Source organism: Chryseobacterium mulctrae (assembly GCF_006175945.1).
GTDB classification, from domain to species: Bacteria; Bacteroidota; Bacteroidia; order Flavobacteriales; family Weeksellaceae; genus Chryseobacterium; species Chryseobacterium mulctrae.
This window is the reverse complement of the sequence record NZ_VAJL01000001.1, coordinates 3,619,385-4,080,757: the sequence shown is the minus strand read 5'-3', so window position 1 is coordinate 4,080,757 and position 461,373 is coordinate 3,619,385. Positions and strand designations below refer to the sequence as shown.

The following is a 461,373-nucleotide window of genomic DNA, read 5'->3' as shown; positions in this document are numbered from 1 at the left end:
TCAAAATTTTAATATTCTCTGTTTGCCTTTGCGTTAAATTATAGATTATTGACCTGATTTTGATTAATAATTTATTTTAAAATTGATGATTATAAATTGTTTAAGTTCAAATCAATAGAGTCGGGCTTTAGCCCGGCTAAAAAGTAACAAGAAAAACTGGCTTTAGCCAAAATATATCATAATTTTGGCTAAAGCCAATAATGAAAATTAATTGTATAAATGGGCTAAAGCCCATTCCTATTGATATTTTGTTAAAATATAAGAATCGAGCTCAGGTTTTATTAATAAAAACGGATAAACATAATTTTTAAAACTTCTTAATAGCAAAAATGCTTTAAAATATTCACAAACAGAAGATCCTTTCAAAAAATTGAAAGGATTTTCTGTTGATACAATATGAATTAAACTAAGTGTGCTCTATTTTATTGAACAATAATTTTAAAATTGCTATTCAATTCCTCTCCTGAAACGTTCAGAATATAATTTCCTGATACTTTTTTCCCGGCAATATTTAGATTAAATACTCCGTTTTCTTTAGCATTTAATTTCTCTTTAACGATCACTTTTCCTGTCATATCTAAAATGGTAGCAGTTAAACTAGATCTTTTATATTCAGGAAGCTTAATGAAGATCTGGTCTTTTACAGGATTCGGATATACCGTTCCCACATTTTTACTGATACTGAATTCCGCATTTCTCAACACCGCCTGACTGTATAAAGCTGATATTTCCGTTGGAGATAATGCATAATTGTACATTTTAAGTTCATCAAATGCACCTTTGTAAGGAGCCGGAGCATTGGCGGTCGATGAAAATTCAAGTTCACCAATATTTCCGATGATCAGATCACTTGCTTCACCAATTCCTGTAACTGCAGTTTCATCACCTTCAGCACTTAAAACACCATTGGTGTAAATTCTCATTTTATGCGCCGTAATATCTCTCTGTATCACAACGTGCACCCAGTTGTTGGTAAAATAATTGGCAATTGGCGAAGTGATTTCTTTCTTCGTAACATCATCATCAATTGCATATCGCAACTGACCGCCTTTTATTTCTACATTAAAACGTTTTCCGGTAGCTCCTGTTGTTGTATTTTTGGTAAACGAACCTTTACATAACACATAAAGACTGGTTGCCGAAGACGATGGGATCATGCTTGTCGGAGCCTTCATCCAATAAGAAACCGTGAAAGAATTCGTATTAAATAAGATCTGATCCTGATGCGGAATACTTGCTATGTACGGCGTATTGGGTGAAGTTGCCAGATCTAGTGCATAATTTTCTTTTCCGGGAATTCTTACGCTTGCATTATCATAAGCCACGTTTAATGTTCCGTGATTTGCATAAGAAGTTAGATCTGCAATCTGTTCACCCGACAAAGGAGCTTCTGAAAATGGCCAGTTTCCAACCAAGCTCGGCGTCAATGCCCGGAAACTCCAAACATCGCCTGTTACAGAACCCAATGCATTAGACGAATCTATTCTCCAATAATAATTGGTTGCTGTATTTAAATTACTTAACTGATACGATGGCGCAGCAGAATAAGGAATTGTGGCTACATTATTTAAATTTTGTGGATCTGTTCCAAAATAAACGGTGTATGTAGTGGTGTTTGTACTTCCTGTCCATTTTAAAAGTAAATTTCCATTGTTTAATTGGACATCATTAAAACCATTTGCAGGATTCGGAGTAGTGGCTTTTGTAGGAGCTGACGGAACAGGCGGTGTAGTGACAGAAGTGTTTGAAGTATACACTGAAGATTCTGTTGCATTCACCGCTTTCACTCTGTAATAATATTGAGTGTTTGGCGTTAAACCCGTTTCATTATAAGTTGTTGTATTTGCGGGCAACGTTGCAATCACTGTAAAAGCAGTTCCGTTAGTAGAACGTTCCAATACATAATTGGTTTCATTGGTTGCGTTATCGTTCCAGTTAACCGTTAATGAGCTTGTAGCCGGAGTTCCTGTAGTTACTGGATTAGTAAAATTTAAATTGGATGGCGGAATAATAAAATCCGGAGCAGCGGTGTTGTGTAAACCGTTAATATAAACTTCGATATTCAGATACGGAGCGTGTGTTGTGCTCACTGCCAAAGCATCAAAAACATTTGGATTTAGTCCGTTTGCAGTTTCCCACGCATCAGGCATTCCGTCATTATCGGTGTCTAAAGGAGCCGGAGCGCCATAAACGTGCCCTGCTCCACCATTGGTAAAACCAAATTGTGTGGTAAGATCGCTTTGCACATAAACATAAGTTGCGGTTGTACCTTTTGACATCAGATCTGATATCATCAACTGATCTACCTGGTCACGTCTCGGATAAGATGCTCCTACTTTTGAAACAATATTATCAAAAGCCCCTTGTGCAGTCAAGGTCGGATTTTTCATCGGATAATCATACGAAGTTGCCTGAATGGCGTTGATATCTCCAACAGGATATCCTGTTAAATTCTGAGGAACCAAAGTCCCGTCCAGAACTCCATTTTTATTATTATCAAAATAATTTCCGGAACCATATAGATTGAAGTTGGCATTTCCTACGCTGAAAGGTGTAGAAACGGTAGAACTTGTATTGGGACCTCCGATAAAGTAATTGTTGATGATGTTTGCATAAGAAGCTCCCGCAGAATCTCCGCCCATAATATAGGCTTCTCCTGATTGAGTGTGTCCGTAAGTATTTCCATAATTACCCCAATTGTACACTACATTGTTGACAAATTCATTGATGCCTTTTATTTTATTATTTCGGGTTTTATTACAGATATATAAATTCCCGATCAAGCTGATCTTTCCACCTGGAGGAGGCTGCATTAAACCACCTGCAGAATGATTATGACGATGTAATCCCTGTCCAATAATAGAATTTTGAATGGTTATATTATCGGGAGCAGTACCGTTATTATCCCAGTTAACAGAAAAAACCTCATCGGTACCCCATGTAAAGGTCATGTGATCTAAAATAATATTGGCTCCATTCGCAATTCCTGATGCATCCTGATTTTGGGAAGTTCCTCCATAACGAACCCTAAAATATCGGGCAATCGTATTATTTGACCCTGAAAATGAAACTCTCGGTCCTAAAAATAAAATTCCTTCTCCGGGAGCAGTTTGTCCGGCAATCGTGGTATTGCTTGCTACAGCAACCACGGATTGTAAATTAACAATTCCACCTACTTTAAAGATGACAAAACGACCTGGCTGGCTCACCGCATCACGGAAAGAGCCTACACCGCTATCATTTAGATTGGTCACCAAATAAATTTGAGGATTTGCTGCTCCTCTTGCTCCGGTAGTAAATCTACCAAAACCAGTAGCTTCCGGAAATGCCAGCGTTTGGGCATCTAAATCTGCCATGGATAAAGTCAGTCCACACAACAACAAAGATTTTAGAGCTTGCTTAATGAGTAAAGTTTTCTTGTTCATTTAATATTAATTTTGTGTTAACCAAGCTAATCACAAACGTAAATATGAGCATCCTGCCCCATCCTGTGGATGTATTATAAATCAATTAATTAACTCAAAATTTTAGAATTGTCTCCTATTAATAAGACAAAATAATACATAAAAGCTTTATAACAGCTACAAAGGCACAACTTGGAAATTCTATCCATAAAAGAAATAATTCTTTGAATTACGAAAAGTATTACTCAATCCAAACAACTATGTAGAGAATAATGAAAATTTAAACTAATATTTAAATTATTCATAACTTTTTGTTGTATAAATTATTTAATGCACATAAAAACAAACAAACGCTTATGAATAAAAAATTACTCTTTACTTATCTTTTGATGATGGCTTTTTTTCTATATTCTTGTGGAAAAGAATACACTACAAAAAGTGACATTTCTATCAAAACAGTTTCGATTGTTACATTTATTTTTGGAGGAATTGCAATGTTGATTGTCTTTACCTCCAAAAAAAGGTAAATAAATAATCTCTTTCAGTTTTTGAAAGAGATTATTTTGTGTAGATTTTTAAAACTTTTCAATAAAGCTTAAAAAAATTAAAAATTGTTTTCTCTTTAAAATTTATATAACTTTCAGAATTCATTTTGACACACTCAAAAAAAATCATGCTAACCAAATTAGTCAATTTAGTTTCAAAGTATAAATATTTTATTATTTTTCTTGTTATTTATGGCATCGTCTTATATGTTTTTGTGCCTAATCAAAAGAAATACTATTTTGATGAAGACATAAAACTTTTCAAAGAAGGGACCTATCTGATAATTTCATTAATTCTAAGTGGAATAATACTCTGCATAACTGTAGTTAAATGTATTATAAGTAAAATAAAAATTGATCAAATATTTAATTTACTGTTTTTCATGAGTTTTCTATGTTTCAACATCTTTTATCTAATGGGAAATACTACGACAAGTTTTCTCCTTTATGCTAATAGAAAATTTGCTAGGAATGAGTTCACCAAATCTTATGAGATCTTCACAATATCTGGCAAAAGGTATTTTACAGCACAAAATATTCATTCTAAAAATGATCTTATTAACGAAAAAGAATATTATAAATACAGTGGTGAAAAAAATGCCTCAAATTTAAAGAATGGAGAAATCATTACTTTTAAATTAAAGGAAGGATCATTGGGTATTACTTATTTTGAACCAAAATAATATAATCAAAATAAGCTTTTTTAAACAACTAAAATCCCTCTCATCACTGAAAGGGATTTATTATATTTTGAAAGCCTGTTCCCAATTATTCAAATAAAATTCTGCATTTAGGAAATGCCTTTTTAATTTTTTCTTTTTCGCTTTCAGATAAATAAGCTTTACTAAAAGTTAGCATTTTAAGATTTAATTTATAAAATGAGTTGGGAAATTTCTTGATATTATTCCCACTTAAAGATAAATACTCTAGTTTCTGTAATTCTCCAAATTTTTCTGGAAGTTCAGTTAATCCTGCAGACATTAGATTTAAAATTTGCAGATTTTTAAGTTTGTTAATATCCTTTGGAAGTGCTTTAATCGGTGTAAAACCTAAGCTTAACTCATATAAATCTTTCATATTTGTTATTCCTGAAGGAAAACTGGTAAAATTATTTCCAGATAAAAAAAGTCTTTTCATTTTTGTTAATTTACCTATTTCAGCTGGAAGATTAGTAAGACGTCTTCTGCTTAGGCTTAAATTCTCAAGATTTTTAAATTTCCCTATTTGTTTTGGAATCACCTTTACATTAGTATATTCTAAATCAAGAGATATAACATATTCCGGATGACTATATTGAAGAGCTTCTTCTAAAGATGAAAAATAGTTTTTGACTTTTTCAGCAGGTTTTTCTTTTACAGTTGGAGGCGTATAATAAACATTTTGGGAATGTACGAAACCGCACATTCCCAAAAGATATAGTATTGAAAAAATATTTTTCATTAATTACATATAAGCTTCAATCGGCTCACAAGTACAAACTAAGTTTCTGTCTCCGTAAGCTTCATCAACTCTGGAAACCGAAGCAAAGAATTTGTGATCTCTTACCCACTCTAGTGGATAAGCTGCTTTCTCTCTGCTGTATGGTTTATCCCAAGAATCAGAAATCACCAATTGCTCAGTGTGAGGAGCATTTTTCAATACGTTGTTTGCTTGGTCAGCTTCTCCATTTGCAATCTCATCAATTTCATGTTTGATAGCAATAAGAGCTTCAGCAAAACGATCAATTTCAGATTTGCTTTCAGATTCTGTAGGCTCGATCATTAATGTTCCTGCAACCGGGAAAGAAACTGTTGGAGCGTGGAAACCATAATCCATCAATCTTTTCGCCACATCAGCTACTTCAATTCCTAAAGATTTGAACTGACGGAAATCTACGATACATTCGTGCGCTACTCTACCTTCAGTATTTGAATATAAAATAGGGAAATGCTCTGCTAAGATTTCTTTTAAATAGTTTGCATTTAAAATTGCATGTTCAGTTGCTTTTTTCAAACCTGAAGTTCCCAACATTTTGATGTAAGCGTAAGAAATATTCAAGATCAATCCTGAACCGTAAGGTGCAGCAGAAATTCCTGCAATAGCTTCATTAGAACCAACATTAATGTTTGCATTGGTAGGTAAGAAAGGAACCAAATGTTTAGCCACACAGATTGGACCAACTCCAGGACCTCCACCTCCGTGAGGAATAGCGAAAGTTTTGTGAAGATTTAAGTGACAAACATCTGCTCCAATGTTTCCAGGGCTTGTATATCCTACCTGAGCATTCATATTGGCACCGTCCATATAAACTTGTCCACCATGATCGTGAACTAGTTGAGTAATTTCTTTAATGTTTGCATCAAAGAATCCGTAAGTTGACGGATACGTGATCATCACACAAGAAAGATTTTCTGAGTGTTGTTCTGTTTTAGCTTTGAAGTCTTCGAAATCAATTTCTCCGCTTTCAAGATTTTTAACAACAACAATTTTCATTCCTGCCATTGCTGCAGAAGCAGGGTTTGTTCCGTGTGCAGACTGAGGAATCAACACCACATTTCTGTGACCTTCACCTCTTGAGATATGATATTCTCTAATCACCATCAATCCAGCATATTCACCTTGAGCTCCAGAATTTGGCTGAAGAGAAGTTCCTGCAAAACCTGTGATTTCAGAAAGATCTTTCTCTAATTCTTTGATCATTTCCTGATAACCTCCTGCCTGGTTTACCGGCACAAACGGGTGAACACTTCCCCAATCTGCCCACGAAAGTGGCAACATCTGAGTCGCAGCATTCAGCTTCATCGTACAAGAACCAAGAGAAATCATTGAATGAGTTAATGATAGATCTTTTCTTTCAAGACGCTTGATGTAACGCATCAATTCTGTCTCTGTATGGTATTTGTTGAATACTTCTTCTGTAAGAATCTCATCTTTTCTAAGATTTTCTTCAGGAATGCTGTATCCTTCTTTTATTTCTAATTTGAAAGTCTGCTTATCTTTGAACTGAGCGAAAGAAGCCATCAAAACATTTAGTTTTTCTAACGTAGTACTTTCGTTGATTGCAACACTTACAACTCCTTCTGTGAAATAGTTAAGGTTTAAATTATGATCAAGCATCAATCTGTTTAATCTTGCTTTTTCATCTTCAGCCATTACAATTTTCACAGTGTCAAAAATTGGCTCTTCTGCGATTTCATATCCTAAAGCTTTCAATCCTCCTTTTAATGCATTAGCTTTAAAGTGAATCTGATCAGCGATATAGTTTAATCCTTTAGGACCGTGATATACAGCATACATTCCAGCCATTACTGCTAAAAGAACCTGAGCTGTACAAATATTTGAAGTTGCTCTTTCTCTTTTAATATGTTGCTCTCTCGTTTGCAAAGCCATTCTCAATGCACGTTTTCCGTACATATCCTGAGAAACCCCGATAATTCTTCCAGGAATATCTCTTTTGTAATCTTCTCTACAAGAGAAAAATGCTGCGTGAGGACCACCATAACCTAATGGAATACCGAATCTCTGAGAAGTACCAACCGCACAGTCAGCGCCCATTGATGCAGGAGATTTTAATTTAACCAAAGCCATAGGATCACAAGCAACAACAACTTGTAGATCTAATTTTTTGTACTCAACGATATCTTCTGTATAGTCTAAAACGATTCCGTTTTTACCAGGATACTGAAGTAAAACTCCGTAATAAGATTCGTCGAACTGATGCGTTTTGTGATCACCTACTACGATTTCGATTGCTAAACCTTCAGCTTTTGTTCTTAAAACAGAAACGGTTTGAGGCAATACCAAATCAGAGATAAAGAATTTGTTTGCTCCCGCTTTTTTCTGATCTTTCGTTCTGTTGTTGAAGAACATGTGCATTGCTTCTGCAGCTGCCGTAGATTCATCCAACAAAGATGCATTTGCTAAAGCAAAACCTGTCAAATCGCACACAACAGTTTGATAATTAAGCAAAGCTTCTAATCTTCCCTGTGCAATTTCCGCTTGGTAAGGCGTGTAAGCTGTATACCAACTTGGATTTTCAAAGATGTTTCTCTGAATTGCCGATGGCAATAAGGTATTGTGGTACCCAAACCCAATATAGCTTGTATAATCCGTGTTCTTCGATGCCAATTCTTTCGAATGATTCAGCATTTGATACTCTGAAAGTGGCTCAGAAATGTTCAGATCATTTTCTAAACGGATTGATGATGGAATGGTTTGAGAAATTAACTCTTCGATACTTGAAACGCCAACTTTTTCCAACATTGCCTGTTTATCGGCTTCGTTTACGGAGATGTGACGGCTCACAAACTGTTCTGTATTCATTTTTTATATTAGATTTTGTTTGTAAAAAAAGATTCGTAAAATTACGATTTTTTAGCTGATTGCACAACCCATGTTAACCTGATATTAATTCTCTTAACAAGTCATTTTGGTTAAACATTTTAAAAGAAAAATTTCAAATTAAATTGTTTAAATGTTGTGCAAACTCTTTGCTAATCAGCAAATACAGATTTATTAAAATATATTGATTATATTTATTCTAAATTAATATATTTGCAACATGAATATCATCACTCCTTTTAAAGTTCCGCCATTGAGTCCAGCATTTTCTTTCAAGAATGAAGAAATGTTCTGTGGTGACAAAAAATCTTGCTGTAAAAAGTTCAAGAAAGGAAAAAGGTGCAAAAAATGCCCCGGAAGAAAGAAACTGGCTTAGTTAGTTAGACTACTAATTAAAAAGTAAATTGCTAAAGCTAAAATCAACAACCCAAAGATTAATCTGAAAATTTTTGGCTGTCCTTTAGGATTCATGGCTGTTCTTGGCTGCGATTTGAAAAGCTCTTCTGCCCTGTCTCTGAATTTCTCACCATCAGATTCAAAAACTTCGATTATAGTGATTCCCTGAACAACGGTTTTATGCAAAAGCGAATTGGTTGCATGCAGCAGCAACTGAAATTTTCCGTTTTTAAATTCTGTAATTTTAAAAATTCTTTCTCCATAAGCTTTCTCCAATCCAAAGGGTAAAACTTTTACCACATCAGCATTTTGAGTTTGCCAGGTGATGATAATCTCCTCCCCTTTTTTTGCATGAATTTTATTCGCTGTAAAAGTTTTAATAGAAGGCGGAACAGTATATCTGAAGCTTTTCTGCTGACTTTCTAAATTCTGATCATACGTAATTCTTCTTCCTTTATCGCTCAAAGTTTCATACGCCTCCTGAATTTCTTTGAAACGATCTGCAAAGAAATCATCGTCTTGATTTTTGTCGGGATGGTATTTTAATGAAAGTTTTCTGTAGGATTTTTTGATGTCTTCATCTGAAGCATCGTGAGGAATCCCAAGAAAATAATAGTAGTCTTTCATGAAAGTAAATACAAAAATAAGGATTTTGTCGGTTTAGGCAAAAATAAAGAAGCCACAAATGCACGAATTTTTTCATTGCGAGCAAAGCGAAGTAATCTCTTTTTTTAACGCTAAGATCACTAAGATTTTATTTAAATTATTGAAAATATTTTTCGTCCACTAAAGCATTTCACTCAGCAAAGAAGAATCTTTTAATTTTTTGAATTTTATTATCCGCCGAGTTTGTCAGAATAAATCATCTGTGAAAATTCGTGAAATCTGCGGGAGATTTTTCATAATAATATTCGTGCATTCGTGGCAAAAACTCATTCGCTATAAAAAAATTCAGGCGCGGGAAGCAAAGCTTCCCGCGCCTGAATAAGACAATTTTAATTTAGTTATTTCAAACTTATGCTTCGCAGGTGTTATCTTTTCTGCAACATTTTGCAAATTCTTTTTTGAACTTTCCTTTCAGTTCCTGATATTGTTCTTCATCCATTTCTCTGATTTTATCGGCCAATCCAAATGGAGATTTTTCTTTGATTCCGTATTCATTAAAAATACCTTTTACAAATCTTTTTCTTTCGATTACTTTTTTGGCAATTACAGCAACTCCTGCAACAGCAACAGCTCCTAAAATGCCATTTAATACTGAATTTTTCATTTCTTTAAATTTTAAATTTTACTACTTCTTGTTTTTTATAGAGACGAATTTCGTTTTGATTTTACTTTACTACTTCTTAAAATAAAACTATTCGTTATTTCTGTTGAAGAATCCGGTTGAGCATTTCTGTCTCCAGATTTCTTTAAATTTTTCTTTTTCCTCATCAGACATTCCTTCCATTCTATGTCTCAGGTGTTTTTCCTTCATATCTCTCATTCCCTGTCCGAATTTCCCATGAAAGCCTCCGAAAAGAATCTTACTTAAAATTAAAATTCCCATTGCCTGCCAATAATTAATGGTTCTTACGCCAATAATTTCGGGAAGAATGCAATTCCATAATGACATTACGATCCATGCAACGACAAGGAATATCAAGGGTGGACATAAAATTAAAAGAGCCCAACTTTTCTTATATTTATTATTCATTTTATTTATTTCTAATTATTTAAATCTTCATACAATTGTTTCAATCTGTTTCTCAAATGCTTTATCGCATAATTTTTTCTACTGATGATGGTTTTAATATTTTCACCCTGTTCATCGGCGATTTGCTGTAAAGTCTTATCGTTGAGTTCGTTTTCCATGTAGACCAACTTCTGTTTTTCGGGAAGTTCTTCCAAAGCTGCAAACAGTTTTTTCCAAATTTCGTCCTGAAACATTTTTACTTCCGGTCCTGCACTGTCATCCAAAAGCAGAATATCTTTTATAGAAAACGTTCCGTCTTCATCTTCGTAGACAAAATCTTCGAGATTTTCAGTTTTCTTTTTACGGTATTTATCGGTGATCTTATTTGCCGTTACTCGGTACAACCATCCGCCAACATTTACAATTTCAGAAAGATTGGTCAAACTGCTGAACTGGTACCAAACTTCCTGCAGAATATCTTCTGCATCTTCGGTATTTTTCACTTTCGGACGAATGAAAGACATCAGTTTTCCGCCGTAACTCGATACGGTTTGAGAAATAATGTTTTCCTTTTCCTTCTGTGGCATTGGTAATTTTTCGGCAATCTCCATATTGCTATGACGACTGTGTATTTTGTTTTACTTTAATAAATTTAAAATATTTTTTCGAAATTTTAGTTTTTCTTTTGTTTATCGAAGTTTTTTAAACACGAATGACACAAATTTTTCTTCACTAATTTCACAATCTTAAATATAAACACGCAGTATTAGTGATATTCGTGCAAAAATTAGTGCTTATTTGTGTTTAAATAAAAAAACGGAAAGCAAAATACTTCCCGTTCAATTAATTATAAAAACTGTCTTCTTTTATTTGTTGAAATTCTCAGCAAAGAAACCTAACATCGATTTATAAAACACAATTCTGTTCGGCTCTTTTCCAAAACCGTGTCCTTCGTCATATTTTACCATGTAAGGAACTTCAAATCCTTTGCTTCGTAGAGCTTTAACGATTTGGTCAGATTCATTGATATTTACTCTCGGGTCATTCGCTCCCTGAACCACAAATAATGGCTTTTTAATCTTATCGATCTGGAAAACCGGCGAAACTTCTTTTGCTATTTTTGCTTCTTCAGGATTGTCTAAATCATACCAGATCTGTTTTACCATTTCTTTATACGGCTTCCAGTATTCCGGGAAAGAATCAAAGAACGTAAAAATATTGGAAACTCCTACATAATCAACTCCACAAGAGTACAAATCAGGAGTTTTGATCAATCCCATCAATGTAGCGTAACCACCGTGACTTCCACCGTAAATCGCCACTTTGCTTTTATCAATCCAGCCTTGTTCAATCGCATATTTTACACCATCCTCTACATCATCCATCGCTTTACGGCCAATTTGTTTGTATCCGGATGTTTGAAATTCCTTTCCATACCCTCCTGAAATTCTGAAATTAACCTGCAAAGTAGCGTATCCTCTGCTTGCAAACAATTGTGTTTCAGGATTGAAACCCCAATCATCTCTTATTCCTTGCGGTCCGCCATGAGGATTGACAATCAATGGAACTTTTTCACCGTTCAAAGCCGCTTTTGGTAATGTAATATATCCATGAATGGTAAGTCCGTCTCTGCTTTTAAACTGAATTGGGCGCATTTCTGCCATATCTTCTTCCTTCAACTGAGGCATCAAATCAAAAAGAAGTTTGGTTGTTTTGTTTTTTGTATCATATTCATAATACTTTCCATACAGTTTATCACTGTCAACAACGACCAATAATTTTTCGTTTTTATCGTCTGAAGAAGCAATTCCAAACTGTTTATCGCCAAATTCAGAAGTCAGTTTATCATGAATTTCTTTGTAAAATTTACTTACAGGAATCGTTTCATTTTTAATTCCGTTATAGCTGATGTAATCTAGTTCATAATTTCTGCTTTTCCCAGCCTGCGCTATTGAAGAAACATCAAATGTCGGATTAGAATAGACTTCCTTAATGATTGCGTTTTTCTTCAAATCATACAATACAATTCTAGATTTATCACTCCCAAGATTGGTTACCAGATAAACCTCATCTTTGTTTTTAGAATTATCATTAAAGCTGATTACGCTAAAAGTATCTTTCCAATCGGTCGCTTTAACGAGATTAAACTTACCTGTTTGCAAATCTTTATAAAACAATTTTGTAGTCAAACCGTTTTCAAGAATGGTGTAACCTCTCAGATTCCCTTGTCTGTCGAAAAGATAATCATCAATCGGACTTTTTACATCTTTATTTTCATACAACTGCGTAATTTCACCGGTATTAAAATTGATTTTATAAGGTTCAAAGATCTGTTTATTGTTCTTGTTCATGCTCACAATAACAAACTCGGTATCTTTAATCAATCTTACAGAATTTAACGTAATTCCTTCAAAAGGTGTAAGATCTTTTAAGTTTTTGCCGTCAATATCGGCAGCGTACAAATGGATATTTTCGTTTCCTCCTTTATCTTGTGTGTAAAACAATCGCTTTTTATTGAGCCAGCCGTAGCTTCTTATCAAATCATCTTTTTCTACCAACGCCTTTGTAATTTTTCCAGATTTTAAATCTTTTACATAGACATGATTTTTGCTGTCCTTATCTTTTTCTTTGTAAGATAAATAAAGTCCGTCTGGAGAAATTTTAAATTGTGAAGCTTTCGGTCTTGCAAAATAATCTTCCACTTTGTATTTAAAGTTTCCTTTGTCATAGGAAATAAGCTTTTCTATTGTAGCTTTTGATGAAACCAATGTCGGGTCGCCCGGCAATTTATTTTCAGTAGTTTGTGCATTTATCATGAGACTTGTTATTACCACTTGTGTAATACCTAAAATTTTGGAATTTAAATTCATATTTCATGGATTTGGTTAAACGATATACTATAAGACGCTTCAGATACTTAAAACGTTACATCTTTATAGTTAATTAGTAAATCTGATTTTAAAAATTATTTTCATTAATTAAATCTAAATAAAAAAAGGAAGCTAAAATTGGCTTCCTTTTTACTTTATCGATAAATTACAACATCATCTTTTTTAATTTGATACCCTTTTTTCTTGTATGGAACTAAAACATAACTTTCTTTGATATGACTTCCGCTTTTCCAGATTTTGCCATTTCCTTCTCTGTCAAGAATAATGCTTTTTGCACTTTGATCCGGAATAAAAATCTCAGCTTTTTTCATGTTTTTGCTGAAAATTACTGCCGTCATCGATACTGAACTTCCAACCGGATTTACCTCTTTTAGTTTTATTTTCTGATTAAAAACTTTTACGCAATCATTTCTGAGTTGAGAATAAGTGTAACCTGCAGAAGGTATACAACCGTGAACGTCTCTGTCGCCTCCTACAACAGGAGCTTTCTGAGCAAAAATAAGGGAACCAAGGAACATTGCACTGAATAAAATTGTTTTTTTCATATTTAATTTTTTAAATGTTTTCAATTTGGTAAAAAGTATGCCAAAAATACGGTATCAGTATATTTAGTTCTAAGATACAAAAAAATCCACTCATTTTGAGTATGTTATAAAGGATGAATCTTTAAAACTTCATAAGCCTTTTCAAATTATTTTAATACATCAAATGGTGATTAAAATAATATTTCTATCTTTAGAGACAAAAATTAATACGCCATCAAAACCCGATAATTTTAAAAATATATGAAATCAAAAATCTATTCTCTTTTCTTTTTGACAAGTTTCAGCCTTGTTTTATCACAAAATATCAATTTCGCAGATGTTAATTTTAAAAATGCCTTACTTCCTTTTCAAGATGTAAATGGTGATGGACAGATCTCTTTGAGTGAAGCTCAAAACGCTACTTATATTAGTATTGATACCAATAACAATATTACTAATCTGGGTGGAATTGAGCATTATCCTAATCTAACCATTCTTATGATCAAGAACAATCCCATTACTGCTCCTCTTGATCTCAGCCAAAATACTCAGCTTCAAAACATTAGATTAGGATTTGGTACATCAGTGACATCAGTTGATTTGACCGGATTAACACAACTTAAATATCTGAATATCGGTGTGGCACCAAATACACCTATTAATGTTTTAAATAAACCACTCTTAGAAGAAATTATGATTGAAGGCACCCTTTCAGGAGGTCTTTCATCCATCGATGTATCACAGAATCCTCTATTAAAAAAACTATGGATTAACGATAATAATTTGACGAGTATAAATGTTACACAAAATCCTGTTTTAGAAGAATTGGTTTTACAAAAAGCGACAACCATTCCGACAAGTATTTCGACTTTGAATGTTACACAGAACCCTTTACTTACAACGATAGCCGTTTCAGGACATTCTTTACTTCCTTCTATTGATGTAAGTATAAATTTGGCTTTAGAGAGATTGTTTACTGGGGGTACCGCCATCACATCATTAAACCTTACTAATAATTCTTTACTGAAGTTTTTAGATATCACAAACAACAATTTTGCAGGAGGCATCAACTTGTCACATCAGCCACTTTTAGAAGAATTTCAAGCAAGCGCCGCACAGTTATCAGCTCTTGATCTTTCTAACAATTTAAATTTAAAAGAATTAGGTATAACTAATAATTACATTCCTACTATTAATGTGAGCCATTTATCACATTTACGTATGTTTCATGCAGGAAATAATTTGTTTACCAGCCTAGACCTTAGCAATAATCCAAGTTTAAAGTATGTAAGTTTCACTTCTAATCAATTGATTAAATACATCAATATTAAAAATGGGTACAATCAAAATATTACTTGGTTGCATCCTTCTGATTATCAATTTATGCCACAATTAACCGGAATTTGTGTAGATGATCCGAATTCATCTTACGGTAGCAAAGTAAAACAAGCAGTTGGTAATAATGTATTGGTGATAGCAAACTGTTCTTTGCTTTCAACTCAGGAAGACCCAACGAAAAATGTATCATTAAAAGTTTTTCCCAATCCTACCGATGATATATTGTACGTAGAAACTCAGGAAAAGTTAATTGATTATTCTATTTTCTCAATGTCCGGACAAAAAATTTCTGCTGATATTTTTAGAAATGATGAAAAAAATGTAAACGTAAAAAATCTTTTGCACGGAAACTATATTATTCAGATTAAAACGAATCGCCAAACCTACACCAACAAAATCGTAAAAAAATAGCTCTACTAAATACTTAAAAAAAGCCTTGCCACAATTGTGACAAGGCTTTTTTGTATTGAAATAATAAACCTAAAAAAGTTTATTTCGTCCAGTTGATTTTTGAATGTTTCACCTCTTCAGAGTTTGTACCGATCATGATATCAAATTCTCCAGCTTCCCAATCATATTTCAAATCTCCGTTGTAGAATTTCAAGCTTTCTGGAGTGATGTCGAAAGTTATCTTTTTAGATTCTCCTTTTTTCAACATTACTTTTTGGAATCCTTTTAATTCTTTTACCGGTCTTGTGATCGTTCCCACAATATCTCTGATGTATAACTGCACCACTTCTGCTCCATCATAGTTTCCTGAATTCGTTACAGTAACCGAAGCCTGAATGGTTTGATTTCCTTTTGGATTAGCATTAGAAACCGTTACATCAGAATAATTGAATTTAGAATAACTCAATCCATAACCAAACGGATACAGAGGTGTATTACACTCATCCATATAATTTGAACGGAATCTTTCGTATACACATTTATCTACTTTATCCTGAGCTAAAGGACGGCCTGTATTTTTAGCATTATAATAAATCGGAACCTGTCCTAAGCTTCTTGGGAACGTCATCGGTAGTTTTCCTGAAGGATTTACCTTACCGAAAAGTACATCAGCAATTGCATTACCCGCTTCAGAACCAGCAAACCAAGCATTCAAAATAGCATCAGGAGCATCTTTTACATTGGTTAATGCCAAGGGACGACCCGTGAAAAGCACCATTGCGATTGGTTTTCCTGTTTTTTTCAATTCATTCAACAAATCAACCTGAGATTGAGGAATTGTAATTTCAGTTCTTGAAGAAGATTCACCACTCATTTCTGCAGACTCTCCTATTGCCAAAACAATAACGTCAGCTTTATTCGCAATATCAACTGCTTCTTTTAATAACGCTTCTTTTGAACGATTATCTCTATCGGTTTTCTTACCGTGAGCTGCATAAATATCTTCTAATTTGGCATCGTAATCAATGTTGGCTCCTTTTGCAGAAAGAAATTTAACGTCTTTTCCGTAATTAGCCTGAAGACCTTGCATTAAATTAACAGAAACAGCATGTTTTGTAGCCACACTCCAAGTTCCCGCCATATTAAGAGAGTTGTTTACCAATGGACCGATTACTGCAACAGTTCCTGATTTTTTCAAAGGTAAAACCTGGTTTTCATTTTTCATCAAAACCATCGACTGCGCTGCTGCACTTCTTGCGATATTACGGTTTTCTAAATTATAAACTTCTTTTGCAGCTAGTTTTGCATCACCATGTTTGTAAGGATTATCGAATAAACCTAAATCATATTTAGCCTCAAGAATTCTTCTTGCTGCCATATCGATTTCAGCCTGCGTTACTTTTCCTTCAGCTAAAGATTTTTTTAAAGTAGTTAAAAAACCTTCACCAACCATATCCATATCAACACCGGCTTTTAAAGCTAAAGCAGAAACCTGCTGAAGATCTCCCATTCCGTGTTCTACCATTTCGTTGATCCCGGTATAATCGGTCACCACAAAACCTTTAAATTTCCATTGATTTCTCAAAACCTCCGTCTGAAGCCATCTGCTTCCCGTTGCCGGAACTCCGTCTACTTCATTAAAAGAAGCCATCACAGAAGCTACTCCCGCATCAACTGCTGCTTTATAAGGTGGAAAATATTCGTTGAACATTCTCACGTGACTCATGTCAACTGTATTGTAATCTCTACCCGCTTCACCTGCTCCATACAACGCAAAATGTTTTACACAAGCCAAAATATTAGTTCCGTTTGCCAAGTCTTTTCCTTGATAACCGTAGACCATATTTTTAGCAATTTCGCTTCCTAAATACGGATCTTCACCAGAACCTTCAGAAACTCTTCCCCATCTTGGTTCACGAGAAATATCTACCATTGGCGAGAACGTCCAGTTGATCCCATCAGAAGCTGCTTCTTTTGCTGCAACCCTTGCTGACTGCTGTACCAAATTCATATCCCAAGAAGCTGCTAAACCTAATGGAATAGGGAAAGTAGTTTCGTATCCGTGAATGACATCCATCCCAAAAATCATTGGGATTTTAAGGCGGCTTTTTTCAACAGCAACTTTTTGTACCGCTTTAATTTTTTCAGCACCTTTGATGTTGAATAATCCACCGACTAATCCTTGTTCAACTTTCTTTCCGATGTCTGAACTTTGAGCCTGACCTGTTGTAAAATCTCCAGAAGTCGGTAAATTAAGCTGTCCGATTTTTTCATCTAAGGTCATTTTAGCTAAAAGAGCATCAACAAAAGCCTTTTTCTTTGATTGATATTGTACGGTCTGATAAGACTGAACCGGCTTTGTAACCATTTCCTGCGCCGAAAACACAGGAGCTAATGCTAAAGTTGCAATTACAATTAACTTTTTACTCATACTACTTCATTTTTTTAAGGAATTCGTGAATCTTCGATTTCATATATCTTACTTCTTATTAAATTATATTTTTTACTTATCAATGATTCTATTTAAAGCAAAGAAAAACTAAATAGTTAATTTTTCAAAGTTTTTTTATTATTTAATTCAATTATTTTTCTTTTTTCTTAGACAACATCCATTCGTATAACGCTGGATTTGAATAAGTAGAATCCCAAGAATTGTGATTATCATTCGGGAAAATTGTCAATTCTGCAGATGGGTTCACCGGATGAAGTGCTTGGTAAAAATTAAATGCATTTTCCGGCAACACGACATCATCCATTCCGCCATGAAAGATTTTCAAGTTTAAATTTTTGTACTGATGAATATTCGCATACATCACACGATCTGTAGGTGCACAAACAGAAACTACGGAAGCAAACATTTCAGGATGTTCCATTGCTAGTTTCAGTGTTCCCCAACCTCCCATAGAAAGTCCTGTAAGGTAAATTCTGGAAGCATCAATTTTATATTTACTCTGAATTTCTTTAATTAAATTATAAACGCTTACCGTGTCCCACCAAGCATTTTCAGGACATTGAGGAGCCAAAATTGCCACAGGTTCTTTAATCAGATTTTTGTAGGTAAAAGGACTGTGCGCTTTTACCAATTCCAGATTATTACCTCTTTCTCCTGAACCATGAAGAAATACAATCAAAGGAACATTTCCTTTTGCTTTTTGAGGATAATCTAAAATATATGAGATTTTTTCTACTCTTTTAACTTCTTTATTCAGTTCTGCTTTGATTTCCTGAGCATGTAAGCTTAAAGAAAATGGCAAAAGCAAAAGGGGTAAATATTTTAGTTTTAAATTCATATTTCTTTAGGTTTTGGCTAAAGCCGTTTGATTTTATTTTTGGTTAAACGGGCTAAAGCCCATTTCTATTGATAAATATTCTATTCTTACTGCATCTTTTAGCCCCGATAGGAGCGACATCCTTTTGTTTTGCGGCCGGAGCGAAGCGGAGGTCGTAACACAAAAAGATAAAGCGGATAGCGGGAAATAGCTCCTAAAAACTATTTAATATTGTATTTTTCTGATTTAAAGCTTAATTTTTTTAATCCTTTCTGAATTTCAGGAGCATTCATGAATAATTTCCACAAAAATCCTGTTCTGTAATTTTCAATCATGGGAGAAATTGTTCCCTGATCAATTGCTAAATATCGTGGTGTCGTCCAATTATCATAATTGATTGACGTTGCATCGTAAGGCCCTGCAGAACCGATGAATTCAGGTTTTTGAGTATAAATAAATCTCAAAAAGTCCATAGATTCTTTCGGTGAGTAAGGGAAACTGCTCAAAGCAGCTGTTGGAGTGATTACTCCATGATCGTTTTGTGGGAAGTGGGCAGCGTAACCAACACTTCCGTCTTTGTTTCTTGAATAACCAGCCGTTAATCCCCAATAATTGGGTCCGTAACCTTTCCATTGTTTTGGATTTTCGACACAGTATTTGTAATCAATAAGTACCTGATTTTTATTTAAATCGAAATAGTTTTTAATTAATTTATCTGATAGATTGGTAGGATCTAAACCGATGTAAGAATATTGTGCCCAAAATAATGGCCCACCATATTCTTCGGCTCCGTTGTGCTTTACATACATCGGAAGTCCGTATTTTTCTTTGTCTGAAAGATAGGTTCCGTTTCTTGTCCAGCCTTTGTAATAGGTTTCAGCGTCGATGGAATAAGTTGGTGATGAAGCTGCCAAAATGTAGGTAATCAGACATTCATTATAACCTTCCAAAGGAAAATTCATTTCCCATTGATATTCTGGTGACCAATGCCAATACAGCACTTTTTCACCACCTTTGGTGTACCAGTTCCATTGAATACCTTTCCAAAGTTCATCACATTTTTTGGCAAGAGCTTTTTCTTCGGCGTTTCCGTTTTTGAAATATTCTCTCACCTGAATAATTCCTGTGGTAAGAAATGCAGTTTCTACTAAATCTCCACCATTGTCTTTTTTTCCGAAAGGCACGGTTTTCCCCGTTTCTCCGTTAATCCAGTGTGACCAAGCTCCTTTATGACGATCTGCTTTTGCAAGAAAATTCATCATTGTAATCAATCTTTTCACCGCATCTTTTCTTGAAATAAATCCTCTCTCTACACCCACTAAAATAGTTGCTAATCCGAAACCTGATCCACCTGTCGTAATTACATGTTTGTCGTTATCAGGATAAATATTGTCTTCGTGATATCTTTCTCTACCCAACATAGAATTGGGTTCTGCATAATCCCAAAAATATTTCAAGGCATCTTTCTGAACTTTATCCATCAATTGCTCATCTGTAATATTAGATTTTACAACTGATTTTTGAGTAGATTCTTGTTTTGAAACTTGAGAGTTTTTGCACGAGACAATAAGTAATGATGTCGCTGCGATTGAGAGTATTATCCTTTTCATTATATCATTTTTTAGACTTAGATACTAAAAGAAGAGGAGAACTTTCATTCTCCTCTCATATATTTTGATTATTATTAATAACCAGGGTTTTGAACGAAGAGCCCGTTGCTTGCATTCATTGCATCCAAAGGAATTGGGAAAAGTTCATTTTTTCCTGGAGTAAATCCTTTAGGACCTAAAACTGTAGCAGCTTGTCCTGTTCTCACTAAATCTGGGAATCTGTCGTTTTCCATAGCTAGTTCTACTCTTCTTTCCTGCCAAATAGCAGTTTTAAGAGCGGCTTGTGTAGTAGCTGTAGTATTTCCAAGATTTGCTCTGAATCTTACTTTATTAATATTTAAAATAGCAGCAGCAGTATTTCCTAATTCATTAGCCGCTTCTGCATTAATTAAAAGAATATCTGCAAATCTTAGGATTCTAACATTTTGAATAGAACCGTAGCCACAAGAGCTATTATTTAGAGATTTAGGAACATACACTTTTTGATTCCACATATTTCCTGCATTAGGATCTCCTTTCTTAATTAAATCTCCCTCAAGAGTTGTTTCTCCTTCTCTTAAAATAGTAAGTTCCTTTCTGATATCTCCTGGTTCAAAGGCATTTTCTAATGCTGTTGTTGGAGTAAAGAATCCCCATCCAAATTGATCTCTTACACCTTGAACTTCCGCATATTGACTCCCTGCATCTTTACCTAAAGAGGGATCACAACCACAGTTAACTTCAAAAACAGACTCTGTGCCAAATTCTCCAGCAGGTCTGAATAAATGGTTGAAATCTGGATCCAAAGAATACCCCATTGCAATAACCTGATTTGAAGTATCATATGCTTTTTGGTAATCTTTCATATAAAGATATACTTTTGAAAGCAATCCTAAAGCACCTCCTTTTGTAACTCTCCCAAGATCTGAAGCCGGATATGTTTGAGGCAAAACCTCAGAAGCAGCAATAAGATCTGCAACGATAAAATTATAAACTTCTTCTTTAGAGTTTCTTGCTTTCAAATAATTTCCATCTGCTGGCAATCCGTCAAAAATAGGAACTCCACCATAAATCCTTACTAAATTGAAATAGAAATAAGCTCTCAGCATTCTGGCTTCAGCAACTAATCTATTTTTAAGCGTGGTATCCATTTGTATTTTAGGAACATTGGTAATCACCTGATTGGCTCTGTTAACAGCTTGCCACTGCCCAATCCAATATCCTCTTACTCCATCATCACTTACAGTAAATGTAAAATTATCGTACGCATTTATAAAAGAAGCATCTCCTGGATTAGATCCTTTTTCTACATCATCACCAGTTACTCCATAAACAAATTGTGCAGGAAAACCTGTATTTTCCCAGCTTCTTAAAAAACTATAAATAGCGCTTGTTGCACGCATTGCATCATCTTGTGTTGTAAAGAAGTCTGATACTTCCGTCCTTCCTTCATCTTTGATGTCTACAAAATCTTCACTACAACTGGCCATTAACGACACCAAAGAGATTGCTAAAAATATTTTTTTCATGATTTTTCTAATTAAAATGTTAAGTTCATACCCATTGTGTAAATTGCTGAAATTGGATAAATATTATTATCAATTCCCATTTGCACTCTATCCGTATTGGTAATTTCAGGTGAAAAACCATTATACTTGAAGCTTGTCCAAGGATTCTGAGCACTTACATACAATCTTAGTTTTGTTACAGATAAAGCATTTGCTAAAGATTTAGGTAGATTATAACCAACCTGAATATTTCTGATTCTTATATAACTTCCATCTTCAACGTAAAAACTGTTTGGTGCAATAATTAATTGATTCGATGTAATCATGGAATTGGTATTAGAAGTACCTGCTCCATTCCATCTGTTGTTGTACATATCTAAATCCCAAGTTTCGTTACCATAACGTTGTTCACGATTGTAATTGTATATTTTATTACCGAATACACCTTGGAAATCAACAGCAATATCAATAGCGTAGATATTAAAATTAACTCCGAAACCATAAGTTCCTTTAGGAATCGGACTTCCTAAGAATGTTTTATCTCTTGTGTCAATAACCCCATTACCATCTTGGTCTGCAAATTTAAACCATCCAGCTTTCGCGCCAGGTTGTCCTGATGCAGCTGCTTCTGCATCTGTTTGAAATACTCCTGCAACATCATAACCATAGTAAGAACCAACTGCATGACCCTTTTCCAATCTTATAATTGAATTTCCAAATAAACTTGCGCCAGTTTCTAAATACGAGTCAAGATAAACAGATGTGATTTCATTTTTAAGTGATGTAAAATTACCATACACTCCAAAACTAACATTATCACTAAGCTTAGTATTATAATTAACAGAAACTTCAAAACCTCTATTATTGAAAGAATAAGCATTGGTGACGAAATTTCTCCAGTTAGCAGCACCAGATACTGTACCTTGATTCACTCCATAAACTACATTCTTAGAATCTTTATCATAATATGCGGCATCAATTTTCAACTTATTATTAAATAATGTCATTTCTATCCCTACATCCTTTCCAGTGGTAGTCTCCCAACCAATGTTAGGATCGATAAATTGATCAACAGTCGTAGCAGGAGCTCCTACATTTCCAAAGTAGGCACCACCTAGTATTTGTGATATGTTTGCAGTATATCCTCTTCCAATATTAGGATTTCCTAATTCACCATAACTCGCTCTCAATTTTAAAAGATTGAAAACATTCTGCCCACTCATAAAATCTTCTTTAGACAGTACCCAACCCGCACTAACAGCAGGAAAGACTCTAGATCGATCAACACTAACTTGTGAACTTGCATCTCTACGAATAGAACCATTTATTAAATATTTCCCTTTATAATCATAGTTTAATCTTCCAAAGAAAGATTCAATTCTCTGCTGATCCTGATCTACATTTAAAGTCGGAACATCAATAATATGATGAACGAGACCTGTACCATTATTAATACTTAAAGATTCATTTGTACCATCATAATTTACGCCTCTAGCAGACCAATAATCTTGTGATACAGATGTTCTCGTTCTAGAGAATCCTGCAAGCACATCAAGATTATGGTTTCCGAAGCTTTTTTTCCAATTGATGGTATTATCCCAAACATAATTTCTATTTCTATAATTTCTGGTAACTAAAGTTGATGGTTCCCATTTATCTTTTGGAATATAATTAAGTGTTGGGGTAAATTCGTATTGACTTGGGCTATAACTATCACTAGAATAACTAATTCTGGCTGTGAAATCTTTTAAAAACTTAACTTCTCCAAACACATTATTCAATAATCTTTCCTCTCTTTTTTGAGAACGATAAAGATCAAGCTGCGCTCTCGGATTAGCAATATTATACCCATCAAAATACTGATAATTCCCTGTAGAAGGATTAATTGGAGAGAATATTGGTGGTGCAATGAAAGCTGTTAATAAAGGATTTGCTGAGATGTCAGTACGCATTTTAGAAAAACTGAAATTATTTCCTATCGTAATGTTATCTGTTATTTTATAACTAAGATTTAACTTAGTATTAAATCTATTAAAACCACTGCCTGAATTGATTCCTTGTCCAGCTGCTAAATTACCCTGATCTTGAAGATAACCTACACTACCATAATAATTAAGCTTTCCTAAACTTCCTGTTGCTGAAAAATCATTCGCATTGATGATGCTTGTACGGAAAATCTCATTATACCAATCTGTATCTGCCGGGAAATTTGCTCTGGAAATAGATCCTGCACTTGAACCATTGTCATTCATCAGCTTTTCGTTGTATAACTCAATATACTGATCAGAATTAACCATTTTAGGAATATTGGTTACCTTTTTAAATCCAATATAAGAATTGACATTATAAATAGGTTTTCCTTTTCCGGTTTTAGTTTTAATAATTACAGCACCATTCGCAGCCTGAGCTCCAAAAATAGCTAAACTTGATGGATCTTTCAAAACACTCATCGATTCAATATCCTGAGGATTTAGATAAGAAATATCAGTGGTAATCATCCCATCTACAATAAATACGGTATTTCCTGTTAAAGAACCCACCCCCCTAATGTCTACTCTTGGAGAACCTCCCGGAGTACCAGTATTGGTAATATTCACCCCTGCAAGTTTCCCCTGAACAGAGCTAAGTGGATTTGAGTTGGGTTTATCTGCTAAATCTTTAGCGGTGACCAAACCAATACTTCCTGTGATGTTTTCTTTTTTTTGTGTACCATATCCTATGAGTACAACCTCCTCTATTTTCTGTTCTTTCGCAACAGTGTCTTTAGGAGCAACCTGCCCATTGACATTCATCCCAAAATAGAGAACGGCAATAAGACAAGTGTACTTTAAATTAGTTTGTTTCATATAGTTTAATTTTATCTTGTATAAATCAAATATGTAAAATAGCTTTTTAGCAAATTCTATTTTCTCAAAAGAAGACTTTGGTCAAAAATATAAAAAATATCAACTGATGTTAAATTTAGTTAAATAATTTATCAATTGGTTGTTAATTTGTGAAATATGTTAAATAAAACTAAATTTTAATAAATTTCGCAATTAAAAAAAATGATATAAATGAATATTTCACATTGAAACAAAGGCTTTTTTTGGACGAAAATCTCCCAAAAACTGCTTTTAATGTCTCAAATCTAAGCAATCAGGATTTTTGCTTTAAATAACCTCATAATTCTCTGCATAAAGACTATTTTTTCCTGAAACAAATAAATTTTTGTTAAACACACAATTGTCTTTACCTTTGGTGCGTTATTTGAAAATGATAAAAAAATTGACAATGAAAAAATATATTATAACTGCTGCATTAATCTTCGGAACAGGTGCAGTGATTACCACAAGTTTAAATTCTTGCTCTACCCTTGCTACTTCAGATTTGGGATTAGCAGTCATTAAAAGAGTTTTATTAGGCGGAATCAACAAAGGAGCAAATATTTACGGCAACAAGGAAGCTTTCTTACAAAACAATTTAGTAGACAAAGCGCTACCTAAAGAGTTGAGAGACATCAATACTACTTTAGAAAAAATAGCTCCTTCAATCGTTGCGAAAGAGAGAGAATACATTGCTGAAGCGGCAGTTTACACAGTAGGTATTTCAAAACCAATCTTAGAAACAGCAGTAAATAGTCTTAATGCACAAGATGTAACCAGAATTATTCAGGGTGAAAAAGGAACTGCCACTTTAATCTTGAAAGAAAAAACTCAGACACAACTTGTTGCAGCAATTGCACCAAGAGTTGAGCAGGAACTTAATAAATATGGCATCGTAAAAACCATCAACACTGCATTATCGGGAAGCAATCTTTTGGGAAGTCTTTTAGGTGGAAATAAAACCAATGTCAACGCAGGTGGATTGAGCATGTTGGCTTCAGAGCAAATTGTAAACGGTCTTTTTAATATCATCGAAGATCATGAGAAGCAAAACTCGGCGTCGTTGCTTGCGCCATTTGGAAAATAGCTCAATTTTCATTAAATTTATATATAATTAAGGAAGAAGATGGAAATATTACAAGGAAATGAAAACAAAAATCCTGACGAATTTTATAAATCATTAAAGGAAAAACTAGAAAACAATCATGATTTTCCGGAAGATTATCTGTTTAAATTTATTATTCCGACAGATGATGCGAAGCTTACAGAAATTTATAAAGTTTTCGACGGTATAAAGTTTACACTGGGAAACCGCGAAAGCAAGAACGGAAAATATACGGCATGCAACATCAATGCTTTTGTTTTGGATGCAGATCAGGTAGTTCGTATTTATAAAGAAGTTGCAACAATAGAAAATGTAATTTTGTTGTAAGCTGAATAAAATTCAAAAATAGAAAAAGGTTAGTTTATAAACTAACCTTTTTTATTTTATGTAGATTTAAAATCTATTTTTCTATGAAGAATTTCACATTTTCGAGAGGTCTTCCCAACATCGCAACCGAACCTTTTATAATGATTGGTCTTTGTATTAGAGAAGGATTTTCAGATAAAATCTGAAGCCACTCTTCTTCAGAATGATCTTTTCCTGCAAATTTTTCAAGATATAATTTCTCTTCTTTTCTGATGATATGAAAAACACTTTGATTCAGTTTTTTCAAAACCGTTTTCAGTTCCAAAACACTTAATGGGTCTTCTACGATATTGAAGATTTCAAACTGAACACCATTTTCGTCTAAATACTCTAAAACAGCATTAGATTTTGAACAGCTTCCGTTGTGTAAGACCTTAATCATCATAATAAAATTTAAGCTAGATTATTTTAAAACAAACCATTCAGTTCAGCATCTATTTTTTCTAAAATAAAGCCGAAATCTTCCGGTTTTTCTACAAAATCAAGATTATCAACATCGATAATCAATAGTTTACCTTCTGTATAATTTGAAATCCATTTTTCGTACTTCTGATTCAGCTTAGAAAGATATTCAATACTGATTGAAGCTTCATATTCCCTTCCTCTTTTATAGATTTTTTTTACCAGATTGGGCACGTCAGATTTAAGATAAATAAGCAAATCGGGTGCCGAAACAAAAGTTTTCATCAAATCAAAAAGCGATGCATAGTTTTTGAAATCTCTATCCGACAAGAGCTTCATATCATTCAGGTTTTCTGCAAAAATATGCGCATCTTCATAGATCGTACGATCCTGAATAATGTTTTTCCCGCTTTCTCTGATCTCTTTTACCTGACGGAATCTGCTGCCCAGAAAATAAATCTGCAAAGCAAAACTCCACTTACTCATGTCTGCGTAAAAATCTTCCAGATAAGGATTGTGATCTACGTCTTCAAACTGGGCATCCCAACCGTAATGTTTGGCAAGCATCGTCGTTAAAGTAGTTTTTCCTGCACCAATGTTTCCTGTAACTGCAATATGCATATTTCTGTCTCTTTATTTTGAAATGTTAAAATCTAAAAGCCTAAATCCTGAATTTCATCCATTATTTTAAGAATATCTGATTTTTCAGACTTTTCTTTTTCCAATTTTTCGATGGATTTTTCAAGTTCTTTTTTCTGGTTTTCCGCTTCTTTAAGTTTTTTAATATCAGCGATATCTTCAAGGGTGTAAAGATAGAGTTTGTTGCCTTTTATTTCAAAATATGACAGCGAATTTTTATCCACAATTTGTGCGTCGGGATCGTCAAAAATTTTGGTTAAACCTTTCTCAGGATTATATTTGAATATGGTATTTTTAGCAATAATTAAAATCACTTCGTTTTCTCTGCGGAAGCGTTTTGCATTTTCTACAGGAGCTTCAAAGAGTTTTTCGAACTTTAAATTATACACTCTGAACTGATTTTTAGATAAAATATAAACCTTCGTTTCAAAAACCAAAAGATCAATCACCTCATCGAAACTGGCATCAAAAGGAAAGGAATTGATGGTTGTTTCGTTTCTGAAATTATACTGAAGAAGACGTTTTGTACTTTCATCCAGCAACCAAATCTGTTGCAGATCTTCTGCATAAGCATGTTTTATAAAGCTGAATTTTTGTTTAAAATCAATCTTCTGAATTTCATTAAGATTTTGATCTACAAATTTCATTTCCTGTGCATTTTCAGAAAAAAGTGCCACCGTTAAAGGATTTTGTATTTCCTGAACTTTAAACGGAACAGTAAACATCAGTTTGCCTAATTGTTTTCCCAGAGAATCATATTTGGTAAAACTGAAATCTTTGTTTCGGTACAGATAGAGATTTCCGTAATCGTCTGAAAACATATCTTTCGTTTCCTTAAGCTTTAAGGTATCAAAAGGAAGTACTTTCTGCGCAGAAACCGAACAGAAAACCAAAACCAGAAAGAGAGATATTAATTTCAAAAAAACTTTTTTACAAAGATAGCGCTCCAAAAGGAACGCTACCAATTTACATACTTTATTTTATTCAATCTGAACTTGCTTTCAATTTTAACTATTTGATAGCAACTTCATAAATTTTAGACCATTTTTTTCCTGTCACAAGCATGTTATCACCTTTGAAAGCGATTCCGTTCAATACATTTTCGCTGTCTGCTTTAGTAAAAGGATCAGCAATTTTTGTAAAATCAAATTTCCCTACCACTTCGCCGTTTGCAGGATTAATTTTTAAAATAATAGGTTTGTGCCAAACGTTTGCATAGATAAATCCTTTGTAATATTCCAGCTCGTTTAATTGGTCGTATACTGAAGTATTTCCTGCTACAGAAATGTATTTAACCATTTTCGAAGGATCATTTTTATCTAAAAAATATAGATTTTTGGTTCCGTCTGAAGCGATAAGATTTTTGCCGTCATACGTTAAACCCCAACCTTTCACCATCATATCGGGATAAGCAAATTCAGAAACCATGCTTAAAGTACTTTTGTCGTAAACAAATCCTTTTTTGTTTTCCCAAGTCAGCTGATACACTTTATCTCCTGCAATTGTACTTCCTTCAGAAAAAACATCATCAGGTTGTTTTGTTTCTTTAATCGGAGTATTTTCTCCAAGTTTGTAGGTAATTAATCTTGATGAACCGTATTGTCCTTCGCTTTCATAAACTGTATTTCCATCAAGCTGAAACCCTTGTGTAAAGTTTTTAGGATCGTGCGGATATTCTGCAACCACTTCATAGTTTAAATTTTGTTCAGGGCTTTTGCTGTAAACATTAATTGTAGCATCCTGATATAAAGTTTCGCCGCCTTTCGTTTTAATATTAAAAGTTACCGCATTATCACCTAACATAAAATATTTTGGGTCTACAACAAGGCTTGTAGATTCTTTTTCTCCAAAACTGATAGTGATGCTTTCTGCAGTTTCTAAAACATCTTTGGGAAGATCTAACTTGTCGCCAAAATGATAACCTGTAGTTTCCATTGATGCATTATAATCAGCCAGAGAAGTCAATATTTTTTCGTCGTTTTTACAAGACACTACCATAAAAGATGCTGCCAAAAGTAGTCCTGCACAACCTACAATTATTCTGTTTTTCATTTTTATTTCTAAAATTTCATCAAAAATAGCAAATTTTATTCCTCTCTGCTAATTTCTGACGCAGGTTGAGCAAATTGCAGAATATATCCGTTGTTATCATAGATGGCAAACTCTCTCATTCCCCATTCGAAGGTTTCAATTTCGTAGCAAATATTGGCTTTTGTTTTTAAATTTTCCCATACCACATCTACATTTTCCACATTAAAATAAAACGAGCCGGAAAAACCGATGCTGTTTAATTTCTCATGTTGATTAGGCTTTGAAATCATCATCTGAATACCATCTTTTTGTAAAGAAGCCCATTGCCAATCGTCATTTCTCTCATTTAAAGTAAATCCTAAAATATGAAGATAAAAACCGATGGTTTCATCTAAATTTTCAGTCCATAAAATTGGTTGTAGAGATTTGAATTTCATATTCATAAAATATTTTAAGTTTTAATAATCTAAACTCTATACATATAATTCTTGCTGATTTTACAGATTAAAAATTTAGAAATAATCTTTTATCAGTAAAATTTGCATGAGTCAATATTTAATTTAAACCATTACGACTAATTTATTAATTTATTTTTTTGCCACGAATGCACAAATGTACTTAGCAAATATGAAAAAAATTCGTGCATTCGTGGCTTATAAATTAAAGCAAAATATTTTAAACGTAAATAATTTCAACTATTTTCGAAATCAATAAACTCTAAATTTAATGTGCAAAACCTGTAATCTTAGCTTCATCAAAATCGAGTTGCATTTCGATAGTTCTCATCACATGATCGTCAAAAATCTTTTCACGTTTCATACGGTGGAGTTCGTTTCTCTGCGCCTGAATGACTTGTCGTAAAACATCTTTATTTTCATTCATTGCGGTTGCATAATCTACTGCAGAACCCATACATTGAGTTTTATCGGCAATTAATTTCATTTCGTTTTCCAGTTTATAAATCTGATGTTTTACGAGACTGTTACTTTCTGATAATTCTGAAAAATCTGAAGTCAGTTTTTGAAGCGCGGTTTCTTTTAATTTTTTCATTAAAATAGCCTCCTGCTTTTCTTCCGGAAGTTCACTTCCTGCATCTTCAATTTTTAGGAATTTTAAAATTGGTGCAAGCAACAATCCTTGCCCCACCAAAGTAATCAGTATAATCACAAAAGTTACAAACAGAATAATATTTCTGTGCGGAAAGGCTTCTCCCGGACTGATATAAACAGGAATTGAAAGTGCGGCAGCCAAAGAAACTACTCCTCTCATCGCTGCAAAACTGATGATAAAAGGTTCTTTCCAGTCGGGTTTTGGATTTTCCTGCCGAACTTTTTTAGACAACAATCTTGGAACATAAACAATTGCATAACTGTAAGCCAAACGAGTGAAAATGATAGCACCTCCAATCACAATACTGTAAAAAATACCTTCTGAAATTGTATAGTCTTTCATTGCGCCAACTACAATCGGTAATTCAAGCCCAATTAAAATAAAAATAATGGTATTCATTAAGAAAATAACGACGCTCCAAACATTTCCGGTCTGAATTCTCGAAGTATGGCTTAAATAACAATGCGAATTATAAGACATCAACAATCCTCCTGCAACAACCGCCAAAACTCCAGAAAAATGAAAATGTTCTGCTGCAACGTACATTACGTAAGGAACAATCAGAGTAATTACGGTATCAATATTAGAATTGGAAGGAATTAATCTTAAAAATTTTCCAAAAACCAAACCTGCTCCGATTCCTACTGCAACACCGCCAATCGCCATTGTAAAGAAATCCGTAACTGCTTCACGGAAAATAAATTGTCCTGAAATTACCGCTGCCAAAGCAAATTTAAATACAATTAAACTCGATGCATCATTAATCAGACTTTCACCTTCTAAAATGGTGGTAATTTTTTTAGGAATCTTCATGTTTTTTAAAACAGAAGTTGCAGCAACCGCATCTGGAGGAGAATTTACACCACCCAAAAGAAATCCCATTGCAACGGTCAATCCCGGAATAATTGATGAAGAAAGATAGGCAACAACAATCGATGTTAAGAAAACCAATCCGAATGCCATCGAAAAAATTTGTTTTCGCCATTTATGAAAATCCTGCCACGAAGTAAACCAGGCTGCTTCAAATAAAATGGGCGGAAGAAATATGAGAAATACCAAATCGGGCTCAATTTCTATTTGCGGCATTCCCGGAATGAAGCTTACGAGTAAACCTGCAATCACAAGAAAAATCGGATAAGCTACTTTGAGCTTCTGCCCTACCATCACCAAAATCATCACCGATAAAAGTACAGCGATGGAAATAATTACATAATCGTGAATCATGGTCTGTGATTATTTAGTTGTTATAAGAAAAATTTAGTTTTTAAGTATTTTAGTTTTCTAGTTGTGAAAACTCTTTACAGATCCTGTTTTTAAAGACCGAATCAAAGTCTTTTTTACTTTAGTTTTTTGAGACATAAGTTTTAACCACAAAAGCTACAAAAGAAATGATCGAAGAAAGAGGATGTCAAAGGTTGCGAAAGGTAATGTTTTAATTCATTTACAATTTTGAAAACTTTTGAACAACTTAAGGCTCATAAAATCTTTTGTTTCTTTTGTGGTTTAAAAATAATTAATTTTTAGTAAAAGGTATGTTATTATAAAAACCGATTTGTATTTGTCCGCGGTTTTTATTTTCCTGAAGCTGATTCATATATCCCGCTTCAATTCTCATATTTTTATTAATGATAAATCCTAAAGCTCCATAAACTCGGTTTCTGTCGAAAACAGGACTATCTAAATTAAGAAAAATTTCATTATACGCTGAAACATAAAGAGTTTTGGGTAACATTTCTTTGTTGTTGATCGGAATATTCAATCCTAATAAATAACGGAACCTCATTCTGAAATCATCCTGTAAAAAACGTTCTTCCAAACGGTAACGGTGCTGCAGATTAAATCTTCCGAACTTCTGTTTTGTAATAAATTGCTGGAAAATACGGTGCTCAATATTCTCTGATTTTTCACCTTTTACATAAGGCTGGCTCAAAATAAAACCATAACCCAACAAAACATTATTGTTATTTTCTGTCAAATCATAGCCAATTCCGGTACGAATTAATAATTGTTCCAAATCACCAATTCCATCAAAATTACGGTATTGAATCTCATTATGGAAATTCAGCTTTTTGCTAATCTTATTATTCCCAAAATACATATACCAAGCTCCCAAATCACTTTCTTGAGCAAATGACAGAACGCTTCCAAAACACAAAACAGAAACCGCTAACTTTTTTAAAAACCTCATAATTTTATTATTACTTTTTCTTTTGTCTTCAAACAAAAGAAACAAAAATTCAAGACTTGAAATTCTTCGCTAAAAATAAAGGCTATTCACTAAAAATTCTAAACTCGTGCGTATTTACGATTGTTGTTTTATTTCTTATTTTATCGCGCACTCAAACAATAGAATTTTCTTAGCGTTTTACATCCTTGATTTTCTTAACGCTTCGATTTTCTAAGTCAAAATGATATTCAAAATGAGAAACAAATTATTTCATTCATCTATCATATCCAACAAAATTAATATTAAAAATCTATAATAGCAAGGAAATTATATTTCGAAGTTTTTAAAATATTTACTTCATTATTTTAAGACGGAACTTTTTCTTCTAAAATATCATTCTGATTTTTATCAAAATAAGTACAGGTCATTTTATTGAGATCCATCTTCCAGCCTTCTACACCATTTTCGGCACAGTCTTTACAAAATGTAGGATAATCTGTTCCGCCTTGCTGGTGAAGCTTTAATCTGGTTTTAAAATTTTCAAGATCTGCATTTTCTGCGATTTCTAAAGCATCATATTTTTTTCCTGCTTCGGCAAAATTATTTTCAACATCAAAATATTTTGTATTTCCATCAGCAACAAATGTTGTGTAATGAGATACTCCCAGTTGTTTTATTTGTTGAATATAATTTGGAAAATCAGCACCACTTTTTACTTTTTGGTGTTCTGAATTAATTTCATCAATTGTAAATTTCATTTTGTTATTTTTTTTAAGTTATATTTTAAAATTATGTTTTTAACGCAAAGAGCGCAAAGTTTTTATTTAAAATGTTTGAAAATATTTTTCGTTCGCGATGGCGTTTGGCTTCTCAGCAAAGAAAAACTAGTTTCTTAATAGTAAAACAATAACCGACAGATGATTGCCGGTTATTATTTTGTTTTGTTTCAAATTTGGAGTATAAATTTTAAGGATGTTGTTGCATTTTCGCAGGATCATCATAATTTACCATCCAGTTGATTTCAAATTTATCCGTGAACATTCCGAAATATGCTCCCCAAAAAGTATCAGCAAGAGGCATTGTAACATTACCACCTGCAGAAAGTCCGTTGAAAAGTTTGTCGGCTTCTTCTTTAGAATCTGCATTAATGGAAACTGAAAAATTATTTCCAACTTTTAAGCTTGACGCCCATTCTCCACCTGTATCACTTCCCATCAAAATGGTTTCTTTTGAAATCGGAAGAGAAACGTGCATAATTTTGTCTTTATCTTCCTGAGACATTTCTTTTCCTTCTTGTGGAGGCATTTCTCCAAAAGTTCCGATGTAAGGATATTCTCCGCCGAAAACCGATTTATAAAAATCGAAAGCTTCTTTGCAGTTTCCATTGAAGGTAAGATAAACATTTACTGTTGCCATAATATATTTTAATTTGAGATTTGAGATTTGAAATTTGAAATTTGAGATTCGAGATGTGTGATTCCAGACGCGGAGCGCGGAGCGCGAACCACGAATTAACGATGCTGATCGATAAGAATCATATTTCCGTCGGGATCTTTAAGGAAAATATGTTCCGGACCGGAGGTGGTTTCATCTGCGGTTTTATCTAATTCTACTCCGCTTTCTTTCAATTTTCTCTGAATTTCTCTTACATCATCGAATTCCTCAAGGTTCTGAGCATTCTCATCCCATCCCGGATTGAAAGTCAACATATTTCCGTCGAACATCGCCTGAAAAAGACCAATTAACGTACTTCCGTTTTTCATGATGAGATAATTATTTTCCATACCTCCTCCCATCGCAGAGAAGCCAAGTTTTTCGTAAAACTCTTTAGATTTAGCAAGATCTTTCACGCTCAAGCTTAGCGAAAATACGCCTAATTTCATATGTAAGTTTTTATTATTTTTTATTTAAAGCTAATCTGTATCCTGCTAAAACTAATGTCCAAACTAAAATTCCAAGAACCCAAAACCAAATAGGTGTTGGTAAAACTGTCATATTGTAAATGGTGAAAACAAGAAAAATGATCCCGCAAATCAATGCTGCAGTAGGTTTTCCATCTTTTGAGATCTTTGTGGCAATAAACCCCGAAACCAAAGCTCCCAAAGCATAGCCAATAATCACCATAAATTTCCCTAAAAAAGGCAAAGTTTCAATATAATTTTTAAAACCTTCTATGTCTCCGGGTTTCATTCCTTCAGGATAAGGATACAACATATGATTAAGCGTTTCAACCGCCCAAACACAGATAGAACCAACAATAATTCCGGCAACAACTGCCAATATTTTTTTTAACATAGTTATTGATTTTTTAAGCGTGTTTTGAAATCTAAAGTTTTGTCATAGCTTTTCCAGTCACCAATCAGTTCGATATATTGACTTTGAATTTTTTCTGAGGTTTTATTCCATTTAAAAGTATAAATAAATTTACCCGTAAAAATTCCGGAATGTTTGCCTTTTACTTCTTCTACCAACTCATAATCACCATAAACAACACCTTTGCTTTTAGAATCTTTGTATTTGGTAATTTTAAATTTCCCCTCAAATTTTGAATAGTTATTTTCTACAACTGTATATCCTGAAACAAAATATTCCTGATCGTTTTTCTTATCCTGCTCAGAAATATTTATTTTAAGTTTAATGGTTTCTTTATCATTTCCAATAGTTCCTACATAAGGCTTTGAATTATTTAGCCAAACATTGGAAATATTTGGCATTTGTGAGAACGCAAACTTGAATAGAAAAACAAAAAATAGTAATGATAATTTCATGATTAATTATTTAAAAATAACTTTGGATAGATCTGTATGTGTAAAATTCCCAAACCAAAAATCAGATTCTTTTCCAGTTTCGAAATTTTCCCAAACTCCTTTAAAAGTCGTAATAGAATAATTTCCGCGCTGACTTTGGTCTTTCATTGTCTCAATTCTGAATTTTCCTTTAAAAATTCCGTCATTATGATCAGGCTGAGTTCCGCTTAAATAAAAATCACCGAAAACGATCATTTGCTCCGGATGATCTTTCATGTTATAGACAGAATTAAATGTCAGTTTTCCTTTGCAGGTCAATGTTTTCCCGTTGGTTGTAAAGATTCCTTTCACCGCGTAATTTTCTGGATTTTTCGGATCTTTGGTAACAGTTTCAAATCTGACATCTACTTTTTCACCGTCAATATTACCATCAAAACCCAGCTTTTCATTAAATATAATTTTGGTGAAATCCTGTTCTTTTAAAGGAAAATTGTTCGACTGCGCATAAAAATTTAAACACGAAAAAAATAAGAATAAGAATATTTTCATCCCGTCAATTTCTATACACCAAACTGACTCAAGTGATGATTAAGATGTTTCGCAAACATATTATTCCATTCCTGAGATTTTAATTTTCCAAAAGAAGAAGATTCTTTACCGTCAAAAGCTGAAGCTCCTAATTGTTGTGTCTTTTGAATAAAACCAATCAGTCTCTTTTTTTCTTCTTCAAAATCTTTTCTTTCTTTAATTATAAATTGTGGTGCAGTAGGAGAATCGTGTGGATATGCTTTTTCGCTTGTCACTTTTGGTTTTACGAAAGTTTTCAAAATAAACTTAGCAATTGCGCCCGGTTTTTTGTGCTTTTCCGGTTCGTAAACCATTTCATAAGAAACACAGCAGTGCGCCAACATTTGGTCTACCGTCATTCTTCCCCACAAACCGTGAGTTTCTTCTACAAGATTATTTATTCTATTGATATAATTCTGAGCATCTTTTGCGTCAAATACGTTTTCCATTTTTGTCTAAATCTTTAGAAACAAATATATCAGTTTTTTTGTTTCATTGAAATATTTTTTTTTGATTTTGAATGGTGAATTATTATTAAAAATAAAATCCCAGAAATTAAAAAGCTCCATACAAATTTGTATGGAGCTTGGCTAATTATTCTAAGTTAATTTATTTCTGAGTTGCTTTTTTCATTGTTGCGTCTGGACGTAAAACTCTATAGCGAACTTCTAAGTCTTTAGGCACATAAAAAACCAATGGTAATTTGCTGTTGTATCTTACAATTTCAGGTTGTAAATAAACAAATTTCTTAGTCTTTTTCTGATCCGGACAAGCCATTAAAGTTCCGCCTGTTTCTCCGTTAGATTCTACTTCATAGTAATTGTAACCCCAACCTTGTAAATCTTGCGAAGTAACTTTTCCCATTAAAAAATGTTTGTTACAGTCCAATAATTTTTCAACGCCTACAAAAAATTCAACTTTCAAATCATTTTCGTTTTTTGCAACAGGCAATTGAATATAAACCTGCTTAAAACCTTCTTTAGCTTTTGGAAACATTTCTATCTCAAGTTTTTCAAATTTCTCTGTTTTTTTCTTCTGAGCAGAAACATTACCCACCACAAACATCATCAATACTACGGATACTGCTTTTAAAAATTTCATAATTGTTTGATTTAAAATTTACAATTTCCTTATACTCAAAAACTATTCCATAATTACCACATTCGAACCTTTTGTATGTGAATTCATCTGCGGTGCATAATAGTTTTGAATTGTTGTAATTCCGTTTGAGAACTTTCCTGATACATTGGCTACATAATCATATTCAAAAACATATTTTCCTTTCGGCATATACTGAATATAGAAGTTTGTAGACGCATCTTTTGTTGATTGATAATATCCCAAACTATTTTTCCATTGATAACCGGAAAGCACATTCAACGGTTCAAATCCTGCCGCACGCATATCTTTGATGTGAATAAATTCCATGGCGCGGTCTGTATTTAAAATCATTCTTACCGTTACTTTATCGCCTACTTTCAGCGGAGTTTCGGGAGAGATTTTCTGTAATTCTTCACCGTTTACTGTTTTTACTTTTTTGTACAGTTCTTTTACAACAGAAATATAATTTTCGGAAGATTTTATTTTATCTAAATCTTCATAATATTGCCAGAATAAACCTCCCTGAACAATTCCTGCGCCTGGTTTTGTTACTGTAACTGTTGCAAGATTTTTGTCTAAAACATCTGTTTTTACAGCAGATTTCACATAACCTGTCGCCTGAGTTTCCGGTTTCAGTTCTTTTCCGCCCCAAATGATTGTTGCTTTATCGCTTTCCGCAGAAGTCCAAGATTTCCCTGAATTTAAAATCGTAAAAATTACTTCTGAAGTTCCTCGTGAGCTTCCCCAAGAATTGACTTCTTTCTGAGTAATCAACCAAATCTTCATGTCTTCAATGAATTTTTGGTCGTTTGGTTTCAATTTATTGAAAGCTTCCAAAGCTCCTGCATGATTCACTATTTTCGAGCTGAACCACCCCCAATCATCAAGGTTTTGTTTCCAATAAACACCTTGAGTTTTAGAATCTACTGAAGTTTCTTTTAAGTAATTTAATAATTTATCTGAAACATCTTTTAAGCCATAATCACTCATTAATAAAGCTGTACGATGCAGTCCGAAGAATGTGAAATCGGTAATTTTTGTTGTTTTAGCTTTTTGCTTTACCAAAGATTTCAGCGTTGCTCCTTTTCCTTTTAAAGGATATTGTTTTTCCCAATAATTTCGGGTGTCTAGATAATCTAAAGTCCAGTTATTGATTACATTTTCTTTTTTAACATCAGTATATTTATTGATTTCATTGTCAACATAACCAATCAGTTTTGCCACCAATTCTTTCTGTTCGGAAGATTGATAGTCTTTCACATTCTCTTTTAACCAAGCGTTTATTTTTCCTAAATTTTTCAGAATATAAAGAGACGTTCCGTACGAACTCGGATAACCTTGATACCAAGAAAAACCACCATCCGGATTTTGCAGCTTTTTAAAATCATCCCAATCTTGGTTGATAGAATTTTTCATTGTATTAGCATCAAAAAGCAATGCTAATTTTGCCATCTGCTCCTCTTCGTTTTTACTTTCCAAAACCCAAGGAGTTTCTTCAAGCAACAATTGTTTCAGCTCCTGATTTTTTTCAAGATTTGAAGTTAATAAACCTTTGCTTTGATATTCTTCAAAAACAGTTTTCAGTTTCGGGTTGGCTTTAAAAATCTCTGAAGCCAAAACATCGGCAAACCATTTATTAAAGACTACATCTGCCGAACTATTTTGGTCATTTTTCAGACTTGGAAGTGCAAACATAATTTCCCAAATCGGATTGGTCGTCAATTCTAAAGTATTCGAAACATTAGAGATCGTTGTTGAGTTTGTATTTTTAAGATTATCTAAAACAAAAGTTTTTGTTTCACCTTCTTTTACAAAAATCGGAATTGCATCGGTCACCAACATTCTGTTTGGTAAAACCGGAATTGCTTTTTGTTCACCATCAGAATATTGTCCTGCTTTTGCTACTATTTTTAAAATGATTGATGAAACGTTATTCGGTACTTTTATTTTCCAGGTTAGTGCAGAGTTTCCGTTTTCATTTACTGAAAAAGCCTGTTCCTTATTATAACCGGAAACTGCCGTCAAAGTACTTAACCCAAATTTCTCTGAAATATCTTCGTTGGTAAACGCATCCAAAATCTGCAGTTGCGCAGAACCATTCAATTTTTTGTTTGTTAAATTTGATAGTTTTGACTGAAGATTCAATTCATCCCCTTCTCTCAAAAATCTTGGGTAATTTGGGGTAACAGAAAACTCTTTCTGCGTCACTACTTCTTTTTCCAAAGTTGTTGCTCTTGCGTTTTTTGTATGAGCCAGGAACATCAATTTCCATTTTGTAAGAGCTTCGGGCGACGTGAATTCAAAGTTAACATTTCCTTCTGCATCAGTTTTTAAATCCGGATAGAAGAATGCAGTTTCGTTTAAGTTTTGACGAACCTGAACATTTTCTAAAGTCTCTTCATTTTTATCTGAGACACCATCTGCATCAATTCTTGGAGCTTTTAATGGTTCAGGAACAACATTTTGAATCACCATAATCTTGTCTTCTGCCATTATTTCTCTTTTAGCCATACTTGCTTTTGCACCTGCAGTTGGTGGCGGCGGTGGCGGAGTATATGCAGCAGCTTTTACACCTTCCTGATTAACAACTCCTGTTGTGGTTTCCAGTTGTCTACTGTAATCTACAAAGTAAATGTTTCCATCAAACCAGTTAAACTGAGGAATATCTACTACTTTATTATCAAAATATTCCATTCTGCTCTGAAAATATTTTTCTTCAAGCCCCGTATTGATTGCATAAGAAGACGTAAATGAATAAGGTCTATACAATTCTTGCCAGTTAAAAGTATTCACAGAAAACTGGTCCAAAGACATATCATACATATTGGCTAAAATCTCAGCATTGATCTTTTCTTTGTCGTTACCAGAAACTTTCACCGTCCATTTTTCTTTAGAATTAGGTTCTATTTTATCTCTGAATGTTACCGTTTCTATTTTCAATGGCTGCTCTGTATCTTTAATTTTTAAATCAACCGTTTCGGTCTGAATATCATTAAATGAAGCCAACTGAAACTGAATATTTAAACCCGTTACATTTTTATCATTCGGAATTTCAGTTTCATATTCAAGCACACCGTTTTTGAACTGATGAACTTCGGTAACTGTTTTTCCTAAACCATTTTGCAGGAAAACATTCACCAAAGCATTTGGAATTGATGAATATACATAAATTTTTGCTTTTTCCCCTCTCGAAACCTCATCTTTTGGTTCTAAAACCGTTAAGAAAGTTTTCTGTGTTGGCTTTAAAGATTTTTTATCCCAAACACTGAAATTTTGAGTAGATTTTATTGTGTCTTTCCCTTCAATATTATACAATTCTAATTGGTAATCTCCAGCTTCCAGTTTTCCAAGGTCTACTTGAGTTGTCAGTTGTTGGTTTTCGGTTGATGGCTCTTGAATTTTTTTGATAAGAACTTTTTCAACTTTCCAGTTTTTTATTTCATCATTTTTATCATACAAATCATGTGGAAATTTGCTGATAAACTCTTCTTTTGAAAATTTCGGCAGATTCTGAACTTCTGTTTTGAAATTGTTTCTGAAAATCCTATTCGGAGTTTCCAGTTTTGAAAGCTTTACCTGATAAGATTTTTTAAGATTTTGTTCGTTGTAATTTTTGGTTTCAACTTTTACGTTTAGGTTTTCATCCGCAAAAATATTTTTAATATTGTCAGCTTTGATATAATGAGAAACCGAAGCTACTTTTAAATTGGTATTTGCAGTTTGAGTTTCCCCATTGATATCAGTCGCAGAAGCATTGATTTGGTAATTATCAATCTGAATTTCTTCTAATTTTTCATCTTTTTTAAGGTCTAATTTTATAGTAAACTCTCCTTTTTCATTAGTTTTAACTTCGCCAAGAATGGAGTTTTCGTTATCATTATCATTCGGATACCAAGGAAAATATCTCCAACGAATATTTTGTTTTTTAATTTCGTAGTTGACGTTGGTGTTACTCAAGGCCACTCCAGAAAACATCATTGCTTTACCTTTCAGTTCGATGGTTTGTCCGTATTTATATTCATCTTTTACAGGATCAAAAGTCACTTCAAATTTTGGACGTTTGTATTCTTCAACTTTTATATATCTGTAACCACTCGTATTTCCATCAGTGATGATTCTAAAATTCCCGTTCAGTTTTCCTTTAGGCAAAATAAAACTTCCGTGATAAGAACCAAATTCATTGGTGGTAAAATTCTGTACCGTAACTTCCTGATTATTGGTATCTCTTAAAGTTATTTTCTGTTTTAAATTTGATGCAACAGATTCTATTTCATTGTCTATTTTTGTATTGATTACTTTAAAATATACGGTTTGTCCGGGTCTGTAAATTGCTCTGTCTGTAAAAATTTGAGCTTTTGTACGGGTTTGTTTATTCGGATTGTATATTTCCCGATTATTATTACCATAAATTTGCATCAACTGAAAGTCATTGGTTTTCGGCTGTTGAATCAAAATCGCTCTGTAATAATCTTTACTATTCGTCATCGGAAATTTAAAAACTCCATTTTCACCAGTTTTACCAACAACCTTATTTAAAGCTTTACCTTCTACAAACTCATAAAATGTAAGATTTTCATTATTGATTGGCTTCCCATTTTCTGAGCTGATTAATTTCAATTCATTAGAAAGTGTATTGCTTTCGTTGATATTCTGATAAATAATTTTATGACTTGAAACTAAAAAATAAAAGTTATGATTATTACCTTCTTCTGGTTTTGAACCTGAAACTTCATATTCGGCAACATAAATTCCGGAAGGAAGTGCTTTCATTTCAACAGAAGTTTTGTGAAGCTGATAATCTTGAGGATCATTCAACTGAAAAACTTCTTTTCTTACCAACGATTTTTTTATTTTTGAGTAAGCATTATCATAAGGGCTTCTCGCAAATTGCATCAACGGCAAAAAATTATCTTTTACTTCATAAATATTTACAGAAAATTCTTTCACATTCTTAAACTCTGCAACCAAATGAATCGGCAGATTCGGCTGAGTCTGCTCTTCATATTTGAAGCTTAAAAAAGGATTAATGATCTGATTTTCCTTATTTTTAATGTTTTCAATAAAAGGAGATTTCGGATATTGATTTTTGATAGAATTGACAAGCTGAAGCGCTTCTTTTTCTTTTTTTCCTTTAATTAATTCATCTATTATTTCCTCTGTAATAAGCACTGTGTAATCACCTTCAATATTCATTTTTATTAAATTCTGAAGCTGTACTAATTTATCTTTACAAGAATTAAAAATACAATTCTCAGAAAGTTTCTGATGTAGAAAATAAAGCTTAGAATTGCCTGTACTTTTAGCAATTAATTCATCAAAAATTGTATTTATTAAAACTCTGTTTTCCGCCAGTTCGTTCTTTGTAAACAATTCATTATTCGATAAGAAATTGACCTTTTTCAAAGAATACCAATCCTTCAAAGTAGGGAAATAAGCAATATAATCTGTATTTGAAAAAATATCCTTGTATTTTACCAAAGATAGTTTATTCATCACCTGATTTTCTGAGTCAAGCTCCTTAAAATTTTGGATTAAATAATTTTTAAAATCAAGTTTGCTCCATGTTTCAATTTCTGAAACATCCTGAGAATTCATATTGGTTCTGCCATTGATTTCCCAAGAATGCTCATTGTAATAATCAAACGTAAAACCCGATAACAAAACCTTGTACACTAAAAGGTCATCACCTTTCAGGTTCTTTTCTGTAGTTTTTAGTTTAGCAAAAAACTTTGATACTGAATCATTTTTCTCGTCGTCATTGGTTCGATTTACAATGCTGAATTCTGCTTTCAGAGAGCGAATCAACTGTAAGGCATTATTTTCTTTCATAGCTTGTTTTTGAATTTCCAAAACAACCGGTAGATTTGATTTGTAAGCTCCCTTTTCATAATTTGTTTGTATTTTTTTCCATTGTGTATCGTAATACTTCTGACTGAAAGCATTAGAGAAACACGATAAAAACAGGATAAGGAACAAAACCTTGGAAAATCTTTGCATAAGTGTTATTTTTGATAAATGAATTGTTTAAAAGTACTGAAAAAATCTGTCATCGACAGCCAACTTTATGTCTCTTTAATGGGAACAGTTTTCGCAGTATTTTTCATGATGGAGCAAAACACATTCCGTTTCCCTTCAGTTCTTTTGATATTCATCACCTATTTCAGCGGATATCTGTACACCAAATACCAAAAAACAAAATATTTTTATAAAATATTATTATTAAATTTCGTCACAGGAATTATTTCGGCGGCTTTAATTATTTTTAATCATAATGAAATACGTTTAGTAAAATGGTTTGTGATTGTGGTTTTAGGATTATTATACAACAGTTTTTTTCTTGAAACTTACATCCGGAAAATTCCTTTACTCAAAGTATTTTATGTAGGTTTAGTTTGGGCATTGGTCAATTGTTGGCTTACTTTACCTGCGTTTAATTTTCCTATATTTTTTATCAGTTTCTTTTTTGTGACTGCACTCGTTTTGCCATTCGATATTCGCGATATGAAAAGTGATACGGTTCAGACATTTCCAAAATTAATTGGTATTCAAAACACAAAATATCTTGCTTATATTTTTATTTTCATTGCTTGCATTTTAGCTATTTTTTATTTGAAAACTCAGTTTGCTGTAAGCTTTTTTTTAGCCTCGGTATTTACTTATATTCTTGTTTTTTTTTCGAAGAATTCTAATAAAGATTCGTATTTTTCTTTTTGGGTTGAAAGCTGTTCCGGTTTGCCTTTTTTGTTTTTAATTCTGTTGGAAAAGTTTTACCTTTACTAAAAATTTGCAGTAATGGAATCTTTTGAAAGTATTCAGAACAAATTAATCAGAGCTATCAGCAAAAGTTCTGACCGAGAAAAGATTTTCTGTCTGTGGAGGTTTTGGAATAACAAGAATTCTAATATATCAGTTGCTGAACCTCACTCTTTTTACAACACTGAAAAGCCGATGACAGATGAAGAAGTTGAGGAGTATTTCAAAGAAGAAGAAATCATTTTACCTGATCATGTAATGAAAATGATTGAGCGTGGAATGGATGATGTAAAAAATGGCAGAGTTTACACAGAAGAAGAAATGGACAAAATGGACGAAGAATGGCTAAAATAAAAATTGAATGGTCACATTTTGCAAAACAACAAAGAGATGACATTTTTGAATATTGGAATAACAGAAATAAAAGCATAAACTATTCAAAAAAATTAAGAAATATCATTAAAGACAAGACTAATCAATTAAAAATCTACCCTTTTACAGGTAAAAAATTATTCAGCGAGAATATTCGAACATTAGTCTTCAAAAATTACAGTTTAGTATATAATATAGAAAAAGATACCGTTTTCATCGTCGCATTTTGGGAAAACCATCAAAATCCTGAAAAACTTGAAAGCATTTTAGGATTATGATCATCAACAAACTTACCCTTTACAATTTTAAAAATCATTCTGAAAAAAAGTTTGAATTTTCCCCGCAAATCAACTGCTTTGTAGGAAATAACGGCGTTGGGAAAACCAATATTCTCGATGCACTGCATTATCTTTCTGTAGGAAAAAGTTTCTTGGGAAATACCGATATCAACAACATCAAAAAAGATGAAGATTTTTTCACCCTAGATGCTGAAATTCAGAATGAAGAGAGTGAGGATACTTTAAAAATATCTCAACCGAGAGAAGCAAAAAAAGTTATTAAAAAGAATGATAAAAGCTACGATAGAATAGCCGATCATATTGGTTATTTGCCAAGTGTGATGATTTCTCCGTACGATTCAAACCTTATTTCAGATTCTGGGGAAAGTCGCAGGAAATTTTTAGATTCTATGATTTCTCAGACCGATTCTGGATATCTTTATGATCTGATTCAGTATCAGAAAACGATTCAGCAACGAAATGCTTTATTAAAATATTTTGCAAAAAACAGAGTTTGGGATAAAGATTCATTGGAGATTTATGATGATCCGATCACAAAATCCGGCACTAAAATCTTTGAAAAAAGAAGAGAATTTGTCGCAAAACTGAATCCTATTGTTCAGAATTTCTATCAAATTATTTCTGGCGGGAGAGAAAGTGTTTCTGTTATTTATGAATCTCATTTATTGGAAGGCTTCGACGCCACTCAGCCTGACAGAAAATTTCGTGAACTTTTAATTGAAAGTTTAGAAAGAGACAGAATGCTTACTTACACTTCAAAAGGAATTCACAAAGATGATTTACTTTTTGAAATGGATTCTGTTTTAATTAAAAAAATAGGTTCACAAGGACAGCAGAAATCGTTTTTAATTTCATTAAAACTAGCTCAAATGAGTCTGATAAAAGAACTAACGAATAAAACACCAATACTTTTACTTGATGATATTTTTGATAAGCTTGATGATACAAGAGTTGCTCAGTTGATAAAATTGGTAAATCAAGAAAATTTCGGGCAGATTTTCATTACAGATACGCACAGAGAACGTACCGAAAATGTTGTGAAAAAGATTAATGAAGAGAGCATAATTTTTGAGATATGAAGAAATATTTTTCATTAATAATATTTTTATTATTTCTTTCATTCTCGTTTGGTCAAAAGAAATTTTCCACAAACGAACTACTGAACATTTACCCATTCAGTAAAACAAGCAAAGTAAAAATCATATCTTACAATATTGATTTTGTAAGTGAATTCCCAACTCCATTACCACCAGTTGGAAAAGATGGCGATTCTACAATAATAAAAAATATAATTGCCAATCAAACATTTCCAATCAAATTAAGAAACATTTTAGGTAATGAAAATATGGAGGGGATTAATCAGTGTAAAACTTTGAATTTCAAGGAAACTTTCGAATTATCAGAATTGCTCTACAACACTTGTGGTAAATTTAAAAATGATATACGTGAAATTAGTAAATGTTTTTTTCCTAGAAACGCTATTTTGTTTTATGACGAAAACAATAAAGTTTTTGAAATATTAGAGATTTGTTTTGAATGTCACAGAATTGATTTCAACTCAAACCAATCATTAGAAATTAATGACATGTGTAATAATTTTTATTCTAGATTAGAGCAATTATTTAAAGAAAACGGCTTAGAAACTCAACATAATCGAAAATACTGATGAAAAAAAATAAAAAACGAGAATTTCAATCTTCTGAGCTTGTAAAATCTTTTGCGAGAATTCATGGTTTTGAAGATAAGCTGATTGCTTTTGATATTAAAGATTTTCTGGAAGATTATCTTGATGAAAGTCTTTTTCAGGAAATTGTAAGCGTTAATTTAGACGATAAAATTATTCAGATTAGAATCAATTCACCTTTATTGAAAAATGATTTTAAAATGAGGAAAAACTTTTATCTGAAAAAGTTTCAGGATAAATTTGGGGAAGAAAAATTTATCGATCTTCAGATTTTGTAGGCATTGAACTTTGCACTAACTGATCAGATTTCATATCAAAGCTTGAACGAAGCGGAATAAAAAATTTCAAAGGATTTCTTAAGAAGTATCTGTAAATTGCTCTATAAATCTCTCTTACTTCACCAAAATTCATTTTTCTTGAACGGAATGCCAAGAACATCGACAAACTGAAGCTTACCAGGAAATTGAAGAATCCAATGATAAAAACGGTGATAAATGATGTCCAAAAAACTGATGAACCTACAATGAAATCTTTTCCGTACAAACCAATTGCGAAGTTTCCGGCAGCAAAAGTGATGTGACGAATATCTAAATCGAGACCGAAAAATAAGCCGACCGGTGCTGTTGCCCCAAGAAAAACTCCAAACCAGAAATTAGAAATAATTCCTGCCCAGTTTTTAGCATAATATTTCGAAAGACTTTTCGCAAAACGAACTCCAAACATCCTTCTAATTGGAAGGTTTTTGGCAATTCGATCCGGAATCTGATAAAACACCGAGTTATTCCCAATATTACCTGAAATAATTCCTGAAATAAAAAGATAAAAACCTGCAATACAAGCGTGTAAAATAGCTTTAGATTCAAAAGGATCAAGATCTTTCAACAATTTATCTGACTTTTCCACCGCCAAATTTTGCGAAAAGAAAACATCCAAACCATAAATAATCAGCAATGCAATCGGGAAAGAAAGAAGTACATTTCCTACAAAAGCAATAAACTGACTTCGGAATAATTTTGAAACCAAATCAGCAAATTCGGTATAATTATTTTTGGTACTTTCCTGTTCAGACAAAACTTTGGTCATCGTTGCAGCGGTCATTGCAGGTTGTTTTGTTGCCAAAGTAAAGCCCATCAGATAAATCATCACAAATCCCATTGCATAGTTTAATGAATACAAAAACGCATGGAAAAAATCGCTTCCGGGCATAAAACCGTACAGCATTTTTAAAACGCATAATGCACCAACGATAATCCCTCCACCGCTTGCTTTGTAGAACATTTTCATGTACTGTTTGCGGCTTGACGTGATGTAATGACTTCCGGTTTCTGCAGTATGATTGGTAATCAAGTGTGAAATCAAACGCGTACTGTCGTTGATAAGATCTGAAATATTATTCTTGTGAGATTTATAGCTTAGAATATTAAAAATCAACTGTTTAGACTTAATAACAACATCTTCAGACTGATCGATAATTAATAAATTGACAATCTCAGAAATTCTCTGGGTCTGTTGACGAATCTTAAGCAGAGATTGATTAATTTTCCCTGAAATACCGTATTTAGAAGAGTTTTTAAAGGCTATATTAACGAAATCCTGACATTGTTCCGCATAAATTTTAATCTGCTTATAACGGCTGTCTTTTGAATGAAGCTGAATTTCAGGATTGATTTTAAATTCTTCCGCCAAAGCTTCAAGTTCATTCTGCAATGCCAAAAATGGATTATCGAAATTCCTGTATTCAGGAGCCATTCTTACCACATCAACTTCAAGAGCCATCCCGGTAACGCGCCACGAAAGGATATTCATTGAAAATATCAGTTCTCTTTTTACATTTGGTTTCTCAATGAAATCTGAAATCCCTAAAATATTCAGAAACTCATTCACCTCATCTTCAGGAATATTATGTAAATATTCAAGATCGTCTTTTGGTCTGAAACTAACATTATCAATAAGATACCAAACTGTTTTTTCGTTTTCTACGGGTGGTAAAACCTTATTTAAGATTCTTTTTTTGAGTTCGGGGAAGAAGGCATTTTCTGAAAGAATATTGGCTTCCGTTAAAGAAAGATTGAAAGGTCTTTCTTCAAAAACGTTGTAAATATAATGTTTGAAATGAACTGCAGAGTTTGGGTTTGATTTTAAAAAATTAAGAACGTTCTTAAAATCCGTCTTTTTTATTGCCTCTAAAAACTCAGCTAAAGGCTCCAACGAAACAGTCTCATTCTTAAAAGAAAAATACTTTTTAAGGACAGATTCGAAATTTTTTGTACTTGAACTCAACAGTTTCATTAGTGCAAAGATACTATTTCAAACTTACATTCCTCATTTGTCTCATAATCCAGTTGTGTTTCTTCCTTAAATAAGCGGATGGATTTTTAGGATCGTATTTTTTAGGGTTGGGTAAAACAGCGGCAATCCATGCTGCTTCCGAAGTATTAAGATCTTTGGAAGGTTTCCCAAAATAGTACTGCGCAGCAGCTTCCACACCGAAAACGCCCTGTCCCATTTCAATAGAATTCAGGTATCTTTCAAGGATAATATCTTTAGACCAAACTTTTTCAATAATGAAAGTATAAACAGCTTCAAGCCCTTTTCTTACCCAACTTCTGCCTTGCCAAAGGAAAATATTTTTAGCGGTTTGCTGAGAGATTGTACTTCCGCCTCTCAGTTTTTTGCCTTTTTCATTATTTTTCATGGCTTTTTCGATTGCTGTATAATCGAAACCATTGTGATTAAAAAACTTCTGATCTTCTGAAGCAATGACCGCTTTTTTTACATTAGCTCCCATTTCATCGTAAGAAATATAGTCACGGTGCAATTTTCCGTATTCAAAAAGACCACCGATCTGTGTAATCGTAATGGGTGGATTGAAAAATCTTCCCCAAACAATGAAAACTACATTCAGAATCAGAACAATAAAAATAAATTGTTTTATTTTTTTCCACATAAGCTAAAAACTTGACGCAAAAATATAAAAATACTGCGAGTTAAGTAGTTGATAGTTTTTAGTTGTTTGTTGATAGTTTGAATTTCAGTGTTTTAAAAGCTGAAAATGTAAATATTTATAAGAACTTACTGCAATTCGTTCATGTAAGTCAGGTGATAATCCGGTAAAAGTTCAGGATGGAATATTTTGATATAATCTTTTAGAACCAAATCTGAGTGCACCACTCCACTTTCAAAAAAATCATTGGCTTTCTGTTTTTCTTTTCCTGAAATTCCATAGATTTTCCCTTTATTAAATACTTCCAGTTTCCCATAAAAAGGATTGATATTGAGCATATCTTTTTTAGATAAATGATTTCCCGCATTTACCCAAAACTGAATATTTTTAGACTTAGCAAAAACTTCTTCAAAGCTCATCGTTACAGCTTTTTCTTCTGTATTATCTTTTAAAATATAATTAGCATTTGCATCAGCGACATAATTAGCTGTAAAGGTTTTTCCACCAGGCATATACCAAATATCGCCATACATTTCATTCGCCAAAACATTGGGTTTTAAAGTTGCTTTTGAAGCTAATGCTTTTAAATCATTATAACCGTTCTGAATTTGATTAAATTTCTCTTCAGCCTCTTTTTCTTTTCCTAAAAGCTTTCCGAATAATTTAATATAAGAAGTCTTTACCATCGGGCTTTGCTCCATATATTCATCTAAAAAAATCACCTGAATATTATTGTTTTTCAAAAGTTGGTAGGTATTATCAAAACTTGCAATATAATTGGTAAAAATAGCATCCGGTTTCATCGAAATTATTTTTTCTACATCATATTTCTGTTCGTTCCCGACGTTTTGAATTTTTCCTGATTTTAATAATTGATCAATTTTTTCTGAATAAATATATTCCGGACTTGCAATTCCGATTACCAAATTTTCGGCTTCCAGTTCAGAAACAAAACCCATCAAACTTGCATTCAAAAGTATAATTTTACGAAAAGGAACTTTATTTTTTTCAAAATTATAAGTAAAATTTCCCGATTTTAAGTCTAATTTCCCGCCATCATCTTTAAATTGCAGTCTTTCGGAGATTACTTCCCAATCTGAAGACGATATTTTTTGTTCTCTTTTACAGTTGGTTAGAAATAAAAACGCGATTATCAGTAAAAAATTTGCTTTCATCTTTCAAAGAAACTAAAAAAGTATTATATTTGCAAACCTTTAAACGATAAGGAAATTAGGACTCGTGGCGCAACTGAATAGCGCATCTGATTACGGCTCAGAAGGTTACAGGTTTGAATCCTGTCGAGTTCACAAGACCGACATTTGAAGTTTTTTCACTTCTTTGTCGGTTTTTTTTATTTCCTAACTCTCTGTTAATCAAGGCGATATTACCAGCAAGACTGTTGATTTTTGTGGTTTGAAAATACTCACCGTCGAAAGTTAACTTTTCAGGATATATCAAACCAACAATTGCGCGCTTGTCAATTGTACTTGCGTTATTATATCTTTCAGAGATGTTGACAATGGCATTTAATGCTTGAGTCATCTTCTTCTCAATATCATCAGTATGACCAGAATTTTTTAATGAATTTAATTTAAAGTTGATATCTTCAATTTCCACTTTATACTTCATTTTAATTCTCTTAAAATCTTCTTCATCCAATTTATCTTCAAGATACATATCTCTTGCTTTGTCAATTCTTCCTTCAATAGCATTAAGTTTATTTTGCAAAACCTTTCTCTCATCATTTAGACCATTTGAAACTATTGAAAAGTTCTGTTCTAAAATTGTTTTCAATATTTTCTCAGCACCGATGCTGAATCTAAATTTTGATAATTCTTCGACAAAAAGATCATTAACTATTTCAGAATTATGCCTGAAACCACATGAGGTTGTACAATGGTAATAATAGTAATGCTTGCTTCTTCCCTTAGCACTACTGGCAGTAAGAGTTTTATTGCATTGTGGGCATAATAGTAATCCCCTCAAAGGATAACGTTCTTCATTTATTATCCTTCCTGCTGGTAAGAAAGCATCCTTATTACTCTTACGATGAAGAACCCTTTGAACTTTCATGAAAAGTTCTTCAGAGATCAGTGCTTCATGTTTTCCTTCAACAATTTTTTCCTCCTCATCGTTATATGCCTTTAGAAATAATTTTCCGCAGTACGCTATATTTCTCAAACCATCCATAAATGAATTTTTTGTCAGCTTTCTGCCTTCTCTCCTGTTCATTTCTTTTAAAATAACTGCTGTAGGTAGATGTCCTTTCGCCACCTGCTTAAAGGCCCATATCATGTTTGTTGCTTCAGGTTCTTTAACCGCTACATACTTACGGCCGTCCTGTGTACATCTGTTAATATAGCCATATGGAGCGATACCCATCATTCTACCCTCTTTAATCGCTCTTCTCATCCCATACGTCACATTCAATGCCCTCCTGTCATTTTCCACCTCAGGCGTTGATAAATATATTGCTAACAAAAGTTTATTTTCGGGTACACGTAAATCTAATGGTTGTTCAATAGCCTGAGGCGTAATACACAATTTATTAAGGTTGGATATCATCTGATAAGCCTCACTGGTATTACGGCTAAATCGATCCCATTTTGTGAAAAATAAGAATTTGTTTTGTCTAGAACCTCTTCCTTTTCTAATACTAAAAAGGTATTTTTTCCATTCAGGCCTCTCAAAAGTTTTGGCAGAATGATCTTCATAAATAATTTTATCAATCGTTATGTTCAGAGAAGAACAATGTTTGCGTAAACGCTCTTCCTGATCACGTTGTGAATACCCTTTATCTGCTTGTTCGTCAGTTGACACGCGAATATATAAATCAGCAACTTTCATAATTTTTTATTTAAAAGTGGAATAAGAGAATCTTTACAAGAATAGAATAATGTAAGATTTAAATACTTTGTAATCACTAAAGTACGAATTAATCTTCAGGTGATAAAAACTCCTTGATAGTAATTTTAACCAGTGTATGAAAAAATAATAAAATTTCAGCAGCCTCGTCATCTGAAACGATAGTGCCTGAATCCTTTAGCATTTTTATAGCTACATTTAATGGCAATTCCTGAAATTTCATAACCGACTCCAACTCAAATTTATTTGAGCTTTCAGTAATCGGATATTTTATTATTTCCCTTTTAGCCATTGTTAATCTTTACTACATGAAATCTTTTAAAACTCAATTTCAACTTACTACTATCACTGATGATTTATTAGTTTAAGAAATAGAATTGTCGGTGCTATTATTCAATAAAAATCTATAATATTTTTGAATAAAACTATATGGATTTGGTGCAGCAGGCTATTCAAGAGTAATCTGGATTATTAAAAATAGATAAACACTGATTTTGGGCTAAAAAGTATTTGGTTGGATTAAATAGTGAACGAATTGTGTTGTAACTAGGTATTTATTTTAATCTTTTAAGATAGCTGCATCTAAGGCTAGGAGAAAGTGTTCTACAAGCTGATAACATCTTAATTCCAAAAAGATTAGAAAACAACGTGTTTTCTAATCTTTTGTAGTGGACAAAATGAACCTCATCATAGAAGTCTTTGCAAGTAAAATCTGCTCGGCAAGTAATCATTTTTGGTTAGCCCTAACTATATTAGCTAATCACAGGACAACTCAAAAATTACTAAAAACTTAGTTAACTTTTATCGCCTTTTACCTAAATATGAATTTTCATAATTTTCGCCTTCTCTCATTATATCTAAATAATTTAATAAATTCTCAGGTTTAGAAGATATAATTGAAGCTTCATGATCTAATTTGAAAATCATTTTGTTTTCGGCTGCTCGTTCTGATTTGAAGTCAGTCTTTGAGTTGTTGGAATTATTCTGTTTTTCAATTTTATATTTTGCTATTAGATTCTCTTTCGTTTCGGGTAGTTCTTCCAACTTTTTATCCATTTCAGAAATCTTCTCTTCAGTAGCTTTAGTTTGCTTCGCAATTTCGGCAACATTAACCCCTTTTGCAGCGAGATTTTCAATCACTTCTTGAACTTGAGTTTTATGCAGATCGATTGTTTTTTGATAAGATGGCAATTGGGTTGCCCAATATTCAGAATTTCCATCGCCACTTTTTGAATAGCCTTCAATTCTATTATATGAATGCTCAGCTTTGTTCACCAGTTCCTTCACTTTCAAGAAGTCTTCATACTTTCTCAAAACAAAAGCACTATCGGCCAAATGTTTATTTTTCTCACTTTCAATCATTTTTTTCATCAATTCGATTTCAATATTGGCTCTGGTTTCGGGATTTGTAATGATAGACGTTTTAAGCTCTTGTGTACTGATATCCGAAATATCCAAAACATCGGCTCCTTTTTTCATCGCTTCTAAATATCTTGCCTGTTTGGATTGCAGTTTTTGAAGCATAAAAACATCAATACTGTCATTGGTCAACATAAAATTGATTCTCACATTTTCGTTTTTATTTCCTTGCCTCCACGCTCGTCCTTCGACCTGTCGCAAAGACGTGAAATTGTAGGGTAAAGTAAGCATATATACATCCGTTGTATTCTCCTGAAGGTTCATTCCTTCCTGAATGGCTTCACTACCAATAACCACTTTTATTTTTCCTTCATTAAAATCATTTTGAACAGCAATTCTTTGATTTTTACTGGTAGCTCCGGTAATAATTCCGATTTCTTCGGGTTTGTAACCAATTTCTGTAATGAGATATTCTTTCAGTTTTGGAAATTGAGCAACAGCTAATTCAGAATAAATGATTTGTCCGGATTCGGGAAGATCTTTTTTGTTCTGATAAATTAAATCCATCGTCTGTTTCAGCTTCGGAGAATTTTCTATAAATTCTTTTACAGAAGGTTCTTCACCATCATAATATGGTGATAGATATGGCGAAATTGCAATTAAGCGGGCATTGAGAATATGCGTTAGAATTGCTCCCTTTTCAGTCTCACTGAAATTTTCATTGAGCAAGTCATATTGTTCTCTTGTCAGATCATTCTGCTCAATTTTATACTCTTTGTTAATTTTATTCGGACGGATCAATCCAGGGTTATCCTCCTCTCCTTTTATATCAATGAATTCCGAAAGTAATTGCTGAAACAGCGAATTGTTTTTAAATCTCCGAACATTGGCTTTAAACTTCACATCACCTTTTGCGTCAATTTCCATATCATTATCCGCTTCCATAAAGGTCTCGAAGAATGTATTGACGTTGAAATATCCCGATTCTTCTAATCTTTTATTTGCTATCAATGAAAGAATGGAATAATATTCCAAAGGCTTGTTGGTAAAGGGTGTTGCGGAAAGTAGTGTTACATTTCTGCCATCATTTTTATCTTGAATGTGCTGAGCTGCCATCCATGTATTAATTCCCAATTTGGAAGTCTGTTGGTTTTGACTTCTGAAATCGGAAGTAAATCTTCGGTCTTCAATTTTTACCTTTCCTACAATATGATTGGCATTGTGAACTTCGTCGTAAGTCAAATGGTCGAATCCAAAATCTTCCCAGTCATAGATTTTACCACGCTTCATTTTTCCCTCGATCTCCTCTTCTTTCTGAAGTTCAATTTGGAGTTCTCTTTCCGTATTGGTAACGCCTTTCATTTCGCTTGCAGAGATGTAACTGAATTTTGACGAAAGTTCTTGGGTTATTTCTGATGAAAATCCAATATTATTGAAACCCTCATAAGTAACAATGGTAATTTCTCCGTCTTTATTATCAAATTTTGAAAGGTCATAATCTTTCCCCAGATTCCCTAAAACATTGACTTTAGCATTGGGAATCGTTTCAAATATCGTTTCCACCCATTGTTTTAAAATACTGTCATTAGGAACCACAATCAAAGGTCTTGTACAATTTCCTCGCTCCATTGCCTCATGCATAGCAAGAATTCCTGAAAGTGTTTTTCCAAAACCAACCTCATGTGCTAGTAGCCCTACTCCCTTTGTGGTTTGTCTTCCGATTCCTGCTTTTTGAACTTCGGTCAAACGCAATTCTTGACCTTTGAAATGCAGATAAATTTTGGAAAATAATGGGAATTTAGAATAATCCGGAACGTGGATGTTATTGTAATTTCTGTTGAATTCTTTTACAAAGCGATTTCTAATATCAGCGGAAAGTTCTTCCCGAATAAACTTGTAAAACAAATCATTCGCAGCAGCTTTTCGTCTTTCTCTGACCAACGCATTTCTTTCTTTATCGCTTCCTGTAACTGTTTCGTTATCTACAAAACTTCGTACTTCCCAAGCTGAAGAACCTACAAAGGCTTCACTTGACAAAGTGCCGACAAAATCTTTGAATTTTTCCGCAAGATTGTAATCTACAATGACTGATTCGGTACGTTTTGTAATATGATTATATTGGTCTTTTTTTATTTGTCCTAACTCAAATTTGTGTACGAACTCGTGGTTCGGACTGATATAAATTTCATCTAAAGATTTCGCTTTTGGTAGAACATTTTCTAATAATGCCTTTTGTTTTTCGTATTGACCGGCAGTGCCGGCGCCAATTTTATCATTAATTAAAAAATTGGAAGCCGAACTTCGGCAAAAATCCCGCTCCAATTGTTCCAGTTTCGCATAAATATTTCCTTCAGTGTAATAAAAATCGTGAACCCAGTTTCCATCAATGAAGTTAGCAAATTGATAATGATTTCCACGATTATTTAATGTGCCGTCATAAGACGTATCCCTGAATGCTTCAATTTTTTCTTTGGTAATATCAGAACTATTTTGCAAGGAAGTATTGACAATTTGATCCTGTTTCGAGAATTGATATTTTAAAACACCTTTCTTTAGTTGCGGTTTTGTTTGAACTTGATATTCCTTCTCGGCTCTCGTATTGTGAATAGAAATTATCCTATCACTTTTTTCAATCAATTCTTTTAATTTTTCATCAGAAAACGATGTCGGCTTTGTGATTAGATCTTCGCGCAGTTTTTCATACTTGCTAATTTCGGTCGAAATTGTGGGAGATTTAAACTTAATGTCATTGAGTTTGGAAAGTACTTGGTCAATTTTTTCTTGAGCTTCTGTTAAATTGAGTTCATTTTTATTTTTGTTTTTGTTTTCAATCCTCGCAGGATCTTCAATTTCTGCAATCCCTTTTTTAGATTCAGGAACTTTATTTTCAACTTTAGCTTCTTCCTCTAAAAACAAATCTTCAAACAGATTTCCGATCCGCTGGGTTTCTTTCCTGTTTTTAAAATGTTCAATCTTAAATAAAGCTTCATCTAAATTACCGTGAATATATTTTTCTAATCGACCAAAACGGTTAGTTTTCTCTTGGGTTTCTCCCAAAATTCTTGTTGGATTATTTTCAAAATAATTGGAAATATCCTTTGAAATATTTTTATTATTTTTTCTTAGAATGATAATATCGGTTCCGATCTGTGTTCCTGCAAAAGCTCCGTTGGGCAAACGAAAACCTTCCAAAATATTGGCGTTTTGCAATTTTTTTTGCCTGCTCAGCCAAGATGATGGCAGTACCATCGCTAAAACGCCGTCTGATTTTAAAGAATCCAAAGACCGCTTAACGAAGTAATCTTCGTATTTAGGAATTTTGTGTTCTTCTCCCAATCCTTTGTAAAGTCCCCGATGTTCACCATAGGGAGGATTACCAATGACCAAATCATATCTTTCTGAAAAATCTTTTGAGTCTTTTTTATTACCTCTGTCATCAATAAATTCAGTTTCAAACGAACGAAGATTGATGTCAGCGTCGGGATGCAGAATCTTTGCAATTTTTGCGGTGATGTCGTTGATTTCAAATCCTGTAATTTTAGAATTTACAGATAATTCGTGAGTAGCATAAATGAAATTTCCTGTTCCGACACTGGGTTCTAAAACCGAAATTTCTTTTTGAGTTTTGAAATGGTCTTTTATTAAATTACGAACCGAATCTACAATTTTATCCTGCGTATAATATTCATCTAAAATCCCTCGTCCTTCTTTTGCGGTTCCTCCACTTTGGAATTGGTTGCAGATTTCTTTTAAATCATCAGTGATGTTAAGATTTTCCTTTAAAAAGATTTTGTGGTCGTCAGAAATAAAACAAGCTGCGGAAACCACTTCTGCAACTTGTTCATTATTCAGTTTTTGCCCTTTATATTTTGAAATAAGAGCATCTAACTCTACATTATTTGTTGAATTCTCACTTACCTCGGAAAGTCCTCCATCGGTTCTTCTTCTATCGGATACAGTTCTCCCGGGTACGATTCCGCCCACGGAACGTCCTTGAGTCTCTCCAACATTATTCTGTTGTGAGTCGTCATAGGATCCTCTTCCTCTGTCCCGGTTTCCCAAATTGCTCCGCTCTGTGCCTGCAAGTCCATTTCCAGCATTGTTGCTGCCCACTGCTTGTCCGCTTCCGTAACTTCCGTTTTGCTCGGATTGGATTTTAGGGCTAAGTTCTCCAGTGTTGTGTTCAGGTGTTCCGTTTCCCACTTGCTGAGAATCGGATATTCTTCCGGATTCAATTGCATTGCTTTCATTTTCAGAAATTTTTGGTTCAACTAAATTAGTATTTTTATCTTGAAGATTAAGTTTACTCTCTAAATATTCGGTCAGGTCTTGATTCCCATTTTCAGAAATTTCATACAACGGACGAACGTCTTTGATATTTTTGCCATTAAATTCTGTAAGAATTTTCCTAGTTATTGCATTTCCTGTTCTGTCCCCGCTCAGACATAGAAACATTTTGCCATCATAATTCTGGTATCTATTGAGGAACTTTTTGCTATTTGAACCTGAATTAAGGGTTATCAGTGTTCTATTATTGACTTTCTTGTTCAATTGAAGAAGCTCCAAGAATGAAAGCATATCCTTACTGTTTGTGAAAACAATAAGTTCCTTTTTATTTCCTTCAACTACAGAAATGTCATCATTTATCTCATTAAAAAAATCTTCATCTTTCACCTTTTTCTGTTTTTTATGAAGTGGTTAAATTCAAAAATTTCTTTGGCTTGGTTGTCCCAACTCTTTCTCGATATTAATTGGAGTGTTACAAATATGTCCGTCTTTTTATTGTAAGAATCAATCCTTTCAAGCCTTCCGTTGTAGTCTTTTTCCGCATGTTTGTAAATAGAGTACGGTAAAATCGTATCCGTTGGATAAATATAAAACCGGGTGTACATCCAAGGTGAGTTGATCTCAAATCGTTTGTATTTTTTCTTAAATAAAACCGTATCACTCAGATTTTTTCTGTTTCTGTAATTGGGGATTTTTTCCTGAGAAAACAATGTCCCTCCTTTTTTCTTTTCAACCGTAAGGGGCTTTTGTTTCTTTATGATGTCTGACAGGATAATTTTGCCGGGATTTTCATTTTCAATGGTATAGCACAATGAATCTTTAATGAAATAAATTTGTTGGGTTATTTCGGGAGCATCAACATCCGGAATCCTTTCTATAATAGAGTCTCCGGAATAATTAAGGCTTGACAAATGAAAACTCTGGATTTTGTCCAGGTTTTTGGAAGCATCGAAATAGACATTCGAAACAACATCAATTCCGCCTTTGTCCGATTTAATTTTTTTGTGACAAGAATTGATCACAAAAAGAAAAAACAGGATGGGTAATACTAAAAGCTTTTTCATAGAAATAGGGTTTAAAAAAGCGGCAGCCTAATTAATTTGACTTACCGCTAGGAAATAAATGATTGGTTGTACGTCTTATCTATCGTTTAATACTTTGTTCTTTCACGTTATTTTTTTCGTGCTTGTTGTCTTGTTCCAAACCTTCTAAAGGCTTGTTGGTATTGATTCTGTTCATATCGGAATCATACAGATTCAGATTTTTGTATTGCGGATTCAGTACCGCTTTGCCTTCTACCACTTTATCGTCCAATTCAAATTTTACCTTGACGATATTTCCTTTTTCCAAAGATTTTATGGTACTTTCCTTCCATTCTGGCTTATCGAATATCAGTTTGGATTTTTCTACGATCTGAGCCGTATCAACACCATAATTTTTGTAAAAATTCTGGAAATTATAATTTCCTTTTTCAGTTTTCGGTTCGTCAAAATTGAGCTTCACAAAGGCAGGTTCTAATTGCTCTGTTTTTGGATTGGTGAACTCTATTTTCACAGTGCGACCTTCCAAAAGATTGACCGCTTCTTTTGCAGTAAATGTATTTTCCTTGTTTACATAAAATTCATGCGACATGCTTTCATCTTTTTTATTTTTAAGCGTTGCATTATAAGAATTGAGAAAAACACCACCACTTTCCGTTTTGTTGAATTTTAAGGTAAAATCTACTTTGTTTTCGGGCAAAGTTTTGTCTGAAGTGGTTTTAATTTCAAACTCTTGTTTGGTAGATTTAATTCCTTTTTCCAAATCTTTGTGAAGCTTTTCACCCTCTCCGAAACCGAGGTATTTCATTTGGTCTTTTAGGTATTGTACCTGATCGAATTCTTTTTGTGTTTCCATAATGTTTGGGTTTTGATTGTTAAATTTTATTTCGTTGATTTTTAATATTCGAGTTTTTGGCAAACTATCTTCATCCAGATAATTTTTTAGAATTTTACCGCTATCCAATAATTCGTAGAATTCCCCATATAGCTGTTTTTCCAATAGGCCGAAAGCCAATTCGTATTTGTCATTTTTTCACAACGTATGACCATCAATAACATTTGGGATTTTGTCCATTTGTTCCTTTATAAGCGAATAATCTCCATCTGTTGTTCCAAATTCTATTTTTTCTGAAAAAGCTTTTCTCTGGTTTGATGTAATCTGTAAGTTCTCCAGCAAGAATTTGTTTTCTTTATTAAAACTTTTGTGATTGAGCAGATCGTTTTTTTCTTCTACAGAAAGCTTCGGAGAAAGATTATTTTTGACTGCTTTTTCCTTTATGTCTCCTTCCGCATATATTTTAAAGTCGTGCAAAGTTTTTGGTTCATTATAAAAATCTGTCATACCTGTCCATTCTTTGCTGCCATACGGTAATCTATATTCCTGCGTTTGCAGATCATAGCTGTAGTAACTATAACCACCGGGGCTTTTCAGAGATCCGCTCCCATCATCGTAGTCGCGCCATAACCAGCCATCCGGAAGGTCAGATGCAGGGATTAAATTTTCTTCACAGCCTTCATCTGAAAAAAAGTCTGCATTTTCTTCCAGATCAGTCATTTCAATTTGATGGCTTCCTTCTGATGATAACTTTGTAGCTTCAACTTCATAATTTCGATAATGATAAGCTTGCTTTTCATCAATTTGTGTATAGGTCAATCCGGAACTTAAATCAGTTTTTTTCTCCAATTCCTGAGCCCAGAGATCAGAGAGAAATTTCTGCTTTATGGACTCGTTACTTATAGTAATTTCAGTAGACTCCCTGTTATTTTGCATAATCAACTGTTTATTGGCTAGTTGCTGCTTTTCAATAAATCTGACTAATTCAGCGGGAATATTAAATTTATCCTTAATAGGGAAATCCTGATTTGAATTGAAAAATGTTTTCAATGTAAAATTTGAACCTTGAATAAATTCTTTTCCTTTAGATTGATGAATTGCCATAAAATTTTTCTCTTTATCAGTAAATATCCTCTCTCCGTCCCGAAAAAACTGTTCAGGTGAAGTGTTTTCCATTTCCTTCGCAAAATTTTTATAAGCCTTCGTTCTCGGAACTAAATTCTTATCAAACCAGGTTAGATTATCTTCCATTTTATTTATCTTCTAAACCTTCTTGATTTCTCCAGTTCTTCATCTTGCTCCTGGTCATCGTCGCTTCTTTGATTGGCATCATGATACACATCCGGGTCGTTCACATTCAGCTGAATGCCGGAATCGTCTGCTTTGGAGATTTGTTTGTGGTTGGTCGCTATACTGTTTACGGTATTGATCTCTCTGGAAACAATGCTGAGATCATTCGTAATCTCTTTGGCTATTTCAGGATACTGGTCTATCTTATCCAAAAGATAACTTTTCAGTTTTAGCAATTCATCTTTATAACGATTCAGTTCTTCCGTATCATTTTTATCAGCAATGATCGCAGTAAGCTCCGTAGCATTTTTGATGAAGTCAAACTCAACAACTTTGCTGGTTTCTTTGTCGAAAATGAAGGCTTTTTTCTCAAGCTTCGAAAACTCCGGCAACAGATTGTTAGAGACCTTTTGAATATCGGAATATTCAACTCTGTCCTTACTGTTTTTAAGTATTTCCGGTAGGTTTTTGTCTCGTTCTAAATGGATGACCTTCAGTTGGGTATTATTATCAGTAAGCTGAAAAGTTGCCCTGTTTTTGTCGTGGTCTGCAACGATGGTATATCCTTGCAGAAATTTCTGAACATCCTCTATATTTAGCTTTTTAGAGAAAGAATTATCCTCATTAATAATTCCGTATTTTTTTAGTTCGTCTGTTGGTAAAGTATTAGTGTTCATAATGGTTTGCTATTAAATTGTTTACTTTTATGATGTCATTTAAAAAATGAGAAGGGTTGATGCTTTGTCCGAATTCTTTCACCGAAAAATGCAGATGTGGACCTGTAGAGTTTCCTGAGTTTCCGCTTTTCCCAATGATAAAGCCTGCTTTTACTTGTTCTCCTGCCCGATAATATATTTCTGAGAGATGCAGATAGGAAGTTTCGAAACGGTTAAAATGTTTTACTTTTATGAAATTTCCCCCACCTTTAGAATCCCAGCCTGTTGCTGTAACAATTCCATCCATTACAGCATACACATTTTCATAATTGGCTTTTAAGTCAATCCCGTTGTGCATTTTTTTTGTTCCGAAAAAAGGATGCGTTCTTGTTCCAAAGGGAGATGTAACGGTAATTTTGTTTTTAAGGGGCATTACAATTTTTGAAAAAGATGCTGCCGGTTCATCTACAAAATCATACGTTGTAAAAAAGTTTTGTTTTTTTGATGCTTGGTTTGTTTCTTCTACTCTATTTTGTGCTTGCAGCATCAAAGAATCTTTCAGTTTTTCAAACTCATTTTTTCGTATTTCTTTTACACTGTTATACTCTTTAATCAGTGTTTTCAGTGAATCTATTTGACTCGTTAACCACTTCGTCGAACCTTTGGTTTCATTTTTTAAATCTGATTTTGTGGTGATATTTAAAACTTGCTTCCAAGATTTCTTAGCCTTCTTTTGGTTTACCGGCTCTTCGATATTAGATTTATCTGATACTTTTGGATTTTCAGATTTTTTCGGTATTGTTGGTGTAATCGTATTGAATTGGGCAAAGCATAAGCAGCTGTAAAACAGCGCCATCAATGTAAATGTGTATTTTAGTTTTTTCATTTTATGCAGCTTTAATATTTTCATTCACAATGAGTTCCACTTCTTTATTGATTTTTCTAAAATTGGTCATCAACACTTCTTCCTTTCGGTTAACCCCTTTCTTATCCACAAAAGAATAATAAGAGGGCATTTTCACATAGTTGCTTTCTTCCTCTTGAATGGCTTTCATATCCAAATTAATTTTGCCCCTAATTGCAGATGTTTTATATTCCTCAGCAGCGTTTTCTTCTCCCCGCGCGATCATTCCTACCATTTCTCCGGTTTTCAAGGCTGCTATTTTACCTGCCGGAATCATATTGTCCATCTTTTCATTGATACTGGTGGTTGTTCCTTGCTGCGAAATGGATTGTGAGTATGATTTTTGTTTAATTTTTCCGAAAAGTTTTTCCAGCCAATCCAATGTATTTTTGTCTCTGGCAGAACCGGATAGGATATTTCCAACAATGGCAGAAATGGTGTCTGCCACTTCTTTTTTATAGAATTGTCTGAGTTGCGGAATTTCCTGAAGCCCAAGCATTACAGCAATTTTATTACTTCTTGCAGTAGCTACGATGTTGTCAATTTTATGAATATAGATCGTCGGAAATTCGTCTGCGATAATTCCTCCGGGTAAATTGTGTTTGGAATTGATCAATCTTAAAGCACTGTTTAACACCGAGGAATAAAGGGCCGAATTAATATCCTGTGTTCCCGGGTCTGAAGCCAGAATAATAATGGAAGGATTATCTCTGTCGGTTATCTTCAATTCCACTTCATCTCCTGAAAACACCCAAAAACTTTCTTTTGTTGCCAATCTTGAAAGGAAAATTTTGAGTGTTCCGATTTGTCCTTCCAATTGGTCAAATGCTTTGTTGTCATAAGCCGTTTTGAAAGGTGAAAGCAAAGAGAAAATTTCTTCGTTGGTAAAAAGCGTGTCGAAAATTTCTTTGTAACTTCGGTTCATAAAGGAAAGAATGTGCGGCATATCAGAATATTTTCCGTTTTCGAATGTTGCAAAAAAATAAATGCAGGACGAAAGAAAATTGATGGCAGATTGGGTAAAGAAAGCTTCAGAGCCTCCTCCTGAACTCGAACCTCCTTTTTGTAAAGAGGACACCATTGATTCTGCCATTTCCTGGGCTTCTGCCAAAGTTTGAATGTACTTTTTATGAAACGGATTTACTCGTTTTGATTTTTCGACATCGTTCAAGTTGATGACGTGGAAATTATAATCGTAGTCTTCTTCCTTACTTTTTTTCAATAAATAATGATAGTATGCAATCTGTGCTAGATCGGGGAATTTAAAATCGTAGATGCAGAGACAGAAACCTTTTGCAATCATTTGTCTTATGGCAGGATTGATGACACCAAACGACTTCCCTGAACCCGGCGTTCCGATGACCATTGTTCCTCTAAAAGGATCAATATTAATATACCCTTTATATGTCTTATTGTTATATCTGAAGATATAAGGAATGTTAATGGAAGTATCAGTGTTCACTAACTTCTGGTTTTGATCGAAGGATTCTTCCTCTACATTCCATCGGTCTTTTCCCATTTTCTGCTGCATCAGTTTTGAAATACTATCTGCACCCATTTGAAGAATAACTGCCCCTAAAAAAGAAAGAACTGCATAGATTCCCTGATAGAGATTAAATCCGGGAAACACTCTTGGAAGTTTTTCATTTCCTGCCTCATTCTGCCAAACCAGTGAAGAAAAAATCATCAGCAATCCCAAAATCATAGGAGCAATAATCTCTTTACTAATATTAAGGTCTTTCTTTTTCTTGGCTTTTGTTCCGACAGCCACTAATCCAATCAGAATCAATGTTGCAAATTTGGCATTGATAGGAGGGTAGATAAAACTCAACTTTGAAAAATTTTTCAACAAGTTTGATACTACCGGAACATTGGCATTAAGGTAGAAAAGCGAAGCACAATCGAGTGCTACGACTGCGTACACCGCTTTTTGTAGAAAGCCATAGATCTTTATTTGGTGTTGTTGCTCTTGCATTAAGAATAATTTTCGAAATATTGATTCAGTAATTTGTGTTCTTCCAGTAAACTATCGTGTAGCTTCTGTTGCCGTTCCTGCAAATTTTTATGATGTTCCTGTATTTTAACAAGTTTGGCATTCAACAGATTCAATTTATTTATTAATTCATTTCCTCTTTTTTCGACACTCTCGATAATGTATGAGTGACCTGGCTCTTCAGATATTTTATCACACCAATCTTTAAGGTTTAACACCCTTTTATAGGCAATGATAAATTCTTTTCGTTTTTTATAAATAATAATTATAGCAACAGAATGGTAGGTAAATAGTAATATCACCAGTGCAAAACACAGCATAACTGTAAAATTTTCCATAGTCTTAATATTAAAAGGTATCTGCTTTCAGAATATCTGAATAGTTGACTTTCATTTCTATGGTGCGCCCCGAGAGCTGTTCTTCAATCAAGCGAATCATCATCACTTTACTGTTTGGGTAAGTGAATTTTTTGAAAACATAAATATTCCTGAAATTTTTTCTGAAGTGTTTCTGCGGATTGAGCTGTAAAATGGGTGTTAGATCTACACTTTGGTTATTGGTGGCTTTGTGTATTTTTTTGTCTTCCAAGGAGAATTTCAAATCCTCAATATCATAGTTCAGATTAGAATTATTCTTGATGGTCATATCTAAAAAAATATAAGCACTCATCACATAGACATTATTGAGCTGGAAGCTGAGTTTTAGATTTTTTTCTTCTCTAATCGGATTTTTTTCAGATTTTTTTCGAATAATATCCATCGAAAATTTTCTCAGTTCAAGATTAGAGAACACCATTTTATCAAATTCTACAGGCTGCATCGCTTCGGGCTGTATATGAATATTGGTAATCGTATTGAGGTTATCCTGATTTCTATGCACCACTTTATACTGTGCAATGAAAGATTGTGCGACAACGGTAATGATCCCAATAGTATTTCCATTAACAAAAACGGAAGGTATATTGATTTTTCCTTTCTCGTCAGAATCAGGATGGTCTGTGATCTTTATTCTGGCAATGTTTGTAGAAGGCAAATCTCCAGTCAGTTTTTCTGTTGACAAATCCACGTACTGAATGGGCTCAGGCGAGATAATATGCAGGTTGATGCCTTCGGTAATTTCAATCTCAGGTAAATCGGAAACAATCTGTTCTTTGGTTGCAGTTTGAGCCGTGAAAAATTGAGCTGTGAATATTAAAAGGGTGTATAATAAAGTTCTCATTGTTTTATTTTTTTTGTTGGTTTTGTGAATCTTTCAATTGATTTTCGTCGATCAAAAAGACATATGAGTTGTATTTCAGTTTTGCTTTATTTTCTTTGATCAGGTTGGCAATAGATTTAGATGTTGATGTAAACAGGCTGGATCCAATGCTTGAGAAAAATCCTTTTCCGCCCATATCCATCTGAGTTCCTTGTACTGAGTTACTTCCCATTTCCCGCATCATATCTCTGAAAACGCTTTGCGGAACGTACAATCCCTTCATCCCGTCAACATCATAAATCGAAAGATTGACAGGATAGATTTCTCCTTTTGTGAATACAGATACAATGTTGAGATTGACTCTCTGCATTGAAAATCCTGAGATTTGTCCGTATAATATCGAACCTTTGATTATTTTTTTGTTCCCGACAAAGATGTCTTCCAACAATCGGAACCTAATCCTGCTTCCAAGAAAGCCTTTGTTATTTTCGTCAATGACCGCTTTGATAAAGCTGTTTTCTTTCTCCTTATAGAAAGCATTGAAACCACTGTTGATTCCGGATTTGCTCACATTGAAAGTTGAATTAAGAAAATCTTCCATTTTCTCTTTATTGGACTTCAGTTTTTGTTCTGCTGCGAGTTTACTTTGGTACTCAGGATCACGGGATTTTTCTAAAGAATCCATCACGAGCATTTGTTCTTTCAGATATTTTACAGGGTCTGGTTGGACACTTTGTGTCTTTTCTTTTGGTGTATCTGCGTATTTATCTTCTTGGTTCCCGTAAGATTTGTCATTCAACATTTTAATGATTTCTGAAGACCTGTTGTAATCTTTGTCATCCCTCTGTGATTGATTTGGTTTGTAATACGAGGATTGATTTTCTTTTGCCTGGTATCTGTTTTGTCTTCCGTTTTCTGCTTTTAAGGAGTCAATTTTTCTTTTTTGGTCCAGTGACAATTGGTCATCATAGTTCAATAAACTATCTTCTTCTTTATCCAAACCACCAAGCATCGTTCTGTTATCCTCTTTTTTGAAAAAAGCATCATACGCATCATTTTTGGTCATAATGGAATCTTGCGTATCGCCGAGTGATAGTGACAATTCTTTTGGTTTATTTTTTTCAGAAGTATCTTCTTTGAGAAACTGTGCTCCTACGTAGCCGAAAAGAAAAAGAAATGGCAGAGCCAAAAGAGGCAGAACATATTTTTTTTCTTTAAAATTTATTTTTTTAATGTCCATTTTTTAATTTTTGGTATTGGTTGAACAAGTAGTCAATTCGTAAACTGTCTTCTTTTTTCAGTGCGTTTTTGTCTCTTTTCACTTTTAAAGTTTTCAGTTCTTGTACTATTTTTTCCATCTCTTTATCATTGTTGACAGATAGATTTTGACTCGACTTATTTTTAGAATAGAGAACCGGAGGTCTTATTTTAAATGCTGTTTCGGAAGGGAAAAAGATACCTTGAATTAGAGACCCTATAAATGAAACCGACAGTAGAATCATTGAATACGTGAAGAATTTCTTTGGATTTTGAACTGCCCACTGCAGCCATTTCTGACCCTTTTGTTTTAATGTAGTTTCCATTTTAGTAAGAATTTTTATTTTGATTGGACAGTTCCTCGTTATTGATGATTCGCCAGTTTTTAAGAATCACACCGTGAGGATTATTGGGACTTCTGATGATGTCTTCAAAGAAACCTTCGGTGATGAGCTTCCTCGTAATGACAGAAGATTTTCTTGTGATCATCTGCTTACCGAAAAAGCTAAATTTCTTTTGTTCCATACTAAGCGTAATCGAATCGGTATGGATACTGACCATCGAACTGGAAGCTATTATTTGATTGTAAAATCCTTTTTCCCTTAGGTTCGTATATTCCTTTTTTCCGCTGTCATCAATAAGATACAATGACTTTTGAATATTATCCTTGATATAGGTATCATCGGGAGCGAGTGTGAAAAACAATCTGTGGAATAATTCAATTTGAGCTTTATATTCAACAGGTCGGTTCAGCAGGACATCAGTCTGCTTGGCAAGAACCGGAACGCCATTGTCTAAAATGTAAATTGATTTTCTGGAATCCTCGATCATTCTGTATGCAAAAAAAAATCCCGCAATAACAATGAAAACAGCAAAAGCAATGGCAGATAATGAAACGACCTTGTTGATCTTGATTCTTTGTTCTATATTTTTGATAAGCATTTTGTTTTGGTATTTTTTAAAGGTTATTTTCCGTTTTTCATCGCTTTCTGAACTCTTCCCGAAGCGGAACCTGCTGCGCTTGCTGCTACTGAAGCACCTCCTGTTTTGGCAGCCAATATTGCTGTTTTAGCACTACTCGCCATTTTTCCTGCGGCACTTTTCATTTTCGTCATTGCTCCAGCCCCTCCTGCTGAAACAATACTGTCTGCAATGGTTGGGGTCATTAGTACTCCGATTCCCGTAACAACATAGGCAACACAAGTAAAGAGCTGGTTATAGATCATTCCCGAATTACTCACATAGACCATTAAAGCGTCTAAGTTGGTAATGGTTCCATTGGATAATAAGGTATCATACCTTTCGATCTCCATTGTATAACCGGAAGCAATCAATTGCTGACCGATGTTGATGATCGTGTAGGCAACAAAAGTGTAAAGATTAATGTTGATGAATTTTGAGACCCAACTGTATAATGAATTTTCAAATCCGGGAATAAGAGCCATTCCAACAGCTATCGGTCCCAAAATAATTAAAATGTAAGACCATATTTTTTGAATGAAGAAAATGAGATATACACAAATCCTAAGAATGGAAAGACAACAAAATTCAATGAGTTCTGCTACTAATTTTTGCATTTGGAACTCCATTCTTATCGACCATTCCTTGATGGGCTGAATGAGTTTATCCAATCCTTCGCTGATGTCATACCACGAATCATCCGCATCTTCAGTAGTACTCTCAATGACTTCCTGTTTGGCATCTTCTTCCGCCTTTAATTTAATGACAGCATCTAATAATTGTTGCTGCTTCTTAAATCTCTCGATCCTTAAATCATTGACTTCCGATTCTATCTCACTGAAAATTGAAATTCCGGGTTCGGCAATCGCCTCAAATGGTGCCTGAATCATACTGACAAATCCGCTCCAGTAAACAAGGGTAAATCCTATAAGAATGGGCTTCAGCATCGGTGTGATTTCCCACTCCCTGTCTCCGGCGGCCATTTGCCAACCCATATACCCGAGGTACATAAGAGCGCCTAAACCGCCTATTGCTTTTCCTACCAAAGCAGAACCGGCAGCACTATCTTGTACGCTATTATCCAGCTTTGTAAAAACTTCCATAAACCAGTTCTCAAAAGCCCCGTCTCCTTTTAAAAATTGGAGTAGATTACTGTAATCGCCGTCTGTCTGGGCGAAGCCAATAATTGGCAGTAATATTGTCAAAAGGCAAAATAATAAGGTTGTTTTATTCATTTTTAAAATCGGTGTTTATAATGATTCATCATATTTTGAACAATTTGCTGGTCTGATGCCGGAGCCCAAGCTTGTGGTAAAGCATAATTTGAATGGTTCTTTAAAATGTTTTTATAATCTGTAAGAAGTGTTGTCTTATTATTGTGCTTCCTTAATTCCCTTACAAACTTTCTCCATTTGATAAGGGTTTCGTGATACATAATGAACCGTTTTCCCCTTGGCATATCCATAGACCGGGACATTGAATATTTTTCTTTGATTAAATCCAGTTCTTCCTGAAGTCTTTTTAATGTTCCTGTTGAGCTGAGTGTTTCAAAGGTTTGCTGGTCTTTCAGTCGCCACTCGATAAAATTTTGTGGTATATCAGGGAACTCGGTAATGGGTCTTAGCATTCGTTTATAATACAAAAGCCAAAGAGGATCGGCATCGACCGTAGCGGAAGTCCAATGGGCAAAATCCTGAACACTTCTTTTATGAATGGTATCTGAAGCTGCCTTTATTTTTTTTGCTTCTTCCTCCTGAAACTTCAATTGAGAGAATCTCTGATTTTGCACCCCAGTAGGTTTTAATGGTCGAATATCTTCACCGTCTTTATAATCCCTGTTGATCTTCGGTGCCCACATTCCCCAAACCGTCGCGTAGGCAAAATTGGTTTGAATACCTAAAAAGTATTTTGGATAAGGACGCCAGTCTCCCCAATCTTGAAAGACCATTCTTTTATGCTGGGCAACAATGGAAGGGTCATTCAATCTCTTTACACTCAATTGTCCAAACACAGTGACTGCAATCAAGAGGAACTGAAATAGGCTGATTTTTTTTAGTAAATTTTCCATAATAATTAATTAAAGATGTAGTGGTATTTAGTGATGATGTCGCCAACAATGGCTCTGTCGATATTGATGTAATTACGAAGCACCGGAACCTGATACAGATAAGGGATTTTCTTGGCATTCTCTAATCGCAGATTGATGTACAGAATGTTCCCATTGATATTTCTTACTCGTGTAAATATCTTTTCAATCAGCATTTCTCTATCCATCGCATCCATCAGAAAATCTTTGTCTTCATTGAGAATATCCTGGGTAACTTCCTGCTGAAGTTTCATCGTCTGCTTCCCGATTTCTATGTAATATTTTGAAATGAGTGCCGAATATTCAGGATGTTGTGCGGATAAATCCAGCATTTTATTGGAGTTCGTCACTATTTTACCGAGATATTGATAGAGGTATATAAGTTTTTTACTCTGGGTCAAGGCTGAATTCACATTTTTCAGTTGTTGATAGATATACTCCTGAATCGCAATGATCTGCATGATTTTATTGTTGATATCATCATACAATTCCTTTTGCTTTTCGTATGAATCCAGAAAAGCTTGCTCACTTCCTAATCTGACTCCGTGGTTTACGGTGATCTGTGACAGAAGTTTGTCGTTAATCACTATTTGCTGGCTTTTTACCGATGCAACAGAGAAGAATAAAACTCCGGAAAAAAATATTTTTTTCATTTTAGAAAGATTTAATGTTATCCATTATGCTTTCAACTACTTGCTTATCCCTGTTGACAAAATATTGAAAGGCTCTTTTGTTACGTTTTACTTTGGCTTTAATATCCCTTATCTTCAAAAGCATATGCGTGGAATTCCTGCTCAAGGTTTTTACTTCACCCAAGGCATAGTCTAACAATGCTTTACGTTCTGATTTTTCCATTTGGTTAATGGCTCCGTAAGACAAAATGATCCCTGTTACCAGCCGTGTCACCATTTGCAGATCATCAACAAACTGAACCTGAGAAGGCAAAACAGCTATAATGGAATAAGGAGCATCGTTTATTTCATTGATAATAGCAGTCTGATTGTTTGTTATTTTGGTTATTTCCCTGCTCATTGCTATTCCTGTTGGTATGGCTTGAATGGCAAACGAAACAATCCGCAATCTGTCCTGAACTTTGGTAATCTTATCTTTGAATTGGTTCCATTGGTTTCTATTGGCCGTTTCTACGGTAGCATTGGCAATTTGCTTTTGCCGCATTTCTTTTTGTCGGTCATGTTCTTTCATCGTGGCATTGATCTCTATATCCATCATTGGAAATGAAACATTTTCCTGCTGCCAAGCTGGTGTAGAACCACCACCGGAGGATGTCAATACGAAATAAACTACAGGAATAAACAAACTGACAACAATTTTCTTTTTCATCTTTTTGGTATTAAAAATTCCGTTTATACCTGTTCATTATATTTTCAACAATAGCCTTGTCGGTATTGATGTAGCCTGCAAATGGATTAATGGAATTCCAGAATCCCAATCGATTGGCTTTTTCTAATCGCAGTTTGATTGCTAAAAGCCAAAGCTTCAGATTTTTCACATTACCGGAAATATTATGCAGTATTTTGTATCGATCTCCTGCAGTAGCCAAATTCAGTTCACCGGATGCGAGAATATCAGATACATCGGTCACAATCTTTAAACTTTGCTCATACGTCTTTTGTGAAGCTTTAACTCCAAAAATGGCATATTCCGGATGTTCTGATGCCAATTGTACTACTTGTGAGGAATAATTGTAGCATTTATTGAGTTCTGAGTAGATTTCCTGTGCCTGAATTCCGTTTTGTAAAGTGCCGGAAACTTCTTTTAAACCCTTCAGAATTTTATTCTGAATGTCATTAGCTGCCACCATCTGAGTCCCCACCCAGTTCTGTGCGTCCTTTAATTTTGAAGTTTCCTCAATGACTTCGTTCTGTTTCGCTTTTAAATTTTCAGAATAGAGAATCATTGCCGCCGTTACCGTTGGGTCTATGTAGGTGTTTTGCGAATAAAGAATATTGACAAAACATAAAAATAAAATGCTATATTTTTTCATATTGTTGTTTATTTATGAATTCTGAAAAACTGATATTACGTTCTTCCAATTCCTGCGAGATGACTTTAAAAACATTCATCCCTTTGTGTTCTTTTTTCATCATTCTGTAAAAGGAATTGATTTTACCATCCAATGGATTTTGATATAAGTTCACGAGTGACACCAAGTTTTCCAGACTGTCTCCGAAGGTTTTGAGATCACCAACTATTCTGCGCAATGCTTCATCATAGTCGCCATATTGATGTACATAATATTCAACTGCTGATTTTTCAGGTTTTTCTGTGGTATAGGTTAAATACTGCTCCAATGAAACCTCATTTCCATAGACTTCGCCTTTGGAACCTCGTTTCAAGTAAAATTCTTTAAAACGACTTCTACCAAATTTATTATTCAGATTATTGATAGTAAAAATCTTGTTTCGCTCTACTTTATTGAGTGAAAGCAGTGATGCAATCTTGTCGAAATTGTCCTTGAACTTCGTCTGGTCAAGCAATATAAACGTGTCCGAATTATTGATGATGGAATCTTTTACCACTGCATTTCCGATGATGTCATCAAGTTCCTGTGTTACCACTACTGCTTCTCCCCAAAATTTCCTCACCGTTTTATATAAATAGAGGATGTAGCCTCCCATCAGTTTACTTGCGATTGCCTTCCACGCTTCTTCGATGATCAGTGCTTTTCTTCGGTCTTTTCTGAGTCTCATTTTCTGAATAAAGGTGTCCATAATAATGAGCGTTACTATCGGAAAGAGCTTGGGATTATCCTTTACATTATCAATTTCAAAAACGATGAAAGATTCTTCAAACAGGGTATTGTCTGCGCTTTCATTTAATGTCGTTCCGTACCTTCCTCCTTTGTAAAAATCTTTCAGGACAAACAAAAAAGTGCGCAGATTGAATTCCTTTTCTATGATATTGTGTTTCTTATTATTTAGGTAGATAGGAAGAAATTGATCGCAATAATCATAAAACCCATTGAACGAAAGTTCAGTTACGATCAGCTTTTCTTCCAGTTCTTTTATTTTTCTGATAATGGCTTTTCTAAAGGATTCATTCCATTCTTCAGCTGATCTGGGTTGCCTGATGATGTCATTCGACTTGATCAATATCAACTGCGTTTCATTGTATATTTTCCGTCTTTCTTCATCGTTCAGCGTGTCATACGCTTCATAAACTTTATAGAAATTTTCGCTTTCATATTCCGGATTATTGATGTTCTTGTCGGGATGATAAAATTTCAACAATTTTCTTCCCACTTCCTTTATTTCATCAGAGCTGGCATCGAAACTGATCCCCAAGATGTCATAGTATGTATGCTGCCCCTTTGATTCATTCTCAGATTCAGAAAATAGATCCTCTTCATATATGTTGTATTTACCCAGATATTGAATCAGTTCCTCGGAAGTTTTATTTTCATACCACTGTGTCCCAGAATTGAAATAACCGTGGTAGTAAGACAATAACACATTATCTAAAATGGATTTTTGGGCTGATGACATTGAAGAATCCGGCCCTTGCCAAATCAAGAAAATTAAATTGGTCAAAAATTCGATTTTTTCAATATTAAATTCTTTCTTATCCATTAGAAAAGGATTCATAGTAATAGGTTTTTCTTCGGTGTACTGAATGTATCTTCCTCCTTTGTATTTACAAGTTCCTGAATAAGAATCTCCTGTATCAACAATGACTACATCATAATTGTAGGTCAGATATTGCTCGATGATATTATTCATTAAAAAACTCTTGCCTGACCCACTGGGTCCTAAAACAAACTTATTCCTGTTGTTTATTTTTCCTGTTTTCATCGGTAAATCCGAAGGATCTACTTTTAGCGGAACGCCTTGTCTGTCGGTAAATCTTAAATAGAAATTGGATTCTTCATTGACGGGGTAACTTTCTTTAAAAAAAACACAAGGCCGCTTCGCTTGTCGTCATAAATAAATCGTATTCTCTAAGTTCTGTTCCATTGCCCGGAATGGCTGACCGAAAGAGTTCGAGTTGGTTGTAGGCATTTTTAGAAACAATAATTCCTTTCGTAAAAAGCTTATTTTCAATCATCGACTGAATATTTTCCATTTTCTCCAGTGTCTGTGCTGAAAAAAGGATGGAAAAGTGGGCATTCACAACGAGCTGTCCATCAATGGCAATATTATGAAGCAGAGTCTGAATTTCATCTGCTATAATAGCGTTGGACGGAGAATTGTTGGCTGCTCCTTCGTGCTTTTTCTTTTTTTTGTCGAGTTCCCTCTGCTGTTGTGCCTGAAGCGGAATGGTAATGATCTGATTGTAGACAATCGTTTCGTAGTCTTCCAGTTCATTGATAAAACTAAAATTATCCACTGCTGTTTCAGCTGCTGCACCGTTACCGCCGAGAACAGAATAAGGCTCAATTTCTGAAGGCAGATCAATATTTTCTACATCCACGTAAGAAATGTTCTTCACAAACCGGTTTCCGATCTGTAAAAATTCGTTGGTGCTTTTGATGTTATCAAATGTTGGGGATTCGGAAAATTGCATCGATAGCACACCGGAAATATAGTATTCAAAATCTTTCTCGAATAAAAACTCAGGTTCACAATTATTCTGTTTCAAAAGCATCAGAACTTTCTGGCATTTATCCCGTAGTTCCTTATAGCTTTTATCCGAAAAATGATAATGCTTCATTTTCTTTTTCAGCTTATCATCGATGATATCTGTAAAAAAAAGCACCGTTTCGATGGTTTTAAAAAGCCTGCCATCAAAATGTTCCGAATATTTTTGCTGCAGAAACTGGTTTGATTGTTCAGCGGTGTATCTTTTCTTGGAGAAAATATCGAGCTTCTGAACTATTCTTCCCTCTCCAATAATGGACACCACCTGATTTAAAACCGTGTGAAAATGAAGATAGCTGTCAGGATCTGCCGAATATTGTTCGACAATATTTTTTATCTTAATCCCAATAATGGGGTTTCCATATTGTCCGAAAAGAACATCAAAATCCCAATTGAAATCTTTTCCATAATCATATCCTATAAATGGAATTCTAAATTCTTGTTTTTTTGCTGTTGCCATTTTTTAAAAGTTTTTTATTGTCTAACCTTTTGGGAAAAATTAAAATCTGGTTGAAATTTTTGGTTTTATCATACAACCCATCTTTATCCTGTCTTTTGAAGATAAAATACACACCTCCTGCAGTAACTGCAAGTCCAAGTAGAGATCCTAAGAGGCCGAACTTCGAGAGTACCAATGCTGAAATGACTCCGCCTCCGATGACACCGACTGCGTAAAAGATGTATTTCCCTTTGAGTCCGAAGAATACAAGGGGCTTTTTCAGCCCCTTGTAGAGATAGAATCCCATATTAAGCAAAGAATGCTGTTACGAATTCCGGAACTACAATCAAAAAGATCATTGCTCCTCCATAACCGAGGATTTCTTTATTGACATCCTGATCACCATTCGTCCACTTGTTATATACTCGAAGACCACCGATGAATCCGACCAAACCTCCTACTGCTTTCAAGATCAGCTTAACAGGATCCCAATAATCTCTGATATCACTGGCCGCATTCGAGATTGCGGTTGCACCACCTTGAGCAAATGCGGGAGTTATCGCCATAATGACCAAGGCTAGCGATAGAATTCTTTTTGCGGTCACGTTTTTTGTGAAAATATTTTTCATCATAATTCAAAAATTTTATAAAGGGTTAATATTGTTGGAATTTTAAATTTATGGCATAACTTAAGCTGCATCGAATTATTAATTCATTGTTTATCAGATTGTTAAATGTTTATTTTAATTGAAGCTACATGATGGATTGGTATGTTTTGTATCCATTTTGATTAGCCACCAGTTGAACCATTGTTTCAGAAAGATTGAGCATTTTTTTCCATTCTTTTATTCTAGAATTTTCTTTATCAATGTCGACTGAAATTTGGCTTTGTTGAGTCATCTCGCTACGCTCTGGGCTTTCTTTTTCGATTGGTGTTTTTTCGTTCTGCTCAACATAAGCATCGTTAAAATCGGTTTTTTCAGGATATGGTTGGTTTTCATTTTCTGTGGACTCCGTTATGGATGGATTATCGGGTTCATCCAAATCTTGCTCAGATTCAAATTGTTCTCTCAAATATTCTAAATCTTGCCTTTCATCTTTTCCTTCACTCGCATCGGAAAGAATTTGATTTTTACTGAAGGATTTTGGTGTGTTAATATTTTCAACATCTTCAATTCCTATATTTTGTGTTGAATCTTGATACTGCCCGGAAATTTCGGACAAAGAAAATTCGTCGGCTTCTTCTTTACAGGTTTCTTTTTCTTTCTTGAGAAACAGGTCGTATGCGATATTACCGGCATAATAGATCAGATAAACAGCCAATATGCAAAGTGAAATTTTTATCATTTTAATTGAAATTATAAGGATTAAGTTTTTTATTTTAAAGGTTAATCTTCAATATTTCATTGATGTAATCAACCAATTCATTGAATGCATTTTTTACCGCATATTTTTGTTCGTAAGTCAATTTTCGGGTATCAATAGTTTGTAAACAGTTTCTTTTGAAAACAGGACTTTTCAGGAGTATTCCGTATCTTGTGATTTCGGTATCCATTCCTTCCTGATTCAAATATCTGTAGCCTTTATCGTACTTGGAACGGATGAAAATTCTTTCTGCCTGACTTTCCAGAAGCCCTAAAAAATTCACAAAAACCAAAGTCGATTTTGCAGATACATCGGAATATTCAAAAGGAATCACGATAAAGTCACTGTAAATCAACAAATCGCTGTATTTCGCATCGAGTGTTCCTGCCAAATCAAAGAGGTTAATTTCATCGCTTTCTTTCAATTCAATCAAAGTTTCAAAATCAGAAAATGGCTGTTCCTCTTCCTCGCCAATAGTTTCTACATTGTACAATTTTTGAATTTCCAAAATTTCATCTTCTTTCCATTTATGGTAGAATGATTTCTGGTAATCAAAATCGAAAACATTGATTTTCCTTTCTGAAATAGCGGAAATATAATTGGCAAAAGCGATGGCTAGTGTTGTTTTTCCGGTTCCTCCTTTTTGTGTGGCGAATGTGATTATCATAGCTTATCTTTTCTTTTTTCTTCGTTTTTTAAGTTCGTCTTCCGCAGGAACTTTAGAAGTTCCTGAACTCTTCATCAATTCAAACAGCATTTCATTTACGGCTTTACTAAACTCAGTTTTGTTCTTATTTTCAGCGCGGTTTTCTGTCTGCATTTTGTTTGCGTTTGCTGGATTCACAAAATTTTGAAATTCCTTTTCGCCGATTAATGATTGAAGCTCCCCGATGTAATGGAATCGTGTATGAACCGCATAAATTTTTCCATCTTCGCCTTTGGTTAATGAAATATTCTTATCATTATTTCGGGTATTATTTTTAATAAAATCCTTGACTTCTAGCTGAACTTTCCGGTAGGTATCCAAATCTTTTTTTCCTCTGTTTTCAAACAGCATAAAATCTTTGATTTCTGTTTCCGGATATTTATTATTTAAAAATTTTAGCAAAATTATTTTTGATTCCTCATTCGGAATGTTGTAATCTTTCAAGATTTCAAAAAGCTTTTTATCTAATTTTTCGAAGGTGAATTCAAACAAATCATTCATTTTCAAAATCTCACTTCCTTTATAAACGTTGCCTGTTTTGTGGTCGATTATGGTATAACCAAAAGGTTTGTTTTCTTCTTTATGATGAAAGACCATATCAATTCCGAAAACATCTTTCAGCTTTTTCTGAAGCTCACTTTCAAATTCTATTTTTGGTTTCCAATCATCTTTTTGTTTTTCATCCGGCAGCATTGATTGCTGTCGTCTTCTATCTTCCACTTTGAAAACCTTGTTGGAATAAATTTCCCTGTATTTGCTAACAATAGCTTTGATTTGTTTCGACCTATTGTCATTTTTATTGTTATTGAAAACGAGCTGATTTCCGTCAATGGTTTTCTGTTTTACTCCATTTTTCAGAATATCAAATGCGTTTTCATTTTGCTTATCTTTTATCAACTTAAAACCGTTTCTTTCGAGCAAAGTTTCCAATTGATGAATCGAACTGATTTTGTAATTCAGCAATTTTTCAAGTTCATCTCCCGATTTTATTCCATATAATTTCTCTAAAGTTTTGCTTAAAGATTGTTGCGCTTTAAGCTTTTCATAGCTATCATTAATCTTTTTTCCTGTGTTTTTGTCAACTCTTGTTGAAACCATATGCACGTGATTATTATCTGTATCATTATGAAAAACCACAATAAAGGGCTGGTTTCCGTAACCCATTTCCTGCATAAAATCTTCCGCAACTTTTGTCAATTCATCTTTGCTGTGTTCCTGAAACTTAGTAGAAATCACAGCGTGAAATTGTGGTTTCTTTATTTTTTCACTTATAGAAATTGATTTAAAGTAATCTCGAACTTCCTGCTGCTTGCTGTTTTCATTAATGAACGATGGGAAATTTTTCATCATCATTAATTCTCCAATCCCTTTTTCTACCTTTTTATCGTTGTACTGTACCCCGTGAAAACTTGAGCTTGCGGAACCTAAAATCTTAACTATCATTTGCGATTAGTGAAAAGATTTTGATGAAAATTTCAATCTGCTTCTTTTTCAAATTTGCTACTTCATTTATGTGAATTGAAAAACTAGTGAGTTCCTTTTCGCTGATAAATTTTTGACCGTTCGCAATTTTCGCAACCTGATTGATGTTGTTTTCAATCTTTCCAAAGATGTTATCTTGTTTTTCAATGAACGCTAATACTTTTCTTCTCTCGTCATCTAAAATCCTATTCTCTACGGAGTCGATGATTAAACTAGTTAAAGAAATTTGCTTTTTTAAACAGATTTTTTTCCAGTTTTCTTTTTGGATATTGGATATCCTTATTTTAATGGAATTTTTCTTCTCAAAATCCTTCATATCCATCATTCAATTACATTCAGATAATTAATTGGAAAAGTGGTCATGCCCTTTATGGTACCGTTGAATTTTTCGATTTGATTTTTCCATAGAAGAAGATTGAAATCAACGTTCGTTAACGAAATAATGCCCTGCTCTATACCTAAACTAATTCCATTTGAGTTTCCACTTACTAAAATATTGTTCAATGAGCCCACACTGCCATCCGACATAAAACCTAAATCCCGTAATGGTTTTGAAAGATTAAGTAGGGCGTAATTTGAAGTGATGGGCGTTGAACAAATTATACTAACATCTAAATAGCCAATTGTTCCAATTCGCCTCGCATCAATTTGCCCGGTTATTCCAAGACCAGATGTTCCTAATCTATATATTTTAGTTGATAATGTATGCTGGCGAGGATTTGTAGGAAAAGGAATATATGTGTTCCACGACGTTTGTTCAGAAATAGTATTAGCAGATAGTGTTTCGTCCAATATGATGAGCGCATCGTAATAATTAGGCTCCTTAAAAATCTGATTCCAATACTGGCCATTGAAAAAGTAGTAACCTTCTTCTACAATATGAATGACTTGCCCCAAAAGATTTGACGCAGGTTGAGTCACATAAACAATGGCACCTTTTTGCAATACTGAATAAGTTTTATTCGCAAGTTGATCACCAGTGATTCTTGGGGGAATAATACCGTCATAATGATTGATATCGTTTGGTTTTCCAACAACCTCAAAAGTAGACTCAGGAGATTGAGTATTGATACCGACCTGTCCCTCGATTGAAATAGCTATTAATAGTAACAAGAAATAAATGAATTTGCTCATTGGTATTTTATTAAAATTTCTGAGACAAAATTGAGCGATAAAAACCTATAAAACAATAATAGTCAACACGTTTGGTTAAAAAACGAACAGCGTGGATTAGGATGGAAAAGTTGTAGATTAAAAAGGAATGATTAGGCTGAATCTAGAGTCTTATTCAAAATTTTGACAAAAATAAAAACAAGTTCCGCAGTTTTTTTACCCCCTTTTTGCAAAAAAAGGCAAGATCGTCTTTGTAATACAACTTGAAAAGTTTGTACGTACAAAGACACATCTTGCATTTAAAAAGAGTTTGTTTTTCAGATTTCTGAAAAGGTAAATTATATCATTGATTATTGCAATTTGTCCGGAGGGATGTTCTTAATGATAAGTAGTGATGGTACATCTTCCCAAAATAAGGAAACCTTTTTTTCATCAGTGTGTGCAATTAATTGAGGTTGCGCAATATAATTTATAAAGAATTTCTCCACGGCCTAATTTATCCAAATAGCTGTATTAATTTTACGCAGGTTTCTTTTGCAATTTGTCCGGTATTACTAGCTTTAACAAAGTATTATTGTATAAATGATTAATACCTCCTAGGCGTATTGTACGCAGGTTTGTCTTACATGTGTATCTATTTTATTCAGATTTGATCTCGTGGAATTTTAACAGCGCTTGAAATATGACCTACATTTTTTTTTACAACTACCTATATTCATTGTATACAGCTTTAGCTATTTCATTAGATTATAACATGTGCTTATCCCAAAGGTTTAATATAGTCTTAAATTATGGCAAGCAGCAACTTGTACTTATTATACACAGCTTTTTCTTTCACCTGTCTCAATTATACCCACATTAAATGTTGTGCTGTTTGATTGCTCCGACAGCACGTGGCATTATATTACGCAGTTGGTTGTATATATTTTACACAAGTTTATACTATAAAGTTAATAACGAAGGTTGTACCTGATCACTCTTTATCCATTATTTTTTGTCTAACAAGCACATTTACAAACTAATCATTTCTTAATTCTTTGACGCTGTGGAGATAAACTATTAATTAACTTCAAAAAAGTTGTTTGCAAACGGTTTTGCATAAAAGTTAGAATATAATGTCCTTATTTTATTCACTATAGGGGACCAAATGTAAACCCATTTCTCGAAATTCAACTGAATACTCTCTTTTGACAATCTTAAACAAATGAGTTTTATATATAAATTCTAAATTCTCCAATATTTCACTATCACTGAAATTTAAAATATCTCCAACCAATAATTCTCTACCACACACCAATGGTTGAACGTCAGCAAACTCATCGTTGCTTTTATCAAAATACAAGTAAAACATGAATGAATTTTTTAAATTTTCCGTCTCATTATTTTCAAAAGGATTTTCCTTATTATTTATTATTTCTAAATAATAATCATTCCAACGTCTAACTATGAATTCAGTTGTACTTCTTAATTTTATAATGGCTAATAAGAATTCCCCGGCATTTTTTCTGTAAACATTATCATTTTCTAATTGCAAAACGTTTTGAATTTCTGAAAGAAAATTTCTAAGATCTTGCTTTAGTATTTTTACTTTATAATCCTGAATTGATTTAAAAATTGAAAAATAACTTTCTGCTGTGTCTTTTTCAGTGCCAATGTAATTAACATACACTCTTATTGTAGACAAAATAAAATCTTTCAAATCAAACTGTTGATCATCTTTCATAAAAAATATTTTAATTAAAATTACTCAAATAAAGCTTCAAATATAAATTTAAAGATAGCAACTGTTTCCTTACTAAACTTTTAGTAGTTCATCAATCAAAAACTATTTTAAAAATTATCGTTTTCTGAGACCAATTACTTATATTATCATTGCGCCTAAAGCGAAAAGGTGATTTCATATTTTTCCTTTTAGCACTGAATGTATTGAGTGTAGCGACAGTTTGCTGTGATCCAAGTTCCAAAACGGATAATTATTGTTTATGACAAGAAAGGTTTGACCAAATATATCAAATTCTTTTACATAACAGTAAAATAAAAGTTTGGCAATTGTAATAGCTTTTTTTTTGCCGTTATAGTTCAAAATTGTGTACAGAGACTGATGAGTTCCGTCAGTATGTACAAATTGGGCTAAGATTTGTTCTTTTAGAAAGATTCTTCTACCTGCTACTGTCCATCCCTCCGTCCTTTTAACCCTCCCTTTATCAGATATCAAGAACCTTTCATCGAAACCAGGAATAGGCTTCCATCCTTCATCCGGCATATCATGTAAAGACATATTCATACATGCAGGAGGGTTTTTATGATCAACACTTGGTTTTCCCAGTTTTTTCCAAAGAGAGACATTAAACACATCAGGTTTACTATCACCTTGGCCACTCACTGTAAAATCTGCTTTCTCGGGAATATAGGATTGCAGAAACCAACGGAATCCACCAGCTGTCAAAAATTCTTTATGGATAACATCCATGATAGATTCAGCACTTTGTCCTATTTGTTTAGCAGCTTCATAAATACTGTCAAATGAAGAAACCAATTTACCTTCTACTGTGTATTGATTAACCGGTTGCTGATAGATAACATGGCGGTTTCTTGCTCTATTACCTGTGAATATTCTTAAGCTTCTTTCGCTTGCTGAAACCTTTAATAAATTACAGGAATGAACATGAAGTCCGTTACCGTCCTTTGAGATAATTGTAATGCGCCGGTCATTCAAATCAAACCTTTCTATAAAATGATAATATACCAGACGGGCTACTGATTTTCTATATTTTTTACCTTCCAGGGATAAGGTACAATGAACATTATAGCTATTGCTTTTAAGATAAGCATTTGATTGCTTCACAAAAATTAGTTTCATTATTAACTCCGGCAGCTTCCAATCGTGTCCTGTTGGAAGAGAAATAAAACGTTCTCTGCTCTTTAACCGCCCATAGTTTGAAATGGCATAATTTTCAAAACCTTCGATGAGTTTCCATTCTTCATTTTGGAGATTTCTCAAAGAAGTGTTGTACAGGACTTCTTTTACATACTCATCTACAAATTCTTCGGGAAGTTTCATACCTGTCTACAATAAAATAGATTATACTTTTCAGCTGACTGACCGTTACAAAAATATAAAAACTTTCCACTTAGATCCATACTCACATTATCAAAAATATATCAGCAAAAATGATGTTAGATTGCCTATTCTAAAGATATCATTTTTTGAGATTGCAATATTATACTAATTATTTCTTAAATATTCTAAAATGTGTATTTACTCAGGTAGATACTATATAAGATAACCTGTTGTGCATTTAGGAATTAAACAATAAAAGATTGTTCATTTGGTTCAAAAACCGTATATTTATTTGACTACCAATCATTTAAATACATGAACAATCTTATTCAAAACTACAAAATTATTTTAGAAGAATTGATAAATACTTGCAGTCATATTAAGACTAAACCTCAGATCAGAGTTCCAAAACTTTCTGATTTAGAACTTGTAGCTTTAAATATTACAGCAGAATATATGTCGATAAACTCTGAATTACAACTGTTTAGATACATTTCAAAAACAGAATTAGAACAAAAAATAGAAAGAAGCGTTTATAACAGAAGAAAGCGAAAATTGTTTTTCTACTTAGAAGAAATACGCAGAGTTTTGAGTGCAAAGTTTTCTGATTTTACAAACGTTTTTATTGTTGATTCAACACCATTGGAGATATGTAAAATAAGTAGGGCAAATCGCAGTGGAATTTGTTCCACAGAAAATATTCGTCCGGAATTTGGATATTGTGCTGCACAAAAAACACGATATTTCGGCTATAAATTACATGCTGTCTGCGACAAAAACGGTGTTTTTCATTCCTTCGATTTTTCTCCGGCAAACGTTCATGACATAAATTATCTGAAGGATATAAAAGAAAACTTCAAAAACTGTTTACTGATAGGCGACAGAGGATATATTAGCGAAAAATTAAGGGTTGATCTGTTCAATTACTCAAACATTAAACTTTCTGTTCCAATGAGAAAAAATCAACATGAATTTGTATCGTTTTCGAAAGTAAAATCTAAAATTAGAAAACGGATTGAAACAGCTATATCACAACTGAGCGGACAATTTTTACTACACATCAATTTAGCAAAAACTTTTGAAGGGTTGGCAACCAGAATTACCTCTAAAATCACTTCTTTTACAATGATACAATATCTTAATTTCTTTATATTTAAAAGAAGTTTAAACAAAATAAAAATTAATTTATCCTAAATGCACAACAGGTTAAGATAATATTATTCTACAAAACCGTCATAATTTTTATTAATGGTCTGCTTTATGCTATAATACAGTAAGTCATTTAAACATCCCATTAAATATGAAAAATTCGAATAACTTAGAGAACACATCTGGTATTACAAAAGAAATCGAACGTTAGAAAGCAATTAAAGCATTGGAAAAGGCAAAATCATTAAACCGGAAAGTTGTTTTTCTTGCTAAGGGAGCTTCAGGACATGTTAAACCGAATATTTTGTTTTAAATAATCAGAAATTAAGTATTTTTTTGATCGTTTTTTGAGATTGTAATTTAAAATTTATCAATAAAGAATGTTTATTTAGGAAATAAAATGTGATTTCCAATTTGCGAAAAATATTCAAAATCGAAAACTCCTAAAAACATTACCTATCCTTTAATTTTGAAAAATATTGGTTTCCGATATAAACACTTGCGGAAATTACTAAACCTCTTATGAACGACCAAAATAATATTTCGTTCAATTTATTGGTCGTATAGTTAATATCATCGTAAAAATTAATTTCCATTAGAAATATAATTACAGTCATTATTAGCGCACCTAATGAAATTTTTTCTATTCTTTTAAAGTCCATACTGTATAATATTTAACTATTGTATTAGTTTGTGATGAGCTAATATATCGTTTTTTGATATTTTAAGAGGTTATGTATTTTATAAGTTCTGATTATCCAGTTCAAATTTCACTCTGTCTGCCTCTATCAAATTTTTCAGTTCTTTTTCGTCAGGAAGATATGTTCTGTATTTACTTGCGAAAAGCTTCTCATTTTCTGACATTACGGAGTATTTCACTACTGTTTCATCTTTTTCGGTACATAAAATAATTCCTATTGTGGGATTGTCATCGACTCCTTTTTTAAGGTCATTATACATTCTTACATACATATCCATTTGCCCAATGGCTTCGTGAGTCAGCTTATGAGTCTTAAGATCTACAAGCACAAAGCATTTAAGGTAATAGTTATAAAATACTAGATCTATATAGAAATCTGAAGTATCAGTAACGATATGCTGCTGTCTAGCAACAAATGCAAACCCTTTCCCTAACTCCATTAAAAATTGCTGAAGATGAGTAATTAAAGCTGATTCTATTTGAGTTTCAGTTTGTGATATGTCTGAAGGAAGTCCTAAGAATTCAAATATATAAGGGTCTTTAATATAATTGGATATTTCTTTGTTTTCTGATTCCGGAAATTTTAATAATCGTCCTAAATATTGGCTGTCAATGTTTCTTTGAAGCGTCCTGGTATTCCAGTTTCCTTCAATGGAGTGTTCTATATACTGTATCCTGTGTTCAGTATTTTCAATTCTACTAATAATTCGATAGTGAGTCCAACTCAATTCGGTACGCACTGCGTTCCAAATTGGAAATGCGATGAAAAAAGCTCGCATATTATTAAGGTTTCTATCATTAAATCCCTTTCCAAATTCTACTGATAGATGATTAGCAAGATTCTTCAAGACTGATTTACCATACTTTGCACGAAGTTGACCATTTTGTTCATCCTCAATAATAAGCTGTCCAATTTCCCAATACATTTTCAGCAATATAGTATTACTCTTTCTATAAACTTGGTCTTTGGCATCAACAATAATTTTTGCAATGGAACTGTAAAGATCTTGATTAAATTCTGGTGTCTTTTCTATCATTTATCAAAATTACAAAATTTACTGTGGGTAGGTTAGCTAACCAAAAGATCATTTTTCAGATTTTATTAATTTATTAACACGCCAAACATTCAGCAATTTATTTAGAAAACTAAAATATGATATTAATGGTTTTTTTGGGAAAAAGCAATATGCCGAAAGACCTCCTAAAATATTCATCATAAAATTATTTACGCTTCTATGTCTGGTGTGTTCCACTTGGCAATGATTCTTTAATTCATCATTTATCGTCTCAATGATGGCTCTTTTTCGGAGCAAAATCTTGTCTTCCATTTTCATGATATGATTTTTCATATTCTTACGAAGCTTTGTGAAAAGCTGGATCCCATCAGCAAAAAGCATCTCCCAAAGAGGGTTGGAAAGATATCCTTTGTCGGCAAAGAGTTTTCCAAAAAGCTGCTCTGTCATTTTTTTAATATGTTTCGGATTTCGGTCATCAACATTCCCTTTCGTTAAATAAAAAGATAGAAGTTCTCCTTTTTCATTACAAACCAAATGCAATTTAAACCCATAAAACCAGCCCATTGAAGATTTTCCGCGTTCTGCCAAACCTTTGAAAACTTTATGACTGTGTATCCTTTGGTTTCTGCACACCTTCAAAGTTGTGCTGTCCATAAAGCTTATTCCCGTGCATTTACCTAAACATTTTTCTTTCAGAAACAATGCAAAAACCACAAAACTTCTTTGCTGAAGTTCTATAAATCTATTGTAGGAAAGGGCTTTTGGAAATAAATTTCTCCAGTAGCCACACACTATTTCCCGGTAGTAATGCTTAAATGTTTTGTGTGCACCGAGATGAAAACCGATCATGATGGTAATGATTTCAGAATCGGACATCATGGATTTTCTGTTTCTTCTCTTCTTTTGATCTCCCAGCGCATGAAACTTCATTTGTTTGATTTGGGAATCAAATTCTTTACAAAAATCGTCAACTTGTACAAAAATATTTGTAATTTGGTCTTTCAAAATCATAAGCAATAGTTCGTTTAAACATTTGAATGTTAGATACTTAAATGTACGAATTATTGCTTTTTATTGCAAATTTATTTTCAACTCTTATCCCGAACTCAGGTTAATTAAATTATTCGAAATGTAATACTTTGAAAAAGTTTACTGCTCCAAATTTGGAATTTTCAAATAACGGGCAAATAAAAATGCAACTGTATCCCACTATAGAAGGGTGTTTACCATTACACTTTTAATCCTATGAATGGCAAAGCAGCCGGTGTTGTTCTCATCATTCACTACATTTATGTCGAACGCATCTTTGATCTACTCTTTTATCGTTTGTTCAAAGTCCCTAAATGCAGACTTTACATGATTTTTATAAATAATTAATCCTCGACTTGCTGATGTAAGGGCATTTTTTCCAAAGAACTCTGTCCCGTACCTTCCGATTTTTTAACTACAGTCATTTGTCCGTTAATTTCAATCACGACTGCTTTCACATCATTGATGTGTTCAATTCCTGAACTTCTGATGGCGGCAAAAATTTCCTCGCGTGTTACCGCCTCACGAGACATAAATTTATCCAAAAATTGTCCATTATAGAAAAGCATTGTTGGAACTGAGTTGACAAGTTTCTCTATACCCGAGGATGATCGGGCGGTCCAGGCAAAAACATATTGCATGGCGATAATAAGAAAAAGGACTTCTATTCCCTCAAGAAGCGGAACCATCCCTAACATCATATAAGCTAAAGTAGAGCCGAGTGCGACAGTAACAACAAAATCAAATGCGTTAAGTTTAGCTAAAGTACGCTTTCCTGAAACCCTTACAAAAAGGAATAATGTTACAAAGGCAACTAATGTTGAGATAGCTACATGTCCTAAACTTTCCCAATCTTTGAAAAATAATTCTTCCATTAAAAAAATAGTTTTAAATCTATTACAACTCTTTGTGAAAACTAAACGTGCTATTGTTGGATATAAAATATACCAACGCTTGAATTAATTCTGCTACAAAAACTAAACAATAAAGTAAGACCATATTGATCTTACTTTATTGTTTAGTTTTTTAATTTGTTTGTTAACTCTAGCTGTATTTTTATAAGGTTACAATTTTTTCCTTATACCAGACGAAGTCTTAGCATTATAGAATTTTTCTTCATCAAAATGTTCATGATGATAGAATTCATCAGGCTTATATTCTATGGCTCCTGAATTAGTCTCTGTTTCGTCCAATCCATTAAAAATACGGCGGATAGCTAATTCTGTTTCAGGACTAATAGCTTCCTTCTCATAAGCCGGAAGCTGCAAAATATACTCCACGCTTACCGGAATAACCACCACTTTACCATCGTCATATGGATTATAGGTTGTCTTATCATAGTGCTGTGTAGCCGATTGGGACCCACTCTCTACAACTACATCCTCGTTGATTGAATTTTCATTTCCTCTGTTAAGAAGATTATCATTATCCTGGATACGTTTACCATCATATAAGACTGCTGTGCCAATAGGAACTAATATTTTCTTTTGTTCTGTATCTAGTTCAGAATTATTGACATCGACTACTATATAACGAACCTTTTTGGTTTGCGGATCAAATAGCAGCTCATCAACCTCACCGAATTTTAACCCCACTTTATTTTTAACGTCCCAACCTCTAATATCAGGTTCTCCTTCTACGATTTCATAATCACTGCCTCCTAGCTCAACTAAATGAGTATATTTATTTTCTTGTAATCCCATGATTTTGATTTTTTAAATTTAAATTGATCTAATTTATTTTTGTTTGAACGCCACAATTTCTACATTACGGTTTTGCTGACGTCCGGATTCGTTAGAATTTGTAGCAACAGGCTCGTTTTCTCCAAGAGAATGAATGGACAATCTGTCTTTCTCAATGCCCCCACTGCTAATAAACCACTCCCGAACCGCTGCAGCACGGTCTGCTCCCAACTGTTTATTATGGGTCGTTGTCCCGATTGAGTCTGTATTTCCAAATATACCGATGTATGACCCTTTGTATTTTTTATCTAATACTTCCACAATACGTTTTAGTTTTGCTTCCGAAGAACCTTGTATCTTATTGTCGTCTGTTGCGAAAAGAATATTTTCACCAAGTGTAAATATCGTATAGTCAGCTCCATTGCGAACAACAATATCTTTATCAGTTATATCCGGATCGACAGATGCAGGTGAATTGAAATTAACTGAGTTCCAATCCGGCTCTGTCATTGCTACCGCATCTTTTTGATTCGCTGTTGAAGTCGTCAATGTATCTTTTCCTGCTTTATTTTCTTTAGTATCGCCGTTGCAGCGTCTCAACGAAAACAAAAGAATTGCCAATGCGATTAACGCAAGTATTAGCCACACCCACCAAGGGGTACCGTTTTTAGGTTTTACTTCTAAATGTGCCATAGTTTAATTTTTTTTAGTTAGAGTGAATTAATAATTTATTGATTTAACAGTTTCTCTGTTTGTTTTTTACTTACAAAAGTCTCGCCATAGTTTTTAACAGCCACAAATTCTAAATAATTAATCTCAATGGAAAATTTTAGACATTTATTTTTGATTTCACTGACAATACTTTCCTATTGTTCTGTATTTCTTGGTCTTAAAATAACCTTTGTTCCATTTTCTGCTAGTTTTATGACAATGGATTTACTGACGCCTCTGTTTTCTCATGTTGCAAAATTGAGTATCATTGACTATCAATTTTCTGTGATAACAGAATTTCAGTTTGAATTGACCATTGTTTTATTTATTAATAATGAAGGTTTTCATGTATTATGATTTTAGAATTAGTGATCAATTAATAGGAAATCTAATCAGTATTGCTAAATTTCCAGTCCTAAAGAAACTCTCTTCCTCCGACAGCATCCTCCGGATAGCATTAGTACTAAATAAAAGTTATTAAATGACTCCCGAATTTGCAATTAATCATCGAAAAATATTTATAAGATTTTAATAAAAAAAGATTTTTAAACCTTTCACCTTGGATAGTTTTTTACCTGTTAATTTTTTTTAGCATAATCTTTGAATTAACCATAAAAATTTCAACTTTATGAGTTCGGGAAATATCAAATCAGTATTGCTGAAAATATTAAAATGGCTGGGAATTGCAATAGCTTCTATCCTATTTCTGATGTTCATTATTCCAATTCTTTTTCCAGGACAGATCTCCAACCAGGTCAAGATTTTCGCGAATAAGCATCTGGCAGGAAAACTCGATTACAAAAAAACACACCTCACATTTTTCAGGCATTTCCCATCATTAACAGTTTCTGTGGATGATATTCTTTTGAAGGGTTCCAAACCTTTTGAACAGGATACGCTTCTGGCGGCCAAGGAATTATCAGTCGGAATCAATCTTAAAAATCTGATTTTTAACGGTGAAATTAAAATCGATGAGATTTATGTAAACGACGCTTATGCTAATGTTTTTGTCAATTCCAAAGGCCAGGCTAATTATAATGTTTACGTTTCCAAACCTTCTGAAAAACCAAAAGATACGACAGAAGAAGGTGCATCAATTAAGTTAGATTTAATCAAATTAAAAAACTGGAATATCAAATACAATGACCACGCTGCGAATGTTCTTGTAAACGCAAAAGGTCTTAATTATACCGGAAAAGGTGGACTAAGCGAAGATATTTTTGATCTGAAAACAGATCTTGGTATTGAAAAGCTGGATTTCGCTTTGAATCGGGTTTGGTATGCGCAGCAAAAATCACTACATGCAGATTTGATCACAAGAATCAACACCGATGCACTGACCTTTGTCTTAAGAAAAAATGAGTTGAAAATCAATGAGCTACCTCTGAAATTCACTGGTTTCGTCAGTATTTTGAAAGACGGATATAACATAGATATCAACGCCGCTTCGGAGAAAACAACGATCAAAGATATGATTTCTGTCTTGCCTCCTCAATATTTAAGCTGGGCAAAAGAAACGAAAATTGAAGGTAACAGCGATTTGTTTTTCAGTCTGAAAGGCCGTTTCAGCGAACCTAAAAATCTGAAGCCAAGGCTTAAAGCAAGTCTTAAAGTTCAGGACGGTTTCGTTTCCAACAACAATGCGCCGGTGCCAATGAACAATCTGAATATGGATCTTAGTGTTGATCTGCCGTCACTAGATACCAACCAGCTCTTACTCGATTTGAAGAATTTGAGTTTTGACCTTGGTAAAAACAACCGTTTCAAAGCCGTTGTAAGAACTCAGGGAGTGGATGAGATGAAGATCAATGCCAATATCAAAGGCGGTGTAGATCTTGCGACTCTCGATGCTGCTCTGGGTCTTAAAGATATTGAAATGAAAGGCCTTATGAATACAGATATCCAATCGAATGGAATTTTCAATATGGATAAAAAATTGTTCCCGAAAACAAAAGGTTATTTCAATCTGAAAAACGGCTGGCTTAAAACCAAATATTATCCAAATGCTATTCAGAATATCAATATTTTAGCAAATATTCATAATACCGACGGAACTTTTAAAAGTCTGGGTGTGAAGTTCGATCCGTTCAAATTTGATTTTGAAGGCAATCCTGTTTCCGTGAATGCAGACTTGCAAAACTTCGAAGATATCTTATACAAGATCAAAGCAAAAGGTGTTTTAAACATTGGCCGAATTTATCAGGTATTTAAAAAAGAAGGCCTTGATGTCAGCGGTCTTATCATGGCCGATTTATCTTTAAACGGTCGTCAAAGTTACGCCACTACCGGACAATACAGCAGACTTGATAACCGAGGAAACCTTATCCTTAAAAACATAAAAGCCACCACCGAATATCTGCCAAAATCATTCTATATCAAAGAAGGAAACTTCGAATTTGAAAATGAAAAGATGTGGTTCAGAAAATTCTATGCAACTTACGGTAAATCGGATTTTGCATTGAATGGCTATTTACTCAACACCATCAATTATTTTATCGAAAGAAAAGGAACACTTCACGGAAAATTTAACCTGAACTCCAACTATATTCTGATCGATGAGTTTATGGCGCTGAAAGAAGGCGACAACAAACACAAATCGCTGGCTGTAGAATATGCAAAAGAAGAGCATCCAAAAAGCAGCGGCGTTGTGATTGTACCAACAAATCTTGATGTTTCATTGGCAGCCAAAGCAAGAAAAGTGGAATTCAAAGGTTTAGGACTTAATAATTTAGTAGGAACAGCCTCAGTAAACAAGGGCGAAGTTTACCTGAAAAACACAACGTTTGATATCATCGGCAGCCGGATGGAAATCGATGCCAGATATCAAAATGAATCTCCTATTACAGCAAACTACGATGTGGCTTTAAAAGTCGCTGACTTCGATGTCCAGCGCGCTTACAAAGAAATAGATATGGTGCGTGAAATGGCCACTGCAGCCAAAGATGTTAAAGGAATTGTTTCTATTGACTATAAACTGAAAGGTGATTTTGATGGGGATATGAAGCCGATTTACCCTTCTCTGGAAGGCGGAGGAAATGTCAATCTAAGAGATGTGGAAGTTAAAAATCTGAAAATGCTTTCTGCAGTTGGAGACAATATTGGTGCTAATGCCTTTAATAATCCGGATATGAAGGGTGTTGATATAGAAACGCATATCAAAAATAATCTGATCCACGTCGATAAGTTTACATTTAAAGTTTCAATTCTTACACCGTCTGTAAGTGGAACGACAAGCTTTAATGGCTTATTAGACCTGAGAATAAGAGTCGGATTACCACCGGCCGGTTGGATAGGTTTTCCAATTGTAGTGACAGGGACTCACGAGAAGCCGAAAATCAAGATTTTCAGTAAAACCGGACAGGGAATTATTGAAGCTCTTTACAATAAAAAATCCAACAAAGTCATTCGTGAGGAAAAACGTGCTGCGAAAAAATCTCGTGCGCAACAAAGAAAAGATCAGAAAGCACAGGAAGCTAAAGCTAAAAATGCTGAGAAACAAATTAATAAAGATTTGAAAGAGAAGTAGAAATTTCGCTTAGATGATTATGACTTCGGGTTGATTCTGAAACAATATCTGGAATTAGAATTTCTTAAGGTTAACTGTTCCAAAATACGGAAGATATCGTAGATATTTCAGTAGATTTAGATTTCCATAATATATCGGGATTTAGTTATTATGATGCTTAAAACTGAAATAAAAAATATTTTAAAAAGAACTCCATCGAATATTCCTGATACTCAGATGAAAGTCGGAAATTGTATTTAGATTCTGGAAAAACTTCAACTTATTCGTCCCAATAGACAGACGCGTTTGACTATTCGTTAAAAATATTTGTTAATTTATTTTTTACAATACGTCCGTCAAGTGATGCGCGATGATATTCTCGATAATTTGTGGGAAATCAACGATTATTTTACCGCTAGAAATTTGGATGTCTTAATTAGTAGGTTCAGAAATTATTTAATTTATACTACAAATTTAAGATTGCTTCAGTAAGAGGAACAGGCGTTGAGTTGATTTATGTATCAGATGAAAATTGACCTGTTCCCAAAAACAGGATCAAGTAAAATTAATTAGTTAGTGGAATAGAAATTGCTCTCATTTTGATAGTTAAAATAAAAAATATGAAATTAAGTGTAGCAATCTTCTCACTAGCATTATCATTGCCAGCAATGGCATTTGCCCAAGACAGTTTACAAGTTGAGTCTAGCGGAGAATACCCAAATACTTTCAGTTCGGGTTCTGCTAATGTTAGCAAGTTTACACAGTCTTCTAAAAGATTCAATGACTGGTCAGTATCATTCGGTGCCGGTGTACCTTTGATGCAGTCTGCAGATTTGACGTCAATCAAAAACGGTAATGGTAAAAATCTTATTGGTTATTCAGCTTACGTAAGTGTTGATAAAGCAATTACACATGCTTTTGGATTTAACCTTCAATACGACCGTGGAGAAACAAGACAGGGATGGTTTAATACCAAAGATGCAGCTCCTGCCAATGCAGCAGCAAACGGACAATACGGTGCAAGAACACAGTATGATGCAATCTCAATTTTAGGAGATATTAATTTCTCTAATCTAATGAGACGTGTAGACAACAAATCTCCATACAGATGGGCATTACACGGTTACGCAGGAATTGGTAGTATCGCTTACAGAGCGTATCTGAAAGATGACACTGGACAAAGATTAATGACTGAAGTTAAACCATTTAAAACATTAGATTTCTTTGGACAAGCTGGTGCAGGTTTAAAATATAAGATAAACAATAGACTTGATCTTGAAGGTAGAGTAATGTATGTGGTAACTACAGACGACCAGTTCGATGGTGGTGGTGAGCCTTACAGCGCTATTAACAGAAGAGAAGATCAGGTTTCTGACAATTTCTTCAATGCCACTTTAGGTTTATCTGTTAAACTGGGTAAGCATGACTCTCACTTAATGTGGCATGATCCTTTGCAGGAAATCTATTACAAATTAGATGTATTGGCTGAGAAAAATCAGGATATTAATGTTTGTAAAAGCGGAGATGCTGATAACGACGGTGTATGTGACGACTGGGACAGACAGCTTGGTACTCCTGCAGGTGCAAGAGTTGATGGTTCTGGGGTAGCTTTAGACGTTGATATGGACGGTGTAATTGATCTTTATGATAAATGTATAACTGTTCCGGGACCTGTAGAAAATAACGGATGTCCTACAACACCTACTAACTCAGGTACAGTAACAGAAGCTGAAACAAAATTAGACGGAATTGAATTTGATTTAAATTCTGACAGAATTTTGCCTTCAAACACGCCTATCTTGAACAATGCTGTAAATTACATCAATTCTTCAAACGGTGCTTACACAGTAGTAGGTACAACTGATACAAGAGGTTCTGAAACTTATAACCAGAATTTATCTGAAAAAAGAGCAAACAGCGTGAAAGATTATTTAATCAAAAACGGTGTAGAATCTACAAAGCTTGATGCAATCGGAAAAGGTAAAAGAGACCTTAAATACCCAGAATGTGATCCTGCCACAAAATGTCCTGAATGGAAAAACAGAGCAAACAGAAGAGTTTATTTTAAGGCTAATTAATAATAGTAGATTTGTACAACTGTTAGATTTGAGTTAGCTTCATCAAACTAATTAGCGCATTGATATTATTATATTAGATTTTATTATAATCTATGTCTTTCATAAATTTAACATTAAAACTACATCATTATGGAAAAGTTAAAGAAAAAATTTCTTGATTTTCTAAAAATTTTGATAAAAAGAATTTTTATTGAAGACGTAATTTGATCAGCGGATCGAACTAAGATTATTTGATGAAGAGTAAGTAACAATTTTAATATCGGTAAGTAGTAAAAGGTACTAGTTAAAATGAGGGACATACATAATAAACACAGATCCCCACTATACAAAATACAGAATTAAAAATTTTAAAGAATCCGTCTCACAAATGATCTGTGAGACGGATTCTTTATACTAAGGAAGGTTTTTTTCCCCCAACTCTATTAATTATTCAATGTTATAATCAGGATTGTGTTCAAATTTAATTGTGTCTATTCTATTGTTTTAATCCCTTGCTATCTTAATCAAAGAATCTTCTGCTTTTATTAAGGGGTCGGTCGACGAAAAGTAAAAAAAACAGGGTTAAGGATAAAATCTATTAAAATTTAATTTTTAATAGATAAATTTATAAAACTAATTTGGGGAATCCTGTATTTTATTTTTTTTTATCCAGTTATGGAGGTTCGCCGGAGTCGAATTATAGCGTTTTGCTATAAATTTTTTGGTAGAACCATTTTTAAGTAAAGCTTCTATTTCCAATTTGTGAGTATCAAGTTTACTTTTTCCTGGTCCTTTTGGTCTACCTAATTTAATTCCGTTTGCTTTTTTTGTCTGCAGCGCTTCTTTTGTTCTTTTGGAAATCAAGTCCCGTTCAATCTCTGATACCATAGAAAATACCATTGCCATCACTTTACTTTGTATGGTATCGTCAAGTTGCCAGTTTCCTTTGACAGTATAAATATTAATGCCTTTCTCTGTCGCAATAGAAATAATTTCCATGCATTCAAGCATACTTCGTCCCAATCTGGAAAATTCATTTAAAAGGATAGTATCTCCTTTTTGTAAATCCTCTATGATCTCACCAATTTTACGTTTTCTCCAGTGAATCTTTCCGGAGATTTTTTCTTCTACAAAATCTACTTTACCTAAAGATTTGTCATTCGCTAAAAATAAAATTTCTGCTTTATTTTTTTCAAGATCCTGGTCAGCTGTTGATACCCTTAGATAAGCTACATTCTTTGACATAAAAGCTATTTTAAAATTAAAGGTATAAATATTAAATTATTCTATATAAAAAAGTAAAATATAAATATGTATTTTTATTTAATTATAACTTTATTGAAAACGGTCATTTTTACAATGTTATTTTATGGCTTTAAGAAAATCTATAACAGAACAAGAATTTACTTCATTAATAAATATTCCTCAGTCTGGAGAAGAACTTATAAGGATCTATTCTCTTTCAGATGACGATATAATTTTCATTAAGGCATCATGCAGAGGAAAAACCAATCATATTAGAGTATCAGTTTTACTTAGCTACATGAAATTTCCCGGAATTATTATTCCTACTGTATTTATTCCAGATGAAAGAATATTGGATCTATTATGTAATCAGCTAGAAATAGATAAAAGCCACTGGAAGGATTATGATAATTTGGCTGAAACTCGCCAGGATCATATAAATATTTTGAGAAAAAACTATGGATATGAAAATTTCTCTTCAACTTACTATACTGATTCTCTATTCAATTTAACAAAATTTACTTTACAAACAGATAAAGGAATATTAATTGCGCAGCAGTTAGTAAAATTTTTGAGAGATGCTAAAATATTGATACCTAGAATATCTGTTGTACAGAAAATATGCTCAGAAGCCTTAATTAATGCAGAAAAGCAAATTCATGATACCCTGAGTTCTGTATTGTCCAATCATCAAAAACAGTTATTAGATACTCTTCTCAACTTACAGGAAAAAAGCAGCATCAGTCAACTAAATTGGCTGAAGCAATCCCCACAGGCGGTCAATTCAAAATTTTTATTGATGCACATAAAGAGGTTGAAAACTATTAAAGACATTGATCTTCCAAAAGATATTGGTAAGGATATTCATCAAACACGGTTGTTGAAAATAGCCAGAGAAGGCAGGCAGATGACACCACAACATCTAAGGGATTTCGAAGAATCCCGGAGATACGCAACTTTAGTCGCAATACTTCTGGAAACCAAAGCTTCTATTATCGATGAAATTATAGAAATGAATGATAAAATCATCGGTTCTTTGTTCAGATATGCCAAGAATACACAAGCTCAAAAAATGCAGGAATCCGGAAAATCCATGGGAGAACAGCTCGGTGTATTTTTTAAAATTGGAAATGCACTTCTTGATGCCAGAGAAACTGGAGAAGATCCTTTCGATGCTGTTGAATCGGTTATTTCATGGGAAGCTCTGGCTCAAAGTATTTTGGAAGCCAAGAACTTAACCGCTAAACAAAATTTTGATTCACTTTATTTTATATCCGATAAATATTTCACGATCAAAAAATATGGTGGAGAATTTTTGAAAGAATTGGAACTCCGTTCAGCTCCTGTGGCAGAAGATATTCTAAAGGCAATAAATATTCTGATAGATTTATATGAAGGAAAAATAAAAAGACTGCCGGAAAAGCTACCCTCAAGTTTTATAAGAAAAAGATGGGAAGAACTTGTATTTACGGAGAACGGTACCGATAGAAAGTTTTATGAACTGTGCATATTTTCTGAACTCAAGAACCATCTGCGTTCCGGAGATCTTTGGGTACAGGGTTCAAGACAGTACAAAGATTTTGAAGATTATCTTATTCCTTCAGACAGATTTACTGAAATGAGAGATCAGAATGGGGTTCCTCTGGACGTAGCGTTGAATGTAGAAGAGTTTCTTTCGGAACGGATGGAACTTCTTTCCAATAAAATACAAATCGTTTGTAAACTTATCGAAAGCAATGAACTTCCGGACTCTTCTATTATTAATGACAGGATAAAGATTAAACCTCTTGAAAACACAGTTCCTGAAGAAGCTGAAGTTTTAGGAAAAAAAATATACAGTTTGCTTCCTCTCATTAAAATCACAGATCTTTTGAAAGAAGTCGATCAGTGGATGGGCTTCACAGATCAATTCACCCATTTGAAATCAGGAAATAAAAGTAATGATAAAAACTTTTTACTCACTGTAATACTGTCAGATGCCATCAATTTAGGCTTAAGAAAAATGTCGGAAGCTTCTCCGGGAACTTCCTACGCAAAACTTTCCTGGCTTCAGGCGTGGCACATCCGCGATGAAACGTATTCTTCAGCTTTAGCGGAAATTATAAATGTTCAATCCGCGCATCCATTTTCTTCTTACTGGGGAGAAGGAAAAACATCTTCTTCGGACGGTCAAAGGTTTGCTACCGGAAGCTATGCGCAAAGAACCGGAAATATTAATCCGAAATATGGAAGCAGTCCCGGAGTTCAGTTTTACACTCATGTCTCCGACCAATACGCACCTTTTCATACCAAGGTTATTAATGTGGGAGTAAGGGATGCAACCTATGTTTTGGACGGGCTTCTCTATCATGAATCTGATGTACAGATAGAAGAACATTATACAGATACTTCGGGGTTTACCGATCATGTGTTTGCTTTGATGCAGTTATTGGGATTTAAATTTGCCCCAAGAATCAGAGATTTGAATGATAAGAAGCTTTTTATTCCTGAAGCATCTACCGGTTATTCTGCGTTATCAGAACATATAGGAGGTAAAATTAACAGTAAAAAAATTATTCAAAACTGGGATGAGATCCTAAGATTGGCTGCTTCCATAAAAAATGGAACTGTTACGGCTTCACTGATTGTAAAGAAGATTGGAAGCTATCCAAGGCAAAACGGACTTGCAGTAGCATTGCGGGAATTGGGTAAAATTGAAAGAACCTTATTTATGCTCGACTGGTACATGAGTCCGGAACTTAGGCGGAGAGTTACTGCGGGACTTAATAAAGGGGAAGCCAGAAATACTTTGGCAAGAGCCGTATATTTTAACAGGTTTGGAGAAGTCAGAGAACGGAGCTTTGAAAATCAACGGTATAAGGCAAGCGGTCTTAATTTGGTAACTGCTGCTATTGTTCTATGGAATACTGTTTATATTGAAAAAGCAGTGCAGCACCTGAAAGAACAGGGCGAAGAAATTAATGAAGAGTTACTTCAATATCTTTCTCCTTTAGGATGGGAACATATTCACCTTACCGGAGATTATGTTTGGGAAGAACGTATCAAACTTAAAAAAGGAGAGTTTAGATCGCTAAGAAAAGTATAATTATTACTTACCTTAAAATTAATATTATTGACAAATATAAACTTTTAATATTATGTTAACTCCCTTTGTTGTAGAACATTAAAAAGTGAAAAAAAATCTTTTTCGCATGAATTATTTTTCTATATTTGGATTCTAACATTAAATATTAAATTTATGAAAAAAAACTATTTTAGCGTTGTTTTTAACAGTTGGAATTTCAGGGATTGCTTTAGCGAATAATTCAGTACCTAATGTTTCTGAACATAAAATGGAAACAAAAGTTGTAACGAAGGAAAAAGGAGACAAAAAACAAGTTACAACCTACAACTATGTGAATGGAGTGTTATTTTCTTGTACAATTGCAACACATACAAGACAATACGATACTTGTGGAAATTACGTAGGTACAGTTAAAGAATCATACGAAGCTTATGGAAGTGGTTGTAGTGAAGCGGGTGAAGGAGGGTTACTAATTAAAGTAACAAGAATGATGACAGGATTTGGCGATTGCCCTGCAAATTATTAATGACAGCATATATTAAATTTATTATGATTTTGTTCTGTGTTTTTTTCAAAGCACAGAACAATTTTATTGTTTACAATAAAATCATAGATGATGCTGGTGGTAATGAAAAAATTTATGAAAAAAATATACTTGTTTTTCAAGATAAATGGTCTATTTTTTTTAGCTACAGAGGAAGTTTGGAAGAAGTGAATGATTTTTTGACTAATAGTGAAAAAATTAGGAGCAGCCAGATTATAAAAAATTCACTGGATGAGAAAAAATTTTATATAAAAGATAATTCTTTTACTAAGGAGATTCTTTTTACGTTAGACAACTATCAAAAAATTGATTGGAATATTATTCAGAAAGATACGGAAATAATCTTAGGATATAAATGTCATAAAGCTTTAGGGAAATTTAGAGGAAGAGATTTTATTGCTTACTTTACAACCGATTTGCCAGTTGATTTAGGTCCTTTAAAGTTTAGAGGATTACCTGGTGTAATTTTAAAAGTTTCAGATAAAGATAACTTGTTTACCTATGAAGCTGCTAAGATTGTATTAAATTTTCCACAGAAAATTGACATTAATTCTAAACTTCTTTTCTCATTTCCTGAAGAAAAGTCTAAGTACATTGATTATAAAGAATATATAAATATTGAAAATAACTACTTAAAAGATATTAAGTCAAAAGTTGAAGCAAATAGACCAGCTGGAACAATAGTAGTGAGTTCTTCCAAAGAAAGAGACTTTAAGATAGAAAAATCTTTCGAATGGGAAGAGTCTAAAAAGCCTTAATGAAGTATTTATGTTTATTATTCATCATATTATTTCTTAAAATCTCTGCTCAAACAGAGATAAAAGGTTTAGTATGGTCAGAAAATAAACAGGCGGTTTCAAGAGCCAATGTGATTCTTACCGATTCACAGGATAATATAATAACTTTCGTCTTTAGTGATAAAGACGGAAGTTTTTTGCTTAATACGGATAAATTCGGAAATTTTAATCTGAATATTTCTGCGATGGGCTATTTTTCTAAGAAATTCCCTGTTTCTATAATTAAAAGAGGTGAAAGCAAAAATTTTAAAACCATTATTCTTGAGACTGATAAAGTAAAAGAAATAAAGGAAGTAGTTATTAGCAGAACTTCGCCGATCAAGATTAAGAAAGACACTATAGAATATTCTGCTAAAAATTTTTCTAATGGAACAGAGCAAAATGTAGAAGATCTCTTAAAAAAACTTCCGGGAATTACTGTTCTTAGTGATGGTAAAATAAAATTCGGAAATAAAGAGGTTTCCAGGGTGATGATAGAAAATGATGATCTTTTTGAAAGAGGTTATCAGACACTTACCCAAAATATGCCTTCCAAACCTTTAGATAAAGTTCAGGTTCTTAAAAATTATTCAAAAAATAAGCTTCTCAAAAATATTGAAGCTTCAGAAAGTATTGCCCTTAATCTTACATTAAAAGAAGATGCCAAAGGTAAGTGGTTTGGAAATGTTTTGTTAGCTTCTACAAGTTATAAAGAAGATATGCGACAGGGAAAACTCAATCTGATGAACTTTACAAAGAGACAAAAAATCTATTTTCTTCTGAATGCCAATAATTTGGGTTTAAATGAAATGAAGGGTGTAGAATACTTAACCAATCCAAGCTCGGATAATGATGTTGAAAATGTTGGAACCAATATTAACACACTATCAATAATTAATCTTCATCAAAAAAACTTTCAGTTTGATGATAAGCGCACTAATTTTAACAATGATAAGTTAGTTTCACTTAATTATATTTATAATTTTAAAACCGATTGGAAATTAAAGTTTGTAACTATTTTTAATGAAATAGAAAATAGAAACTATATCAATTCTTTTTATAAATTTAATTTTAACGGTTTAGATTTTATTAATAGTGAGGATAAAATATGGAAGCAAAATAACAGAAATATTGTTGGGAAGGTAGAACTTTCAAAAGACTTTAAAAATAACTCAAACTTACAATTCTATAATAAAGTTTCATCCTTAAATGAAAATAATAATAATATTTTTCTTTTTAATGAACAGTTGAATAATCAAATTGGAAAGAATGAACTTTTTGCCAACGAAAATAGATTGACTTACACTAAGAAAATAGATTCATCCAAAGCTTTAGTAGCAGTAGCAAGATATATTTTTCAAAACCGGCCATATGATTTTACTGATGAAAATGATGTTTTTTCTCAAATACTAAACAATCCTGATGCTCAAAAAATAAATCAGATTATTGATTCTAAAATGAATTTTGGGGGATTAAAACTTTCTTATCTTAAAAAGTATGCAGAAGAACACAGCCTGGAATTACAGTTAGGAAACGAGTTCAGAAAAGATTTTTTAAGCTCAAACCTTCATATTTTTAATTCAAATAATGAAGCGATAAGTTTTGATAAATCAGAGTTTATTAATCATACAGATTATGTTCAGAATAATGTTTTTGCTCAGATTAAATATAACAAAAAAGTAAAAAATTGGAGCTATGGTTTTACCATTTTAAATCAAATGATTCATTCTGATTTAAATCAAAATAAACAGAATGGTTTCTATGTTTCTCCGTTAGCAAATATTGGTTACCAAAACAGAAAAATAGGAAATTTTAATTTGAATGCAGGAAGGAAATTTTCCACAGTCAGTATCAACGATGTTTATACTAACTATATCTATCAGGGAAACAGAAACTTTAAACAGAGCAATGTAAATTTTGCTGTTTTGCAAGATTGTAATTTAGGATTTAGCTACAACGTGGGAGAGCAAATGTCTCAATATCTTAATTTCAATATTAATTTTTTCAAAAGTGGAGATTATTTGTCTAATAATATGATTGTAAATCCTAATTACACTTTTAATCAAACAATTTTGGTAAAGAATAATAGCAATTTATCTGCAAGCTTAGAATTAAGAAAATACTTAAAGCCTATAAGATCAAGATTGAGTATTTTAAGCTCTTATATGCAATCGGGCTATGAAAATAGTGTAAATAATCAACCTTTAATAAAAACTAAATTTATCAATTGGAAGGCAGCTTTTGAAATGAAATCAGGCTGGACAAAATTTATTAACTATGAATGCGGTTATGAATGGGCATTCAATACTATTTCTTCGAAAGTGAATTCTAACAAATACATAGATCAAAAAGGTTTTTTGAACCTTTATTTTACTATAAATTCACAGTTTAGGATTGAGTCTCTTGTAGAATATTATAAATTTGGAAATACAGCTCAAAAAACTACTCAGTTTTGGGATATTAAAGCGAACTATACTTTAAAGAAGTATAATATGAGTATTTTTATTCAGGGCAATAATCTTTTAAATTCAAACAGTATTCAGAGATACTCAATAAATAATATAAGTGAGAGTTTATACACACAAAGACTGTTGCCACGCCATATAGTGTTAGGTATTAACAAAAATTTCTGATTAATATATAAAATCTATTCAAAGCAAAAAATATGATAGATTTTATCCTTAACCCTGTTTTTTTTACTTTTCGTCGACTGACCCCAGTTTAAACATAATTGCATTCAAATTTAAAAAATTAAACGGAGAAACAAGGTAAAGGAAAGGAAAAATTTTAAAATATTAAAATTTTCATTTTCGAAAATTGAAAAAAAAATGATTTTTTGACCGCTTTTATAGTCGGAAAAAACAAAATTATTCCATTTTTTTATTCGTTAATTCATTCCGGAGTTGGTGCAGATTGCTTTCTTCCGGAATGATTTTAACGAACTATTATTTTTAATATTCTGACGGAAAAAGCAAGGTTGTTGCATCTCTATTACATTCGGTTATTATCCAAATTTTTTCTTCATTTTGAATTTTTAAGTCTTCAGAAAATTTATAACTGCTAAAAATTCTTCCTTCATTTTCAAGTGAAAAATCATTAGATTCTTTGTCTTCTTCTTCCAAATCTCCCCAATCTCCAGAGGAATGTTTTTCTAAACATTTCTGACAAAATATTGAAAATTTTGGATTTTCTATCATTGTTTTTTTAACGGCATTTGTTGCCAAAATTACACCTGTTTCAAATTTATTTTCCATAATAAAAATTAAAGATTATCAGTATAAATATTTGCTTCTACTTCGATAATATTTGACGAAGAAATTGTGCTTTTATTCGATTATTTGTAGCGTGTTCTTGTGCTAATGCTCTTGTAGTAAAAACAGCTTTAAAAACTCTACTGCTATTTGTTTTGAAAACATCTGTTTCAAATAAAACGAAAATTAAATCTCTCATAATGTTATATATTTTTATTAATAGTTATAATATTATAAAGCCCATTTAAGGGCTTTATTTTAAAGTGATTCAAGAAATTTTTTAGCTTTTTTAGATTGAGTAAATGCGTTTCTTAAATTAGTTTCTCTGTTTTCTATATTTTTTGTAGTCCACCCTTTCAAGTAACGTAATGAGTTTCCAAACTCTTCAGATATGCCAAATTGCAACGATATAAGCATTGCCCCCATTTCTGCTATTAGTTCTTCGAAACTGTAGCTTTCTATGTCACTATGTCCTTTTAATTCCCTGTCTAATCTGCGTGGGTGACCCGTCCAATGTATAATTTCGTGAAATAATGTAGAATAGTATTTTGATGCAGTAAAAAAATATTTTCTCTCAGGCAATTGAACATAATCAAAGGATGGCGAATAATAGGCAACTTCTTCTAACCCGAATTTTAATTTTAAATTTCCTTTGGTGATTATATTAGAAATAAATATTTCGCAATTTACTTGCTCTGAAATTTCGTTTTCGCTTGCTTCTTCATCTACAATATCTAAATTAATCTCTGAAAGATTTTCAATTAATTCAGAATTAAAAACTACGTAATTTTTAATACATGGTATTTTTCCAATATTTTTTCTTTCCGCTTCGTTCATTAATTTTACTTGCTCCAAAGAATAATATTTTCCAGTTTCTTTATGCTTGTAAGTATATGTAAAAAATTCAATAACGCATCCTTTTGCGCCTTTTTTCAATTTTCCGCCTGCCTTTGAGATACTGTTAAAAGTGGCATATTTTGCAGAAGTAAATTTTTTTACAACTGTATCGAGAAATAAAGTCATTACATTAAATCCTTTATATCTTTTTTTTGTAAATAAATTTGATGGGTAAACAGAATCTAAATTGGCGTACATTTCCCAATCTTTTGCGTTCACTTGATCTAAATTTTCTAAAATTTTATCTATAAATTTATCTCCTTTTGGCTCTGTTTTATATTTTCTTGTAGTTGTTTTTTTAGTTGTTTTCATAATGTTATATTTATTAATTAGTAGTTATAATGTTAAAAAATAAGGTTTATATGCATAGGCATCGAGGACACTTGACTTTTTCTAAAGTGGTGAGTATCGGTGATGAAAAGCATAATTTAGTTTGAGTTTTTGTTTTGCTTTTTCCGTTGATTTCAAAGAACTCTGTCTATTTGCGTAGTGTATCTGAGGTTCCGACTTTTCTATGCAATGTCTCGTGAAATATTTTAGCGTAAAAAATGGGGTGCTTGCACTTGGTGTCGGGGTAACTTTTTTGTGGTGGGTTTGATTTTGAAAAAATCGGATTCCCAAAAAAGTTACGGGGGTAGAATTTTTTTGGAAAAAATCTTTCAAATTCGCAGTAGAAAATCGGGAAACCCTCAGACTACGGAAATCGGCAGGAAGTTCTTATCAACGGAGAAAGTGATACGAAAACTCTTAACTACTGCTTTTCATCCCGATACCACCACACATTTAAAAAAAAAATTCCACTCAGTATGCTGAAAGCATAATAGGGAAGGGAAAGAGAGGGATTATGCTTTTGGCCAACTGACAAAAAATGATTCGCTAAAATCGGGGCGAATGGGTGGGAGCGCCTCCGGTTCTGAAAATGATTAACGAATTAAAATCAGATCTGAAGACAAACCGGCATCGAAAAATGACGAACTAAAAAAAATGAAAAATGTAGTTCGTTAAAAGTTGCAAAGCTTTGCTTGGCCAAAGAACTTTTAACGAATTAAAAAGCAAGCCGCAGAAGATCCAGGGCAAAGTAATGACGAACTATAATTAAAAGAAAAAGCCTCTTAATTGAGGCTTTTCTTTAGTTCTTTGGGAAAATTACTGCATCAGAATATTTCCTGTTGAGAATATCAATTTTTTTTTGACTTAAACTTCTCCATCTGTGCTTAATATTTCCACAGCAGTAACAAGGCAGGTCAAATCCATGTATATTATGAAATTCGCTGTCTGTACTAAAAAAGAGCTTTAGTATACCTTTTACTCTTCTAACTCTTGCAGGGTAAACTTTACCCAAAATAAAAAATTCTATAATCATAACAATTCTATTTTGTTGTTGTTCTGCTAATATACATCGCAAGGTTATTTTTTTCGGGTTTGCTCGGATATTCCATCTTCAAAGCATTCCGAGAAGAATTGGAAATATTTTACAGGCTCAATGGATGGAAAAAAATAATGTTGGAGTGAAGCGGTGGATCTGTTCAAGCTTGCGGAACAGTTCCACGCAAGCGGAACGGAAACTTTATTTTTTATGGGCTGTTGGGAATTGAGCCGATTAAAATAAAATAACAAATTGGGTGCTTCTCTGAAGCTTCCAATTTTTATTTTTATTTCCGGTTCTCTCTGCATGGGATTATGCGTAATCGTGTAAAAGCGTTAGGGATTGGAGCAACTGTTTGAAATCCTTTTTTTATAGTCGGAAAAAACAAATAAAAAGTCATTTGAAATTGACTAATAAAAAAGATTGAGTGTGGAAAGTCCGACCTTTGGGAAACGCCCTATAAATGTTGCTAACTGAAACTAATCTGATTAAAATAATTAGTAAATTTGAGTTATGGAAAATGAATCTGAAGAAAAAAGATATTACCATACAGGTGCTGGTATACTTCACACTTTGTCATCATTCTGTTTGGGATGGTCTAAGAGTGATATTGATGCTACTTTTAAAGATTCAGAAAAGGGAGCGGAATATTATTGGAATTTATTTGAAAAAGTTAGAATGACATTTCCAGAAAATGGTGCAGATATGTTAGCTTTTATATATGAATTAGAAGATGAAGAAAAAACACATTTATTTAAATCATTATTTAACAGAGACGTTAAATTTTAATAACGTTCAAAAAGAAATCCTTTTGAGTTGATTTTATAAATCATTTCGAACAATTGCAAATCGTCAAGAATTGATTTATGCGTAAGTTCATAAACGAACTTTAGAATATCAAATATTTCTGAATCATCCTGTGCAGACATAAAAACATAAAGTTCTCTTTTATTAGTCTGTTCCTCAAAATTTGTACGTCCTAATATTCGTTGAAATTCTGAGTCTTTTTCGTACTTTGTTCTAAAATAGCCTTTGTATTCTATTTTTTTGAACTCTGCGAATTCCTGCAAAATCCAAATTGCACTATCATATACTGTCTCGTTTTCGTACTCTCCTTCTAAATTACCATCATCATTTTTATAATCATCAATTATTTCTTTGATCATTTTTAAAACCTGCTCTTTGCTTTGTATAGCTTGAAAAAATTCCATAATTAAAATTTAACTCCTTTTTCTTCTAAAAGATATATTTCACGATGTAATATATTTTCCTGAAGATCTTCGCCTTTTGCTAAGTTCCAAATATAATGCAATAATTGAAATATTTCTTTATCATCCAAAGCAGCCTTGAAAACATATAAATCTCTCCGTTCTTTGTTTTCAAAATATTCTTTATCGAAGGTCATTACATTTTCAGCTTCTTCTTCCCATTTAATACGATAATAACCATCATATTCAATTTTTTTTTCAATCGCTTCTTCACGAATGAGTTCCATCACATCATTGTAAACTCCTTCTGGATCTTCAGCCATATCAATAGTGATATTCATTATCACTTGTTCTGTATCTTGTATGCTCATATCAAAAAAGTGTTTGTGGAGTTTTCTCCGGTTCTAAATTTAGAAAATCAAGATTTGGCGAGAAATTAGGAAATTGAAATTCTTCAATTGGTTTTTGATTTAAAAATTCTCTTCCCATTTTTTTATCTAACGTAATGATCATTCTGTCATGAATTGGCGCCTGTACTTCATTTGGTTCTGTCGTTACAAGTCCAAAACCAATATTACCATCTGACCAAAAATCATAAAATCCGGCAATATAAAATTGAGTGTGATCTTTCCAAAACATTTCGTGCTTTTGGGAACCTGATTTATTTGTCGGTAAAATCACCTTTTTTCCTTCATAATATGAAGTTGCAGGAATTAAACATCTATTCTTTTGAATATTTTTATAATCCCGATATGTTTTTTCAGATGTTAAATTTAAACCAGAGGTAGGATATTTTTTTATTTCTTTAATACCCCAATATGTAGGCATCAGGACAATGCCGTTATGATTAACAATTGCCGGAATTGTTGGTTTCGTCTGTTTTGCAAAAGCATTGATTAATCCTATACTGAAATTAGAAGTATCAGCTTCTTCTGCATCAAAATCAGTAATTGCCTTTTTAAGATCTACACCTTTGGAATTAAAATTATAGCACATTTTCTAATTATTTAGACAAAATGAATGTGCAAAAATTGTGCTTATTTGTATCTGTACTTAAATATCAAAAAGATATGAAATTTACAATGCCTTCACTCTTAAAAGTTGATTTATATCTGTTGTACGTCTTGGAGATAAATTTTTCTGATTCATTTTCCATGTCTTTTGCACGTCCATAGAGCCTAATTTTATTTTATCAGCACCTAATCTTTTGTTCATTCGGTCAATTACAGTCATTATAGGCTTGTGCTTTTCGTGAAAATCTTCATCAAATAAGCTTGTCATTCTTTCGGTGTCCGGCACAAATTCTGTGAGCATCACGCCAGCTTTTTTATATTGAAAAAAAGGTAAGTAAATTTTTTCCAATCCTTTTAATGCCATTGCAGACAATTCAATTGCAGAACTTGATGGATTTGGTAACGCTATTGTAATTGAGTTGCTGTACTGCTTTAAATCAAGCTTGAAACGATCTGTAGTAATAAAAATAGTAATGAAATTACAACAAGAATTCTGTTTGCGTAATTTTTCTGAGCATTTAAATGCGAATGTTGACACTCGTTCCTTCAGAACTTCTAAATTATCGGTTCTTTTGTCAAAAGTTCTGCTTGTACCGATGCCTTTTTTTGGCTTATGTTCGGAAAGTTCATATTGAGGGATTCCCCGCAACTCCTTGTGCATTCTCAAACCATAAATTCCCATTTCCTTTTGTAAATAAGCTTCTGGCAATTGAGTAAAATCCCAAGCTTTTTTTACTCCGATTCTTGAAAATCTGTCTGCGTATCTTCTTCCTATACCCCAAACGTCCTCTAATGGTAGCCATTTCAAAGCTTTTTCTATCTTGTTTTGAGAATCAATAACGTAAGTGTGTCCTAACTCATTAGAGTGTTTTTTAACTATCTTATTGGCAACTTTAGCCAAAGTTTTAGTTGGTGCAAGTCCAATGCTACAAGGAATATCCAAACCATTAAAAACAGTATTTCTAAGGTCGTTGCAATGATCTTTTAGATTTAAATATTCATATCCATGAAAATCAAGAAAAGATTCGTCCACGCTGTAAACTTCAATATCTCGGCAGTATCTACGGCTGATATTGACAATTCGATTGGAGATATCGCCATATAAAACGAAGTTTGCAGAAAATACTGCTACGTTATATTTTTTGATTATATCTTCTATTTGAAAGGCAGGAGCCCCCATTTTAATACCGAGAGCTTTAGCTTCAGCACTCCGGGCAATAGCGCAACCATCATTATTGGATAGTACAATAACAGGTTTATCCCGCAGATCGGGACGGAAAATGCGTTCGCAACTAGCATAAAAATTATTTCCGTCAATTAATCCGTACATTATTATAATCTATGCAGGTTCCATGTTGATTTACCCCAATATGTAAAATCGGAATCAGAAGAAATAAATAAATCCAAATACTCAGGATTTTCAGATTTTAATATAATACTTTCGAGACTAGATGAATTTTCTTTGAAACTTGGTCTGTATTTTTTTACATAAAATTCACCATCTAAAAAAACAATGATAACATCATTTTCTTTGGGTAACATTCCTTTTTGAATTATTAAAATATCCCCATCAAATATTCCTATTCCATTAAGGGAATCCCCTGTTACAAAGGCAAAAAAAACTGTTTCTTTATCTTTTATTAGAAGCTTTAGAAGATCTATTGTATCTTCAGGAAAATCAAGTGCCGGACTTTCAAAACTTCCGTAACCACCTGCTTTTACTTTGGCTGGGAGAACAGGGATAATAATATTATCATCATCTGTTAATTTTAATAATTGAATTGGACTTTTCACACTACAAAATTAGACAGATTTTTATAAGTTAATTTATGATTTCCTGTTAAAGTTTTCTGCAACAAATCAAAATGCCCACTACGACAGAACTTGACATAATTAAATTTTTTTACAATAAAAAATCCCCGCCATTTTCGAGGACTAAAAACTAATAACAATGAAACTCAGTTAACCATGAGAATCACACAAAATAAGGAATTAGTTATAATTTTTAAACTTTCTAAACTGCCACGGAGCAATCATTTTAGAATCTTTCCATAATCCAATCTTTCTATTTCGTGCAATATTTTCCAAATCACCTAATTTTTTATTATCTGAATACCTAAAGTACCACCATCCTAAACCTGCCCTAATGATTTGTTCAGATAAATATTTTTCGTTGTCATAATAAACTTTTGCAATAGTTCTTCCGTATCTGTCAACATCTGTTTGAATAAATTTAATAGTCTTTCCAAAAACCTGATCACTTGTATATTGCTTTGCATTTTTTCCGAATGGTTGTCCGCTTTCTGGACAGTCTACCTCTGCTAATCTTAACGTCTTTTGAGATTTATCAATAAGTAGAACTAAAATTGTATCCCCATCTTTGATACCTATAACTTTTGCAGAGTTTTGAGCTATTAATGAAAATGGTAGTAAAAGCAGATATAAAAATAATGATCTATTCATAATTCATTGATATTTTGGAGTTAATGTTATATATTTGCACCTCGAAAAAGATATATGTAGGTGATTTGGTGTAAAAAGTGCAATTAAATGCACTTTTTTTTTATTCAATATAGGGTATTACATGTAATCCCATTTCGCCAAATTCTACTGAATATTCTCTTTTTACAATCTTAAATAGAGGTGTTTTATAGATAAATTCCAGATTCTCCAATAATTTATTTTCACTGAAATTTAAAATATCTCCTACTAATAATTCTCTATTACTTACAATCTTTTGAACATCAGCGAACTCATCATTATTTTTATCAAAATACAAGTAAAAGAAGCGTGAATTTTTAATGTTTTCGATTTCATCGTTTTGAAACGGATTCTTTTTTACATTATTCATTAGTTCTTTATAATAATCATTCCACCGACCAATTATGAATTCAATTGTACTTTTTAATTTAATAATAACTAATAAAAATTTTCCGGCATTTTTTCTATAATGATTTTCATTTTCAAATAGCAAAACGTTTTGAATTTCAGAAAGAAATTTTTTAAAGTCTTCTCTTGTTACCTTGCCTTTATAATCTTGAATCGATTTAAAAATTGAAAGATAATTTTCTTCTGTGTCTTTTTCAGTTCCAATGTCATCAACATATACTCTAAGAGTAGATAAAATAAAATCTTTCAAATGTAATTGCTGCTCATGTTCCATAGTTAATAAATTGTTAGAATTAGTCAAAAACAGGCTTTAAATATAAATTAAATACTCCTGCGGTATCTTCATTGAATGTATCATGAATAACACTCTTTTTCACAATCAAAAATTGAGAAGTATTAAAATCATCCATTAAATTTTTTAGCATATGTTCGTTTAATTCTCTAAAATAAATTATATCATTTATTACTATTTTCATATTATTTATTGTTTAATTTTTTTTGCTCATTCAACATATTGTAGATTATATACTGATCATTGATATTCGGTGTAAAGTCGGTTTTATGCTAATTTACAAAACCATCATAAAAACTTTCAAATTAAATAATTCACATTATGATTTGAAACATATAACTACTTAATGTAATTATGTATTTTTATGAAATACTTGTTGTTAACGATCTAACATTTCGTCTCCGATCTAACTAAGGAGCAATAGCAATCTTATAATTGGAGTCTTCTCGTACATACAAAAGAAATAGACAACACACCTGATCTTCATGACTCACTTGATAAATTCTCTTTAGATTGTTGCCATCACCATTCGGTAACATACAGCACGCTACGATCACCGTACTAATCTGATGATCTAATTACAGATTATATATCAATTTCAGCTACACCAACCATAAAATATTATATTATGTCTATAAAAGAAGAAATTCTGCACTCCATGGGAGCGACAGAAGAAAATTATAATCCCGGAGATTATATCTTCCGTGAAAACGGGAGCCCACAGTTCTACTATCAGGTAGTAACAGGCTATGTAAAACTAAACAATTACAGCACTGACGGTAAAGAATTCATTCAAAATATACTAACTTCTAAAGATGCAGTTGGTGAATCAATGCTTTTTACCGAAAAAGAGTATCCAATGAATGCTATTGCCTTAACTCGTTGTATTGTCATTAGAGTTTGTAAAACTTCTTTACTATCCTATTTAGCTGTTAATCCTGAAATCTACATGGATATTTGTAAATCACTCGCAGAGCGACTTTACCGAAAATCTGTTCTTATGCAAAAAATATCGAGTCATAATGCAGCAGAAAGATTAACAGAGGTAATCGAAATGATGAAAAAGGAGCAAGAAAATCAAGCACGCTATACATTTGAAGTACCTGTTACACGACAACAATTGGCTTCACTCACAGGGCTTTGCCTTGAAACTACCATCAGAACAATTAAAAGATTGGAGCGAGAAAAAAAGCTCCAGATTAAAAATCGTAAAATCATGTTTTAAATGTAGATCGAAATAGTAATATTTTTATTACTCGCAATTTTTAAAGCAATTTAACTTATCCATCATGGCTTGATTTTAGTATTAAATTGACAAACCAAATTAAATATTATTATGGCAACTTCAAAACAGTCTAAAACTACAGACACAAAAGAAACAAAAACTGCAAAGGGTCAAACAAAACCATCAAGTGATGCAGCAGAAAACTTGAGAGAGTTTTTAGTAGATGGATTGAAAGACATTTATTGGGCTGAGAAGCATTTATCTAAAGCTTTGGTAAAAATGGAAAAAAATGCTACTTCTACCAAACTTAAAGATTCAATTAATAATCACAAAAATGAGACGGACGAACAAATTAATCGTCTGGAACAGATATTTGAAGCGTTAGGAGAAAAAGCAAAAGCTGAAAAATGTGATGCAATGGAGGGATTAATCAAGGAAGGTGAAAGTATCATGGAAGAAACTGAGCCGGGATCTGTAAGAGATGCAGGAATCATTGCTGCTGCTCAAAAAGTAGAGCATTATGAGATAGCATCTTACGGAACACTTATTTCTTATTGCGAATTGTTAGGTGAAACAGAAGCGATGGAAATCCTTCAGCAGACATTAGATGAAGAGAAAAATTGCGATACTCTTTTAACCAAACTAGCAGTTTCAGAAATAAATCTGGAAGCTTCTAAAGAATAACACAATTTTAATATATTTATAGAATTAGACTTGAATAGATTTATTCAGGTCTTTTTTGTTAACAATGTGAAAATCTGACGATTTTATTAGAGAATAATTTTTTTTTCCCTTGCAACATCATTAATTTATTTACAAAATGCTTACTCAAAATCTCGATTACTGAATTCTCGTTTTGATCATTATAATTTTCAGAATTATTATCATCAAGGACTTTTTGAAGTTTTGTATTACTAACAGAAGAAGTAATCTCACCCATTTTGAAATGAAGTGAATTATCATCATTTAAATACAGCTCTACTATATCATTTGTTATAATGTTTTATTATTGATAGCAAATAATATTTTCGATAAATTATATTTCATATTATTTTTTATAAATTTATTTATAGATTCGTTTAGTGTAAAGATACTCAATTAATTATCGCAACTACCAAAAACTTTGAACAGAAAGGCTCTTGGTATATAACTTGTATAAATACCATGTTTTATAACTTAAATTCGAACCTTAAAAACTTAACATGTCGACAAAACAAAACAATTCAGCGAGCATCTTAGCTCCTTTAGTTACGGGTCTAGCAGCGGGTGTGATAATCGGAATATTGTATGCTCCGGAAAAGGGTGCTGAAACTAGAAAAAAAATTAAAACAAAAGCCAATGATCTTAAAGACCAAGCCACTAATAAATATCTTGCCGTTTCCGATACCGTTAAAGACCAATATGACACAATCTCATCAACTTTTACCAATGTTGGGAATAGCGTTAAGGATAACTTTGATAAGTATAAAGATCAAATAGTATCTACTACAACTGAAGTTATCAAAGATGTTGAAATGAAATTAAACGAACTGAAATAATTTTTTTTAACTAAAATAGAAAGTATTAAAAAAGGGTTCTTTTCATAAAAGTTCCATTTGTTTCATTCTTACATATTACAAATTGATAAAAAGATTAATGGAATATTCAGTAAAACGCACTTAGTTGTTAGGATTGAAGTTGTGCTTTCTTATTAAGACAAAATGTCAAGCTTCGAACAATAGGTTGGACTAATCATTCTAAATCTGAGCGTAGATAGCGCAATAATTAACTATTTTACTAAGGAAAGAATCCGTCTCAGTTATAAGACGGATTCTTTCCTTAATTAATAATGCGTCGTAAAGAGTTTATCGATTACGTCTGGTTAACGCTCCATAAATGAATAACACGATGATAGCACCTATCACAGATATTGCAATAGTACCGATATCCCATGGATTTCCATCGTCACCGATCCCAAGTAGTCCGGCAACGAAGCCTCCAACCAATGCACCAACAATTCCCAAAATGATGGTCATAACCCAACCACCGTTCTGATCTCCCGGCATAATCAATTTTGCAATTGCTCCTACGATCAATCCAAATATAACCCACGCTAAAATTCCCATAATAATAATTTTTAATAGTTTAATAAATAAATGATTTGTATAATGATAGTTCACAATATCATTCGCAACTATCGTACCATGAAATTGTAAATTTTCAGCATTAAGATTGCACTAAAAAACCTTTTTTCTGGTAGGTAAATTTGAAGATGATTAAAATAAATAGATAGAGCCATACAGTCGCAAATCAAATTTATCTGTATAAAAATAAATCATGAAAAAACTAATCGTTTTTTGAGATTTAATTTGATCTGTAACGTTTCGTGGCTTTGCAATGGGGGGCTTTTTGAAACCATAAACTGTCTGCCAGCACCAAAGCTTATAAATTGTTCAAATGTTTCTATCCGCACTGCTGCCAACTAACAAGAAAACTTATAAAGCGTTGTTTTTATTTTCTGTTTAATAGTATTTTTTCATTTCTCGGAAATGAACTAAGCTCATCTGCAATTTGTTCCGTACTACAATTTGTCAAAAATTCTTTTAAGTCATCTTCTAATTTAGCCTTCAGTTCTTCAATTGTTGTTTTGTCCAAATGGTCAATTGTGCAAATTTGATCTAATGAACTCGATAAAATGCCAGATAGATAGTTAAATCTATTAATTATGTCAAGGCTTTCAAACTTACAGTAGTCAATTTCGCCATAAGTATATTCATACCAATCTTCGAGAGGAAACTCTGTTTTAGCATCTTCTAAAGTGTCTGAAATACTAAAATAAATTTCAGAATAGCCTGGTGATAAAAGTTGATTTAGCTTTAAATTGTTCTCTAGAATATTAGTGATTTTATTAAGATAGGGTCTTAATAATTTATTATCATTTTTGTCGTAAGCCCTAAATCCCTTCAATTTCTTTATTAAGTCCCTTTTGCTACTCACTCTCTGCTCTGTTCTGCAATTCATTCTTTTTAAATGGATTTCTCTATCCAGCTCTCTACTGTTTTCGATGAAAAATTCTAATGCTACATTGCTTTTAGGTAACAACACTCTTAAAGAAATTATGTTCTCCTTAAGTTTTAAAATTTTCAAGTCCCTATTTTCAACATCAATTTCATTAACTACTTCAATGTTTTCAATGATTGTCTCAAAGGCATTATTGAAGTCAACTAAATTAAGTTCACTATAATTGGAAAAGTCTAATGGAATTGAAATGTCAGCATATTTTTTGTACAAAAATTTGCGTTTAAATTTCTGTGTCTTTTTGGGCTTTTCGATGAATGTAATAAAAATTGCTTCAAAAGTCGACCCGTGATTAATTTCAATCAAATTGTAATTAAGAAACTTTTCAAGTGCAAGGATTGTCTTTGACCGGTCTTTTTTGTCGAAGTCTATCTGAATTCTCATTTGTTGCCTATTTTTAAAATTAAACCTAACGTCAATTTTACGCCTTACAGCAATGTAATCTATGATATTTGCAAAGCCATTTATAAAATTTCATTATCATCGTTTTGTGAGAAGTTAAAATTTCGAAATAATATAATAAAAGAAAAATTACTATAAAAGGGTACTTTCTATAACAACGGAAGTTATATTAAAAATCCAAAATGCTATTCCTACATTTCAATAGAAAATTTAAATTTTTTGAATAAGAAAAAGTAGCGTAAAATTATCGCTAAACATTCATATCAAAATTTAATGATGTTCTGCTGAAAACTGTTTTATGAAAGGCAAGATAATCGATGGATTTAGCGCACAATTTTTTCCATTTCATATTTCTTTATAAGCATTTATAAATGCAAAAATTTGAGGTTTTCCTTCAATACGATTGCAACCAGGAATTTGATTTGAATTTTTCTTAATAAACTGTCTCAATCTATTCCAGAATTTATCTGTGGATTTCTCGGCTTCAATTCCAATAATTTTATAATGATTTCTTATCCATTCAATACCCGAAATCATCTTTTAAAGTTTAAAGATAAATTTATTTGAGCTTAAAATCTATATCCAACGCCACCCATAAATTTGCCTGTTACCGCTCCTACATTATCGTTGTCAAAATCACCAATTCTTCTTGCTAAACCGCCACTAGCTTCAATTATTAGTCTGTCATTGATCACCCATTTACCACCCACACCAAACCCAATTCCAATACTGGTAAAGTTTTCATTTACATCGTAACGATATTGATATGAACCTGATTGATCGTAAAAATAGTTATATACCTCATTTCGTTGTAGCGTCACGGGTACAAATCCTTCGAAGAAAAATCCAGAGGCATACTTTTTTCCTAAGTAATATCTGAAATAGGGTGAAAACTGTTTGAAGCTTTCATTGTTTGAACTCAAAGTTAACATGGCATTCAAACCTAAGCCCATATTTTCGGAGATAAGTCTTTCATATGAAACATTGGCTAAAGGTATTGCGATTAGAAGTATAGGGTCTGCAATAATATCATTTTTTCTCTGTTTTTTATCTTGGGCATTATTTAAAGAAAATACTGATAATAAAGAAAGTAAGAGTAGTTTATTTGTCATCTTCCGTTGATTTATTTAAGTTGTAAAACTAATAATTATTTTTACATCTCAAAGTTTTTTTTTCAATTGACAATAATTCACTTTTTAGATTATGAATTATTCTATAATTAGAATATATATTTGTTTAATAAACATTTTTTATTGAAACATATTCACTATTTTATATATATTTGACGGGCAATTTAAATGAGTAAATACTTTAGTTAAATAATAATCTCTAATTAATAAAATTAAATAAAGACGTGATGTTTAAATTTACTTTCTTGAATATTTTTTTGTCAGTATTTCTGATTCCTCTTATGATGCAGTGTGACAACAGAGGCGAGAATCCGTGTGATCAATACACCAACGTATTAAATGAGCAGGATTTAATACTGATTTCTCCTACCAAGCAGTCATATACACAAGGTGAAACAATAAAGTTGAAATTTTCAGTCCCATCGAAAATGAAAGTCAGTTCAAAGGATATTGATATTTTTCAAACAACAAAACAATCCTCCGGAATTTTGAGGATATATCTTTCTGAGCTTTTTCAGGATAATACTGTCAACTTTGTAAAAGGAAAGAAAATTGATGATTTTAGTTCATCTCCTGTTTACAACAGTATTACTGATAGTTATGAATTAGAAGTTGATATTATTCTAAACAAAAAAGGTATCTATTCATTTGATTCTCTTGCAACTTTTCAGGATAGGGAATTCGAAGACGGGCAATGCGTCTTTATCCAAATAATTACAAGTATCAAAGGAAATAACATTTCTGACAATAGATTTGAATTTGTTGTCACCTAAAATTTCATTTTTACATCAAAGATCGTTTTGTGAGATTATTTATTTGCACTTATGTGATATATCATCTTACTGAAGAGATTCTGAATCCTGAAAAAAGGTGTAGTTGGCTATTTAAGAGCTTGTTTACATTTTTTAATAAGACTTAAACAGATTCTCAAAAACAGTTTCCATTACAATCAATTGCATTTTGATAGTCGTCTATAGTTATAGTGTAGGTTTCAGTAGTTTCGTTATTATAATCATAATTAAAAATGTTTCTTGGATCGCTGCATGAACCATTATACGCACACTCTTCATAAATTATTTTTTTTGAATTATTAAAAATTACATCAATCCTACTGGGATTTTTTAATAAATCACGAAAGCTATAACCGTCATAAGGAGCACCGTCAGTATATTTTTCAGTGTAGCTTTTAGAATCTTCAATTGTGATTCTTTCAGATAGAAGAATTTCATCAATCCCGGATGAATTTTTTTATGAGGAATGATTTCAATTTTTACCCCAGAAATATTTTTTATTGTATATTCATATTGTACCGGAGGATCATCACAATGGTCACATGTTCCGCAATTATTTAAGAATATAAATAGTGAAAATAGGAGAATTTTTTTCATAATAGATTTTATTTAATATATATATACTTTTAGGCGTCTGAAAAATTTTTGATCATCATTTTCAAAATATAAAAATATCCTTTAGTTTTGAAAAATATTGCTTTCCGATATCAACACTTGCTGAAATTACTAAACCTCTTACGAATGACCAAAATAATATTTCGTTCAATTTATTGGTCGTATATTTAAGATCATTGTAAAAATTAATTTCCATTAAAAATATAATTACCGTCATTGTAAGCGCACCTAATAAAATTTTTTCTATTCTTCGTGAGTCCATATTATAATTTTCTTTGCTATTGCTCAGCTAATATATCGTTTTGTGAGACTTACTCTGTGCTAATTTAACATAATGTCGATTATATACTTGAAATTATTACGGCTCTAGATAAACACAAAACTATTAAAATTGTTAAATACTCAAATAATTAAACTATAATTCAAAACATAAATTTAATCAGTTTTGTAAGATTATGGAATATTTGTTGTTATCGATTTCACATATCGTCTCCTATCTAACTTAGAGCAATGGCAACATTACTTATGAAGTTGTCTAGTACATATAATGAAAGAGGACTGTACACATGATCTTTATTACTGGCTTTATTTTTTCTCCAAGATGTTGTCATCAACTTAAATATCCGGCAACATACTACACAGTAGTAGTTAAGTGTTGCAGTAGTGTCTATCAGGAAATTTATAATATCACTTACACCAACTATAAAAATATTAAATGTCTATTCAAATAGAACTTCTACACACTATGGGAGCAACAGAAGAAGATTATAATCCTGGCGATTATATTTTCCGTGAAAACTCCATCCCGCAGTTTTATTATCAGATAATAACTGGCGAGGTAAAACTGAGCAATTACAATAGTGATGGAAAAGAATTTATTCAAAATATCCTGACCTGTAAAGACGCTTTGGGTGAATCGATGCTTTTTACAGAAAAGGCATATCCAATAAATGCGATTGCTTTGACTAGTTGTACCACCATTAAAGTTCCTAAGACTATAATACTCAATTACTTGACAAAAAACCCTGAAATTTATCTAAATATTTGTAAATCGCTTGCAGAACGACTTAATCATAAGTTTCTTTTGATGCAGAAAATATCGAGTCCCAATGCAGCAGAAAGATTAAAAGAAGTTATCGAGCTAATGAAAAAAGAACAGCATCATAATAACGTGAAGCCTTTCACATTTGAGGTTCCTGTAACCAGACAGCAACTGGCATCACTTACAAGATTATGTCTTGAAACAACTATCAGAACCATAAAAAAAATGGAACGACAAAATATACTTTGTATTAGAAACCGTAAGATCTTGATTTAATTTATCACTATTGCTTTTTGAGATTATTATAAATTATAACGGTTTTCAGCTTGGCTAAGTAGCAGAAATCAAAGAACAAAACTTCCATTTTGCATAAAATTTGAAACGAAGAATTAAACTTGAAATTAGCACTAAACCCGCCATTTTGCCAAACTGATATTAAGACCTTCATTATTTTTTCTAGAGGCTATCCAAACAGAAGAATTAATTATTAATGCAAATTGGCATAGTTTTAGATATGAAAATTTTAACCAAATTAATATTATTATGGCAAAGTCCGCAGAACCTAAAACAACTACACGTACTCCTGTAAAATCAGGGACAGCTACAAAGAAAAGTACAACAGACGGAAAAATTAAAGCGAAAAGTGACGCCGCTGAAAATTTAAGAGAATTTTTAGTAGATGGTCTTAAAGATCTTTATTGGGCAGAAAAGCATTTATCTAAAGCACTGGTCAAGATGGAGAAAAACGCTACCTCTCCAAAATTAAAGGATGCAATCAATAATCACAAATCTGAGACTGATGTACAAATTACCCGTCTTGAAGAAGTTTTTGGAATCTTGGATGAAAAAGCCAAAGCAGAAAAATGTGATGCCATGGAAGGCTTAATCAAAGAAGGAGAAGGCATTATGGAGGAAACTGAGGCTGGTGCTGTTCGTGATGCAGCTATTATTGCAGCTGCACAAAAAGTTGAACATTATGAGATTGCTTCATATGGAACTTTAGTTGCTTACTGCCAACTTTTGGAAGAAGAGGAGGCAATGAAAATTCTTCAACAAACATTGGATGAAGAAAAATCTTGTGATTCGTTATTAACAGGTCTGGCAATTTCTGAAATTAACCTTGATGCTGCTGACGAAGAAAAGTAGAAGATCACAGAAAATAAATAAATACAAAAAAAGCAACCACATGGTTGTTTTTTTTATTTCTAAACAATCGCTCTAGTTTTGATCAGCAATTAATTAAAGCTAAATATTTATCTGACCTAAGTCATAGCCATTAATAAGATATATCAGTTACTAAAACAGAAATTAATTCAGAGTATTATATACTAGGAGAGTTTTGGAAAGATGATGCAGAGAAATGATTTAATCTCCTGTTTTGAAGTGCCTCTGCATTATAATTTCTTAAGAGCCTCAGAAGAAGTAAGATTATGATCTCAAAAACGTTTTTAAGGATAGCTTCTTTGACAGATAAGCGATCTTTTAAGTTTCTCCTGTTGATAAATCGTGACATGCAACCATTTCAGGTGTTGGAATCATCAGGTAAAAATTGGTTCAAGCCGATTGCTTATTCAATTATTCTTCTATCTACATAAGGCTATCAATGTGTCCGGACAGTATCTGTCTGGGTCAAAAAATGAATCAAAATGACTGAAAATATTTTAGGAACCATCGCAGGAATATTAACATCAATTTCGATGCTGCCTCAATTGATCAAAGTTCTGAAGGAAAATAATGTCGAAGATTTATCTGCTTTAATGCTAATAATCTTGATTATAGGTCTCTCATTTTGGGTTTGGTATGGAATCCTTAAAAATGAGTGGCCGATTATTATTTCTAATGGCTTTGCCGTTATCGTAGATGTTTGTTTATTAATCAGCTTGTGGAAATACAAGGCTAAATATATTCGATAAAAAAAATGCTCCTATTAAGAAAAAAACATATGAAATCAGTTTCACATATTTATGTTTTAAGTCATATTCAAATGGTCTTTATCGAATGATTAAATTATACTTCGTGTAATAATTATTAATAAAATATTGTTAGCATTATCGTTATGGAAATTCCAGTAAATTCAAGTAGTCCTTCTTCTTCTTCTTTTTAATATTAAACTTAGATAATTATGCGAAGATTACTTTTTCTCAACATATAAAATACATCCTAGATTTTAACAGTAAATGTAAAACAAGTTTTATTCTCATCCGAACTTACAGATAAATCACCATTATGAGCTTTTGCTATTTCAGAAGAAATATATAGTCCCAATCCTAAGCCATTTTCATTCGATTCAGTGCCTTCACGCTGGAAAGGATCAAAAAGATTTTCAATTGCTTCATCAGGTATTTTCCGACCTCTGTTGATAACAGAAATCTCCCAGAACTTATGATTAGTTTCGGCATTAAGTATGATGGGAGTATCAGATGACCCATGGGTTATTGCATTGGCCAAAAGATTAGAAATCAATTGCGAAATACGACCGGGATCACATTTAACCGTATTATTTATAGTAAAATTTGATTCAATAACCCGTTCAGGCCAGGAAACTTTTAATTCATTGCTTACCTCAATGAGCAGCTGTTGTAAATCAACAGTAACCGGAGTTATAGAAATACCACCGCCAAGCCTGCCACGAGCTAAATCCATAATATTGTTAATCATTTCATACATTCTTTTCGAACTGGAATGCACTATATTCATCAACTTTTTATCTCTTTCACTCAATTCAGATCTTGTCAGCAATTGAGCTGCGCTCATTATCCCTCCAAGAGGATTTCGAAGGTCGTGACCAAGTACTGCAATGAACTGCTCACGAAGAACGGCCTGCTTCTGTTCAATATTTAGTCTTTTTTCGGCTAATTTCTTAGAAATCTGAAGGTTTTCCTCGTACAACCGTCTATGAGTTGCCTGAAATATAGTAAACCGTAAAAAAAGGGGCTTGTTGTTTTCGTCTTTTCTTTCATATCCATTAATATAAACAGGAACCTTACCATTTCCTGTATCAGTCAGTTCAATTGAAACTTCGTCAAAGTGACCTTGAATGCGAAGTAATGGCCAAAGATGCGTTTCAAAATATATTTTCCCACCTACCGAAAGTAAGTCAGAAATACGTTTCCCTCTAAGCTGATTCGGGCTGCTGTTGAGCCAGTTGGCTGCACACTTATTGACTCTAGTAATATTTCCGTTTCCATCAGATATTACAAATCCACATAATGAAGATTCGAAAAAGTCATCAAAATCTTCTGATAGGTTATTCAATGGGTCATTAGTCATTTAAAAAAACTCTTATCATTTCAATGGTTTCTTCGGGTGCACTTAGATTAGGACAATGTCCTGTTGCGTTCATTATAACCAATTGACTTCCTTTCATTTGTGTGTGCATAAAATGCCCTACTTCAACCGGAGCAATAATATCATTCCTACATTGGAGAATAAGAACAGGAAGGTCAGAATCTGTTAAAATATCACGCTTATCTGTTAAAAAAGTGGTACGTGCAAAATGTTTTGCGATATCAGGATCAGTTTTACAAAAACTGTTAGTTAATTCTTTTCCAAGTTCTTGTCGGTCAGAATTGCCCATAATTACAGGAGCCATTGTTGCCGACCATCCTAAATGATTATCATTTAAGGAATCAAGTAATTCATCAATTTCAGGTCTGCTAAAACCTCCAACATAATTTTCATCATTAATATAAGATGGTGATGGTGCCACCAATACTAATTTTGCGAATAGATCAGGAGCCATTTTTGCTGCAATAATTCCCATTATCGCACTAACTGAATGCCCAACAAAAACTGCATTTGATATGTTTAATTCTCTGGCAATTTCTACAATATCTTCAGCATAACCTTCAAGTTGGCTATATTTTTTAAAAGAATATGAGTTAAGATCTGAATTGCCGGCACCTACATGATCGAAAAGTACAGTAGTATACTTTTCTTCAAATGCAGGTGAAACGTAACACCACATATTTTGGTCACAACCAAAGCCGTGAGCAAAGAAAATAACGTCTTTACCACTTCCATTAATTGTAACATTATTCCTTTTAAGGATACCACTCATTGAAAGATTATTTTTACAAATTTAAGAATTAATTTGATCAAAAATCATTGAATATGGGAAGGATAAAGTGATTAAGAAAATTTTATTTTTTTTAAGGAAATTAAATCGAAACTTAGTTCTTCATTATACTTTCTCTAATCTTCAAAAGTAAATGATCAATATCGAAAGGTTTGGAAATAAAATCGTCAGGTGGACAAATTTCTTTGAAATTTTGTAAGTGAGCATGAGCACTCATTATAATTACCGGAACGCCGTCATTGTATTTATCATTTTTGATTTGCTTGCAGAGATCAATTCCTGAACCGTCAGGAAGCATTACATCAAATAAATAGAGATCAGGATTTATTAATAAATTTCTTTGTTTAAAAGTTCGGGCAGTCGAAAAAGACTGAACTTCGTAATTTTCCGAAGATAGAACTATCTCAAGTATTTCTCGAATGGCCTGATCGTCTTCGACCAAAAAAATCTTTCTCATATCGTTAGTTAGCAACAATTAAACCAAAAAAAAGTTATTTTGTAATGATTATGCGGGTGTATACTTTAGACTGAGCGAACCTTCTTTTTTGAGATTGATAGGTCGTTTGATTGATTTTATACTCACAACTTTATCACCAGTAAACACTATATTTTTTTTGAGGCAACATCTTTTTTTGATTTTATTTTCTAAAAAATTTATAACACACCATACATTCAGCATATATCATTATTAGTTTCATACAGTTTTGTTTCGGTCAAATCTATCTTAGGATTAGCGAACTTTTACTTTTTAATACCCATTTTTTTAATTTCTTCATCACTATAATTGTCCAGAATTTTAGCATACCGATAAAAGGTAGCCCTAGTCAATCCAAAAGGCTTATAAATATCTTCGGGACGTTTCGTGACATCTTTGTATATATTGCGCAGAAGTAAAAGTTTAGAAATTGTTTCCGCAGTATAACCTTTTGGCCTTCCTCCTGTTCTTCCTCTTGCTCTTGCAGATTGCAATCCTGCATTGGTTCTTTCTCTTATCAACTCCCTTTCGTACTCAGCAAGAGAAGCCATTAAATTTAAAAATAGCCTGCCATTAATAGTCGAAGTATCTACACCATCTACAAGACCTTTTATGATAATTCCTTTATCACTCAAACTTAAGACAAGATCAATAATATTTTTCAAACTTCTCCCTAACCGGTCTAATCTCCAAACATACAATTCATCATCTTCCCGGAATTGTTCAATCATCTTGTCAAGCTCAGGGCGATTCTTTGTTGCACCCGAAATTTTCTCCTGATAAATTTTCTGACAACCGGCTTTTTCTAAAGCTTCAATTTGCAAATCTACATTTTGATCTTTGGTTGAAACTCGGGCATATCCTATTTTCATAATTTTGTACATAAAACTCATACTTCGTAAATTTATGAAACTTTGTTTAATGATACGAGATTTTGAGAAAGTTAACTGAAAAAAATATGATTTTAAAATACCAAATTGTAAAATCTCAAAATACCACCGTTAGGTTTGTATGCAGGTGCCACAAATATTTTGATTCATTTGTGGCAGGTTTAAAATGCTCAAGTAATTTTTTTAATTAGCTATAAAAGCCAGAATGCGTATAAATCGTAAATTCAATAGATTCCCTTAACTTGTGCAAAAAACTAGTGATCCAACCTTAAATAATAATAGTTTAGTTCATCTCATATTCTCCAAAATATCTACTCCAAGTCCTTTCTTTGTTGTTACAGAGTACATCATGTGCAAATATTTTTATGATTACAAATTTAACTAAAGGAAAAATAACTTATAACTAAAATCTATCGCAGCCTTTTTTGAAAAAATTAGTGACTCAGAACAGAATATTTTTTCTAATGGGGTTGCTCCACTTTTGCAAAAATGCGTTTCCGACCGGAGGGAGGAATTGCATTTTTGCCGCGCAGAAAAAACGGCAACTTTAAGGCTACCGTTAAACAAATTTCAGATCCCATTATAATATGCCATCATCAGCAAATGACAAATAATTTGTTGAACTTAAGATACAATGATCTAGTAATTTGATATTTAAAAATTCAGATGCACTTTTTATGCTCTTAGTGATTTTGAGATCTTCAGGGGAAGCCTTTAGATTTCCTGAAGGATGATTATGTGCCAGAATAATTCCGGAAGCATTGCACAGAAGTCCAGCCTGCATAATGATTCTAACGTCAACAACTGTAGATGATATTCCTGATTCTGATATTTTTCTAATACCTAGAACTTTATTAGCTTGATTCAGATACAATGTGAAAAATGATTCTCTGTAATCAATTTCCCCACTGTCGAAATGTTGTCGAAAAACCTGTACGGCATCTCTTGAATTTGTTATTAGTATTTCCGCATTCCCTTTTCTTGAATAGCTTAATTTTATTTCGTTTACAATATTAAATTTCATGTGTTTTTGCTCTTTAACGGAAGAGACTTTTATTTTCCCGTAACTAAATTTGTTTTATATTTTTAATCTGACTTATTTTTGGAGATCGTTTTAGAATGGCAAATCATCGTCATCGTCTGCAATCAAATTTGACTTCGATTTTGAATCTCCATTTTCATTATGTTTCGCTTTTTGCTTCGATGTTTCCTCAGTCTGATGGGATGTAGTTCCACCTCCATGCACTTTAATCTTAGAGGTATGAAAATTCATGGAGGATTTAATTTCCCCATCCTTACCCAGCCAGGCATTCGAACTTGCAGTTCCTATTAATTCCACGAGAGTTCCTTTGGTCAGAATTTTTGCAACGTTGGGACTAACCCAGTAAGAACAGTTAAAGAAGGTTGTCTGTTCTACTCTTTCACCCGTTTTTTTCTTGTAACTATCGTTGATTGCTACTGAAAAGTTGACCACTTGCTTTGAGTTTGCCAGAGTGTTGATTTCTGCATTTCTTGTAATTCTTCCGATGATGTTCATACTATTTAATTTTAGATGTTAATAATTATTTTAATGACTTCAATTTTTGATTGTATTGATTTGGTATCGAGGACACTCGTTTTTCTTAAGTCCTTTTAATTGTTTGGAAAAGATTCACATCTATTTCCATTGATAATTTTTTTTAATGTCAAAGACCGTCTGTTATTTACTTGATTCGTCTAACTGAGGTTTCTGTTTTTCTTTGCCAATTATCATAGGAAAGTATCAGGCACATAAAACCAAATCCTCCAGAATTGGAGGATTTGGCTGGAAATATTTTTGTCCGCAGGATTCAGGAGTTTCTGAAAAAATTATTGGAGCTAGCGCAAAGAATTTTTTGAGATACCCAAAAATATTTTTTGGTGAGAATGATGCTGTCCTACATTTGCAACAGTAAAAACAGAAATCAGTTAGAAGTCAATAAGAGACGTTGAAACAGTTGATAATTATCAAAGAGATTGCAATAGATATTTCCCAGAAAGACTCGATAAACAAGACAGTTACAGAAGGAAGGATGCGAAATTTTAATGTTGTTTACAGTACCATTCATTCATATCTTTATAATCGCTGTATAATATGGAACAATCTTCAACATTTTTATATTTTTTCTGCACCATTTGTTTGATTGTCTTACCATTGTCATCATTGTCGAGGAAAAGAAAAATTTTATTATATCCAAATAATTCATTTTCAACTTTGAAAAACATTGCTGTGGAATTTAAAATGAGATAATCCGCAGTTTCATCGTTGAGAATGTTGATCGCTCTGTACGTTAGATAATCAAAAAAACCTTCGAACAAAATGATTTCTTTACCGGAATTGAGATCATTTTTGACCAATGTCACATCCTTCTTGCCCAGACACAGTTTAGAATACTTACTTCGGATTTCAAACCCTCCTGAATTGTTTTTAAAACCAATTCCAAAAAATTTCTTATTGTTCATCTTATAATGTATCTCCGTTACGAGATCCTGTTGTTCGTACACCTTCCGTAATTGCAAATACTGAATTAATGCAGAATGCTTGATGTCAATCGTTTTTATAATCTCATAGTGTTTTTGTACTATACTACCAATCTTCTCTTCAGAATTTAAGAGAGAGAAATCAAACCGAGAAAAATATTTTAATGCTTCGGATACAGAGCATCTGTTGATGATCTGAACTATAGAAATTACATCATAGCTTTTTCCTGTTCCGAAATCAAAAGCAGTATTTTTCATAAAATCAACTGCGAGGCTGGGAACTTTCTCCTTTCTATCCAATGCAAAATAAAAAGCAGTTCTTTGATTTTCCTTGACTGGAAATATGTTGAATGACTCTAGCAATACTCTGATTCCTACCCTAGTCTTAATGTCTTGACAATTCATTTTTTTTGTTTTTGAAGCAATTTCTAAAGAGTTATTTCCTTTTAATAAAAAAAATAAACTTTGTAATCTTTTAGTTCACTTTTAATAATGACTGCAATCGACTGGTATTAGCTTATCAAACTTCTTTTTTGAGTGAGTGGAATTCCGAAAAGGAAATCAGTGCTATTCCGAAAAAGAGATCAGTACAATTCCGAAAAAGCATTTGGAATGCACGAGTACAATTCCGAAAACGTCATTTAAAAATTGATAACTTATCCACAATTACGTATGAAGACTTTCGTCAATGAGTGCAATTCCGAAAATCCATTATAGAAAACATAAATCCGACGATACTTTTAACGCCAGCGAGTGCAATTCCGAAAGACACATGAGCGTAATTCCGAAATGCAGATGAGTGCAAATCCGAATTCAGATAATGTTTGGATAGCCATTAGGTAATAGTTTGCCCACTTTGGTAACTCTGTACAGTATGATGATATATTCCTGAATCTTTTGTAAAAAGGTTATCCCTTTAAAATCCGTTGACCTGGTTTTTTGCAGCCTATTCATTTTTTTGAATTCTGAAAAAGCTTGTTCAATCAATACTCTCGTCTGGGGTATATTTTTATAATGATAATTGAAAAGTCCCATTTCATTTTCCTTAAGCATATATCTTTTTCTAAAGTATCTTAATCTCCTTGTCAATTTTGATTGTTCGGAAACATCTACAGCTAAATCAAACGTCTTTACCGCTTTTGTCTGATAAGGTATTATGGAAATCAGATCCTTGCTATATTTATAATTGAAAGAGAGATTATTGAATTTGTTTAAATTAATTCTCGTAGGTTTTAAGAATTTGAAACAAAAATCATTTGCTGTTTTATAGTTAAGTCCAAATTTCCTGTTCAAATTAGAAAGCTTAACACTGGTTCCTGTAACTGGTAATTTTGAAAGCCATATCGCAAAAATGATATGCTTATTATTACTGATATTATATACCAGATTATAGAGGACGTAGTTATATTCAGGAATGACCATTAATTTTTTAAGCCAGTAACTGCTGATCAAAAACCGAGTGTACCCCCTTTGATCATAAGAAGGAGTAGAAATTAATCCTCCGAATGTCTTAATTTCCTTTCCCTTTGCATTAACTGACTTATACCAAGCCATTTTAAACTTAGCCAAAAATTCGTATGCATCAATGACCTGTTTTGTTGAACCGCTGGGTGAGATTTTGCTGTTTCTTATTTTTAAAGAGGCAAAAATATTATGATCGGTCTCAAATTCTTCATCGAATAAAGAAAGTTGATGAGGTCGATCTTCCGGCCGAAATTGTTCAGTACTAATCATAGAAACAATATTAAAAATAACACGCAAAGCATTGATGGGAATATCTGCTGCCGCCTGATCCTCAAAAATAAAATCATCAACAAAAGCGTTTCCCAATCTGATTCGCTCAGGACTTCTATCGCTTCTTTCTTCAAAAATTTTACGAATCATTCTATAATTCATTTCTGTGTCAGCCATATTGAATAATATAATTAATTAGATTCTTGTATAGAAATTAAAGCTTAGGGAATTAATTGGAAAAAACTAAGATGACTTCGGGCGTTTTATCGTTGGAACAGACTCTATTGAAAGATCACTTAAACCCTTTTTATCCTTTAAAAACGGTAAAATACTTTTTAGAGAAGACTTCCAATTCGTGATGGGTCTTTTTGAATGATTAATCCATCCATCATCTAACCAACTTTCATATTTTTCCTTTATGAAAAGCTTCATTGTGCTCTCGTACAAATCCAGTGTTTGAGCGTATTGCAAGAATTCATCTAAGGTTGGAATATCTAAATTATTGAGCTGACGTTGTGAACTCGCGAAAAATAAATTTCCATCTTGCTGCGCATCTACCTTAATATTGGGAATGGCAATATTCTCTTCAAAATTAACTATGTTATCTTCTAAATGCAGTCTATCCGCATCAACAAAATTTTTAATTTCCAATTGATTTACTGCGACTTGAGTAGTAGGTTTTAGTGGATAATTTAACAGTATACGATAGTTGCATGGAAGACCGTTTCGGGTCTGAAACTCAATTAATCCTAAGACCTGCAGCTTTTCTTTAGTTGATTTGACCGTTTTTCTAGTCAGCCGCAGCTCTCTACTTATCTCTACATCAGATAACTTTAAGTCATAGCGTTCTTTAGCGAATCCTTCTTTTAATAAATATAAGTAGAATGCAGCAGCTGTAGATCCAACATTATTTTCGTGGTTGAAATCCCAGAAGCGCTGAATTAATTCAAGATAATACATATCTATTTTTTACCGAAAAGCTCCAATGCTTTTTCCTTGTCAATGATGATAATATTTTTGTTTTGGATAATAGCATTGTCCAAAATACCTGAGGATTTTATCTCCGAGGCTTTGGAAACCGAGCATCCAAGAATTTTTGCCAACCCTTTCAATCCGTACTCATATTTTTTTTCAGCAGTGAAATTTTTTAAAATTTCTAAAAATTCCTCTACAGTTAATTGCCAGATGGGAATTTTGAGATCTAATTTTTTCATTTGAAATCTTTTTAGAATTGTGTGAAACTTGTTTTGTTTTCTGATACAAAACTGATAAAAACACAGATAAACCTTTCGGTAGTATTTCGTAACTACCGAAAGATTTATGAAAAAAAAGAATGAGGCTAAAACATAATCCTGCCGCAGCGTCCTGTCAGAAGAACTTTAGGTAATGAAAGGAAAATAGCAACTACAACTCCCCTATGATTAGCTACTCTTAGAAAAGACAAAAAAGTATAAATAGATAAGATCTTTCACCGAGTTACACGTAAATCATCCAAAATGAAACATTTTATATTTATTTAATCGTAAATTCCTTACTATTCGTCTGAATTATCAAGATACAGCTCCATATTTTGCTTAATCAGATTAAGAAATTTGGTACGATCAGCTTTTCTGAGCTTAATTTCACTTAAGGTTTTATGGTAGTTACCCAAATTAATATTCAATGCGGTCTCTGCCCATCTAAAAACTTCTGAAGGTTCAGCTTTTCCTGCGTTGAAGCATTTAGTTTGATAAAGCGCATATAATAATTCAGTCAATGCAACTTTTGGGGCAGTCCACTCCAGGGGGCTGCTTTGGAAAACAATATGATCGGTAACATAATCAGCATTTATCTTTGTAGTCAGATACAAATCCAGACGGTCATTTGCCAGAATCTGAGAAACCGTGTGATCGTGAGAAGTAGTAAAATGCTCATCATAGCTATAAAACTCGGGGCTCAGTCTTAGTTTAAAATCAAATTTAAACTTTACAAAATACTTTTTATCCAGATAAGTTGCCTTACGTTTGTAGTAGCTTATAAACTCTTTATGTTCCTGATAGAAGTACAATAGATTAGCCCTTTCTGTTTCATAATAACTTTTGAGTACAGACGGATCGGCATAAGGTTTTGAACTTTCAATGGATAAGAGTTTTGAGTAATAAATATAGATCGAAACAAACTTTGGCTTTGTTACCTTAAAAAAGTAAATTTCTTCACTCCAATCTTCAAATTGGTATTGAGAAACATATTCTTTCAGCTTTCTGATTGCTTTGTCTGTGTCCATCAGAATTTCTTCTGCATACAATAGAACATCTGTTTTGTTACGATGCACTGCATCGAGATTTTCACTGAGGTCTTTCCACAGTTGATCAACTTTCTTTTTGAAATTTGTACCGGTCATACGTTAAAATTTTAGTAACGTAAAAATCGTATAAAAATGAATTGTTATTGTTGATCGAGTTCCTGATTACGTTTGCGCATAAAATCTTTCGGACTCATTCCATTGATTTCACGGAAATGTCTGGTAAATACCTGCCTGTTCAGCATTCCACACATCTCAGCAAGACTGTCGATTTTGTAATTAAGGTATTTTTTGTCTTCCAACATCATGTTAGTAATATAATTTATCCTTAAAGTTTTAAGGTACTCTGGAAATGTAGTATCCAAATGATCGTTGATCACATAAGACAGTGTAGTTCTGTTGCTGCCTATCATCGAAGCTACTTCAGGAAGTTTAATATTTTTCTTTAAAAACTGCTTTTTCTCCTGAAAAACTACAAGATTTCTTTTTACCTCTTCAATCCGCTCCGTACTTGGTAGTTCTTTGGTACTTTCCTGCTCCGTTTGCTGATCATCAATTAACTCTTCAACATTTAGCTTGTCTTCATTACCACTGTCTTCTGGAATATTCAACTTTTCAGATTGTTCCTTATAATTTTGAAATTTATCCTTTAGCTGATCATATCGACTGGTTAGCTCTTTTTCTTTTTTAATAGATTGGTAAATGATGTATCCAATAAAGCCAAAGCCAATTGCTATTGAACATAAATATAGTATGGTACCGATGTGATTTTCTTTCATCAATTTCTTCTTATCAGAAGTCAGTCTTTCGGTATCATACTCATTCTTGATTTTTGACGAGAGTTTTGGAAAGTCGTTGATAATGATTGAATCTGCTTTTAAAAGTTGATTGGTATAGTAAAGTTGCTTTTCGGCATTGCGAGAATACTTAGCATCATTAATCAGATACTCATAGCTTGCCCTTATTTCGGGAGTGATATACTGAAATTTATTGACAATAGAATCCACTTTAATCAAGTACTTTACTGACTCTCCCCTTCTTCCCGCTTCCCAATATAATTTTCCAAGATAGAAATTTACAGTTGCCAGGGATGCAAAATCTTGTTTATGATTCAAAATATCTTGCGCTAATCTCAAATGTTTTAAGGCTTCAGCAGATTGACCCTCACGTATCAACTGGATACCTTTGCCCTTCTGAAAGTATGCATATTCTAAAGAATGTTGATCCGTTGTGTCTAACTTTTTAAGTCCGATGTCAATCAGTGAATCTTCTTTCGCATACAATTTCATATTAAGATAACATTTGCTCAGGCGATAAATGCTATTCAAGTAACCTGATTCGTAGTTAAGTTTTGTATTGATATGAAGATTTTTCAACGCCATATTTTTTTCAAAGAAATTGGCTGTTTCAATAAAATGCTCTGATGCTTCGCCATGATATCCCAAATATTCCTTTACCATACCGAGGTGATAAGTCACCTTATTTTTCAAATACTCATCATTCGAGTTTTTTGAATATCCGAAGGCTTTTAAATATTCTTCAAGAGCTTTTTTATGATTTCTGATGTTGTAGTAATAGATAATTCCTTTACCCAAATAAGCACGGGAAATCTGATCATTGTCTGTAGATTTCACTGCGGCAACGATTGCACTGTCACCATATCGTAATTTCCGTTCTGCTGTGTTGGAATAGTAAATGGCTTCCTCGTAACCGGCTATTACTTTGTTAAAATCATGTTCCTTTTTGGCTTTACCAATATACATATTCACATATACCATCGCTCTTTCATCATTTTCGGGATAAGAGTTGAAAAGAGCTGACAATTTTTTGTAAGAATTCTCCTGCTCCTGACTATGAAATAAATTCACAAACAATGCTAGAATAAGCATTAAAAGTCGATTATGATTTTGCATGTGATTATGGTTAGTCCAAATTTAACCAAATTCTTATAAGAAATCCGAGAGTAAACGCCTTAATTCACCATTCTGTTATAACCCTCTGAATCACAAAATAATAATTCAGATTTTCAGTGGAATAATGTATCCATTATACCTTTTCGAATGATCCATCATCCCACCAAACCCTTTTACGACGGGCAAAATCATTCTAATTTCGAACCAGATATCTAAACAACCCGGCCGGGATAACTTTTAAAAATCATTAAAACATTATGAAAAAGTATATCTCAATATTTAGTTTAATTACTGCATTTTTCATGCAGTCTTGCGAAAGATCAGATGCTGATATTAACTCGGAAATGTTTCAGGAAAACACAAAACCTCTCAGCTTTAAAAAACAGAAAACAGAAGCAAAAGATGCAAGTAAGTCAACAGAAAAAGGTTCAGATACAGACAATCTTGATACTGGTGATGATGACGAACCGAGAAGAGACAAACAGCACTGGAGGATAAGCCAAGATACCATTGGTAAAAGATAATCGTGTTATTAAAAATTCTGAGATTTTATAACTGCTGGTCATGGAGAATAAAGAAATCATTTTGCCGTCTGGGAAAAAATGCACTTGCAGCGGAGAATGGGAATTGAAAGGTCATATTACCACAACAATTTTCCTGTCAAAAGGTGAAACAATGCCTGACTACTGCGGCAAAAAGGTACAATGGATTTTAATCAAAAAAGGCTAAAAATATATGAAAACCATCAAAACAAGATTTGTAGAAATCGTCAGTTATTTTTTCATCCTACTGTTTTGTTATGCCAGTATCAGTAAGATGATGGATTTTGAAAATTTTCAATATCAAATCGGTCAATCACCACTTCTGACCTCATACTCGGACATCATTTCTTATGGAATACTTGCCCTTGAACTCTCAGTCAGTATGTTATTGATATTTGAAAAGACGAGAAGGCTGGGTTTGTATGCATCTTTTGTTTTGATGGTTTCATTCTCCTTTTACATATACCTTATTCTCAACTACAGTGAGTTTATTCCTTGTTCATGTGGAGGCATATTAGAAAAAATGGATTGGAGAACACATTTAATCTTCAATATTATAACCGTTTTTCTAGCAGCTGCCGCAATTTTAGTACAAACTAAAATTTTGAAAGAAAACTTGACTAGCGCTGCCATTTTAATGTTCCTATTGTCATTGTGCAGTGTCGGAATTCTGATTTTTCTGCATCAGCAGTCAGTAAACTTAACAGAGAAAGAAAACAACTTTGTGAGAAGATTTCTACAGCATCCTGTGGATGAAGAGCGAAGGTTTGACCTGAAGGTGAATTCATATTATTTTGCAGGATCAACAAAAGACTCGATGTATTTGGGAAACCATACCACGCCTTTTATACTGAGCTCAATAGATAATGATTTTCAAAAAATTAAAGCACTTTCTGTAGTTCCTGACCAATCAGATTTTACATTCAAAAGTTCCAAAATGTTGGTAAAGAATAATCATTATTACTTATACGACGGGACTATTCCTATATTATATAAGGGAAATACTGGACAAACTAATTTAAAGACAATTAGTTACAAACAAATTTACTTTAGTCAGCTACAGACATTGAATGAAGAATCATTTCCGATTATTACTTATTCGCTGGAGAAAAAAATCCAATCTTTGGGCTTACTATCATTAAACCCGAAAGTAAATAGTAAGGTTCATCCTGAACTCCTTGAAAAAGTGAATGACGGCATCTTTGACACCGATGGAAAGTTGGCTGTAGATCATTATTCAGATAAAATCATCTATTCTTACAGCTACAAAAATAAGTTCGTGGTTCTGGATAGCAACTTAAAGAACAAACAAACATTTCATACAATAGATGATTTAAGTAATCAGCAGATTGAAGTTGTGCACTTAAAAGACGGTCAGAAAAAAATGAAAAATCATCCAGTGATCGTAAATAAGTCAGTTTTTGCTTATAAGGGGTTACTGTTTATCGAGTCAGACCGGATGGGGAAATTTGAAAATAAGAAACAGCAAAAGCAGTCCATCACCATTTGTACGTCTTCAAACTAACTTGGACATTTTGGAATAAATCCTTAAGGAGTATTTAGGGTTATAAATTTATAAATTTCTGTTGAAAATACAACTGTCTTCTTTTTCGGATTGAATCCGATTTTATTTGTCTTCTTTTTTCCAAAATTTGCTCAGATCTTCCGAAGTACACATCTGCTGGAGGAAGGTTTTTCAAAGATTCGTGATATCGCTTGTTATTGTAGTTTTCTACGAATTTTTCTAAAGCTTCCACAAGTTCTTCAGGATGATAGAAGTGATTGAGTTTTACCACATTTTTCATCGTTCTGTGGTATCGTTCTATTTTCCCTTGGGTTTGCGGATGCATCGGCTTTCCGTGAACCTGCTTCATCTTCAAATCGTCTTTCAGGTAGGTTCTGAGTTCGTTTGATATGTAGCAGGAACCATTGTCTGAGAGTAATTTCGGTTTGGCTTTAGACTTTAATTTTGCTTTTTCAATCGCTGTATTTACTGTTCTTTTCACATCTTCAGCCTTCATCGAATCACAGAGTTCCCAGTGGATGATATACCTGCTGTAGTCGTCTAAAACAGTGCTCAGATAGTACCAACCCCAACCAATCACTTTAAAATAAGTGAAATCTGTTTGCCACATTTGATGCACAAATTCTGTCTTATCCTTAAATTCATTTGCTGCTGAAAGTAAAAAATGATTCGGTGCAGGGATTAAATCCCGTTGCTTCAAAATCCTGTAAACACTGGATTCTGAGATGAAAATACCTTGTTCATCGGTAATTTTGTGCGCCAGTTCTCTTGAGGAAAGTTCTGTATGTTCCAAAGCGATTTCTACTACCAAATCTTTTTGTTCTTCCGGAATGCTATTCCATTGTCTTTTAGATGTTCTTTTGGACGTTTCCAAGCCATCGTAGCCGTTTTCAAGGTATTTCTGATACCACTTATAGAAAGTACTTCTTGCAATCCCAAAGCTTTCCAAGGTTCGTTTTACACCAATTTCACTCGTAGTAACTTCTTGAATAATTTCGTATTTCTCACTTGCTGATAATCTCATAAACTTTCTGTATTTATGGGTCAATCCAGCATGTCTAAGCTTTTTTTTACAATGTCATAGCGCAGAACCAAATCGGCAACCATTTCCTTCAGTCGGGCATTCTCTTTCTTCAAATCCGACACTTCATCACTCGTGGCTTCTCTAATGACATCGCCGTTGAGTCGTTTTTTACCGGCTTCCATAAATTCTTTGTTCCAGGAATAAAACTGAGATTGGGCAATATTATGCTGTCGGCATAGTTCCGCTACAGAAGTTTCTGCACGAAGCCCTTCCATTACGATTAAAATTTTCTGCTCGGCTGTAAAGATCCTCCTTGTATTTTTACGGATGTCTTTTATGAATTTTTCGGAACTTTTCTTTTTAGGTGTTTCCATAATTAAATGTAATTCTTTTTTTGAAAACACTCCTTAACTTTTATACTATATAGTGTCTACTTTTTGCTGACGATTTACAATCACCATTGATATTTATGCAACCAATGAAAAAAAATATCTTGGTAGTTTTTATCTTCCTAATCCTAAATCATCGAAGAAAACACAATTTCATATTAAAGACGACCGTCTTTATTTAATCATTGAAAATGAACTGATCAGCTATCGTTTTGCGCAAAACATCGTTAAGCATTTCAGAGCAGGGGAAGCCGAAAACCTGAATACAGAGTAGGCACCAATAACAAATTTCAACAAAATGAAAAATTTAAGAAAAATCGCATTGCCATTAGCAATCTTTGCATTTGGTATCGGAAGTGCGTACGCTGGTACAGCGTCAGACAAAACAGAGAACTCCATTACACAAGGCTATCGATTCGATGCCTTAGCTCCTCCGGGGCAACAGTGTATGGTTACAGAACATGAGTGTAGCACAATTCCATCGGGAGATGTCTGTACTTATGAAGACAGCTCGTCTGTAGAGCAAAACCTATTTCAACCAGGTTGTGTGAACGTTTTATTCAAAATTCCTTAAACAAGAATCTAAAAGATGAAGGGTGCTTTTCAGCACCCTTCTTTTAATTTATTTACTGTAAAAAAACTTTTACATAACGTATGGTTTGTTATGGTTTAATTTTAAGTGGGAGTAAAGTCCTGTAATAATCACGAAGTTCAGTATTTTCAAATTTCTCCGATTCTATATTGGTGTGTATCTGCAAAATTTCTTTGTTAATTTTCTCTTTGAGCCAATACAGCTTCGGCTTCACATCATCGTGTTGATTGCTGTAATCATTAAGATAAGATTTCAATTTTTCCAAATAGGGATACAAATCAATTTCCATATTATCAAATTCGGAAGTGGCTTTGCTGATGTAATCAATATAATAGTTTCGGTCATCATCTTGTGATAAGATATCCATCAAATAATCAAGTTCATCTTCTGCAGAATGATTTCCAACCCTATAGTTAATTCCATTTTCGATTACATCTTCATCTACAAGTATTCGTGGATAAATTGCCTTTTTTGATTCAAGTTCGTGAGCTTTCACGAGCGCAGGGCCAAAAATTAATTCATTTGTATGAATTAACTTTCCAATACTAACCCCCCCTCTTGTTAGGTAACCTTGATTTGCTAATTCAAAGGAGACGAACATCAAATCATTTAAGGTATGATACACTTGGCTAGGTTCAGAAAATTCATAAGAAATAACTATAGAATCTGAAAAATATGTGGTGACCTTAGTCTTAGAAAAACCTCCATCATCTGTCAAATTCTTTGCTAGACTTAAAATTTTTTGAATAGATCTGATTTTATTTAAATCATCTTCTCCAGTGCTGGTAATTGTTTCATTAATGTGCTGTTTAAATCCTAAAATATCTATGAAACAACAAATTCTGTTTTCGTAATTCATAACGTCTAGTTATATTTTAATTTGAAAGACTGCCTCTGTAGCAGTCTTTATTTACTGTCTTATAATTTTGACAAACTCACTTAATGAGTTTCTATCAATTAAATTCTGCAACGTATGCGCAAATTTATCTAGTTCTCTACTTAAAATATTTTGATATTCCTTTCCATTCTTTTTAAATTCTTCAGGAAGCAATTCCTTTATAGCGTAATTAATCCCTGTCAAAGTTGTCGGAAAATCATGTATTTTAATTTCACCGGAATCAAGCTTCTCAATATTTACATGAAATTTACGATCCCTACCCGAACATTTAATAACAGCTTCCTTAACACCAATTTTTTTCTTAATGATTTCGAATTGTAGATTGATATCATCATCTATTTTATTCGGTATTATAATGTCGAAGCTACATGTGGTAAAATTCGTGCCCTCAATTTCTAAATTTCCGTCGTTTATTATTTTAGAGCAAATCGCTTTTACGAAATTTTCAAAATAACCGAAGGCTAATGTATTTGAAGGAAAAAAATTAAAGTCATCAGGGTCGGTTTGCAAAAAGAAATCTTTAATTTCTTCTACTTTTTCTTCAAGATTGTCATCGCTAAATCTTGAAAAAAAGATTCCATCTAAATCACTCATCTTTTTCACATCTTTATGAACCAAAAAGCAAGTTCTTTGCAATCCAAGTCTACCTATAAATAATCCTAGTTCAAACAATATGTTATCTCTTGCCTGTAAATAAGTTTTTTTTCTAACTACAACCCTATCATCAGGAGTACCAATTAAAATTCCAAAATCAAATTTTAATGGTGCTTTCATTAAATCATGCAAAAAATTATTATTCAATTTAAAAACAGATCTATCCCACAAATTATCATCCCAAATCACAACATCAAAGTCTTTTTTGAGTAACCGCTGAACTTGCTCAGCGGTTGCTTTTTCCTCGGATGAACTTCCAATAAAAATTCTCTTTTTCATATTATAAAAATCTTAATGCTGTTGTATTTGGTAATAAATCCTCATAGATGAACAATATCTCCTCATAAAGGAGTCTTAAAAGTCTAATCTTTTCAGGTTTGTTGTAAAATATATATTCAGTACCATCGATGGATTTTATGGAATTTCTATAAACTTCGTTTTCCGAAATCTTTTTAAATTCCGTGTACAAAATATAAACTAACTGATAATACGGTAAGCTAAAATATTGATGAATAGGAATATTATAACAAACAGAACAAATATCAAAACTTGATAAACCTCTTAAGTCTTGTTCGGAATCTGCTTTTAATGTTTTGGTAAAACGTATCATTTTTTTCAGCCTACCGCCAGTCTCCTTACTTCTTTCATTTATTAAACTTATTTTCAGAAATGGAAAATCAGTAGCCAACCTCTCATTTTTTTCCTTATCGTAAATCTGAATTCCTCTCTGAGTTTCATCTTCATTAAATTCGGACTCTACGGATCTATACCAAGATGCAGTCACTACATCTACAATTCTATTGGGCTCACTTGGATTCACTTCAATTGATTTCGCCTTGTCAGTATCAACATTTTTGTAAGTGCTCAACAAAACAACTTCAGCATTCAACCGTAAAAGTCTCAAATCACTATTTGAATTACCGGAATATGGAGTTGCATTGATAACGTTTAAAAGTTTTTGCTTTTGGCTCATAGACATATTAGGTTCAGAAATATATTTAATGCTAAAATTCTGACCAATCTCGTGAGAATAAAAAGAATTCGTAATCTGAATTAGATCAATATCACTGTGCCCTTTTATATGAGTATTACTCATAACTGAACCTTGATATCGGTAATCTACCGAAGAGTTATTTCTCTTGAGATGACCTTTAACATTATCTCCCGCTTCAATGGTCCTCTCTGTATATCTTGCCTCAACACCATTCATTGATCTTTTAACATATTCAAGAACTTGCTTCCCTGATGATTTCAGTTGTCCCAATTCGTCGCTAAAAGCCTTATTAAATAATACTGACTCATTAATAAAGTCAGGGTTGCTTCTGTTTTTAACTTTCTCAATTAAACTTGTGTAGTTTTTTCTCATACTATAATATTTTTAATAAATTATCCCTTACTTTTTTTTGGATCTATAGATCTTGGGTAAGTTCTTTCTTCTTGAAATTCTCCCGAATTCTTATGAATTCTTAGAGAACCACCACTTTGACTTTCAATAAAACCTCTCGCTGACTTTACAGCATCAATTTTATTTGAATCAAACACTTTGGAAGATCTTTCCGCTCCTTCCTTTTTTAACTTGTACCTCCCATCTTCGTGGGTCAAATGAAAATTTTCCATAATATGAAACTTTAATTTTAATAGCTTACGGAGCTACGTTTACCGAGAATGGAAGGGAAAATTTGCGAAAGAAAAATATTATAGTATTTTTGTATCACAAATAAAGCGGTTTCCATTCTAAAAAACCACTTTGTAATTAGAGTGCAAAAGTCCTATCGTTCGAAGGTTGGGACTTTTGTCTTTTTAACACCTTTACTTGATTATCAAGATTTTATTCATCCTGAAATTTAGTTGGCTTTAAACCTGAAGCAAAGATATGCTTTTTTTTAAAACAACCACTATTTATTTATTTAATTATAAAATTTAATTTAAAAATATAATTATACTATCTTTATATAGGTCGTTATAATATGAAACAAAATAAATTAATTTAAATCACATTTTAAAATTCACACACACACACACACGCGCACATACATACTCCGTCCAAACTAACACAACAAATGATTTACGTTGATATTCTTTTTAAAATTATGATGTGAAGTAATCAAATAACTATTTAATTTAAAAGACAAATCCCAGTTATTGCAATAACTGGGATTTGTCTTTTAAATTTACTAATTATCTCTATCAAGATTATTTAACTTCAGTAAAACTCTATTTAGTATAGCTTTCTCTTCAAGTTTGCTTTGCTTTTCCTTCGTACTTTTCCTACGCTTCTCAGCTTGATAAATTAAATCTTCCAACTGTAATTGAAAACTAACATAGAAGCCTCTGGTATACCTACTATAAGTCTTTAACCCCCAATTATGTTTCAATTCATTCTTAATTTTTTTTGTTTGATACTCACTATTATACTTTTGAATATTTGGATCTAATTCAGAAATATCTAAAGACTTTGCTTTTCCACTCATCCGTGATAACCAAAATTTGTTATCAATTTTACAATACGTTTTTTTTCCTAATATACTTTTAATTGCCAAAAAGCCCAACAAACAAACTTTTTCAAATTCTGACTTTTCACTTTTGTAGAAGTCCCAAAATATTTCCATATTCAAGCCACATCTTGGTGCATCTTTAAAATCATCATACAATCTTTCTCCCATTTTAAGACATTCATCTACATCAACTAATTGAACGCTATAAAACTTTGCACTTGATTTAATCAGTTCTAGCTCATCACCAAATTCTAATTTTAAAGAATGTTGGTAAAGAGCGTAGTAAAGTATATTATTCAGTACTTTATGAGAATTGGTCAAAAAACCATCTAATAAAGTTACTGGAAAATTAAAATATTCTGGCTTGTTCAAAATCACTACAATTAATTATCAAAGATAAATCATAAATTTTAAACTATTGAAATAGCAACAATATCAAAATAAATATTCACCATTGTTACAATAAAAAAATTAACTATCAAAGGACAATAAACTCCTTTCAAGTCTTGAATGAATCCTGCATCAATTTGAGTCACATCTATTAATCATTTGTTGATCAATCCACTTAAAATCTTTCTTACAACGTAAGAAATAATCAAACCACTCAACCATCCTAATTGTCAGATCTTTTCGCTGTTCATAACCCATTAGTGAATGCTGTTCATCTTTGTAAAAAAGTGCAACGACAGATTTTCCGTATTTACGAAGTGCATTATAAAATGAACGTGTTTGCTCAGGGTTCACGTTCTTGTCTCCTGTACCTGTCCATAAAAGTACAGGACTCTTCACCTGATCTGCGTAATAAAGTGGATTATTCCTATAGTACCTGTCCTTATCTTCGGTAAACTTTCCTAATTTAAATTGGCCATCTTCATATCTGTAATAGTCTGGAAAAGACGGTCAAATTGACCACCTAATTTCGGAGTAAATTGACCACTGATTTCGGAGCAAAGTGACCACCACTTTCCGGTCCAAAATGACCACCTGTTATCTGGGTTATATTTGAGATAAAAACGACTTGATTTTTTCATGATGTTAGCGTCATACATTCGTTAAAAAAAGCGGATTATGGCAAATAAAATAACAGACATGAGTAAAATTAGAAAAGTCATAAAATTCTACAGCACTGGAAAGAGCAAGTTATTTATAAGCAGCTATTTATCCCTTTCCAGAAATACCGTTAAAAAATACATCTCATTGTATGAGATTCTGGGCTTAAACCTTGATGCGATCAATGCCAAGACAGATGCCGAGCTGGAACTTTTGTTTTCCAATACCACCGCGGAGTCCATTAGCCCCAAACTACAGTCCCTGTACGATTTTTTCCCAAAGATGGAACGTGAGCTCAAAAAGGTAGGAATCACTATCCATCATATGTGGGAGCAATATCTTGCACTGCATCCTGATGGTTTTCAGAGTTCACAGTTCCGGCATCATTACAAGATATGGGGCAAGCGTGTGAACCCGGTGATGCATATGAATCACAAATCCGGTGATAAGATGTATGTCGATTATGCAGGGAAAACACTCTCCATTATTGATAAGGAAAGCGGGGAGCTTAAAGAAGTTCAGTTTTTTGTAGCTATTCTGGGAGCAAGCCAGTACACGTATGCTGAAGCCTCTATGAGCCAGCAGAAGGAAGATTTTGTACGTTCTGTAGAAAATGCCATCCGCTTTTTTGAAGGCACACCGGCAGCGATCGTTCCTGATAATTTAAAATCCGCAGTGATCAAAAGCAGCCGTTTTGAACCCACCATCAATGAGACCCTGGCCGATCTGGCCGAACATTATGAAACGACCATCTTGCCTGCCAGGGCTTACAAACCGAGGGATAAATCCTTGGTAGAGGGAGCGGTAAAGATCCTGTACAGAAGGATCTACGCCAACCTTCAACAGGGATCCTGCGGCCTGGATGAACTAAATAGTGAGATCTGGGATCTGTTGGACTCTCATAACAAACGCAAGCTCACAGGACGCCCTTACTCCCGCTACGAGCTGTTCCTGGAGGACGAGAAGCAGCAGCTGCGCCCACTGCCTGAGCGTCGTTTTGAGATCAGGTACCAATCCTTTGCAACAGTGATGCAGAACGGGCACGTACAGTTGAGCCGGGATAAGAACTACTACAGTGTTCCGTACCAGTATATCAAGAAAAAGATCAAGATCCTATACACATCTTCCACTGTGGAGATCTACTATAAATACAACAGGATCGCGATGCACAGGCGCAATTACAAGCCTTATGTCTACACGACCATTACAGAACATTTAGCCAGCACCCACCAGTTCGTGGCCGGATGGAGTGCTGCCCGCTTTATCGATTGGGCAAACAGTATTGATACTGCAGTGGGAGAATATATCCTCCAAATTATCGACAGTCGGAATCATCCCGAGCAAGCTTACAAAAGCTGCCTGGGAATCCTGAACTTCGAAAAGAAAGTAGGAAGAGAGCGATTGATAAATGCTTGTAAACGGGCATTGGATTTTAAGATCTACAGCTTTAAGACCGTACAGAAGATATTGGAGAACAATCTGGATCAGATGATCGATCCGGAAAAAGAAGAAAAGGAGCAGGAACTGCCTGATCACGGCAACATCAGAGGAAAACAATATTATCATTAAATATCAACAGTTATGAACGAACCGACAGTGAGCAAAATGAAGCAAATGAAGCTTTACGGCATGCACAATGCCTTTAAGACCGCTATTGAAAGCGGAAGGACAGACCATTATACCCTCGACCAGTTTATATCGATGCTCATCGATGCCGAATGGGATGAGAGGCACAACAGGCGCATAGAGCGAAGCATCAAAAATGCAAAGTTCCATTACAGGTCCAGTATTGAAAGTATCAACTTCGATGACACCCGCAATCTCGACCGTAATCTGGTAATGCGTCTTGCAGGATGTGAGTTCGTAGAAAAAAATGAAAACATCCTGATCACAGGAAGTACAGGCGTGGGTAAAAGTTACCTGGGAACCGCATTGGGCTATCAGGCCTGTATCGAAGGCTTCAAGGTCAATTATTTTAATACTTCCAAGCTGTTTGCCAAACTAAAAATGGCAAAAGCAGACGGGTCATACCTGCGCGAACTTGCAAAAATACAAAGACAGGATGTGATCATCCTTGATGATTTTGGTCTTCAGGCTTTGGACAGTGCCAACAGGATAACCCTTCTGGAGATCATAGAAGACCGTCACAACAACGGATCCATCATTGTAACATCGCAGATCCCGGTGCAGGGCTGGTATGACATTATTGGTGAAAAGACCATTGCCGATGCTATTCTGGACAGACTTATACATCAGTCTCACCGCCTGGAACTCCAGGGGGAATCTATGAGAAAAAAGAGAGGAGTTAACAGGGAGTAATTATTTATTATATTTGAATACTAATTGACACATGAAAAACAAGAGTTTTTATCAAATTTAAGGGTGGTCAATTTAAACCGAAATTACCTGGTCACTTTGAATTGAAATTGGGTGGTCAATATCACTGGAATTTACAACAAATATGCCAACTTTAATAAAAATGCAACAAGATTGGGTTTTGCGTCCTCAACGATAGATAATCTCTCACAAAGTATCGATATTCTTAAAAGAATTGTTTTATAATAAATAAATTGGACTATAGACTTTGTAAGAATTGAACTATTAACCTAAAATCTACAGGACTTTAATTTGTTATATTTTTATTTACCTAAATTAACTTATTTATCAATGAATAATATAATAATACGCAAAGTAAACACAGATGATTTAATTGCACTTTAACAAATTGGAAGAAAAACTTTTTCAGAAAGCAATTCAAAAGCAAATATGGAAAAATACCTGCGAGAGGGGTATTCAGAAGAAAAATTACTAGATAAATAGGCTGATGAAAATTCTGAGTTTTACTTTGCTATTGATGGTTTTGATGTAGTATGATACCTTAAAATCAACTTTGGTAATGCTCAAACAGAGCTAAAAGACAATAAAGGTCTTGAAATTAAACGTATATATGTATTAAGGAAATATCATCGTAAGAAAGTCAGTCAACTGCTTTATGATTACGCTATAGAAATAGCTACTAAATCACTTGCTAAATATGTGTGGCTAGGCTTCTGCAGTATCAAAAAATATGATTCCTCTTTCAACTGCGTTATGCAGTATTGTTATTGCATCTTTTTTATCTTAAGCCCATACAGCCAAATCCAAATGCTGAAACTTCCAATCCGCTATTTCCTAATTTTCTTTTTTGCATAATTCTTTTATTAATTATTTCTATAACTGACATTAATTTCAATTACAAAATTCCTGATTAACGTTCTATAAAAATAGCCTTATTGGTAATTGTTGTAGTCAGATTTTCAACGTATTTTTTAACACGATAAAAAAAGACCTTATTTCAAAGCTCGCTGATCTATTTTGCCATTAAAGATGTAGGCATTGTAATCCCAATTTGCTCAGGTTTTAGAATTATTACCAGATTTTCGGGGCTAAAAACGATCATTAAAGAATATTTTAGAACAACCTGTAAGCAATAAAATGAAGACTAGATAGATCAGAAAATGCTTTCTCTGATCTAAAAAGTATTTAAAATTAATCATGGTTTTGAAAGAATTGATTAAGTTGAAAAATTTGAGTAACAGCAGCTGTAGACCAATAGGCCGCATCATGAGCACCGGGACTTTCTTCATAGATGTGGGGAATATTCAGTGAGATCAATTGCTCGTGAAATTTTCTGTTTTGTGTGATCAACAGATCGTCGATTCCGCAACTGATCAGTATTTTCTGCCGGCTATTTTTAAGCTTGTCTATCTGTGAGATGGCCGTATAGGAAATCCATTTTTCTGGATTTTCCCCTAATAATTTAGGAACACCATATTCTTTTCCCAAAGGAACAAAATCGATGACACCACATAAGCTTCCTATAGCACTGAAAGTATCCTGATGTCTCGCACCAATGTATAGTGCGCCGTGTCCACCCATACTCCAGCCCATCAAAGCTGTTTTCGATTGATCAGAACTGTATTTTTTTTGAATAAAGCCAGTTAATTCTTTGGCAATAAATGTCTCATATTTCAAATTGGGACTGTCTATGTACCAACTGTCATAATTTCCGTCAGGTAACACAAAGATCATCTGCATTTCTTTACTGAGTTTTACTAAGGACGGAATATCCTGTGTCAATGTTCTTTTGGGATAGCCAGTGAAGCCGTGCAGTATGTAAACCGTTGGCAGTTTCATATTCTTGTCGTTTGACGGATGTACAACAAGCGTTTTAATATCCTTCTTCATAGAGGCACTGTAGATCTTCAATGAGTCGACTTTTTGGGAAAACATTTCTGTTCCGATGCACATAACAACTATGGCAAATAATGATTTTATCATTGTAATTTATTTTTTCTGACAGCAAAATTAGGCGCAAAGATTTTCAGAATTCTATACATATGTTGAGGGATCAGAAATATTTTTAATTCCCGAAATTTCAAACTGCTATATTTTTATTTTACATTATCTTTATGGTATGGTAGCATTTTGGGAATTTATAGACCGCTATTCCTTGATCTCCGAGGAATCGAAAAAAGCATGGTCAGCCTTGTTAAAAACTTCCAAAATAATCAAGGGAGCTTATTATTTGGAACAGGGAACTATTCCAAAAGATATTACTTTTATCAGTAAAGGGCTGCTTTCGTATTATTACCTTAATGAAAAAGGTGAAAAAATAATCAAGAGATTTTTTACAGAAAACTCTCTTGTTGCATCTACAAGCGCATTGCTAAAACAAGAACCTGGATCTTTCTCCATTGAGGCTTTAGAAGATACGGAACTCATCAGCTATTCTTTCAGTGATTTCAGAAACCTTACAAGACAATATAATGATATTGCCAACTTCTACATCAGTTATCTGGAACGCCATTGGGTCATTGAAAAGGAGTTTGCCGAGATCACACTTAAATCTGATACGGCCAAACAAAGGTATTTAGAGTTTGAGAGGGATTATCCCGAATTGGTTTCCCGATTAAAACTTCATCAGATAGCTTCTTATCTGGCAATTACTCCTACACAGCTGAGCAGAATAAGAGCTGAACTTTAATTATTCTTTGAGTATACGTAAGGAATTATCAGAAAGAAAAATTCTCACCGTCGAGCTTAAAGCAGAATATCCATTTTTAATAATTTAAGCTTATGGAAAAATATTATTGGGAGATCAAAGAACCTTTGCCAAAATAAATCCGAGGAACAATGCCAGTATAAATGCAATGACGATCTTCATGTAATCAGTTTTGCTGCTTTGCAATTCCTGATTCAGTCTCATATTATCCTGATTCAATGTTTCCAGGCGAACCTTCATAGAAGCTGTCTTTTCATTGATGGCAGACTGCATATTCTTTTCATGCAAGGCTGCGATCTCTTTTTTGTAGCTATCCATTTCTACCTTTCTCTGCTTCTCCTGTTCGGTGAAGTTCTTCTGTGTGTCCTGAAGCTGTTTGACTGAAGATTCCTGAAGTTTCTGGAATTCTTCATTTCTCTTGGATAGTTGTTCAGTTAAAGTTTTAACCTGTTCAGAAAACTGTTTGGAAACATCTTTCTTGACCTCATCGATTAAAAGGGCTCTTGAATTGGAACGTTCGTGAGACAGTTTTTCTGCTATGGCATGCAACCCCGCACCATAATCGTGAGGCAAATGAAAACGTTTGTCTGCCAACTTATCCAGCAATGTTTCATCGACTGTATGACCACCCTTCAGATAGATAAGATTGACTGTAGCGTTCAGCTTCAAAGCATTACTAAAGATTCCTATGACGGATCCCGGTGAATAGACCGGATAACTGACCTCGTTGCTTTCCATGTATTCTTTGTCGTTTTAAAAACAAGTCTTGTCACAAAGATATTGTTAATTGAAATAAAATAAAACTGCTACTCTAAAAGCTAGAGTATAAATGTTTTTTTTGGTACCCATATTTGTTTATAAAGTAGGAAAATATTGAAAATCGATCCACATTTTTCTTAATAAAGTTAAGAATTAAGATCTTTAAGAAGTTGAAAATGAAGAAGTGCTGAATATTGAATCTTTAGATCCGGTCGAAAAATCTGTACTCCTGCAAGAAAATGACGGTAAAGTTCAAATCTGTTTTTGATCACATAATATTCCCTTTGAAAATTCACAGTATGCATTTTACTCTCGCCATAGCCATCGTTTTTATAAACGGTCAATCTCGTTAAATTATATTTGATGTTTAGGACCAAGCCAATATCAGAGTCAAATTTTTCTTTTGAAGAATATAATTCTGAATATAAAAATTGTTCTGAAATTTTACCATTCGGAAAGAAAATAAAAGCACCTTCTTCATTCACAACGATACTATATTTATTATCTCTTTTAGCTTTAAAAAGATAGGCTGCAGTAAAGTAACTCGCACCGGCTGAGATGAACGTTATTAAAAGCAATGCAAAAAAGTGTCCTGGCTTATTTGTCAAATATTCCCAAAAACCATTATCAATTAACCAAACTCCTGAAATGATTGCGACCGCTGCCAAAAGTACGACGATAATGCATCCGAGACCAGCTAAAAAATAGGTATATGGATAGTTGATAATAGATATCATTGTCGGAAACTTTTTTGTACTTTGTATCATAATCGATGCGAAAATCCATTTTATGATGATGGACTTTATTTCAGGTAATATTCTTTAGCCTAAAGTTATAATAAAACTTGGTTTCTATACAATTTTTCTTCCCGCTTTTATCTTGATCTGGATGAATAGATATTTAATCATTTTTAATTAATAGTTCTAAGTGTATGACCACATTTATACTTCCCAGTAGTTCTCCTAAATTATCTAAGGTTAGATGAAAAATTGTGTTCCCGTAATATGTGTAAATTCCAGCAAAACAGGATATAACCAATTTGTCATTGGAATATTGTACCTAATTGAAGTTTAGTATCTTTACAGTTAAATAAATATAATGACTTTAGATCAACATATTACATTGACTTGCGAAAATGGTTTATTAAATAGAACAGGATTCGTAAAAGTTCAAGATCAAATAAATGACAAGAATTTCATGAACATGGAAGATTTCGATGAATTATTGCATATCGGTTTTCCAATTGGAAGAGAATTGAAAAAACTAAAAGGAACTGAAGATATATCTGAAGTTCTACAACTTATTAAAGATAAGAAAGTATCTGCAAGAAATTTTGTTGCCATCATTAAAAGTAATGTTTTCAATGATGAAATTCTAAAAACGCATACATTATATTAATCAATATAGATATTAAAGTTTTCATGATTAACTATTATTCTCGGCTACAGTCGGGATTTTTATTTCATTGAGAAATCACTTTTACAAAAATTAGCAGCAAAATAAAACAGATATTATCATTTACTTATTTCAAGAAATATTTTAAATTCATCATTTAATAATTGAGTTTGATCTAAATGTTCTATAATATTGTATTTTTTAAGCAAGTCGATTACTTTTTCATCAGTGAACTTGTTTGAACCTAGTTCGTAAGCAATTTGCGAAGCGGATAGATTCAGTATCGATGAAAGTTAAGTCGTAGATATACATTTTATTTTTACTACCTGTATTGTAAATAAGTCAGATCGATCAGGATAATGATTAGTATGAGAATGAATAGCTTCTGAACCATCATTCATACTGATAATAAAATCATAATTTTTAAAAGCTTCTTTCTTTTCAATATTATCACTATCATCCGATGATATCTTTACTATCTCATGAGCGGAATCCCATAAGAATTCGGCCACTGAATCTATTATATTCTGTTTACAATCATTATTATTAACTAATAAAATTTTCATAATCAATAAAATTATAATCCTTTTTTACCTTCGAGCCAGTAGCCCTTAACATAGATTTTACCCTTATGATTATTCAACTTCAAAGCTTTCCTGAAGTTCTGGATTGAATTTACATTTCCAGTAAGTATTATATTGGCATCAGACCATTGAGGATCGCCTAAAAGAGGCAACTGCTGTATATCATCTATGTTGCGAAATACATCCTTTTTCGGAAAAACTGTATAATTGCATAGACCAATTTCTTCAGGAATAGTCATGTTTTCCTCTTCCAATTCGATGTAAAACATGAACTGATGATTATTCTTTCTAAGAAAAGGTAAAAAACTGAGCATTAAACCAAGAGAAGTTTCATCTCCAAAAACAACTTGCTTTTCTACCTTTGGATCATATTGTTTGTCACTTCCTAAGACCGCTAGCTTTATTTTTTGATCGTCAGGCTGAAGTATATTGATATAATTGGCTCCAACCGCATTGCCATGAAGATAAGCAACAAATTCAATAGCTTTCTTTGTATCATCTGCATAGGAAACGGTATAGTGACGTAACTCCCTGGGAGTAACCCGAAGTGAGATCGTGAATCCCGGAGAAAAATCCAAAGAGGTAAAATTACCTTTTAAACGTACTTTCTTTACATAAGGATTGAGATAAACGGATTCTTCTACTTTTACTATCCGTATAAATGAAGGGGCTATTTTTTCAAGGGCATCGTTGAGCCATTTTGGTGCTGTCGGCATATCTTTAATTTTTGTTGTACAAAGAAATAGAGAAATGCCAGACGTTGAAATGGATTGGAGAAAGTAAGTATAGGACTATTCGAAGCTTTTTTTTCTAAAAGTTAAAGCTGTCATTCCTGTTGCTTTTATAAACAGACGGGAGAAATACGAGTAATCTTCATAGCCTAACTGATATGCAATTTCTTTGACCGATTTTGAAGAATGAAACAAAAGACGTTTTGCTTCCAAAATAATTCTTTGCTGAATATGATAGGAAACTGTCTCGCCCGTTGCCTTTTTTGCGCATTCATTCAGTAACTGCTCAGCATAAAACTTGGGATTTTTTTCTATCAAGAATTGATTTTCCAACAAAGATTTAAAATTACTCATAATAACTTGAGAACGGTTAGGTGAGTTGATTTGGGCAGAATCACCTAAAAAGTTTGAGATGATCAACCCGATCAAAGCATTGCAGCTATTTTTCAATATCGGATAATATAATTTCCTTTCAAAATCCTTATATATTTTTAAGCATATTGCTATGGTATCTGATAAAACATCGAAATTCTCATTTTGCAACTGCAAAGGATCTGCCGGAGCTATTGTCTTTAAAAGATCAAGATATTCAGTATTTAAGTTTTCATCGTTTATAAGAATGACAGTAAAAAGTCCTTCTTTAAAAGAGATTCCCCGATGTACCTGATAAGGCTGAATATAGATTATTGAAGGTGAAACAATGGTATACTGCCTAAAGTCTACTTCAAATATTCCGCTGCCTTGTTCCAGGATAAAGAATAAATGGTAGTTATCCCTGTGGGCTTTTCTTATTTTGTCTAATTCGAGATCTTCAACAGATGACCGTTCAATGATTATGCCCTTGCTTTCAACATCAGGAAAAGTATTTAATGGAATGAATTTGGGTTTGAAAGACATATTTGGATATTAGAAAAGTTTGCAAATAATACCAGCTATTCGAAGAACCAAAGTGCTGGTGTTGTAATCGGAAATTAATCAACAACTAGAGTTTAGTAAAACGAACGTCATTTTTCAAGCTGCAATCTAATTAAATTAATTTTCTGCTTCTCATTATTATCAATTAATATATCGGGCTTTATTCCTACATTATCTATAGGATTTCGAGGAAGTCGCTTGTGTATTTTTAGGATCACTGCTTTTCGGCGTAGCACATCTTTATCAGGCTACTGATTTTATAGAAATTTTAGAAGTATTTGCGGTTACATCTTTAGGTTCCATATTTTTCGCGTGGATCTATGCAGAATGGAATTTTAATTTGTGGACAGCAATCTTTCTACATTTTCTGATGAATCTTTATTGGCTGATTTTTAATGTTGACGATTCTGCCATTGGAGGGATGTATGCAAATATTTTCAGGTTTTTAAGCTTGTTCATCACAATAGGAATTACCATTTTTTATAAGAGAAAAAATAAGATATCATTGGAAGTCACTAAAAAAACTATCTGGATAAAGCCCAAATATGAATAGCTGCATTATTGTATTTCGTCTAAATATTGGCTTTCATTATATTTTGGAAACTATATACTTTCTTGTACCACATAGATGACATTCTTAAAATCCTCACTCTAATTCAGAATGATGATAATTTTCATGAAAATAGTGAAGAATGTTCCTGGTGGTACATAGAATTATATAGTCACTTATTAAAGTTAAATTAACCTTTTAAAATTTAGAAAATAACATCTTTTAAAGCCATCTTAAAAGGCAGATGATCAACATCTTTTGCTCCTTGAACTATCAAAAAATCATTTTTCAAAATTATTTTTTTATATATTGACAAAAAAAGCTCAACACCTATTTTTGTACGAGCTATTTCTTTTTCAAATATTTTTCTGCCAGTATTTTCTACAATTAGCTTTGAATACATATAATCATCGGCAAAACAAATCCATATTGAAGCTTTATAAATAATATTATTATATTGAAATTCTAAATTAACATTTTCGTAATCAGGAATTAATTTTAATTTCAACCCTTGCAGATAAGAAAATTCAACTGCTTTCTGGAGTTCTTGATTATGAGAAATCTTTGCCATTTCAAGCAAATAATTGTGAGCCTTATCCCAAATATATAGTTGTTTATCTGCTTTATTAAATTTACTAAAATATACATTATCAAAAGTTCCAAAATATCTTAGGTCTTTACCGAATATCTCAGCCGATTCCCTTTTTAAAATTGGGTAATAAGCATATGTATTATCAGTCATGAAATCGACATTAATAAAGTTAATTTTTTTTCCGCGATAATTTTCATTGAGCAATCTTGTAAACAATACACTTAATCCAAAGAAATCATCATTTAAGTTAATTAATTTTTCTTGTCCGTCGCGAAACCAAAATAAGACACGTTCTATTTTCATAAGCCTAACAATATTTCATTCTAATTAATTTATATTATAAAGGATGAATAACTCTTGTTACATTTTCAAAGAGATATAATTGAGATAATTTTTTTAATTCTATGCTATTGGAGATTCAGTCATAATAGATAACAGGTGAGATTTCAAGTCAATTCTTCAAATATAGTCTCCCATTCTTTATATTTTGGGATAATTCTAAAATATAATCTTGACCTTCTTTTCGGAATCTTCTGGAGCTTAATAATTATAAAGATAATAAAATATAAAAAAATGGAATCAGGATTGATACCGAAGGAGAATATTTTGATACTGCCCATTTCCCGAATTGTCTTGCAGAATATCCTTTTCGGGGTGGAGGTTGTTATCTATTATTAGGAACAGTAGAAGTAGACTTTCACTTTACTACTCTTACGATTCACAAAATAGCTAAAATGCCCTTTATACCGGATCCAAGATATCCAATGGATAAAGAAAAATATTTGGAAACTGCAAGAAGCCTTTGAAAATATAAGTATGACACAAAGAAACCCCATCCTCAGCAACAAGAGATTAATTTACCAGGACACAAAATGAAGTTATGATCAAGATATTACAATCAAAATTCGCAGAAATAAAACAGTTGAAGATGCTCAGAAAATACGTCTTACATCTCTTCTTCTATAGAAAAAAATTACCCTGAATTAGCAGAGATAAGTTCAAAACTCATTAATCCAACTTAAATTTATTGAGATTCAAAATAAAAAAGAGCAGATAAATAATTATCTGCTCTTATTATAAAATATAAGGTTATTAAGAGTTACGCTATTTTAACGTTAACTGCATTAACACCTTTGTTTCCATTTTGTAAATCGAATGTTACGACATCATTTTCACGAATATTATCTACTAAACCTGAAGTATGTACGAAAATGTCTTGACCACCTGTAGATGGAGTAATAAAACCAAATCCTTTAGTATCGTTAAAGAATTTTACTGTTCCTTGTTGCATTGTATATGTATTAAAAAATTATTGTATTTTATTTTATAGGATAAATTATCCTTGTGCTTTGGTCTGAACCAAAACGATAATAATTTTTGAGAGAAAAATATGGATGAATAAAATTTAAGAGTGAAAATCGAACTTCTTAAAAGGTAGAACACCTAAAATGTTAATGACAAAATTGAGCTACTGTTTTGATGGCTGAGAACTAATTTTATTTTTAATTCACATTATTCAGTTGCCTTATTATTCTACAAATGTACGTTAAATAAATGACATATGCTATTATTACTTCATGTATTTATATATTTAATAATTTAAAATAGTCAATTATCCTACTGAACGATATTTAAATTTGCATGATTATTTCACATTAAGATAACTCCGTAAAAGATAATATTCGTGTATTTGTGGCTTATAAATTCTAGGCAACTATATACTTTCCCGTACCAAACAGATGGTACTCTTAAAATTCTCTTTCTAATTGAGAATGATTATAATTATCATAAAATAGAAGGAATTTCCTGTTGGTAAACAGAAGTATATAGTCACCAAATTTAATATATAAAATTAAAAAAGATTCTTAAACTTAGCAGAAAACAAAAATATCATACATTTGCCAAAATATTACTATTTGTAAACAAAATAAAAATTCAGCAATGAGCGACTTTATCATAGGCATTGGAAAAAGAATTAAAGACATTAGAAAAGAAAACAATCTTACTATTAATGAACTTGCCAACAGAGCCAACGTTAGCAATGGCTTAATTTCAAGAATTGAAAACGGACGAACTATCCCTTCTCTCCCTGTGCTATTAGATTTAATTCAGTCCTTAGATATTGATGCAAGCTATTTCTTTGAAGGCGTTGAAAACAGGAATAGCGCAAAATACCTCTACATCCCAAAAGAAAATCAGCAGGTTATTGAAAAAGAAATTGAAGCTCAAGGATTTAAATATATGCACATTTTCAGTAAAAGCTTAAATTCATTGGGTTTCGAAGCTGTTTTACTCACCTTGGAACCGAATTCTAAAAGAGAAAAAGTGATTACTGATGCATGGGAATTCAAATACATCTTAAAAGGAACTGTAAAATATCTGATTGATCAGGAAGAAGTTATACTCTCAGAGGGTGACGCATTATATTTTAACGGGAGATTTCCCCACGTTCCTGTAAGCATTTCTGATGAATCTTGCATCATGCTTGTATTATATCTATACTCAGAACGAGACTGATTTTTTTAATCAAAAAAAATAATTTCAACGATATAAAAACCCAACAAAGTTTACTATTAGTAAACTTTTATTTTTTCAATTTAACAAATAAATAACAGATAGTTAATCTTCAATTCTGAAATAAAATGCATTTGATATCAGACAAAAAATAAACAAAAACACTAAATCATCTCATTATAAGAATCTTAAATAATTACCAAAATATCATTTTTGTTACTGCTTCATTTTTTTAATTCAAATTAAATACAAGATTTTTTCATTATTAGTTAACATTAAAAGTTTATAAATATTAAAATTCAAGCATATTTTTGCAATGTAATTTTAATATTTGTAAAAAAAAATGAATACCATAATCCAAAAAAGCTTTATTCCACTTTTTGCCTGTTGCACGATTGGAGTATTTGCACAGAAACAGATGGTAACCGGAATTGTATCGGATGAAAATCAGTCACTTCCTGGGGCAGCCGTTACTATTGAAGGAACTAAAAAAGTAATCATCACAGATTCGGAAGGAAGATTTACAATCAGCGATTTAAAAGAAGGACAATATAATCTGAAAGTTAGCTATATCGGTTTTGAATCTAAAAATCTAAACATTGAAATTGTCGACGCACAAAATCTTAATGTGGGAAGTATTGTTTTATACCAACGTCAGAAAAACATTGACGAAGTTATTATTGCAGGAACATTGAAAAACAGCGAAGCAAGAGCATTGAATATGCAGAAAAATGCCATCAATATTTCTAACGTTATCGCATCCGACGGAATTGGGAAGCTCCCTGACAGAAATGCTGCTGAAACCGTTCAAAGAGTTCAGGGAGTTTCTATCGAAAGAGATCAGGGTGAAGGAAGATTCGTTTCTTTAAGAGGGCTTCCGCCGTTTTGGGCTTCTACAACAATTAATGGAAACAGACTTCCGACCGCTGAAGAAGAAACAACTTCCAGAGCAACAGCATTCGATTTTTTCCCTACAGAACTAATTTCTTATGTTCATGTCAATAAATCTTTCACTCCCGATATGGAAGCAGACGGAATTGGCGGTGGAGTGAATTTTATAACCAAAACACCTCCAATGAAAACAGAATTCAAAGGAACTTTAGGAACGGGATATAACGAAAAAGCAGACAAAGGAGTTTATAATTTAGGCTTATTGTATGGTGGAAGAACAAAGGATAAAAAATTCGGATACTTAGTTAATTTTTCTCATTTCATCAGAAATTGGTCAACAGATAATTTTGAAGCAAGAAGAAGCGGTGATGAAGGAGTTTTCAGAATGGAGCTCAGAGATTATCAAGGGGTAAGAAAAACCACAGGAGCCAATGCCGCTTTAGAATATGTGTTTTCACCCAAAAGCACCTTTTATTTGAAAGGTATGTACGGAACACTTTCTGATGACGAAACGCATTACAAACACAGAGTAAGATTCGACAAATTCAGCAGCACAAACAATACAGCAAGAGTTGAGCTTCAGAATATTCATAATTTACTGATCACAGAATTAACATCAGTTTCTTTAGGCGGAGTTCATCAATTGAATAAAAGTAAAATCGATTGGGACTTATCATATTACAACAATCTGTTTAAATACAGAAACATTCCGGATAAGCAGAATAATTCTTACTATGTTATTAAATATACACAAAATGGCGTAGGGATCAATCCAAACTACATTTTAGACAAAGGAGTTGGCCCAAGAGCTTACTGGAAAGCCGATGGCGGAAAATTAGACTACAAAGATCCGGATGCATTATTTGGTTTTTACAGCGACCCGAATTTTAAAATGGATGCTTCGCAAATGAGATTTACGGATCTTGAATTTTATAAGGTTTATGTTCAGGAAAGAGACAAGATCGTTGCTGGTTTCAACCATGAAATCGATATATCTGATAAACTGACGTTGAAATATGGCTTTAAGTACCGCGACAAAGAAAGAAATGCCAGATTTTCTGATATTTTCTACAATTGGAGCAACGGAACCGCACCATTCCTTTCAGAATTCGGTCAATATACCACAACACAACCGAACGGAACAAAATATTTAAGCGAAATGAATGCCCACATCGGAAATACTTTCGGACCGGTATTGTCAACTGGTGGTATGGATCAGTTCTGGTTTCAGAATCAGGGAAATTTAACCATTAATAAAACAGATTCAGAAGCTTTGGAATACAATAAAGCCTTGGGAAGAAACTTTGATGTTTTTGAAAAACACGCCGATGCTTACGGAATGGGAACTTACAAAATCAACGATAAAATGACGATTTTGGGAGGGATAAGATTATCAAATACACACACCAAAGTGAAAGGTTATAACGTTGTTAACAATACCTTAACCGAAGTAGAGAACACAAAAGATTATCTTGCGGTTTTGCCGATGTTACATTTTAAATATGCCATCAACGATAAAACTAACCTTAGATTTGCAGCGACAAGAACGTTCTCAAGACCAAATTTTGGAGATTTAACTCCTGGTGGAACTTATATTGAAGCTGATAATGAATTTAAAGGAGGAAATCCTAACCTGAACCCAACCTACTCTATCAACATCGATTTAATGGGAGAATATTACTTCTCAAACGTCGGAATTTTAAGCGGAGGTATTTTTTATAAGTCAATTACTGACCCTATTTTTCAGGATTCGTTTATTGGAAATTACAACGGAATCAATGGAGTACAATTTAGTGCTCCGAATAATGGAAAAGCAGCTTGGTTAGGCGGAATTGAATTAGGAATCAACAGAAGATTTGATTTTTTACCTGGATTTTTGCAATATTTCGGAACCCAGCTTAATGCAACGTTTATGACGTCTGAAATGGAAAAACCAAGCGGCAGAAAAGTGAAACTTCCGTATCAGGCAAAAGAACTATACAACATACAGCTTTTCTTTGAAAAAGGTGGTTTCAACGCAAGATTAGCATACAATCATAAAGGAAATTTCGCTGTAGAATATGCTGAAGAAGACCTTTATGATTCATACTACGGAAAATACAGCAATCTAGACTTTGGAACTTCTTATCAAATTAATAAGCATTTTACGGTTTTTGCAGATGTAAATAATATTCTGAACAAACCATTGATTTATCATTTCGGTGAAAATCAAGACAGACCAGAGCAGGTAGAATATTATGGTGTAAGAGGGAATATTGGTGTAAAAGTGAATTTCTAAACCATGAAGACCACCATCTCAAAAAACAATACAATGAATATAACTCTGAAAGCGGCCATCGCTGCCTTTGGGGTCTATTTCTCAATGTACGCTTTCAGAAAACCTTTTACAATAGCGTCTTTCAACGATTTGGATTTTTTTGGATTTGATTATAAAATCTTAATTATTATTGCTCAGGCAATCGGATATTTCATCTCAAAATTCATCGGAATTAAATTTATTTCAGAATTAAAACCTGAAAAAAGAATTGTTTTCCTTTTGGCTTTTATAGCGGTTGCAGAATTGGCTTTATTGGGATTTGCAGTTGTTCCGGCTCCTTACAACATTCTGTTTATGTTCATCAACGGAATTCCATTGGGAATGATCTGGGGAATCGTTTTCTCTTACATTGAGGGAAGAAAAACCACAGAAATCATCGGCTTATTTCTCTGTTCCAGTTTTGTGGTTTCATCAGGAGTTGTAAAATCTGCAGGAAAATATTTGATGGATAATTTTGGAATTTCAGAATTCTGGATGCCTTTCACAACAGGACTTTTATTCATCATCCCTTTAGTGATTTTTGCTAATGTTTTAAATAAAATTCCGGCGCCCAATGAAGAAGATATTGCCCTAAAAAAGGAAAGAAAAACACTAAGCAGAGAAGAAAGAAAATCTTTAATCAAAAAATTCTTTCTGCCTTTGGCAGGTATTACAGTTTTATACATCAGCTTAACAGTTTTAAGGGATTTCAGAGACAACTTCAGCAGAGAAATTTGGGATGAAATGAATGGTAAAACGGATAGTTCTATTTTTACCCTAACCGAAGTTCCTATTTCTATTATGGTTTTGTTGATTCTTGGTTTTATGGTTAAAGTTAAAAACAATCTGAAAGCTTTTGCCTATTATCATTACATTTTATTTGGAGGAATTATTTCAGTGGCCTTATCAACTTTCTTTTTTCAGAGCGGTATTATTTCACCTTTTCTCTGGATGACGGTTTCAGGATTTGGGATGTATCTATGCTATATTCCCTTCAACGGAATTTATTTCGACAGAATGATTGCCGCTTTCAAAATCAAAGGAAATGTAGGTTTTTTCATCTATTTTGTGGATGCATTTGGTTATCTGGGAAGCGTTTCTGTGTTATTTCTAAAGAATTTGAGTTCGGGAAATCAATCCTGGTTACAGTTTTACATCAATCTTAATTATATTATCGCTGCAACCGTTTTATTATTTGCAGTGGCGGCTTTTTTAGCTTTTCAGGAAAAATCAAAATCAAGACAGAAAGAAGGAAACCATTCTTCAACCATTAGTTTTGATTCTTTTAAAATTTAAAAAAATAAAATTATGAATATTCAATACGACCTCATCGTCGTAGGTGGCGGAATTTTAGGAACATTCCACGCTTACCACGCTTTACAAAAAAATCTAAAAGTTGCTTTAATAGAAAGAAATTCTGTTCCTCAAGGTGCAACCGTAAGAAATTTCGGGCAGGTTGTTCCTTCCGGAATGGACATCAAATGGCAAAATTTCGGAAAGGAAAGTTTACATATTTACAAAGAGCTTCAGGCAAAAACTGATCTTACGGTTCGTCAAAATGGCTCAGTCTATATCGCTTCCAATGACGAAGAAATTCAACTGATTGAAGAATTGCACCAGATCAATAAAAATAATGAGTACGACTCTGTTTTACTTTCTAAAAGCGAGTGCATTCAGAAATTTGACGGGCTGCGTTCTGATTATTGCAAAGGCGGATTGTTTTTCCCACAGGAAATCTCTGTAGATTCTGGTGAAATGATTGTAAAACTTCATCAATATCTAAAAAATCAGGAAAAACTTGACATTTTTTACAATACAACTGTAGTAGAAGCTTCTGAAAATAACGGTTTGTGTAACGTAATAACATCAAACGGGCAGAAAATAAGCGCTACAAAAATCATTATTTGCGGAGGACACGAGTTTAAAACACTTTTTCCCAAAGTTTTTAATGAAAGCGATCTCGAAGTAAGTAAACTGCAAATGCTGCAAACAAAACCTCAGGGAATTTATTCATTGCCGGGAAATATTCTTACAGGACATTCAATCAGAAGATATGAATCATTCAGCGAATGCGCTTCCTTCAAATCAATCAAAGAAAAGGAAGATAAAAACTCGTTCGAAAAGAAGTTCGGAATTCATATTTTATTCAAGCAAGCTTTGGACGGATCTGTTATTATCGGGGATTCTCATGAATATGCAGATGCAAAAAATGCAGATGATCTTGGTTATGATTTGAATATGGAAATTGATGAATTTATGATTAAAGAAGCTAAAAAAATTATCGATCTTCCTACTTATGAAATTCAAAAAAGATGGTTTGGTGTGTATTCTCAGTGTAAAACAAAGGATATTTTTGAGCATACTATTTCGTCAAACATTCATATCATCACAGGAATCGGTGGAAAAGGAATGACCGGAAGCGGTGGTTTTTCAAAATTTAATATCAATACAATTTTTTCTTAAAGAAATGAACATACAATTACTGGTTCTGGATATGGCTGGAACAACGATAGACGAAGACAATGTAGTATACAAAACCTTAGCAAACGCAGTCAACAATTACGGTTACAACGTAAGCTTAGAGAAAGTGCTGGAAATCTGCGCCGGAATGGAAAAAGCAGAAGCCATTAGAAATCTTCTAGAAAATATCGGTGGAAATACCGACGACACTGAAGTTATTTTTAAAAACTTTTCTGATGATCTTACAATTGCCTACGAAAAACTCGATGTAAAACCTATCAATGGTGTTGAAAATTTCTTGATTAAAATTAAATCTTCAGGAAAAAATATAGTTTTAAATACTGGTTATACCGAAAAAATTGCACAACAGCTCCTGTCAAAATTAAACTGGAAAAAAAACGTTCATTTTGACGAACTAATTACCGCTGATGATGTTTCTGAAAGCAGACCAAGCCCGGAAATGATTCAACTCGCAATGTCAAAATTCGGGATTATGGATCCTAAAACCGTGATGAAAGCCGGAGATTCTGCCATTGATATTGAAGAAGGAAAAAATGCAGGATGTGGTTTAACCATAGGTGTTTTAAGCGGAGCACAAACTAGAGAACAGCTTGAAGCCGCAAAACCAGATTATATCTTCAACAGCCTTTCAGAAGCTGAAAAAATACTCTACTAATTCTTTCAAAAAACTGTTTGCAAAATTAGTTTCTGCAGGCAGTTTTATTTCACTTTCATCAATAAATCTTTAAATAAAATCAATATGAAAACAAAACTTTTCTCTGTTTTGGTGATGTCTGCTGTCTTAATGAGTGCACAAACCAAAAAAGTACTATTCATCGGAATCGATGGCTGTAGACCTGATGTCATGATGTCATCCAATACTCCCAATATTCAGGGACTTTTGCCAACCTCCATTTACTCTTTGGATGGAATCACACTCACTCCCACGATCAGCGGAAACGGATGGAGCTCAATGCTTACCGGCGTGAATGTAAACAAACATAACGTTCCGGATAATAACTTCAGTAATCCTAACTATGCTGATTACAGAGATTTTTTAACAAGAATTGAAGCGCATAATCCGAGCCTCAGAACAATCTCATTAGCTCATTGGGCACCTATTAACAACAATATTATTCATACCGCGGATATTAAAACAAACTTCAGTACTGATTTGGCGGTAAAAAATGCAGCAGTTCAGGCTTTACAGAATGATAATCCCGATGTTTTGTTTGTGGATTTTGATGATGTGGATCACGCAGGACATTCTTATGGGTTTTCATCTTCGGTTTCTCAATATGTTAATTCCATTCAGTTGACCGACACTTATATAGGAGAAATTCTTAATGCGATGAAAAACAGAACCACTTATAGTAATGAAAATTGGCTGGTTGTTGTAACAACTGATCATGGAGGCATCGGAACGTCACACGGTGGTGGTAATCTTGTGGAAAGAGACATTTTTTCTATTTATTCTAATCCTTCATTTACCTCTCAACAAATCAGCAAAACTGAGATACAAAATAATGCAACATACAATCGTGTAAATTTTCCTGCGGGAACTTATGCTAAACCCAATTCTCAAACGAATTTTAACTTTGGAGCCAATCAGGATTTTACCATAGAATTTTGGATTAAACCTAATGCCAATTACAGCAGCGATCCTGTATTTATCGGAAATAAAAACTGGAACAGTGGCTCCAACAAAGGCTTTGTCATTTCAGGATATTCCGGGCAGACTTTTAAAATGAATATCGGTGACGGAAACGACAGATTAGATCTTACAGGAGGAAAATTGAACACCAATGAATGGAAGCATATTGCCGTAACTTTTGACAGAGACGGTCTTGCAACCATGTATGATAACGGTGTTCCAGTAACAGTCGGAAATATGAATCTTATTGGCGATATTAATTCAAATTTACCTTTGACTATTAATCAGGATGGAACGAATACCTACGGAGTAAATCTCGCTGCATCGTACAAAAATATAAGAATCTGGAACGCGGCTTTATCAAATGAAACGCTTGTGCAATGGGCAAATCAGGAAGTAACCAACTCACATCCAAATTACAATCAGCTTTTGGCTAATTATAAAATGAATGAAGCTTCTGGAAATACCTTAACAGATTCCGGTCCATTTAACAACAGTGCGACAATCACGGGATCCCCAACCAGAAACCTTCAAACTACGGATAATTTTATTATTCAGAATTACTTGAATACCTTCAGACAGACCGATCACTTCCCTACAGTACTCAACTGGCTGTGTATTCCGGTACAATCTTCATGGGGAATTGATGGTATTAATAGAATTCCGGCTTGCAATAATGGAACTTTAGCAATAAATGATGATGTAAAATCAGATTCAGATTTTAAAATTTATCCAAATCCCGCTAAAAGTGAAATTAATATACAGCTCAAATCTAAAAACAATAAGATTAACATTCAGATTGTAGATTTCAATGGAAAGATTGTGCTTACAGAATCTGCAAATTCCTCAACAGGAAATTATAATGAGAAAATAAATATTTCCAATCTTCAAAGTGGAATCTATTTCATTACTGTAGATACAGAAGATCAGAGATTACAGAAAAAATTCATTAAAAAGTAATAGTTAATTTCATATCCTTTTTTTGTAGCACAGGCTTTTTCGTAAGTCTGTGTTTTTCATTAAACCTGTAAACATTTACTAATATCAAATAATTGATAAAAGTCTTGACAACAATAATATTTTAATGTATCAAGTTATTTCTTTAGATAAACGCTATGATCTATATTAAAATTAAATTTTCTATTTATATTCTTCCTCAAAATCTGCTTGTACTGATAAAAGTCAATAGCATTAAACTCAAGTCAAACCATTCCACCTTCGATTGTTTAAAATCATCTTGCAAAAAACTTTACAACTCTAAGAAATTAAATGATAAATTTGAGATAGTCAATTCTTGTTTAATTTGGCTCAAACGAACCAAATCATCTATAAAAGTGTTTGAAGATACGCTCGTCTTGGTCATAAACTGCCAAATGGCGCCAACTTAAGATAGTTGGCGCCTTTTTATTTAAGTTTAAGAAAAAAAGGTAATGCATCAATCTTGAGCTAAAAAAATATAAAATTTTTATCCAAATGATCTTTTTATTATAAAAATGGATATAGGGTAATTTTTAAATCTTTTGGGTAAAAATTTTCCCAAAATTGAGGCAGAAATAAATTGGTATTTTTATTTTCTTCTATACTTACCTCGTTGTATAACCGCCATTTGCAAAGATGGTCTGTCCGGTAATCCACCATCCATCAGTTACTAAAAATTCTACTAATGGAGCGATATCTTTAATATCTGTTAAGCCTCCCAAAGCTGCAGCAGATTTATGATAAGCAACAGCGTCCTCAGCTTCCTGTCCATAGAAAAAAGGAGTATCCATAGGCCCTGGAGCAACTGCTGTTACAGAAATCCCTCTTGTTCCAAATTCTTTTGAAGCAGCTCTTGTAAAATGCTCTACCGGCGCTTTCATCCCTGCATATGTAGAATACAATCCTGTGTAGGCAGCAAGAAGTGAAGTAACAATTGTACAGATTTTTCCGCCATCATTTACCTTTTTCCCCGCTTCCTGAAGGAAGAAATAAGCTACTTTCGAATTAACATCAGACATAGTATCATATTCTGCTTCCGTAGTTTCTGTAAATGGTTTTTTAAGTACCATTCCTACTGTATTGATTGCAATATCAATAGCTCCAAAATTTGCTTTGGTCTCATCAAAAAATTTGGTAATATTTTCAACTTCCGTCAAATCTCCCTGAAACAAAAATGCTTCAGCTCCCAAAGCCTTTACTTCTGCTAAAGTTTTTTCGCTCTCTACTCTTGAACTTTCACTGTTATAATGGATAGCCAGTTTAGCTCCTTTTGCAGCAAAATCTCTGCTTAATAAACCACCTAAGTTTTTGCCACCTCCGGCAATCAAAACTACTTTTCCTTTCACATTGTGTGTTGTCATTTTATCTTATTTTAATTATTATTACAAATTTGTTCTCTTTTTTTCTATAAATCATGGTGATATTTTCGGATTTTACGTTTTTCGAATGATAGATTGAGAGAAAATATAAAGACAGTCTTTATCAGGGATTTTAATGATTCTTTAGATCTCTGTTAAGACTTATATTTTCAGTAAATTCTATTGATTGTTTATATTGTCCGGGAGTCTTCCCTGTACATTTTTTAAAAAATTTGGAAAAATTAGACGGGTCGTATGTAAGCGCGTGAGCCACAATTACAGGTTTCATATCCTGATTTATCAACATCTTTTTTGCTTCTTCCAACACTTTTGTTTCATAGAAATAACGAGGCGGTTTACCTGTACTTTTTTTCACAGTATCTATAAGATGCTGGTGTGATATTGCAATTTCATTGGAAATCTTTTTTAGCGTTAAAAATTCTTGAGAATGCCCTTCTACAATGTCTTTAAGATGTTTATCTAAAAATGTAAAATAGCGATCTACGATTGCGTAGCTGATCAATTTATTTGTTTTTCTCATTTGCGTTTTATTTAAAAAGTAAGCAGAATTAAGGCATTTATATCTTCTCGACACTTTCGTAAAGGATATTCGTTGTAATCCTAAAGAGATTTAAATAGAGTTTCCTATGAAATCAAACTCCATTATCTGATTTTTTAGAAGGTTACCAAAAGATCTTTAAAATTGATCTTTAGATTTTTAAAAATGTTCATGAGTAAGTTTTATTTAAATTTTTCGATTGGCTCTAAATTATTTTGAGGTTACATTATGCTTTTTACGGCACATTTTCATGTTTTATTGTAATCAATATTTCACTAAGCCTTTGATATCTATATTTTATTCGTTTTGATAAAGTCTTTTCCACTTGCTCACGGTATTTCTGCTTAGATTAAAATGATTGGCAAGCTGAATATTGTTAAGTTTTTCTTTATTTTGATAAGTCAAAATCTGAAGGATGGTTTCCTGATCATAAGATTTGTGCTTTTGATTAAAATTCAAAGTTTCTTTATCGTTCAGTTTGAATATTTTGGCGTTGAGGGTAATCACATCCATGATCGAAAACTGTTTTTTAGTAAAATAATGATTGAATTCCTCTTTTCTTTTTGGGCATTTTTTTATGATAATATCTTCAAATATTCTCTGGTAGTTGGGTTTAATGCTTTTCATGTTTCGTATTTTAAAATTCGTCCTTAAAGTAATTAGTCACACTAAAGGGGTTGCATTTTTTATGGTAAAAACAACTTCTGTAAGATCATTCTCACTCAATCCTTTAGATATTTTCTTGTTGTAAGTAAATTATATTTCCATCATTATCTTCCACATAATTATTCCCAAATAATGAAATTATTTCTACTCTTCTTCTTTCCATAAGTGTCACATCTTTTAATTCCAAAATTTTATTATTCATTATTATATTTATTAATCCACTTATAAAGAGTGGTTTTGGGTATTCCGTAGTCATCTAAAATCTGTTTTTTTGTTTTTTCGCCAGTCCTAAGAGAATCTAGGATAAAATCAATAATTTCTTTGGTATAAATATTTTTCCTGAATTGGGGCAATGCACTTTTATTAGTTTTTGCAGTCTCTTTTGAGGAAAACGGTGAAGCAGAAAACAGTAAAATGTGTTGTGAATAAATTCTAAAAAAATCATATTGCAAAAGTTTACTCCATTTTAGAAGTAACTCAGAGTCTATGCTCTCTGAGCTATAGTTTTGTAAAACCTCCTCTTCGGAACATTTTAAAAAATTACATATCCGTACAATATCAACCTGATTTTCTTTTACTCTTTTCTCAATCATCACACCAATATGTATATTTTTAAAATTCATCACTATATGTTCATTATAATTAATTTTCTGTGTTTTTTATAATATTCGCAATTATCATAAGAAATATTTAATCAAGTACCGTTATGGAATTTTCTGCATTGAATATGGATAAAAAAGCAGCCTCAAATATTGTCAGTAAAATAGCCTGTGTTTATGGAATATCCATCGCATAGCTGGTAAGGTTGACAGAAGATTCACAGATTTGTTTTACTGTAAGCGATCGCTAACTTACTGTATGGGCAATAAAATCGTTGGGATTGTCTTTTGTAAGAAAGTTATCGTAAAAATAGGCTTTGATTTTGTGTAAAATTGGCATAAGTATGTGTTTTTAATTATTGATATTTTTTTCATTGATGCTAATCATGGCTGTAAAGCTCTACCCCACTTCCCTGCGATTCCCCTCCATTGGAGGGGAAATTTTTATTTTTATGGTTTCCAGAAACTCCAGACCGTTCCATTATAAACCGCAAGCTGTTTTTTCACGGTGTCATACGCCATCATTCCGGGAGCCGGATTAATGATATTGAGGTGTGGGTTTGCCACTTTAGGGAGTACCATTGCTCTGTTGGTATCGGTTAAGACCAATATTCCACTGGTTGTATCTGTAGCAGCGTTTGTGCCGATCGCACTTTTAGCATTATTCACTTCCTTGGCGTTATCCTGCAATGTGGAGTTAATTGCATTGAACTGTGTAAAAACGACATCATTATTCGAGCTGTCTTTTACTGTCAATGGGAAAGTTGGGCTTCCTGTAAGGTCTGACCATGCACCCGATTTCATATATTTCAGCTTTTTATCAGACAGGTCAAAGATAAGGGTTCCATCTGCTACTGTTCCCTGAATTCCTCTGTAGCCTACACCTGTAGTGGCGTTGTAAGCCACAGGGTTATTGGCAACAGTTGTCGTCCAGGGCACAACAATTCCTTTGGTATTATCCGCATTATCATAAAATTCCAGAGAAACATTAGAGCCTGCAGTTACTGCACTTTTTCCGATGGCAATCTGAGAAAATGCAGGTATCGAAAGAAGTCCTAAAACTATTATTGTTAATTTTTTCATTGTTTTAATTTTTTAAATGAAAGAAGAAGTAAAAGAGGTGATGATTTCTCACCTCTTTATTCTTCAAATAATTCTATTAATCCGGACAAGCCTGAGTTGTTAAACAATGCCAGTTGGCCGTGCTTTCTCCATCTTTGATGGTGTAGATTTTCAGACAAGCCGCTTCCTGATCATAAACCATCATTCCTTCAATAGGATTGGTAATTAAATTTAAACCTGCTGTAGTAGCCACTCTGTTGATAACGAATCCTTTTTCTTTAGATTCTAAAACAGTCCACGCTCCTTTTCTTGCCATTGGCCAATTGCCGTTCTCTGCTCCGGCTCTGCTAAGAGCGGTAATACCTGCTTTAGTATCTAATGCGGTACCGGCTGTAACTCCCGGTTTGTAACAAACCGCATCACACATCTTGGCGAAGGTAATTGAGCTGGAAAAATGTAACCCTCTATTCTGAGTAGTTGTATTAGATGCAAATGTGCTTCCATCGGAAAAAGCCGAATAACGCCATACATAAGTATCGCCCGGCATAAAATTAGTTACGGGAGTCGCGGGAGTAAAACCAGTACTTATGACGTCTGTCTGTACCAGTGGTTTCAGCCAAAAGCCGGAAAGGTTGCTGGTACCGGCTGCATTACTACCAGTCGAATACATCGCGAATCTACTTACTTTCACCACATATCCCGCGGGTGCAGCTGGGAAATTCCCAATGGTAGTAGTAAATTTACCTAAGGGATCGAGAGCACCGTTTGCAATTTTGGTCGTGAAAACAATATCCGTACCGTTATCGGGCGGCACCGTCGTTTCAGTGGTGCTATTGTTTGCCGGCAGATTGTTGTACAATCTTCCCGTACCTGCTGTGGTTCTTGGCATGATCGCAAGTGAAGTACCAAATGAAGCAAGCGCTTCCCATCGGTTGTCCACACCCAGATTATTGTTCAGGTCACTGTACTGCACAGGTAAGATAAACTCGTTGCCAATACCCTGCACGGCTGTACCGCTGGTAAGCCTATAAACAAGGTTTATCGTACCGCCGTTTACGGCTATGGTATTAGCTGCCAAGGTAGCAGTCCCATCTATAGTGTAAGTAGATTCTGCTCCTGTACAACCATGTAAGGTAGTATTTACCGTAGAGCTGTTATTTGCCGTATTATTATCATTAGCATATTCTGCGGTTGCCGTGTTAGTAATTACTGCTCCCTCTGTACTACCTGCTGTTCCCGTCAGGGTAAAGGTTACCCCGCTGCCTTCCGGTAAACTTGGAATGGTAAGACCTGCTGCTCCCTGTAATCCTACCAAAGTTACAGATGCGGGACACTGTGCGGAACTTAGAGTCCCCGCACCGGCGGTACAGGTAATACCTGTAGCTGTAAAATTAGCTACAGCAGGGTCTTTTACAATTACATTGGTAGCATTGCCAGGTCCGTTGTTAGTTATGCGGATGGTGTAGCTGATCGTACTTCCTGTCTGTGCAGATAAAGGACCTACCTTATTGACCTGTATGTCGGCAGGGAAAGATTTCGCAAATGTGATGAATTTACCATCTACTACATTTTGGTTATATACCCATTTTGAAGCATTGTTGGATGTAGGATTCACCACCGTTACATTAGTTGTGAAGGCTGCATCGTCTGCTACCAGCATTACCATATTTTGTGTAGTATTGTATGATCCGCTGTTGTAGATTGTAAGATCTGTCTCAAAGAACAAAGCTCCTGCATCAGCATTTTTCTCTTGTGCCATCCATACTCTCTGGATTCTTTTATAGGTGTTTGCACCTACTATAACATCCACAGGTGACGTGGCTACATTGGTATTATCTCCCAGCAGGAAATAGGTTTTGTCATTAGCCAATCCAGTACGTGCTGCTGCGAGGTTAGGATTAACAAAATCATTAATTGTTGCAACGGTAAGTATCGTTCCGGCGTTCACGCTTTTTGATATCTTTTGATGGAAAACCCCAATGTCTTCTCTTGCAACACCAAAGATATTATTGTTATAAGTTGTATTGGCAGTACCGTTCCATACGATTGCAGCATCAGCATTCAGGTAATGGTCTGTATTTACCCGTCCTAAAGTAATACCATATTTAATCGCAAGATAAGAATCTACTCTTCTACGCTCTGCGTCTGACAAAGCGCCTGCGCCATAGATGATCGTTTCTCCGATATGTCCTGTGAAACCACCATTATCACTTCCGTTTGATGAAAAACGGGTATCACCGAAAGCATGTCCTCCATTCATTAATCCTCTTGCTCCATGAGTACCATTACCACCATTGGCTGCACCATTAAGACCTTTTGATATGGTTGTGTCGGTAAATCTGTGATACATAATACTTGGTATCGTAGTAGAGCGACTGATAGTTCCAGGGTTTGCCAAATATCTGGATCCATAAGCATTATTCAATCTTTCAACCATATTTGAAAAGCCTTGATCTGTCATCAATCCTATACCATCCCATCTCTCAATTGCTCCTGTTGGCAAGCTATTGTTAACCAATGAACTGAAAAGTCTGTTATTGGCTCCAGTTCCCAGGATATTTTCTTTTGTAAAGGTGAAAATATCAAATGATAAAGAAGATATGGTTTGTACACTGGTATTACCTAATGATTGGGTAACCGCTGTAAAATTAATTCCCGGATTAAAGTTGAAGTAAGAGGATGTTCCTCCCACATATTTTGGTAAGGCAAACAAAATGGCAATACCATTACATTGAAATATTATATTGAGATCAAAAAAATCTCTGGTAAAGAAAGTGTTTATGTACTGGGTTATAATTATACAAAAGATGAAACTTACAAAATACCGAATGATGTTAAAGTAATAAGAATTGAATTGTATGAAGATCAATCATACATCGGGTACAATCCCAAAGCTTATTGCTCAGCAAACTTTTAGTTTCTTGCAAAAAAATTTAAACGCCTGAAATGATACTATGATGGTTTTGCATAAAAATCAAGAAAAATAATAAGAAATGAACACTTTACAAGATTTAGAAAAGGAATTTAATTTTACTTATCCTGAGCTTTATAAGCAATTGCATACGGATAAAATGCTGGATTGGGGAGCAGAGGGAAATGGTTGGTATACCAATGTTCTTCCCACTTTAAAGGAAAATCCGCCTTTACTTTTATTTGGAAATGATATTGAAATTTGGGATCCCATCATCTATCATGGTGGAATCAGAGAAATCATTAACCACGAAATCTACGATATAAATCCAAAATATAGGATGGTTCCCTTTGCAAAAAATGGAGCTGGTGATATGTTTGTTTTTCAATTGGATATGGAGAATAATGATAAAATTCCCATCACTTTTTTCGGTCATGATTCAGATGCTGAAATTTTAGCCAAAAATCTGCAGGATTTTATCTTTAGACAGCTTTTGGAATCTTTAATCGAAATAGATGAATATTCTATGGCTTATGAGGATTCTGAAGAAGAAATTAAACAAAACCTGCACAATCAGCTGAAAACACACCGTAAGTATTTAAAGCCTGAACAAGTTGAAATTCTGGAGAATCTTTACAAACGTGATATTTTTGAATATACTTATAAAACGCCCAATGGCAGTGAATTTGATGCAGAAGGTCTGCTGACTTTTGACGAATTTGAAAAACTCATTAAACAGGAAATTGCTTTTGAAAAATTAAACACAAAATTTGATTATCGGAAATAGAATAGCTGGCTCAATACTTATAAAAAAGCACAATGATGAAAAAGAATTTTGCCTTCCCATTTTTGAGTGGCCTGTTGATTATCCTCTTCAGTTGTAGAAATCCGGAAAGAAAAAAAACAAATTTCCAGAATTATCTGAAAAATACCAACTGGATTGTTGATAGTGACAGACTTATGACCCCGGATGGCGAGAAAACCTATGATCTATCCAAGAGAATAGACACTGCAATTATTTTCAACTTTCATGCTGTAAATTTTTTGGATGAAGAAAAATTCAAAAGTTATGACGCATGGCAATGTGGAAACGATTGCTTCACAGAGGTACATGGCAGATATTATTTTACGGAAGCCAACCAGATAAAAATGGAAGTCGATAGTATTAGAAAATCTGAATTTTGTGACGCGCCTACACAAATATTCAAACCATCAAAAGTCATGTCTTTTACCCTTTCAAAAGAAGGAGAAAAGCTAAAATTAATAAGAAAATAGAATGACAGATTTAATAAGAATATTCCCCGCTTACGAAGACGTATTTTATGATGACATTGAAAATCATAAAAAATATTTTCTTCCGATTTGCTCAATTAATTTAAAGATGATTGATCCATCAGAAGATCAATGGTTGCATATTGTTTCTGTAAAGGAAATTTATGAAGGCTGTGTTGGGGAGAACAAGTCGGAATATCACACACAATTTACCAAAGCCGATATGTTTGGCTTTGATGTTATTGACGGCAAATACAAATTTGATGCAGATTGGAATTATTTTTCAGCACATACCGAGATTTTCCCGGAAGATTATGGTAAGAATTATTCAGATGCAGAGATTGAATACAATATGAATGATGCAATGTATCAATTAAAAAAGGAATATTACCAAAAACACAACAAGCTTTATGATAGAGATTTCAATCGGCCGGGTTTAGAGGTTTATGACATTCGCCGTTTAGAGCGTTTACGAAAGCTTACGTTTGAAGATCTGGAGAAAGATGGTTACTCAGAATATGCGGAGAAACGTTTGCAAAATAAGATTTTCGGTATTTTTGAAGAACTTAATACCAATGCGCTCCCCTTAGAAGAATGCAATTTCGGAGGTGAAAACCTCATTGAAAAACCCTTTAAAGCAGACGGAACCCTAATGGATTATATTGCATGTTTGGAAGGCTATGATTTTCAACAAAATTCGGCAGACCAAGTGTTTTTATTTTATGACAAAGAGCTTAAAAAGGCAGTTATTTGTTTAGAATACACATAATCTGATAGAAAATTCAACTTTGCAAAACATATAAGAGAAAAAGAAAATGGATAATAAAGAAACCTGGATAGACGGAGATACACTTTTTTATAAAGATCATGGAAACATTGAAAATGCAACCATTAATGCAATAAAATATGCTTATGTACAGGTTTTAGGAGATGTACCCTTTCTATTTGTTTTTGCAGGTCATCAACACTATATCTCTACTGAACTACATGGTTTTGAAGAAGTGTATCACAAACTGTCGGATCGTTTTCATTTTGATAACGAAACTTTTTTTGCCGTATGTAAAGCAAGAAAAGAAGATGAGAAAGTAAAAATTTGGGCAAAAAAAATGCCTCAGAATTATCAAGTTTTGAAGGAATATTATGATGATGGTGATTTGGGCTACGAAGTATATACTGAACCCAAGCAGATGATGTCCTGGGATACTACCTATGAACAATTGGAAGCATGGGGTTGTGTAGAAGCTTATTTTACCGACTTCGGGGCTAAATATTTAAGATTCAAATATCCGGTTAGAATAGAAAGTATTCTTATTGATCAATTGGAAATATATACAGACAATATCAGTATTAATCGCCCTGTACAAGAGTTTTTCGTAAATCTGTACGATGAAACCAATACCGATAAAAGCTACAAAAAACTACGCGAACTCTGGATTGATGACGATATTGATATTAATCAGTACGGTTATGAAAGAGACGACCAATGTTACCTGCAATTTGCTTTGGTGGATGGTATAAGTGCTTCTATTTGCTATACTTATGATAATGACTATGGGTATGATGATGGAAGTACATCGCTTCATTTTTATAACAAAAGACAATACAAGTATTTTTTAGAAAATAATGAATATGAAGAAGTGATGGAAGTCTCCGAATTACTATCATTCACCAATAAATTAGAGTTAAGCGTTAAATATATTGATAATGATGGAGTTAAACATATTCCACTTAAAGTAAAAGAACTGCTGCAAGAAAAAAGCGGTATCTGGCTCGACAGTGTTAATAATAAAATTGGATTTGCGGGAACAGATACTGCATTGATTTTAGACCTTGAAAAAATTACATATTTTACACTTCAGAATGTCCTTCCCGCAAAAGGATCCGGATATGCAGATTTTATGGTTCATCTTAAAACAGAAGACGATCTGTATGTTTTCATAGAGGACACCTATTTCTTCGACCAGTTTGCTAAGCAATTGGAGCGAATGACGAAAAAATCAGTGGGAATCCCTGAAGCGTATTATAACTGTTAAAAACCACACATCGTATATCTAATGGCACACCGTATTTATCTATACAATTACGATCAGAAAACAGATCAATCTTTTGATACCTATTTGGGCGAATGGAACTATGAGATTCCATTATTGCTGTATCCTCTCATCGCAGAAGATATCAAAGTGGAAGGTGTTGAATTTTTCTCTAATAAAGAACAAGGAATTGTCCACCTGCGTTATTTTTTCAATTTACTGGCTGATACTTACCAACTGCATTATAAAAAAGCCTACTACGAACCCGTCAACAAAATGTTTGAGTTCCTGGAGGCATTGCCTTATGATTCCTTCGTGATGAATGCCACAGATGTATTCAATATGAATGAAGAAAAGCATAAAGTACAGGCAAAGGAATGGCTGGTGGAAATTCAACAGAAGAGCAAGCTGTATAAAAAGGCTGTGGAAACTCAGAATCTTTCATTATTAGATTCCTTGTTTTCGCGTACAGGTTATTCTTCATTTCTCGATATTTTACAAACCGATTGGATCAATTACGGACTGGGATATTTTGAGGAGCTTGCTTATAAGAAAGTAGCCTCTTCTGTATTTGAAGAAAATGGAAAATTCGGTCTGAAGGATGCAAAAGGTGTCATTTTGGCTCCGGCTATTTATGATGAAATTTTTGAAGCAGACTATCATTACGGGGTATCGGTGATCCAAAAAGAAGGACTGTTCGGGTACCTGCAAAGTGACGGGAAAGAATTGGTTCCTCCAATGTATGAAGAAGCTTTTGATGTGTTCGATTTTGCACTGGAACCTTTGGGCGAAGTAAAAGTGAACGGGAAATCGGGGGTTTTAAAAATCTATTCAAAAATCTGGCTGGTTCCTGCTGATTATGATGCAATCGAAAGAGTAGCGTATGGATTTTTAGGGGTGGAAAAAGAAGGAAAATTTGGAGTGTATGGCGATGAAAATAATATCATTATTCCTGTTGAAAGCGAAACTCCTTATGAATATGACTATTTCCCAGAGTTGTTTTTTACCAAACAAAAGGGAACCAGCAAACGCAGATATTATACAAAAGAAGGACGCTATTTGGGTGATTTTTTAGAAGGCAGTATCTTAAAAACGAATACCTGTTTCTGGATTAAACCGAACAAATTTGACAAAAAAGGCAGATTGATTGATGAAAAGGGCGGCCTTATAATAGATGAAGCAGATCAATTGATTTTAATAGATCATTTTGAAGCACTGGCTGTTCGTACAGATAAAAACTGGAAGATCTATCATGCTTTAAAACATAGGTTTTTGTTAGACACTGAATATATTATTAAAGTAAAAGCAGAATCAAGTATTGGATATAAAAACAATGCTTTTATCCTGGAAACCCAAACCGGATTAGGACTTTTCGATGCAGACAATGAGAATTGGTTAATCGCTCCTCAATCAGAAATTAAACAGATTCATTATTTGCAAAACGGATTTTTATCTGTCCAAAAAAATGAAGGGTATCAATTGTTTGATTTCGAAAATGATTTGTCGGCTGAATTGTATGACTATATTTCTAATCCTTTGAATTATAGAACGGAAGAAGGGTTGCTATTTCTATATAAAGGGGCCAATATGTTTAGAATAAATGAAGACAGAAGCATTCAGATAGTAGAGGCAGCTGAGTATGGACCTATTTATCTGGATCGGTATTCATTCCGGGGAAAAGACTTGGAATATTTTACTTCCTTTTATAACCTTTGGAAAAACCAGGCCGGTAGTAACTTTGAACAGTTCATGGATGTTGAAATCATTAAAAAAATGGCTTTTGATGCAAAAGAAAATCAAAACTACCGTGAAGCGCTTCGCTTGTTTGAACTATCTGCTCAGAAAAACGATATAGACAGCTGGGTAGAAATGGGGATATTACTCACCGATCCTGAAATAGAATCATTATTTAATCCACAAAAAGGGATTGCATATTACGAAAAAGCGGCACAGCAAAATCATCCTGTAGCCTGGAACAATATAGGGGCTTTGTATCACAACGGGACCGGATATGCTTTTAATATCAAAAAAGCGATTCAGGCGTACGGAAAAGGCGCTGAGCTTGGTGAGGGAATGGCACTTGCCAATTTAGGTGATTTGTACTATTTTGGAGAGCATGTCATACAGGATTATGATAAAGCTTTGGATTTTTATCAAAAAGCCGAGAAAAAATACTACTATAACTACGATAAAATTTCAGAAATCTATTACCAGTTAAGAGACTATAACAATCTTTTGATGTATTTAAAGAAAGACTATGATCAGTCTTATTCGGGGATCTATTACGGTATTATCTATGAACATGGCATGGGGGTAAAAGCCGATGTAAAGAAGGCTATTAAGTACTACGAACAGGCTAATGCTTACAATGCCTACGAATATGCTACTCAGCGTTTGGTGTACTACTACGGTGAAGATCCTGCATTTAAAAATGAAAAAAAACTTCAGAAGTGGAGAGCTTTCGCTGAAGAAAATGGCTTCAAAATCAATTAGCAGGTATTTACTTATATTTACATTCTTTACTATAATACAACTTAATAAAGATAAGGGTTTGATGCACAGGTTATTGTTTATATTTATTGCACTTATTTGTCCGTTTTTTGTTCAGGCACAAGATGTTTTAAGCAAATTAGAAAAGGAATATAATCATGCTTCAAACAATACGGCTGAGCAGCTGAACCTGGCTCCCAAATACGCTACAGCCTTATTTTTTCATAACCTTAAGTCTAAATCTTATCAGGTTTTAGAAACCAACATCTCCATCGCCACAAAACAGGCTGACGGGAAATACGCCACCATTTTGTACGCTGTACAAGCCATGAATTATCGGCTTGATAATAAAGGAGCAGAATCCCAAAAAAGCCTGGACATGGCAAAAGGGTATAGTTTAAAAACGAACAGCAACGAGGCCAAAGGCTATCTGCAATATGCTAAAGGCTGGATTTTGGTACGCAATAATAAAACGACTGATGCCGTTGCTGCTTATCTAAAAGCGATCGAATATTACGAAAATTCGCCAACGACTTCCACGCTGTACGGAAGATTTGGCAATACAGCCAAAGAGCTGTCTGCTATTTATTCCAACCTCAATGAATACCAACTGGAAGAGAAATACAGCAAACAATTTCTCCTGTTGGCATCCAAACAAAATGATCCTAATCTTATCTTCGATGCCTATATGCGAATGGGATACGTATACGAACAAAAATACACCCAAACTCCATCGAACACAGAGTTTAGAAATAAAACAGAGCAGTATTATCTGCAGGCGATCACGACTTTCAACAAAAATAAAGACGCTATGCTCAACAGAAGCAGTCTTTCTTATGCTACGATCAATTTAGCCAATCTGTATACTGGTTTTGATAGGGAGAAGGCAATGCAATATGCCAGGTTAGCCAACAGCGTGAGTCTGGAAATAGGAGATCCCATTCATATCGCTTCTTCATTTGGGATTCTGGCAGAACTGGCCCTACAGGATAAAAACTATGACTTAGCTAAATCTTATTTTCTAAAAGCTTCTATGGAAATTGGGAAAAGCCCGGTCAGAGATCATAATATAGAATTGTCTATTCTTGAATCTTTGTCCAGAATCAGCGAAGAGCAGGGCAATTATAAAGAAGCACTTACGTATTATAAAAGTTATGTTGACAAATATAAAAGTGTTTACGATCAGGAAAAACTGGATATTACCAAAAGATTAGAATCTCAGTTTGATAAAGAACGACAAGAGCAGAAGTATATAAAGCTGCAGCTGGAAAGTGATAAAAAAGCACAGGAAATAAAGTTGATCAACATTCTGCGGGCAAAGCGTGAACAGGTTTACAGCAACTTAAAACTGGTGGAAGAAAATCAGCGGGAACGGTTGAAATTTTCAGAACTCGAATCTGAAAAAAGAGCGCAACAGCTTCGTTTATCAAAGCTAGAAACCGAACAAAAGAACAATGATATTAGCAATTATAAAAAGCTTTTGACCTTCAAAGAAAAGATCAACACCTACTCTATTGTTTTTATTATCATCTCAATAGCTTTAATCATTTTGTTGCTTTATGCCTATAAACAACGTGCAAAATCGATGAAGCAAAGAGACGAACTGCATGCTTTAGCCATGGAAAAAGAAAAACAAAATTCAAAAATTTCTACACTTACTGCGTTGCTTGAAGGTCAGGAACAGGAACGTGGTCGTTTAGCCCGCGATCTTCATGACGGATTGGGCGGTTTGCTTTCGGGAACCAAACTTCAATTATCTTATTTAAATCCTCATCAATCTGAAAATATAGAAGAAGGAATTTCAAAATCAATCAGCCAAATTGATGGCGCTGTAGACGAACTGAGACGTGTAGCACACAATCTGATGCCTGATCTTCTAATGAAATATGGTCTGAAAGTGGGTGTTCAGGAGTTTGCTTCACGCATGTCAAATACCGCATTAGAAATCCATACCGAATTTATCAATTACAGCAATTCTCTATCAGAAGAAAAGCAACTGATCGTATACAGAATCATTCAGGAGCTCGTCAACAACGCGATAAAACATGCCCAAACTTCAGAAATTATTATTCAGATAAGCGAAGAAGAAAATGTATTAAACCTTACTGTAGAAGACAACGGCCAAGGTTTTGACCTAAAAAGCTTAAACCTAAAAAAAACAGCGGGTATTCATAATATAGAATCTAGAGTTCAGTTTTTAAAAGGTACAATGAACATCAGATCTGAAATCAATATTGGTACCAGTGTAGAACTTCAAATTCCGATTATTCAATCATGATAAAAGTAGCGATAACAGATGATCACCCTCTTCTCTTAGAAGGTCTGAAAAATATTTTAGAAAACAGCAATACGATAGATGTAGTAGATTGTTTTAAAAGTGTTTCGGAAATGAATGCAGGACTGGCAAAACAAGCTGTCGATATTTTGTTGCTTGACATCAATCTGGTAGACACCAATAGCATTGAGCTAATAAAACCTTTAAAGAAAAAGTATAAAAACCTACAGATTATTATGCTCAGCGTTCACAACGAACTGCCTGTAATTAATAGTACTTTGGCTGAAGGCGCTTTGGGATACATTCAAAAAAACGCTTCAGTTTCCGAAATTCTGGAAGGTATTACTACTGTATATTCCGGCGAAAGGTTTTTATGCTCTCAAACCAAGTTAGTATTGGAAAAAAAAACAGCAGATGGACTCAATCAGGTTCCTAAATTAACCCGAAGAGAAAAGGAAATTTTAGCAGAAGCAGCAAAAGGACTTACGACCAATCAAATGGCAGAAAAGCTTTTTATCAGTCCGCACACCGTAGAAAGTCACCGGAAAAATCTTATTGAAAAATTTCAAACTTCTAATCTTAGCTCAGCGATAAAATTAGCGATAGAATACGGTTTGATCATCGAATAAAAATATTCGCCTAACAAAAAGGTCTGCTTTCATCATGTAAGCAGACCTTTTTTATATAATCAAATAATTGGGTGTGTAATCATTAATCTTCGAATTTCAACTCTGCCTGAAATAGGTTTTTCTTTCCTATCAGATCATATTCATCGTTATATGTTGGCTCATACATCAATATATAAGCATTTCCATTAAAATCTTTTAAATCTATTGCCTGATCAACCATAATATCATAAAACCTTGTAATGGTACGTGTTGCAGTCCATTGTTTGGAATTTCCTTTAGGATTTTGATCAAATCTATGATCTTTTGCATCATTGTAGTACCAATAAGATGGCGCCTGATCCATTAAAAACAATTCTTTGTCTTTGTTAAATAATTCTTCAGCCATTCCGGTATTCTGGAACCACGGTACATCGGGATTGTAAATATCTAAAGCGGATGTGTAAATATCTTTATTCGTAGTCGCTCCAATTAAAAATCCATCCAGATTGTTGGACGTGATTTCAAATAGAAAAGTCGATTTTTTCAGTACATAAACATCGTTTACTGGTTTAATTACTTTTCCGTCTTGTTTAATAATTACTTTTAACGATTGTGCGAAAGTCATTAGACTTAATAAAGAAAAAAGGATTGTTAAACTTATTTTTTTCATTGTTTATCTTTAAATAATTGAAGCAAAGATATTAGACTTTACCTCGATAAACACTGGCTGATTTCAGGGGTTTTTGTTTTATTTCAAACGCATTTTGGATTTAAAACAGATTAGCTTTTAATTAAATTTTGATATAAGCAGCTTTCTGTTTTTTACCTTTTGATGAAGCTGAATTAAGTGGATAAATTTCTGCATAAAAAGTATCGTTCGCTGTCCAAAATGCCTTTTTCTCATCAGCAATTTTGAAGTTGGTGAAATTTGCATACAAAAGGTTCTCCTGTCTTTTGGTTTGTGGTAAATATTGGGTGATCACAAAATTACTCCCCACATCATTATTGGATGAGATGTAGGTGACCCAGCTCTTAGTGGGCAAAATCTGTGGATAACCCTGTGTACCCAATTCAAACATGGGTGCATTTTTTATATTGTAAAAAGAATAGAAAGAATCTACGGCTTCATCAGTATTTTCTTTGAAAACCTCCAGGTTTAAGAAAGGTGATTGTCCTACATATTCATTAGCAAGTGGCCCAGTTTCAGTAGATATATCTTCACGTTGGGTAATGATTATTTTTTTACCGTTTTCATTATATATCCAATTATTATCTTTCAGCGTTATATTCGGATTTTTTACCAATGCTTCACCGATTCGGTTTTTTGATGCTGTTTTAAATTCCTGTTCTGAAATCTCGGCAATAGTACCAAACTTTTCAAAAGATTTATTATTAAAATCGTCTGATTTTTTAAATGTACTGCTTCTGATTTCATAAAGATTCGCTCCTTTTAATGTTAAATCAAATGCCGCTGTGAACTCAGACTTCAAAACAAAAGCTTCAATACTGTTCGAAATATTATTATCAATACTGTAATGAATGGAATAGAAATCATCAAACTCCTCAAAACCATAAAAATTATCGAGTTTATGATTAGCTTTTTTCAGGTGAGCTGCATCTTTATCCGGAGCTACAAAAAACTGCACAGAATCTAGCTTGGTAAATAATTGGAACGGAACGTCCTGCACATTATCTACTCCTTTTATCTTTTTAAAATCTGCAAGGGTAATTATTTTCTGTGTAACCTTCGCTTCGGGTTTGGTAGTTTCTGATGTTTTATCTTCCGGATTGCATCCCACAAAGACGACCATCATTGATGATATAATAAACTGATAAGAGATTTTCATTTTCTATATTTTCAGCCAAAGGTATCGGTATTCACAGTAGCGACCAACAAAACCGCTTCATATAAGGAATAAATGGCTGAAAACAGGGATATTTTAAATGCTGTATTTTAGAGAATTTTACAAATGATAAATTTGGTATTTTTAAAATTATTTTACGAGTATGAAAAATGTAATAATCAGTTGTTCAGTTGTGATAGCTTTGTTAGCTTCTTGTTCACCTTCTACAGATAAAAAAGTAGATAAAACAGATTCTTTAAGAACAAAAGCAGACACAATCACTATATCTGCTTCGGAAAAGAATATCACAGCAGATTCAGAGTTACCGAGTGATTTTTCAGACTTAATTCCTATTGATGTATTGGATAGCAAAAGCAACAATGTGTATGAAAAATATGGTATCGAATTCTCTGGGAACTGTTATTCATGCGATTTAGCAAGCTTATCCATAACAAAAAGTAAAATAATATGGACGAATATCTGTGATGAAAATGACACATTTGAAATCAATAATTTGTCATTCTCTAATGAAGGAAACAAAACCATTATAAAAACATCAGAGCGAACTTATACTTTAGCTAAAATAGATAAAGCTCCGGTTTACGAGTTGATTATAGAAGGTGAAAAGTTAGAATTAAAAAACAAAAGAATATCAAAATATTTTACAATCAAAAAAGCTTTGCCTCTTTTCAAAGAACATGACTGTGGCGATTTTGAGGGATAATTCATTCTTTTAAGTTTATTTCATAATTAAGAGAATAAATAAGTAACTCTATGCGATCAAAGAGCTATACTCTATAAAAGATAAGAGTTTTTTATATAATACTAAAGCCAGGACACTTTTTTTTATATGAATTGGAAATTTCAAACATTAAAAACACATTGATATATAGTTTCCTCAGTATTCATCTAACTTGAATAGAGAATATGGTTTATTTAAAACTAGATTGCTCTTGGCTTAAAGTAGTTCACATGGTAAAAAATTTAATGATTATACCCATGAGAATAAAAAATGCCAGAATAATTTTAATTTGGATTACCAAAGTCAAATCAATTTCTATTTTTTAAGAGATTAATATTTCATTTTAATAATTATGAAATACTTTCTAAATATTTCGACACCTATTTGTTTTTGGAACAGGAAAAATAAAACTAACTAAAGATAAACTATGCCAATTTCGTTTATTGTATATTAAAGTTTATCATATTTTAATTTAGTACACATTTATTAGAAATTCGTGATAAAACAGAACGGTGTAATTCTTGTTTAATTTGTCTCAAAAACTAATCATCTATAAAAGGATTTGAAGGTAAAACTCTGTTAAAATCAAAAAAGCGTCATTTGAAGTTATTTCCTTCTCTGTCGGCTTCTATTTAATAACGATTTAACAATAAATATTTGCTGAAACATCCTTTAATCATTCATAAAAGATGCTCTGTTTTTTAATTTTGCAGGTTTAATAGTTCTATCTTAAACCCTGCTTTTTTTACCAATTCTACAATTTCTTCGGCTGTAATTCCTTTTGATGCTACAGTAAGTATTTTTTCTTTGCTTGTTGTATCTACATCCCAGTGACAAACGCCATCAGCATTATCTAGATGAGGTCTTACTTTTGATATACAACCACTGCAATTGATATTTGTTGTAAACTTTAAATTCTGATTATTATTTTCCATTTTTTTAGTACTTATTTAATCATACAAAGTTGCATCAACTCCTAAGTTTTATCATTGCATTATTCTTGGTTCGTTTTATGATATTTACTGATTATGAGACCTTTGAAAAATATAAAAAAGCCGCTTGAAGTATATTCTTCAAACGGCTTGTAAAATTTAAGTGCTTTCTTTTAAAAACTTCTGATAGTTTTCTTCATTTTCAAAATAAGCAACTTCATTATTATTGCCTATAACCACAATATAAGCATCAGCTTTGCTGATTTTTTTCAATGAATGCGGGTCGGTTCCATAACGCACGCTTTTGTCTTTCGGGATTTTTTCTTTGCACATATTGCAACAACCATAGTACATTTTTCCTTCAAACGACACTTCAATTTGTTCTTTTCCCATGTAGGCATCATTTACCATGCAGACCATATTGTTGGGGACATTTTTCCCTTTTTCAGGATTATTATTTTCAGCAATTTCTTTTACAACCTCTTTATTTTCTGTTGCCTTGGTTGGTATTTCAGGCTTTTTGCTTTCGCAACTTGTTAAAAGTACCGCAGCCAATGTTACGATACTTATTATTTTAATAATTAATTTCATAATAAATTATTTCTTTTTAGTTGAGTTTGGAATCGCTGTTCCTTCTGCAATTTCTTCCGAAGCCATTTTTAAAATTTTATCACCTTCGGCTAAGTCACCAAAAATTTCCACTTTATCATCCATCATTCTGCCTTTACTCACAGAAGTATTTTTAGTTTTACCATTTTCGATCTGGATTACATACACTCCTATTCCACTTTCTACTATAGCCATTTTCGGAACAAAAAAAGTAGCCTCGGTATTTTGTAATGGAATGCTGGTTTCTGCTACCATATAAGGTTTTAGAATATTTTTTTTGTTGATAAAATCTGCTTCAATTTTCTCTGAACGAAGTTTAGCATCTAAACTTCCAGATTTTCTGCTGACTAATGCCATATGTTTTATTTGTGGCTGAGAACGTACATAAAACCGAATGGTATCCCCTATTTTAATGTAAGGCGTATTCGCTTCAGGAACTGAAAGATTCAATCGCAATTTTTGATTATTTTCAATCACCAAAAGAGGTTCTTTACTCATCGGGCTCACATAAGCTCCCAAGTCGACACTTCTATGGGTAATGGTTCCGCTAAAAGGCGCTCTTATAACTAAATAATCATTGATATTTCTAATTTCATTGTAGGCTGAGCGAGCCGCAGCTAATTGAGATTCGTCTGAAAGTTTACGCGCTTTGATCTGATCTATTGCGTCTTTTGCCATCGCTCCTTTGGTTTGATCGGCTTTCAACATTCTGTCGTAAGTTGATTTTGTAGAAATATAAATGGCTTCCTGCGCCTGTACTTTTGCTTTTGCTTTCGCAATCTGTGAAACAATTTCTGGCGCTTCCAATATCATTAAAATTTGCCCTTTTGAAACTTTATCGCCAATATCTACTTTAATATTTTTCACATAACTGTTTACTTTTGCAAACAATTCGGTTTGTTCATAAGGTTTTAATTCACCTGCTAATTTTAAAGGAACTAATGGATTTGATTTTGAAATTTCAATCGTTTCCATCATATTCATCATTCCCATTCCTTCCATCGCTGGTTTGGGTTTATTATGATCTTTATTTTCTGGAGTATTGCAAGCTGCTAAAAGCATCAAGGCTGCAAACGGAATTATATTTTTTAATTGCATTTTCTTATTGATTTGAGTTGATAAAATGAATACTGTTTTCGTCTTCAGGATCTAAGGAAGGAGAAATAATACTTGCTTTTTTCTGCATCCAGCCGAATACCAATGGAAGGATAATTAATACCGAGAAAGTAGAAAATAACAATCCGCCAATCACCGCTCTTCCTAATGGTGCAATCTGATCGCCACCTTCACCAAAACCAATTGCCATAGGCAACATTCCTGCAATCATCGCCAAAGTGGTCATGATAATCGGACGGATACGCAACTTGGCAGCTTCAACTCCTGAATTAACGGCATCATTGTTTAATTTTCTTAATGTTTCGGCATTACTGATGAGCAACACAGCATTGGCAATTGATACGCCTACAGACATGATGAGTCCCATATACGATTGAAGATTTAAAGTAGAACCTGTCATATTAAGCATCAATAAAGCGCCAACCACAACAAAGGGCACCGTTGATAAAATAACAATGGAAACACGGAACGATTGAAAAGTGGCTGCGAGCATTAAAAAGATAACGAAAACAGCAATCAGCAAACCTGTCGCTAAGCTTGATAACGTTTCATTTAATACAGGCGTCATTCCTGCAACTTCAATATTTATCCCTTTGGGTAATTCGCCTAATGACGCAATTGCAGTTTGTACATCTTTAGAAGCTTGTTCTAAATCTTTTTTATACAAATTAGCCGTCACTGTAGTGTAGCCCATTGTTCCTAAATTGTAACTTTCGCCCAATTCTTTTGTAGGAGTAATGGTGGCTACATCGCCTAAAACAGGTCGGTCTGAATTTTTTCTCAGCGGTAAATTGGCCAGTTCATCTTTACTGTTCAAAATATTTTGTGGCGTTTGTACCTGTACATCATACGCAATTCCCATCATACCGCCTACCCAAAAGTTTTTGTTGGTATAGCGTGTAGAAGCCGTAGCCGCCACCAATGATTTGGAAATATCCTGAACATCTAATCCCAATTGTGCAGCACGGGTACGGTCGATATTAATCTGCATCGCCGGATAATCCAGCGATTGAGGAATTTGCTGGTCGCGTAAATAATCAATCTCTTTCAATTTTGCCAATAGTTTGTTGGCATACATTCGGTTCATCTTTTTCATCATTCCCGAAACCCGAATTTCAATTGGCGTATTGGTACCCTGACTTAGAATTTTCTCGGTTAATTCTATCGGTTCAAAAGAAATAGACAGTTCAGGCATTTTTTCTTTGTAATAGGCTCTCAGCTTATCTTTCAATTCATCCGAATTGCCATTAAATACCTTCAAAGCCACTTGCATTAAAGCTTCGTGCGGACCTGCATTGTACAGATAAATAGGACTTACCGCAAATGTTGACGGATGTTGACCAATAAATACCGAGGAAATAGCAATATTGTCTTCACCAACATTGTGTTTCAGATGCGATAAAAATTCTTTCACTTTCATTTCTGTCACTTCAATCCGTGTACCTTCAGCTGCTTTTATCCGTACCTGAAACTGACGGGAATTGGAAGTTGGCAACACATCTTTTCCTGTGATGTGATACAGTGCAAAACCTCCAACCAAAACGACTAATAAAATAAGGCTTACAATGATTTTCTTTTGCTTGGTAAGCTTTGTTAAAAAGTTCACAAAACGGTTTCGGAATTTTGAAAACCAATCTTCTTTATGTGCCGGATTTTCGCAATGGTCTTTGTTATGTTTCATCAACCAGTTTGCCATTACCGGAACAAATGTTTGCGATAATAAAAATGAAACAATCATAGAAAAACCGATGGCCATTGCCAATGGCATAAACAAAGAACCCGGAATGCCTGTCATCATAAATGCCGGGGCAAATACCGCCAAAATACACAGCATAATCAATAATTTTGGAAACGCAATTTCCTTACATGCATCCCAAATCGCTTGTGCTTTTGTTTTACCCTTTGCAAAATGCTGATGGATGTTTTCAATCGTTACGGTACTTTCATCTACCAAAATCCCGATAGCCAATGCCAGGCCTGAAAGCGACATGATATTGATGGTTTGACCAAATAATTTCAAAAACAGTACACCTGATATAATTGAAATGGGAATCGTCATAATCACAATCAATGCAGCACGTCGGTCTTTTAAAAATAAAAGTACCATCAATCCTGTAAGTAAGGCTCCTAAAACACCTTCAACAACCAAACTTTTTAATGCATTCGTGATATAAACCGACTGATCAAATTCATAAGAAATCGTGACATCATCGGGCATATTTCGCTGAATATTTGGCAATTCTTTTTTCAAAGTATTCACAACATCCAAAGTTGAAGCATTTCCTGCTTTTGCTATATTGATATATACCGAACGTTTTCCATCGACCAAAGCATAGCCCGTCGCAATATCGGCGCCGTCTTTTATTGTCGCCACATCACGGATATACACATTGTCTACAGAACCTTTAAAAATGGGAATATCACCCAACTCTGCCACTTCTTTCACCGTATTATTGGTTGGTGTTAAATAATTTTTATTTCCGATATACACATTTCCTGAAGGCGATGTGATGTTATTACGGTTGATTGCTTCTACAATTTGCTCTGGAGATAAATTATGCGAGCGAAGTTTATACGGATCAATATTCACCTCAATTGTACGCGGACTTCCTCCAAAAGGCGGTGCAGTCGTCAATCCGGGAATTTTAATTAAAAAAGGACGAGCATTAAAATTGGCAATATCCTGTAACTGATTGTTTGTTTTGGTATTACTTCTAAACACCAACTGACCAACCGGTTGCGAAGATGCATCAAAACGAATAATAAACGGCGGTGGCGCTCCAGGAGGTAAAAATACCTGCGAACGGTTTGACAAAGCATTGACCGTTGCTATAGCTTCACCCATTTCTGTACCTTCATAAAAGGTAACTTTCATTAAGGTAAGACCTTGTGTATTTTTAGATTCGATACTTTTAATACCATTGGTAAAAAGCATCATGTTAACATACATTTTGGTAAAGTAACCTTCCATTTGTTGTGGCGTATAACCGTTGAATGAATGGGCGATGTAAACCACCGGCAAATCCATTTCGGGCAGAATATCTACCTTGATTTCTTTGGTCGCTTTTAAACCAAAAAAGAATAATCCCAACACTACAACCATAATAGCGATTGGTTTTTGCAGGGCAAATTTTATCATATTCATATTGAAAATTCTTAATAGGTTATGGTATTAATATTTGAATATCTCCCTGTGCAGAAGCCAGTAACAACAAAGCCTGCCAAATGTTATTTTGGGCAATTTCGTAATCAATTTCAGCTCTGTTTAGACTGTATAAAGCTTGTGTAAAATCAACCAATGTAGTCAATCCGTTTTCATACAAAGCAGTTTGCTGTTTGTGAGCCAAAGCTGCTGCATTCAACTGAATTTTAGTTTCATCAAAATTATTGTAGGCATTTTTTAGCTGTTCAGTAGCTTGATAAGACAAGGTCTTCAGCTCTTTTTGTTGTGCATCAAAAGTATATTGCAGCGATTTTGTTATGTATTGCTGTTCTTTTATTTTTGTATTAAAACGGAAAAGACTGGTAACATTCCAGGTTAGAGAAAGACCCAACAAGTAATTGCCTCGATCAACTCCTACTCCTTTTAAATAGTTAGCTGAATAAGCTGAGTTATCTTGTGCATAATTGGCTTCAAAACCAGAACCACGCCCTTGAATAACCCCAAAAGCTGATACATTTGGTTTTTTATGAGCTTTCAAGACTTCAATGCTTTGTTCGCTTTCATTGATTTTGCTTTGTTGCCATTGCAAATACGGATGCTTTTCAATATTATTTTCTGCTGTTTCTAATAAATTATTTGGAAGTGATGTGCTGTACAAACTATCCAGTTGATAGATTTTAAAATCATCATTAATTAACACAGCGAGCTGTTTTGACCATTCTAATTCTTTATCAAAAGTCTTTATCTGCAACGATTTTGCATTAGACCATTCAGCTTTTGCCAATTGCGCATCAACCTCAGGAATCAATCCGCTTTTAGCTCTTGCATTAGTCATTTCATAAAAAACCTGTGCCCGTTCTGCATTTTTTTCCTGAACGAATTTGATTCTCTGACTTGCTAATAAATTGAGATAAGCTGCACTTACTTTTATTTGCTGTTGGAAAACTTCCTGTTGCAAATCAGCTTTGGCAGTTAATTCTTTTTTGCTTCCCAATTCTACCTGATTTTTGATTCTTCCGAATGAAAATACATTCCAGTTGATATTTGCGAAATAAAGAGAACCAAAAGCGGCATTCCAATTTTGTTCTGCCAAAGGCATTGATGTAGCAGCAGAACTTAGTCCACCATAAGCGTACATCGGACCGTGCTGCACATTGATGGTTCCGAAACTTTGCTGTGCAGAAAGCGTAAAATCAGGTAAATATTGTTGCTTTTGAAAAGCTGTGTTTTGAGCCGAAGCATCGACTAACTGTTGCTTTGCTTTTATTTTATCGTATTGACTTTGGGTACGATAAAGGGCATCTTCTAGTTTCAATATCTGACTATAACTATTTAAATAGCAAATCGATACTAAAATTACAGATGCAGTGAGTTTTAATTTCATTGTATATAAAATTTAGAAATTAGACATAAAAATGTAGGCAGAATCGAGAAGTCGAAACTGCTTTATCAGATTTTTAGTCTAAAATCAAATTCTATAAACGCAATGTAAAATGTAAAGAGGATTGCCATGAATAGGGACTTTCGAAGAAGAATAAGTTGTGTTTTTTTCAGTTTTTAAAAGGATGGATTCGACGTCAAAAACCGCTCCCAACATTTTGTTCGGAATAGCATCACCCCAAAATTTTACCGAAAAATCAAAATTAAACTGCTTTTTAACGCTGTCATTTACTTTTACAAGCTTTGCTTCATTCTTGCAACAGTTCTTCTTTTTTTCTTTTAAATCTTTATCTTTCGCTGAACAAAGCGAACAAGGTTTGTCCTGATTTTGGTCCTGTGTATTGGAAAAACTATAAACTTTGCTTGCCATTCCTTTGCACAAATGTGCATATTGGGCAAAGCCTGAAGCCAATGCCAAATAAAACAGGGAAAGAAATATGACAAGTAGTTTTTTCATACTTTATAATCGTACAAATTTGAGCCAATTAATATGTTTCATTGTTATACTATTCTTTGTTTTATTTGTAATATTTACTGTTTTATGTCTCCAATTGTAAAAAAACATTTTTAGAAAATAGAACTATTGTAATTTTATAGGATTGATATATAAAATTTCACTTCGTTTAAAGGTTTACATTTCTATTTTAATTTCTTGAAATGATTTGAGGTAAGTCCAATAATTTTTTTGAATTGATTACTGAGTCAAGCAATACGGGAATACTTTATTAAGTTTCTAAATGTTGTAATATTCTTTTAAGTTATATTAAATATTTTCGTGCGGGGGTGAGGATTATTTATTCAAGCTTTAAAATCAAAAATATTGTTGCACTTTAGTTCTGTTTCCGTATACAAAACAGAACGTTATTATAACATAAAACCCACTGCGTTGCAGTGGGTTTTATGTTTATTTAGCCAGCTCAAAGTTGGGAGACTTTGCGTAGTGGGGTTATCTTACAGGTAAAGAAGATGTGCAAATTGATAAAAATATAAGTAGCCGTATTTTAGAGGTTTCAAAATTTGAACCTGAAGACCGCAATGATATTTTTTCTGTTATTGACGCTTTTATTGCAAAAAGAAAAATTCAAAGTATTTTATAATAACAAACCCCACCGAATTCCGGTGGGGTTATTTTTATCTGCTCAAAGTCGGGAGACTTTGCGTAGCGGGGTAAAGGTATGAAAACTATGAGGGAATTGGGTGTTTTGGGGGTGTGATTTTTATATTGAAGTGTGGTTTTTTTGTTATGAAGAAGGTTTTTATTGTATAGGAAGTCATATTTCTATATTCAAAAATAGAACGCTTTTTAATACAAAAGCCTCACATTTTGTGAGACTTGATTTGAATTATTAGCTCAAAGTCGGGAGACTTTGCGCAGCGGGGCGATTTTTTCAATCACAAATCTACAAATTAATTTCTTTTTTCGCATAATATAATTTTACATTTTCGCAAGTATTTTCTATTAACGCACTTTTAATTATATTTGACTACAATATTTAATTATTTATTGTAGTTAAATTCACAGCTATGAACACAGGAAGAATCATCAAAAAAATAAGAGAAGATAAAGGATTGATGCAGAAACTTCTTTCTGCACACTTAGAAATTGGCAACAGTAATTACAATAAGCTGGAAAACGGTCACAGAGATTTATCTGTAAATGAACTTCTAAAGCTTTCTAAATTTTTTAATCTTACCACAGACCAAATTCTGAACTACGAAAATATTATTCCTGAAGAAGTAACTATCGAAGATAAACCCGATTTTGAGAAGCTACATTTAATAAACCAATTGGACGAAGAAGACAGAAGTATGATTTTTAAAATGGTAGATAAAATGCTTACCACCAAAAAATTTAAAGACTTCTTTAATAAAAATGTAGCCGCTTTATAAAGACAAAAACCCTCGCAAAATTGCGAGGGTTTTTGTCTTTATAAATTCTTTAGTTATTCAATAGATTTTCCCTTATAATAAAAGTTCAAAATATTTAATACTACAAGACTAACTAAAAATAGTATTGAGGAACTTAAATATATACCTTGTTCGATAATTCCTTTAAATAAAATCATATTCTTAAGCCAAACAATCAATAAAAGTATTGAAGAATATAAAATATATTTAGAGTTCTTAATAAAAACTGTAAACATAAATATTACTATTGATAATAATATCTCCATATATATAATAAAAAAATTATTAGGATAATTACTAATATCAAAACTTATAGATTCTGATTTAAATATTTCTAAAATCAATCCATATAAAGGATATGCAGGAGAAAAATTATAAGCAATTTTAATACTTAAAAATCCTATTACTACCAATAGGGCTACGATAATAATTGTATATTTTTTTTTCATATCAACTAATTTATGAACCCGATCCAGTTCCTTTCTTTTCTTGATTTCCTGTTCGAACATTTGACTGAGGTGTAAAATTATTCCAATTAACATTTTGAAACCATTTTACTGGATTAACGCCTTGATCGGTTCGTTGAATTAAATGCTTTAAATAAGGAGCCATAGAATCATCAATATTATCGTGTTTTGTTCCAGGCATTGTTGTCTTTATAGAGTTTTGACCTTTAACAGTCTTTGAACCACCACCACCAGTAAACATATTGGGATCAGCACTTAAGCTAATAATATTCTGAACATTTGCACCTAAGCTTCTAGAATATGGACTTCCGCTAGTTGCAACGCCACCTCCTGCATTTACAGAGACAGGCTCCATTGTTAGAACTAAATTTATATTTTCTGTGGTAGAATTAGCAGCTTGAAGAACGTCTGTAGCCCCTAAACTGTGTCCTATCATTATTACCTTACCATCAGGATTTACACTTCTATAGTTTCCTATAGTTTCAGCCATATGAGTACCAGCTAAGCCACTATCGGTTCCTGTATAAGTTGCAACGGCTATATTGCTACTTAAATTGTTTTGAAGACTTGCCAAAGCTCCATCTGTTTGAAGATCCTTGGGAAGGTTAGAGTATAATGTATTTGTTCCACTACCAACACCATCTCCCTTTGGTCCATTGGCTCTTCCTAAACCTAAGACAACCAAAGTAGATTGATTCTTATTAAAATTATCGGCAGGAACGGCTTCTAATCCTTCTAGTTCTCTGTGAGACGTAACTTTATTTTCAGAAAAATTATAATGAGACTGATATGTATACTTTTCTGACAGCGGATCAACATTAAAGAATCTTCCCACATCGGGCATATAATTTCTCCACTTAAACGAGTAAAAACCAGTCTCCTGTAATTCTTGTCCTTGGTACTTGTAGTTGTAATTGGTATTTCCCGCCAAAGCATTATAACCTTCATGCTTCAACCCAAAAGGATAATAATTGTTTTCTTCAAGAACTTCTATGCTGCTGCCATTGTGAAAATAACTTAACCTTGTATTTCCCAAATGATCGCTGTAATTGTAAATATACTTATTTTTTACATAATCAAAATAGCCTTCTGATGTTGGTACAAACTGTAAAGTTGGAGAAGGTTCAGGACATCCAATACATGTGAGCGAGAACCCTTCTAGTAAGTACTGAAAACCATCGAGATAATCTGTTACTTTCTGGCTATATTTTATTGTCCCAAAATCACCAATCTTTTTGTAGGAGTATGTTTTCTTTAATTTTGCACCATCAGCTCTATATATATACCCAGATCCTTTTGGGAATGGCAGTGCTTCATCTCCAATATAGGTGGGTAAATTCAGAAAGTTGTAGGTAATCTTCTGAATACCTTTATCCAAATGCTTAATCATATTTCCATTGGAATCATAAGTAATAACATTCTGTAAAGCATTGTACCCTGAATAGTTATTCACGACACCTGCAGGAAGTGTTATTTTATCCAAACGGTTGCCTGTATAATTGTAAATCAAATCATCAATTTTCTCGGCAATGGTCCCTGAATAAGGTTGTGAAAATCTTTTTAAAGTAGCAATATTTCCATTGAGGTCATAGGTAAGCTGCTCGTTATAATAATCATTGCTGATAAGTGATGATCCGGGTTCTGAGTAGATTCCTTGTTGGAGTCTGTTTAGTCCGTCATAAGTGTAAGAATATCTACGTTTGTTATCATTAGGATTTGTTGATGTTTTCCAGTCAATCTCCGCAATATTACCATTGAATCTACCTGTTGAAAGATTTGTATTTTCTGGATTGGTATATTTTATTGCATATCCGAAAAGGTCTCCATTATTTAAGTCATTCGGATTATTAATCTGCGTCATCCAACCTCTGATGTTATAAGCATAATCTACCTGCTGCAAAGGTATGTTTGAACTTGTTCCGCCAACCTTTTTATACTCTAACTGAGAAAGTTCATTGTATTTATTCTGAGTAAGATATTCCACAGCATTATTATCAACCTGATGGGTATGGGTTAATAATCTGTTTTGATGATCGTAAGTGAAATTTTCTGTAATCACTCTTTCGGTATCACCATCCAGTCTTTTATGTCGGGTTACTGCCATCTTGGGAGTTCCTGAAAAATCAAGCTCAGATTCCGTTTTCGTGTAGCCTCCCAAATGATTGATAGAATGACTTCCGATCGCTCTTCCTTTTATATCATACCAAGTGTAATTCTTTGTCCACTCATCATCTTCAATGTTTTTCACATAAGATGCAACTGGTAAACTTTTGGTACTGATATTTAAACTTGAATCATCCGTCAACAATGGTAGATTAGTCACTGTAGGAGTAAATGATGGTGTATATGGAGGATAGGTATCATAATAATTAACTGAGAGTATACTTTCTATATTTTGAGGATATGCAGTATTACCATAGGGTATCTGCATACCGCTTTGAGTATATGTTCCCGCCGTTTCTGTATTAATTCCGTAGGTATTCGTAATCCAGGTCTGCACAGCATTTCTGTCGCCATTATCAATCGAGATTCCCGTATATACAACCCTGCCAAACTTATCATACTTAGTGAACAGCCATTTGTGTGATGGACTCATAACTGCATCTTGTGTTGCTACCAATCGGTCTGCTTTATCATACACCATATATTCCCAGCCTTTTCCAGGAAGTTTTTTTTCTGCCAATCTGTTTCGGCTGTCATATCGGTACTCGTAGCATAGATGACTTAAAACATCCGAATACATTTCTTCACCGTCTGCAAAACCTTGATCTTCCAAATCTCTTATAGCCTTTGGCGGAACTACACATGTAAGCTGATTGTACTCATTGTAAACATAGTAAGTATCTGCGTTTTCAGTAGCACTCAGTACCTTTCTCACAAGAAGTACCTGACCTTGACCGTTTTTGAATTCAATGGTTTTGTTTCCATCTTCATCCGTAACCGTATTTTTATAGAGTTGAGCAGTACCATAAGTTCCACCATTAAAAGCAATTGACTTAGTTGCATTGTTCTCCCAAGTTGTTGCAGTGGTAAACTTCATTACTTCCCCAGCAATATTGGCGTCATAATTGAATTTTACAGGCTTATCATTCCATGCTGTACCAACCTGTTTTTGTTCTAAAACCCTGTCTAAAGGGGAGTTTTCAAAGACTTTCTCTGCATAGATTTTTTCTGAGCCATAAGGTGTATTAGGAGCATTAGCTAAAGGGTTGGTTACGATAGCTCCATTAGCTGTTCCATTTTGCGGAACAGGGAGGTAATCCAAAGCCTGTCTCCCAAATCCATCATATGTGATATGAGAGACTAAGTCTCTCTGCAGCGGAGATGCTTTGATATTGACAGTCTGTTTAGGTCTACCTAAACCATCGAAATACTGAACGGTTTCAGAGGTTTTAGTAGACTGATTATTTGCATCATAGTCAAGATATGTTTTTGAATAAACATAATTCTCTGTTGGGCTTAATTGTGCATGTGTTGAGCCACATAAAAATAAAGCTCCTATAGGGATGAGTATTTTTTTCATATTGGTGTTTTAGTGTTTGTAGTTGTACTTGAATTCTTTTAACAGTTTGCCATTAATATCTTTGATACTTTCTAACCTGTTGGCAGAATCGTATTTATAAATCTCTCTGATTCCTGAAGGCGGAGTAATGCTTGTTACTCCAATCAATGGATCATACGTATAAGTAGATATTTGCGCATTTTGTAATGCCGACTCTTTTCTGAAAATATCTAATTTACCTATTAAAGTCTGCTCAGTACCCGCATCAATATCACCATTTGAAGCCGAAATAATATCTGCTGCCAATGCGCTTGCTACAGAATATGATACACCTGTTACTTTTGCGATGGGCTGGGTAGAATTGTAACCCCAGATAATCGATGTTACAACACCGTCTTTTGTTGTGTACTGCAAAATATTGCCTTTAGAGTCGTATTGATCATAAGTAACTTCCGTAGAAGAAACTGTAGGATTTTGAAGATCATAAGACAGTACTGCAGTAGGTAATACCAAATTTCCTGTTTGAGCTGTAGGTATCGAAGAAGGATATATTGTTTCAACCTTTGAATTTGTTTTTCCGTTTGATTTTATTTCTTCAATCAAAGGAATTCCTACCATATGAGCATTTAGCATCAGTTGATTATTATTGTTCCAGGCATAGCCATAGTTTGTTGTATCTATATTACCGGAACTTGTAATCGTTTTTTGCGTAGGAACGTTATATGTATAGTTGTAATCAATATTCTCAATAGTTTCTATATTATCATACACCGTCTTCTTCTGACTTAAAAAACTGGTATTGAAATTGACCAAAAATGCATCTAATAAAGCTCCGTAAGAAACACCGCCTACTTGCGTGTACGGTCCTGCTGATTGCGTTTGCCCAAATTGTTTTGAGTTAAAAGTATAAGCTTTCAGATAATCTGTCTGTTTAGTATAGGTATAATTGATTTCTGAAATTTTATTAGTATTTGAATAGACAATTTCTTTTAAAGGCTTACCTCTCATTAATGAAAATGACAGATATGGAAGTTGTTTAAATAATGGAGCAACAACCCATCCATAATATCTGTTTCCTGATTTGTCCTTATAATCAGCTTGATCTATATTTGTGAAGTAGGTTTCTTTTTTACCTCCATTGTCATCAACTTCAGTAATTTTACTATATAATATTGAGTTGTCTTCACTATTTAATGACTGATAAGAATTATAATTAAATTCCCAAAAGCTTAAATTGTATGCCGGATCACTACCCTCCAAGAGATAAACCGGTTTATATGGAAGAATGCCACTGGAACTTACCCCATCATCATTTAAATAAGAATATGTTTTGTTAATACAGTTATTATTTTCATTGCAAGACTTGATTTTTTTTATCCTTAATCCCCCTGCAAATTGATTTGATCCCGTAGGTATTATTTTCAAATAAGTTTCATTAACATCTTTATCTCCATATTTTGAATAATCATTTAGCTCGTATTCAAACGTTGTGTTACCTCCAGTAGGATAGGTTATTTTTTCGAGGGTCTGAGCCTTTGTTAAGTTAAGATTAGGAAGTTTATAATTGGGATACGTATTTAAAAGTATATTTTTCATTTGATCCTGCGGTACATTTAAATTAATACCCGAATCAAAAAAACTCGTTCCATTATAATATCCCCAATGGTCCGTTGCATCAGAAATGTGTTTTGGTAGTTTCTGGGAATTATATTGAAAACTGTAATTTTCAATGTTATTAATAGAAACGTTATTGAGTAAAAGCCTATCTGTAGGATCATTATTATAATTAAATACTATATTTTTAATAATCCTCCCTGCCTTATCAGTAATATTAATATTATCTAATTTATACCAATGCTTATGCATATAATAGCTTGATATATGATGAGTATAAGGTGGTGACCATTGATTGGTAGGGACATCAAACTGCTCATATTCCTTTTGATTTGCTAATGACCGCGTAAGATTAATTACAAAATCTTCCCCCTCTACCTTTTTCAGAAAGACATTATTTAGCCGATTAGATTGCAGTGCAGATAAACTTCCTGACGAAGCAGAATTACCTACATCTCCTGAGGTTAAGCCCTGTGTATAATACGACCTGTTTCCAGATCTGTTTGAGACAAAAACACTTCTATCGTCTCTCTCATAGGTAAACTTAATCTTCTTTCCACTAGGGTAAATAATTTCATTAACATTCCATGATGAAGGAACTATATGGGAATTGTAGGCTACATCTACAGTACTTGGAGTTGATGAAAACTCCACTGCTTTATCATCTAGTCCAAAAATGTATTTTGTTCCATCATCTGTACTAATTATAAATCCATACAACGTTCTTTTTAGCGTGTGTGTTTTATTTCCTGCGTAGCTTGATCCTAAAATAGTTTTTTCAGCTAATACAAAATCAAATTTATATTGATGATCAATTTTTAATGTTCTTCCATCACGGGTTCTACCAATCCATTTACCTTTTTCATTCATATAAAAACTTCCTGTAAGTCCACCGATGTTAATGATAAACTCATCAGGATCCGGCACTGAGTTAGGTTCTGCCTGTAGGATAAATTGTAAGTTAGAATTATAATAACTTTGCAGGGCCGGAAGACTGTCCCAATTGGGATTGTCTAAAGTACTATAGTTATCCAAATAAGAATATCTGTTGTTTGGAGTTACTCCACTTACATATACTTCATCAACCCCACTGTTTACAATTCGGGTAACTGAGCCTCCAATTTCCAGATTCCAGCCTAAACCTACCCACGTTGGAATAGTTGATGGTTTTACTGATTTTACATTATAGCTTAGAGAAGCACTAAAGTTGTTGGTATTAAATAAGGGGATATCAATTACAGGAACTCCTTTATACATATTAACAGGATATTTCCCTGCAATGGCAAATGGTGTTGCATTAGGGCTTTGGGGGAAAAAATTTCCGCCAAAGGTCTCAAAGTTTTGGATTCCCTGTGCATTGAAGCTTCCTACAGAAATTCCCATCGCTATAACCCATAAAGCTTTATTAATATTTTTTCTCATCTTGTTATTTCTTAATCAATTTAGCATTCGCAGTTTTTTCAGTATCGGTTTTTATTACAATCAGATACGCTCCCTGAATCAAATTCTGCGTATTAATTTTAGTTACTTTATTCTTTGTTTTTAAGCTCTGAAGCTGTCTTCCGCCCATATCATAAAGAATAATATCTGCTTCTTTGAATTCAAATCCGATTTCGACATAACAATAATCTGAAACAGGATTCGGATAGATCTTCATATTCTGTTTCTCGATCAGTTGGTCAATCTGTTGATCTCCAAGCTTTACTATCTTCCAATTCTCTTTACCTAATTCTTCAGCACTTGTTCCTGCCAAAACAATTGAACCGTCTTTATTCATTCTCAGGTCAGAAAGCCTTTCCTCTTTCTTTCTAGATTCACCTTTTACGTGCTTTCGCCACTGTTCATTCCCGTCATTGTCGATATAAAGCATCCAGAATGTCTCATCATCTGCTTCAATTCTTCCTTCAGCCTGAGTGTAACCTCCGAGTAAAACTCCTTTAGAGTTCTTCCCATCTCCTGTGCTTATTACATTCATTCCCATCAGAATATCTCGGTTCTTAAAGTTGTAAGATTTCTGCCACTGTTCTTCACCTTTTGTATTTAAAGAGATCAACCAGACATCTGTTCCTTCTTCAATGCCAACGGTTTTGTTTCCTGATTTTTCAGATCTTGATTCTCCGCCAATAATATATCCCGAAGAAGTAAAAGCCATGGTTCTCAAATGATCATCGCCTTTACCTCCGAAATTCTTTTCCCATTCTACTTTGTTGTCTTTGCTTAGTTTGATGACCCAATAATCACCTTCTCCAAAGTTTTCTGTAGTTTTTGCAGTAAATTGTGTAGTAACAGAGTTTTCTTTATCATCACTTTTTACTGTTTTATTTCCTGTTGTTGAATTACTTCTCGAGTAAATACCCAATAAAGCGCCTCCGTCAGGTGTAGGAATCATTTTTTCTACTTCATCCAGACCTCTTCCGCCTACAATTAATTCTGAAAGTACTTTTCCGTTTTTATCAAGTCTTGTTACCGTTACATCTTTCGATCCGAACCCGTTGGCTGTATTCTGAATATTTCCAGCCACCATAAAACCAAAGTCTGCGGTTTGAATCACTGATCTTGCTTCTTCATCCTGAGCTGTTCCCAAAGTTTTCTGCCACAGCTCATCCCCGAATTCGTTAATTCTGATCAGCCAGATATCCGATCCTCCTTTAGAAGCATCTTTTTTATCTAAACCTTTTCCTGAATAAGAAGTTCCCGCCAGAAGAAAACCGCCTTCTTGGGTAGCAACCGTTGCCGATAAAAAGTCATGATTCTGTCCTGAGAAATACTTTTCCCAGACTTCTTCTCCTTGTTGATTAAGTTTTATGAGATGAAAATCGTAACCGTTGTTTTGTTTGTTTTCGGAAGTGATTTTTTTAGATTGAATCGAGCTTCCTGTAATAAGATATTGCTGATCCACTGTTGTGGTGACTTGTGAGAGAAAATCCTGTGTAGAGGATTTAATATCTTTCTGCCATACCACATTCTGAGCATAAGATACAGCAGTTGTGCATACTAGAAATGCACTCATGTAGAGCTTTTTCATGATTTGTTTTTTTTAATTATTACTTTTTTGCTAATTTAACTTTTTTTAACAAATATCACAATTATTGGATAAATTTTGATAAATATGTTATTCTTACAAAAGTAAATGAGCATTACGACAAAACTTGACGTATTTTTTTTTCCAATTTTCCCGATTAAAGTGTTTAGATTGGGTTTGAGTGTGATAAGAGTTAGATAATATTTAATATAAAATTATAGTATATAATGGTACTATGTAACAGATTCCTTGTCAACCTCTGTTAAAAGGTATTTACAGAGATAAAAAAATAAGCCTCAACCAATACAGTCAAGGTTCTAAAAATAATTTAGTACTTCTAAAATATTCTCATAAATAAAATTTAATTCTTCTGCACTGATACAATAAGGCGGAACTAAATACATCACATTTCCTAACGGACGCATAACAATTCCCCTCGACAGAAATTCATCATACACTTTTTTTCCTATCTCATTAAAATAAGAAGTTTTATGATCATTTTTAATTTCCCAGGCTAAAATAGTCCCGGTTTGTCGTACGTTTTCAACTTTCGGATGTTCTTTTACAACTTTTGAAAAACTAAAATGTTGCCCCGAAATTCGCTGAATATTTTGTTGAGTTTCGTCATTTAATAAAAGCTCCATACTTGCCAAAGCTGCAGTACAAGCTAACGGATTTGCTGTAAAAGAATGCCCGTGAAACAACGTTTTATATTTATCATCAGACAAAAAAGCATTGTAAATCTCATTTGAACAAGTTGTAATTCCCATAGGCATCGTTCCGCCCGTCAAACCTTTAGAAAAACACATAATATCTGGCTTTTCTGAAAGATAATTAGCTGCAAACAATTTCCCTGTTCTTCCAAAGCCGGTAAAAACCTCATCTTGAATCATTAGAATTTCCTTTGATCTGCAAAATTTCATCAATTCATTCAGATCTTCAGCATTGTACATCAGCATTCCTGCAGCTCCCTGAATGAGGGGTTCGTAAATAAAGCAAACGACTTCATCCTGATACGTTGAAATTTGGGCTTTGAGATCTTCAATATTTTCAGAAGTAGGAGTATCAATAAAAATGACTTCAAATAACATTTCTCCGAAAGGTTTCGTCCAAACACTTCTTCCGCTCACCGACATTGCCCCGAAAGTATCGCCGTGATAAGCGTTTTTAAATGCTAAAATTTTTGTCTTTTCTTTTCCCTGGTTGTAAGCATGCTGAATACACATTTTCAAAGCAACTTCCACAGCGGTCGATCCGTTATCAGAATAGAAAACTTTCTGCTGATTTTGAGGAAGAAGTTTTAGTAAATTTTCAGAAAGCTCAATCGCCGGTTCATGGGTAAAACCCGCAAAAATAACCTGCTCTAAAGTATTTAACTGTTCAGAAACTCGTTGTGCAATGTAAGGATGCGCATGACCGTGAAGCGTCACCCACCATGAAGAAACGGCGTCAATGTATTTATTTCCTTTATCATCAAAAAGGTAAACTCCTTTTCCTTTAACGATCGGAATAGCATCATCTGCAGTTTTCATTTGCGTATAAGGATGCCAATTGACAGCCTTGTCTCGCTCTTGTAAATTCATAAATTTTAGAAATTAGAGATTAGAAACTAGAAGTTAGCCTTCCAGGTTTCAAATTGATCCATTACTTTTTCAGATTGTCTTTTCATCGGTTTCAATCCTAAAGTCTGCAGCATTTGCATATCTTCAGAAACTCCCGGATTTGGTGTTACCAACAAAGTTTCTCTTTCCCCTGTAAAAATTGAGTTTGCTCCTGCCATAAAACACCAACCTTGTTCGAATTCCGTCATTTCAATTCTTCCCGCGCTCAGACGAACCATCGATGAAGGCATTACAATTCTTGCGGTAGCAATCATTCTTACCATTTCCCAAGTGTCAGTTTTTTCATTATTTTCAAGAGGTGTTCCTGCAACTCTTGCCAAAGCATTAATTGGAACAGACTCGGGATGTTTTGGCATCGTTGATAATGTCAACAACATTGAAATTCTGTCTGCATGTGTTTCCCCCAAACCGATAATTCCGCCTGAACAAACTGTAATTCCAGCTTTTCTCACGTTGTTGATGGTATTAATTCTATTATCAAAAGTTCTTGTGGAAATAATTTCTTCATAATATTGCTCTGAAGTGTCCAAATTGTGATTATAAGCATACAAACCAGCTTGCTCAAGACGAACAGCCTGTTCTTCTGTCAACATTCCGAGGGTACAACAAACCTCCAATCCAAGTTCATTTACACCTTTCACCATATCAATTACGCGATCAAAATCACGGTTGTTTCGTACTTCTCGCCAAGCTGCAGCCATACAGAAACGAGAAGAGCCGTTGTCTTTTGCTTTTTGAGCATGTTCGATTACTTTTTCAGTTGGCAATAATGCCTGAACTTTAATATTGGTGTGATAACGTGCAGCCTGTCCGCAATACGAACAATCTTCTACGCAACCGCCTGTTTTTATTGATAAAAGAGTTGACATTTGTACCTCTTCCGGATTGTGCCATTCTCTGTGAACGGTTGCTGCTTTATAAATCAATTCAAGAAGAGGAAGATTGTAGATTTCTTCAATTTCTTTTTTTGTCCAATCATTTCTCAATTTTGTTTTATCTATCATATTTTTTCTAATTGTTTTGTAATACGTTCTATATTTTCTTTTGTTATTTTTTCTATGTCAGGAATTCTTATAATTTTAATTTCCTTTTGAATATTTTTACAGATTATTCTTTCTGTATCTTCTGGGAACCCTCCATTTAAAATCAAATATTCCAACTTGATATTTTTTTGTTCTAAAGTCATCAGTGATAATAAAGTATGATTGATGCATCCTAAATAATTCCTCACAACCAAAGCAACGGGAAGGTTTAGTTTTTCAATTACATCAATAATGAATTCATCATCAGAAATTGGAACCATCAATCCTCCTGCTCCTTCTACAATTAAATTATTTTGAGTTTCAGGAAGTTTAAAATCATTACTGTTAATTAAAATTCCTTCTTCCAAAGCCGACTGATGAGGTGACGCCGCAAGTTGTAATCTATATGTTTCAGGGTAAATGACCACATTTTCACCGACCCATTCTTTAATTTTCATACTGTCTGAAAAATGTAAATCTCCAGACTGAATGGGTTTCCAGTAGTCGGCTTTAAAATATTTTGTGAGTATTGATGAACAAACAGTTTTTCCGACTTCGGTTCCGATGCCTGTAACGAAAAGTTTTTTTTGTTGTAAGTTTTGTATTTCTAATTTTTCTTTTTTTGTATCCATATTTTATCCCTCTGATTGACCATTCCGCTGAAATCTCAACTATTAAAAATAAATTCTTTGCTTAGATTCCTTCGGAATGACAAAAATGATGTTGTTTTTCACATTAAATAAACCCCTTAATAATTGTAGTCAAACCAATAATTTCCTCTTCTGTGTTGAAGCTGTGAAGGCAGATTCTCAGTCTTTCTGTTCCCTGTTTTACAGTTGGACTAAAAACAGCATAGGTTAAAAATCCCTCATTCAATAAAGTTTCCTGTAAATCTTTCAAACAGTGATTATCCGATATTAAAACTGCCTGAATCGGACTGTTTTCTGAAGACGGAGTTCTTATATTTTGCTGATGAAAAACTTTGATGTTTTGCTGTAAACTGCAAGATGGATTTTTGTTTGTTTTTAAAAATTCATACCCAGTTCTTATACTTCTCCATTGAATATCCTGAGCTGCAGTTGTGTAAATAAATGATGATGCAAAATTCACAAGATAAGATTTGATAACCTCATCACATAAAATTGCTGCACCATGTGAACCAAGCGCTTTTCCGTAAGTAATTACCGTTGCCAAAACCATTGTTTGCAATTGATATTTTTCAATCAAACCATATCCGAAAACACCAAAAGCATGAGCTTCATCTATAATCAAAAAAGCTTTGTATTTTTTAGCAACTTCTGCAATTTCACGAATTGGCGCAAAATCTCCATCCATTGAGTACAGACTCTCTATTGCAACGTAACAATTTCCTTTTTGTCTTTTTAAAACCTGTTCTAAATCACCAATATCATTATGCTTAAATTTCAATTTTTTAGCATGCGACATTTTACAGGCATCATGTACGGATCGGTGGATTTTTTCATCAACAATAATTGTATCATGACGGTTCGGAAGCGTAGAAAATAAAGCTAAATTGGCATTGTATCCGGAAGAAAAAAGCAATGAAGATGAACTTTTATGTTCTTTAGAAATAAATTTTTCTGTTTCGATGACTTCCTTACTGTTTCCGCTAATCAATCTCGAACCGGTACTTCCTGAAAGCAAATGAGGATTCTCATTAATCTGTTTTAACAATAAATTTTGTAACTCTTCATTTCTTGCCAATCCCAAATAATCGTTAGAATAAAAATCGATACCTTCAGATTTGGGTTTTAATATTCTTAAGGTTTGATCTTCTTTTCTTTTATCCAGAGCTTCCTGAAAATAACGAAGACGATTAAGCATAATCAGGTTTCATCACTTCCTCAGTTATTGCATTAACCCAATGAATATGTAAATCTTTTTCAATTTCTATAATTTTTTCTGCGTGTGGTTTCCAGTTCTCAGAAAATTTATCCAATTGATGGATCATTTCTTCCAAATGCCCTTCTTCTTCCAGTATAATAGATTTCACCATTACTTTTGAATTGGTTTTGGTAAGAACTTCCTGATATACAGGATATAATTCATCGGCACGAACTTCAATTGCATACGTCACGAAAAGATAAGCCGCATATTTTAGTTCTTCTTTTGTTAAATCGAAATGAGCATGAAGATATTTACACGCTTTCACATCCAAAGCGTGAAGATATTGTCCTGTTGCAATCGGTGCTAAAAGCTCGTTACTTTCATAAGTTTTACACCATTCTGCATTGATTTTCCCAATCTGTTTTTTGAGGTAATACGCATGACGATGCTCTTCACATGCATGTTTAAGTTGAATTAAATTTACGTTTGTAGGATGTTCGCAAGCAGAAATTTTTCTCGCTCCCGCATTCTCCATAAAAGACAGCGTATTGAGCCATTTTGAATGAGCTTTATTATCGCTTACGATCTTATCAATAAGATTATAAAATTCCATTTGTTTTTATTTTGTTTCAAAAGTAGTATATTACCGGATGGTTAGATAGTGCCAGTTTTAATATCATGAATAGTCCGGTTGAGTTTCCTTATGAGAGTTTTATTTTAATCAATAGAAATTCAGAGATTTCTATCTACATGCAGATCTCTAATCAATTGATCAATGCTATACAAAGAGGTGTTCTCCCTTTTGGCATAAAACTTCCTGGTACAAGAGCTTTAAGCATTATTTTGAATGTTCATAGAAATACAATTGTTGCTGCTTATGATGAATTGTTTGCACAAGGCTGGGTAGAAAGTCTTCCCAATAAAGGAACTTTTGTGATTGGAAAAAATCAGGAAAAACCATTTCAAATTAAAGATTTTGAGAAGAACAACCTTGAACACTACCCCAAATCGACAGGTTTTTCTTTTAAAACTTCAAACATTTTAGATAATCCGTTTGAGTATTCTGATTGTGAATACATTTTCAACGATGGAGTTCCTGATATCCGTTTAACGCAAATTGATCATCATTCCAGAATTTACAGTTCTATTTTAAAAAGAAAAGCTCATAAAATAGGACAATACAATCAGGATGGAAGTGAATTTTTCAAAAAAAATCTTTCGCAGCTTTTAAATGTATCTAGAGGTTTACCGATTTCGAAAAACAATCTTTTGATAACACGCAGTACGGAAATGAGTATTTATATTGTTTCTGAAATTTTACTTTCGGCAGGAGATGTTGTTTTGGTCGGAGAATTAAGTTATTTCTCAGTCAACATGATCTTTCAAAAAGCAGGAGTAAACATCCAGTCTATTTCGATTGATGAAGAAGGAATTAATGTAGAAGAAGTAAGAGAAGCTTGTAAAAAGCAGAAAATAAGAATGCTTTATCTTACGCCCCATCACCACTATCCTACTACAGTTACCTTGAGTGCAAAACGAAGATTAGAGCTACTCAATCTTGCGAATGAATTTGGTTTTATCATTTTAGAAGATGATTACGATTATGATTTTCATTATGACAAAAGCCCCATTCTTCCTTTGGCGAGCGCAGACACCAACGGAATGGTTATTTATATCGGCTCCTTCGGAAAATCTTTGGTTCCCGGTTTCCGAACAGGATTCATCGTTGCTCCTGAAAATCTGATGATCGAAATGCGAAAATATTTGGGAATTATAGACCGTCAAGGTGACGTTCTGATGGAACACGTTTTGGGAGAAATGATTGCTGAAGGTGAAATTAACCGATATTTAAAAAAATCATTAAAAACTTATCAGGAAAGAAGAGATTATTTTGTCTCTCTTTTAGAACAAAATTTGGGAGAATATATTGATTTTCAAAAACCTTCGGGAGGTTTAGCGGTTTGGATGAAATGGAAAACCCATGTAAATCTAATGCAACTCAGTAGAAACTGTGCTCAAAACAATCTTTTCATTCCTAAAACCCTGCTTTATCAGAACAAAAATCTTACGGCAATGAGACTGGGTTTTGGAAATTTAAATCTGACAGAAATGGATAAAAGCATTGAAATTTTATCTGAAAACATCAAATTATTGTCATGATTAAAAAAAAAAGAATCTTTTTTACCGCAAAAGTATCAAAAGAAATGATGAAAAAAGAGAAATTCAAAAGCTTACAAAGCAACAAACGTAGTACTCATTTTCTTTAAAAATATTTCAAAAAAAACCTTGTCAAGGTTAATAAATATGCGAATTATTAACCTTGACAAGGTTGAGCTTACAATAGATAAAAAATCAGCGAAAAATTATTTTCAGAATGTTAAAATTCAGATTGAAGAACCTTCAATAATTCTACTTGTTGATTGACATCATTTTTGCTGCTTATTAAATTATAGTTCGCCTGAAGCCAGTTATTTCTCACCACAAAAAATGTATAAGCATCCATTAAACCTTCTTTATATTTTTCTTCAGATTTCTGAAAAGACAGTTTTTGATTTTCGAAATTCAGTTCCAAAAGACTGTATTTTTCCTGCGCATTCAGAAACTGAGCTTTTATAGAATTGATCGATTTTGTTAAATCATTAATGATTAAATCTTTGCTGTAGTTGGAATTAATCACATTCAATTTTGCTATTTCTACATTATTTTTAATTTGGAATTTATTAAAAATTGGAATATTCAAACCAAAAGAAATCGACTGGTTTTTATTCTGACTAAACTGATCAGAAAAACTTGCACTGGAAAGAGCATTGCTACCTAAAGATTTATTATAAAAAGTTGACCAACTGTAGTTTCCGGTCAATGTTGGAAGATAGTACGATTTTTCAATATCTATATTTTTTTCCTGCGCTTTAATTTCTGCAATCACAGTTTTATAAGCCGGATTATTTTCTATTAATTTATTGGTAAAATCAGTAGTGTTAAAATCTTCCTGAACTAAAGATTCATTATCATCCATCACAAAATCTATAGAATCCTGTATAATATTCAGTGCATTCAGAAGGTTTATTTTTGCCAGATCTCGTTGGTTTTTTGCCGAAACCCATTGTTCCTGTAAAGTTCCTAAGTTGGCTTTAATATCATAAATATCACTTTTTGAACGGCTTCCTATTTCCACTTCTTTTTCAGTGCGTTTGATCTGTTCTTCAATCCCTGCGATCTGTGTTTCTAAAACCTCCAACCAGCTTTTACTGTTCTGATACGTGAAAAAATTCTGAATTACATTAAGTTTTACTTCATTCTGAGCCTGTTTAAGTTTATATGTGGTCGCATTTTTATTGAGTTTTGATAATGAAATATTTAAATAATTTTTCCAGTTAAACAATTCAATGTTTGCCTGAGCAATCACCTGATCGTATTGTGTATTAAGTGTTTCTCTCTGATTACTCGACTGATTGATTGACGAACCCAAACTGTAGCTGTGATTTACACCCGCATTCACAGATGGTAGCAACATTTCTTTTGAAGCTGCAATCTGTCGGTCATTTTTCTGAATATTGACTGTTGCCTGTTTTACCAAAGGATGATTTGCCGAAACGTAGTTAAGACATTGTTTGAGCGTCCAACTTTGCTGAGCCGGAAAAAGATTGATGATGAATATGAAGAATAGGTTTTTCATTGTAGAAAATTTTTGGATGGAAGATGGATGATGGAAGCTGGAAGTGAATGTTAGGCTCTCAAAAACACAAAGCCTCCATCATCTAACTTCCAACATTATTCGTATTTCAGATATTTCACAAGATTCACTTTTGTAGCTTGGTAGGCTTTAATACTTACCACCGCAAATGTTAAAATCAATAATAAAATCATACTTAGAATGAATGGTAAAACCGGCATATCAATTCGGTAGGCGAAATCTTTCAGCCACTCATTCATCAGATAATAACTGATTGGAATGCTTATCAGAACAGCAATTAAGGTAATCCAAAGGAATTGTTTCGTTAATCCTACAATCAAAGTTCCGTCTGATGCACCTAAAGTTTTTTTGATTGCGACATCTTTTAGTTTTTGTTCAATCATTAATGACGATAAAGCGAATAATCCGAGTAAAGCCACCATCAAAACCATTGCATTCAGAATCGTGAAAAGCGTCTGCTGTTTCTGATACGTTTCAAAAGTTTTAGCAAATTGTTTATCAATAAAATAAGAGCTGAATGGATAACCTGGTTCTGCATTATCTTTCCAATACGTTTTCAGTCTTTTTACAGTTCCGTCAATATCGTCTGCTTTTAATTTCAACTGAATATTGTTTACATTATATCTTTTCCAGGTAGTTTCTCTGTAATGAAAAAATATCATTGGCTCTACTTCGCTCTTCAAACTTCTGATGTTGAAATCTTTTGTAATTCCTACAATATGATAAGCTTTATTATCAAATCCCGGTCTTACTTCTCTTTTCATTGCCTGCTCAACTGTCCAGCCAAATTTTCTTAGAAAAGCTTCATTTACCAAGGCGTTATTAATTGTATCTGATGATAATTTGGGGTCAAGCCAACGTCCTTTAAGCAATTTAACACCCATAAACTGAAGATAATTATGATCCATAGAGCCGTGACGAGCCTGAATACTCGTATTCAAATAATCCATATTTGAACTGCTCTGATTATTGGTTCCAGGAGGCGCTTCTGAAAATGAAACACTTTCTACACCGGGAATCTTTGCCATCTCCGTTTTCAGTCTTTCATATTTAAGCCAAGGTTCTCCGTTGTCTTCATTAAAATTGATTTGAAAAATTTGTTTTCCACTAAAACCTAAATCTTTATCCATCATATGTTTCACCTGCTGATTAACAATCAATCCACCGATAATGAAAAAAGAAGAAATAATAAGTTGCAGAGTCAGGATTCCGTTTCTCAGCCAAACGCCGTTTTTACTTCTTGCGAAATTTCCTTTTAAAGTTTCTATCGCTTTGAAATTAGATAAATACAAAGCTGGAATAAGCCCGGAAACAACCGTAACCAAAGCCACCATCGCAAACGAATAGAAGTAAATGCGCCAATCGCTCATCACAATTTCTTTGTTATAAAACCTGTTGAGACTTGGCAAAAGAAGCTCTGTTAAAGCCAAAGACAGAAGATACGAAGCAAAACAGATTAAAAAAGTTTCCATCAGGAACTGAAGAACCAAACTAGATTTTGTGCTTCCAATTGCTTTTCTTACCCCAATTTCTTTAGCTCTTTGAGAAGCTTGTGCTGTTTTTAGGTTAATAAAATTGATGGCTGATAAAATGACAATCAGAACAGAAAGTGTAAACAGAATCATTAATGATTTAAAATCCGGTTTCCCAAACCAAGTAGATTCTGAATGCAGTTTTATTTTATCTAACGGCGTAAGCAATGAATCAGTTGGTCCATATGTATCAATAAATTGCTGAGGTGTTACTCCTGCACCCTTAGAATTTATTTTTGCACGCAGCATAATGATATCAAGAAATTTTTTCTCAAAACTTCTCGGGTCTGCATCTTTTTTCAACAAGAAAAAGCACCCATAATTGAAATTACCCCAAGCTTCCTTATCGTTTTTCAGCTGTTCTGCAGGTTTGAAAATAAAATCTGGTTTTATCTGGCTGTTTCCTTTCGGCAACTCATAAACCGCTGTAACAATATAATCTGTAGTATTAATTTTAATCGTTTCGCCGGCAACTTCAGTTTTACCAAAAAGATTTTTTGCCACAACATTAGAAATAGCAATATTGTTATCATTTTTAAAAACATCATTATAGCTTCCAGCCACCAATTTGAATGGAAACAGATTGAAAAAATTCTCCGACGCAGCAAGCCCACCTTCCTGATAAGCTGTTTTGTTTTTTGTGGTCATCTTATAAGCGATATCAGAACCACTCATCAAAACATAATCCTGAACTTCAGAGATTCGCTTCAATGCATTTTCAGCTAAAGGTATCGAAATAGCACCACCATAAATGTTATCTTTTTTGTAGTACGTCTGAAAATAATAAATATTATCTTTCTTTGGGTTCCATTTTTCGAAAGATTCTTCATCATTCCAATGCATCAGAATGAGCATAAATCCGGTAAGCCCAATCGTCAATCCAAACAAATTGATTATTGTGGAAAGCCAATTCTTTTTATAATTGATGAAGGCAATTTTGAGCCAGTTTTGTAGCATAATTTTAGTTTTTTGGTTGGGAGCTGGGTGATTGAGGCTGGATGTTTTTTTTCACTGCATATAAACTTCCAGCATCTAACATCTATCTTCCATCATTTTAATAATTACCCGAAGTTTTTGGCATCTGCTTTTTCGAAAACATCTTTTCTTTGGGAAGAATGTTCCTCAGAAAAAATCTCACCGTCTTTCATATTCACGATTCTGGATGCATAACCTGCGTCGTAAGAAGAGTGCGTTACCATCGCAATTGTAGAGCCTTCTCTGTGAAGTTCTGCCAAAAGATTCATCACTTCATTTCCGTTAGAGCTGTCGAGATTTCCTGTTGGTTCATCGGCAAGAATCAGTTTTGGTTTTGTAACCAAAGCTCTCGCAACGGCAGCTCTTTGTTGCTGACCTCCGGAAAGTTGTTGTGGATAATGTTTTGCTCTGTGCGCAATATTGATTTTTTCCATAATTTCTTCCACGCGTTTTTTTCTTTCTGAAGAAGAAACTCCATTATAAATTAAAGGCAATTCTATATTTTCATAAACCGTTAATTCATCAATCAGATTAAAATTTTGGAAAATAAAACCTATGTTTTTCTTCCTGATTTCTGACTTTTTCTTTTCAGAAGTTCCGATTGTTTCAGTAGATTCAAACTGATAAGAACCGGAAGAAGCACTATCTAACAACCCAAGGATATTAAGGAAAGTAGATTTACCACAACCTGAAGGTCCCATTATGGCTACAAATTCACCTTCTTTGATTTGCAGACTTACATTATTAAGCGCATTGGTTTGTACGTCTTCGGTTTTATATACTTTTGAAAGGTTTTGAATATTTATCATTTTTTATGTTGTTTAAATTATTATTCCGAATTTTTTATTTTTAAAATCAATTACAATTGTTTTATCTAAAAAGAATACATTTCCGATGATTCCGTCAATTCCTTGCTGTTTGAGGGAAAAATAATCCTCATCCGTAAACCAGAATTCGTTGGTGTTAAAAGATGATTTTCCGATGATAATTTCTTTATTTGTTTCTATCGCTTTCACGATTAATGGATTATTAAAATTCCTGATATTAAAGTTTTCAATAATCTTAGACGAATCAATTAAATTTTGGAAATTCTTTTTATAAGAAACAATCGGAAAAATACTTGCGCCATTATCGTATTGAAAATGATAAACTTTACCATCAATCTTCAAAGGAATAATTGGTTTATTATTAATGATTTTGATGTCAACAAAGTCAATGTTTTTAGAGGGTTTCAACTTCTCACTTACCATTGCTTTTTTGTTTGGAAAGTCAATAATTAAATATTTATTTTGAAACAAATCTGCTCCTATAACGCCACAAGCTTCTTCCTGATCGAAATTCAAAAGTCCGTGAAGTTTGTAATTTTCTATTTTTATTTTTCCAACACTGAAATTCTGATTGTCAACGGTAAAAACTTTATGACCTGCCGCTTCCATAGGTTGATCTATTTTCTTATTCTTAATCAATTCAGTTTTTTCGAAACATTTATCATAAACTAACGTCATATTAGCACCTAAGTCAAACTGAAATCGATAAGTTTTGTTCTCAATAGTAAAAGGTACACTCATTGCTATTTTGTCAACCATCTTTCCATTAAGCGAATCTTTTTCCCATTTAAAATCAAAACTTTGTGCCTTTATAGCTGTAGAAAGACAGATAATGATTGTGATTAATAATAGTTTTTGCATTTTTTTGAAATTAGATTGAATCAATCGTTCCACCAGATTCTCTGCTTGCGGAAAATTTGATTAATGACAGTTTTTTGTATCTGATTTTTGCTAATGAATTTGCAGATGCAGTCAATTCTTTAGACACACTTACACTTACCGAAGAAGCCGATCTTGCGTCTACCAATGCTGTGGTAATATTAGCTTTGATTGCAATAATTTTAGAAGCATGTTCTGAATTGATTATCGCTTTTGAAATTTTCCCCTGAATATCTATTGTGCTTGCGGATTTTGAATTCAAGACAAGGTTTTCTGTATTGATAGTTCCTGAAACCAAGCTCCCGGATTCTGTATTGATCGTTACTTTTTTAGCATTAGAATCACCATAAATTTTTCCTCCACTCACTGTAGAAAATTTTTGAATATCAAAATCACCCTTAATTTTTACAATAGAGCCAATTCCTGAACTCACAGATTTAATATCTTTTGCATAAACAACAATTTTGGTATCTACGTTTTCTAACGACTGGCCCCTTTTGTAAGCGATTTTCAATACACTATTTTTCACATTTACTTCTACGAATTGAAGATAATTGCTTTTAATCACAACTTTTTCTTCGTTAGATTTTACCACTTCTACATCAAAAACCATATCAGAAGCAATGCCATCAAAATGTTCTAAGGCGATGGTTTTTGTTTCGATTTGAGAAGACTTGATACTTTGATTTTCTATATAAAAATTGGAGTTTGCAGAAGCCTGAAAAGAGTGTGTTGCAAAAGTGGTAAGAAATAATATTGCTAAAGTTTTCATAGGTATGTTTTATTTTTTTAGATTAATTTTTATTTTGTTTTAAATTTTATCACAGTTTCTTTTAGAGGATAACCTTCTTTCGACTTAAATTTATTATCTGTCAGTACAAACTCATATTCTGTATTAGGTTTCATATCTGTCAAAAGTTTTATTCCTTTATGGTTATTGACAAAACCTTCATTTTTTATCAAAGGAAAATGCTCTTTTCCTGTACTTCCCAAATTGATAGAAGATCCTTCTGCCATTTCTCTGTCAAAATTGACTATGATTTCTTTAATCGAAGGATCTACATCATTTTTGTTCCAGATATCTGGATAAATAGACAGTACTTTAGGCTGATTTTTTTCATAATCATTCATAAAAGTTTTAAATTTTGGTGCTAACTGATTATAGAAAGAAATAATCTCAGGATAAAAACTTTCTAGTGTCGGATATTGTTTCCTGTTGTTATCATATTTCCCTAACAATTCCACTAAGTCTTTTATCCATAAAAATTTTCTTTTTTCCTGAATGGAAATTTCTTCATTGATCTCTTTTTGCGAATATTTATTATCTATCATATAACGAACGACAGAAGCCCTTACCAAACTTTCATTAATCATGATTTCCCAATTGGTGTAAGCTTGAGATTCCATGTCTTCTTTCACTAATTCATAAATAATCTTGGCCGAATTTTCTAATTTGGACTTGTTATCGCCCATTTCTAAAATATAATTAATAAATGAATGGTTGAACTCATGAATCAGTAAAGGGTGAAACTCGTTTTTATCAAATATTGCGTTTCCATCCTTATCAAAAGATGACATTCCAACTACTGCATTTACAGTTTCTTTTTGTTTTTCGGGATGAGTTTTAATTCCATAATTTCCACCACCGTTTCCGTGACCTAAAATAATGTTGTAATCTTCACTGGCTTTTTTACCATAAAATTTAGAATACCAATCTTGATTAAAATCAGACAAAATAGTTGCTTGATATACGTTTTCTCCTTTTTTATAATCTGCTGAATGGTTATTAAAAAACTGCTGAAAATTTGTAGTTTTGTAAAATTGATTCAACAAAGAAACAAACTGTTTCTTATCTACTTTTTCCCATCTTTTATCCAATAAATTTACTTTTTCTTTTATCTGGCTGAATTTTCCATTTTTAAAAGATAAATGAAGTGCCATCGACATTACTGCATCATTTCCTAAACTGTTTTTGTTTCTGTTTTCTTTAATAAATTCAACAATTCCTGAGTTTTTATAGGCATCAAAATAAGTATTGATATCTGCTGCATATTTTTTATTGTAATCACTGCTATATTCTTTAGCTCCTGCCAATCGAAAAACAATACTTACAATCTCTACTCTTTCATCTGCTTTAGGAGTTAATTTTTCTTGTGAAAAGTTTAAAATTGAAATTAAAAGAATAATTAATGTCCAAAGTTTTTTAATCCAAATCATGCTTATTTTATTTTTTTATATCTAATATTTCGTATTTCTTAAGTTCAGAATAATCTGAAGTAATAACGGTTTCTCCAGCTTTCAATCCTGAAACAACTTCGTAATACATTGGGTTTTCTCTTCCCAAACTGATATCTCGTTTTTCCGCTTTATTATTTTTCAGAACGAAAATCCATTTTCCGTTGGTGTCTTTATAAAAATTCCCTTTCGGAATCATCATACTTTGTGTATCGGCAGAAAGTTTCAGCTTCACTCCGAAAGTCATCCCGATTTTTAAATTCTCAATTTTTGCATCAATAAAATTTATTTCCACAGAAAATTGTCCGTCTTTTACTTCTGGAAGAATTTTTGTGATAATTACTTCATACTGTTTAGTATTGCTTTCCAGACTTCCTTTGATACCGACTTGAAGTTTGTTGATATAATATTCATCCACTTTTGCAATCAGTTTGTAACCACCCATCAAATCTATTTTTCCGATGCTTTCACCAGTTGTCAAATTTTGTCCAAGCGAAATATTAAATGAAGACAACCTTCCGGAAACCGGCGCCATAATTAGGAAATTATTTTTATTAGAGCGCAAAATATCCAAACTTTTTTCCATTTGGTTAATCGAATTATTAATGGCTGCAAACTGAGAGTTTCTGGATGTTTTTTCATTGGTACTCCCTTTTTCCACAATTTGTTTTCGTTGTTTTTGATAATTAAGATTTTGGGAAGCCATATCATAATCGGTTTTCTTTCCGATTTCTGCATCGTACAATCTTTTCTGAAGATTATAAGCCTGCAAAGCTGTATTGTAATCATTCTGAGACTGCAATAATTCTTTATCCTGATTAAACTCCTGATTCTTCAGTTCTAAAAGCGAGCTTCTCATTTGGCTAATTTGCTGCATAATCCCGGTTTCCTGATTCAGATAATTAAATTCTGTATTCGGATTGTAAACTCTCGCAATAGGTTGTCCTTTTGTTAGCATTTGTCCGTCTTCTGCAAAGATTTCTTTCACAGCACCACCTTCCAAAACATTTATAAGAGAAGAGTTAAGAGATTGCGTTTGTGCTGTTACCATCAACATATCTTCGAATTTTCCTTTCGTCACCACATCAGTTTGAATATCTTCTAACTTTACATTAAATGTTTTTTTCTGATTGAGAAAATACCATCCAAAAACCAAAACCGCCAAAGCAGAAACCGTGATGATTAATATTAATTTTAGTTTAGACTTCTTTTTTACTATTTTCGTATCCATATTTAAGATAACTATTTTACTTACAGACAATTAGTCAATTCAGATGCCAGAGATTTATAATCTTATAACTCTTTGATAATGTGATTAAATATATTTTAATTAATTTTAAAACTGTTCATTATCGGACACTTTTTGTGCGAAAACGGACAAATTTAGTTGATAGATGTCAGTGATTAGTTGATTGTTTTTGAATTCTATTCTAAATCTTTAGCAACTAAATAACTATTAACTAAAAAACTATCAACCGACAACCAAATAAAAAGAAATGCGAAAAAAAGAAGCTCATATTTTAATTGTGGATGATGACGAGGATATTTTGTTTTCGGCAAAAGTGTGGCTGAAGAAATTTTTCACGGAAGTGAGCTGTCTCAGTCAGCCAAAAAATATTTTGAAGTTTTTAACTGAGCAACAGGTTGATGCAGTTATTCTTGATATGAATTTCAGGAAAGGTTTTGAAAGCGGAAAAGACGGTTTGTATTGGATGCAGGAAATTAAAACCTTAGAACCGCAACTTCCAATCATTCTCATGACCGCTTATGGTGAAGTAGAATTGGCTGTTGAAGCTTTGAAAAACGGTGCTTCTGATTTTATTTTAAAACCCTGGAATAATGAAAAGTTGTTCGCTTCCGTTAATCTCGCTGTCGATATTTCCCGAAAAAATAAAAAGCTCAATCAATGGGAAAATGTGAGCATCAAAACCAATCAATACCAGCTGGAAACGAAGTCTTTTGCAATGCAGGAAGTGATGGATAAGATTACGAGAGTTGCACCAACTGATGCAAACATTTTACTTTTAGGAGAAAACGGAACCGGAAAATATGTTTTAGCCGAACACATTCACGAATTGTCTGAAAGAAAAAATCAGCCTTTCGTACACATCGATTTAGGAAGCCTTTCAGAAAGTTTGTTTGAAGCCGAATTGTTTGGATACAAAAAAGGAGCGTTTACGGATGCCAATCAGGATTATTCCGGAAAGATTGAAAATGCTCAAAATGGAACAGTTTTTCTAGATGAGATTGGAAATCTTCCGCTTCATCTTCAAACCAAATTATTAAGTTTAATTCAGAACCGAAAATTGTCAAGAATCGGTGAAAGTAAAGAGAGATTACTGGACGTAAGATTTATTTTTGCAACGAACGAAAATCTTAAAAAAGCAGTTTCAGAAAACAGATTCAGGAAGGATTTGTATTACAGAATTAATACTGTTGAATTGCAAATTCCGAGTCTGAGAGATCGATTGGAAGACATTCCGACTTTAGCCAATTATTTTTTAGATAAGTATAAGCAGAAATATCACAAACCAGATTTAGTTTTAAATGAATCTCTAATTAGTGAATTGACCACCTATTCCTGGCCTGGAAACATTCGTGAACTCGATCATTGTATTGAGCGAAGTGTGATTCTTTCTAATGAGAAAAACCTGAAATTATTGATGCCCCAAGATGAAGAATCGGAAAAAACAATCATCAATCTCAACATCGAAGAAATGGAAGGGATTCTGATTAAAAAAGCATTAAAAAAACATCGTGGAAATATCTCTCTTGCCGCAGAAGATTTAGGATTATCGAGAGCCGCATTATATAGAAGAATGGAAAAATTTGAGTTGTGATTTGGTTATTAGTTAATCGTTCTTGGTTGATAGAATTGAAATACTTTGACTTCGATCAGTGTGACCACTCTAATGTTATTTTGAGAGTTCCGAAGGAATGATTTAATAAAGGATAGGATAAAATCCTATCAATGAACGTTGAAAAAACAATGAAAAAACAACAGTTTTTTTGGTTATTATTTATTCTGCTTGCAATTGTCAGCGGAATTTTTGCTTTTGATTTTTATTCGCAAAACAGGTGGATCAATTGCTTCCTGTTTTCCGCAATAAGTTTGGTTTGTATTTTTTTTGCGCAAACTTCGGCCTTGTCTTATATTCAAAAAACAGAAAAATTGCTTTTAGCCATTCAGAAAAAAGATTTTTCATTATTTCCTGAAACCGACGAAAACAGTCTGGTTGAAAATGCTGTAAAACTCTATTATCAAAGCAAAGAAGAACATCTTTCTCATTCTTCTTATAAGCTTTTATATGAAGAAATATTGAATCAACTAGAAATAGGATTGATGATTCTCTCTGAGAAAAATAATCAATGGGAAGTTTTTTATGTGAATCCTATTTTTCTGGAAATTCTGGAAATTCCGAAATACAATCACTGGAATCTTTACAAAAATAAAACACCGAATTTTTATAAGATTATTGAGCAAACTCAATATGAAAATTCACAGGAATTCTTTGATATTTCAATTAATGAAAATACTAAACAATCATTTTCTCTCAGAACTAAGAAAGTTGAAAATGTAAAAAACCGTTTTTGTATCATCAGTTTAGAATCTGTTCAGAAAATTATTGAGCAAAAGGAAAAATTAGCCTGGAATAATCTGATGAAAGTGATTTCTCATGAATTGCTTAATACTTTAACGCCTGTAAACAGTTTGATTCAAAATCTGGAATATATTGCTAATCAGGATGTCATTGAAAAAGAAGATCAACAGGATATGCAAGAAAGTCTGATGATTATCAATAACAAATCAAAACAATTGCTAAATTTCGTAGACGATTACAGACAGGTTGCAGAACTGCCAAAACCTGTTTTCAAAACAATTTCCTTGACTCATATTGTAGAGTCTGCGCTTAATTTCCTGAAGCCGGAATTTGAGAAGAATAATATCAAGATTGTTAATTCATTAGAGAATCAGATGGTTTTTGCAGATCAAAAAATGATCGAACGTTGTTTAATTAATCTCTATCTCAATGCTATTTTTGCAGTTTCTAATACAAATGAAAGAATCATCAAAACAGAAATAAAAACAATCAATAAACGTATTATTCTGAGTGTGGAAGATAGCGGAATCGGAATTCAAAAGGAAATTCAGGATAAGATTTTTCTTCCGTTTTTTACAACAAGAAATGCGGGTTCCGGAATTGGATTAACACTCAGTAAAAGTATTATGGAAGCACATAAAGGTTATCTCAATTATAAAGCATTGGATCAGGGAAGTAGATTTGAAATTTGGTTTTTAAGCTAAGGATTAAGTTAATTTTTATAATAAATCTTATTTGGTATAACTCTTGATTCCAATTGATTTATAAAAAATTTATTTATATCTTTTTGAATAGCTTACATATTTTTATTTAATATTAAATTTTAATTAAAATTTTAAATAAAAACCTTGATATACTTAAAGTATTGTATTTAAATACATTAAAACTATTAACCTATAAACAAACCCAATGTAAAGATATTTATATTGTTAAAAAATGAGATCACATATGTCTTTAGACAAATTACCTACAGTTCTTGTGTAATTTATTGAGATCTAACTTTTAAGCATTAATACTTTTATAAAAAATTCTAGATACGTAGAATAAAATTGAATTTTAAAGTCATTTTCTTCACTATATATTACGATTTGCATAATATTCAAAAAAAGACAAATTAAAAAAAAACATTATTTTTGCTTAGTATAAAAAAAATGGTGTTTGTGATTTTATCTGTAAATTAGCATTATCAACCAAAATATTAAATTTACAATAGTATGAAAAAAATAATTTTACTCCTCACTTTATTTTCCGGAATATCGGCATTCTCACAGATAAAGGTTCTGAAAAATGAAACATTAATTGAAATAGGAAAAGACAACTCTGTCGGCTTATATAAAAAAGAAAATAAATTCACTTTTAATTATCAGGATATCAACACGAGTAATTTGAACACTTTCAGGTCATTTTCATTTAATGATATGAACGGTGATGTGCAGGAACTTTATAAAATGATTACTGATGGGTTTATTGATCAACCTACCGGAAACATTTCTTTAGAACTTCCTAATGATATTATTGAACTTCAATACGAGAGAAACTACGGTCAGCCAACGGTACAGATTATTCAATATATCAACAAAAATAAAAAGTACGTCGGTAAATCTCAGTTTTTAAATAAAAAACAGATTGATAAAATCTTCGGTATTGGAACTCCAAAAGCTGCATTGTACACCAAATCTGCAGTAAAACAAACCCCGGTAAATGCGATGAATAATACCTCGGCTCAAAGCTCAGCAAATACTTATCAAAACAACACTCCGAAAACTCCGGAAAAATCTCCGAAAAAGAGAAAATAAATCCGTTTTTATAATATATATCAACTCATTCCTACCGAATGAGTTTTTTTATTTCTATTTTTGTCAAAATATTTCATTGTACTATGTCTCTTCAGGTAATTAATCTAACAAAGAAATTTGGTGAGCAGACTGCTCTAAACAATATCAACATCAACATTGATAAAAGTGAAATCATCGGTCTTTTGGGTCCTAACGGAGCCGGAAAATCTACTTTGATGAAATCTATTGTCGGTGCACTGAAAATTGATGAGGGTGAAATTATCTTTAACGGAAAAAATATTTCAGAGTACGAAATTGAAAGCAAAAAAAATATAGGATTTCTTCCTGAAAACAATCCGCTTTACCTGGAAATGTATATAAAAGAATATCTGCAGTTTGTTGCCAATATTCATAAAATTTCTGAAGCAAGAGTGGATGAGGTCATAGAATTGGTCGGAATTACTCCCGAAAAATCTAAAAAAATAGGTCAGCTTTCTAAAGGTTACAAGCAAAGAGTTGGTTTAGCACAGGCTATTATTCATCAACCCGATTTATTGATTTTAGATGAGCCAACGAACGGTTTAGATCCCAATCAGATTTTAGAAATCAGAAATGTGGTAAAAGAAATCGGGAAAGAAAAAACAGTTTTACTTTCTACACACATTATGCAGGAGGTTGAAGCACTTTGCACAAGAGTAATTCTTATTCATCAGGGAAATATCATTCAGGATTGTAACATCAACAATTTTAAGGGAAGATTCAACAGTCTGGAAGAGGCTTTCGCAAGTTATACTGCTACTGTTTCTTGAAATAGAAATCTTTGATGAATTGTGAACGGCATTATATTTGGATTATAATCATTTAACAAATTAAATGCTATAAAATGATCAAAAAAATTTTATTAGGAACTTTCTGTATATCACAATTTTCATTAGCATATGCTAATGAAATTCCAGTTGAATCAATACATAATCCTTTGATATCTTATGTCAATAATTTTCAAAAAGTACCCAAAACAGTTATCATTAAAACAAAAAAATTAAAGATAAAAATTGACAAGCAAGAAAATGGCAAATACCTTTACCAATCTTGGAGTGTGAATTCAAAATTGACCTCAAAACCAAGTATGATTATTAAGAATGGAAATCTTATTCTAAATGATAGTACTGAAGGTCATTACTATTATGAGTTTAAAAAGGGTGGATACGTTTATCAAGTTTGGCGTTATAATCAAGTTACAGGTGATCCTATTCCGCCTTATGCACTGATTATAAATGACACCTCTGGAAATCAAATTTCCAATGAACCCTGCATCATACTTAAAAATTAATATTAAGCAATCCTCTTTTGAGCAAAAATTATTTTTAAAGACTTCAAGTATTTGTTTTAGTTTTGGAGAAATAAACAAAATACATTACAGTAATAATTGAGAAAAAATCATCTAAAAAAGATTTTTTTGATCTCCTTATTAAATCTTATAAAGTTTTGAAATTAAGGTTGGAAATATAGACATTAAAGAACAAAGGAGGAGGGAAATTTTACATTTAGAATATGAAAAACTATCTTTCATCGATGATTTCAAGTAAAAAATGAAATAGTTTATTGGCTTTAAATTTGATTCCCATCTTATAATTAAAACAAAATCAACATGATTAAGAAATTATTATTGGGAACTTTGTGCATCGCTCAGTTTTCCCTTATTGCCGCTCACGATTTAAAACAAACTTCAAATTTTACAGAAGATAATGGAACAGGATATTTTCAGAATGTTCCTAAAACGGTTATTATTAAAACAAAAAAATTCAAAGTAAGAATCGATAAACAACCGAATGGAAATTACCTGTATCAATCTTGGGGAGCCAATACAAAAATTACGGCAAAACCGAGTATGATTATCAGTAACGGAGAATTAGTTCCGGACGGATCGGGAGGTAATTATTATTTCGAATTTAATAATAACGGGACTCTTTATCAGGTATGGAGGAATTATTTAACAGACTCTCCGAAAAAAGCACCTTATACCTTAGTTGTCATCGATGGAAACGGCGAAACTTTGGTAAGACAAGATGCACAAGTCGTAAAAAATTAAAACTCATCAACTCTCGCTTTAAAGTGAGAGTTTTTTTGTTTTAAGAACCAAACTTTTTCAACTGCGTAAAGTAATTACTTTCTGCAAAGCTTTCTTTGGCAGCACGATATCCTATATTAAATATTTGTTCTAAACGGTCTTTTTTACGTTCAAAAGTTCCGTAGCTTGATAAATCCTGAGACGAAATCAACCAATCGCAATGCTCAAATTTCACCTTTTCGATGCGATAAGAAAGCAAATCATATGATCGCGAAACAATTGATTTTATCGTCTTCAAATCATCGATTTTAATATCGTGAGGAGGCGAAACAAACACCCCGATCAATTTATCACAATCATCACGGATAATATCTGCCGGAAAATTATTCAAAACACCTCCGTCACAGAACATTTCTTCGCCTAAAATATAAGGTGTTGTAATGCCGGGGATCGAGCATGAAGCGATAATAGCATCAGTAATCAAAAAGTCATTATCAAAAATTTTCTCAGTTCCACCAACCAATTCGGTTGCAACGATCTTTACTTCTTTGTCAAGATCACCAATCTTCATATCATTGAAAATCGGTTTCAGATAAGTATTAAAAATCACCGAAGAAACCAAACCAGGCTGATTAAATGTAAAATGTTTCCAATTAAAAAAATACACCGATTGGAAGAAATCTAAAATTTCTTCAGGCTTTTTCCCGATTGCATAAAGGCAGCCCACAATAGAACCAGCGCTACAGCAAGCCAGAATATCTACATCAATATTTTGTTCGTTCAAGAATTTTAATACTCCAGCATGAGCGATTCCTTTGGTACCGCCGCCTGATAAAACCAATCCTGTTCTTTCAAAGTTCATTAAATAAATGTAAGAAAACATCCTTAAACATTACATTTAAGAAATCTAAATATTTTGTTAATTATTTAAACAAAAAACCACAGACAAAATCTGTGGTTTAATTTTATAAATAGAATTTTAAATCCTAATTATTAATATATTTTTCAAAAATTCTTGAAAAATCTTTTTGATTATATTTATCAAAACTGTTGGTATTCCAGGCAAAAATATACTCGTTGATCGCTCTTAATTCCTGACTTTTTGAAACATTTTCCTGTTTTCCTGATGCAACACTACCAATTGCTTTCTGTATACTGTCATTTGAAAAATTCAGCAAAGAATGATTATGATGAACTTCCTGCTGAATAGCCAAAAGCGCTTTATAAAGGTCTTTCAACTGATCAATCTGACCTTTCGCAACACTGATCATCAAAGGAACATTTCCGATATCAAATGAAATTTCAACATCCAAGTCGATCGTTCCTGCAGTTTGAAGAGCTATATTTGAAAAAGGAAACTGATAATATTCGTATCTTCTCAAAACTCGTTTTCTATCCAGTGCACTTGCTCCGTCGATATGAATTAACGCTCTGTTTGTAAAACAGTATTCGTCTCTTTTAGATTTAATTAAAAAGAATATTTTCTCATTATCTTCAGATAAAATATAATCATCAGAATCTACCTTATCATAATCCTGAGATGGAATAATTTTACCGATATCACCCAATCCTAAAGCTTCCGCAGCTAATTTTTTAAACATATAATTTGTACTTTATTAAGTGGATAAAATTAATAAAATATGCGAGATAAAAATGAAAAAGTTATTTAAGACAAAGAAAAACCACAGACAAAATCTGTGGTTTTAATATTATTGAACTTCGTCAAAGATTTACACCTCTGTCAAAGCGAAAAATTAAATGTGAATCACTTCACCATAAGCAGCAGCAGCAGCTTCCATAATTGCTTCAGAAACTGTTGGATGCGGGTGAATTGACTTAATGATCTCGTGACCAGTCGTTTCTAATTTTCTAGCAACAACCGCTTCAGCAACCATATCAGTTACACCTTCACCGATCATGTGACAACCTAACCACTCACCGTATTTAGCGTCAAAGATCACTTTAATGAAACCATCTGTATTTCCGTTTGCAGTAGCTTTTCCACTTGCAGAAAGAGGGAATTTACCAACTTTAAGCTCGTAACCTTTTTCTTTAGCCTGCTTTTCGGTAAGACCAACAGAAGCAACTTCCGGGTGACAGTAAGTACATCCAGGAATATTACCATAGTCGATTTTCTCAACGTGCATTCCTTTGATCTTTTCTACACAAGTAATACCTTCAGCAGAAGCAACGTGCGCCAAAGCCTGAGTTGGGATAATATCTCCGATTGCATAGTAACCAGGAACTGAAGTTTCGTACCATTCGTTTACCAAAACTCTGCCTTTATCTGTCTGAATTCCCACTTCTTCAAGACCAATGTTCTCGATGTTTGCAGCAATTCCTACAGCAGAAAGCAAGATATCAGCTTCAAGAGTTACGTTTCCGTTTGCAGTTTTTACAGTAGCTTTCACACCGTTTCCGCTTGTGTCAACGCTTTCTACAGAAGCATTTGTCATGATCTCGATCCCTGATTTCTTAAGAGATTTTTCTAAATGCTTAGAAATATCCTCATCTTCTACAGGAACGATGTTTGGTAAAAATTCTACAACAGTTACTTTGGTACCCATTGTGTTATAAAAATCAGCAAACTCAACTCCTATAGCTCCAGAACCTACAACGATCATAGATTTTGGCTGCTCAGGAAGAGATAATGCCTGTCTGTATCCGATTACTTTTTTACCATCTTGAGGTAAATTTGGCAACTCTCTAGAACGAGCCCCTGTAGCCAAAATAATGTGAGTTCCTGTATATTCAGTTACTTTTCCTTCTTTATCTGTAACAGAAACTTTTTTACCTTTTTGTACTTTTGCAGTTCCTAAAACAACATCGATTTTGTTCTTTTTCATCAAGAACTCAATTCCTTTGCTCATTTTAGAAGCAACACCACGGCTTCTCTGAATAACGTTTGGAAACTCAAAACTAGCTTCCACTTTATTCAAACCATAGTCTTCTGCATGATTAATATAATGAAAAACCTGAGCCGACTTCAACAAAGCTTTGGTTGGAATACATCCCCAGTTAAGGCAGATTCCTCCTAAGTTTTCTTTCTCGATAATTGCAGTTTTGAAACCCAATTGTGCCGCTCTGATTGCTGTAACATATCCACCAGGACCACTTCCGATGACAATAATATCGTAATTCATTAGCTTAAAATTTTTATGCGAATTTAAGGAAAAATATTGGATGTTTTGCGTTTCTGAAAATTCGTGAAGCAATGCATAACGAACATGGTTTTCATTTAATTATAAACAAAAAAGAGAACACAAAAACGTATTCTCTTTTAATAAATTTATTTAATAGTAAAAATATCGTAAAATTAAACACTTGTTCAAATTTTCATTTTACCATATTTTGTACATCTATTTGGCAGATCTCAACAATTTCTTTTCGTTTTGATAACGTACGTTTAAAGCTTTAAGCTGATCTTGTTTCATTTTTTTGGTAGCAATCGGATGATTTATGATCAGTTTTTTTTCAGTATTGTACCTTTTATTTAACTCATTCAGTTTACTGTTGTATAATTGTGTTTTCGAAGGATGTGGCGGCGGAGTTGGATGTTTCTGTGCTAAAACACCTGTTGACAATCCTACTAACAAAATGGTTGATATCAATAGCTTTTTCATAACATTTAATTTTTTTGAATGATTTTAAAACCAATTAATTTCATTCAGGTTTAAAGTGATTATTACAGATATCGTACCATATTTTTATAACTTCAATTTATTGAACTTCAACACTCTGTTTTAAAGGAAGATTTTTTGAAGAATTTCCTACAAAAATCCTATAGGTTCCTTTTTCCACGATCCAGTTCATTTTCTCATCTAAAAACTGTAGTTCTTTTACCGGAACTTCAATCGAGATCTGTTTAGACTCTCCCGATTTTAAATATACTTTTTTTAAACCTTTCAACTCTAAAATGGGCCTTGAAACTGAAGCTAGCAAATCTTTTACATATAACTGAACAACTTCGCTTCCCTCTTTTGAACCTGTATTTTTCACATTGACTTTTGCTACAATGGTGTCGATTTCAGAATATTTTGTTTGATTTAATTGTAAATCAGAAATTTCGAAAGTCGTATAACTCAATCCAAAACCAAACGGATACAACGGTTCGCCACTCAAATCATGGTAATCATTTCCTCTTCCTGTCGGATGATGATTATATGTTAAAGGCAACTGACCTTCCTCGATTGGAAACGTAATTGGCAATTTTCCTGAAGGATTTTCAGCTCCAAAAAGAACTTTTGCAACCGCATTTCCACCTTCTTCTCCTGGATACCAAATATCTAAGATCGCGCCCACTTTATCTTTCCAATCAGTCGTTTTTATCGCAGAACCACCGACCAGAATCACTGTTGTTTGTTTATTTAATTTTGAAACTTCATCAATAAATTGCTCCTGATTTCCCGGAAGACTCAAGGAAGAACGGTCTTGAAATTCGCCTTCATGAATTCCTGCGGTAACGATAATGTAATCTGCATTTTCAGCTAATTTTAAAGCATCATTAAAATCTTTTTGGTAATTATTTATACCATAATTCCAGATCAGTTCTATGTTTGCTTCTCCCCTATTTTCATGAAACTCAATAACAATATCAGATTTTTGACCTTTATTAAGATCAAGCTCAACCGTTTTCGTTGAATAGCTTAGCTTTTCCCAATTGTCGATCGATAATTTTCCGTTTAAATACAATCTAAAACCGTCATTTCCTCTTAAACCTAGTTGATATTTTCCTGAATTTGGAGCTTCCAATTTTCCTGTCCATCGAACGCTGTAATTGTCTGGCTGTAGTTTTTCAGGGTTTGGAGAATACAAGGTCCATTTGAAATTCAATTGTTCGTCCTGTTTTTCAAAAGCAGGGTATCCTTTTAAATCTGAATTGGAAAAATAATTTCCTTTTAATCCTTTTTTATTTTCGAAAGATAAAAACTCGCTCGGAACAGTGACAAAATTCTTTAGATTCCAATCGATTCCTTTTGAATAAGTGATTTCAATATTTTTATTTTTAACGAAATTTTTAATTCCATCCAAAATACTTACTTTCTTATTTCCCGGCCCGGAATAACCTCCCAATCTTGCATCAACCGCATCGGTTCCAACAACCAAAATCTTCTTTACATTTTCAGAAATTGGAAGTGTCTGATGAGTATTTTGAAGCAAAACAAAAGATTCAACAGCTGTTTTTTCGGCTAAAGATTTATGATTGATTTTCTTTAATTCTTCAATATTTTTGTTGGAAACATAAGGATTTTCAAACAAACCCAGTTCAAATTTTGCTCTCAAAACTCTCGAAACGGCATCATCAATTCTCTCCTTCGAAATTCGTCCATCCAAAAACGGCGGAATAAACAATTTATAATGTTGATATTCTGTCTGAAAAATCACGTCAAGTCCCGCATTGATAGCTTGTGCAGAAGCATCGTCATAATCTTTTGCCGTAAAATGCAGAACATTTGCACCGCCAACCGCACTTGCATCGCTGATGACAAAACCTTTGAAATTCCATTCGTTTTTTAATTTTTCGGTCAATAACCAATGATTTGCGGTTGAAGGTCTTCCATCCAACAAATTATAAGAAGTCATCACCGAACGGCTTTTCCCTTGATTGAAAGCTTTTTGAAAAGGAATTAAATGCGTTTCTTCCAAATATCTTTTGCTCCAATGAATTGGATATGAATCTCTTCCGCCTTCACCTACATTTGCTAAAAAATGCTTCGGAGTGGTAATAATTCTCATATTTTCAAAAGAACTGACAAAATTTACACCCATTACAGAAGTCAAAAACGGGTCTTCGCCATACGTTTCCTCTATTCTTCCCCATCTAACATCACTCGCCAAATTCACAACCGGAGTTAAAATCTGACGAATTCCTCTCAATTTTGATTCTTTAGCAATGGCTGTTGAAACTTCTTTCATTAACTCAGGATTGAAGGTTGTCGACAAACCGATCGCCTGTGGAAAAGCGGTTGCACCTTCACGCATTAATCCGTGTAAAGCCTCATCAAAAGGAATAATAGGAATTCCCAATCGCGATTCTTCAACAAAATATTTTTGAATGGCATTGATTTTTTTTGCTAATCTTTCCGCATCTTCATTGGCATTGTATTTCAGTAATTGTCCGGCAACTCCACCACCCTGATTTCCTGCACTCACCTGCAATCCGAAAATTCCGTGGGAATATTGACCTTTCGGAACATTGTCCAAATCTCCGGGAATCATAAAACATTGCCAGAATTTTTCTTCGGGAGTCATACGTTTTAGCAAATCCTGGACTCTAGCTTCAACAGGTTGTTTGGGATCTTTGTATAAAGGTTTTTGAGCGGTAATAAATGTCGTGCTCAATAATGAAATTACTGTAATTTTAAAACGAAATTTAAAGCACATAAATAATTTGATTTAATTATTGTTCTTTTGTTTCAAGACAAAAGAACCAAAAATTCAAGACTTGGAACTCTCCGCTAAAAATAAAATCTGTTCTCTAAAAATTCTAAACTCGCGCGAATTTGATGTTGGTTTTTCAGTTCAACATTTGTTTCGCGCTCAAACAATAGAATTTTTAGAGAACAGACTTTATTTTCTTAACGCTCCGATTTCCTAGGTCACTTTAATTACAAATTCAACTATTGTGTAATTTGAATTACGGTTGAATATTTTAATTGAGTTCTTTCTTTTGGTAAGACGAGTTCAATTGAATTGCCTGTTTTTTTCCATTGAATTTTATTTTTTAAACCTAAAATTTTCACTGACTTAGGTTTAAAATTTTCAGGAATTGCAAAGCTTAATGTCTCCGGAGATTCATAATTTGTTTTTTCATCCAAATGGAAAACATTCACAGTTTTGCCGTCTTTACTTTGAGTATAATAAAAATTCTCATCATGATAAGGCGCAATAGCTCTTGTTGCAAAAACTGCAGATTGATTGTCATTCATCCAAGCTGAGATCTCTTTTAATCTTTCATAAACGATCGCATCATAATCTCCGTTTGGTCCGGGAGCAATATTCATCAGGTAATTTCCACCTCGTGAAATTATTTTAACCAAAGTTTCAATGATTTTTTGAGACGATTTGTAATTGTCATTGGGAACATATGAAAATGAATCACCCATCGTAATGCAGCTCTCCCAAGGAATTGTAAGAGGTTTTTCGGGAACGGCTTGTTCGGGAGTTACATAATTTTCCCATTTTCCAGGAACAGTACGGTCTACAACGATAATTCCGGGTTGATTTTTTCGAGCCATTGTTCCGATTTTATCCATGTCAATATCCTGTTCAACTTTGATCGTTCTTTGCCATTCAACATTTGGATCTATGGTGTGAAACGGACGAACCCAACCTCCATCTAACCAAAGAATATCTACTTTACCATAGTTTGAAGTGATTTCATTTAACTGGTTAAAAGTGAAATTTTTAAAACTGTTCCATCTTTCAGGATACTTTTTCGGATCGTAATTTACATTTCTGTCTTTTGGCGGAAAATACGACCACCAATAATCATCGGAATGCCAATCGGGTTTTGAAAAATAGGCTCCGATTTTGAAGCCGTCATTTCGAAATGTATTGAAAATTTCCTTTGTCACATCCGCTTTTGGATTTTTAGAGAAAGGAGTTTTTGAAGAAGTAATCTTATAATCAGACTGTTGCGTATCAAACATCGCAAAACCATCGTGATGTTTTGTTGTGAAAACCACATATTTCATTCCCGCTTTTTTTGTTGCATCTGCCCATTTCTGAGGATTGAATTTCGTCGGATTAAAAGTTTTCTGAAGGTTTTTGTAGTTTTCTACATATTCATTGTAAGATTTTCCGTGTTCAGGTTTTCTTTGAGTCCAGGATTCATCTTCGGGACAAAGACTCCAACTTTCGACAATTCCCCATTGGCTGTACGTTCCCCAATGCATGAAGAGTCCGAATTTAAGATCCTGCCAATTTTCAAGATTTTGAATGACCATCGGATCTGTAGGTTTTTGATAACCTTCCGAAACATTGTGCGCTTGTGAAAAAAAAGTAGATGATATGAGTAATGATGAGAAAAATAGTGTTTTAGTTTTTTTACTTAACATAAAGTTTAGTTTTTCGCTAATTTAATCATCATTTGATAAATTCACAAACGGTTGTTTTTTCGAGTTTTCTTCCTCAGTTTTCATTTTTTGCTAAACCAAATCTTTAAATGCAATTTCAACATTTGGATAAGTAAATTTAAAACCGTTATTCATTAATTTTTCAGGATAAACGTTTCGGCTTTTTAATAATAATTCGGTTTCTGTTTTTAATAATATGGAAGCGATTTCCAGTTGCAAAGCTGCAGCGTTTAAACCCAATGGAATTTTCATTTCTTTTCTTAATTTTCGCATAAATTCTTCATTAGACAAAGGATTTGGAGCAGTTATATTAATTTCTCCTGAAAGATTTTTATTCTCAATAATATATTCTACAGCTTTGCAAAAATCATTAATATGAATCCAGCTTACATTTTGGTTTCCTCTTCCTTGTTTTCCGCCCAAACCCAATTTTGTAATCAATTTTAATTTGGTAAAAGCTCCCCCATTATTTCCTAAAACAATCGATGTTCTTAATGCAACTTTTCTAGTTTCTTCATTTTCAGTTTTAAAAAATTCTTTTTCCCAGCTTTTACAGATGTTCATCGAAAAATCATCGCCGATTATCCCTTTTTCTTCTGTATTTAAATGTGTTTCTGAATGAACATAAATTGTTGCCGAACTTGCATTCAACCATATTTTTGGTTTGTGGATACAGTTATCAACCGCTTGCTGAAGTACTTTTGTGCTATTAATTCTTGAGTCGTAAATTTCCTGTTTGTTTTTGTCTGTATATCGACAATCGACAGATTTTCCCGCCAGATTGATTAAAACATCTGAATTTTCAAGCAAATTTTTCCATTCACCTAATGTTTTTGCATCCCACAAAATTTCGTTTTTTCGTTTTGGATTTCTCGTTAAAATATACACTTGATTTCCTTTTTCGGTAAAATATTTTTCGAGATTTTTTCCGAGGAAACCGGTTCCGGCAGCGATGATTATTTTCATTGGATTTTATTTTAGTTGTTGGTTGCTCGTTAATGGTTTTGTGTGAGATGCTTCGGTTTCGCTCAGCATGACATTTCTAATACTAACTTTTTTAAAAATTTACAACTTACTTTTCACTTGGCTCTTTTTACTTTTGCACCAAATATTTCTTCATTCTCACTTCGATTTCAGAGCCTTCTGCAAGCATTACAGAGATTGGTTTCTGATGATTTAAACATTCAAAATCTTTTCCGTAGACTTTTTTAAAATCAACTTCAAGCTGGTAATTTTTCACCATATACCACTCCCATTTTGGATGGCAAACTTCGTATTCTGAGGTTTTATCATCTTTTTTCGTGAAACCCCAATAATGCTCTGTGATAAACTCAAATTCAGAATCATCTTCCATCGTTCTAGATTTATTTTCGGCCGTAATCTGCATAGAATGCCACTCTTTATCTTTCCATGAGTATTTTACAATCAAATCGTCATCAGTAAATTTGATATGATTTTTCATTTTTAAAGTTTTATAATTCTCTTTATAGACGGAATTTGCGATTACACTTAATGCATATTTCGGAACAATCTCTTTGATGAAAACTACTCCCCGTTTCCATTCGTGTCCTTCTTTTTTCTTAACATAAAATCTTAAATTCACTTCTTCAAAGTTTCGATAAAAAGGAATTGAAAGTCCCAATAATTTGGTATTTAAAAACATAAATCCAACCAAACTTACATAACATTTCCCTTGGTAGAAGTCTAATTCTGTTCCTTTTGGAAGATATTTTAATAATATATCGGGATTAATTTCGTAGTTGATGATGGCTAACTTTCGCCATTCGGCTTTTAAAAATTTCATGATGGTTGGTTGTTTATATTTAATGGTCTTGCGTGAGATGCTTCGACTTCGCTCAGCATGACAGTTCTAATACTAAGTGTTTATTTTATTATTTTCTGCTGCATTTTTAATCATCTCATTTCTTTTTACTAAAAATTTTTTCATATAATTTTTCAGAAAAAAATAATTGAACAATTGACCGATAATTCCAAAAGGTGATTCGAACTCTAAGATATCTGTCATTATCGTGTTTTTGCCATCTTCTCTGAAAATATGCTGATGTTTAAAAGATTTAAATCTTCCTTTCAACATAACATCTGTGAATTGATAAGGCTTCTTCATATCTACAATTTTTGAAGTATGGGTTTGGTAAAATCCTAAATGCTTTGCTCTCCAGGTTACCGTTTCATTGAGTTCAATCATTCCTGAAGTTCTTCCCGCAATTGCTTTTTCATTGGTTTTTGAAGTTGATTTTTGATGCAAATCAATATCTCTTGACAAATCGTAAACGTTGTGGATATCTGATTTGATGATTGTTGTTAAATGGATTGTAGACATGATTTAATTTTTTATTTGATAGGATTTTATCCTATCCTGATTTAAGTCGTCCCTTCGGGACTCTATTTTTTATACCTTTAAAATGTTTGCTTCTTATTTAGTTCCGGCAAAACGTTATCGATTCTTGCTGCTAATTCAGGTAATTTTATGGTAGGAACTGCGGGAAAAAGGTGGTGTTCCATGTGATAAAACATGCTGAAGGTCAATTTATTTTTCCAAAATCCTCGTTGGGTTCTTGCAATGTTTGGAGTTTCGTGGGTGTCGTGATGAACCGTCCAAACTGCAAAAAATGCCATTAAAAATTCACCAAAAAACATAATTAAAACATGATATATTAAAAAATCAATCTGGAAATAAAAAGCAATGAAAACAAAAACAGCAATCGAAATCAATTCTAAAAACATATTCTTTTTGTAGTCTTTATTGGCTAATTTAAAAGTCATCCAATGAATTAAGAACATATGTTTCGGTCCGTATAAAATGGCTTCATACCATTTCATTGAAGCCGATTTTCCTTCATAATCTTCTTCGGAAAGACAAAATTTATGATGTCTGATATGATTAAATTTCACAGCATGAATAGATGCCATCATCAAAATACTGTTGAGATACATTGAAAGCCAAGTGAGAAATTTACCGGTTCCTAAAGAATTGTGAAATCCGTTGTGAACCTGTCTTAAGGCAGTCAAAAAATAGAATCCAGAAAACGGAAGCGCTGCCCAGTAATATCCTTTGTAAGCTAAGAATAGAGATATAAAAGCCATGGCAAAGAGATATTATTTTCTATCAACATTTCTTTTACGGAAAGCTTTTTAAGATCTTCCATACTACTTTTTTGGTGAGTTCAAGATGATTCATTTTGCGTTTTTTTAGAAATTTAACCAAATAATGATTGCCAAAGCTGTCAATCTGAAAAGCATCCAAGATATTGTAGGAAGAAGATTTAATTTTAAAATTCTGCATCTTCTGATGTGTTCTAAAAACATGATGAAAACTACAATTCCAAAATAACTAAGATTGAAAAAAGGACTTGAATTGATGAATAAAACAGGAACTAAAAGCAAGGTTCCGATTAAGGAAACCGTCATCATATTTCCGAGATAATCCCAATTTTTCTCCTTTAAATACATTCTTAAAAATAAAGTTTGCCAAACAATTTGCCCTAAGCAAATGATTAATTCTCTGGCGAAATTCTGATTTAAATTTAAGCCTAAGTTAGAACTAAAAATACCCAAAACCAATCCCGAAAAAAGAGCAACAAAACCTATATAAATCAATCTATATTTCAAGTTGAAATCTGGAACGCAAGAATTCTTGATATCATCATTTTTTGATGGAATAATCTGTTTTCTGTTGTAAGAAACGAATGAATACAGCTTTTTGAAAAACCAATACAAAGGTTGTATTCTTGCAATTTTCTCTAATTTTGGAAACGAGTTTCCGATAATCAAAAGCAAACTGTCTAAACCATAAATTACCTTATTTTTGTTGTGATCAACTAAAGCTATTTCATTTTTTGCACGGTTGAAATCGATGAGGTTTTTATTCTTAAAACTTAGTTCAGTAAAGGCTTCTCTTCCACTTTCATTCAACATTCCGGATTTTATAAAACCTTTAGAATAGATATTACAAATCGGACATTCGTTGTCGTAGATCAGGGTGTGATTTTGCAGGGTTTTCATTTTTATAATTTTAAATCATTAAGAATTTTGCACTAATTCATGATAGTCTTTATAAACAATAATTAAATAACAGATTGCCAAAATTGGTGTAAGAGGAATTCCAAACATTAAAATAAATCCTATAAAATTTGTCACCCAATCTATATCGTCAAAGATCATTATAAGCAGCAGTGAGATAAGAATTGTAAGACTTATAAATGAATAAATTTTAAATTCTGTGCTTTTGGAATAATCTTTTGAAAACATTCTAATCAGGAAACTTACCGTGTGGAAAGCTGCCATTAAAAAATATCCTAACCAGCTATAACCTTTTTCAAAAACTGCAATATCTGTAATCAAAAGTATGATAAAGCTCAAAGCGACAAACATTTGGGTATAATAATCATATTTAATAAAAGTTTTCATAGCAATAAATTTTAAAAGTTGAGTCTTTTCGTTTTTCCTCCGAAATAAAAAATCAGAACTAAATGAATGATTAAATTTTTCATAATTATAATATTTTCAATAATTTTTGAAAGTTTGTGTGAAAAAAAAAAGGATTTTAAAGTCCTTTTTATTTTAATAAGTTGGTAATCTTTCCGACCAACCAATGATCATCACTTTTTATCGCAAGATCCATAATATTGTTTATTTTACTCGTTACATTGCTAAAATCATCCATCAATTTGATAAATTCTTTAGCTTCTTCAGAATCGTTGTCATCGATATTTTTTAGTTCATCTAAAAAAGCTACAACCGGTTCTATTTCTCTTTTCCTACGCTCTTTTGTAATTTGTTTAAATAAAAACCAGACATCTTTTTCAGCGATAAAATATTCTTTACGATCACCTTTAATGAACTCTTTCTTTACAATGCCCCAATCCATCAACGCACGAAGATTCATATTGGCATTTCCTCTCGAAATTTCAAGCATTTCCATTACCTCATCGGTAGAAAGCGGTTTTCCGTTGGCCAAAAGTAAAGCATGAACCTGTGCCATTGTACGATTGATTCCCCAACTCGTCGCAAATGTTCCCCAAGTTTGAATATATTTTTCTTTAGCTTCTGAAAGTTGCATTTTCTTATCTTTTTAATTTCTATTACAAATGTAATAATAGTTTTTGAATTTTCAATAATTTTTGAAATTTTATTTTTGTTTTATTAAAATTCCTTGTTAATTTTAGATAGCACTCCTCCGGAGTGCTATCTAAAATTATCTTGCTATTTCTACACAGATATTGTTCCGCTGGAACATTTGAAAACTACAGAAGAAATTGTTTAATAGGTTCAAATTATATTAAGGTTCTATTTTAGTTTTAATTCCTTCATTCCAAAACTTAGATTCCGGCATATAATAAAGATAAACATTACTTGCTTTTCCTGTATATTCTCCAGCAAATTCTACTTTTAAATCGAGATTAATGGTTTTTGTTTCATTGGCATTAAAATGTTCCCAATATAAAACCAAATAATTATCAAATATTTCATAATAAGAAACCTGCTTCTTATCAACCATATCTTTCAACAATGCATTTTGTAAAGTCAATCCGGCAGGAATTCCGATTTTAGCTGTGATCATAGGTAAATCTCCGTTAATTTTATTTTTTACAGTTACCGTCATTCTGTTGGTCTCACCTACTTTTGAAGTTTCAGATTTTAGTTTTGTTTCTAAAGTCAGAGGAATATTTTCACTTTTTGGAGCTCCCAAAGTGTAATATTGGTAATCTAATTTATAAGGTAAACCTTTGTCACATAAATATTCAACGCTCAAGTCGTTTTGACCTTTCCTGAAAGCTGAAGAAAACATAATATTTGGTAATACTTTGGCATTATTGATTTTAATTTCCGGTTTATCAATTCCAAATAATTTTTCATTTTTAGCGAAGAAATCTGATAATGCTTCTAAAGCAACTGTTGTAGCTTGTGTTGAACCAAATCCGTAATATCCGTTGTAATTAATCAATTCATCTGCAACTTTTGCAATTTCCAACTGATTATTTTTTTCATTTTTTTGTAAAGCCATCATGTACAAGGAAAGTGTTTCTGCATTGGCTGAAATTCCTTGTGAACCTGTAAATGTGGTTTTGGTTTTTACATCTTTATTTTTGTACTGTTCGTTTAAAATAGAAAGTAATTGATTGTAATCTTCCTTTTTCCCAAGATTTGAAGATGCATTTGCCATTAACACCAACTGATAAGAATCTTTTGTGGCCAAAGCTCTTTTTAGGCTGATTTCGTAAGTATTCTGAATTTCATTTTTAATACCAAGTTTAGACAAAGCATACAAAACATACATATTTCTGGACCATGAATATTCTGAATATTCTGCTTTCGATTCATAATTTCTTCTTACCTCAAAGAGTCCGTTAGAATTTTTCTTCGACAGAATAAATGAAGAAAGATTCTGAACCAATTTCGCATCTACATTTATATATTTCTTTAAATCCCTGAACTGAAGTAAAGCGAAAGCGGACAATGCAACATCAGATTCACTATCACCAAAATAAGAAAATCCGCCGTCTCTATTTTTGTAAGACAACATTTTTTCGAATCCCTTTTTCATATTTCGAACAACATTATATTCTGTTCCAGAGTTAATTTTATGGGTAGATTTTAAGTAATCAAGAATAAAAACATTCGGGTAGACTGTCGAAGAAAGCTGCTCGAAACATCCGTAAGGTTCTCGTTTCAATCTTTCAATATCCTCAAACATTTGCAATGCCGAGTTTTCGTAAACATAATAAGATGCTTCAAAACTGCCATTTACATATTCCGGAATATTGATTTTCGTGTTTTCTGGTTTGTTATTGACAATTGAAAAACGATGTGGAAAACCTTTTTCTTCTACTTTCAACGGTAAAATCATTGTTTCTCTGAAATCTCCAGACTTTACGGTAAACTGAATATTAGAACTGATTAATTTATCTGTCTGCATTTTCACAAATAATCTTCCGGATTCTAATGGTTTTAAAGTAATCAAACTGTCGGCTTTCATTAACTTAATATGATTCGGTACAATGACATCCATCATTAACGTTTTCGTTTCCGAAGAATTATTTTTAATGACTACCGGAATCGTCATTTGATCAGTTCTTGTTAAATATTGTGGAATTTTTGCATCAATTGAAATTAAACTTTGTGCTGCATAGGTTGTTTCATCTCTTCCAATTAATCCTGAAGCAGCAATTCCTTCTGTCATAATTCTGAAAGCAGAATTGGCATCAGACTGATAAAATTCTACTTGAGCTTTTCCGTTTTTATCGGTTTCTACAATGGGATTCCAATATAAAGTTTCTCGGTAATCGTGGCGGTAAGAAGTGTTTGTCGATTTATAAACAGGATAGGAAAATTTTCTATAACCATCATAACGATAAGATTCACCATAAATTGTCAGACTATCACGTGGAATATTTTTAACAGCAAAATAAGTTTCGGGGGTGATGTCGAATTTAATATTTGAAGTTTTCCCATTTTTAGTATTTATTAAAACAACACCATTTGAACCACTACTGCCGTACATTGAAGTTCTCTCAGCATCTTTTAAAACAGTTATATTATTAACTTCATCTTTATTTAGAGCTCTAAAAACATTATTAGTTGTAGGAATTCCGTCGATTACATAAAGCGGTTCCCGATTTGAACTGACTGTACTAATTCCTCTAACTACAATTGTAGATCCGCTTCCCGGTTGGCCAGAGCCTTTCATAATATCTACTCCGGCAAGTCTTCCTTGAAGTTTATTCAAAACGTTAACAATAGGAGTTTCATTAAAGTTTGTTATAGAAATAGTCATATCTCCCTTTTTTTTGGGCATATATCCAACAAGGACAACCTCATCAATTTCAGCATTTTTGGAAATAGTATCTTTCCTAGAATTCACAGATGGTAAAGTTTTTAACAATCCTTCAATTCCTTTTGAAATTGAGTACTTTTTTTCCTCTTTTATCTCCGCTTCTTTTATAATTTCCTCGACATTTATATTTTGTAAAGATTGCTTTATCAAAGGATTAATATTCAGTTTATAAGAAAGCATTCTGATTTTCACTTTTTGTTTTGGGTTTAAAGATTTTGCAATGACATCATGTTGATATATTCCATCTAAATCTGAGAAATAAAACAACCCGTTTTCTGAAGTAACTTGTTTTTTTATTTTAGTGTAATTTTCAATCAAATACACTTCTGCTTTTACAGGCTTTTTATTCTCATCTTCTACAATGCCGTAAATTGGGTTGATTTTTTCAGGAAGGTATTTGTAATTTCCTGTTTTTTCAACTTCAGGATTCATTTCAAAATATCGGTAACCATTGGTCAACATGACTAAGTCTAAACTCTTTGTCGCTTTTTCTTCTTTTTTATCGAAATAAAACTGAGGTCTTTCGATTTTTCCTCTCAGTTCAGAATCCAATAAAAGCCAGGAAAGAATATGATTTTGCTTATCATCTGCATACGTCCAGAGTTTATCATCGACTACGCTCATCGAAAGATTTGCGGGAATAGGTTGGTTGTTTTCGTTAGTAGTTTCAATATTGACAATTACTTTTTCTCTCGGTAAATAATTTTTCTTTGTTGGAGTAATTTTCACCTTCATCTGCTTATTTTCATTTGCAAATACAATTCTTTCCGCTAAAGGAATATTATTTTCAATCACCGTGAATCTACAAATACCGATGGGAAGTTCTTTTTCAGGAATCTCAAGAAAATTTAAACCTTGCTTTAAGTTTAATAATTTAGAAAACACTTCTTTTTCTCTGAAATTTCCGTTGATTAAAACGTTTCTCACAGAAGTTGAATTGAAAATTAACTTAACATTCTGATTTTCTTTTTTAACATTAAAAACAATTCCCTCATCTTTTGCGATGGGAAGTTGATATATTTTACTGATATTTTCGGGCTTAAGAACTTTTGAGTAATACATTTCACCTTTTTTCGGTATAAAAATAAAGTTTCCCATTCCGAAATTATAGGCTGAAACTTCAGTCAATTTCTGATGATTCTGATTATAAATTTCTAAAACAACATCAACAGGCTTTTCAAATTCATCTAAAACTTTAAAAGCAATATTCTGTTCGATTCCGTTGATAAAAGTTCCGCCTTCAGGCATAAATTTTAAATCCAGATGATTCAGAACAATTGGAATATTTCTCGAAATGGATTCAGTGAAACCATCGTAATTCACTTTTATATTCAATAAAGCATCTGAAGATTTCAATACTTCTGGAAGTTTAAATTTTAATAAATATTTTCCTTCTTTATCGGTAATCAATGAACCTTCCGTAATTTTTTCACCTTCATGACTTACTGTAAAATAGGCTTCATAAAACGGAATCGGAAGATTGTTTAAACTTCTCATCGAGAAATCTGCCAAAACTTCATCTCCTGCTCCATAACCTTTTTTAGGGAAATCAAGTTTCATTAAAATCCTCGGAGAAACTATTTTTTGGAGCGTAATTTCTTTTTCAAATACATTTTTTCCGATTTCATTTAGCATCCAGACTGTAAAAGCTCTGATTTTGTAAATTCCGCCTTTCATATCTTCAGAAAAACTAAAAGCACCTTCTGCGTGGCCTTTTTTTATAGCATATTTGTTTTTCTTTACAACTGCTCCACTTGGATCGATCAATTCTACATTCACTGTTCTGCTTTGATTGGCTGGAAGGTTATTTTCAGCCTGAACAATAAATATTTTGAAAAACATTTCCTCTCCGGGTTTATAAAAAACATGGTTGGTCTGTATGTAAGTTTTTTCTTTTTTAAAATCACTGAATTTAGTCTGTCCATTAAAGAAAAGACATGAAAACAGAGTAAAAACAAAAGCTATATTGAATAAAAATCTGAATTTCATAGTTTAAAATTTAAAAGAAACTGTACAACCATAAGTTTTAAAAGAAGGAAGATTGAAAAAATCTAAACCTCGGCTGTTATCAAAATCATAGAAATTCTGGTCAGAATCTACTCCGCTGTTTGCCTGCCAAAGGAAAATATTATTCACGTAAAAACTTATTCCAAGAGCTTTTCGGAATTTCCCTATATCGAAATAGGCTGAAAGTGTAATATCATTGATTCTTAAGTAATCTGCTTTTTCAACATAATTTTCAGCCACGCCAAGAAAACCATACCTCGTCCAACGATTGTCACTTATCGACTGGTTCGGATTATAAAAATCTACAGGAATTTGGTTTACATTTCCATTATAATTGACGCCTTCAAAAACATAGTTTTTACTATTTCTTTCATCTGCCGAAGTTTGGGAACGACCGTAATAATCAAGAACAGCCTGAGTTCCATTCCATACTTGTCCGCCTTTTTTCCATTCCCAGCTGATGTCTAAAGCAAACATTTTGTAAGTGATATTGTGAGAAAATTTCATCACAAAATCCGGAGTTGGGTCTGCAATCAATTTCATTCCAGAAGCTTTTACGGGATAACCGTAATCATCAATAACTATTTTTCCTTCAGTATTTCTTTCAAAATAACTTCCCATCACAGCTCCCAAAACCTGACCTTCAGACAATGTTTTATAAATATCATTAAAACCCGAAATCATCAGATTATTGTACCCAGAATTTACACGGTCTACAACATCCCGATATTTGAAAAATGAGGCTTTACTTCCTAAAGAAAAATTATAATTAGTAATTATTCTATCATAATTTAAATTCACTTCAAACCCTTTGTAGGTATGATCTGCAAGATTTTTCAGAACCAAATTCTGTCCTTCAAAAATTGGAAAAATATCATCAGAAATTCTTCGGTTAAAATATTCTGCACTAAGATCTATTTTCCCATTAAGCATAAATTTAAATCCAGTTTTCCATTCTTTGATATCAACATTTGAGAGATTTTTGAATGTTTCAACTTCTTTTAAAGGAAAATATTGATAAGAATTCTGAGCAGAAAACTGTGTCGTTGTATACGAGGAATAAGATTTTGCCATTTCCGGTTCTGTAGCTAATTGCGTATAAGCTCCAAATAGCTGAAGTTTACTTCCATACTTATTAAATAAATTTTTAAAAGTAAAATATCCGTTTGCTTTCGGAAGCCAATAAGCATTTTTCAACGAAGTATTTGAGATGTAAAAAGAATTTCCAACATTTACTCCAAATTCTACATCATCATAATCGTCATAATCTAAATTATAATTAAAAATATAATCCTGTGAAGTTCTTTGATACATATAGTTTCGGTCTAAACTATGATTAACACTTACTTTTCTGTCATTCAAAATATAGTTTAAACTGAATTTATTTTTAAAATCATTATCTCCAAATTCATAGCTTGTTAAAATATTGGAATTATAAAACTCATTTTTTTGGTCTCTTCTGTTGTATAGTCCGTTGATAAATCCATTGGTTGATGGTTTATAAACATCTCGATGCATAATATCCTGATTGTCATAAGCCTGACTGATATTCAGTTTAAAATCATTCCAATTTTTACTTACATCAAAATTAAACTGGCGGATATTTTCGTAATAATTGTATTTATTAGCCTGATCAAAAAGAAAATCGGGATTATCTGCATACAAACTGTAACTTCTCTGCAAACCATTGCTTAGATAAACATTCTGCTGATTTGAAAAAGAAACCGGAGTCAGTAAAGAATTTTGATACGCTCTATTAAAAAGCCCAATTCTATTCGTATTCGTTGCTTTATTTTCTTCATAATTAAACCCTGCATTAAAATTAAAATCTAAAATTTTTGTGCTGAATTTAGTTTTAAAAGAATTCGTCACATCAAACTGATTCGCAAAATACATCTGATCTTTTCGCTGTCCTAAGCTGAAAGAAAGTCGCACGTCTTCATTGTAGCCACCACTTTTAATCATTGCATTTATATTCAACTGATTGCTGTAACCAACCGTTGTTTTAAAAATATTATTATGGTAAGCTTTTGCGGGAGAAACCGCATTTGATAAACCAACCAATTGTCCGTTGACATCGTATTCATAAGGCTGTCCATTGAAACCTAAAGTCGAAATATCTGGTCCGAAGCTGAACATTTCATTAGTTTCAGGACCTTTCCAAACCAAAGAGCCATTTTCTGATCTTCCCTGAACGTATCTGCTTTGAGTCTGTGGAATTCTGTTTCTGTTTTTGATGTCTACAGAAGTACTGAAACTACCGTTAAAAACAAGAGATTTTTTTGACTGACTTTTAATTTTATATAAAGAATCTGATTTCAGTTTAAGTTTTCTCACCGCAGAAAATTGACGGTCTGAATTTTTACTTAAAGAATCGTAAGAATGTTCTATGCTGAATTGATCATTTAAAGGTTTTTCCAACAGACTTTCATAATCTTTGGAATTGATATCTTTTACCGTTTCTCTTGAAATTTGTCTTTCTAAAAGATATTTTAGCTCATAAACCCCACGAACAACCTCAATATTTTTTCCGTTATTCCAAACTAAAGTGTCGTATTCTTTTGCAGCAATAATTGCGTAGCCTTTTTCATCGGTCAGTTCATAAACTCCACTGTTTTTATTGAATATTTTAAGAAAGTTCTGAGGCTTTTTCTTTTCATTAAAAAATGTTCCCGAATAATAACGCTGAGAATTCTGCGCCAAGGCAAACTGCACCGCAAAAACTGGCAATAACAGATAAACTTTTTTCATCTTTGATGATATTAAACCTGTTTAAACTTTTTAGAAAAAGAGTTTCCAGAAAATTAGCAATTTAGAGTTGCAAAAAAAAGAACTAAAATCTGGAACTCATAAGCAAAGATAAACTGGAAAAATGGATTTTACCTCATTTAAGCAAAGGCAAACGAGGATTTTCCACGAGATTTTATTTAGGAAAAATCTTTAAACTTATTATTAAACGATTAAAAACGGGCTGTCAATGGCGGGAATTAAGCCTTAAAGAATACTTTTCAAAAGAAACAATAAGCTGGCAACTCGTCTATTATTATTTCAGTAAATGGAGTAAAGATGGTTCTTTCAAACGAATTTGGATTTCTCTTCTCCAGAATAATAAAAGGAAATTAGATCTTTCCAGTGTCCAATTGGATGGAAGCCATACCCGAAGTAAAACAGGAGGACAATCGGTAGGCTATCAGGGAAGAAAATCATCTAAGACCAGTAATTGTATTTTTATCTGTGATAATCAGGGACAAATGCTTTCAATGGGAAAGCCAATAAGCGGTGAACATCATGATCTTTATAATATTGAAGATACTTTGGAAGAGATTTTCGGTCTTCTCGATAATGCTGATATAAAGTGTAAGGGATTATTTCTCAATGCAGACTCTGGTTTTGACAGTAAAAAATTCAGAGATATGCTGGATAAAAAAGAAATAATTGGGAATATTAAAGAGAATCCTCGTAACGGAGATACAAAGAATGAAAAATATTTTGATGATGAACTGTATAAAAGAAGATTCAAAATAGAAAAAGCAAATGCATGGTTGGATAGTTTCAAAGCTTTATTAATAAGGTTTGAAACACTAAATTTAACTTGGGTAAATCTACATTATCTCGCTTTTTCTATTTTATTCCTCAGAAAAATAAAAGTTTAAATAGGTTCATTTCTAAAAATAGAGAAAAAAAAGAAATCTCCGAAGAAATTTCTTTTTTTGAAATGTTATTTTTGTGTCGACCTGTATGTTTCCACCAATCTCACAAACTCTCCTCTGTAACCTTCATCATCTTTTCCTCTTCCCTTTTTGGCCAAGTTTTCTATTTCTTTTAAATCTTTATTTTTAATTAAAGCAGAATTTCTTAAAACCAAACCAAACCAAGCCACAGATGAAGCAAATTTAAAGTCATTGCTTGAAGATGAAAAAGATTGATTTGTGTTTTTGACAACCTGAATAATTTCAGAACTTATATCGCCATCCGGTTTTTTATATCTAAATTTTACCGTTGCCAATTCATCATTAAAATTTTCATCATTTGTGTTTCTACTATATTTTAAATCATTTTCTTTTGGCAAAAATTCAGAATTCACATCGGTCGGAATGACTTCGTATAAAGCGGTAACGGTATGTCCGCTTCCCAATTCTCCGGCATCAATTTTATCGTTGGCAAAATCTTCATTCTTCAATTTTCGGTTTTCGTAACCAACTAGGCGATATGATTTTACGTATTTCGGATTAAATTCAATCTGAATTTTTACATCTTTAGCAATCGCATACATATTTCCGGTAAACTCTTTTCCTAAAAATTTATTAGCTTCCTGAAGATTATCGATGTAAGCATAATTCCCGTTTCCTTTATTCGCTAAAGTTTCCATTCTGTTGTCTTTGAAATTTCCCATTCCGAAACCTAGACAGGTAAGAAACACGCCCGATTTTCTTTTATCTTCAATTAAAGTCTGAAGATCGCCCGTAGAAGATGTTCCCACATTAAAATCTCCATCTGTAGCGATTATCACACGGTTATTTCCATTTTTGATAAAGTTTTCCTGAGCCAATTTATAGGCTAATTCAATTCCATGTCCGCCTGCTGTACTTCCGCCTGCCTGAAGTTTATCTAAAGCTTCAATTATTTTTCCTTTTTCTTTAGCTGAAGTTGGTGGCAAAACCATTCCTGCACTTCCGGCGTAAACTACAATTCCTACTTTATCGGTTGGTCTTAACTGATCCAAAAGAACTTTGAAAGAAGATTTTAGCAACGGTAATTTATTCAGTTCATTCATTGAGCCTGAAACATCAATCAGAAAAACAAAATTTGAATTGGGAAGTTTATCTGTTGGAATTTCTTTTCCCTGCAAACCGATTTTCAATAACTTATGTTTACTATTCCAAGGCGAATCGTTGTATTCTGTATTAATAGAGAACGGCTCATTATTTTTAGGTTGTGGATAATCATATTTAAAATAATTGATCATTTCCTCAATTCTCACCGCATTTTTATTTACATATTCTCCATTGTTAATCATTCTTCGGATGTTGGAATAAGCCGCTTTATCTACATCAATCGAAAAAGTAGAAACTGACTGATTTTTCGTTAACTCAAAAGGATTTTCTACAAAAGCATCATATTCTTCATTGTTTTGCTTCTGAATTTGTTTTGATGCATTGATGCTATCCTGAACTTTCTGCAGTTTTTCAAAAGCTATTCTTTCTTTACGAGAGAGTTTTTTAGTTTTAATAACAACAACTCCATTTGATGCCTTACTTCCATACATTGATGTAGCAGCTGCGTCTTTTAAAACAGAAACACTTTCAATAGTGTTCGGATTTAAATTACTAAAAGCTTTATTGTCTGAAATTTTTCCGTTGATAACATATAAAGGATTTGAGCTTCCCTTTAAAGAACTCATACCTCTGATTATAATTGGATTAGAAGAACCAGAAATTCCGTGATTTGGTGCTATTTGTAAACCAGAAACTTTTCCGATTAAAGTTTGTGAAATATTATTATTCTGTTTAAACTCATTTCTGATATTATAATTTGGTGCAGAATTTTGATATTGAATACTATTATTATTTCCCATCGCAATTATTGATGATGAATTTACATAACCTTGCGAACCGGATTTTTGATTGTTTACAATTTCTTTAGATGTTATTGAAGTAGCACTTGAAGTATAAGATTGTTTTTTCACAGCTCTATAACCGGTCACTACAACTTCTTCAATATTAGTTTCTTTGTCATTATGATCCAAAATTACATCGTGATCCGGTTCATTATCTTTTGTTAAATTTGAACTTTGTGACGGTATTTCATTATGGTAAATCGGAGAAATTTTAGGTTCGGGAACAAATGATTCATATACCAAAACTTCAGGTTTCTGAATTTCTTTTTGAGAATGAATTTCCTTTTCAATATTAGATTTTACCATACTATCAATCGCCTGAACATTAGAATTTACTTTAGGTGAAACCGTATTTTGAGCAATTGCAGGTTTATTAATTTCAGAAACATCATTTTTATTAATGAAATAAAATGCACCCAAACCAATGATTAAACTTGCAGCAATTCCATAAGGAAACCAAATTGGGATAATTTTCTTCTTATCTTCTTTTTTATCTAATTTTTCTTCAACTTGAGACCAAACTTTATCAAAACCCGGAAAAGTTGTAGGTTCTTCCAAAGATTGAGAAGCCTCATTGAATTTTTTATCTATATCGTGATTATTTTCCATTGTGTAAAGTTTAAATGTTGTGATTTACCAAAAGTTCCTGCAATTTTTTTCTTGCAAAATTCAACTGAGATTTTGATGTTCCTTCGCTAATTGAAAGCATGGTTGCAATCTCTTTGTGTGGATAGCCTTCAATTGCAAAAAGATTGAAAATCGCCCTACAACCTTCTGGAAGGAAATTCAAGAGTTTGAGAATATCTTTCTCAAACGAAATACTGTCGGTTGGAGAGCCTGTTGATTCTACAAAATCTTCTTCTAACGAAACATTCAAAGCTTTCATACTTCTCAGTTTCTGTAAACATTCATTCACTGCAATTTTCTTAGCCCAAGCTTCGAAAATATCATGGTTTTCCAATTGATTCAGCTTTGTGAAAATTTTGTAAAAAGTATCAGCCAATACTTCTTGTATATCTTCATCGTTTTTCAGATAGCGTTTGCAGACTGTGTACAGTTTGCCCGCCATTTTTTCGTAAACTTTCCGCTGAGCGTTGCGGTCGTTTTTTTGGCATTCTATCAGTAATTCTTTTTCCATAGTCAGGCTTTATACTCTTATAGATGCAGGAAACTTCGGGCAGGTTGGAAACATTGTAAACTTTTTTTAAAAATAAGGAAAGTTGTTGATAGTTTTAAGTTGATAGTTGAAAGGCTGAATCATTAAATATTTACAAACTTAATTTAAGTAGGACGAGCAAAATGTATCTAAAAATCCACCTGCTCTAATTCCTTAAAACTCTCTCACTCAATTTTAACCCTTTTTTAACATAAAATCTTGTAACATATCCTTAACATTGCAGACTATTAGAATATCAATTTAAAGCTGATAAAATTGCATTTGATTAAGACGATAAATTTTAGTCGAAAACAATTTCAAAATCACCTTTAAAAACAAATAGATTCGTTACTTATGAAAAACAAAAGATTTGCGTCACTACTTTTTGTTTTATGCGCAGGAAGTATGATGTTTGCTCAGGATGACCTGATCAACAAGTTGAAAAACAATCAGTCTCAAAATGCCAATTTCCAATTTACTACGTTGAAAGATGTAGGTGCAACTTCGGTAAAAAACCAGGGTTCATCAGGAACTTGTTGGAGCTATTCAGGAAATTCTTTCCTGGAGTCTGAAATGCAGAGGATGGGCAAAAAGCCAGTTGATTTGGCTGAAATCTTTACCGCAAGAAATTCTTATCACGATAAAGCAAAATTATACGTGTTAAATGGCGGAGCGATCAGTTGGGGAGATGGAGGTGAGCTTCACGATGTTGTTAACATGTACAAAAAATACGGAGCGGTTCCACAAGATGTTTATACAGGTTTAAAAGCCGGCCAATCTTTAAATAATTTTAAAGAAATGCAGGGCAAACTAAAACCGGTTTTAGACAGCTTAGTTGAAGCTTCTTCAAAAGGGAAACTTTCAGATAACTGGATGGCTTCTGTGGATGCTATTTTAGATGAATATTTGGGAAAAGTACCAACAAACTTTACCTACGAAGGGAAAAATTATACTCCAAAAACTTTTGCTAAAGAAGTGGTAGGAATTAATCCTGAAGATTATGTTGAGTTGTCTTCATACAAAGATTATCCTTATTACCAGAAATTTGTAGTTCCGATCCCTGATAACTGGAGCCATGATTCTGACTGGAATATTCCGATGAATGAACTGACTGCAATTATCGACAATGCTGTTAACAAAGGATATTCTGTAGGTTGGGCAACAGACGTTTCTGAGCCTTATTTTTCATACAAAAATGGAGTTGCATACGTTCCTGATGTAGATCTTGATCAAATTACTCCGGAAGTAAAAAAAGATTTATTCACTCAGCCTAAAAAAGATAAAACTATTACTGAAGATATGCGTCAGAAAGCTTTAAACAATCTTTCTACAACCGATGATCACGGAATGCACATCGTAGGTTTGGCAAAAGATCAGTCGGGTAAAGAATATTATATGGTGAAAAATTCTTGGGGTGTAACCAATGATTTTGATGGATATTTATATGTGACTAGACCTTACGTTGAATATAAATCAACTGCAATTTTGGTTCACAAAAATGCAATTCCTAAGAACATCAGAAAGCAATTGAAGCCAAGCAAAAGCATTGGTTTGTAAGAAATCATTATTGTCTACTAGGTGACAATTTTAGATATTTAAACTTGTTAATAGGCCGTCTGAATTTTTTCAGGCGGTTTTTTAGTCTTGTTTTTAAATGCTATGAACTCAAAGGTATTTTTCAATCATTAAAAAATCTTTGTGAACTTTGCGTTAAAATAAAAAAACCGCTTTCAAAAAAATTGAAAACGGTTCCTCTAAAAATTAAAAAAATTATAGGTAAAATTATGTATAAAATAAAAGTGAACTGCTCATTTTACTTCTCAGGTAATCGTAGAAAAAAGTTTAAATAATAAATTGACCACGAAGCAAACCTGCAATTCACTGTAAGTTTTTTAATAAAGCACTCCTAAACTAGACCCAGCAAAATCTGTAAGTTCTTCTACTCTGCCATCTTTAATTTTCTTTGCCCATTGGTAGTCGCTCAACAAAGCACGTCCTACCGCAACCAAATCAAAATCTTCACGGTCAAGTCTTCTTACCAATTCTTTAAGGTCTGCTTTTTCTGAACCTTCTCCTGCAAAAGCTGCCATAAAATCACCATTTAATCCTACAGAACCTACGGTAATTGTCGGTTGACCAGTCAGTTTTTTTGCCCAACCTGCGAAATTCAAATCTGAACCTTCAAATTCAGGTTCCCAAAAACGTCTTTGTGAACAGTGGAAAATATCTACTCCGGCTTCTTTTAATGGCAACAACCAATCTTCCATTTCATTAGGATCTAAAGCTAATCTGCTTTTATAATCCTGCTGCTTCCATTGAGAAAGACGGATAATAATTGTGAAATCCTCTCCTACTGCAGCTCGCATTGCTTTTACAACATCCACCGCAAATTTGCTTCTTTCTTTTAATGTTTTTCCTCCGTATTCGTCAGTTCTGGTATTGGTTACTTCCCAGAAAAACTGGTCAATTAAATAACCATGAGCGCCGTGAATTTCCAAAACATCAAATCCTAAATCTTTTGCCGATTTTGCCGAAGCCGCAAACTGAGTAATCGTATTCTGAAGGTCTTCCAAAGTCATTGTAGAAGCTTTTTCCATATCCACTAAAGGATAATCTTCTGCCATTCTGGTATCACCAACATGCCAAATCTGTGGTCCCATTTTTCCTCCATTTTGATGAACTGCATCGATCACGTTTTTCCAGCCGTTTAATGCTTCAGTTCCATAAAAATCTGGGATATTTTGTAGATTTTTAGATCCGGGTCTGTTGATCACCGTTCCTTCAGAAAGAATCAATCCAACTTCCGAAGCTGCTCTTCTTGCATAATAATCTGCAATTTGCTGAGTGGGAACTCCGTTATCAGATTGCGCTCTCGTCATCGGAGCCATTACTATTCTATTTTTTAGTTCTAAATTTTTGTATTGAAAAGGTTTAAACAATGATTCTGTACTCATTTTTAAAGTATTTGTTTGTAATTGTTACACAAAGTAACTAATAATAGTTTGTTTTTGTATCTTTCAATGAAAAAATAGTGGTAACTTTGTGGTAACTTTGCGGTAACTTACATTAGTAACTTGAAAGTAACGTTTAATTTTCTAAACCATAAAAGTCACAAAAGATTACTACTTTAAGTCTAATAGATGTATGTAAATAAGAACATTTAAGTTATTTTAAAAATCAGAGATTTTTATTTTTATATATCTTAAGTTTTACTGATTTAATTAATTGTATTCTGCTATGAAACAAAACGAATTGATGCAATACAGCTGCCCTTTAGGCAAAGCAATGTCTGCATTGGGAAGCAAATGGAAACCGATAATCGTATTGGTTATTAAAGACCGAAAACTACGTTTTGGAGAACTTGCTGTACGCATTAATGTTATTTCAAGAAAAGTTCTGACCGATCAATTAAAAGAAATGCAAACTGACGGATTAATCATTCGTGAAGAGTTTAAAGAACTTCCACCAAGAGTAGAATATTCGTTGACAGAAAAAGGATTGGCGCTTTTACCTATCTTATACCAATTGGAAGAATGGGAAACAAAATATCATGTTTATGATCCTGAGAAAGCTAAGGATTGCAAGACTCTTTTAGAAAAAAAGGAAAAGAAAAAGGTGGTTGTTTAATATTCCTATAATTTATTAAGTTTAATCTGAACATTTTCAGGATAAGTTCCATTAATATAACTCACATAACCATTCTGAATGATAGCTTTTGAGCCTGCTTTTGGAATGGAATCGTTATATTTAAAGTAAAGAGTATCATTCTTTAATGCATAATTTCCCGTGTAGACATCTTTATCTCTTATCATTCCTTTAGAAATAAATTCAAAACTTTTATCATCATATATTTTCAAATATATCAAACCTAAAGGAGCTTCTCTGTCTGCTAGCAAAACTTCTTTTCTTTCATCTTTGCAACTTATAATAATTAGTATAAGACAAAAATATAAAAATCTGATTTTCATTGATTTTGAATTTAAATAATTTAACAAATTAAACACCTCCCAATATCCTATTTCTTACTATTAGCATATTCGCAAACGGTGTAATTTTTTTATTCTCAGCAATCTCCAAACCTGCTTCCGAAATTGCTTTTTGCCATTGCTTTTTGCTTAAAAAATGAAAGGCTCCGATATTGAAGAAAACAAAGTTGGTAAAATCCCTGAACTGCTCTGAAATAACGATCAAACCATCATCTTTTAAAACTCTTTTAGCTTCTTTAAAGAATAAAACTCTTTGGTCGTGATCCAAAATTTCGTGAAGTGCAGTTATGGCAAGAATTACATTTTGAGAACAATCTTCAAAAAGCAATTGATGAGGTTTTATTTTTATTTCTTTAGGATTGGGAGGAAATATCTTTTTTGAAGTTTCAATTCCTTTTTCCTGTTCGTGACGATTTCCAAAAATATCACAAACTGTTAAATTTAAATTAGGATATTTTTCTTCCAAACTTTTCGATAAAGGATCAAAACTGGCGTGAACTAAAACAACATTTTTAGTTTTATTCCAATCTATAATTCCTTTTAAATTGTTTAATTCATATAAATCTGAATTGTCATACAAAATATAAGAAGCAACGAGTGAAGCAATGATATTCAGAATAATAAGAACACCTAAAATTCTGAATAACAAAACAACAAGAGTCAACTTAATAAAAAATGACAATCCAAAAAGAACAATAGAAACAATAATTCCTAGAAGGATTTTCTGGTAATTGAAGAGAATGACAAGCTTTGTGATTTTCATGAGATGAATTCTTATTACTTTGGAATATTATAAATATTGAATTTACAGATTTCTATAACAATTTCTTTATAATGAGATGATTTTATCTAATATATTTCTTTTTTTTGTAGCTTGAATTCTATCTGAATGATAAAAGCTTCAAAAGAGATAAAACTTTATGCCTATTTAGGTTTTCTTCTAAGCGTTTTGGCTTATGTTCTAATACAGCTGTATATAAAATCTAAGCTTCCACAAATTAGCTGGACTGCTTCTGACTGGCTGATTAATTATCAAGACGGAGGATTTAAAAGAAGAGGCCTATCCGGAAGCTTTCTGTTCTTTATTCAGGACCAATTTCATATTTCGTTACAAATGCAGATTTTTTGCATTCAGGCAATTTTTATTGGGCTTATTTTCTATTTTTTGATTCGACTTATTTTAGCAAAAAAGATCAATTGGGATATTTTACTATTAATTTGTTCACCACTTTGTCTTTTGTATTTACCCGTCAATGTTTTCAATTCCGGAAGAAAAGAGATCGTTTTATTAGCATTAGTCTTATTCTTCATGTATGGAAAATCTACTCAATTTAAAAAATATTTTCTTTTTGCTGGTTTTATTTTAGGCTTATTCCTTCATGAGCTTTTTTATTTTTACTTACCATTTGTAATGGTTGCTTACATCTTAAAAACAAAAAAACCAGATGTAAAATATTTAGGAAGTCTTTTTTTAGCATCAACACTCGTAATTACATTTTTGTTCTTTTTCGGTGACGAAATTAATCAGGGACAGAGCATTGAAATATTAAAAAACCGTGGAATTGAACTGAGCAAATGGAATATTTTCACATATGACGCCTTAGAAGAAAGAAAAAATATGCTCCTTGCCTATCAATCATATATTTTATTTGCATTGGAGTTATTTTGTATGACTTTTCTATCATTCTTTTTTGTGAAAAAATATTTACCTCAGTACAAAAATGTTTTTAAAATATTCATCCTAATTTCTATGGCATGGGTTAGCCCGCTTTATTATTTAGGAGCAGATTGGTTTCGCTGGAACCATATTTACTCGTTCTTACTCACTATCTTAATTATTTCTGCTTTACCAGATAACAACGGAAAAAGATTTTGTATTGAGGGAAAGTTTAATATTCCATTGTCGATAGTAATTGTATTATTTTTCATTGTATTTTATCTTCATATACAATACGATACTTCAGGAAATTCAGCAGAATATTTATTAGATTTTATTGAGAGTAAGCTACACTTAAAAAGTTGATGTTCTTCAATAAAAAAACCGCTTCCAAAAAGAAAGCGGTTTCAAAATTTATCTAAAATCTCAATTAAAATATCGCAGGATATTTCTGAGGATTTGTTTCATTAAACATGGCGTAAATTCTTTCAACCATATCATCAGAAGATGGCTTAGAGAAATAATCTCCGTCACTTGCATAAGCTGGTCTGTGATCATTTGCAGCAATCGTCAACGGATCTGAATCTAAAAATCTGAAAGCTTTTTGTTTTTCTAAAATCTGCTGAAGAATAAACGCTGAAGTTCCTCCTTCTACATCTTCGTCGATTACGACCAATCTGTTGGTTCTCTTTACGCTTTCAGCAATTTCGTGCGTTAAATCGAAAGGAATTAATGACTGAACATCAATAACTTCTGCAGAGATTCCTAATTTTTCAAGTTCTTCCGCTGCTTCCATTACAATTCTCCAAGTCGAACCGTAGGTTACCAATGTTACGTCTTTTCCTTCTTTTGTAACTTCAATTTTTCCAACAGGAACAGTAAATTCACCTAAGTTATCCGGTTGTTTTTCTTTTAATCTATATCCGTTCAGACATTCAACAATCACAGCTGGATCGTCACTTTGAAGCATTGTGTTGTAGAATCCTGCAGCTTTCGTTAAGTTTCTTGGAACCAATACCAAAATACCTTTAGAAAGGTTCAAAATTCCCGCCATTGGCGAACCTGAATGCCAAACTCCTTCCAATCTGTGACCTCTTGTTCTGATGATCACAGGTGATTTCTGACCTCCTTTTGTTCTGTACTGAACCGTCGCCAAATCATCACTCATCCCTTGTAAGCAATACAAAATATAGTCTAAATACTGGATCTCTGCGATTGGTCTTAAACCTCTCATCGCCATTCCGATTCCCTGACCCAAAATTGTAGCTTCACGGATTCCTGTATCGGCAACACGAACGTCACCGTATTTTTCCTGCATTCCTTCAAGACCTTGGTTGACGTCACCGATATTTCCGGCATCTTCTCCAAAGACTAAAGTTTGAGGGTATTTTTCGAATATTTTATCGAAATTATTTCTTACCACTACTCTTCCGTCTACATCTTCCGAAGCATCAGAATAAATTGGCTTGATTTCCTGAATATTTTCAGCTTTCCACTGAGACTGAGAATACAAATGAGAAGAATAATTGTCTTTTTCAACCTCAAAAATCTCATTATATTTCTGCATCAATTGATTTCTTTCCGCAGAATTTGTTCCTCTTGTAGCCAATAAAGATTTTCTCACCAAATGGAAAACATCTTTCTTCGCTTTTGAAACCAATTTATTGAACTGGCTGATATAATTTTCAATTTCAGTATTCTGTCCTTTAAGATTTTCAACTAAAGGTAAAACTGAATTGATTAAATCTGTAATTGTTTTCTGGTAATTTTCCCATGCATTTTTCTGTCCGGCTTTTACCATTTTTTTAGCTTCATCATCTATTGAATCTAGTTCTTCAACAGTTGCCAAAACTTCTTCATTTCCTTCAATCTCGATTGAATAATTCAAAATCCATTCTCTGAATTTCAATAATCCGTCAAACTGAGATTCCCAAGATAAACGCTCTTCATTCTTATATCTTTCATGAGAACCTGAAGTTGAGTGACCTTGAGGCTGCGTAACTTCAATTACGTGAACTACAACAGGAACGCTTTCCATTCTTGCAAACTGCTCAGCTCTTGCATAAGCATCCAATAATGCAGGATAATCCCAAGCTTTCACCTGAATAATTTCACAACCTTGGTTTTCACCTTCTTTTCTTTGGAAACCGCTCAACATTTCAGCGATATCCGCTTTTGCTCTCTGATTTTTTGTTGGAACAGAAATTCCGTACCCGTCATCCCAAATAGAGACAATCATAGGAACCTGAAGCGCACAAGCAGCATTCAAAGTCTCCCAGAAATGACCTTCTGCTGTAGAAGCATCTCCAATTGTTCCGAAAGCAATTTCGTTACCTTCTCTTGAGAATTTTTCAGAACCGTCAAATTTTACGGTCTTATATATTTTTGAAGCCTGTGCCAATCCTAATAATCTAGGCATTTGACCAGCCGTTGGAGAAATATCTGAAGAAATATTTTTCTGAGCCGTTAAATCTTTCCAGCTTCCGTCTTCATTCAAACTTCTTGTTGCAAAGTGACCATTCATCTGTCTTCCAGCTGAAGCAGGTTCTCTTTCTACACTCGTATCAGCATACAACTGTGCAAAGAAACTTTCAACCGTCAAAGCATCTGCTGCCAAAGCAAAGGTTTGATCTCTGTAATATCCTGAACGGAAATCACCATTTTTGAAAACTTTTGCCATTGCAAGCTGCGGAAGCTCTTTTCCGTCTCCAAAAATTCCAAATTTAGCTTTTCCGGTAAGTACTTCTCTTCTGCCAAGATAAGACATTTCACGAGAGATTCTTCCTAACTTATAGTCTTCAAGTATTTGATTTTTAAAATCTTGAAAGGAGATCTGTTGAGTTTCAATATAGGTTGTTTGCATTGCCAAATATTAAATTAATTTTATTAATGAAGTATTTTGCTAATATACACTTTTTATATTAATTTTAATTTTCAATAATGTTTTTTAAAAATTTGATAATCAAGATTATTCTATCTTAATTTTACATAATATAAAAAAATGGAAAAAAAATCGTCCCATATTCTGAATGCATCCAGCAATTTACTGGGTTTTTCGATGCTGATTATCACCTCACTTAAAATCACAAAAACGAGCCACAACACTTATTTAGATGAGTTTGCGGGAGTTGCATGTGTATTTTTTGCATGCAGCTGTTTTTTCTCATTTATGTCAATAAGATCAAAGAAAGAAAAGATGGAGAATAGATACGAGCAGATTGCGGATTATTTATTTTTAACCGCTTTATTTTGTATTGTTTTGTCGGTGATTATGATTACAACAATGATTTTAGATTAAGAACTTTTTTAAAATCATTTTAAAATTAACCTATAAATATCTCTCGCTGATTTTGCAGATTGCGCTGATTTATTTTAAATCTGCTAAATTTCCCTAATCTTCGAGAATTAAAATAAACAAAAAAATCTTTTAGAACTTTCTTTCAATAACGTAATCAAGCATTTTATGTAATGATTCTCTAACCTGAGAATCCGGAAATTCATTAAGGATATCTTTTGCTTTTTGCTGAAAATCTTTCATTACGGTAATTGCATAGTCTAATCCTCCCGAACTTTTTACAAAAGCGATTAGCTCTTTTACTCGTTTCTGGTCATTATTGTAACGCTTAATTGTATTGAAATAATACTTTCTGTCGGTTTCGCTAGCTATTTTTAAAGTATGAATCAAAGGTAGAGTCATTTTCTGTTCTTTGATATCGATTCCAACTGGTTTTCCGATGACGTTTGAACTTAAATAGTCAAATAAATCATCTTTGATCTGAAAAGCCATTCCTGTGTAAGTACCGAACTGCATCATTTTTTTAGCTAAATTTTCATCAGCTCCATTTGACAAAGCTCCGATTTCGCAACATGCAGCAATTAAAGTAGCCGTTTTCTGACGGATAATTTCGTAATAAACATCTTCGGTAATATCGAGTTTCCTCGCTTTTTCCAACTGAAGAAGTTCACCTTCAGACATTTCTCTGATGGTTCTGGAAATCACGGAAAGTAAATCGTAATCTTTATGGTCGGTAGAAAGCAAAACCGCTTTTGAAAGTAAAAAATCACCAACTAAAACCGCAATCTTATTCTTCCACAATGCATTGATTGAAAAGAAATTACGACGTTTAAAACTTTCATCCACCACATCATCGTGCACCAAAGTTGCCGTGTGAATCAACTCGATCATTGAAGCGCCACGATATGTTTTTTCGTTGACATCTCCAATCAGTTTTGCGCACAAAAACACAAACATTGGACGCATCTGTTTTCCTTTTGTGGTAACAATAAAACGGGTAACTTTATCGAGTAAAGCGACTCTGCTCTGCATAGATTCATAAAACTTCTGCTCGAAAAGTTTCATTTCCTCATTGATCGGCTGCTTGATTTCTTCTACAATGTTTGCCACGAAGTAAGAATGATGGGTGAGTATTTATTAATTCTCACAAAGATAATTTTTTTCCGCCAATTTTAACAGAAATTAAAGTTGGAGTTTTTCTTTGGGAATAAAATAAAAAAATGGTTTGGTTTTCTTGATGGGTGAATAAAATTTTTCGCCGGAAATATAAACACCAGTTTCATCAACAGCAATTCCTTCAATCTGACCAATTGTTAAAGCACTTCCCAAATAAAGATGTCTTGGTTTTTCTTTGAAAAATATTCCGGGTTCAGATTCATTAAAGATATTTAGAAAGACTTCCGTTTTCTTGGTATATCCTACTACATAAAGTTTTTTATCAAAATAAGATGCGTCTGTAACGACAAAATTTGTTTTGTAAGATTCAACTTTTTCGGCAGCTTGATTTTCAAAATTTTCTGGATCGAGCGTGTAATGCGTAGTCGATTTTGAAGCCCATTCTTTTGTGAAAATATGTATTTTACCGTTTAAATAAATCATCGATTCCAAATCAAAATCTGTATTAATATTTCTCGATGTAAAATCTTTTTGCTCAGGATAATAAAAAGAAATCATTTTCATTGAATCATTTTGCAACTGATTATTTTGAAAAGGGATTTTATAAATTTTTAAATGTTGTCGCGTTCCTGCATTGTTTCCAAAATCTCCGATGTAGAAGTTTTTGCCATCGTTGGTTAATGCTTCCCAATCTTTATTTTCGGCATTTGTTTTTAAAACTTTTAAAATTTTTCCTGAATTTTTATCGATTTCATACAATTCTGCAGGATTTCCGCTGTCGTTGAAGGTGTATAGTTTACCATCAAAAAAATTCAATCCTGAAGTTTCCTGAATCGAATCGTTGAGAACTGCAATTCTATATTTTTTAAGCTTAAAAATTTCTGCCTGTTGAGAAAAAGCAGTCTGAAAAAAGAATAGGATAAATAATAGAATGATCTTCTTCATTCTACAAAAATAAGATTTTAAGTATAAACGGACTGTTAAGAATAATCAAAAACCTTTAGAGAAGATATTGATTAAATAGAATTTAGTCGGTAACTTTATTGGCTAACTGCCCACAAGCTGCATCAATATCACCTCCTCTACTTTTACGGATCATAACGGTAATTCCGGCATTTTCAAGCTGACGAACATAGTTGTCTTCGGCTTTTTTGTTACACTGATCGTATTTTCCGTCACCGATTGGGTTGTATTGAATTAAATTTACTTTAGAAGGAACTTGCTTGCAATATTTAATTAAAGCTTTAATATCTTCATCGCCATCATTAATTCCTTTCCAGACACAATATTCAAAAGTAATGACTGAGCCTGTTTTTTTGTACCAATATTGAAGAGACTCCATAATATCCGTCAAAGGAAATTTATCCGAGAACGGCATAATTTCGTTACGCTTAGATTCTATCGCTGAGTGAAGTGACAAGGCTAATTTCACACGCAAATCATCATCTGCGAGCATTTTTATCATCTTCGGAAGTCCGGATGTAGAAACAGTGATTCTTCTTGGTGACATCCCCAAACCTTCCGGTTGAGTAATTTTTCTGATCGCTTCAACTACATTTTTGTAATTCATCATCGGCTCACCCATTCCCATAAATACGATATTGGAAAGCGGTCTGTTGAAATACATTTTGCTTTGGCTGTCGATTAACGCAACCTGATCTACGATTTCAGCAACTTCAAGATTTCTCATTCTTTTGAGTCTTGCCGTTGCACAAAATTCGCAGTTTAAAGAACATCCCACCTGTGAAGAAACACAAGCTGTCGTTCTGGTTTCTGTCGGAATTAAAACAGATTCTACCAATAAACCGTCGTGAAGTTTCACTCCGTTTTTTATGGTTCCGTCTGTGCTCTTCTGAAGCTGATCTACAGAAACAGGATTGATGGTATATTCCTCAGAAATTCTGTCACGAAGCTGCTTTGAAAGATTCGTCATCTCCTCTATTGAATGTAGATTTTTGCTCCACAGCCAATCGTAAACCTGTTTCGCACGAAACGGTTTTTCTCCTAAAGACCCAAAATAATCTTTAAGTTGGTCGAGGGATAGAGTTCTTATATCTTTCATTGTAGATTTAGGTATTAGGACTTAGGATTTAGGGACAAACTAAGCCCTAAATCCTAATTCCTATTATCTTTTTAAATAATTAGCATTGCGTCACCGTAAGAATAGAATTTATACTTTTCTTTTACGGCTTCTTCATAGGCATGCATTAGGAAATCTTTTCCTGCAAATGCAGCAATCATCATCATCAAAGTAGATTTTGGTGTATGGAAATTGGTAATCATTGTATTAGCAATTCCAAAATCGTGTGGCGGATAAATGAATTTATTAGTCCAACCATTGAAAGCTGAAATTTTTCTGTTTGAAGAAACAGAAGTTTCAATTGCTCTCATCGTTGTAGTTCCTACTGCACAAACTCTTCTGTTTTCCTGAACAGCTTTGTTGATGATTTCAGCATTTTTTTCATCGATGATAATCTCTTCAGATTCCATTTTATGCTTTGAAAGATCTTCTACCTCGATTGGGTTGAAAGTTCCTAATCCAACGTGAAGCGTTACCTCAGCAAAATCAATTCCTTTGATTTCTAATCTTTTCATTAAATGCTTAGAGAAGTGCAAACCTGCAGTTGGTGCTGCTACAGCTCCTTCTACTTTTGCATAAATCGTCTGATATCTTTCAGCATCTTCTGGCTCTACATCTCTTTTGATATATTTAGGAAGCGGAGTTTCTCCTAATTCTTTCAATTTTGATCTGAATTCTTCATAAGAACCATCAAATAAGAATCTTAAAGTTCTACCTCTTGAAGTTGTGTTATCGATCACCTCAGCAACCAAAGATTCATCTTCAGTAAAGAATAATTTATTACCAATTCTTATTTTTCTTGCAGGATCTACCAAAACATCCCAAACACGAGTTTCTTTATCTAGTTCTCTCAACAAGAAAACTTCAATCTTAGCTCCTGTTTTTTCTTTATTTCCGTAAAGACGAGCTGGGAAAACTTTAGTATTATTGAAAATGAACAAATCTTTCTCGTCGAAATAATCTACTACGTCTTTGAATAATTTATGTTCTATAGTTTGAGCTTTTCTATCAAGAACCATAAGCCTTGATTCATCTCTATGTTCAGAAGGATGCTCAGCTAATAATTCTTCAGGGAGATCAAAATTAAAATCGGATGTCTTCATTTTTTAAATTACGGTTTAAAAATTATTTGAAATTACATGGTGTAATTTTCGAGGTGCAAATATACAACATTCTACACCCCTTTGTCAAGTGTTTATTTCACTCCTCTTTATTCATGATGGTTAGAGGCTAGAAATTTTATTATTTTTAATGTATTATCATCTAAAAAATGATTATTTTGGCTTAATCAAAAATATATACGATGAGCAAATATTCTATTGAATCTTTTGTCAATGAAACAAAAGAAAATCCTCTTGAAAGAGATTATTTCGAACTGGAAAAACCAGCGCTTTTAGAAATCAATTTAAATAATCAGGCGGTCTGGACAAAAACAGGAAGCGTGGTTGGTTATATCGGCAATATCAATTTTGAAAGACAGGGAATGCTTTCGGGCGGACTTGGGAATTTATTAAAAAAAGCAATCAGCGGTGAAGGTTCTAAACTGATGAAAGCCGAAGGAACCGGAAAACTGTACGTTGCAGATGATGGAAAAAAAGTAAGGATTTTATATCTAAATAATGAAACAGTTTGTGTGAACGGAAATGATGTTTTGGCACACGAACAAAGTATAAAAAGTGATATCACCATGCTGAAAAGTATTGCTGGAGTAATGTCGGGCGGATTGTTTCAGGTAAAACTTTCAGGAACAGGACATATCGCAATTACCACTCACGGTGAGCCTTTAACTTTATTGGTAACCCCGGATTCACCAGTTTTTACAGACCCGAATGCTACTGTAGCCTGGTCTGGAAATTTAAGCCCTGAACTAAAAACCAATGTTTCTTTTAAAAGTTTAATCGGAAGAGGAAGTGGCGAAGAATTTCAGATGAAGTTTTCCGGAAATGGATGGGTTTTGATACAGCCTTATGAAGAGGTTTATCGAGTTGAAAAATAAAAATATTCTTAGAAATAAGCGACTAAGTTTAGTCGCTTATTTTTTGATTTCATAGTTAGATTTTTCTTTTGTCAAGATCTTTAAATTTATTTTTTCACATTGTGAAATATCCTCATGCATAATTACACCATTTTTGTAATCGGTAGTAACACTGATAATTTGATAATTTGTAGAAACTAATTTAGATAAGAGTGCATCATATATTTTATTGTGAATATTAGAGGAAAGATCCATAAATCTGATTCTTGGCATTGGGAAATCACTTTTTTCTAATACAACTTTTAATTCAAGCTTAGATTTATTACTTTTTTGAGATGGAAATGCTTTAATTATCCATATATTTCCCGAGACTTCTTCTACATCTACCCGTTCTATTTTTATTTCGTCTTGGTAAATTTTTATTGGAAACGAATGGATTAGATTTAAACTTGAAAATTCACTTTTATGATTGATTGAATATGAAAATAAATTATTAGTCTCAAAATTATATAACAAAAAACTCCTTAGTGGTTGTTGAGAAAAATAATAATCATAGGCCATTAAATCTTTATTTTTCGAATTAAAATAGATTATATTGATTCTTTTATTGCCTTTATATTCACCTTTAATTTGGGTTTCATTATCATAACATTTATAATCAAAACTATACTGCGAAAAAGCAAAGCTTGAAATAAAACAAAACAGTAGCAAAAAATTTTTCTTCATATAAAAGTATGTGTGAAGCACAAATATATCTTTTTAATTGGAAATATTTAAAGTTTATAAATAATCTAATACCTTTTTCCAATCCTCAAATTTTCTTTCAAAAGAAATCGTGTGAAGCGGGCTTGTAGAAGGCAATAAATAAATTGGAATTCTAAAATTTTTGCCTAATAACTTCTGTAGATTTTTATACGACTTTCCACCGTTACAGAAAACAGCTTTTATATTTGGATAATTTTCTAACAGTTTTTCAATCTGATTAGCTTCTTCATTTTTAATTTCAGAATCAAGGCTTCCTTTTCTTTCGCAGGAATCTATAACATCCCAAATTGCAATGTGATTTTTCTTTAAAATATTAATTCGCACGGAATAATCTTCTGTAAATTCTTCGTTAAACAATTCAAAAATAATTTTCCAGAATTTGTTTTGTGGATGAGCGTAATACTGTTGTTTCTCAAGAGATTTCACACCTGGAATTGAACCTAAAATTAAAATTTCAGATTGTTCATCGATAAATGGCGGGAATGATGAGATTCGGTTTTGCATGATTCAAATATATAAATTTTGGCTAAAGCTTTAAGAATATTTAAAAACAAAAAGCGGGCTAAAGCCCGCTTCTATTGATAATTTATATAGTATTATAAATATTGAGAATATTAAAAACCACCCCGTCTAAATTTTCTTTGAAAATTTATCCACGTCTCCAAAGGAGGGGAATTAGAGTGAAAACATTTTCTACAAAGTTTCTTTTAGCCAATCAAAAAATTCTCTCTGCCAAACTAAACCGTTTTGTGGATGAAGAACCCAGTGGTTTTCGTTCGGAAAATATACTAATTTAGATTTTAAGCCTCTTAACTTTGCAGATTGAAAGGCTTCCTGACCTTGCTCGTATGGTACTCTAAAATCAATTCCACCCTGAATAATCATAATTGGTTTATTCCATTTTTCTACAAAATTGCTTGGATTAAATTCTGTATATGCTTTTGGTAGAGGTTTTTCCCAAGGCGAACCAAGATCCCAGTTCGCAAACCAAAGCTCTTCTGTTGTTAAATACCAAGATTTCATATCAAATAATCCGTCGTGAGCGATGAATGTTTTGAATCTATTCTCATGAATTCCAGCTAACATAAATACGCTGTACCCTCCGTAACTTGCTCCTACAGCTGCAACTCTTTCACTATCTACATAAGGGAAAGTTTTAGCATAATCTGTTGCTGCCAAATAATCCCTCATCGGTTGTCCACCCCAATCTCTTGAGATTTCTTCATTCCATTTGGTTCCCCAACCCGGCATTCCGCGACGGTTTGGCGCAACAACAATATAACCGTTTGCAGCCATTAATGCAAAATTCCATCTTGTGCTGAAAAATTGGGTTAATCCAGATTGTGGACCTCCCTGACAATACAATAAAGTTGGATATTTTTTATTCGGATCGAAGTTTGGAGGGTAATGAAACCACACTCCCATTTCTTTTCCGTCTGAAGTTTTTACCATTTTCAATTCAGATTTACCCTGTGCTAATTTTGCATAAGTATCTTTATTGACATCTGTAACCTGACTTAATTCTCCGTTTTTAAGATTTACTGAGAACAATTCTGCACCGTGATTGATATCCGTTTTTGAAACTAAAAGAGATTTTTTTCCTTCTGCAAAAATATCACTTACATCAAAATTCCCTTTTGTAATCTGACTTACTTTTGCATTTTTAAGATCTACAGAAAATAACTGAACGGTTCCACGAAATGCTGCATTAAAATAGATACTTTTAGAATCGCTGCTCCAGAATGTAGTTCCGGTTACGCTTTCGTCCCAGTTTCCTGTCATATTGCTTTTTGCACCGGTTTTCCAGTCCATTACCACAATATCATTTTTATCGGCTTCGTATCCTTCGTGTTCCATACTTTGCCACAACAACCATTTTCCATCTGGTGAAAATTTTGGATTAACATCATAACCCATCATTCCTTCTGTTAAATTTTTTGTTGTTGCTGAAGCTAAATCGTAAGCAAAAATATCGGTGTTTGTACTTGTAGAATATTCTTTGCCACTTTTAGGTTTTGTAACATATAAAAGCTGTGAAGAATCTGGACTAAAAACAAAATCTTCCGCTCCACCGAAAGGCCTTTGTGGAGAGTCCCAAGTTTTCCCTTCCAACAAATCTTTAGCAGAATCTACACTTGAAGAAGTATTAACCACAAAAACGTGATTGTATTTTCCTTCATTAAAATAATCCCAGTGTCTGTGATTTAGATCTGTATAAACTTGTGCAGTCGTTTTTGGAGTATCTTCATATTTGTCTTTCCCCATCAGTTTTTCTACCAAAACCTGCTTGCTGAAAGCAATTTTCTTTCCATCCGGCGAAATAACGATGTTATCAGCTTCACCGATGGTGTAAAATTCTGCCCACGTTTTCCCACTGTCTTTTGAAAGATAAATTTTCTCACCTTCCTGAGCGTAAAGTCCGTTTTTATCCCACTGAAATAAAGCTTTTTTACCTAAATCAATTTTAGAAGACTGATTATTGATAACATTCAGGAAATAATTTTCGTTTTTTGTTTTTTCAGTTTTTAAATCAACCTGTCCGACTTTATAAATCAGCGACGATTGATCGGGAGAAACAGCCTGCACTCCTACTTTTTTCAAAGTCCAAAGGATTTCAGGTGTCATGAGTTGTTGTGCATTCATTAAGAAAGGCGCTGCCAAAGCGAGCAGACTGTACTTAAGTTTCATATTCTGTACTATTTTTATGAGCTTTCGGGATTTTGAAATCACCTCGGCTCTTTTATTATTCAAAGATTGCCAAAGTTAATATTTAAAATAAAAAGAAGCGAAAAAATTAGAAGAATAAGTTTTGAATCTTTTCAAATTGTATTTCTCTTCATTATCATTAATTACGAATTACATTAATTTCCAAGCTCGTTTTCAATTAAAAAACAGATACAAAATTTATAAAATCTAAAAGCTACACATACTTTTACAAACATGTATTTTTACGATTATCAATATCGTATTGTGACAAAATATTATTAACCTTAAAATAAATACAAAACCATGCGAAAAGTGTCTCTTTTTATTGCCACAAGTTTAGACGGTTATATTGCTAAACCGAATGATGATCTCAGTTTCTTAAAAATCGTAGAAAAAGAAGGCGAAGATTATGGTTATACAGAATTTACCGAAACCATTGATACCTTAATTATCGGAAGAAAAACTTATGATTATGTGCTTAAAGAAATAGGGACATCTCATTATGATAACGGAAAAAGAGATGTCTACGTGATTACAAGGACTGAAAGACCCAATGTGGGAAGAACTACTTTTTACACAGGAAACCTGACTGATTTGGTGAAACAACTACAATCTGAAAAAGGAAAAAATATTTATTGTGACGGAGGATCAGAAATAATAAACGAACTATTAAAGAACAACTTAGTTGATGAGTTTATAATTTCTGTTGTTCCTGTTTTATTAGGCGATGGAACCAGGCTTTTTAAAGACGGAAGACCAGAACAAGAGCTCCAGTTTGTTAGTGTAAAAACATACGAAACGGGACTGATTCAGCTTTATTATAAAAGAAAATCTGAATAACAATGCACTATAAATTGGAAAAAACACTCTTCTAAACACACAAATCCCCGCTATCAATTTTGCGGGGATTTGTATTTTAACTTATAATATCTTCATTCTCTTCTTCGTGATCATCTTCATTATCGCTTCTGCTGTATAGATTATTTTCTTCATCAGGAAGCTGGTCTGTGATTTGTTCGAAATTATCATCATCTTCTGCTCCCGGAATATCTAAGCCATAAGGCATTCCATCATTAACATGACCGGGATTGATGATAGGATTTCCGTCTCCATCCAAAGGAATGTGTTTTTCTTTGTTGAAGATATCTTCACTTGGTTTGTAATCCATCTCCTCCAGTTTTCTGTCTTGTTCGTTTTTGTTATCTTCAGCTATCATAATATTTATTTTAGTGTTATTAAAGAATAGACAAAAATGAGTCCATTTTTTAAAGAGCCAAGGAAAAAGTTGAAAGAATCAAGTTGAAAATTGTACCTTTTTTTTCAAAATTTCCCAAATCGAAATCAAATTCCAAATTTCAAACCTTAAATCTCAAATTTAATACACTTCTGGATTTGCAATATGCGGCATTTTTTCACCTTTAGAAAAAGCAATAATATTTTCTGCCGCTAATCTTGCCATTCCGTTTCTGGCTTCGATCGTTGCCGAACCAATATGTGGAAGAACGCAAACATTCGGCAACTGTAAAATCGGATCATTATCTTCAATAGGTTCAGGATTGGTAACATCTAAACCGGCGCCCCAAATCTGTCCGGATACCAAAGCCTGATACAAATCTTTCTGATTATGAAAACCTCCTCTTGCTGTATTCACAAAAATGGCATTCTTTCTCATCCTTTCAAAAACTGAAGCGTTGAAAAGATTGCTTTGTTCAGGTTTAAAATTGGCATGAATACTCAAAACATCCGATTGCTCGATCAATTCATCGAAAGAAACATATTTTGCATCAAGTTCTTTTTCGGCTTCTTCATTATGATTTCTATTGTGATAAATTATATTCATTCCGAAAGCTTTTTTGCATTTTTCAGCCATTTCAAAACCGATTCTACCTAAACCAAAAATACCCAACGTTTTACCGTACAATTCCTGACCAAGCTCATAAAGCGGATCAAAATTTCCCCAGTTTCCATCTTTTACTTTTTGAAAATAAAAACTCGCTCTTCTGGAAACCGATTGCATCAATAAAAATGCAACATCTGAAGTCGCCCGACTCAAAACATCCGGCGTATTTCCTATCGGAATATTTCTTTTACTGGCTTCTTTAATATCAACATGATCAAAACCTACACTGAACAAAGCAATGGCTTTTACATTAGGACATTGCTCGAAAAATTCATGATCAAATGCATTGGCACCGACATTTAAAATGGCGTCTGTATTTTTACAATATTGTAGCCATTCTTCACGTGACGGATCATCATTTTCCGGAATTGTAACTTCCAAACCGGCTTCTTTCAGCATTGTAATTCCTGTTTCGGGAATTCTTTTGTTTATAAAAACTTTCATTATTTATTTTTTAGACAAATAAAAACCTCACGACTTTTACAAGTGAGGTTCTTATTAATTATTATTGACTTATTTTTTTGATTTCATTCAAATTAAAGTCCAATTTTCATTCCGAAAAATCTCAGATTAATCTTTTAAACAAATTATTTCAGTCTGATCAATTCGCCTTTTCTTTTTACAATATTTTTATAATCCCACTGTATTTCAGCAGATTTTTTAAGCCAACGCAAAATATCAGTTTCATTTATTTCATTCACATTATTATAAAATACAGAGGCATCCTGAAATTTTTCACCTTCTACATTTAATTGTTCTTCATTAAAAGATTTTCCACTCCAAAACATCAGACGAATTCCCTTTTTCTGTTTGCTATAACCCACAATTGGATTTCCTTCTAAAAACCAAACTGGATGAGCATGCCAGATCTTAGATTCGGCTCCTTCAAGATTTTCATCAATTATGAATGCAATTTTTTCACAAATTCCAATCTCGTTTTCAGATTGAGAATTATTGTAGGAAGTAATTTCATTGGGAATCATGATACTTATTTTTGAATTTCTACACTCCTTGCCAAAGTTTTAAAACGTACACCATTATCTTGTTTCACGGTGATTGTAATTTCTCCTGATTTACTTGTCTTAATGTCATGTACAGTTCCTTCTTTCCCTTTATGTGTTCCTGCGATTACTTTACAAGATACTCCATCTTTCAAATCTGATAAGTCCATCATTTACTGATTCGTATTATTCAGCATCGGTACAAACTTATAAGCTCCAAATTCTTCTTTTTCAATTTCTGTAGGAGAAATTTTTGTAAACCGGTATAAAACCTGTTGATCAGTCGGTCCCAAAGGAATGACCATTTTTCCACCTACTTTTAATTGCTTCAATAATTCTGTCGGTAAAACAGCAGCTCCGCAAGTCACGATAATTTTATCGAAAGGGGCAAAAGTAGGAAGTCCGGCAAAGCCATCACCAAAACTCTGAAACTTGGGATACAAATGCATTTCTCTCAGTTTCTTTTTAGAAAAATCGAAAAGATCTTTCTGTCTTTCAACCGTATAAACTAAAGCTTTCATTGCTAATAAAACAGCAGTTTGGTAACCACAACCTGTTCCTATTTCAAGCACTTTTTCTCCCGGTTTTACCTGCAGAAGTTCAGACTGTTCTGCTACTGTTGAAGGATGGGAAATCGTCTGATGTGCCAATATCGGAAAAGCACGATCTTCGTATGCAAAATCTTCAAAAATACTTTCAATAAAAAGATGTCTTGGTACTTCATTTATTGCAGAAAGTACATTCTCATCCGAAATCCCAATCTTATGTCTGAGATATTCAACCAAATTTTTTCTTTTCCCTTTATGTACAAACGAATCATGCATCATCAACAGTTATTAGATAGTGTAGCTACAAAAGTAAAAAAACAATCAATACTTATCAACCTAAAACCTATCATCTATTTCTTAATACCTAAAATTATTATCTTTACAAAAATTACAACGCTATGTTAAAAGCAGGTTTGGTAGGCGCCGGACATTTGGGAAAAATACATTTAAGACTTCTTAATCAGTCAGATAAATACGATTTCGTAGGTTTCCACGATAAAGATGTAGAAAACGGAAGAAAGCTAGAAGCTGAATTCGGATATAAATATTTTGAAAATTTTGATGAATTATTAGATCAGATTGAAATGTTGGATATTGTAACACCAACACTTTATCATTATGATTATGCCCTGAAAGCTATCGAAAAAGGTCTTCATTTTTTCATTGAAAAACCTGTGACTCAAACTTTGGAACAAGCTGAAGAAATCCTTTCAAAATGTCGTGAAAACGGCATCAAAGCACAGGTTGGTCACGTTGAAAGATACAATCCTGCATTTATTGGAGCAAAAGATTACATTCAGAATCCTATGTTTATTGAAATTCACCGTTTGGCAGAATTTAATCCGCGTGGAACTGATGTTTCTGTAGTTTTAGACTTAATGATTCACGATCTTGATATTTTGTTGAGCGTTGTAAAATCAAAAGTAAAAAACATTCATGCAAGCGGCGTTTGTGTAGTAAGCAAAACTCCGGATATTACCAATGCAAGAATTGAGTTTGAAAACGGTTGTGTTGCCAATTTAACGACATCAAGAATTTCTATGAAAGCGATGAGAAAAAGTCGTTTTTTCCAGAAAGACGCTTATATTTCTGTTGATTTCTTAGAGAAAAAAGCTGAGGTGATCAGAATGAAAGATGCTCCTGAAAACCCTACTCCATTTGATATGATTATTGAAAATGCGGAAGGTGAAAAAAATCAGATCTTATTTGAATATCCAAATATTCAGGCAAACAATGCGATTTTAGATGAATTAAATTCTTTTGCTGATGCCATTTTAGAAGATAAAAATGTAGAAGTTTCTTTGGAAGACGGAACCGAAGCGTTGAAAGTAGCTTTAGAAATTATGAAACTGATTTCTTAATTTTTAATCAGATTACAATTTACATTTATCATTCTGATAATATAATTATAAAAACATTACAAATCCCTTTTAGTTTCTGAAAGGGATTTTTTTATCGCCAAGGTTAAATTACAGATCTGTTCTTTTCATTACATTATTCTGTGTATTCGTTACATTTCAAAAAAAACAAGTTTTTACATCCGTTTATTCTTTAGAAATTTACACTCAAATAAATGACAATTGATTATGGGGAAATATAGAAATATTATTTTTTATGTAGCAACGATTATCTTTTTCTCAGCATTGATGTATTGGTTTTTTGTGGAAGGAAAAACCCTGGAAATAGGAGAAAATATTCCACCAAGCAAAGTTACCGGGAATACAATGTGGGAAAATTTCACCGATTCTTTTTTATCTAATCTGCATCATCCTTTAGCACTTTTACTGGCTCAGATTGTTACCATTATTTTGGTTGCAAAATTATTTGGCTGGATTTGTGTGAAACTAAAACAACCTTCCGTAATCGGAGAAATGATTGCAGGAATTGTTTTAGGACCTTCACTTTTCGGATTATATTTTCCTGAACTTTCAGCGTTTATTTTTCCGAAAGAATCATTAGGAAACTTACAGTTTTTAAGTCAGATTGGTTTGATTCTCTTCATGTATATTGTCGGAATGGAGCTTGATTTAAGCGTTTTAAGAAAAAAAGCGCACGATGCAGTTGTGATCAGCCACGCAAGTATCATCATTCCTTTTGCATTGGGAGTTGGTCTGTCTTATTTTATTTATAAAGAATTTGCTCCGGAAGGAATTCAGTTCAGTTCCTTTGCCTTATTTATAGCGATTGCGATGAGTATTACCGCATTTCCGGTTCTCGCCAGAATTGTACAGGAAAGAAATTTACATAAAACAAAAATAGGAACCGTTGTTATTACCTGTGCTGCAGCCGATGATATTACAGCCTGGTGTATTTTAGCTGCCGTAATTGCAGTGGTAAAAGCAGGATCTTTTTCGGGATCAATTTTCGTGATTATCATGGCGATTGTTTATGTTTTCATAATGATTAAAGCGGTAAGACCATTCTTACACAGAATTGCAGAATCACAGAAAGGCAAAGGTTTTATCAGCAAAGCATTGGTTGCTGTATTTTTCTTAATTCTTATTATTTCGTCATATGCAACAGAAGTTATCGGAATCCATGCATTATTCGGAGCATTTATGGCAGGTGCGATCATGCCTGAAAATGTAAAATTCAGAAACTTATTCATCGAAAAAATAGAGGATGTTGCCTTGGTTTTATTGCTTCCGCTTTTCTTTGTATTTACAGGTTTAAGAACACAAATCGGGTTATTAAATGATCCACATCTTTGGAAAATAGGTGGATTTATTATTCTTACAGCCGTTATCGGAAAATTTGTAGGAAGTGCTTTAACTGCTAAATTCTTAAAACTAAGCTGGAAAGACAGCCTTACAATCGGTGCATTGATGAATACAAGAGGTTTAACCGAACTTATCGTTTTGAACATCGGTTACGACCTTGGAGTTTTAGGCCCCGAATTATTTACGATGTTGGTCATCATGGCATTATTCACCACCTTTATGACTGGGCCTTGTCTTGATATTATTAATTATTTCTTTAAAGGCAAAAAATCGTCATTGGAAGAAGAGGAACATGATGAAAACGATTCAAAATACAGGGTTCTTTTATCTTTTGAAACCCCAGAATCAGGAAGTACATTACTGAAACTTGCCGATAATCTTACGCATAAAATGAATGGTAATAAAAGTGTAACTGCAATGAATATCGCTCCTGTTGATGAATTGCATGCTTTTGATATCGATAACTTTGAGAAAGAGCAGTTTAAAAATGTGATCGAGACTTCGCAGGAACTTCAGCTTGAAGTTACTACCCTTTTCAAAGCTTCTACAGATATTGAAAATGATCTGACGAATATTTCGAACAAAGGAAATTATGATCTTCTTTTGATTATGCTCGGAAAATCAATGTACGAAGGAAGTTTACTCGGAAGACTTTTAGGTTTTACCACAAAAATTATTAATCCTGAAAAATTATTGAACACCGTAAAAGGAAAAAGCAATATTTTCAACAATTCGCCATTCGACGACTCTACTTTGCAGATTTTAGATAACACCAATATTCCTGTCGGAGTTTTAGTAGACAGAGATTTTAATTCTGCAGACAGAGTATTCATTCCGATTTTTAATTTAAGTGATTTTTATTTGCTTGAATATGCAAAAAGACTGATTAACAATAACAATTCACAGATTATTATTTTGGATGTTGCAGGACAGATCAGAAATAATATTGAAGTGAAAGAACTCATCAGAAGCATCGAACAGGTTGCACCCAATCACATCACTTTATATAACGAAAAACAAATTGAAAAGGAGTTTTTACAGTCTCAAGATTTAATGTTAATCAGCAAAAAAAGCTGGCGAGGTTTGATTGACTCTAAAAGTCTTTGGTTGTCGGATATTCCTTCAACACTGATTATTTCAAATCCTTAAAAAATAATTTTCATAAATTTAGATATTGATATTTAAAAAAAGACCGGAACTTGATGAGTTTCGGTCTTTTAAGTTTGCTTGATGAATTGGTATTTATATTACATTTAGAATTTAAAACTCTTTGTGCATTTAAAGCATTTTCGACATTTTTTTATATCTTTAAAAAGAGATAAATTTCACAAAGAAAAACACAAATTTACTTTAAGATCAAATATTTTTAATCCACTATGTACAAACTTTTCTTATTCTTTATTCTATTTCTATCTTTTACAAAAAACCAGGCACAGGAATTATCAATTCCATTTGAAATTATAGACGGATTTCCTATTATTCATGTCTCGATAGACGGGAAAAATCATCAATTTGTTTTTGATACCGGAGCATTTATGACATGCATAAATTCAGAAGTTTTCCCTAATCTTCCTGTTTCAAAAACTATTGAGAACATAGGAGGAATTGGTAGTGAAAGAAAATCAATCAATGCTGTGAATTTTTCTTTTAATTTTTCAAATCAAAACTACACTAACCAAGAAGTTCTTTATACCGATTTAAGTTCATTCTCAAAAATGAGTTGTACGAACTTAAAAATAAGTGGAATTATTGGACGAGATATAATGGAAAACTATATAGTGGAAATTAATCCTGACAGTAAAAAAATTGTCTTTCATACTCTTTCAACATTTAATGAAAATCATCTTATTGGTTTTACAAAAATTAAACTTCAAAAAACTTCAGCTCCATATCTTCCTATAACAATAGAAAAACAGAAACGTTATGTCCAGTTTGATACCGGAAGCAACGGAGGATTAAGTACTACAAATTATAAGCTTGAGAACTATATCAAAACAACACAACACATTTCCTATAAAAGTAAAGGAAGTAGTATTGGAATACATGGCGTTAATAATGATGAAGATATACATTACAAAGTTTACAATTCTCCATTAGAGGTCGGAAACCTCGCTGTAAAAAATCAGGTTTTTAAAACATCAAAAAATGATTTTAATAATATGGGATTTGATTTTAGCAAACAGTTTATTTCCTATTTAGATTTAAAAAATCACAAGCTTTTTATAAAACAGGTAAATCAGAATACTGAAAGTATTAATGATACAGCTCTGCATAATCTAGGATTTTCTGTCAATTATAATGTTGAGAAAGAAAAAAATATGATAACAATACTTTCTACAAGAGTCGAGAATTTGGTTCTAGGTGATACTTTGATAAGTATCAATGGTGAAACACCTCCAAAAAACAATTGTGAAATGTACTCTTTTCTAAGAAAATTTTTTGGTTCGAAAATGAAAATCGTTATAGAGCGGAATAATGAAACAAAAGAAATTGAAATAGAATCTGTTTAAATCCTATAAAACAAAATCCGAAGTATTATTCTTCGGATTTTTTATTTCAATTATTTCGTACGTATCGACTTCGAAAGAATTGCATTTTTTTTCATTAAAAAATCGGGCATCAAATCAGTCGGAAGATAAAAAGTACTTTCTCCTTTCGAATCCAGTTCATCTTTAATTCCGGGGTTCCATGAAAGAAGGTCGTCCATCTTAATTTTTAATTCACTTGCAATAACCGTAAGATTAAATCCTGCATTAATTTCCGTTTCCGATAAAGCAATTTCCTGAGAATCTGTCTTCCTTGAATTCAGAAGGGATATCGTTCTTGCATCATTATAATTGGCTAAAACGGCAGGAAGTTCACCGGTTGCATAACACGCATTGAGATACTTCTTGACATGATTAATCGTTTCTGCAGGTAAATATTTGGAAAAAACATGATACTGCGTAGAATTGGCAGCCTGCATTGCTTTGGCAATATTCCCTTCTCCACAATTATAAGCAGCAACAACAGTTACCCAATTGTTGTATTTTTTGTATAAGTTTTTCAATGAAACGGCGGCTGTTTTTGTACTTCTGTACAAATCGTTTCTCCGATCTTCTGTCAATCCGTACTGATTGGCGTGAGCGGTCATAAACTGCCAAACTCCTACAGCTCCTGCGTGTGAAGTGATGTTTCGATTGAAGTGGGATTCAATTAAAGCTAAATTTCTTAAATGTTTTGGTAAGCCTTTTTCAACCATAGAAAATTCAATAAAAGTAACAACTTCCTTGTTGGCTTCTATAATATTCTTGTATTTTCTCACGCTGCTTTCAGAAGTATCTGATGCTGCAAGAAACTGTGCATTCACAAAATGTGAACAACTAAGGAGTGCAGCGCTTAAAATGATATTTTTGAAATTTGGTTTCATTTTTATGTGTTTCTAATATAGTCTGAAAATCATAACTATCTTTTTATTATTTCTAAAACCTGTTTAAAATTCATATTCTTAATTTTCTTCACTTAAATAAACATTGTTTATTCTTTATTTTAAAACATTAAATAATTAAGAAGTTCTTAATTTCTTAATGTTAAATATTTGACAACAACTCAACAGCTTTAATATTCTCGCAGATTAAACAGATTTTGCAGATTTTAATAAATCAGCTTGATTAGCTAAATCTGCGAGAGAATTTATTTTAAATTAAAATTTATACAGACTTCTGAAATCAATCTACTTTCCAGCTTATTTTTTCTTCTTCGGCATTCCAGTCTACTGAAAGGTTTTGTCCGGATTTTACTTCTTCTCTTACAATCATTTTCGAAATCGGTCTTGCCAATTGCGATCTGATCACTCCTGAAATTTGTCTGGCTCCGTATTTACTGCTGAATCCGTTTAATGCTAAATTTTTCACGGCTTCATCACTAATTTTTAAACTCATTCCTAATCTTGTTAATGAAGTATGAAGCGATTTCAACTGAATATTAAAAATTCTTTCAGCAATAGATTCTGTAATCGGTGCAAACGGAATAATTTCTGTAATTCTCGCCAAAAATTCAGGTCTGAATCTTCCGGAATTCGACATAATCTGCATTAATGAATTTGATTCGGGAACTTTTCCTTCTTCAAACTGTTTTACAATTTCTTCGCTTCCGATATTTGAAGTAAACAAGATTAAAGCATTACTGAAATCGCCTTCTTTTCCAAGCTTATCATGCACTTTTCCTTCGTCCATGATCTGTAAAAACACATCAAAAACTGAGTGATGCGCTTTTTCAATTTCATCAAACAAAACCACAGTATAAGGTTGTTGTCTGATTTTATTCACCAACATTCCACCTTCTTCGTAGCCAACGTAACCAGGAGGCGCGCCGTATAAAAGTGCTGCTGAATGTTCTTCTTTAAATTCTGACATATCAAAACGCACCATCGCTTTTTCATCGTTGAAAAGCAATTCTGCCATCGATTTTGCCAATTCTGTTTTTCCGGTTCCGGTTGGTCCCAAAAGGAAGAATGATCCAATGGGTTGTCCCGGTTTATTTAAACCGCTTCGGTTTTCAACAATAGCATCTGAAAGTATTTTCAAAGCGTGATCCTGACCAACAACTCTGTTCATCAGAAGACCTTCCATATTCAGCAATTTCTCTTTTTCCTGAGCCTGAATTTTACCTATCGGAATATTGGTTTTTGCTGCCATTACCGCCGCTAATTCAAGACGGTCAACTTTTTCTCGTTTTTTTGCCGCATGCTGTAAAAGTTCAGCATAGGTTTCTTCTATTATTTTTTGAATTGATTCTACCGGCATCGAATTATCGATTTGCGGTTGTTCACTTAAAGATCCCCATAAAATCGGACTTATTTTATCTCTCAATAAATTGTAATTCCATATCAATTCGTCGGCTTTATCTTTATCATCAAAATATTCTTCTTTTAAAATATTTTCATAAATTTCTTTCCAGCTTTCCAATTCTTTTTCAGAAAGTTCGTCAAGCATTTTTATTGCCGCCATTGTTCGGTCTAAAAGGTCAATCGCTGCATCGGGAAGTTTTTTACCTTTTGCATAACGTTTTGCCAAACGTACACATTCCGGAATTGCTGTTTTTTCAACTTCAATTCCGTGGTGTTTTTTATAACCATCCAATAAAACATCGATCATTTTCACACATGTTTTTTCGTCCGGTTCAAGTACAGTCAACACTTCAAAACGACGGTTAAAAGCCTGTTCGGGTTCAATAATTTTTCTGTATTCTTCCTGAGTAGTCGCTCCGATTACGGTAATTTCGCCTCTCGCCAATTCAGGTTTAAGGATATTTCCGATATTTCCGATGCTCCCTTTTGGATCTAAAAGCGTGTGAATTTCATCAATAAATAAAACTGCTTTTTCAATCTTTTTGCATTCGTTGATTACTTTTTTCAGACGGTCTTCAATTTCACCTTTATAAGAAGTTCCTGCCAATAAAGCTCCCGTATCGAGTTCCAACAATGTAGCATTTTTAAGCATTTCGGGAACATTTCCTTTGATGATTTCTGTTGCAAAACCTTCTACCAAAGCCGTTTTTCCAACTCCCGGTTCACCTACGATAATTACATTGGGTTTGCTTCTTCGGCAAAGAATTTCTACCAACATTCTAAGCTCTTTATCCCTACCTATAATATTTTCTATGTCGCCGTTTCTCGCCTGTGCAGTTCGGTCTACGCAATAACTTTTAATGGATGGAAAAGAAGAATCTGAAAAGTCTGAAGAACCTCCAAACAAAGAAGAAATATCACCGTTTTCTGAAGTTGCAAAAGGAGTATCTTTTCGGTATAAATTGAAAATTTCATGCTCTCTTAAAGGAAGTGACTTCAATTGTTGTAATGTAAAAGCAACCTGCGGTTTTACAATCGCCGTAAGAATACAAATCGGAGTAATCTCATCTAAGCCCAGCTTCAAACGAATATCATCTGCTTCTTCCAAAATCTGATCTACAAACTCTCCTTCACCAACTTCAGCCGGAAGATGGGTAGTTTTCGGATAATCTTCAATTCGGACATCTGCCCATTCGTAAAAATATCCTGGATCTTTATCTATGGTTTTCAGAAACTCATTTAAGCCGATATCTTTATGCATTAAAGCCTGCAGAATATGCGGACCGCTGTAAGTAGCGTTGTAATTTTCTCTGGCAATTGACTGTGCAATATGAAACAGCTGCTTTACTGTCTCGTTGGTAACAAGTACTCCCATTTATATTTTAATATTAATATTTTTGACATTTTTTTGGTATAACTAAAATAAGTTTTTTTTGTCAATCACTAAAATTAAATGATGTTTATTTACAATTGCAGGGATTTATTTTTATTTTGAAAAGAATATTTAACTTATTGATTAATCTCAATTTGGAAATTGGAAAATGATTGAAAGAATTTTAAAATCATTAAACATAAAAAAACTTTTTTGACGCAAAGATTTATATTTAAACTTTACATTTTTAGAAGGCAAAGGCAAATAAATTTGCTTCGCAAAGTTTGGAAAAAAATTATCTTTTTTTTCATTGATTCATTTTCTCATACTTTATTAAATGAATTATAATTGTTTCAAAACACTGCCACTTTATAACAAACAAAGCCTTTCCGAATAAGAAAGGCTTTGTTTGTATTTTTTTTAAGATTAATCTCTATTCTTTAAAAGAATCCATCCGGATTTTAATTCTAATTTTTTACTCGCTGGGTTTTCCCATTGTACGCGATACCAATACGTTCCTGTTGGTAAATTAATACCTTTTAGAGAACCATTCCATCTTGTATTCGATTTATCTGCCTTAAATAATTCTGCACCATATCTATCAAATATTGAAGCGGCAAAGTTTTTATATCCGATAATTCCATTAAAATCAATATAATCATTGGCTCCATCATTATTTGGAGTAATAGCATTATTTAAAACAAAAGTAAAGAACTCTAAAGAATTACCACATTTAGCACCTTGTTTTCTTACCATTAAAGTATAACTCGTATTTTTTAATACGTTGTAAAATATGTTTGAAGTCTGCCAATTTACACCACCATCAATAGAATATTCTAAAACTCCACCACTAGGGTTTGAAGCCGTAATGGTAAGCATTTCTTTATCGAAAACTACATTCGTAAATTGAGGAAGATCAGGATTGATGATCTGTGCAGTAAACAATCTAGAACATGTACCATTGCTTATTTCTACAGAATAAGATCCCGGAACATTCGTCGTGATTGTTTGTGTAGTTGCACCTGTATTCCATAAGTAAGTATAATTTGGACCCGCACCTGCATCCAATGTTGCTGGATCTCCGGCGCAAACATATACATCTGCTAACGTAGAAACTATTGCCGGAACAACTTCAATGGTAATTTTAGCTGGTATAGTTGATACACAACCATTTCCACCCAGTGCAAAAACTTCGTATGTTGTAGTAACAGTAGGAGTTACAACTTGCGTATTTCCATTTCCGGGAAGACCTGTCCAGTTATAAGTAAATCCACCACTAGCTGTTAATGTTACAGATTCACCTGCACAAATTTTCCCTTTAGAAGCCGCTATAAACGCTGTTGGAGGTCCTACAATAATAGTAATTGTTGCCGGAGCTGCAGAAACACATCCATTTGCTCCTGTGGCAGTAACAGAATACGTTGTAGTAGTTGCTGGCGAAACAACTTGTGTATTTCCATTCCCTGTTAAATTTGCCCAAGTATATGTTACTCCACCTGCAGCTGTAAGCGTTACAGATTCACCAGGGCAAATCTGTGCAAAAGAAGATGTTAAGGTAACTACAGGTAAAACTTTATCTTCAACAACGTTTACTGTTGCCGTAAAAGTACATGCTAAATTTCCTGGTTGAGTAACATTAGTCACTGTTAACGTATATGCTCCTCCTGCATTAACCACTGGGTTTAAAGTATTGGCTCCCGAAACGATATTTCCACCTGCAGTTGTCCACAAAATTGTTGAGCCTGCTGGAACTGTAGATGCAGTTGCATTAAGTGTAATCTGAGGAACTGCACAAGTAATTGTTTGCGGAGCAGCTATTGTTAAATTGGTAACAGCTGTTGTCAATAACTGTAAGGTTACCACATAGCTACAACCTCCGTTTTTAACTAACACATAAATCGTTTGGTTACCTGCACTTTGAAATGTTGTAGGAGCAGCAATCGTATTCCCATTTCCTGCGTTGGCATCTACTTGAAGCACATAATAAGCAAAAGTTGCAGTTCCTACAGTGGTCATCTGTGGTTGTGCAGATGTTAAATCATAAGTGATATTTCCTTGCTGATAACATCTTAAAAGCGTTGCACTTTGTACAGTTATTGGTTGTGAAACTTCAATTGTTATTGTTGCAGGAGTTGTAGAAGTACATCCGTTTGCTCCTTGTGCAGTAACAGTGTAAGTTGTGGTTGTAGCTGGAGTTACTGTTTGTGTATTTCCCGTCCCGGTAAGCCCAGTCCAGGTATAAGTAGTACCACCTCCCGCAGTAAGTGTTACAGTTTCACCTGCACAAATCAAAATTTTGCTTGCAGTAAGTGTTGAAGTTGGCGGAGTGCTATCTCCTAAAACCGTCACATTAGCTGTACCTGTACAAATAACACTTCCTGGTTGATATGTATTTGTAATCGTTAAAGTATACGTTCCTGCTAAATTAACTACTGGATTTAAAGTATTAGCTCCCGATACAATATTACCTCCGGTGGTTGTCCATGCAAAGGTAGAACCAGCCGGATAAACTGACGCCGAAGCGTTAAGTGTTACCTGAGTATTGGTGCATGTTAAAGCTGCTGGTGTTGCAATAGTAGCTGTAATCTCTGAAGCTTTTATCAATTGAAGTTCCGCTACTTTAGAACAGAAACCATTTTTCACCAATACGTAAATAGTTTGGTTTCCTGCACTTGAAAAAGTAGTTGGAGTTGCTATCGTACTTGTATTTCCGGCATTTGCATCAGACTGATTTACATAATATGAAAAAGTAGCTCCCGGAGTTGTACTAATCGTTGCTTGAGCTGATGTCAAGTTAAAATTGACATTTCCTGGTTCGTAACAACTCGTCAATGTTGCGTTCTGAACCGTTGGAGAAGTTCCTCCAACAATCGTTACTGTAGCTGAACCTGGACATGAGCTACCCGGAAACATAACCTCAACTTTATAAACTCCAGGTTGTGTCGCGGTATAAGAAGCACTGGTTGCACCAGGAATAACTCCGTTATTTAAATACCAAATATAAGTAGCATTCGGAACCTGAGTAGATGCTGTAAAAGTCTGTGGAGCATTATCACAAACATTAATTGACGCGGGCAATTGTACTCCTCCTGCACCTAAAATCTGCACTCCAATATCGAAAGAACCGGCTTCAAGGAAGACCCCAGAATCATATCTAAAATCCTGATTATCTGCCAAAACCATTTTAAAATGATATGATTGTCCTGGAACTACTGTTGCTTGTGCTGTCAATGGAATAGTTCTACCACTAAAATTAGTTTCTATACTTGATGTATTATAACCTCCAAAATACGAAGCGTTCAAAGCTCCACAAATCAATGGAGAACCATTAAATTGTGTTCCTGGACGAATATTTTTGACGTTAACAGCACCTGCGCTACCAGGTAAAACAGCTAAGTTTGTATAGGTGGAGCCAGGTGTATTGGGCTTTAATAATAATGCAAAGCCGTCCGTATAATTACAAGGATAGTCACCGAAATATTCTTCGGATGCAAATAGATATTTGAATTTAACTTCTGTTGCTGTTGGAATGAAGTCAAACTCTATATAACTAGCATCTTTTAACAAATTATTAGAAATTCCTAATGCAGCTGCCAAATCAATGTCGCCTTGGGTTGGAAGCTCATCACTTAATTCACCTAATTGATAAGCATTTCCTGCTTTTCTGGCTTGTCCTGTAGTCAATACAATACCTTTTGCAAATGGAAAATTAGTAGTTCCTTTATTAAAAAATCCCCAACTTCTGGTTTGATCGCCTACCAACAGATTTGGAGAAACTACTACATTGGAAACATTTGCCGTAGAGCATGTAGAACCTCCTGCAATAAGCACATCTTTCACCAACTGTGTTATGCTGTAAGATGATTCTGCATAATTTGCTGTATTGACATCAATAAATGCTCCTGCTTTCATTGTGAGGTTTGATGGCTTACTAGTACTTTTACTTATTTTTCTCTGTTGGGAAAAAGTGAAATTACCAAGAAGCATCAAAACAAGAAGCAAATATTGTAATCTACCATTTAACATTTTAAACTATTTTTAACAAAAATACTATTTTTTTTGATTAAAATTTAACCAAAAATTAATTACATTAGTTTTAATACAATTTCATAAAGTTCAGATTTTCAGTTTCATTCATTAATAAAATAAAAAAAGACCGACAAAATCAGTCTTTTAAAATATGTTACATTTGAATATTATTCAAAATTCTTAAGTAAAATCCAGCCTGTTTTTACAGTAAGTTGCTTACTTGCAGGATCTTCAAATATTACCTGATACCAATAAGAGGCAGTCGGCAGTTTTTTACCTTGGAAATAACCATCCCAAAAAGGTCTTGTTTTTTCTGCTTTAAATACCACTTTACCATATCGATCTGAAATTGATGCCTGGAATTTATTGTAGTCACTTATCCCTCTGAAATCAATCATATCATTCACATTATCACCATTTGGAGTAATTACATTCTGCATAATAAAAGTAAAATATTCTAAAACTCCAACACAACTTGTCGTTTTTACTCGAACTCTGATAGAAATTATTTTATTGTTCGGAATATTATTAAATACTTTAGAACCTTGCCAAGTTACTCCATTATCTACTGAATATTCTAGTACACCACCGCTCAAATTAGATGCAGTAACGATTAATGTACCGCTCTGGTTATAATCAACATTCAGTATTTCCGGAACAAGCGCTTGTTTCACTTCAGTTGTATATCTTTTAGAACAAACTCCATTGCTAATATCTACAAAATAAATTCCATGAGTTTCTGCTACAATAGTCTGTGTAGTTGCACCCGTACTCCAGGTATAGATATAATTTGATCCTGCTCCTGCATCTAAAGTAATTCTATCTCCCTGGCAAATAAATCCACCCGTAAGATTCGAAGTAATTGCAGGTACAACTTCCACGATAAGCTTTGCAGGCTGCAATGATTTACATCCCTGCGCACCGATTGCATAAACTGTATAAGTTGTAGTTTGCGTTGGCGAAAGTGTTTGTACAGCTGCAGTTCCTGTAAAATTACTCCATTGGTAAGTAACACCTCCAGAAGCAGTTAAAGTAACAGATTCACCTAAACAAATTTTCAGTTTTGTAGCAACAAGCTGAGCAACCGGAGTCGCTTCTTTATGTAACGTTAAAGTAACCAGCTTACTACAGAACCCTCCATTTGATACAACAACATGTAAAACCTGACCATCTGTTCCGTTATATGAAGCTAAATTCGCTTCAGGAATAAAATTGGCATTTTGAGCCTGAGCATCTGCTTGATTTGTATAAAAACGAAATACCGCTCCTGCTGTTGTACTAATTTGCGGTTTAGAATCATTTAAATTAAAATTGCTAATAGCAGGCGTTGTACAAAGTTTTAAAATTGCATTTTGTGCTGTGGGAGTTGTACCTCCTATGATTGTTATTTTTGCTTCAACCGGGCAAGTATTTCCAGGAATTGTAACAACTACTGTAAAAACTCCAGGTGATGTAGCAACATAAGTAGCATTTGTTGCTCCCGGTATTAATACACCATCTTTATACCATTGATAAGTTGCTCCTGTAATCCCTGAAAGCTGAGCCACCAAAGTCTGAGGTGCATTATCGCATACATTCATGCTTGCAGGTAGCGTAGCTCCAGTTCCGTCAACAAGCTTAATTCCTATATCAAAAGATCCTCCTTCAAGAAATACTGCAGAGTCAAAAATAGTATCTTTAAAATCAGCCAAAACCATTTTAAAATGATAAGCCTGTCCAGGAACAACAGTTGCAATAGCAGTTAATGGTACTGTTCTTCCTTCAAAATTGGTCACTATATTAGATGATGAATTATAACCCCCAAAATAAATTTCATTAGAAGGCCCACATGATAAAGGTGTTCCATTTGCCTGATTAGCAGGATGTATATTAATCATATTCACAGGACCAGCTCCTCCAGGTAATATTGCAACATTTACATAAGGTCCACCTGAAACAGGTTTAATTAATAATGCAAATACATCTGCGAATTCACAAGGATAACCACTTGTATATTCTTCTGATGCGAAAAGATAGTTGAATTTTACCTGATTAGAATTCGGTATAAAATCAAATTCTAACATTACATTATCTTTATAATGATCGTTAGGATTAGTACTAGGATTGGGTACTGCTACTAAAAGATCCGCATCATCCATTCCTGCACCTGTAACTGTAGAATTTTGAGCAGATGCTACATTTCCGGTCTGTCTTGCATATCCCGTAGTTAAAACAATCCCATCTTTGAATGGAAAGTTTGTAGTTCCTCTATGAAAGTATCCCCAAAACCTATTATTATTTGTCTCTGATTGGGTGGGAGTAACCGTTACATTAGATACATTAGGGATCGAACAAGTAGAACCTCCACTAATCAAAATATTCTTAACAAGCTGCTCTACAGTGTAAGCAGATGGTGCATATCCTGCAGCATTTACATCGATAAATACTCCCGCTTTTTTATTAAAATCAGTTATCACATTTTTAGGTGGCTTTCTCTGAGAAAATAATGAAGTCGATACAAACGATAACACCAAAAGAAAAAGATAATTGTTTAGTCTATAATTTAACATTTTGTAATTGTTTGCCCAAAAATACCAATTTAATCGATTTAAAACAAACAATTACCATTATCATTAAAAACAACACATTCATATACTTAAAATTATAATGAAATTCAATTGAATTATATTAAAAAAAGACTAATCAGTACGATTAATCTTTTTTAATGTTTTAGATTAAATTTAGATATAATTAATCTTTTTTAAGCTCATCAATTTTATGTTGAAGTTCTGCAATTTTATCTTTTAAAAATCGTATTTCATTTTTATTAGAGCTTACATTGCTTTTAAGAATTGCTTTTTTGGCTCTTTCGTTATGATCTTCATCATCTTCATCTTCGTTGATTTCTTCAATATCTTCCTGGATATCTTCAATGTCTTCACTAATTTCTTCGATATCTTCGCTAATTTCCTCAAGATCTTCGCTGATTTCCTCGATATCTTCCTGAATATCTTCGATGTCTTCACTAATTTCTTCAATATCTTCCTGAATATCTTCAATTTTTTCATGACTTTTATTAACAGACATCTGAATCAAAATTGAAAGATAAATGGCTTCCAATGACAAAACCGTTGTTAAAACAAGCAGCATTTTATCAACATCTACAATCCCAAAAACCGGTAATAAAAAAGAGGTAATAAAAAGTAAGGTATGAATAATGAGAGACGGTATAGAACCAATCCACGAGGTGATTCCATCTGCCATTCTCTCAAGAAATTCTATTTTTTCGTGTGGTGTTTTCATTATTTTTTGTTTAAAATAATTCTTTCGTTACGCCCAATCCAAACAGAGCAAAATCATATTTTGCAGGATCGTTTTCGTCAAATTTTCTAATAACTAAATCTAATTCTTCAACGGTTTTCCAGTCATTCTGTGTTCTTGAAATCAAGCCTAATTTTCTGGATATATTTCCTGTATGTACATCCAAAGGAATTGATAAAAATTTCTGATCAATATTTTGCCAGATTCCAAAATCTACGCCACGGTTGTCTTTTCTGGTCATCCATCGCAAAAACATGATAATCCTTTTTGAAGACGAATTTTTATAAGGTGAACTTACATGCTTATGCGTTCTGTGTTTTTCAATCCCTAAAAACTTTTGTCTGAATCTTTCTATCGAGTGATAAAAATTACTTTCTTCATCATTAAGTAAAAACAGATTTTCAAGACTTTTATTTTCCTTATAAATTTCATGAAACTGCCTAATAAAATAAGCAAAATCTTCTCCGTTAAAAGTTCGGTGAATGCTTTTGTCTTTAATATAATCTAAATCCTTCTCAGAATAATTCATCACAAAATCATACGGAGAATTTCCCATGACATCAAGAATCTTTTCAGCAGATTTAATAATCGATTTTCTGTTTCCCCAGGAAATTGTTGCCGCCAAAAAACCAGCAATTTCAATATCCTGTTTCAGCGAAAAACGGTGTGGAATCTGAACCGGATCATCCTGAATAAATTCAAGATTATTGTAAATATCCGCTTTCTCATCAAGAAAATCTTTTAATTCTGAAAAATACATAACTCTTTTAAATTTTCACGCATTCCAAAGCTTTTGGAAGATAAGAATTTGGAAAAACAGTTCTCGCTTCATCTGTAAAGACCGTTAAATCGCCATATCGGTTAGAAAAATGTCCTAAAATCAATTTTTCAACTTCAGCTTTTTTTGCAATCGTTGCTGCTTCCAAAGCTGTTGTATGACCTGTATAATCTGCCATTTCTTTCAGATCGTGCAAAAATGTAGACTCATGATACAAAACTGTTACATTTTTAATAATCGGAATCACAGATTCCAAATATCTTGTATCGCTACAAAAGGCATAAGAAACTGACGGGGCCGGAGTTGTTGTTAGAACTTCATTTTTAAGAACGTATCCGTCACTCAAAACAAAATCTTTTCCTGCTTTCAAATTATGATAATCACAAGTCTCAATTTCTGAATATTTTGAGACCTCCTCCATATTGATATGTCGGTCTTTTGGTTTTTCCTTAAACAGATATCCGTTACAGTAGATCCTGTGATCCAAAGGGATGGTGAATACTTCTACCCTATTATCTTCATAGATTTTTTCTGAATAATCTTTGTCCAGTTCATGACATACAACCTCAAAACCTCGGTGCGTTTCAGTAATGGTAAAAATAGTGTCCAGCATTTTTTTGATTCCTTTCGGGCCATAAACATGCAACGGAGTTTCTCTTCCCAAAAGTCGGAAAGAAGCTATTAAACCGGGCAAACCAAAACAGTGATCGCCATGAAGATGTGATATAAAAATATGATTTATTTTTGAAAATCTTGCCTTTGCTTTTCTCAGCTGTACCTGTGTTCCTTCACCACAATCAATCAAAAAACATCTTTCTTCCATTTCTAGAAGTTGAGCTGTAGGTGAAGTATTAATCGTAGGTATTGCCGAGTTAAAGCCTAATATCGTTAAATAAGTACTCAAATCAATAGTTTATTAAAGCAAATGTACAACAAAACGTTGAGGTTGAAAATGAGATTGAGGCTGAGTCTAAGTTTTAAAATCAATTTAAAATAAAGTTCTTTTAAAATTCAAAGTTTTTGCAACCTTAACCTTAACCTTAACCTTAACCTTAACCTAATCTTTCAAAAAATCCAAAAACAAATCTAATGCCTGTTTTCTATGACTGATTTTGTTTTTGTCTTCAGGATTCATTTCTGCAAAAGTAATATCATATCCTTCTGGAACGAAAATAGGATCGTAACCAAAACCTTGATGTCCTTTATTTTCTGTCAATAAATTTCCGTGAACTCTTCCGTCAAAATATTGAGCGCCGTTTGCATCATAATAACATAATACCGTGATGAAATAAGCTTTTCTGTTTTCAACATTTTCCATTTCGCCTAAAACTTTTTCGATATTTTTAGCAAAATCGTGATCTCCCGCATATCTTGCCGAAAAAATTCCGGGTCTTCCATCTAAAGACTCTACAACCAAACCGCTGTCGTCTCCCAAACTTGGAATACCTGTTTTTTCAAAGCAATATTTTGCTTTAATTAAAGCATTGGCGTTGAAAGAGTCTCCGTCTTCAATGATTTCGTCGTGAATATCATAATCGGTAAGACTTTTTACCGTAAAATCATTTCCTAAAATCTGTTGAATTTCTTCTTTTTTATGGAGGTTGTGTGTAGCAACTAATATTTCCATTTTTAATTTTTTATATGTTTATTTAAATACAAAATTCACAAATATGATCCGCAAATCCACAAGATTATTGTTGTGTAACTTGAAAGAACATTCGTATGATTTGTATTTTTAAATTGAATTTAAATTTCAGAATAACGCACTTTATTTCTAAATGTAAATAGATAGAAAAATATAGAAAACAATACAATTCCGATTGCCAGAATCATCCATTCCTGCATTTTAAAGGCTTCTGCAAAGCTTTCTTTTTTAGTATAAAATATTAAGATTGCAGAGCAAAGATTATTAAAACCATGCAAAAGCATTGGTAAAAGCAGAGATTTTGTTTTATAATAAACCAATCCTAAGACCGTTCCCAACAAAGTTGCTCCAACAAACTGCCACGGATTTCCGTGTATCAAACCAAAAAGAACACTTGCTAAAAGTATTGCTTTCCATGGCTTAACTCCGTTATTAATCATTCCTTTCTGGATGATTCCGCGGAAAATAATTTCTTCAAAAATCGGAGCCATAATCACAGCAGTAATGACCATCACTACAGGATCATCGGTAAGCCCCGCCAACAGGTTTTCAAAAAACTCATAAAAATCTCCGAAAAAAGGTCCGGTAGTAGGAATTTGTGAAGTGATAAACTCACCGACAAACATCATTCCGAGCATCATCGGAAAAATCAGGAGATAGGTAGAAAAATTGGTGGGCGAAAAATTAAAATTCAATTTCTTTCCCGTTTTCTGGCGTACTATTAAAAAATCAAATGCCCAAATAATCAGACAGAAAACGACAGCATTGGCAAACATCATAAACCAGGGCTTCTGCATAAAATCTAATTTAAAAATAAATTTCCCTGCAAGTCCTACAAAACCTACCAACAAACTTCCAAAAATATATCCTGCCAATAGGATGAGACCTCCAATCCAGTCGAAAATATATTTCGGATATTTTGAGTTTTCCATGTACTGATGATTTTTTTAAGAGAAACAAAGATAATTGAAATTATATGAAATGAAAACCAATATAAAACTTCTGACACTCTTACAGTATGTTAAATCTTATCTTTTTTTTAACCTTTGAGACCGAATATGAAAAATAATATCGCTGTATCTTTGCAGCTTAATTTTTTTCATCACATGGACAGTTCAATAAATCCACCCAAAAATATCAATCTTAAACTTATTTCTTATGTATCTTTTACTTTTGTAGGATATTTTATTATCGGTCTATCACTTTCGGTTTTGCCGATTTTCATCACCAAAAGTTTAGGATATAGCCTTTTAATTGCAGGCATAGTAATTAGTTTACAATATATTTCTACATTTTTCTTGAGAGCATATTCCGGAAAAATCATTGATGGAAAAGGTCCGAAACCAGCAGTTTTATTTAGTATGATTGGTTTTTCTTTAACCGGAATTTTTCTTATTCTTGCTTACTATTTTAAATTTTCACCGATACTAAGCCTTGCATTTTTGGTCATTACCAGACTTTTAACAGGTTGTGCAGAAGGTATGGTTGGAGCAAGCCCGATCAACTGGGCGATTATGGATTTAGGCGAAAAACATACTGCAAAAATCATTTCCTACAACGGAGTTGCCTGTTACGGAGCTTTGGCAATCGGAGCTTCTTTAGGGATTGTAATTGAGCATGCATACAGTTTGTATGGCATTGGAATTCTCTCTATCATCTTAGGAATTCTCGGATTTTTCTTTGCTAAAACTAAAGAAAACAAAACCAACCTCAACCCACAAGAAAACCAATCTTTCTGGAAAGTTCTTGGAAAAGTTGCTCCTTTTGGAGTTTGTCTGGCTTTAGGAGGAATCGGTTTTGCAAGTATTTCTACATTCATCACATTATATTACAATTATTTTCATTGGAATAATGGTGCTTTGTGTTTAAGTATCTTCGGAGGATTATTTGTAGCCGGAAGATTGGTTTTCAGCAATGTTATCAATAATTATGGCGGAATAAAAGTTGCCATTGCCTGTCTTTTTGTAGAAACCATCGGGCTTTTAATTATTGCTTTTGCAACCAACGCTCAAATGGCTTTGGTTGGAGCCGGTGTTACAGGATTAGGATTTTCACTAATATTTCCTGCGCTTGGTGTTGTTGCTATCAAGAGTGTTTCACCATCGAGCCAAGGTTCTGCTTTGGCAGGTTACGGACTTTTTATTGATATTTCTTTAGGTGTTGCAGGCCCGATAATCGGAAGTGTTGCCGATTTTTTCGGAATGCAGTTTATCTTTCCGTTCAGTGCGGCAATGGTTTTCATCGGATTGGGACTGGCTTATTTCTTAAAGAAAAAATCAAACGTAAAGAAACTGAATGAGGCTTAAATTTAAACTGAATTGGGTTTAAATAAGATTACTCTTTTGCTGTATAAACAAAGCAACCAGCTTCACTTGGATGGTCTAAAACCAAATCTTCAGGGTTTTCATTTTTTAAAGTCATTAAAATCATAAAATCTCCTGCTGCTCCCATGATAAAGAAAATCCCAAAGCACAAAAGATAAAAATTGCCCGTAACGATTGCCCAAACTGAAGGTATAAAACCCAGAATAATTGCAGGCATTATAACTCCTATTCTATAATATTTTAGCTTTAAAGGTTCTTTGCAATGACAATAAGGGGTAAGATATTGCTTCATAAAACCAAACTTTATTGATTTAAAACCGTTTTTACAAAAAGGCAAAAAAGTAAGTCCGTGAATAAGTTCATGTAAAACAATTCCCAAAACGATAAAAAACATGGGAATAAATCCACTTAAGAAAGTATACTTTTCTATAAGTCTCTTAAAGGTTGCTGTAAAATGCTCGAAACTGAACTGATATTGCCAAAGAAAAACATAAGGAATTAGAAAAACAACACACGAATACAACAATATTTTCAGCGAATAAATATTTGCTTTCTTTAAATCAATCGTCAGTTTTTTCTCAGTGTAATTTTCCATCAATCAAACATTTCAGGTTTAAAAATAATTAAATTAAACAAGAAAGGCTGCAAAAAATATTGCAGCCTTCTCTATTCTTAATTAAGACTTATTATTGTCCCATCATTTCTCTGATACGTTCCTGCATCAATTCCTGATCTGAAAGTGCATCCCATCCGAAAACAGCAATCATCACAATATTTAAAACAAGATAAAGTGCGCTAAGGATCAAACCAATAATACAAAGAATTCTTCCGGTATTAAGGTTATTGTAATCAGAATATAAAGTTGGATTACTTTGGTACAACGCATTGTCTTTTTTGTAAAGTACAAGTCCGATAATTCCGGCAATTAGCCCCAAAACACCGTAACAACAGCATCCGACGATAGAAACAATTCCTAAAACAAGTACTGCCGTAGCATTAGGTAATTTTTGTTGATTCATAATTTGTTTTTTTAATGTTTAGTTTAAATGAATAATAAAATGTTTATAAAAGTAAGAAAAAACCATGATCAGTGAATTAATTATTGCTAAAAAAATTAAAATCTGTCCATAATTTCTTTTTTTGTCGATAAAATTGATGCCAACAAAGCAGAAAAACAGCAATAAAGTGTACACTGCCGGAAACATTTGAAAGGCTTCAGAAAACTTTCCCTGAAAAACCATCAAAATTGCCCGCTGACTTCCACATCCGAAACATTCAATTCCCAAAAACTTTTTGCTGGGACAAGGAAGCATAAAATCTTCTATATGCATTGCTGTCTTTTAAATTCGCTCCTAAAATTAAGAAGAAATTTTCGCTCTAAGGTATTGATGAGGAAAAAAAGATTCTTCTTTCATTTCAAAAGAACCCTGAACTGCCAAATAAGGATTTCGCAAAATCTCTCGTGCTACAAATATTAAATCGGCTTCATTGTTTTGTAAAATCTCTTCTGCCTGTTCAGTTTTCTTAATCAAACCTACTGCTCCTGTTTTCACATTTGCCTGATTTTTTACAGCCGAAGAAAACGGAACCTGATAACCATCAAAAACAGAAATTTTTGCGCCATGAATATTTCCACCACTCGAAACATCTACCAAATCGACATGATGATCTTTTAAAATTTTTGCCAGTTCTACACTGTCATCAATATCCCAACCGTTTTCAGCATATTCTGTTCCTGAGATCCTTACAAATAGTGCTACATTTTCATTGAGTTCTTCGTTGACTGCATCTACAATTTCCAGTAAAAACCTTATTCTGTTTTCAAAACTTCCACCGTACTCATCGGTTCTCACATTAGAAAGCGGTGACAAAAACTGATGAATAAGATAACCATGTGCCCCGTGAATTTCAACAACATCAAAACCTGCTTTTACTGCTCTTTTCGCAGCATTTTTAAAATTTTGAATCTGTTCTTTTATTTCTTGTAAACTCAAAACGTGCGGAATTCTTTCTGTCGGATGATACGGAATCGCACTTGGTGCAAGAGTTTCCCAACCTTCTTCCAAAGAGATTTGTTTATTTTCCCAAGTAGAACCTTTTCTTCCAGCATGAGCAATCTGAATTCCTATTTTGCTTTCTGAATTTTTATGAACGAATTCTACAATTTTCTGAAGTTCTGCAGCTTGTTCGTCATTCCAGATTCCCATGCAGTGATTGGTAATTCGGCCTTTTGGTTCTACCCCGCTCGCCTCAACGATGAGAAGTCCTGTTCCGCCTTGAGCACGACTTCCGTAATGCACAAAGTGAAAATTATTGGCAACCCCATTTTCTGAGGAATACATACACATTGGAGACATTACCCAACGGTTTTTAAGCTCTACATTTCTAAATTTTATAGGAGAATATAACATTGAATTATTTTTAAAGAATTAAAAATACAAAATCTGGCAAGATTATAACGTATTGCCCACGTCACTAAAAAGGTTTACTTTTATGCCCCTTTTTTACGGAGACAAAAAATGAAAAAAGATATAAAAATCGATTACGAACATTTCAAAGGCAGGAACGAACTTTCAGAAGTAGAAAACAGCCTTTTTGAAAAAGCAATTCAGGCGAGAGAAAACGCTTATGCACCTTACTCCAACTTTTTTGTAGGTTGTGCTGTTTTGTTGGAAAATGGTGAAATTTTCTCAGGAAACAACCAGGAAAATGCAGCTTTTCCTTCCGGGCTTTGTGCAGAAAGAACTGTTCTTTTTTGGATTGGAGCTAATTTCCCAGATCAAAAAATTAAAAAAATATTTATCGTTGGTGGACCAAAAGAATTTTCAGAGAAAAACCCACCAATTCCGCCATGTGGAGCTTGCCGACAAAGTATTATAGAATACGAAACAAAGCAAAACGAAAATATCGAACTTTATTTTTCTAACTTAAATGATGAGGTGATAAAAGTAACTTCTATCAAAGATTTGCTTCCATTTTATTTTGATGGAACATTTTTATAGAAACCTCTCACGGACTACACAAATTAGCACAGATTATTGAAAATATAATCTGTGTTTTTTTATCATAAAGAAACCACTGAAAAAGAAATATAAAGAATGTGAAACTGTTATTTTCTTAACTTTTGGAAATAGTAAAGTCTAAAAATATTTTGTTTCTTTTACAGTGAAAATCTTCTAATTTAAATCAATTGTAAGGTTTTACTTTAGCTTTAATAAAATTTAATCTTTCTTTTCAAAAAAACTATATTTGCAAAAATTTTGGTTTCCAAGAGATTGGAACTAAGAGGGAATTGGGTGAAACTCCCAAGCTGTCCCCGCAACTGTAAATCGCACAATCAATTTCTACAAAAAACCACTGCCAAAACGGGAAGGTGTAGCAAAGCGAAAGTCAGGAGACCTGCCGGAATTTTAATATTAATAATAGAATTGCTTTCGGAGGAAAGGCAGATATGACATGATTTTAAAAAGAGCATTAACCCTACTTTCAGTGTCTTCTTGCCTGACAATTTATTACAGTCAGGAAAAAAATATTGACACCGTATTTGTATTCGACAACCAAATGAAAAAGGTAAAACTTTTTCATTCTTTGACGACATTATCTCCTGCAGATATTCAAAAAAATTCTTCGAATCTTTCTGAGGTTTTACGATTTCAGTCGCCTGTTTATATTAAAGAAAATGGTCGTGGAGCTGTTTCTTCGCCTTCATTTCGGGGAACAACAGCACAACAGACTGCTTTTGTCTGGAACGGAATCAATATCAATTCTCAGTTTTTGGGACAAGGTGATATCAATAACATTGCGGTTTTCGGATATGACCAGATGGAAATAAAATCTGGTGGCGGAAGTGTTATCTACGGAAGCGGTGCGATTGGAGGAAGTATTCATTTAAATAATGATTTAAGTTTTAACCAAGGCTTTAAAGGAGTATTCAATTCTGAAGTTGCTTCGTTTGGAACTTATAATAATTTTTTGAAAGCAGCTTATAGTAACGATAAATTCAGCTTTAAAGTTTCAGGAAATTATTTGATCAGCCAAAATGATTATGAAGTTCCGGAAAAAAATAATTATATCAACAGAAACGGTAAGTTTTACAATACGACTTTCAATATAGGTACGGCATACAAAATTGCAGACAACCAGACAATTTCCTGGCAAAGCCAATTTTATGATGCAACTCAGAATTATAGAATTCTTGAAGAGAGTTTAAATAAAACCAAATATGAAGCACAAACTGTAAGAAGTTTACTTTCTTGGGATATCAACAAATCTAAAATTTCTAATAGTTTAAAAGCAGCCTATACAGAAGATAATTTTCAGTATTACGGAAATTTTGGAGAGCCTTATACAAGTGGTGGAATTAATAAAAATTACATTTTTAAAAATGATTTTAATTATTTCATCATTCCTAAACTGAATATCAATATCATCGGAGAATTTCAACAAAACAAAGGAGAAGGTTTAGGTGATTCAGGTATTAAGAACGTAAGTAGAAATATTGGTTCTGCTACAGGTTTATTAAGATTTTTGGCGACACCGAATCTACGATTTGAGGCAGGAATCAAACAAGATTTTGTTGAAAAAATTAATTCTCCTCTTCTCTACTCTTTTTCAGGAAAATGGAAAGCCAATAATTGGTACAGCTTAAATTTAAATTTTTCTAAAAATTTCAGATTTCCGTCATTCAACGATTTGTATTGGGAACCGGGAGGGAATATAAATTTAAAATCGGAGACTTCGGTTCAGGCAGATATGAATCATGAATTTAGTGTGGCTGGTTTTACTTTAAGCCTAAGTCCTTACTACATGAAAATCGATAATATGATTCTTTGGTTGCCTACTTCATTAGGTTATTGGGCAGCTTTTAATACCGATAAAGTAGAATCTTATGGTTTAGAATCTCAACTTAGCTATCAAAAAAGCTTTAATAAAAACCATTTTATAAAGCTCGTTGCAGGATATATTTATTCAAAATCCGTAGATTTGGAAAATCAAAAGCAGCTGATGTATGTTCCTTTACATAAATTTTCATCGAATGTAGATTATCAGTATAAATTTCTGCGTGTTTATGCACAGGGAATGTTTAACGGTTTAACCTACACTACCTCAGATGAAAGCAGAAAATATGCGATTTACCCATATTTTGTTATGAATGCAGGTCTTTCGGCAACATTAATAAAAAACTATACTTTAGGAATAAAAGTGAATAATATTACAGATACCGTTTACGAAACAACGGCATATTATCCTTTACCTAAAAGAAATTACAGTATAAACGTAACAATAAATTTTTAAATCAATAATATTATGAAATTAAACAGACTATTACAGTTTATTTTTGGATTCGTCCTGTTATTTTCGATTTCGTGTACATCAGATTACGAAGAAATAATTCCGGAAATAACTTACAATAACGGATTTCTTATCATCAACGAAGGTAACTTTGGAACACCAAATGCAGACGTTACTTTCCTTACGAAAGATTTAACCTTAATGCAGAATGATATCTACAAAGCAAAGAACAACAACGAAAATCTTGGTGATGTACTCCAAACAATGGTTTTAAACGGAGATAAAGCATATCTTTTACTGAATAACTCAAACAGAATTCAGATTGTAGACCGTTATACATTTAAAAAAACAGGAGAAATTACATCTCAGCTAAACAATCCTCGTTATATGGCAATTGCAAACGGAAATCTTTACGTTTCAAACGATAAGTATGGAGGAGCAAAGTTTGTAAATGTTTATAAATTGTCTGACAATTCTTTTGTGACTAAAATTGATTTTGCGTCTACAAGCACCGTAGAAAGAGTGGTAGAAGCTGGTGGAAATATTTTTGTGCAAAACGCTTCATACGGTTTTGGTAATACCATTACAAAAATCAACACAACTACTAATGCAATTGAAGGAGCTCCTATTGCAATGCCAAACGGAGATATTACTAAAACAGTAACATACAATAACAATGTTTATGCAATTGCTCAAGGAACCGCTGATTCTTATATCTATCAGATCAATCCAGCTGGAAGTATTGTAAAAACAACTACTCTTACAGGAATTGCTAATGGTACCAATCTTCAGATTGACGGGGGTAGATATTATTTTACTTCAAGCAATAAAATTTATTCGATGGATATGAATTCTACAACAATTCCTACAAATCCTATTATTACAGCAGTTGATGACGGACCCAACTTCACTCTTTACGGATTTAGCGTTATTGACGGAAGAATTTTTGTATCTGATGTGAAAAAATTCACTGCGCCAAGTGAAATAACAGTTTATACTAGTGGAGGAACTCCAACTGGCAAACTTAAAGCAGGAATGGGAGCTACATCGGTTTATAAAAACTACTAACAACTCTTATTTTTCGAAAATAAAAAAATGCGATTTCAAAAGAAACCGCATTTTTTATTTTATTTTGTTAGGTTTTAAGCTAAAGTTAATCCTAATTTCTCGGCTTCTGTAATTACAAAACTTTTTGCTTCTTGATGGTCGTTTCCAATTTCACCTTCCAGAATTGCTTCTTTTACTTTTTCCTTTAAAATTCCTATTTCTCGGCCTGGTTTAAGGTTAAACATTTCCATAATTTCTTCTCCAGAAATTGGTGGTTGAAAATTTCTTACCTGATCTTTTTCTTCAACTTCTTTTATTTTAACAGCAACATATTGAAAATTCTTTTTAAACTTTTCCTGTTTTCTAGAATTTTTGGTCGTGATATCTGCTTTACAAAGTGTAAACAAATCTTCCATATCTTCTCCTGCATCAAATAAAAGCCTTCTCAGTGCAGAATCTGAAGCGTCATCGGTAATTAATGCAATTGGACGAGATGAAAGTTTTACCATTTTCTGAACGTATTTCATATCTGCATTCAATGGTAATTTCAGTTTTTGAAAAAGTGTTTTTACCATTTTTGAACCTAAAAACTCATGCCCGTGAAAAGTCCAACCTGTTCCTTCAACGAATTTTTTTGTCGGAGCCTTTCCAATGTCGTGAAGCAAAGCAGCCCAACGAAGCCACAAATTATCGGTGTTTTCAGAAATATTATCAACCACTTCCAAAGTGTGGTAAAAATTGTCTTTATGAGTTTGTCCTTCTACTTCTTCTACGCCTTTCAAGTCAATTAGCTCAGGAATAATAAGCTTCATCAGTCCTGTTTCTTCCATCAATTTTAATCCAACAGAAGGTTTCTGTGAAAGCATAATTTTATTAAATTCAACCATGATTCTTTCCATAGAAACAATCTTAATTCTTTCAGCTTCTTGTTTGATTGCGTTTAAAGAATTTTCTTCAATTGTAAAATTTAAAGTTGATGCAAAACGCACCGCTCTCATCATTCTCAACGGATCATCAGAATATGTTTGAGCAGGCTCTAAAGGAGTTCTTAAAATTCCCTTTTCAAGATCACCAATCCCATCAAAAGGATCGATTAATTCACCAAAATTATCTTTATTTAAAGAAATCGCCATTGCATTGATGGTAAAATCTCTTCTTTTCTGATCATCTTCAATTGTTCCACCTTCTACTTCCGGTTTACGGCTGTTTTCAGTGTAGCTTTCTTTTCTTGCGCCAACAAATTCCAATTCAAGATCTTTGTATCTGATCATCGCCGTTCCGTAGGTTTTAAAAACCGAAACTTTCATTTTAGGATCAATTTCTTTTCCTACATTTTGGGCAAGCTCAATTCCGCTTTGTTCGGTCACAAAATCAATATCAGTAGAAGCTTTTCTTTTCATTAAAAGATCCCGCACAAAACCACCCACGATGTACACAGACTGATTATTTGCCGCTGCAACTTCAGAAATAATTTTGAAAAGTTTTAAGTTTTGATTTTGATTGAGGTTGATGAACATTTTTTTAGATGCTGGATGTTGGGTGATTGATGTTAGATGATAAATAATATATTAGAAATTAAATTCTTCATTTATCAATAATTTTGCAAAGATAAATATTTACCGTAAAAGGTAGTTTCTTTAACAGCAAAAGTAGCAAAAGATTTTTAACACATAAGTCACATAGATTTTTTAGTTAAAATGTTCATGTTTAAAAGAACACATAAGTTGAAAATCTCTGATTTTCATTTTTAACCAAGTGAAAAATCTATGAAAATCTGCGATATCTGTGGGAATTAAATCATTCTCTCAAAACTTTTATTCTGTTGTCACTCCAGATTTTTATCACAGATGAACCTGAATATTGCGAAACTTTTTCACGGTCTTCTTCTACCGCAAAATCTACCAGATCAATAATTTCTTTTGAAATATCAGAGAATTTTAACGGACTTTTGTCTCCACTAAAATTAGCTGAAGTTGAAACTAAAGGTTTATTTAGTTTAGTAATTAGCTTTTTACAAAAATCATTTTTCACCAAACGAATTCCAATACTTCCGTCTTCTGCCAATAATTCTTTCGGCAGACCTTTTGGGTTTTCGTAAACTATCGTTACAGGTTTTTCGCTCAAATCGATAATTTCCCACGCCATTTCCGGAACGTCGACCAAATCCTGCAATCTTTTTTCAGATTCGACTAAAATAATCATCGATTTATTTTTTTCGCGTTTTTTGATATCAAAAATTTTGTTGATGGCGTCTATATTTGTTGCGTCACAACCGATTCCCCAGATGGTGTCTGTTGGGTATAAAATTGTTCCGCCGGATTTTAGTATTTGTATGATGTTTTCCATATTTTATAAAATCTTTTTTTCAAAACTTAATATGTTACTTATTTTAAAAGTTTTTTCAACTCTCTTCTTACAATATGTTGGCTAATCAAAACTGGGGAATTCATTCGCCTTCCCTCTTTAATCAGAGTATATAAAATAGAAGATTTTGTAAAAAAAATAATTATTGTTCTTTCATTCACTATATGACTTACTTCTCCTGTCCATTCATTTAAATAAATGAGATTATGAGCTATTTTTGAAATTCTATGGTCTTCTTTTTTACCATATGCTAATACTCTTGTTTTAGCTTCTTCCTTATCTATAGTAAACTTAATTTCTTTTAAGTTTTTTTCTGTAAGTTTACAATAAAGGCTATACAAACCTATAATGATCGGAATAAAAAATATTGCATATTCAAAATTACTATTTTGAGTTGTTGGATTAATTAATTGAATAGCGGGTATAGGAAAAAGAATCAATATTAAATAAACAAAATATTGGAAATATGTATCCGATTTATCATACCAACTTTCGTCAAAAACTAATCTTTTAGTCTCAATACTTTTTTTGATATTTACATTTTTTAAACTCCGCATCTTTATCAAAAACAACAAATATTTTTCTTTAATGTTAATTTAAATCCGGTAAATATCTTTCCTCAATCACATTTAAATGATGAATATTGTGCCCAACGATCAATTTTCCGATAGTTTCTGCAGAAATTTGATTTCCATTGGCAGTTCCGATATTATTTAAGGCTGAAAAATTCATTGTCTCCAATAAAATCTGAGAAGATTGTCTCACCAATTGATATTCCTCTAACAAACAATCTAAGCTTCTTTCGTTCGCAAAAGAGTTTTGGGCATATAACTCTTCATCAAAACCTGGCAAATTCTTTTCTTCACCTCTCGCAATAGCCAGAGTTCTGTATTGAAAAACCCTTTCCGTATCAGATAAATGAAGAAGCACTTCTTTCAACGTCCATTTTCCTTCTGCATAAGCAAATTTCGATTGCTCTTCAGTTAAAAATGAAAATAAAGAAACAGTTTTTTCACCTACAGATTTCAATTCTTCCAGCCAGTTTTCAGATGGAATTAAATCTAAATATCGTTGAATATATTTTTGAAAATCAGTCATAATTTTAAAAATTTAATAATTTAGCAGTGTAACAATTTAACAATCATTGGTAAATTGGTAAACTGCTAAATTGATACATTGTTACATTAAATTTTATTTGTCCATTCATAGAAATTTACTTTGTCGTAAATTTCAAATCCGCAACTTGGATAAAGTTGGTTTCCAATGTCGTTTGATTTTCCCGTTTCGAGGAGAACTCCGGAAGCATCGGTAGATTTTGCTAATTGTTTAGCGTCTTCAATGAGTTCTTTAGAAAAACCTTTTCCTATGTAATTTTCATTGACATATAAATCATTCAACAGCCAATAACGCTTCATTCTTGTGGATGAAAATAGTGGATACAACTGAACGAAACCTGTCAATTTCCCTTCACTTTCAGCAACAAAAATTTCGGAATCTTTGTTTTCTATTCTTTGTTTTAAAAAGTTTTCTGCAGCAGAAATATCAGATTCTTTATGGTAAAAAACTCTGTATTGATCAAACAATTCGGCTAATTGAGGTAAATCCTGAATCGTAGCTTTTCTTGTATTTTTCATATGAAATTTGATTAAAAATAAACATCCGCTTTATAACGGATGTTCAAATTTATTTATTTTAAGAAAAAGCTTTTTCTAGATCTGCGATCAAATCTTCCGCATCTTCGATTCCAACGCTTAAACGAACTAGATCATCGGTAATACCCAATTCAGCACGTTTTTCTGCAGGAATGGAAGCGTGAGTCATCAAAGCAGGATGATTTGCCAAAGATTCTACTCCACCAAGCGATTCTGCCAATGTGAAAACTCTTACTTTCTCTAAGAATTTGATTGCATCTTCTTTTTTACCAGATTTGAAAGTGAAAGAAACCATTCCTCCGAAATCTTTCATCTGAGTTTTTGCCAATTCGTATTGTGGGTGAGATTCCAATCCCGGATAAATTACTTCAGCAACTGCAGGATGAGATTCAAGATATTTTGCAACCGCCATTCCATTTTCAGAATGTCTCTGAACTCTTAATGCCAAAGTTTTAATTCCTCTCAACACTAAATAAGAATCGTGAGGTCCTAAAATTCCACCACTTGCAAACTGAATGAAATGAAGTTTTTCTCCCAATTCTGCATCTTTAGCAATTAAAGCTCCCGCGATTACATCAGAGTGACCTCCTAGATATTTTGTTGCTGAGTGCATTACAATATCAGCTCCCAAATCAATCGGTCTTTGAAGATAAGGTGTCGCAAAAGTATTATCAACTGCAACCAGAATATCTTTTCCTTTTGCAATTTCCACAACCGCTTTGATATCTACCAATTTCATCAACGGGTTTGTTGGAGTTTCAACCCAGATCAATTTAGTTTTATCTGTAATGACGTCTGCAATTTTTGAAACATCATCAAAATTCACGAAGGTAAATTTCAACTGATATTTTTCAAAAAGTCTGGTGAACATTCTGTAGGTTCCTCCATATAAATCGTCTACAGCAACAACCTCATCACCTGGATTTAATAATTTTAAAACACAGTCAATAGCTGCCAAACCCGAACCGAAAGCTAAACCTCTCGCTCCATTTTCAATGCTTGACAAAGAGTCTTCCAAAGCCTGTCTTGTAGGGTTTGCCGCTCTTGAATATTCGTATCCTGAATGTACTCCCGGACTTTTTTGTGCGAAAGTAGACGTTAAAAATACCGGAACATTTACAGAACCTGTAGCAGATTCGTGATGTTGTCCGCCGTGTATAACTTTTGTATTGAAATTCATAACTTGTATAATTTAACAATGTATCAATGTACCAGTTTACCAATGATTGTTACATTGCTAGTTTGGTATATTGCTACATTAATTGTTTACATTTTTATTGCTGATTTTACTGCAAATTCTTCTGCGATCTGCTCAATCCATTCTGCAACATCCTCTTCGCCTGTTGCTCTCTGATACGTGTTTCCCATAGACACTAAAATCTGATGCATGAACATTTTCATTTGGTCAACCGGCATTTCTTTCGTCCAAAGGTCGATTCTTAAAGCTTCTGAAGCTTTTTCGTCCCAAACGGAAATCATTACCGCTTTTGTTTCTTCTTTTTCTACGCCTCCATCCTGAGCATTCCAAGTCATTTTTTCCGGAATGTGGTTTTCATCCAGCTCTACATCTATCGTTATTTGGGTCTTTCTCATTTTTCTATTTTTCTAATATGTTTAATAGTTGTTGGGTTTTGGTTGATCGTTGATAGAATAATGAATTATATAATGTTAAAAACTAACAACCATCAACCAAAACCAATCAACAAAATTTACTCTTCTAATTTAGGTTTATATCCTGCTTTATTAAAAACTTCCGTAGCATCCATTTTAAGGAAATCGACCAGTTTTGTTTCAGGGCTTTTCTTTAAATATTCTTTACAAATCTGCCATCCGATGTAAACACCAACCATTGGCGAAGATTCGTTATCAATTTCAGTATAAAATTTTGAAAACGGTCCCGGATTGATAAAACGGTCTACCAAACGGTGATCGTCTCCAAAAATTAAATTATTTTCAACAAAATAATTATAGATATTCGCTTCATTGGCAACCGACCAATCGTATTGTTTTTTATCGTAATCCATTTTCAGATAATCTGGAGTTTCGGGAAGAAAAGCCTCCTGAAGCAACATTATTTTTCCGTTATAGACCAAAAGATCAATAAATTTCTGATGATCTGGAGAAAAAGGAACCACCTGTTCTGCAAATATCCTTGAAACTTTAGGAACAATATTATTCGGATTCATCGATTTCTGAAAATAACCTTCCAAACCTTTATAGTTAGGATTATTATTTCCCATAAAACCACTTACATCAATAAACAGAAAATTGGTTTTATCATCAAAAAATATAGGATCCTGAATCATCTGTAATGTTGATGAAAACAGATATACTTTCGGTGTTTTAAACTCTGGAAAATAATATTTGATGTGTGAAAACAAATCCTGAAGTTCTTTCTGAAGCTTTGTCTGATCTATTTTTGAAATTGCTTCTTTGTAAATCTTCACTTCATCAGGATTCACTCTGTTTTTAGCAAAATCTGCATCAGAAACCGTTCCCTGAAACCATGGAAATTTAGCTTTAAACTGATCCAAAGGTATATTTACATCGTAAAATTCTTTTGAAATATCAGTAATTTCTACCTTTTCGGCAGGATTTTTTATTTCTACTTTCCAATCAGTTTCCTGCTCTTTTTTACAAGAGTTTAAACTTAAAACTAAAAGGCATGAAAGTGCTGCAATTCTAAAAATCTTCATTATTTTTACATGAAATTTAAGTTTACAAAAATAAGGATATAAATATAAACTTATGCTGAAAAAGGATTTTTTTGTAGCTATGAGAATCATATTAAAATCTTTAAAACAATACCAGACAAAACCATGAATATTTATATTGAAACCGAAAGACTCATTCTCAGAAATCTTGGGGAGGAAGATTACGAACGTCTTTATCTTCTTGATTCCGATCCGGAAGTCATGAAATATATCGGAATGCCTACGCTTTCTAAAGTTGAAGAATCGAAAGAAGTGGTAAAAATGATTATGCAGCAATATGAAGAAAATGGTGTGGGAAGAATTGCCGTAATCGAAAAAGAAAGCGGACTTCTTATCGGCTGGAGCGGATTAAAGCTCAATACTTCCGAAGTAAACGGATACCAAAATTTCTATGAACTGGGTTACCGTTTTTTACCTGAAACATGGGGAAAAGGTTACGCTACAGAATCTGGGAAAGCATCTTTAGATTATGGTTTTAATGATTTGAAAGCCGAAATTATTTATGCGTATGCTCATTCTGAAAACCTAGCTTCAAATTACATTTTAACAAAACTTGGATTTGAGAAAACTGGTGAATTTACCGAACCGGACGGGATTTGTTTTTGGTACGAACTTAAAAAAGAAAATTTTAAACAATAAAAATATACAATGCAGACACAAAAAGTAATCGATCATATCGTACAATGGCTAAAAGATTATGCCGAAAAATCAGGTGTTAAAGGTTATGTAATCGGAGTTTCGGGCGGTGTAGACTCTGGAGTGGTTTCTACTTTGGCAGCAATGACAGGTTTGAAAACTTTGTTGATCGAGATGCCAATCCGTCAAAAAGAAGATCAGGTAAATCGAGCTTGGGAACACATGAATGATCTGAAATCTAAATTTCCGAATGTTGAAGCAATGTCTGTCAATCTTACTCCGGCTTTTGAAGAATTGTACAAAACTTTTGATGTGCATGATGATGAATTCCCAAATGAAAAATTGGCTTTTGCCAATACAAGATCACGTTTGAGAATGTTGACCTTGTATTATTACGGGCAAATCAACGGTCTTTTAGTTTGTGGAACAGGAAATAAAGTGGAGGACTTCGGAATCGGTTTTTACACCAAATACGGTGACGGCGGCGTTGATGTCTCTCCTATTGCGGATCTTTATAAAACCGAAGTTTATGAATTGGCAAAAGCTTTAAATCTTGTAAAAAACATTCAGGAAGCGATTCCTACAGATGGACTTTGGGATGCAGAAAGAACCGACGAAATGCAAATTGGAGCCACTTATCCTGAACTTGAAAAAATTCAGAAAGAATGGGGAACGAAAACCGAAGCCGATTACAGCGGAAGAGATTTGGAAGTTTTTAAAATTTTCAGCAGAATGAATAAAGCGGCTCAACATAAAATTAATCCGATTCCTGTTTGTGATATTAATGAAGAATGGAGGAATTAATTAATGTAACAGTTTATCGATGTAACAGTTTACCAATTAATTGTTACATTGATACACTGATAAACTGGTAAATTGAATCATTATGAATCCTAAAATCCGCTCACTTTTTTTTGCCTGTCTCGGACTTCTTTTCGGAATGTCTGTGATGTATATTTATAACAATTTTATTGCAGAGAAAAAAGCACCAGCCAAAACCGAAAAAATTTCAGAAGCATCAGTAAATCAGTCTGACAAACAATCTATTGATGAACTTACTAATGAAAATACCGTGATTAATTATGTAAAGCAAAATCATAAACTTCCGGATTATTACATCACGAAAAATGAAGCTAAAAAGCTGGGTTGGAACCCTTCTCAGGGAAACCTTTGTGAAGTTTTGCCCGGAAAAGCAATTGGTGGAGATTATTTTGGAAACCGAGAAGGCAAACTTCCAAAAGATGAAAAATATTTTGAAGCTGATGTTAATTACAGCTGCGGAAATAGAAATAGTGACCGAATTGTTTTTACTAAAAACGGTGAAGTTTATTTAACTAAAGATCATTATAAAAGTTTTGAGAAGAAATAATGTCATTGCGAGAAATTATTTGAGAATGTTTTATAACATGCCTGTATGTGGATGTAACTTCTGAACTTTCATTTGAGATTGCTTCGTCACTTCGCTCCTCGCAATGACAAGAAACACCTCTTTTCACAATTACTGAAAACTACTACCTTTGTACTTTAGAAATTTGAATAAATTATGAGCACAATATACATTGACTTTACAGAAATCGGAGATTACGAAGATTTTTATACCCAACTTAAAGAAAAGATAAAACTTCCGGAACATTTCGGAGATAATCTGGATGCACTTTCAGATGTAATTTCTGGTGAATTGGAAATGCCGCTTCACATAGAGTTTGTGAATTTGAGCGTCGATCAGCTTGAACTATTTGAAGATCTTTTGATTACTTTGGAAGATGCTGAAGATGAAGTTGAAGATTTTACTTTTACTTATTTTCTTGAGCAGTATGAAGATGAAGAGGAGGAAATTGACGAGCAATAAATCTTAAATCATAAAAAAACAATCCCCGTAAAATAAATTTTGCGGGGATTTTATATGAGTTAAGTTCAGTATTATCTTCCAATAACCTCAGTAATTGGATTACCCACATTTCCACTTGGAAACTGAATATGCAACAATGCTGAAACCGTCGGAGCAATATCGGTCATATGATATTGTTTGTTGCTTTCACCATGTTTAATTCCCCACCCCATAAAAATCAAAGGAATGTGTGCATCGTAAGAATTCCAAACACTGTGTGTAGTTCCTGTTTTTGAGTATGGAGGAAGCATAGAATCATGAGAAATCAGTTGAATATCACCACTTCTCTGTCTGTTGATTCCGTTGATAATTCTTTGTTTGATTGGTTCAGGAATTGTCGCTTCCTGTACTTCTGTTGTAGAAACGGCATATAAAACTGTCGGATCTTTTTCCAATTCTTTAATTGCAAATTCTTTAATATCTTCTAGCTCAAGCTTATTATCGGTCATTAATTTTCTGTCGAAATAAATTTGGTAATTATCTACTCCGTTAATTAATTTATCAACTCCAAACTTAGATTTCAGTTTTTCATTTAAACTTTTTTCCATTCCTTCACCAAAAAATCCTGTGTTGATTTTATGTTCTTTCAGGAAACCTACAGAATGCGCTCCACCGTGATCTGCCGAAACAAAAACGGTGTATTGATTCTTCCCAACTTTTCCGTCCAAATATTTGAAAAATTGAGCTAAATCCTGATCTAATCTCAGGTAAACATCTTCTACTTCTATAGAATTCGGGCCAAATTTATGTCCTGCATAATCTGTGGAAGCTAAATTGATGGCTAAAATATCAGTCACTTCATCAGCTCCTAAATTTTCACCCTCCACAGAAGCTTCAGCTAATTTCAACGTTAAAGTATTTCCAAAAGGCGTGTAACGGATGTTGTCTTTTTTAGTTTTATAATCTTCAGCCAAATTACTGTAGGGGAAAACAGGAGTTTTTGAACTTCCTAAAAGCCCTTCCCAAGGAGAATTGTCTGGCGAACTTTCTGTATATTGATCGATCGGTAATAAAGTATTCCAACCGTTTGCAACCAACTGGTCAGGAAGATTTTGAGAATTGAAAGACTTTACCCATTGAGGCAAATCATTCATATAATAAGTACTCGTAATAAAATCTCCGGTAGAATCGTCAAACCAATACGCTCCATTTGGAGTATGACCAGCCGGAAGAATTGAAGCTCTGTCTTTCAAAGAAACTCCAACTACTTTACCCTGAAAATTGGTTGCTAATCTCAGTTCGTCTGTAACGGTTGTAGACCAAAGATTTTTCGGAGAATGACTTCCTACTTTTACATTGGTTGTACCAACAGGCTGTACGTTCTCATCAGTTGTACAGTACACATTTTTACCGGTTTCTTTGTCTGTCCAATCATTTCCGGCAATTCCGTGAATCGCAGGAACCGATCCTGTATAAATAGATGTATGCCCCAAAGCTGTTACTGTAGGAACATAAGGAATATGTACGTTATTTAAAGAATATCCTTTATTTAAAAGTCTTTTGAAACCATCATTTCCGTATTTGCTGTAATATCGGTAAAGATAATCCCACCTCATCTGATCGATGACCAAACCTACTACCAATTTGGGTCTATCAACCTGATTGTTTTTATTTTTCTGAGCATTGATTGTAATTACAGACAGCAATGCAGCTGCAGCAATTGAAATTTTCCTAAACATTGAATAACTTTTTAGTGCCACAAATTTACGGGTTTTGAAAGTTTTGGTGTATGAAATTTCAATTAAATTTAATGAGGCATCATTGTATTTCGAGAAAGTAAATTTTTCGAATTCTCACACATAAGATTAATATGATTATTGTTTTGATGGCAATAAAGACAAAAGTTTCAACTTATTGATTTTAAATATTTTCAATTCACAAATATCTGTTATCTTTAAAAATTACTTATCACCATGAAAAAAACATCAGTTCTCCTTATCTTTTTTTTATTTCAACAATACATTTTCGCTCAGAAAGATCAGTATTATGACTTCATCAAAACCTGGAATTTCATTAAATATTATCATCCCGATTTAGCAAGCGGAAAAATTGATGCAGACAGTTTGTTTTTGGTGAATGTGAAAAATATCAGTTCACAAGATGATTTTAATTCTATCGTTGAAAAATTAACTGGAAAACTCAATAAAAAATTTATAGCTTCTGCTCCTTCTGAAACATCGCAGGATGTTTTTACAAAAAATCAAAACTTCAATTGGTTTCAGAAAAACAGAAAAATAAGCTCTGAAAATAAAGAGGTACTCAACTCGATTTACAATCACCGTTATAATTTTGAAGACCTTCCAAAAGGAAAATTAGTAAGTGACGAAAAAAAATATCCATTTCCAAAAACCGAAAATATTTCCATTGAATATCGTTTACTCGCTTTAGCAAAAATACAGGGAGTTGTAGATTACCTGTTTCCTCACAAATATATTATGAATAAAGGTTTTGAGGAATATTTTAAAAATAGTTTAAACGAAAACTTACAAGTAACTTCAAGGAAAGATTTTGAGATCATCCTGGCAAAACTCGTTTCTAAAATGGAAGACAGCCATGCTTTTAAATTTTATCGTGAACTCAATTACAGAAACGATTTTTTGTTTAACGCTTCTTATTATTCCCCTTTCGATTATAAAATTGTAAACAATTATCTCTTGGTTACCGACATTGTATTTCCCGAGATTTGTACAAAAGCAAACATCAAAAAAGGAGATCACATCACAGAAATTAACGGTAAAAAAGTATCACAGATCATCGATGAGAAAAGCAGGCTACTTTCTGTTTCTAATCGTGAAAAGTTAATATTCGAGCTTTCATCCTACCAAAACAATCTTATTTGGTCAGACAATACTCCGCAAAAATCATTAAAGGTACAATCCGGTAACAAAGCATTTACGACAAATATCGAACTTGTAAACACTTTAGATAAAACACAGGTCAATGTACTTTCAAATTACATAAACAATAAGAACCAAAAATGGGCTAACCGAGAACTAATTAATAAAGAAATTGCCTATTTTAATATTAATAACACGCTACAATTCATCAATGATGTGGATGATGATAAAATTGATAAAAAAATGGAAAACATTATTCTAGATGCCTCAAAGAAAAAAGCAATGGTTTTTGATATGAGAGGTTATCCGGATTGGGGTGGATTTATTTTTCATTATGTGTATAAGTACTTTTCACCTTCCGAAAATTATTTTTATAAATATTATGCTCCAAATCTTAAAAACATAGGCACCTTTGTTTATCTGAAAGATTCTTATCATTATTTCCCTGAAATAAAAGATATGAAGACGATGCCGTACTCCGGTAAAGTTTTTATTATCGTTAATCCTGAATCCCGAAGCGCAAGTGAATGGTACACCATGAGTTTGCAAAAAATATTCCCTCAGTCAATTACAATCGGGCAACAAACTGCCGGTGCGGACGGTGATGTAGTCAAAGTAAATCTTCCCGGAGATTATCTTTTAGAATTTACCGGAAACGGAATTTTTTATCCCGACAATTCGCAAACCCAACAAACAGGAGTCAGAATTAATGAAGTGATTAAATATAAAAATCAGGATTTTTTAGATAAAAAAGATTTGGAATTTGAGAGAGTTTTAAATGCTTTAAAATAATTTCGTTATCATTTCATTATTTACAATTTAACATAATTTTAAACTTTTTTCATCTTCTTTAGCACCAATTTTGCTACCACAAAAACGCAGAATTACACCTCTCAACCTATTGAATTATGAAGAATATGCTTTTAACAAGTGCTTTGGTAGCGCTTACTTTGTGGTCGTGCAATAAGAAAGATGAGAATCAGGCTCTTACTAAAACAGAAAATACAAACACCGATAAAAGTGAAACTTCATCAGAAGTAATTTCAGACACCGGCTATAACATTAGTAAAATTTCTGTTACTGATAAATTTCATGGGACTTTTCCTTACTTCCAGCTTCCTCAAGGATATACGTTCACCGACCCAAATTCTTATCACGGAGACGGACAAACCAAAGATTTTGATAAAGAATATTTCTACGATCATGGTTCATATACTTCAATGGAAGGCAAAACTTACAAAGCTGAGATCCGGATTTCTGAAGAGTTTAAAGACAAGAAATTTTCTCCGCTTGAAATTCAGAAAAGTTTTGATGAATTAATTAAAAACGTTGGAGGTGTAAAAATCAACACTGGTGAAGTTTTAAGAGAGGGCGAAGAAGAACGCATAAAAAGAGAAGATCCAGAAGCTTATAACTTAGGTTACATGCATTCTTGCAACAACTGGAAAAATGTAAATACCTACATTATCCGAACTACCGAAAAAACAGTTTTTGTACAATACAATCTTGGAAAAGACCAAACCAGCATCACGGTTTTAGAAGCTAAACCTTTTGAAAATAAAATGTCAATTGTAGATGAAAAACCAAAGACAGGCTCCTTAAATAAAAAGAAAAAATAACTTTTTAAAATACTCAATACAACCTCTGCAAAAGTATGCAGAGGTTTTTTATTTAGGCGCAATCTTTACAAATTCCTGTTAAAATACAATTTACGCTTTCAACTAAATATCCTTTTTCTAAGGAAAACTGAACTTCATTTGGCAGACATTCTATCGTTTCACATTTTGTACATCTGAAATGAAAATGATGATCTGCCAGTTTTTTTTCATCACATTTTATACAAACAGCAAAATACTGTTTTCCGTCTTCTGCAACAATTCTATGGAGAATTCCGTCTTCGCAGAATCTATTGAGAACACGGTAGATTGTAGCACGATCAATACTGATATCGACTTTCTGCATCACTGCATCTGAACTCATCGCTTTTCTAGAGCCTGCTAAAACATTCAAAACTGCCTCTTTTGTTGGTGTACTTCTTCTTATCATTTTATTAATGCGATTATGTTGCAATAATAAAAATTTATTCTAACTTTGCCAAACTTTTCAACCTAAAATATTTTTTGCAAATCTCTAAAATCAGAAACTATGAATGAAACAGAATACGAAGTAATCATTATTGGCGGAAGCTATTCCGGGCTTTCTGCAGCAATGGCTTTAGGAAGATCATTAAGAAAAACTTTGGTGATAGACAATGGAAAACCTTGCAATGAACAAACTCCACATTCCCATAATTTCCTGACTCAAGATGGAAAATCACCCAAAGAAATTGCAGAAAACGCACGAAAACAAGTAAGCGAATACGAAACCGTACACTTTCATCAAGGAAAAGCGGTTGATGCTAAAAAATCTGAAACGGGTTTTGAAGTTATAACAGAAAAAGGAGAAAAATTTTATTCAAAAAAACTGATAATTGCAACGGGAATTACAGATGAAATTCCGAACATTAAAGGTTTTAAAGAATCTTGGGGAATATCTCTGATCCACTGCCCTTATTGCCACGGATACGAATACAAAGGCAAAAAAACAGCAATTATTGCCAATGGCGATAAAGCCGTACATATTTCTTCGCTTGTTAAAAATTTAACCAAAGATGTTACGCTTATCACAAGAGAAAAAGCCAATTTCACCAACGAGCAGAGAGATAAATTACAACGAAACAATATTCAAATCATTGAAAATGAAATCGCTGAATTAAAGCACCATAAAGGAATCGCGGAAAGCATCATTTTCGCAGACGAAACAGAAATAAAATTTGAAGCAGTTTACGGAGCTTTTCCTTTTCATCAGCATTCGGAAATCCCGAAAAATTTAGGGTGTGAGGTTACAGAATTTGGTCACATTAAGACAGATCAGTTTCAGAAAACAAATGTTCCCGGTCTTTTTGTCTGTGGTGATAATTCTTCAATGATGCGCTCGGTTTCCAACGCAGTAATGACAGGAAATGTAGCCGGCGCAATGGTGAATATGGAATTGGTGACGGATTGTTTTTAATTATATGTTAAATCTTATTATCTAAAGATCTATATAGAATATTGAGCTTAAAAATTACTTATATTTAAGTTCAATATTCAAAAAAATGATGAATAAAGATCTTTGGACTAAAATTGAGCAGTTTGATTTTGATCAGCCTCCAAGTGAATATGACTTCACATTACGGTTAGCTCATGAAAATTACTGGATGCAGAGTTTTACAAAACAGGCAATTTTAGAATACAAAAAATTCATGTATCTGGCTGCAGTTTCAGATATGATGGTTTCGCCATCGGAAATTGTAGATACGGTTTGGCATCAACATCTTATTTTCACAAAGTCATATTCAGAATTTTGTCAGATTTTAGGAAAACAGATTCAGCATATTCCTTCCACTCACAATAAAGAAGATTTTCAAAAATTTAAACTCGCCAAAGAACGTACGACAAAATTATATGAAAACTTTTTTGGAACACAACCAGAAAACATTTGGAATCTTGCAAATCCATTTGAAAGTTTGAATTTAAAAAAATCAAAATTTAAATTGAGAACATCATTAATTATAGGAATAGTTGCATTCATAATTCTAAGTGTTTCACTTTATTTTTTGCTAAAACCTTTATATCTCAATATTAATAACCCTGACTTTATTATTTTATTTTTAGGATTAATCATAGCTTCCATTGTAGGATTGGAATGGTATAACAGAAGAAAATTTGCACAAACAATTCATTTATTCGATAAAGATTCTTTTGTATTTGATCTTCAGCCTTATGAATTAATTTATCTTAACAACAAAAGTATTTCGCCTGTCATCAACGGAACTGTGAACGAATTGATTGATAACGGCTCGATAAAAATAAATGAGGACAACACGATTAGCACTAACAAATTAACGTTCATACAATCACGAGAACATCAACAGGTGATCGACTTATTAAATGATCTTGGAAAAACTTCTTATCCTAATTTTTTAATTCAGTTGATTACAAAACCTGTATTTTCAAATATCATTAAATCGATGGAAGCTGTTAAAAAATACTTTAACCGATCGAAAGCTTTCTCCAATTTATTCGTTCTGAATTTTGTTGTTTTTCTATCATTAATTATGTTCGGCTTTCTCAGAATTGTAACCGGGATTTTACGTGATAAACCGATTTTACTGATAAGTTTTGCTGTTATTATTTTAAGTTTTATGATGATAGGATATTTATTCAGACTTACCAATTTATTTAGTTCTAAAGTTTTACCCGACTTATATAAAACCGTTATACTACCCAAAAAAAATACCAACAACAATTGGCAATGGAGCTATTTTCTTATGGGAACCGCAGTTTTAACAACTTCTTTTGTTCCTTTAACCAATCGATCTGTATCAGTCAATTCGGATGGTGATTGCGGAACCTCATCTTCGTCATCAGATTCTTCTTGTGGCGGTAGTTCTTGTAGCAGTTGCGGGGGTTGTGGTGGAGATTAATTTAAATTTTAATATAGAATTGAAGAATTTGACTTAGATTCTTAAAACTTTTCCATTATTAGAAAGTGGAAATTGAGGTTAAAGTTTTAAAGTAGTTCTTGATTTGAATCGTCATATAAATTATAGATAGCCTATCAAAGAAAGGTAAATTTACTTTAAGACTTAAAAAAAACTAATAATGAAATATTTAAAGATATTTTCAATTGTCTCTTATTGTTTAATCATGCTGATGGGACAAATGATAGCAATTCCTTTCATTCTTTGGTTAGGTTTTACTGTTTTTGACTTTGGAAACATTGATCAGCTTTTTGCATTTTTAGGTCTTTTAGGAATGATTCTAAGTTTTATGAAAAGTAAACATCCTGTTTTAATTTCGTTAATCAGTTTTGCACTTATGATTTCGGCAGTTACAAGCCGATTAATTCACGTTTCTATTGAAGCTTTAAATTACAATTCCATTTTTTATATTTATTGCAACTCAAATATTATTGACATTCTTAATTATAAATTCTAAAAGGAAAACAAATCTTACAAAATAGAGCTAACAAAAAAATCCGCATCTTACGATGCGGATTTCATTTATATAAAGTCTAATCAATTAAAACTTCAAATCACCATTTACTTCTCTTACTGCTTGTGCAGCTTCAGCAAATTTAGCTTTTTCTTCTTCAGTTAAAGAAATTGTTACGATGCTTTCAACACCGTTTTTCCCGATAATTGCAGGAACACCAAGACAGATATCGCTTTCGCCATATTCTCCGTCAAGCATTAATGAACAAGGGATCATTTTCTTTTGATCACAAGCAATTGCCTGAACCATTACAGAAACTGCTGCACCTGGAGCATACCAAGCTGAAGTACCCAATAATTTAGTTAATGTAGCACCACCAACTTTAGTTTCTTCGATTACATATTTTTGTTTTGCTTCGTCAAGGAACTCAGTTACAGGAACTCCGTTTCTTGTTGCTTTGCTCAATAAAGGAAGCATTCCTGTATCACTGTGAGCAGCGATTACCATTCCGTCTACATCAGAGATTGGAGCTTCTAAAGCTTCAGCCAATCTGTATTTGAATCTTGCAGAATCTAAAGCACCACCCATACCGATGATTTTGTGCTTAGGAAGACCAGAAGTTTTGTATACCAAATAAGCCATAGTATCCATTGGGTTAGAAACCACGATGATGATTACTTCCGGAGAATTTTTTACTAAGTTTTCAGTAACTTCTTTTACGATTCCCGCATTGATACCGATTAATTCTTCTCTGGTCATTCCCGGTTTTCTTGGGATACCAGAAGTGATTACTGCTACATGAGAACCTGCTGTTTTGCTGTAATCTCCTGTTGTACCTGTAATTTTTGTATCAAATCCGTTCAAAGATGCAGTCTGCATCAAGTCCATTGCTTTTCCTTCAGCAAAACCTTCTTTGATATCTACTAAAACTACTTCTGAACAGAAGTCTTTCATTGCGATGTATTCTGCACAACTTGCACCTACAGCGCCTGCACCTACTACAGTTACTTTCATAATGTTACTTTTTATTATTTATTTGTTAGTCTAATTTTTGCTTCCCAAATGTACAAATTCCCGAAAAATTGAGCAATCTTTCGGGAATTTTAATTCTTATTTAAGGAAATTAATTAACGTTTAGTAAAAACGTATATAATTTTTTAGCTCCTGATAATACTTCGTCGTAGTTTTCTTCAGTAACTTCAGTGTCCAAAACTTCTTTGAAATTCTTCCACATTGGTCCCGTATTTTCCTGATAACATCCGAAAAAATTGAATGTTACATCATCGAAACCTTCCGTCTTAGAAAGCTGTTTTGCAATAACATTTCCCCCCAAAGTAGAACCTTCAATGACATACATTGCTCCTAAAGCTTCATGTTCATTCGCCAATTCAAAATCTTGAGAAGCTGTTTGGTTTTCTAAAGCTAAACTTGACAAATCTTTTTCGATTAAAGGAAGCTTTACTCTTTGATCTAACTGAAGTTTTTCAGAAAATCTTTCAGAAAGGTTGTTGAATATTTTGTTTTCACTGTGAAGAAGCATCAGATAATTGGTATTGATGATTTTTTTATAATCTTCTAAAGTGAAAGTTTTATTAAAAATTTTCTCAGAATTAAAAAGCTTTTCAGCAGCATCGTGATACTCCGCCGTATTTTTTTTTAGATATTCAGATACCATATTTTTGTTTTAAAGTTTCACAAATTTAGGTTTTTGAAACGTCAAAATAAAGCAAGTTCCGTCTTTATTACTCTCATAATCTACATTTCCGCCCAATCTATTCATAATTCTGTGAACGATTGAAAGGCCTACTCCATTACCCTTAAACTTTTTGGCATTATCCATTCTGTTGAAAATTTTAAACATTCTATGTTTATTTTCTTCAGGAATTCCGATGCCGTTGTCTTTAATTCTGTAAATAATTTGATCTCCGGCTTCCGTGCCTTCAATTTCAATAATCGGCTGTTCTCTATCTGACGAATATTTTACAGCGTTATTGATTATATTTAAAAATACCTGATGCAGCATCGTTTTATCTGCCAAAACTTCCGGACACTCTTTAATCACCACCATACTTTTCTGACTGTCGTACGTGATTTTTGCGTTCTCGGTAATTTTCCGAATGGTCAGATTGGTTTCAATGGTTTCAAGTTGTATTTCGCTGTGCTTTGCACGGCTAAGCTGAAGCACATTCTGCATCATTTCTGCCATATTATCGATCTCGCCGATAATAGAATTGATTTTATTTTTATCCTTGTCTGCAATATCTTCTAAACTGTTCAGCAACATCTGCGCATTCAGTTTCATCACGGTAAGTGGTGTTCCCAAATCGTGCGAAATCGTGTACGAAAAACTGTCTAGTTCTTCGTTTACTTTTTTCAGCTGATCGTTCAGTTTTTTGATGGTAATATATTGTTTATGTGAAGTTTCAAAAATAAGATCGCGGATAAGGTGCACTGCAATTTGGTTTTTAGAGCTCCATCTTTTAGATTTTCCTTTTATATTTTCAGTGAAAACCTGAAAAGATTCTCTTGGCGAAACCGTTCTTATTTCTTCCCCGTTTTTCGAAAAAGTTTTAATTTTTTTCTCCGGATTTCCTGCCCAGTTAATATGTTCATCAAATTCTTTTCTGAACCATATCAGGATTTCTTTTTTACTTCTTTCAACAAAATAGATGATGATTCCTGCAGTATCAGAATTTAGATTGAGTTCAGATCCGTAATCTTTCAGAAAACTGTTGCTGATAAAAACATTGTCTGATGTATTTTCATACGCCCAGTTTACAATGTTATTGATAATTTCCCGATCTGGTGTAATTCCGTCTGTAACGATCTCATTGTCCGAGATAATTGCCAATCCGTCGGCTTTTGGCATTAATCTTATTTCAGATTTATTAAAATCCAAAGACTCAAACAAAGAACCGTGCTCTAAAAACTCAGATTTAAGAGCATACAGCTTTTCATTAAGATCAATTCTGTATTCTAATTCTTTTTTAGATTTAAAAGAAGAATAGGCATTCGATGCTAAAACAGTAAAAATTCCTGCCTGTACACGATCTTCAAGATCTATATGTTTCGCTTCAGAATTTTGACAGGTTACCAATCCCCACAATTGATCGTCAATGATAATTGAAATACTGAAGCTTGATGAAGCTCCTGAGTTTTTTATGTATTGACCATGGATGGGTGACATTGCTCTGGAAGCTGCGAAAGTAAGATCTACACTTTTTCCGCTTCGGCTCAGAATACGTACCGGATGTGAGTAAACATCAGAAAATATTCTTTTTCTTTTCTTTTTATAAAGTTCTCGCGCCTGTCTCGGAATATCGTGTTCAGGATAATGAAGTCCCAAATAACTTTCAAGATGATTGTTTGTTTTTTCTGAAATTACCTTTCCTGAACCATCACTCATAAATTTATAAACCATAATACGGTCATAATTGATGATATTGGAAATCGTATTGAGGAGCTGATCCCAAATTTCCTGCTCGTTATCGATAATATAAAAATTATCGTATTTATTGGTAATCCGTTTGTTTGGGTTTTCATAAACCGCTTCAAACTCTAAGAAAATATAATCATTTGCTCTGAAAACCGAAAAATGATATTGTTTTCCGGCAACTGTAATTTTGTCGAAATAAGTTTCATTTTCTCTTTTAGAAAGAAATCCTGCATCTTTAAAAATATCAGAATCGATTACGGTTTGGAAAACCTCAGGAAACTGTGAAAGTTTTTTTCCAAAAAGATCTTCGCAACGTTCTATTTTGAAAACATCAGAGATATTTTCACTAAAAAAAGAGATGGTAAGAGAAGTTGTCTCAATGCCAATCAAGTATCCGAAACTTTGTATGTAGCCCGGAATATGAATGGGCTCATCATGACATTCAACAAAATTCATAGTATGATAATAAAGATCAAAGATAGTTAAATAATTCCCCAAAACAACGCTCGCGTGGTACTTAACACAAAATCCATAACGATAATTAACAATAATTATGATTTATTAAAACAAATAGCTAAATAATTCAACTATAATCACCTCATAATTAATAATCCTTAACATATTACTTAACATTTCAGGCAAGTAATTATATTTTTACAATTTATTTCTGTTCCGTTACCTCTGCCTGCAAACCATTGGTTTTCAAAAGAAATGTATGTTTTTGTTTTAAAGAATCTAGAATCTCAATTTGTGAAATATTTCTTTCACTTAGTTTAAAATTTTCTACCATAACAATTGTTGGAGACTGCACATCATTCATTATTTTTAACGGAAAAGAGGCATTCCATTTAATATCATTATTGATGTTTTTTATATTGAGTATCGTTCCGCTTCCGCCAAGATTCTGAAAATAAACAGATGCATTATGATTACTGTAATCTTTGCTGTCTTGACCAATGGATACTTCTAAATAAGGTGCATTAAAATGGTAAACATTTTCAATTCCGTAGCGAATTCCTGGTTCGAAAAATTCTAATGTTTTTACAGGACGGTAAAGCTCTTCCTGATTATTCGGAAAAATATTGACCAAATCATATTTTCTGATGACAAATGTTTTTGCGGTATCTTTCTGTTGCTCATAAAGATATTTTGCCTGAGCAAAGCTAGATTCAGACAGAGATTCGCCAATAATTCTTTTGATTGTTATTTTGCTGCCTTCAATTTTCTCGATTTTAAAACCGTAATTCTTTATGTTTCCGTAATAATCAATATCATTCACTACAAAAAACTGATTGGTGTTTGGATTTTTAATTTCAGATTCCAAAAAGTTTAATTTTTCAGACATCGTATTATTAAATTCAATATTGGCTTTGTATTCAGTATAAAATCGTTTTCCGAAATACATTACCAAAAGATAAATTGCTAAAACTGGTAAAATCCAAAGCAGTTTATTGGTTTTAAAACCGGTTCTTTTCTCTTTCACCACATACGTTTCAGAAAGCGAATCGTGCCATCCTCTTTTTGAGAAAAAAGACAGCGCATCAAAAGGAATATTTCTGCATAAAGTTCTCAAAAATATCGTAGAAGAACTGGGAGATTCTGCTTTTGAATTAACAACTCTGGATTCCGTTAAAAACTTTCCGGGTGATGACCCAAAAAGAATCTCTGAAATCGGGTAATAAATAAGAATGAGTACGAAAATAATAGTGTACAAAGACCATCTTCCTCTAAAAAACTTTTGAAGCGTTTCATTTCCGTCTAAAATACCAGAATCTGCAAGCCAATATCCTAAACTTATAATCACAGGAATCACAACTAACGACATCACCGCCAAGTCGACAACCCAATGAAAAAAACGTTGCCACTTTCCGGTATCTGTAACGATCGTTTTGTTCTCAGTTATTATTACGTCTATTTCTTTTTCGCTTTTAATCAGTTTTAAAACTCGATAACTTACATACAAAACACCCATTAAAGCAAGATAACCGATGATTATAGAAAATATTTGAAGAGACGTTACATCCTGCCATTTTGTAAGGAAAGATTTATAAAATGTACTTTGTAAAAGCACAATAATAGCATTAAAAAAAATCACAGAAAATACAAAACCAATGAAGCGGGTTTCTTTCCCTTTAGTTTTGATGAACTGCAACGAACCAATGAACAGCAAAAGATAAAAGACAAAATTCCAAATATCAAGATGCTCAAATCGATTGGTGAAATCTAGATTTAAAGTACTGAATGAAAATAAAATTCGAAAAATTTCAGGAATTGTATTAAACTGCGATGCCCCATTCCATACCCTGTAAAACGAATAAAAGCAACTTAAAATACCAATGAGGGATATTGCCAGCGAACTGATGGCAATAAATCTGTAGTTTTTTTCCATAAAATGATCGAAATTTATTTTAAACTAATCTCTATACTTCTTTATCAAAATAAAGCATATAAAATTTCCCTTTCTCATCCTGCCCTTGCTCAAGCATTTTTCGATCACCATGAATGTAAATATGGAAATTTTTATCTAATTTAATAATACTTTTGAAATGTCGCTGAGTTTTTTTCACTGCCGCTTCACTTATCGGGAATTCTTCAGCAATATTGATCTGCATTTCCTGTTCGTAATCGGTTTTATAATTATTAAAACTTTCAATTACATGTTCGTCTTTCAAAACTTCTGCAGCAAATTCATCTAATTTAAACTCTTCTTTTTCTTTAAAGAAATTAATAGACTGGTTCAGAAAATCAGCCTGATCTGCTCTTGAAACTTCAAATTCCTGAGGAAGCTGTTTGGTGATATAATCTTTGTAAACCATCAAAGCTTCCTGCGTGTGAAAATATTCATCGTCACGCTGTTTTACCTTTAAGAAATCTTCAAACCAGTAATACATATCTCCGTTTTTGTTGTTGTCAACCACGGAAAGTACATATCCACTTTCTTTATTGTTATTATAGATTAAAGCAGCTTTATCGATTTTTGAAAGGCTGATTCCCTGATCTTTTTCAATTTCAAACCCTTCGACTTCGCTCAGGGTGCTGCCATTTTTAGGGAAAATCTTTAAGAAAGAATCTCTTTTTTCGGTTTTAAAAATCCCTATTTTATCTACTCTTTCGTCACTTTCTCTTTCGTCTTCAAAGAATACGATGAATAATTCTCCGCCCTGAACTCTTGGGTTTTCTGCAGCTTCGAAAAGATGTTTTGCAATATTTTCTGCTTCCCAAAGAAACTTCGCTTTATCGTCAAAAATTTCAGATACCGAACTGAAAACCGGATTGTTTACCAAATAAGAATCGCTGTAAAATTGGTAGGTTTCTTCTGTTTTAAAAGAACCTAAAAAGTAATTTTCAAGCATTTCTACCGTGCCTTCATCCAATTGAAGCTCTTCCTGTGAAAGTATAAGTGATTCTCCGTTGATTTTATTTCCGACTCTGTGGACTACAATTTTTGTAAACATCTCTGATTTTTATGGATTGCAAATATATTTATTCTGTAAATTAAAATCGACTAATTGCTTTTCTTTTTAAGTTTAGAAATTTTATTCTTTAAACGACAAAAAATAATTTTCACAAAATGGGAATAAAAATGCAAAAATCGACAACATTTTTTTGAAAAAAAGTAATTTTTAAATTAAAATAATAAAATAATCGATTTTCATTCTCATAAAATCACTATTTCCATGTAATTCTTCAACATTTTCTTGTCCTTTTTCAGAAGCTCAAACCTCAAGAATTTTGGTTAAATAAAATTCATAATATGAAAAATTTTAATCAAAAATTTATTTACCACCTCATCTTATTTTTAATTAAGCAACTGTTATTACAACAGTTTGAAATTGATCCAACTATTTTAAATGACTCGCTAATAATTTTAGAAATGTTGAAGAAAAAGTTATTTCTCTAAAACTACAATTTCTTTTCATTACAAAATTTAAATGTTTCATTTTAAAACAATAAAAACCAATCTCAATTAATTGTATTAAAAATCAATTCATTATATATTTAATCACTAAACAAAGAAATAAAATTCCATCAAAACAACTATTAATAAAAGACTTACCAAAAGCTTTGGAATTAAAACAAAATTAACATGAAGAGCAATTTTTTAACATTTCGATCGAGAAATTGGTACACTTTTAGCTAATACAAGAATGTTTTGAAAAATATTTAAAATGAAAAATATTGAGAAGAAAGTAATTAATGAAAATGGGGCAATTGAACATTTAAAAGTATTCTATCCTTCGTTACAAAAGGAAATCGTGCAACTTTCAGCACAAGATAATTTTGCAGGAATTATTCAGACAACGGTAGATCACCTAAAAAACCTTTTACAGGAATCAAAGATCAACATTGTGAACCACAACATCAAAATGATGGACTGGTTGTACAGAAACGGAACACAAAACGTAAAACAGATTATTGAGAATCTTTTTGTAAGATCTTTCAGAAGTTTTAAAAAACAAACCGACACTCACCAATGGAATATGTTATATCAATATATGCCGGTAAGTTTTCAGAAGATTTATGTAAAGCAGTCAAAAATGGACGAAATCTTATTTAAAAGACACTAAATCAAATTATATATAACGAAAAATCCCGGGGCAAATTTGCTTCGGGATTTTCTATTTTTATGAAGATAAAGTTGATTGACATTCATTTCCAGAAATATCAATCAACTTTAAAAAAAATTAAGGATTCTGTTCATATCCCGCAACCTGAATTTGAGATAAAGGAATCTGATACAGATAATCGTTAGTCGTAATCGTAAAGTTGTAATTAAGACTTGCTGCAGCTTGATTGATAACATTTACAGCCGTATTCCAACGAACCAAATCATGCCAATAAACACCTTCACCCGCAAATTCTACTCTTCTTTCTTTACGAAGTGCCGTCGTGAAATCATTCGCAGAAATAGAGGTGGAAACCGCTGTAAGACCTGCTCTCTGACGAATTTTGTTTAAATATGGAACTGCAGCAGCTGTATTTCCCTGACTATTTAAAATTTCCGCATACATCAAAAGAACGTCTGCATAACGTATAATCGGGAAATTAATCGGCCAGTCGTAACGATTAGTTAGAACGATTCCTTTTTCACGGAATTTTACAAAAAATTTAGCCTGATCCGGTTGACCATTTTGCGCAATGAAGCTGGTTTTAATTGTTAACGGAAGTCTCAAATCTCCTGGTTCATAGGTATCAATCAATGATTGTGAAACACCTAATTCCGCAGAACTAAACAAACTTCCTTGCGGATTGTAGAAAGGATCAGTCACTCCAAAATTTGGTGAAACATAACTTGGTAAATAAGAACCTTGCGACAAACCGCCACTGATATGTTGAATTTCGAAAATATGGTATTTATTATCATTCGCACTTTTAAATAAATCTGCGTAATTAGGCGCAAAGGTGACAAACTGACCTTCTCCCTGAATAACAGTAAATAAATGGTCTTTTGCTTTGGCAACATACGCTCCATTATTGAGCGGATAACCAGACCCGGTAAGATAAATTCTTCCTAACATGGCATGAGCCGCTGACTTTGTTATTCTTCCTTTGTTTGCATTATCGTAGGTATTTTTTAAACCTCCAATAGATGACTCAATCTCTGAAGTAATGAAATTATAAAGCGTTGCCAAATCTGTTCTTTGAATTGTGGCAGCTTCTTCCGGACTTACAGGATGATCGATTAAAGGAACTTTTCCGAAACTTCGCATCAACTCAAAATAAGCATAGGCTCTTAAAAAACGGGCTTCAGATCGATACTGTTCCTTTGTTGCCGCAACTGCAAAAGGTACTGCGTCAATTCTTGATAAAAGCATATTGGCGTAAGAAATTTGCTGATAAGCATCTTCCCAAAGAATTTCCATTTCTTCTGTAGAAGAAGTATCCTGAAAACGATTGATGGCGTAATAATCTCTGTTTCCGTTTTGGGAAATTGCATTAAAATTATTAGAACGAACTTCTGATGCCAATAAATAAAAATTAACATCATAGCCACCTCTTGATGAGGAATTTATCATCGCAGAATATACTCCAGACAACGCCTGCTGAATCTGTAATTCTGTGGTATAAAAAGAGTTTTGGGTAATATTATTTTCTGGCTCGAGTCTTAAATCGTCTTCACAACTCAGCATTCCCAACATCATTGTTCCACATACCAATGCTTTTGTGAGAGATTTCATATTTAAGAAAGACATATTTTTTTTATAATTGATTTTCATTTTTTAAGAATTTAGAAGTTAAAGTTTAAGCCCATCATATATACTTTTGCATTAGGATAAGCTCCGTAGTCGGTACCGTCTGATTGTACAGATTCCGGGTTGTAGCCACCGTAATAATGATCTTTTCTCCAGACATTTTCTAAGCTGACATACACTCTTAGATTAGAAATTTTTAATTTTTTTACTAATTCCTGCTCAAAATTATATCCTAATGTCACATTTTTCAGCTGAATGTAAGTCGCATCATACAACCATCTTGTATCTAAAAGGCTTCCCGTAGTACCATCTAATCTTGGTGTTTTTCCGTCTCCCGGATCTGCATCAGAACGCCAACGATTTGCCCAGTTCCCCATCACGTTAGTTGTAGTTCCCATTCCGGTACGGTCAATTGCTCGTCCCAGTAATGCATAGCTATAACCTCCTTTCTGACCCTGAAAAAATACAGAAAGATCAAAACCTTTGTAAGAAAATGTATTGGTAAAGCCCCAATAATAATCAGGAGTAGGACTTCCGACAATATGACGGTCATTTTCGTCAATTTTACCGTCGCCATTAAAATCTCTGTATTTAACGTCTCCTGCAATCGCTCCAGTTGTTTTGGCAACTGCTGAATTATTAATATCTGAAGTCGAAAGTACCCCAATCGCTTCATATAAATAAAATGAATTGAGCTCTTCCCCTACTTTAATAATATTGGTACTGCTACTAAAACCTGTATAAATAGGTGCATTATCACTTCCCAATTGTAAAACTTTATTATTATTGAAGGCAATATTCGCCGAAGTATTCCATTTAAATGCTCCCGTTAAGTTTTTTGTACTTAGTTCGAATTCCAAACCTTTGTTTTCAACCGAACCAACATTCTTCCACATAATATTGTAGCCTGTTGTGTAAGGAATTGGCTGCTGCAAAAGAAGATCATTGGTTTTTTTGATGTAATAATCTGCTGTAAAATCAATTCTGTTGAATAAACCTAATTCAAAACCAAAATCTGAAGACTGTGTTTTTTCCCAGGTTAAATTCGGATTGGGAATTGTATTGGGTATTAAACCGTTTGATAAGCCTCCACCAAATGAATAATTTCCTCCAGCTAATGTTCCAAAAGCTCGGTAATCTCCAATGTTATCGTTTCCGTTTTCTCCCCAACTGTATCTTAGTTTTAAGTTGCTTAACCATGTTTTATCTTTGAAAAATTCTTCTTCATCCATTTTCCATGCACCACCAAATGCTGCGAAAGTTCCATAAAGATTATTCCATCCAAATCTGGAAGAGCCGTCTCTACGAATACTTGCAAATAACATATATTTTTTTTGGTAGTCATAATTTACACGGCCAAATAATGAGAGCAGCATCCTTTCCGAAGCTGTATATTCTGAGTTTAATACCGATGCAGACTGAGTGAAATTAAATGTTTTCAAATCATCATTCGCAAAACCTTTGTTACGATTATATTGCGAAGTCGTTCTGTAATTCTCTGCGCTATATCCGGCAAGAGCAGCGATACTATGACTTCCGAAAGTCTTTTTATAGTTTAATAAAGCCTCTCCTAAATATCGGTTATAATTTACCGTTCTTCTGCTCGCAATACTTACCTGCCCCGGAATATTGGTAACCAAATTGAAAGTTGGAATGTAACCCGTATTGATATTAAAATTATTTGTAGCACCTCCCGAAATTTTAAAATTTAAACCCGGTAAAATATCGTAAGACATATACATCGTAGACAACAATCTGAACTCATTGGTATCATTAGTTGTATTTTCTAAAGTTCCAATCGGGCTTACTGTAGAGCCCGCCCATCTGTATCTTATGTTTTTCCAGAAATTGGTGTAAAGACCAGCTGACAATTCTGCAACAGGAACCATAGATAGCATTTTATGCGCTTCATTGTCTTTTCCGTCTACTGCAGCTCCATAACTTTGAGAATAACTTGGTCTTAAAGTAATTCCCGCTTTCCATTTATCAGAAATGTTGACATCAATAACTGCACTTAAATTGAATCTATTAAAACCAGTATTTAGCGCCATACCTTCCTGATCAAAATACGCAGCCGAAATCGCATATTTTACATTCTGACTTCCCCCTCTTACCGATAACTGATAATTCTGAATTGCGGCTGGACGATAAAAAGCATCCTGCCAATCAATATTCGCAACCTGATCGGTTCCCCATCTTGGGTCTACCATATAAGTAATATTTGCCAGATTATAATCGGTAGTATTTGCCAGATTAAAATAATTTGCTCTCACTGCATAACTATCAGAAGCTGAATTTCCTGGAGATAAAGCCACCCATCTTTTATTAATAGATTCGGTTGCATAATCAATCCATTCTGCACTGTTCATAATGTCCAGTTTTTTTTCAATAGTCTGAACCCCATAATACTGAGAAAATGAGAATGACGGCTTTCCAGAAACTCCTTTTTTGGTTGTTACAATCACAATTCCGTTAGAACCTCTTGATCCGTACATTGCTGTAGATGCGGCATCTTTTAACACTTCAATCGATTGCACATCATCCGGAGAAATGTTGGCCATATCATCCGCTACCATTCCATCCACTACATAAAGAGGAGAATTACTTGCCGATATCGAAGCCGAACCACGAACTCTGATTTCCAATGGTTCTCCCGGTTTTCCTGAAGTAGCACGGGTTTTAACTCCCGCAATCTGTCCGGTTAATGCCTGATCAACCCGTGAAATAGGACGATCTTTAAAACTTGAGATATTCACTTTTCCGACAGAACCGGTAACTTCTCCTTTTTTTTGTGTTCCATAAGCAATAACGACTACTTCCTCTATCTCCTTTGTTTTAGATTTTGTACTATCTGTGGCCTTATTGGTAGTTTGTTTTTCCTGTGCGAAGATAAAACTTGTGGTACTTAGTAAAATACCAAGAGTTATTATAGATTTCTTCATTTCGTGACTGGTGATTAATAATTATTACTTTTATACTTTCTCGTAAATTAAAACGTAAGAAAAGTTAAATCTGGAAAGACATGATATTTCTCATATTTTTATTTTTATAAAAGTATACTTATCGAAAATTTCTGCTATCCTGCTGTTACCTGCTCAAATCTCTTAAAAAAGAAATACTGGCAAATAATTTATTTAAAGCCAACTTTTAAGCTATATTTTTTCAAAAAAGAAAAGATTTTCAAGCTTATACATGCAGATTTGATACTAATTTGTTTCGAAATATTTTCACACAATCTCAATATTGGCTTTGTTTTTGCCAAGCAAGAGGTATGAAAACAATTTTTATCGTAGAAGATGAGACAGGCATCAGAGATGCATTACAATTGCTCCTGTCATTCGAAAATTATGACGTACGTTCATTTGCAACCGTTGAAGCCTTCAACAATAGAGATCAATCGGTTGTTCCGGATGTTTTTATTTTGGATGTAAGATTACCCGATGGTTCAGGAACCGATTTATGCAATCAAATAAAAGAAAACGAGGCGACCTCAAAAATTCCTGTAATGATTATCAGTGCTCATGCAAAAGCTGAAAATGTAATCAATTCTTGTGATGCCGATGAATTTATTTCTAAACCATTTGACATCGATGATGTTCTTGTTAAAATTGAAAAATTAACAGCTTAATATTCTATCAATTATTATAAATAAAAGCACTCTGAAGCATCTTGTTTTAGGGTGTTTTGTTTTTATTGAAAAAAAGAAATTCAAGGTTTATAAAATCTAAAATTTTCATTTAATACTTGTTTTACTAACTTTTAGATAATTTAATACCATCATAAAATCTTTTGTCGCTTTTGCAGTTAAAGAAATATTTTTCAATACTTTTGTGTACGCTTTAGGGGTATTCTGAAAAGAATTGAGAGAGTCCCTTTGAACCTGATACGGCTTACACCGACGTAGGGAAAAGCAATACGTCATCTTCTAAAATGATGACTGTTGTTCCGGATTTATCCTAAAGCTTTTATTGATAAAAATATTAGAATGGAAAATAATCTTTGGAAAAATATCCTTCAAGTACGTAACACTTCTCCCCTTGTTCACAGTATCACCAATTATGTGGTAATGAACAGCACTGCTAATGCGGTTTTAGCAATTGGCGCATCACCTATAATGGCTCATGCAAAATCTGAAGTGGAAGAAATGGTAAATATTTCGCACTCACTGGTTGTCAATATTGGTACAATCGATGAATATTGGGAAGAATCAATGCTTTTGGCTGCAAAAAAAGCCAATGAATTAAATAAACCCTGGATATTAGATCCTGTTGGAGCCGGAGCAACATCTTACCGTGATTCTGTTTTAAGCAAGATTCTTTCTTTAAATCCTACCGTTATCAGAGGAAATGCTTCTGAAATTATTGCTCTTTCAAAAGCCAGTAAAACCATTACAAAAGGAGTCGACAGTACAGCAAAAAGTAACGAAGCTGTAGAAGCTGCCAAAATATTGGTTCAAAACCACAAATCAATAGTCTGTATTTCAGGAGAAACTGATATCATTATTAGTGAAAATCAAGAAATTCATTTAAAAAATGGTCATCCGATGATGACCAAAGTTACCGGATTAGGTTGTACAGAAACTGCATTAATTGGTTCTTTTATCGGAGTTATAGATAACAAAACAGAAGCTATTATTGCAGCAATGAGTTTATTGGGCATCGCAGGAGAAATCTCATCTAAACAAAGTGCAGGTCCGGGAAGTTTACAACTCAATATCATTGATAAACTATACAATATTACAGAAGATGAGTTTTATAATCATTTAAAAATAGTAAAACAATGATCTTAAAACCATCATTTCCTTATCAGCTGTATTTGGTGATTTCAGAGAAAGATTGTTTAGGGAAAGATTTTCTTGAAGTTGCAGAAAAATCGATTTTAGGAGGCGTTGATATTATTCAATTGCGTGAAAAAAATACCTCAACAGAAGATTTTCTTCGGAAAGCATTTGCATTAAAAGAGATTACCGTTAAATACAATATTCCGCTTATTATTAATGATCATTTTGAGCTTGCTGAAAAAATTGATTCAGCAGGAATTCATGTCGGGAATAATGATAAATCTCCGGCAAGTCTCAGAAATGAAGTGTTCTTTAAAGATAAAATGATTGGATATTCTATTGAATATTTGAGCCAACTTGAAAATGTAAACACAGAATTGTCAGATTACCTGGGAATCAGTCCCATATTTAGCACCGACACCAAAAAAGACACAGTGACAGAATGGGGATTCGAAGGTTTATTAAAAATAAGATCTCTTACAGACAAACCGCTCGTTGCCATCGGAAATATCAATTCTTCAAACGCAACCTCCATTATAAAAGCTGGAGCAGATGCATTAGCTGTTGTATCTGCGATTTGCAGTGCCCAAAATCCTGAAAAAGCAGCATACGAAATTAAAAATGAAATAGTAAAATGAAAAAATATACTTATCCTACCGTTCTTACGATCGCAGGTTTTGACGGCAGTGGCGGCGCAGGAATACAGGCTGATATCAAAACATTTTCAGCTTTGGGATGTTATGCAACATCGGTACTTACTGCACTTCCTGTTCAAAACACAATGGGCGTAAGAAAAATATATCCTATTCCGATGGAAGCTGTAGCAGAGCAGATAGAAGCTGTACTCGACGATATTTTTCCTGATGCCATTAAAATCGGGATGGTTCACACTTCTCAATTAGTTGAAACTATTGTAAAAACTTTAAGTAAATATCCAAAAATCCCCATTGTATTTGATCCCGTTATGGTTGCCACAAGCGGACATCGTTTGATTGAAGAAGAAACCATTCAAACTATCGTTGAACAATTATTTCCTATCGCAGAAATTATCACACCGAATATGGATGAAGCTTCGATATTGGCAAAAATGGAAGTAAAAACGTTAGAAGATATGAAAATTGCAGGTGAAAAGATCTTAAGATCAGGCTGTAAAAATATTCTTCTTAAAGGCGGACATCAGGAATTGCCTACTGTTACTTCATTATTGTTTGAAGAAAACGGTAAACAATCTAGTTTTGAAACTATAAAATTTGCTACGAATAATACTCACGGTTCCGGCTGTACACTTTCTTCGGCAATTGCGGCTTATATTGCACGAGGCGAAAATTTGTATCATTCGGTTGAATTGGCACAACAATATGTTTTTGAAGCCATTAAAAACGGAAAAGATGTTGTTGTCGGAAAAGGAAATGGTCCCCTTAATCACTTTTTTAATCCTCATAAAATAATTAAAAATGAATTGGTCTAAATTAACCTGGAAACAAACTGAAGAGCGGTATCAAGCTATTCTTACCATGCCTTTTGTTTCTCAATTGGCAGACGGAAGTCTTCCCAAAGAAAAATTTCAGTTTTACATGGCTCAGGATTCTTTATACCTTGAGCATTTCGGAAGAGCATTGGCGCTGATTGCAGCAAGAGCGCATGACATCAGTAATACCTTGCAATATCTGAAATATGCAGAAACGGCAATTATCGTCGAAAATGCACTTCATGAATCGTATTTTAAAGATTTTGGCTTAAAAGATAAAGGTACAATGCAGCCAGTCTGTCATCATTATGTGCACTTTCTTAAAAGTACCGCTGCACTAGATTCCGTAGAAATAGCGATGGCGGCAGTATTGCCTTGTTTTTGGATCTATAAAAAAGTAGGTGATCATATTTACAATACCATAAAATCTGAAAATAATCCTTACCAAAAATGGATTGAAACGTATGGCGGTGAAGAATTTGCAGAAGCCGTACAACAGGCAATTAATATCTGCGATGAGGTAGCCGCTTCTACAACTCCTGCGATTAGAGAAAAAATGACAGAAGCATTTTTGACCTCATCCCGAATGGAATATTATTTCTGGGAAGCAGCTTATGACAATACAACCTGGATTTAACTTTGAAAAAAGAAGCTTATTCATTTTAAAATATTTTTATTTACCGCAAAAGCATCAAAAGAAATGATTGGAAAAAATAGAAATTCAAAAGCTTGCAAAACTAAGCATGATTAACATCTATTTTGTAAACTTTTGATTGTCTAAAAACAGTCTATCATCTTTTGTTTCTTTTGCGGTTTAAATTATTAAGTATTAAAAAAACAAATAATTCATACCATTTAGACTCAGGTTTTATTATTCATAAAATTTTGGAAATATGAGTGTGGTATCTATTGGCAATTCATTTATATTTACAGCACAAAAAACTATAATCTAAAAGAAATCTGGTGAATGGATAATTTCTTAAATATTGTAACGGGCATCTCGCTGTTCATTTCATTTTTTTTGGCGTTTTTTATGCTCGCTGTTAAAACAAAGCACAAAACCAGCAATCGTCTATTTGCTTTTTTTCTAATCATTTCCGCTATCGATATTAGCGAACCATTTATTAGCCTAATTTCAGACGGTCCTTCAAATTTGGGAATATTGAGAACAACCTTGGCTTTTTTGCAGATTCCAACTTTTTACCTTTATATTTTATCGGTTTGTTATTCAGATTTTAAGCTGAAACCAAAATATCTGATTCATTTACTGCCATTTTTAGTTTCAAATATTGCTCTTATTCCCCGATTTTATAGTGTAGATGTTGCTTCGAAGCTCAATTTTATCATCAATCGCCAAAATATGATAGAATTGCAGTTGACTCATTGGCTGTTTCATCTTCAGGTTCTGATATATTTTACGGCAATTTTTCTATTGTTGAGAAGAGCAAAAAAACTTTATCTGGAAAATAATTCGGGCGAAAATCTTAATTCTTACCAATGGCTGTTTCAACTTACCAGCGTTTTGACGGCTCTTTATCTGATTGTTATTTTCAAAAATATTTTCAAATTTTCTGATTATCCTTACATTTCGGATTGGATCAAGATAGGAATTCTCTTGCTGCAACCTTTCATCACTTGCTGGTATTTGTATAAAGCACTCAATAATCCGGGGCTTTTCAGAAATATTGATTCAAAAATGAAGCTTGTTTCCGATTTTCCTTTGGAAGAAAAAACAATAGAGCCGAAAACATTAAATGAAGATTTATTGAAGCTTAAAAAATACATGACTGATGAAAAACCTTTTCTTAATCCGGACTTAAAGATCCAGGATATTTCAAAAGAAATCAATGTTCCTGTTCGCGAATTATCCGTTTTAATTAATAATCAATTGGGGCAGCATTTTTATGATTTCGTCAATACGTACCGAATTGAAAATGCCATGGAAATTCTGAAAGATTCATCAAAATCGAAGGTTACCATTCTTGAAATTTTGTATGAAGTTGGTTTTAATTCGAAATCTTCTTTCAATACAGCTTTTAAAAAACAAACCGGAAACACTCCAACCGCTTATCGTAAAGCATTGTAAAACAACTGTTTGTAATTACTCGTACTTTCTAATTTATTACTCATACCAATTTTTTCATCGAAATAAGGCCGAATACTTTTATTCGGTCGTATAAGATTCTGCACTTCCACATCTTTGTATCGAAATATTTATCAAACCTTAAATAACGATACAATGAAAACATCATTCACCTTCTTAGCTGTAGCATTATTAATCTGCAACTTTACTTTCGGACAGGATTTCACAAAAAAAATAGATTCAATTATTAAAGACAATTATCAAAAAAATCCTGACGTTGGTATTAGCGTTGGCTTCATTAGCAACAACAAAGAATTCTACACATCGTACGGCAAACTGAGTAAAGAAAGCACAACGAATATTGATAAAAATACGATTTTCGAAATTGCTTCTATTACTAAATCATTAACTGGAAATATGATTGCACAAGCCGCTGTTGAAAAGAAACTGAAACTGGATGATTACATCGATAGCTATCTGCCAAAACAATATGTTCTACAGAAAAACCTTCAGAATAAAATTAAAATTTCAGATTTGGCATCACATCAATCAGGATTACCTGACATCGATTTTCAAAAATTAATAGAAGTCAATTCGCAACAACCGGTAAGCAGCGTAACAGAACAATCATTAGCAACGATGATCAATAACTGCACAGACCTTATTGACTATGGAAGTTTTCGATATTCTACCGTCAATTTTACGCTACTTGGACAGATTTTAGAGAAAGTATATGGCAAAAGTTATGACGAGCTTATCCGCGAAAAAATATTGAAGCCTGCAAAAATGAACCAAACTTTAACAAAAGATTTCAAGGTGAAAAATATCACAACAGGCTATAATCCCGATGGCGGAGCTCAAGAGTTTTTCTTATGGAATGTTACTGCACCGGCAGGATTGGTAAAGTCTAATACTTCTGATATGGTTAAATTTATGAAAGTACTTTTAAACAGTGGAAACCCAATATCAGATGCGGCATTAATTGCAGAAAAAGTTTATTATAAAGATGCTAAACGAGAAATGGGATTGGGATTCAACATCAATACAAAAGACGGAGACACTATTTATCTAAAATCCGGAGATTCTATGGGACAATCATCGATTATCTGTTACAATAGAGCCAAAAACTGGGGAATTATCATCCTTTTAAATAAAAGAGATTCGAAAATGAGACAGAATCTGTTGAACGTCATCTACGAAAATATCTTAAAATAAATTTTAATCTAAACCTTAAATAACGATACAATGAAAACAATTTCTTACATCAGCTTTTTCCTATTATTCTTTGCAAGCTTTCAGGTTTTCGCTCAGAAAAAAGACTACAGTTTTCTTACCGACAGTTTGAAAATTGAAGAACAGTTAGGAAAATATAAACTTCCGGGATTTAGCGTAGTTGTTTTTGAAAATTATAAGATTGTTTACACCAAACAATTTGGTCAAAAGTCAGCAAATTCTCCCGAAAAAATTAATGAAAATACGGCATTTTCTACGGCTTCTATTTCCAAACCAATCACTGCGCTTCTTTGTTTTATTTTGGAAGAAAAAGGTTTGATTAATCTAAATGAACCGATTGACAAATCTTTAAAAAGATGGCACTTGCCAAAAAGTAAATTCACGGAAAACAAAGCTCCGACTTGGAAACAGTTTCTAAATCATACTGCAGGAACTACTCAAAGCGGTTTCGAAGACCATTATGAGGGTGAAAAAATCCCTACACTGGAAGAAAGTCTTTTGGGAAAAATACCGAGATATGATAAAGAAATTGAATTCACCTTTGAGCCTGGAACCGATTGGCAATACAGTGGTGGTGGCTATACAATCATTCAAATGGCATTGGAAGATACTTTCAATAAACCGATTGCTGAGCTTGCAAAAGAATACATCTTTTCTCCACTTGGATTAAAAAATACAACCATGATTCAACCTAATGAAAAAGGATTTCTAACGAATATTGCATCAGTTCACGACAAAGACGGAAAAGTGATAAAAACAGGTTTGCCAATTACGCCACAAGTTGGAGCATCAGGATTATGGTCTACCCCAACTGATTTAGTTAAAATAGCTATCGAAATGCAAAATGCTTTGCGCAATAAAAACAACAAAGTAATTTCTAACAATGTAGCCAAAAAAGTAACGGCAGTAACGGCTTTAAAAAATGCCGTTGGTGGATGGAGCTACGGATGGCAAAAATCTTTTGGATACAATAATTATGATTGGTTTACCTGCAATGGTTCAAATACCGGAGTTGGAGGAACCGTGATGGGAACAATGAAAGACGGGAATGGTTTTGCATTTCTTGCCAATGGCGAAAAACCAAATCGTTTTCCTGTGATGGGAGCAACACAAAGAAAAATTCTTTCACTAATGAACTGGAACGGAAATTTCCATAATGAAAAAACTCAGGAAATACCTGCAAATCTAAAGAAACAACTCATTGGAACCTATGATGATTTTCTTTACGGACAAGGAATGGAAACTAAAATTGTAGAAAAAAATAACCGTCTTTACATAGAATCTGAGATTTTAGAACATTTTAAAGGAAAAAATGATAGCGAGTTGGTTTATTTGAAAAATGGATTGTTTAAAATGACAGATTATCCTAACCTTTTAAAATTCGATTTTAAAGATGGAAAAGCAAGTTTTGTTACCCTACGAAGAGATGATTTGACAGCCACAGTTTCAATGGCTGCTAAAGCAAAATAACCTTTAATAGAAATAGGAAAACGGATGTTTACAATAATAAACATCCGTTTTAGTTATAAATATTTTCTAAATATCGAAACGATAATTAAACCTTATGAAAAATCTTCAGAAATAATATGCTCAATACAATATTCTGCCAATGCCGTAATCGTTAAAAAAGGATTAACACCAATCGTTCCGGGAATTAATGATCCATCAATGATATAAAGATTTTCAGATCCTTTAAGTCTGCCTTTCATATCTGTTGCTTTTCCCAATGCAGCACCGCCCAATGGATGGTAACAAATATCGGCTCCGAATCCGTTATTAAAAAGCAAGTGCGCTCTTGTTCCTCCGTTTGCTTTATTCATTTTTTTAATAAAATATTCTGCATTTTTTCTGGCAAGAGCTACGTTATCTGCAGACCATTTTAAATCGATTTTTCTAGAAACCGGATCAAAAAACACAGCACCTTTTTCGGGCACCGGACTAATCATTAAATAAAGTGAGGTAGCCACATCCATCCCCATCGGAAGCGGAGCAATTTCTGTAAAAAACGGATGTTCTTTATCATTCCAATTATCAATTCCTCCAACAGGAATCGTAGAATGATTTACTCCAGTTCCACCGGAAAATGTTTTGACAAAATTTCTGCCGGTCATGAAGTTTCCGTTGTTGCCCCAGTTTTGTCCTACTTCAGAATTTAGTGTTATTTTATTATCGTTTGATGATTTTAAAAGCAACTCTAAAGTTCCCATTGTACCAGCGCATAAAAACAGTTTTTTGCAAACGATATTCTTTTTTGCAACCGTCTCACCGAGAGTATTTGTCTGGATAACTTCTAAAATATAAGTATTATCTAAACCTTTTGTAATACTTTCTACTTTATGTAAATCATGAATATGTACTTTGCCTGTTTCTTGGGCTTTTTTAAGGTAGGTTTTGTCTAAAGACTTTTTACCGTAGTTGTTTCCATAAATTACTTCACCTGCAAGAGCCGAACGAGGAACTTTATTTTCGTATTCAGCTTCCATGTATTTAAAATCATAAACATTGGGAACACGCACGGTTTTAAATCCTGCTTTATGAGCTTCTTGCTCCCCCACTTTATTGAATTTATAGAAACTGCAGTTTTCGAGAAAGTTTTCGTCAGCAGAATTCACCTCAAGCTCTTTTTCAGCCAGTGGAAAATATTTTTCATAAAAATCTTCAGTACTCAGTTCTGGAAATATTTCTCTGAAATAATCTTTCTTGGGCAAGACAGCCATTCCTCCGTTGACAAGAGAACCGCCTCCAACTCCTCTCCCCATCCAGATTTTGATATTGCTAAAATCCCATCGATCAAGCGTTCCTGTATATTTTTTGGTGTTAAAAATATTAAAAAATGGGGCAATCGTTTTAGTTCTTAACCAAGCTGCAGATTTTCCGGGACTAATCATTGGGGAAAACTTTTCACCAGATTTTTCCCAATTAAGACCCATTTCCAAAATCGTTACCTCATGCCCTTTTTCAGCTAAACGCAGCGCAGCAACTGCTCCACCGTAACCGGAACCAATAATAACATTATCAATTTCTAAGTTTTCTGTCTCTACTTTAGCTTCATTATTTTTTGCAAACAAAACTGATGAAAAGCTTGTGAAATACAAGGCTCCCATTCCTAAAAGTGAATGTCTGAGAAATTCTTTACGGTTCATAAAATGGTCTTTTGGTTTGCTATAATTTAAAAAGAGAACTATTGTATCTTCAGTAACTACTTCTTTTTGCAAAATCAAGACCACTCTGAAAATTTGTTACCAATAATAGAAATCTAACATTAACATTTGAATACTTTAGAATTTAAAACAGTTTATAATATTTAGCTTTTAATCTCTAAGATGAATAGAGTTTGGCGATAATATTTTTTTTTATTAACGTCTTAGTTTATCAACTATAAGTAACTTATTGACTTCTAAATACTAGACTCATAATATCTTTGCAGCTCGGATAATTCAGATTTACTGGTAGAGCAATATATCTTTAGGTCTTAATTCAGACTTTCTTTCTTAACAAGGTTATGCCATTATTTAGTCTCTGCCTAACCGCTAATATTATTAAAGATGCTATTGTCTTTAGATAAGCAGACCAAATGATCATAATAGTCAGTTATTAAGTATTATTCAATCATAAGGATGCAAAACTTAGCCTGTATATTTGCGCTGAACCTTTTGAAACTAAAAATATAAAGTTTGAAACAATTTTATCAGTTTCAGTATTACATTCAAAAGGATATTCAGAGCATCTTCTTTTCTTCACCAAATGTTTTTTCTCTAAAAAGAAATTTATTAATAACAATTACGCTTTAAATTTATCAATAATTCAACAAACAGCAACCAAACACCACAATTAACTCAATCATAGCAATTTATGATTAATTTATATTCTTTATTGAAATTTAGTTTATATCTTTGCAGAGTTTAATTTTAAGTATTAAGCTATATAGTTAGGTTAATATTGAATACATAAGTTGTTATTATGATTAGCAAAGTTCTTTTTATACTTTTGATAATTCCAGGAATCTATTTTGCACAAGTAGGAATCAATACACAAACACCAAGCAGGAAATTACATATTTCAGGAAACACCAGAGTAAGACAATTAATTAATAAATCTGAAACTTCTGCGTATGATCGTTTGCTCGTCTCAGATCAAAATGGAAATATTGATTATACAACTAAAGCCAGCATGCAACCATCAGCTGAACCAGACTTATCTAACAAGGAGAGTTACAGTCTTATTTACAATAGGGCAACAGGCAGTGGAGACCCTTTAAAAACACTAAAATGCGGAAAGTTTTTATTTCTATTTGAAAACACCTTAGAGTCTAGAGTTAACTTTCGTCTTTTTGAAAATCCTGGGTCAACGATTAATATTTACATGAGTATGGAGCAAAATTTCACAACTGATGGATATCAATTTTATCAAGGAAAAGCACCAACTAATGCAGCCACTGTGCCATTCACTTTTACCACTACGAACTGGAATGTAAATCAGGAATTTGCCAGTGCAAACTTGGCAGATTATGAGCAAAATATCATGCATTTTCAGTATCCCAATGATACAGATTTCTATCGTTTAACCATTTATCGTGTAAAACAAAATACAGGTACAGACAGCTGGGATTTCGCGGCTGTTTGTGAAAAATACTAAGTATGAAAAAGCATATTTTGCTAATAATAATAGGTTGTAGTACCAACCTCATAGCACAAACTCAAAATGTAGGAATTGACACTACAGAGCCTACTCGAAAAGTAGATGTTAACGGAAATTTACGCATCACTAGTACCAATAATGTGACCAACAGTACAGCTTACGACAGGATTGCTGTAGCAAATAACACAACTGGTGATGTAGATTATATTAGTTTATCTGCTATAACACAAACAAGTACCAGCAACCTTGAAGTTAAACGTACAATTTATAATGCTACATTGCCGGATCAGACAAAAGAATGTAATTGTGGTGATATAACCTTTAGAATAAGCAATTCGAATATAGCACAGTTTAAATTTAATTCTCAAACTTTATTTGTTACCAATAATGCTACGAGTATACAAATAGGATATGGTGTGAAAAGATGGACAGGCTCGACATATAATTTCGTAAATAGAGTAACAGACTTTACCAACCTTAATTTTGCCAACTATCAATCTTTAGATCTTACAGCATTTCCTACTGATGCCACTAATACTGTGAGAGTATATACAATTCTTCCTCCCAAACAAAATAATCTTTACAGATTAACACTGTCAAGAGTAAATAATACACCGACAAATTTTACCTATTCTCTAATTTGCGAAAAATTCTATATAGAAATAATTTAATATGAAAAAGGTCTTAATTATTTTGTTTTCATCTGCATCGTTGATTCTTTATTGCCAAGTAGGAATAGGAACGACCACCCCAACAAGATCACTGGACATCGATGGAAATTTAAGAGTTAGAGTACTCACAGACAAGAGTACTGATAACACATATAATAAAGTCATCGTTTCTAATGTGAACGGAGATTTAGATTCATGGGATAAGGCAAGTCTTAAAAATACTATTAAAGAATTGGCTGTAGAAAATAAAAAGATTGTGTATTTTTCAAGTTCTCCTAATGTGGGAAGTATTATGAGCTGTGGCAAAATGCAGTATCGATTCGGCGCTGGACCATTACCACAGATGCGCTTAGTAACTCCCGCTAATGCAACTTTATACTACAATAGAATGCACAAAGTTAATAGTGCAGTAAATAGTTTTTCTACCCCAAATAATGTTGCATCTAATTTAACAGCAGCATATACCACTGCAAACAATTGGATAACATTAGATGCAACATATACCAACAATACATTAAATGAGTTCTACATGAGCTACCCGGGAGATAATAATCTTTACAGAGTAACTTTTTTAGCTAGAAACTTAACAGCAACTGATTTTTTTTATTCGATGGTTTGCGAAAAATTTTAAAAACTTACATGAAATCTGCCTATTCTTACTAGTGTAATTTTACAAAGAATCTCAAGATGCCAATAAGAATTTGCAAATACTATTAAGTTTTAAAGTGTCAAGAAAAGCAGACTGCTAATACAGTAACCGAAAGTTTTTGTCAAATCATTAAAAAGTGTTGATTTATGGCAACAAATTCATTACCAAAAAAAGCAAAGTAGGAATGCATTTTTCTGGCAATAAATTCTAAGCAGACTGATATAATTAATGATGCAAAAATTTCTGACGATCAAATAAAGTCTCGTCAGTTTCTCTATGTTCAGGATCATCAACACAGCAATCTACAGGACAAACTTCCTTACATTGAGGTTCATCATGAAACCCTTTACATTCAGTACATTTACCAGGCACAATATAATAAACTTCATCTGAATAAGCTTCATTCACATCTTCTGCATTCTTTTGGGTACCATCTGGAAAAATAACATTTCCTGAAAGATTAGTTTTATCTTTCCAGTGCCACTCCATCGCTCCTTCATAGATTGCATTGTTTGGGCACTCAGGCTCACAAGCTCCGCAATTAATACAATCATCGGTTATTTTTATAGCCATATTTTTTAATTTTAAGTCTTTACAAAAGGTTTCTTTTCATATTTGATGAAATGCTTACCTCAGAAAGTCAATCTTTTTTTATTAATCTATTACAGCTCTCGAGCAATCTCTATTGACAATCCGTTCATTATCTTTGTTAGTTGAATCTGACAAGCTAATCTACTGCTAACATTCGAATTAAACAATTCTGAAAGAAGAGCCTCTTCCAGATCACTTTTTTCTGGAAGGACAGTGTCACTTAAAATATAGCAATGGCATGTAGCACACATAGCCATCCCTCCACATACAGCCTCCATCGGCAATTCATAAATCTTGCATATATCTTTAAGACTTAGCCCCATATCTGTAGGAGATGCAAGTTTATGAACATTACCATTTTGATCGGTTACTGTGATGATAATATCTTCTTCATTAATTTCCATTATAATTTTCTATTTTTTTCGAAGTTGCTATATGGATAAGTTTGTTAAATTTATTTGTGTAAAAAGATGAGAACTCACTGCTCTTCTCATTATCAAACAATGACGATTTAACAACAGGAACACTATAAGGTATTGGCCATGCTCTTAGCGATTTGGCTATTGATTCCATTGTATTAATTCCATTCATCGCCTGCAATCCATCCGCCCAACAAACCAATCCGATGATTTTATCTGTAAGATAAGGTTGATGATTACCAGATGTGATTTCTAACCAATCCAAACAGTTTTTCATAACACCAGGAATACTTCCATGATAAAGCGGTGCTAACCAAAAATGTACATCGGCTTCAAGAAATTTTTTACTCATCAATTCTACACCTCTTGGTGTATTCGTTAATGTGATGTCAAATAAGGGAATCCCTGCATCTGCCAGATTAAAAATTTCGGTTTCGATACCTTTCTCAGAAAGCTCGTTCGAGAAATATTGGGAAAGCATCCCCGATGTAGAGGGAGTTCTTTTTTCCAAGGCACCATTAAAAATAATTGCTTTCATTCTTTAATTTTTAAAAATTACCTTCGGCATTCCTATTTCTCCGTACATAAGACTTTTTACAAATGATTTCAATAATGAAGATGCCAAAAGATATAATGCAGGATCTATATCAGATCTTGCTTTTACTACAACTTTTTGATTACTATATTGCTGTAAATCTGCATTCTGAATATTTTGCTTCCAAAGATTCAGAAGAACCTGATCTGAATCTAAAAAATCTAGATGAGCAGCGTGTTGGTAAAATTTTTCCGCCAACAACATATAGACCCAAGGAGGAATAATTGCATCAACAGAACAAATCACTGCCACAACTTTTCCGTCATACAAGGAAAAATCAACCATAGCTATAGATTCTTTAAATTGCTTTTCTTTAACGATCATACCCATGAAAAGATGATCTTTTACATCAAACTCCAGAATTTCTGTTAAGGGTTTGTAATCTAGCAGGTCAATTGAAATTATGCCCGAATTTTCTGCTTTGTTGATGAAAATATTCTCCATATGTTATCTAACTCAAAATTCTATTTGATTCTTGAAAGAGCCTCTTCGTATTTTTTTTCAACTGCCGACCAGTCTAAAACCTTCCACAAACAATCTATATAATCTGCTCTCTTGTTTTGATATGACAAATAATATGCATGTTCCCATACATCAAATCCTAAGATAGGAAAACCCCTATTTGTAGTTTGAACATTCATCATTGGATTGTCTTGATTTGGCGTTGATGTTACAGCAAGAGAACCATTGAATTTCACATACAACCATGCCCATCCGGAACCAAACTGGCTAAGAGCTACTTTTTTTATTTCAGTCTTTAAATCTTCTAAACTTCCAAAGCTCTTATTAATCTCCTCAATAAGCTTTCCTTCAGGATTTAACTTTGGTGTAGGAGAAAGAATTTCCCAAAACAGGGAATGGTTATAGTGACCACCACCATTGTTTCTTACAGCTGGACTATATTCTTCGCTTATTACTTGCAGAATCAAATCTAAATCTGTAGTTGAATTATCAGCTTTTTCTAAAGCGGCATTAAGATTATCAACATACGCTTGATGATGTTTTTGATGATGAATGGTCATTGTTTCCTTATCCAGATAAGGCTCAATTGCATCATATGAATAAGCAAGTTGCGGTAATTTAAATAATGACATAGTTTTAATATTTAAGTATTAGACAACAAATATATATTTAAATAATTAAACAACAAAAATGTTATTTTATTGTTTAAAAACAATACCTTTTATATTCTTGAAATACAGCAAATTACTGTTTTATTGAAATTCACTATATTTGTAATAGCAAATAAAACAACCAATATATTGACAAATGGAAAATAATGCGAGAGATAGGATTTTGATGTTTTTAAAAATGAGAAAAGAAGCTACCTCTTCACTTATTGCTCAGGAAATGGGAATAACAAAGGAGGGAGCTAGAAAGCATTTAATTAATTTAGCGAAAAAAGGATTTATTGAGTCCATTACAAAAACGGAAGGCGTAGGAAGACCTTCTACATACTACATATTAACATCAAACGGGTTATCAAAATTTCCCGATACCCATGCTGATGTTACAGTTCAGTTACTTAGATCCGTAAAAAATCTTTTGGGAGAAAATGCATTAGATTTACTAATCAATGATCGTGAAAAAGCAACCAATAGCAAGTATCAAAAAGCTCTAAAAAATAAGAATACAATTGAAGAACGTTTACAAACTCTAGTTCAGCTTAGAAGTGAAGAAGGATACATGGCGCAATGGAGTGAAAAAGAAGGCTCCTACTTTTTAATTGAAAATCATTGTCCTATTTGTGCAGCGGCAAGAGAATGTCAAGGATTTTGCAGAAGTGAGTTAAGAAATTTCCAACTAATTGTTGGGCATAATTATAAAGTTGAAAGGACTGAGCATATATTGTCAGAAAGTAATAGATGTACATATAAAATAAGCTCAGCAACTGAATAGCCGTTAACTTTACAATATCAAATTAAAAAAAACATCAGATTTCTATTAATTTTCTTTCCTGAGCGAGGCTCATCATTAATCATGAAATCTGTAATACATTAATCTAAATTCTTCCTAACCGAGGATTTAAAAACAAAAAAAACCGCTTTAACATTAATTTAAAGCGGTTTTATAATATTTAGCCATATTGGCTAATAAAAAAATTACTTCACTTCTTCAAAAATAACGGGTATTGATAATTAGTTAGTTATAATTTAATGGTACAAATAAGGTATTCATTATTACATCTATTTATACTTAAAAATTTCTAATAGATTACTAATCATCACTTTATATTTTTCTTTATTTTTTGTAGTTAAAATTAATATTTATGTAGTATCGGGATGGTAAATAACGATTTGTTTTTCTCATTTCTCAATTTCCCTTAATGATGCCGGGAATAATTTATTGCCAAACATCTGTAGAACGTGATTCACTTTTGCCAGACTTAAGTTATCCTTTCCTTGTTCTATTTTCCGAACTACCGTTAAAGCGACTCCAGCTTTTTCAGCAAATTCCTGTTGTGTAAGTTTGGCATCTTTGCGTTTGTCTTTGGTAAATTGTGCTAGATTTTTAGACATTTTATATGCTTTTGCAAGTATTTAGCCCAAATATAGCAAGTTATATGCAATTACATATATTAAAAATTTTAAAGCATGTTTTATAATGTGAGATGATATAAAATACAGAAAATTATTAGAGTAAGTTTTAAAAAAATATTTAGTGTAAAATAGCGAACCCCTACTCGCTTTTTTAAATTTTTCAACTATTTTATTATCAAAACTTTACTTCACTATTTTCTATTAATTTTGTCGCAAATTTAGAATATATTTGCGACAGAATATTGTACTATGTGCAAATCTTAGATGGAGCAAAACAGTTGTCTATTTATTTCTATTTAGTACACTAATTACTAACCGTTTCACGGTTTCCATTTCATCGGGTTTACTCGAAGCAATAAAGAGTGTCAAACTGGCTAAAGTATCATTACTAATAATGAGTTCGTTTTTTGCGTTGTAAAGCATTTTATTGGTTTGCAAAAATTTCAGAAAACATGCTGCAGCAATTCTTTTATTTCCATCTACGAAAGAATGATTTTTCACCACGAGATACAAAAGCATCGTGGCTTTCTCTTCCAAGGTTGGATAAAAATCGTTTTCTCCAAAACCTTTTTCTATTTGGGCAATGGAGCTTTGAAAATTTTGATCCTTTTCTTTTCCAAAAACCTGCGAATCAAAATCGACCACCATTTCATTGATGAGTTCTTGGTAATCTTCTTTTGTTGGATAAAGTGCTTGTTTTTTCGTTAAACCTTTAGAATCTAATTGCTCGTGATCATAATCATCTAATAATTGCAAACCTTTTGAGAAAACAGATAACCATTCATTTTCATTGGCTTTTTCTTCGATCGCTCTGCTTAAAATCTGAATGCCATTTTTCAGCAGTTGAACTTCGTGCTCTTTTTGTGCTAATCTTTGTTCGTTTACAGCATAACCTTTTACTAGATATTCTTTTACGATTTTGTTTGCCCAAATTCTAAATTGAGTTCCTTGTTTGGATTTTACCCGATATCCAACAGAAATGATGACATCTAAATTGTAAAATTTGGTCTTATATTTCTTTCCATCTGCTGCAGTTGTCAAGGAATCCTTGACAACTGAATTCACATCTAACTCTCCTTCTTTGAAACAATTATTGATATGCAGACTTATATTTTGTTTTGTTTGCTTGAATAATTCGCTCAATTGACTTTGAGATAACCAAACAGTATCTCCTTCAAACTGCACTTCAAGTGAAACACCAGAGTCTATATTTTCGTAAATTTCTATTTGATTTTCTGTTTTCATTCTTTATAGTAAGTCAAATCTTTTAATTTTTCTTGGATTTGTCTTGTAGAAGAGTGATGCGGGAAATTTGGGAGTGTTAAATTAAAAAATTTATCTTACCGCAGATTCACCCCTTGTTTTAAAGCATTCATAAAAGCTTGATTAAAAGAGGAATCTTGTGCATACAATTTATATAAATCCATATCCACTTTTCTTCGGCGAGACATTTCGTCATCTACAATTTTTCTAAAAGCCAATTCTCTGTTTTGATCATCCGAATTTAGAGCATATTTACTTTCAAAATCTCGGTGCGTCTGAACAGCTTGAATTAAAGATATAAATTTCACCCGTTGTTCCTCTGAAGTAGCTTCCCAACCCTGAAACCATTTTTCATTAAATCCATTAATGATGTTTTCCAGTTCATCTTTTTCCTCTTCGCCGTGTGCACCCCGAACATTTGGATTTTGTGGATCAAGTTCTGTTTCTGAATCATCGAGAGATATCGCTGCATTCAGTTTTACTCTTTCCAAACCGTATGTTGACAAATCAACAGATTCCAGCAATTTATCCAGAGCATCACTTTGTGGATCTTCTATTTTAAGCTTTGGAATCAAGAATTTCAAAAACCAGAATAGCTTTTCCCACGCCATCACTTCATAGGGCAAAATCGCTGCAACCTGTCCATATATTTTTACGAACTGTTTTGCTTTAATTTTGTAATCGGCTTTATCTTTTTCCTCTAATTCTAAGTCTGAAACAAACCGTTGTGCTGCCACATCAATTATGGGACTTAGAAACTGGGCATCTACTTTATTAAAGTATTTTTCATTAAAATCTTCAACTTCCGACTGCTCATAAATACCGGAATCATCCAAGCTGTCTTTCAGTTCGTGCAATACATTAATATCAGTAGCACTGCTTAATGTTGTCGAGGTATAAAACGGATCAAAAGAAATTTTAATATCTTCCACCGTATTAAAGAAATCGAGTACAAAGAGGTCTTCAGTTTTCTTGTTCAGCTTGTTCGCAGATCGGTTTAATCTTGATAAGGTTTGAACTGCCAATACACCTTGCAGTTTTTTATCGACATACATTGCAGAAAGTTTGGGTTGGTCAAAACCTGTAAGGTATTTGTTGGCGACCACGAGCATTCTGTATTCGTCTTGATCAAATTTATCTTTCGTTTCGCTTTCCGGAAAACCGTTCATTTGGGCTTCGCTATATTCAATCCCATCCACTTCTTTTGTTCCTGAAAATGCTATGACGATTTTGAAAGGATTTCCTCTTCCATTTAACAATTGTTGTAATGCCTGATAATAACGGATGGCAGATTCAATGCTTTGAGTTACGACCATTGCTTTTCCTTTGCCTTTTAGCTTTTTCGTATTCACAACCGAAGAAGTAAAATGATCCAGCATTATTTCAGCTTTTGTACCAACGGTCTGCTTATGTTTTTCCACGTAAGCGCGCAGCTTTTTCTGTGCTTTAGAAGTATCAAACAAAGGATTGTCCTCTATCGATTTTTCAATTTCATAATAACTTTTGTAGGTTGTATAATTGGCTAAAACATCCAAAATAAATCCTTCTTCAATCGCCTGTTTCATCGAATACAAATGAAAAGGTTTAAAAGAACCATCTTCCTGTTTTACACCAAATTTCTCTAATGTATTATTCTTTGGTGTGGCGGTAAAAGCAAAATAGGAAGCGTTTTTGGTCATCTTCCTGGCTTTCATCGCTTCCAGAATTTTATCCTGATAATCGACAGCATCTGTATCTTCGCCTTTATTTCCGATAGCTTCATTCAGTTTATCTGCAGAACTTCCGGATTGCGAACTGTGTGCTTCATCCACAATGACTGCGAATTGTTTGTTGCTCATATCTGCAATACCTTCAATGATGAAAGGAAATTTCTGAATGGTAGTAATGATGATTCTTTTACCATTCTCCAAAGCAGATTTCAAATCCGAAGACTTGTACGCAGGAGCAACGATGTTTTTGACTTCTGAAAATTCTTTGATATTATCACGAAGTTGCTTATCCAACAATCGTCTGTCAGTCACCACAATCACAGAATCAAACAAAGGCTGATTGGTATTTTTGCTTCCTGCAACAGCTTCACTTTCAGGATAGGCTTCTATCAATTGATAAGCAAGCCACGTAATGGAATTGGACTTGCCGGAACCTGCACTGTGCTGGATAAGATAGGTTTCTCCAGCACCTTTTTGAGTGCTGTCTTTTATCAGTCTTCGCACTACATCCAGCTGATGGTATCGCGGAAAGAATAAAGTCTTTTTGCTCAGTGCATCATTTTCTGCACCATCAAACCTTACAAAATGCTGAATGATATTGGCAATACTTTCTCTTCGCAAAACATCCTGCCAAAAGTAAGAAGTCTTATGCCCGAAAGGATTGGGCGGATTACCTTTTCCATAATTATTACCAAGATTGAACGGTAGGAAAAACGTATTCGCACCATCCAGTTTGGTAGTCATATAGATTTCATCGGTATCGACGGCAAAATGTACAATACATCTTCCAAAATTCAGCAAAGGCTGAGCAATATCTCGCTTGTGTTTATATTGGTTGACGCCGTGCACTTTGGCATTTTGTCCTGTCCAATGGTTTTTCAACTCGATGGTAGAAATAGGAATACCGTTGATGAAAATCACCATATCAATTTCTTCCAGCGGATTGGCAACCGAATATTTTAATTGTCGGGTAACGCTGAACTGATTATTCTCAAAATTATCCTTGATGCTCTGACTGCTGTTCTGCAAAGGCACCACATAAAATAAAGTGAAATGCGCATCATCGACCGCCAAACCTTTACGAAGCAAACGCAAAATACCGTACTTTTTCACCAGCTTATCGAAACGGTCAAGAACTTTTATTTTCCAGTCAGATTGGCGTTTGAGTTTTTCCAATTCGTCCTTTTGTGTCGTCTCCAGAAAATCCCAAAAACGCACCTCATCCAGCGCATACTTAGCATTGAAATCTGCCGGATTGCCGATACGGTAACCATTGCTTCCGTAGGGTAGATTTGGTTCGGCAACTATTCCGTTTTTTATATCTTCTGTCGAAATACCGCAGAGTACTTTTTCTATGGCAGTTTCGAGTGCGAGTTCGTTGGTTTGTGATGGCATAGCTAATTAGTTATAGTTGGCAAATGGGGTCCAATATATCCCACATAAATCTTTTTTGTAGAATTATTAGCATAAAAATGAAACCTTAAATCTCCAGTTTTAATGTGAAGTTCAAAGCATTCTGTGCCACCGTATGGTAAGGCAAAAACTCTTTCACTTCGATAACGAGCAAGTGTACGGTCTGATTCGGGAGAAATCCTTAAAGAGTATGATCTATTAACTTCTCTGTAACTAAAATCCCCTGTTGTCCAATTTCCCACAGCATCATCAAATTCTTTTAGTCGATCTATTATTTGATTAAAATAGCTAGATGCTCCAATCATTAAAATTTGATTTTGTACTTCGCCACAAAATGTTAAATTAGGAAATAACTTTTTTCTTTTAAACCAAAAATTTCTAAAATTAACATTCCATAAATTAACAGAATTAAAGTTTACATAATCTTCGTGATTTTTAATCTGTCTATCTAGTACTATAGTAGTATTTGAAAAATCTCCTCCTAAAAAACCATTATCTTCACCAGGAAAGTTCGCATCAATCTTAGCAACAGTATCTAAATAATTACTAGAAGGTTTTAATTGCTCTATAAAAACAGCAATAGCTGCTTCTTCTTGGTTACTATAGTTAGAATATAATTGCTCGATGTGGGATAAGTTAAATAGAGAATTATGTTTTAAAAATATATCTTCTGATAATCTCTCTATCGCAACCAAATCACTACAGCAACTTAAAAACAAATCGTAAGTCTTTAAATCTAGGGCTTCGTTAATCGTGAAAAAATTACTCATTGTTTTCTCTCTTTTTAAAGTAATCTCCCTCTTTTCTAATATTAAAAAGTTGTGCAAAATCTATCTGAGTTTGATCAAAAAAGCCTTTAGGCCAATCAGATAATTCGCCAAATTCATTTATAGATATTGATTCTATTTTTGGTTGTGTGCTATTCTCGTCTTGGCTAAAAAAATTAATTGTAACTAATTCAGTAGAAATTTCTTTTGTTGCTACCGATATTTGAATACCATTAATAAAATGATCACTGTGTGTTTCAACAATTACATTAACTCCAGCATTTGCAACCATAGCAAGAAATTTTCCAATCTTTGATTGGGCTGATGGATGAAGATGAGCTTCAGGGTTTTCAACAATCATATAGCTTCCCTTTTTTGCAATCAAGCCCGTAACCAAAATTGGTAAGACATAACTGATACCAAATCCAATATTTGTTGCTATAGTTGAATCTCCTCTTGTATAATAATTATCGACCTTAATTTGTGCAGAATGAGTTTCTGGATTATAAGAAGCTGAAATTGACACACCAGGCATTAAATCATGTAGCCAAGCATTTACTTGCTGTTCTAATCGTGGGCTTTTAGATTTCCTGTTTCTTCTGATCTCATCGATCTCAAATGTATAATTTGAATCTGTATCAGCAATTAATTGTGCTACAAACTCACCTTGAAAACCAGCATTTGGAAAATCATAAAATTTAATTCCTTGATTAATTCTTGGCCCAATTCTTTCAGCATTCAAATAGTAAAATTCTTGTAAAAACAAACCGTCATTATTATTAGGCTCATTATGAACCTCAATAGGTTTTAGATGTAAATTTGGGTTATCATCTAATTCATATACAATACTAAAAGACTTTTGACTATTAATACCAATTGCTACGTAATCAGGCGATGCATTTTTTGGTATAAGTAAGAAGCTATTTCCTAATGCCAAACAATAAGAACCATTCAACTCAACATTTAACCCATTTACTTCTTCGTAAACATATTGATTTTTCTCTTCACTTATCCATTGCGCACAATGTTCTATTGTTCTACGCAAAAAAAGTAATGCTTGAATTACGGTACTTTTTCCATTACCATTTGCTCCAGCTAAAATCGTTAATCTATTAAGAGGTACTGTTTTATGAGTAAAACACTTAAAATTTTCAATTTCTATATTAAATCCATCCATAGATTAATAGTTTAAATTATCCTCAATTATTTCTTGCACTTTGTCAAAAACATATAGCAAATTATTTCTACCGTTTGTCCCATATGATAAGAAATTTAAAAAATCTCTATCTTCAAAAATGTTTTGGGCTAAAGGTTCTAATAAAGCTTTTTCAGGATTTAGACTACGTATTTGATTGTGATCATATCTTGATAAAAGTACAGACCAACTAACAAAAAGAGCCTTGTTAATCAATTGCTTATTTGCGGTTGGCGCTAAGTCAAATGGTCTTACTTTTCTAAAGGCATATCTTCGTCCAAATAAATATTCAGAATTTTGCATTGAATTTGAAAACAATGAAACATAATTGCTTAATTCATCATAATTTTTCTTGGATAATTCTTCGGTTAAGTCGTCCAAAGAAGTGTCCATATATCCATTATATTCGTCTATGTTACCATCGTTTTCCATAAATCTATCAAAAAAAATAAATCTTAATGCAATCTCCTGATCGTCCATTCTCGTTGGTTTAATACTATTATCAGTAGCAGATTTAAATTCAGGCAGATTAACCATCTCTTTCAGTATATCACGCAAACTATTAGTAGCTAAACAATTTCTAATTTCTTGGTTATTTAGAGGTTTACCACCTGTATTAATTCTTCTAAATATATCATACTTGACTTTTGGAGGGGAAGAAGGATCGATTACGTTGACAGAAAACTGTGTTTGATTGAACCATCTAAAATATTTGGGATCTAATCCCGTCTTTCCATCATTGCTTTTGTAGTACTTACCTCCACAGCTCTCCTCAAGATACTCCAAATTTCTTAGAAAGAATTTATTATCCATAAATTGTTTGATTGTTGTTAAACGCTGTAAACCATCAACAATAGTTATTCTGCCTTCATCGTCTTCGGAGAAATAAAACATTGGAAGTGGTATTCTTAATAGAATTGATTCTATCAGTCTTGATTTCTGCGCACTATTCCAAACAAAATTTCTTTGGAAATCTGGTGATAAATCAATATCTCTATCATCAATCATATCAGATATAAGACGTAAGCTAAATGACTTTGCGTGAACTTTGATCTCTTCAGGATTGAATGGACTGTGCTCTTCTGGTAAAGCACTTTCAGTATTTTCAGTTCCTGACTGCTCAGATTCAATTAATTCTAAAATTAATTTATCCAACTTTGAGGATAATACAATATCATCTTCATTCAAATTAGTATTTTTATCAGTGATAAAAAATATATTATTTTCTATATAACCGTTTAGCCATATTACATTTTCATTATCCTTAAATTCAAAATGATTGTTATCTAATTTAAAAGCATCAACAAGTATTGATGTCCCATCTAAAATATTTAATTCTAACATTAGCAAATGATTTTATTCAAATTTAATTAATTTTTACCTTCCCCGTCACCACATTATCTATCAGCACCGTTTTATACTCTTTCAGCTTTTCTATTTCCTGCTTTTTAAGCAAAATGGCTTTGGCGATTTTTTCGTCGAGTTCTTCTAAATGACTTCCGATTTTAAACTGCTCTTCGATTGGAGGTAAAATTACGCTCAACGATTTTAAGAGTTCCTGACTTAATGAAGCTCTGGTAACTATATTCATTTGTGTTGTAAAAAATGAACTAACTAAATTAGTTCTAAAATAAAATTTCGAAAAGCCCTTGTCTAATCGATTTTTAAAAGGTCTAAACCTTATTAAAAATCCTGCAAATGTTGCATTTAGGATATCTTGATAACATACCGAAGAAACACCTATGTCATCTTTAGTTTCAGATGTTCGCGTAAAAAACACGTCACCTTTTTTTACAGAATATTGTTTAATCTCCTCATTTGTTGACTCTACCAAACCACTTATATTGCTTGGAACTTGAGAATTTTTGTAAACATCTCCATAACTCAAAAAAGGGTTTCCTGTTCCAAAAAAATCTCCACCTTTACTAATGCCATTTTGTGTTTGACCTAAGTAACGCAACTTCCTCACCTCCCAATGCTCCGGAATTTCCCCAATCCAATCCACACCGCTGTCTTTGAGTGGCACGGTATCATCCAAACCTTTGGTAACGGCTTTTTGGATGAGGATTTGGCGGCGTTCTTTCAGCAGTTCTATTTCTTTTTGCTTGTTGCTAATCGTTTGGTCTATTTTGGAGGTCTTGTCATCGAGAAACGTGGCGATGGTTTGTTGTTCTTCTAATGATGGAAAAATTAAGTAGACTCTTTTTAATTGGGGCCAATACAAATTTCGTTGTATTGTTCCAACACCTTTTGAACACAGTAAATAATGTGTCACAAAACTCCTATTCCGAAGTAAGTAATTTAAAAATCTAAAATCAAAATTATTCTTTACTGCTAGAACGATGTATGCTGGGCTAACAATACCTCTATAAAATGAGACACCCACAGAACCTCTCCAAGCCTGTTGATTATTTAATACAAAATCACCTTCTTCCACAAGTTGATATTTTGATAAGTCTTCACTTGTAACATTTGTTCGCTTTTCTCCTACATCAGAAAACCTTATTACGCCTTTATCCAGATAAACAGAAAGTAATTCTTCATTCTTGTTATTAATTATAGATTTTAAGGAAAAAACCGAAGAAAATGGTTTCTGAAACCAACCGTGAGGAATCTCTCCAATCCAATCCACACCGCTGTCTTTGTATTTTTCGTATCGCTGCATCGTCTAAAAATTTAAGATTTCAGCCAGCAATCCGTCACCTTCCTGTTCCAGTGCCAAAATATCCTGGGTCACTTCCTCTAAACTGCGTAATGGCGCAGGTTGGTAAAAATATTTATTAAAGCTCAGCTCATAGCCAATCTTTACAGAATCCAAGGCAATCCAGCTTTCTTCGGCATAAGGTTTCACTTCTCTCAGGAAATAATCCTGTATATTTTCTTTCAGCGGAATGCTTTCGCTGTCGCGCAAATCACTTTCGGTTTCATATAAGGTGTATTCGCCTTTTTTATCGGTAGCAAAATAGCCGTAATAAGCAAGGTCTTTTTCTGTACAGCCTAAATAGTCCAGCAAATCCGTCAGTTTCTGTCCGCTCAGTTTTTCCGTTTTCTTAACGACTTTATCGGCTTCCTCATCATACCAGCTTACGGTATCTAAAATCTGTTTTTTCTCCGAAGCAGACAGTTTGGTTTTGTCGCCTTTCAGCACTTCATCTACTTTGTTTCCAAAATCATTAAAATTGGTATAGATTGTTGTTCCCAAAACTTCCATCAGTCGCACTGCCGTCTGGTACAAAGCTTCCTGTTTTTCCCAGTTTTCTTTTTTCAGAAATGCGGCAAGCTGTTTAGTATTGATGTTGAGGTCTTGTTTTTCGGCAAAGTCTTCTATTTCCTTTTTGTGTTTTTCCAATCCGGTGTAGACTTCCATTCCATACTTTTCAAACAAAGCCTTGCTGAAATCAGGTTGTGCTTTGTCCCATTTCAACACTTCAATCTTTTCAGCTGTAAATTGCGATTTCAGACGTTTCGGTCTTTCGATATTCACTTTGTAATAACCAAAATCTGCATTTTCAAAAACCTTGCTGCCGATGTTTCCGGTTTCCTTTTTATCCAGCTCATTCAATTCCAAATAACAGTTCAAAATCTCCTGAATGTGCTGTTTCGTCAATTCACAGTTTTTATTCCCGAGATTTTTTCTGAGCTTCTGATACATTTCACTCGCATCAATCAACTGTACTTTTCCTTTTCGGTTAGCGGGTTTATTGTTGCTTAGAATCCAGATGTAGGTGGTAATGCCTGTGTTGTAAAAAATATTATTCGGCAACTGGATAATCACATCCAGCAAATCGTTTTCAATAATGTAGCGTCTGATATTGCTTTCGCCACCGCCTGCATCACCGGTAAACAGACTCGAACCGTTGTGTACCGAAGCAATTCGGCTTCCGATGGTATTTTTGTTGGTAATGGCTTTCATTTTGTCCACCATTTCCATCAGGAACAGCAATTGTCCGTCACTGCTTCTCGGCACCGCGTCGGCATCTTCTTCTTCGCCCCAGTAATTTTTCAGTTTAATGAGAAAACGGTTGTCAATCACATCTTTTCCGTCTTTGATGTATTTCTGTTCACTCGCCCAGCTTTTTCCATACGGCGGATTAGAAAGCATAAAGTCGAATTTCGTTCCGGCAAATTCATCCGTAGAAAGTGTAGAACCTACTTTGATATGTTCTGGGTCTTTGCCCTTAATCATCATATCCGATTTGCAGATGGCGTAGGTTTCATCGTTCACTTCTTTCCCAAAAAGATACACCGACGTATTGGTCGCCTTTATTTCGCCCTCTTCATCGGTAATGAAAAGTTCAGATTCTGTCAGCATTCCACCTGTTCCGCAAGCTGGGTCGTAAATAGTAATCACCGATGGAATTTTATCTTTAATTGGTTCGAAAACCAAATGCGTCATCAAATCAATTACTTCTCTCGGCGTATAATGTTCTCCGGCTTCTTCATTATTTTCTTCATTGAATTTCCGAATCAGTTCCTCAAAAACATAACCCATTCCCAAATTGGTTAGCGCAGGAATTTTCCTTCCGGCAGTATCCAGTTTTTCAAAAGGCGTCAAATTAATATCCGGCGAAGTGAATTTCTCCAACACATCCAGCAATACATCTTTGTTCGCCATATGTTTAATTTGCGCCCGAAGCTTGAACATCTCAATAATCTCTTGCACATTGGCACTGAAGCCATTCAGGTAATCTTCAAAATTTCCAAGCAAAATCTGCTGGCTGTTGGTTGCCGAACCGTGAAGACTTTGCAGCGTCCATTCGCTGGTGTTGTAGAAAACGTACTTGGAAGCGGCGGTCATTCCCTTGTCATCCCAATCGGTAAACTTCATTGTTTCCTTTTGGAAAACGACTTCCTCTAAAACGTGTTGTTTAGTAGGTTCCAGCAAAGCATCCAGTCTTCGAAGAACAACCATTGGTAGGATGACATCCCTATATTTCCCTCTTACATAGACGTCTCTCAGACAGTCATCGGCAATACTCCAGATGAAGGAGACGAGTTTATTGTGTACAGAGTGGTTCATTATTAATTTTGTTTTTTAAAAAAGTGTAATTTAAGGAAATAATCCTAAGTAAAAAAAAGGGAAACCGTAAATTGAAAAAAATATTTTTTTAATGCATTTATTCTAGTAATCTGATTAAATAAAGTCTAAATTTTTGTGATTTTTTAGAATTTTAAGAACTATTTCTCACCAAAAATTGATAAATAACCACCATTGCCAAAGTATCTCTTTCGCAATATTTCAAAAGATTTTCTCTCAAATTTTCATCTGTGAAATTTCCGTTTTCTATGGATTGATGAAACAAAGAACTCGCAGATCCACCATCTTGAATTTCCAAATTTTCATAAGTAAAATCGGGAGCAATTGCTGGTAAAACAGATTTAATGGAAGCCGAATTTTTCATCGCAGGGAAATAAAAGTGTCCGCCTTGAAAAACCGGTAATAAATCTACAATTCGATCTACTAAATTTAGTAGAAAATCTGCGTCTTCAGGGAAAAACTTTACCAAATCATTCAGTCGTCCAACTTCAAAACTCTGATTGTAAGTCACTATATTTCCTTTGGTTGCAAAATCGTTTTTTAATTGCTCCACCATTTGTTTTAAAGGATCTTCACCGTTGCTAAAATCTTCGGGATTGGCAAGAAACTCTTTGTGCGTCAACTTCCCATCTTCTTCTAAAATATGCAGCGAATATTGAAACGGAACCTGCTGATAAGGTCTTGTTCCATTTAAAACAGGAATTCCCGGAAAGACTGTTTCAAAATCGAAAAAATACAAAGGAAAGTCCCATCGTGAAATCAGATTTTTAATGGCTAATTGATCCATGTAAGTTTCATCCTTTTGTAATCCGTTTCGTTGAAGATTTTGAAAATGGGTTAAAGCAAAGTCATCGGGAATATCCTCAATTTTCAAGATGTTTTGCTCGTATAAATTCCACCCTTTCTTACCACCTCGATATAAATTAAAAACTGAATATTCGGGAACATGTTTCCAACAATGATGGGCATAATCACACCCAAAAGGACTAGAACAATGTCCGCCAATTTCCACCACTGGTTCTTGTTCAATCTCCAACATTTTTAATAAACGGTCTAGATTTTCTGCCACCCAATCTTGATTGGCCAAAACCTGTTCGGTAATATCTGTGAGCTTAAAGATTTCAGAGGTAATTTCCCCCTGCCGAACGTATTGATTATTAATATGCATCATGAAAAACCGGTCTGGAGCCAAACCTGCATTTTTCATCACAAAATATTGCAGAGAAGCATCGGTAAAATGATAATCTTTCACAGAAGTACTGCTTTTCACTTCTATTGCCCAAACTTCATCATCTTTTCGATGCAAAATATCGAGCATACAAAATGCATTTTTTGCGCTAAAGGTGGCTTCATAAACAGTCTTTACCTTTTCGGAAATCCATTTTTCTGTATTTTCAATTGAAGGTTTTAAGTCGGAATAATTTTCTGGCGTGGCATCTTTTCCGTTCGGAAACATTTCTTGCGCCAATATTCCAATGCGATGTCCAAGATCAAAAACTGCTTGCGTTTGATCATCGATTTCTGGTTTTAATTCTTTACGGTAGAAATCAAACCACAGTTTTTTATCACATTGGATTCCGGAAACGAAGCGAGATTTGGAGAGGGTTTTCATATTTAAGGTAAAGATTAAAATCGCGGTTAAAGATTAAGAAAAATTATTCATCATCTTTTTTACCTCCGATTTTAAATGATTTTTAAAACTTAGGGGCGAAATAATTTTTACGGAACTGCCATGAGAAAGTATTTCTCGTTCGAAATCATACGTGGGAAAGAGAGTCAATTTGATTCGGAATTCATCGTCATCATCAACCAAAATTTCCTGGGAATGATGCAGTGGAAGCGTTTTGATGTACTTCCCCTGATCAGAATCGAAAGAAAGTACAATCTCTTCTGGCGTTTCATCTAAGGTTGAAATAATGCCAAAGGAATTTTCAAAATCTTTTTCGGCGTCATATTTCTTGGGTTTAAAGGTAGAAGGTGCAATTTCCAGGTCGGAGATACGATCCAATCCAAAAGTTTTGATGAAATATTTGTCATCATTTTTTTCGTGTGCCAACAAATACCAACGGTTTTTAAATTCCTTTACTGCATAAGGTTCCAAAACTTTTTTGTGAGGAACGCCTTCCCAAAATTTGGTATAATTTAAAGTAATCAATTTTTGATGCGTAATCGCATGAACCAAACCACTTAACCAATGCAAACCTCGAGATTTTCTTTGCTCAAAAAGCATGACGTTTTTCTTTCCTTTCACATTGCGATATGCCTCTACAAGCAACAGATTGTCAAACACATCTTCTTGAAATTCGTCCTGATCTTCATCATCAATCACATAGGTATTTGAAGACCGGCGGTAAATAATATCCGTTTTTAGCACTTTAGAAATTGCTTCCTTATCGCGCAAGAAAGTTCGTTTTGTAAATTTTAGTTGATCCTGTTCGATATCCTGTTGTTCATATTTCCGAATCAGATAATCGTAAATTTCTTCATAAGATGCGCCGGCCGCTTTTCTACTACGAAGAAAATCTTCAATAAATTTCAGGCGAAGGATCTGTTCAATTTTTGCCATTTGTTTTAAGTTTAGGTAAAGATAAAAAAGTAGAACGACAAAATAAGACGGTTTACAAAACGATTTTCATTAAAGTTGTTTATCTTTAAAATTATTAAGATTCTTCTTACAGTTATCCTGGAAGTTTAGGTCTGAAAAGTGGAACATTCTCAAAAAGCTCACGTTCAAAGATTAAAGTAACACCTTCCTGTTCAAGGATTTTAAGTGCTAACAAAATATCGTCCATACAATCTTGATCGTTATAATCAATTTCAAGGCCACTAAAATAATGTTTCATCATTTTGAAAACATCATTCTGGTGTATAGAAACTTTATACACATAATAGGATTTCACGCTGAAATCTAAAAAATCCTGAAAATCTTCATCCTCACTTTCCAAGAGACCTTGATATTTCTCGGGGAATCCTTCAGTCGAATATTTATTTTCTAAACAGTAATGAAAAATAGTATTCATAATTTGAAACTCGTAGAATTCGGCTTCCTTCAAATCATCGAGAGAATCTGTACTTTGAATATTTAGAATATTTTGTTTCAGTTCTTTAATTAAATCGATCGTTTCCACAGCTTCTCTATTAGTTTTTATTTGAATTTAAATATAGTTCTTTCTTTCCATTTCAGTTTTTTAAATTTCGCAATCAGTCTTTAAATCTTCAAGCTGTTGTAGATCTTTGACTTTTGTCCAGAAAATTCCTGACTTGGAAATAAAAAATCCTTTATTACAATCTAAAAGAATGATTTTATTATCAGCAGCAATTTGCATTATTGTGTTCATTGTTTCGGTTCCATCATAAAGAAACTTCCATGATTTTCCACGATCTTTCGATTGAAGCAAATGCGATGGATTTGTAGGGCAGATTCTAATAAATGTTCCTTTAAATTCTATAAGTTGCGACATTTTCCTCTTTAAAATTATGAAGCAAATTTAATTGATCGTTAAGACAAAACAGGGCACTTAAAAAAACTAATTCATCTAAAAATTGATGAAGAGATGAATGACTCATTTTGTCTGAGAAGCGTATTATTTTTGAAGCAAAATGAACTACCCAATATTAAAAATAGAAAGACTGGATTATCAAACTCCACTAACAGATATTTATTTATTTGAAGGAGTGTTCGTGTATTCCTCTAAAGGTTTATTTGGTCTTATTGCAGACAATTTTGGATCTATCATTCCACCGATTTATGAAGAAATTATTCCCGCGTTTGATTTTCACTTTTGGGGTCGAGAAAATCAGAAATGGAAACTTTACGATTTTAAAAACATTGAAATAAACGGAATAGAATTCAAGCATGTTACTACTTTTTGTAACGAATACGCCTGTGTAAGTAGAAATGGAAGCAACTTTGGATTCATGAACCGAAAAGGTGAAATCAAAATTACAGATCACTATCTGAAAGGAAAACATTTGGGAAAATCATTTTTTGTTGTCGGGAAAAACATTCGAGAAAAGGTAAAATATGCAGTTATTGATCTTCAAGAACATCTTATCATTCCATTTATTTTTGATGAAATCCCAACTTTTACGGAAGTGGTTTTGTTGCTATTGAAAAGAAGAAAGCCACTGAGAGAGTGGCTTCAACTATGATTTATTTCCCAAATTTAAGTTGCCAATTTTTAACCGCCTCTAAAATCAAATTGCAGTAAGTGGAATGCTTAATAACACGGTTATTAGGATGATATGCATTTAAAAGCAAATAATCCTTGTTCTGATAAATATGCAGAGAATTATTTTCTACATGAGCCTCAAGTTCTCCGAATAATTCAAAAAAGTCATCATCGAAAAAATTATAAGTACCACCAAAAATAATGATCTCCGGATTAATCAATTGAATTTGTTGATGCAGCGCATTTTTATTTTCAGAATAGTACTCTTTGATTAAGTTCCAATCTGCCTGACTTCCACCAGGAACTTTTTTCACATTAATGTATGCAACTCTTTGCAACACTTTAATAATAGATTCATCTTCATAAAAGTTCCCCATAGAATCCCAATCCTCGCCGGTAAAAATACCGTTTGTAGTATATATAATTGATGTAAAGGTATTTGCCCAACCAGTCTTAAGTCCTTTTCCAGATGTATTTTTTAAATCTTTAAGTGCGTCACGCATTGTCCAATCAGAGTCTGAACTATTTGCCTCTTTTAAAATCCAAAGAATTTTAGGCGATGCTATAATGTATTTTGCAAAATCCACAATCCCGTCATGAATTACGTTCTCACCTGAAAATAGTTGATCACTTTCTATTTCAGCCAAATTAAATTTTTCTAATGTCATATTATTTTTTTTAAAATTACATTTATTCATCCAAAAATCAGATATTCCATTTTTCCTTTATTTCCTTAAAATGAGAATGAAATTCTGATTAAAATAGTTTCGAGTAATATTCCTAGTCTATCTTATTTTTGTCCAAGTTCTACCTTCTGTGACCGATCGAAATGTACCCTTTGAAGTTTTAGAAAAAACGATATTCGATTTATTTCCCAACTCAAAAAACTCTCCTATATCATCTGCCCTTTCAAAAATGATTTGCCACGAAATACCGGCATTATCCGAACTTATTAACTGAAATCGATTTTCAGCTGGAATTTTGATGAGTTTAAGTCCAATGTAAATAACTTGTGACATATTTGCAATTTTTAAATTTGATTTATCTTATTCTAAATATTATCGCTACAATAATTGATAGTGGGACCAGCATCAAAAATGTAAAAAATACTAGAAGGATTATCTTGAGAAATTTTAAACCTCCATCTTCTCGTGACTTTGGAAGCAACATTTTCCAGGTCAATGTTCTTTCTTGAATTAACTGCTCCGCCGGAATCTTTTCAAAAAAGATTTTAAAAATTTTTTTCATTATTATTGTTTTTAGAATCCAATTTTGCGTTTCTCTTCTCCACTCCATTTCTCATTTTTGCACAAACCTTCGATGTCTGTAAAATTCAAAATATCTCCTTGCATAATTTCCTGCATCGCACATTTTCGTGCGATATTTTCCATTTCGCCACCTGAGAATTGAAATTTTTCGGCGAGAGTTCTACTTTCTTTTGAAGAGAGAATCGGCAATTTTTCTTTCCAAATTTTAGCAGAGTTTTCTAGAGATGGTTGCTCGAATTTTACTTTAAATAAAAATCTGCGCTCAAAAGCAGCATCCATATTTTCGACAAGGTTTGTGGTAGCGAAAAGAATTCCGTCGAAATTTTCCATTTCTTCCAGGATTATGTTTTGAATGGCGTTTTCGGTGTCGGCAACATTTGAACTTCCTGCAGATTTGCGTTTGCCGATGATGGCGTCGGCTTCATTGAATAACAAAATAGGACAAAGTTCTTCGCTGCGTTTCATCTCTTCATATTCTGTAAAAATTTTCTTGACCAATTTCTGACTTTCTCCAAACCACATGCTTTTGGTTTCAGAAATATCAACTTTAAAAATATTTCTACCCGATTTTTTCGCCAATTGATAAACACTTTCGGTTTTTCCAGTTCCGGGAACTCCGTGAAGAATGGCGGTAATTCCTATTGGCATTGATTTCTCTTTTAATCGTTGCTGCATTTCTTTGAATTTTCCATCCAATAAAATACTGGAAATTTGTGCTAATTGAGAATTTTCTTCGGGATTATAAAATAATTTTTTTGCCGAAATATCTTTTGCTTTGATGAGTTTCGAATTTCCCCCAGAAATTTCGTTGATGTTCAAACCTTCGTTTTCACGTAGAAAGTCAATCACTTTTTTAGATAATTTCGCCTTCTTGTTATCCTTAAAATTCTCCTTTGAAAGTTCCATTAATTGACATTTTGAAAGCTTAGTTTCTTCGTTAATAATCATTTTTTGGAAATATAAGGCATTGCTTTTCGTTGAAAAAAAATCATCCACCGTTGATTGAATATTGGTGTTAAAATCATTGTGGCCGCAACAAATCGCATCCCATATCATATCTAAAAAAAAATAAGTTTCGAAAGGGTTAAGGTTATAATTTTTAATTTCACGAAAGATGGGCATTTCTAAATTCTCAATGCAAAGTGTATAAAGATATTCCGTGAAATCATAATGACTGATGGATTTTGAATCGAGCTGGCTGCTCATTTCATCAAATTCTTCGAGCAGATCTACCAAGTTATTTTTTTCGTCAATCAACTCCTCAACTTGTATGATGGGAATAAAGTGATTTTTTGAAATTTTGTTGATGATATTTTGAGAAAGTTCATACTTTGTGATCTGCTTTTTGCGGCTGTTTTTATTCATCAAAAGATTTCGACTGTAAAGTATTTCTATGGATTCTCGATATTTTAAAACCTGAAACTTGCTTAAACCCAAATATTCGAACACTTCCGAGAAACAGCTGTTTTCAAACCAGAGAACGAAGGCGTTTGCAAATAAAACGGTCTCGATATCATTGAGCTGTAAATGTTTTGCTAGCAATTTAATTTCCTTTTCTGCTGCTTCGAAAAGTGGCTGTTGTAGTTTACTGTCTTTCGAAAATTGATAAATTTTTTCGATTGATTCCAACACATTGAAATTCACTTTTGCATCCATATTTTTTGTTTTAGAATACAAAGATGAAAATCAACTACGCCAAATTAAGTCGTAAATGAGAATTCCAAATTTTTTTTTGAGAAGTATTATTGAATTCTTTACAGTTTCGATACGGAAGGAATTGCCATGAGTTCTTTTCCTCTTTTTGAAATTTCAAACTGTTAATTGATATTTTCTAATTGCTTTCTACATACATCAGTGCAATCACTAATTGTAAGTATTAAAATCATTTTCTTTACTCCAATTGATAATCGAATAATTACTAATGATTTAACTATAAAAATAAAAGCAGGTGAAAGTTTTTTCTTTTAGAGATTATCTTCATTATACGCTTTGATATCGGTAATCGACATCAATATTTCAGGTGATTAGAATACTGAAAATGTCCAGTTTATTAACTAAAAAACTGGACATTTGTGTATGATATTAAATTTAGCGGTAATCTAAATGCATAACGATTATCTCTCAGACTTTTTCGCTTCAATATCATCCTTAAATCTCAAAAAAATCTCCAGTTTTTTTAGTTCTATTTTTGATCCACAGTTACATTAGTTTTGTGTTTTTTGTAGAGGTTTTACAACAGTTTTATCGAAGATTATTTTCCTTCAGAAGCAACTCCTTTTCATATTTCTGAGTTAATTTGACAAAGAAAATCATATAAATTTTAGGATTTAAAATTTCGCAAATGCACACATTTTATTTCGATAAACAATATAAACCTGAGTAAAATAAATACAATAAAAACGAGTTCCGAAGTTTTTTTCCCTTTTCGAAGAAAAGGCAAGAGAGTCTTTGGTAGTATAAAATGTAAATTTTGTACGCACAAAGACACATCTTGCTAGTACTTTTTTCAGAATTAAGAAATTTTATTTAGTCTACCTTATTTTAGTCTGGTTACAATTGCTTATTTTAGTCTACTTTCGGCCTTTTGATATTTGGAATTTTCAGTGCAGAATTATTTTCCAAGGAATGATGCAATTCAAACATTACCATATTTTTTTCTAGAACAGACTTCCAATTTAATATGGGTTTTCCGATTGTATTTTTCCAATCCGCTTGATCCCATTGATAAAATTTGTGAATCAATACGTCATCTAATTTTTCGGAATAATTTGGTAACGTTTTGGAAAAACTCATAAACTGTTGTAATGTCGGATATCGAGAAGATAAACTATTTGCAATAATTTTTGGTTCTGGAATTCGATATAATTCTTCAACCGAAATTTCTTTTATCTCAACTGTTTTCGGAATTTCTTTGGGTAATTCATTTTCATTCAAAACGAAACGATTCGGGAAACCAGGATTTCTGTGATAATCTAAAATCCCCAATTGTTTTAGTTTATTTTTCGCTGTAATTACCGTTTGTCTGGAAAGTCCAAGTTCTCTTGCAATCTCGTAATCCGACAATACAATTTCCTTTTTAAGTTCTTCGCATTTGTAGAGTATAAATGTAAAAACAGCAATTGTATTTGAGCCAACTTTGTTATTAGAATTTAATTCAAAAATTTTTCGAAATAAAGTTCCCGAAAAAAAATAAATATTTTTCATCTTTTAAATGTTGAGTTAAACTGAATTTTAAGTTCATTCTTTGGGTTATTACGACTCAACCAATCATTCAAATCTTTAAAACCTGAATACAAAATCCGACAATCTTCTACATTTTTGTTTTCATTTTCAATCATTTCAACTGCCCTATTTCCGGCTTCATCATTATCAAAATAAAGCTCAATATTTTCATAATTTCCGAGTGAATTTTTAATATTATGAATCATCGAAACTGAATTCAAAATGATATAATTGGAAGGCTCTTTTTCTAAAAAACTTTCTACATTTTTAAAGGAAAGAAAATCAAAAAAACCTTCGAAAATCCTAACTGAATTTGAACTGTTTCTAATTGTTGAAACATCTTTTTTACCCAAACAAATTTTGGAATATCTATTGCGAATTTCATAACCGCCAGAATCATTTTTAAATCCAATACCGAAATAATTTTTGTCATTCATTCGATAATGAATTTCATTTAAAAATTGAGTTTGATTTTCAACATTTCTTTCCTTTAAATATTCTAAAAGTGCAGGATGCTGAACATTTTTAATTTCAATGATTTCATAGTTTTTAGAAAGATTTTCTAATTTACTATTGGAAGTTTTTTGCTGTTGAAAAGAAGAAAAACTCTGATTTTCTGCCCATTCTAAAACTTCTTTTACAGAAGCATTCAAATATTTTTTCATAAAATTGACATTGTTTCCACCGATTCCTTCAGAGTGTAAATACCAATAATTTAGGTTTTTATTAATTTTAAAAGAGGCGTGGTTTTCTTTGGCAAATGGATTGAGAAACCACGCTTCTTTTTCTGTTTGTTTTGTTGGAAGGTGTCCGAGAATTTGGAGGACTTCTTCCAACTTTATGCTGTTAAATTGTTTGCAATTCATCTTGTAGATTTTTCGGGTATTAATTATTGTGATTTTCTGTAGAATTGTTGAAAAAAAATTATTAAATAATTGATTTTTAGATATTTAATTATTCAACAAAAGCTCAACAATTCAACAAACTTGATTTTATTTGCTCAACAAACATTCAACAAAAAAGTGGATTTAAAAGTTTGTTGAGGGTTTTGTAGAGAACTAATTGATTGATTTTCTTTTCATTATCAATTAATTCAACGTTTCAACATATTTTTGAAGAATGAAATCTTTTTTAACGGTGAAAAATCGCCCAACGGAATTGTTTTGATAGAATGTTCCTGCAAAATCAATGTCGTATCTAATGTAGGTTAAGCCGTTATTTTGGGGATTTAGTTTCCACATTTCCTTTAAAATATTTCGAATATCGTTTCTCGTCCAATAAGTTGGTCGAAACATCCTGTTCATCATATTGAGAATATCTTGCGGGACGACATTGATTTCTTCATCGTTGTTACTTTCAAAAAACTCGTACAGCAACTCAATCATTTTAGATTCTAGCTTATTGTTATTCTTGAAAACCAGTTTTTGGAGTGCTTTTGTCCTGATTTCATCGGCAGAAAACCACATTCTTGTTTTCTTTTCTGTTGAAAAAGGTCTCTCGATTAAAAACCGAAGAAAATGAGGGATTTCTGAAATGAGATTGTCGAGAAACTCTGTATTTTCAACTTTTATCGGATTTATTTTTAGAATCCAAAACCGAATTTCGTTTTCATCAATTTGAATAAAATTTTCTTCGTTATTGGAACACAAAATAAACTTGGCGAAAAAATCAATTTCTTCTCGGTCTTTTCCTTTGGCTTCCAACTTGTCTTTGTTGGTGGTCGATAGATATTTTAATCTTTCTGTAATCTCTTTTTTATCAAAAAACACTTCATCAATCGCCACAACCAACATTGCTGCCCAATCAGAATTAAATTGACTTCCGAATGAATCTCCTTTAATGTAAGTCATATTTAACCCGAAAATTTCTTTCAACCATTTGATGAACGTTGATTTTCCCGTTGCTCTTTCTTTGCTTACCAAACAAAGAATCGGTAAAATTTGGGTGGGATACTGCAATAGAATTTTCAAATAATCTAAACCCAATTCGAACTGTTCGCCGAAAATATGCTTCACAAAATTCAGAGAAAAAGGAACTTCATTTTTGAAATTTTCGTTTTCAGATGAAGGCGAAAATGGGATTTCATTGTAAATATTATAGAAACCTCTAACGATTTGTTGATAATCTAAATGTTCCGGAATACAACAAAAACCATCATATTTTGGAATCGAGGAAAGAAAAGCTTTGCCGTGGTCACTAATGATTGTTTCGCGATTCCAACGAACCAAAACTGTGGTTGTGTCGCCAGAGATTAATGGTTTTTCTATTATTTTGTAATAGGTTGTGCCGACTCGGATGTAGGGGATTTTTTGGCTCATCGTTGTGAATTTTGATTAAACTCACCATTCGATTTCCTGAAATTTTTCTTGAAATTGGCGTCGGCTTCAGATTGAATTTCTTGTAAGGTTTTCTTTTTTCCTTGGGAAATCCACTCTAATAATTCATCTTCAAAAAAATAGAGTTTTTTACCATTTTTGTAACACGGAATTTTTCGAGTTCTTACTAAAGTGTAAACCGTTGGTTTAGCTTTTCCAATTAATTCGCAAGCAGCTTCAATGTCGATTGGAATTCTTTTTGGAGGAATTGTAGTTGTTTCTTTTCTTTCTACAAGAAATTTAATTTCGGCTATTTCGTTAGCCAAATGTGCCACTGCTCTCGGCAGGTTTTCGAATGAAATTTCATTGCTGTCCATAAGTATCGTTTTTGATTGTTATGGTGCAAAGAAAAAAAGTGATTTCTCTGTGATGCCTATAAACACGCAATCACAGAGAAATCACTTAACATACACTTCGTTTTGTAATTTTTTATGTCTTTTGTTAGTCTGCCAAGTTTTCTTGAATTGTGATAATACCTTTTTTAGGTTCATCTTTCAAATGTGCCTTGATACTATCTAAATCAATATCGTCAAGCGAAACAAATACAGTTTTTAATAATTTTGAAATTTCTTCCTGTTTTATTGGTCTGAAATAATTCCAAATATTCCAACCGAAATGATAAAGGTCTAGATTACTTAATTCTTTTGTGTGGACAGAAATATCGTTAGGAATCTTTTCATTTTTTGAATATAAACTTACGGCATTACAAAGTGCATCAAGATCTTCATCTGTTACATATAATGCAAATTGATTCCGACTATAATCCAGAGCGATTTGTAGTTTTACACTTTCATTCTGTTGCTTTTGCTGGAGTTGAGTTTTTCTTATAGATTCCAGATTCACGGATTCTGTAGTTTGATTCACAACGTTTTCCTCCGAATTTTCGACTAAATAGATTGGTGTATTTTCAGCAATTATTTGTTTTTGCCTCTCCCCTCCATTCTCAGGATTTTCAGATGGAATCAAATCTTCAGTAGAATTTTCGGAACTGCTTTTTTTAGGGAAAATCTTTCTGAATAAGACAATTATACCATCGAGAAATAAGATAATAAGTGCATAAAATAATATACTTAATGCTGTGATTGACCAAAATACAATATTTGCGGTATATTCGTCGCCACCTTTTCCAAGAAAAGAAATTCTTGCTAACGCTCCCCCTATTACACATACTAATAGAACGGAAAGGTAGATGACAATATATTCAAAATATTTAAAGTGCATTTTATAAGTTTTTTAGTTGAATAGCAGTCGAAGCTTTATTTTTCTTTTCATCAACAACTTTTGCGTAAACCTGTGTAGTTTTTACATTCGTATGACCGAGCATTTTACTCACTGTGTAAATATCAGTTCCACTCGAAAGTTGAAGTGTTGCAAAAGTGTGTCTAAAATTATGAAAAGTTATTTTTTTAGTAATTCCAGCACTTTCAATCCATTTCTTAAGTGGTCGGGAAATCCACGCCGGATTAGTCAGATTTTTAAAAACCAAATCAGTTGGAAGACCTGCTGCACCACAAAGTTGTAATGCTTGTTTAGAAATCGGCATATATTCTACGCCTTTTGTCTTTTTTTGAGTAAAATTTATTCTGGTTTGATCGTTTTCAATATTGATTTCATTCCACGTCAATTTTTGAATATCGGAATGTCGCAAACCTGTCAATGCCGAAAATAGCGCTGCTCGTTTTAAAACATCAAGTTCGCAAGGTGTTTCAACCAAAGTATTGAGTTCCTCTAGCGTCAAATATTCTCTTCTCGATTCTTCGTGTGGAATTGATTTTATTTTAGCCGAAATATCTGTTGTAAAATATCCATCAATAAAAGCTTGTTTTAATGCAGCTTTGAAAACAGAAAAATAAGTTGAAGCTGTATTTTGAGAAATAATCTCTTGCTTATTGCTACCACTTTTCGCAGTTAACAAATATGATTTAAAATTTTCACAGAATTTTGTGTTGATCTGCGAAAACATAATTTTTTCACCTCCAAAATCTTTTAGAAATTCTATGGAGCGATACCAATTTACTTGAATAGATTCGGAATTGTTTTTATGTCGTTTATTAACCAACAAATCAAAATATCTCACAAAATTTTCCTGCGATTTTTCTTTCTGTTCTACTTGAATTTTGTCGAGTTCGCTGTAAAGTTCTATATTATCATATTCTCTCTGACGTAATTTACGCATAGAATCTGCATACAACATTGTTTCCCGATCATTTTCGCTTTTGCAAACGATAATACCATTGTCATCTCTTTTAGGTTTAAATGAAATGGATTCTTGGGTTGTTCTTGCAGGCCTTTTCTTATCAAAATCTACGGTTGTGATACTTCGGTTCAAATATTCCCGGATTCTTTGAACTTTATCTTTACCTGGAACCATCACAGGATAACTTTCCAAATAAATAAACCATTCTTTTCGGAACTCAGATTTTCTTAATCTTACTGTAACTTTGGTTTTTAACAACTCTTTCATTTTCCTGCAAAAATTTTATCAATTAAATTTTTAGGCACATACACGAAACTTCCAACTTTCTTTGTCGGAATTTTGTTTCTTTTAATTAGGTTTGTTACGGTTCCTGGATCAGCATGGAATTTTGAACTAATTTCGGAAATTGTATAGCAATTACCAACTTCGAAATTGGGTTTCTCAGGTTTTTCTTTAGATTTATCTGGTATTTCAACTGTTGTAAACATTTTTTCTATATCTACTTTGCTTACACGAGTAAGTCGCTCTCCTAAATTGATTGAAGGTATTTTTTTATTTTTAATTAATCTATGAATCGTATTTTTTGAAATTCCAAAAAGCATTTCCGCTTCGCTCACAGATATATAAGGTCGTGTTTGCAATTCAGCAATTTTAGAAACTGAGTTTTCTAACAGTGTTTTTTTTGCCTCGATTTCTTTTTCCAACTGTTTTTGCCGTTTTCCCAATTTTTCAGAGCAATACTTACTGCAAAATCTAGTGGTAATTGTTTTTGCTTCAAATGGCTTCTCACAAAATTCACAAAGTTTTGGTATTTTAAGATTACTGAAGCCCATAATTCATTTATTTTTAAAATTAAAAATACACATTAGTATATTTAAGACATAATAAGAACCACATTGTCCGTAATTAAGATGCGGTACAAATAAGATACAAAATTACAACAAAAATCGATTAAAATCAACTATTATTGAAAAAAGTAAAAATAAAAAAAATCGCCATAAACATTACGTTTACAGCGATTTACTAATTTATTTCAATCGATATTAATCGATGATAATTGCTACTTACTTGACTTCTTCGAAGTCTGCATCCTGAACATCATCAGCTCCGCCTGCATTACCTGCATTAGCATCGGCTCCAGGATTACCCTGAGCTTGCTGTCCTGCTGCATACATCTCTTCTGAAGCGGCAGTCCAAGCTGCATCCAAGGCTTCTGTCTTAGCTTTGATATCATCAGCATTTTTAGCTTCATAAGCTGCTTTAAGCGCATCATGAGCAGATTCAATCGCTGCTTTTTTATCAGCAGATAACTTATCACCAAACTCTTTCAGTTGTTTCTCTGTTTGGAAGATCAATCCGTCTGCTTTGTTGAAGATTTCTACTTCTTCTTTTTTCTTAGCATCGGCTGCAGAGTTTTCCTGAGCTTCTTTTTTCATTCTTTCGATTTCTTCTTCAGAAAGACCAGATGAAGCCTGGATTTTGATAGATTGCTCTTTACCGGTTCCTTTATCTTTTGCAGAAACACTCAGGATACCATTGGCATCAATATCAAATGTTACTTCGATCTGAGGAACACCTCTTGGTGCTGGCGGAATATCTGTTAAATCAAATTTACCAATTTCTTTGTTATCATTGAACATTGGTCTCTCACCTTGTCCTACTCTGATACTTACAGCTGGCTGGTTGTCAGACGCTGTAGAGAACACTTCGGATTTTTTGGTTGGGATAGTTGTGTTCGCATCAATTAATTTAGTGAAAACAGAACCCATTGTTTCGATACCAAGGGAAAGCGGTGTAACGTCTAATAAAAGTACATCTTTTACATCACCTGTCAATACACCACCCTGGATCGCTGCACCCAAGGCTACAACCTCATCAGGATTCACACCTTTTGAAGGTTTTTTACCGAAGAATTTTTCTACTTCTTCCTGGATGATTGGGATTCTTGTAGAACCACCCACCAAGATTACTTCATCAATATCAGATGTTGAAAGACCTGCATCAGACAATGCTTTTTTCACAGGATCCATAGATCTTTTTACCAAGTCAGCAGACAATTGCTCGAATTTGGCTTTTGTCAATGTTACAACTAAGTGTTTAGGACCTGTAGCTGTAGCCGTGATATATGGCAAGTTGATCTCTGTTTGTGGAGAAGAAGATAATTCAATTTTTGCTTTTTCAGCAGCTTCTTTCAATCTTTGCAATGCAATCGCATCAGACTTAAGATCTACACCTTCCTGAGATTTGAATTCTTCTGCCAACCAGTTGATAATCACATCATCAAAGTCATCACCACCAAGGTGCGTATCACCGTTAGTTGACAATACTTCGAAAACACCATCACCAAGATCCAGGATAGAGATATCAAAAGTACCACCACCAAGGTCATAAACTGCAATTTTTTGATCTTTATGGTTTTTATCAAGACCATAAGCAAGAGCTGCAGCAGTTGGCTCGTTAATAATTCTTTCTACTTTAAGACCTGCAATTTCACCAGCTTCTTTAGTCGCTTGTCTTTGTGCATCGTTAAAGTAAGCCGGAACAGTAATTACCGCTCTTGTAACTTCCTGACCAAGATAATCTTCAGCCGTTTTTTTCATTTTCTGAAGAATCATTGCTGAGATCTCCTGTGGTGTATATTCTCTATCATCAATTTTTACTTTCACTGTATCATTGGGACCAGCTACAACCTGGTAAGGCACTCTGGAAACCTCAGACGCATCATCTTTGAAGTGTGTACCAATGAATCTTTTGATAGAATATACTGTATTTTTTGGGTTGGTAACAGCCTGTCTTTTTGCAGGGTCACCTACTTTTCTCTCACCATCCTGTGTAAAAGCTACAATAGACGGTGTTGTTCTTTTTCCTTCTGCGTTAGGGATAACAACAGGGTCTTTACCCTCCATTACTGCAACGCAAGAGTTGGTTGTACCTAAGTCAATTCCGATAATTTTACTCATAATATTTATATTTTTTCTAATTTTTAAATTTAATTACACTCTCACTTTCTCAATATCTGTACCATTAGAATTTTTGTGACAAATTGACATAAAAAAACAAAACTCCGATTATATCGAAGTTTTGTTTTAGTAAAATCTGGAAATTTTTTCACTTATTTTTTGATAAATTTCATAGACTTGATGAAGTTTTTATCATTATAAGTTCTTACATAATAAACTCCGGCAGCAAAATCTTTCACATCAATTTTGTCTGTTTCATTTTTAATAAAAGCTTTTTTAACCAATCTTCCTTCAGCATTAAATATCTCTATCTCATTAATCTTCGCTAATGGTGATGCTATCGAAATATACTGTGTTGTTGGATTTGGGAATAAATTTATTGAATTTGCCTTTTCAACTTCATTAACTGACAAAAAGCTACATGCATTAGAGTTTAAAAGACTTGCTCTAGGTCCAGACATAGTATTTGATTTAATTGTTTTCTGATCGTTTGTGAAAAGTGCCATTTCTGTATCTGTTACATAATCCATAAAATTCATAAACATTGCTCCATTTGCTGTTGGAGTACACATATTAGAATTATCTGGGAAAACATTCCCTCCTCCGTGAGGATAATCAATAGCAGGTGTATCTGCACATCCGTCATCGTTATCCGGTGTTCCACAAAGACTGTCATCTTCTCCCCAAGGATGTAAAAGTCCGAAATAATGACCGATTTCATGGGTAGCAGTTCTACCACCGTTATAAGGATATTCAGCAGCGCCAGTTGTACCAAAATATTTATAACCTAAGCTAATCCATCAAAAGCCAATCCCGCTGCATCCGGTAGATAAGCCCATCCTAAATATGGATTTGGCATATCTCCTACCCAAATATTCAAATATTTTGTAGGATCCCAAGCCACAAGTCCTGAAGGTTGATAATAATTATTTGGAAAATTAAAGTTTGAAGCTACAGATTTTCTTTCTATACCTGTAGTAGTAGTTCCGTCACTTTTCACTGTTGCTAAACAGAAAACAAGTTCCATATCAGCGCCAAAAGGCTTAAATGCATCAGGAACAACAGAATTATAATCTGTATTTAATTTTCTAAAATCTGCATTAAGTACCGCAATCTGCGAGGCAATTTGAGCATCAGAAATGTTTTGAGTCGCGTTTTTATACACAACATGTACTACAACAGGAATAGTTACAACTGTTTGCGTATTTTTAGCAGTTGTATTTTTAGTTGTTAAATAATTCCTTAAATCCTGTTTTTTTGCTAACGCATCCGGGTTATTTGCAAAAAACTCTTTCATTTTTTGATCAGTTCCACAAAATCTCTGTCCCTCAACCTGTGCAATCATCAGGATTGCAAGAAATGGTAGATATTTTTTCATTTCAATTAATTTAATCTACTAATTTAAATATTTTATATAATATCACCCAAAAAACAAAAAATCAGACAAATAACACTCTATAACACAATAAACACTTACAATTAAACAATAAATACTAAAAACACATTTTAAAATTAAATTTAACAAAAATATTAGCATTAAACGATAGTAAATACAAAAGAAGAAATTTCAACTTTAATAATTTATGAAATTTTGACCTATCTAGAAATTTCTTTTGTTTCAACTAAAAATTTAATTAAGAATTAACTTTAGATCTCTATAATCAATCAGTTTTATTAGTATTTTTGATAAATTTTACACACAAATATGTCATTACATTTTAATCCCAGAGATGTTACCTGGTTAGCATTTAACGAAAGAGTTTTACAAGAAGCAATGGACGAAAACGTGCCGCTTCATCTCAGAATTCGTTTTCTTGGGATTTTCTCAAATAATCTTGATGAGTTTTTCAGAGTGCGTGTTGCAGGTCTGAAGCGTGCGATGGACTTTAAAGAAAAAGTAATTGCCGAATCGTTTTATCAGCCACCATCGAAAATTCTTCAGAGAATTAATGAGATTGTAATTACCCAGCAAGCAAACTTCGATAAAACTTGGAAAAAAATTCAGGTTGAAATGGCAGAGCAGAAAGTCTTTATTAAAACTTCAAAAAATCTCACAACCAAACAGAAAGAATTTGTAAGACAATATTTTGATGAAGTAGTGGAAGCCAATGTCATCCCGATTCTTCTTCACGAAAACACTCCAATGCCTTACATGAGAGACAAAAGTTTGTATCTCGGTGTTGCCATGAGAAAAAAAGACTGGAATTACCACAGCAATTATGCAATTATAGAAATTCCGTCACGTTTTGTGGGAAGATTTGTTTTGTTACCTACAGAAGATCCTGAAGAAAAAAATGTCATGTTGCTAGAAGATGTCATTACATTCAACCTGCCTCATATATTTTCTTATTTCGGATATGATGAATTTTCTGCCCATGCTTTTAAAGTAACAAAAGATGCCGAGATGGATATTGACAACGACATCAAAACCAACTTTGCAGAAAAAATAGAAAAAGGCCTCAAAAACCGTAGGAAAGGGAAACCGACCCGTTTTGTTTTTGATAAAGATATGGATAAGGCAATGCTCGAATTGCTTATCCGAAAATTAAATTTAAGCAAAAAAGACAGCATTATTCCCGGAGGAAAGATTCATAATTTTAAACATTTCATGGATTTTCCTGATGTTATTGAATATGGCAAAAAACCTGTAGAAAGAACATCTTTTACGCATCAAGCTTTTGAACATGGTGAAAGAGTGACTGATGTAATTTTGAAACAAGACGTTTTACTGAGTTTCCCTTATCATACTTACACACCGGTAATCGACTTGTTGCGTGAAGCTGCAATGGATCCGGATGTAAAATCTATTCAGATTACCGCTTATCGTTTGGCGAGTAATTCAAAGATAAGCAACGCGTTAATTTATGCTGCCAGAAATGGTAAAGAAGTAACCGTAATGCTCGAACTTCAGGCAAGATTTGATGAAGAATCGAATTTGATGTGGAAAGAAATGTTTGAACCTGAAGGAATTACTGTTTTAATAGGAATTCCGGACAAAAAAGTTCATGCTAAACTGTGTATCATAAAAAAACGGGTTCACAACAAAACGCTTCAATATGGTTTTGTAAGTACAGGAAATTTCAACGAAAAAACTGCCAAAATTTATGGTGACCATTTAATAATGACTTCTGACAGAGGCATTATGGCAGATATCAATAAAGTTTTCACCGTACTGAAAAAACCGAAGGAAGATTATCTTTCAGTTCTAAAGACTTGTAAAAAGCTTATGGTTTGTCCGCAATTTATGCGTGAAAAAATCGTACACCACATCGATAAAGAAATTGAAGAAGCCAAAGTCGGAAGAAAAGCAGAGATGATCATTAAGGTAAATTCTGTAAGCGACCGTGCTTTAATTACCAAAATGTATGAAGCTGCACAAGCCGGAGTTGTTATCAAAATGATTGTAAGAGGAATTTACTGTGCGATCAATCAGAAAGAATTTAAGCAGAAAATTAAAGCTATAAGCATTGTAGATGAGTATCTGGAACATGCAAGAGTAATGTATTTTTACAACAAAGGTTCTGAAGATATTTACATTTCTTCTGCCGATTGGATGAATAGAAACTTAGATTACAGAATAGAAGCCGCCGCAAAAATTTCAGATAAAAATCTTAAAAAAGAATTGAAAGACATTCTTGATATTCAGTTAAAAGACAATGTAAAGGCGAGAATTTTAGACAAAAAACTCAGCAACGAATATATCAGCAATGGTGAAAAAGAATGTCGCTCACAGATTGAAACCTATAAATATCTGAAAGCAAAAACTTCTGCAAAGTAGCATCAATAAAAGAGGATTTAATAATAACAAAATAATATTTCCGTAAATTTGGCTTTTAAAAATCACCAAACCGCAAATCAAACAACTGTAAATCAATAAAATACAATCAAAATGATCATTGCAGCGATAGACATAGGAAGTAATGCAGCCCGACTTTTAATCAATGAGGTAAAAATTCAAAACGGAAAACCTGAGTTTATTAAATTAAATCTTCTCCGAATACCTTTACGATTAGGAATGGATGTATTTACTCTTGGAAAAATCGGTACCGAAAGAGAAAAAATGGTCTTAGATTCTATGAAGATTTTCAGTGATTTGATGAAGGTTTACAAAGTAGAACATTACAGAGCCTGCGCAACGAGCGCCATGCGTGATGCCGAAAATGGTAAAGAAATTATTGAAAAAGTAAAAAATCACTCCGATATTACCATAGAAATTATTTCCGGAGACGAAGAAGCAACTTTAGTCTATGAAAATCACGTTGCAGAAGGACTTGACAAAGATTTTGCCTATCTTTATGTAGATGTTGGTGGAGGTTCTACCGAACTTACGTTCTATGAAAATGATAAAATGGTCTACGAGAAATCTTTCAACATCGGAACAATTCGTCTTCTCAACAATCTCGTGACAGAAGACAACTGGAAAGAAATGAAAGAAGAAATAAAGGCAAATATCACTAGTAAAAAACAAATTGTGGCCATCGGTTCCGGCGGAAACATCAACAAAGTTTTCTCAATGAGCAAAACCAAAGACGGAAAACCCATGTCTATTGCTTATCTGAAGAAAGCTTACAAAGAATTTAATACACTTACCGTCGACGAAAGAATGACAAAATACGGCTTCCGTGAAGACAGAGCCGATGTTTTGGTTCATGCTTTGAAAATCTACAATCTCGTAATGCATTGGGCAGATATCAATAAAATCTTTGTACCGAAAATTTCTGTTGCGGATGGTTTGATTCATAATATTTATGAGAGGGTTTCTGGGGAGGAATAAGGTTTTCGAAATTAATAATAAAATTTTTATTGCTATTGTTATCTGAAAAAGTTCATAAACAATATAATTCGGAAAGCGTATTTGTGCAACAAAATATTTTTGTTTACTCAACACGTAATTTTTGATTTAGCAAAAAAAAACTATGAAACAAATCGCACTGATTTTAGCTATATTTTATTCGGCAATAAATCAAAACGCTCAAAATATAAAATTTAGAGAAAATATTGACAAAGATTCTTTGTTTAATGTCGCAGTTCAAAAATTACCTATCGAAATGCGTGGGGATTTCACTAAAACATACAAGAGTGGAAATGAACAGGAAAAGGAATTTTTACTGTTTATGACTTTAATGCCAGAAAGCAGCAAACAGGAACTTATAGCAAATTTTGAAAACAAAAAAACGGAAATTTAAAGATTAAAAACTGAATTTCAAAAACTTGTTCCTAAAAATTACGTTGTGGATATCGAGTTTAAGCCTGAAAGTAAAATTTTGACTGTAAGTGAAGAAATTACTATTAAAATCTATAAGGTTAAAAAGAAGGAAGAAAAAGAATATGCAGATGAGATTGAGAGATCTGATGATTTAAAAGTTATATCCCAAAATTGGAATTTGAAACCAAATTCGAATGAATTGGACAAAATTATTAAGTCGATTGGGTGGACAAATCAAACTCTTGATAAAATTAAAAAACTTTTAAACGAGGCAAATTGCATTTCAATAGAAAATGGTAAAATTACTACAATAGGTTTTGCAAGAAGCGGAATGGGCAAATATTATTACAAAATTTTCGAAAAACCGCTTAGTGAGAAAAGTAAAACAGAATACAATAACAATTGTCAATACATTTTTTATAAAGATAATATTGTTCTTGAATATGGTGGCGGTGCAATCGGTTCACAATGTTTTGAAAAACATTAACAATAATTTAAAACTACCAACTTTTTAACAAAAACATTTAACCATTTCATAACCTTCCCGTAAAACCCTCACAACCTACAACCTTCATTTTTGCACAAATAATAAATTGTAAAAATGAAAAACAAATACCTTTTGAGAGGCTTACTTCCTATTGCCGCTTTATTTCATGGCGCAGTTTCAGGACAAAGCACTTTAGTTCACTATTGGAACTTTAACAATAACATATCTGTTGCGGTAATCACAACACCTACTTCAACGCTTTTGAATGGTTCTATCACTGCTGTTTCTACAGGAACAGGAAGTACGGATACTTTTATTGATTTTGCTGGCGGAACATCACAAAACTTTAATGTAGATAATTTAAATGCAAGAAACGGAGACGCTTTAACGGCAAAACCAAAAGTAAAAGCCTAATCAATGAAAAGAGCTAAATTCATAGCAATTTCATGTTAATTAAATATTCATCTTCAGGTATCGGGAATGTAGGTGATGTTAATTTCAGCCACGTTTATCGTATTTTTTTGTTAATTAAACTGGTCGTCCGCAAAAGGTTACTTTGTGGATGTATCTTATTGTAAACTTATCGATTTCGAATTCTCGATAGTTTGGTGAAATACAAATTAGCTTCGTAGAATCACTGGGATGCGATAATAAACGCTTCATCATTCTCTGATCGTATGTTACTATTAAATAGATACAATCAGGGTCTAAATTCTCCCATTTATCCAAAAAATCAATTCCAATAATGTCTCCAGCCCGGATGATTGGCTCAAAGGAACAGCCGTGAATAGGAAAAAAGGCTTTACAGTTAACACCAGGCATACTTATAAAACCTGTAGGCATTTCAGAGGCTTGCAACAATTCGTCTACTTTCCCAGCGCTAACTGGGAGATCATAAAATGGAGCGCCTTGATCTGTTAAGCTAATATTCTCGGCGAATGTTAATTTTCTAATAACTTTGCCATAATCACTATGAGGTTCTGCAAGTGAAAGCAAATCTTCTCTAAACGGTAACAATTCTTTTACATTTGGATTGTTACCGTTTTTGTTACTGTTTTTGTTACTGTTTTTATTGGTAACATTTTCTTTACTTTTCGTTTTAATCATTTCCCCACTTTCTACAATAAGCCATTCAGGGCTTAAATCGCTAAATGCGTATAGAATTTTTTCAATAGTCTCGGAATTTAATCCCTTATTGTTTTTGATGGACTTTCCAATTAATCCAACGGACAGCTGTGCCTGCACCGTAACCTGGTTGGCATTAAGTCCCTTGTAGTCCATATAACTCTGGAGTCTCTCGGTTATTGTCATAGTTTATTGAAAAAAATCAATATTATTTTTTGTAATATTGAAAATTGTCTATATATTTGCTTCATATTAATACAGCAAAGATATGGAAACAATGGCTAAGCGCTTACGGAATGCCGTAAAAATTAAAACACCTTATCAAATAATAGCTGAAAAATGCGATTGTAACGCACTTTATGTAGGTCAAATTGCGCGAGGTGAAAGAATACCAATCCGAGGAAAGGGATTAAAGGTTTTAAAAGAAATTAAAAAAATAACTAAACAATAAATATTATGAAAACACTTCAAAAATTAGCACAAAAAATACTGAAGTATAGAACTTCAGTAAATACAATATTCGTCGATAAAGTAATTATTCAAGAATGGTTGCTATTCGGATCGTTCAAGATTGGAAAAACAACTAAAAATATTTAGAATGGAGAACCACAAACATTTGAATATTGATTCTTTAATAGGGAAAGTTGTGATTGTAGTTCCTCAATGCGGTTGCTGTAATCATGGAGAGGAATGCCAACAACATTTAACGACATATTTGAAGGAATCCCTTCTATCGTCTTTATCAGAGACTCTAACCGACGCATGTAAGAATGCACTAAGCGACATTGACTTGCCTCCTGATAATATTCCTCAAAAGGAATCCCATCGACCTTCGAGTTTTTAAATTCTTGATGTACTGATTGTAAAACATTAGAATAAAAAAGATCTGATTGACAATCATGTTGAAAATTATCAACCATCCATCGGTTGAATTTAAGTAAATCCATAGCTATATTTTTTTGTTGATGCTCAAATATAGTAAAAATCCTGCCACGGCTTAGCGTGGATTCGACACCACGGCAGGAACAAAGACAGGTCGGATAGACGGCTGTAAGGACAATTTGGAGAGACAAGTCGGTTGGCGTGCCGTTCACGCCGTTTTTTAAATAACATTATGAATTTTACATCGACAGACTTATATATAAGACAAACAAACGGGAATGAGAGCCTTTGGCTTTCTGAACGTATTGTTATCGATGTATGTGGTCTTTCAGATGGACATTTACGAAAAGAACGTAGTTCATATAAAAAAACTGTTCGTGCATGTGATCTTGCGAAAGCAAAAGATTTCATGCCGGATTCCGGTAAGTCTTGGAGATGGGGCAAAGTATCGGGTCAATTTTATTATTGCCTTAGCAATATTCCTAACAAGGCTCCAAAAAATTACAGATCAATGTTTGGCGATTCTACTGCTTTACTCGATCAGTTTAAAACAGCGTGTAAATCTAAAGAAGCTACAAGCTTAGAAACACGTTTTAAACAACATTTAAAAACCGTTTCAAAACAATATTCTGAGTTCTATTCAGATGTTAATAATGAAGCGCAAAGAATAGCCTTATCTAAGGCGTGTGCGGTTTTAGATTTCATCCTTGATACAAGAGAAGATTATCCGGGAACTGCAAACAAATTGTACAAAGATTTAAGCCCGATTTTATCAGATTTAGATTTACAGTATATACCGCACAATTATCTGAAGCTTAAAGAAAAAATTACAATTCTTGAAACTACAGATAAGGCGATTGTAGACATCATTCATTTACCAAGAACTGGAAATAATAACGCTGAGATGTACAATGATCCTGAGGTTTTCAGTTGGGTAATGCAATTACGTTCAATGCCTCAGAATTATTCAAACGAATTTATCATTAGAAAGGTATTGGATTTTTGCGAAATGACCATGAAAAAAGCGCCTTCAAGACGTTGGTTTGGTCAAACTATTTTAGAGCAGCCAAAAACCCAATTTTTAACAGGAATTAAGCGTTATGGAGCAAGTAGCAGAAAATCGCATATCCACAAAGGTTACATACCTATGGAAAATGCACTTTTTGCAGGAGATTGTTGGGAAATGGATGCAACCCGTATCAATATGATTTCTCACACAGCGGAGGATGGCAAGGAAAGATTTTTAAATATTGTTGCTGTGCGTGATGTTCACTCCGGTGATGTTTTAGGTTATTCTTTTGACTACTCGGAAAATCATGTTGTGTATTTGGAAGCTATGAAAATGGCGGTACAAAACGCAGGTTATTTACCACATGAATGGGTTACCGATAGATTCCCAGGGCACAATACTCCACAAATGATCGATTTGTTTGAAAGAATGGAATCATTAGGAGTAAATATGACTTTTACTTCCAAAGCTAATGACAAGGCGAAAATTGAAAGATGGTTCAGAACCCTACAATCTGTTTTCTTAATGGATTCTAAATATTTCTACGGTGAGGGTATTCAATCAAGAGCGGCTTACGCTCACAGATCAGCGGAATATTTGAAGAGAATAAAAAAAGAAGCGAAAAAAACGGGTTGGGATATGCAAAAGAATATCGATGAAGCTTCAACCCATGTTGAAAGATACAGAACTACACCGTTTTCAAAATATTCAAGAAAACATAAAAATGTGCATCAAAGCCCTGCGGAATTACACGAATATAGCGAAAAACCGCACGTTACTGACGTTTCAGAAGCAACAATTTCAATGTTGTTTGGTCTGAAAAAACAGATCACTCTAAGACATGATGGACAGTTTACGACTGAATTTGTAGGAGTTGAATTTGATTATATGGTGAGCCCTGCTTACTACGATATCATTTCTAATTATTTCAATAAAAAGGTTGTTGTAACCTATGATTTAAACGATTTATCGGTTGTCTTTTTATGGGAAAAGAACGGAAAACTCTTAAAATCTTTGTGTGAAGCTGAATTTGAAGCAAAAGTTAAAAATAAGGGTAAAAATCCTGAACTCGGAAAAATTAGCCAGCTGAAAGCGAGAGCGAAAGCAATTGCAGAACTGAAAGAAAATGATTTGGCTTCTATGATTGGTGAAGATTCAGCAATGATGGGAATGTACACAGAAAAAGCAGCTATAAATCTTTACGAGGATAATTATCTGAATGAAAATCAAACAAGCGTACCTCTTAAAAAAGCTTCAGGAGACGGCATATCTCCTGAATCTTTAGAAAACGCAATATTAAATAACACGTCTTTTAATTACTAATTATGACAAATTTACAAAAATCTGCAATATGTGTTGCAATAGATACAGAAAAAGAAAGGCTTGGTAGCTACGGACAAGTAGCTACAAAAGCCGATGTTTCATCAGCGACAATTTCTCAAATGAGAAATCGTAATTGGGAGTTGATTAAGGATGAAATGTGGCTGAAAGTTGGGAAAGCTTTAGGCTATAATGATACCGAATGGCAAATAGCCGAAACAATCAACTATAAAAAAGTTACTAAAATATGTAACGATGCTAAAGCTTATAATCTGTTTATGATCATCACTGATAAAGCAGGAATCGGTAAAAGCACACCTTTAAAATCATACGCTCAAACAAATACTGATACGGGTGTTTTCTATATCCGTTGTCGTGAGTGGGCAAAGCGTGAATTTTTAACTGAATTGTGTACAATGCTTGGAATCGATATAGGTAAATCTTATATGCACATTGATGCATTGGGAATGAAGGTCGTAGAATTTTTCAGAAAAAGGTCAAAAACCAAACCGCTTTTAATCGTGGATGAAGCCAGTAAATTAAAAGATTCTGCACTTCGTTGGTTTATTCATCTATACAATGAAAACGAAGACGAAATGAGTGTTATCGCATCAGGAACTCCCGATCTTGAACAAAGAATTACAAGAGGTGTAAAGCTTAAAAAATTAGGCTTTGACGAGTTAGAAAGTCGTTTTGGACGTGCTTACATCAATCTTATTGGTGCGACAATCGACTGTGTGAAAAAAATATGCACAGCTAATGGGATAACAGATTCTCAAACACACAAAAGAATCTTTGATGAATTAAAACCTGTGTATAAGGAAATCCAAGTTTCAGCAGATCAGGTTCAGAATGTGAAGGTTGTTGACGACTTGAGAAGGTTGAAAAGAACGGTTATCAGAGAAAAAATTAAAATTCAAAATACATATTAATATGATTAAACAATTATTAGAATCAGGAGTTTGCTTTGCTGTGGTTCAAAGCTACTCATACTTAACAAAAGCAAAAATAATGGAAAACCAGCAATGGGAAGTTATCGCTTTAGAGAGCGATCAGGATAAATTGAGAGGTTTGGGATTTTTCAGAAAAAACAATTACTACAGTCACGAATCGCAAAAAAACCCTGATGGGGTGATGTCGAAAATAATGAAGCAGGAAGATATTCGAGAGTTTAAAGAGAAAATTCCTGATTATTTTGATAAAGTCAAAGAAACTAACGACGGAAAGGTTTGGGAACTTAAAAACTACTCGTTTAAACGACGTTTAAAAGCCGCTTAAATGAGTGCTTCAAAAGTTTTAGATGAAGTTTTCACAGCACTTCAAGCGGTAGGAGATAAACCTACTTTGTCAGCTACCAATAAAGCATATATAAAAGCTGTAATAATCATGGAACAAGCTTTATTGGCTGAATATACCAAAGGAAGACGAGAGGCAATCCAGGAGATTGAAAACGAAAAAATAAAAAAACAAAAAAATCAAAATTGAATGAAGGATCTTTCAAAAGTTGATTTGGTAGAATTAAAACGTAGGTATGATGTTGTTGAGTGGCAAATTTCAATTGCAAAAGAACTTCCAACACTTCGGAACCGGGAACAAAGGTTAACAGAACTACAAACAGAAATTTTAAAAAGACAAAAATTATTATGACAACAATTGATATCAAAGCATTAAGCCCTGAGCAAATAAAAGAATTATTAAGCCAGGCATCTCCGGAAGATTTAAAAAACACGCTTCAGGAAAAAGAAAATCAAAAAGACCAGGACAGAAAAGCATACAAAGAATTGGTTAATACAGCAGTTCCAAGCTTAGTGGGAATCCTTTTAGGTTTATCTCAGGACTTATCGATTATTAAGGTCACCATTTTTGAAGGGCTGAGGACACTTTTAGACTTAAAACAAGACGCTTATCAAGTAAAACAGGGGCAACAGTCTCATTCTTTTACTGACGATCAAGGAAACGGTATCTCATATGGTTTTAGAGTAATCGATGGATGGGACGATACAGTTAATGCCGGAATCGACAAAATCAAAGAAGTTGTTGAAAGTATGGCTAAGGACGAAAATTCCGCAAAATTGGTCTCTGTTATCAATAAACTTTTGAAAAAAGATGCCAAAGGAAACTTGAAATCATCAAGAGTTTTGGAATTGAGACAGCTTGCAGTGGAATTAAACGATGAAAAATTCAGTGATGCAGTTAAGATCATCCAGGATGCTTACAAGCCTATCAGATCAGCGTTTTTCATTGAAGCTTACACTACTGATCCACAAGGTAAGAAAGTTTATATACCACTTTCTATTACTTCAGTCGACTTTCCTGAAGGAACTGTCATTGAAGATTTATTTCCGCTTGAAAGTGAAGAAAATAAAGAAGCTGAGTAATGGACGAAATCGCCGTGTTGCTTGTAATAGCGTTCATAGTTGGATTCTTTTTCGGCGTTTGTCTTTGCGCCGCAGCATTCAGAAGATAAGACATCCCAAACGGTTTTTTGGAGTGGTTCGATTCCGCTCCTGGGAACAAAGAAAATTTTAACAATGAAGAAATTCAAAAAGCGAATAAACATTGACAATGCTACTGCTTTCAAGTTGGAGTATTTGGAAGGAATGGATAAAAAATCAAAAGAATTTGCCTCGTTTAAGGCAATGGAGCAGTTTCATAGCAGACAAAGAGATTTTTCATATTTAGAGCTTCATAGATATGCTTTTGTTGAGGATAAGTGGCATCGATTTATAAAGCTGAGATCACCTTACGTTTTTGAACAGGAAATAGATTTTATAAATAAAATTTTCAATGAAAACTTTGAAGTTGAAAATCTTCAAAATTCAGAAAGTGAAGAAATTAATCATCAAAAATAATCATAAACTAATGTTGAAAAAAAAGAAAATCACCGCTTTCTGACCTATTTCCTGAGCGTGAGGGATTAAGGATAAAATCTATTTCAAACAAGGAAGAAATTAATACAGCTAAAATTTTAAAAAATAAATTAAATGAAACGAAAAGGTAAAACTCAGGCAGTAATTCAAACTGTTATTAAGGATGCAGCTGAAGCACACGCAAAAAATCAGCTTGGAGAATCACAATTTAAAACTAATAAGAACGCTAGGGAAACAATTCAAGATGATTTTAAAAGCGGTGCAAATTGGATGTTTCACTACAACAGTGATAAAAAAACTGATAACCTGGAAGATTTAACTACCAAAAATTTAGAATTGGTTTCGAGCTTCGTAGAACATTACAAAGTTGAAACAGGAAAAGAGATCGAAGAAAGTGCGATACTATCCTTTTTCAACGCTTAATCCCAAACGGTTTTTTGGAGTGGTTCGATTCCACTCCTGGGAACAAACAAACCTTTAAAATTAATAAAAATGGGTGTAGACTACACAGCAAGTTGCGGAATCGGATTCCAATTAAGACAACCGCAAAGCAACGAAAAATTTGAAAATGAATACGATGGAGATTTTGAAAATTTCTTTTATGGAGAAATTTCAAACCTAATCGATGACAGTGAGGATTTCGAATACTTCATTACTGGAGAAGGGAATTACGTTGCAGAGGAGGAAAATGAAATTTTTGTTGTTGTAAACGGAAAACTCAGTGATGGGTGGGATGAAATGAAAAAAAAGACAGCGCAGTTACATACTTTTTTGTGGAATCTTGATTTGATAAATCTTGATGATACTCCAGAAGTTGTCGGAGGGCTTCTTGTACACTAATCCCAAACGGTTTTTTTTTGGAGCGGTTCGATTCCGTTCCTGGGAACAAATTTTAAAATAAAATGACCAAAGAAGAAAAATTTAATGACTTGATATTTAAATCTTTCAAAAATTCTAATCATTACGAATTGATAAAGCATGGAATGAATCGGGCGAGGTGTTTAATGCTAAAACATATAATTTTTGAAAAAGCATCAGCAACTCATCAATACGATATGTGTATGACAATTTACATCATAGGAACTCAATCCTCAACGAAGGCAATCCATAATTTTAGAATTATTACAAAGCCGGAGGAAAGAACATTTGAATATTCTTTAGATGAAGGATTCGAGCCATTGACTACTATTGATTGTAATGAATTAAAATTTTTAGAATGATATTAATAGATTTTAATCACGAAGTATGGCGCATCTGCATCCATTGCGGAAGCGAATTCGATTGGAGAAACGCACTTTGGAATCAATGTCCGGATTGCGGTAAAAAATGGAACGAATAAGCGTTTAAACGCTATTTAAACACAAAAAAAAGATTAAAAATGATAACAAATTCAATTATGAAAAAGCAGCTGCAGCAAAAATTTGCTCAGCAATCTTTGGAGCAGTCGATTTGGTTGCATACCAATTACAGAACCGGAAATATCGACGAGCTTGAGCCGGAAGAGTTGGAAAGATTTTATTATATGTTTTTCCCTCAGCAACCAACTGAAAAACAACTTTTGATTAAGGAATATAACGAGGCTCGATTGAAAGGTTTAAGATCGGTTATTTTGAAAGATGCTCAGTATATCGGTTTGTACGATCCGCAGGATTGGAAGCCTTTTAATGAGTTTATGAATAAACTAAGCGTTCTAAAAAAGCCACTTAATAAATATACTGCAGACGAATTTGACGGACTGATAAAACAGTTTAAGAGTTTAAAGTCAAAATATCAAAAAGCGGCAAAAATTCCCGGCACTAAAGAATGGTATCACAAAAATAAACTTCCGATGCCTTCCTTTAATTAAAAAAAATGCCCACAACCATACAGGTCATGAGCGATTTGTCATTAGCAGTGCAAATATAATCAAAAACCTGTATGGCTTTTAACAAAAAAAACTATTTCAAGAAAATTATCAAAATTCAGGAGATCACTGCGGAACAAAAGTTTCGCCAGGGTTTGACGTATAAAGAGATTTACTTTCAGTTTATAGAGCCTCAGTATCACATTTCAATCAGAACCTACAGGACTTACCTGGGAATTCCGGCGAAAAGAGATCTGAAAAAATTACAGGAGATTGATAACAGCAACGGAAATCAATTAACCTTTAATTTTTAAATACTATGGACAAAGTAACTCAAGAAAGAATCTCAAAATTACACCCAAGTGTAAGATCAGAAGTAAAAAAAATCATTGAACAAATCGACAAAGCTTTAACCGGAAGAGCAAAAGTAAGAATCTCTCAAGGCTTGAGAACCTTTAAGGAACAAGATGATTTATTTGCTATCGGCAGAACGAAGCCAGGAAAGAAAGTAACACAGGCAAAAAGCGGTCAAAGTATCCATAATTACGGTTTTGCAGTTGATATCGTTTTGATTATCGACGGAAAAACAGCAAGTTGGGACACTAAAGCAGATTGGGACGGTGATAAAGTAGCAGACTGGATGGAATGCGTAGCAATATTCAGAGCAAATGGCTGGGAATGGGGCGGCGATTGGGAAACATTCAAAGATATGCCTCACTTTGAAAAGAAGGGCTTTAAATGGCGTGTTTTAGCCACAAAAAAACGAGACAAAGAAAATTATGTAATACTATAAAAAATGAAAACAAAACTGAAAATAGAACCTGAAACACTTTTTTTGCTGCATACTGTAGTTTTACAGCAAAGCCAATTTTCTTTAACAGGAAGAAACAGCGGAAAATCTATGATTATCGAACTTTTCGAGATTTTAAGCAAAAAATGTATCGCTTATTCAACCAATGCGAACGGAAAAAAAAGAGATTTGGAACTTCGCTTTCATTTGGCAGAAAAACTGTTGGAATTAACAAAAACAAAGTTATCTGACCGATCACTTGGAATTTATGAAAATAACAAGCTTGAGATTTTCAAAAACGAATTACATCAAAAATTAATTTAATTAATTTCAAAACGGTTTCCCGTAAGGTATCTATTTAATTATCAAATAAATTAGCGCAATGAAAAATTTCATTAAAGAATGTCTTCTCTTAAAAAGTGACGATAAAATAATAAAAGTTTCAGGTTTGATAATATGGTTTTGTAGTTTTTTATTACTATTAATTGTAATTGGAGTTTTAAGTTTTTAAAGTTGGAATTTAAAATGGCGGAGGTGCAAGTCGAAAGATTTGCACCTTTTTTCATGCTTACGGTAAACCGTATTTTTATTTGTTCTACTGCCTATTTTTACAAAAAAAAAGTTATGAAAAAGTTTAAAATCAATGCGCAAAGTCACATTATAGCAGATGTTATACAACATCTTAATTTTGGAATGACAGGAATGGGGATTGCAAGATCATGGGATTATGAAGTGAAGGGAAATACTATCTATTTTACATTAAAGGAAGGCTGCGAAGTTAATCCGGAAGATTTGTTTTGGTTTGGTTACTTGACAAAGGATTAATTTGTTAAATTTGAAAATTATTTTTCATAAATTATTAAAAAAGTATATGTTTATAATTGTTATACTGCTATTCTGCATTATTATTTTTGCTATGGTGATGTTTTCTAAATCGCAAAAAAAAAATACACAATCCAACAGTGCCAATAATAAGAATGTTGCCTCAATCGGAATGTATTTTATGGAACTAAGAACAGAACTTCGTAAAAAAAATGTTGAAATAGAGAATGGTTTTTTGCTTCAAGAATATTATTATATTTTGGGATGTGCAAGTCAAGGTCGCTTAGATGAAATGAAGGAAAGAATATTAGATTCTGATGCCGTTTTAGGAACATTTTTTGCCACTTATAATAAGCAACTAATGAAAATGGCTAAAATAGCTAAAGAGGTTGATGAGATACCTATAGGCTATGATTTAAAAAACGGCGAAAGTATAGGAGAATATTTTGATAGAAAAATATCTAAAAGACCTGCTTTTATGAAAGAATTTGAGTTTTTTAAAAACTTTGACATACAACAATATTTAAAAAAATAAATCTAATGAAGAGAATATTTCTACTCGTTTTATTACTTCCGATTCTTTCGTTTGCACAGAACCAATTTCGTAAACTTGATTCCCTGCAATTTCGTAAAGTTGTAGATCAAATAATCACAGATACGGGCGTGAAATACCAAGAAGAAATAAATCGTCAGGATTGGGACGAAAACAATTTAAAATTTGTTAATCCGGCAAACGATAAAGATTTCTTTTTTATTGAGTATGGATGTAAAGATAATATTTGTAGCATTTTTACTTTCTATGCGAACTACGATAGAATTTTTCCACTTTGGAAAAAATATTCAGAGCCGAATGCTAATAAAGAGGTTTTAAAAAAGAAAGGCTTTAAAATGTTAAATCAAACTTCAATACAAAAATTTGACAAAGATGTTTGGAAAATGGAACTTTAAAGCAATTTTAATTATGTTTTTTTTATCTGCAGTAAAATTTTCTGCACAGGTAAATCCATCCAGGAACAAAGGCGAAGTTTTTAAAAATCGTCCTGATAAGCCTTATGAAAATACAAATTATTCGGGATTGATAATTGTAACTAAAGGAACTTACGGATTAACATTTGAAGATCGTCAACTTTCTACAGATGTAAAAAATAGAATTGAAAAGTTTTTTAAACGGCGTTTAAACGGATATACGGATTTAAAAAAATACCATCTGCGAGTTTACGAGAAACGTGGCAAATGGTATATTGATAATACAGAAATTTAATCGAAAACACTTTTGTAAAGACCGCTTTTGATTTTAAGATCTTCTATAGAGCCTGTGAGTTTTTCACGGGCTTTTTTAGTATAGCTGCAGTTATAGGTCAAAACAAACTGATCCACAACAATAGGCTCTAAATTTAGCTCTTCTGTGGCAGCGTTAAGTTTTCCGGTGTGTTCTGTTTCAAACGTTTCAAGAATTCCGTCAGTAATCTCTATAAAATCTATAAACTTCAAAGCTTCTGCAGTATTTTTTCCTATGCTGCTTGTATCTCTCATCTGCTCATAACACATTCTGAAAGTTACATTTGCCTGTGCGGGTTTTTGCCTGTGATCAATAGTCCAGCTTACAAAAATAGCCGGACAAGGATACATATCAAAGCTTTCCGGATCTAAGTCCTGACCTGCATACAAATCAATAAATTTAGGGCAATCAATACCTTTGGTTCTGTAAAGATCCTTTGTTTCTTCTTTGGTAAAAGTTTCTATTAATTTTTTATAAAATTCTTTCATTTTGAGGTCTGTTTATTTCGTTGTTAAGTTCTGAAGATAAAAATCTTTCAATCCTACGATTTAGGATTGCTGAATCACCTAAAAACTGTCTTTTAGGCATCGTAACATTCATTCTCCTTCTGTGGCTTCTCACTTCGTGAGTGGTTGCTGCTCCACGTCTTTCATATCGCCCACGGGTGTCTCTTGTTCTCCTGGTTTCTTTTTTCCTGGTATGCCCTCTTACTGTTACAGATTTGTTTATAGTTCCGCCATCGTTATGGATTGGAGCATAGGGAACATCGGTTCCTATATATACATAATAATTACCCTGAGCCAATTTTCTGATGCTCCTCTTTAGTCTACCGGACTTTACAAGAATAGAGCCTCTCGCAGGTCTTTTTCTTGCCTTCCAGGGTTCTCGTTTATTGCTGAGCCAATTCTTTTGAACAAATCTTTCTTTCGAGAAATTAACCGCTAATATTGCAACTTTCGACATCGACCGATTAAGGAACTCCGCTTTATTAACTTGTCTGAGGCGATCAAGAAAATCGCCTCTAAACTCAACTGTGCTGTTATCTGCCATATTATGAAGTCTCTGCGTTTCTAACAATTCTCATCATCATTTCATTAAAGAAATCTTCCATCTGTTGCCATGACATGCCGGATGCTGCATCTCCTTTCATATTGATATCACCTTTATGAAGTGCATCAATAGTAATTTTAATATTTTTAACCTGTTTTGCATCTCCAGCTACTTTGTTAACCCCATCTTTAAGCTTCTTTTTCTTCTTTTCTTCAGCAGCTGCGGATTCATCTGTAAACGCTCCGCCTTCAGTACCGTATAATGAACTTGGGTCGAAAGGTTTTTTCTGATTTTTAGATTTGTCGTATTGATCTGCATATTCTTTCATAATGGCTAATCCATTGGCACGAAGCTTAGCATCTTTTTCCTGCTGCGTGTCCGTCAAATCCATCTTTTCTCTGAACTTATGTACTTCGTCCTTTGCAACATTGGCGAAGGCTCCCAAAGCACCGGGTAATTTACCCATTAAGGTGAGAAGGTCTTCAATTGGCTTTAAAAAGAAATCCATTAAAACCTCATTAATTCTTTTTATTCCTCCAATTATACCGCCGTCATTAAATGCCTTTTTAATGCTGTCCCAGTGCTTATATAAAAGCATAATCCCTGAGATTAACCACCCGATCGGACCCAACATCATTAAAACGCTTTGTCCCCACTCATCAAATTTTATGATGCAAGCAACAATCAAAGCAATCAAGGCGGCGATACCCAAAATAATCCATGTAGTTGGATTGGCAGCCATTGCAAGATTCCACAACCATGTGGCAGCGGTTAAGAGTCCTAAAACACCAACCAATGTCATGAATGTTGGTATTAACACATCTGAATTTTTGTACATCCATTCAAATAATGGTGCAACTTTTTCTAAAGCTGCAGTTACATAAGGCAATGCTTCCTGACCTAATTTGATCATAACCGCTTTAATTTTATTGTTTGCGATATCGTATTGTTCCATTGGTGTTAAAGAATCAATATAAGCCTGATCTAAAGAACCCTGAGCGTCAGACGTTGCTAAAGTTGCTTTTTTAAGTCCTTCGATATCCTGCATTAATGTTCCGAAACCTAAAGCTGTAGACTGGTCAAAACCTAATTTACTCAGTTTTTTTACTTTCTGCTCGTCTGTCAATCCATCCATTTGTTTATTAAGTTCACCAACGATATCAATTAGCGGTCTGATCTTTCCTGAAGATGTGAAAATATTAATTCCTAAAGAACGGAAACCGCTTATAAATTTTCCAGTTTTTTTATCCGTTTTTCCCATTGCCACGTCTGCATTTGACAGGGTTCTCATAATTCCTTCTAAAGCAGTTGAAGATTGCTCAGCACTCAATTTTGTTGTTAATGAAGCATAAGCCCCGGCAGTTCCTTCTAGTTCATAACCAATAGCCCTTGCCAATGGAATTACTTTAGGAAGATATTTAGCAATGTCTTTAAACTCTGCATTACCTTCCTTAACCGTTTCAAAGAGTACGTCATAAACTTTGTTGATGTCTTTTCCCGAAGACATCATTGTGGCGATACCTGCACCTGCCACGGTTTCAATATCTGTAAAACCTGCTTTAGCAGCTCGCAATGTTGGTTCCAAAGCATCAAGCGATGTTTTTACATCAAGCCCGGCACTGATTATTCGACCGAATGCCTTGGGGACTTCATCAAGTGGACTTGCATTTCGTGCTCCGACATCGAGCAGCTGATCCGACAATCCCCGGAGTTCTTTTTTGGATAGCCCAGCGGTGACGTTGATCTCCGCCATTTTGACCTCCCAATCGTTAGCCATTTTTGTGGCGGTTCCGAGGAAACCGATTGCGGCGGTAAACATTCCGGCAAAAAGCATTGCCGGATTTTTAAGTTTATCTAATGCATTGTTTAATCCTGGGATATCATCAACCAGAGTTTTCCATTTGGCACGCATTCCATCGACACCTCTCGACCATCTGCTCTGCATTCGTTGAAGACCATTGTTAAACAGCTTTGCGCTGAGATCAACGAGCATCATTAATTTTGTTGTTGCCATTTATTTTATTTTTATTCCAAATCTTTCTTTTGCGTCTTCACCTTTCATGTCGTACCAATCTTTAATTTCCAACCCTTCCATTTCGTTGTTGAGGTGTACGTTTACGATCACTGCTTTGTCTCCGTAGAATTTGATGTAGTGAGAATTGAATTTTCCTTCCTTCCGGTCATTTAACCAAACTTCATCGGGTTGATTAAGGATGTCTTTCACATGCGGAAATAGTTGATGTCTCAATTCATCGTTTTTCAGATATTTTTCTTTTGTGAATTTGTCAAATGTTGACTCCGGAAGAATAAGCTTTCTTTGCATGTAATCTGAAAAACCCATATAGTCGGTGTCTTTCTCTTTTTTGAAAAGTTCTTTTGCATTTTTTCCGGTGATTGTTTTATCAAGCTGCATTGGCTTTAAGTCGCCTTTAAATTCACTGTGTTTTTTTAAACCATACTGATCATACGTCATTTTTCCTATTTCGCTGTTTAAACCTTTGTTATCCCCGTAGAATTGCTTTTGAGTGAAAACCTGTTTCAGATCGCCCCGGTTAATTTCAAATTGAGAATTTTTAAATTTTGGGTCTCGTGAATGCATCAATTCTAAACCTCTTACTCCCGATATCGCTTTTCCTGATCCGATATACTGCAACCATTCACAACGACAACCAAAACCGTTCGGTGGTGTAAGCTTCATAGCTTCAGGGTCGTTTAAGTCGAAAATTTTTCCGTTTAAAATTGCGTGAGCTTCTCTTACAGCTTCATCACCAATGGTTTGATATTGCACCAGGTTTGTTACCGTATCTTTTTCTGCCATAAAACGAACGAAAGAAGCTGAGTTTTGACCGACTGCGATGCTGAGGTTATATTCGGTTTCAAGGTATCGTGTATTTAAATCTGCTGTTTTTTCAAGGCAAAGACGTTCAAATTCTGAATATCCTCTAATGCCTTTTTCTTTGTCGACAAGCAAATCCATCATTGTTGCATATCTCGCCTCAGTTTTGGAAGCTGCAAATTCAAACAGGTTGTATTCCATCATTTGCACAACCAACCAATCCTGTCCGGTGTAAGGATTGAAAGTTTTAAAATTGTCTCTCAATCCCTCAACCATTTGTATGGCTTCTCCTCCGATAAGCTCACCTTTTGCACCGGAGATGTTTTTATTATCAAAAATTGCCCTCACCAATTTCTTAGTAAGAATTTTTATAATTTCCTTTTTTAAAGAGTCAACGGGTTTAGCGTGTTTTCCACAAGTGCATGTAAAGTCACCATAACGGTCTATTGGTTTGTTTTCGGGAAAATATCCTGCTGCTATGTTATTGGGTTGGCTGATTTTTTTTTTTGCTCCCAAAGGGATATTAAAAGTTTTCGAGATCCAGTCCTGTTCAACTTCGTAGCCGTTACTAATTAATCCGCTTGTTATGCTCCAAAGTTGAGGCAAGTCAATTTCCTGTTCAGCGGTTTTAAACTCGAAAATCTCTTCTTCAGAAATATTATAACCTTGAAGTCTAAGCAGTGGGAAAAGTTGATCGTTTATTATAAACTGAATCATTCTTTTGTCAGCCTGGGAAATTCTATTATCCAAAGACCTTTCGTGAACTTCAGTTTGAGAACGGTTAGTTCCCTGGTCACTTAACATCGTAGAACCAACAATCATTTTACTAATATCGTTGGCGTTCGCCTGCATAAACTGAGAATATACCTGAAACGCATCTGTTCTGTTTGCTTCCTGAAACTTAATGTCTGTTCCGGGAGGAAATGTTCCTACAGAAGCTTCGCCCAGGCTTAACAACATTTCATGCACGTTATCAATTACTGCAGCATCGGTTGTATTTGTCGTTGCGGTGATTAGGGGTAAACCAAACTTTTCGCAAAATTCCGCCCACGATTGCATGACATTTCTCTTCCAAATTAGATTTGGAATGATATTGTTTAGAATTCCCAAACTGTCACTTTTCCCTAATTGGATTAGCCACGGTTTCAGAGTTGCGTCCAGGTAATTGATAAAGTCCGGCTTTGTAATATCAGGAAAGATTTTGCCACGAGTAGGAACAACATTACGTCTTGGAATTAATCCAATGTCGATTTTTTCATTCTCAAAGCTTCGGAATTCCGTCACTGTTGCTCCTCTCAATATACTATCAAGGCATAGATCCAGGAATTCGTAAAACCATTGCTGTTGGAGAATGAAACCTACTTCTTCATTTTCGACACTGGTCTTTCTGTTTATCACACGATAATCCGTGTTTAGTGTTGAAAGCTTACGCATTTGAATTTGTGACTGAAGGTGACCGTCCGTCATTAAATCATCAAGGAGGTCATGGTATTGGTTGAATTTTGGGTCATCAATATTTTGTGCTGCTATTAAAGAAGATCTCCACTTTGCAATATCTTTTCTTGAGTTGTCTTTAAAAGCATCTACAATCTTAACGATTGAAGGGTTTTTCTTACCTGAACCTTTCGAAGCTTCCGTTTTTGCAGAAACGTTGTTTTTTTTGAGTGAAAAGTTAAATCCTAATATTTCCATTAGTTTTTATTTTAGTTGTCTTAAAATTGAGTTTAAAGGGTGTTTAAACGTTAGAATTACCAACGTTGAGATTCGGAAGTAAATCGTGAGCTGAATTTTATACCTGTTATAGATTCTCCACTATCATTTGTTTTTGGAGGGAGATCAGCTGTTCCTTCTCCGGTAGCAACTAATTTCAGCCACTCGATGGCATCACCATATCTTTGAGATCGTACTTCCGGCATTGCTTTTCTGTTTGCTCCAGTGTAAAGATGGTACAGCGCACAATCCATAGTGATCATTACGATGTGGCTGTTTCTCGCATCACCAGTTGCAGAAAAAATTTTGTTGGTGTCATACTTTCCAAATAAATAGTTTTTCACCTGACTGATAGCCGTTTGTTCGGCTGTACTTAACTTTGTATTTCTTTCGTTGTTTTCTTCTTCGCTTTCTTCGTCAAAATAGTCTTCTAAGAGAACATCTTTGATTTCTCTACGAACTAATAAACTATAATCATTATCTGTGATAAATGCCATTAGAATCTGTTTTTTTGTTTTTTTATTACGTCTTTTCGACTGGTTGTTTTGAGAGGTGTTTTGTTTGTGAGAGCTGCAACATTTAATTTGCTTATCGCACTTTGCAGAGCATCGGGAGCATCGTCATGTGCGCCCGAACCTTTGGCAAATGCTAATAATTGATTTATTGTTTCGTGAAAATCAGTTGAGCCTTTTTCAGCTTCATTAAACCAGACATTGCCTCTTTCAAAATATCCGGACATGCTTTCGATACGGTCGAATTTTCCTTCTTTATTTTTTTTGTCAGCAACAACCGGAATGTACCAGCCTTCCTCGTCTCCAACCGTATCGAAATCATTTACAAATTCATCCTGAGCAAAAAGCCCTTCTATGAGATATTGTATGTTAAGTTTTAAAAGGTTCTGATCTTTTACAAATTCGTATAGCCATTTTGCAACATTGTATCTTGTAGTTTGACGGACATAGGCTTTTAGTACGTGAAATTCCCTGCCTATCTTTCCGGCGAAAATCATTGCCTTAAAGTCTCCGGCTTCTTTGTATGATAAATCTCCGTAGAACATTAAAGCTTCATAAGATCGAAACTGTAATCGTGCTTTGTATTGAATCTGCTCGTTTTTGAAAATTGTACCTTCAATAATGTGAACGTGCATATACTCACGCATGAAACTTCTGTACGGAGTGGAAAGGTATTTTTCCTGCCAATAAGCAGCTGTTGTTTTTTCCGGCCAGTTTGGCTCAAAGGTTGTCAGGTCTTTTACAGCTGCAACCGTTAGAACAAAAAACTTTGATTTTATTCCTGCTTCTTTCAGCCTTGCATTAATCAGCTTAAATTCTTCTTTCAGGAGATTGATTAGACAGTTTTTGTGGAAATTGTTATTAGCAACCACAAAACGTCGGTATCTTGAACCTTCATCAAATGTTCCTTTTGCATCTTCCCAGGCGAAATCAAAAAGCTTTTTAGAAAGATCATCGTTATTTACTCTTTGTCTGGTATCAACATCATCAAAAACGATATAGTCAGGACGGGCGTTACCTTCCCTCAAACCTCTGGGTGATTGCCCAGGAGTAGAGGTCATAAACTTTGCGCCGTCAGTTGTTGTAAAATCTCCTTCAGACCAATCGCCGAATTTAAATTTCTTACCGTAATAGTGAATGAAAGTTTGATTGTTTGCAAATTCAGCCTGGATATCGGAAATTAATTTCTTTGCTTTTTTGTCTGTTTGACCGAACAAAAGCATGAATTTTAATTGCCCTGTCACATACAAATACATTGGAATACCTAAATCAATATGAACGGATTTAGCTCCGGAACGGTAAATTTCGGCAAGTACATCGCAGACTTCATTATTAATAATAAGGTTTGCAAGTTTTCTGTGATACCAGGCGCATTTTACTTTTGCATAATGTGGGAACATTTTCTCAAACCAAATGATATAATCTTTCTCCCATTCCAAGCGTTCCTTTCTTCTGTCTGTAGGTGATTGATTTGGATCAAGTCCGGAACCAGTAGTTCTGTGAATGCCTTTACAATGCTCATCATATTCGAGGAGCATTTTTTCAAAGGCTTTGGTTAGTTTAAAATTACTCATTGTTCCTGTTGTACTTTGTGCAGTAAAAACAGCTTATGCCATTCAAGGAAACTTATTGCGATATCCGGGTCTTGCGATGCCATCCAGGAATCAAACTCTTTAAGAACTGCCATTACCACATGAGCCGAAATGGAATCGGATAGTAATTCCATAGCTTTTCTTACTTCTGTGATAGCCTTAACATCAAGCTTCGATTGTTTACCCTCAGCAAGATCACTGAGTTCTGACATTAAAACTTTTTTAATATTGTTTGGCGCAGATAAATATTGCTTCCTTTTATCGTCCCAGGAGATATCGCCCTGAATCCCTTTTCGCCACCTACCGATAGTTTGTTCTGTCACACCAACTGCATCAGCGATTGCTTTTGCCGTGAGTCCGTCTTCGATAAACATCCTTTCGGCAATAGCTCTTACAGGCTCATTGTTTACTCTTTTTGACATGTACTTTTTCCGCAAAAATCCAAATGTAAAAGGCACATTTTTTAAAAAGTGGCAACCGTTGCAGGTCTTTAAAAAATGGGTTTAATCCTGTTTTAAGTTTGCTAAAAATTCAAGCAACGCAATGATATTTGGAATCAAAGACAATGTTTTAACGATGTACGGAACCATCTGGGAATATGATGGTCAGGACTTTGTGTATTATCTATCAAGATTAGAAAGTCAATACTCTGAAATTACGATCAGATTACACACGTACGGCGGTTCTGTCTTTGCCGGAAATCTTATGTGTAATGCTTTGGAACGCTCATCAGCAGACATTACTATTATTATAGATGGGTTAGCCGCTTCTATGGGTGCGATTTTCATACTATCCTCCAAGAAAGTAAAAATTGTAAATAACGGATACGTGATGATTCACGCACCCCATAGTGGCTCCTATGGTAACGCTCAAGACCATGAATCAAATGCAAAGCTTCTTCGATTAATGGAAGAAAACTTTGTTGATAAATTGATGCTTAGGACTGGAAAAACTGAAGCTGAAGTAAAAACATGGATCAGTAAAGATACCTGGTTAAGTGCAAAAGAAGCTTTGGCTCTTGGTTTAGTATCTGAAATACTTCCGGCATCAGTTGAAACCGTTTATCCTGCTTTCGATCCTGAAGATGTTGGAGAAACTGAAGTTTATAATATGTATGCAAGCTTACTTACATCGATTCCTACAGCAGCGGTAAGCGCCTTTAATAATTACGAAAACCCTAACAAAAATTTTAACGACAATATGAAACAGTTACTTATTACTGCATTGGCTCTTACTGGGCTCGATGCTAACAGTTCTGACAGCGCAGTTTTGGCAGCTGTTCAGGAAAAAATTACAGGCGCAGAAAAGAAGGCGACTGATGCTGAGGCAAAACTTAAAACCGTTGAAGAAAACCGTATTGATTCTTTGATTGAAGCCGCTGCTTCAGGTGCGAAAAAAGAATTTACTCCGGAAGAAAAATCAACGTACAAAACCATTGGAGCAACTTCAGGAGTTGAAGCTTTGGAAATGGTTTTGAAAAATGTTGCAAAACCTATTGCTCCGGGAATTGGTGCGATGATTCAAACTGGTACACCAGGAGCGTCTGTTACAGGTCGTGAGTCTTGGACTTTTGACCAATGGCAAAAGGAAGATCCTAAAGGATTGGAAGCTTTGGCTTCAGCCGACAAAGAGAAATTTAACACATTGTTTAACGCTAAATACAAGAAATAAAAATGGCTGAATTAATAGACGGAGAATGGCTGAGAACCTACGTCGACCCTCAACTTTTAGAAGATTTTCAAAATGTAAATGATTCTTTTATTGCAACATTACCAAGAGCTAATAAAGCAGCTATTGATGCAGAAGGCATCAAATTTCAAAAATTAATCAACAATGTTGGTTTTGTGGTTAATGCTACAGAAGATTTTGAACCCTTAAAAATGACGGGTCAAAAAGGCTTTATTGGTTATGATAAATTAGATACTACTCCGACATCTTACACCGATGCAGAATTAAGAGCAATGGTATATGATAAAGAAGCAACAATCAGAAAAGCTCACACTACCTCATTTAGAATCGGAGTACGTAGATATTGTATGAATAAATTGGCTCCAAAAAAACACGTTGCTGATAAAATGCCAGTAATCAGAACTACGGGAGAAGTATTTAAAGGTAGAAAAAGAATGACCTATGCTGATTTAAATACGTTTCTTTTTGAAGAACTTGTTTCTTTAAATCTTACTGATCCTGATCAACAGTATCTAATTCTTTCTAATGAGCACAAAGCCGATTTGATACATGATCGTGCAAGTACAAATAATTACAGAGATTTAGAGGTTGATAAAAATACTGGAGCATTGAAAAGATTCTTCAATCTGCAGATTTTTGAAAACACTGAAACACCTTTGTACGGGGCTAATGACGAGTTGAAATCTTTAGGTTCTGTTAAGGCTGCCGGAGATCAGGGGTCGTCTGTATTCTATTATGCTCCTAATTCGGTTTACCATATCGAAAGTGTGCTTTCATTAATAAAAGAACTGAAAACTGATACCAGAAGTGCAGACCCAACCGCTGAGTACAGAACTCACTCGTATGGACTGTGCGACAAACGTCAGGAAATTGGCTTCGGTGCAATTGTATCGGGTAATCCAACTCCTTAATCCCAAACGGTTTTTTGGAGTGGTTCGATTCCACTCCTGGGAACAATCAATAATCAACATTATGACAGACGAGCAAAAAAAGTACGCAGAGGATTTTTTCGCTGAAAATCCGGAAGTAAAGGAATTGTTTTTAAATCCTTCAGGTGAATGGTTTACAAACAAAAGTTACGCAAATAACAGCCTCCCGAAAAATAAGGAAGGTGAAAGAGAGGGTAAGATTGATTCAATCACGCCTCAAGCTGCAAAGGCAGGTAAAAAAACAACAACTAAATAATTTTAAGATATGTCAAATTTAGATGGAGCAAGCTTCAAAAAGGGCAAAGTTGGGACTAACAGACTGGCAAGCGATGATGCAATCAGTGGTATTGTCTTATCGGGTGTAAAACCTGCAAATCTTGATTTGTCAACGCCTAAAGTTGTTTATAATATTCAGGATGTTGAAGCTTTAGGAATTACTAAAGAATACGATTCAACCAATAACGTTCACGTTTATGAGCATCTTTCAGAGTTTTACAGACTGGCTCCGGAAGGCACTGAATTGTATCTTATGTTAGAACCTCAGACAGAAAAGCTTATTGATCTTTGTGCTGATCCTGCAAAAACACTTATGATTTTTGCAAAAGGAAAAATCAAGCAAATCGCAATAGGCATTAATTTACTTCCAACTGTAACTAATGTAATGCTTAATGGTATGCCGGATGACGTTTATAACGCTATTGCTGCAGCAAAATTACTTGAGGAATGGTCAGAAGAAAATCACATGCCCGTTTCCGTTTTCCTTGAGTGTTACGCCTGGGGAGGCAATGCAGCAAGTTCTGCCGATTTACGTGATTTAGAAAATTTATCTGCAGAAGGTGTAACATTGGTTAACGGTCAGGATTGGGATGTTGCAGAAAAGAAAACCGGACATGCTCAAAAATACGCCAATATCGGAACTGTTTTAGGTGTTTGCGCCTCGTGTACAGTGGATCAGAACATCGGCGAGAATGAGACTAAAAACCTCACACACGAATCAAAAAAGTTGTTGGTTAATCCTGGTCTTTCCAATCACAAGAAAATCGACGATAAAGAAATTTATCCGCAGTTGCAGACACTTGAAAACAAAGGTTATGTCTTTGGAATGGTTTACGTCGGAATGGCAGGAGTTCGTTTGAATAACGATCATGTTTGCGCACCGATTGTTATTGACGATGATAACAATATCAACGAGCATACGGTCGCTTATGGCAGAACTGCAAAGAAAGTTAGACGGTTACTGAGAACCGCTTACTTGCCTGAAGTAAAAAAATCATATCTGTTAAACGAAACAACAGGAAAGCTTTCTCCCGGATCAGTTGTCGCCCTGGAAGATTTAGGAGATCGAAAGTTTGGTGATATGCAACGAGCTTCTGAAATCTCTTACGGTAAAACAACCGTTGATCGTGAAAGTGATTTGGTTGTTGCAAAAACTTTAAACATAGGCTTTAAAGTAGTGCCAAAAGGTAATGTTGGTGAAATTAACGGAACAGTTAACCTAAAATCTCAAATCTAATCATGGCGGAAATTATCAGAAACGGCAAAGCGTATGACTCAGCCGACGTAAAAGTTAAAATCAACGGTATTCCTATCGAAGTAAAATCACTTACCTATGGGAATGAGCAGGATCACCAGTTAAATCATACATTGGGTATTAATGCCACTTCTTGGTCTTGGGGGAAAAATACACCGTCATGCTCAATGACTTTAATGATGGGTGACGTAACACCTTTGGAAACCGCAGCACCTGATGGGGATATTAAAAAAATTAAACCCTATACCATGACTGTTGAGTTCGTTAATGATTTTAACGCTATTGTAGTAGATGTGATAGTAGCAAAATTCAAATCAGACGGACGTGAAGTTACAGGCGATATGGGGCTTGAAAAACAATACGAATTATTTGCCCTGAGCGTAAAGCTTAATGTCTTTCCTTAATCTATTTAAAAACCCTTTAAACATAATTTAAAAATGTCAAAAACAGAAAAAACACCTATCGAAACATATCTCCCGGTAGCAGAAGAAGTAAAAAAAGCCATGAAGGAAAAGCATGGTGATAAATTAAGATCAGTGATTTTACCACTTAATGATGAAGCAACGGAAGAAATCGAAATATTGGTAATAATTCCAGAGCGTTCTGTCGTTGGGCAATCAATGAAATATATGAATTCAGATCCCAAAAAAGGACAGGAAATTTTAGTTAGAAATTGTGTTGTTACCGACAAAGAACGTGTAATGGCTGACGATGGTTTATTCTATGCTGCAGCAGGAATGATAACAGAATTAATTCCGATCAGACAGGGAAAGTTTGGGAAAGTTTAGAAAGCTGCGGTCTAAGCTACAACCAGGAGAGTGATTTGGTTATGAAGGCAGATGCGCTAATGAGCCATTTCCTTCATATCCCTTTCCCGGAAAAATTGGACGATGACACCTGGGCAAGTAAATGGGCGCAGATCGGATGGCTCGCAGATCAGGGAATTTTAGGAGTTAAAAAGAAAGATTTATGACAGTCGGCGAATCAGTAGTAATCAATTTAGCGGCACGTTATGCAGCTGCTTTCGGAATAGTAGCAGTAAGCAATGCAATCAATACGGCGGTAATATCGAGAGATGAAAATAAATACAGCGTTGATGTTTATGAGGATTTAGATCCTGCTTTTGAAGATGTAATACTTAAATATAAAGTTGGAAACGACGAATACTCTTTAAAATTTTCTGCAATGCTTGAAGGTGATGGTGATGGCTCTATTTACGCACCACCATTGATGATCAGCTTTAGTAGACCAAAGAATTTGATTGAAACTTCAATAAGTGGTGGTGATGGTGTTGTTATTGAACGTTGGGGAACTAAACCCTGGGGAATCGATATAAAAGGTGTTTTGATTGATGTTGAAAACAGGACTTATCCAACAACAAAGATTAAACAGTTAAACGATTTTTTTGAACAAAATACCGTGATTAGCGCCGTAGGTCTTCAGTTCAGTGATAAAAATATTGACAGCATCTATTTGAAAGACATTTCGATCACTCCGATAGAAGGTTTTCAGGACACCATCCAATTTAGCATACAAGCATCAAGTATAAAAGAAGTAAGCTATACATTACTAAAACCTAATGAGTAAGCAACACCATTACTATAATATTGATTTACGGATCACAATTGCAGAAAGGATACAATTCAATATAGTAAAATCGATTAAAATCGAAAGCACGATTGAAAAATTTTCTGATACTGCAGTACTGGAACTGCCGAGAGAATTTAAAAACGCAATTGTAAATGATAAGCGTTTTTCAATCGAAAGAAAGAATTTACTCGAGCATTTAAAAGTAGGTGATTCAATAGTCATAGAGGCAGGATATGACGGCGAACTGTTCACAGAGTTCTCAGGTTATATTTCCAATGTCGGAGCAGAAATTCCAATCGTTATTGAGTGCGAAGATGAAATGTACATGATAAAGAAAAAACCTTTAATCAACCATACATTTAAATCTACGAACCTCAAGGAACTTTTAAAGTTCATCGCTCCAGGTTACGAAGTCGAAGCTTTGGATATGCCAATCGGAAAATATATGATTGAGCGGGCAAATCCTTACAAGGTCATTCAAGACCTAAAAGAAAAATACGGTGTACGTTGTTTTTTCAAGGGTAAAAAGCTTTATGCAGGTCTTACAGTCGATTTTAAACCGCAAACCGTTCATGAGTTCACATTCGGGAAAAACATTCGGGAAAGTACAGATTTAAAGTACAAAACAGCAGCAAGCCGGAAACGGTTTATTAAAGCAGTTTCCATGCAAAAAGGAAGCGCAAATAAAAAGGTTACCTACGAGTTTGGCGATGTTGGCGAAAGTGAAATTTCACTACATGCACCGCTTAATTTGAACCAGGAAGAACTAAAACAATGGGCTGAAAAAAATTATAACTCAATTGTTTTTGATGGGTATGAAGGTTCAATTGACGGATGGGCTTTGCCCAGAACTGAAGTCGGTGATTCAGCAAAAGTAAAAGACCCGAATTATCCCACGGGTTATAGAGATGGTCAGTACTTTATCGATGGTGTTACAACCACTATAGATGAGTCTGACGGGATAAAAAGACAAAATAAAATATCATTTAAAATAAAAAGTAATGAAGAATATAACCGTCCTACTTATGGTCACATCACTATCACTCCTCGCATGCAGCGCAAGAGTAAAAAGTCCACAACTACAACCACCACAAATCGTCGTCGAACGTGATAGTGTTTTTGTTGACAAATTAGTGACCGTTACAATCAAAGACACCGTTTTAGTAAGCAAACCTGACAGTCTTTATTACAGCGCATACATCGATTGCGTAAACAATAAACCAGTTCTGAGAAATCCGGAACAAAAAAACACCAAAGGTATCAAAGCCGATGTAAAGCTTCAGGATGGAAGACTGATTGTCGATGCTCAGACAGAAGCTCAAAACCTGTTTCTTAAATGGAAGGAAAAGTACGAAAAACAACACAGCGGTCAGGTTAAAATCAAACCCGTTCCTTATCCGGTAATAAAAGAAATTAAGGTTCCAGCTGAACTAAGCAAGTGGGAAAAATGGTATTTAGGAGTTGGTAAAGTGGTTACTTGGTTGCTTTTAGGGGCGTTATTAACCATTATCGTAAAAAGATTATGGAAAGCTTCTTTCAGGCTGTAAGTACAATAGCAGCCAAAGCTCAGCCAATAATGGGTTACTCTTCGTTAGGAGTTGTCAGCGAAATAACAGGAATGACTTGCACAGTCGAAAGGGACGGTTTACCTCCGCTTTTCGATGTCAGATTAAATGCCATAGATCAAAGTTTTGATGATATGTTTTTAATCATCCCGGTTATAGGTTCTCAAGTCCTGTGTTTGGTTGTCGAAAATCAGAAAGCAGAAACGGCAATCGTAAAATATACTGAGGTAGAAAAAGTAATCATCACCATTGGCGGAGCCAGGTTTGAAATGTCAGCAGGGAAATTCGATTTTAAAAACGATCAAAGTGACCTGAAGAAAATCTTAACCGAAACTCTTGACCAACTGAAAGACGCAATTATCACAACGCCTTCGGGTCCGGGACAATTTTCAGACCCAAACAAATTACAGTTTGAAAAATTGAAGTCCGATACTGAAAAACTATTTAAATAATGCCTTTAAACGATGCACAATTCATAAACAGGGTTGTTGACCTCCAAACTGAAATGGAGACAAAAACCGACAGAGCTCAAGCAAAACAAGAGTATGCTCAGAAGCTTTTAGCAGCAATTAAAGAGTATTTAAAAAGCGGTGATGTTGCAATTACAGGAACTTCTAACCAGGGCGCATTTACCGGAACCGGGAAAATTACATAGTCATGAGATACGATATTGAAGTTGACGAAAATTACATACCAGTGCTTAAAAACGGTGATTTTGTAGTTAGCCCGTCAGATACACAACATGTTGAAGATATTACCATGAGCCATCCGGGAGAATACAAAGATGATCCGATGTTAGGCTTTGCTGCAATACTTCAGGTGAAAAAAAATATAAATGTGGAATCGTTTAAACGTGATTTAAAGATTCAACTCGTCTATGATGGCTACAATCCTAATATTGACCTTTCCGGAGGTTTTGAAAATTTGAAAATTGATATATGAGAGAACTATTGACCTATAAGAAAACAGCAATTGCAATACTTACAGCGGTGAAAAAACCCACAGTTGCTATTCCTGCAGTTGGGCTTGTTACATTTTCAAGCTATCAACTGGGAATTTTCCTTTTACTTTTTTTTATGACGCTTGATTTTGTCACCGGAGTTTTGGCATCGTGGATTTTATGGAAGGATTCAAAAGCGCAATCAAACTTTTGGAAGTATGGCTTTTCATCCAGAAGATTGAGATTATCAGTTGTGAAAAGTGTTACTTATTTTTTATTCATTCTCTGTGCTTATTCCTTAGAAACAACTTTTAAATTAAAACCTTTCGGTTCAACCTACACAGATCATCCGGTGACAATTACTTTAGTAACAATTGCAATTGCTTGTAGCATTGAACTCTATTCAATATTCTTTGAAAACCTGCGTAAAGCTGGATTTGATATTGAAAAGAAAGTCCGGACAATTTTTATCAAAGTTAAAAAAGTGGTTACATCAGTAAGAGAATTAAGAGATGGCGATAATAACAGTACTACATAATCAATCATTCCAGGATATCGCAATAGAGAAAACAGGAAATGTTTTAAATGCTTTTTCTATTGCGGTTGCGAATGGTTATGCTGTTTCTGATTTTTTAGAACCTGGAACTGATTTAATTCTTCCGGAAGAAATGGAAATTGATGTCGATGTACTTAATTATTATGCCTCAAAACACCTTCAACCAGCTACGGCGTTAAGAGATCAAAAAGTTATTGAAAAGAGAGGAATTGGAATCATGAAAATTGGATCAAACTTTAAAGTAGATTAATTATGAATGAAAGTTACGACGCAATATTAGCGCAATTACAAGCCGAAAAAGCTAAAAATTCAGACCTTAACGGATTAGATAGCACATCTAAAACTTCAATTTGGTTGGGTATATTCAAAGTTGTAGCCTGGGTGTTTTACAACTTTTCTTTAGCAGCAATTTTACATCTGCAGGAAATTCGAGATCTGATCGCAAATCAAAAAGTTTTCAATCTCAGACGTTATCGTTCTGAAGCTTTACGTTTTCAATATGGTTTTGATTTAGTAGACGAAACTGATCAATTTAAACCAACTTATACAGATAACGGTTCCGAGGTAATAGCAACGGATGAGCAAATTAATAATTCTAAAATTATCAAATATGCAGCTTGTAGTCGAGTGATTGATAACGGAAGAGCAAAGATAGTGGTTAAGATTGCACCTGAAGATTTAAACGAGATTTTTCCAAATGATGTTATGGTTGCATTTGTAAAGTACATTGAAGAAATTTCGCCTGCAGGAGATCATATTACGGTTTTGAACTACAAACCAGACATGTTAAAATTTGCATTTAAAATTAAAGTTGATCCTTTGGTATTAAACGCATCCGGAATGGCAATCTTAACAGCAACATATCCGGTGCAAATAGCAATTGAAAACTTTCTTAAGAATTTGCCATTTGATGGTCAATTAAGCACACAAAAGCTTGAGGCAGCAATATTAGCGGTTGATGGTGTAGAAGATCTTACAACTTTATCTATGGAGTCAAAATGGATTGATCCGGCAGTAAATGGATATGGTTTATATCAACCAATAGCAATGTCGGTAATTCCTGCATCCGGGCGTTTTGAAATAGAAGATTTTAACGGCTTAACCTACATCTCATGAAAGATGAAGTTTTTAATATAAACTTTAGAAAGCTTGGAATTGAAAAACTACCAACGAAAATGCGAAATTCTTTTTGGATTGCATTTGTCCTGGTTCTGATCATTCCGCTTGAAGCTTTGTACAATGAATTTTTGAGAGCCAGGAAGCAAAATTTAATTCGTTTAAAAACGACCTGTCAAAAGTTTTCAATGCAAAAAAGGCTCAATGATGTTTTCGACCCGCTTGATCGTAGAATTGAAATTGTAAAGGCTGTTTTGTTTGATGGGACTTATCTCTACACTGAAGCTGAAGATGATCAATATAAAAGTAAAACAAAATGGCTATTTGGCAATGAAAATCCAATTTACTTATACACTGAAGCGGAATTGTATTCTGAATTTGATTTTATAGTGAAGATACCTAATTCCGGCATTAACCAAATTCAGCTGAAAGCAGAAATCGAATATTATATGCTGCAAAGCAAACAATATAAAATACAAATAATTTAAATGAAGTTCAATATAGAATTTATGCAGACTGGTGGGGTTCCACTTACCAATGACTTGATGCAAAACATCATGCAAGCGATCAAGCTTTATGATGCAGTTGGCGATCTTGCCGGACACATGACGATCATTTCAGGTGGTGATTTGGTCGCAGGATCAACAACGACTGTTAATCCTGGCGTAGTTGCCATTAACGGTGAAGTGCTTCCATTTGAAGGCGGTTTGATAGATACCAATGTTTTCGTTCACGAAGAGCAGATTTTAAAAACATTCCAGGATCAAACGAATAAAGTTTTAATTAAAAAAAGAACGGTAAAGTTCGGTAATGCAGTTGCACCAAATCTTTTTCCCTGGGCGGAATTTGTCAAGCTGCAAACTATCAAAAGCATTCAGAAAAGTTTAGCAACAAAAGCTGATATAACCGTGACTGACGACCACGAAAAAAGAATTAAGAAACTCGAATTAAAAACTGCTCCCATTGAAAACGGTGGTGTTGCTTTTGTCTTCAGACGACCACGAAATGAAATCCCAGCACAGTGGAAAGAATGTACGGATTTAAGCGGTAAAACGATTTTTGGTTACAATGAGTTTGATCCCGATTTTTCAAACTTTGGAGTTCCAGGTGGCGCAAAAACAGTCACACTAACGAAAAACAATCTGCCAAAATTTAAAGTTAGAACACCAATCGTTCAACCGTATGGCAGTAATCAAGGATTAGGAGGTTTTGACGGAGGCGGAAACCAATGGAATTGGAAGACCTTGGAATCTGAACAGATCGGTAATGACGAAGCGTTTAAAATTCTTCCACCACATGAAATAGTATTATTTATAGAACCAAACTTCCAATAAGATGCCAACATTAATAGAGATTTTCGGCTGGTTTGAAACTGGCGACATTCCAACACAAGATCAATTTAGAGCGACATTCGCATCATTTAGACATAAAGAAAATAAGATACCTTTCAATGAGGTTGAAGGACTTGCAACGGCTTTTGAAAATACGGTTACAGATAGCGGTTTTACAGCTTTTAAAGACGATGTAAATACCAAAATTATACAACTGGCAAAAAAGGACGGAAGTAACCTTTTGCCTGCTGACGTGATCAGTTGGAAGGATGCTTTAGGAATTGCGAGTATTGCGGTTGTAGATTCTTTGGACGAAAACGGAGCTGTTGTTGAGGGGAACGTCTACAATAAAGATCAGGTTTTAGTAATGCTCGATATGCTCAGACAGCAAGTTGAAGGTAACAATCAGATTGTTGAGCAAATCAGAGAAACGCTTGTGAGTAATGATCTTAATCTTGATGAACTTCAGGAGATCGTAGATTACATTAAGCAGAACCGTGAAGCTATCGAAGCCTTGCAAGCGGTGATTATCGGATCAACAACGGACGATAAAATCACGTTAACCGGAAACTACTCTACTTGGGGCGCAATCTCCCTTCAAAATCAATTCAATGACACTGTTTATAATAAAATTATTCATGTTGAAGATCAACTTAACGTAGGGAAAATTAAGCATGAAGAAGTTATTCAGGTAAATACAACGATTGATCATAAACTTGATACCATAGATTTATTAGTAGTTGCTATCGACATGGTTACAAAATACAATGTCCCTGTAAGATACCAAATTGTTGATCCTGATAATTTGAGAGTTGAATTTGACGACCTGCCTGTTAATCCCTTAAGAATAACCATAAGAAAACTATAAGTATGGATTTAAAACACTCACTTTACTTTACCACAGCAGGATATAAGCTTGTAGGCAAACCTGAAACTGATTTACTTACAGCAGGTGGAAGTACAAAGCCATACTCTGCATTTTGGACGATCGAAAACTTTAACCCGGCTAATTTTGTTCCTTTCACCCGTTCAATCACTATAAACGGCGTGACAAAGGATTTATCAGCAGATAGAACTTTCACCACAACCGACACGGTGACACGTATTCAAGGAGGTGCATCCGGTTCTTTGGTTTCCGGTGATATTACTTTGGCAGCAGGTTCAAATATGTTTGTTTCTCAAACTGGAAATACAATCACGTTAACCTCTACTGATACAACGTACAATGCCGGAAACGGGCTGACATTGACAGGAACAACATTTACTTTGCCTGTGACCACTTCAGGAACGGGAAATGTTGTAACCGGACTTGTTCAGACTGCAACGGGAATCACTGTGTATATGGGAACAATGCCGACCACTGCCGATTTAGCGAATTATATCCCATTATCACAAAAAGGTGCTGTAAATGGTGTGGCTACTCTTGATGCAAATGGTTTAATTCCATCAACACAATTACCCAGTTATGTAGATGACGTGATCGAAGCTGCTAATCTTGCATCGTTTCCAAATCCCGGTGAATCAGGGAAAATTTATGTTGCTTTAGATACAAATAAAACCTATCGCTGGAGCGGATCGGCGTACGTTTACATTACGTCCGGTGCTGTTGATTCTGTTAATGGGCAAACAGGTGTTGTGGTGCTAAACAAATCTCATATTGGCTTAGGTAATGCAGATAATACGGCAGATGCCGTAAAAAATGTTTTATCTGCAACAAAATGGACTACACCACGAGTAATCAGTATTGCGGGGATGCAACTTGGGAGGTGACAGTCGATGGTACTGCCAATGGTTCCGCAAATTTAGTTTTGGCGAATACGGGCGTGATACCCGGAGCGTACAACAAAGTTACAGTTGATGCCAAAGGACGTGTTACAGCAGGCAATAATGATATTACCGCCAAAAGCTTTTCAGTAACAGCAAACGAGACTTTAACGCATAATTTCGGCACTTATCAGGTCAAAGTATTTATGCTTGATTCCGTGACGAACTATCCGGCATATACTCGTTGGAAAGCAAACACAGCTAATACAATTAACATTGAGTTTGATGTTCTACCAATTAACCCTATAATAATTACAATTGAGCCTGTATTATGATGACTAATTATTCATACTATGAAACGGAAGCCGGCTACAAAATTGACGGCAAAACAAATGAAGATATCGTCATGGCAGGTGGTGGTACTCGTAATCATTTAACAAAGGAAGATTCTTTTTTTCATTCTGCAAGAAATTTCCCGAACGGAACCTTGATTGAAACCGATGTTGATTATTCTCAGGATTATGGAGACCAATTTCTTTTGGAGATTAAAGGCAATATGTACGACAACTCAATGCCACTGGATGCAAAGATTCAGGGTTATATTTATCTAAATGGTGCAAATCCTCTTTTAAATGTTGCAGCTTATACAACTTGTTATTATTGGAAAATTATTACTGCTTTAAATCTTAACGGAAAGCTTTGTTTTTGGTTTCCGCAATTGTCATATTGGCAAGGATTTGACGTAAAATTAACTCGTGGCTATGGCGGAATAGAACAGGGACAAAATAGGGTTGTCAACGTTTCAGATAGTGCCGATCCGGGTGGAACAAAAAGAGTTTCGATCTATCTTAAAACTTTAGCTACTCAGGAATATGTTAATGAAAATTTTGCAACTATTCAGAATTTAAATTCAAAAGCTAATGGTCAGGAAAATGCAAGAGCTATTGGATTTAGTTCAGGAACTTATCCTACAGATGATGGTATAGAATTTCCATATTTTTATTTTGATAATGGTACGAAAACAGGTTACATTCCAATAGCTACACACGGTTATGTTAATTCTAAATTAGCAGTAGAATTAGAGAATTATGTTCCTAAGTATGTAGCATCCACAATTCATGCACGTAAAACTTTCATTGGAGGCACTGGAAATGATTATATAGGTTCTGCAATAATGATTAATGGTAACGGACAAACAAATACTATTTATCCTACATTAGCATTTCATCAACCGGGATTATACGCTGCCACTTTAAGTCATAGAGGTGATGGTTTTCATTTCATGGATATGTCGGGAACAAATTATCATAATATAACTTCTTTAGGATTTATTAAAACAGGTTCATCTGATTCAAAAGTACTTTTAGGTGGTGGTGGTGATAAATCTATTTCAGATTTTATTACTGTTGATAGTTGGAATAATATTACAGGAAAAAAATGGTTTAAAACTGATAATGGAAATGACTGGGATAATAATACTTTACGAATTCATGGTATAAATGGTCATGACGCAGGTTTATCATTTTATAGAGACGGCGTTGATATAGGACAACTTATATTTGATGGCTATTATTTTAAAACTACAGATTCAACTGGTACCGGATATAAAGGAATAAAATCGAGTCAATTTATAAAAAATGGTTCAGATGGTAATCATGTATTATTAGGTGATGGAAATGATAAAGCCATTTCAGATTTTGCTGGTGCTGTAGATAATGCTACAGCTATTGGTTTTATAGCAGGTTTAGCAGAGGCGCCTTATATCTATCATTTAACAGCAGGTAATGTAAGGTTAGCGAGATATGACTGGGTATTATCACAAAATTATTTGAATATAACTCAAGGCGACGGAAGATATATCCAAAGAGAAGATTCTTCAATTGTAGGTGCTGGATTTATAGGTAATAGTGAAATTAAACCTTATTTTAAACATTCGACAGCAGGTTCAATTGAACTTGCACCTAAAGAATATGTTCAAAATATTATCTTAAGCAGAGTACTTTCAGAAAATAATGCATTTGCTTTAGGTTTTGTTGGAGGTACAGCTAACACACCCTATGTCAAACATGCTAATGGTGCAGAAATTAGATTATCGACTGAAGAATGGTCATCAATCAATTTTGTAACTCTCTTTAGTGATCAAAATATTACAGGTGTTAAAACGCATCTTGTATCTCCCAAAGTTCCTTCAGCGATAGAATCTGATGATGCTGTGCCTCTTGGTCAAACTGAGGAAATTATACAGACACGTATTAATGACACGTTTGCTGAAGTTATTTATCAAAATATCGCAAATGATTTAACATTTAATTTCAGCGCTTACCGAAATGTTAGAGTAGTAACAATTATTTGTAAAGGAAATAACTTTCAAAATATAAGAGTTGAAAACATGCCAAAAGGTGTGACTTTAAAAATAATGAATTCATCCCAGTACTTAAATCCTACCATTTACTTCGATGGCGGTACAATCGTTACAAGTATTGGAAATACTACGTGGGCGGAGTTCTACAGGGATCAGGATGGCGATATTTTCAAAAATAATGTTAACGGAACTAATATAATAAACTAATATTCCAATGGAGGAAAGGAATTAAAAACGTCCTCCAAATTAAAAACTTCCTACAGTATTTTAATAGCAACAAAGCCAGCCATGGAGGACGAAAAGTCTTCTTTGGCTGGCTTTGTTGTTTATACTGTAGGAGTGCAAATATACTAAAACAATTTATAATTTTTAATACTATGAAATACAATTATGTACAGGCTCCCTTGCCTTTTCAGGGACAAAAAAGAAGATTTTTAAAACCATTTAAAGAGGCTTTAAATGAGTTTCCGGCAGATGCTATTTATATTGATTTGTTTGGCGGTTCAGGCTTGTTGAGCCATACAGTAAAAGAATATTATCCGGATGCGAAAGTCGTTTATAACGATTTTGATAGCTATTCTAAACGTTTAGATAACGTCGATAAAACAAACGCTTTGCTCTCTGACATTCGTGTTATCTGTGCTAAATCGGAAACAAGAAAGGAACGTTTGCCGGATGATTTGCATTCAGAGATAGTAGATAGAATATCGAAAGAAGAAGGTTTTATTGATTGGGTCACTATCTCATCAAGTTTGCTTTTTTCAATGAATTATGTGACCAATTTTGAGCAGCTGAAGAAAGAAAAGTTTTATAACAAAGTGAGGCTTTCAAACTATCGTGTTGATGGCTATCTGGAAGGTGTAGATCGTGTGAAGAAAGATTACAGAGATTTGTTTGCTGAATACCGGAATCATCCTAATGTAGTGTTTCTTGTTGATCCGCCTTACTTATCTACTGATTGCACTACATATAGCCGTCCTGATTACTGGAAATTAGCTGACTATTTGAATGTTCTCAAGACGATTGAAGATACTTCTTATTTCTATTTTACGAGCAACAAAAGTCAGATTATAGAGCTTTGTGATTGGATGCAAACCCGTGGTTATTGTAGAAGTCCTTTCGATGGTGGTACAACCGTTACGGTGAATACTTCATTAACATACAATGCGAGTTATGAGGATATTATGATCCACCGTTATTTGTATTGATCAGATACAGAACCGAGTTCGTGGTATAATTGAGCTTTAGAGCAAATTAGATGCGTAAAATAGGATTTTACACCTGTTTTTGGATCAGTAAAAATTTCACTTTTCCATGTGATTTTAAAGTCCCATGAATCCCACTTGCGCATCTTCTTATAGAAAGGACTAAAATTACATAGCACCTCAAAGTGTTGCTTTGCTTTATCACCGTGAAATTGGACGATAACAGATTTATCATCAGGCTTTATTTCTTCCTTTATAGTTCCTCTTAATATCATAACACTAAATTAAAAAATGCGCTCGAAACGAGTGCATTTTTTTTGTGTTTTAACGTTGTTTAAATAGTCTTTAAAAGATGGTTAAATTGTGGCGATTTTTTCAACGTGATGTTGGCGTTCATAGCATGATTTTTTTATACTTTTGGTTTTGCCGATTATGGACGCTTCCGGAACGCATTTAAGATACAATTATCCGATCAACGGAAATGTACAGTTTAATTTGCCAACGACAGGATATAACAATGTTGTGGTGAAATTTTCTACAAGAAGATCGGGTTCGGGTGCAGGAAATCAAAATTGGTCTTACTCTTTAGACGGAACTACTTTTGTACCGTATCAAACGGTTACTTCACAAGACGCCAATCCACAATTGATCACATTTGACTTTTCGAATGTTACAGGAGTTTCAAATAACCCAAATTTCAAATTAAAAGTTGAGTTTGCTCAAGGTGGCGGCGGAGCTGTTGGAAATAACAGATTCGATAATTTTACAGTGGACGCAACTTCAGTTGGCGGAACTGATACTACTCCACCAACCGTTGCTTATTTGCCTGCAAACAACGTCAACAATGCTTCTACGACGGTAAACCCTACAATTACTTTTAATGAAAATGTAAGATTAATCGATAACTCTGCAATTACTTCTGCAAATGCACAAAGCTTAGTTGAATTACGTTTAGGAAACTCTACAGGAAATACAGTTCCATTTACGACAACGTTCGCAAATAATGTAATTACGGTAATTCCAACGGGAGGTTTAGTTCCGAATCAGGCTTATTATTTAGCTTTAAAACCAAATATGGTAGAAGATACAAGCGACAACGCAGTAACTACGGCAACTTCTAGTATTTTCACGACGGCAGGAACAAGTATTTCTTTAGATAAAACTTTAATTAAGGTTAATGAAAACGCAGGAACATTAGCATTTAAAATAAATGTGACCAATCCTTCCAATGCAACGGCGAATTTGGTTGTGAAACCTGCTTCTTTTAACACCGCAAACAGCAGTGATTTTACCTTTACAAGCCAAACAATCAACATCACGCCTTCTACAACAAGTGTAACGGTAAATATTCCGATTCTTGATGATACTTTGGAAGAACAGCAAGCAGAATATTTTGTTTTAAGTTTAGAAAATCCTGTAGGAACAACAATTACCGGAGACACTACTTCTACCGTTTATATTATCGATAATGATAAAGCGGCTCCCGTTCCTTCTAATCAGATTACATTAAATTACATCGGAAGTTTTGATCCTTCAGGAAATAATAACAGTTCAACAGAAATTGTAGTTCATGATCCTGCAACTCAGAAATTATTTACCATCAGTTCTTTAACGGATGTTTTTGATATTATTAATTTTTCTAATCCATTAGCTCCGTCAGTAATTAATACTGTAAACATGGCTCCTTATGGCGGAATTACAAGTATCGCCGTGAAAAACGGACTTGTTGCTGTAGCCTCTCCAAACGGAACCAACGCACAACAAAACGGATCGGTAGTCTTCTTTGATATCAACGGAAATTTCTTAAAACAAGTCACTGTAGGAGTTTTACCGGATATGATTACATTTACTCCGGACGGAACAAAAGTAATGACAGCAAATGAAGGCGAACCAAACGATGCTTATACGGTAGATCCTGAAGGTTCAATCAGTATTATTGATATATCGGGTGGAATTAATAATTTAAGCCAGTCGAACGTTACCACACGTGGTTTTACAGGTTACAACAGCCAGGAAGCAGCATTTATCAGTTCAGGCGGAAGAAAAGTAAAATCGACAAGCACTTTGGCGCAGGATCTTGAGCCTGAATATATTGCCATAAGCGCAGACAGCCAGAAAGCATGGGTTTCTTGTCAGGAAAACAACGGAATTATCGAAGTAAATCTTAGCAACAATACTTTAGGAAATATTTGGGGATTGGGTAAAAAAGACATGAATCTTCCAGGAAACGGCTTTGACGCTTCAGACAACAACGGCGAAATTCTTATCGCAAACTGGCCTGTAAAAGCGTATTACAATCCTGATGCAATGGCTTCTTTTAAAGTTGGAAACACCAATTATCTGGTTACCGCAAACGAAGGTGACGAAAAAGATTTAGGTGGATTCAGCGAAAGAACAACCGTTGGAGCGAATGGATATACTTTAGACTCAACCATTTTCCCGAATGCTTCTGTTTTAAAAGCTTCGCACAATTTAGGAAGATTCAGAGTGACCAATGTAAACGGAAACACAGACGGAGACGCAGATTTTGAAGAAATTCATGCTTTAGGAGCAAGATCATTCTCAATTTTCAATGCAGATACCAAACAAATCGTTTACGACAGTGGAGACAGATTTGAAAGATATATTGCAGCCAATCACCCTTTGATTTTCAATGCAGATAACGAAGCAAACGGAGCGAAAAACCGAAGCCGTGCAAAAGGTCCTGAACCGGAAGGTGTAACTTTAGGAACTATTGCCGGACAAACTTTTGCCTTCATCACTTTGGAAAGAACCGGAGGTGTGATGGTTTACAATGTAACAGATCCCAACAATGTCACTTTTGTAGATTACAAACACTCAAGATCAACTTCTGCATTTGGTGGAGACAACGGCCCGGAAGGAATTACGTACATTCCACCAGCAAATATGAATAATGGAAAAGGTTACGTAGTCGTTGCCAACGAAATCAGTGGAACTTTATCAATGTATGAAGTAATACCATCTTCAACATTATCGACAGGTGAAGTGAAAACAGAGAAAGCTAGCTTCAATATCTTCCCGAATCCTGTAAACAAAGGAAATACTCTTTACTTCAACAGAGCTCAAGGTTATGAGTTGTACGATATGAGCGGAAAACTTCTTGGAAAAGAGAAAAACGCATTAACTATCGATACTTCAAAGCTAAACACCGGAGTTTATTTAATTAAAACTTCAGAAGGTGAAGTGAAGAGATTCATCGTGAAATAATTTTTTTTACTTAATAATTTACTTTTGTAGCCTCGGAATTTTTCTGGGGCTTTTTGTTGGCCTAAATTTTATTATTTTTACATAAAGTTGCTAGTAAATACATGAACACTCTGGAAACAATCAAATTATTCGAAAAAGCATATAAAGATAATAATTATTGGAATCAAATTTTTCAACTCAGAAAATTTACTACTCAAGAGATGATTTCCGAATGTTTTCTTCTCATTGATTCTGACGATTTAAAATCCAAACAAATTGGAATTGATATTTTATCTCAGCTTGGGAGTAATAGAAAAAGTTTTATTCACAAAATGTTTGATAAAATCTTTTATTTTTTCGAAACATTTAATAACGAAAATTTAATTTTCACAAGTTTATTCGCTATAGGACACAATAATGAATATTTAAAAATAAAACATCTTAAAATTTTAGAAAAGTTTAAAAACTCAAAATCAACAGATGTGAGATATGCTTTAACCTTCTCTTTGCTTGGGGTAGAAAAAAAGATAGCAATTGATATGCTCATAGAATTGGCTCAGGATAAAAGTTCTAAAATTAGAGATTGATTGGGCAACTTTTGGCTTAGGGACACAGATAGAAACAGATAATGAAGAAATCAGAAATGTTTTATACAAAAATTCTTTATCAAATAATAATCAGATTAGACAGGAAGCAATAAAAGGTCTTGCAAATCGTAATGACGAAAGAGTTGAAAAAATAATATTTTCCGAGCTTCACAATGAAAATTTCTGCACTTTATTTTTTGACACTTTACTCAATATCAAAAACGGTGAGCAATATCTTCCACTCATTATAAATATTTATGAAAAATATAAACATGATCAAGACATTAATACTGAATGGTTATCCGATTTGAAAAACTGTATTAAAGTCTTACAGGAGTACAATTAAAAAAAATTAACTCTAAAAATAGTTATATGTTTGCATTTGATACACTCGAAGAGCCACAAATCATTTCTCTAATTGAAGATGTGAAAAATCTCGAAAGCAATAAAACCAATTTTGGTTTTCGCAAACTCAGGCTAATTAATGTTGAAAATCCAGCACAATTAAAATTAGAAATAGAAAAATCGATTGCCAGTTTTGACAACCAAGGTTCTATTTATCTTTAGATCAGAATAATTCGATTATTACAGGAACATTTATCAGTAATATTAAAATTTCAAAATCAGAGAAGAATAATCTCAGCTTGAGTGGATATGTTTGGCATCAACCAAAAGGTTACTATAAAGCATGGAAAATGAAGATGAATAACCAAATTAATGCTAAAAACATTTGGAAAAGTTTTGAAAACAATGAATTACAGGGTTGGTTAGTTTTTGCTTTAAACAATATGAATACTGAACCAATAAAAGAAAACTTAATAATAGAAATTGACGGAGATTATTTTAATAATCTTGATGAGTTTTTTTGTACGCTTGGTGAAGAAATCAATGGAGTTGCAGGATATTTTGGAAGAAACATTCTGGCTCTTTACGATTGTTTGAGAGGAGATTTTGGAGTTGAATCAATTAAAAAACTCACTTGGAAAAACCATCAGAAAAGCAAGAAACTTTTCAAATCTAAATTCAATGAAATACTGCAAACTTTTGAAGATTTTAATGTTGAAATAAACTTGCAGTAAGTTTTGGCTAAAGCCAAACGAATTTTCAAATTTTTGAACGGGCTAAAGCCCGCTCCTATTGATTTAGATAAAATTTAAGCTTAATCAGTAGGTGGATAATAACCTTGTCAAGGTTTGATGTTACATTTTTCACTAAAAACAAAAAAAGACAGACCTTCAAGATCTGTCTTCAAAAAATATATTGTCTTATTTTTTACTCTACATTTACTACCTTTTCAATTTCAGGAGCATGTTGTTTGATGCTGTTTTCTACACCTAATTTCAATGTTGAGAAATTAAGAGAACAGGCTGAACAGTTTCCTAAAAGCTTTACAAAAACAGTATTGTCTTTTACATCCAAAAGCTCAATATCACCGCCGTCTTTATTCAAAAACGGACGAATGCTTTCCAGAGCTTCCATTACTCGGGTTACAGTGTCTTCGTGTGTTGTATTTGTCTCCATATTTGGGTTTGGTTTTCAAAAATGTATTTGAAATTATTTTAATTATTTTTTTGGTGAGCAACCTGCCATTGTTGAAATTTTCACGGCTTCAGTTGGCGGAAGAAACTTATTTCTTTCTAGTAAGCTCTCTACCATTTTCTTCGCAGTTTCTGTATAAATCTCAGCGATTTTAGAACCTTCCTGCAAAGCTGCAGGTCTTCCTACATCTCCTGCTTCTCTAATACTCTGAATCAAAGGAATTTCTCCTAAAACAGGAATTCCTAAATCTTCGGCTAAATATTGCGCTCCTTGGTTTCCAAAGATATAATATTTATTGTCAGGTAATTCTTCCGGTGTAAAATACGCCATGTTTTCTATCAATCCAAGAACAGGAATGTTGATACTTTCCATATTAAACATCGCAATTCCTTTTCTAACGTCCGCCAAAGCAACGTGTTGAGGTGTACTTACGATCACGGCTCCAGTTACCGGAACTTCCTGAATAATAGACAAATGAATATCACCTGTTCCTGGAGGAAGGTCGATCAATAAGAAATCTAATTCTCCCCAAGCTGCATCTCTGATCATTTGGTTTAAAGCTTTAGAAGCCATTGGTCCTCTCCAAACTACCGCTTGATTTGCACCTGAAAAATATCCGATGGAAAGCATTTTCACACCGTAATTTTCGATAGGTTTCATTAAGCTTTTCCCGTTCACGTCAACAGAAATTGGCTTTTGACCTTCTGTATCAAACATCGTAGGAACAGATGGTCCGTAAATATCAGCATCTAAAATTCCTACTTTAAAACCCATTTTTGCTAAAGTTACCGCAAGGTTTGCAGAAACGGTAGACTTACCAACACCACCTTTTCCTGATGCGATGGCAATAATATTTTGAATTCCAGGGATTTGTTTTCCTTTGATCTGGCTTAGCTGAACTTCACTTGGTTCCGGAGAAACTATTTTCAGTTTAAGATTGATCTCTTCACCAAATTCACTTGCAAAAGCCTGCTTCATTGCGGCTTCAAGCTTTTTCTTTTCGTGCATTGCCGGCGAATGCGCTGTCATATCTATATAAACGTCATTCCCCATTACTTGAAAATTAGACACCAAGTCATCAACTTCAATTTCTTTAAGGAAATCCTGAATCTTTTCTTTAGTCAACATAAAAATATAAATTGAGCACAAATTTACGGAAATTTTAGCTATTTAGAATCAACAAAGAGTATGATAGATAAATTCTTTTGCAAACCTAATTTTTATGTATTTTAGGCACGATTTTAATTTTAAACCATGAAAAAAATATTATTCGTTCTTTTAGGATTAATTGCTCATAATTCATTTTCACAAAATTATTCGCAATATGTAAATCCTTTTATCGGAACGGGCGGTCACGGACATACTTTTCCGGGTGCAATTGTGCCTTTCGGAATGGTACAACTTTCTCCGGACACAAGAATAGACGGAAGTTGGGACGGCTGTAGCGGTTATCATTATTCAGATTCTGTAATCTACGGATTTTCTCATACCCACTTGAACGGAACTGGAGTTTCAGATTACGGAGACATTATGTTGATGCCAACAATGGGAAAACCGGGTTTAACTCCAAAAGAATATTCATCAAAATTTTCTCATAAGAACGAAAAAGCAACGGCTGGTTTTTATTCAGTTAAATTAGACAAAAACAACATCGATGTTCGTTTGACGACCACCACAAGAGTCGGTTATCACGAATATAAATTCAATAAAGCAGGAAATGCCAATATTATTTTAGATTTAAACCACAGAGATAAACTTCTAGATGGTGAAGTAAGAATTATCGACAGCAAAACGATTGAGGTTTTCAGAAGAAGTGAAGCTTGGGCAACCAACCAATATATTTATGCAAGAATTGAGTTTTCAAAACCGATGAAAGTTTCAGGTAAAAGCTTTAACGGTAAAAACGAAAACAATACTTTTTCTGGAACTAAATTAGCTTTAGCATTTACCTCAGCAGTTAAAAAAGGTGAAAAAATAAGTGTAAAAGTGGCGATTTCTCCGACTGGTTACGAAGGAGCAGCAAAAAATATGTTGGCTGAAGGAAAATCAAATAATTTCAGTGAAATTCAAAATCAAGCAGTTGCAGACTGGAATAAAGAACTTTCTAAAATTGAAGTAAAATCTGAAGATAAAAACAAACTAGCAATTTTCTACACTGCAATGTATCACGTTTTCACGCAACCGAATATCAATATGGATGTTGACGGAAAATACCGTGGAAGAGACAACAAGTTTTACACAGCAAATGATTTCGGATATTATTCTGTTTTCTCACTTTGGGATACTTTCAGAGGAGCGCATCCTTTGATGACATTAATTGACAAAAAGAGAACCGCAGATTTTGTAAATACTTTTATCAAACAGCGTGAACAAGGCGGAAGAATTCCGGTTTGGGAACTGGCTTCTAACGAAACCGAATGTATGATTGGATATCACGGAGTTTCTGTAATTGCTGATGCAATGGCGAAAGGAATCACCGGTTTTGATTATGAAAAAGCTTTTGAAGCTTCAAAAAATTCGGCGATGCAGGATATTTTTGGTTTAAATGCTTATAAACAGAAAAATTACATCAGCATTGATGATGAGCATGAAAGTGTTTCTAAAACGTTGGAATATGCTTATGACGATTGGTGTATCGCTCAAATGGCGAAAATTTTAAACAAAAAAGAAGATTACGAATATTTCATGAAACGTTCTCAGAATTGGAAAAATCTTTACAATCCAAAGAATGGTTTTATGCAGGCAAGAAAAAACGGAAACTGGTACGAACCTTTTGATCCGAGTGAAGTCAACAACAATTACACAGAAGGAAATTCTTGGCATTATTCATATTTCGTTCCGCAGGATATTCCGGGATTGATTCAAGCTCATAGTGGAAAAGAAAAATTTGAACAGTTTATTGATGCTATTTTCTCAGCTTTAGACAAAACAACAGGTAGAGAACAGGTAGATATTACCGGATTGATTGGACAATACGCACAAGGAAACGAGCCGAGTCATCACATCGCTTATCTTTATAATTTCGTTGATAAACCTCAGAAAACAGAAGAAAAAATCAAATTTATTCTTGATAATTTCTACAAAAACACTCCAGATGGATTGATTGGAAATGAAGATTGCGGACAAATGAGCGCATGGTTTATTTTAAGCTCGATGGGAATTTATTCTGTAACTCCTGGAAAACCTGAATGGGAAACGGTAACGCCATATTTTGATGAGGTAAAATTACATTTAGAAGACGGATCTACAAGAATCATCACTAAAAACACTCCGAAAAGTGAACTTAAAAAACTAGGTTTTGAAAATATAAAACCTGTTAAAGACATGAAATATGCAGAACAGACTGCTTCACCTGTTATCAGTGGAGACCGTCTTTTTGAGTTTACCACTCAGGTAAAAATCACTCCGCTGAATGAGAAAGATAAAGTATATTATATGACTTTGAATGAAAGTGATGCCAACGTAAGAAAAACTTTTAAAGTGTATAAAGAACCGTTCACCATCAACAAAACAACACAGGTTTCCACGTATGCTGAAAGAAATGGTGAGAAAAGCGGAATTACCACAGCCAACTTCAACAGAAGGCCTAATCATTGGGATGTAGCGATCAATGCAACCGTAAATCCACAATATACAGCAGGAGGAAAATTGGCAATCATCGACGGAATCAACGGAGATGTCAACTGGAGAAAAGGTGAATGGCAAGGTTACCAAGGTCAAACTGTAGAAGCAATTATTGATTTTAAATCTCCACAGCAGATCAATGAAATTTCTTCAACGTATTTACAAGACAGCAGAGCTTGGATCTTAATGCCTAAAAAAGTAGAATACTACGCTTCAATGGATGGCAAAACCTTCATCCTTCTGAAAACTTTAGAAAATAATATTGATCCTAAAGACACCAATGTTCAGGTAAAAGATTTCAAAACTACTGTTCTTCCAACTGAAGCAAGATATGTAAAAGTAAAAGCGTATCACTTCGGCAAGCTTCCGGAATGGCATCAAGGTGCAGGTGGAGAAGCTTATGTTTTTGTGGATGAGATTTCCGTGAAATAAGAATTTTAAACTTAAAATAATGAAACCTCTTTCAATTGGAAAGAGGTTTTTGTTTTAGTTGTTATGACTTTTCTAAATCTTCAACTTCTTCATGAATAAAAAACTTAAAGTCCCTTTTTATAACAGAATGTTTTTCATCAATCTGATATAACAATTTTACTTTTTTAGAATCTCCATAATTTTCATCCCTAATTGCAAGCTTATTTGAAACAATTACATTTCCTATTTTGTTTTTATCAAGTGTGATGAGTGAGTCTTTTATTTCATAATTTCCTCTTGTAATATCTGCTCCAATTCCGGCATGATCTACAAATTTATATGTTCCGTCTTCCCTAAATTCAAACCAAGCACCATTATAACCTCCATCATAACTTGCCTGAATTACGACAGAAGAACTATCTCTCAAGCACAGTATCAGAGCATTTATTCCGAAAGAGATTAAGATCAAAAAACCAATTACAGAAGGAATATAGCTTTTAAATGATTTCGAAATCTTATATTTTTTGAAATCTTTGTTAATGCTAAAACCAAGAAAAATTAAAAATAATAAAAGCAGAAATCCATAAATAAACTCTTGAAATACCATTTCTGTATCTGCATTTTGGATTCTCCATAGATTATAATAAAATCCAATAATTATCATTGGAATCAGAAGCCAATTTCGTTTAATCATCTATGTTTATTTTAATTTATTCTTTCTGACCAATTCAATTCCTCTGGCAATTCTTTATCAGAAAACTCAATATGAATCACTCTCCTTTTCTTTCCATTTGTAGTACGGTTGGAACCGTGAAGAAGCAAAGGTTTCATAATCATAATTCCTCCTTTTTCTACGCTGCAGATATTTTCTGTTTCTACATTCCAGTCGATTGTTTCGGGTCTGTAAATTCCTTTTGAATGGGATTTCGGAACAATTTTTAATGCACCATTATTTTCATCAGTATCATCTAAATGAATTCTTATCGTGAAAATATTTTCAAGAATATCTAAAGGTGGTTGTACGGCAAACTGATTCTGTTTGGTCGTCCAAGGTCCGAAATTTTCCAATTGAATTTTCTTGTCAACAGAAATCGTCAAATCCTGATGGTAGGCAACATACCAGTTTGATTTTTCAGGTTTATCGAAATAAATGCTTTTTACAGTAAAATACTTTTCACCGAAAATTTCTTTAATGATTTCTTTTAAATTTTTATTAAAAATTAAATCTTTCACATCGGGAACTTCTTTTAAAAATTGTCTGATTGCAAAGAGGTCTTCCGATTTTCTGAATGTTTCTTTTGAAGTATCGATATTTTGAATAACTTCGCTTATTTTTTCAATTTCATCTTCTGAAAAAATATTGTTGATGACTGTGAAGCCGTTTTCTATAATTGAGTTTTTATGATTTTGGAAATTCATTTGATCTGTTTTTTTTCGAATCTATTTTAAACGCAAAGATCGCAAAGATTTTTTTTAAATGTTTGAAAATATTTTTCGTTCGCAAAGGCGTTCCACTAAGCAAAGGAATATTATATTTATTATTTCGGAGAAATCTTAATTATAATATTAGAAAAAATGAAAAGATTCTTTCCTCGATTCTTTCAGAATGACAAACTTTGAAGATACTTCAAATAGACAACTGCTCTCATAGCCCCGATTGGAATGACATCCTTTTGGGTTGCGGGTGGAGCGAAGCGGAACCCGTAACCCAAAAGATATAATGGAAAGCGGGATAAAGCTTCAAATAAAAAAAGGCCGATAATGAATTTTTAATCTTCATTATTGACCATTTTTTATTTTATCTAAATTAACATTCTACATATCTCCGCCATGGTTTTCGAGCTGACCTTCCCACTTTGAAACGGCAGAAGTTGCTAAAGCATTTCCTAACACATTGGTCATACTTCTCGCCATATCGCAGAAGTGATCGATAGGAAGAATTAAAGCAATTCCTTCCGGTGGAATTCCAAACATCGAGCAAGTCGCAACGATAATTACCAAAGATGCTCTCGGAACTCCTGCAATTCCTTTTGACGTTAACATCAACACCAAAAGCATTGTTATTTGTTGCCCGATAGACATTTCAATTCCGTAAATCTGAGCGATAAAAATCGATGCAAAAGTCATGTACATCATACTTCCATCCAAATTAAACGAATATCCTAAAGGTAAGATAAACGACACTACTCTATTATTACAGCCAAATCTTTCTAATTCTTCAACCAATTTAGGGAAAACAGCTTCCGAACTTGTTGTAGAAAAAGCAATCAGCAAAGGTGATTTAATTCTTTTTAATAGATCAAAAAGACGGTTTCCTAAAATTAAATATCCTACAATCAATAAAACAAGCCAAAGAACGGCAATAGCAAAGAAAAAGTCTCTCAGATAAATGGCATATACCTTAAATATTTCAAAACCATTGGTCGCGACAACAGCTGCAATTGCCCCTAAAACACCGAGTGGTGCAAACCACATGATGTAACCCACCATTTTTAGAATCGCATGAGCAACCACATCAAATAATTTAATAACAGGTTGTGCATATTCGTCTCCCAAATTAGCTAAAGCTACCCCAAACATAATTGAGAAAACTACAATCTGAAGTACTTCGTTTGTTGCAAAAGCTTCAAAAATACTTTTAGGAACAACGTGCTTTACAAAATCTTCCATAGAAAACCCTTTGCTCGATTTTAAAAGCTCTTCTGCAGAAGCAGTATCCTGTATCGGAAGTTTGGTTACATGTCCCGGTTCAAGCCAGTTTACCAAAATCAAACCTATGAAAAGAGAAACAAGAGATGCAGAAATAAACCAAAGCATCGCTTTAGATCCTACTCTACCAATCATTTTAATATCGCTCATTTTGGCAATTCCCACCACCAAAGTCGTGAAAACCAAAGGTGCAATAATCATCTGAACCAGTCTGATGAAAATAGTTCCAAGGAGTTTTATATTTTTCGAAAACGGTTCTGCGCTTGCAGGATATTGTAAATGAACCAAGCCTCCAATTACTACACCTAAAATAAGTGCAATGATGATGGCAAAAAATAGTTTGTTTTGTCCTTTCATATTTATTATCAATTGCCACAAATATAATAGTTTTAAAATTGTGGTTAAAAGTTTGTTAAGAAGCATTATAATTTCATCATTCAAAAAAAAAATTAAACCTCAGATTATGAAAAACTTAAAACAAAATTTTTTTGAGAATTATTATTTTTTTAGATAATTGGTATAGATTTTATTATTACATTTGAGTCTAACGAAAACATTAAATTATCTTAATTATGAAAAAAACAATCACAATGTCTGCTTTAGCTTTGGCAGTATCATTTGGAGCTATTTCGTGTAAAAAGAAAGTTTCTGACGCTGATCTTCAGACTCAGGCAACAACTGTTGTAGCAGCAAGTCCTACTGCAACTATTGAAGTAAAAGAAGGAGTTGCCCATCTTGGCGGAACCTTTGCAACTCAGGCTGAAAAAGATGCGGCTATAAAATCTCTGAAAGAAATAAAAGGAGTAAAAGATGTACATGATATGGCAACTGTAGAATCAGTTCCACCTCCACCACCACCTGTAGAAACTGCTTCAGCTGTAGATCCTATGGTTCAGAAAAAAGTACAGGATGCTGTAAAAGATTTCCCTACTGTAAAGGTAGAAGTTGTAAACGGAGAATTAACGCTTACAGGAAACGTATCTTCTGTTCAGGCTAGAAAAATTAAAGAATCTGTGGATGCTTTAAAAGTTGGAAAATATAACAATAACTTAGTTGTAAAATAATTAAAGATGAGCACATTACAAGATAAATATTCAAGTGTAGTTTCTGCGGCTCAGTCTGCAGGAGTTTCAAATTTACAGGTTCAGGAGCAGGACGGAATTCTTTATGTTTCCGGAAATGCATCAAACACCGCTGCAAAAGATGCAGTTTGGAATGCTTTAGGAGCAATTGATTCTACGTATTCTGCTTCAGATATTAATATCGACGTGCAGGTTGCAGGTCTTGCTGCAGGTGCAAATCTTACGGTTGCTACCGAAGAATCTAATCTGAACATCAGACAAGAGCCTTCTACTGAAGCTGCAGTTGTAGGAAAAGCAGCTAAAGGAGCTTCTGTAACTTTAGTAGAGCAAACTTCAGACGATTGGTGGAAAGTAAAAACTGCCGATGGACAGGAAGGTTATGCTTATTCAAGATATTTGAAAGCTTAATTTTAAGAATTAACTCACTTTAACTATAAACATCCCATTAAAGGGATGTTTTTTTATTACTTTTGCGCCATAAAAATCAATAAATGGAGAAAAAGTTTTGGTTACTGCTCTTTGTAATCAGCAATTTGTTATTAAATGCGCAAAAATTAAGCATAGACGGAAAAGTTTTAAACTTTGAAAAAAAACCAATTGAAAATGTCACCGTTTATTTATTGAAACAAAAAGATTCCTCCATTGTCAATTACACACCAACCAACAGCGAAGGAAAATTCTCTCTAAAAACTGATGAGCTCTCCGAATCAACTATTCTAAAAATTGATGCTGAAAGATATATAACGTACTCAAAAAGTTTTGATGTTATTAAACAATCGGTTTCACTGGGAGAAATTGAACTGGAGAAAAACTCTGTTCAAAATATTGAAGAAGTAACAATTTCAGCTTCGCCTGTTAAAATTAAAAAAGATACGATCGAGTTTAATGCTTCGGCAATAAAAGTAAGACCAGACAGTAAAATTGAAGAACTTTTAAAACAGATTCCGGGTGTTGAAATAAGCAACGACGGAAAAATTACCGTTAACGGAAAAGAAGTCGACCAGATTATGATGAACGGAAAACCATTTTTTGACAAAGACGGGAAAATAGCTTTACAAAATCTTCCGGCAGATATTATTAAAAATATTCAGTTTACCACTACAAAAACCAAAGAAGAGGAATTGAGTGGCAAAGCTCCGAAATCCAAGAATACCACCATCAATTTTACTATCGACGAAAAGAAAAACAAAGGTTTACTATCGCGTTTAACCGTTGGTTATGGCTCTGATGAGCGCTATGAAGGCAGCTTACTTTTAAGTTATTTTAAAAAAGATTCAAAGATCAGTCTTTTGACTTCCTCAAACAATATCAATTCTCAGGGATTTTCTAATGATGAGGTTTTCGACAGCATGGGACACGGAAGAAATTCATGGCTCATGCAGGGTGGATCTGTAATTAGTGACGGTGGAAATACCTATTACACACAAGGCGGAAACAATACCAAAGGAATTCAGCGCAGTACGACAATAGGATTTAATTACAGTGATAAATTCGACAAAAAAACAGATTTGGAATCTTTGAGTGTAATGCATATCGATAATAATCTCGAAACAAGATCAAGAGTTTTCAGAACCACTTTATTACCAGAATTTACTTTAAAAACCAACACAGAAAGCAACGGAGAAAATGATAGCCAACAGTATAGTTTTGCTACTTCAGCAAGAATAAAAATAGATTCTCTTACCAACATTTATTTCTCACCCAACTTTTCACGAACAGAAGGTTTTAATTTCAGCAATTCAAAATCATCTACTCTAAAAAATGATTTACTTCTGAATGAAAGCGAATCTTTTACAAGTTCTAAAACGGAGAACAATAATTTCTCGCCCAACCTTTATTTCTCAAGGAAATTTAAAAAGAAAGGCCGTGTTTGGTCAGCTAATATCAACACTACGATCTCAGAATCTAAAAGGGAAAATACCAATAATTCACAAACTATTTTCTACCAAACCACAGATCCAAATGATATAAGAAATCAAGTTTCCAAGACAAAAAACCAAACCAACAGATACCGTTTTACAACAGCCTATTCTGAGCCTTTATCCGATTCATCAAATGTAACTGTGAATTTAACTTACGAAAATAAATTAACCAGAAATTTAAGAGATGTCAATGATTTTGATTTGAGTAACGGCCAATATTCTGACTATAATGATGCTTTATCGAATACGATGAGCCAAAAAAACAGCCAATTTAAACCTGAAATATCTTATGAACTCAATAAAAAGAAAATCAATTTTTGGGCATCGGCCAATTTGGATATTACAGATATGAATGTGAATTCGTTTTTCAACAGTCAGCGATACAACTTTCAAAACAACTTTACTTTGCCCGGCTATAGTTTAAATCTTCAATATCAGTTTTCAGAGAATAAAAGTCTGAGTATTTACAATAGTGCAGAGTTTTCAATTCCTACTGCAGAACAGCTCACTCCGTTCACAGACAATATGAATCCTTTGATTACTTACAAAGGAAATCCAGATTTGAAAAACAGGTGGCAAAACTCATCTTATATCTATTACAGCAATTATAATATCTTGAAAAACATGAACTATTATATGAGCTTAAGTTTCAACTACTATAATAATGATGTGACCAACTATTCTTACTATGACGATTCTGGAAAGCAGTTTTCTACCTACGTCAATATAAGTGGAAACAAATATGTAAACCTTGGTGGTGGCTTTTCTAAAACATTCAAATGGAAGCAGAATAAACTTATTTTAAACCCTAGATTTAATATGAATTATGGCTACAACAGAGGTTTTATCAACACACAGCAGTTTACCAGTGAAACATACAGCATTAACCCGGGTTTTAATCTGACGTATGAATTGAAAGAAAAATTCACCATCAAACCCTCATATTCATTAGGCTATAATTTCTCCGAATACAGCAATTACAGTGTTGGAAATGTGAAAACAAGCAATCAGATCCTTAAAATGGAATTGACCAATTATATTTTTAAAACTAAACTTGTCTTCGGAAATGATTTTGAATACAATACCACTTCAAACATTGCTCCCGGTTTCAAAAGAGACTTCTACTTCTGGAATACAAGTTTGGGATATTCATTTTTCAACAAGCAGTTAACCGCTAAAGTGAAAGTATATGATGTTCTTAATCAAAACCAAAGTGTAAGACGTACCATTACCAACACGTACTTTGAAGACAGAGAAGATTTAATTCTAAAACGTTATGTCATGTTTTCTTTAACCATGAAACTCAACAAATTTGCAGGAAAGAAAGCTGACGTAAAATAAAACCAACGTTTATATATTTAAATGATCAGAAGAAATTCTGGTCTTTTTTTGTAATATTAAGCTAATTATTTTATTAATAAATTAGCATCAAAATTTTTATCAATGAAGAACTACTTTTCAATGTTGTTGATGTTTTTGTTTTTTGTGGGAACAGCGCAAAACACACCGCCAAAAGACACGTATGTAAAAGACAATTACACCAAGCAGGAATTTTATATTCCAATGCGTGATGGTACAAAATTATTTACAGCAGTTTACATTCCGAAAGATATTTCAAATAAGAATAAATATCCTTTTTTGATGCAGAGAACCTGCTATAATATTGCGCCTTATGGTGAAAATGAATACAAACAGAGAATTGGCCCAAATCAGTTTTTGATGAAAGACAAATATATTTTTGTGTATCAGGATGTTCGCGGAAGATATATGAGTGAAGGGATCTTCACGAATATGACTCCACAGGTTGAGAGAAAAACCAAGAAAGATGTTGACGAAAGTACAGATACCTACGACACGGTAGAATATTTGGTTAAAAATATCAAAAACAACAACGGAAAAGTCGGTCAGTTCGGAACTTCATATCCCGGATTTTACACTGCGGTAGGTACTTTGGCGCAACATCCGGCTTTGGTGGCATCTTCTCCGCAAGCTCCGATCTCAGATTTCTGGAACGACGATTTTATGCACAATGGAAGATTTATGTTGGGTTATTTTAAAACATTTCCTGTTTTTGGAGTTCAGAAAACGAAAGCAGAAAACAAAGCCTGGTACACCGATTCTATGATTAAAGCCACTTCTGAAGACGGTTTAAAATTCTACAGAGACATGGGAACTTTGAAAGATGGTTATGAAAAATACTACAAAAATAATTTCTTCATGACCGAAATTATGTTTCATCCCAATTTTGATGAATTTTGGCAGAAAAGAAATCTTTTGCCACATCTTAAAAACATCAATCATGCAGTAATGACCGTTGGTGGATGGTTTGATGCAGAAGATCTTTCAGGACCTTTAAATATTTACAAAACCATTGAAAAGACAAGCCCGAAAGCCAAAAATACTATCGCGATGGGACCATTTTCTCACGGAGGTTGGGGACGCGAAGAAGGAAAACATTTTCATAATCAGATTTATTTCGGTGACAGCATCGCAACGTATTATCAGAAAAATGTTGAAACGAAATTTTTCAATCATTATCTGAAAGGTGATTCTAAAAAAGATGCAGGATTGCCTGAAGCTTTAATGTACGATACCGGAGCAAAACAATGGAGAGAATTTGCAACGTATCCTCCAAAAGAAGCTAAAAAAGTTAACTTTTATTTAGCCAACGGAACTTTAAAAAATACTGCCCAACAAGGGTTTTCAGAATATTACAGTGACCCAAACAACCCAGTTTTAAGTTCTGATAATCTGAAAGATTTTAACGGATTTACGCCAAGAAATTATATGTCGGAAGATCAAAGATTCGCTGTCGGAAGACCCGATGTTTTGACTTTCACCACCGATGTTTTAACAGAAGACATGACTTTCGCAGGAGAAATTTTGGCTAAATTAAATATCGCTTCAACTTCCACCGATGCCGATTTTGCAGTGAAATTGATCGATGTTTATCCTGAAGACTTTAAACCTACTGAAAAGAAAGACGGCGTAATCTACGGAAATTATCATCAAATGGTAAGAAGTGAGATTATGCCTGCAAGATTCAGAAACTCCAGAGAAAAAGGAGAAGCTTTGGTTGCTAATCAGAAAACTGTCGTGAATTTCAGATTGCAGGATGTTGTTCATACTTTTAAGAAAGGGCATAAAATACAGATACAAATCAGCTCGACTTGGTTTCCTCTTTTTGCGATCAACCCGCAGAAATTTTTAGACAATCCTAATTTTGCAACGAAAGAAGATTATACTAAAGCTTTTATAAAAATCTTTGAAGACTCGGCAATTGAGGTTGAGGTTTTAAAATAAATAAGGAAGCTGTTCGATTTGAACAGCTTTTTTTGTTTTAATTCTCTCGCAGATTTTGCAGATAACGCAGATTTTTTAATACAATCATCTGCAAAATTTGCTTAATCTGCGAGAGAAAAATTCTACATCACATTTGTCATTCCGTAGGAATCTAAGCCTTATTTTTAAGTTTAATTTTTAATAAATGAGTCTAGATTCCTACGGAATGACAAACTTTACATTATAAACTTGCGTTAAAAAAAGTTCATTCCTCAATAGTTCTAAAAGTCAAATTTACTCTAGGAGTTTTTACTTTTGTCGTTGGTGGAAGTCGATGCAGCCAGTTTTCCTGCGTTATTCCTTTCATCACCAATAAACTTCCGTTCTGCAACGAAATATCAATTCTTTCTTTGGAAATCTTATGTTTAAAAGAAAACTTTCTTTCTGCTCCGAAAGTTAGAGAAGCAATTTCTCCGTGTTTTTTCAAATCTTTTTCGCCGTCGCTGTGATACGCCATTCCTTCGCTTCCGTCGTGGTATAAATTCAGAAGACATGAATTGTAAGTTTCTCCTGAAACTTCTTCGCATTTTTGTTTTAATTGCAGTAATTCAAGACTCCAGAGTTTTGCATATTTTGTTCGGTTTGAGTAAGTATATTCAAATGCTTTTTCACCAAACCAGGCAACTTTTCTCTTGGTATAGATTAGTTTTCCAAAGATGACCGCCTCGTCATTTTCCCAAGGTATTTGGTTGAATAAATATTGATAATATTTTTCGCATTCTTCATCAGAAAAAATCTTTCCATAATATTCTGTGACACCGTCTTTGGGAAGGATATTGATGGGAAAATCTTGAATTTCGTCGAACAAATTATTCATGATTAAACTAAAATTAATTACTATTATAAACACTTAGTTTGTCATTCCGGAGAAATCTAAGCAATATTATTATTTCAACTGTTGAGCTTCCTACAGAATCATAATGTTCAAGTAAATTTTATTATTGAAAATAGATTTTGGCTAAAGCCAATTTGATTATTCTATATTTTAAATGGGCTAAAGCCCGTTTCTATTGAAGAAAAACAATAATTTATAATAAATAAAATGATTGTGATTATTTGTGAAAATATTTTTGTTCATTGTGTTTAAAACAAATCATCAGAATAAACCTTCGCACTTTCCCAGCCAATTATCAGTTGTTTTCTATCACTTCCCCACATATAGCCGCCAATTTTCCCTGAAGATTGTATGACACGGTGACAAGGAATTAAAAATGCTACAGGATTACTTCCAATCGCAGTTCCTACTGCTCGTGAAGCTTTGGGATTTCCAATTTTATCGGCTAAATTCCCATAGGTTGATAATTTTCCCATTGGAATAGTCAGTAAACTTTCCCAGACTTTAAGCTGAAAATCGGTTCCTTTTAGATGTAATTTAATCGTATTAAGCTTTGACCAGTCTTGATTGAAAATTGACAAAGCATTTTGCTGAAGATCGTCCTTTCTCTCAAAAAAAGATGCATTGGGAAATCTACTTTGTAGATCTCTCAATGCATTTTTTTTATCTTCTTCGAAAGCCATATAACAGATCCCTTTTTCGGTGGAAGCTGTGATGATTTTTCCAAACGGGCTTTCAGAGAAGCTATAATTGATATTTAAATTTTTTCCGCCATTCTTATATTCTGCAGGCGACATTCCTTCAATTTTCACAAACAAATCATGCAATCTGCTTGTACTCGAAAGTCCGGTCTCTAATGCTGCATCAAATAACGTGGCTTTTTCTTCTTTCAGTAAACTTTTTGCATGCTCAAGACTGATGAACTGCAAAAATTTTTTCGGACTTGTTCCTGCCCAATCTGTAAATATTCTCTGAAAATGTGCCGGACTCAGATTTACTTTTTCAGCAACCTCATCCAAATTTGGCTGAAGCTTAAAATTACTCTGAATAAATTCTATCGCTTTGGCAATTCTCTGATAATCTATTTCGTCTTGTGTGAACATTTCATTTGTTTTGTATCACAAATTTCCAAAGAAAAACTGAAAGAAAAAATCCGTTTCCTGCGAAATTTTAGTCTTTGTTGATGTGATAGTACGCCAACATTTTATAATACAATTTTGCTGCTAAGAATGCACTTGGTTTTGAATAGGCAGAATCCATTAATTCAACAATATCAAAAGCAACAACGTTACATTTTTCGAAAACTTTTCTTAATAATTCCAATGTTGGATACCACTGTAAACCGCCTGGTTCAGGAGTTCCTGTTGAAGGTGCAATTGACGGATCAAAAGCATCCAAATCAATCGTAATATAAACGTTTCCTGAAACTTTTTCTAAAACATCATTTACCCAGTTTTCGTTGTTGGCAATTTCGTGAGCGAAAAATACTCTTCCTTCCGGTAAATATTCAACTTCCTCAACATCCATAGAACGGATTCCAACCTGAACCAAATTATGCTTTTGATTCGCTTCAAAAACCGCACAAGCGTGATTGGAAGTAGACCCATGGAATTCCGGACGTAAATCTGTGTGAGCATCTAATTGTAAAACCGTAAGATTTTCAAATTTTTCACCAACTGCACGAATTGAACCAATAGAAACTGAATGTTCTCCACCAAAAAGGGTAAACAATTTATCTGTTGCCAAAAGCTCTTTTGTTTTCTGATAAACTGCTTCCGTCATTGCTTCAGGTGTAGAATTTTCAGAAACTTCTCCAGCTAAATAAACTCCTTCAAGATAAGGTTCTGTACCTGTTTCGATGTCGTAAAGCTCCATGTTTTCAGAAGCATCAAGGAATAATTCCGGGCCTTTGTCTGCACCTTTTCCCCAAGTTGAAGTTCCATCATAAGGAACGGTTACCAAAACTACTTTTGAATTTTCTAATGAAGCATTTTCTTCAGGAATTCCTGCGTATGTTTTCATAATTTATAATTAAAAAATTAAATGATTTAAAGATTAAAATATTTGCGGCAAAGATAAGAAGAAGTTAGGAGAAAGCTGGAAGTTGGATGATGGAAGCCGGAAGTTTTTACTATTATAAATTAAATATTCAGATTTCAACTTCCTTCATCCAGCTTTAGGCTTCCACCCAAATTCCCTACCTTTGTAAGAAATTCAAAAATATGTCCTTAAAAGCTGTGCTTTTCGATATGGATGGGGTAATTGTTGATACAGAACCGCTGCACAGAAAAGCTTATTTTAAAACATTCAACCAGCTAGAAATTGAAGTTTCAGAAGATTTGTATACTTCTTTTACCGGCACTTCTACCAAAAGAGTTTGCGAAACTTTGATTTCTGAGTTTAATTTAGCTCACACTCACGAAGATATCACCAATATTAAAAGAACTCATTTTAAAGATTATTTTTACAATGATGCCGACTTTGATCTGATTCCCGGAGTGAGAAAATTAATTGAGCATTATTATGAAAATAACGTAAAATTAATTGTTGCTTCATCAGCAAGTATGACGACCATTAATATGGTTTTTGATAAATTTGGTTTGGAAAAATACTTCAGTGGGAAAATCAGTGGTGCCGATTTAAAAGAATCAAAACCTCATCCTGAAATTTTCCAGCTTGCTGCAAAAATGGCCAACGAACCGATTGAAAACTGCATGGTCATTGAAGATTCCACCAACGGAATTTTGGCAGCGCACCGAGCCAATATTTTTTGTGCGGCTTATAAAAGCTTCCATTCTCACAATCAGGATTATAGTTTAGCAAATGTTGTGATTTCAGATTATTCGGAAATCGAAGTTGATAAAATTTCTAAACATTTTTAAAATATAAAAGCTCTCCGAATTGGAGAGCTTTTATATTTTATTTTTCAAGAAAATATTTTTATCCCATACAATTCTGATATTCAATATTTTGACATGCAACTACTACCACAACAAAAGACAGTATAACAATGAGAAAAAATATGATTGGTAATTTTTTTAATGACTGGGTTTTCTTTTGAAGCCTAAAATTAATCCATATTATTATTGATGAATAAATACCCAAAAATGTAATCAGTGGACTATACATCATCTCAAGATTACTTCTCGGATTAGACCATCCACCTGTAGCTTCCAGTATAATAGGATATTCAACAATTTTATACACTAAAAAGATTAAATTGATTAGAAAAAATACTAACATAATCTTATAAAATCTCACATACTTTTTAATGCTTTGAAAAGATTCTAACAAGATGGCGTAGGAAATAAGAATACAAATGATAAGAACTTCAAAACTCTCAATAGCAACAAAATTTGGAAGTTTTGTGTCCGAACAATATCCTTCGTATCCATAGTAAGATCTCATTCCAAAAAATGATATAATACCGGTACTTAAATACCCTAAAATAAAAGTAAGTATGATGAATGTTATTCCTATCGTTTTCCTCAGTTTCATTTTTTTTTTAAACAAATATAAAGATGTCTACATATTTTAAAGAACAAAAATTCATCATCTTATGAATTTTAAATGCGAAAAGCTCCCAAATATTTGAGAGCTTTTTACAATAAGTTTTGGCTGAAGCCATTTGAATTTTCTTCTATATTAAACAGGCTAAAGCCCGTTTCTATTGATATCCTAATAATTTCAAAATATCTTCAGGTTCCTGTCTTTCTCTAAAGATCTCATACTGGAATTCTCCATTTTCATCTTTCTGGATCAGGATATGTCTTGGTTGCGGCATCAAACAGTGATGAACTCCACCATAACCACCAATTGTTTCCTGATATGCTCCTGTGTGGAAAAAACCAATATACAAAGGTTTCGTATCACTGAAAACAGGCAGATAAATAGCGTTGGTATGCTGTTCAGAGTTATAATAATCATCAGAATCACAGGTCAATCCACCTAAGAAAACTCTTTCGTAAGAATCTTCCCAACGGTTTAACGGCAACATGATAAAGTGTCTTGAAATCGCCCAAGTATCAGGAAGCGTGGTCATAAAAGATGAATCGATCATATTCCATTTTTCTCTGTCGTTCTGACGTTTTTGAGAAATAATTTTATACAAATTGGCACCGCTTTCTCCTACCGTAAAACTTCCGAATTCAGTATAAATATTTGGCTCTTCTACTCCTTCCTCTTCACAGAATTTTTTAATCTGCGAAACGATCTCTTCTACCATATATTGGTAATCGTAATCGAAATTTAAAGAAGTTTTGATTGGAAAACCACCACCAATATTTAATGAATTTACTTCCGGAGCAATTTTCTTCAAACGTGCATAAACACGAAGACATTTGTACAATTCATTCCAATAATAAGCCGTGTCTTTGATCCCGGTATTAATGAAAAAGTGAAGCATCTTCAGTCTTGCATTCGGATGTTCTGCAATTTTTTGGCTGTAGTAAGGAATGATATCTTTATATCCGATCCCTAATCTTGAGGTATAAAATTCGAACTTCGGTTCTTCCTCAGAAGCAATTCTGATTCCGATATCGAAAGTCGTGTCGATACTTTCTGTTAACTTATCAAGTTCTCTGTAGTTATCTAAAATAGGAGTAATATTTTCAAAACCACTATTAATCATATCTGAAATTTTCGCCAGATAATCATCCGTTTTGAAACCATTACAAATCACTTCAATGTTTTTATCAACTTTACCTTCTGTATAAAGCGATTTCACAATATCCATGTCGTAAGCTGAAGAAGTTTCGATAGAAATATCGTTTTTCAAAGCTTCTTCAATCACAAATTTGAAATGGCTGGATTTTGTACAGTAACAGTATCTGTAGTTTTTTTTGTAATCGATTTTCTCAAAAGCTTCCTTAAACCAGCCTTTTGCTTTCTGAATATTTTGAGAAATCTTCGGGAGGTAACTTACCTTAAGAGGCGTTCCAAACTTCTCAACAACATCCATCAAAGGAATGTCGTGAAAAGACAAATTGTTTTCAGAAACATTGAATTCTTCCGTTGGAAAATACAATGTCTGATCAATAAGTTCCGAGTATTTTATTTTCATTTTCTAATGAGTAAATTAAGAATGCAAAATTGCTAAAAAAGTTTGATTTTTTAACGTTAAATTTATTATAAATTTATGCAGTTTTTCGACTAAAAAATTAGTCTTTAATCAATACGTGAACTTAAGAATATATTCGTTTCTTTTATTTTCAGAAATTCCCAAATTTTGATGAATATAAATATCAATTGAACCGTATTTCTTATCAATTTCAGAAAAAGCAGTCTTTAAATAATTCTTCTCTACCCAACTTAATTTTTCGATAACATTCAAATCCATTTTTGGAAACAAAAAATGCAGATTATTCGCAAGATGAAGCCTTTTTTGAACTAATTGTTTACGATAATTGTTTGAAAGAAGGTAATCATTATAAATCGTTGTTCTATCAAATTTTAAAATAGTCAAAATCAACGCTGTTATTATTCCGGTTCTGTCTTTTCCTGCCGTACAATGATATAAAACAGGAGTTTCCGAATCTAAAATCTCATGAATAATTTCCTTAATGATTTCTGGATTTTCTGTGACATAATTTTTATAAAAATCCAGCATCCTTTGATCTGCATCTGAACCTTTAACTTTTCCTTTTAAAACAAGCTTTTTCGCCTGATTCAACTGATCGCCTTCATCTTCAAATGCAGAATAATTTTTATAAATAAAAGTATCGGAAAGTTGATCGGGTTTTTGCGAAATTTCTTTCGAATTTCGAAGATCAATAACCTCTTTAATTCCTAAATTCTCAAATGTTTTGAATGATTTTTTCTTAAGCTTATAAAGATGTCCACTTCTATAAAACTTTCCTTCTTTTAAAATTCTACCATCAGTATTTTTAATATTTCCAACTGTTCTGAAATTGGTTACTTTCTTAATTTCAAATTGATTGTCAGTTTTTGAAATTCCGTATTCTGGTGCAGAAAAAGTTTGTGTCTTACAGGAAAAAACACAGGAACTAATAATAACTAGAAATGATATTTTTATTAATTGTTTCAATATATTTCAGGATATTCTATTTCATTAATTCCAATAAAAAATAAAAGATCTCCAGATTCATATTCAATAGAAATCTCATCATCAACAGCAAAGTTACGTGTCCCAATTCTTGACATCATGCTTAAACTATCATTTGTTAATGGCCAATTCAATCCTTTTGTTGTAATATTTTCAGCTGAAGGAAACGGATACAGAGAAATCATTTTGTTTTTAACATTTTTCAGAGTGAAATTTTTCGGAATAAAATAATATTCAGAAAACTCGTCATAAAACTTTATGTTTAAATTATTCTTAAATGAATAAGCGACTGTAAGATTCCCTAAAAAATGATCCTGCTCTCCTCCACTTCCTCCTAAAACATAAACATTTTGAAACCCTTTTTCTAAAATAATTTCTAAAGCTTTATGAAAATCTGTTTTCTCCTGATCCAGTGTAAGAATAAATTTATCCTGATACACATTTTCGTCTGACCCAATATGAGAATCAAAATCCCCGGAAATAAAATCTAGTTTGTCTAAAGGAAAATTGAGTTCCTTCAAATAATGAAAAGCACCATCAGTACAGGCAATTAAATCATATTTTTCTAAATCAGGAAAAGATTTCGGCGCATCACCGTTGATGAAGAGAAGAGATTTACTCATTAACTTATTTTTATAATTGCTTGAATAAAAAAGCTGAATCACAGTGATGATTCAGCTTTATATTTTAAAATATTCTGTAAAATTAATTAAATATTGGCACTTGACAATTATTAACGTCTTTATCTCCAGATTTATATTGATATAGACCTATAACTGGCTGATAAACTAAATTACCATTTGAATCATAATAATATGGATTTATTTCCACATTTGTAATTTCATATTTTACGTTTGCAGCAAAATTCTCATTTGAAAACACATCACCAAATGCCGACATATTTGATCCTGCAGGAATTGTATATTGACCACTATGCCATACAAACCCGTAAGTATTATCGGTAATTTTATAAGAAACATATCTATCTCTGCTGTATATCTCTGAAGAAATAGCTCTGGCTTGATATCTTTTTTTAGTTGTTCGGCAAGGCTGTTCTGTAAATTCTAAATCAACCCATTCTGTAATATTAAGAGGAGGTCCCTTTTGAACAGCAGATTCTGTTTGAGAATTTGTCTCATTCAGCGAATACAATTCATCGTTTGGAGAGCAAGATAAAATCATTAAGCCCAATAAGGCTGTAAAAGTAAGTTTTTTCATGGTTAAAATTTGTTATTATTCGCTAAAATAGGAAATGTTTCCACAACTATACAATTATTAACAAATATTATTTCACCTAAAAAATTATCTTTCATTCGGATTCCAGTATTCTTCCGGTTCGTTGTTGATTTTTGAAATATATCTCGCCAAAACAAACAGATAATCAGAAAGACGGTTCAGATATTTGATCAATTCGGGACGCACTTCTTCAGATTCATTCAAGAAAACCAAAGAACGCTCTGCTCTACGGCAAATTGTACGAGCTGCATGTAAAAAAGTCGCAGATTTTCCTCCGCCCGGAAGAATAAAATATTGAAGTGGCTCTAATTTATCTTCAAAACCATCCATCCAATTTTCGAGTTCTTCAATTTCTGTATCAGAAATAATCAGGGGAAGACGGGATTTTCCGTTGGCTAACATCAGTTTATCAACCGGAGTTGCAGCTTCTGAACCTACCGTAAACAAATCAAACTGAATTTTTTTTAACTGTTTCAAAACTTCTTCATCAGTGATATGACTTTTTGAAATTCCAATAAAAGAATTCAATTCGTCAATATTTCCGTAGCTGTCAACTCTTGCGCTGGCTTTTGAAACTCTCGTTCCGCCATATAAAGCGGTCTGTCCTTTATCTCCCGTTTTAGTGTATATTTTCATAAGTAATTTTCGTTGTTATTAAAACCATGCGTAATCATGGTGATTTCAAAAGACTAAATTACTTTTTTAAAATTATGTTGACAAATGTTTTGGAGTAAGTTTAAAACGATGTTGTTTGCAGGAAGCTTTTACGGATATAAACCTTTATTAAATCTTGTGAATCCATTTAAATTGTGATGATAAAATAAGTTCGATTTCGATATTTTTTATTTAATTTTAAATCACCAATTACAAATAATAATTATGCAAACCAATCAACAGTTAAGCGACTTAATGGCGCTCGATTTAGGAATCAACCTAATCAACAGAAGACCTTACGCAAAAGAAGTTTTTAAATGGCAGGATATCGAGCTTCTTCCCCATTCGTCAACTGACACATTACTTTGTGAAATCTACGAGTGGAACGGTAGAAACTGGCGCACAACAAACAATAATCTTATTGGTTATTTATTTTCGGGTGAACAATTGAATACGGTAAAAAATCAATTATTAAATACTCCAAAACATACAGCATTAATCCCTGATTTTGAATTTACCAAAGACAGCATGATCGAATATGGTTTATCATTACCGTCTTTATTTAATATTGGAATTAACGGAAACATCAACAGTGCAAAAAATTTTTCCATCCGTGTAAATGGAGTTACAAAATCCAGAATTACCAATATCGATTCCCCCGGAATTGAAATTTTGAAAAGCTTTTCAGAATTTACACAGTCAAAATCTAAAACTTATAGAAAGAATATTAAGTTTAATTATCTGAGTATCTCTTTATTGTATGCTGAAAGTGTAGAAATTTTTCTTGAAAAAGAATCTGGAGTTGGTTTAGATGTTAATTTTCAGACAACCAATGTGAATGTAGAAGCAAAAGTGGATACCGATACCAAAAAACATTTTGTTTTAAAATATTCCGGAAATCAGGCTCCTTTTGCTGCAAAGTTTGTGAAAGGAAAAAACTTTGATGTGGAATAAGCTTTTTTTAGTTATGAGTTAAAAATTATGAATTATGAGTTGATCGAAACCGAAGATTTCTTTGAGACCAACTCATAATTCATAACTTATCATTTTAAACTTTTATTTGTTTAAGATCATTGCAGCTTCTTTTGCAGCATAAGTGAAAATCATGTCTGCTCCTGCTCTTTTGAAGCAAGTTAAGCTTTCAATAATTGCTTTGTCATTATCAAGCCACCCGTTTTGAGCAGCAGCTTTTAACATTGCGTATTCTCCGCTTACATTATAAACAGCAATCGGCAAATCAATTGCTTCACGCACTTTTGAGACAATATCTAAATACGGGAGACCTGGTTTGATCATAATAATATCGGCACCTTCTTCCACATCTTTGAAAACTTCATTTAATGCTTCACGCGAATTGTGAAAATCCATCTGATACGTTTTTTTATCTTTCGGAATTTCCATATTGTCTTTTGGAGCACTGTCTAAAGCACTTCTGAACGGCCCGTAAAAAGAACTTGCATATTTTGCAGCATAACTTAGAATTCCAACATCATGAAAACCGCTTTCTTCTAAAGCCTCACGAATTGCCAAAACTCTGCCATCCATCATGTCACTCGGTGCCACAATGTCAGCTCCGGCTTCAGCATGTGACACAGCCATTTTTGCCAATGCATCATTGGTTGCATCATTGATGATTTTTCCGTTTTCTATAATTCCGTCGTGACCGTAAATTGAATAAGGATCTAAGGCTACATCGGGCATAATCACCATTTCAGGCACTGCATCTTTAATTGCTTTGATGCTGTTTTGCATTAAGCCATCTTTATTCCATGCTTCTTTTCCGGTGTTATCTTTTAAGTCATCTGAAACTTTCATATAAAGGTTAACCGCCTTTACGCCTAAAGAAAATAATTCTTTACATTCTTTTACCGTAAGATCGATGCTTCGCCTGAAAATTCCGGGCATTGAAGCGATCGCTTCTTCTTTGTTCTCGCCCTCCATTACGAAAATAGGCATTACAAAATCGTTCACTGAAAGACTGCATTCTCTTACCAAACCTCTCATCGATTCATTCACTCTTAGTCTTCTGTTTCTAGAATATATCATCTTTGGAATACTTTTTGAATAATTTATTGCAAATTTAATATAAGTTCTACAAAAAACTATTGCAGATGATTATAGAATTTATTATTTTTGTTAGTAATATTTAAGCAAAATATATAGTTGATGAAAAAACTTTTACCTTTATTTATATTTATTGGCGCTACTATTGGGTTTTCTGATAATTTGAAAGCACAAATAAAAGAGCCGACTTCCACTAATCAGAAATCTGATGACGGTGTGCTTACAGCATATCCGAATCCTGCAAAAGATTTTTTGATGGTGAAGGCGAAAGATTCTTCATTGAAAATTAAAAATGTTTCTTTTTATTCTATATTGGGAACTCAGGTTGCGAGTTACAATATCAACAGCAACAATGCTGAGATTAATATTCAGAAACTGAAACCCGGAAAATATCTTATCAGGTATATTCTAAGCGACAATACACAAAAAGTTACTCAAATAGTAAAGCAATAATATTCAAAATCCTGATAATCATCAGGATTTTTTCTTTTAGCACATTTTTTTTCAATTATTCCGTAACTTTCGGGATATTTCATAACTAATTGTAAAAACAATTTTAATGCTAAAAGCTGAACAAATTACTAAAACCTACAATGCCGGAAAAAAAACCGCATTAGACGATTTTAGCATACACGTTCCGAAAGGAAGTATTTACGGTCTTCTAGGACCAAACGGAGCAGGAAAAACTTCTTTCATCCGAATTATCAATCAGATTACACAAGCCGATTCTGGGAACGTTTTCATTAACGGAGAAAAACTGAATCCGAATCATATTAAAGACATCGGTTATATGCCGGAAGAACGCGGTCTTTATAAAAACATGAGCGTTGGAGATCAGATTCTTTACTTCGGAGAACTGAAGGGAATGACAAAAAATGATGCTCTGAACGAAGCAAAAAAATGGTTTGATAAACTTAATATCGATCAATGGTGGAAGAAAAAACTCTCTGAACTTTCAAAAGGAATGGCTCAGAAAATACAGTTCGTTGTAACCGTTCTTCACAGACCCCATCTTTTAATTTTGGATGAACCGTTTTCAGGTTTTGATCCGGTGAATGCGAATTTAATTAAAGATCAGATTATCGAGCTTAAAAATAACGGAACTACAATTATCCTTTCTACCCACAGAATGGAAAGTGTGGAAGAAATGTGTGATTATGTTGCATTGATCAATAATTCTAAAAAAATAATCGACGGAAGAGTTTTTGATGTCCGCGAAAAATTCAAGAAAAATATTTTTGGAGTTACTTTATCTGAAGTCAACGATGACCAGTTTGATCAGTTTAAAAACAAATATGGAATTTTCAACATGACCCATGAAAACAATCTGGTTTCTTTTGATTTGAAAAATGAAGCAGATCAGAACAATATCCTTTTAGATCTGGTTAATGTAGGAAAAGTAAGATCTTTCGACGAAAGAATTCCGAGCATGAATGAAGTATTTATCAATGCGGTAAGCAATCACTCTTAATTTTATGAACAATATTTTTTTAATTACAAAAAGGGAATTTCTTACGCAGGTTAAGAAAAAATCCTTCGTTATACTCACTTTACTGGCGCCGCTAATGATTATTGCTTTTGGAGCGGTTGTCGGAATGATGTTTAAAGCCAATCAGTCTCACAATGTGATTGAAGTGGTCGATAACAGCGGGCTTTTTAAAGGACAACTGAAGTCTGATGAAAAAATCAATTATGTATTTATTCCTTCTGCTGAAGAGCAATCTAAACTTAACAACTTAAAAGGTAATGAAACTCTGGACGGGATTTTAATTCTTCCGGCTTTATCAGAAAATAATTTTGATGATTTAGAGAAAAGCACACGATTGGTTGTAAACACCAAAATAGGTTTTGATACTAAACAACAAATTATTTCAGACATTACGAATGTCATTAAAAAAGAGAAAATAAAACAACTTGGAATTCAGGAAGCGCAACTTGCTGATCTTGATAAAAGTTTCACTTTAAAAACCATCAACGTTTCTGAAGATAATAAAGAAGATTCAGATTTGGCATTTGGCGTAAAAAGCGCTTTAAGCATGGTTTTGATGTATGTAACATTTATGTTTATCATCATTTATGGAGTTCGTGTAATGCGAAGTGTTTTGGAGGAAAAAAACAATCGTGTTGTAGAAATCATCATATCTTCAGTAAAACCTTTTGAATTGATGATGGGAAAGATTTTGGGAGTTACCATGGTTGCTTTAACGCAGTTTATTGTATGGATTATCATGTCTGTAGCTGGAGCTTTGGTTTTAAACACAGGATTTTCTTCACTTCAGAAAAACATTCCGGGAGGAAATGAAGAACTGATGAGCAAACTTGATATCGCACAAATCGCAACTCAGGTTTCTCACAGCTTATTAGAGCTAAATTTCCCATTGATTATTTTTGTATTTATCATATTTTTCCTTTTAGGATATATGTTTTATAGTTCTGTTTATGCTGCAATTGGTTCAGCTGTTGACAACGAAACGGAAACGCAGCAGTTTACTTTATTTGCCATTCTTCCACTTACATTAGGGATGTATGGAAGTATTTCTGTGATTAATAATCCTGACGGACCGGTTGGTTTCTGGATGTCGATTATTCCATTTACTTCGCCTGTTGCGATGGTTGCAAGAATTCCTTTCGGAGTTCCGGCTTGGCAGATTGCTTTGTCGATTGGTTTGCTTTTAGGAACAACTATTTTCATGATTTTCCTTGCCGGAAAAATTTATCGAGTAGGAATTTTGATGTATGGAAACAAGGCGACTTTGAAGGAGATCTGGAAGTGGATCAGAGGGTAAAAAATGAAAAATAAAATTCAATTACTGAGGGAGAAAAACAGACTTACTCAAAAGGAACTTTCTGAAAAAGCAGGTCTTTCGTTAAGAACCATCCAGAGAATTGAGGCAGGAAATATTCCTAAAGGTTTTACACTGAAAGCACTTGCTGAAAGTTTAAATACAACACCTGAAAATTTAATTGAAAAAGAAGATAAAAATATAGAAAGGGCAAAACTGATTAACAGTTCTGCCCTTTTGGGTTTAATTATTCCGTTTGGAGGAATAATTTTCCCGCTTATATTTACTTATAACACACAGGATGTTTACAACAAACAACTTGGAAGAAACATTGTTGCCCTTCAAATCATTCTTTCTGTAACAATGTCTTTATTTTTAATTGCAAGTCCGTTTCTTCAAAAAGGATTATCAGTTAAATTTCCTGTTTTCTTAATTGTATTGATTACTTTTTTATTCCTAAAATTAATTGCTATCATCATCAATGGAATTGCTTTAAACAAAAATAAAGATTTACATACAAGTCTGAAATTCAATTTCTTGTAAAATAAAAAATGAATTGACGTAAAATTGACGTATCGTTTTTATTGCAAAATTCAGTTTTAAAACGGAACCTTGCATAAAAATAATTTATGAAAATTTTAAAGAAAACAGTCTTAGCATTTTTACTCATCTTAACTCTTCTTTGTCTTGGATTTTATTTTTATTTCGACCAAAAATTCAGTCCCGAAGAAAATTATTTAACGGTAAAAAATGAAAGCGGAAAAGTGATCGTAAAATGGTTGGGTGAAAATAAAAATGTTATGCTTCTGCCTGTTCATCTTAAAAATGATTCTACCACTTATTTTATGCAGTTTGATACAGGTTCTCCCAATACTATATTTTATCAAAATTCATTAGCCATTTTTAAAAATAAAAACCAAATCAAAACTCAATTTACTGTCGGGAATACTGAAGTTTCTTCTGATCGGTTTAAAATAATTTCTATCAGCAAAAACAACGATAAAGACTCTATTAAAATTATCGGAACCATTGGAAGTGATGTTTTAGATCAGAAAAAAACTATTATTAATTTTAAAGAAAATTATGTCGTTTTTAATATATTAAAAGAGCCCAAAAGTTTCAGCAGCGCAAAGCTGGATTTCAAATTTAAAAAGAGAAAAATAATTATATCCGGTATTTTAAATGGCAAAAAAGAGGAGTTTTTATATGATTCAGGGACAAGTGCATATGAACTTTTGACCAATAAAAACGCTTGGCAAAAATTAAAATTACCAAATTCAAAACCTGTTGTAGAAAAAGCACAATCCTGGGAAAGAATACTTACAAGCTATACTGCAAAGTCTAATCAAATCATAAAATTTAAAAACAAAGAGCTTCTTTTACGTGAAGTAACCTACGTTGAAGGAATTTCACAGTCTCAATATATGCTGATGAAACTTTCTGGAATGACCGGAATGATAGGAAATAAAATCTTCCTTAAAAATTCTTTATATATTGACTGCAAAGAAGAAAAATTTTCAATTAACTAAGATTCATAGACATTGGTTAAAATCAAAAATCCCAGAATTTAATTCTGGGATTTTATTTTATTCAAAAAATTTTATTCAAAAATATAGCTTAAACTTACACTGAGAACCTGCTCAGATTTTTTTTTAGCAGTATTAGGATCTTTAGTAAAACTTTCAATAAGCTTTGGATAAGTATTTGAAATTCCTAAATCATATTTTATAGCTAATTCTAGTTGTCTTTTGTAGCTATATCCTATTCCTGCGCCAATTGCAAAGTTAAAACTATTTGCTTTACCACTAATCTGAGGATAATTCGGATCTGTTACATCAGGATCGTAATAAGGTCTCCCTACAGGAGCGTTTTTTACATTCTGACTAAGCAAAAAATTAAATCTAGGACCAATTAATCCAAAAAATTCTGATTCTGCTTCAGAAAAGTATCCTTTAAAATAGATAGGAACACTTAAATAGTTATTGGCATACATTGCATTATAACCATCTGCTCCTTTTGAATCTTTATTTTTCCCTGACTCTCCAGCTCCATAATATGTAACCTCAGGTTGCAGATAAAACTGATTTGCTCCACCCATCGGAATTAAAGCTAAAAGTCCGCCCTGAAAAGCAAATCTTGCTCCTGAAGGATTGTGCGCGTTTTTAACTCTGGAATAGTTTCCACCCGCAGTAAGACCAAATCTTGTACTTCTTAAATCGATTTGTGCGAACGATAAAAAAGAAAAGGTCAATGCAGATGTTAATAAAATTTTTTTCATATCATATTTTTTTAGCTTATCCTAGGATTTTTGCTACAGTAGCACCAATATCAGCAGGAGAATCTACAACGTTGATACCGTTTTCTCTCATGATTTCCATTTTTGCCTGAGCTGTATCTTCATCACCACCAACGATTGCACCAGCGTGACCCATTGTTCTTCCTTTAGGAGCAGTTTGTCCTGCGATGAAACCTACTACCGGCTTTGTAGAACCACTCGCTTTGTACCATCTTGCAGCTTCAGCCTCAAGACCACCACCGATTTCTCCGATCATTACAACTGCTTCAGTTTCTGGATCATTGATGAATAATTCTAACGCTTCTTTAGTTGTAGTTCCGATAATTGGGTCACCACCAATTCCGATTGCAGTAGAAATACCGTAACCTGCTCTTACAACCTGATCAGCAGCTTCATAAGTAAGAGTTCCTGACTTAGAAACGATCCCTACTTTACCTTTTTTAAAAACAAAACCTGGCATAATACCAATTTTAGCTTCTTCAGAAGTGATGATTCCAGGACAGTTTGGTCCGATCAATCTGCACTCTTTGTCCGCAATATAAGATTTTACTTTTACCATATCTGCAACAGGAATACCTTCTGTAATACAAACGATCACTTTAATACCCGCTTCAGCAGCTTCCATAATAGCATCTGCAGCGAATGCAGGTGGTACGAAAATAATACTTACGTTGGCTCCAGCTTTTGATACAGCATCAGCAACAGTGTTAAATACCGGCTTACCTAAGTGCTCACTTCCTCCTTTTCCTGGAGTAACCCCACCCACTACGTTTGTTCCGTATTCGATCATCTGACCTGCGTGGAAAGTACCTTCGTTACCTGTAAATCCTTGTACAATTACTTTAGAATCTTTGTTTACTAAAATTGACATTTTATTATTTATTTAATTTATTTATAATTTTATTAATGCTCACAAATTTACTTATTTTTCTTTGATTTTAGATAAAACCGAGCAATTTGTTTATTCAAGACTTCTCAATTTCACTTCTTTTTTAAGATAAGTTTTAAAATCTTCTGCAAACATTCCGATGTAAGTTCCTTTTTTAAGGTCTCTGTTGACACCGGTTTTGCCTAAAATTATAGAACCGCCTTCGATGGTATTTCCGGAAGCGATACCAACTTGTCCCCAAAGAGTTACCTCATCGCCAATAATACAACATCCTGCAACGCCAACTTGTGAAGCAATCAGGCATTTTTTACCGATTACGGTATCGTGACCAATCTGAATCTGATTATCTAAAACTGAACCTTCACCAATAATCGTAGAATCTGTAACTCCCCTATCAATGGTACAACTGTTCCCGATTTCTACATTATTTTCGATAATTACATTTCCTACAGAGATTAAACGGTCGAAATTTCCGTTGAGTTTCCTGTAATAAAATGCATCGCCGCCCAAAACAGTGTTCGATTGAATGACAACATTATCACCAATAACCGTTCTGTCGCCAATCACTACGTTTGGAAAAATTAAAGTGTTTTTTCCGATGGTAATATTGTTTCCTAAAACTGCTGAAGGGTGAATTTTTGTTCCTTCGCCAATTTCTACATCATGAAGCGTTTCGGTGAAGTTATAAATTCTTGTGAAATGCGTATTTATTTTGTTGAAATCTCTGAAAGGATCGTCTGAAACTAAAAGCGCTTTACCTTCCGGACATTCTACTTCTTTATCGATTAAGATAATGGTTGCTGCAGAGTTTATGGCTTTATCGTAGTATTTTGGGTGATTAACGAAAACAATTTCGCCAGATTTTACTCTGTGAATTTCGTTGGTTCCCAATACTTCAAAATCTTCAGAGCCAATGAATTTTGCTCCGATAAGATCTGCAATTGTTTTGAGTTTTTGTGGCTGATGAAACGTCATATTTTTAAATGATGTTTTTAAATTTTCAACCGTGTCAAAGTTTGAAACCTTGACACGGTTTTTAATGATCTTTTGAATTAATTTGGTCAAAATCTGATATTCTGACAAAATTTATTTTTCTGTTTACATTGCAGCCCGACCTGAGTGGAGCTCTTTTTGCGGAGCGAAGCGGAGGCAAAAAAGCGGGAACGGAGGGCGGAAATTGCTGCCATAAAAAAATGAAAGCTGAAAGTTATGATCTTCCAGCTTCATGATATTGTAAGATTCTTACTTTACTCTTTCCAAGTAAGAACCGTCTTCTGTGCTCACTTTGATTTTGTCACCCGGCTCGATGAACAAAGGAACCATTACTCTTGCTCCTGTCTCAACGATTGCGTTTTTCAAGGCATTGGTAGCAGTGTTTCCTTTCACACCCGGATCAGCTTCGATAACTTCTAAATAAACTGACTGTGGCAATTCAGCAGAAAGCGGAGTTTCGTCTGCCTCTTTCAAAATGATAGTAACTTCTTCACCTGCTTTCATCAGGTTTGAGTTTTCGATCATTTCTTTGTTTAAATATAGCTGAGAAAAATCTTCGTTATTCATAAAGTGGAAACCATTCTCGTCATCATAAAGATACTGGAATTTTCTCGTGATTACTTTTACTTCGTCGATTTTGTGACCTGCAGAAAAAGTGTTATCAAGAACTTTTCCGTTCGTTACAGATTTCATTTTTGTTCTTACGAAAGCCGGGCCTTTCCCTGGTTTTACGTGAAGAAACTCAATAATTTTGAAAATATCATTGCTGAATTCGATGCAAAGACCTTTTCTGATATCGTTACTTGTTGCCATTAATTTTTATATTATTTTCTTTATTTTGATTTGTAGACCTGAAGACTCAAAACTTTTCTCCCAAGCATATCCATTGCATCAACTCTCGGTTTATAAAATGTTCCTGCATCCGTAGGAGTTACAGAACGATTATTAATAACCGTATTGAAATTGATCGTGTTGATTAAAAGCTGGTCTAAATTTTTATTCACTTCTGATGAACTCTTTAGATCTGAATTTAAATTTGAAAAAGATTTTTTTGAATGGGTTAGAATAGAATTTACATTTTTTACCGCCAAAGAGTCATTATCTGAAGATAAATTTCTTTTTTGCTGAGCAAAAACAAATGTTGATAAAACTGTAAAAACCAAAACTAAAGTCTTCATTATTTCAAACTTAAAATTATTCTTTACTTGTTCCGTATCCTTTTACAATACCTCCCGGAGAGTTTTTGATGAATTCTAAAATCTCATCTCTTTCAGCCGTTGGAAGCATTTCTTTTTCGATGTAAACCAATGCCTGTGTAACATTCATTTTCATCTGAAAGATATATCTGTAAATTTTCTGAATTTCGAAAATCTTATCGTTGGTAAATCCTCTTCTTCTTAAACCTACAGAATTAATTCCAGCGTAAGAAATTGGCTCTCTTGCAACTTTAATGTAAGGCGGAATATCTTTTCTGATTAATGATCCTCCGGAAACCATCGTATGTTTCCCAATCTTACCGAATTGCTGAACCGCAGAAAGACCACCCATTACTGTAAAATCACCTATTTCAACATGACCTGCAATACCACAACCGTTTGCAATAATTACATTGTTCCCGATGATGCAATCGTGGGCTACGTGAGAAGTCGCCATTATCAGACAGTTATCTCCTACTTTGGTGTATCCTAAAGCTTTTGTTCCTTTATTTACTGTCACACATTCTCTCAAAGTAGTGTTATCTCCGATGATGGTCTGTGTGTCTTCTCCGTCAAACTTTAAATCCTGCGGAATTGCAGAAATTACCGTTCCCGGGAAAATTTTACAGTTTTTTCCGATTCTCGCACCATCCATGATGGTTACATTAGATCCTATCCATGTACCTTCACCAATCTCCACATCTGCAGCAATTGTTGTGAAAGGTTCTACTACTACATTTCTGCCAATTTTTGCACGTTTATCTACGGCCGCTAATTGATGAATCATTTAGTCAATTTTATTTTTTGCAACTTGAGCCATCAATTCTGCTTCTACTGCTACAGTATCACCAACATATCCGTAACCCTGCATGTGAACAATACCTCTTCTGATAGGCTCTATTAATTCAATTTTGAAAATCATTGTATCACCTGGTACAACTTTTCTCTTAAATTTCACTTTATCAATTTTAATGAAATAAGTTGAATAATTTTCAGGATCTGGAACGCTCGCCAAAACCAAGATACCTCCGGTTTGTGCCAAAGCTTCTACTTGTAAAACTCCAGGCATCACTGGTTCTTTAGGAAAATGTCCAACGAAGAAAGGTTCATTCATTGTAACATTTTTCAAACCAACCACATGAGAATCAGATAGTTCAAGAATCTTATCAATCAATAAGAAAGGAGGTCTGTGAGGCATCAACTTCATAATTCCGTTGATGTCGAAAACAGGCTCTTTTGTTAAATCAAACTCAGGAACGTTTTTCTTTTTCTGTAACTTCCACTGACGGTTTAGCTTTTTAGCAAACTGAGTATTTACAAAATGTCCAGGTTTATTGGCAATAACTTTTCCTTTAATTTTAACACCGGTTAAAGCTAAATCACCTATTACGTCTAATAATTTGTGTCTTGCAGCTTCGTTTGGATAGTTTAAAGTTAAATTATCTAAAATACCATTGGGTCTAATCGATACGTGATCTTTACCAAAAGCTTTTTTTAGTTTTTCTGTAGTTTCTACAGTAAGATCTTTGTCAACGTAAACAATAGCGTTAGAAATATCTCCGCCTTTGATTAAACCGTGATCAAGAAGCATTTCTAATTCATGCAAAAAGCTGAATGTTCTTGCAGAAGAAATTTCTTCTTTAAATTCTGAAATATTTTTAAGAGTAGCATTCTGAGTTCCTAAAACTTTGGTCCCAAAATCTACCATAGTAGTCACTTCGTAATGATCTGAAGGGATAATTGTAATTTCTGAACCTGTTGCCGGGTCGCTGTAGCTCAATACCTCTTTTACAACAAGATATTCTCTTGCAACAGCCTGCTCTACAATACCTACACTTTCGATTGCTTCAACAAAAAACTTCGAAGAACCATCTAAAATTGGAGGTTCTGAAGCATCCATTTCCATAACAGCATTGTCGATATCACAACCAACCAAAGCAGCTAAAAGATGTTCGCAGGTATTGATTTTAACGCCAAGTTTTTCCAAAGTAGTTCCTCTTTCTGTAGCCACCACGTAATTTACGTCTGCTTCTACATGAGGTCTTCCTTCAAGATCTGTTCGTACGAAAACAAAACCTGTATTTTCTTTTGCAGGTTTAATGGTCAATTTTACTTCTTTACCAGTATGAAGACCGATTCCAGAAAGAGTTACCTCTTCCTGAAGGGTTTTTTGCATATCACTCATTAGTATGATCTTTTGAGTTATTCTCAAGATTATTTATTCTTTTCGCAAGTTCAGGAAGGTTCCTGAAATGCACGTAGCTTCTAAGATAGTCATTATAGCTGATCGCTGGAGAACCATAAACGGTATCTTTATCATTAACGCTGGAGTTCACTCCACTTTGCGCCTGAATTTTCACCTGATTTCCTATTTTTATATGACCTACAATTCCAACCTGACCGCCAATTTGGTTCCAATCTCCAATCGTAGTAGAACCTGCAATTCCCGCTTGCGCAGCAATTACATTGTTTGCACCGATTTTTACGTTGTGTGCAATCTGAATCAAGTTATCGATTTTTGTGCCTTTCCCAATGGTTGTAGAGCCAATTGTAGCTCTGTCGATACTACAGTTAGAACCGATTTCCACGTTATCTTCAATAATAACATTTCCTAACTGAGGAATTTTTTGGAAACCTTCCGGAGTGGGTTGAAAACCAAATCCGTCACCACCGATAACGGTATTGGAATGTATCACACAATTATCACCAATAATGCAGTAATCATAGATTCTTGCACCACTGTCTATTTTACAGTTTTTACCAATCTTCACTCCTTTACCAATGTAGACTTGAGGAAAAATCTGTGTACCTTCACCAATTTTAGCCTTTTCTGAAACATAGGTAAATGTACCAATATAAACTCTATCTCCTATAACAGCCGTGTCGTGAATGGAAGAACCATCTTCAACACCTTCTTTTCTGCCCTGCATTTCCTGATACAGATTCATTAAAATCTGAAAAGAAAGATAAGCATCTTTTACAGCTATAATGGTAGGATTATATTGATCTTTATTGATAAGGGTCTCGGTAACAATAAGTACCGAACATTGCGAAGTCTCTAAGTGATGCGCAAAACGATCTTGTGCAACAAAAGAAAGATGGCCGGATTCTCCACTCTCAATAGGGGAAACTCCGGTAATAAGTGCGTTTTCGTCACCTATGATTTTTCCGTCAATAAAACTTGCAATTTGCGAAGCTGTAAATTCCATATTCTGCAAAGATAAGAAATTCTCTTATTCGCAAACATTTTTTAGTTTATGGAATATCGATTTTAATAATATTTAAGAAAATTAAGCATCACATTCTTGGAAATGCAAGGATGTATCTTTTCGTCTTATGTACGATGAGACCAGACAAAAGCTGATCTTCTGACTCATCTAATTTCAAAACCTTTCCGCTTTTCTGAAGAAGATAAATAGGTTGTTTTTCTGTATCATAAGGAAGTAAACTTCTTGTAATTTGGTGAACTAATTCACCCCCGTTATCGATTCCAAAAAATTCGTTTGTGTTATTTATTTTTTCTTCAATAAATTTCTCATCAAAAGGATGCGAAGAGATAATTGTTTTTGGAAAATTACGCTGAATCACACATTTACACCAATAAGCCAAAACAAAATCTTCTGATTTTTGCCATAGTTTCATCGCCTGAACAATATCATTATCGTCAAGTTGTGTAAAACGCTCAACATCTTCATCGGTTGCTGCACTTTTTCCTCTGTTTAAAAAATATTTCAAATTTTCAGTTGCCGGTAAGTCGATTCCTTCCGAAACCAGATATTTTGCTCTTTCAAGAATTTTCACCAAAATAAATTCTGCCAACGCTGAAGTTTTATGGTAATAAACCTGCCAATACATAAACATTCTTGCCGTCAAAAAATTTTCGATAGAATAAACACCTTTTGCATCAATTACCAATTCTTCTTCGCAGACATTCATCATTGAAATAATCCTTTGTGTATTGATATTTCCTTCTGAAACTCCTGTGAAAAAACTATCTCTGTTTAAATAATCTAAACGATCGACATCCAATTGCGAACTGATCAGCTGATTAAAAAATTTCCTGTGGTATTTTCCTTGAAACATTTCTATTGCCGTCGATAACTGTCCATCAAATTCTTCATTCAGCCTGTTCATTAATAATAATGAAAGATTTTCGTGATGCCAATCATCCATCAGCATACTTTCCAGAGCATGAGAAAACGGACCGTGACCAATATCGTGCATCAGAATTGCCAACATCGCTCCTTTTTCTTCTTCCACAGAAATGGCAACTCCTTTTTGCTTTAAGGTTTCCAAAGCGGTAAACATTAAATGCATCGCGCCAATTGCATGATGAAATCTTGTATGCGTTGCTCCCGGAAAAATTAAATTTAAAAGCCCGGTCTGCGAAATTCTTCTTAATCTTTGAAAATAAGGATGTTCGATAACATCAAATAAGATTTCGTGAGGAATTTTGATGAAACCGTGTACCGGATCGTTGATGATTTTAAGCTTGTTCTGCATGGAAATATTCTGAGACTATTGCAAAATTAGGTTTTTAAAGTCAATTCAAAGAAAACAGCCGATTATTATTTTAGAATATAAACATTAAAATTTGTTTACAAATCGCAGTATTTATCTTATCTTCATGCAATAATTTGAGATAAAAATCTTTAACTAAGATTTAACTTTTAAGCCTCTTATTTTGTGAGGTTTTATAAAGTTTTGGTCGCAGTTTTGATACTATATTCCGCATAAAAAATAAACTTATATGTCAAACAAAATATTATGGATTGATGATGAAATAGATTTACTAAAACCCCATATCGTTTTTCTTGAAAAGAAAGGTTACGTTGTAACTCCGGTGAACAATGTGAATGAGGCTTTAGAACTTATTGATTCTGAAAAATTTGATTTAACGTTAATCGACGAAAATATGCCGGGAATTTCCGGTTTGGAAGCAATTCCGATGATTAAAGAAAAAGACAATGCTTTGAAAATCGTAATGGTAACCAAAAGCGAAGAAGAGCACATCATGGAAGAAGCAATCGGTTCGCAGATTGCAGATTATATTTTAAAGCCTGTAAACCCAAACCAGATTTTACTTTCATTAAAAAAGAATCTTCAGGAAGAAAATTTGGTAGAGCAGAAAACAATTCTTCAATATCAGCAGGAATTCAGAAACCTTTCGATGGAACTTTCTTACCTGAGAACGTATCAGGATTGGGCAGAATACTATAAAAAAATCGTGAATTGGGAGCTTAAATTTGATAAAGTAACCGATAACGAGTTTGCAGATCTTCTACAGTCACAGAAAGAGGAAGCGAATATTCAGTTTGCAAAATTTATCGAAAACAATTACGAAGACTGGTTGAATGGTTTAGATAAACCAATGATGAGCCACACTTTATTTAAAGATAAAGTAAAACCTGAAGTTGAAAAAGAAAAGGTTCTTCTTTTGATGGTTGATAATTTGAGATATGACCAATGGAAAGTAATAGAGCCTCTTTTCACCAAATATTACAATAAAGTTTCTGAAGATTATTATTACAGTATTCTTCCAACTGCCACACAATATGCAAGAAATTCTTTTTTCGCAGGACTTTTGCCTTCAGAAATTGAAAAACGTTTCCCTGAAAAATGGTTTAACGACAATGAAGAAGGAAACAAGAATGAGTTTGAACGCGATTTCTTAGAAGATCAGATGAAAAGAGTTGGTTTGAGTTCTAAATCAATGAAATATTTAAAAGTTTTGAATGCCGATTTTGAAAGAAAAATCTATGATGATTTTAATCAGCACAAAAACAATGATCTTTTGGTGATTGTTTACAACTTTATCGATATTCTATCACACGCAAAAACCGACAATCACATTGTTGATCAGCTAATTAGAGATGATAAAACTTTCAGATCTTTAACATCGAATTGGTTTGAGAACTCATCTTTAATAAAAATTATAAAGCTTGCCGCAGAAAGCGGGTTTAAACTGGTTATTACGACCGATCACGGAACGGTTTACGTGAAAAAACCAAGCAGAGTTGTTGGAGACAGAGAAACCTCAACCAACATCCGTTATAAAACAGGAAAAAGCTTAACCTATGATGATAAAGATGTTTGGGCAGTAAGCAATCCTGAAAAACTGTTTTTACCGAAAGGAAATCTGAGCTCAAAATATATTTTTGCCAAAAACAATACATTTTTAGCCTATCCTAAAAACTACAATCACTTTGTAAACTATTATAAGGAAACTTATCAGCACGGTGGAATTTCTTTAGAAGAATGCATTATCCCGATCAGTATTCTGGAACCGAAATAATAGTTAGCTATTGGCTTTTAATTGCTTTTATCTGACATTTAATTTAAAAGCTTTAGTTCGGGCAGAAAAAATCTAAGATTTTTTCTGCCCGAATTTTGGTATGTAATTTGAGATACATTGTTACCCTTAAGAAATATAATAATTATGACTAAAAACATTTTGGCAGCTTCTTTTGTTGCAGTATTAACTTTAGCAGCTTGCAAAAAAGAAAACAAAACAACAGAATCATCTTTGGGCTCAGATTCTATCGTGAGTTCTCCGACAGATTCTACCAACCAACCTGCAAGTGATTCTTTGGTAAGCAATAAACCAGAATCTAATTCTGAAATTATCAAAACTACCTTGTCCGATAAAGACGGAAAAAAATTAGACGTGACATTTAATAATACAAAAAACACAGCTACTTTAGTATTCAATGGTGAAACGATAGAGCTTGAAGGTCAAAAACCAGCATCTGGAATTTGGTATAAAAATGACCATTACGAATTACGAGGCAAAGGAAATGAAAACGAACTTCACAAAGACGGAAAGTTAATTTTTAAAAGCGAAAAATAAACAAGTTAATGAATGTCGGTACAAAAACCGGCATTTGTTTTTATAACTTTGCTTGTATATTTATTTTATGAGATTAATTACCTACAACGTCAACGGCATCAGAGCCGCTTTTACCAAAGATTTTTTAGGATGGCTGAAAACTGCCGATCCGGATATTATCTGCATTCAGGAAAGTAAAGCTGGGAATGATCAGATCGACATCGAAAGTCTTGAAAAAGCAGGATATCACAGTTATTGGCATTCTGCACAGAGAAAAGGCTACAGCGGAGTTGGAATTGCATCTAAAACAAAACCCAATCATGTAGAATATGGGTGCGGAATTGAAAGCTATGATAATGAAGGAAGAATCATCCGTGCAGATTTTGACGGGTTTTCTGTAATTTCTGTCTACGTTCCTTCTGCTTCAAATATTGAAAGACTGGAATTTAAAATGCAGTTTTGCCATGACTTTTTAGAGTATATTAAAAATTTAAAGAAAGAAATTCCGAATTTGATTATTTCCGGAGATTTTAATATTTGTCATCAGGCGATTGACATTCATAATCCTGTTGGTTTAAAAAACACTTCCGGCTTTTTGCCAATGGAAAGAGAATGGATGACCAATTTCATAGAAGAATGCGAATTGATAGACAGTTTCAGATTTTTTAATAACGAACCCGACAATTACACCTGGTGGAGTTACAGACAAAACGCAAGAGCGAATAACAAAGGTTGGAGATTAGATTACAACTTTGCTTCTTATTCTTTAAAAGATAAACTCAGCAGAGCAGTTATCTTAAAAGAAGCGGTACATTCTGATCATTGCCCTGCCTTAATCGAGTTTAATCTCTAAAAACATAAAAGCCAGCTAAAATTTAGCTGGCTTTCTAATTTAAATCATAAATTAATCGACAATTTCATATTCCACCAGAATAACACCGCGGTCGGTATTTCCGATTTCATCGAACGCAGCTTTAGACATATCTAATGCTCTTGCTGAATGGAAAGGACCTCTATCATTAATCGATACAATTACTTCTTTACCATTGTTCAAATTGGTAATCCTAACTACGGTACCAAAAGGAAGCGTTCTGTGCGCTGCAGTAAGTTTTGAATTATCAAAAATCTCACCGCTTGCAGTTTTTCTACCGTTAAATTTATCGTGGTAGTACGATGCATAACTTGTTTTCTTCGCATCTACAGCATTATTCGTAAATGAATAAATGCCTAATGTTGAAATCATCATTATGATTACGAGAATGAATCTTTTCATCATGTTGAACTTTTACTTGTTTGACGGGGCAAAAGTATATCTAAACATTATACCTCTCTATTTTAATGGTTAACAAGTATTAAATAAAACTTAATTAAAACTTAAAAAAGTTTGTAATTTCCTATTAATAGTGGAATTGAAGCAGGGCGTTAAAAAACGTTAAAAAAAAACATGTAAACAATAATTTAATTAACTAATCATTACATAATACTAATTCAAAAAGAAATATAATACACTATTAAACAGTATTTTAATCAAACAATACAGTTTGAAAAACAACTCGATTAATCCATATTTTATTTTCTTATATGAATTTGATTCTTTAATTTTTATACAATATCCATTGAAATTCTGTCAATAGATGTAAGGTAAATCCATCAAATTGAAAAAAGAAGTTTTAAGATAAAAAAGAAATTGTTTGTACTTAAAATAATTTCCCAGATTGAATTGACCTATATTAAACCATTCCTATTTTAGGATCATCTAAAATACTGAACTCATCTGGAGCTCAAATTGCAGATATCAACATTACTCTCTATAGAATGGTTTATTAAAATGGAAATTCTCTGCATAACTGGTGTTAATGAGCAAATGTCAGAAAACATAAAAGCCAGCTAAAATTTAGCTGGCTTTCTAATTTAAATCATAAATTAATCGACAATTTCAAATTCCACCGGAATGGTACCGCGATCGGTATTTCCGATTTCATCGAACGCGGCTTTAGACATATCTAAAGCTCTTGATGAATGGAAAGGTCCTCTATCATTAACCGTTACAATTACCTCTTTTCCATTATTCAGATTGGTTACCCTTATTTCAGTACCAAAAGGAAGCGTTCTGTGTGCTGCAGTAAGTTTTGAATTATCAAAAATCTCACCGCTTGCAGTTTTTCTACCGTTAAATTTATCGTGGTAGTACGATGCATAACTTGTTTTCTTCGCATCTACAGCATTATTCGTAAATGAATAAATACCTAGTGTTGAAATCATCATTATGATTACGAGAATGAATCTTTTCATCATTTTGAACTTTTACTTGTTTGACGAGGCAAAACTATACTTAAACTTTTTACCTGCCTATTTTAAATGTTAACAAACGTTAAGTAAAACTTAAATAAAACTTAATTAATCTTGTAAGTGCCTATAAATAGGGATTTTAAAGCCTAGTGTTAAAAAACGTTAAAAAAAAGACTCAAATGTTAATATAATTAACTAATCGATACATAATTCGGTATTTTATAAATATTTAAATAATTGAAAATCAATAATTTAAATAAATTTTAAAACTTATAAAAATCGTTGTAACTAATTAAAAAAACATTCTACTTATTTGTAAATCATAAAATGCTATGGAAAAATTAAAAAACAACAAAATCCTGCTTATTCTAGTTTTGGCGGTGCTTTTAATAGGAATATTTTCTGCAGGAAAAGAATTTGGACAGTATCTTTTTCAAAAATTTAACTAAAAACAAAACTTTAATTTTAACGAAAATAAAAAACCAATGAAAAAATCATTGGTTTTTACTTTTTTATCTTTAAACTTAAACAAGTTCTCCGTACAAATCAAATTCTTCTGCTGAAGTAATTTTCACATTGGCAAAGTCACCGATAGAAATGTAAGTGTCTTCTGCGGAAACCAAAACGGTATTATCTACATCCGGAGAATCGTATTCTGTACGACCAACGAAATAATTTCCTTCTTTTCTGTCGAAGATACATTTATAAACCTCCCCGATTCTCTTCTGATTTTTATCCCAAGAAATTTGCGACTGCAATTCCATAATCTCTTCTACTCTAGCCTCTTTTACTTCCTGTGGAATATCATCTTCCAAAACGTAAGCTCCTGTATTTTCTTCATGCGAATAAGTGAAGCATCCTAATCTGTCGAATTTCTGCTCTCTTACCCATTCTTTCAATTCATGGAATCTTTCTTCCGTTTCACCAGGATAGCCTACAATTAGAGTCGTTCTGATTGCCATATCCGGAACTTTCTCTCTGAATTTATCTAATAAAGCATTTGTTTTTTCGTGTGTTGTACCACGCTTCATCGATTTCAACAAATCTGAATTGATGTGCTGAAGCGGAATATCTATATAATTACAAACTTTCGGCTCTTCACGGATAATATCTAAAACATCTTCCGGGAAACCGCTTGGAAAAGCATAATGAAGACGAATCCATTCGATTCCTTCTACTTTTACCAATTCTTTTAATAGCTCGCCTAAAGCTCTCTTTTTATAAATATCTAAACCGTAATAAGTTAAATCCTGAGCAATCAAAATTAATTCCTTTACACCTACTTTCGCTAATTTCTGAGCTTCTTTTACCAATTTCTCAATCGGCGTAGAAACGTGGCCACCTCTCATCAAAGGAATCGCACAGAACGAACAAGGTCTGTCGCAACCTTCAGAGATTTTAAGGTATGCGTAATGTTTTGGTGTAGTTATTAATCTTTCACCTATCAATTCATGTTTATAGTCTGCTCCTAAATGTTTCAACAAAATCGGAAGATCTCTTGTCCCGAAATATTGGTCAACATCAGGAATTTCTTTTATCAAATCTGGTTTATATCTTTCTGAAAGACATCCTGTAACGAAAACCTTCTCAACTTCTCCCCTGTTTTTCGCCTCAACGAAGTCTAGAATCGTGTTGATCGATTCTTCTTTTGCATTATCGATAAAACCGCAGGTATTGATCACCACGATATCTCCTCTATCTTCGTGCACAACTTCTTTTCCGTTGGCTTTCAGCTGGCTCATCAACACTTCAGAATCGTACACGTTTTTGGAGCATCCCAACGTGACGATATTTATCTTTTTCTTACCTACAGATTTTGTGCGCATTTTATATTGAATAATAAGTAATTAGTAATCAGTAATTTTTGTGGGTGCAAATTTAAGAATAAAAAAAAGAACCGATGATTCGGCTCTCTATTTATATTGATTATAAACAACATTGTTTTAGATTACATTAATATGCCTGTTCGTCACCTTTGACGATATTATATAAGGTTAAAAATATAATTTTCATGTCTAAAAAGAAAGACCAGTTCTGAATATACCAAACATCCTTTTCTATTCTTCGTTCCATATCTCCATGAGAAAATATTTCGCCTCTCGCTCCCATCACTTGCGCCCAACCTGTAATACCGGGTTTTACAATGTGTCTGGTCATATATTTTTTTGTAATTTTTGAATACATTTCTGTTTGAGAAAGCATATGAGGTCTAGGACCTACAACCGACATTTCACCAAGAAAAACATTAATAAACTGAGGCAATTCATCAATACTTGTTTTCCGGATAAAAGCTCCAAACTTGGTTATTCTTGCATCATTCTTTCTTGCAGTCTGAATATCAGCATTTGTATTGCTTTTCATACTTCTGAACTTAATACAATTGAATGGTTCATTATTAAGCCCAGATCTTTTTTGTAGAAAAAAAACAGATTCGTTACTTTCTATTTTTACAATTAAAGCGACAATTGGTATGAGCCACGATAATAAAAATACCATTACAAAAAAGGAAAAAACGATATCGAATGTTCTTTTTAACAACTGCTTCTTAGGATTTGAAAGGGGTTCTCTTATAAGTTTAAGAAATGGAATTTCGTGGATTACATCAAAATAATTAGGTCCTAAGTTGGCATATTTGAAATCGGGTACCATATAGATTCTTATCATTTTATGTTCAGCAATTTCAACAATTTGTTTATAAAGCTCAACATCTACATCATTATCACAGAAAATGATACTATTTATTTTGATTGTTTCTAAATCATGAAACAGTTTATCAATTCTACCAAGATACTTATTTTTTGTTTCTGTACTTACAATTGTATAAGTTCCTCTTATTCCAAGAGCTCTTCTCAAATCATTATTTGATAATAATGTAGCAGATAATTTATTCTCACCAACTAATACGGTATTAAAAGAATAAAGTTTTCTGCCTAATTTTACTCTATTTTTTTTTCTATATAAAAAAAATAGAAATCTAGTAAAGGTCATAAAAAAACCAAGCAATAAAAAGTAGATGATAATATTACCATAATTGATTTTAACAGAAAATACCAAAAGTAAGAAAATTACCGAGGTAAGAATTAATAACGAAAAAGATTTAGCCAAAGCATTAAAATGCAGTGACGATTCTTTAATTTTCAAACTTTTATATGGTTGAGTAATTATAGTTATAACAAACCAAGATATATTAAGAAGAAGCAATTGTGCTTTATATTCTGCAGCAAAATCAGTTCTGCTATATTCAAAAAAATATAGTTTTCCAAAAACAAATAAGAAGTTGATAATAATATAATCTATTATCAAAAATATTCTAGGCAGATGTTTAAAAAAATAAACTAACATACAATCTTTCCAACCATTCGTGACTGTACTTATATTTAATAATTAATAAAATTAAGTACTTATATTTTCAGCTTTTAATGAGCTCCTAATATATTAAAAATTTTTCAAAGCAAATGTTTGTAAAACTTGATCTTTATCAGATAAAATAATATCCTCGATAGGAAGTTTCCAATCAATATTAAGATCAGAATCATTCCAAAGAACTCCTCCTTCTGATGCTTTATCATAGAAATTATCACACTTATAAGAAAATACAGCGTTATCACTTAATACAGAAAAGCCATGCCCAAAACCTCGGGGAACATAAAGTTGTAATTTATTTTCGCTCGTCAACTCAAGAGAAAACCATTGTCCAAAGGTGGGAGAATCTTCTCTCAAATCAACTACAACATCTAAAACTTTTCCTTCCAGACAAGAAACCAGTTTTGCCTGAGCTTTATCTCCTTTCTGTAAGTGGAGCCCTCGAAGAACCCCATAACTCGACTTAGAAATATTATCCTGAACGAAATGACCATTCATGCCAGTCATTTCATGAAATTTCTCTTCATTGAATTTTTCATAAAAGTATCCTCTTTCATCTTCAAAAATAGTAGGTTGAATAATATAGCAATCTTTGAGTGGGGTTTCTTTTATTTTCATATAATTTGATTTCTCTATTTTGCTCAAATAAATTTTGTAACGAGTATAA

At 33.5% G+C, this 461,373-nt stretch carries 435 protein-coding genes, 1 tRNA gene, 5 pseudogenes and 2 riboswitches; of the genes and pseudogenes, 165 read left to right on the top strand and 276 right to left on the bottom strand.

The features are described 5' to 3' along the window. Nucleotides 1–422: 422 nt before the first annotated feature. On the bottom strand, nucleotides 423–3,425 hold the full coding sequence (locus FDY99_RS18915; RefSeq protein ID WP_139423279.1) for a LamG-like jellyroll fold domain-containing protein: 3,003 nt from the start codon (nucleotides 3,423–3,425) through the stop codon (nucleotides 423–425). 335 nt (nucleotides 3,426–3,760) lie between these two features. On the opposite strand from FDY99_RS18915, the gene FDY99_RS23055 reads away from it, so the two are divergent. Continuing rightward, nucleotides 3,761–3,931: a hypothetical protein gene (locus FDY99_RS23055; RefSeq protein WP_162304189.1), complete on the top strand. Its 171-nt coding sequence runs from the start codon at nucleotides 3,761–3,763 to the stop codon at nucleotides 3,929–3,931. A gap of 434 nt (nucleotides 3,932–4,365) precedes the next feature. Further along, nucleotides 4,366–4,632 (top strand): hypothetical protein, encoded by a 267-nt coding sequence (locus FDY99_RS18910; protein WP_139423278.1) that lies wholly within the window; start codon nucleotides 4,366–4,368, stop codon nucleotides 4,630–4,632. A gap of 85 nt (nucleotides 4,633–4,717) precedes the next feature. On the opposite strand, the gene FDY99_RS18905 is transcribed toward FDY99_RS18910, so the two are convergent. The 8 genes from FDY99_RS18905 to FDY99_RS18870 all read right to left on the bottom strand — a co-directional run bounded on the left by FDY99_RS18905 (nucleotide 4,718) and on the right by FDY99_RS18870 (nucleotide 13,776). Further along, the gene (locus FDY99_RS18905) at nucleotides 4,718–5,389 is read right to left on the bottom strand and encodes a leucine-rich repeat domain-containing protein (protein WP_139423277.1); all 672 of its coding nucleotides are present in this window, start codon (nucleotides 5,387–5,389) and stop codon (nucleotides 4,718–4,720) included. A 3-nt stretch (nucleotides 5,390–5,392) separates the two neighbouring features. Beyond that, on the bottom strand, nucleotides 5,393–8,251 hold the full coding sequence (gene gcvP, locus FDY99_RS18900) for an aminomethyl-transferring glycine dehydrogenase (protein ID WP_074229303.1): 2,859 nt from the start codon (nucleotides 8,249–8,251) through the stop codon (nucleotides 5,393–5,395). A 390-nt stretch (nucleotides 8,252–8,641) separates the two neighbouring features. Next, nucleotides 8,642–9,292: a DnaJ domain-containing protein gene (locus FDY99_RS18895; RefSeq protein WP_139423276.1), complete on the bottom strand. Its 651-nt coding sequence runs from the start codon at nucleotides 9,290–9,292 to the stop codon at nucleotides 8,642–8,644. 388 nt (nucleotides 9,293–9,680) lie between these two features. Then, complete coding sequence (locus FDY99_RS18890) at nucleotides 9,681–9,935, bottom strand: hypothetical protein (RefSeq protein WP_139423275.1); 255 nt, start codon at nucleotides 9,933–9,935, stop codon at nucleotides 9,681–9,683. Between the two features lie 87 nt (nucleotides 9,936–10,022). After that, nucleotides 10,023–10,361, bottom strand: coding sequence for a hypothetical protein (locus FDY99_RS18885; protein ID WP_139423274.1), 339 nt, complete (start codon nucleotides 10,359–10,361; stop codon nucleotides 10,023–10,025). A gap of 11 nt (nucleotides 10,362–10,372) precedes the next feature. Continuing rightward, the gene (locus FDY99_RS18880; RefSeq protein WP_139423273.1) at nucleotides 10,373–10,927 is read right to left on the bottom strand and encodes an RNA polymerase sigma factor; all 555 of its coding nucleotides are present in this window, start codon (nucleotides 10,925–10,927) and stop codon (nucleotides 10,373–10,375) included. 279 nt (nucleotides 10,928–11,206) lie between these two features. Further along, on the bottom strand, nucleotides 11,207–13,210 hold the full coding sequence (locus FDY99_RS18875) for a S9 family peptidase (RefSeq protein WP_139423272.1): 2,004 nt from the start codon (nucleotides 13,208–13,210) through the stop codon (nucleotides 11,207–11,209). Nucleotides 13,211–13,365: 155 nt separating this feature from the next. Next, a complete protein-coding gene (locus FDY99_RS18870; RefSeq protein WP_139423271.1) occupies nucleotides 13,366–13,776 on the bottom strand; it encodes a hypothetical protein in 411 nt (136 codons plus the stop codon). Nucleotides 13,777–14,016: 240 nt separating this feature from the next. Here FDY99_RS18870 and FDY99_RS18865 point away from each other — a divergent pair, with 240 nt between their 5' ends. Continuing rightward, on the top strand, nucleotides 14,017–15,504 hold the full coding sequence (locus tag FDY99_RS18865; protein WP_139423270.1) for a T9SS type A sorting domain-containing protein: 1,488 nt from the start codon (nucleotides 14,017–14,019) through the stop codon (nucleotides 15,502–15,504). A 79-nt stretch (nucleotides 15,505–15,583) separates the two neighbouring features. On the opposite strand, the gene bglX is transcribed toward FDY99_RS18865, so the two are convergent. From bglX to FDY99_RS18840, 5 genes are all read right to left on the bottom strand, one after another. After that, on the bottom strand, nucleotides 15,584–17,914 hold the full coding sequence (bglX, locus tag FDY99_RS18860; RefSeq protein ID WP_139423269.1) for a beta-glucosidase BglX: 2,331 nt from the start codon (nucleotides 17,912–17,914) through the stop codon (nucleotides 15,584–15,586). A 151-nt stretch (nucleotides 17,915–18,065) separates the two neighbouring features. Beyond that, on the bottom strand, nucleotides 18,066–18,773 hold the full coding sequence (locus FDY99_RS18855) for a carboxylesterase family protein (RefSeq protein ID WP_139423268.1): 708 nt from the start codon (nucleotides 18,771–18,773) through the stop codon (nucleotides 18,066–18,068). A gap of 200 nt (nucleotides 18,774–18,973) precedes the next feature. Beyond that, nucleotides 18,974–20,362 (bottom strand): glucoamylase family protein, encoded by a 1,389-nt coding sequence (locus FDY99_RS18850; RefSeq protein ID WP_139423267.1) that lies wholly within the window; start codon nucleotides 20,360–20,362, stop codon nucleotides 18,974–18,976. 74 nt (nucleotides 20,363–20,436) lie between these two features. Next, nucleotides 20,437–21,870 (bottom strand): RagB/SusD family nutrient uptake outer membrane protein, encoded by a 1,434-nt coding sequence (locus FDY99_RS18845; protein WP_139423266.1) that lies wholly within the window; start codon nucleotides 21,868–21,870, stop codon nucleotides 20,437–20,439. An 11-nt stretch (nucleotides 21,871–21,881) separates the two neighbouring features. Then, the gene (locus FDY99_RS18840) at nucleotides 21,882–24,695 is read right to left on the bottom strand and encodes a SusC/RagA family TonB-linked outer membrane protein (RefSeq protein WP_139423265.1); all 2,814 of its coding nucleotides are present in this window, start codon (nucleotides 24,693–24,695) and stop codon (nucleotides 21,882–21,884) included. A gap of 427 nt (nucleotides 24,696–25,122) precedes the next feature. Between FDY99_RS18840 and FDY99_RS18835 the strand changes: the two genes are divergently transcribed. Then, nucleotides 25,123–25,800, top strand: a complete 678-nt coding sequence (locus tag FDY99_RS18835) for a DUF4197 family protein (protein WP_102980780.1) — start codon at nucleotides 25,123–25,125, stop codon at nucleotides 25,798–25,800. Between the two features lie 39 nt (nucleotides 25,801–25,839). Beyond that, complete coding sequence (locus FDY99_RS18830) at nucleotides 25,840–26,145, top strand: DUF493 family protein (RefSeq protein ID WP_074229317.1); 306 nt, start codon at nucleotides 25,840–25,842, stop codon at nucleotides 26,143–26,145. A 73-nt stretch (nucleotides 26,146–26,218) separates the two neighbouring features. Here FDY99_RS18830 and FDY99_RS18825 read toward each other — a convergent pair whose 3' ends face one another. The 16 genes from FDY99_RS18825 to FDY99_RS18750 all read right to left on the bottom strand — a co-directional run bounded on the left by FDY99_RS18825 (nucleotide 26,219) and on the right by FDY99_RS18750 (nucleotide 42,945). Beyond that, complete coding sequence (locus FDY99_RS18825; protein ID WP_228448855.1) at nucleotides 26,219–26,566, bottom strand: ArsC/Spx/MgsR family protein; 348 nt, start codon at nucleotides 26,564–26,566, stop codon at nucleotides 26,219–26,221. 26 nt (nucleotides 26,567–26,592) lie between these two features. Then, complete coding sequence (locus tag FDY99_RS18820) at nucleotides 26,593–27,207, bottom strand: deoxynucleoside kinase (RefSeq protein WP_074229319.1); 615 nt, start codon at nucleotides 27,205–27,207, stop codon at nucleotides 26,593–26,595. Nucleotides 27,208–27,239: 32 nt separating this feature from the next. Further along, the gene (locus tag FDY99_RS18815) at nucleotides 27,240–28,145 is read right to left on the bottom strand and encodes a hypothetical protein (RefSeq protein ID WP_228448853.1); all 906 of its coding nucleotides are present in this window, start codon (nucleotides 28,143–28,145) and stop codon (nucleotides 27,240–27,242) included. A 91-nt stretch (nucleotides 28,146–28,236) separates the two neighbouring features. Next, complete coding sequence (locus FDY99_RS18810; RefSeq protein ID WP_139423263.1) at nucleotides 28,237–29,277, bottom strand: glutaminyl-peptide cyclotransferase; 1,041 nt, start codon at nucleotides 29,275–29,277, stop codon at nucleotides 28,237–28,239. A 35-nt stretch (nucleotides 29,278–29,312) separates the two neighbouring features. After that, on the bottom strand, nucleotides 29,313–29,693 hold the full coding sequence (locus FDY99_RS18805; protein WP_317129840.1) for a VOC family protein: 381 nt from the start codon (nucleotides 29,691–29,693) through the stop codon (nucleotides 29,313–29,315). A 286-nt stretch (nucleotides 29,694–29,979) separates the two neighbouring features. Continuing rightward, on the bottom strand, nucleotides 29,980–31,590 hold the full coding sequence (locus tag FDY99_RS18800) for a Na+/H+ antiporter (protein WP_139423261.1): 1,611 nt from the start codon (nucleotides 31,588–31,590) through the stop codon (nucleotides 29,980–29,982). Nucleotides 31,591–31,879: 289 nt separating this feature from the next. Next, on the bottom strand, nucleotides 31,880–32,554 hold the full coding sequence (locus tag FDY99_RS18795; protein WP_139423260.1) for a DUF2490 domain-containing protein: 675 nt from the start codon (nucleotides 32,552–32,554) through the stop codon (nucleotides 31,880–31,882). Between the two features lie 344 nt (nucleotides 32,555–32,898). Further along, nucleotides 32,899–33,291 carry a DUF1398 domain-containing protein gene (locus FDY99_RS18790; RefSeq protein ID WP_139423259.1) on the bottom strand — a complete coding sequence of 131 codons (393 nt, stop codon included), beginning with the start codon at nucleotides 33,289–33,291 and terminating at the stop codon, nucleotides 32,899–32,901. Nucleotides 33,292–33,499: 208 nt separating this feature from the next. Further along, nucleotides 33,500–33,949, bottom strand: a complete 450-nt coding sequence (locus FDY99_RS18785; RefSeq protein WP_139423258.1) for a VOC family protein — start codon at nucleotides 33,947–33,949, stop codon at nucleotides 33,500–33,502. A gap of 95 nt (nucleotides 33,950–34,044) precedes the next feature. After that, nucleotides 34,045–34,416, bottom strand: coding sequence for a VOC family protein (locus FDY99_RS18780; RefSeq protein ID WP_139423257.1), 372 nt, complete (start codon nucleotides 34,414–34,416; stop codon nucleotides 34,045–34,047). Between the two features lie 13 nt (nucleotides 34,417–34,429). Continuing rightward, entirely contained in the window at nucleotides 34,430–34,828 is a 399-nt protein-coding gene (locus FDY99_RS18775; protein WP_139423256.1) for a hypothetical protein, read from the bottom strand. Between the two features lie 2 nt (nucleotides 34,829–34,830). Beyond that, complete coding sequence (locus tag FDY99_RS18770; protein ID WP_139423255.1) at nucleotides 34,831–35,301, bottom strand: hypothetical protein; 471 nt, start codon at nucleotides 35,299–35,301, stop codon at nucleotides 34,831–34,833. 6 nt (nucleotides 35,302–35,307) lie between these two features. Then, the gene (locus FDY99_RS18765; protein WP_139423254.1) at nucleotides 35,308–35,829 is read right to left on the bottom strand and encodes a hypothetical protein; all 522 of its coding nucleotides are present in this window, start codon (nucleotides 35,827–35,829) and stop codon (nucleotides 35,308–35,310) included. 11 nt (nucleotides 35,830–35,840) lie between these two features. Then, nucleotides 35,841–36,296, bottom strand: a complete 456-nt coding sequence (locus FDY99_RS18760) for a DUF1569 domain-containing protein (RefSeq protein WP_074229330.1) — start codon at nucleotides 36,294–36,296, stop codon at nucleotides 35,841–35,843. 160 nt (nucleotides 36,297–36,456) lie between these two features. Further along, nucleotides 36,457–36,948, bottom strand: a complete 492-nt coding sequence (gene eco / locus FDY99_RS18755; protein ID WP_139423253.1) for a serine protease inhibitor ecotin — start codon at nucleotides 36,946–36,948, stop codon at nucleotides 36,457–36,459. 42 nt (nucleotides 36,949–36,990) lie between these two features. After that, nucleotides 36,991–42,945, bottom strand: coding sequence for an alpha-2-macroglobulin family protein (locus tag FDY99_RS18750; protein ID WP_139423252.1), 5,955 nt, complete (start codon nucleotides 42,943–42,945; stop codon nucleotides 36,991–36,993). Nucleotides 42,946–42,963: 18 nt separating this feature from the next. Between FDY99_RS18750 and FDY99_RS18745 the strand changes: the two genes are divergently transcribed. From FDY99_RS18745 to FDY99_RS18720, 6 genes are read left to right on the top strand one after another with little or no spacing between them, the layout of a single operon-like run. Next, nucleotides 42,964–43,728: a UbiA prenyltransferase family protein gene (locus FDY99_RS18745; RefSeq protein ID WP_185148742.1), complete on the top strand. Its 765-nt coding sequence runs from the start codon at nucleotides 42,964–42,966 to the stop codon at nucleotides 43,726–43,728. Between the two features lie 12 nt (nucleotides 43,729–43,740). Continuing rightward, the gene (locus FDY99_RS18740; RefSeq protein ID WP_139423251.1) at nucleotides 43,741–44,055 is read left to right on the top strand and encodes a hypothetical protein; all 315 of its coding nucleotides are present in this window, start codon (nucleotides 43,741–43,743) and stop codon (nucleotides 44,053–44,055) included. Further along, nucleotides 44,043–44,351 (top strand): type II toxin-antitoxin system RelE/ParE family toxin, encoded by a 309-nt coding sequence (locus tag FDY99_RS18735; RefSeq protein WP_139423250.1) that lies wholly within the window; start codon nucleotides 44,043–44,045, stop codon nucleotides 44,349–44,351. Before FDY99_RS18740 ends, FDY99_RS18735 begins: the two co-directional genes overlap by 13 nt. Then, complete coding sequence (recF, locus tag FDY99_RS18730) at nucleotides 44,348–45,451, top strand: DNA replication/repair protein RecF (protein WP_139423249.1); 1,104 nt, start codon at nucleotides 44,348–44,350, stop codon at nucleotides 45,449–45,451. Before FDY99_RS18735 ends, recF begins: the two co-directional genes overlap by 4 nt. Further along, the gene (locus tag FDY99_RS18725; RefSeq protein WP_139423248.1) at nucleotides 45,448–46,038 is read left to right on the top strand and encodes a hypothetical protein; all 591 of its coding nucleotides are present in this window, start codon (nucleotides 45,448–45,450) and stop codon (nucleotides 46,036–46,038) included. The genes recF and FDY99_RS18725 overlap by 4 nt, the downstream gene beginning before the upstream one ends. Next, complete coding sequence (locus tag FDY99_RS18720; RefSeq protein ID WP_139423247.1) at nucleotides 46,038–46,334, top strand: hypothetical protein; 297 nt, start codon at nucleotides 46,038–46,040, stop codon at nucleotides 46,332–46,334. The genes FDY99_RS18725 and FDY99_RS18720 overlap by 1 nt, the downstream gene beginning before the upstream one ends. On the opposite strand, the gene FDY99_RS18715 is transcribed toward FDY99_RS18720, so the two are convergent. From FDY99_RS18715 to FDY99_RS18705, 3 genes are all read right to left on the bottom strand, one after another. Then, a complete protein-coding gene (locus FDY99_RS18715; RefSeq protein WP_139423246.1) occupies nucleotides 46,312–48,345 on the bottom strand; it encodes a recombinase in 2,034 nt (677 codons plus the stop codon). The genes FDY99_RS18720 and FDY99_RS18715 overlap by 23 nt on opposite strands. 13 nt (nucleotides 48,346–48,358) lie before the next feature. Continuing rightward, nucleotides 48,359–49,003 carry a monofunctional biosynthetic peptidoglycan transglycosylase gene (mtgA, locus tag FDY99_RS18710; protein WP_123887391.1) on the bottom strand — a complete coding sequence of 215 codons (645 nt, stop codon included), beginning with the start codon at nucleotides 49,001–49,003 and terminating at the stop codon, nucleotides 48,359–48,361. A gap of 125 nt (nucleotides 49,004–49,128) precedes the next feature. Next, on the bottom strand, nucleotides 49,129–50,175 hold the full coding sequence (locus FDY99_RS18705; protein ID WP_139423245.1) for an ABC transporter substrate-binding protein: 1,047 nt from the start codon (nucleotides 50,173–50,175) through the stop codon (nucleotides 49,129–49,131). 58 nt (nucleotides 50,176–50,233) lie between these two features. On the opposite strand from FDY99_RS18705, the gene FDY99_RS18700 reads away from it, so the two are divergent. Further along, a tRNA-Arg gene (locus FDY99_RS18700) sits at nucleotides 50,234–50,307 on the top strand. Here the strand turns inward: FDY99_RS18700 and FDY99_RS18695 are convergent. The 29 genes and pseudogenes from FDY99_RS18695 to FDY99_RS18560 form a co-directional block, all read right to left on the bottom strand. Then, entirely contained in the window at nucleotides 50,273–51,847 is a 1,575-nt protein-coding gene (locus FDY99_RS18695; RefSeq protein WP_139423244.1) for a recombinase family protein, read from the bottom strand. The two genes, FDY99_RS18700 and FDY99_RS18695, sit on opposite strands and share 35 nt — an antisense overlap. A gap of 88 nt (nucleotides 51,848–51,935) precedes the next feature. Continuing rightward, nucleotides 51,936–52,157 carry a hypothetical protein gene (locus tag FDY99_RS18690; protein WP_028123493.1) on the bottom strand — a complete coding sequence of 74 codons (222 nt, stop codon included), beginning with the start codon at nucleotides 52,155–52,157 and terminating at the stop codon, nucleotides 51,936–51,938. A 509-nt stretch (nucleotides 52,158–52,666) separates the two neighbouring features. Continuing rightward, on the bottom strand, nucleotides 52,667–57,898 hold the full coding sequence (locus FDY99_RS18685; RefSeq protein WP_228448851.1) for an Eco57I restriction-modification methylase domain-containing protein: 5,232 nt from the start codon (nucleotides 57,896–57,898) through the stop codon (nucleotides 52,667–52,669). Then, nucleotides 57,895–58,575, bottom strand: a complete 681-nt coding sequence (locus FDY99_RS18680; protein WP_139422781.1) for a hypothetical protein — start codon at nucleotides 58,573–58,575, stop codon at nucleotides 57,895–57,897. The genes FDY99_RS18685 and FDY99_RS18680 overlap by 4 nt, the downstream gene beginning before the upstream one ends. A 79-nt stretch (nucleotides 58,576–58,654) precedes the next feature. Further along, a complete protein-coding gene (locus FDY99_RS23435) occupies nucleotides 58,655–59,407 on the bottom strand; it encodes a hypothetical protein (RefSeq protein ID WP_228448850.1) in 753 nt (250 codons plus the stop codon). Between the two features lie 177 nt (nucleotides 59,408–59,584). Continuing rightward, nucleotides 59,585–60,637 carry a hypothetical protein gene (locus tag FDY99_RS23430; protein WP_228448848.1) on the bottom strand — a complete coding sequence of 351 codons (1,053 nt, stop codon included), beginning with the start codon at nucleotides 60,635–60,637 and terminating at the stop codon, nucleotides 59,585–59,587. Between the two features lie 5 nt (nucleotides 60,638–60,642). Next, nucleotides 60,643–61,353, bottom strand: a complete 711-nt coding sequence (locus FDY99_RS18670; protein WP_139423243.1) for a hypothetical protein — start codon at nucleotides 61,351–61,353, stop codon at nucleotides 60,643–60,645. After that, nucleotides 61,343–62,218 (bottom strand): M23 family metallopeptidase, encoded by an 876-nt coding sequence (locus FDY99_RS18665; protein WP_073335365.1) that lies wholly within the window; start codon nucleotides 62,216–62,218, stop codon nucleotides 61,343–61,345. Before FDY99_RS18665 ends, FDY99_RS18670 begins: the two co-directional genes overlap by 11 nt. Nucleotide 62,219: 1 nt before the next feature. Next, nucleotides 62,220–64,211, bottom strand: coding sequence for a type IV secretion system DNA-binding domain-containing protein (locus FDY99_RS18660; RefSeq protein WP_139423242.1), 1,992 nt, complete (start codon nucleotides 64,209–64,211; stop codon nucleotides 62,220–62,222). Continuing rightward, nucleotides 64,211–64,567, bottom strand: coding sequence for a hypothetical protein (locus tag FDY99_RS18655; RefSeq protein WP_028123307.1), 357 nt, complete (start codon nucleotides 64,565–64,567; stop codon nucleotides 64,211–64,213). The genes FDY99_RS18660 and FDY99_RS18655 overlap by 1 nt, the downstream gene beginning before the upstream one ends. 10 nt (nucleotides 64,568–64,577) lie before the next feature. Further along, a complete protein-coding gene (locus FDY99_RS18650; RefSeq protein WP_028123306.1) occupies nucleotides 64,578–65,447 on the bottom strand; it encodes a DUF4138 domain-containing protein in 870 nt (289 codons plus the stop codon). A gap of 4 nt (nucleotides 65,448–65,451) precedes the next feature. Beyond that, entirely contained in the window at nucleotides 65,452–66,660 is a 1,209-nt protein-coding gene (gene traM / locus FDY99_RS18645; protein WP_028123305.1) for a conjugative transposon protein TraM, read from the bottom strand. After that, nucleotides 66,656–67,009, bottom strand: a complete 354-nt coding sequence (locus FDY99_RS18640) for a hypothetical protein (protein WP_028123304.1) — start codon at nucleotides 67,007–67,009, stop codon at nucleotides 66,656–66,658. The genes traM and FDY99_RS18640 overlap by 5 nt, the downstream gene beginning before the upstream one ends. Nucleotide 67,010: 1 nt before the next feature. Beyond that, nucleotides 67,011–67,625 (bottom strand): conjugative transposon protein TraK, encoded by a 615-nt coding sequence (traK, locus tag FDY99_RS18635; RefSeq protein WP_139423241.1) that lies wholly within the window; start codon nucleotides 67,623–67,625, stop codon nucleotides 67,011–67,013. Nucleotides 67,626–67,648: 23 nt separating this feature from the next. Beyond that, on the bottom strand, nucleotides 67,649–68,878 hold the full coding sequence (locus FDY99_RS18630; RefSeq protein ID WP_139423240.1) for a hypothetical protein: 1,230 nt from the start codon (nucleotides 68,876–68,878) through the stop codon (nucleotides 67,649–67,651). A 2-nt stretch (nucleotides 68,879–68,880) separates the two neighbouring features. Next, entirely contained in the window at nucleotides 68,881–69,711 is an 831-nt protein-coding gene (locus tag FDY99_RS18625) for a hypothetical protein (protein ID WP_139423239.1), read from the bottom strand. 5 nt (nucleotides 69,712–69,716) lie between these two features. Beyond that, nucleotides 69,717–70,382 carry a hypothetical protein gene (locus FDY99_RS18620; protein WP_073335325.1) on the bottom strand — a complete coding sequence of 222 codons (666 nt, stop codon included), beginning with the start codon at nucleotides 70,380–70,382 and terminating at the stop codon, nucleotides 69,717–69,719. 1 nt (nucleotide 70,383) lies between these two features. After that, nucleotides 70,384–71,046: a hypothetical protein gene (locus FDY99_RS18615; RefSeq protein WP_228448846.1), complete on the bottom strand. Its 663-nt coding sequence runs from the start codon at nucleotides 71,044–71,046 to the stop codon at nucleotides 70,384–70,386. Nucleotides 71,047–71,080: 34 nt separating this feature from the next. Continuing rightward, on the bottom strand, nucleotides 71,081–71,734 hold the full coding sequence (locus FDY99_RS18610; protein ID WP_139423237.1) for a hypothetical protein: 654 nt from the start codon (nucleotides 71,732–71,734) through the stop codon (nucleotides 71,081–71,083). Beyond that, nucleotides 71,721–74,787: pseudogene (locus tag FDY99_RS18605) on the bottom strand (TraG family conjugative transposon ATPase). The gene FDY99_RS18610 and the pseudogene FDY99_RS18605 overlap by 14 nt, the downstream one beginning before the upstream one ends. Beyond that, entirely contained in the window at nucleotides 74,759–75,073 is a 315-nt protein-coding gene (locus FDY99_RS18600) for a DUF4133 domain-containing protein (protein WP_139423236.1), read from the bottom strand. The pseudogene FDY99_RS18605 and the gene FDY99_RS18600 overlap by 29 nt, the downstream one beginning before the upstream one ends. Before the next feature lies 1 nt (nucleotide 75,074). Further along, nucleotides 75,075–75,395: a DUF4134 domain-containing protein gene (locus FDY99_RS18595; RefSeq protein WP_394344553.1), complete on the bottom strand. Its 321-nt coding sequence runs from the start codon at nucleotides 75,393–75,395 to the stop codon at nucleotides 75,075–75,077. Nucleotides 75,396–75,519: 124 nt separating this feature from the next. After that, on the bottom strand, nucleotides 75,520–76,113 hold the full coding sequence (locus tag FDY99_RS18590) for a hypothetical protein (RefSeq protein WP_139263385.1): 594 nt from the start codon (nucleotides 76,111–76,113) through the stop codon (nucleotides 75,520–75,522). Between the two features lie 34 nt (nucleotides 76,114–76,147). After that, entirely contained in the window at nucleotides 76,148–76,798 is a 651-nt protein-coding gene (locus tag FDY99_RS18585; protein WP_073335332.1) for a ParA family protein, read from the bottom strand. 3 nt (nucleotides 76,799–76,801) lie between these two features. Beyond that, the gene (locus tag FDY99_RS18580; RefSeq protein WP_139423235.1) at nucleotides 76,802–78,280 is read right to left on the bottom strand and encodes a relaxase/mobilization nuclease domain-containing protein; all 1,479 of its coding nucleotides are present in this window, start codon (nucleotides 78,278–78,280) and stop codon (nucleotides 76,802–76,804) included. After that, complete coding sequence (locus tag FDY99_RS18575; protein ID WP_083564118.1) at nucleotides 78,270–78,644, bottom strand: hypothetical protein; 375 nt, start codon at nucleotides 78,642–78,644, stop codon at nucleotides 78,270–78,272. Before FDY99_RS18575 ends, FDY99_RS18580 begins: the two co-directional genes overlap by 11 nt. Beyond that, the gene (locus tag FDY99_RS18570) at nucleotides 78,641–79,453 is read right to left on the bottom strand and encodes a hypothetical protein (protein ID WP_139423234.1); all 813 of its coding nucleotides are present in this window, start codon (nucleotides 79,451–79,453) and stop codon (nucleotides 78,641–78,643) included. Before FDY99_RS18570 ends, FDY99_RS18575 begins: the two co-directional genes overlap by 4 nt. 1,105 nt (nucleotides 79,454–80,558) lie before the next feature. After that, nucleotides 80,559–81,155, bottom strand: coding sequence for a hypothetical protein (locus tag FDY99_RS18565; RefSeq protein WP_073335335.1), 597 nt, complete (start codon nucleotides 81,153–81,155; stop codon nucleotides 80,559–80,561). A 174-nt stretch (nucleotides 81,156–81,329) separates the two neighbouring features. Then, nucleotides 81,330–82,493 carry an NUMOD4 domain-containing protein gene (locus FDY99_RS18560; protein WP_065722175.1) on the bottom strand — a complete coding sequence of 388 codons (1,164 nt, stop codon included), beginning with the start codon at nucleotides 82,491–82,493 and terminating at the stop codon, nucleotides 81,330–81,332. A 315-nt stretch (nucleotides 82,494–82,808) separates the two neighbouring features. Here FDY99_RS18560 and FDY99_RS18555 point away from each other — a divergent pair, with 315 nt between their 5' ends. After that, on the top strand, nucleotides 82,809–83,687 hold the full coding sequence (locus FDY99_RS18555; RefSeq protein WP_063969482.1) for an IS982 family transposase: 879 nt from the start codon (nucleotides 82,809–82,811) through the stop codon (nucleotides 83,685–83,687). A gap of 696 nt (nucleotides 83,688–84,383) precedes the next feature. Here FDY99_RS18555 and FDY99_RS18550 read toward each other — a convergent pair. From FDY99_RS18550 to FDY99_RS18530, 5 genes are all read right to left on the bottom strand, one after another. Beyond that, entirely contained in the window at nucleotides 84,384–85,379 is a 996-nt protein-coding gene (locus tag FDY99_RS18550; RefSeq protein ID WP_073335350.1) for a PDDEXK nuclease domain-containing protein, read from the bottom strand. A 48-nt stretch (nucleotides 85,380–85,427) separates the two neighbouring features. Next, nucleotides 85,428–86,369, bottom strand: a complete 942-nt coding sequence (locus FDY99_RS18545) for an IS982 family transposase (RefSeq protein WP_139423233.1) — start codon at nucleotides 86,367–86,369, stop codon at nucleotides 85,428–85,430. Nucleotides 86,370–86,731: 362 nt separating this feature from the next. Continuing rightward, entirely contained in the window at nucleotides 86,732–87,262 is a 531-nt protein-coding gene (locus tag FDY99_RS18540; protein ID WP_139423232.1) for a DUF421 domain-containing protein, read from the bottom strand. Between the two features lie 189 nt (nucleotides 87,263–87,451). Continuing rightward, entirely contained in the window at nucleotides 87,452–88,090 is a 639-nt protein-coding gene (locus FDY99_RS18535; RefSeq protein ID WP_139423231.1) for a PRC-barrel domain-containing protein, read from the bottom strand. 33 nt (nucleotides 88,091–88,123) lie between these two features. Further along, complete coding sequence (locus FDY99_RS18530; RefSeq protein ID WP_139423230.1) at nucleotides 88,124–88,762, bottom strand: OmpA family protein; 639 nt, start codon at nucleotides 88,760–88,762, stop codon at nucleotides 88,124–88,126. A 646-nt stretch (nucleotides 88,763–89,408) separates the two neighbouring features. Between FDY99_RS18530 and FDY99_RS18525 the strand changes: the two genes are divergently transcribed. Further along, the gene (locus FDY99_RS18525) at nucleotides 89,409–92,306 is read left to right on the top strand and encodes an AsmA-like C-terminal region-containing protein (RefSeq protein ID WP_139423229.1); all 2,898 of its coding nucleotides are present in this window, start codon (nucleotides 89,409–89,411) and stop codon (nucleotides 92,304–92,306) included. A 599-nt stretch (nucleotides 92,307–92,905) separates the two neighbouring features. Then, nucleotides 92,906–94,363: an OmpA family protein gene (locus tag FDY99_RS18515; RefSeq protein WP_139423227.1), complete on the top strand. Its 1,458-nt coding sequence runs from the start codon at nucleotides 92,906–92,908 to the stop codon at nucleotides 94,361–94,363. 612 nt (nucleotides 94,364–94,975) lie between these two features. On the opposite strand, the gene FDY99_RS18510 is transcribed toward FDY99_RS18515, so the two are convergent. Next, complete coding sequence (locus tag FDY99_RS18510; RefSeq protein WP_034751495.1) at nucleotides 94,976–95,587, bottom strand: recombinase family protein; 612 nt, start codon at nucleotides 95,585–95,587, stop codon at nucleotides 94,976–94,978. Nucleotides 95,588–95,711: 124 nt separating this feature from the next. On the opposite strand from FDY99_RS18510, the gene FDY99_RS18505 reads away from it, so the two are divergent. From FDY99_RS18505 to FDY99_RS18490, 4 genes are all read left to right on the top strand, one after another. Next, nucleotides 95,712–98,672: a Tn3 family transposase gene (locus FDY99_RS18505; protein ID WP_139423226.1), complete on the top strand. Its 2,961-nt coding sequence runs from the start codon at nucleotides 95,712–95,714 to the stop codon at nucleotides 98,670–98,672. Between the two features lie 175 nt (nucleotides 98,673–98,847). Continuing rightward, a complete protein-coding gene (locus FDY99_RS18500) occupies nucleotides 98,848–99,177 on the top strand; it encodes a hypothetical protein (RefSeq protein ID WP_139423225.1) in 330 nt (109 codons plus the stop codon). Continuing rightward, nucleotides 99,177–99,953, top strand: coding sequence for a GLPGLI family protein (locus FDY99_RS18495; RefSeq protein ID WP_034751503.1), 777 nt, complete (start codon nucleotides 99,177–99,179; stop codon nucleotides 99,951–99,953). The genes FDY99_RS18500 and FDY99_RS18495 overlap by 1 nt, the downstream gene beginning before the upstream one ends. After that, nucleotides 99,953–102,604 (top strand): beta-sandwich domain-containing protein, encoded by a 2,652-nt coding sequence (locus FDY99_RS18490; RefSeq protein ID WP_034751506.1) that lies wholly within the window; start codon nucleotides 99,953–99,955, stop codon nucleotides 102,602–102,604. The genes FDY99_RS18495 and FDY99_RS18490 overlap by 1 nt, the downstream gene beginning before the upstream one ends. 318 nt (nucleotides 102,605–102,922) lie before the next feature. Here FDY99_RS18490 and FDY99_RS18485 read toward each other — a convergent pair whose 3' ends face one another. The 3 genes from FDY99_RS18485 to FDY99_RS18475 all read right to left on the bottom strand — a co-directional run bounded on the left by FDY99_RS18485 (nucleotide 102,923) and on the right by FDY99_RS18475 (nucleotide 105,482). Continuing rightward, nucleotides 102,923–103,225, bottom strand: coding sequence for a hypothetical protein (locus FDY99_RS18485; protein ID WP_139423224.1), 303 nt, complete (start codon nucleotides 103,223–103,225; stop codon nucleotides 102,923–102,925). A 255-nt stretch (nucleotides 103,226–103,480) separates the two neighbouring features. Beyond that, entirely contained in the window at nucleotides 103,481–104,431 is a 951-nt protein-coding gene (locus tag FDY99_RS18480; protein ID WP_139423223.1) for a zincin-like metallopeptidase domain-containing protein, read from the bottom strand. 817 nt (nucleotides 104,432–105,248) lie between these two features. Beyond that, nucleotides 105,249–105,482 carry a hypothetical protein gene (locus FDY99_RS18475; protein WP_139423222.1) on the bottom strand — a complete coding sequence of 78 codons (234 nt, stop codon included), beginning with the start codon at nucleotides 105,480–105,482 and terminating at the stop codon, nucleotides 105,249–105,251. 516 nt (nucleotides 105,483–105,998) lie between these two features. On the opposite strand from FDY99_RS18475, the gene FDY99_RS18470 reads away from it, so the two are divergent. Next, a complete protein-coding gene (locus FDY99_RS18470) occupies nucleotides 105,999–106,274 on the top strand; it encodes a hypothetical protein (protein ID WP_139423221.1) in 276 nt (91 codons plus the stop codon). Here FDY99_RS18470 and FDY99_RS18465 read toward each other — a convergent pair. The 8 genes from FDY99_RS18465 to FDY99_RS18430 form a co-directional block, all read right to left on the bottom strand. Further along, nucleotides 106,271–106,696, bottom strand: a complete 426-nt coding sequence (locus FDY99_RS18465; RefSeq protein ID WP_139423220.1) for a hypothetical protein — start codon at nucleotides 106,694–106,696, stop codon at nucleotides 106,271–106,273. The genes FDY99_RS18470 and FDY99_RS18465 overlap by 4 nt on opposite strands. 2 nt (nucleotides 106,697–106,698) lie before the next feature. Then, nucleotides 106,699–107,064, bottom strand: coding sequence for a hypothetical protein (locus tag FDY99_RS18460; RefSeq protein ID WP_139423219.1), 366 nt, complete (start codon nucleotides 107,062–107,064; stop codon nucleotides 106,699–106,701). A 1-nt stretch (nucleotide 107,065) separates the two neighbouring features. After that, nucleotides 107,066–107,689, bottom strand: coding sequence for an SOS response-associated peptidase family protein (locus FDY99_RS18455; RefSeq protein WP_139423218.1), 624 nt, complete (start codon nucleotides 107,687–107,689; stop codon nucleotides 107,066–107,068). An 81-nt stretch (nucleotides 107,690–107,770) separates the two neighbouring features. Beyond that, nucleotides 107,771–109,036, bottom strand: coding sequence for a Y-family DNA polymerase (locus tag FDY99_RS18450; RefSeq protein ID WP_139423217.1), 1,266 nt, complete (start codon nucleotides 109,034–109,036; stop codon nucleotides 107,771–107,773). 2 nt (nucleotides 109,037–109,038) lie between these two features. Further along, nucleotides 109,039–109,500, bottom strand: coding sequence for a LexA family protein (locus FDY99_RS18445; protein ID WP_139423216.1), 462 nt, complete (start codon nucleotides 109,498–109,500; stop codon nucleotides 109,039–109,041). 198 nt (nucleotides 109,501–109,698) lie between these two features. Continuing rightward, entirely contained in the window at nucleotides 109,699–110,169 is a 471-nt protein-coding gene (locus FDY99_RS18440) for a thermonuclease family protein (protein ID WP_139423215.1), read from the bottom strand. A 100-nt stretch (nucleotides 110,170–110,269) separates the two neighbouring features. Further along, nucleotides 110,270–110,869 (bottom strand): hypothetical protein, encoded by a 600-nt coding sequence (locus FDY99_RS18435; protein ID WP_139423214.1) that lies wholly within the window; start codon nucleotides 110,867–110,869, stop codon nucleotides 110,270–110,272. Between the two features lie 19 nt (nucleotides 110,870–110,888). Further along, complete coding sequence (locus FDY99_RS18430; RefSeq protein ID WP_139423213.1) at nucleotides 110,889–111,071, bottom strand: hypothetical protein; 183 nt, start codon at nucleotides 111,069–111,071, stop codon at nucleotides 110,889–110,891. A 444-nt stretch (nucleotides 111,072–111,515) separates the two neighbouring features. Here FDY99_RS18430 and FDY99_RS18425 point away from each other — a divergent pair, with 444 nt between their 5' ends. The 3 genes from FDY99_RS18425 to FDY99_RS18415 all read left to right on the top strand — a co-directional run bounded on the left by FDY99_RS18425 (nucleotide 111,516) and on the right by FDY99_RS18415 (nucleotide 113,650). Next, nucleotides 111,516–112,112 carry a Crp/Fnr family transcriptional regulator gene (locus FDY99_RS18425; RefSeq protein WP_139423212.1) on the top strand — a complete coding sequence of 199 codons (597 nt, stop codon included), beginning with the start codon at nucleotides 111,516–111,518 and terminating at the stop codon, nucleotides 112,110–112,112. A gap of 111 nt (nucleotides 112,113–112,223) precedes the next feature. Next, nucleotides 112,224–112,796, top strand: a complete 573-nt coding sequence (locus tag FDY99_RS18420) for a YciE/YciF ferroxidase family protein (RefSeq protein ID WP_139423211.1) — start codon at nucleotides 112,224–112,226, stop codon at nucleotides 112,794–112,796. Between the two features lie 518 nt (nucleotides 112,797–113,314). Next, entirely contained in the window at nucleotides 113,315–113,650 is a 336-nt protein-coding gene (locus FDY99_RS18415) for a YtxH domain-containing protein (RefSeq protein WP_139423210.1), read from the top strand. A gap of 306 nt (nucleotides 113,651–113,956) precedes the next feature. Here the strand turns inward: FDY99_RS18415 and FDY99_RS18410 are convergent, their stop codons facing one another. The 4 genes from FDY99_RS18410 to FDY99_RS18395 all read right to left on the bottom strand — a co-directional run bounded on the left by FDY99_RS18410 (nucleotide 113,957) and on the right by FDY99_RS18395 (nucleotide 116,683). Continuing rightward, nucleotides 113,957–114,217, bottom strand: coding sequence for a GlsB/YeaQ/YmgE family stress response membrane protein (locus tag FDY99_RS18410; protein ID WP_139423209.1), 261 nt, complete (start codon nucleotides 114,215–114,217; stop codon nucleotides 113,957–113,959). Between the two features lie 385 nt (nucleotides 114,218–114,602). Beyond that, nucleotides 114,603–115,553: a hypothetical protein gene (locus FDY99_RS18405; RefSeq protein ID WP_116098014.1), complete on the bottom strand. Its 951-nt coding sequence runs from the start codon at nucleotides 115,551–115,553 to the stop codon at nucleotides 114,603–114,605. Between the two features lie 363 nt (nucleotides 115,554–115,916). Then, nucleotides 115,917–116,108 carry a hypothetical protein gene (locus FDY99_RS18400; RefSeq protein WP_116098415.1) on the bottom strand — a complete coding sequence of 64 codons (192 nt, stop codon included), beginning with the start codon at nucleotides 116,106–116,108 and terminating at the stop codon, nucleotides 115,917–115,919. A gap of 32 nt (nucleotides 116,109–116,140) precedes the next feature. After that, a complete protein-coding gene (locus tag FDY99_RS18395; RefSeq protein WP_116098413.1) occupies nucleotides 116,141–116,683 on the bottom strand; it encodes a DUF3575 domain-containing protein in 543 nt (180 codons plus the stop codon). Nucleotides 116,684–116,928: 245 nt separating this feature from the next. Between FDY99_RS18395 and FDY99_RS18390 the strand changes: the two genes are divergently transcribed. Continuing rightward, the gene (locus FDY99_RS18390) at nucleotides 116,929–117,474 is read left to right on the top strand and encodes a hypothetical protein (RefSeq protein WP_123962817.1); all 546 of its coding nucleotides are present in this window, start codon (nucleotides 116,929–116,931) and stop codon (nucleotides 117,472–117,474) included. Nucleotides 117,475–117,822: 348 nt separating this feature from the next. On the opposite strand, the gene FDY99_RS18385 is transcribed toward FDY99_RS18390, so the two are convergent. Next, nucleotides 117,823–118,089 carry a hypothetical protein gene (locus FDY99_RS18385; RefSeq protein WP_139423208.1) on the bottom strand — a complete coding sequence of 89 codons (267 nt, stop codon included), beginning with the start codon at nucleotides 118,087–118,089 and terminating at the stop codon, nucleotides 117,823–117,825. A gap of 61 nt (nucleotides 118,090–118,150) precedes the next feature. Next, nucleotides 118,151–118,369, bottom strand: a complete 219-nt coding sequence (locus FDY99_RS18380; RefSeq protein ID WP_139423207.1) for a hypothetical protein — start codon at nucleotides 118,367–118,369, stop codon at nucleotides 118,151–118,153. A gap of 453 nt (nucleotides 118,370–118,822) precedes the next feature. On the opposite strand from FDY99_RS18380, the gene FDY99_RS18375 reads away from it, so the two are divergent. From FDY99_RS18375 to FDY99_RS18365, 3 genes are all read left to right on the top strand, one after another. Then, nucleotides 118,823–119,425 (top strand): Crp/Fnr family transcriptional regulator, encoded by a 603-nt coding sequence (locus tag FDY99_RS18375; protein WP_139423206.1) that lies wholly within the window; start codon nucleotides 118,823–118,825, stop codon nucleotides 119,423–119,425. Between the two features lie 267 nt (nucleotides 119,426–119,692). Further along, nucleotides 119,693–120,295: a YciE/YciF ferroxidase family protein gene (locus tag FDY99_RS18370; protein WP_139423205.1), complete on the top strand. Its 603-nt coding sequence runs from the start codon at nucleotides 119,693–119,695 to the stop codon at nucleotides 120,293–120,295. Nucleotides 120,296–120,795: 500 nt separating this feature from the next. Continuing rightward, a complete protein-coding gene (locus tag FDY99_RS18365; RefSeq protein WP_139423204.1) occupies nucleotides 120,796–121,062 on the top strand; it encodes a SemiSWEET transporter in 267 nt (88 codons plus the stop codon). Nucleotides 121,063–121,309: 247 nt separating this feature from the next. Here the strand turns inward: FDY99_RS18365 and FDY99_RS18360 are convergent, their stop codons facing one another. The 12 genes from FDY99_RS18360 to FDY99_RS18305 form a co-directional block, all read right to left on the bottom strand. Further along, the gene (locus FDY99_RS18360; protein ID WP_228448844.1) at nucleotides 121,310–122,404 is read right to left on the bottom strand and encodes a PAS domain-containing sensor histidine kinase; all 1,095 of its coding nucleotides are present in this window, start codon (nucleotides 122,402–122,404) and stop codon (nucleotides 121,310–121,312) included. Between the two features lie 7 nt (nucleotides 122,405–122,411). Continuing rightward, complete coding sequence (locus tag FDY99_RS18355; RefSeq protein ID WP_139423202.1) at nucleotides 122,412–123,209, bottom strand: alpha/beta fold hydrolase; 798 nt, start codon at nucleotides 123,207–123,209, stop codon at nucleotides 122,412–122,414. Between the two features lie 112 nt (nucleotides 123,210–123,321). Continuing rightward, nucleotides 123,322–123,684 (bottom strand): response regulator transcription factor, encoded by a 363-nt coding sequence (locus FDY99_RS18350; RefSeq protein ID WP_139423201.1) that lies wholly within the window; start codon nucleotides 123,682–123,684, stop codon nucleotides 123,322–123,324. A 284-nt stretch (nucleotides 123,685–123,968) separates the two neighbouring features. Further along, entirely contained in the window at nucleotides 123,969–124,595 is a 627-nt protein-coding gene (locus tag FDY99_RS18345) for a recombinase family protein (protein WP_228448842.1), read from the bottom strand. A gap of 577 nt (nucleotides 124,596–125,172) precedes the next feature. Next, on the bottom strand, nucleotides 125,173–125,616 hold the full coding sequence (locus FDY99_RS18340) for a JAB domain-containing protein (protein ID WP_139423199.1): 444 nt from the start codon (nucleotides 125,614–125,616) through the stop codon (nucleotides 125,173–125,175). Between the two features lie 90 nt (nucleotides 125,617–125,706). Further along, the gene (locus FDY99_RS18335; RefSeq protein ID WP_139423198.1) at nucleotides 125,707–126,129 is read right to left on the bottom strand and encodes a single-stranded DNA-binding protein; all 423 of its coding nucleotides are present in this window, start codon (nucleotides 126,127–126,129) and stop codon (nucleotides 125,707–125,709) included. A gap of 524 nt (nucleotides 126,130–126,653) precedes the next feature. Beyond that, nucleotides 126,654–127,496, bottom strand: coding sequence for a toprim domain-containing protein (locus tag FDY99_RS18330; RefSeq protein WP_139423197.1), 843 nt, complete (start codon nucleotides 127,494–127,496; stop codon nucleotides 126,654–126,656). A gap of 408 nt (nucleotides 127,497–127,904) precedes the next feature. Further along, nucleotides 127,905–129,002: a hypothetical protein gene (locus FDY99_RS18325; RefSeq protein WP_139423196.1), complete on the bottom strand. Its 1,098-nt coding sequence runs from the start codon at nucleotides 129,000–129,002 to the stop codon at nucleotides 127,905–127,907. A 66-nt stretch (nucleotides 129,003–129,068) separates the two neighbouring features. After that, complete coding sequence (locus tag FDY99_RS18320; protein ID WP_139423195.1) at nucleotides 129,069–129,785, bottom strand: hypothetical protein; 717 nt, start codon at nucleotides 129,783–129,785, stop codon at nucleotides 129,069–129,071. A 2-nt stretch (nucleotides 129,786–129,787) separates the two neighbouring features. Next, nucleotides 129,788–130,039 (bottom strand): DUF3853 family protein, encoded by a 252-nt coding sequence (locus tag FDY99_RS18315; protein WP_139423194.1) that lies wholly within the window; start codon nucleotides 130,037–130,039, stop codon nucleotides 129,788–129,790. Nucleotides 130,040–130,359: 320 nt separating this feature from the next. After that, nucleotides 130,360–131,205 carry an RteC domain-containing protein gene (locus tag FDY99_RS18310; protein WP_139423193.1) on the bottom strand — a complete coding sequence of 282 codons (846 nt, stop codon included), beginning with the start codon at nucleotides 131,203–131,205 and terminating at the stop codon, nucleotides 130,360–130,362. 44 nt (nucleotides 131,206–131,249) lie between these two features. Then, nucleotides 131,250–132,995: a helix-turn-helix domain-containing protein gene (locus tag FDY99_RS18305; RefSeq protein WP_162304187.1), complete on the bottom strand. Its 1,746-nt coding sequence runs from the start codon at nucleotides 132,993–132,995 to the stop codon at nucleotides 131,250–131,252. A gap of 281 nt (nucleotides 132,996–133,276) precedes the next feature. Here FDY99_RS18305 and FDY99_RS18300 point away from each other — a divergent pair, with 281 nt between their 5' ends. Genes FDY99_RS18300 through FDY99_RS18295 form a run of 3 tightly spaced genes read left to right on the top strand, consistent with a single transcriptional unit; the run spans nucleotide 133,277 to nucleotide 135,086 of the window. After that, nucleotides 133,277–133,543: a hypothetical protein gene (locus FDY99_RS18300; RefSeq protein WP_139423191.1), complete on the top strand. Its 267-nt coding sequence runs from the start codon at nucleotides 133,277–133,279 to the stop codon at nucleotides 133,541–133,543. A gap of 40 nt (nucleotides 133,544–133,583) precedes the next feature. Then, nucleotides 133,584–133,748: a hypothetical protein gene (locus tag FDY99_RS23050; RefSeq protein ID WP_162304116.1), complete on the top strand. Its 165-nt coding sequence runs from the start codon at nucleotides 133,584–133,586 to the stop codon at nucleotides 133,746–133,748. A gap of 6 nt (nucleotides 133,749–133,754) precedes the next feature. Next, nucleotides 133,755–135,086 (top strand): MauE/DoxX family redox-associated membrane protein, encoded by a 1,332-nt coding sequence (locus FDY99_RS18295; protein WP_139423190.1) that lies wholly within the window; start codon nucleotides 133,755–133,757, stop codon nucleotides 135,084–135,086. A 40-nt stretch (nucleotides 135,087–135,126) separates the two neighbouring features. Here FDY99_RS18295 and FDY99_RS18290 read toward each other — a convergent pair. Further along, nucleotides 135,127–136,484, bottom strand: a protein-coding gene (locus FDY99_RS18290; RefSeq protein ID WP_394344535.1) for an IS3 family transposase whose coding sequence is annotated in 2 segments (ribosomal slippage) — nucleotides 135,127–136,146 and nucleotides 136,149–136,484 — 1,356 coding nt in all. Because the reading frame shifts where the segments join, the coding sequence is not laid out codon by codon here. Nucleotides 136,485–136,797: 313 nt separating this feature from the next. Between FDY99_RS18290 and FDY99_RS18285 the strand changes: the two genes are divergently transcribed. Further along, complete coding sequence (locus FDY99_RS18285) at nucleotides 136,798–137,073, top strand: DUF6520 family protein (protein ID WP_228448840.1); 276 nt, start codon at nucleotides 136,798–136,800, stop codon at nucleotides 137,071–137,073. Between the two features lie 88 nt (nucleotides 137,074–137,161). Here FDY99_RS18285 and FDY99_RS18280 read toward each other — a convergent pair whose 3' ends face one another. The 6 genes and pseudogenes from FDY99_RS18280 to FDY99_RS23725 all read right to left on the bottom strand — a co-directional run. After that, nucleotides 137,162–137,950: a hypothetical protein gene (locus FDY99_RS18280; protein ID WP_139423188.1), complete on the bottom strand. Its 789-nt coding sequence runs from the start codon at nucleotides 137,948–137,950 to the stop codon at nucleotides 137,162–137,164. A gap of 51 nt (nucleotides 137,951–138,001) precedes the next feature. Beyond that, entirely contained in the window at nucleotides 138,002–138,922 is a 921-nt protein-coding gene (gene cap12 / locus FDY99_RS18275) for a CBASS system CD-NTase-associated NAD(+) hydrolase Cap12 (RefSeq protein WP_139423187.1), read from the bottom strand. 1 nt (nucleotide 138,923) lies between these two features. After that, a complete protein-coding gene (locus FDY99_RS18270; protein ID WP_139423186.1) occupies nucleotides 138,924–140,009 on the bottom strand; it encodes a hypothetical protein in 1,086 nt (361 codons plus the stop codon). A gap of 20 nt (nucleotides 140,010–140,029) precedes the next feature. Then, a complete protein-coding gene (locus tag FDY99_RS18265; RefSeq protein WP_139423185.1) occupies nucleotides 140,030–140,260 on the bottom strand; it encodes a DUF2188 domain-containing protein in 231 nt (76 codons plus the stop codon). Nucleotides 140,261–140,817: 557 nt separating this feature from the next. After that, nucleotides 140,818–141,510 (bottom strand): hypothetical protein, encoded by a 693-nt coding sequence (locus FDY99_RS18260; RefSeq protein WP_162304186.1) that lies wholly within the window; start codon nucleotides 141,508–141,510, stop codon nucleotides 140,818–140,820. A 150-nt stretch (nucleotides 141,511–141,660) separates the two neighbouring features. Beyond that, nucleotides 141,661–141,984: pseudogene (locus FDY99_RS23725) on the bottom strand (alpha/beta hydrolase family protein); the annotation flags it as partial. Nucleotides 141,985–142,206: 222 nt separating this feature from the next. Between FDY99_RS23725 and istA the strand changes: the two are divergent. Together istA and istB are read left to right on the top strand one after the other, a co-directional pair. Then, a complete protein-coding gene (gene istA / locus FDY99_RS18250) occupies nucleotides 142,207–143,757 on the top strand; it encodes an IS21 family transposase (protein ID WP_139418575.1) in 1,551 nt (516 codons plus the stop codon). Between the two features lie 12 nt (nucleotides 143,758–143,769). Continuing rightward, a complete protein-coding gene (gene istB / locus FDY99_RS18245) occupies nucleotides 143,770–144,507 on the top strand; it encodes an IS21-like element helper ATPase IstB (RefSeq protein ID WP_139418563.1) in 738 nt (245 codons plus the stop codon). Between the two features lie 1,209 nt (nucleotides 144,508–145,716). On the opposite strand, the gene FDY99_RS18235 is transcribed toward istB, so the two are convergent. Then, nucleotides 145,717–146,508 carry an alpha/beta hydrolase gene (locus FDY99_RS18235; RefSeq protein ID WP_139423184.1) on the bottom strand — a complete coding sequence of 264 codons (792 nt, stop codon included), beginning with the start codon at nucleotides 146,506–146,508 and terminating at the stop codon, nucleotides 145,717–145,719. A 136-nt stretch (nucleotides 146,509–146,644) separates the two neighbouring features. Between FDY99_RS18235 and FDY99_RS18230 the strand changes: the two genes are divergently transcribed. After that, a complete protein-coding gene (locus tag FDY99_RS18230; RefSeq protein ID WP_139423183.1) occupies nucleotides 146,645–147,214 on the top strand; it encodes a Crp/Fnr family transcriptional regulator in 570 nt (189 codons plus the stop codon). A gap of 114 nt (nucleotides 147,215–147,328) precedes the next feature. On the opposite strand, the gene FDY99_RS18225 is transcribed toward FDY99_RS18230, so the two are convergent. Further along, nucleotides 147,329–147,970 carry a hypothetical protein gene (locus tag FDY99_RS18225; RefSeq protein WP_139423182.1) on the bottom strand — a complete coding sequence of 214 codons (642 nt, stop codon included), beginning with the start codon at nucleotides 147,968–147,970 and terminating at the stop codon, nucleotides 147,329–147,331. Between the two features lie 167 nt (nucleotides 147,971–148,137). Next, nucleotides 148,138–148,728 carry a hypothetical protein gene (locus FDY99_RS18220; RefSeq protein ID WP_139423181.1) on the bottom strand — a complete coding sequence of 197 codons (591 nt, stop codon included), beginning with the start codon at nucleotides 148,726–148,728 and terminating at the stop codon, nucleotides 148,138–148,140. Nucleotides 148,729–149,089: 361 nt separating this feature from the next. Here FDY99_RS18220 and FDY99_RS18215 point away from each other — a divergent pair, with 361 nt between their 5' ends. Continuing rightward, complete coding sequence (locus FDY99_RS18215; RefSeq protein WP_139423180.1) at nucleotides 149,090–149,389, top strand: hypothetical protein; 300 nt, start codon at nucleotides 149,090–149,092, stop codon at nucleotides 149,387–149,389. A gap of 290 nt (nucleotides 149,390–149,679) precedes the next feature. Here the strand turns inward: FDY99_RS18215 and FDY99_RS18210 are convergent, their stop codons facing one another. From FDY99_RS18210 to FDY99_RS18200, 3 genes are all read right to left on the bottom strand, one after another. Continuing rightward, nucleotides 149,680–149,952 carry a hypothetical protein gene (locus FDY99_RS18210; RefSeq protein WP_139423179.1) on the bottom strand — a complete coding sequence of 91 codons (273 nt, stop codon included), beginning with the start codon at nucleotides 149,950–149,952 and terminating at the stop codon, nucleotides 149,680–149,682. Nucleotides 149,953–149,963: 11 nt separating this feature from the next. Beyond that, complete coding sequence (locus tag FDY99_RS18205; RefSeq protein ID WP_139423178.1) at nucleotides 149,964–150,686, bottom strand: ferredoxin reductase domain-containing protein; 723 nt, start codon at nucleotides 150,684–150,686, stop codon at nucleotides 149,964–149,966. Between the two features lie 75 nt (nucleotides 150,687–150,761). Further along, entirely contained in the window at nucleotides 150,762–151,598 is an 837-nt protein-coding gene (locus FDY99_RS18200; RefSeq protein ID WP_139423177.1) for an AraC family transcriptional regulator, read from the bottom strand. A 223-nt stretch (nucleotides 151,599–151,821) separates the two neighbouring features. On the opposite strand from FDY99_RS18200, the pseudogene FDY99_RS23720 reads away from it, so the two are divergent. After that, nucleotides 151,822–152,169 (top strand): annotated as a pseudogene (locus tag FDY99_RS23720) (CPBP family glutamic-type intramembrane protease); the annotation flags it as partial. A 202-nt stretch (nucleotides 152,170–152,371) separates the two neighbouring features. On the opposite strand, the gene FDY99_RS18190 reads toward FDY99_RS23720, so the two are convergent. Beyond that, nucleotides 152,372–153,061, bottom strand: a complete 690-nt coding sequence (locus FDY99_RS18190; protein WP_139423176.1) for a hypothetical protein — start codon at nucleotides 153,059–153,061, stop codon at nucleotides 152,372–152,374. 272 nt (nucleotides 153,062–153,333) lie between these two features. On the opposite strand from FDY99_RS18190, the pseudogene FDY99_RS23425 reads away from it, so the two are divergent. Continuing rightward, nucleotides 153,334–153,642 (top strand): annotated as a pseudogene (locus tag FDY99_RS23425) (hypothetical protein); the annotation flags it as partial. Nucleotides 153,643–153,857: 215 nt separating this feature from the next. On the opposite strand, the gene FDY99_RS18180 reads toward FDY99_RS23425, so the two are convergent. Further along, entirely contained in the window at nucleotides 153,858–154,049 is a 192-nt protein-coding gene (locus FDY99_RS18180) for a cold-shock protein (RefSeq protein WP_139423175.1), read from the bottom strand. A gap of 650 nt (nucleotides 154,050–154,699) precedes the next feature. Here FDY99_RS18180 and FDY99_RS18175 point away from each other — a divergent pair. The 6 genes from FDY99_RS18175 (at nucleotide 154,700) to FDY99_RS18150 (ending at nucleotide 163,533) form a co-directional block, all read left to right on the top strand. Then, nucleotides 154,700–155,275 carry a helix-turn-helix domain-containing protein gene (locus tag FDY99_RS18175; RefSeq protein ID WP_084550423.1) on the top strand — a complete coding sequence of 192 codons (576 nt, stop codon included), beginning with the start codon at nucleotides 154,700–154,702 and terminating at the stop codon, nucleotides 155,273–155,275. A 340-nt stretch (nucleotides 155,276–155,615) separates the two neighbouring features. After that, nucleotides 155,616–158,441 carry a TonB-dependent receptor gene (locus tag FDY99_RS18170; RefSeq protein ID WP_139423174.1) on the top strand — a complete coding sequence of 942 codons (2,826 nt, stop codon included), beginning with the start codon at nucleotides 155,616–155,618 and terminating at the stop codon, nucleotides 158,439–158,441. 3 nt (nucleotides 158,442–158,444) lie between these two features. Next, complete coding sequence (locus FDY99_RS18165; protein WP_139423173.1) at nucleotides 158,445–159,755, top strand: DUF5690 family protein; 1,311 nt, start codon at nucleotides 158,445–158,447, stop codon at nucleotides 159,753–159,755. 12 nt (nucleotides 159,756–159,767) lie between these two features. Then, nucleotides 159,768–160,922, top strand: coding sequence for a TIGR03364 family FAD-dependent oxidoreductase (locus tag FDY99_RS18160; protein ID WP_139423172.1), 1,155 nt, complete (start codon nucleotides 159,768–159,770; stop codon nucleotides 160,920–160,922). A 4-nt stretch (nucleotides 160,923–160,926) separates the two neighbouring features. Beyond that, nucleotides 160,927–161,595 carry an HAD-IA family hydrolase gene (locus tag FDY99_RS18155; RefSeq protein ID WP_139423171.1) on the top strand — a complete coding sequence of 223 codons (669 nt, stop codon included), beginning with the start codon at nucleotides 160,927–160,929 and terminating at the stop codon, nucleotides 161,593–161,595. An 84-nt stretch (nucleotides 161,596–161,679) separates the two neighbouring features. Then, the gene (locus FDY99_RS18150; RefSeq protein WP_139423170.1) at nucleotides 161,680–163,533 is read left to right on the top strand and encodes an alkaline phosphatase family protein; all 1,854 of its coding nucleotides are present in this window, start codon (nucleotides 161,680–161,682) and stop codon (nucleotides 163,531–163,533) included. Between the two features lie 623 nt (nucleotides 163,534–164,156). Here FDY99_RS18150 and FDY99_RS18145 read toward each other — a convergent pair. The 7 genes from FDY99_RS18145 to FDY99_RS18120 form a co-directional block, all read right to left on the bottom strand. Continuing rightward, nucleotides 164,157–164,912 carry an SDR family oxidoreductase gene (locus FDY99_RS18145; RefSeq protein WP_139423169.1) on the bottom strand — a complete coding sequence of 252 codons (756 nt, stop codon included), beginning with the start codon at nucleotides 164,910–164,912 and terminating at the stop codon, nucleotides 164,157–164,159. A 130-nt stretch (nucleotides 164,913–165,042) separates the two neighbouring features. Next, the gene (locus tag FDY99_RS18140; protein WP_139423168.1) at nucleotides 165,043–165,450 is read right to left on the bottom strand and encodes a helix-turn-helix domain-containing protein; all 408 of its coding nucleotides are present in this window, start codon (nucleotides 165,448–165,450) and stop codon (nucleotides 165,043–165,045) included. 315 nt (nucleotides 165,451–165,765) lie between these two features. Beyond that, nucleotides 165,766–166,095: a helix-turn-helix domain-containing protein gene (locus tag FDY99_RS18135; RefSeq protein ID WP_139423167.1), complete on the bottom strand. Its 330-nt coding sequence runs from the start codon at nucleotides 166,093–166,095 to the stop codon at nucleotides 165,766–165,768. A gap of 103 nt (nucleotides 166,096–166,198) precedes the next feature. Next, on the bottom strand, nucleotides 166,199–166,336 hold the full coding sequence (locus FDY99_RS23045; RefSeq protein ID WP_162304185.1) for a hypothetical protein: 138 nt from the start codon (nucleotides 166,334–166,336) through the stop codon (nucleotides 166,199–166,201). Then, on the bottom strand, nucleotides 166,329–166,757 hold the full coding sequence (locus FDY99_RS18130) for a transposase (protein ID WP_139423166.1): 429 nt from the start codon (nucleotides 166,755–166,757) through the stop codon (nucleotides 166,329–166,331). The genes FDY99_RS23045 and FDY99_RS18130 overlap by 8 nt, the downstream gene beginning before the upstream one ends. Before the next feature lie 426 nt (nucleotides 166,758–167,183). Further along, complete coding sequence (locus tag FDY99_RS18125; protein ID WP_139423165.1) at nucleotides 167,184–167,816, bottom strand: hypothetical protein; 633 nt, start codon at nucleotides 167,814–167,816, stop codon at nucleotides 167,184–167,186. A gap of 76 nt (nucleotides 167,817–167,892) precedes the next feature. Continuing rightward, nucleotides 167,893–170,487 (bottom strand): DUF11 domain-containing protein, encoded by a 2,595-nt coding sequence (locus FDY99_RS18120; RefSeq protein WP_139423164.1) that lies wholly within the window; start codon nucleotides 170,485–170,487, stop codon nucleotides 167,893–167,895. A 39-nt stretch (nucleotides 170,488–170,526) separates the two neighbouring features. On the opposite strand from FDY99_RS18120, the gene FDY99_RS18115 reads away from it, so the two are divergent. The 8 genes from FDY99_RS18115 (at nucleotide 170,527) to FDY99_RS18080 (ending at nucleotide 179,402) form a co-directional block, all read left to right on the top strand. After that, on the top strand, nucleotides 170,527–170,712 hold the full coding sequence (locus tag FDY99_RS18115; protein WP_228448838.1) for a hypothetical protein: 186 nt from the start codon (nucleotides 170,527–170,529) through the stop codon (nucleotides 170,710–170,712). Nucleotides 170,713–170,788: 76 nt separating this feature from the next. After that, entirely contained in the window at nucleotides 170,789–171,493 is a 705-nt protein-coding gene (locus FDY99_RS18110; protein ID WP_139423163.1) for an SMI1/KNR4 family protein, read from the top strand. A gap of 35 nt (nucleotides 171,494–171,528) precedes the next feature. Continuing rightward, a complete protein-coding gene (locus FDY99_RS18105) occupies nucleotides 171,529–171,981 on the top strand; it encodes a hypothetical protein (protein WP_228448836.1) in 453 nt (150 codons plus the stop codon). A gap of 1 nt (nucleotide 171,982) precedes the next feature. After that, on the top strand, nucleotides 171,983–172,747 hold the full coding sequence (locus FDY99_RS18100; protein WP_139423161.1) for a hypothetical protein: 765 nt from the start codon (nucleotides 171,983–171,985) through the stop codon (nucleotides 172,745–172,747). A 46-nt stretch (nucleotides 172,748–172,793) separates the two neighbouring features. After that, on the top strand, nucleotides 172,794–174,011 hold the full coding sequence (locus FDY99_RS18095) for a hypothetical protein (RefSeq protein ID WP_139423160.1): 1,218 nt from the start codon (nucleotides 172,794–172,796) through the stop codon (nucleotides 174,009–174,011). A gap of 21 nt (nucleotides 174,012–174,032) precedes the next feature. Further along, the gene (locus FDY99_RS18090) at nucleotides 174,033–176,501 is read left to right on the top strand and encodes a tetratricopeptide repeat protein (protein WP_139423159.1); all 2,469 of its coding nucleotides are present in this window, start codon (nucleotides 174,033–174,035) and stop codon (nucleotides 176,499–176,501) included. 61 nt (nucleotides 176,502–176,562) lie between these two features. Next, nucleotides 176,563–178,776: a tetratricopeptide repeat-containing sensor histidine kinase gene (locus FDY99_RS18085; RefSeq protein WP_139423850.1), complete on the top strand. Its 2,214-nt coding sequence runs from the start codon at nucleotides 176,563–176,565 to the stop codon at nucleotides 178,774–178,776. Beyond that, nucleotides 178,773–179,402, top strand: a complete 630-nt coding sequence (locus FDY99_RS18080; protein ID WP_139423158.1) for a response regulator transcription factor — start codon at nucleotides 178,773–178,775, stop codon at nucleotides 179,400–179,402. Before FDY99_RS18085 ends, FDY99_RS18080 begins: the two co-directional genes overlap by 4 nt. Before the next feature lie 82 nt (nucleotides 179,403–179,484). On the opposite strand, the gene FDY99_RS18075 is transcribed toward FDY99_RS18080, so the two are convergent. Both FDY99_RS18075 and FDY99_RS18070 read right to left on the bottom strand, forming a co-directional pair. Further along, complete coding sequence (locus FDY99_RS18075; RefSeq protein ID WP_139423157.1) at nucleotides 179,485–180,051, bottom strand: hypothetical protein; 567 nt, start codon at nucleotides 180,049–180,051, stop codon at nucleotides 179,485–179,487. 121 nt (nucleotides 180,052–180,172) lie between these two features. Beyond that, nucleotides 180,173–181,228 carry a resolvase gene (locus FDY99_RS18070; RefSeq protein WP_139423156.1) on the bottom strand — a complete coding sequence of 352 codons (1,056 nt, stop codon included), beginning with the start codon at nucleotides 181,226–181,228 and terminating at the stop codon, nucleotides 180,173–180,175. A 160-nt stretch (nucleotides 181,229–181,388) separates the two neighbouring features. On the opposite strand from FDY99_RS18070, the gene FDY99_RS18065 reads away from it, so the two are divergent. Next, complete coding sequence (locus FDY99_RS18065) at nucleotides 181,389–181,949, top strand: hypothetical protein (RefSeq protein ID WP_139423155.1); 561 nt, start codon at nucleotides 181,389–181,391, stop codon at nucleotides 181,947–181,949. A gap of 719 nt (nucleotides 181,950–182,668) precedes the next feature. Here FDY99_RS18065 and FDY99_RS18060 read toward each other — a convergent pair. The 6 genes from FDY99_RS18060 to FDY99_RS18035 all read right to left on the bottom strand — a co-directional run bounded on the left by FDY99_RS18060 (nucleotide 182,669) and on the right by FDY99_RS18035 (nucleotide 189,684). Further along, complete coding sequence (locus FDY99_RS18060) at nucleotides 182,669–182,902, bottom strand: heavy-metal-associated domain-containing protein (protein WP_139423154.1); 234 nt, start codon at nucleotides 182,900–182,902, stop codon at nucleotides 182,669–182,671. Nucleotides 182,903–183,058: 156 nt separating this feature from the next. Further along, nucleotides 183,059–183,490, bottom strand: coding sequence for a hypothetical protein (locus FDY99_RS18055; RefSeq protein WP_185148741.1), 432 nt, complete (start codon nucleotides 183,488–183,490; stop codon nucleotides 183,059–183,061). 6 nt (nucleotides 183,491–183,496) lie between these two features. Then, complete coding sequence (locus FDY99_RS18050; RefSeq protein WP_139423152.1) at nucleotides 183,497–184,606, bottom strand: efflux RND transporter periplasmic adaptor subunit; 1,110 nt, start codon at nucleotides 184,604–184,606, stop codon at nucleotides 183,497–183,499. A gap of 4 nt (nucleotides 184,607–184,610) precedes the next feature. After that, nucleotides 184,611–187,769: an efflux RND transporter permease subunit gene (locus FDY99_RS18045; RefSeq protein ID WP_139423151.1), complete on the bottom strand. Its 3,159-nt coding sequence runs from the start codon at nucleotides 187,767–187,769 to the stop codon at nucleotides 184,611–184,613. Between the two features lie 19 nt (nucleotides 187,770–187,788). Next, on the bottom strand, nucleotides 187,789–189,171 hold the full coding sequence (locus FDY99_RS18040; protein ID WP_139423150.1) for a TolC family protein: 1,383 nt from the start codon (nucleotides 189,169–189,171) through the stop codon (nucleotides 187,789–187,791). 84 nt (nucleotides 189,172–189,255) lie between these two features. Continuing rightward, nucleotides 189,256–189,684 carry an HYC_CC_PP family protein gene (locus tag FDY99_RS18035; protein ID WP_139423149.1) on the bottom strand — a complete coding sequence of 143 codons (429 nt, stop codon included), beginning with the start codon at nucleotides 189,682–189,684 and terminating at the stop codon, nucleotides 189,256–189,258. A gap of 1,067 nt (nucleotides 189,685–190,751) precedes the next feature. Between FDY99_RS18035 and FDY99_RS18025 the strand changes: the two genes are divergently transcribed. Continuing rightward, the gene (locus FDY99_RS18025; RefSeq protein ID WP_139423148.1) at nucleotides 190,752–191,117 is read left to right on the top strand and encodes a helix-turn-helix domain-containing protein; all 366 of its coding nucleotides are present in this window, start codon (nucleotides 190,752–190,754) and stop codon (nucleotides 191,115–191,117) included. A gap of 53 nt (nucleotides 191,118–191,170) precedes the next feature. Here the strand turns inward: FDY99_RS18025 and FDY99_RS18020 are convergent, their stop codons facing one another. From FDY99_RS18020 to FDY99_RS17980, 9 genes are all read right to left on the bottom strand, one after another. Further along, the gene (locus FDY99_RS18020) at nucleotides 191,171–191,584 is read right to left on the bottom strand and encodes a hypothetical protein (RefSeq protein ID WP_139423147.1); all 414 of its coding nucleotides are present in this window, start codon (nucleotides 191,582–191,584) and stop codon (nucleotides 191,171–191,173) included. A 10-nt stretch (nucleotides 191,585–191,594) separates the two neighbouring features. Further along, complete coding sequence (locus tag FDY99_RS18015) at nucleotides 191,595–195,125, bottom strand: DUF6443 domain-containing protein (protein WP_139423146.1); 3,531 nt, start codon at nucleotides 195,123–195,125, stop codon at nucleotides 191,595–191,597. A gap of 9 nt (nucleotides 195,126–195,134) precedes the next feature. After that, entirely contained in the window at nucleotides 195,135–198,140 is a 3,006-nt protein-coding gene (locus tag FDY99_RS18010) for a hypothetical protein (RefSeq protein ID WP_139423145.1), read from the bottom strand. 4 nt (nucleotides 198,141–198,144) lie between these two features. Next, nucleotides 198,145–199,743 carry a T9SS type A sorting domain-containing protein gene (locus FDY99_RS18005; protein ID WP_139423144.1) on the bottom strand — a complete coding sequence of 533 codons (1,599 nt, stop codon included), beginning with the start codon at nucleotides 199,741–199,743 and terminating at the stop codon, nucleotides 198,145–198,147. Nucleotides 199,744–200,057: 314 nt separating this feature from the next. Next, a complete protein-coding gene (gene bioA / locus FDY99_RS18000; RefSeq protein WP_139423143.1) occupies nucleotides 200,058–201,323 on the bottom strand; it encodes an adenosylmethionine--8-amino-7-oxononanoate transaminase in 1,266 nt (421 codons plus the stop codon). Nucleotides 201,324–201,349: 26 nt separating this feature from the next. After that, complete coding sequence (bioB, locus tag FDY99_RS17995; protein WP_139423142.1) at nucleotides 201,350–202,366, bottom strand: biotin synthase BioB; 1,017 nt, start codon at nucleotides 202,364–202,366, stop codon at nucleotides 201,350–201,352. Next, nucleotides 202,363–203,016 (bottom strand): dethiobiotin synthase, encoded by a 654-nt coding sequence (bioD, locus tag FDY99_RS17990; protein ID WP_139423141.1) that lies wholly within the window; start codon nucleotides 203,014–203,016, stop codon nucleotides 202,363–202,365. The genes bioB and bioD overlap by 4 nt, the downstream gene beginning before the upstream one ends. Nucleotides 203,017–203,119: 103 nt before the next feature. Next, on the bottom strand, nucleotides 203,120–204,229 hold the full coding sequence (locus FDY99_RS17985) for an aminotransferase class I/II-fold pyridoxal phosphate-dependent enzyme (RefSeq protein WP_139423140.1): 1,110 nt from the start codon (nucleotides 204,227–204,229) through the stop codon (nucleotides 203,120–203,122). Continuing rightward, on the bottom strand, nucleotides 204,222–204,845 hold the full coding sequence (locus FDY99_RS17980; protein ID WP_139423139.1) for a hypothetical protein: 624 nt from the start codon (nucleotides 204,843–204,845) through the stop codon (nucleotides 204,222–204,224). The genes FDY99_RS17985 and FDY99_RS17980 overlap by 8 nt, the downstream gene beginning before the upstream one ends. Nucleotides 204,846–204,910: 65 nt before the next feature. On the opposite strand from FDY99_RS17980, the gene FDY99_RS17975 reads away from it, so the two are divergent. Next, nucleotides 204,911–206,392, top strand: a complete 1,482-nt coding sequence (locus FDY99_RS17975) for an aminotransferase-like domain-containing protein (protein WP_139423138.1) — start codon at nucleotides 204,911–204,913, stop codon at nucleotides 206,390–206,392. A gap of 217 nt (nucleotides 206,393–206,609) precedes the next feature. On the opposite strand, the gene FDY99_RS17970 is transcribed toward FDY99_RS17975, so the two are convergent. From FDY99_RS17970 to FDY99_RS17940, 7 genes are all read right to left on the bottom strand, one after another. Then, nucleotides 206,610–207,908 (bottom strand): TolC family protein, encoded by a 1,299-nt coding sequence (locus FDY99_RS17970; RefSeq protein WP_139423137.1) that lies wholly within the window; start codon nucleotides 207,906–207,908, stop codon nucleotides 206,610–206,612. Between the two features lie 95 nt (nucleotides 207,909–208,003). Next, entirely contained in the window at nucleotides 208,004–210,415 is a 2,412-nt protein-coding gene (locus tag FDY99_RS17965; protein ID WP_139423136.1) for an ABC transporter permease, read from the bottom strand. A gap of 104 nt (nucleotides 210,416–210,519) precedes the next feature. Continuing rightward, a complete protein-coding gene (locus tag FDY99_RS17960) occupies nucleotides 210,520–211,242 on the bottom strand; it encodes an ABC transporter ATP-binding protein (protein ID WP_139423135.1) in 723 nt (240 codons plus the stop codon). A gap of 12 nt (nucleotides 211,243–211,254) precedes the next feature. After that, nucleotides 211,255–212,121: a pepsin/retropepsin-like aspartic protease family protein gene (locus FDY99_RS17955; RefSeq protein ID WP_139423134.1), complete on the bottom strand. Its 867-nt coding sequence runs from the start codon at nucleotides 212,119–212,121 to the stop codon at nucleotides 211,255–211,257. Nucleotides 212,122–212,131: 10 nt separating this feature from the next. Further along, a complete protein-coding gene (locus tag FDY99_RS17950; RefSeq protein ID WP_139423133.1) occupies nucleotides 212,132–212,911 on the bottom strand; it encodes a GIN domain-containing protein in 780 nt (259 codons plus the stop codon). A 29-nt stretch (nucleotides 212,912–212,940) separates the two neighbouring features. Further along, entirely contained in the window at nucleotides 212,941–214,356 is a 1,416-nt protein-coding gene (locus FDY99_RS17945) for a DUF4932 domain-containing protein (protein WP_139423132.1), read from the bottom strand. Nucleotides 214,357–214,363: 7 nt separating this feature from the next. Then, nucleotides 214,364–215,605, bottom strand: a complete 1,242-nt coding sequence (locus FDY99_RS17940; RefSeq protein ID WP_139423131.1) for an efflux RND transporter periplasmic adaptor subunit — start codon at nucleotides 215,603–215,605, stop codon at nucleotides 214,364–214,366. 265 nt (nucleotides 215,606–215,870) lie between these two features. On the opposite strand from FDY99_RS17940, the gene FDY99_RS17935 reads away from it, so the two are divergent. The 6 genes from FDY99_RS17935 to FDY99_RS17910 all read left to right on the top strand — a co-directional run bounded on the left by FDY99_RS17935 (nucleotide 215,871) and on the right by FDY99_RS17910 (nucleotide 221,840). Further along, on the top strand, nucleotides 215,871–217,214 hold the full coding sequence (locus FDY99_RS17935; protein WP_139423130.1) for a sigma-54-dependent transcriptional regulator: 1,344 nt from the start codon (nucleotides 215,871–215,873) through the stop codon (nucleotides 217,212–217,214). A 131-nt stretch (nucleotides 217,215–217,345) separates the two neighbouring features. Then, entirely contained in the window at nucleotides 217,346–218,680 is a 1,335-nt protein-coding gene (locus FDY99_RS17930) for a sensor histidine kinase (RefSeq protein ID WP_228448832.1), read from the top strand. 510 nt (nucleotides 218,681–219,190) lie between these two features. Continuing rightward, nucleotides 219,191–219,772 (top strand): hypothetical protein, encoded by a 582-nt coding sequence (locus FDY99_RS17925; RefSeq protein WP_228448830.1) that lies wholly within the window; start codon nucleotides 219,191–219,193, stop codon nucleotides 219,770–219,772. Nucleotides 219,773–219,855: 83 nt separating this feature from the next. Beyond that, nucleotides 219,856–220,560, top strand: coding sequence for an ABC transporter ATP-binding protein (locus FDY99_RS17920; RefSeq protein WP_139423129.1), 705 nt, complete (start codon nucleotides 219,856–219,858; stop codon nucleotides 220,558–220,560). Between the two features lie 74 nt (nucleotides 220,561–220,634). Beyond that, nucleotides 220,635–221,081, top strand: a complete 447-nt coding sequence (locus FDY99_RS17915) for a hypothetical protein (protein WP_139423128.1) — start codon at nucleotides 220,635–220,637, stop codon at nucleotides 221,079–221,081. A 318-nt stretch (nucleotides 221,082–221,399) separates the two neighbouring features. Beyond that, the gene (locus FDY99_RS17910) at nucleotides 221,400–221,840 is read left to right on the top strand and encodes a hypothetical protein (protein WP_139423127.1); all 441 of its coding nucleotides are present in this window, start codon (nucleotides 221,400–221,402) and stop codon (nucleotides 221,838–221,840) included. A 40-nt stretch (nucleotides 221,841–221,880) separates the two neighbouring features. Here FDY99_RS17910 and FDY99_RS17905 read toward each other — a convergent pair whose 3' ends face one another. The 15 genes from FDY99_RS17905 to FDY99_RS17835 form a co-directional block, all read right to left on the bottom strand. Next, complete coding sequence (locus FDY99_RS17905; protein ID WP_074230247.1) at nucleotides 221,881–222,681, bottom strand: patatin-like phospholipase family protein; 801 nt, start codon at nucleotides 222,679–222,681, stop codon at nucleotides 221,881–221,883. Nucleotides 222,682–222,805: 124 nt separating this feature from the next. Next, nucleotides 222,806–223,420, bottom strand: a complete 615-nt coding sequence (locus FDY99_RS17900; RefSeq protein WP_079465405.1) for a PH domain-containing protein — start codon at nucleotides 223,418–223,420, stop codon at nucleotides 222,806–222,808. A 153-nt stretch (nucleotides 223,421–223,573) separates the two neighbouring features. Then, nucleotides 223,574–224,962, bottom strand: coding sequence for a dihydrolipoyl dehydrogenase (gene lpdA, locus FDY99_RS17895; RefSeq protein WP_139423126.1), 1,389 nt, complete (start codon nucleotides 224,960–224,962; stop codon nucleotides 223,574–223,576). A gap of 216 nt (nucleotides 224,963–225,178) precedes the next feature. Then, entirely contained in the window at nucleotides 225,179–225,442 is a 264-nt protein-coding gene (locus FDY99_RS17890; RefSeq protein ID WP_139423125.1) for a hypothetical protein, read from the bottom strand. Between the two features lie 97 nt (nucleotides 225,443–225,539). Then, nucleotides 225,540–228,203 carry a glycoside hydrolase family 3 N-terminal domain-containing protein gene (locus tag FDY99_RS17885; RefSeq protein ID WP_139423124.1) on the bottom strand — a complete coding sequence of 888 codons (2,664 nt, stop codon included), beginning with the start codon at nucleotides 228,201–228,203 and terminating at the stop codon, nucleotides 225,540–225,542. Nucleotides 228,204–228,439: 236 nt separating this feature from the next. Further along, on the bottom strand, nucleotides 228,440–229,879 hold the full coding sequence (locus FDY99_RS17880) for an alpha-L-fucosidase (RefSeq protein ID WP_139423123.1): 1,440 nt from the start codon (nucleotides 229,877–229,879) through the stop codon (nucleotides 228,440–228,442). Nucleotides 229,880–229,969: 90 nt separating this feature from the next. After that, nucleotides 229,970–230,863, bottom strand: a complete 894-nt coding sequence (locus tag FDY99_RS17875; protein ID WP_139423122.1) for a TIGR01777 family oxidoreductase — start codon at nucleotides 230,861–230,863, stop codon at nucleotides 229,970–229,972. A gap of 127 nt (nucleotides 230,864–230,990) precedes the next feature. Then, entirely contained in the window at nucleotides 230,991–231,701 is a 711-nt protein-coding gene (locus FDY99_RS17870; protein ID WP_139423121.1) for a YqjF family protein, read from the bottom strand. A gap of 72 nt (nucleotides 231,702–231,773) precedes the next feature. Then, a complete protein-coding gene (locus tag FDY99_RS17865) occupies nucleotides 231,774–232,238 on the bottom strand; it encodes an SRPBCC family protein (protein WP_139423120.1) in 465 nt (154 codons plus the stop codon). Between the two features lie 77 nt (nucleotides 232,239–232,315). Continuing rightward, nucleotides 232,316–233,002, bottom strand: coding sequence for a fatty acid desaturase (locus FDY99_RS17860; protein WP_228448829.1), 687 nt, complete (start codon nucleotides 233,000–233,002; stop codon nucleotides 232,316–232,318). A gap of 105 nt (nucleotides 233,003–233,107) precedes the next feature. After that, the gene (locus tag FDY99_RS17855) at nucleotides 233,108–233,920 is read right to left on the bottom strand and encodes a thiol-disulfide oxidoreductase DCC family protein (RefSeq protein ID WP_139423119.1); all 813 of its coding nucleotides are present in this window, start codon (nucleotides 233,918–233,920) and stop codon (nucleotides 233,108–233,110) included. Between the two features lie 18 nt (nucleotides 233,921–233,938). After that, complete coding sequence (locus FDY99_RS17850) at nucleotides 233,939–234,325, bottom strand: hypothetical protein (protein WP_139423118.1); 387 nt, start codon at nucleotides 234,323–234,325, stop codon at nucleotides 233,939–233,941. 148 nt (nucleotides 234,326–234,473) lie between these two features. Beyond that, complete coding sequence (locus tag FDY99_RS17845; RefSeq protein ID WP_102978608.1) at nucleotides 234,474–234,977, bottom strand: GbsR/MarR family transcriptional regulator; 504 nt, start codon at nucleotides 234,975–234,977, stop codon at nucleotides 234,474–234,476. Nucleotides 234,978–235,196: 219 nt separating this feature from the next. Further along, on the bottom strand, nucleotides 235,197–239,741 hold the full coding sequence (locus FDY99_RS17840) for an alpha-2-macroglobulin family protein (protein WP_139423117.1): 4,545 nt from the start codon (nucleotides 239,739–239,741) through the stop codon (nucleotides 235,197–235,199). Between the two features lie 3 nt (nucleotides 239,742–239,744). After that, nucleotides 239,745–242,510: a TonB-dependent receptor gene (locus FDY99_RS17835; RefSeq protein WP_139423116.1), complete on the bottom strand. Its 2,766-nt coding sequence runs from the start codon at nucleotides 242,508–242,510 to the stop codon at nucleotides 239,745–239,747. Nucleotides 242,511–242,599: 89 nt separating this feature from the next. Between FDY99_RS17835 and FDY99_RS23420 the strand changes: the two are divergent. Together FDY99_RS23420 and FDY99_RS23415 are read left to right on the top strand one after the other, a co-directional pair. After that, nucleotides 242,600–242,788, top strand: a pseudogene (locus tag FDY99_RS23420) (IS5/IS1182 family transposase); the annotation flags it as partial. 111 nt (nucleotides 242,789–242,899) lie between these two features. Beyond that, the gene (locus FDY99_RS23415) at nucleotides 242,900–243,412 is read left to right on the top strand and encodes a transposase (RefSeq protein ID WP_228448828.1); all 513 of its coding nucleotides are present in this window, start codon (nucleotides 242,900–242,902) and stop codon (nucleotides 243,410–243,412) included. 65 nt (nucleotides 243,413–243,477) lie between these two features. On the opposite strand, the gene FDY99_RS17825 is transcribed toward FDY99_RS23415, so the two are convergent. Both FDY99_RS17825 and FDY99_RS17820 read right to left on the bottom strand, forming a co-directional pair. Next, nucleotides 243,478–245,985 carry a vWA domain-containing protein gene (locus tag FDY99_RS17825; protein WP_139423114.1) on the bottom strand — a complete coding sequence of 836 codons (2,508 nt, stop codon included), beginning with the start codon at nucleotides 245,983–245,985 and terminating at the stop codon, nucleotides 243,478–243,480. 10 nt (nucleotides 245,986–245,995) lie between these two features. Next, on the bottom strand, nucleotides 245,996–246,514 hold the full coding sequence (locus FDY99_RS17820; RefSeq protein ID WP_139423113.1) for an RNA polymerase sigma factor: 519 nt from the start codon (nucleotides 246,512–246,514) through the stop codon (nucleotides 245,996–245,998). A 372-nt stretch (nucleotides 246,515–246,886) separates the two neighbouring features. Here FDY99_RS17820 and FDY99_RS17815 point away from each other — a divergent pair, with 372 nt between their 5' ends. Continuing rightward, complete coding sequence (locus tag FDY99_RS17815; RefSeq protein WP_074229460.1) at nucleotides 246,887–248,089, top strand: C1 family peptidase; 1,203 nt, start codon at nucleotides 246,887–246,889, stop codon at nucleotides 248,087–248,089. A gap of 335 nt (nucleotides 248,090–248,424) precedes the next feature. Here the strand turns inward: FDY99_RS17815 and FDY99_RS17810 are convergent, their stop codons facing one another. After that, on the bottom strand, nucleotides 248,425–249,486 hold the full coding sequence (locus FDY99_RS17810) for an NADH:flavin oxidoreductase (protein ID WP_139423112.1): 1,062 nt from the start codon (nucleotides 249,484–249,486) through the stop codon (nucleotides 248,425–248,427). Nucleotides 249,487–249,769: 283 nt separating this feature from the next. Here FDY99_RS17810 and FDY99_RS17805 point away from each other — a divergent pair, with 283 nt between their 5' ends. Further along, complete coding sequence (locus FDY99_RS17805; protein ID WP_139423111.1) at nucleotides 249,770–250,159, top strand: winged helix-turn-helix transcriptional regulator; 390 nt, start codon at nucleotides 249,770–249,772, stop codon at nucleotides 250,157–250,159. Nucleotides 250,160–250,164: 5 nt separating this feature from the next. Here the strand turns inward: FDY99_RS17805 and FDY99_RS17800 are convergent, their stop codons facing one another. Together FDY99_RS17800 and FDY99_RS17795 are read right to left on the bottom strand one after the other, a co-directional pair. Next, on the bottom strand, nucleotides 250,165–250,500 hold the full coding sequence (locus FDY99_RS17800) for a hypothetical protein (RefSeq protein ID WP_139423110.1): 336 nt from the start codon (nucleotides 250,498–250,500) through the stop codon (nucleotides 250,165–250,167). Nucleotides 250,501–250,528: 28 nt separating this feature from the next. Next, a complete protein-coding gene (locus FDY99_RS17795; protein WP_139423109.1) occupies nucleotides 250,529–251,281 on the bottom strand; it encodes a class I SAM-dependent methyltransferase in 753 nt (250 codons plus the stop codon). 126 nt (nucleotides 251,282–251,407) lie between these two features. On the opposite strand from FDY99_RS17795, the gene FDY99_RS17790 reads away from it, so the two are divergent. Continuing rightward, a complete protein-coding gene (locus FDY99_RS17790; protein WP_139423108.1) occupies nucleotides 251,408–252,541 on the top strand; it encodes a hypothetical protein in 1,134 nt (377 codons plus the stop codon). Nucleotides 252,542–252,605: 64 nt separating this feature from the next. Here FDY99_RS17790 and FDY99_RS17785 read toward each other — a convergent pair whose 3' ends face one another. Then, nucleotides 252,606–255,038 (bottom strand): alpha-ketoacid dehydrogenase subunit alpha/beta, encoded by a 2,433-nt coding sequence (locus tag FDY99_RS17785; protein WP_139423107.1) that lies wholly within the window; start codon nucleotides 255,036–255,038, stop codon nucleotides 252,606–252,608. Nucleotides 255,039–255,176: 138 nt separating this feature from the next. Between FDY99_RS17785 and FDY99_RS17780 the strand changes: the two genes are divergently transcribed. Then, nucleotides 255,177–255,473, top strand: a complete 297-nt coding sequence (locus FDY99_RS17780; protein ID WP_102978599.1) for a hypothetical protein — start codon at nucleotides 255,177–255,179, stop codon at nucleotides 255,471–255,473. Between the two features lie 129 nt (nucleotides 255,474–255,602). Here the strand turns inward: FDY99_RS17780 and FDY99_RS17775 are convergent, their stop codons facing one another. The 4 genes from FDY99_RS17775 to queA all read right to left on the bottom strand — a co-directional run bounded on the left by FDY99_RS17775 (nucleotide 255,603) and on the right by queA (nucleotide 259,769). Beyond that, nucleotides 255,603–256,580 carry a polyprenyl synthetase family protein gene (locus FDY99_RS17775; RefSeq protein ID WP_074229466.1) on the bottom strand — a complete coding sequence of 326 codons (978 nt, stop codon included), beginning with the start codon at nucleotides 256,578–256,580 and terminating at the stop codon, nucleotides 255,603–255,605. 72 nt (nucleotides 256,581–256,652) lie between these two features. Continuing rightward, the gene (locus FDY99_RS17770) at nucleotides 256,653–257,531 is read right to left on the bottom strand and encodes a hypothetical protein (RefSeq protein ID WP_139423106.1); all 879 of its coding nucleotides are present in this window, start codon (nucleotides 257,529–257,531) and stop codon (nucleotides 256,653–256,655) included. Between the two features lie 82 nt (nucleotides 257,532–257,613). Beyond that, a complete protein-coding gene (gene rlmN, locus FDY99_RS17765; RefSeq protein ID WP_139423105.1) occupies nucleotides 257,614–258,648 on the bottom strand; it encodes a 23S rRNA (adenine(2503)-C(2))-methyltransferase RlmN in 1,035 nt (344 codons plus the stop codon). 71 nt (nucleotides 258,649–258,719) lie between these two features. Further along, nucleotides 258,720–259,769: a tRNA preQ1(34) S-adenosylmethionine ribosyltransferase-isomerase QueA gene (queA, locus tag FDY99_RS17760; protein WP_074229469.1), complete on the bottom strand. Its 1,050-nt coding sequence runs from the start codon at nucleotides 259,767–259,769 to the stop codon at nucleotides 258,720–258,722. A 200-nt stretch (nucleotides 259,770–259,969) separates the two neighbouring features. Here queA and FDY99_RS17755 point away from each other — a divergent pair, with 200 nt between their 5' ends. Further along, entirely contained in the window at nucleotides 259,970–260,662 is a 693-nt protein-coding gene (locus FDY99_RS17755) for an AIM24 family protein (protein WP_139423104.1), read from the top strand. Between the two features lie 36 nt (nucleotides 260,663–260,698). On the opposite strand, the gene FDY99_RS17750 is transcribed toward FDY99_RS17755, so the two are convergent. The 3 genes from FDY99_RS17750 to FDY99_RS17740 form a co-directional block, all read right to left on the bottom strand. Continuing rightward, nucleotides 260,699–261,367 carry a hypothetical protein gene (locus FDY99_RS17750; RefSeq protein WP_139423103.1) on the bottom strand — a complete coding sequence of 223 codons (669 nt, stop codon included), beginning with the start codon at nucleotides 261,365–261,367 and terminating at the stop codon, nucleotides 260,699–260,701. Between the two features lie 54 nt (nucleotides 261,368–261,421). Continuing rightward, nucleotides 261,422–261,910: a DNA-deoxyinosine glycosylase gene (locus FDY99_RS17745; protein ID WP_139423102.1), complete on the bottom strand. Its 489-nt coding sequence runs from the start codon at nucleotides 261,908–261,910 to the stop codon at nucleotides 261,422–261,424. A gap of 189 nt (nucleotides 261,911–262,099) precedes the next feature. Further along, nucleotides 262,100–264,094, bottom strand: coding sequence for a S9 family peptidase (locus FDY99_RS17740; protein WP_139423101.1), 1,995 nt, complete (start codon nucleotides 264,092–264,094; stop codon nucleotides 262,100–262,102). A 321-nt stretch (nucleotides 264,095–264,415) separates the two neighbouring features. On the opposite strand from FDY99_RS17740, the gene FDY99_RS17735 reads away from it, so the two are divergent. After that, nucleotides 264,416–264,952 carry a dihydrofolate reductase family protein gene (locus FDY99_RS17735; RefSeq protein WP_139423100.1) on the top strand — a complete coding sequence of 179 codons (537 nt, stop codon included), beginning with the start codon at nucleotides 264,416–264,418 and terminating at the stop codon, nucleotides 264,950–264,952. A gap of 76 nt (nucleotides 264,953–265,028) precedes the next feature. Here the strand turns inward: FDY99_RS17735 and FDY99_RS17730 are convergent, their stop codons facing one another. From FDY99_RS17730 to FDY99_RS17710, 5 genes are all read right to left on the bottom strand, one after another. Next, nucleotides 265,029–265,328 (bottom strand): hypothetical protein, encoded by a 300-nt coding sequence (locus tag FDY99_RS17730; RefSeq protein WP_139423099.1) that lies wholly within the window; start codon nucleotides 265,326–265,328, stop codon nucleotides 265,029–265,031. 159 nt (nucleotides 265,329–265,487) lie between these two features. Then, nucleotides 265,488–266,456 (bottom strand): 2-hydroxyacid dehydrogenase, encoded by a 969-nt coding sequence (locus tag FDY99_RS17725; protein WP_139423098.1) that lies wholly within the window; start codon nucleotides 266,454–266,456, stop codon nucleotides 265,488–265,490. A gap of 143 nt (nucleotides 266,457–266,599) precedes the next feature. Beyond that, nucleotides 266,600–266,995, bottom strand: a complete 396-nt coding sequence (locus FDY99_RS17720) for a DUF1801 domain-containing protein (RefSeq protein ID WP_139423097.1) — start codon at nucleotides 266,993–266,995, stop codon at nucleotides 266,600–266,602. Between the two features lie 5 nt (nucleotides 266,996–267,000). Then, nucleotides 267,001–267,186, bottom strand: a complete 186-nt coding sequence (locus FDY99_RS17715) for a KOW domain-containing RNA-binding protein (RefSeq protein ID WP_139423096.1) — start codon at nucleotides 267,184–267,186, stop codon at nucleotides 267,001–267,003. After that, complete coding sequence (locus tag FDY99_RS17710) at nucleotides 267,187–267,837, bottom strand: protein-L-isoaspartate(D-aspartate) O-methyltransferase (RefSeq protein WP_139423848.1); 651 nt, start codon at nucleotides 267,835–267,837, stop codon at nucleotides 267,187–267,189. 122 nt (nucleotides 267,838–267,959) lie between these two features. On the opposite strand from FDY99_RS17710, the gene FDY99_RS17705 reads away from it, so the two are divergent. From FDY99_RS17705 to FDY99_RS17695, 3 genes are all read left to right on the top strand, one after another. Further along, nucleotides 267,960–268,922 carry a Gfo/Idh/MocA family protein gene (locus FDY99_RS17705; protein WP_066676301.1) on the top strand — a complete coding sequence of 321 codons (963 nt, stop codon included), beginning with the start codon at nucleotides 267,960–267,962 and terminating at the stop codon, nucleotides 268,920–268,922. Between the two features lie 225 nt (nucleotides 268,923–269,147). After that, on the top strand, nucleotides 269,148–271,430 hold the full coding sequence (locus FDY99_RS17700) for a cation:proton antiporter (RefSeq protein ID WP_139423095.1): 2,283 nt from the start codon (nucleotides 269,148–269,150) through the stop codon (nucleotides 271,428–271,430). A 227-nt stretch (nucleotides 271,431–271,657) separates the two neighbouring features. Continuing rightward, nucleotides 271,658–272,791: an aspartyl protease family protein gene (locus FDY99_RS17695; RefSeq protein ID WP_139423094.1), complete on the top strand. Its 1,134-nt coding sequence runs from the start codon at nucleotides 271,658–271,660 to the stop codon at nucleotides 272,789–272,791. A 50-nt stretch (nucleotides 272,792–272,841) separates the two neighbouring features. Here the strand turns inward: FDY99_RS17695 and FDY99_RS17690 are convergent, their stop codons facing one another. The 9 genes from FDY99_RS17690 to FDY99_RS17650 form a co-directional block, all read right to left on the bottom strand. Next, entirely contained in the window at nucleotides 272,842–273,690 is an 849-nt protein-coding gene (locus tag FDY99_RS17690) for a lytic transglycosylase domain-containing protein (protein ID WP_139423093.1), read from the bottom strand. Between the two features lie 298 nt (nucleotides 273,691–273,988). After that, nucleotides 273,989–276,484 (bottom strand): ATP-dependent Clp protease ATP-binding subunit, encoded by a 2,496-nt coding sequence (locus tag FDY99_RS17685; RefSeq protein ID WP_139423092.1) that lies wholly within the window; start codon nucleotides 276,482–276,484, stop codon nucleotides 273,989–273,991. A gap of 423 nt (nucleotides 276,485–276,907) precedes the next feature. Beyond that, nucleotides 276,908–280,507, bottom strand: coding sequence for a choice-of-anchor L domain-containing protein (locus tag FDY99_RS17680; RefSeq protein WP_139423091.1), 3,600 nt, complete (start codon nucleotides 280,505–280,507; stop codon nucleotides 276,908–276,910). A 170-nt stretch (nucleotides 280,508–280,677) separates the two neighbouring features. Then, nucleotides 280,678–283,059, bottom strand: a complete 2,382-nt coding sequence (locus tag FDY99_RS17675; protein WP_139423090.1) for a choice-of-anchor L domain-containing protein — start codon at nucleotides 283,057–283,059, stop codon at nucleotides 280,678–280,680. A gap of 181 nt (nucleotides 283,060–283,240) precedes the next feature. Continuing rightward, complete coding sequence (locus FDY99_RS17670) at nucleotides 283,241–283,792, bottom strand: DUF1003 domain-containing protein (protein ID WP_074229487.1); 552 nt, start codon at nucleotides 283,790–283,792, stop codon at nucleotides 283,241–283,243. 10 nt (nucleotides 283,793–283,802) lie between these two features. Next, complete coding sequence (locus tag FDY99_RS17665; protein ID WP_139423089.1) at nucleotides 283,803–284,570, bottom strand: TIGR02757 family protein; 768 nt, start codon at nucleotides 284,568–284,570, stop codon at nucleotides 283,803–283,805. 7 nt (nucleotides 284,571–284,577) lie between these two features. Continuing rightward, entirely contained in the window at nucleotides 284,578–285,492 is a 915-nt protein-coding gene (locus tag FDY99_RS17660; protein ID WP_139423088.1) for a ribonuclease Z, read from the bottom strand. Between the two features lie 153 nt (nucleotides 285,493–285,645). Beyond that, nucleotides 285,646–286,215 (bottom strand): RdgB/HAM1 family non-canonical purine NTP pyrophosphatase, encoded by a 570-nt coding sequence (gene rdgB, locus FDY99_RS17655; RefSeq protein WP_139423087.1) that lies wholly within the window; start codon nucleotides 286,213–286,215, stop codon nucleotides 285,646–285,648. A gap of 119 nt (nucleotides 286,216–286,334) precedes the next feature. Further along, a complete protein-coding gene (locus FDY99_RS17650) occupies nucleotides 286,335–287,165 on the bottom strand; it encodes a CPBP family intramembrane glutamic endopeptidase (protein ID WP_139423086.1) in 831 nt (276 codons plus the stop codon). 126 nt (nucleotides 287,166–287,291) lie between these two features. Here FDY99_RS17650 and FDY99_RS17645 point away from each other — a divergent pair, with 126 nt between their 5' ends. Next, nucleotides 287,292–288,539 carry an MFS transporter gene (locus FDY99_RS17645; RefSeq protein ID WP_228448827.1) on the top strand — a complete coding sequence of 416 codons (1,248 nt, stop codon included), beginning with the start codon at nucleotides 287,292–287,294 and terminating at the stop codon, nucleotides 288,537–288,539. 28 nt (nucleotides 288,540–288,567) lie between these two features. Here FDY99_RS17645 and FDY99_RS17640 read toward each other — a convergent pair whose 3' ends face one another. The 4 genes from FDY99_RS17640 to namA all read right to left on the bottom strand — a co-directional run bounded on the left by FDY99_RS17640 (nucleotide 288,568) and on the right by namA (nucleotide 290,968). Continuing rightward, nucleotides 288,568–289,152, bottom strand: a complete 585-nt coding sequence (locus FDY99_RS17640; RefSeq protein WP_139423085.1) for a DUF3267 domain-containing protein — start codon at nucleotides 289,150–289,152, stop codon at nucleotides 288,568–288,570. Between the two features lie 91 nt (nucleotides 289,153–289,243). Continuing rightward, nucleotides 289,244–289,576 carry a CCC motif membrane protein gene (locus tag FDY99_RS17635; RefSeq protein ID WP_074229494.1) on the bottom strand — a complete coding sequence of 111 codons (333 nt, stop codon included), beginning with the start codon at nucleotides 289,574–289,576 and terminating at the stop codon, nucleotides 289,244–289,246. An 18-nt stretch (nucleotides 289,577–289,594) separates the two neighbouring features. Then, nucleotides 289,595–289,888 (bottom strand): DUF2752 domain-containing protein, encoded by a 294-nt coding sequence (locus FDY99_RS17630; RefSeq protein WP_074229495.1) that lies wholly within the window; start codon nucleotides 289,886–289,888, stop codon nucleotides 289,595–289,597. A gap of 27 nt (nucleotides 289,889–289,915) precedes the next feature. Beyond that, nucleotides 289,916–290,968 carry an NADPH dehydrogenase NamA gene (namA, locus tag FDY99_RS17625; protein ID WP_139423084.1) on the bottom strand — a complete coding sequence of 351 codons (1,053 nt, stop codon included), beginning with the start codon at nucleotides 290,966–290,968 and terminating at the stop codon, nucleotides 289,916–289,918. Between the two features lie 108 nt (nucleotides 290,969–291,076). Between namA and FDY99_RS17620 the strand changes: the two genes are divergently transcribed. The 3 genes from FDY99_RS17620 to FDY99_RS17610 all read left to right on the top strand — a co-directional run bounded on the left by FDY99_RS17620 (nucleotide 291,077) and on the right by FDY99_RS17610 (nucleotide 294,917). Further along, the gene (locus FDY99_RS17620) at nucleotides 291,077–291,559 is read left to right on the top strand and encodes a cytidine deaminase (RefSeq protein ID WP_139423083.1); all 483 of its coding nucleotides are present in this window, start codon (nucleotides 291,077–291,079) and stop codon (nucleotides 291,557–291,559) included. 242 nt (nucleotides 291,560–291,801) lie between these two features. Then, nucleotides 291,802–291,978: riboswitch (cobalamin riboswitch) on the top strand. Nucleotides 291,979–292,013: 35 nt separating this feature from the next. Continuing rightward, nucleotides 292,014–293,852, top strand: a complete 1,839-nt coding sequence (locus tag FDY99_RS17615; RefSeq protein WP_139423082.1) for a TonB-dependent receptor plug domain-containing protein — start codon at nucleotides 292,014–292,016, stop codon at nucleotides 293,850–293,852. Between the two features lie 12 nt (nucleotides 293,853–293,864). Then, nucleotides 293,865–294,917, top strand: coding sequence for a DUF5074 domain-containing protein (locus FDY99_RS17610; protein WP_139423081.1), 1,053 nt, complete (start codon nucleotides 293,865–293,867; stop codon nucleotides 294,915–294,917). Nucleotides 294,918–294,991: 74 nt separating this feature from the next. On the opposite strand, the gene FDY99_RS17605 is transcribed toward FDY99_RS17610, so the two are convergent. The 8 genes from FDY99_RS17605 to gldB form a co-directional block, all read right to left on the bottom strand. Beyond that, entirely contained in the window at nucleotides 294,992–296,413 is a 1,422-nt protein-coding gene (locus FDY99_RS17605) for a CCA tRNA nucleotidyltransferase (protein ID WP_139423080.1), read from the bottom strand. A 280-nt stretch (nucleotides 296,414–296,693) separates the two neighbouring features. Further along, nucleotides 296,694–297,242: an L-threonylcarbamoyladenylate synthase gene (locus tag FDY99_RS17600; protein ID WP_102978639.1), complete on the bottom strand. Its 549-nt coding sequence runs from the start codon at nucleotides 297,240–297,242 to the stop codon at nucleotides 296,694–296,696. A gap of 38 nt (nucleotides 297,243–297,280) precedes the next feature. Continuing rightward, a complete protein-coding gene (locus tag FDY99_RS17595; protein ID WP_139423079.1) occupies nucleotides 297,281–297,817 on the bottom strand; it encodes a hypothetical protein in 537 nt (178 codons plus the stop codon). A gap of 34 nt (nucleotides 297,818–297,851) precedes the next feature. After that, nucleotides 297,852–298,358 (bottom strand): DinB family protein, encoded by a 507-nt coding sequence (locus tag FDY99_RS17590; protein WP_139423078.1) that lies wholly within the window; start codon nucleotides 298,356–298,358, stop codon nucleotides 297,852–297,854. An 86-nt stretch (nucleotides 298,359–298,444) separates the two neighbouring features. Continuing rightward, entirely contained in the window at nucleotides 298,445–298,894 is a 450-nt protein-coding gene (locus FDY99_RS17585; protein WP_139423077.1) for a GNAT family N-acetyltransferase, read from the bottom strand. Between the two features lie 58 nt (nucleotides 298,895–298,952). Next, a complete protein-coding gene (locus tag FDY99_RS17580) occupies nucleotides 298,953–300,092 on the bottom strand; it encodes a cystathionine gamma-synthase (protein ID WP_139423076.1) in 1,140 nt (379 codons plus the stop codon). Nucleotides 300,093–300,178: 86 nt separating this feature from the next. Further along, nucleotides 300,179–300,505 carry a gliding motility protein GldC gene (gene gldC / locus FDY99_RS17575; RefSeq protein ID WP_102978563.1) on the bottom strand — a complete coding sequence of 109 codons (327 nt, stop codon included), beginning with the start codon at nucleotides 300,503–300,505 and terminating at the stop codon, nucleotides 300,179–300,181. 116 nt (nucleotides 300,506–300,621) lie between these two features. Further along, entirely contained in the window at nucleotides 300,622–301,608 is a 987-nt protein-coding gene (gene gldB / locus FDY99_RS17570) for a gliding motility lipoprotein GldB (protein ID WP_139423075.1), read from the bottom strand. 123 nt (nucleotides 301,609–301,731) lie between these two features. Here gldB and FDY99_RS17565 point away from each other — a divergent pair, with 123 nt between their 5' ends. The 4 genes from FDY99_RS17565 to FDY99_RS17550 all read left to right on the top strand — a co-directional run bounded on the left by FDY99_RS17565 (nucleotide 301,732) and on the right by FDY99_RS17550 (nucleotide 304,111). After that, nucleotides 301,732–302,265, top strand: coding sequence for a GNAT family N-acetyltransferase (locus FDY99_RS17565; protein ID WP_139423074.1), 534 nt, complete (start codon nucleotides 301,732–301,734; stop codon nucleotides 302,263–302,265). Nucleotides 302,266–302,274: 9 nt separating this feature from the next. After that, nucleotides 302,275–303,066: an NAD(+) synthase gene (gene nadE / locus FDY99_RS17560; protein ID WP_139423073.1), complete on the top strand. Its 792-nt coding sequence runs from the start codon at nucleotides 302,275–302,277 to the stop codon at nucleotides 303,064–303,066. An 82-nt stretch (nucleotides 303,067–303,148) separates the two neighbouring features. After that, nucleotides 303,149–303,631 carry a ribonuclease domain-containing protein gene (locus FDY99_RS17555; RefSeq protein WP_139423072.1) on the top strand — a complete coding sequence of 161 codons (483 nt, stop codon included), beginning with the start codon at nucleotides 303,149–303,151 and terminating at the stop codon, nucleotides 303,629–303,631. Nucleotides 303,632–303,805: 174 nt separating this feature from the next. After that, nucleotides 303,806–304,111, top strand: a complete 306-nt coding sequence (locus tag FDY99_RS17550) for a barstar family protein (protein WP_139423071.1) — start codon at nucleotides 303,806–303,808, stop codon at nucleotides 304,109–304,111. Nucleotides 304,112–304,182: 71 nt separating this feature from the next. On the opposite strand, the gene pafA is transcribed toward FDY99_RS17550, so the two are convergent. Next, nucleotides 304,183–305,829, bottom strand: a complete 1,647-nt coding sequence (gene pafA / locus FDY99_RS17545; protein ID WP_139423070.1) for an alkaline phosphatase PafA — start codon at nucleotides 305,827–305,829, stop codon at nucleotides 304,183–304,185. Between the two features lie 234 nt (nucleotides 305,830–306,063). Here pafA and FDY99_RS17540 point away from each other — a divergent pair, with 234 nt between their 5' ends. Continuing rightward, nucleotides 306,064–307,779 (top strand): S41 family peptidase, encoded by a 1,716-nt coding sequence (locus FDY99_RS17540; RefSeq protein WP_139423069.1) that lies wholly within the window; start codon nucleotides 306,064–306,066, stop codon nucleotides 307,777–307,779. Between the two features lie 116 nt (nucleotides 307,780–307,895). Beyond that, a complete protein-coding gene (locus FDY99_RS17535; RefSeq protein WP_139423068.1) occupies nucleotides 307,896–308,606 on the top strand; it encodes a hypothetical protein in 711 nt (236 codons plus the stop codon). Nucleotides 308,607–308,658: 52 nt separating this feature from the next. Here FDY99_RS17535 and FDY99_RS17530 read toward each other — a convergent pair whose 3' ends face one another. Beyond that, nucleotides 308,659–309,033: a Fur family transcriptional regulator gene (locus FDY99_RS17530; RefSeq protein WP_139423067.1), complete on the bottom strand. Its 375-nt coding sequence runs from the start codon at nucleotides 309,031–309,033 to the stop codon at nucleotides 308,659–308,661. Nucleotides 309,034–309,132: 99 nt separating this feature from the next. On the opposite strand from FDY99_RS17530, the gene FDY99_RS17525 reads away from it, so the two are divergent. The 3 genes from FDY99_RS17525 (at nucleotide 309,133) to FDY99_RS17515 (ending at nucleotide 312,008) form a co-directional block, all read left to right on the top strand. Continuing rightward, on the top strand, nucleotides 309,133–310,038 hold the full coding sequence (locus FDY99_RS17525) for an NAD(P)/FAD-dependent oxidoreductase (protein ID WP_139423066.1): 906 nt from the start codon (nucleotides 309,133–309,135) through the stop codon (nucleotides 310,036–310,038). Nucleotides 310,039–310,123: 85 nt separating this feature from the next. Next, nucleotides 310,124–311,494, top strand: coding sequence for a DUF1399 domain-containing protein (locus FDY99_RS17520; RefSeq protein WP_139423065.1), 1,371 nt, complete (start codon nucleotides 310,124–310,126; stop codon nucleotides 311,492–311,494). 178 nt (nucleotides 311,495–311,672) lie between these two features. Beyond that, the gene (locus FDY99_RS17515; RefSeq protein WP_139423064.1) at nucleotides 311,673–312,008 is read left to right on the top strand and encodes a hypothetical protein; all 336 of its coding nucleotides are present in this window, start codon (nucleotides 311,673–311,675) and stop codon (nucleotides 312,006–312,008) included. 84 nt (nucleotides 312,009–312,092) lie between these two features. Here FDY99_RS17515 and FDY99_RS17510 read toward each other — a convergent pair whose 3' ends face one another. The 5 genes from FDY99_RS17510 to FDY99_RS17490 all read right to left on the bottom strand — a co-directional run bounded on the left by FDY99_RS17510 (nucleotide 312,093) and on the right by FDY99_RS17490 (nucleotide 318,896). After that, nucleotides 312,093–313,019, bottom strand: coding sequence for a malate dehydrogenase (locus FDY99_RS17510; RefSeq protein WP_139423063.1), 927 nt, complete (start codon nucleotides 313,017–313,019; stop codon nucleotides 312,093–312,095). Between the two features lie 109 nt (nucleotides 313,020–313,128). After that, nucleotides 313,129–313,680, bottom strand: coding sequence for a biliverdin-producing heme oxygenase (locus FDY99_RS17505; RefSeq protein WP_139423062.1), 552 nt, complete (start codon nucleotides 313,678–313,680; stop codon nucleotides 313,129–313,131). A gap of 9 nt (nucleotides 313,681–313,689) precedes the next feature. Next, a complete protein-coding gene (locus tag FDY99_RS17500) occupies nucleotides 313,690–315,897 on the bottom strand; it encodes an ATP-binding protein (protein ID WP_139423061.1) in 2,208 nt (735 codons plus the stop codon). A gap of 205 nt (nucleotides 315,898–316,102) precedes the next feature. Further along, nucleotides 316,103–317,830: an RDD family protein gene (locus FDY99_RS17495; RefSeq protein WP_139423060.1), complete on the bottom strand. Its 1,728-nt coding sequence runs from the start codon at nucleotides 317,828–317,830 to the stop codon at nucleotides 316,103–316,105. Between the two features lie 31 nt (nucleotides 317,831–317,861). Further along, nucleotides 317,862–318,896 carry a nucleoid-associated protein gene (locus FDY99_RS17490; RefSeq protein WP_074229529.1) on the bottom strand — a complete coding sequence of 345 codons (1,035 nt, stop codon included), beginning with the start codon at nucleotides 318,894–318,896 and terminating at the stop codon, nucleotides 317,862–317,864. Between the two features lie 714 nt (nucleotides 318,897–319,610). Here FDY99_RS17490 and FDY99_RS17485 point away from each other — a divergent pair. Next, complete coding sequence (locus FDY99_RS17485; RefSeq protein WP_074229531.1) at nucleotides 319,611–320,009, top strand: DUF7674 family protein; 399 nt, start codon at nucleotides 319,611–319,613, stop codon at nucleotides 320,007–320,009. 117 nt (nucleotides 320,010–320,126) lie between these two features. Here FDY99_RS17485 and FDY99_RS17480 read toward each other — a convergent pair whose 3' ends face one another. Both FDY99_RS17480 and FDY99_RS17475 read right to left on the bottom strand, forming a co-directional pair. Continuing rightward, nucleotides 320,127–321,620 carry a RagB/SusD family nutrient uptake outer membrane protein gene (locus tag FDY99_RS17480; RefSeq protein WP_162304184.1) on the bottom strand — a complete coding sequence of 498 codons (1,494 nt, stop codon included), beginning with the start codon at nucleotides 321,618–321,620 and terminating at the stop codon, nucleotides 320,127–320,129. A 50-nt stretch (nucleotides 321,621–321,670) separates the two neighbouring features. Beyond that, complete coding sequence (locus FDY99_RS17475) at nucleotides 321,671–324,577, bottom strand: SusC/RagA family TonB-linked outer membrane protein (protein WP_139423058.1); 2,907 nt, start codon at nucleotides 324,575–324,577, stop codon at nucleotides 321,671–321,673. A 329-nt stretch (nucleotides 324,578–324,906) separates the two neighbouring features. Between FDY99_RS17475 and FDY99_RS17470 the strand changes: the two genes are divergently transcribed. From FDY99_RS17470 to FDY99_RS17435, 8 genes are all read left to right on the top strand, one after another. After that, complete coding sequence (locus FDY99_RS17470) at nucleotides 324,907–325,263, top strand: response regulator (RefSeq protein WP_139423057.1); 357 nt, start codon at nucleotides 324,907–324,909, stop codon at nucleotides 325,261–325,263. A 203-nt stretch (nucleotides 325,264–325,466) separates the two neighbouring features. Further along, nucleotides 325,467–325,559, top strand: a riboswitch (TPP riboswitch). A 61-nt stretch (nucleotides 325,560–325,620) separates the two neighbouring features. Next, nucleotides 325,621–326,418, top strand: coding sequence for a hydroxyethylthiazole kinase (gene thiM / locus FDY99_RS17465; protein ID WP_185148740.1), 798 nt, complete (start codon nucleotides 325,621–325,623; stop codon nucleotides 326,416–326,418). After that, on the top strand, nucleotides 326,415–327,053 hold the full coding sequence (thiE, locus tag FDY99_RS17460) for a thiamine phosphate synthase (protein WP_139423056.1): 639 nt from the start codon (nucleotides 326,415–326,417) through the stop codon (nucleotides 327,051–327,053). The genes thiM and thiE overlap by 4 nt, the downstream gene beginning before the upstream one ends. Then, the gene (gene thiD, locus FDY99_RS17455; protein ID WP_139423055.1) at nucleotides 327,050–327,883 is read left to right on the top strand and encodes a bifunctional hydroxymethylpyrimidine kinase/phosphomethylpyrimidine kinase; all 834 of its coding nucleotides are present in this window, start codon (nucleotides 327,050–327,052) and stop codon (nucleotides 327,881–327,883) included. Before thiE ends, thiD begins: the two co-directional genes overlap by 4 nt. Further along, a complete protein-coding gene (gene tenA, locus FDY99_RS17450) occupies nucleotides 327,870–328,520 on the top strand; it encodes a thiaminase II (protein WP_139423054.1) in 651 nt (216 codons plus the stop codon). Before thiD ends, tenA begins: the two co-directional genes overlap by 14 nt. 330 nt (nucleotides 328,521–328,850) lie before the next feature. After that, complete coding sequence (locus FDY99_RS17445) at nucleotides 328,851–329,969, top strand: helix-turn-helix domain-containing protein (RefSeq protein ID WP_139423053.1); 1,119 nt, start codon at nucleotides 328,851–328,853, stop codon at nucleotides 329,967–329,969. Between the two features lie 153 nt (nucleotides 329,970–330,122). Further along, nucleotides 330,123–331,181 (top strand): serine hydrolase domain-containing protein, encoded by a 1,059-nt coding sequence (locus tag FDY99_RS17440; RefSeq protein ID WP_139423052.1) that lies wholly within the window; start codon nucleotides 330,123–330,125, stop codon nucleotides 331,179–331,181. A gap of 30 nt (nucleotides 331,182–331,211) precedes the next feature. Continuing rightward, the gene (locus FDY99_RS17435) at nucleotides 331,212–332,669 is read left to right on the top strand and encodes a serine hydrolase domain-containing protein (protein ID WP_139423051.1); all 1,458 of its coding nucleotides are present in this window, start codon (nucleotides 331,212–331,214) and stop codon (nucleotides 332,667–332,669) included. A 92-nt stretch (nucleotides 332,670–332,761) separates the two neighbouring features. Here the strand turns inward: FDY99_RS17435 and FDY99_RS17430 are convergent, their stop codons facing one another. Then, entirely contained in the window at nucleotides 332,762–334,342 is a 1,581-nt protein-coding gene (locus FDY99_RS17430) for a GMC oxidoreductase (protein ID WP_139423050.1), read from the bottom strand. 817 nt (nucleotides 334,343–335,159) lie between these two features. Between FDY99_RS17430 and FDY99_RS17425 the strand changes: the two genes are divergently transcribed. The 3 genes from FDY99_RS17425 to FDY99_RS17415 are packed head-to-tail and all read left to right on the top strand — an operon-like array spanning nucleotide 335,160 to nucleotide 337,139. Then, nucleotides 335,160–335,834 carry a hypothetical protein gene (locus FDY99_RS17425; protein ID WP_139423049.1) on the top strand — a complete coding sequence of 225 codons (675 nt, stop codon included), beginning with the start codon at nucleotides 335,160–335,162 and terminating at the stop codon, nucleotides 335,832–335,834. Between the two features lie 17 nt (nucleotides 335,835–335,851). Further along, the gene (locus FDY99_RS17420) at nucleotides 335,852–336,508 is read left to right on the top strand and encodes a hypothetical protein (protein WP_139423048.1); all 657 of its coding nucleotides are present in this window, start codon (nucleotides 335,852–335,854) and stop codon (nucleotides 336,506–336,508) included. Nucleotide 336,509: 1 nt separating this feature from the next. Then, a complete protein-coding gene (locus FDY99_RS17415; protein WP_139423047.1) occupies nucleotides 336,510–337,139 on the top strand; it encodes a hypothetical protein in 630 nt (209 codons plus the stop codon). 243 nt (nucleotides 337,140–337,382) lie between these two features. Here FDY99_RS17415 and FDY99_RS17410 read toward each other — a convergent pair whose 3' ends face one another. The 5 genes from FDY99_RS17410 to FDY99_RS17390 all read right to left on the bottom strand — a co-directional run bounded on the left by FDY99_RS17410 (nucleotide 337,383) and on the right by FDY99_RS17390 (nucleotide 339,856). Next, nucleotides 337,383–337,730, bottom strand: a complete 348-nt coding sequence (locus FDY99_RS17410) for a 4Fe-4S binding protein (RefSeq protein WP_139423046.1) — start codon at nucleotides 337,728–337,730, stop codon at nucleotides 337,383–337,385. 89 nt (nucleotides 337,731–337,819) lie between these two features. Then, a complete protein-coding gene (locus FDY99_RS17405; protein ID WP_139423045.1) occupies nucleotides 337,820–338,152 on the bottom strand; it encodes a 2Fe-2S iron-sulfur cluster-binding protein in 333 nt (110 codons plus the stop codon). Continuing rightward, nucleotides 338,142–338,705, bottom strand: a complete 564-nt coding sequence (locus FDY99_RS17400) for an NADPH-dependent FMN reductase (protein WP_139423044.1) — start codon at nucleotides 338,703–338,705, stop codon at nucleotides 338,142–338,144. Before FDY99_RS17400 ends, FDY99_RS17405 begins: the two co-directional genes overlap by 11 nt. A 3-nt stretch (nucleotides 338,706–338,708) precedes the next feature. Continuing rightward, complete coding sequence (locus FDY99_RS17395) at nucleotides 338,709–339,206, bottom strand: DUF2480 family protein (RefSeq protein ID WP_139423043.1); 498 nt, start codon at nucleotides 339,204–339,206, stop codon at nucleotides 338,709–338,711. Between the two features lie 20 nt (nucleotides 339,207–339,226). Then, a complete protein-coding gene (locus FDY99_RS17390; RefSeq protein WP_139423042.1) occupies nucleotides 339,227–339,856 on the bottom strand; it encodes a superoxide dismutase in 630 nt (209 codons plus the stop codon). Nucleotides 339,857–340,031: 175 nt separating this feature from the next. Here FDY99_RS17390 and FDY99_RS17385 point away from each other — a divergent pair, with 175 nt between their 5' ends. Then, on the top strand, nucleotides 340,032–340,661 hold the full coding sequence (locus FDY99_RS17385) for a helix-turn-helix transcriptional regulator (protein WP_139423041.1): 630 nt from the start codon (nucleotides 340,032–340,034) through the stop codon (nucleotides 340,659–340,661). Nucleotides 340,662–341,068: 407 nt separating this feature from the next. Here FDY99_RS17385 and FDY99_RS17380 read toward each other — a convergent pair whose 3' ends face one another. From FDY99_RS17380 to FDY99_RS17325, 12 genes are all read right to left on the bottom strand, one after another. Further along, nucleotides 341,069–341,281 carry a helix-turn-helix domain-containing protein gene (locus FDY99_RS17380; protein ID WP_139423040.1) on the bottom strand — a complete coding sequence of 71 codons (213 nt, stop codon included), beginning with the start codon at nucleotides 341,279–341,281 and terminating at the stop codon, nucleotides 341,069–341,071. A 303-nt stretch (nucleotides 341,282–341,584) separates the two neighbouring features. Beyond that, nucleotides 341,585–342,547 (bottom strand): virulence protein RhuM/Fic/DOC family protein, encoded by a 963-nt coding sequence (rhuM, locus tag FDY99_RS17375; protein ID WP_139423039.1) that lies wholly within the window; start codon nucleotides 342,545–342,547, stop codon nucleotides 341,585–341,587. A 95-nt stretch (nucleotides 342,548–342,642) separates the two neighbouring features. Next, a complete protein-coding gene (locus FDY99_RS17370; RefSeq protein WP_139423038.1) occupies nucleotides 342,643–345,669 on the bottom strand; it encodes a type I restriction endonuclease subunit R in 3,027 nt (1,008 codons plus the stop codon). A gap of 2 nt (nucleotides 345,670–345,671) precedes the next feature. Next, a complete protein-coding gene (locus tag FDY99_RS17365; RefSeq protein ID WP_139423037.1) occupies nucleotides 345,672–346,457 on the bottom strand; it encodes a hypothetical protein in 786 nt (261 codons plus the stop codon). Then, on the bottom strand, nucleotides 346,450–347,631 hold the full coding sequence (locus FDY99_RS17360; RefSeq protein WP_139423036.1) for an AAA family ATPase: 1,182 nt from the start codon (nucleotides 347,629–347,631) through the stop codon (nucleotides 346,450–346,452). The genes FDY99_RS17365 and FDY99_RS17360 overlap by 8 nt, the downstream gene beginning before the upstream one ends. Before the next feature lie 3 nt (nucleotides 347,632–347,634). After that, nucleotides 347,635–348,993: a DUF262 domain-containing protein gene (locus tag FDY99_RS17355; protein ID WP_139423035.1), complete on the bottom strand. Its 1,359-nt coding sequence runs from the start codon at nucleotides 348,991–348,993 to the stop codon at nucleotides 347,635–347,637. A gap of 22 nt (nucleotides 348,994–349,015) precedes the next feature. Next, nucleotides 349,016–350,314, bottom strand: coding sequence for a restriction endonuclease subunit S (locus tag FDY99_RS17350; RefSeq protein WP_139423034.1), 1,299 nt, complete (start codon nucleotides 350,312–350,314; stop codon nucleotides 349,016–349,018). A 3-nt stretch (nucleotides 350,315–350,317) separates the two neighbouring features. Further along, nucleotides 350,318–352,669: a type I restriction-modification system subunit M gene (locus FDY99_RS17345; RefSeq protein WP_139423033.1), complete on the bottom strand. Its 2,352-nt coding sequence runs from the start codon at nucleotides 352,667–352,669 to the stop codon at nucleotides 350,318–350,320. A gap of 151 nt (nucleotides 352,670–352,820) precedes the next feature. Beyond that, the gene (locus tag FDY99_RS17340; protein WP_139423032.1) at nucleotides 352,821–354,299 is read right to left on the bottom strand and encodes a DUF2779 domain-containing protein; all 1,479 of its coding nucleotides are present in this window, start codon (nucleotides 354,297–354,299) and stop codon (nucleotides 352,821–352,823) included. Nucleotides 354,300–354,332: 33 nt separating this feature from the next. Beyond that, the gene (locus tag FDY99_RS17335; protein WP_139423031.1) at nucleotides 354,333–355,253 is read right to left on the bottom strand and encodes a helix-turn-helix transcriptional regulator; all 921 of its coding nucleotides are present in this window, start codon (nucleotides 355,251–355,253) and stop codon (nucleotides 354,333–354,335) included. A 112-nt stretch (nucleotides 355,254–355,365) separates the two neighbouring features. Continuing rightward, nucleotides 355,366–355,815: a hypothetical protein gene (locus FDY99_RS17330; protein ID WP_139423030.1), complete on the bottom strand. Its 450-nt coding sequence runs from the start codon at nucleotides 355,813–355,815 to the stop codon at nucleotides 355,366–355,368. Nucleotides 355,816–355,875: 60 nt separating this feature from the next. Continuing rightward, nucleotides 355,876–356,148 (bottom strand): beta propeller repeat protein, encoded by a 273-nt coding sequence (locus FDY99_RS17325; RefSeq protein WP_139423029.1) that lies wholly within the window; start codon nucleotides 356,146–356,148, stop codon nucleotides 355,876–355,878. A gap of 139 nt (nucleotides 356,149–356,287) precedes the next feature. Here FDY99_RS17325 and FDY99_RS17320 point away from each other — a divergent pair, with 139 nt between their 5' ends. Then, complete coding sequence (locus tag FDY99_RS17320; RefSeq protein ID WP_139423028.1) at nucleotides 356,288–356,839, top strand: WG repeat-containing protein; 552 nt, start codon at nucleotides 356,288–356,290, stop codon at nucleotides 356,837–356,839. A gap of 1 nt (nucleotide 356,840) precedes the next feature. On the opposite strand, the gene FDY99_RS17315 is transcribed toward FDY99_RS17320, so the two are convergent. The 13 genes from FDY99_RS17315 to FDY99_RS17255 all read right to left on the bottom strand — a co-directional run bounded on the left by FDY99_RS17315 (nucleotide 356,841) and on the right by FDY99_RS17255 (nucleotide 370,259). Further along, nucleotides 356,841–357,527 carry a TCP-1/cpn60 chaperonin family protein gene (locus tag FDY99_RS17315; RefSeq protein WP_139423027.1) on the bottom strand — a complete coding sequence of 229 codons (687 nt, stop codon included), beginning with the start codon at nucleotides 357,525–357,527 and terminating at the stop codon, nucleotides 356,841–356,843. A gap of 117 nt (nucleotides 357,528–357,644) precedes the next feature. Beyond that, nucleotides 357,645–357,878 carry a hypothetical protein gene (locus FDY99_RS17310; protein WP_139423026.1) on the bottom strand — a complete coding sequence of 78 codons (234 nt, stop codon included), beginning with the start codon at nucleotides 357,876–357,878 and terminating at the stop codon, nucleotides 357,645–357,647. Between the two features lie 240 nt (nucleotides 357,879–358,118). After that, entirely contained in the window at nucleotides 358,119–359,783 is a 1,665-nt protein-coding gene (locus FDY99_RS17305; protein WP_139423025.1) for an ATP-binding protein, read from the bottom strand. A 909-nt stretch (nucleotides 359,784–360,692) separates the two neighbouring features. After that, nucleotides 360,693–361,331: a cyclic nucleotide-binding domain-containing protein gene (locus FDY99_RS17300; RefSeq protein ID WP_139423024.1), complete on the bottom strand. Its 639-nt coding sequence runs from the start codon at nucleotides 361,329–361,331 to the stop codon at nucleotides 360,693–360,695. Next, entirely contained in the window at nucleotides 361,328–362,215 is an 888-nt protein-coding gene (locus FDY99_RS17295) for a toprim domain-containing protein (protein WP_139423023.1), read from the bottom strand. The genes FDY99_RS17300 and FDY99_RS17295 overlap by 4 nt, the downstream gene beginning before the upstream one ends. A gap of 222 nt (nucleotides 362,216–362,437) precedes the next feature. Further along, nucleotides 362,438–363,667: a primase-helicase family protein gene (locus FDY99_RS17290; RefSeq protein WP_123910517.1), complete on the bottom strand. Its 1,230-nt coding sequence runs from the start codon at nucleotides 363,665–363,667 to the stop codon at nucleotides 362,438–362,440. Further along, nucleotides 363,664–364,041 (bottom strand): helix-turn-helix domain-containing protein, encoded by a 378-nt coding sequence (locus FDY99_RS17285; RefSeq protein WP_123910515.1) that lies wholly within the window; start codon nucleotides 364,039–364,041, stop codon nucleotides 363,664–363,666. The genes FDY99_RS17290 and FDY99_RS17285 overlap by 4 nt, the downstream gene beginning before the upstream one ends. Nucleotides 364,042–364,165: 124 nt before the next feature. Further along, nucleotides 364,166–364,945, bottom strand: coding sequence for a DUF2214 family protein (locus FDY99_RS17280; RefSeq protein ID WP_139423022.1), 780 nt, complete (start codon nucleotides 364,943–364,945; stop codon nucleotides 364,166–364,168). A gap of 1 nt (nucleotide 364,946) precedes the next feature. Continuing rightward, nucleotides 364,947–366,188: a site-specific integrase gene (locus FDY99_RS17275; protein WP_139423021.1), complete on the bottom strand. Its 1,242-nt coding sequence runs from the start codon at nucleotides 366,186–366,188 to the stop codon at nucleotides 364,947–364,949. Next, entirely contained in the window at nucleotides 366,185–366,625 is a 441-nt protein-coding gene (locus FDY99_RS17270; RefSeq protein ID WP_228448826.1) for a helix-turn-helix domain-containing protein, read from the bottom strand. Before FDY99_RS17270 ends, FDY99_RS17275 begins: the two co-directional genes overlap by 4 nt. Nucleotides 366,626–366,985: 360 nt before the next feature. Then, nucleotides 366,986–368,881 carry a molecular chaperone DnaK gene (gene dnaK, locus FDY99_RS17265; protein WP_139423019.1) on the bottom strand — a complete coding sequence of 632 codons (1,896 nt, stop codon included), beginning with the start codon at nucleotides 368,879–368,881 and terminating at the stop codon, nucleotides 366,986–366,988. A gap of 152 nt (nucleotides 368,882–369,033) precedes the next feature. Continuing rightward, complete coding sequence (locus FDY99_RS17260) at nucleotides 369,034–369,678, bottom strand: zinc-dependent metalloprotease (RefSeq protein ID WP_228448950.1); 645 nt, start codon at nucleotides 369,676–369,678, stop codon at nucleotides 369,034–369,036. Further along, complete coding sequence (locus FDY99_RS17255; protein WP_139423018.1) at nucleotides 369,669–370,259, bottom strand: zinc metalloprotease; 591 nt, start codon at nucleotides 370,257–370,259, stop codon at nucleotides 369,669–369,671. Before FDY99_RS17255 ends, FDY99_RS17260 begins: the two co-directional genes overlap by 10 nt. A gap of 327 nt (nucleotides 370,260–370,586) precedes the next feature. Between FDY99_RS17255 and ppk1 the strand changes: the two genes are divergently transcribed. From ppk1 to FDY99_RS17230, 5 genes are all read left to right on the top strand, one after another. Next, complete coding sequence (ppk1, locus tag FDY99_RS17250; protein ID WP_139423017.1) at nucleotides 370,587–372,659, top strand: polyphosphate kinase 1; 2,073 nt, start codon at nucleotides 370,587–370,589, stop codon at nucleotides 372,657–372,659. 111 nt (nucleotides 372,660–372,770) lie between these two features. Further along, entirely contained in the window at nucleotides 372,771–373,655 is an 885-nt protein-coding gene (locus FDY99_RS17245) for a Ppx/GppA phosphatase family protein (RefSeq protein ID WP_139423016.1), read from the top strand. Between the two features lie 142 nt (nucleotides 373,656–373,797). Further along, on the top strand, nucleotides 373,798–374,067 hold the full coding sequence (locus FDY99_RS17240; RefSeq protein ID WP_139423015.1) for a hypothetical protein: 270 nt from the start codon (nucleotides 373,798–373,800) through the stop codon (nucleotides 374,065–374,067). A gap of 45 nt (nucleotides 374,068–374,112) precedes the next feature. Then, a complete protein-coding gene (locus FDY99_RS17235) occupies nucleotides 374,113–374,574 on the top strand; it encodes a hypothetical protein (protein WP_139423014.1) in 462 nt (153 codons plus the stop codon). A gap of 114 nt (nucleotides 374,575–374,688) precedes the next feature. After that, nucleotides 374,689–374,988 carry a hypothetical protein gene (locus tag FDY99_RS17230; protein WP_139423013.1) on the top strand — a complete coding sequence of 100 codons (300 nt, stop codon included), beginning with the start codon at nucleotides 374,689–374,691 and terminating at the stop codon, nucleotides 374,986–374,988. 114 nt (nucleotides 374,989–375,102) lie between these two features. On the opposite strand, the gene FDY99_RS17225 is transcribed toward FDY99_RS17230, so the two are convergent. Continuing rightward, nucleotides 375,103–375,855, bottom strand: coding sequence for a S24 family peptidase (locus tag FDY99_RS17225; protein WP_139423012.1), 753 nt, complete (start codon nucleotides 375,853–375,855; stop codon nucleotides 375,103–375,105). Between the two features lie 112 nt (nucleotides 375,856–375,967). On the opposite strand from FDY99_RS17225, the gene FDY99_RS17220 reads away from it, so the two are divergent. Then, entirely contained in the window at nucleotides 375,968–376,150 is a 183-nt protein-coding gene (locus tag FDY99_RS17220) for an XRE family transcriptional regulator (protein ID WP_139423011.1), read from the top strand. Between the two features lie 142 nt (nucleotides 376,151–376,292). On the opposite strand, the gene FDY99_RS17215 is transcribed toward FDY99_RS17220, so the two are convergent. Further along, the gene (locus tag FDY99_RS17215; RefSeq protein WP_139423010.1) at nucleotides 376,293–376,646 is read right to left on the bottom strand and encodes a hypothetical protein; all 354 of its coding nucleotides are present in this window, start codon (nucleotides 376,644–376,646) and stop codon (nucleotides 376,293–376,295) included. Between the two features lie 167 nt (nucleotides 376,647–376,813). On the opposite strand from FDY99_RS17215, the gene FDY99_RS17210 reads away from it, so the two are divergent. From FDY99_RS17210 to FDY99_RS17130, 19 genes are all read left to right on the top strand, one after another. Then, a complete protein-coding gene (locus FDY99_RS17210) occupies nucleotides 376,814–378,913 on the top strand; it encodes a DDE-type integrase/transposase/recombinase (protein ID WP_139423009.1) in 2,100 nt (699 codons plus the stop codon). A 2-nt stretch (nucleotides 378,914–378,915) separates the two neighbouring features. Further along, nucleotides 378,916–379,842 (top strand): ATP-binding protein, encoded by a 927-nt coding sequence (locus FDY99_RS17205; protein ID WP_139423008.1) that lies wholly within the window; start codon nucleotides 378,916–378,918, stop codon nucleotides 379,840–379,842. Nucleotide 379,843: 1 nt separating this feature from the next. Next, the gene (locus FDY99_RS17200) at nucleotides 379,844–380,188 is read left to right on the top strand and encodes a hypothetical protein (protein ID WP_139423007.1); all 345 of its coding nucleotides are present in this window, start codon (nucleotides 379,844–379,846) and stop codon (nucleotides 380,186–380,188) included. Then, nucleotides 380,189–380,395: a hypothetical protein gene (locus FDY99_RS17195; protein ID WP_139423006.1), complete on the top strand. Its 207-nt coding sequence runs from the start codon at nucleotides 380,189–380,191 to the stop codon at nucleotides 380,393–380,395. Further along, entirely contained in the window at nucleotides 380,396–380,557 is a 162-nt protein-coding gene (locus tag FDY99_RS23040) for a hypothetical protein (RefSeq protein ID WP_162304183.1), read from the top strand. Next, on the top strand, nucleotides 380,554–381,288 hold the full coding sequence (locus tag FDY99_RS17190) for a DUF3164 family protein (protein ID WP_139423005.1): 735 nt from the start codon (nucleotides 380,554–380,556) through the stop codon (nucleotides 381,286–381,288). Before FDY99_RS23040 ends, FDY99_RS17190 begins: the two co-directional genes overlap by 4 nt. A gap of 153 nt (nucleotides 381,289–381,441) precedes the next feature. Then, on the top strand, nucleotides 381,442–381,762 hold the full coding sequence (locus FDY99_RS17185; protein ID WP_139423004.1) for a hypothetical protein: 321 nt from the start codon (nucleotides 381,442–381,444) through the stop codon (nucleotides 381,760–381,762). Between the two features lie 132 nt (nucleotides 381,763–381,894). Further along, nucleotides 381,895–382,203 (top strand): hypothetical protein, encoded by a 309-nt coding sequence (locus FDY99_RS17180; protein ID WP_139423003.1) that lies wholly within the window; start codon nucleotides 381,895–381,897, stop codon nucleotides 382,201–382,203. Nucleotides 382,204–382,272: 69 nt separating this feature from the next. Next, complete coding sequence (locus FDY99_RS17175) at nucleotides 382,273–382,620, top strand: hypothetical protein (RefSeq protein WP_139423002.1); 348 nt, start codon at nucleotides 382,273–382,275, stop codon at nucleotides 382,618–382,620. Nucleotides 382,621–382,682: 62 nt separating this feature from the next. Continuing rightward, complete coding sequence (locus tag FDY99_RS17170) at nucleotides 382,683–383,000, top strand: hypothetical protein (RefSeq protein WP_139423001.1); 318 nt, start codon at nucleotides 382,683–382,685, stop codon at nucleotides 382,998–383,000. Further along, complete coding sequence (locus tag FDY99_RS23560; protein ID WP_262711403.1) at nucleotides 382,997–383,119, top strand: hypothetical protein; 123 nt, start codon at nucleotides 382,997–382,999, stop codon at nucleotides 383,117–383,119. Before FDY99_RS17170 ends, FDY99_RS23560 begins: the two co-directional genes overlap by 4 nt. Before the next feature lie 57 nt (nucleotides 383,120–383,176). Further along, on the top strand, nucleotides 383,177–383,626 hold the full coding sequence (locus FDY99_RS17165; protein ID WP_139423000.1) for a hypothetical protein: 450 nt from the start codon (nucleotides 383,177–383,179) through the stop codon (nucleotides 383,624–383,626). Nucleotides 383,627–383,697: 71 nt separating this feature from the next. Next, nucleotides 383,698–383,937, top strand: coding sequence for a hypothetical protein (locus FDY99_RS17160; RefSeq protein WP_139422999.1), 240 nt, complete (start codon nucleotides 383,698–383,700; stop codon nucleotides 383,935–383,937). Between the two features lie 5 nt (nucleotides 383,938–383,942). Continuing rightward, on the top strand, nucleotides 383,943–384,416 hold the full coding sequence (locus FDY99_RS17155; RefSeq protein WP_139422998.1) for a M15 family metallopeptidase: 474 nt from the start codon (nucleotides 383,943–383,945) through the stop codon (nucleotides 384,414–384,416). A gap of 3 nt (nucleotides 384,417–384,419) precedes the next feature. Continuing rightward, entirely contained in the window at nucleotides 384,420–384,737 is a 318-nt protein-coding gene (locus FDY99_RS17150) for a hypothetical protein (protein ID WP_139422997.1), read from the top strand. Between the two features lie 300 nt (nucleotides 384,738–385,037). After that, nucleotides 385,038–385,238: a hypothetical protein gene (locus tag FDY99_RS17145; RefSeq protein ID WP_139422996.1), complete on the top strand. Its 201-nt coding sequence runs from the start codon at nucleotides 385,038–385,040 to the stop codon at nucleotides 385,236–385,238. 10 nt (nucleotides 385,239–385,248) lie between these two features. Continuing rightward, the gene (locus FDY99_RS17140) at nucleotides 385,249–385,770 is read left to right on the top strand and encodes a hypothetical protein (RefSeq protein ID WP_139422995.1); all 522 of its coding nucleotides are present in this window, start codon (nucleotides 385,249–385,251) and stop codon (nucleotides 385,768–385,770) included. A 5-nt stretch (nucleotides 385,771–385,775) separates the two neighbouring features. Beyond that, nucleotides 385,776–386,183: a hypothetical protein gene (locus FDY99_RS17135; protein WP_139422994.1), complete on the top strand. Its 408-nt coding sequence runs from the start codon at nucleotides 385,776–385,778 to the stop codon at nucleotides 386,181–386,183. A 13-nt stretch (nucleotides 386,184–386,196) separates the two neighbouring features. Further along, entirely contained in the window at nucleotides 386,197–386,496 is a 300-nt protein-coding gene (locus FDY99_RS17130) for a hypothetical protein (RefSeq protein ID WP_139422993.1), read from the top strand. Here FDY99_RS17130 and FDY99_RS17125 read toward each other — a convergent pair. The 7 genes from FDY99_RS17125 to FDY99_RS17095 are packed head-to-tail and all read right to left on the bottom strand — an operon-like array spanning nucleotide 386,493 to nucleotide 394,636. Continuing rightward, a complete protein-coding gene (locus FDY99_RS17125) occupies nucleotides 386,493–387,002 on the bottom strand; it encodes a hypothetical protein (RefSeq protein ID WP_139422992.1) in 510 nt (169 codons plus the stop codon). The two genes, FDY99_RS17130 and FDY99_RS17125, sit on opposite strands and share 4 nt — an antisense overlap. Then, entirely contained in the window at nucleotides 386,986–387,564 is a 579-nt protein-coding gene (locus tag FDY99_RS17120) for a phage virion morphogenesis protein (protein WP_139422991.1), read from the bottom strand. Before FDY99_RS17120 ends, FDY99_RS17125 begins: the two co-directional genes overlap by 17 nt. 1 nt (nucleotide 387,565) lies before the next feature. Beyond that, a complete protein-coding gene (locus FDY99_RS17115) occupies nucleotides 387,566–389,578 on the bottom strand; it encodes a phage tail tape measure protein (RefSeq protein WP_139422990.1) in 2,013 nt (670 codons plus the stop codon). Then, nucleotides 389,579–392,092 carry a phage portal protein family protein gene (locus tag FDY99_RS17110; protein ID WP_139422989.1) on the bottom strand — a complete coding sequence of 838 codons (2,514 nt, stop codon included), beginning with the start codon at nucleotides 392,090–392,092 and terminating at the stop codon, nucleotides 389,579–389,581. A gap of 56 nt (nucleotides 392,093–392,148) precedes the next feature. Beyond that, nucleotides 392,149–392,607: a phage protein Gp36 family protein gene (locus tag FDY99_RS17105; protein WP_139422988.1), complete on the bottom strand. Its 459-nt coding sequence runs from the start codon at nucleotides 392,605–392,607 to the stop codon at nucleotides 392,149–392,151. Then, a complete protein-coding gene (gene terL, locus FDY99_RS17100) occupies nucleotides 392,607–394,196 on the bottom strand; it encodes a phage terminase large subunit (protein ID WP_139422987.1) in 1,590 nt (529 codons plus the stop codon). The genes FDY99_RS17105 and terL overlap by 1 nt, the downstream gene beginning before the upstream one ends. Continuing rightward, nucleotides 394,193–394,636: a helix-turn-helix domain-containing protein gene (locus FDY99_RS17095; protein ID WP_139422986.1), complete on the bottom strand. Its 444-nt coding sequence runs from the start codon at nucleotides 394,634–394,636 to the stop codon at nucleotides 394,193–394,195. Before FDY99_RS17095 ends, terL begins: the two co-directional genes overlap by 4 nt. A gap of 121 nt (nucleotides 394,637–394,757) precedes the next feature. Here FDY99_RS17095 and FDY99_RS17090 point away from each other — a divergent pair, with 121 nt between their 5' ends. From FDY99_RS17090 to FDY99_RS16985, 23 genes are all read left to right on the top strand, one after another. Next, a complete protein-coding gene (locus FDY99_RS17090; RefSeq protein WP_139422985.1) occupies nucleotides 394,758–395,885 on the top strand; it encodes a head maturation protease, ClpP-related in 1,128 nt (375 codons plus the stop codon). 2 nt (nucleotides 395,886–395,887) lie between these two features. Next, nucleotides 395,888–396,814 carry a hypothetical protein gene (locus FDY99_RS17085; protein ID WP_139422984.1) on the top strand — a complete coding sequence of 309 codons (927 nt, stop codon included), beginning with the start codon at nucleotides 395,888–395,890 and terminating at the stop codon, nucleotides 396,812–396,814. Between the two features lie 61 nt (nucleotides 396,815–396,875). Beyond that, entirely contained in the window at nucleotides 396,876–397,088 is a 213-nt protein-coding gene (locus tag FDY99_RS17080; RefSeq protein ID WP_139422983.1) for a hypothetical protein, read from the top strand. Nucleotides 397,089–397,097: 9 nt separating this feature from the next. Beyond that, nucleotides 397,098–398,345 carry a DUF2586 family protein gene (locus tag FDY99_RS17075; protein ID WP_139422982.1) on the top strand — a complete coding sequence of 416 codons (1,248 nt, stop codon included), beginning with the start codon at nucleotides 397,098–397,100 and terminating at the stop codon, nucleotides 398,343–398,345. A 2-nt stretch (nucleotides 398,346–398,347) separates the two neighbouring features. After that, the gene (locus FDY99_RS17070; protein WP_139422981.1) at nucleotides 398,348–398,767 is read left to right on the top strand and encodes a hypothetical protein; all 420 of its coding nucleotides are present in this window, start codon (nucleotides 398,348–398,350) and stop codon (nucleotides 398,765–398,767) included. Nucleotides 398,768–398,800: 33 nt separating this feature from the next. After that, complete coding sequence (locus tag FDY99_RS17065; protein WP_139422980.1) at nucleotides 398,801–399,151, top strand: hypothetical protein; 351 nt, start codon at nucleotides 398,801–398,803, stop codon at nucleotides 399,149–399,151. Nucleotides 399,152–399,192: 41 nt separating this feature from the next. Next, nucleotides 399,193–399,336 (top strand): hypothetical protein, encoded by a 144-nt coding sequence (locus FDY99_RS23035; RefSeq protein WP_162304181.1) that lies wholly within the window; start codon nucleotides 399,193–399,195, stop codon nucleotides 399,334–399,336. Beyond that, the gene (locus FDY99_RS17060) at nucleotides 399,333–399,950 is read left to right on the top strand and encodes a DUF6046 domain-containing protein (RefSeq protein WP_139422979.1); all 618 of its coding nucleotides are present in this window, start codon (nucleotides 399,333–399,335) and stop codon (nucleotides 399,948–399,950) included. Before FDY99_RS23035 ends, FDY99_RS17060 begins: the two co-directional genes overlap by 4 nt. Further along, a complete protein-coding gene (locus tag FDY99_RS17055; RefSeq protein WP_139422978.1) occupies nucleotides 399,943–401,064 on the top strand; it encodes a hypothetical protein in 1,122 nt (373 codons plus the stop codon). The genes FDY99_RS17060 and FDY99_RS17055 overlap by 8 nt, the downstream gene beginning before the upstream one ends. Nucleotides 401,065–401,086: 22 nt before the next feature. Further along, the gene (locus tag FDY99_RS17050) at nucleotides 401,087–401,500 is read left to right on the top strand and encodes a hypothetical protein (RefSeq protein WP_162304180.1); all 414 of its coding nucleotides are present in this window, start codon (nucleotides 401,087–401,089) and stop codon (nucleotides 401,498–401,500) included. Further along, nucleotides 401,476–401,970, top strand: coding sequence for a hypothetical protein (locus tag FDY99_RS17045; RefSeq protein WP_139422976.1), 495 nt, complete (start codon nucleotides 401,476–401,478; stop codon nucleotides 401,968–401,970). Before FDY99_RS17050 ends, FDY99_RS17045 begins: the two co-directional genes overlap by 25 nt. Further along, on the top strand, nucleotides 401,970–402,173 hold the full coding sequence (locus FDY99_RS17040) for a hypothetical protein (RefSeq protein WP_139422975.1): 204 nt from the start codon (nucleotides 401,970–401,972) through the stop codon (nucleotides 402,171–402,173). Before FDY99_RS17045 ends, FDY99_RS17040 begins: the two co-directional genes overlap by 1 nt. 2 nt (nucleotides 402,174–402,175) lie before the next feature. Next, the gene (locus FDY99_RS17035; RefSeq protein WP_139422974.1) at nucleotides 402,176–402,460 is read left to right on the top strand and encodes a hypothetical protein; all 285 of its coding nucleotides are present in this window, start codon (nucleotides 402,176–402,178) and stop codon (nucleotides 402,458–402,460) included. Beyond that, the gene (locus FDY99_RS17030; protein WP_139422973.1) at nucleotides 402,457–402,996 is read left to right on the top strand and encodes a phage holin family protein; all 540 of its coding nucleotides are present in this window, start codon (nucleotides 402,457–402,459) and stop codon (nucleotides 402,994–402,996) included. The genes FDY99_RS17035 and FDY99_RS17030 overlap by 4 nt, the downstream gene beginning before the upstream one ends. Beyond that, complete coding sequence (locus FDY99_RS17025; protein WP_139422972.1) at nucleotides 402,971–403,264, top strand: hypothetical protein; 294 nt, start codon at nucleotides 402,971–402,973, stop codon at nucleotides 403,262–403,264. The genes FDY99_RS17030 and FDY99_RS17025 overlap by 26 nt, the downstream gene beginning before the upstream one ends. Nucleotides 403,265–403,266: 2 nt before the next feature. Continuing rightward, nucleotides 403,267–404,130, top strand: a complete 864-nt coding sequence (locus FDY99_RS17020; RefSeq protein WP_139422971.1) for a hypothetical protein — start codon at nucleotides 403,267–403,269, stop codon at nucleotides 404,128–404,130. Next, nucleotides 404,127–404,618, top strand: coding sequence for a hypothetical protein (locus FDY99_RS17015; protein WP_139422970.1), 492 nt, complete (start codon nucleotides 404,127–404,129; stop codon nucleotides 404,616–404,618). Before FDY99_RS17020 ends, FDY99_RS17015 begins: the two co-directional genes overlap by 4 nt. Then, nucleotides 404,619–405,464 carry a hypothetical protein gene (locus FDY99_RS17010; RefSeq protein ID WP_139422969.1) on the top strand — a complete coding sequence of 282 codons (846 nt, stop codon included), beginning with the start codon at nucleotides 404,619–404,621 and terminating at the stop codon, nucleotides 405,462–405,464. Between the two features lies 1 nt (nucleotide 405,465). Further along, complete coding sequence (locus FDY99_RS17005; protein ID WP_139422968.1) at nucleotides 405,466–406,329, top strand: hypothetical protein; 864 nt, start codon at nucleotides 405,466–405,468, stop codon at nucleotides 406,327–406,329. 2 nt (nucleotides 406,330–406,331) lie between these two features. Next, complete coding sequence (locus FDY99_RS17000; protein ID WP_139422967.1) at nucleotides 406,332–407,231, top strand: hypothetical protein; 900 nt, start codon at nucleotides 406,332–406,334, stop codon at nucleotides 407,229–407,231. Continuing rightward, nucleotides 407,180–407,560 carry a hypothetical protein gene (locus tag FDY99_RS16995; protein ID WP_139422966.1) on the top strand — a complete coding sequence of 127 codons (381 nt, stop codon included), beginning with the start codon at nucleotides 407,180–407,182 and terminating at the stop codon, nucleotides 407,558–407,560. Before FDY99_RS17000 ends, FDY99_RS16995 begins: the two co-directional genes overlap by 52 nt. Continuing rightward, nucleotides 407,557–409,794 carry a hypothetical protein gene (locus tag FDY99_RS16990; RefSeq protein ID WP_139422965.1) on the top strand — a complete coding sequence of 746 codons (2,238 nt, stop codon included), beginning with the start codon at nucleotides 407,557–407,559 and terminating at the stop codon, nucleotides 409,792–409,794. The genes FDY99_RS16995 and FDY99_RS16990 overlap by 4 nt, the downstream gene beginning before the upstream one ends. Before the next feature lie 170 nt (nucleotides 409,795–409,964). Further along, a complete protein-coding gene (locus FDY99_RS16985) occupies nucleotides 409,965–410,795 on the top strand; it encodes a glycoside hydrolase family protein (RefSeq protein ID WP_139420999.1) in 831 nt (276 codons plus the stop codon). Here the strand turns inward: FDY99_RS16985 and FDY99_RS16980 are convergent. Next, on the bottom strand, nucleotides 410,783–411,067 hold the full coding sequence (locus FDY99_RS16980; protein ID WP_139421001.1) for a hypothetical protein: 285 nt from the start codon (nucleotides 411,065–411,067) through the stop codon (nucleotides 410,783–410,785). The two genes, FDY99_RS16985 and FDY99_RS16980, sit on opposite strands and share 13 nt — an antisense overlap. Before the next feature lie 157 nt (nucleotides 411,068–411,224). On the opposite strand from FDY99_RS16980, the gene FDY99_RS16975 reads away from it, so the two are divergent. The 4 genes from FDY99_RS16975 (at nucleotide 411,225) to FDY99_RS16960 (ending at nucleotide 415,665) form a co-directional block, all read left to right on the top strand. Next, nucleotides 411,225–414,020 carry a choice-of-anchor I family protein gene (locus FDY99_RS16975; RefSeq protein WP_139423844.1) on the top strand — a complete coding sequence of 932 codons (2,796 nt, stop codon included), beginning with the start codon at nucleotides 411,225–411,227 and terminating at the stop codon, nucleotides 414,018–414,020. A 101-nt stretch (nucleotides 414,021–414,121) separates the two neighbouring features. Continuing rightward, on the top strand, nucleotides 414,122–414,586 hold the full coding sequence (locus FDY99_RS16970; RefSeq protein WP_139422964.1) for a hypothetical protein: 465 nt from the start codon (nucleotides 414,122–414,124) through the stop codon (nucleotides 414,584–414,586). Between the two features lie 372 nt (nucleotides 414,587–414,958). Continuing rightward, nucleotides 414,959–415,153 (top strand): hypothetical protein, encoded by a 195-nt coding sequence (locus FDY99_RS16965; protein ID WP_139422963.1) that lies wholly within the window; start codon nucleotides 414,959–414,961, stop codon nucleotides 415,151–415,153. A gap of 128 nt (nucleotides 415,154–415,281) precedes the next feature. Beyond that, nucleotides 415,282–415,665: a barstar family protein gene (locus FDY99_RS16960; protein ID WP_139422962.1), complete on the top strand. Its 384-nt coding sequence runs from the start codon at nucleotides 415,282–415,284 to the stop codon at nucleotides 415,663–415,665. 193 nt (nucleotides 415,666–415,858) lie between these two features. Here FDY99_RS16960 and FDY99_RS16955 read toward each other — a convergent pair whose 3' ends face one another. Both FDY99_RS16955 and FDY99_RS16950 read right to left on the bottom strand, forming a co-directional pair. Next, complete coding sequence (locus FDY99_RS16955; RefSeq protein ID WP_074229552.1) at nucleotides 415,859–416,107, bottom strand: NifU family protein; 249 nt, start codon at nucleotides 416,105–416,107, stop codon at nucleotides 415,859–415,861. 42 nt (nucleotides 416,108–416,149) lie between these two features. Continuing rightward, on the bottom strand, nucleotides 416,150–417,253 hold the full coding sequence (locus FDY99_RS16950) for an Mrp/NBP35 family ATP-binding protein (protein ID WP_102981330.1): 1,104 nt from the start codon (nucleotides 417,251–417,253) through the stop codon (nucleotides 416,150–416,152). A gap of 126 nt (nucleotides 417,254–417,379) precedes the next feature. Between FDY99_RS16950 and FDY99_RS16945 the strand changes: the two genes are divergently transcribed. Beyond that, nucleotides 417,380–420,181 (top strand): GH92 family glycosyl hydrolase, encoded by a 2,802-nt coding sequence (locus FDY99_RS16945; RefSeq protein ID WP_139422961.1) that lies wholly within the window; start codon nucleotides 417,380–417,382, stop codon nucleotides 420,179–420,181. Nucleotides 420,182–420,242: 61 nt separating this feature from the next. Here the strand turns inward: FDY99_RS16945 and FDY99_RS16940 are convergent, their stop codons facing one another. The 3 genes from FDY99_RS16940 to FDY99_RS16930 form a co-directional block, all read right to left on the bottom strand. Continuing rightward, on the bottom strand, nucleotides 420,243–420,824 hold the full coding sequence (locus FDY99_RS16940) for a hypothetical protein (protein WP_139422960.1): 582 nt from the start codon (nucleotides 420,822–420,824) through the stop codon (nucleotides 420,243–420,245). 41 nt (nucleotides 420,825–420,865) lie between these two features. Beyond that, nucleotides 420,866–421,579, bottom strand: a complete 714-nt coding sequence (locus tag FDY99_RS16935; RefSeq protein ID WP_139422959.1) for a phytanoyl-CoA dioxygenase family protein — start codon at nucleotides 421,577–421,579, stop codon at nucleotides 420,866–420,868. A 396-nt stretch (nucleotides 421,580–421,975) separates the two neighbouring features. After that, complete coding sequence (locus tag FDY99_RS16930) at nucleotides 421,976–423,226, bottom strand: dicarboxylate/amino acid:cation symporter (RefSeq protein WP_139422958.1); 1,251 nt, start codon at nucleotides 423,224–423,226, stop codon at nucleotides 421,976–421,978. A gap of 215 nt (nucleotides 423,227–423,441) precedes the next feature. On the opposite strand from FDY99_RS16930, the gene FDY99_RS16925 reads away from it, so the two are divergent. From FDY99_RS16925 to FDY99_RS16910, 4 genes are all read left to right on the top strand, one after another. Further along, nucleotides 423,442–423,933, top strand: coding sequence for a BON domain-containing protein (locus FDY99_RS16925; RefSeq protein WP_139422957.1), 492 nt, complete (start codon nucleotides 423,442–423,444; stop codon nucleotides 423,931–423,933). Between the two features lie 6 nt (nucleotides 423,934–423,939). Then, nucleotides 423,940–424,359: an SH3 domain-containing protein gene (locus FDY99_RS16920; protein ID WP_066679244.1), complete on the top strand. Its 420-nt coding sequence runs from the start codon at nucleotides 423,940–423,942 to the stop codon at nucleotides 424,357–424,359. Nucleotides 424,360–424,442: 83 nt separating this feature from the next. Then, a complete protein-coding gene (locus FDY99_RS16915) occupies nucleotides 424,443–427,214 on the top strand; it encodes an outer membrane beta-barrel protein (RefSeq protein ID WP_139422956.1) in 2,772 nt (923 codons plus the stop codon). Nucleotides 427,215–427,316: 102 nt separating this feature from the next. Further along, entirely contained in the window at nucleotides 427,317–429,176 is a 1,860-nt protein-coding gene (locus FDY99_RS16910; RefSeq protein WP_139422955.1) for a CocE/NonD family hydrolase, read from the top strand. 244 nt (nucleotides 429,177–429,420) lie between these two features. On the opposite strand, the gene FDY99_RS16905 is transcribed toward FDY99_RS16910, so the two are convergent. The 3 genes from FDY99_RS16905 to speB form a co-directional block, all read right to left on the bottom strand. Then, nucleotides 429,421–430,032, bottom strand: coding sequence for an alpha-ketoglutarate-dependent dioxygenase AlkB family protein (locus tag FDY99_RS16905; protein ID WP_139422954.1), 612 nt, complete (start codon nucleotides 430,030–430,032; stop codon nucleotides 429,421–429,423). Between the two features lie 266 nt (nucleotides 430,033–430,298). Next, nucleotides 430,299–431,153: a bifunctional helix-turn-helix domain-containing protein/methylated-DNA--[protein]-cysteine S-methyltransferase gene (locus FDY99_RS16900; RefSeq protein ID WP_139422953.1), complete on the bottom strand. Its 855-nt coding sequence runs from the start codon at nucleotides 431,151–431,153 to the stop codon at nucleotides 430,299–430,301. A gap of 67 nt (nucleotides 431,154–431,220) precedes the next feature. After that, the gene (gene speB, locus FDY99_RS16895) at nucleotides 431,221–432,072 is read right to left on the bottom strand and encodes an agmatinase (protein ID WP_074229564.1); all 852 of its coding nucleotides are present in this window, start codon (nucleotides 432,070–432,072) and stop codon (nucleotides 431,221–431,223) included. Between the two features lie 200 nt (nucleotides 432,073–432,272). Here speB and FDY99_RS16890 point away from each other — a divergent pair, with 200 nt between their 5' ends. Further along, a complete protein-coding gene (locus FDY99_RS16890) occupies nucleotides 432,273–432,932 on the top strand; it encodes an HAD family hydrolase (RefSeq protein WP_139422952.1) in 660 nt (219 codons plus the stop codon). Nucleotides 432,933–432,990: 58 nt separating this feature from the next. Here the strand turns inward: FDY99_RS16890 and FDY99_RS16885 are convergent, their stop codons facing one another. The 6 genes from FDY99_RS16885 to FDY99_RS16860 all read right to left on the bottom strand — a co-directional run bounded on the left by FDY99_RS16885 (nucleotide 432,991) and on the right by FDY99_RS16860 (nucleotide 437,986). Further along, nucleotides 432,991–433,458 (bottom strand): hypothetical protein, encoded by a 468-nt coding sequence (locus FDY99_RS16885; protein ID WP_139422951.1) that lies wholly within the window; start codon nucleotides 433,456–433,458, stop codon nucleotides 432,991–432,993. A 259-nt stretch (nucleotides 433,459–433,717) separates the two neighbouring features. Continuing rightward, complete coding sequence (locus FDY99_RS16880; RefSeq protein WP_074229566.1) at nucleotides 433,718–435,112, bottom strand: type III PLP-dependent enzyme domain-containing protein; 1,395 nt, start codon at nucleotides 435,110–435,112, stop codon at nucleotides 433,718–433,720. Between the two features lie 108 nt (nucleotides 435,113–435,220). Then, the gene (locus FDY99_RS16875; RefSeq protein WP_139422950.1) at nucleotides 435,221–436,096 is read right to left on the bottom strand and encodes a tyrosine-protein phosphatase; all 876 of its coding nucleotides are present in this window, start codon (nucleotides 436,094–436,096) and stop codon (nucleotides 435,221–435,223) included. Further along, nucleotides 436,093–436,737, bottom strand: coding sequence for a thiamine diphosphokinase (locus tag FDY99_RS16870; protein WP_139422949.1), 645 nt, complete (start codon nucleotides 436,735–436,737; stop codon nucleotides 436,093–436,095). Before FDY99_RS16870 ends, FDY99_RS16875 begins: the two co-directional genes overlap by 4 nt. Before the next feature lie 82 nt (nucleotides 436,738–436,819). Then, nucleotides 436,820–437,332: a hypothetical protein gene (locus tag FDY99_RS16865; protein WP_139422948.1), complete on the bottom strand. Its 513-nt coding sequence runs from the start codon at nucleotides 437,330–437,332 to the stop codon at nucleotides 436,820–436,822. An 84-nt stretch (nucleotides 437,333–437,416) separates the two neighbouring features. Then, nucleotides 437,417–437,986 (bottom strand): cob(I)yrinic acid a,c-diamide adenosyltransferase, encoded by a 570-nt coding sequence (locus FDY99_RS16860; RefSeq protein ID WP_066680818.1) that lies wholly within the window; start codon nucleotides 437,984–437,986, stop codon nucleotides 437,417–437,419. A gap of 243 nt (nucleotides 437,987–438,229) precedes the next feature. Between FDY99_RS16860 and FDY99_RS16855 the strand changes: the two genes are divergently transcribed. Then, nucleotides 438,230–438,958 (top strand): hypothetical protein, encoded by a 729-nt coding sequence (locus FDY99_RS16855; RefSeq protein ID WP_139422947.1) that lies wholly within the window; start codon nucleotides 438,230–438,232, stop codon nucleotides 438,956–438,958. Between the two features lie 102 nt (nucleotides 438,959–439,060). Here FDY99_RS16855 and hemB read toward each other — a convergent pair whose 3' ends face one another. After that, nucleotides 439,061–440,050: a porphobilinogen synthase gene (gene hemB / locus FDY99_RS16850; protein ID WP_139422946.1), complete on the bottom strand. Its 990-nt coding sequence runs from the start codon at nucleotides 440,048–440,050 to the stop codon at nucleotides 439,061–439,063. 120 nt (nucleotides 440,051–440,170) lie between these two features. On the opposite strand from hemB, the gene FDY99_RS16845 reads away from it, so the two are divergent. The 5 genes from FDY99_RS16845 (at nucleotide 440,171) to FDY99_RS16825 (ending at nucleotide 444,380) form a co-directional block, all read left to right on the top strand. Next, nucleotides 440,171–440,521, top strand: a complete 351-nt coding sequence (locus FDY99_RS16845) for a T9SS type A sorting domain-containing protein (protein ID WP_139422945.1) — start codon at nucleotides 440,171–440,173, stop codon at nucleotides 440,519–440,521. A gap of 106 nt (nucleotides 440,522–440,627) precedes the next feature. Next, nucleotides 440,628–441,539, top strand: coding sequence for an ABC transporter ATP-binding protein (locus tag FDY99_RS16840; RefSeq protein ID WP_139422944.1), 912 nt, complete (start codon nucleotides 440,628–440,630; stop codon nucleotides 441,537–441,539). A gap of 4 nt (nucleotides 441,540–441,543) precedes the next feature. Continuing rightward, complete coding sequence (locus tag FDY99_RS16835; RefSeq protein ID WP_139422943.1) at nucleotides 441,544–442,854, top strand: ABC transporter permease; 1,311 nt, start codon at nucleotides 441,544–441,546, stop codon at nucleotides 442,852–442,854. A gap of 3 nt (nucleotides 442,855–442,857) precedes the next feature. Continuing rightward, nucleotides 442,858–443,394 carry a helix-turn-helix domain-containing protein gene (locus FDY99_RS16830; protein ID WP_139422942.1) on the top strand — a complete coding sequence of 179 codons (537 nt, stop codon included), beginning with the start codon at nucleotides 442,858–442,860 and terminating at the stop codon, nucleotides 443,392–443,394. A gap of 86 nt (nucleotides 443,395–443,480) precedes the next feature. Next, entirely contained in the window at nucleotides 443,481–444,380 is a 900-nt protein-coding gene (locus FDY99_RS16825) for a hypothetical protein (RefSeq protein ID WP_139422941.1), read from the top strand. 71 nt (nucleotides 444,381–444,451) lie between these two features. Here FDY99_RS16825 and FDY99_RS16820 read toward each other — a convergent pair whose 3' ends face one another. The 9 genes from FDY99_RS16820 to FDY99_RS16780 all read right to left on the bottom strand — a co-directional run bounded on the left by FDY99_RS16820 (nucleotide 444,452) and on the right by FDY99_RS16780 (nucleotide 452,728). Beyond that, nucleotides 444,452–445,129 carry a porin family protein gene (locus tag FDY99_RS16820; protein WP_139422940.1) on the bottom strand — a complete coding sequence of 226 codons (678 nt, stop codon included), beginning with the start codon at nucleotides 445,127–445,129 and terminating at the stop codon, nucleotides 444,452–444,454. A gap of 16 nt (nucleotides 445,130–445,145) precedes the next feature. Next, nucleotides 445,146–446,018, bottom strand: coding sequence for a succinate--CoA ligase subunit alpha (gene sucD, locus FDY99_RS16815; protein ID WP_139422939.1), 873 nt, complete (start codon nucleotides 446,016–446,018; stop codon nucleotides 445,146–445,148). A gap of 90 nt (nucleotides 446,019–446,108) precedes the next feature. After that, nucleotides 446,109–447,011: an LpxD N-terminal domain-containing protein gene (locus FDY99_RS16810; protein WP_139423843.1), complete on the bottom strand. Its 903-nt coding sequence runs from the start codon at nucleotides 447,009–447,011 to the stop codon at nucleotides 446,109–446,111. Between the two features lie 267 nt (nucleotides 447,012–447,278). Next, nucleotides 447,279–447,842 carry an elongation factor P gene (gene efp, locus FDY99_RS16805; RefSeq protein WP_066678330.1) on the bottom strand — a complete coding sequence of 188 codons (564 nt, stop codon included), beginning with the start codon at nucleotides 447,840–447,842 and terminating at the stop codon, nucleotides 447,279–447,281. Nucleotides 447,843–447,862: 20 nt separating this feature from the next. Continuing rightward, complete coding sequence (locus tag FDY99_RS16800; RefSeq protein WP_139422938.1) at nucleotides 447,863–448,207, bottom strand: hypothetical protein; 345 nt, start codon at nucleotides 448,205–448,207, stop codon at nucleotides 447,863–447,865. Nucleotides 448,208–448,223: 16 nt separating this feature from the next. Next, nucleotides 448,224–449,012, bottom strand: coding sequence for an acyl-ACP--UDP-N-acetylglucosamine O-acyltransferase (gene lpxA, locus FDY99_RS16795; protein ID WP_074231459.1), 789 nt, complete (start codon nucleotides 449,010–449,012; stop codon nucleotides 448,224–448,226). Then, a complete protein-coding gene (locus tag FDY99_RS16790) occupies nucleotides 449,013–450,410 on the bottom strand; it encodes a bifunctional UDP-3-O-[3-hydroxymyristoyl] N-acetylglucosamine deacetylase/3-hydroxyacyl-ACP dehydratase (RefSeq protein WP_074231457.1) in 1,398 nt (465 codons plus the stop codon). Continuing rightward, on the bottom strand, nucleotides 450,403–451,434 hold the full coding sequence (gene lpxD / locus FDY99_RS16785) for a UDP-3-O-(3-hydroxymyristoyl)glucosamine N-acyltransferase (RefSeq protein ID WP_074231455.1): 1,032 nt from the start codon (nucleotides 451,432–451,434) through the stop codon (nucleotides 450,403–450,405). Before lpxD ends, FDY99_RS16790 begins: the two co-directional genes overlap by 8 nt. Before the next feature lie 88 nt (nucleotides 451,435–451,522). Continuing rightward, nucleotides 451,523–452,728, bottom strand: a complete 1,206-nt coding sequence (locus FDY99_RS16780) for an HD domain-containing protein (RefSeq protein WP_139422937.1) — start codon at nucleotides 452,726–452,728, stop codon at nucleotides 451,523–451,525. Between the two features lie 247 nt (nucleotides 452,729–452,975). Here FDY99_RS16780 and porX point away from each other — a divergent pair, with 247 nt between their 5' ends. The 3 genes from porX to FDY99_RS16765 all read left to right on the top strand — a co-directional run bounded on the left by porX (nucleotide 452,976) and on the right by FDY99_RS16765 (nucleotide 455,907). Continuing rightward, a complete protein-coding gene (gene porX, locus FDY99_RS16775; RefSeq protein WP_139422936.1) occupies nucleotides 452,976–454,520 on the top strand; it encodes a T9SS response regulator signal transducer PorX in 1,545 nt (514 codons plus the stop codon). A 144-nt stretch (nucleotides 454,521–454,664) separates the two neighbouring features. Then, nucleotides 454,665–455,075 (top strand): MliC family protein, encoded by a 411-nt coding sequence (locus tag FDY99_RS16770; RefSeq protein WP_139422935.1) that lies wholly within the window; start codon nucleotides 454,665–454,667, stop codon nucleotides 455,073–455,075. 67 nt (nucleotides 455,076–455,142) lie between these two features. Beyond that, nucleotides 455,143–455,907, top strand: coding sequence for an exodeoxyribonuclease III (locus FDY99_RS16765; protein ID WP_074231443.1), 765 nt, complete (start codon nucleotides 455,143–455,145; stop codon nucleotides 455,905–455,907). A gap of 51 nt (nucleotides 455,908–455,958) precedes the next feature. Here FDY99_RS16765 and FDY99_RS16760 read toward each other — a convergent pair whose 3' ends face one another. From FDY99_RS16760 to rfbC, 5 genes are all read right to left on the bottom strand, one after another. Then, the gene (locus FDY99_RS16760; protein WP_139422934.1) at nucleotides 455,959–456,330 is read right to left on the bottom strand and encodes a septal ring lytic transglycosylase RlpA family protein; all 372 of its coding nucleotides are present in this window, start codon (nucleotides 456,328–456,330) and stop codon (nucleotides 455,959–455,961) included. Nucleotides 456,331–456,977: 647 nt separating this feature from the next. Beyond that, entirely contained in the window at nucleotides 456,978–457,349 is a 372-nt protein-coding gene (locus tag FDY99_RS16755) for a septal ring lytic transglycosylase RlpA family protein (protein ID WP_074231439.1), read from the bottom strand. A gap of 518 nt (nucleotides 457,350–457,867) precedes the next feature. Then, nucleotides 457,868–459,169, bottom strand: a complete 1,302-nt coding sequence (rimO, locus tag FDY99_RS16750; RefSeq protein WP_139422933.1) for a 30S ribosomal protein S12 methylthiotransferase RimO — start codon at nucleotides 459,167–459,169, stop codon at nucleotides 457,868–457,870. Nucleotides 459,170–459,296: 127 nt separating this feature from the next. Next, entirely contained in the window at nucleotides 459,297–460,685 is a 1,389-nt protein-coding gene (locus FDY99_RS16745) for an exopolysaccharide biosynthesis polyprenyl glycosylphosphotransferase (RefSeq protein WP_139422932.1), read from the bottom strand. Nucleotides 460,686–460,778: 93 nt separating this feature from the next. Further along, a complete protein-coding gene (gene rfbC, locus FDY99_RS16740; RefSeq protein WP_139422931.1) occupies nucleotides 460,779–461,324 on the bottom strand; it encodes a dTDP-4-dehydrorhamnose 3,5-epimerase in 546 nt (181 codons plus the stop codon). Nucleotides 461,325–461,373: the final 49 nt, after the last annotated feature.

Excerpts from the sequence above, each read along its gene's own strand:
- FDY99_RS18915 (WP_139423279.1), bottom strand. The coding sequence starts at position 3,425 with ATGAACAAGAAAACTTTACTCATTAAGCAAGCTCTAAAATCTTTGTTG.
- FDY99_RS23055 (WP_162304189.1), top strand. The coding sequence starts at position 3,761 with ATGAATAAAAAATTACTCTTTACTTATCTTTTGATGATGGCTTTTTTT.
- FDY99_RS18910 (WP_139423278.1), top strand. The coding sequence starts at position 4,366 with ATGGGAAATACTACGACAAGTTTTCTCCTTTATGCTAATAGAAAATTT.
- FDY99_RS18905 (WP_139423277.1), bottom strand. The coding sequence starts at position 5,389 with ATGAAAAATATTTTTTCAATACTATATCTTTTGGGAATGTGCGGTTTC.
- gcvP (WP_074229303.1), bottom strand. The coding sequence starts at position 8,251 with ATGAATACAGAACAGTTTGTGAGCCGTCACATCTCCGTAAACGAAGCC.
- FDY99_RS18895 (WP_139423276.1), bottom strand. The coding sequence starts at position 9,292 with ATGAAAGACTACTATTATTTTCTTGGGATTCCTCACGATGCTTCAGAT.
- FDY99_RS18890 (WP_139423275.1), bottom strand. The coding sequence starts at position 9,935 with ATGAAAAATTCAGTATTAAATGGCATTTTAGGAGCTGTTGCTGTTGCA.
- FDY99_RS18885 (WP_139423274.1), bottom strand. The coding sequence starts at position 10,361 with ATGAATAATAAATATAAGAAAAGTTGGGCTCTTTTAATTTTATGTCCA.
- FDY99_RS18880 (WP_139423273.1), bottom strand. The coding sequence starts at position 10,927 with ATGCCACAGAAGGAAAAGGAAAACATTATTTCTCAAACCGTATCGAGT.
- FDY99_RS18875 (WP_139423272.1), bottom strand. The coding sequence starts at position 13,210 with ATGAATTTAAATTCCAAAATTTTAGGTATTACACAAGTGGTAATAACA.
- FDY99_RS18870 (WP_139423271.1), bottom strand. The coding sequence starts at position 13,776 with ATGAAAAAAACAATTTTATTCAGTGCAATGTTCCTTGGTTCCCTTATT.
- FDY99_RS18865 (WP_139423270.1), top strand. The coding sequence starts at position 14,017 with ATGAAATCAAAAATCTATTCTCTTTTCTTTTTGACAAGTTTCAGCCTT.
- bglX (WP_139423269.1), bottom strand. The coding sequence starts at position 17,914 with ATGAGTAAAAAGTTAATTGTAATTGCAACTTTAGCATTAGCTCCTGTG.
- FDY99_RS18855 (WP_139423268.1), bottom strand. The coding sequence starts at position 18,773 with ATGAATTTAAAACTAAAATATTTACCCCTTTTGCTTTTGCCATTTTCT.
- FDY99_RS18850 (WP_139423267.1), bottom strand. The coding sequence starts at position 20,362 with ATGAAAAGGATAATACTCTCAATCGCAGCGACATCATTACTTATTGTC.
- FDY99_RS18845 (WP_139423266.1), bottom strand. The coding sequence starts at position 21,870 with ATGAAAAAAATATTTTTAGCAATCTCTTTGGTGTCGTTAATGGCCAGT.
- FDY99_RS18840 (WP_139423265.1), bottom strand. The coding sequence starts at position 24,695 with ATGAAACAAACTAATTTAAAGTACACTTGTCTTATTGCCGTTCTCTAT.
- FDY99_RS18835 (WP_102980780.1), top strand. The coding sequence starts at position 25,123 with ATGAAAAAATATATTATAACTGCTGCATTAATCTTCGGAACAGGTGCA.
- FDY99_RS18830 (WP_074229317.1), top strand. The coding sequence starts at position 25,840 with ATGGAAATATTACAAGGAAATGAAAACAAAAATCCTGACGAATTTTAT.
- FDY99_RS18825 (WP_228448855.1), bottom strand. The coding sequence starts at position 26,566 with ATGATTAAGGTCTTACACAACGGAAGCTGTTCAAAATCTAATGCTGTT.
- FDY99_RS18820 (WP_074229319.1), bottom strand. The coding sequence starts at position 27,207 with ATGCATATTGCAGTTACAGGAAACATTGGTGCAGGAAAAACTACTTTA.
- FDY99_RS18810 (WP_139423263.1), bottom strand. The coding sequence starts at position 29,277 with ATGAAAAACAGAATAATTGTAGGTTGTGCAGGACTACTTTTGGCAGCA.
- FDY99_RS18805 (WP_317129840.1), bottom strand. The coding sequence starts at position 29,693 with ATGAAATTCAAATCTCTACAACCAATTTTATGGACTGAAAATTTAGAT.
- FDY99_RS18800 (WP_139423261.1), bottom strand. The coding sequence starts at position 31,590 with ATGATTCACGATTATGTAATTATTTCCATCGCTGTACTTTTATCGGTG.
- FDY99_RS18795 (WP_139423260.1), bottom strand. The coding sequence starts at position 32,554 with ATGAGGTTTTTAAAAAAGTTAGCGGTTTCTGTTTTGTGTTTTGGAAGC.
- FDY99_RS18790 (WP_139423259.1), bottom strand. The coding sequence starts at position 33,291 with ATGAAATTTACAATTGATGAAATTAATTCAGAACACCAAAAAGTAAAA.
- FDY99_RS18785 (WP_139423258.1), bottom strand. The coding sequence starts at position 33,949 with ATGGCAACAGTAAATGTTTATCTTACCTTCAATGGAAACTGCAAAGAA.
- FDY99_RS18780 (WP_139423257.1), bottom strand. The coding sequence starts at position 34,416 with ATGAAATTAGGCGTATTTTCGCTAAGCTTGAGCGTGAAAGATCTTGCT.
- FDY99_RS18775 (WP_139423256.1), bottom strand. The coding sequence starts at position 34,828 with ATGTTAAAAAAAATATTGGCAGTTGTTGCCGGAATTATTGTTGGTTCT.
- FDY99_RS18770 (WP_139423255.1), bottom strand. The coding sequence starts at position 35,301 with ATGAAATTATCATTACTATTTTTTGTTTTTCTATTCAAGTTTGCGTTC.
- FDY99_RS18765 (WP_139423254.1), bottom strand. The coding sequence starts at position 35,829 with ATGAAAATATTCTTATTCTTATTTTTTTCGTGTTTAAATTTTTATGCG.
- FDY99_RS18760 (WP_074229330.1), bottom strand. The coding sequence starts at position 36,296 with ATGGAAAACGTATTTGACGCAAAAGATGCTCAGAATTATATCAATAGA.
- eco (WP_139423253.1), bottom strand. The coding sequence starts at position 36,948 with ATGAAATTTTTAAAAGCAGTATCCGTAGTATTGATGATGTTTGTGGTG.
- FDY99_RS18750 (WP_139423252.1), bottom strand. The coding sequence starts at position 42,945 with ATGCAAAGATTTTCCAAGGTTTTGTTCCTTATCCTGTTTTTATCGTGT.
- FDY99_RS18745 (WP_185148742.1), top strand. The coding sequence starts at position 42,964 with ATGAATTGTTTAAAAGTACTGAAAAAATCTGTCATCGACAGCCAACTT.
- FDY99_RS18740 (WP_139423251.1), top strand. The coding sequence starts at position 43,741 with ATGGAATCTTTTGAAAGTATTCAGAACAAATTAATCAGAGCTATCAGC.
- FDY99_RS18735 (WP_139423250.1), top strand. The coding sequence starts at position 44,043 with ATGGCTAAAATAAAAATTGAATGGTCACATTTTGCAAAACAACAAAGA.
- recF (WP_139423249.1), top strand. The coding sequence starts at position 44,348 with ATGATCATCAACAAACTTACCCTTTACAATTTTAAAAATCATTCTGAA.
- FDY99_RS18725 (WP_139423248.1), top strand. The coding sequence starts at position 45,448 with ATGAAGAAATATTTTTCATTAATAATATTTTTATTATTTCTTTCATTC.
- FDY99_RS18720 (WP_139423247.1), top strand. The coding sequence starts at position 46,038 with ATGAAAAAAAATAAAAAACGAGAATTTCAATCTTCTGAGCTTGTAAAA.
- FDY99_RS18715 (WP_139423246.1), bottom strand. The coding sequence starts at position 48,345 with ATGAAACTGTTGAGTTCAAGTACAAAAAATTTCGAATCTGTCCTTAAA.
- mtgA (WP_123887391.1), bottom strand. The coding sequence starts at position 49,003 with ATGTGGAAAAAAATAAAACAATTTATTTTTATTGTTCTGATTCTGAAT.
- FDY99_RS18705 (WP_139423245.1), bottom strand. The coding sequence starts at position 50,175 with ATGAAAGCAAATTTTTTACTGATAATCGCGTTTTTATTTCTAACCAAC.
- FDY99_RS18695 (WP_139423244.1), bottom strand. The coding sequence starts at position 51,847 with ATGAAAGTTGCTGATTTATATATTCGCGTGTCAACTGACGAACAAGCA.
- FDY99_RS18690 (WP_028123493.1), bottom strand. The coding sequence starts at position 52,157 with ATGGCTAAAAGGGAAATAATAAAATATCCGATTACTGAAAGCTCAAAT.
- FDY99_RS18680 (WP_139422781.1), bottom strand. The coding sequence starts at position 58,575 with ATGAAAAAGCTTTTAGTATTACCCATCCTGTTTTTTCTTTTTGTGATC.
- FDY99_RS23435 (WP_228448850.1), bottom strand. The coding sequence starts at position 59,407 with ATGGAAACACAAAAAGAATTCGATCAGGTACAATACCTAAAAGACCAA.
- FDY99_RS23430 (WP_228448848.1), bottom strand. The coding sequence starts at position 60,637 with ATGGAAGATAATCTAACCTGGTTTGATAAGAATTTAGTTCCGAGAACG.
- FDY99_RS18670 (WP_139423243.1), bottom strand. The coding sequence starts at position 61,353 with ATGAACACTAATACTTTACCAACAGACGAACTAAAAAAATACGGAATT.
- FDY99_RS18665 (WP_073335365.1), bottom strand. The coding sequence starts at position 62,218 with ATGAAAAAACTAAAATACACATTTACATTGATGGCGCTGTTTTACAGC.
- FDY99_RS18660 (WP_139423242.1), bottom strand. The coding sequence starts at position 64,211 with ATGCAAGAGCAACAACACCAAATAAAGATCTATGGCTTTCTACAAAAA.
- FDY99_RS18655 (WP_028123307.1), bottom strand. The coding sequence starts at position 64,567 with ATGGAAAATTTTACAGTTATGCTGTGTTTTGCACTGGTGATATTACTA.
- FDY99_RS18650 (WP_028123306.1), bottom strand. The coding sequence starts at position 65,447 with ATGAGAACTTTATTATACACCCTTTTAATATTCACAGCTCAATTTTTC.
- FDY99_RS18640 (WP_028123304.1), bottom strand. The coding sequence starts at position 67,009 with ATGGAAACTACATTAAAACAAAAGGGTCAGAAATGGCTGCAGTGGGCA.
- traK (WP_139423241.1), bottom strand. The coding sequence starts at position 67,625 with ATGCTTATCAAAAATATAGAACAAAGAATCAAGATCAACAAGGTCGTT.
- FDY99_RS18630 (WP_139423240.1), bottom strand. The coding sequence starts at position 68,878 with ATGAATAAAACAACCTTATTATTTTGCCTTTTGACAATATTACTGCCA.
- FDY99_RS18625 (WP_139423239.1), bottom strand. The coding sequence starts at position 69,711 with ATGGAAAATTTACTAAAAAAAATCAGCCTATTTCAGTTCCTCTTGATT.
- FDY99_RS18620 (WP_073335325.1), bottom strand. The coding sequence starts at position 70,382 with ATGAAAAAAATATTTTTTTCCGGAGTTTTATTCTTCTCTGTTGCATCG.
- FDY99_RS18610 (WP_139423237.1), bottom strand. The coding sequence starts at position 71,734 with ATGAAAAAATATAGCATTTTATTTTTATGTTTTGTCAATATTCTTTAT.
- FDY99_RS18600 (WP_139423236.1), bottom strand. The coding sequence starts at position 75,073 with ATGGGATTCTATCTCTACAAGGGGCTGAAAAAGCCCCTTGTATTCTTC.
- FDY99_RS18595 (WP_394344553.1), bottom strand. The coding sequence starts at position 75,395 with ATGAAAAATATTTTCACAAAAAACGTGACCGCAAAAAGAATTCTATCG.
- FDY99_RS18590 (WP_139263385.1), bottom strand. The coding sequence starts at position 76,113 with ATGATAAAAATTTCACTTTGCATATTGGCTGTTTATCTGATCTATTAT.
- FDY99_RS18585 (WP_073335332.1), bottom strand. The coding sequence starts at position 76,798 with ATGATAATCACATTCGCCACACAAAAAGGAGGAACCGGAAAAACAACA.
- FDY99_RS18580 (WP_139423235.1), bottom strand. The coding sequence starts at position 78,280 with ATGATAGTTAAGATTTTAGGTTCCGCAAGCTCAAGTTTTCACGGGGTA.
- FDY99_RS18575 (WP_083564118.1), bottom strand. The coding sequence starts at position 78,644 with ATGATGGATATGAAGGATTTTGAGAAGAAAAATTCCATTAAAATAAGG.
- FDY99_RS18570 (WP_139423234.1), bottom strand. The coding sequence starts at position 79,453 with ATGAGCAAATTCATTTATTTCTTGTTACTATTAATAGCTATTTCAATC.
- FDY99_RS18565 (WP_073335335.1), bottom strand. The coding sequence starts at position 81,155 with ATGAAAGATGATCAACAGTTTGATTTGAAAGATTTTATTTTGTCTACA.
- FDY99_RS18560 (WP_065722175.1), bottom strand. The coding sequence starts at position 82,493 with ATGAAACTTCCCGAAGAATTTGTAGATGAGTATGTAAAAGAAGTCCTG.
- FDY99_RS18555 (WP_063969482.1), top strand. The coding sequence starts at position 82,809 with ATGAACAATCTTATTCAAAACTACAAAATTATTTTAGAAGAATTGATA.
- FDY99_RS18550 (WP_073335350.1), bottom strand. The coding sequence starts at position 85,379 with ATGATAGAAAAGACACCAGAATTTAATCAAGATCTTTACAGTTCCATT.
- FDY99_RS18545 (WP_139423233.1), bottom strand. The coding sequence starts at position 86,369 with ATGATTTTGAAAGACCAAATTACAAATATTTTTGTACAAGTTGACGAT.
- FDY99_RS18540 (WP_139423232.1), bottom strand. The coding sequence starts at position 87,262 with ATGGAAGAATTATTTTTCAAAGATTGGGAAAGTTTAGGACATGTAGCT.
- FDY99_RS18535 (WP_139423231.1), bottom strand. The coding sequence starts at position 88,090 with ATGGGATTACAAGAAAATAAATATACTCATTTAGTTGAGCTAGGAGGC.
- FDY99_RS18530 (WP_139423230.1), bottom strand. The coding sequence starts at position 88,762 with ATGGCACATTTAGAAGTAAAACCTAAAAACGGTACCCCTTGGTGGGTG.
- FDY99_RS18525 (WP_139423229.1), top strand. The coding sequence starts at position 89,409 with ATGAGTTCGGGAAATATCAAATCAGTATTGCTGAAAATATTAAAATGG.
- FDY99_RS18515 (WP_139423227.1), top strand. The coding sequence starts at position 92,906 with ATGAAATTAAGTGTAGCAATCTTCTCACTAGCATTATCATTGCCAGCA.
- FDY99_RS18510 (WP_034751495.1), bottom strand. The coding sequence starts at position 95,587 with ATGTCAAAGAATGTAGCTTATCTAAGGGTATCAACAGCTGACCAGGAT.
- FDY99_RS18505 (WP_139423226.1), top strand. The coding sequence starts at position 95,712 with ATGGCTTTAAGAAAATCTATAACAGAACAAGAATTTACTTCATTAATA.
- FDY99_RS18495 (WP_034751503.1), top strand. The coding sequence starts at position 99,177 with ATGACAGCATATATTAAATTTATTATGATTTTGTTCTGTGTTTTTTTC.
- FDY99_RS18490 (WP_034751506.1), top strand. The coding sequence starts at position 99,953 with ATGAAGTATTTATGTTTATTATTCATCATATTATTTCTTAAAATCTCT.
- FDY99_RS18485 (WP_139423224.1), bottom strand. The coding sequence starts at position 103,225 with ATGGAAAATAAATTTGAAACAGGTGTAATTTTGGCAACAAATGCCGTT.
- FDY99_RS18480 (WP_139423223.1), bottom strand. The coding sequence starts at position 104,431 with ATGAAAACAACTAAAAAAACAACTACAAGAAAATATAAAACAGAGCCA.
- FDY99_RS18475 (WP_139423222.1), bottom strand. The coding sequence starts at position 105,482 with ATGATTATAGAATTTTTTATTTTGGGTAAAGTTTACCCTGCAAGAGTT.
- FDY99_RS18470 (WP_139423221.1), top strand. The coding sequence starts at position 105,999 with ATGGAAAATGAATCTGAAGAAAAAAGATATTACCATACAGGTGCTGGT.
- FDY99_RS18465 (WP_139423220.1), bottom strand. The coding sequence starts at position 106,696 with ATGGAATTTTTTCAAGCTATACAAAGCAAAGAGCAGGTTTTAAAAATG.
- FDY99_RS18460 (WP_139423219.1), bottom strand. The coding sequence starts at position 107,064 with ATGAGCATACAAGATACAGAACAAGTGATAATGAATATCACTATTGAT.
- FDY99_RS18455 (WP_139423218.1), bottom strand. The coding sequence starts at position 107,689 with ATGTGCTATAATTTTAATTCCAAAGGTGTAGATCTTAAAAAGGCAATT.
- FDY99_RS18450 (WP_139423217.1), bottom strand. The coding sequence starts at position 109,036 with ATGTACGGATTAATTGACGGAAATAATTTTTATGCTAGTTGCGAACGC.
- FDY99_RS18440 (WP_139423215.1), bottom strand. The coding sequence starts at position 110,169 with ATGAATAGATCATTATTTTTATATCTGCTTTTACTACCATTTTCATTA.
- FDY99_RS18435 (WP_139423214.1), bottom strand. The coding sequence starts at position 110,869 with ATGGAACATGAGCAGCAATTACATTTGAAAGATTTTATTTTATCTACT.
- FDY99_RS18430 (WP_139423213.1), bottom strand. The coding sequence starts at position 111,071 with ATGAAAATAGTAATAAATGATATAATTTATTTTAGAGAATTAAACGAA.
- FDY99_RS18425 (WP_139423212.1), top strand. The coding sequence starts at position 111,516 with ATGTCTATAAAAGAAGAAATTCTGCACTCCATGGGAGCGACAGAAGAA.
- FDY99_RS18420 (WP_139423211.1), top strand. The coding sequence starts at position 112,224 with ATGGCAACTTCAAAACAGTCTAAAACTACAGACACAAAAGAAACAAAA.
- FDY99_RS18415 (WP_139423210.1), top strand. The coding sequence starts at position 113,315 with ATGTCGACAAAACAAAACAATTCAGCGAGCATCTTAGCTCCTTTAGTT.
- FDY99_RS18410 (WP_139423209.1), bottom strand. The coding sequence starts at position 114,217 with ATGGGAATTTTAGCGTGGGTTATATTTGGATTGATCGTAGGAGCAATT.
- FDY99_RS18405 (WP_116098014.1), bottom strand. The coding sequence starts at position 115,553 with ATGAGAATTCAGATAGACTTCGACAAAAAAGACCGGTCAAAGACAATC.
- FDY99_RS18400 (WP_116098415.1), bottom strand. The coding sequence starts at position 116,108 with ATGATTTCGGGTATTGAATGGATAAGAAATCATTATAAAATTATTGGA.
- FDY99_RS18395 (WP_116098413.1), bottom strand. The coding sequence starts at position 116,683 with ATGACAAATAAACTACTCTTACTTTCTTTATTATCAGTATTTTCTTTA.
- FDY99_RS18390 (WP_123962817.1), top strand. The coding sequence starts at position 116,929 with ATGTTTAAATTTACTTTCTTGAATATTTTTTTGTCAGTATTTCTGATT.
- FDY99_RS18385 (WP_139423208.1), bottom strand. The coding sequence starts at position 118,089 with ATGAAAAAAATTCTCCTATTTTCACTATTTATATTCTTAAATAATTGC.
- FDY99_RS18380 (WP_139423207.1), bottom strand. The coding sequence starts at position 118,369 with ATGGACTCACGAAGAATAGAAAAAATTTTATTAGGTGCGCTTACAATG.
- FDY99_RS18375 (WP_139423206.1), top strand. The coding sequence starts at position 118,823 with ATGTCTATTCAAATAGAACTTCTACACACTATGGGAGCAACAGAAGAA.
- FDY99_RS18370 (WP_139423205.1), top strand. The coding sequence starts at position 119,693 with ATGGCAAAGTCCGCAGAACCTAAAACAACTACACGTACTCCTGTAAAA.
- FDY99_RS18365 (WP_139423204.1), top strand. The coding sequence starts at position 120,796 with ATGACTGAAAATATTTTAGGAACCATCGCAGGAATATTAACATCAATT.
- FDY99_RS18355 (WP_139423202.1), bottom strand. The coding sequence starts at position 123,209 with ATGAGTGGTATCCTTAAAAGGAATAATGTTACAATTAATGGAAGTGGT.
- FDY99_RS18350 (WP_139423201.1), bottom strand. The coding sequence starts at position 123,684 with ATGAGAAAGATTTTTTTGGTCGAAGACGATCAGGCCATTCGAGAAATA.
- FDY99_RS18345 (WP_228448842.1), bottom strand. The coding sequence starts at position 124,595 with ATGAGTTTTATGTACAAAATTATGAAAATAGGATATGCCCGAGTTTCA.
- FDY99_RS18340 (WP_139423199.1), bottom strand. The coding sequence starts at position 125,616 with ATGAAATTTAATATTGTAAACGAAATAAAATTAAGCTATTCAAGAAAA.
- FDY99_RS18335 (WP_139423198.1), bottom strand. The coding sequence starts at position 126,129 with ATGAACATCATCGGAAGAATTACAAGAAATGCAGAAATCAACACTCTG.
- FDY99_RS18330 (WP_139423197.1), bottom strand. The coding sequence starts at position 127,496 with ATGAATTGTCAAGACATTAAGACTAGGGTAGGAATCAGAGTATTGCTA.
- FDY99_RS18325 (WP_139423196.1), bottom strand. The coding sequence starts at position 129,002 with ATGGCTGACACAGAAATGAATTATAGAATGATTCGTAAAATTTTTGAA.
- FDY99_RS18320 (WP_139423195.1), bottom strand. The coding sequence starts at position 129,785 with ATGTATTATCTTGAATTAATTCAGCGCTTCTGGGATTTCAACCACGAA.
- FDY99_RS18315 (WP_139423194.1), bottom strand. The coding sequence starts at position 130,039 with ATGAAAAAATTAGATCTCAAAATTCCCATCTGGCAATTAACTGTAGAG.
- FDY99_RS18310 (WP_139423193.1), bottom strand. The coding sequence starts at position 131,205 with ATGACCGGTACAAATTTCAAAAAGAAAGTTGATCAACTGTGGAAAGAC.
- FDY99_RS18305 (WP_162304187.1), bottom strand. The coding sequence starts at position 132,995 with ATGCTTATTCTAGCATTGTTTGTGAATTTATTTCATAGTCAGGAGCAG.
- FDY99_RS18300 (WP_139423191.1), top strand. The coding sequence starts at position 133,277 with ATGAAAAAGTATATCTCAATATTTAGTTTAATTACTGCATTTTTCATG.
- FDY99_RS23050 (WP_162304116.1), top strand. The coding sequence starts at position 133,584 with ATGGAGAATAAAGAAATCATTTTGCCGTCTGGGAAAAAATGCACTTGC.
- FDY99_RS18295 (WP_139423190.1), top strand. The coding sequence starts at position 133,755 with ATGAAAACCATCAAAACAAGATTTGTAGAAATCGTCAGTTATTTTTTC.
- FDY99_RS18285 (WP_228448840.1), top strand. The coding sequence starts at position 136,798 with ATGAAAAATTTAAGAAAAATCGCATTGCCATTAGCAATCTTTGCATTT.
- FDY99_RS18280 (WP_139423188.1), bottom strand. The coding sequence starts at position 137,950 with ATGAATTACGAAAACAGAATTTGTTGTTTCATAGATATTTTAGGATTT.
- cap12 (WP_139423187.1), bottom strand. The coding sequence starts at position 138,922 with ATGAAAAAGAGAATTTTTATTGGAAGTTCATCCGAGGAAAAAGCAACC.
- FDY99_RS18270 (WP_139423186.1), bottom strand. The coding sequence starts at position 140,009 with ATGAGAAAAAACTACACAAGTTTAATTGAGAAAGTTAAAAACAGAAGC.
- FDY99_RS18265 (WP_139423185.1), bottom strand. The coding sequence starts at position 140,260 with ATGGAAAATTTTCATTTGACCCACGAAGATGGGAGGTACAAGTTAAAA.
- istA (WP_139418575.1), top strand. The coding sequence starts at position 142,207 with ATGGCAAATAAAATAACAGACATGAGTAAAATTAGAAAAGTCATAAAA.
- istB (WP_139418563.1), top strand. The coding sequence starts at position 143,770 with ATGAACGAACCGACAGTGAGCAAAATGAAGCAAATGAAGCTTTACGGC.
- FDY99_RS18235 (WP_139423184.1), bottom strand. The coding sequence starts at position 146,508 with ATGATAAAATCATTATTTGCCATAGTTGTTATGTGCATCGGAACAGAA.
- FDY99_RS18230 (WP_139423183.1), top strand. The coding sequence starts at position 146,645 with ATGGTAGCATTTTGGGAATTTATAGACCGCTATTCCTTGATCTCCGAG.
- FDY99_RS18225 (WP_139423182.1), bottom strand. The coding sequence starts at position 147,970 with ATGGAAAGCAACGAGGTCAGTTATCCGGTCTATTCACCGGGATCCGTC.
- FDY99_RS18220 (WP_139423181.1), bottom strand. The coding sequence starts at position 148,728 with ATGATATCTATTATCAACTATCCATATACCTATTTTTTAGCTGGTCTC.
- FDY99_RS18215 (WP_139423180.1), top strand. The coding sequence starts at position 149,090 with ATGACTTTAGATCAACATATTACATTGACTTGCGAAAATGGTTTATTA.
- FDY99_RS18210 (WP_139423179.1), bottom strand. The coding sequence starts at position 149,952 with ATGAAAATTTTATTAGTTAATAATAATGATTGTAAACAGAATATAATA.
- FDY99_RS18205 (WP_139423178.1), bottom strand. The coding sequence starts at position 150,686 with ATGCCGACAGCACCAAAATGGCTCAACGATGCCCTTGAAAAAATAGCC.
- FDY99_RS18200 (WP_139423177.1), bottom strand. The coding sequence starts at position 151,598 with ATGTCTTTCAAACCCAAATTCATTCCATTAAATACTTTTCCTGATGTT.
- FDY99_RS18190 (WP_139423176.1), bottom strand. The coding sequence starts at position 153,061 with ATGAAAATAGAACGTGTCTTATTTTGGTTTCGCGACGGACAAGAAAAA.
- FDY99_RS18180 (WP_139423175.1), bottom strand. The coding sequence starts at position 154,049 with ATGCAACAAGGAACAGTAAAATTCTTTAACGATACTAAAGGATTTGGT.
- FDY99_RS18175 (WP_084550423.1), top strand. The coding sequence starts at position 154,700 with ATGAGCGACTTTATCATAGGCATTGGAAAAAGAATTAAAGACATTAGA.
- FDY99_RS18170 (WP_139423174.1), top strand. The coding sequence starts at position 155,616 with ATGAATACCATAATCCAAAAAAGCTTTATTCCACTTTTTGCCTGTTGC.
- FDY99_RS18165 (WP_139423173.1), top strand. The coding sequence starts at position 158,445 with ATGAAGACCACCATCTCAAAAAACAATACAATGAATATAACTCTGAAA.
- FDY99_RS18160 (WP_139423172.1), top strand. The coding sequence starts at position 159,768 with ATGAATATTCAATACGACCTCATCGTCGTAGGTGGCGGAATTTTAGGA.
- FDY99_RS18155 (WP_139423171.1), top strand. The coding sequence starts at position 160,927 with ATGAACATACAATTACTGGTTCTGGATATGGCTGGAACAACGATAGAC.
- FDY99_RS18150 (WP_139423170.1), top strand. The coding sequence starts at position 161,680 with ATGAAAACAAAACTTTTCTCTGTTTTGGTGATGTCTGCTGTCTTAATG.
- FDY99_RS18145 (WP_139423169.1), bottom strand. The coding sequence starts at position 164,912 with ATGACAACACACAATGTGAAAGGAAAAGTAGTTTTGATTGCCGGAGGT.
- FDY99_RS18140 (WP_139423168.1), bottom strand. The coding sequence starts at position 165,450 with ATGAGAAAAACAAATAAATTGATCAGCTACGCAATCGTAGATCGCTAT.
- FDY99_RS18135 (WP_139423167.1), bottom strand. The coding sequence starts at position 166,095 with ATGAAAAGCATTAAACCCAACTACCAGAGAATATTTGAAGATATTATC.
- FDY99_RS23045 (WP_162304185.1), bottom strand. The coding sequence starts at position 166,336 with ATGAATAATAAAATTTTGGAATTAAAAGATGTGACACTTATGGAAAGA.
- FDY99_RS18130 (WP_139423166.1), bottom strand. The coding sequence starts at position 166,757 with ATGAATTTTAAAAATATACATATTGGTGTGATGATTGAGAAAAGAGTA.
- FDY99_RS18125 (WP_139423165.1), bottom strand. The coding sequence starts at position 167,816 with ATGAAAAAATTAACAATAATAGTTTTAGGACTTCTTTCGATACCTGCA.
- FDY99_RS18110 (WP_139423163.1), top strand. The coding sequence starts at position 170,789 with ATGAACACTTTACAAGATTTAGAAAAGGAATTTAATTTTACTTATCCT.
- FDY99_RS18105 (WP_228448836.1), top strand. The coding sequence starts at position 171,529 with ATGAAAAAGAATTTTGCCTTCCCATTTTTGAGTGGCCTGTTGATTATC.
- FDY99_RS18100 (WP_139423161.1), top strand. The coding sequence starts at position 171,983 with ATGACAGATTTAATAAGAATATTCCCCGCTTACGAAGACGTATTTTAT.
- FDY99_RS18095 (WP_139423160.1), top strand. The coding sequence starts at position 172,794 with ATGGATAATAAAGAAACCTGGATAGACGGAGATACACTTTTTTATAAA.
- FDY99_RS18090 (WP_139423159.1), top strand. The coding sequence starts at position 174,033 with ATGGCACACCGTATTTATCTATACAATTACGATCAGAAAACAGATCAA.
- FDY99_RS18085 (WP_139423850.1), top strand. The coding sequence starts at position 176,563 with ATGCACAGGTTATTGTTTATATTTATTGCACTTATTTGTCCGTTTTTT.
- FDY99_RS18080 (WP_139423158.1), top strand. The coding sequence starts at position 178,773 with ATGATAAAAGTAGCGATAACAGATGATCACCCTCTTCTCTTAGAAGGT.
- FDY99_RS18075 (WP_139423157.1), bottom strand. The coding sequence starts at position 180,051 with ATGAAAAAAATAAGTTTAACAATCCTTTTTTCTTTATTAAGTCTAATG.
- FDY99_RS18070 (WP_139423156.1), bottom strand. The coding sequence starts at position 181,228 with ATGAAAATCTCTTATCAGTTTATTATATCATCAATGATGGTCGTCTTT.
- FDY99_RS18065 (WP_139423155.1), top strand. The coding sequence starts at position 181,389 with ATGAAAAATGTAATAATCAGTTGTTCAGTTGTGATAGCTTTGTTAGCT.
- FDY99_RS18060 (WP_139423154.1), bottom strand. The coding sequence starts at position 182,902 with ATGGAAAATAATAATCAGAATTTAAAGTTTACAACAAATATCAATTGC.
- FDY99_RS18055 (WP_185148741.1), bottom strand. The coding sequence starts at position 183,490 with ATGAAATTAATTATTAAAATAATAAGTATCGTAACATTGGCTGCGGTA.
- FDY99_RS18050 (WP_139423152.1), bottom strand. The coding sequence starts at position 184,606 with ATGCAATTAAAAAATATAATTCCGTTTGCAGCCTTGATGCTTTTAGCA.
- FDY99_RS18045 (WP_139423151.1), bottom strand. The coding sequence starts at position 187,769 with ATGAATATGATAAAATTTGCCCTGCAAAAACCAATCGCTATTATGGTT.
- FDY99_RS18040 (WP_139423150.1), bottom strand. The coding sequence starts at position 189,171 with ATGAAATTAAAACTCACTGCATCTGTAATTTTAGTATCGATTTGCTAT.
- FDY99_RS18035 (WP_139423149.1), bottom strand. The coding sequence starts at position 189,684 with ATGAAAAAACTACTTGTCATATTTCTTTCCCTGTTTTATTTGGCATTG.
- FDY99_RS18025 (WP_139423148.1), top strand. The coding sequence starts at position 190,752 with ATGAACACAGGAAGAATCATCAAAAAAATAAGAGAAGATAAAGGATTG.
- FDY99_RS18020 (WP_139423147.1), bottom strand. The coding sequence starts at position 191,584 with ATGAAAAAAAAATATACAATTATTATCGTAGCCCTATTGGTAGTAATA.
- FDY99_RS18015 (WP_139423146.1), bottom strand. The coding sequence starts at position 195,125 with ATGAAAAAAATACTCATCCCTATAGGAGCTTTATTTTTATGTGGCTCA.
- FDY99_RS18010 (WP_139423145.1), bottom strand. The coding sequence starts at position 198,140 with ATGAGAAAAAATATTAATAAAGCTTTATGGGTTATAGCGATGGGAATT.
- FDY99_RS18005 (WP_139423144.1), bottom strand. The coding sequence starts at position 199,743 with ATGAAAAAGCTCTACATGAGTGCATTTCTAGTATGCACAACTGCTGTA.
- bioA (WP_139423143.1), bottom strand. The coding sequence starts at position 201,323 with ATGAATTTACAAGAGCGAGACAAGGCTGTCAATTGGCATCCTTATACG.
- bioB (WP_139423142.1), bottom strand. The coding sequence starts at position 202,366 with ATGATAGATAAAACAAAATTGAGAAATGATTGGACAAAAAAAGAAATT.
- bioD (WP_139423141.1), bottom strand. The coding sequence starts at position 203,016 with ATGGATACAAAAAAAGAAAAATTAGAAATACAAAACTTACAACAAAAA.
- FDY99_RS17985 (WP_139423140.1), bottom strand. The coding sequence starts at position 204,229 with ATGCTTAATCGTCTTCGTTATTTTCAGGAAGCTCTGGATAAAAGAAAA.
- FDY99_RS17980 (WP_139423139.1), bottom strand. The coding sequence starts at position 204,845 with ATGGAATTTTATAATCTTATTGATAAGATCGTAAGCGATAATAAAGCT.
- FDY99_RS17975 (WP_139423138.1), top strand. The coding sequence starts at position 204,911 with ATGAATAGTCCGGTTGAGTTTCCTTATGAGAGTTTTATTTTAATCAAT.
- FDY99_RS17970 (WP_139423137.1), bottom strand. The coding sequence starts at position 207,908 with ATGAAAAACCTATTCTTCATATTCATCATCAATCTTTTTCCGGCTCAG.
- FDY99_RS17965 (WP_139423136.1), bottom strand. The coding sequence starts at position 210,415 with ATGCTACAAAACTGGCTCAAAATTGCCTTCATCAATTATAAAAAGAAT.
- FDY99_RS17960 (WP_139423135.1), bottom strand. The coding sequence starts at position 211,242 with ATGATAAATATTCAAAACCTTTCAAAAGTATATAAAACCGAAGACGTA.
- FDY99_RS17955 (WP_139423134.1), bottom strand. The coding sequence starts at position 212,121 with ATGCAAAAACTATTATTAATCACAATCATTATCTGTCTTTCTACAGCT.
- FDY99_RS17950 (WP_139423133.1), bottom strand. The coding sequence starts at position 212,911 with ATGAAAACTTTAGCAATATTATTTCTTACCACTTTTGCAACACACTCT.
- FDY99_RS17945 (WP_139423132.1), bottom strand. The coding sequence starts at position 214,356 with ATGATTTGGATTAAAAAACTTTGGACATTAATTATTCTTTTAATTTCA.
- FDY99_RS17940 (WP_139423131.1), bottom strand. The coding sequence starts at position 215,605 with ATGGATACGAAAATAGTAAAAAAGAAGTCTAAACTAAAATTAATATTA.
- FDY99_RS17935 (WP_139423130.1), top strand. The coding sequence starts at position 215,871 with ATGCGAAAAAAAGAAGCTCATATTTTAATTGTGGATGATGACGAGGAT.
- FDY99_RS17930 (WP_228448832.1), top strand. The coding sequence starts at position 217,346 with ATGAACGTTGAAAAAACAATGAAAAAACAACAGTTTTTTTGGTTATTA.
- FDY99_RS17925 (WP_228448830.1), top strand. The coding sequence starts at position 219,191 with ATGAAAAAAATAATTTTACTCCTCACTTTATTTTCCGGAATATCGGCA.
- FDY99_RS17920 (WP_139423129.1), top strand. The coding sequence starts at position 219,856 with ATGTCTCTTCAGGTAATTAATCTAACAAAGAAATTTGGTGAGCAGACT.
- FDY99_RS17915 (WP_139423128.1), top strand. The coding sequence starts at position 220,635 with ATGATCAAAAAAATTTTATTAGGAACTTTCTGTATATCACAATTTTCA.
- FDY99_RS17910 (WP_139423127.1), top strand. The coding sequence starts at position 221,400 with ATGATTAAGAAATTATTATTGGGAACTTTGTGCATCGCTCAGTTTTCC.
- FDY99_RS17905 (WP_074230247.1), bottom strand. The coding sequence starts at position 222,681 with ATGAACTTTGAAAGAACAGGATTGGTTTTATCAGGCGGCGGTACCAAA.
- FDY99_RS17900 (WP_079465405.1), bottom strand. The coding sequence starts at position 223,420 with ATGTTTAAAAAATTAGCTGCGGAAGCTTTAGGATTGGGTGATATCGGT.
- lpdA (WP_139423126.1), bottom strand. The coding sequence starts at position 224,962 with ATGAATTACGATATTATTGTCATCGGAAGTGGTCCTGGTGGATATGTT.
- FDY99_RS17890 (WP_139423125.1), bottom strand. The coding sequence starts at position 225,442 with ATGAAAAAGCTATTGATATCAACCATTTTGTTAGTAGGATTGTCAACA.
- FDY99_RS17885 (WP_139423124.1), bottom strand. The coding sequence starts at position 228,203 with ATGTGCTTTAAATTTCGTTTTAAAATTACAGTAATTTCATTATTGAGC.
- FDY99_RS17880 (WP_139423123.1), bottom strand. The coding sequence starts at position 229,879 with ATGTTAAGTAAAAAAACTAAAACACTATTTTTCTCATCATTACTCATA.
- FDY99_RS17875 (WP_139423122.1), bottom strand. The coding sequence starts at position 230,863 with ATGAAAATAATCATCGCTGCCGGAACCGGTTTCCTCGGAAAAAATCTC.
- FDY99_RS17870 (WP_139423121.1), bottom strand. The coding sequence starts at position 231,701 with ATGAAATTTTTAAAAGCCGAATGGCGAAAGTTAGCCATCATCAACTAC.
- FDY99_RS17865 (WP_139423120.1), bottom strand. The coding sequence starts at position 232,238 with ATGTCTACAATCCATTTAACAACAATCATCAAATCAGATATCCACAAC.
- FDY99_RS17860 (WP_228448829.1), bottom strand. The coding sequence starts at position 233,002 with ATGGCTTTTATATCTCTATTCTTAGCTTACAAAGGATATTACTGGGCA.
- FDY99_RS17855 (WP_139423119.1), bottom strand. The coding sequence starts at position 233,920 with ATGAAAACCCTGCAAAATCACACCCTGATCTACGACAACGAATGTCCG.
- FDY99_RS17850 (WP_139423118.1), bottom strand. The coding sequence starts at position 234,325 with ATGAAAACTTTTATTAAATATGATTATTATACCCAAATGTTTGTCGCT.
- FDY99_RS17845 (WP_102978608.1), bottom strand. The coding sequence starts at position 234,977 with ATGCAACTTTCAGAAGCTAAAGAAAAATATATTCAAACTTGGGGAACA.
- FDY99_RS17840 (WP_139423117.1), bottom strand. The coding sequence starts at position 239,741 with ATGAAATTCAGATTTTTATTCAATATAGCTTTTGTTTTTACTCTGTTT.
- FDY99_RS17835 (WP_139423116.1), bottom strand. The coding sequence starts at position 242,510 with ATGAAAAAAGTTTATCTGTTATTGCCAGTTTTTGCGGTGCAGTTTGCC.
- FDY99_RS17825 (WP_139423114.1), bottom strand. The coding sequence starts at position 245,985 with ATGGAAAATAATCACGATATAGATAAAAAATTCAATGAGGCTTCTCAA.
- FDY99_RS17820 (WP_139423113.1), bottom strand. The coding sequence starts at position 246,514 with ATGGAAAAAGAATTACTGATAGAATGCCAAAAAAACGACCGCAACGCT.
- FDY99_RS17815 (WP_074229460.1), top strand. The coding sequence starts at position 246,887 with ATGAAAAACAAAAGATTTGCGTCACTACTTTTTGTTTTATGCGCAGGA.
- FDY99_RS17810 (WP_139423112.1), bottom strand. The coding sequence starts at position 249,486 with ATGAGTACAGAATCATTGTTTAAACCTTTTCAATACAAAAATTTAGAA.
- FDY99_RS17805 (WP_139423111.1), top strand. The coding sequence starts at position 249,770 with ATGAAACAAAACGAATTGATGCAATACAGCTGCCCTTTAGGCAAAGCA.
- FDY99_RS17800 (WP_139423110.1), bottom strand. The coding sequence starts at position 250,500 with ATGAAAATCAGATTTTTATATTTTTGTCTTATACTAATTATTATAAGT.
- FDY99_RS17795 (WP_139423109.1), bottom strand. The coding sequence starts at position 251,281 with ATGAAAATCACAAAGCTTGTCATTCTCTTCAATTACCAGAAAATCCTT.
- FDY99_RS17790 (WP_139423108.1), top strand. The coding sequence starts at position 251,408 with ATGATAAAAGCTTCAAAAGAGATAAAACTTTATGCCTATTTAGGTTTT.
- FDY99_RS17785 (WP_139423107.1), bottom strand. The coding sequence starts at position 255,038 with ATGCAAACAACCTATATTGAAACTCAACAGATCTCCTTTCAAGATTTT.
- FDY99_RS17780 (WP_102978599.1), top strand. The coding sequence starts at position 255,177 with ATGGAAAAAAAATCGTCCCATATTCTGAATGCATCCAGCAATTTACTG.
- FDY99_RS17770 (WP_139423106.1), bottom strand. The coding sequence starts at position 257,531 with ATGAAGAAGATCATTCTATTATTTATCCTATTCTTTTTTCAGACTGCT.
- rlmN (WP_139423105.1), bottom strand. The coding sequence starts at position 258,648 with ATGAAAGATATAAGAACTCTATCCCTCGACCAACTTAAAGATTATTTT.
- queA (WP_074229469.1), bottom strand. The coding sequence starts at position 259,769 with ATGAAGACATCCGATTTTAATTTTGATCTCCCTGAAGAATTATTAGCT.
- FDY99_RS17755 (WP_139423104.1), top strand. The coding sequence starts at position 259,970 with ATGAGCAAATATTCTATTGAATCTTTTGTCAATGAAACAAAAGAAAAT.
- FDY99_RS17750 (WP_139423103.1), bottom strand. The coding sequence starts at position 261,367 with ATGAAGAAAAATTTTTTGCTACTGTTTTGTTTTATTTCAAGCTTTGCT.
- FDY99_RS17745 (WP_139423102.1), bottom strand. The coding sequence starts at position 261,910 with ATGCAAAACCGAATCTCATCATTCCCGCCATTTATCGATGAACAATCT.
- FDY99_RS17740 (WP_139423101.1), bottom strand. The coding sequence starts at position 264,094 with ATGAAACTTAAGTACAGTCTGCTCGCTTTGGCAGCGCCTTTCTTAATG.
- FDY99_RS17735 (WP_139423100.1), top strand. The coding sequence starts at position 264,416 with ATGCGAAAAGTGTCTCTTTTTATTGCCACAAGTTTAGACGGTTATATT.
- FDY99_RS17730 (WP_139423099.1), bottom strand. The coding sequence starts at position 265,328 with ATGATAGCTGAAGATAACAAAAACGAACAAGACAGAAAACTGGAGGAG.
- FDY99_RS17725 (WP_139423098.1), bottom strand. The coding sequence starts at position 266,456 with ATGAAAGTTTTTATAAACAAAAGAATTCCCGAAACAGGAATTACAATG.
- FDY99_RS17720 (WP_139423097.1), bottom strand. The coding sequence starts at position 266,995 with ATGATTCCCAATGAAATTACTTCCTACAATAATTCTCAATCTGAAAAC.
- FDY99_RS17715 (WP_139423096.1), bottom strand. The coding sequence starts at position 267,186 with ATGATGGACTTATCAGATTTGAAAGATGGAGTATCTTGTAAAGTAATC.
- FDY99_RS17710 (WP_139423848.1), bottom strand. The coding sequence starts at position 267,837 with ATGCATGATTCGTTTGTACATAAAGGGAAAAGAAAAAATTTGGTTGAA.
- FDY99_RS17705 (WP_066676301.1), top strand. The coding sequence starts at position 267,960 with ATGTTAAAAGCAGGTTTGGTAGGCGCCGGACATTTGGGAAAAATACAT.
- FDY99_RS17700 (WP_139423095.1), top strand. The coding sequence starts at position 269,148 with ATGGGGAAATATAGAAATATTATTTTTTATGTAGCAACGATTATCTTT.
- FDY99_RS17695 (WP_139423094.1), top strand. The coding sequence starts at position 271,658 with ATGTACAAACTTTTCTTATTCTTTATTCTATTTCTATCTTTTACAAAA.
- FDY99_RS17690 (WP_139423093.1), bottom strand. The coding sequence starts at position 273,690 with ATGAAACCAAATTTCAAAAATATCATTTTAAGCGCTGCACTCCTTAGT.
- FDY99_RS17685 (WP_139423092.1), bottom strand. The coding sequence starts at position 276,484 with ATGGGAGTACTTGTTACCAACGAGACAGTAAAGCAGCTGTTTCATATT.
- FDY99_RS17680 (WP_139423091.1), bottom strand. The coding sequence starts at position 280,507 with ATGTTAAATGGTAGATTACAATATTTGCTTCTTGTTTTGATGCTTCTT.
- FDY99_RS17675 (WP_139423090.1), bottom strand. The coding sequence starts at position 283,059 with ATGTTAAATTATAGACTAAACAATTATCTTTTTCTTTTGGTGTTATCG.
- FDY99_RS17670 (WP_074229487.1), bottom strand. The coding sequence starts at position 283,792 with ATGAAAACACCACACGAAAAAATAGAATTTCTTGAGAGAATGGCAGAT.
- FDY99_RS17665 (WP_139423089.1), bottom strand. The coding sequence starts at position 284,570 with ATGTATTTTTCAGAATTAAAAGATTTTCTTGATGAGAAAGCGGATATT.
- rdgB (WP_139423087.1), bottom strand. The coding sequence starts at position 286,215 with ATGGAAATATTAGTTGCTACACACAACCTCCATAAAAAAGAAGAAATT.
- FDY99_RS17650 (WP_139423086.1), bottom strand. The coding sequence starts at position 287,165 with ATGGAAAACTCAAAATATCCGAAATATATTTTCGACTGGATTGGAGGT.
- FDY99_RS17645 (WP_228448827.1), top strand. The coding sequence starts at position 287,292 with ATGAAAAATAATATCGCTGTATCTTTGCAGCTTAATTTTTTTCATCAC.
- FDY99_RS17640 (WP_139423085.1), bottom strand. The coding sequence starts at position 289,152 with ATGGAAAATTACACTGAGAAAAAACTGACGATTGATTTAAAGAAAGCA.
- FDY99_RS17635 (WP_074229494.1), bottom strand. The coding sequence starts at position 289,576 with ATGAATCAACAAAAATTACCTAATGCTACGGCAGTACTTGTTTTAGGA.
- FDY99_RS17630 (WP_074229495.1), bottom strand. The coding sequence starts at position 289,888 with ATGCATATAGAAGATTTTATGCTTCCTTGTCCCAGCAAAAAGTTTTTG.
- namA (WP_139423084.1), bottom strand. The coding sequence starts at position 290,968 with ATGTTATATTCTCCTATAAAATTTAGAAATGTAGAGCTTAAAAACCGT.
- FDY99_RS17620 (WP_139423083.1), top strand. The coding sequence starts at position 291,077 with ATGAAAAAAGATATAAAAATCGATTACGAACATTTCAAAGGCAGGAAC.
- FDY99_RS17615 (WP_139423082.1), top strand. The coding sequence starts at position 292,014 with ATGATTTTAAAAAGAGCATTAACCCTACTTTCAGTGTCTTCTTGCCTG.
- FDY99_RS17610 (WP_139423081.1), top strand. The coding sequence starts at position 293,865 with ATGAAATTAAACAGACTATTACAGTTTATTTTTGGATTCGTCCTGTTA.
- FDY99_RS17605 (WP_139423080.1), bottom strand. The coding sequence starts at position 296,413 with ATGTTCATCAACCTCAATCAAAATCAAAACTTAAAACTTTTCAAAATT.
- FDY99_RS17600 (WP_102978639.1), bottom strand. The coding sequence starts at position 297,242 with ATGGAAAACATCATACAAATACTAAAATCCGGCGGAACAATTTTATAC.
- FDY99_RS17595 (WP_139423079.1), bottom strand. The coding sequence starts at position 297,817 with ATGCGGAGTTTAAAAAATGTAAATATCAAAAAAAGTATTGAGACTAAA.
- FDY99_RS17590 (WP_139423078.1), bottom strand. The coding sequence starts at position 298,358 with ATGACTGATTTTCAAAAATATATTCAACGATATTTAGATTTAATTCCA.
- FDY99_RS17585 (WP_139423077.1), bottom strand. The coding sequence starts at position 298,894 with ATGAAAAATACAAGAAAAGCTACGATTCAGGATTTACCTCAATTAGCC.
- FDY99_RS17580 (WP_139423076.1), bottom strand. The coding sequence starts at position 300,092 with ATGAATTTCAATACAAAAGTTATACACGGCGGACAACATCACGAATCT.
- gldC (WP_102978563.1), bottom strand. The coding sequence starts at position 300,505 with ATGAGAAAGACCCAAATAACGATAGATGTAGAGCTGGATGAAAACCAC.
- gldB (WP_139423075.1), bottom strand. The coding sequence starts at position 301,608 with ATGAAGATTTTTAGAATTGCAGCACTTTCATGCCTTTTAGTTTTAAGT.
- FDY99_RS17565 (WP_139423074.1), top strand. The coding sequence starts at position 301,732 with ATGAATATTTATATTGAAACCGAAAGACTCATTCTCAGAAATCTTGGG.
- nadE (WP_139423073.1), top strand. The coding sequence starts at position 302,275 with ATGCAGACACAAAAAGTAATCGATCATATCGTACAATGGCTAAAAGAT.
- FDY99_RS17555 (WP_139423072.1), top strand. The coding sequence starts at position 303,149 with ATGAATCCTAAAATCCGCTCACTTTTTTTTGCCTGTCTCGGACTTCTT.
- FDY99_RS17550 (WP_139423071.1), top strand. The coding sequence starts at position 303,806 with ATGAGCACAATATACATTGACTTTACAGAAATCGGAGATTACGAAGAT.
- pafA (WP_139423070.1), bottom strand. The coding sequence starts at position 305,829 with ATGTTTAGGAAAATTTCAATTGCTGCAGCTGCATTGCTGTCTGTAATT.
- FDY99_RS17540 (WP_139423069.1), top strand. The coding sequence starts at position 306,064 with ATGAAAAAAACATCAGTTCTCCTTATCTTTTTTTTATTTCAACAATAC.
- FDY99_RS17535 (WP_139423068.1), top strand. The coding sequence starts at position 307,896 with ATGAAGAATATGCTTTTAACAAGTGCTTTGGTAGCGCTTACTTTGTGG.
- FDY99_RS17530 (WP_139423067.1), bottom strand. The coding sequence starts at position 309,033 with ATGATAAGAAGAAGTACACCAACAAAAGAGGCAGTTTTGAATGTTTTA.
- FDY99_RS17525 (WP_139423066.1), top strand. The coding sequence starts at position 309,133 with ATGAATGAAACAGAATACGAAGTAATCATTATTGGCGGAAGCTATTCC.
- FDY99_RS17520 (WP_139423065.1), top strand. The coding sequence starts at position 310,124 with ATGATGAATAAAGATCTTTGGACTAAAATTGAGCAGTTTGATTTTGAT.
- FDY99_RS17515 (WP_139423064.1), top strand. The coding sequence starts at position 311,673 with ATGAAATATTTAAAGATATTTTCAATTGTCTCTTATTGTTTAATCATG.
- FDY99_RS17510 (WP_139423063.1), bottom strand. The coding sequence starts at position 313,019 with ATGAAAGTAACTGTAGTAGGTGCAGGCGCTGTAGGTGCAAGTTGTGCA.
- FDY99_RS17505 (WP_139423062.1), bottom strand. The coding sequence starts at position 313,680 with ATGGTATCTGAATATCTAAAAAAAAATACGGCGGAGTATCACGATGCT.
- FDY99_RS17500 (WP_139423061.1), bottom strand. The coding sequence starts at position 315,897 with ATGAATTTTGTTGAATGTCATGATGAGCCCATTCATATTCCGGGCTAC.
- FDY99_RS17495 (WP_139423060.1), bottom strand. The coding sequence starts at position 317,830 with ATGGAAAAAAACTACAGATTTATTGCCATCAGTTCGCTGGCAATATCC.
- FDY99_RS17490 (WP_074229529.1), bottom strand. The coding sequence starts at position 318,896 with ATGTTTACAAAAATTGTAGTCCACAGAGTCGGAAATAAAATCAACGGA.
- FDY99_RS17485 (WP_074229531.1), top strand. The coding sequence starts at position 319,611 with ATGAAAAATATTGAGAAGAAAGTAATTAATGAAAATGGGGCAATTGAA.
- FDY99_RS17480 (WP_162304184.1), bottom strand. The coding sequence starts at position 321,620 with ATGAAATCTCTCACAAAAGCATTGGTATGTGGAACAATGATGTTGGGA.
- FDY99_RS17475 (WP_139423058.1), bottom strand. The coding sequence starts at position 324,577 with ATGAAGAAATCTATAATAACTCTTGGTATTTTACTAAGTACCACAAGT.
- FDY99_RS17470 (WP_139423057.1), top strand. The coding sequence starts at position 324,907 with ATGAAAACAATTTTTATCGTAGAAGATGAGACAGGCATCAGAGATGCA.
- thiM (WP_185148740.1), top strand. The coding sequence starts at position 325,621 with ATGGAAAATAATCTTTGGAAAAATATCCTTCAAGTACGTAACACTTCT.
- thiE (WP_139423056.1), top strand. The coding sequence starts at position 326,415 with ATGATCTTAAAACCATCATTTCCTTATCAGCTGTATTTGGTGATTTCA.
- thiD (WP_139423055.1), top strand. The coding sequence starts at position 327,050 with ATGAAAAAATATACTTATCCTACCGTTCTTACGATCGCAGGTTTTGAC.
- tenA (WP_139423054.1), top strand. The coding sequence starts at position 327,870 with ATGAATTGGTCTAAATTAACCTGGAAACAAACTGAAGAGCGGTATCAA.
- FDY99_RS17445 (WP_139423053.1), top strand. The coding sequence starts at position 328,851 with ATGGATAATTTCTTAAATATTGTAACGGGCATCTCGCTGTTCATTTCA.
- FDY99_RS17440 (WP_139423052.1), top strand. The coding sequence starts at position 330,123 with ATGAAAACATCATTCACCTTCTTAGCTGTAGCATTATTAATCTGCAAC.
- FDY99_RS17435 (WP_139423051.1), top strand. The coding sequence starts at position 331,212 with ATGAAAACAATTTCTTACATCAGCTTTTTCCTATTATTCTTTGCAAGC.
- FDY99_RS17430 (WP_139423050.1), bottom strand. The coding sequence starts at position 334,342 with ATGAACCGTAAAGAATTTCTCAGACATTCACTTTTAGGAATGGGAGCC.
- FDY99_RS17425 (WP_139423049.1), top strand. The coding sequence starts at position 335,160 with ATGATTAGCAAAGTTCTTTTTATACTTTTGATAATTCCAGGAATCTAT.
- FDY99_RS17415 (WP_139423047.1), top strand. The coding sequence starts at position 336,510 with ATGAAAAAGGTCTTAATTATTTTGTTTTCATCTGCATCGTTGATTCTT.
- FDY99_RS17410 (WP_139423046.1), bottom strand. The coding sequence starts at position 337,730 with ATGGCTATAAAAATAACCGATGATTGTATTAATTGCGGAGCTTGTGAG.
- FDY99_RS17405 (WP_139423045.1), bottom strand. The coding sequence starts at position 338,152 with ATGGAAATTAATGAAGAAGATATTATCATCACAGTAACCGATCAAAAT.
- FDY99_RS17400 (WP_139423044.1), bottom strand. The coding sequence starts at position 338,705 with ATGAAAGCAATTATTTTTAATGGTGCCTTGGAAAAAAGAACTCCCTCT.
- FDY99_RS17395 (WP_139423043.1), bottom strand. The coding sequence starts at position 339,206 with ATGGAGAATATTTTCATCAACAAAGCAGAAAATTCGGGCATAATTTCA.
- FDY99_RS17390 (WP_139423042.1), bottom strand. The coding sequence starts at position 339,856 with ATGTCATTATTTAAATTACCGCAACTTGCTTATTCATATGATGCAATT.
- FDY99_RS17385 (WP_139423041.1), top strand. The coding sequence starts at position 340,032 with ATGGAAAATAATGCGAGAGATAGGATTTTGATGTTTTTAAAAATGAGA.
- FDY99_RS17380 (WP_139423040.1), bottom strand. The coding sequence starts at position 341,281 with ATGTCTAAAAATCTAGCACAATTTACCAAAGACAAACGCAAAGATGCC.
- rhuM (WP_139423039.1), bottom strand. The coding sequence starts at position 342,547 with ATGAAAACAGAAAATCAAATAGAAATTTACGAAAATATAGACTCTGGT.
- FDY99_RS17370 (WP_139423038.1), bottom strand. The coding sequence starts at position 345,669 with ATGCCATCACAAACCAACGAACTCGCACTCGAAACTGCCATAGAAAAA.
- FDY99_RS17365 (WP_139423037.1), bottom strand. The coding sequence starts at position 346,457 with ATGAGTAATTTTTTCACGATTAACGAAGCCCTAGATTTAAAGACTTAC.
- FDY99_RS17360 (WP_139423036.1), bottom strand. The coding sequence starts at position 347,631 with ATGGATGGATTTAATATAGAAATTGAAAATTTTAAGTGTTTTACTCAT.
- FDY99_RS17355 (WP_139423035.1), bottom strand. The coding sequence starts at position 348,993 with ATGTTAGAATTAAATATTTTAGATGGGACATCAATACTTGTTGATGCT.
- FDY99_RS17350 (WP_139423034.1), bottom strand. The coding sequence starts at position 350,314 with ATGCAGCGATACGAAAAATACAAAGACAGCGGTGTGGATTGGATTGGA.
- FDY99_RS17345 (WP_139423033.1), bottom strand. The coding sequence starts at position 352,669 with ATGAACCACTCTGTACACAATAAACTCGTCTCCTTCATCTGGAGTATT.
- FDY99_RS17340 (WP_139423032.1), bottom strand. The coding sequence starts at position 354,299 with ATGAAAACCCTCTCCAAATCTCGCTTCGTTTCCGGAATCCAATGTGAT.
- FDY99_RS17335 (WP_139423031.1), bottom strand. The coding sequence starts at position 355,253 with ATGGCAAAAATTGAACAGATCCTTCGCCTGAAATTTATTGAAGATTTT.
- FDY99_RS17325 (WP_139423029.1), bottom strand. The coding sequence starts at position 356,148 with ATGTCGCAACTTATAGAATTTAAAGGAACATTTATTAGAATCTGCCCT.
- FDY99_RS17320 (WP_139423028.1), top strand. The coding sequence starts at position 356,288 with ATGAACTACCCAATATTAAAAATAGAAAGACTGGATTATCAAACTCCA.
- FDY99_RS17315 (WP_139423027.1), bottom strand. The coding sequence starts at position 357,527 with ATGACATTAGAAAAATTTAATTTGGCTGAAATAGAAAGTGATCAACTA.
- FDY99_RS17310 (WP_139423026.1), bottom strand. The coding sequence starts at position 357,878 with ATGTCACAAGTTATTTACATTGGACTTAAACTCATCAAAATTCCAGCT.
- FDY99_RS17305 (WP_139423025.1), bottom strand. The coding sequence starts at position 359,783 with ATGGATGCAAAAGTGAATTTCAATGTGTTGGAATCAATCGAAAAAATT.
- FDY99_RS17300 (WP_139423024.1), bottom strand. The coding sequence starts at position 361,331 with ATGAAAAATATTTATTTTTTTTCGGGAACTTTATTTCGAAAAATTTTT.
- FDY99_RS17295 (WP_139423023.1), bottom strand. The coding sequence starts at position 362,215 with ATGAATTGCAAACAATTTAACAGCATAAAGTTGGAAGAAGTCCTCCAA.
- FDY99_RS17290 (WP_123910517.1), bottom strand. The coding sequence starts at position 363,667 with ATGAGCCAAAAAATCCCCTACATCCGAGTCGGCACAACCTATTACAAA.
- FDY99_RS17285 (WP_123910515.1), bottom strand. The coding sequence starts at position 364,041 with ATGGACAGCAATGAAATTTCATTCGAAAACCTGCCGAGAGCAGTGGCA.
- FDY99_RS17280 (WP_139423022.1), bottom strand. The coding sequence starts at position 364,945 with ATGCACTTTAAATATTTTGAATATATTGTCATCTACCTTTCCGTTCTA.
- FDY99_RS17275 (WP_139423021.1), bottom strand. The coding sequence starts at position 366,188 with ATGAAAGAGTTGTTAAAAACCAAAGTTACAGTAAGATTAAGAAAATCT.
- dnaK (WP_139423019.1), bottom strand. The coding sequence starts at position 368,881 with ATGAGTAAAATTATCGGAATTGACTTAGGTACAACCAACTCTTGCGTT.
- FDY99_RS17255 (WP_139423018.1), bottom strand. The coding sequence starts at position 370,259 with ATGAAAAAATATCTACCATTTCTTGCAATCCTGATGATTGCACAGGTT.
- ppk1 (WP_139423017.1), top strand. The coding sequence starts at position 370,587 with ATGTCATTACATTTTAATCCCAGAGATGTTACCTGGTTAGCATTTAAC.
- FDY99_RS17245 (WP_139423016.1), top strand. The coding sequence starts at position 372,771 with ATGATCATTGCAGCGATAGACATAGGAAGTAATGCAGCCCGACTTTTA.
- FDY99_RS17240 (WP_139423015.1), top strand. The coding sequence starts at position 373,798 with ATGAAACAAATCGCACTGATTTTAGCTATATTTTATTCGGCAATAAAT.
- FDY99_RS17230 (WP_139423013.1), top strand. The coding sequence starts at position 374,689 with ATGAAAAACAAATACCTTTTGAGAGGCTTACTTCCTATTGCCGCTTTA.
- FDY99_RS17225 (WP_139423012.1), bottom strand. The coding sequence starts at position 375,855 with ATGGACTACAAGGGACTTAATGCCAACCAGGTTACGGTGCAGGCACAG.
- FDY99_RS17220 (WP_139423011.1), top strand. The coding sequence starts at position 375,968 with ATGGAAACAATGGCTAAGCGCTTACGGAATGCCGTAAAAATTAAAACA.
- FDY99_RS17215 (WP_139423010.1), bottom strand. The coding sequence starts at position 376,646 with ATGGATTTACTTAAATTCAACCGATGGATGGTTGATAATTTTCAACAT.
- FDY99_RS17210 (WP_139423009.1), top strand. The coding sequence starts at position 376,814 with ATGAATTTTACATCGACAGACTTATATATAAGACAAACAAACGGGAAT.
- FDY99_RS17205 (WP_139423008.1), top strand. The coding sequence starts at position 378,916 with ATGACAAATTTACAAAAATCTGCAATATGTGTTGCAATAGATACAGAA.
- FDY99_RS17200 (WP_139423007.1), top strand. The coding sequence starts at position 379,844 with ATGATTAAACAATTATTAGAATCAGGAGTTTGCTTTGCTGTGGTTCAA.
- FDY99_RS17195 (WP_139423006.1), top strand. The coding sequence starts at position 380,189 with ATGAGTGCTTCAAAAGTTTTAGATGAAGTTTTCACAGCACTTCAAGCG.
- FDY99_RS23040 (WP_162304183.1), top strand. The coding sequence starts at position 380,396 with ATGAAGGATCTTTCAAAAGTTGATTTGGTAGAATTAAAACGTAGGTAT.
- FDY99_RS17190 (WP_139423005.1), top strand. The coding sequence starts at position 380,554 with ATGACAACAATTGATATCAAAGCATTAAGCCCTGAGCAAATAAAAGAA.
- FDY99_RS17185 (WP_139423004.1), top strand. The coding sequence starts at position 381,442 with ATGAAGAAATTCAAAAAGCGAATAAACATTGACAATGCTACTGCTTTC.
- FDY99_RS17180 (WP_139423003.1), top strand. The coding sequence starts at position 381,895 with ATGAAACGAAAAGGTAAAACTCAGGCAGTAATTCAAACTGTTATTAAG.
- FDY99_RS17175 (WP_139423002.1), top strand. The coding sequence starts at position 382,273 with ATGGGTGTAGACTACACAGCAAGTTGCGGAATCGGATTCCAATTAAGA.
- FDY99_RS17170 (WP_139423001.1), top strand. The coding sequence starts at position 382,683 with ATGACCAAAGAAGAAAAATTTAATGACTTGATATTTAAATCTTTCAAA.
- FDY99_RS23560 (WP_262711403.1), top strand. The coding sequence starts at position 382,997 with ATGATATTAATAGATTTTAATCACGAAGTATGGCGCATCTGCATCCAT.
- FDY99_RS17165 (WP_139423000.1), top strand. The coding sequence starts at position 383,177 with ATGAAAAAGCAGCTGCAGCAAAAATTTGCTCAGCAATCTTTGGAGCAG.
- FDY99_RS17160 (WP_139422999.1), top strand. The coding sequence starts at position 383,698 with ATGGCTTTTAACAAAAAAAACTATTTCAAGAAAATTATCAAAATTCAG.
- FDY99_RS17155 (WP_139422998.1), top strand. The coding sequence starts at position 383,943 with ATGGACAAAGTAACTCAAGAAAGAATCTCAAAATTACACCCAAGTGTA.
- FDY99_RS17150 (WP_139422997.1), top strand. The coding sequence starts at position 384,420 with ATGAAAACAAAACTGAAAATAGAACCTGAAACACTTTTTTTGCTGCAT.
- FDY99_RS17145 (WP_139422996.1), top strand. The coding sequence starts at position 385,038 with ATGAAAAAGTTTAAAATCAATGCGCAAAGTCACATTATAGCAGATGTT.
- FDY99_RS17135 (WP_139422994.1), top strand. The coding sequence starts at position 385,776 with ATGAAGAGAATATTTCTACTCGTTTTATTACTTCCGATTCTTTCGTTT.
- FDY99_RS17130 (WP_139422993.1), top strand. The coding sequence starts at position 386,197 with ATGTTTTTTTTATCTGCAGTAAAATTTTCTGCACAGGTAAATCCATCC.
- FDY99_RS17125 (WP_139422992.1), bottom strand. The coding sequence starts at position 387,002 with ATGAAAGAATTTTATAAAAAATTAATAGAAACTTTTACCAAAGAAGAA.
- FDY99_RS17120 (WP_139422991.1), bottom strand. The coding sequence starts at position 387,564 with ATGGCAGATAACAGCACAGTTGAGTTTAGAGGCGATTTTCTTGATCGC.
- FDY99_RS17115 (WP_139422990.1), bottom strand. The coding sequence starts at position 389,578 with ATGGCAACAACAAAATTAATGATGCTCGTTGATCTCAGCGCAAAGCTG.
- FDY99_RS17110 (WP_139422989.1), bottom strand. The coding sequence starts at position 392,092 with ATGGAAATATTAGGATTTAACTTTTCACTCAAAAAAAACAACGTTTCT.
- FDY99_RS17105 (WP_139422988.1), bottom strand. The coding sequence starts at position 392,607 with ATGGCATTTATCACAGATAATGATTATAGTTTATTAGTTCGTAGAGAA.
- terL (WP_139422987.1), bottom strand. The coding sequence starts at position 394,196 with ATGAGTAATTTTAAACTAACCAAAGCCTTTGAAAAAATGCTCCTCGAA.
- FDY99_RS17095 (WP_139422986.1), bottom strand. The coding sequence starts at position 394,636 with ATGTCAAAAAGAGTAAACAATGAGCCTGTAAGAGCTATTGCCGAAAGG.
- FDY99_RS17090 (WP_139422985.1), top strand. The coding sequence starts at position 394,758 with ATGATATTTGGAATCAAAGACAATGTTTTAACGATGTACGGAACCATC.
- FDY99_RS17085 (WP_139422984.1), top strand. The coding sequence starts at position 395,888 with ATGGCTGAATTAATAGACGGAGAATGGCTGAGAACCTACGTCGACCCT.
- FDY99_RS17080 (WP_139422983.1), top strand. The coding sequence starts at position 396,876 with ATGACAGACGAGCAAAAAAAGTACGCAGAGGATTTTTTCGCTGAAAAT.
- FDY99_RS17075 (WP_139422982.1), top strand. The coding sequence starts at position 397,098 with ATGTCAAATTTAGATGGAGCAAGCTTCAAAAAGGGCAAAGTTGGGACT.
- FDY99_RS17070 (WP_139422981.1), top strand. The coding sequence starts at position 398,348 with ATGGCGGAAATTATCAGAAACGGCAAAGCGTATGACTCAGCCGACGTA.
- FDY99_RS17065 (WP_139422980.1), top strand. The coding sequence starts at position 398,801 with ATGTCAAAAACAGAAAAAACACCTATCGAAACATATCTCCCGGTAGCA.
- FDY99_RS23035 (WP_162304181.1), top strand. The coding sequence starts at position 399,193 with ATGAAGGCAGATGCGCTAATGAGCCATTTCCTTCATATCCCTTTCCCG.
- FDY99_RS17060 (WP_139422979.1), top strand. The coding sequence starts at position 399,333 with ATGACAGTCGGCGAATCAGTAGTAATCAATTTAGCGGCACGTTATGCA.
- FDY99_RS17055 (WP_139422978.1), top strand. The coding sequence starts at position 399,943 with ATGAGTAAGCAACACCATTACTATAATATTGATTTACGGATCACAATT.
- FDY99_RS17045 (WP_139422976.1), top strand. The coding sequence starts at position 401,476 with ATGGAAAGCTTCTTTCAGGCTGTAAGTACAATAGCAGCCAAAGCTCAG.
- FDY99_RS17040 (WP_139422975.1), top strand. The coding sequence starts at position 401,970 with ATGCCTTTAAACGATGCACAATTCATAAACAGGGTTGTTGACCTCCAA.
- FDY99_RS17035 (WP_139422974.1), top strand. The coding sequence starts at position 402,176 with ATGAGATACGATATTGAAGTTGACGAAAATTACATACCAGTGCTTAAA.
- FDY99_RS17030 (WP_139422973.1), top strand. The coding sequence starts at position 402,457 with ATGAGAGAACTATTGACCTATAAGAAAACAGCAATTGCAATACTTACA.
- FDY99_RS17025 (WP_139422972.1), top strand. The coding sequence starts at position 402,971 with ATGGCGATAATAACAGTACTACATAATCAATCATTCCAGGATATCGCA.
- FDY99_RS17020 (WP_139422971.1), top strand. The coding sequence starts at position 403,267 with ATGAATGAAAGTTACGACGCAATATTAGCGCAATTACAAGCCGAAAAA.
- FDY99_RS17015 (WP_139422970.1), top strand. The coding sequence starts at position 404,127 with ATGAAAGATGAAGTTTTTAATATAAACTTTAGAAAGCTTGGAATTGAA.
- FDY99_RS17010 (WP_139422969.1), top strand. The coding sequence starts at position 404,619 with ATGAAGTTCAATATAGAATTTATGCAGACTGGTGGGGTTCCACTTACC.
- FDY99_RS17005 (WP_139422968.1), top strand. The coding sequence starts at position 405,466 with ATGCCAACATTAATAGAGATTTTCGGCTGGTTTGAAACTGGCGACATT.
- FDY99_RS17000 (WP_139422967.1), top strand. The coding sequence starts at position 406,332 with ATGGATTTAAAACACTCACTTTACTTTACCACAGCAGGATATAAGCTT.
- FDY99_RS16995 (WP_139422966.1), top strand. The coding sequence starts at position 407,180 with ATGGACTACACCACGAGTAATCAGTATTGCGGGGATGCAACTTGGGAG.
- FDY99_RS16990 (WP_139422965.1), top strand. The coding sequence starts at position 407,557 with ATGATGACTAATTATTCATACTATGAAACGGAAGCCGGCTACAAAATT.
- FDY99_RS16985 (WP_139420999.1), top strand. The coding sequence starts at position 409,965 with ATGAAATACAATTATGTACAGGCTCCCTTGCCTTTTCAGGGACAAAAA.
- FDY99_RS16980 (WP_139421001.1), bottom strand. The coding sequence starts at position 411,067 with ATGATATTAAGAGGAACTATAAAGGAAGAAATAAAGCCTGATGATAAA.
- FDY99_RS16975 (WP_139423844.1), top strand. The coding sequence starts at position 411,225 with ATGGACGCTTCCGGAACGCATTTAAGATACAATTATCCGATCAACGGA.
- FDY99_RS16970 (WP_139422964.1), top strand. The coding sequence starts at position 414,122 with ATGAACACTCTGGAAACAATCAAATTATTCGAAAAAGCATATAAAGAT.
- FDY99_RS16965 (WP_139422963.1), top strand. The coding sequence starts at position 414,959 with ATGTTTGCATTTGATACACTCGAAGAGCCACAAATCATTTCTCTAATT.
- FDY99_RS16960 (WP_139422962.1), top strand. The coding sequence starts at position 415,282 with ATGAAGATGAATAACCAAATTAATGCTAAAAACATTTGGAAAAGTTTT.
- FDY99_RS16955 (WP_074229552.1), bottom strand. The coding sequence starts at position 416,107 with ATGGAGACAAATACAACACACGAAGACACTGTAACCCGAGTAATGGAA.
- FDY99_RS16950 (WP_102981330.1), bottom strand. The coding sequence starts at position 417,253 with ATGTTGACTAAAGAAAAGATTCAGGATTTCCTTAAAGAAATTGAAGTT.
- FDY99_RS16945 (WP_139422961.1), top strand. The coding sequence starts at position 417,380 with ATGAAAAAAATATTATTCGTTCTTTTAGGATTAATTGCTCATAATTCA.
- FDY99_RS16940 (WP_139422960.1), bottom strand. The coding sequence starts at position 420,824 with ATGATAATTATTGGATTTTATTATAATCTATGGAGAATCCAAAATGCA.
- FDY99_RS16935 (WP_139422959.1), bottom strand. The coding sequence starts at position 421,579 with ATGAATTTCCAAAATCATAAAAACTCAATTATAGAAAACGGCTTCACA.
- FDY99_RS16930 (WP_139422958.1), bottom strand. The coding sequence starts at position 423,226 with ATGAAAGGACAAAACAAACTATTTTTTGCCATCATCATTGCACTTATT.
- FDY99_RS16925 (WP_139422957.1), top strand. The coding sequence starts at position 423,442 with ATGAAAAAAACAATCACAATGTCTGCTTTAGCTTTGGCAGTATCATTT.
- FDY99_RS16920 (WP_066679244.1), top strand. The coding sequence starts at position 423,940 with ATGAGCACATTACAAGATAAATATTCAAGTGTAGTTTCTGCGGCTCAG.
- FDY99_RS16915 (WP_139422956.1), top strand. The coding sequence starts at position 424,443 with ATGGAGAAAAAGTTTTGGTTACTGCTCTTTGTAATCAGCAATTTGTTA.
- FDY99_RS16910 (WP_139422955.1), top strand. The coding sequence starts at position 427,317 with ATGAAGAACTACTTTTCAATGTTGTTGATGTTTTTGTTTTTTGTGGGA.
- FDY99_RS16905 (WP_139422954.1), bottom strand. The coding sequence starts at position 430,032 with ATGAATAATTTGTTCGACGAAATTCAAGATTTTCCCATCAATATCCTT.
- FDY99_RS16900 (WP_139422953.1), bottom strand. The coding sequence starts at position 431,153 with ATGTTCACACAAGACGAAATAGATTATCAGAGAATTGCCAAAGCGATA.
- speB (WP_074229564.1), bottom strand. The coding sequence starts at position 432,072 with ATGAAAACATACGCAGGAATTCCTGAAGAAAATGCTTCATTAGAAAAT.
- FDY99_RS16890 (WP_139422952.1), top strand. The coding sequence starts at position 432,273 with ATGTCCTTAAAAGCTGTGCTTTTCGATATGGATGGGGTAATTGTTGAT.
- FDY99_RS16885 (WP_139422951.1), bottom strand. The coding sequence starts at position 433,458 with ATGAGATCTTACTATGGATACGAAGGATATTGTTCGGACACAAAACTT.
- FDY99_RS16880 (WP_074229566.1), bottom strand. The coding sequence starts at position 435,112 with ATGAAAATAAAATACTCGGAACTTATTGATCAGACATTGTATTTTCCA.
- FDY99_RS16870 (WP_139422949.1), bottom strand. The coding sequence starts at position 436,737 with ATGAGTAAATCTCTTCTCTTCATCAACGGTGATGCGCCGAAATCTTTT.
- FDY99_RS16865 (WP_139422948.1), bottom strand. The coding sequence starts at position 437,332 with ATGAAAAAACTTACTTTTACAGCCTTATTGGGCTTAATGATTTTATCT.
- FDY99_RS16860 (WP_066680818.1), bottom strand. The coding sequence starts at position 437,986 with ATGAAAATATACACTAAAACGGGAGATAAAGGACAGACCGCTTTATAT.
- FDY99_RS16855 (WP_139422947.1), top strand. The coding sequence starts at position 438,230 with ATGCAAACCAATCAACAGTTAAGCGACTTAATGGCGCTCGATTTAGGA.
- hemB (WP_139422946.1), bottom strand. The coding sequence starts at position 440,050 with ATGATATATTCTAGAAACAGAAGACTAAGAGTGAATGAATCGATGAGA.
- FDY99_RS16845 (WP_139422945.1), top strand. The coding sequence starts at position 440,171 with ATGAAAAAACTTTTACCTTTATTTATATTTATTGGCGCTACTATTGGG.
- FDY99_RS16840 (WP_139422944.1), top strand. The coding sequence starts at position 440,628 with ATGCTAAAAGCTGAACAAATTACTAAAACCTACAATGCCGGAAAAAAA.
- FDY99_RS16835 (WP_139422943.1), top strand. The coding sequence starts at position 441,544 with ATGAACAATATTTTTTTAATTACAAAAAGGGAATTTCTTACGCAGGTT.
- FDY99_RS16830 (WP_139422942.1), top strand. The coding sequence starts at position 442,858 with ATGAAAAATAAAATTCAATTACTGAGGGAGAAAAACAGACTTACTCAA.
- FDY99_RS16825 (WP_139422941.1), top strand. The coding sequence starts at position 443,481 with ATGAAAATTTTAAAGAAAACAGTCTTAGCATTTTTACTCATCTTAACT.
- FDY99_RS16820 (WP_139422940.1), bottom strand. The coding sequence starts at position 445,129 with ATGAAAAAAATTTTATTAACATCTGCATTGACCTTTTCTTTTTTATCG.
- sucD (WP_139422939.1), bottom strand. The coding sequence starts at position 446,018 with ATGTCAATTTTAGTAAACAAAGATTCTAAAGTAATTGTACAAGGATTT.
- FDY99_RS16810 (WP_139423843.1), bottom strand. The coding sequence starts at position 447,011 with ATGACGTTTCATCAGCCACAAAAACTCAAAACAATTGCAGATCTTATC.
- efp (WP_066678330.1), bottom strand. The coding sequence starts at position 447,842 with ATGGCAACAAGTAACGATATCAGAAAAGGTCTTTGCATCGAATTCAGC.
- FDY99_RS16800 (WP_139422938.1), bottom strand. The coding sequence starts at position 448,207 with ATGAAGACTTTAGTTTTGGTTTTTACAGTTTTATCAACATTTGTTTTT.
- lpxA (WP_074231459.1), bottom strand. The coding sequence starts at position 449,012 with ATGATTCATCAATTAGCGGCCGTAGATAAACGTGCAAAAATTGGCAGA.
- FDY99_RS16790 (WP_074231457.1), bottom strand. The coding sequence starts at position 450,410 with ATGAGTGATATGCAAAAAACCCTTCAGGAAGAGGTAACTCTTTCTGGA.
- lpxD (WP_074231455.1), bottom strand. The coding sequence starts at position 451,434 with ATGGAATTTACAGCTTCGCAAATTGCAAGTTTTATTGACGGAAAAATC.
- FDY99_RS16780 (WP_139422937.1), bottom strand. The coding sequence starts at position 452,728 with ATGCAGAACAAGCTTAAAATCATCAACGATCCGGTACACGGTTTCATC.
- porX (WP_139422936.1), top strand. The coding sequence starts at position 452,976 with ATGTCAAACAAAATATTATGGATTGATGATGAAATAGATTTACTAAAA.
- FDY99_RS16770 (WP_139422935.1), top strand. The coding sequence starts at position 454,665 with ATGACTAAAAACATTTTGGCAGCTTCTTTTGTTGCAGTATTAACTTTA.
- FDY99_RS16765 (WP_074231443.1), top strand. The coding sequence starts at position 455,143 with ATGAGATTAATTACCTACAACGTCAACGGCATCAGAGCCGCTTTTACC.
- FDY99_RS16760 (WP_139422934.1), bottom strand. The coding sequence starts at position 456,330 with ATGATGAAAAGATTCATTCTCGTAATCATAATGATGATTTCAACATTA.
- FDY99_RS16755 (WP_074231439.1), bottom strand. The coding sequence starts at position 457,349 with ATGATGAAAAGATTCATTCTCGTAATCATAATGATGATTTCAACACTA.
- rimO (WP_139422933.1), bottom strand. The coding sequence starts at position 459,169 with ATGCGCACAAAATCTGTAGGTAAGAAAAAGATAAATATCGTCACGTTG.
- FDY99_RS16745 (WP_139422932.1), bottom strand. The coding sequence starts at position 460,685 with ATGTTAGTTTATTTTTTTAAACATCTGCCTAGAATATTTTTGATAATA.
- rfbC (WP_139422931.1), bottom strand. The coding sequence starts at position 461,324 with ATGAAAATAAAAGAAACCCCACTCAAAGATTGCTATATTATTCAACCT.